The 425,706-nt window shown below is 71.1% G+C and carries 354 protein-coding genes, 17 tRNA genes, 1 other RNA gene, 3 pseudogenes, 1 CRISPR repeat array and 2 riboswitches (1 of these 378 only partly in view); of the genes and pseudogenes, 187 read left to right on the top strand and 188 right to left on the bottom strand.

The window, feature by feature from the left end:
* Positions 1-158: 158 nt before the first annotated feature.
* Positions 159-1,352, bottom strand: a pseudogene (locus BGP73_RS10450) (ATP-binding SpoIIE family protein phosphatase); the annotation flags it as partial.
* Positions 1,353-1,723: 371 nt separating this feature from the next.
* The gene (locus BGP73_RS10445) at positions 1,724-3,067 is read right to left on the bottom strand and encodes an NAD(P)/FAD-dependent oxidoreductase (protein WP_069813941.1); all 1,344 of its coding nucleotides are present in this window, start codon (positions 3,065-3,067) and stop codon (positions 1,724-1,726) included.
* Between the two features lie 363 nt (positions 3,068-3,430).
* On the opposite strand from BGP73_RS10445, the gene BGP73_RS10440 reads away from it, so the two are divergent.
* Both BGP73_RS10440 and BGP73_RS10435 read left to right on the top strand, forming a co-directional pair.
* A complete protein-coding gene (locus BGP73_RS10440) occupies positions 3,431-4,387 on the top strand; it encodes a TetR/AcrR family transcriptional regulator (protein ID WP_079127398.1) in 957 nt (318 codons plus the stop codon).
* A 192-nt stretch (positions 4,388-4,579) separates the two neighbouring features.
* Complete coding sequence (locus BGP73_RS10435; protein ID WP_079127397.1) at positions 4,580-6,436, top strand: sigma-70 family RNA polymerase sigma factor; 1,857 nt, start codon at positions 4,580-4,582, stop codon at positions 6,434-6,436.
* Positions 6,437-6,493: 57 nt separating this feature from the next.
* Here the strand turns inward: BGP73_RS10435 and BGP73_RS10430 are convergent, their stop codons facing one another.
* Positions 6,494-8,569 carry an asparagine synthase-related protein gene (locus tag BGP73_RS10430; RefSeq protein WP_079127396.1) on the bottom strand — a complete coding sequence of 692 codons (2,076 nt, stop codon included), beginning with the start codon at positions 8,567-8,569 and terminating at the stop codon, positions 6,494-6,496.
* A 609-nt stretch (positions 8,570-9,178) separates the two neighbouring features.
* On the opposite strand from BGP73_RS10430, the gene BGP73_RS10425 reads away from it, so the two are divergent.
* Positions 9,179-10,606: an MFS transporter gene (locus BGP73_RS10425; protein WP_069813940.1), complete on the top strand. Its 1,428-nt coding sequence runs from the start codon at positions 9,179-9,181 to the stop codon at positions 10,604-10,606.
* Between the two features lie 712 nt (positions 10,607-11,318).
* Positions 11,319-12,041, top strand: coding sequence for a tRNA (guanosine(46)-N7)-methyltransferase TrmB (trmB, locus tag BGP73_RS10420; RefSeq protein ID WP_244501162.1), 723 nt, complete (start codon positions 11,319-11,321; stop codon positions 12,039-12,041).
* A 148-nt stretch (positions 12,042-12,189) separates the two neighbouring features.
* Here the strand turns inward: trmB and BGP73_RS10415 are convergent, their stop codons facing one another.
* Positions 12,190-13,218 (bottom strand): M23 family metallopeptidase, encoded by a 1,029-nt coding sequence (locus tag BGP73_RS10415; RefSeq protein ID WP_069813938.1) that lies wholly within the window; start codon positions 13,216-13,218, stop codon positions 12,190-12,192.
* Positions 13,219-13,229: 11 nt separating this feature from the next.
* Positions 13,230-13,397: riboswitch (cyclic di-AMP (ydaO/yuaA leader) on the bottom strand.
* 629 nt (positions 13,398-14,026) lie between these two features.
* Between BGP73_RS10415 and BGP73_RS10410 the strand changes: the two genes are divergently transcribed.
* The 7 genes from BGP73_RS10410 (at position 14,027) to BGP73_RS10380 (ending at position 21,138) form a co-directional block, all read left to right on the top strand.
* Complete coding sequence (locus BGP73_RS10410; RefSeq protein WP_139134550.1) at positions 14,027-15,631, top strand: ATP-binding protein; 1,605 nt, start codon at positions 14,027-14,029, stop codon at positions 15,629-15,631.
* A 2-nt stretch (positions 15,632-15,633) separates the two neighbouring features.
* Positions 15,634-16,050, top strand: coding sequence for a roadblock/LC7 domain-containing protein (locus BGP73_RS10405; protein WP_069813936.1), 417 nt, complete (start codon positions 15,634-15,636; stop codon positions 16,048-16,050).
* Positions 16,043-16,405: a DUF742 domain-containing protein gene (locus BGP73_RS10400; protein ID WP_069813935.1), complete on the top strand. Its 363-nt coding sequence runs from the start codon at positions 16,043-16,045 to the stop codon at positions 16,403-16,405. The genes BGP73_RS10405 and BGP73_RS10400 overlap by 8 nt, the downstream gene beginning before the upstream one ends.
* On the top strand, positions 16,383-16,982 hold the full coding sequence (locus tag BGP73_RS10395) for a GTP-binding protein (RefSeq protein ID WP_069813934.1): 600 nt from the start codon (positions 16,383-16,385) through the stop codon (positions 16,980-16,982). Before BGP73_RS10400 ends, BGP73_RS10395 begins: the two co-directional genes overlap by 23 nt.
* Positions 16,979-18,250: a cytochrome P450 gene (locus tag BGP73_RS10390; RefSeq protein WP_069813933.1), complete on the top strand. Its 1,272-nt coding sequence runs from the start codon at positions 16,979-16,981 to the stop codon at positions 18,248-18,250. The genes BGP73_RS10395 and BGP73_RS10390 overlap by 4 nt, the downstream gene beginning before the upstream one ends.
* A 57-nt stretch (positions 18,251-18,307) precedes the next feature.
* Complete coding sequence (locus BGP73_RS10385) at positions 18,308-19,564, top strand: cytochrome P450 family protein (RefSeq protein WP_069813932.1); 1,257 nt, start codon at positions 18,308-18,310, stop codon at positions 19,562-19,564.
* 602 nt (positions 19,565-20,166) lie between these two features.
* A complete protein-coding gene (locus BGP73_RS10380; protein WP_069813931.1) occupies positions 20,167-21,138 on the top strand; it encodes a TauD/TfdA dioxygenase family protein in 972 nt (323 codons plus the stop codon).
* Positions 21,139-21,473: 335 nt separating this feature from the next.
* Here the strand turns inward: BGP73_RS10380 and BGP73_RS10375 are convergent, their stop codons facing one another.
* The 12 genes from BGP73_RS10375 to BGP73_RS10320 form a co-directional block, all read right to left on the bottom strand.
* Positions 21,474-22,589: a cytochrome P450 family protein gene (locus BGP73_RS10375; protein ID WP_244501160.1), complete on the bottom strand. Its 1,116-nt coding sequence runs from the start codon at positions 22,587-22,589 to the stop codon at positions 21,474-21,476.
* Positions 22,571-23,992: a cytochrome P450 gene (locus tag BGP73_RS10370; protein WP_244501152.1), complete on the bottom strand. Its 1,422-nt coding sequence runs from the start codon at positions 23,990-23,992 to the stop codon at positions 22,571-22,573. The genes BGP73_RS10375 and BGP73_RS10370 overlap by 19 nt, the downstream gene beginning before the upstream one ends.
* Positions 23,989-24,588, bottom strand: coding sequence for a GTP-binding protein (locus tag BGP73_RS10365; RefSeq protein WP_069813929.1), 600 nt, complete (start codon positions 24,586-24,588; stop codon positions 23,989-23,991). The genes BGP73_RS10370 and BGP73_RS10365 overlap by 4 nt, the downstream gene beginning before the upstream one ends.
* Complete coding sequence (locus BGP73_RS10360; RefSeq protein ID WP_069813928.1) at positions 24,566-24,925, bottom strand: DUF742 domain-containing protein; 360 nt, start codon at positions 24,923-24,925, stop codon at positions 24,566-24,568. The genes BGP73_RS10365 and BGP73_RS10360 overlap by 23 nt, the downstream gene beginning before the upstream one ends.
* Positions 24,922-25,359, bottom strand: coding sequence for a roadblock/LC7 domain-containing protein (locus BGP73_RS10355; RefSeq protein WP_069813927.1), 438 nt, complete (start codon positions 25,357-25,359; stop codon positions 24,922-24,924). The genes BGP73_RS10360 and BGP73_RS10355 overlap by 4 nt, the downstream gene beginning before the upstream one ends.
* Complete coding sequence (locus BGP73_RS10350) at positions 25,356-26,774, bottom strand: ATP-binding protein (RefSeq protein WP_069813926.1); 1,419 nt, start codon at positions 26,772-26,774, stop codon at positions 25,356-25,358. The genes BGP73_RS10355 and BGP73_RS10350 overlap by 4 nt, the downstream gene beginning before the upstream one ends.
* 685 nt (positions 26,775-27,459) lie before the next feature.
* Complete coding sequence (locus BGP73_RS10345; protein ID WP_139134549.1) at positions 27,460-28,362, bottom strand: PE-PPE domain-containing protein; 903 nt, start codon at positions 28,360-28,362, stop codon at positions 27,460-27,462.
* Between the two features lie 112 nt (positions 28,363-28,474).
* Complete coding sequence (locus BGP73_RS10340; protein ID WP_170837805.1) at positions 28,475-29,149, bottom strand: C39 family peptidase; 675 nt, start codon at positions 29,147-29,149, stop codon at positions 28,475-28,477.
* A gap of 467 nt (positions 29,150-29,616) precedes the next feature.
* Positions 29,617-30,108, bottom strand: a complete 492-nt coding sequence (locus BGP73_RS10335) for an inorganic diphosphatase (protein WP_069814019.1) — start codon at positions 30,106-30,108, stop codon at positions 29,617-29,619.
* A gap of 568 nt (positions 30,109-30,676) precedes the next feature.
* A tRNA-Lys gene (locus tag BGP73_RS10330) sits at positions 30,677-30,749 on the bottom strand.
* A gap of 146 nt (positions 30,750-30,895) precedes the next feature.
* Positions 30,896-33,223: a DEAD/DEAH box helicase gene (locus BGP73_RS10325; protein ID WP_079127395.1), complete on the bottom strand. Its 2,328-nt coding sequence runs from the start codon at positions 33,221-33,223 to the stop codon at positions 30,896-30,898.
* A gap of 286 nt (positions 33,224-33,509) precedes the next feature.
* A complete protein-coding gene (locus BGP73_RS10320) occupies positions 33,510-33,860 on the bottom strand; it encodes a metallopeptidase family protein (RefSeq protein ID WP_069813924.1) in 351 nt (116 codons plus the stop codon).
* 169 nt (positions 33,861-34,029) lie between these two features.
* On the opposite strand from BGP73_RS10320, the gene BGP73_RS10315 reads away from it, so the two are divergent.
* From BGP73_RS10315 to BGP73_RS22005, 7 genes are all read left to right on the top strand, one after another.
* Positions 34,030-35,598 (top strand): metallophosphoesterase family protein, encoded by a 1,569-nt coding sequence (locus BGP73_RS10315; RefSeq protein WP_069813923.1) that lies wholly within the window; start codon positions 34,030-34,032, stop codon positions 35,596-35,598.
* Between the two features lie 80 nt (positions 35,599-35,678).
* Positions 35,679-35,751 (top strand) — tRNA-Glu (locus tag BGP73_RS10310).
* Positions 35,752-35,788: 37 nt separating this feature from the next.
* Positions 35,789-35,863, top strand: a tRNA-Asp gene (locus tag BGP73_RS10305).
* 23 nt (positions 35,864-35,886) lie between these two features.
* Positions 35,887-35,960: transfer RNA gene (locus BGP73_RS10300), tRNA-Phe, on the top strand.
* Between the two features lie 280 nt (positions 35,961-36,240).
* The gene (hrpA, locus tag BGP73_RS10295) at positions 36,241-40,338 is read left to right on the top strand and encodes an ATP-dependent RNA helicase HrpA (protein WP_069813922.1); all 4,098 of its coding nucleotides are present in this window, start codon (positions 36,241-36,243) and stop codon (positions 40,336-40,338) included.
* A 128-nt stretch (positions 40,339-40,466) separates the two neighbouring features.
* Positions 40,467-40,541, top strand: a tRNA-Asp gene (locus BGP73_RS10290).
* A gap of 110 nt (positions 40,542-40,651) precedes the next feature.
* A complete protein-coding gene (locus tag BGP73_RS22005) occupies positions 40,652-40,837 on the top strand; it encodes a DUF6274 family protein (protein WP_079127394.1) in 186 nt (61 codons plus the stop codon).
* 832 nt (positions 40,838-41,669) lie between these two features.
* Here the strand turns inward: BGP73_RS22005 and bldC are convergent.
* Together bldC and BGP73_RS10280 are read right to left on the bottom strand one after the other, a co-directional pair.
* Entirely contained in the window at positions 41,670-41,876 is a 207-nt protein-coding gene (bldC, locus tag BGP73_RS10285; RefSeq protein WP_027749187.1) for a developmental transcriptional regulator BldC, read from the bottom strand.
* A 462-nt stretch (positions 41,877-42,338) separates the two neighbouring features.
* On the bottom strand, positions 42,339-43,190 hold the full coding sequence (locus tag BGP73_RS10280) for a hypothetical protein (RefSeq protein ID WP_069813921.1): 852 nt from the start codon (positions 43,188-43,190) through the stop codon (positions 42,339-42,341).
* A 183-nt stretch (positions 43,191-43,373) separates the two neighbouring features.
* On the opposite strand from BGP73_RS10280, the gene BGP73_RS10275 reads away from it, so the two are divergent.
* A complete protein-coding gene (locus BGP73_RS10275; protein WP_069813920.1) occupies positions 43,374-44,498 on the top strand; it encodes a Leu/Phe/Val dehydrogenase in 1,125 nt (374 codons plus the stop codon).
* A gap of 428 nt (positions 44,499-44,926) precedes the next feature.
* Entirely contained in the window at positions 44,927-45,190 is a 264-nt protein-coding gene (locus BGP73_RS10270) for a DUF3073 domain-containing protein (protein ID WP_069813919.1), read from the top strand.
* A gap of 126 nt (positions 45,191-45,316) precedes the next feature.
* Here the strand turns inward: BGP73_RS10270 and purM are convergent, their stop codons facing one another.
* The 7 genes from purM to purS form a co-directional block, all read right to left on the bottom strand.
* Positions 45,317-46,396, bottom strand: coding sequence for a phosphoribosylformylglycinamidine cyclo-ligase (gene purM / locus BGP73_RS10265; RefSeq protein WP_069813918.1), 1,080 nt, complete (start codon positions 46,394-46,396; stop codon positions 45,317-45,319).
* Between the two features lie 67 nt (positions 46,397-46,463).
* Complete coding sequence (gene purF, locus BGP73_RS10260; protein WP_069813917.1) at positions 46,464-48,023, bottom strand: amidophosphoribosyltransferase; 1,560 nt, start codon at positions 48,021-48,023, stop codon at positions 46,464-46,466.
* A gap of 154 nt (positions 48,024-48,177) precedes the next feature.
* Complete coding sequence (locus BGP73_RS10255; RefSeq protein WP_069813916.1) at positions 48,178-49,044, bottom strand: sterol carrier family protein; 867 nt, start codon at positions 49,042-49,044, stop codon at positions 48,178-48,180.
* 123 nt (positions 49,045-49,167) lie between these two features.
* Positions 49,168-50,064 carry a M23 family metallopeptidase gene (locus BGP73_RS10250; protein WP_069813915.1) on the bottom strand — a complete coding sequence of 299 codons (897 nt, stop codon included), beginning with the start codon at positions 50,062-50,064 and terminating at the stop codon, positions 49,168-49,170.
* 81 nt (positions 50,065-50,145) lie between these two features.
* A complete protein-coding gene (gene purL / locus BGP73_RS10245; protein WP_069813914.1) occupies positions 50,146-52,395 on the bottom strand; it encodes a phosphoribosylformylglycinamidine synthase subunit PurL in 2,250 nt (749 codons plus the stop codon).
* Positions 52,392-53,072 (bottom strand): phosphoribosylformylglycinamidine synthase subunit PurQ, encoded by a 681-nt coding sequence (gene purQ / locus BGP73_RS10240; RefSeq protein WP_069813913.1) that lies wholly within the window; start codon positions 53,070-53,072, stop codon positions 52,392-52,394. Before purQ ends, purL begins: the two co-directional genes overlap by 4 nt.
* Positions 53,069-53,335, bottom strand: a complete 267-nt coding sequence (gene purS / locus BGP73_RS10235; RefSeq protein ID WP_069813912.1) for a phosphoribosylformylglycinamidine synthase subunit PurS — start codon at positions 53,333-53,335, stop codon at positions 53,069-53,071. Before purS ends, purQ begins: the two co-directional genes overlap by 4 nt.
* A 341-nt stretch (positions 53,336-53,676) precedes the next feature.
* Between purS and BGP73_RS10230 the strand changes: the two genes are divergently transcribed.
* The 14 genes from BGP73_RS10230 (at position 53,677) to BGP73_RS10170 (ending at position 65,760) form a co-directional block, all read left to right on the top strand.
* Positions 53,677-53,994, top strand: coding sequence for a histone-like nucleoid-structuring protein Lsr2 (locus BGP73_RS10230; RefSeq protein ID WP_069813911.1), 318 nt, complete (start codon positions 53,677-53,679; stop codon positions 53,992-53,994).
* A gap of 89 nt (positions 53,995-54,083) precedes the next feature.
* Positions 54,084-54,155, top strand: a tRNA-Gly gene (locus BGP73_RS10225).
* A gap of 95 nt (positions 54,156-54,250) precedes the next feature.
* Positions 54,251-54,323 (top strand) — tRNA-Gly (locus BGP73_RS10220).
* Positions 54,324-54,466: 143 nt separating this feature from the next.
* Entirely contained in the window at positions 54,467-55,402 is a 936-nt protein-coding gene (locus tag BGP73_RS10215; RefSeq protein ID WP_069813910.1) for an ABC transporter ATP-binding protein, read from the top strand.
* A complete protein-coding gene (locus BGP73_RS10210; RefSeq protein WP_069813909.1) occupies positions 55,399-56,166 on the top strand; it encodes an ABC transporter permease in 768 nt (255 codons plus the stop codon). Before BGP73_RS10215 ends, BGP73_RS10210 begins: the two co-directional genes overlap by 4 nt.
* A complete protein-coding gene (locus BGP73_RS10205) occupies positions 56,139-57,428 on the top strand; it encodes a sensor histidine kinase (RefSeq protein ID WP_244501151.1) in 1,290 nt (429 codons plus the stop codon). The genes BGP73_RS10210 and BGP73_RS10205 overlap by 28 nt, the downstream gene beginning before the upstream one ends.
* The gene (locus BGP73_RS10200; protein WP_069813906.1) at positions 57,425-58,048 is read left to right on the top strand and encodes a response regulator transcription factor; all 624 of its coding nucleotides are present in this window, start codon (positions 57,425-57,427) and stop codon (positions 58,046-58,048) included. Before BGP73_RS10205 ends, BGP73_RS10200 begins: the two co-directional genes overlap by 4 nt.
* A 404-nt stretch (positions 58,049-58,452) precedes the next feature.
* Positions 58,453-58,626 (top strand): hypothetical protein, encoded by a 174-nt coding sequence (locus tag BGP73_RS23075; RefSeq protein ID WP_170837784.1) that lies wholly within the window; start codon positions 58,453-58,455, stop codon positions 58,624-58,626.
* Between the two features lie 53 nt (positions 58,627-58,679).
* The gene (locus BGP73_RS10195; protein ID WP_069813904.1) at positions 58,680-58,859 is read left to right on the top strand and encodes a hypothetical protein; all 180 of its coding nucleotides are present in this window, start codon (positions 58,680-58,682) and stop codon (positions 58,857-58,859) included.
* 299 nt (positions 58,860-59,158) lie between these two features.
* Positions 59,159-60,901, top strand: coding sequence for an alpha/beta fold hydrolase (locus tag BGP73_RS10190; RefSeq protein WP_244501150.1), 1,743 nt, complete (start codon positions 59,159-59,161; stop codon positions 60,899-60,901).
* On the top strand, positions 60,898-61,536 hold the full coding sequence (locus tag BGP73_RS10185) for a hypothetical protein (protein WP_069813902.1): 639 nt from the start codon (positions 60,898-60,900) through the stop codon (positions 61,534-61,536). The genes BGP73_RS10190 and BGP73_RS10185 overlap by 4 nt, the downstream gene beginning before the upstream one ends.
* A gap of 169 nt (positions 61,537-61,705) precedes the next feature.
* The gene (locus tag BGP73_RS10180; RefSeq protein ID WP_069814016.1) at positions 61,706-62,467 is read left to right on the top strand and encodes a class I SAM-dependent methyltransferase; all 762 of its coding nucleotides are present in this window, start codon (positions 61,706-61,708) and stop codon (positions 62,465-62,467) included.
* A gap of 3 nt (positions 62,468-62,470) precedes the next feature.
* Positions 62,471-64,273: an ABC transporter ATP-binding protein gene (locus BGP73_RS10175; protein WP_069813900.1), complete on the top strand. Its 1,803-nt coding sequence runs from the start codon at positions 62,471-62,473 to the stop codon at positions 64,271-64,273.
* Complete coding sequence (locus tag BGP73_RS10170; protein ID WP_069813897.1) at positions 64,270-65,760, top strand: phytoene desaturase family protein; 1,491 nt, start codon at positions 64,270-64,272, stop codon at positions 65,758-65,760. Before BGP73_RS10175 ends, BGP73_RS10170 begins: the two co-directional genes overlap by 4 nt.
* A 41-nt stretch (positions 65,761-65,801) precedes the next feature.
* On the opposite strand, the gene BGP73_RS10165 is transcribed toward BGP73_RS10170, so the two are convergent.
* Positions 65,802-66,776: a helix-turn-helix transcriptional regulator gene (locus BGP73_RS10165; protein ID WP_069813895.1), complete on the bottom strand. Its 975-nt coding sequence runs from the start codon at positions 66,774-66,776 to the stop codon at positions 65,802-65,804.
* 250 nt (positions 66,777-67,026) lie between these two features.
* On the opposite strand from BGP73_RS10165, the gene BGP73_RS10160 reads away from it, so the two are divergent.
* A tRNA-Gly gene (locus tag BGP73_RS10160) sits at positions 67,027-67,099 on the top strand.
* A gap of 119 nt (positions 67,100-67,218) precedes the next feature.
* On the opposite strand, the gene BGP73_RS10155 is transcribed toward BGP73_RS10160, so the two are convergent.
* The 7 genes from BGP73_RS10155 to purD all read right to left on the bottom strand — a co-directional run bounded on the left by BGP73_RS10155 (position 67,219) and on the right by purD (position 76,343).
* Entirely contained in the window at positions 67,219-68,124 is a 906-nt protein-coding gene (locus BGP73_RS10155) for a Rieske 2Fe-2S domain-containing protein (protein WP_069813893.1), read from the bottom strand.
* A gap of 134 nt (positions 68,125-68,258) precedes the next feature.
* Positions 68,259-69,095 carry an MBL fold metallo-hydrolase gene (locus tag BGP73_RS10150; RefSeq protein WP_069813891.1) on the bottom strand — a complete coding sequence of 279 codons (837 nt, stop codon included), beginning with the start codon at positions 69,093-69,095 and terminating at the stop codon, positions 68,259-68,261.
* 146 nt (positions 69,096-69,241) lie between these two features.
* Positions 69,242-70,072, bottom strand: a complete 831-nt coding sequence (locus tag BGP73_RS10145; protein ID WP_069813889.1) for an FkbM family methyltransferase — start codon at positions 70,070-70,072, stop codon at positions 69,242-69,244.
* 189 nt (positions 70,073-70,261) lie between these two features.
* Positions 70,262-71,176: a phosphoribosylaminoimidazolesuccinocarboxamide synthase gene (locus tag BGP73_RS10140; protein ID WP_069813887.1), complete on the bottom strand. Its 915-nt coding sequence runs from the start codon at positions 71,174-71,176 to the stop codon at positions 70,262-70,264.
* Between the two features lie 97 nt (positions 71,177-71,273).
* Complete coding sequence (locus BGP73_RS10135; RefSeq protein WP_069813885.1) at positions 71,274-72,749, bottom strand: N,N-dimethylformamidase beta subunit family domain-containing protein; 1,476 nt, start codon at positions 72,747-72,749, stop codon at positions 71,274-71,276.
* Positions 72,750-72,908: 159 nt separating this feature from the next.
* Positions 72,909-74,603: a hypothetical protein gene (locus tag BGP73_RS10130; RefSeq protein ID WP_069813883.1), complete on the bottom strand. Its 1,695-nt coding sequence runs from the start codon at positions 74,601-74,603 to the stop codon at positions 72,909-72,911.
* A gap of 486 nt (positions 74,604-75,089) precedes the next feature.
* On the bottom strand, positions 75,090-76,343 hold the full coding sequence (gene purD, locus BGP73_RS10125; RefSeq protein WP_069813881.1) for a phosphoribosylamine--glycine ligase: 1,254 nt from the start codon (positions 76,341-76,343) through the stop codon (positions 75,090-75,092).
* Positions 76,344-76,643: 300 nt separating this feature from the next.
* Between purD and BGP73_RS10120 the strand changes: the two genes are divergently transcribed.
* A complete protein-coding gene (locus BGP73_RS10120; protein WP_069813879.1) occupies positions 76,644-77,372 on the top strand; it encodes an SLATT domain-containing protein in 729 nt (242 codons plus the stop codon).
* A gap of 81 nt (positions 77,373-77,453) precedes the next feature.
* On the opposite strand, the gene BGP73_RS10115 is transcribed toward BGP73_RS10120, so the two are convergent.
* The 8 genes from BGP73_RS10115 to BGP73_RS10080 all read right to left on the bottom strand — a co-directional run bounded on the left by BGP73_RS10115 (position 77,454) and on the right by BGP73_RS10080 (position 86,110).
* Positions 77,454-78,104, bottom strand: coding sequence for a hypothetical protein (locus BGP73_RS10115; protein WP_069813877.1), 651 nt, complete (start codon positions 78,102-78,104; stop codon positions 77,454-77,456).
* A gap of 147 nt (positions 78,105-78,251) precedes the next feature.
* Positions 78,252-80,213 carry a hypothetical protein gene (locus BGP73_RS10110; protein WP_069813875.1) on the bottom strand — a complete coding sequence of 654 codons (1,962 nt, stop codon included), beginning with the start codon at positions 80,211-80,213 and terminating at the stop codon, positions 78,252-78,254.
* The gene (locus BGP73_RS23910; RefSeq protein ID WP_069813873.1) at positions 80,210-80,944 is read right to left on the bottom strand and encodes a dolichyl-phosphate beta-glucosyltransferase; all 735 of its coding nucleotides are present in this window, start codon (positions 80,942-80,944) and stop codon (positions 80,210-80,212) included. Before BGP73_RS23910 ends, BGP73_RS10110 begins: the two co-directional genes overlap by 4 nt.
* A gap of 71 nt (positions 80,945-81,015) precedes the next feature.
* Entirely contained in the window at positions 81,016-81,819 is an 804-nt protein-coding gene (locus tag BGP73_RS10100) for a GntR family transcriptional regulator (RefSeq protein WP_069813871.1), read from the bottom strand.
* Between the two features lie 159 nt (positions 81,820-81,978).
* Entirely contained in the window at positions 81,979-83,334 is a 1,356-nt protein-coding gene (locus BGP73_RS10095) for an aspartate aminotransferase family protein (RefSeq protein WP_069814015.1), read from the bottom strand.
* 132 nt (positions 83,335-83,466) lie between these two features.
* Complete coding sequence (locus BGP73_RS10090) at positions 83,467-84,126, bottom strand: response regulator (RefSeq protein ID WP_069813870.1); 660 nt, start codon at positions 84,124-84,126, stop codon at positions 83,467-83,469.
* On the bottom strand, positions 84,123-85,277 hold the full coding sequence (locus BGP73_RS10085; RefSeq protein WP_170837803.1) for a histidine kinase: 1,155 nt from the start codon (positions 85,275-85,277) through the stop codon (positions 84,123-84,125). The genes BGP73_RS10090 and BGP73_RS10085 overlap by 4 nt, the downstream gene beginning before the upstream one ends.
* Positions 85,274-86,110 carry a CPBP family intramembrane glutamic endopeptidase gene (locus BGP73_RS10080; protein WP_069813865.1) on the bottom strand — a complete coding sequence of 279 codons (837 nt, stop codon included), beginning with the start codon at positions 86,108-86,110 and terminating at the stop codon, positions 85,274-85,276. The genes BGP73_RS10085 and BGP73_RS10080 overlap by 4 nt, the downstream gene beginning before the upstream one ends.
* A 300-nt stretch (positions 86,111-86,410) precedes the next feature.
* Between BGP73_RS10080 and BGP73_RS10075 the strand changes: the two genes are divergently transcribed.
* Complete coding sequence (locus BGP73_RS10075; protein WP_069813864.1) at positions 86,411-88,255, top strand: protein kinase domain-containing protein; 1,845 nt, start codon at positions 86,411-86,413, stop codon at positions 88,253-88,255.
* Positions 88,256-88,371: 116 nt separating this feature from the next.
* Here BGP73_RS10075 and BGP73_RS10070 read toward each other — a convergent pair whose 3' ends face one another.
* On the bottom strand, positions 88,372-89,655 hold the full coding sequence (locus tag BGP73_RS10070; RefSeq protein ID WP_069813863.1) for an adenylosuccinate synthase: 1,284 nt from the start codon (positions 89,653-89,655) through the stop codon (positions 88,372-88,374).
* A gap of 176 nt (positions 89,656-89,831) precedes the next feature.
* Here BGP73_RS10070 and BGP73_RS10065 point away from each other — a divergent pair, with 176 nt between their 5' ends.
* Positions 89,832-90,839: a diacylglycerol kinase gene (locus BGP73_RS10065; RefSeq protein ID WP_244501148.1), complete on the top strand. Its 1,008-nt coding sequence runs from the start codon at positions 89,832-89,834 to the stop codon at positions 90,837-90,839.
* A 42-nt stretch (positions 90,840-90,881) separates the two neighbouring features.
* Here the strand turns inward: BGP73_RS10065 and BGP73_RS10060 are convergent, their stop codons facing one another.
* Positions 90,882-91,376 (bottom strand): GbsR/MarR family transcriptional regulator, encoded by a 495-nt coding sequence (locus BGP73_RS10060; RefSeq protein ID WP_069813862.1) that lies wholly within the window; start codon positions 91,374-91,376, stop codon positions 90,882-90,884.
* 91 nt (positions 91,377-91,467) lie between these two features.
* On the opposite strand from BGP73_RS10060, the gene BGP73_RS10055 reads away from it, so the two are divergent.
* Complete coding sequence (locus BGP73_RS10055; RefSeq protein WP_069813861.1) at positions 91,468-92,418, top strand: ABC transporter ATP-binding protein; 951 nt, start codon at positions 91,468-91,470, stop codon at positions 92,416-92,418.
* Positions 92,415-94,016, top strand: a complete 1,602-nt coding sequence (locus BGP73_RS10050) for an ABC transporter permease (protein WP_069813860.1) — start codon at positions 92,415-92,417, stop codon at positions 94,014-94,016. Before BGP73_RS10055 ends, BGP73_RS10050 begins: the two co-directional genes overlap by 4 nt.
* A 46-nt stretch (positions 94,017-94,062) precedes the next feature.
* Here BGP73_RS10050 and BGP73_RS10045 read toward each other — a convergent pair whose 3' ends face one another.
* From BGP73_RS10045 to BGP73_RS09985, 13 genes are all read right to left on the bottom strand, one after another.
* Complete coding sequence (locus tag BGP73_RS10045) at positions 94,063-95,292, bottom strand: cytochrome P450 (RefSeq protein WP_069813859.1); 1,230 nt, start codon at positions 95,290-95,292, stop codon at positions 94,063-94,065.
* Positions 95,293-95,301: 9 nt separating this feature from the next.
* Positions 95,302-96,024 carry a response regulator gene (locus BGP73_RS10040; protein WP_069813857.1) on the bottom strand — a complete coding sequence of 241 codons (723 nt, stop codon included), beginning with the start codon at positions 96,022-96,024 and terminating at the stop codon, positions 95,302-95,304.
* A complete protein-coding gene (locus BGP73_RS10035; RefSeq protein ID WP_069813855.1) occupies positions 96,021-97,307 on the bottom strand; it encodes a sensor histidine kinase in 1,287 nt (428 codons plus the stop codon). Before BGP73_RS10035 ends, BGP73_RS10040 begins: the two co-directional genes overlap by 4 nt.
* Positions 97,308-97,374: 67 nt before the next feature.
* Positions 97,375-98,424, bottom strand: coding sequence for an alpha/beta hydrolase (locus tag BGP73_RS10030; protein WP_069813853.1), 1,050 nt, complete (start codon positions 98,422-98,424; stop codon positions 97,375-97,377).
* The gene (gene kynU, locus BGP73_RS10025; RefSeq protein WP_069813850.1) at positions 98,421-99,737 is read right to left on the bottom strand and encodes a kynureninase; all 1,317 of its coding nucleotides are present in this window, start codon (positions 99,735-99,737) and stop codon (positions 98,421-98,423) included. The genes BGP73_RS10030 and kynU overlap by 4 nt, the downstream gene beginning before the upstream one ends.
* Positions 99,730-100,572, bottom strand: a complete 843-nt coding sequence (locus BGP73_RS10020) for a tryptophan 2,3-dioxygenase family protein (RefSeq protein ID WP_069813849.1) — start codon at positions 100,570-100,572, stop codon at positions 99,730-99,732. The genes kynU and BGP73_RS10020 overlap by 8 nt, the downstream gene beginning before the upstream one ends.
* Positions 100,573-100,972: 400 nt before the next feature.
* The gene (locus BGP73_RS10015; protein ID WP_069814013.1) at positions 100,973-101,386 is read right to left on the bottom strand and encodes a DUF3151 domain-containing protein; all 414 of its coding nucleotides are present in this window, start codon (positions 101,384-101,386) and stop codon (positions 100,973-100,975) included.
* Positions 101,387-101,514: 128 nt separating this feature from the next.
* Positions 101,515-102,537, bottom strand: coding sequence for a class II fructose-bisphosphate aldolase (gene fbaA / locus BGP73_RS10010; protein ID WP_069813846.1), 1,023 nt, complete (start codon positions 102,535-102,537; stop codon positions 101,515-101,517).
* A gap of 503 nt (positions 102,538-103,040) precedes the next feature.
* Complete coding sequence (gene pyrE / locus BGP73_RS10005) at positions 103,041-103,622, bottom strand: orotate phosphoribosyltransferase (RefSeq protein WP_079127412.1); 582 nt, start codon at positions 103,620-103,622, stop codon at positions 103,041-103,043.
* A gap of 78 nt (positions 103,623-103,700) precedes the next feature.
* A complete protein-coding gene (locus tag BGP73_RS10000; protein ID WP_069813844.1) occupies positions 103,701-104,525 on the bottom strand; it encodes an aldose epimerase family protein in 825 nt (274 codons plus the stop codon).
* A gap of 160 nt (positions 104,526-104,685) precedes the next feature.
* Positions 104,686-105,687, bottom strand: a complete 1,002-nt coding sequence (locus BGP73_RS09995; protein WP_069813842.1) for an SRPBCC family protein — start codon at positions 105,685-105,687, stop codon at positions 104,686-104,688.
* 79 nt (positions 105,688-105,766) lie between these two features.
* Positions 105,767-107,317 (bottom strand): polyamine aminopropyltransferase, encoded by a 1,551-nt coding sequence (locus tag BGP73_RS09990; RefSeq protein WP_079127391.1) that lies wholly within the window; start codon positions 107,315-107,317, stop codon positions 105,767-105,769.
* Positions 107,318-107,635: 318 nt separating this feature from the next.
* On the bottom strand, positions 107,636-108,154 hold the full coding sequence (locus tag BGP73_RS09985; protein ID WP_069813840.1) for a DUF2617 family protein: 519 nt from the start codon (positions 108,152-108,154) through the stop codon (positions 107,636-107,638).
* A 464-nt stretch (positions 108,155-108,618) separates the two neighbouring features.
* Between BGP73_RS09985 and BGP73_RS09980 the strand changes: the two genes are divergently transcribed.
* Positions 108,619-109,779, top strand: coding sequence for a pyridoxal phosphate-dependent aminotransferase (locus BGP73_RS09980; protein WP_069813838.1), 1,161 nt, complete (start codon positions 108,619-108,621; stop codon positions 109,777-109,779).
* Positions 109,780-109,850: 71 nt separating this feature from the next.
* Here BGP73_RS09980 and BGP73_RS09975 read toward each other — a convergent pair whose 3' ends face one another.
* The 12 genes from BGP73_RS09975 to dnaK all read right to left on the bottom strand — a co-directional run bounded on the left by BGP73_RS09975 (position 109,851) and on the right by dnaK (position 121,569).
* Positions 109,851-110,213, bottom strand: coding sequence for a DMT family transporter (locus tag BGP73_RS09975; protein ID WP_069813836.1), 363 nt, complete (start codon positions 110,211-110,213; stop codon positions 109,851-109,853).
* Positions 110,213-110,527, bottom strand: a complete 315-nt coding sequence (locus BGP73_RS09970; protein ID WP_069813834.1) for a DMT family transporter — start codon at positions 110,525-110,527, stop codon at positions 110,213-110,215. The genes BGP73_RS09975 and BGP73_RS09970 overlap by 1 nt, the downstream gene beginning before the upstream one ends.
* A 14-nt stretch (positions 110,528-110,541) precedes the next feature.
* Positions 110,542-110,605: riboswitch (guanidine-III (ykkC-III) riboswitch) on the bottom strand.
* A gap of 121 nt (positions 110,606-110,726) precedes the next feature.
* Positions 110,727-111,254 carry a YbjN domain-containing protein gene (locus BGP73_RS09965; protein WP_069813832.1) on the bottom strand — a complete coding sequence of 176 codons (528 nt, stop codon included), beginning with the start codon at positions 111,252-111,254 and terminating at the stop codon, positions 110,727-110,729.
* A gap of 133 nt (positions 111,255-111,387) precedes the next feature.
* On the bottom strand, positions 111,388-114,108 hold the full coding sequence (locus BGP73_RS09960; protein ID WP_069814010.1) for an ATP-dependent Clp protease ATP-binding subunit: 2,721 nt from the start codon (positions 114,106-114,108) through the stop codon (positions 111,388-111,390).
* Between the two features lie 205 nt (positions 114,109-114,313).
* A complete protein-coding gene (locus tag BGP73_RS09955) occupies positions 114,314-114,808 on the bottom strand; it encodes a lasso peptide biosynthesis B2 protein (RefSeq protein WP_069813830.1) in 495 nt (164 codons plus the stop codon).
* Complete coding sequence (locus tag BGP73_RS09950; RefSeq protein WP_069813828.1) at positions 114,805-115,062, bottom strand: lasso peptide biosynthesis PqqD family chaperone; 258 nt, start codon at positions 115,060-115,062, stop codon at positions 114,805-114,807. The genes BGP73_RS09955 and BGP73_RS09950 overlap by 4 nt, the downstream gene beginning before the upstream one ends.
* Positions 115,063-115,083: 21 nt before the next feature.
* Complete coding sequence (locus tag BGP73_RS09945) at positions 115,084-116,895, bottom strand: asparagine synthase-related protein (RefSeq protein ID WP_107474000.1); 1,812 nt, start codon at positions 116,893-116,895, stop codon at positions 115,084-115,086.
* A 21-nt stretch (positions 116,896-116,916) separates the two neighbouring features.
* Positions 116,917-117,033 carry a keywimysin-related RiPP gene (locus BGP73_RS23520; protein WP_244501147.1) on the bottom strand — a complete coding sequence of 39 codons (117 nt, stop codon included), beginning with the start codon at positions 117,031-117,033 and terminating at the stop codon, positions 116,917-116,919.
* A 309-nt stretch (positions 117,034-117,342) separates the two neighbouring features.
* Positions 117,343-117,810: a heat shock protein transcriptional repressor HspR gene (locus BGP73_RS09940; RefSeq protein WP_107473999.1), complete on the bottom strand. Its 468-nt coding sequence runs from the start codon at positions 117,808-117,810 to the stop codon at positions 117,343-117,345.
* Position 117,811: 1 nt separating this feature from the next.
* On the bottom strand, positions 117,812-119,002 hold the full coding sequence (gene dnaJ, locus BGP73_RS09935; RefSeq protein WP_069813824.1) for a molecular chaperone DnaJ: 1,191 nt from the start codon (positions 119,000-119,002) through the stop codon (positions 117,812-117,814).
* A gap of 33 nt (positions 119,003-119,035) precedes the next feature.
* Complete coding sequence (gene grpE, locus BGP73_RS09930; protein WP_069813822.1) at positions 119,036-119,707, bottom strand: nucleotide exchange factor GrpE; 672 nt, start codon at positions 119,705-119,707, stop codon at positions 119,036-119,038.
* Positions 119,704-121,569 (bottom strand): molecular chaperone DnaK, encoded by a 1,866-nt coding sequence (dnaK, locus tag BGP73_RS09925; RefSeq protein WP_069813820.1) that lies wholly within the window; start codon positions 121,567-121,569, stop codon positions 119,704-119,706. Before dnaK ends, grpE begins: the two co-directional genes overlap by 4 nt.
* A gap of 343 nt (positions 121,570-121,912) precedes the next feature.
* On the opposite strand from dnaK, the gene BGP73_RS09920 reads away from it, so the two are divergent.
* The 3 genes from BGP73_RS09920 (at position 121,913) to BGP73_RS09910 (ending at position 127,342) form a co-directional block, all read left to right on the top strand.
* The gene (locus BGP73_RS09920) at positions 121,913-124,207 is read left to right on the top strand and encodes a (Fe-S)-binding protein (protein WP_069813818.1); all 2,295 of its coding nucleotides are present in this window, start codon (positions 121,913-121,915) and stop codon (positions 124,205-124,207) included.
* 515 nt (positions 124,208-124,722) lie between these two features.
* Positions 124,723-126,243, top strand: coding sequence for an FG-GAP repeat protein (locus BGP73_RS09915; protein WP_069813816.1), 1,521 nt, complete (start codon positions 124,723-124,725; stop codon positions 126,241-126,243).
* Positions 126,244-126,361: 118 nt separating this feature from the next.
* Complete coding sequence (locus tag BGP73_RS09910; protein ID WP_244501146.1) at positions 126,362-127,342, top strand: Yip1 family protein; 981 nt, start codon at positions 126,362-126,364, stop codon at positions 127,340-127,342.
* 119 nt (positions 127,343-127,461) lie between these two features.
* Here BGP73_RS09910 and dcd read toward each other — a convergent pair whose 3' ends face one another.
* Positions 127,462-128,073, bottom strand: coding sequence for a dCTP deaminase (gene dcd, locus BGP73_RS09905; protein WP_069814008.1), 612 nt, complete (start codon positions 128,071-128,073; stop codon positions 127,462-127,464).
* 626 nt (positions 128,074-128,699) lie between these two features.
* Here dcd and BGP73_RS09900 point away from each other — a divergent pair.
* Positions 128,700-128,773 (top strand) — tRNA-Gly (locus BGP73_RS09900).
* A gap of 86 nt (positions 128,774-128,859) precedes the next feature.
* On the opposite strand, the gene BGP73_RS09895 is transcribed toward BGP73_RS09900, so the two are convergent.
* The 5 genes from BGP73_RS09895 to BGP73_RS09875 all read right to left on the bottom strand — a co-directional run bounded on the left by BGP73_RS09895 (position 128,860) and on the right by BGP73_RS09875 (position 133,507).
* Complete coding sequence (locus BGP73_RS09895) at positions 128,860-129,081, bottom strand: DUF6907 domain-containing protein (protein WP_069813807.1); 222 nt, start codon at positions 129,079-129,081, stop codon at positions 128,860-128,862.
* Positions 129,082-129,252: 171 nt separating this feature from the next.
* Positions 129,253-130,242 (bottom strand): LysR substrate-binding domain-containing protein, encoded by a 990-nt coding sequence (locus BGP73_RS09890; protein ID WP_280138143.1) that lies wholly within the window; start codon positions 130,240-130,242, stop codon positions 129,253-129,255.
* A gap of 19 nt (positions 130,243-130,261) precedes the next feature.
* Positions 130,262-130,591 (bottom strand): non-heme iron oxygenase ferredoxin subunit, encoded by a 330-nt coding sequence (locus BGP73_RS09885; protein WP_069813805.1) that lies wholly within the window; start codon positions 130,589-130,591, stop codon positions 130,262-130,264.
* 236 nt (positions 130,592-130,827) lie between these two features.
* A complete protein-coding gene (locus BGP73_RS09880; RefSeq protein ID WP_069813803.1) occupies positions 130,828-132,414 on the bottom strand; it encodes a xylulokinase in 1,587 nt (528 codons plus the stop codon).
* Between the two features lie 85 nt (positions 132,415-132,499).
* Complete coding sequence (locus tag BGP73_RS09875; RefSeq protein WP_069813801.1) at positions 132,500-133,507, bottom strand: fatty acid desaturase; 1,008 nt, start codon at positions 133,505-133,507, stop codon at positions 132,500-132,502.
* A gap of 206 nt (positions 133,508-133,713) precedes the next feature.
* On the opposite strand from BGP73_RS09875, the gene BGP73_RS09870 reads away from it, so the two are divergent.
* Positions 133,714-134,940 carry an NAD(P)/FAD-dependent oxidoreductase gene (locus BGP73_RS09870; protein ID WP_069813799.1) on the top strand — a complete coding sequence of 409 codons (1,227 nt, stop codon included), beginning with the start codon at positions 133,714-133,716 and terminating at the stop codon, positions 134,938-134,940.
* A 62-nt stretch (positions 134,941-135,002) separates the two neighbouring features.
* Here BGP73_RS09870 and BGP73_RS09865 read toward each other — a convergent pair whose 3' ends face one another.
* From BGP73_RS09865 to BGP73_RS09845, 5 genes are read right to left on the bottom strand one after another with little or no spacing between them, the layout of a single operon-like run.
* Entirely contained in the window at positions 135,003-135,725 is a 723-nt protein-coding gene (locus tag BGP73_RS09865; protein WP_069813797.1) for an ABC transporter ATP-binding protein, read from the bottom strand.
* Positions 135,722-136,435 (bottom strand): ABC transporter ATP-binding protein, encoded by a 714-nt coding sequence (locus tag BGP73_RS09860; RefSeq protein ID WP_069814006.1) that lies wholly within the window; start codon positions 136,433-136,435, stop codon positions 135,722-135,724. The genes BGP73_RS09865 and BGP73_RS09860 overlap by 4 nt, the downstream gene beginning before the upstream one ends.
* The gene (locus BGP73_RS09855; RefSeq protein WP_069813795.1) at positions 136,428-137,420 is read right to left on the bottom strand and encodes a branched-chain amino acid ABC transporter permease; all 993 of its coding nucleotides are present in this window, start codon (positions 137,418-137,420) and stop codon (positions 136,428-136,430) included. The genes BGP73_RS09860 and BGP73_RS09855 overlap by 8 nt, the downstream gene beginning before the upstream one ends.
* Positions 137,417-138,280, bottom strand: a complete 864-nt coding sequence (locus tag BGP73_RS09850; protein WP_069813793.1) for a branched-chain amino acid ABC transporter permease — start codon at positions 138,278-138,280, stop codon at positions 137,417-137,419. The genes BGP73_RS09855 and BGP73_RS09850 overlap by 4 nt, the downstream gene beginning before the upstream one ends.
* 2 nt (positions 138,281-138,282) lie before the next feature.
* Positions 138,283-139,548, bottom strand: coding sequence for an ABC transporter substrate-binding protein (locus BGP73_RS09845; protein WP_079127387.1), 1,266 nt, complete (start codon positions 139,546-139,548; stop codon positions 138,283-138,285).
* A 184-nt stretch (positions 139,549-139,732) separates the two neighbouring features.
* Between BGP73_RS09845 and BGP73_RS09840 the strand changes: the two genes are divergently transcribed.
* The 3 genes from BGP73_RS09840 (at position 139,733) to BGP73_RS09830 (ending at position 143,608) form a co-directional block, all read left to right on the top strand.
* Positions 139,733-140,506: an alpha/beta hydrolase family protein gene (locus tag BGP73_RS09840; RefSeq protein ID WP_069813789.1), complete on the top strand. Its 774-nt coding sequence runs from the start codon at positions 139,733-139,735 to the stop codon at positions 140,504-140,506.
* Between the two features lie 68 nt (positions 140,507-140,574).
* A complete protein-coding gene (locus BGP73_RS09835; protein ID WP_212732795.1) occupies positions 140,575-141,681 on the top strand; it encodes a zinc-binding dehydrogenase in 1,107 nt (368 codons plus the stop codon).
* 334 nt (positions 141,682-142,015) lie between these two features.
* Positions 142,016-143,608, top strand: a complete 1,593-nt coding sequence (locus BGP73_RS09830) for a glycerol-3-phosphate dehydrogenase/oxidase (RefSeq protein WP_069813787.1) — start codon at positions 142,016-142,018, stop codon at positions 143,606-143,608.
* A gap of 42 nt (positions 143,609-143,650) precedes the next feature.
* Here the strand turns inward: BGP73_RS09830 and BGP73_RS09825 are convergent, their stop codons facing one another.
* From BGP73_RS09825 to BGP73_RS09805, 5 genes are all read right to left on the bottom strand, one after another.
* Positions 143,651-144,160 (bottom strand): Pycsar system effector family protein, encoded by a 510-nt coding sequence (locus tag BGP73_RS09825; RefSeq protein WP_069813785.1) that lies wholly within the window; start codon positions 144,158-144,160, stop codon positions 143,651-143,653.
* A complete protein-coding gene (locus BGP73_RS09820; RefSeq protein ID WP_079127386.1) occupies positions 144,157-145,074 on the bottom strand; it encodes a hypothetical protein in 918 nt (305 codons plus the stop codon). Before BGP73_RS09820 ends, BGP73_RS09825 begins: the two co-directional genes overlap by 4 nt.
* Positions 145,071-147,092 (bottom strand): hypothetical protein, encoded by a 2,022-nt coding sequence (locus tag BGP73_RS09815; RefSeq protein ID WP_139134548.1) that lies wholly within the window; start codon positions 147,090-147,092, stop codon positions 145,071-145,073. Before BGP73_RS09815 ends, BGP73_RS09820 begins: the two co-directional genes overlap by 4 nt.
* Positions 147,089-147,976, bottom strand: a complete 888-nt coding sequence (locus BGP73_RS09810; protein WP_170837801.1) for a hypothetical protein — start codon at positions 147,974-147,976, stop codon at positions 147,089-147,091. The genes BGP73_RS09815 and BGP73_RS09810 overlap by 4 nt, the downstream gene beginning before the upstream one ends.
* Positions 147,977-148,136: 160 nt before the next feature.
* Entirely contained in the window at positions 148,137-148,778 is a 642-nt protein-coding gene (locus BGP73_RS09805) for a Crp/Fnr family transcriptional regulator (protein WP_170837800.1), read from the bottom strand.
* Between the two features lie 530 nt (positions 148,779-149,308).
* Between BGP73_RS09805 and thiI the strand changes: the two genes are divergently transcribed.
* Complete coding sequence (gene thiI, locus BGP73_RS09800) at positions 149,309-150,619, top strand: tRNA uracil 4-sulfurtransferase ThiI (RefSeq protein WP_079127411.1); 1,311 nt, start codon at positions 149,309-149,311, stop codon at positions 150,617-150,619.
* Positions 150,620-150,642: 23 nt separating this feature from the next.
* Here thiI and BGP73_RS09795 read toward each other — a convergent pair whose 3' ends face one another.
* Positions 150,643-151,506, bottom strand: coding sequence for a class I SAM-dependent methyltransferase (locus BGP73_RS09795; RefSeq protein WP_069813781.1), 864 nt, complete (start codon positions 151,504-151,506; stop codon positions 150,643-150,645).
* Between the two features lie 103 nt (positions 151,507-151,609).
* On the opposite strand from BGP73_RS09795, the gene BGP73_RS09790 reads away from it, so the two are divergent.
* Positions 151,610-153,373, top strand: coding sequence for a S9 family peptidase (locus BGP73_RS09790; RefSeq protein ID WP_079127410.1), 1,764 nt, complete (start codon positions 151,610-151,612; stop codon positions 153,371-153,373).
* A gap of 185 nt (positions 153,374-153,558) precedes the next feature.
* Here BGP73_RS09790 and BGP73_RS09785 read toward each other — a convergent pair whose 3' ends face one another.
* From BGP73_RS09785 to ffs, 10 genes are all read right to left on the bottom strand, one after another.
* Positions 153,559-154,536, bottom strand: coding sequence for an SURF1 family protein (locus tag BGP73_RS09785; RefSeq protein WP_069813777.1), 978 nt, complete (start codon positions 154,534-154,536; stop codon positions 153,559-153,561).
* A 161-nt stretch (positions 154,537-154,697) separates the two neighbouring features.
* Complete coding sequence (locus tag BGP73_RS09780) at positions 154,698-155,528, bottom strand: endonuclease/exonuclease/phosphatase family protein (protein ID WP_244501158.1); 831 nt, start codon at positions 155,526-155,528, stop codon at positions 154,698-154,700.
* 282 nt (positions 155,529-155,810) lie between these two features.
* On the bottom strand, positions 155,811-156,968 hold the full coding sequence (locus tag BGP73_RS09775; RefSeq protein WP_069813773.1) for a hypothetical protein: 1,158 nt from the start codon (positions 156,966-156,968) through the stop codon (positions 155,811-155,813).
* Positions 156,965-157,540, bottom strand: coding sequence for a SigE family RNA polymerase sigma factor (locus BGP73_RS09770; protein ID WP_069813771.1), 576 nt, complete (start codon positions 157,538-157,540; stop codon positions 156,965-156,967). Before BGP73_RS09770 ends, BGP73_RS09775 begins: the two co-directional genes overlap by 4 nt.
* 400 nt (positions 157,541-157,940) lie before the next feature.
* Positions 157,941-159,212 (bottom strand): aspartate kinase, encoded by a 1,272-nt coding sequence (locus BGP73_RS09765; protein ID WP_069813769.1) that lies wholly within the window; start codon positions 159,210-159,212, stop codon positions 157,941-157,943.
* A gap of 344 nt (positions 159,213-159,556) precedes the next feature.
* The gene (locus BGP73_RS09760; RefSeq protein ID WP_069813767.1) at positions 159,557-160,219 is read right to left on the bottom strand and encodes a DUF5063 domain-containing protein; all 663 of its coding nucleotides are present in this window, start codon (positions 160,217-160,219) and stop codon (positions 159,557-159,559) included.
* The gene (gene recR, locus BGP73_RS09755; RefSeq protein ID WP_069813765.1) at positions 160,212-160,811 is read right to left on the bottom strand and encodes a recombination mediator RecR; all 600 of its coding nucleotides are present in this window, start codon (positions 160,809-160,811) and stop codon (positions 160,212-160,214) included. The genes BGP73_RS09760 and recR overlap by 8 nt, the downstream gene beginning before the upstream one ends.
* 148 nt (positions 160,812-160,959) lie before the next feature.
* Positions 160,960-161,292: a YbaB/EbfC family nucleoid-associated protein gene (locus BGP73_RS09750; protein ID WP_069813763.1), complete on the bottom strand. Its 333-nt coding sequence runs from the start codon at positions 161,290-161,292 to the stop codon at positions 160,960-160,962.
* Between the two features lie 142 nt (positions 161,293-161,434).
* On the bottom strand, positions 161,435-163,795 hold the full coding sequence (locus BGP73_RS09745; protein WP_069813760.1) for a DNA polymerase III subunit gamma and tau: 2,361 nt from the start codon (positions 163,793-163,795) through the stop codon (positions 161,435-161,437).
* A 195-nt stretch (positions 163,796-163,990) separates the two neighbouring features.
* Positions 163,991-164,087: signal recognition particle sRNA small type (gene ffs, locus BGP73_RS09740), an RNA gene on the bottom strand.
* A gap of 73 nt (positions 164,088-164,160) precedes the next feature.
* On the opposite strand from ffs, the gene BGP73_RS09735 reads away from it, so the two are divergent.
* From BGP73_RS09735 to BGP73_RS09710, 6 genes are all read left to right on the top strand, one after another.
* Positions 164,161-164,248: transfer RNA gene (locus BGP73_RS09735), tRNA-Ser, on the top strand.
* 408 nt (positions 164,249-164,656) lie between these two features.
* On the top strand, positions 164,657-165,730 hold the full coding sequence (locus BGP73_RS09730) for an LPXTG cell wall anchor domain-containing protein (RefSeq protein WP_139134547.1): 1,074 nt from the start codon (positions 164,657-164,659) through the stop codon (positions 165,728-165,730).
* A gap of 363 nt (positions 165,731-166,093) precedes the next feature.
* Entirely contained in the window at positions 166,094-167,224 is a 1,131-nt protein-coding gene (locus BGP73_RS09725) for a hypothetical protein (RefSeq protein WP_069813756.1), read from the top strand.
* A 668-nt stretch (positions 167,225-167,892) separates the two neighbouring features.
* Entirely contained in the window at positions 167,893-169,401 is a 1,509-nt protein-coding gene (locus BGP73_RS09720) for a M28 family metallopeptidase (RefSeq protein ID WP_107474013.1), read from the top strand.
* A 253-nt stretch (positions 169,402-169,654) separates the two neighbouring features.
* Positions 169,655-169,951 carry a type II toxin-antitoxin system VapB family antitoxin gene (locus BGP73_RS09715; protein WP_069813754.1) on the top strand — a complete coding sequence of 99 codons (297 nt, stop codon included), beginning with the start codon at positions 169,655-169,657 and terminating at the stop codon, positions 169,949-169,951.
* Positions 169,952-170,053: 102 nt separating this feature from the next.
* Positions 170,054-170,725 carry a LytR C-terminal domain-containing protein gene (locus BGP73_RS09710; protein WP_079127383.1) on the top strand — a complete coding sequence of 224 codons (672 nt, stop codon included), beginning with the start codon at positions 170,054-170,056 and terminating at the stop codon, positions 170,723-170,725.
* A gap of 64 nt (positions 170,726-170,789) precedes the next feature.
* Here the strand turns inward: BGP73_RS09710 and upp are convergent, their stop codons facing one another.
* Positions 170,790-171,428, bottom strand: a complete 639-nt coding sequence (gene upp / locus BGP73_RS09705; RefSeq protein WP_069813750.1) for a uracil phosphoribosyltransferase — start codon at positions 171,426-171,428, stop codon at positions 170,790-170,792.
* A gap of 251 nt (positions 171,429-171,679) precedes the next feature.
* Here upp and BGP73_RS09700 point away from each other — a divergent pair, with 251 nt between their 5' ends.
* The 7 genes from BGP73_RS09700 to BGP73_RS09675 all read left to right on the top strand — a co-directional run bounded on the left by BGP73_RS09700 (position 171,680) and on the right by BGP73_RS09675 (position 175,703).
* A complete protein-coding gene (locus BGP73_RS09700) occupies positions 171,680-172,192 on the top strand; it encodes a tRNA adenosine deaminase-associated protein (RefSeq protein ID WP_069813748.1) in 513 nt (170 codons plus the stop codon).
* Positions 172,193-172,258: 66 nt separating this feature from the next.
* Entirely contained in the window at positions 172,259-172,795 is a 537-nt protein-coding gene (gene tadA / locus BGP73_RS09695; protein ID WP_069813745.1) for a tRNA adenosine(34) deaminase TadA, read from the top strand.
* Between the two features lie 51 nt (positions 172,796-172,846).
* Positions 172,847-172,933, top strand: a tRNA-Ser gene (locus tag BGP73_RS09690).
* 234 nt (positions 172,934-173,167) lie between these two features.
* Positions 173,168-173,356 (top strand): hypothetical protein, encoded by a 189-nt coding sequence (locus BGP73_RS22860; RefSeq protein ID WP_139134546.1) that lies wholly within the window; start codon positions 173,168-173,170, stop codon positions 173,354-173,356.
* 33 nt (positions 173,357-173,389) lie between these two features.
* Positions 173,390-173,683, top strand: coding sequence for a Dabb family protein (locus BGP73_RS09685; protein ID WP_069813743.1), 294 nt, complete (start codon positions 173,390-173,392; stop codon positions 173,681-173,683).
* Positions 173,684-173,845: 162 nt separating this feature from the next.
* Positions 173,846-174,679 (top strand): RNA polymerase sigma factor SigF, encoded by an 834-nt coding sequence (locus BGP73_RS09680; RefSeq protein ID WP_069813740.1) that lies wholly within the window; start codon positions 173,846-173,848, stop codon positions 174,677-174,679.
* A gap of 193 nt (positions 174,680-174,872) precedes the next feature.
* A complete protein-coding gene (locus BGP73_RS09675) occupies positions 174,873-175,703 on the top strand; it encodes an RNA polymerase sigma factor SigF (RefSeq protein ID WP_069813738.1) in 831 nt (276 codons plus the stop codon).
* A 281-nt stretch (positions 175,704-175,984) separates the two neighbouring features.
* On the opposite strand, the gene BGP73_RS09670 is transcribed toward BGP73_RS09675, so the two are convergent.
* The gene (locus BGP73_RS09670) at positions 175,985-176,185 is read right to left on the bottom strand and encodes a hypothetical protein (RefSeq protein WP_069813736.1); all 201 of its coding nucleotides are present in this window, start codon (positions 176,183-176,185) and stop codon (positions 175,985-175,987) included.
* Between the two features lie 391 nt (positions 176,186-176,576).
* Between BGP73_RS09670 and BGP73_RS09665 the strand changes: the two genes are divergently transcribed.
* The 4 genes from BGP73_RS09665 to BGP73_RS09650 all read left to right on the top strand — a co-directional run bounded on the left by BGP73_RS09665 (position 176,577) and on the right by BGP73_RS09650 (position 181,478).
* A complete protein-coding gene (locus tag BGP73_RS09665) occupies positions 176,577-177,053 on the top strand; it encodes a MarR family winged helix-turn-helix transcriptional regulator (RefSeq protein ID WP_069813734.1) in 477 nt (158 codons plus the stop codon).
* 14 nt (positions 177,054-177,067) lie between these two features.
* Positions 177,068-179,608 carry an MFS transporter gene (locus tag BGP73_RS09660; RefSeq protein ID WP_069813732.1) on the top strand — a complete coding sequence of 847 codons (2,541 nt, stop codon included), beginning with the start codon at positions 177,068-177,070 and terminating at the stop codon, positions 179,606-179,608.
* A 64-nt stretch (positions 179,609-179,672) separates the two neighbouring features.
* Positions 179,673-180,506 carry a YceI family protein gene (locus tag BGP73_RS09655; RefSeq protein ID WP_069813730.1) on the top strand — a complete coding sequence of 278 codons (834 nt, stop codon included), beginning with the start codon at positions 179,673-179,675 and terminating at the stop codon, positions 180,504-180,506.
* A gap of 69 nt (positions 180,507-180,575) precedes the next feature.
* Positions 180,576-181,478 carry an LLM class F420-dependent oxidoreductase gene (locus BGP73_RS09650; RefSeq protein ID WP_069813728.1) on the top strand — a complete coding sequence of 301 codons (903 nt, stop codon included), beginning with the start codon at positions 180,576-180,578 and terminating at the stop codon, positions 181,476-181,478.
* A gap of 102 nt (positions 181,479-181,580) precedes the next feature.
* Here the strand turns inward: BGP73_RS09650 and BGP73_RS09645 are convergent.
* Positions 181,581-181,653 (bottom strand) — tRNA-Arg (locus BGP73_RS09645).
* 185 nt (positions 181,654-181,838) lie between these two features.
* A tRNA-Ser gene (locus BGP73_RS09640) sits at positions 181,839-181,930 on the bottom strand.
* A 374-nt stretch (positions 181,931-182,304) separates the two neighbouring features.
* On the opposite strand from BGP73_RS09640, the gene BGP73_RS09635 reads away from it, so the two are divergent.
* Complete coding sequence (locus tag BGP73_RS09635; protein WP_069813726.1) at positions 182,305-182,772, top strand: SSI family serine proteinase inhibitor; 468 nt, start codon at positions 182,305-182,307, stop codon at positions 182,770-182,772.
* Between the two features lie 231 nt (positions 182,773-183,003).
* Positions 183,004-187,122, top strand: a complete 4,119-nt coding sequence (locus BGP73_RS09630; protein WP_069813724.1) for a PAS domain-containing protein — start codon at positions 183,004-183,006, stop codon at positions 187,120-187,122.
* Positions 187,123-187,183: 61 nt separating this feature from the next.
* Here BGP73_RS09630 and BGP73_RS09625 read toward each other — a convergent pair whose 3' ends face one another.
* The 6 genes from BGP73_RS09625 to BGP73_RS09600 form a co-directional block, all read right to left on the bottom strand.
* Positions 187,184-188,851, bottom strand: coding sequence for a long-chain fatty acid--CoA ligase (locus BGP73_RS09625; protein WP_069813722.1), 1,668 nt, complete (start codon positions 188,849-188,851; stop codon positions 187,184-187,186).
* A 131-nt stretch (positions 188,852-188,982) separates the two neighbouring features.
* Positions 188,983-189,507, bottom strand: a complete 525-nt coding sequence (locus BGP73_RS09620; protein ID WP_069813720.1) for a SigE family RNA polymerase sigma factor — start codon at positions 189,505-189,507, stop codon at positions 188,983-188,985.
* 234 nt (positions 189,508-189,741) lie between these two features.
* The gene (locus BGP73_RS09615; RefSeq protein ID WP_069814000.1) at positions 189,742-190,653 is read right to left on the bottom strand and encodes a DUF1906 domain-containing protein; all 912 of its coding nucleotides are present in this window, start codon (positions 190,651-190,653) and stop codon (positions 189,742-189,744) included.
* A 264-nt stretch (positions 190,654-190,917) separates the two neighbouring features.
* The gene (locus BGP73_RS09610; RefSeq protein WP_069813718.1) at positions 190,918-191,232 is read right to left on the bottom strand and encodes a hypothetical protein; all 315 of its coding nucleotides are present in this window, start codon (positions 191,230-191,232) and stop codon (positions 190,918-190,920) included.
* Between the two features lie 855 nt (positions 191,233-192,087).
* Positions 192,088-192,174, bottom strand: a tRNA-Ser gene (locus BGP73_RS09605).
* Between the two features lie 82 nt (positions 192,175-192,256).
* The gene (locus BGP73_RS09600; protein ID WP_069813716.1) at positions 192,257-193,798 is read right to left on the bottom strand and encodes a S1C family serine protease; all 1,542 of its coding nucleotides are present in this window, start codon (positions 193,796-193,798) and stop codon (positions 192,257-192,259) included.
* A gap of 800 nt (positions 193,799-194,598) precedes the next feature.
* Here BGP73_RS09600 and BGP73_RS09595 point away from each other — a divergent pair.
* The 3 genes from BGP73_RS09595 (at position 194,599) to BGP73_RS09585 (ending at position 197,480) form a co-directional block, all read left to right on the top strand.
* Positions 194,599-195,366: a glycerophosphodiester phosphodiesterase gene (locus BGP73_RS09595; RefSeq protein WP_079127380.1), complete on the top strand. Its 768-nt coding sequence runs from the start codon at positions 194,599-194,601 to the stop codon at positions 195,364-195,366.
* Between the two features lie 250 nt (positions 195,367-195,616).
* Complete coding sequence (locus tag BGP73_RS09590) at positions 195,617-196,243, top strand: ATP-binding protein (protein WP_374701135.1); 627 nt, start codon at positions 195,617-195,619, stop codon at positions 196,241-196,243.
* A 238-nt stretch (positions 196,244-196,481) separates the two neighbouring features.
* Entirely contained in the window at positions 196,482-197,480 is a 999-nt protein-coding gene (locus tag BGP73_RS09585) for a DUF5926 family protein (protein WP_069813714.1), read from the top strand.
* Between the two features lie 327 nt (positions 197,481-197,807).
* On the opposite strand, the gene BGP73_RS09580 is transcribed toward BGP73_RS09585, so the two are convergent.
* Entirely contained in the window at positions 197,808-198,494 is a 687-nt protein-coding gene (locus BGP73_RS09580) for a bifunctional DNA primase/polymerase (RefSeq protein ID WP_069813711.1), read from the bottom strand.
* An 816-nt stretch (positions 198,495-199,310) separates the two neighbouring features.
* Between BGP73_RS09580 and BGP73_RS09575 the strand changes: the two genes are divergently transcribed.
* From BGP73_RS09575 to BGP73_RS09525, 11 genes are all read left to right on the top strand, one after another.
* The gene (locus tag BGP73_RS09575; RefSeq protein ID WP_079127378.1) at positions 199,311-200,810 is read left to right on the top strand and encodes an aminopeptidase P family protein; all 1,500 of its coding nucleotides are present in this window, start codon (positions 199,311-199,313) and stop codon (positions 200,808-200,810) included.
* Between the two features lie 152 nt (positions 200,811-200,962).
* Entirely contained in the window at positions 200,963-201,754 is a 792-nt protein-coding gene (locus BGP73_RS09570; RefSeq protein ID WP_069813706.1) for a hypothetical protein, read from the top strand.
* A gap of 97 nt (positions 201,755-201,851) precedes the next feature.
* Positions 201,852-202,574, top strand: coding sequence for a YcnI family copper-binding membrane protein (locus tag BGP73_RS09565; protein WP_069813704.1), 723 nt, complete (start codon positions 201,852-201,854; stop codon positions 202,572-202,574).
* Between the two features lie 130 nt (positions 202,575-202,704).
* Positions 202,705-203,388 (top strand): SCO family protein, encoded by a 684-nt coding sequence (locus tag BGP73_RS09560; protein ID WP_069813702.1) that lies wholly within the window; start codon positions 202,705-202,707, stop codon positions 203,386-203,388.
* A complete protein-coding gene (locus BGP73_RS09555) occupies positions 203,385-203,828 on the top strand; it encodes a copper chaperone PCu(A)C (RefSeq protein WP_069813700.1) in 444 nt (147 codons plus the stop codon). The genes BGP73_RS09560 and BGP73_RS09555 overlap by 4 nt, the downstream gene beginning before the upstream one ends.
* A 13-nt stretch (positions 203,829-203,841) precedes the next feature.
* The gene (locus BGP73_RS09550) at positions 203,842-205,899 is read left to right on the top strand and encodes a copper resistance CopC/CopD family protein (RefSeq protein WP_069813698.1); all 2,058 of its coding nucleotides are present in this window, start codon (positions 203,842-203,844) and stop codon (positions 205,897-205,899) included.
* Positions 205,896-207,167 (top strand): iron uptake transporter deferrochelatase/peroxidase subunit, encoded by a 1,272-nt coding sequence (gene efeB / locus BGP73_RS09545; protein WP_069813696.1) that lies wholly within the window; start codon positions 205,896-205,898, stop codon positions 207,165-207,167. The genes BGP73_RS09550 and efeB overlap by 4 nt, the downstream gene beginning before the upstream one ends.
* A 164-nt stretch (positions 207,168-207,331) precedes the next feature.
* Positions 207,332-208,267, top strand: coding sequence for a prephenate dehydratase (gene pheA / locus BGP73_RS09540; RefSeq protein WP_069813694.1), 936 nt, complete (start codon positions 207,332-207,334; stop codon positions 208,265-208,267).
* 811 nt (positions 208,268-209,078) lie between these two features.
* Positions 209,079-210,356 (top strand): serine--tRNA ligase, encoded by a 1,278-nt coding sequence (gene serS, locus BGP73_RS09535; protein WP_069813691.1) that lies wholly within the window; start codon positions 209,079-209,081, stop codon positions 210,354-210,356.
* Positions 210,353-211,180, top strand: a complete 828-nt coding sequence (locus BGP73_RS09530; RefSeq protein ID WP_244501145.1) for an HAD family hydrolase — start codon at positions 210,353-210,355, stop codon at positions 211,178-211,180. The genes serS and BGP73_RS09530 overlap by 4 nt, the downstream gene beginning before the upstream one ends.
* A gap of 218 nt (positions 211,181-211,398) precedes the next feature.
* Positions 211,399-212,211: a hypothetical protein gene (locus tag BGP73_RS09525; RefSeq protein ID WP_069813997.1), complete on the top strand. Its 813-nt coding sequence runs from the start codon at positions 211,399-211,401 to the stop codon at positions 212,209-212,211.
* 81 nt (positions 212,212-212,292) lie between these two features.
* Here the strand turns inward: BGP73_RS09525 and BGP73_RS09520 are convergent, their stop codons facing one another.
* The 7 genes from BGP73_RS09520 to BGP73_RS09490 all read right to left on the bottom strand — a co-directional run bounded on the left by BGP73_RS09520 (position 212,293) and on the right by BGP73_RS09490 (position 218,626).
* On the bottom strand, positions 212,293-213,012 hold the full coding sequence (locus tag BGP73_RS09520) for an ABC transporter permease subunit (RefSeq protein ID WP_069813689.1): 720 nt from the start codon (positions 213,010-213,012) through the stop codon (positions 212,293-212,295).
* 26 nt (positions 213,013-213,038) lie between these two features.
* A complete protein-coding gene (locus tag BGP73_RS09515) occupies positions 213,039-213,956 on the bottom strand; it encodes an ABC transporter ATP-binding protein (RefSeq protein ID WP_069813687.1) in 918 nt (305 codons plus the stop codon).
* Complete coding sequence (locus tag BGP73_RS09510) at positions 213,953-214,882, bottom strand: ABC transporter permease subunit (protein ID WP_069813996.1); 930 nt, start codon at positions 214,880-214,882, stop codon at positions 213,953-213,955. The genes BGP73_RS09515 and BGP73_RS09510 overlap by 4 nt, the downstream gene beginning before the upstream one ends.
* Positions 214,872-215,894 (bottom strand): ABC transporter ATP-binding protein, encoded by a 1,023-nt coding sequence (locus BGP73_RS09505; RefSeq protein ID WP_069813995.1) that lies wholly within the window; start codon positions 215,892-215,894, stop codon positions 214,872-214,874. The genes BGP73_RS09510 and BGP73_RS09505 overlap by 11 nt, the downstream gene beginning before the upstream one ends.
* 117 nt (positions 215,895-216,011) lie before the next feature.
* Entirely contained in the window at positions 216,012-216,602 is a 591-nt protein-coding gene (pspAB, locus tag BGP73_RS09500; protein ID WP_069813686.1) for a PspA-associated protein PspAB, read from the bottom strand.
* Between the two features lie 48 nt (positions 216,603-216,650).
* The gene (htpX, locus tag BGP73_RS09495; protein ID WP_079127377.1) at positions 216,651-217,553 is read right to left on the bottom strand and encodes a zinc metalloprotease HtpX; all 903 of its coding nucleotides are present in this window, start codon (positions 217,551-217,553) and stop codon (positions 216,651-216,653) included.
* A gap of 170 nt (positions 217,554-217,723) precedes the next feature.
* Complete coding sequence (locus tag BGP73_RS09490; RefSeq protein ID WP_069813682.1) at positions 217,724-218,626, bottom strand: LLM class flavin-dependent oxidoreductase; 903 nt, start codon at positions 218,624-218,626, stop codon at positions 217,724-217,726.
* Positions 218,627-218,852: 226 nt separating this feature from the next.
* Here BGP73_RS09490 and BGP73_RS09485 point away from each other — a divergent pair, with 226 nt between their 5' ends.
* The gene (locus BGP73_RS09485; RefSeq protein ID WP_374701134.1) at positions 218,853-219,908 is read left to right on the top strand and encodes an HAD hydrolase family protein; all 1,056 of its coding nucleotides are present in this window, start codon (positions 218,853-218,855) and stop codon (positions 219,906-219,908) included.
* Between the two features lie 101 nt (positions 219,909-220,009).
* Here the strand turns inward: BGP73_RS09485 and BGP73_RS09480 are convergent, their stop codons facing one another.
* The 5 genes from BGP73_RS09480 to hisC all read right to left on the bottom strand — a co-directional run bounded on the left by BGP73_RS09480 (position 220,010) and on the right by hisC (position 229,422).
* Positions 220,010-221,776 carry a sensor histidine kinase gene (locus tag BGP73_RS09480; protein WP_079127376.1) on the bottom strand — a complete coding sequence of 589 codons (1,767 nt, stop codon included), beginning with the start codon at positions 221,774-221,776 and terminating at the stop codon, positions 220,010-220,012.
* A 78-nt stretch (positions 221,777-221,854) separates the two neighbouring features.
* Positions 221,855-225,460, bottom strand: a complete 3,606-nt coding sequence (cydD, locus tag BGP73_RS09475) for a thiol reductant ABC exporter subunit CydD (RefSeq protein WP_069813677.1) — start codon at positions 225,458-225,460, stop codon at positions 221,855-221,857.
* Between the two features lie 43 nt (positions 225,461-225,503).
* Positions 225,504-226,511, bottom strand: a complete 1,008-nt coding sequence (gene cydB, locus BGP73_RS09470) for a cytochrome d ubiquinol oxidase subunit II (RefSeq protein ID WP_069813675.1) — start codon at positions 226,509-226,511, stop codon at positions 225,504-225,506.
* A 24-nt stretch (positions 226,512-226,535) separates the two neighbouring features.
* Positions 226,536-228,044: a cytochrome ubiquinol oxidase subunit I gene (locus BGP73_RS09465; protein ID WP_069813673.1), complete on the bottom strand. Its 1,509-nt coding sequence runs from the start codon at positions 228,042-228,044 to the stop codon at positions 226,536-226,538.
* 292 nt (positions 228,045-228,336) lie between these two features.
* Positions 228,337-229,422 carry a histidinol-phosphate transaminase gene (gene hisC / locus BGP73_RS09460; RefSeq protein ID WP_069813671.1) on the bottom strand — a complete coding sequence of 362 codons (1,086 nt, stop codon included), beginning with the start codon at positions 229,420-229,422 and terminating at the stop codon, positions 228,337-228,339.
* Between the two features lie 412 nt (positions 229,423-229,834).
* Here hisC and BGP73_RS09455 point away from each other — a divergent pair, with 412 nt between their 5' ends.
* The 3 genes from BGP73_RS09455 to BGP73_RS09445 all read left to right on the top strand — a co-directional run bounded on the left by BGP73_RS09455 (position 229,835) and on the right by BGP73_RS09445 (position 233,334).
* Entirely contained in the window at positions 229,835-230,941 is a 1,107-nt protein-coding gene (locus tag BGP73_RS09455) for a LacI family DNA-binding transcriptional regulator (RefSeq protein WP_079127375.1), read from the top strand.
* Positions 230,942-231,141: 200 nt separating this feature from the next.
* A complete protein-coding gene (locus tag BGP73_RS09450; protein WP_170837808.1) occupies positions 231,142-232,239 on the top strand; it encodes a metallophosphoesterase in 1,098 nt (365 codons plus the stop codon).
* A gap of 219 nt (positions 232,240-232,458) precedes the next feature.
* Positions 232,459-233,334: a hypothetical protein gene (locus BGP73_RS09445; protein WP_306303451.1), complete on the top strand. Its 876-nt coding sequence runs from the start codon at positions 232,459-232,461 to the stop codon at positions 233,332-233,334.
* Between the two features lie 65 nt (positions 233,335-233,399).
* Here the strand turns inward: BGP73_RS09445 and thiC are convergent, their stop codons facing one another.
* Positions 233,400-235,226 carry a phosphomethylpyrimidine synthase ThiC gene (thiC, locus tag BGP73_RS09440; protein WP_244501144.1) on the bottom strand — a complete coding sequence of 609 codons (1,827 nt, stop codon included), beginning with the start codon at positions 235,224-235,226 and terminating at the stop codon, positions 233,400-233,402.
* Positions 235,227-235,539: 313 nt separating this feature from the next.
* Between thiC and BGP73_RS09435 the strand changes: the two genes are divergently transcribed.
* Positions 235,540-236,997, top strand: coding sequence for a YibE/F family protein (locus BGP73_RS09435; protein WP_244501143.1), 1,458 nt, complete (start codon positions 235,540-235,542; stop codon positions 236,995-236,997).
* Positions 236,998-237,048: 51 nt separating this feature from the next.
* Here the strand turns inward: BGP73_RS09435 and BGP73_RS09430 are convergent, their stop codons facing one another.
* From BGP73_RS09430 to BGP73_RS09420, 3 genes are all read right to left on the bottom strand, one after another.
* A complete protein-coding gene (locus BGP73_RS09430) occupies positions 237,049-237,486 on the bottom strand; it encodes an SsgA family sporulation/cell division regulator (RefSeq protein ID WP_069813666.1) in 438 nt (145 codons plus the stop codon).
* Positions 237,487-238,106: 620 nt separating this feature from the next.
* Positions 238,107-238,325: a DUF5326 family protein gene (locus BGP73_RS09425; RefSeq protein ID WP_069813664.1), complete on the bottom strand. Its 219-nt coding sequence runs from the start codon at positions 238,323-238,325 to the stop codon at positions 238,107-238,109.
* A 198-nt stretch (positions 238,326-238,523) separates the two neighbouring features.
* Positions 238,524-238,841, bottom strand: a complete 318-nt coding sequence (locus BGP73_RS09420; protein WP_069813662.1) for a cupin domain-containing protein — start codon at positions 238,839-238,841, stop codon at positions 238,524-238,526.
* Positions 238,842-238,890: 49 nt separating this feature from the next.
* On the opposite strand from BGP73_RS09420, the gene BGP73_RS09415 reads away from it, so the two are divergent.
* Together BGP73_RS09415 and BGP73_RS09410 are read left to right on the top strand one after the other, a co-directional pair.
* On the top strand, positions 238,891-239,268 hold the full coding sequence (locus tag BGP73_RS09415; protein ID WP_069813660.1) for a phage holin family protein: 378 nt from the start codon (positions 238,891-238,893) through the stop codon (positions 239,266-239,268).
* 88 nt (positions 239,269-239,356) lie between these two features.
* Positions 239,357-239,833 (top strand): NUDIX domain-containing protein, encoded by a 477-nt coding sequence (locus tag BGP73_RS09410; RefSeq protein ID WP_069813658.1) that lies wholly within the window; start codon positions 239,357-239,359, stop codon positions 239,831-239,833.
* 58 nt (positions 239,834-239,891) lie between these two features.
* On the opposite strand, the gene BGP73_RS09405 is transcribed toward BGP73_RS09410, so the two are convergent.
* Both BGP73_RS09405 and BGP73_RS09400 read right to left on the bottom strand, forming a co-directional pair.
* Positions 239,892-241,241: a globin domain-containing protein gene (locus tag BGP73_RS09405; protein ID WP_079127374.1), complete on the bottom strand. Its 1,350-nt coding sequence runs from the start codon at positions 241,239-241,241 to the stop codon at positions 239,892-239,894.
* Positions 241,242-241,742: 501 nt separating this feature from the next.
* Positions 241,743-242,375, bottom strand: coding sequence for an HAD family hydrolase (locus BGP73_RS09400; RefSeq protein WP_069813989.1), 633 nt, complete (start codon positions 242,373-242,375; stop codon positions 241,743-241,745).
* A gap of 103 nt (positions 242,376-242,478) precedes the next feature.
* Between BGP73_RS09400 and BGP73_RS09395 the strand changes: the two genes are divergently transcribed.
* Positions 242,479-242,931: a GNAT family N-acetyltransferase gene (locus BGP73_RS09395; protein WP_069813656.1), complete on the top strand. Its 453-nt coding sequence runs from the start codon at positions 242,479-242,481 to the stop codon at positions 242,929-242,931.
* A gap of 38 nt (positions 242,932-242,969) precedes the next feature.
* Here the strand turns inward: BGP73_RS09395 and BGP73_RS09390 are convergent, their stop codons facing one another.
* Positions 242,970-244,370 (bottom strand): serine hydrolase domain-containing protein, encoded by a 1,401-nt coding sequence (locus tag BGP73_RS09390; RefSeq protein WP_069813654.1) that lies wholly within the window; start codon positions 244,368-244,370, stop codon positions 242,970-242,972.
* A 226-nt stretch (positions 244,371-244,596) separates the two neighbouring features.
* The gene (locus tag BGP73_RS09385) at positions 244,597-245,568 is read right to left on the bottom strand and encodes a DsbA family oxidoreductase (protein WP_069813653.1); all 972 of its coding nucleotides are present in this window, start codon (positions 245,566-245,568) and stop codon (positions 244,597-244,599) included.
* Positions 245,569-245,631: 63 nt separating this feature from the next.
* Between BGP73_RS09385 and BGP73_RS09380 the strand changes: the two genes are divergently transcribed.
* Both BGP73_RS09380 and BGP73_RS09375 read left to right on the top strand, forming a co-directional pair.
* Complete coding sequence (locus BGP73_RS09380; RefSeq protein ID WP_069813651.1) at positions 245,632-246,195, top strand: TetR/AcrR family transcriptional regulator; 564 nt, start codon at positions 245,632-245,634, stop codon at positions 246,193-246,195.
* A gap of 106 nt (positions 246,196-246,301) precedes the next feature.
* On the top strand, positions 246,302-246,877 hold the full coding sequence (locus tag BGP73_RS09375; RefSeq protein WP_069813649.1) for a GNAT family N-acetyltransferase: 576 nt from the start codon (positions 246,302-246,304) through the stop codon (positions 246,875-246,877).
* 760 nt (positions 246,878-247,637) lie between these two features.
* On the opposite strand, the pseudogene BGP73_RS23905 reads toward BGP73_RS09375, so the two are convergent.
* Both BGP73_RS23905 and dnaB read right to left on the bottom strand, forming a co-directional pair.
* A pseudogene (locus BGP73_RS23905) lies at positions 247,638-248,177 on the bottom strand (helix-turn-helix domain-containing protein); the annotation flags it as partial.
* Positions 248,178-248,262: 85 nt separating this feature from the next.
* Positions 248,263-250,491 carry a replicative DNA helicase gene (gene dnaB / locus BGP73_RS09370; RefSeq protein WP_374701137.1) on the bottom strand — a complete coding sequence of 743 codons (2,229 nt, stop codon included), beginning with the start codon at positions 250,489-250,491 and terminating at the stop codon, positions 248,263-248,265.
* Between the two features lie 744 nt (positions 250,492-251,235).
* Between dnaB and BGP73_RS09365 the strand changes: the two genes are divergently transcribed.
* The gene (locus BGP73_RS09365; RefSeq protein WP_069813646.1) at positions 251,236-252,573 is read left to right on the top strand and encodes an MATE family efflux transporter; all 1,338 of its coding nucleotides are present in this window, start codon (positions 251,236-251,238) and stop codon (positions 252,571-252,573) included.
* 174 nt (positions 252,574-252,747) lie between these two features.
* Here BGP73_RS09365 and rplI read toward each other — a convergent pair whose 3' ends face one another.
* The 4 genes from rplI to rpsF form a co-directional block, all read right to left on the bottom strand.
* Positions 252,748-253,194: a 50S ribosomal protein L9 gene (gene rplI / locus BGP73_RS09360; protein WP_069813645.1), complete on the bottom strand. Its 447-nt coding sequence runs from the start codon at positions 253,192-253,194 to the stop codon at positions 252,748-252,750.
* An 18-nt stretch (positions 253,195-253,212) separates the two neighbouring features.
* Positions 253,213-253,449 (bottom strand): 30S ribosomal protein S18, encoded by a 237-nt coding sequence (rpsR, locus tag BGP73_RS09355; RefSeq protein ID WP_003978893.1) that lies wholly within the window; start codon positions 253,447-253,449, stop codon positions 253,213-253,215.
* Between the two features lie 61 nt (positions 253,450-253,510).
* Positions 253,511-254,083, bottom strand: a complete 573-nt coding sequence (locus BGP73_RS09350; RefSeq protein WP_069813643.1) for a single-stranded DNA-binding protein — start codon at positions 254,081-254,083, stop codon at positions 253,511-253,513.
* Positions 254,084-254,155: 72 nt separating this feature from the next.
* On the bottom strand, positions 254,156-254,446 hold the full coding sequence (gene rpsF / locus BGP73_RS09345) for a 30S ribosomal protein S6 (RefSeq protein WP_069813641.1): 291 nt from the start codon (positions 254,444-254,446) through the stop codon (positions 254,156-254,158).
* Positions 254,447-254,699: 253 nt separating this feature from the next.
* Between rpsF and BGP73_RS09340 the strand changes: the two genes are divergently transcribed.
* From BGP73_RS09340 to BGP73_RS09330, 3 genes are all read left to right on the top strand, one after another.
* Positions 254,700-255,011 carry a hypothetical protein gene (locus tag BGP73_RS09340; RefSeq protein WP_069813639.1) on the top strand — a complete coding sequence of 104 codons (312 nt, stop codon included), beginning with the start codon at positions 254,700-254,702 and terminating at the stop codon, positions 255,009-255,011.
* Positions 255,012-255,191: 180 nt separating this feature from the next.
* Positions 255,192-256,313 (top strand): lipid II:glycine glycyltransferase FemX, encoded by a 1,122-nt coding sequence (locus BGP73_RS09335; RefSeq protein ID WP_069813637.1) that lies wholly within the window; start codon positions 255,192-255,194, stop codon positions 256,311-256,313.
* A gap of 224 nt (positions 256,314-256,537) precedes the next feature.
* Complete coding sequence (locus BGP73_RS09330) at positions 256,538-257,569, top strand: alanine racemase (RefSeq protein WP_069813635.1); 1,032 nt, start codon at positions 256,538-256,540, stop codon at positions 257,567-257,569.
* A gap of 93 nt (positions 257,570-257,662) precedes the next feature.
* On the opposite strand, the gene BGP73_RS09325 is transcribed toward BGP73_RS09330, so the two are convergent.
* Together BGP73_RS09325 and BGP73_RS09320 are read right to left on the bottom strand one after the other, a co-directional pair.
* A complete protein-coding gene (locus BGP73_RS09325; protein ID WP_069813633.1) occupies positions 257,663-259,138 on the bottom strand; it encodes a glycosyltransferase family 87 protein in 1,476 nt (491 codons plus the stop codon).
* Between the two features lie 157 nt (positions 259,139-259,295).
* Positions 259,296-261,956, bottom strand: a complete 2,661-nt coding sequence (locus tag BGP73_RS09320; RefSeq protein WP_069813631.1) for a transglycosylase domain-containing protein — start codon at positions 261,954-261,956, stop codon at positions 259,296-259,298.
* A 666-nt stretch (positions 261,957-262,622) separates the two neighbouring features.
* Here BGP73_RS09320 and BGP73_RS09315 point away from each other — a divergent pair.
* From BGP73_RS09315 to BGP73_RS09305, 3 genes are all read left to right on the top strand, one after another.
* Entirely contained in the window at positions 262,623-263,396 is a 774-nt protein-coding gene (locus BGP73_RS09315; RefSeq protein ID WP_069813629.1) for a PadR family transcriptional regulator, read from the top strand.
* A 51-nt stretch (positions 263,397-263,447) separates the two neighbouring features.
* On the top strand, positions 263,448-264,530 hold the full coding sequence (locus BGP73_RS09310; RefSeq protein WP_069813627.1) for an inositol-3-phosphate synthase: 1,083 nt from the start codon (positions 263,448-263,450) through the stop codon (positions 264,528-264,530).
* A gap of 118 nt (positions 264,531-264,648) precedes the next feature.
* Positions 264,649-265,929 (top strand): MFS transporter, encoded by a 1,281-nt coding sequence (locus BGP73_RS09305; RefSeq protein WP_069813626.1) that lies wholly within the window; start codon positions 264,649-264,651, stop codon positions 265,927-265,929.
* 128 nt (positions 265,930-266,057) lie between these two features.
* Here the strand turns inward: BGP73_RS09305 and BGP73_RS09300 are convergent, their stop codons facing one another.
* On the bottom strand, positions 266,058-267,563 hold the full coding sequence (locus tag BGP73_RS09300) for a CCA tRNA nucleotidyltransferase (RefSeq protein WP_069813624.1): 1,506 nt from the start codon (positions 267,561-267,563) through the stop codon (positions 266,058-266,060).
* Positions 267,564-267,741: 178 nt separating this feature from the next.
* On the opposite strand from BGP73_RS09300, the gene BGP73_RS09295 reads away from it, so the two are divergent.
* The 7 genes from BGP73_RS09295 (at position 267,742) to trxA (ending at position 277,246) form a co-directional block, all read left to right on the top strand.
* On the top strand, positions 267,742-270,075 hold the full coding sequence (locus BGP73_RS09295) for a DUF6049 family protein (RefSeq protein WP_079127407.1): 2,334 nt from the start codon (positions 267,742-267,744) through the stop codon (positions 270,073-270,075).
* A 48-nt stretch (positions 270,076-270,123) separates the two neighbouring features.
* Complete coding sequence (gene murJ / locus BGP73_RS09290; RefSeq protein ID WP_069813621.1) at positions 270,124-272,088, top strand: murein biosynthesis integral membrane protein MurJ; 1,965 nt, start codon at positions 270,124-270,126, stop codon at positions 272,086-272,088.
* A 111-nt stretch (positions 272,089-272,199) separates the two neighbouring features.
* Positions 272,200-273,996, top strand: coding sequence for a protein kinase family protein (locus BGP73_RS09285; protein ID WP_069813619.1), 1,797 nt, complete (start codon positions 272,200-272,202; stop codon positions 273,994-273,996).
* Positions 273,997-274,047: 51 nt separating this feature from the next.
* The gene (sigM, locus tag BGP73_RS09280) at positions 274,048-274,752 is read left to right on the top strand and encodes an RNA polymerase sigma factor SigM (RefSeq protein WP_069813616.1); all 705 of its coding nucleotides are present in this window, start codon (positions 274,048-274,050) and stop codon (positions 274,750-274,752) included.
* A gap of 599 nt (positions 274,753-275,351) precedes the next feature.
* Positions 275,352-275,777 carry a hypothetical protein gene (locus BGP73_RS21990; protein ID WP_079127373.1) on the top strand — a complete coding sequence of 142 codons (426 nt, stop codon included), beginning with the start codon at positions 275,352-275,354 and terminating at the stop codon, positions 275,775-275,777.
* 111 nt (positions 275,778-275,888) lie between these two features.
* Positions 275,889-276,872 carry a thioredoxin-disulfide reductase gene (gene trxB, locus BGP73_RS09270; protein ID WP_069813612.1) on the top strand — a complete coding sequence of 328 codons (984 nt, stop codon included), beginning with the start codon at positions 275,889-275,891 and terminating at the stop codon, positions 276,870-276,872.
* Between the two features lie 44 nt (positions 276,873-276,916).
* The gene (trxA, locus tag BGP73_RS09265) at positions 276,917-277,246 is read left to right on the top strand and encodes a thioredoxin (protein ID WP_069813610.1); all 330 of its coding nucleotides are present in this window, start codon (positions 276,917-276,919) and stop codon (positions 277,244-277,246) included.
* A 114-nt stretch (positions 277,247-277,360) separates the two neighbouring features.
* Here the strand turns inward: trxA and BGP73_RS09260 are convergent, their stop codons facing one another.
* From BGP73_RS09260 to rpmH, 9 genes are all read right to left on the bottom strand, one after another.
* Complete coding sequence (locus BGP73_RS09260) at positions 277,361-277,978, bottom strand: GNAT family N-acetyltransferase (protein ID WP_069813608.1); 618 nt, start codon at positions 277,976-277,978, stop codon at positions 277,361-277,363.
* 144 nt (positions 277,979-278,122) lie between these two features.
* Positions 278,123-279,241 (bottom strand): ParB/RepB/Spo0J family partition protein, encoded by a 1,119-nt coding sequence (locus BGP73_RS09255; RefSeq protein WP_079127372.1) that lies wholly within the window; start codon positions 279,239-279,241, stop codon positions 278,123-278,125.
* Positions 279,238-280,347, bottom strand: coding sequence for a ParA family protein (locus tag BGP73_RS09250; protein WP_079127371.1), 1,110 nt, complete (start codon positions 280,345-280,347; stop codon positions 279,238-279,240). The genes BGP73_RS09255 and BGP73_RS09250 overlap by 4 nt, the downstream gene beginning before the upstream one ends.
* 372 nt (positions 280,348-280,719) lie before the next feature.
* The gene (rsmG, locus tag BGP73_RS09245) at positions 280,720-281,436 is read right to left on the bottom strand and encodes a 16S rRNA (guanine(527)-N(7))-methyltransferase RsmG (RefSeq protein WP_069813601.1); all 717 of its coding nucleotides are present in this window, start codon (positions 281,434-281,436) and stop codon (positions 280,720-280,722) included.
* Positions 281,437-281,696: 260 nt separating this feature from the next.
* Positions 281,697-282,233, bottom strand: a complete 537-nt coding sequence (locus tag BGP73_RS09240) for a Jag family protein (protein WP_069813599.1) — start codon at positions 282,231-282,233, stop codon at positions 281,697-281,699.
* A gap of 10 nt (positions 282,234-282,243) precedes the next feature.
* Complete coding sequence (gene yidC / locus BGP73_RS09235) at positions 282,244-283,368, bottom strand: membrane protein insertase YidC (RefSeq protein ID WP_069813597.1); 1,125 nt, start codon at positions 283,366-283,368, stop codon at positions 282,244-282,246.
* Between the two features lie 3 nt (positions 283,369-283,371).
* Positions 283,372-283,689: a membrane protein insertion efficiency factor YidD gene (yidD, locus tag BGP73_RS21985; RefSeq protein WP_079127370.1), complete on the bottom strand. Its 318-nt coding sequence runs from the start codon at positions 283,687-283,689 to the stop codon at positions 283,372-283,374.
* Positions 283,686-284,108, bottom strand: a complete 423-nt coding sequence (gene rnpA, locus BGP73_RS21980) for a ribonuclease P protein component (protein ID WP_079127369.1) — start codon at positions 284,106-284,108, stop codon at positions 283,686-283,688. Before rnpA ends, yidD begins: the two co-directional genes overlap by 4 nt.
* Before the next feature lie 25 nt (positions 284,109-284,133).
* On the bottom strand, positions 284,134-284,271 hold the full coding sequence (gene rpmH, locus BGP73_RS09230; protein ID WP_069813595.1) for a 50S ribosomal protein L34: 138 nt from the start codon (positions 284,269-284,271) through the stop codon (positions 284,134-284,136).
* 473 nt (positions 284,272-284,744) lie between these two features.
* Here rpmH and dnaA point away from each other — a divergent pair, with 473 nt between their 5' ends.
* The 12 genes from dnaA to BGP73_RS09175 all read left to right on the top strand — a co-directional run bounded on the left by dnaA (position 284,745) and on the right by BGP73_RS09175 (position 301,769).
* Positions 284,745-286,646, top strand: coding sequence for a chromosomal replication initiator protein DnaA (gene dnaA, locus BGP73_RS09225; RefSeq protein WP_374701133.1), 1,902 nt, complete (start codon positions 284,745-284,747; stop codon positions 286,644-286,646).
* A gap of 1,021 nt (positions 286,647-287,667) precedes the next feature.
* Positions 287,668-288,798, top strand: a complete 1,131-nt coding sequence (dnaN, locus tag BGP73_RS09220; protein ID WP_069813591.1) for a DNA polymerase III subunit beta — start codon at positions 287,668-287,670, stop codon at positions 288,796-288,798.
* A gap of 262 nt (positions 288,799-289,060) precedes the next feature.
* Positions 289,061-289,993, top strand: a complete 933-nt coding sequence (gene gnd, locus BGP73_RS09215; protein WP_069813589.1) for a phosphogluconate dehydrogenase (NAD(+)-dependent, decarboxylating) — start codon at positions 289,061-289,063, stop codon at positions 289,991-289,993.
* Between the two features lie 8 nt (positions 289,994-290,001).
* A complete protein-coding gene (recF, locus tag BGP73_RS09210) occupies positions 290,002-291,150 on the top strand; it encodes a DNA replication/repair protein RecF (protein WP_069813587.1) in 1,149 nt (382 codons plus the stop codon).
* Complete coding sequence (locus BGP73_RS09205; RefSeq protein ID WP_079127367.1) at positions 291,147-291,734, top strand: DUF721 domain-containing protein; 588 nt, start codon at positions 291,147-291,149, stop codon at positions 291,732-291,734. Before recF ends, BGP73_RS09205 begins: the two co-directional genes overlap by 4 nt.
* 382 nt (positions 291,735-292,116) lie before the next feature.
* Positions 292,117-294,171 carry a DNA topoisomerase (ATP-hydrolyzing) subunit B gene (gene gyrB, locus BGP73_RS09200; RefSeq protein ID WP_069813586.1) on the top strand — a complete coding sequence of 685 codons (2,055 nt, stop codon included), beginning with the start codon at positions 292,117-292,119 and terminating at the stop codon, positions 294,169-294,171.
* Positions 294,172-294,276: 105 nt separating this feature from the next.
* Complete coding sequence (gene gyrA / locus BGP73_RS09195) at positions 294,277-296,904, top strand: DNA gyrase subunit A (RefSeq protein ID WP_069813585.1); 2,628 nt, start codon at positions 294,277-294,279, stop codon at positions 296,902-296,904.
* Between the two features lie 3 nt (positions 296,905-296,907).
* Entirely contained in the window at positions 296,908-297,621 is a 714-nt protein-coding gene (locus tag BGP73_RS09190) for a DUF3566 domain-containing protein (RefSeq protein WP_079127366.1), read from the top strand.
* A gap of 71 nt (positions 297,622-297,692) precedes the next feature.
* Positions 297,693-297,766 (top strand) — tRNA-Ile (locus tag BGP73_RS09185).
* Positions 297,767-298,069: 303 nt separating this feature from the next.
* The gene (locus BGP73_RS23305) at positions 298,070-298,204 is read left to right on the top strand and encodes a DLW-39 family protein (RefSeq protein ID WP_212732794.1); all 135 of its coding nucleotides are present in this window, start codon (positions 298,070-298,072) and stop codon (positions 298,202-298,204) included.
* 203 nt (positions 298,205-298,407) lie between these two features.
* Complete coding sequence (locus tag BGP73_RS09180) at positions 298,408-300,327, top strand: vWA domain-containing protein (RefSeq protein WP_069813581.1); 1,920 nt, start codon at positions 298,408-298,410, stop codon at positions 300,325-300,327.
* A complete protein-coding gene (locus BGP73_RS09175) occupies positions 300,327-301,769 on the top strand; it encodes a hypothetical protein (RefSeq protein ID WP_069813579.1) in 1,443 nt (480 codons plus the stop codon). Before BGP73_RS09180 ends, BGP73_RS09175 begins: the two co-directional genes overlap by 1 nt.
* 1 nt (position 301,770) lies before the next feature.
* Here BGP73_RS09175 and BGP73_RS09170 read toward each other — a convergent pair whose 3' ends face one another.
* Positions 301,771-303,045 (bottom strand): serine/threonine-protein kinase, encoded by a 1,275-nt coding sequence (locus BGP73_RS09170; RefSeq protein WP_069813577.1) that lies wholly within the window; start codon positions 303,043-303,045, stop codon positions 301,771-301,773.
* 21 nt (positions 303,046-303,066) lie between these two features.
* Positions 303,067-303,618 carry a helix-turn-helix domain-containing protein gene (locus BGP73_RS09165; RefSeq protein ID WP_069813575.1) on the bottom strand — a complete coding sequence of 184 codons (552 nt, stop codon included), beginning with the start codon at positions 303,616-303,618 and terminating at the stop codon, positions 303,067-303,069.
* A 157-nt stretch (positions 303,619-303,775) separates the two neighbouring features.
* Here BGP73_RS09165 and BGP73_RS09160 point away from each other — a divergent pair.
* The 5 genes from BGP73_RS09160 (at position 303,776) to BGP73_RS09145 (ending at position 306,355) form a co-directional block, all read left to right on the top strand.
* A tRNA-Ala gene (locus BGP73_RS09160) sits at positions 303,776-303,848 on the top strand.
* A gap of 252 nt (positions 303,849-304,100) precedes the next feature.
* Positions 304,101-304,271: a hypothetical protein gene (locus tag BGP73_RS23065; protein ID WP_170837798.1), complete on the top strand. Its 171-nt coding sequence runs from the start codon at positions 304,101-304,103 to the stop codon at positions 304,269-304,271.
* Between the two features lie 50 nt (positions 304,272-304,321).
* Positions 304,322-304,510 (top strand): hypothetical protein, encoded by a 189-nt coding sequence (locus BGP73_RS09155; protein ID WP_069813573.1) that lies wholly within the window; start codon positions 304,322-304,324, stop codon positions 304,508-304,510.
* Between the two features lie 293 nt (positions 304,511-304,803).
* Complete coding sequence (locus BGP73_RS09150) at positions 304,804-305,571, top strand: hypothetical protein (protein WP_069813571.1); 768 nt, start codon at positions 304,804-304,806, stop codon at positions 305,569-305,571.
* Position 305,572: 1 nt separating this feature from the next.
* Positions 305,573-306,355: a hypothetical protein gene (locus BGP73_RS09145; protein WP_069813570.1), complete on the top strand. Its 783-nt coding sequence runs from the start codon at positions 305,573-305,575 to the stop codon at positions 306,353-306,355.
* 42 nt (positions 306,356-306,397) lie between these two features.
* On the opposite strand, the gene BGP73_RS09140 is transcribed toward BGP73_RS09145, so the two are convergent.
* Together BGP73_RS09140 and BGP73_RS09135 are read right to left on the bottom strand one after the other, a co-directional pair.
* Entirely contained in the window at positions 306,398-307,336 is a 939-nt protein-coding gene (locus BGP73_RS09140; RefSeq protein WP_139134545.1) for a hypothetical protein, read from the bottom strand.
* Between the two features lie 397 nt (positions 307,337-307,733).
* Complete coding sequence (locus BGP73_RS09135) at positions 307,734-308,456, bottom strand: DUF5324 family protein (protein WP_069813566.1); 723 nt, start codon at positions 308,454-308,456, stop codon at positions 307,734-307,736.
* 279 nt (positions 308,457-308,735) lie between these two features.
* On the opposite strand from BGP73_RS09135, the gene BGP73_RS09130 reads away from it, so the two are divergent.
* On the top strand, positions 308,736-309,269 hold the full coding sequence (locus BGP73_RS09130; protein ID WP_069813564.1) for a peptidylprolyl isomerase: 534 nt from the start codon (positions 308,736-308,738) through the stop codon (positions 309,267-309,269).
* A 220-nt stretch (positions 309,270-309,489) separates the two neighbouring features.
* Positions 309,490-310,392 carry a rhomboid family intramembrane serine protease gene (locus tag BGP73_RS09125; protein ID WP_069813562.1) on the top strand — a complete coding sequence of 301 codons (903 nt, stop codon included), beginning with the start codon at positions 309,490-309,492 and terminating at the stop codon, positions 310,390-310,392.
* 306 nt (positions 310,393-310,698) lie between these two features.
* Here BGP73_RS09125 and crgA read toward each other — a convergent pair whose 3' ends face one another.
* Complete coding sequence (gene crgA / locus BGP73_RS09120; RefSeq protein ID WP_069813560.1) at positions 310,699-310,950, bottom strand: cell division protein CrgA; 252 nt, start codon at positions 310,948-310,950, stop codon at positions 310,699-310,701.
* Positions 310,951-311,094: 144 nt separating this feature from the next.
* Between crgA and BGP73_RS09115 the strand changes: the two genes are divergently transcribed.
* The 5 genes from BGP73_RS09115 (at position 311,095) to BGP73_RS09100 (ending at position 315,235) form a co-directional block, all read left to right on the top strand.
* Entirely contained in the window at positions 311,095-311,907 is an 813-nt protein-coding gene (locus tag BGP73_RS09115; protein ID WP_069813558.1) for a DUF881 domain-containing protein, read from the top strand.
* A 265-nt stretch (positions 311,908-312,172) separates the two neighbouring features.
* The gene (locus BGP73_RS22590; RefSeq protein ID WP_107473998.1) at positions 312,173-312,343 is read left to right on the top strand and encodes a hypothetical protein; all 171 of its coding nucleotides are present in this window, start codon (positions 312,173-312,175) and stop codon (positions 312,341-312,343) included.
* On the top strand, positions 312,340-312,978 hold the full coding sequence (locus BGP73_RS09110; protein WP_069813556.1) for an aminodeoxychorismate/anthranilate synthase component II: 639 nt from the start codon (positions 312,340-312,342) through the stop codon (positions 312,976-312,978). Before BGP73_RS22590 ends, BGP73_RS09110 begins: the two co-directional genes overlap by 4 nt.
* 122 nt (positions 312,979-313,100) lie before the next feature.
* Complete coding sequence (locus tag BGP73_RS09105; protein WP_079127406.1) at positions 313,101-314,375, top strand: class E sortase; 1,275 nt, start codon at positions 313,101-313,103, stop codon at positions 314,373-314,375.
* A gap of 83 nt (positions 314,376-314,458) precedes the next feature.
* On the top strand, positions 314,459-315,235 hold the full coding sequence (locus BGP73_RS09100; RefSeq protein ID WP_079127365.1) for a class E sortase: 777 nt from the start codon (positions 314,459-314,461) through the stop codon (positions 315,233-315,235).
* A gap of 115 nt (positions 315,236-315,350) precedes the next feature.
* Here BGP73_RS09100 and pknB read toward each other — a convergent pair whose 3' ends face one another.
* From pknB to BGP73_RS09070, 6 genes are all read right to left on the bottom strand, one after another.
* Complete coding sequence (gene pknB, locus BGP73_RS09095; RefSeq protein ID WP_069813552.1) at positions 315,351-317,336, bottom strand: Stk1 family PASTA domain-containing Ser/Thr kinase; 1,986 nt, start codon at positions 317,334-317,336, stop codon at positions 315,351-315,353.
* Positions 317,337-317,506: 170 nt separating this feature from the next.
* Positions 317,507-318,973 (bottom strand): peptidoglycan D,D-transpeptidase FtsI family protein, encoded by a 1,467-nt coding sequence (locus BGP73_RS09090; protein WP_069813549.1) that lies wholly within the window; start codon positions 318,971-318,973, stop codon positions 317,507-317,509.
* Positions 318,970-320,367 carry an FtsW/RodA/SpoVE family cell cycle protein gene (locus tag BGP73_RS09085; protein ID WP_069813547.1) on the bottom strand — a complete coding sequence of 466 codons (1,398 nt, stop codon included), beginning with the start codon at positions 320,365-320,367 and terminating at the stop codon, positions 318,970-318,972. The genes BGP73_RS09090 and BGP73_RS09085 overlap by 4 nt, the downstream gene beginning before the upstream one ends.
* Before the next feature lie 16 nt (positions 320,368-320,383).
* Complete coding sequence (locus tag BGP73_RS09080; RefSeq protein WP_069813984.1) at positions 320,384-321,910, bottom strand: Stp1/IreP family PP2C-type Ser/Thr phosphatase; 1,527 nt, start codon at positions 321,908-321,910, stop codon at positions 320,384-320,386.
* 129 nt (positions 321,911-322,039) lie between these two features.
* Positions 322,040-322,555, bottom strand: coding sequence for an FHA domain-containing protein FhaB/FipA (locus BGP73_RS09075; protein ID WP_069813545.1), 516 nt, complete (start codon positions 322,553-322,555; stop codon positions 322,040-322,042).
* 10 nt (positions 322,556-322,565) lie between these two features.
* A complete protein-coding gene (locus BGP73_RS09070) occupies positions 322,566-323,393 on the bottom strand; it encodes an FhaA domain-containing protein (RefSeq protein WP_069813543.1) in 828 nt (275 codons plus the stop codon).
* A 401-nt stretch (positions 323,394-323,794) separates the two neighbouring features.
* On the opposite strand from BGP73_RS09070, the gene BGP73_RS09065 reads away from it, so the two are divergent.
* The 3 genes from BGP73_RS09065 to BGP73_RS09055 all read left to right on the top strand — a co-directional run bounded on the left by BGP73_RS09065 (position 323,795) and on the right by BGP73_RS09055 (position 325,677).
* Positions 323,795-323,878 (top strand) — tRNA-Leu (locus tag BGP73_RS09065).
* Positions 323,879-324,423: 545 nt separating this feature from the next.
* Complete coding sequence (locus BGP73_RS09060; RefSeq protein ID WP_069813541.1) at positions 324,424-325,260, top strand: hypothetical protein; 837 nt, start codon at positions 324,424-324,426, stop codon at positions 325,258-325,260.
* A gap of 75 nt (positions 325,261-325,335) precedes the next feature.
* Complete coding sequence (locus BGP73_RS09055) at positions 325,336-325,677, top strand: rhodanese-like domain-containing protein (protein WP_069813983.1); 342 nt, start codon at positions 325,336-325,338, stop codon at positions 325,675-325,677.
* A 79-nt stretch (positions 325,678-325,756) separates the two neighbouring features.
* Here the strand turns inward: BGP73_RS09055 and BGP73_RS09050 are convergent, their stop codons facing one another.
* From BGP73_RS09050 to paaA, 5 genes are read right to left on the bottom strand one after another with little or no spacing between them, the layout of a single operon-like run.
* Positions 325,757-326,848, bottom strand: coding sequence for a 2Fe-2S iron-sulfur cluster-binding protein (locus tag BGP73_RS09050; protein WP_069813532.1), 1,092 nt, complete (start codon positions 326,846-326,848; stop codon positions 325,757-325,759).
* The gene (gene paaD / locus BGP73_RS09045; protein WP_069813529.1) at positions 326,849-327,358 is read right to left on the bottom strand and encodes a 1,2-phenylacetyl-CoA epoxidase subunit PaaD; all 510 of its coding nucleotides are present in this window, start codon (positions 327,356-327,358) and stop codon (positions 326,849-326,851) included. It lies immediately after the preceding gene.
* On the bottom strand, positions 327,352-328,074 hold the full coding sequence (paaC, locus tag BGP73_RS09040; RefSeq protein ID WP_069813527.1) for a 1,2-phenylacetyl-CoA epoxidase subunit PaaC: 723 nt from the start codon (positions 328,072-328,074) through the stop codon (positions 327,352-327,354). Before paaC ends, paaD begins: the two co-directional genes overlap by 7 nt.
* Positions 328,071-328,361 (bottom strand): 1,2-phenylacetyl-CoA epoxidase subunit PaaB, encoded by a 291-nt coding sequence (gene paaB / locus BGP73_RS09035; protein WP_069813525.1) that lies wholly within the window; start codon positions 328,359-328,361, stop codon positions 328,071-328,073. The genes paaC and paaB overlap by 4 nt, the downstream gene beginning before the upstream one ends.
* Positions 328,358-329,350 (bottom strand): 1,2-phenylacetyl-CoA epoxidase subunit PaaA, encoded by a 993-nt coding sequence (paaA, locus tag BGP73_RS09030; protein WP_069813523.1) that lies wholly within the window; start codon positions 329,348-329,350, stop codon positions 328,358-328,360. The genes paaB and paaA overlap by 4 nt, the downstream gene beginning before the upstream one ends.
* 163 nt (positions 329,351-329,513) lie before the next feature.
* Between paaA and BGP73_RS09025 the strand changes: the two genes are divergently transcribed.
* On the top strand, positions 329,514-330,263 hold the full coding sequence (locus BGP73_RS09025; protein WP_069813521.1) for a DUF5819 family protein: 750 nt from the start codon (positions 329,514-329,516) through the stop codon (positions 330,261-330,263).
* The gene (locus BGP73_RS09020; protein WP_069813519.1) at positions 330,260-331,591 is read left to right on the top strand and encodes an HTTM domain-containing protein; all 1,332 of its coding nucleotides are present in this window, start codon (positions 330,260-330,262) and stop codon (positions 331,589-331,591) included. The genes BGP73_RS09025 and BGP73_RS09020 overlap by 4 nt, the downstream gene beginning before the upstream one ends.
* Here BGP73_RS09020 and BGP73_RS09015 read toward each other — a convergent pair.
* From BGP73_RS09015 to BGP73_RS09005, 3 genes are read right to left on the bottom strand one after another with little or no spacing between them, the layout of a single operon-like run.
* Complete coding sequence (locus tag BGP73_RS09015) at positions 331,533-332,363, bottom strand: TrmH family RNA methyltransferase (RefSeq protein WP_079127364.1); 831 nt, start codon at positions 332,361-332,363, stop codon at positions 331,533-331,535. The two genes, BGP73_RS09020 and BGP73_RS09015, sit on opposite strands and share 59 nt — an antisense overlap.
* A gap of 21 nt (positions 332,364-332,384) precedes the next feature.
* Positions 332,385-333,731 (bottom strand): 6-phospho-beta-glucosidase, encoded by a 1,347-nt coding sequence (locus BGP73_RS09010; protein WP_069813517.1) that lies wholly within the window; start codon positions 333,729-333,731, stop codon positions 332,385-332,387.
* Positions 333,728-334,480 (bottom strand): DeoR/GlpR family DNA-binding transcription regulator, encoded by a 753-nt coding sequence (locus BGP73_RS09005; protein ID WP_069813514.1) that lies wholly within the window; start codon positions 334,478-334,480, stop codon positions 333,728-333,730. The genes BGP73_RS09010 and BGP73_RS09005 overlap by 4 nt, the downstream gene beginning before the upstream one ends.
* 172 nt (positions 334,481-334,652) lie before the next feature.
* Here BGP73_RS09005 and BGP73_RS09000 point away from each other — a divergent pair, with 172 nt between their 5' ends.
* From BGP73_RS09000 to BGP73_RS08985, 4 genes are all read left to right on the top strand, one after another.
* Positions 334,653-335,717: a carbohydrate kinase family protein gene (locus BGP73_RS09000; protein WP_069813982.1), complete on the top strand. Its 1,065-nt coding sequence runs from the start codon at positions 334,653-334,655 to the stop codon at positions 335,715-335,717.
* A 327-nt stretch (positions 335,718-336,044) separates the two neighbouring features.
* Complete coding sequence (locus BGP73_RS08995) at positions 336,045-337,478, top strand: ABC transporter substrate-binding protein (protein WP_069813511.1); 1,434 nt, start codon at positions 336,045-336,047, stop codon at positions 337,476-337,478.
* Positions 337,475-338,398: a carbohydrate ABC transporter permease gene (locus BGP73_RS08990; RefSeq protein WP_069813509.1), complete on the top strand. Its 924-nt coding sequence runs from the start codon at positions 337,475-337,477 to the stop codon at positions 338,396-338,398. Before BGP73_RS08995 ends, BGP73_RS08990 begins: the two co-directional genes overlap by 4 nt.
* Positions 338,395-339,216 carry a carbohydrate ABC transporter permease gene (locus tag BGP73_RS08985; RefSeq protein ID WP_069813507.1) on the top strand — a complete coding sequence of 274 codons (822 nt, stop codon included), beginning with the start codon at positions 338,395-338,397 and terminating at the stop codon, positions 339,214-339,216. The genes BGP73_RS08990 and BGP73_RS08985 overlap by 4 nt, the downstream gene beginning before the upstream one ends.
* A gap of 110 nt (positions 339,217-339,326) precedes the next feature.
* Here the strand turns inward: BGP73_RS08985 and paaN are convergent, their stop codons facing one another.
* Positions 339,327-341,009 (bottom strand): phenylacetic acid degradation protein PaaN, encoded by a 1,683-nt coding sequence (gene paaN / locus BGP73_RS08980; protein ID WP_069813505.1) that lies wholly within the window; start codon positions 341,007-341,009, stop codon positions 339,327-339,329.
* Between the two features lie 350 nt (positions 341,010-341,359).
* On the opposite strand from paaN, the gene BGP73_RS08975 reads away from it, so the two are divergent.
* Positions 341,360-341,944 carry a TetR/AcrR family transcriptional regulator gene (locus BGP73_RS08975; RefSeq protein WP_069813503.1) on the top strand — a complete coding sequence of 195 codons (585 nt, stop codon included), beginning with the start codon at positions 341,360-341,362 and terminating at the stop codon, positions 341,942-341,944.
* A gap of 278 nt (positions 341,945-342,222) precedes the next feature.
* On the opposite strand, the pseudogene BGP73_RS21965 reads toward BGP73_RS08975, so the two are convergent.
* A pseudogene (locus BGP73_RS21965) lies at positions 342,223-342,441 on the bottom strand (RidA family protein); the annotation flags it as partial.
* Positions 342,442-342,594: 153 nt separating this feature from the next.
* The gene (locus tag BGP73_RS08970; protein ID WP_069813501.1) at positions 342,595-343,116 is read right to left on the bottom strand and encodes an Lrp/AsnC family transcriptional regulator; all 522 of its coding nucleotides are present in this window, start codon (positions 343,114-343,116) and stop codon (positions 342,595-342,597) included.
* A gap of 198 nt (positions 343,117-343,314) precedes the next feature.
* Between BGP73_RS08970 and pdhA (BGP73_RS08965) the strand changes: the two genes are divergently transcribed.
* The 9 genes from pdhA (BGP73_RS08965) (at position 343,315) to BGP73_RS08925 (ending at position 353,084) form a co-directional block, all read left to right on the top strand.
* Positions 343,315-344,487, top strand: a complete 1,173-nt coding sequence (gene pdhA / locus BGP73_RS08965; protein WP_069813499.1) for a pyruvate dehydrogenase (acetyl-transferring) E1 component subunit alpha — start codon at positions 343,315-343,317, stop codon at positions 344,485-344,487.
* A 53-nt stretch (positions 344,488-344,540) separates the two neighbouring features.
* Complete coding sequence (locus tag BGP73_RS08960; RefSeq protein ID WP_069813981.1) at positions 344,541-345,548, top strand: alpha-ketoacid dehydrogenase subunit beta; 1,008 nt, start codon at positions 344,541-344,543, stop codon at positions 345,546-345,548.
* Positions 345,545-346,960, top strand: coding sequence for a dihydrolipoamide acetyltransferase family protein (locus BGP73_RS08955; RefSeq protein WP_069813980.1), 1,416 nt, complete (start codon positions 345,545-345,547; stop codon positions 346,958-346,960). Before BGP73_RS08960 ends, BGP73_RS08955 begins: the two co-directional genes overlap by 4 nt.
* Positions 346,961-347,215: 255 nt before the next feature.
* The gene (locus BGP73_RS08950) at positions 347,216-348,130 is read left to right on the top strand and encodes a DUF6457 domain-containing protein (protein ID WP_069813497.1); all 915 of its coding nucleotides are present in this window, start codon (positions 347,216-347,218) and stop codon (positions 348,128-348,130) included.
* Positions 348,127-349,554: a molybdopterin molybdotransferase MoeA gene (locus BGP73_RS08945; RefSeq protein ID WP_069813495.1), complete on the top strand. Its 1,428-nt coding sequence runs from the start codon at positions 348,127-348,129 to the stop codon at positions 349,552-349,554. Before BGP73_RS08950 ends, BGP73_RS08945 begins: the two co-directional genes overlap by 4 nt.
* A complete protein-coding gene (locus tag BGP73_RS08940) occupies positions 349,551-350,618 on the top strand; it encodes a potassium channel family protein (RefSeq protein WP_079127363.1) in 1,068 nt (355 codons plus the stop codon). Before BGP73_RS08945 ends, BGP73_RS08940 begins: the two co-directional genes overlap by 4 nt.
* A 15-nt stretch (positions 350,619-350,633) precedes the next feature.
* Entirely contained in the window at positions 350,634-351,611 is a 978-nt protein-coding gene (locus BGP73_RS08935; RefSeq protein ID WP_069813491.1) for an NAD(P)H-quinone oxidoreductase, read from the top strand.
* Positions 351,612-351,754: 143 nt separating this feature from the next.
* Positions 351,755-352,273 (top strand): hypothetical protein, encoded by a 519-nt coding sequence (locus tag BGP73_RS08930; protein ID WP_069813490.1) that lies wholly within the window; start codon positions 351,755-351,757, stop codon positions 352,271-352,273.
* 247 nt (positions 352,274-352,520) lie between these two features.
* The gene (locus BGP73_RS08925; RefSeq protein WP_069813488.1) at positions 352,521-353,084 is read left to right on the top strand and encodes a bacterial proteasome activator family protein; all 564 of its coding nucleotides are present in this window, start codon (positions 352,521-352,523) and stop codon (positions 353,082-353,084) included.
* 112 nt (positions 353,085-353,196) lie between these two features.
* Here the strand turns inward: BGP73_RS08925 and BGP73_RS08920 are convergent, their stop codons facing one another.
* A complete protein-coding gene (locus tag BGP73_RS08920; protein WP_069813486.1) occupies positions 353,197-354,882 on the bottom strand; it encodes a protein kinase domain-containing protein in 1,686 nt (561 codons plus the stop codon).
* Between the two features lie 401 nt (positions 354,883-355,283).
* Between BGP73_RS08920 and BGP73_RS08915 the strand changes: the two genes are divergently transcribed.
* The gene (locus tag BGP73_RS08915) at positions 355,284-356,828 is read left to right on the top strand and encodes a protein kinase domain-containing protein (RefSeq protein WP_079127362.1); all 1,545 of its coding nucleotides are present in this window, start codon (positions 355,284-355,286) and stop codon (positions 356,826-356,828) included.
* Positions 356,829-356,855: 27 nt separating this feature from the next.
* Here BGP73_RS08915 and BGP73_RS08910 read toward each other — a convergent pair whose 3' ends face one another.
* The 3 genes from BGP73_RS08910 to BGP73_RS08900 all read right to left on the bottom strand — a co-directional run bounded on the left by BGP73_RS08910 (position 356,856) and on the right by BGP73_RS08900 (position 359,314).
* Positions 356,856-358,112: a phosphotransferase gene (locus BGP73_RS08910; protein WP_079127361.1), complete on the bottom strand. Its 1,257-nt coding sequence runs from the start codon at positions 358,110-358,112 to the stop codon at positions 356,856-356,858.
* A gap of 46 nt (positions 358,113-358,158) precedes the next feature.
* Complete coding sequence (locus BGP73_RS08905) at positions 358,159-358,548, bottom strand: pyridoxamine 5'-phosphate oxidase family protein (RefSeq protein WP_069813482.1); 390 nt, start codon at positions 358,546-358,548, stop codon at positions 358,159-358,161.
* 106 nt (positions 358,549-358,654) lie between these two features.
* A complete protein-coding gene (locus tag BGP73_RS08900; RefSeq protein WP_069813480.1) occupies positions 358,655-359,314 on the bottom strand; it encodes a response regulator in 660 nt (219 codons plus the stop codon).
* A gap of 341 nt (positions 359,315-359,655) precedes the next feature.
* Between BGP73_RS08900 and pdhA (BGP73_RS08895) the strand changes: the two genes are divergently transcribed.
* From pdhA (BGP73_RS08895) to BGP73_RS08875, 5 genes are all read left to right on the top strand, one after another.
* Complete coding sequence (gene pdhA / locus BGP73_RS08895) at positions 359,656-360,801, top strand: pyruvate dehydrogenase (acetyl-transferring) E1 component subunit alpha (RefSeq protein ID WP_069813478.1); 1,146 nt, start codon at positions 359,656-359,658, stop codon at positions 360,799-360,801.
* A 2-nt stretch (positions 360,802-360,803) separates the two neighbouring features.
* Complete coding sequence (locus BGP73_RS08890) at positions 360,804-361,784, top strand: alpha-ketoacid dehydrogenase subunit beta (RefSeq protein WP_069813476.1); 981 nt, start codon at positions 360,804-360,806, stop codon at positions 361,782-361,784.
* Between the two features lie 21 nt (positions 361,785-361,805).
* The gene (locus BGP73_RS08885) at positions 361,806-363,224 is read left to right on the top strand and encodes a dihydrolipoamide acetyltransferase family protein (protein ID WP_069813474.1); all 1,419 of its coding nucleotides are present in this window, start codon (positions 361,806-361,808) and stop codon (positions 363,222-363,224) included.
* A gap of 206 nt (positions 363,225-363,430) precedes the next feature.
* Complete coding sequence (locus BGP73_RS08880; protein WP_069813978.1) at positions 363,431-364,090, top strand: GntR family transcriptional regulator; 660 nt, start codon at positions 363,431-363,433, stop codon at positions 364,088-364,090.
* On the top strand, positions 364,087-365,385 hold the full coding sequence (locus tag BGP73_RS08875; protein WP_069813471.1) for an MFS transporter: 1,299 nt from the start codon (positions 364,087-364,089) through the stop codon (positions 365,383-365,385). Before BGP73_RS08880 ends, BGP73_RS08875 begins: the two co-directional genes overlap by 4 nt.
* A gap of 77 nt (positions 365,386-365,462) precedes the next feature.
* Here BGP73_RS08875 and BGP73_RS08870 read toward each other — a convergent pair whose 3' ends face one another.
* Positions 365,463-366,287 (bottom strand): maleylpyruvate isomerase family mycothiol-dependent enzyme, encoded by an 825-nt coding sequence (locus BGP73_RS08870; RefSeq protein ID WP_069813469.1) that lies wholly within the window; start codon positions 366,285-366,287, stop codon positions 365,463-365,465.
* Positions 366,288-366,423: 136 nt separating this feature from the next.
* On the opposite strand from BGP73_RS08870, the gene BGP73_RS08865 reads away from it, so the two are divergent.
* On the top strand, positions 366,424-367,221 hold the full coding sequence (locus tag BGP73_RS08865) for a carbon-nitrogen family hydrolase (RefSeq protein WP_069813467.1): 798 nt from the start codon (positions 366,424-366,426) through the stop codon (positions 367,219-367,221).
* Positions 367,222-367,358: 137 nt separating this feature from the next.
* Complete coding sequence (locus BGP73_RS08860) at positions 367,359-368,321, top strand: peptidoglycan-binding protein (protein WP_069813465.1); 963 nt, start codon at positions 367,359-367,361, stop codon at positions 368,319-368,321.
* Between the two features lie 187 nt (positions 368,322-368,508).
* On the opposite strand, the gene BGP73_RS08855 is transcribed toward BGP73_RS08860, so the two are convergent.
* Positions 368,509-369,000 carry an LURP-one-related/scramblase family protein gene (locus BGP73_RS08855; protein ID WP_069813463.1) on the bottom strand — a complete coding sequence of 164 codons (492 nt, stop codon included), beginning with the start codon at positions 368,998-369,000 and terminating at the stop codon, positions 368,509-368,511.
* A 138-nt stretch (positions 369,001-369,138) separates the two neighbouring features.
* Here BGP73_RS08855 and BGP73_RS08850 point away from each other — a divergent pair, with 138 nt between their 5' ends.
* A complete protein-coding gene (locus tag BGP73_RS08850; RefSeq protein WP_069813461.1) occupies positions 369,139-369,576 on the top strand; it encodes a protein-tyrosine phosphatase family protein in 438 nt (145 codons plus the stop codon).
* Between the two features lie 63 nt (positions 369,577-369,639).
* Here BGP73_RS08850 and BGP73_RS08845 read toward each other — a convergent pair whose 3' ends face one another.
* Positions 369,640-370,185 carry a hypothetical protein gene (locus tag BGP73_RS08845; RefSeq protein ID WP_139134544.1) on the bottom strand — a complete coding sequence of 182 codons (546 nt, stop codon included), beginning with the start codon at positions 370,183-370,185 and terminating at the stop codon, positions 369,640-369,642.
* A 156-nt stretch (positions 370,186-370,341) separates the two neighbouring features.
* Positions 370,342-372,654: a hypothetical protein gene (locus BGP73_RS08840; protein WP_069813458.1), complete on the bottom strand. Its 2,313-nt coding sequence runs from the start codon at positions 372,652-372,654 to the stop codon at positions 370,342-370,344.
* Between the two features lie 593 nt (positions 372,655-373,247).
* On the opposite strand from BGP73_RS08840, the gene BGP73_RS08835 reads away from it, so the two are divergent.
* A complete protein-coding gene (locus tag BGP73_RS08835) occupies positions 373,248-375,086 on the top strand; it encodes an NHL domain-containing thioredoxin family protein (RefSeq protein WP_069813456.1) in 1,839 nt (612 codons plus the stop codon).
* 99 nt (positions 375,087-375,185) lie between these two features.
* Here BGP73_RS08835 and BGP73_RS08830 read toward each other — a convergent pair whose 3' ends face one another.
* A complete protein-coding gene (locus BGP73_RS08830; protein WP_069813455.1) occupies positions 375,186-376,478 on the bottom strand; it encodes a M18 family aminopeptidase in 1,293 nt (430 codons plus the stop codon).
* 185 nt (positions 376,479-376,663) lie between these two features.
* Positions 376,664-378,490: an acyl-CoA dehydrogenase gene (locus BGP73_RS08825; protein ID WP_069813454.1), complete on the bottom strand. Its 1,827-nt coding sequence runs from the start codon at positions 378,488-378,490 to the stop codon at positions 376,664-376,666.
* Between the two features lie 159 nt (positions 378,491-378,649).
* On the opposite strand from BGP73_RS08825, the gene BGP73_RS08820 reads away from it, so the two are divergent.
* The 3 genes from BGP73_RS08820 to BGP73_RS21960 all read left to right on the top strand — a co-directional run bounded on the left by BGP73_RS08820 (position 378,650) and on the right by BGP73_RS21960 (position 381,442).
* Positions 378,650-379,141, top strand: a complete 492-nt coding sequence (locus BGP73_RS08820) for an SseB family protein (RefSeq protein ID WP_069813452.1) — start codon at positions 378,650-378,652, stop codon at positions 379,139-379,141.
* Positions 379,142-379,217: 76 nt separating this feature from the next.
* Positions 379,218-380,165, top strand: coding sequence for a pirin family protein (locus BGP73_RS08815; RefSeq protein ID WP_069813450.1), 948 nt, complete (start codon positions 379,218-379,220; stop codon positions 380,163-380,165).
* Between the two features lie 125 nt (positions 380,166-380,290).
* Positions 380,291-381,442 carry an AI-2E family transporter gene (locus BGP73_RS21960; RefSeq protein ID WP_079127360.1) on the top strand — a complete coding sequence of 384 codons (1,152 nt, stop codon included), beginning with the start codon at positions 380,291-380,293 and terminating at the stop codon, positions 381,440-381,442.
* Here BGP73_RS21960 and BGP73_RS08810 read toward each other — a convergent pair.
* The gene (locus BGP73_RS08810) at positions 381,328-383,544 is read right to left on the bottom strand and encodes an ATP-binding SpoIIE family protein phosphatase (protein ID WP_069813449.1); all 2,217 of its coding nucleotides are present in this window, start codon (positions 383,542-383,544) and stop codon (positions 381,328-381,330) included. The genes BGP73_RS21960 and BGP73_RS08810 overlap by 115 nt on opposite strands.
* Positions 383,545-383,686: 142 nt before the next feature.
* Here BGP73_RS08810 and aspS point away from each other — a divergent pair, with 142 nt between their 5' ends.
* Positions 383,687-385,465, top strand: a complete 1,779-nt coding sequence (aspS, locus tag BGP73_RS08805; protein ID WP_069813447.1) for an aspartate--tRNA ligase — start codon at positions 383,687-383,689, stop codon at positions 385,463-385,465.
* A 108-nt stretch (positions 385,466-385,573) separates the two neighbouring features.
* On the opposite strand, the gene metG is transcribed toward aspS, so the two are convergent.
* Positions 385,574-387,211 (bottom strand): methionine--tRNA ligase, encoded by a 1,638-nt coding sequence (gene metG, locus BGP73_RS08800; protein ID WP_069813445.1) that lies wholly within the window; start codon positions 387,209-387,211, stop codon positions 385,574-385,576.
* A gap of 259 nt (positions 387,212-387,470) precedes the next feature.
* On the opposite strand from metG, the gene BGP73_RS08795 reads away from it, so the two are divergent.
* The gene (locus tag BGP73_RS08795; RefSeq protein ID WP_069813443.1) at positions 387,471-387,974 is read left to right on the top strand and encodes a hypothetical protein; all 504 of its coding nucleotides are present in this window, start codon (positions 387,471-387,473) and stop codon (positions 387,972-387,974) included.
* A gap of 37 nt (positions 387,975-388,011) precedes the next feature.
* Positions 388,012-389,520, top strand: coding sequence for a flotillin family protein (locus BGP73_RS08790; protein WP_069813442.1), 1,509 nt, complete (start codon positions 388,012-388,014; stop codon positions 389,518-389,520).
* Positions 389,521-389,616: 96 nt separating this feature from the next.
* Here the strand turns inward: BGP73_RS08790 and BGP73_RS08785 are convergent, their stop codons facing one another.
* Together BGP73_RS08785 and BGP73_RS08780 are read right to left on the bottom strand one after the other, a co-directional pair.
* Complete coding sequence (locus BGP73_RS08785; RefSeq protein WP_069813440.1) at positions 389,617-391,206, bottom strand: vWA domain-containing protein; 1,590 nt, start codon at positions 391,204-391,206, stop codon at positions 389,617-389,619.
* 81 nt (positions 391,207-391,287) lie between these two features.
* The gene (locus BGP73_RS08780) at positions 391,288-391,575 is read right to left on the bottom strand and encodes a barstar family protein (RefSeq protein ID WP_069813438.1); all 288 of its coding nucleotides are present in this window, start codon (positions 391,573-391,575) and stop codon (positions 391,288-391,290) included.
* A 211-nt stretch (positions 391,576-391,786) separates the two neighbouring features.
* Between BGP73_RS08780 and BGP73_RS08775 the strand changes: the two genes are divergently transcribed.
* The gene (locus BGP73_RS08775) at positions 391,787-393,868 is read left to right on the top strand and encodes a PhoX family protein (RefSeq protein ID WP_069813436.1); all 2,082 of its coding nucleotides are present in this window, start codon (positions 391,787-391,789) and stop codon (positions 393,866-393,868) included.
* A 36-nt stretch (positions 393,869-393,904) separates the two neighbouring features.
* Here the strand turns inward: BGP73_RS08775 and ligD are convergent, their stop codons facing one another.
* The 3 genes from ligD to BGP73_RS08760 form a co-directional block, all read right to left on the bottom strand.
* Entirely contained in the window at positions 393,905-394,825 is a 921-nt protein-coding gene (gene ligD, locus BGP73_RS08770) for a non-homologous end-joining DNA ligase (protein WP_069813434.1), read from the bottom strand.
* 318 nt (positions 394,826-395,143) lie between these two features.
* Positions 395,144-395,347, bottom strand: a complete 204-nt coding sequence (locus BGP73_RS08765) for a cold-shock protein (RefSeq protein WP_069813432.1) — start codon at positions 395,345-395,347, stop codon at positions 395,144-395,146.
* A 220-nt stretch (positions 395,348-395,567) separates the two neighbouring features.
* Positions 395,568-397,226 (bottom strand): gamma-glutamyltransferase family protein, encoded by a 1,659-nt coding sequence (locus tag BGP73_RS08760; RefSeq protein WP_212732793.1) that lies wholly within the window; start codon positions 397,224-397,226, stop codon positions 395,568-395,570.
* Between the two features lie 245 nt (positions 397,227-397,471).
* Here BGP73_RS08760 and BGP73_RS08755 point away from each other — a divergent pair, with 245 nt between their 5' ends.
* From BGP73_RS08755 to BGP73_RS08740, 4 genes are all read left to right on the top strand, one after another.
* Positions 397,472-397,705 (top strand): DUF1059 domain-containing protein, encoded by a 234-nt coding sequence (locus BGP73_RS08755; protein WP_069813430.1) that lies wholly within the window; start codon positions 397,472-397,474, stop codon positions 397,703-397,705.
* A 235-nt stretch (positions 397,706-397,940) separates the two neighbouring features.
* A complete protein-coding gene (locus tag BGP73_RS23900) occupies positions 397,941-399,152 on the top strand; it encodes a hypothetical protein (protein WP_069813427.1) in 1,212 nt (403 codons plus the stop codon).
* 60 nt (positions 399,153-399,212) lie between these two features.
* Positions 399,213-399,632 carry a hypothetical protein gene (locus BGP73_RS23060; protein ID WP_069813425.1) on the top strand — a complete coding sequence of 140 codons (420 nt, stop codon included), beginning with the start codon at positions 399,213-399,215 and terminating at the stop codon, positions 399,630-399,632.
* Positions 399,633-399,915: 283 nt separating this feature from the next.
* Positions 399,916-400,599, top strand: a complete 684-nt coding sequence (locus BGP73_RS08740) for a peptidoglycan-binding domain-containing protein (protein ID WP_069813423.1) — start codon at positions 399,916-399,918, stop codon at positions 400,597-400,599.
* A gap of 248 nt (positions 400,600-400,847) precedes the next feature.
* On the opposite strand, the gene BGP73_RS08735 is transcribed toward BGP73_RS08740, so the two are convergent.
* From BGP73_RS08735 to BGP73_RS08715, 5 genes are all read right to left on the bottom strand, one after another.
* Positions 400,848-401,306 carry a nuclear transport factor 2 family protein gene (locus BGP73_RS08735; protein WP_069813421.1) on the bottom strand — a complete coding sequence of 153 codons (459 nt, stop codon included), beginning with the start codon at positions 401,304-401,306 and terminating at the stop codon, positions 400,848-400,850.
* Positions 401,307-401,590: 284 nt separating this feature from the next.
* Positions 401,591-402,594: a CRISPR direct-repeat array (repeat unit 29 nt; unit sequence GGGACCACCCCCGCATACGCGGGGAGCAC).
* Positions 402,595-403,204: 610 nt separating this feature from the next.
* Entirely contained in the window at positions 403,205-403,948 is a 744-nt protein-coding gene (narI, locus tag BGP73_RS08730) for a respiratory nitrate reductase subunit gamma (RefSeq protein ID WP_069813419.1), read from the bottom strand.
* Positions 403,945-404,655 carry a nitrate reductase molybdenum cofactor assembly chaperone gene (narJ, locus tag BGP73_RS08725; protein ID WP_069813417.1) on the bottom strand — a complete coding sequence of 237 codons (711 nt, stop codon included), beginning with the start codon at positions 404,653-404,655 and terminating at the stop codon, positions 403,945-403,947. The genes narI and narJ overlap by 4 nt, the downstream gene beginning before the upstream one ends.
* Entirely contained in the window at positions 404,652-406,325 is a 1,674-nt protein-coding gene (gene narH / locus BGP73_RS08720; RefSeq protein ID WP_069813414.1) for a nitrate reductase subunit beta, read from the bottom strand. Before narH ends, narJ begins: the two co-directional genes overlap by 4 nt.
* Positions 406,325-410,023, bottom strand: coding sequence for a nitrate reductase subunit alpha (locus BGP73_RS08715; protein WP_069813976.1), 3,699 nt, complete (start codon positions 410,021-410,023; stop codon positions 406,325-406,327). The genes narH and BGP73_RS08715 overlap by 1 nt, the downstream gene beginning before the upstream one ends.
* Positions 410,024-410,382: 359 nt before the next feature.
* On the opposite strand from BGP73_RS08715, the gene gap reads away from it, so the two are divergent.
* From gap to BGP73_RS08640, 15 genes are all read left to right on the top strand, one after another.
* Entirely contained in the window at positions 410,383-411,390 is a 1,008-nt protein-coding gene (gene gap, locus BGP73_RS08710; RefSeq protein WP_069813412.1) for a type I glyceraldehyde-3-phosphate dehydrogenase, read from the top strand.
* Positions 411,391-411,432: 42 nt separating this feature from the next.
* The gene (locus tag BGP73_RS08705; protein ID WP_069813410.1) at positions 411,433-411,900 is read left to right on the top strand and encodes a CBS domain-containing protein; all 468 of its coding nucleotides are present in this window, start codon (positions 411,433-411,435) and stop codon (positions 411,898-411,900) included.
* A gap of 32 nt (positions 411,901-411,932) precedes the next feature.
* Positions 411,933-413,081, top strand: coding sequence for a pyruvate dehydrogenase (acetyl-transferring) E1 component subunit alpha (gene pdhA / locus BGP73_RS08700; protein ID WP_079127359.1), 1,149 nt, complete (start codon positions 411,933-411,935; stop codon positions 413,079-413,081).
* A gap of 2 nt (positions 413,082-413,083) precedes the next feature.
* Positions 413,084-414,115, top strand: coding sequence for an alpha-ketoacid dehydrogenase subunit beta (locus tag BGP73_RS08695; protein WP_280138141.1), 1,032 nt, complete (start codon positions 413,084-413,086; stop codon positions 414,113-414,115).
* Positions 414,112-415,431, top strand: a complete 1,320-nt coding sequence (locus BGP73_RS08690; protein ID WP_069813408.1) for a dihydrolipoamide acetyltransferase family protein — start codon at positions 414,112-414,114, stop codon at positions 415,429-415,431. Before BGP73_RS08695 ends, BGP73_RS08690 begins: the two co-directional genes overlap by 4 nt.
* A 107-nt stretch (positions 415,432-415,538) precedes the next feature.
* The gene (locus BGP73_RS08685; RefSeq protein WP_069813406.1) at positions 415,539-415,880 is read left to right on the top strand and encodes a carboxymuconolactone decarboxylase family protein; all 342 of its coding nucleotides are present in this window, start codon (positions 415,539-415,541) and stop codon (positions 415,878-415,880) included.
* Between the two features lie 222 nt (positions 415,881-416,102).
* A complete protein-coding gene (locus tag BGP73_RS08680) occupies positions 416,103-416,588 on the top strand; it encodes a MarR family winged helix-turn-helix transcriptional regulator (protein WP_170837797.1) in 486 nt (161 codons plus the stop codon).
* Between the two features lie 302 nt (positions 416,589-416,890).
* Entirely contained in the window at positions 416,891-418,255 is a 1,365-nt protein-coding gene (locus BGP73_RS08675; protein ID WP_069813401.1) for an aminotransferase family protein, read from the top strand.
* 34 nt (positions 418,256-418,289) lie between these two features.
* The gene (locus BGP73_RS08670) at positions 418,290-419,984 is read left to right on the top strand and encodes an amidohydrolase (RefSeq protein WP_069813399.1); all 1,695 of its coding nucleotides are present in this window, start codon (positions 418,290-418,292) and stop codon (positions 419,982-419,984) included.
* A 453-nt stretch (positions 419,985-420,437) separates the two neighbouring features.
* On the top strand, positions 420,438-421,301 hold the full coding sequence (locus BGP73_RS08665) for an ABC transporter substrate-binding protein (protein ID WP_069813397.1): 864 nt from the start codon (positions 420,438-420,440) through the stop codon (positions 421,299-421,301).
* A 4-nt stretch (positions 421,302-421,305) separates the two neighbouring features.
* Positions 421,306-422,163 carry a coniferyl-alcohol dehydrogenase gene (locus BGP73_RS08660; RefSeq protein ID WP_069813974.1) on the top strand — a complete coding sequence of 286 codons (858 nt, stop codon included), beginning with the start codon at positions 421,306-421,308 and terminating at the stop codon, positions 422,161-422,163.
* 557 nt (positions 422,164-422,720) lie between these two features.
* The gene (locus BGP73_RS08655; RefSeq protein ID WP_069813395.1) at positions 422,721-423,662 is read left to right on the top strand and encodes an ABC transporter substrate-binding protein; all 942 of its coding nucleotides are present in this window, start codon (positions 422,721-422,723) and stop codon (positions 423,660-423,662) included.
* 128 nt (positions 423,663-423,790) lie between these two features.
* On the top strand, positions 423,791-424,534 hold the full coding sequence (locus tag BGP73_RS08650) for an ABC transporter permease (RefSeq protein ID WP_170837796.1): 744 nt from the start codon (positions 423,791-423,793) through the stop codon (positions 424,532-424,534).
* Positions 424,535-425,362 carry an ABC transporter permease gene (locus BGP73_RS08645; protein WP_069813390.1) on the top strand — a complete coding sequence of 276 codons (828 nt, stop codon included), beginning with the start codon at positions 424,535-424,537 and terminating at the stop codon, positions 425,360-425,362.
* On the top strand, positions 425,359-425,706 hold the 5' portion of the coding sequence (locus BGP73_RS08640) for an ABC transporter ATP-binding protein (RefSeq protein ID WP_079127355.1). 495 nt of this gene lie beyond the right edge of the window; the window shows 348 of its 843 coding nt (coding positions 1-348); its start codon is at positions 425,359-425,361; its stop codon lies beyond the right edge, outside the window. The genes BGP73_RS08645 and BGP73_RS08640 overlap by 4 nt, the downstream gene beginning before the upstream one ends.

Raw genomic sequence — 425,706 nt, 5'->3', positions numbered from 1 at the left:
AGAAACCAACCGGCCCCTGGCAACCCGAAGAACACTACACCACTGGTCAGCGGTACTCAAAACCACTGTCAGGGACAGCCGGGACGGGCCCTCGAGCCGCCGGAGGCGGGGGCGCCGGAAAGCTGGAGCCCTCCTTCGGTGGGCGGGTGGGAGTGCCCTCAGGCACCGCTCGGTAGGAGGAACTCGCACCAGACGGCCTTACCGCCGTCCGGCACCCGTCGCGCTCCCCAAGCGGAGGCGATCGTCGCCACGATCGAGACTCCGCGCCCGCTCTCGTCCACCGGCTCTGCCTGGCAGCGGTGCGGTAGGCGGTCGTCGCCGTCCGTGACCTCGATGATCAGGCGGCGGTCCGTGCGTCGGAGCCGCAGCCGCATCGGCGGGGAGCCGTGTTGGAGGGCGTTGGCGACGAGTTCGCTGGCCGCGAGGACCCCCAGGTCGTGGAGTTCCGGAGGGAACCGCCAACTGGCCAGGACCCCGGAGGCGAAGGCACGGGCCCGCGGCGCCGCTTCCACACCGCCGAGCAGGTCGAGGGCGGCGTTGTGGAACAGCTCCGCGTCCTGTCCGGAGCGTTCGGGGTGCTGGAGGATCAGCAGCGCCACGTCGTCGTCGTGCTCCTCGGTGATGCCGAGGGATCGGATCAGCCGGTCGCACATGTCCGTGGGTGAGCCGGTCGCTGAGGCCACCGCGCGTTCGAGTGCGGTGACGCCCTCGTCGATGTCGGCGTCCCGGCGCTCGACGAGGCCGTCGGTGTAGAGGACGGCGGTGGCTCCCGGGGCGAGCGGGACGGTGCCGGAGCTGTGCGGCCAACCGCCGGTGCCGAGCGGTGGCCCGGTGGGCTCGGCGGTCCGGCGGACGGTGCCGTCCGCGTCCCGGACGACGATCGGCAGATGGCCCGCCGAGGCGTAGAGCAGCCGTCCTTCGTTGGGGTCGTGGATCGCGTAGAGGCAGGTCGCGATCTGGCTGGCGTCGATCTCCGCCGCCAGCCCGTCGAGCAGCTGGATGATCTCGTGCGGCGGCAGGTCGAGCCGGGCGTAGGCACGGACCGCGGTACGGAGCTGGCCCATCACCGTGGCGGCCCTGACCCCGCGCCCCATGACGTCGCCGATGACGAGCGCGGTGCGACCGGCCCCGAGGGTGATGACGTCGTACCAGTCGCCGCCGACCGCTTCCTCGGTGCCACCGGGCTGGTACCGGGCGGCGACGCGGAGGTCGTCCGGTTGCTCCAGTTCCTGCGGGAGCAGGCAGCGCTGCAGGGTGACGGCCACCGCCCGCTGCCGGCGCGCACCCGTCCGCACCCGCTCGGCCGCCTCGATCTGGTCGGTCACGTCCGCCGCGGAGATGAGGACCCCGCGGTGCGCTTCGGCCTCGGTCGGGTCGGGTGGCTCGGATGGAGCCGGGTGGTGGTGATGCGGGCGGTCCGCGCAGCGGCGCGTCGCTGTGTTCCGGGGAGCCGGGCGCTCCAGCGCGTGAAGTTCACTGAGATTTGCCTCGTGATGTCGCTTCGGGTCAGCCGGGCCGGCCAGAGGTACGGCTGGAGTCGAGTCGCGTTCGTGCGGCCGTTCGCCGGGCCGGCCGCCTGGTATCGCCGTGCCCTGCCGCGGCGTTGGGCACGCTGTACGGGTATCAGCCCATCCATGCTCACACGTCCAGTGTCGCCGACCGGTCTGACATAGGTCAGACGTCGGTGCGGTCCGCGTAGTTCCTGATCCCGGTCGTCCGTTGGTCACGTACCTTCCGGGTGGCGTCCGGTCCCGGCGGCCAGTTCGAACTCCGCACGCGGGTGTTCCAGCGAACCCAGCGACACGATCTCGCGTTTGAAGAGCCCGGACAGACACCATTCGGCGAACACGCGCGCCTTGCGGTTGAAGGTGGGCATCCGGCTGAGATGGTAGGCCCGGTGCATGAACCACGCAGGGTAGCCCTTCAACTTACGACCGTAGACGTGTGCGACGCCTTTGTGGAAGCCCAGCGAGGCGACGGAACCGGCGTAGGAGTGCCGGTACTCCTCGACCGGCTCTCCCCGGAGGGAGGCCAGCAGGTTGGCTCCGAGCACCCGGGCCTGGCGTACGGCGTGTTGGGCGTTGGGCGCGCACTCGGCGTCGGCCTCGTCGGCCGTGCGGTCCGGGACGGCCGCCGCGTCGCCGGCGGCCCAGGCGTGCTCCACCCCGGCCACCCGGAGGGTGGCTTCGCACTTCAGCCGCCCCTTTCCGGTTCTCGGCAGATCGCTGGCGGCGAGGACCGGATGCGGTTTGACCCCGGCGGTCCACACGAGCGTACGGCTGGGGAAGCGGGTGCCGTCGCTGAGTACCGCGACACGGTTCTCGCAGCTGTCCAGCCGAGTGCCGAGTCGGACGTCGACGTTGCGCCGCCGCAGCTCGCTGAGGGCGTAGCGGCCCATCTCCGCCCCGACTTCGGGAAGGATCCGGTCGGTCGCCTCGATGAGTATCCATCTCATGTCGGCGGCCTCGATGTTGTGGTAGTAGCGGGTGGCGTACCGCGCCATGTCCTCGAGCTCTCCGAGGGCCTCCACTCCCGCGTACCCCCCGCCGACGAAGACGAAGGTGAGGGCCGCGTCGCGGACGTCCGGGTCCCGGGTGGAGGAGGCGATGTCCAGTTGCTCCAGGACGTGGTTGCGCAGTCCGATGGCCTCCTCGACGGTCTTGAAACCGATGCCGTGCTCGGCCAGACCGGGGACGGGGAGGATGCGGGAGACCGATCCCGGGGCGAGGACCAGCTCGTCGTAGTGGAGTTCGAGCGCGCCGCTCCCCTCCTCCTCGGTGGCCAGTGTGGTGATGGTCGCGGTGTGCCGGGCGTGGTCGATGGCGCGTACCTCGCCGAGCAGTACCTGACACCGATTCAGCACTCGCCGGAGCGGGACGACGACATGACGCGGGGAGATGGACCCGGCCGCTGCTTCGGGCAGGAAGGGCTGGTACGTCATATAGGGCTCGGGAGAGACCACGACGATGTGGGCCTCACCGCGCTTCATCCTCCGCTGGAGGTACAGAGCGGTGTACATGCCTACATAGCCACCGCCGACCACGAGAATGCGGGCCGGTTCCTTCACCTGTGGTCTCCTCGTGATCTCGCCGTCGAAAGCACACCCTCTCCCATGACGCACCCGCGACGGCTGTTTGTCCACAGGCTCCGCGAAATGTATGACCGGCCCGGACGGGTGTACGCCGGTGCGGTCCGGCTGAGCGGGCCGGGACTTTCCCAGGTCAGGGCAGCGAACGGGGCGGACGGGAGGAGAGGGGCCGAGGCGGTCGGGAAAGGTGCTCCAATCGGGGCGCGGGTCGAGTGAAACGCCCCCTTCTTTCTGAGTGTCCCCTCAACTATCTTCGTAAGGCGCCAGGGTGCCAGGACCACGCACCCGGCGGACAGGGGCGGGGAAGTCTCCGGGGGGAGACATCGGCACCGGGGGATCTATATGCGTATTTTCGGCTCTCAGTCGTCGGCTGTTGTCGGGTCTGACGATGAGCAGACGACGACGGATGTCAAGGCGGACGGGGGCGGTCTGCGTCCGGCGCCGCTCCGGGTGGACGCCCGCCGCAATCTGGAGCACGTGTTACGGGCGGCGCGGGAGGTCTTCGGCGAGCTCGGTTACGGCGCGCCGATGGAGGATGTCGCTCGGCGGGCACGGGTGGGTGTGGGCACGGTCTACCGGCGGTTCCCCAGCAAGGAGGTACTGGTCCGGAGGATCGCCGAGCAGGAGACCGCCAGGCTCACTGAGCAGGCCCGGGCCGCACTCGCCCGGGAGGACGAGCCCTGGTCGGCGCTCGCCCGCTTTCTGCGGACGTCGGTGGCCTCGGGGGCCGGCCGGCTGCTGCCGCCGCAGGTGCTGGTCGGGGCGGACATCGGTGTGGGAGTGGGGTCGGACACCGATCACCGGGTGCCACACCAGCGGCGACCGGACGCCGAGGACGCTGAGTACGGGGCGGCGGAGTCCGGAGACACACGGTTCGAAAGCACGCCGTTCGAAAGCACGCCGTTCGACAGCGCCGAGTCCGCCCCCGCACGGCCCTCGACCGCTCAGCCCTCGAGCGCGCAGTCCGAAGCCGCAGAGCCGGAGGAGTCCTGGGGCACGCCTGCCGATCCGGCTGAGGCGGAGGGACCGCAGGCCCCGGAGCGGGAGGAGTTACGGCTGGCGGAGCTGCCTTCCGTGGAACGGGATCCGGCCTCGGCCGCGTTGCTGGAGGTCGTCGGGGAGCTGGTGGAGCGTGCCCGGGCCGCGGGCGAACTCCGCGGTGACGTGACGGTCGCCGACGTACTGCTGGTGATAGCGACGGCCGCGCCCTCGCTCCCGGACCCCGCTCAGCAGGAGATCGCGGCCGGCAGACTCCTGGAGATCCTGCTCGAGGGACTCCGGCCCCGTTACCCGGCCTGAGAGGCCGGGTCAGGGCACGACGCACGGCGGTGACCGTCGGTGTCGCCGTGTCGGTGGCGGACGGTCGGGGCGGGTGGCTCCGGTGGAACACCCCGGAAGTGTGGTGGAGCGGTTCCCGGGGCCGGTCCGACCGGCCCCCTGTGGCAGTCTTTGCGCGATACGCGGTACAGCTGGTGGTCGGGGGCTTGGGACATGGGTTCTGACGAGCTGGACGAGGCTCGGGCCGGTGACGAAGAGCGCACGGCCGGCGAGGTGGCCCGTAGCCGTGAGGCGAGTGTGCCCCGGCAACGGGACGCCGAGGAGGCCGAGCTTCCGCCGGGGGACGGCGAGTTGCTGGCCCGGCTGCGCGGTGGCGACGACAACGCCTACGAGGAGTTGTACCGGCGCCATGCGGACGCGGTACGGAGGTACGCCCGTAGCTGCTGCCGGGACGCCCACACCGCCGAGGACCTCACGGCCGAGGTGTTCGCCCGGGCCCTTCAGGCGGTCCGCCGGGGTTCCGGCCCCGAATCGGCCGTACGCGCCTATCTGCTGACCACCGTGCGCCGGGTGGCGGCGTCCTGGGCGCGGACCGCGAAGCGTGAACAACTGATCGAGGATTTCGCCGTGTTCGCGGCCGCGGCCGCGAACACCGCGCTCGACGAGGCGGGCTCCGAGTTGGGCGCCGATGTGCGGGCGATGCACGAGGCCGAACGATCGCTGGCGGTCCGGGCGTTCCGCAGTCTGCCGGAGCGTTGGCAGACGGTGCTGTGGCACACCACCGTCGAGGAGGGGTCGCCCAGCGAGGTGGCCCCGCTGCTGGGGTTGACGGCCAACGCCACCGCGGTGCTCGCGCACCGTGCCCGGGAGGGCCTCCGGCAGGCCTACCTCCAGGCCCATGTGAGTTCCACTCTGACCTCTGGTTCCACGGGGGGAGACTGCGCCCGGTACGCCGACCGGCTCGGTGCGTTCGCCCGTGGCGGGCTCCGGACCCGAGCGGAGCGGGGACTGCGCGAACACCTCGCCGACTGCACCCGGTGCCACCGCGCCGCGCTGGAGCTCAAGGACGTCAACGAGCGGCTGCGGGCGCTGCTTCCGGTCGCGGTCATCGGCTGGTTCGCCGCCGGGTACGCGGTCAAGGCCGCCGGGGCGGTGGCTGGTGCCGCCGGGGCCGCCGCGGGGGCGGGTGCCGCGGCTGCGGCGGGCGGTGCCGGGGGCTCGGCGGCGAGTGCGGGCGGTGCGCTGTCCAAGGGGGCGGGGCTCCCACTGAAACTGGGTGTCGCGGCGGGGGTGGTGGCCGCCACCGCGGCCACCGTCTTCGCACTGACCAGCGGGGAGGCCGATGCTCCGGTGGAGTCCCGGCCCCGGCCTTCGGTGCTGCCCACCGCTCCGCCGAGCAGCTCCGCGCCGCCGGCCCCGGAGCCCACGGCCACCCCACCGGTGGTAGCGGGGCACCAGCCGGCTCCCCCCGCCGCGGCGACCTCGGAGCCCGCACCCAAGCCGAGCCGGAAGCCCGCGTCCCGCCCCGCACCGAGCAAACCGGCGCCGGGCAAGCCGACGCCGCCCGAACCACCGACGCCGGAGCCCCAGCCGAGCAGCGTGCCGCCCCCACCGGAGGTGACTCCCCCCGCGGCCCAGGACTATCCGGTGAACCGGCTCGCCTTCGACCTGGTCGGAGACGGCTCGGCGCCTGAGGTCCGGTTGGGTGCGAGTTCCTGGCTCTGGCGCCGCTACGGCCTCGTGATCGGGGGCAGTCGGTACGAACACGGGGTGACCGTCCCTGCCGCGTCCTCCGTCCTCATCGACCTCAACCGCTCGTGCACCAGATACACGGCCGTGGCGGGCGTCGGCGACGGTCCGGCCGGCCGCCACGGCAGCGTGCTCTTCTCCGTCTACGGCGACGAGACGCTGCTGTGGCGGTCTGAGCCAGTGCGCGGAGGGGATCCGGCGGTACCGGTGAACGTCTCGCTGGCGGGGCGCAAGACCCTGCGGCTGGTGGTGGAGCCGGACCGGGGCAGCCTCCCGGTGGGGCTGGCCAGCTGGGCGGACTCCCGGATCAGCTGTTCCTGACCGGCTGATCCACCGGACCGTCCAAGGCGCGATGCCGATGGCGCCGGCCCGGGCCGCTCAGCGGGAGAGCGACCGCGGAACGCCTTCGGCGACCGCGCGCTGCCGGGCCGCGGCCCCGGTCCAACAGCTGCCGCGGCGGGCGAGCAGGCGCCGCAGCCAGAGTTCGGTGGAGACCAGTTCGGCGAGCCCGTCCAGCGGTACCGCCCTTCCCTCTGCGGCCGAACGCAGCGCCCTGCGGACCACTCGGGCGTCGACGAGGCCGGCGTCCGCGAGGAGCGGCGTCTCGAAGAGCCGGACCAGGTCGTCGACCGCCGAGCGGAGCCCCGTGCGGGCGGCTGCCGCCTGCGCGTCCTGCGAGGTGGCGCCCCAGCCCGCGGGCAGTTCGTGGATGCCCGAGCCGGCCAGCACACCGCGCAGCACCGAGGGGCGGGCTCCCGGGCGCACCCGGACCGACTCCGGGAGCGCCCGGCAGGCGCGCACCACCTGGTTGTCGAAGAAGGGGGCGTGCAGGCGCTGCCCCCGTATCTCGGAGGCTTGTTGGAAGACCCGGTGGTCGGCGGCGGCTCGGGCGAGTACGGCGCCGGCGCGGCGCTCCCCCGGACGCTCGGCGGTGGCCGGGCGGGCGGCCGACTCCTGGAGGCGGGCCGACACTTCGGCGAGCGCCTCGCCGGTCAGCCAGCGGGCGGCGGGACCCGGCCGGCACCAGGCGAGTGCGGCGAGCGAGGCGTCCACCGCGCCACCGTTCGGCGTGGTGCCGTTTCCGGCGGCGCGGTGCTGGAGCAGTCTGCCCGCGGCCTCCTGGATTCCCTCGCGGTAGGAGGTCCGGGCGAGTCTTCGGGCGGCGCGGTAGACGGTGAAGGGTGCCAGGAAGGAGGGGCCGGAGGGACCGGCGGACTTGGCGAGCGCGGTCATCGGGCGGATCAGCCGGCGCCGTTGGCGCACCAGCAGCAGGTCCGCCAGGCGTGCCGGGTGTGCGTCCAGGACCTGGCGGGCTCCGTGGCCGACGAGGTGGTCGGCGCCGCCGGCGAGCAGCCGACGCCGGTCCCGGGCCACGCTGACCAGTGCGGGGCCCGGTTCGTCGGTGAGGAAGACGGTGTCGAGCCCGGAGTACGGCAGGACCTCCTCCCCGGCGGCGACGACGACGTGGTGCAGCCGGGGATCGGCGGCGAGGGCCCGGGCCCGCTCGAGTTCGGCCTCCCGGGCTGGCCCGGCGGTGAGGTCGTTGAAGGTGACGGCGAGCAGCCGCTCACCGCCTCCGGTGCCGTGTCCGAAGAGGGTGCCGGGGGCGCCCGGAAGCCCGGCGGCGAGGAGCGCCAGGGTGGCCGAGGCGCTCCCTCCGGAGAGGTCCGCGCCGATCCCCGGCGCCGGTGCCCCCCGGGCGGCGCGGCGGTCGGCGGGTCCCATACCGGGCACCGGGCCCTGGTCGGTCTCGGCGCCGGGGGCGTGCCGGGGGGCCGCCAACCTGGTCCGTACGGCGTTGACCAGGGACTCCCGTATGCCCTCCAGGGCCTGCTCCGCGTCCATCTGGGCGGCGGCGACGGCGAGGGAGGCGGTGGGTTCGTAGCCGACGGTCTCCAGGGCGCCCTCGCGGAGGATCAGCGCGTGGCCGGGCGGCACCCGGCGCACACCGCTGTACGGGGTGCCGTCGCCGAGCGCCTCCGGAGTGTCCGGACAGGCTAGGAGCGCGGCGAGGTGGGTGACGTCGAGCGGCGCCTCGACGAGGTCGGCCAGTGGGAGAGCGGCGGTGGCGAACGCGGTGCCCCGCTGCCAGGGGGTGTGGAAGACGGGGAGGGTTCCGGCGAGGTCGCCGATGACGGTCAGCCGGCGGCCGATCTGCGCTACCGCGGTGTAGCTGCCGGGCCAGGTGGTGAGGTGTCGGAAGGCTCCGCCGCGTGCGCTGAGCAGCGCGGCGCGCAGTTCGCCGTCGGTGGCGCCGCAGCATCCCAGGACCGCCAGCCGGGTGGCCGGATCGGCTTGTACGACGCGCACCTCGTCGGGCCGCCAGTCGCCGACGGCCCACAGGGGGTCGGGGTCCTGCCACAGGAGTTGTGCGCCCACGGGGTGGACCGCGTTCTCGGCTCCACCGTCGAGGTGCCCGCCGGCGGGGCTGCTCCATCCCACCAACCACCGCATCGCGCCTCCACAGGCTGTGGACAATCAACCCGACAGCCATGATGCACACTTATTCGCCGTCAACCGCATCGAAAACGGCGTCGAACCCGACATCACGGCAGTGGAACACTGCCGTCGGACCGCGGATCCGAAGGGGGCCGGCGGTCTCCGGCACCATGCTGCCATGGCAGGAGCGCATAGGAGCGCTTGCGGAGAGCGCACAAAAAAGTGTCGTGCGCCCTTGATGCACGGTTGGCATTCAGCCAAAGTCCGCGGGGAGTTGGAAGGGTCCGGGTCGACGCGGCCCGGGAGGTCGGTGCGCCTCCCGGACCGGCCCGCCGCCCGCGGGGAATGAGACGGCGGTATCCCCCAGCCCACTGGATGCTGTGCAGTGAGCCGACCCACGCCCGGTCATGCAAACGCTTCCGGACCGGCTGCGGCAGCGCGCACGGGCGGGCGCACGGCCGCATAGGCCAGGAGCACAGGCCACCTCGCCGCACGGAGGGGACAGGCAACAATCCGCCATCCCTGGTATGACCCCTTAACGGTCAGGATGCGAAGAACTACGCTGGGTTGACGAATGCCCTGCGCCTATGCCGGGGCGGCCGTCGTGTCTCGATGGGGTGGCTCATGTCCAGGGAGCAACGCGGGCCGAACGAGAAGCTCGGCGCCGTCCTCGCCCTCGCTGGGATCAGCAACGCCGGGCTCGCGCGAAGGGTCAACGACCTGGGAGCCCAGCGCGGGTTGACCCTTCGCTACGACAAGACCTCCGTGGCCCGGTGGGTCTCCAAGGGCATGGTGCCGCAGGGCGTCGCCCCCCATCTGATCGCGGCCGCGATCGGCAGCAAACTCGGCCGTCCGGTGCCGCTGCACGAGATAGGACTGGCGGACGCCGACCCGGCACCCGAAGTGGGGCTCACCTTCCCGCGCGGGGTCGGAGCGGCGGTGCGGTCCGCCACCGAGCTCTACCGGTTGGACGTCAGCGGGCGGCGCGGCGGCGGCAGCGTCTGGCAGAGCCTGGCCGGGTCGTTCTCGGTCAGCGCCTACGCGACCCCGGCGTCCCGCTGGCTGATCAACCCGGCGGACAACACGGCCGGCCGTGAGCCGGCGGAGGGTGAGCCCGGCGGTGACGTCCCGGCCCAGCGGGTGGGCCACAGCGATGTCTCCAAACTCCGGGAGGCCGCCGAGGACGCCCGCCGCTGGGACTCCAAGTACGGCGGTGGCGACTGGCGTTCGTCGATGGTTCCGGAGTGCCTCCGGGTCGACGCCGCGCCGCTGCTGCTCGGAGCCTACAGCGACGACGTCGGCCGCTCGTTGTTCGGCGCCACCGCCGAACTCACCAGGCTGGCCGGCTGGATGGCCTTCGACACGGGTCAGCAGGAGGCCGCCCAGCGCTACTACATCCAGGCGCTCCGGCTGGCCAGGGCCGCCGCGGACGTCCCGTTGGGCGGCTACGTGCTGGTGTCGATGAGCCTCCAGGCGACCTATCGGGGGTTCGCCGACGAGGGCGTCGACCTGGCCCAGGCCGCGGTGGAGCGGAACCGGGGCCTGGCGACCGCCCGCACCATGAGTTTCTTCCGGCTGGTGGAGGCCCGCGCCCACGCCAAGGCCCAGGACGCGCAGGCGGCGGGTGCGGCGCTGAGGGCTGCCGAGAGCTGGCTGGAGCGGTCCCGGGAGGGTGACGCGGACCCGTCCTGGCTGGGCTTCTACACCCATGACCGGTTCGCCGCCGACGCGGCCGAGTGCTACCGCGACCTGAAGGCGCCGCGCCAGGTGCGGCGCTTCACCGAGCAGGCGCTGTCCCGGCCCACCGAGGAGTACGTCCGCTCGCACGGCCTCCGTCTGGTGGTGTCCGCGGTGGCCGAACTGGAGTCCGGCAACCTGGACGCCGCCTGTGCGCAGGGGACCCGCGCGGTGGAGGTCGCGGGGCGGATCTCCTCCGCCCGCACCACCGAGTACGTACGGGATCTGCTGCATCGGCTGGAGCCGTACGGGGACGAGCCGCGCGTCGTCGAGCTGCGGGAACGGGCCAGGCCGCTGCTGGTCGCCCCGGCCTGAGGGGCGGGACGCAGCCGCCGTTGCCCGGGTTACCGGTCCCTGCCGCCGAGGTTTGAGGCCGCTGCGGCCGCTGTCAGAGGGCCAGGGCATCATCGTGACCGGCGGCCCGCCCAGTCGGCCCGTGCCCCGTCCGTACCGCACCGCCCCGTCGGAGGCGCCTCTCCGGTTATCGGATCTCTCTCGCGGCCCGGTGGCGCCCGGCGCGGCTGCCCGGGTACGGGTGCCGGCGATCGGCGATGGCGATCGGCGTCGGCGTGCGGGTCGGCCTGCCGGTCCGGGCGGGAGTGTCCGAGCGGCCCTGGTGGTCGGTAGCCGGAGCAGGAGGTGAGGCGGTCCGGCCCTCTCAGCGAGGCTGCCGCCCTCGTCCGCGGCGGATCGCCTCCCGGTGGTCCGGCGACCTTGGTGCTGCGGCACCGGTACGGCGTCCGACCCCGGAGGGTGGACGGTCCCGGGTGGCCAGGCACGCGAGGTCGGAGCGGTGTGCCGCAAGGCCGTGGAACGCCGGGCGGACACGGCCCGGGGCCGTCGGGGCGTTCCGAAACCCCGGCAGCCCGGCTCCCTGCCGCCCCCTCGTGCGCCCGCCGGGAAGAACGGCGCAGCCTTTAGGATTGTGGGCATTGTGTCTGAGTCGAATACCGCGTCCGAGTCGAACACCCACTCCAGGCCGGACGCCGCACCCGAGCCGAGCGCCGCCCCCCGGGCGGAGCGCCGGTTGCTGTTCCCGGACGGTCCCGCCGTGGACCCCGCGGGCTCTCACCACGAACGCCGGATCCGGAGCTTCCGACCGCGGCGCGGCCGGGTCACCACCGGCCAGGGCGGTGCCCTGCGGCGGCTCTGGCCCACCTGGGGGCTGGACATCGACGGCCGCTCCACTCTCGATCTCGGCAAGCTGTTCGGGGACCCGGTGCTGCCGGTCGTCCTGGAGATCGGCTTCGGGATGGGGGACGCCACGGCGCGGATGGCGGCCGAGGACCCCGGTACCGGCATCCTCGCCGCCGACGTGCACACGCCGGGCATGGGGAATCTGCTGAGCCTCGCCGAGCGGCAGGGGCTGACCAACATCCGCATCGCCAACGGTGACGCGCTGATCCTGCTGCGCGAGATGATCGAGCCGGCCACGCTGGCGGGGATCCGGATCTACTTCCCGGACCCCTGGCCCAAGAAGCGGCACCAGAAGCGTCGGCTCGTCCAGCCGGAGTTCGTGGAGCTCGCGGCCGACCGCCTCAAGCCGGGGGCGACCCTGCACTGCGCCACCGACTGGGAGCCGTACGCGGAGCAGATGCTGGAGGTGCTGACGGCCAACCCGCTGCTGGAGAACCTCCAGGAGGACGGCGGCTACACCCCGCGGCCCGCCTTCCGCCCGCTGACGAAGTTCGAGAGCGCCGGCCTGGCCAAGGGCCACACGGTGCGGGACCTGATGTTCCGGCGGCGCTGAGGCACCGGCCGGCCGGCGGGGCGCACAGCGGCCGCCGGCCGCAGGAAGCCGGCCCGAGGAAGCCGGCTCCGGTACCCGGGCCGGGCGCCTGCCGGCGCCGAGTCCGGGCTGACCCCCGCGGCCGCCGGGCCCCGGGCCCGTCTGACGGTCAGAGGTTCTTACCGTGCCCGCTGAACCACGCGGCGGGGTCGATCGGGTCTCCGCCGCCCGGGCGGATCTCCAGGTGGAGGTGCGGCCCCGTGACGTTGCCGGTGGCGCCCACCCGGGCGATGGTCTCACCGGTCTCGACCGTGCCTGAGGTCCTGGTCATCGAGGACAGGTGGCAGTACCAGACCTCGGTGCCGTCATCGAGTGTGACCACCACCCGGTAACCGTAGGAGCCGGCCCAACCCGCCTGGGTGATGGTGCCGTTGTGCACCGCCTTCACCGGTGTGCCGGTGGGCGCCGCGAAGTCCTGTCCGGTGTGGTTGTTGGACCACATCGAGCCGGAGTCGCCGAATCCGGAGGTGAGGGTGTACGAGGCGAGCGGCAGGGCGTAGCTGCGAGCGAGTTCGGCGAGCCGCTTGGCCTCGGCCTCCCGCTCCGCCGCCTCCTGCCGCTCCCGCTCCGCCTTCTCCTCTGCCTTGCGCTCGGCGTCGGCCCGTTCGGCCGCCTCCCCCGCGGCCTGTTCGCGGGCGGATTGCTCGGCGGAGTGCCGGTCCGACTGGTCGGCGGCGGTCCGCTGCTGTTCGGCCTGGCGCATGATGCGGGCGCGCAGCGTCTCGCCGGCGTCCAGCCCGCTCTCGTCCGCCACCAACCCGGCCTGGGTCAGCGGAGCCTGCTCCGCTGACCGGCCCTCGGAGGAGCCACCCGACATCAGGCTGCCCAGCCCGGGCATCGACTCGGGGTCCGGAAGTTTCTCGGTGACCTGCGAGAGGTCCGGAAGCGAGATGGCGACGGGCGGCTTCTCGTTGGCGACGGCCATCCCGCCGGCGCCGACCGCCGCGATGACGCCGACCCCGAGGACGGTGCCGCTGCGGGCCATGCCGCCGCGCTGCTTGACCACCCGGTGCCTGCCCCGAGCCGGCGCGACGGAGTCCGCGGTGGGGTTCCACTCGGAGCCGGGGTGCTCGCCGGGGCCCGAACCGAAACCGGAGGGACCGAACCAGGTCTCGGAGGCAGAGCTGTTCGACGCCACGGAGGCGCTCTCCTTTCCTTCCCACTCACCTACCGGGTTAGCTGACGGGTTCGGAGCAGGAAGGTCTCCTACGGCCCCCTCCTCGCGGAGGCGTCCGATTCACCCCAAGTGGTGGTTCCCCGGTTCCCTGTTGCGGTGGACTCTCGCCACCACGCCTCGGGATTCGGCGACGGCGCGCGGTGCCGCCTCTTCCGGCGACTAGGACGACCGCGCTGCGTTATCGAACGTTAATAGAGGACCGGGTCGTTTTCCAAGCTGTTCACGGTGATCGTTAACGATTTACCGGGGTGCCAACCATGCTGTTCCGGGAGAAAACCAGCGAGTTGACCGCCGCCCGGGAAACGCCCTCGAACTGATCGTGTGTCAGTTGTTATGCGCAGCGAGGCGGCCCACTCACACACCGTGACCATCTCGCCGGCGGAGGACTACGCGCGTAACCGGCACCGAGTGCCAGCCCAGTCGGCCGGGATCACCGCCCGTTCGGCCAAAGTGACTTGTTCACATCGCCAGCGCTCATCACCCGTCACTACTCACCGCCCCGCTTGTGGCGCGGTGTCAGCCACTGCCCGACTCGTCCCTGTCACCCAGTAGCTGTCTGTGTTTCAACTAGCCCTCTGATCAGGCCAGTCGGCGGCTGTCCAGGCCCGCCGGACGGCCCCTCGGGGGCCCGAACAGAACGGATCACCGAGGTAGCATGTCCCCCGCACGGGACGGACCAGGCGTTTTCCCGTCGGCGTGGTCGGGGGCTGCGCAGGGCCGGACACGGTCTCGGCACCCCTCCCTGACCCCTCCGCGCGAAGGTTCATTCATGGCACGTTCCGCTTCCTCAGGTTCGCCGCGCGCTGCCCGGCCGCTCTGGCCGATCACGCTCGCGCTCTCCCTCTGCACCCTCGCGGCGCCGCTCGTCCCCGGCTGGTCACGCACCGGTTGGGGAGCCATGGGCTACGCCGCCGCGGCGCTCGCGGTACTGGCGCTGCTGGAGTGGTCGCGCCGACGCCAGCGAGCGTTGCTGAGCGCGGTGGCCCTCCGCGACGCGGAGATCCGGCGGCGGGACGAGGAACTCCTCCGCCGGGACGGCGAGTGGCGCGCCAGCACCGCCCAGCACACCGCGCTCCTCCGGGAAGAAGCCGAGCATCTGGTCCGGACCCGGCTCCCGGCGGCGATGGTCGGCTCATCGATCCCGGCCGCCCGTCACCAGGAGCTGCTGGACGAAAGGGTCCTGGCCAGCTTCGACGAGCTGTTGGTGGAGACCGGCGACGCGCTGGAACGGGCGCGCGAGCACCAGGAGTCCCTGCGGCTGGTCGTCGTGGCGCTGGCCCGCCGGGTGCAGACCTCGGCACACCGGATCCAGGAGACCGCCTCGCTGATGGCGGACCGCCACTCGACCGACCCGGACGTGCTCGAGTCGAGCATGCGGGTCGACCACGCCGCCGCCCAACAGGGCCGGCACGCACAGAGCCTGGCCGTGCTGTGCGGCGAGTGGCCGGGCCAGCAGTGGCAGAAGCCGCTGGCCCTGGTGGACGTGGTACGGGCCGGCTCCGCCCGGATCCTCGCCTTCCAGCGGGTCGAGGTGTCGGGCGACCCCGACATCGCGGCCGCCCCGCAACTCGTCGAACCGCTGATCCACGCCGTCGCGGAGCTGCTCGCCAACGCCACCCAGTCCTCCCCGCCGGCCATCAGCGTGTCGGCGACCGTCCGGGCGGTGCAGCGCGGCGCCGTCATCGAGATCGACGACGGCGGCGTGGGAATGGACGAGCACGCCCTGGAACAGGCCCGGGAGATCGTCTCCGGCAAGCGGCTGCTCGGCGTGGCCGATGTCGGCGAGATACCGCAGACCGGGCTGGCGGTCGTCGGCCGCTACGCCCACCAGCACGGCCTCCAGACGGATCTGCTGCCCTCGCCCTACGGCGGGGTCCGCGCGGTGATCCTGGTGCCCAACGACTCCCTCGAAGTGCTCGAACCGGCCGGGTACACCTCGGCGCTGGCGCCGGAGGACGAGACCGGCAGGAGCGCCGTGCCACCCCCGGCGCACCCCCCGGAGGCGGAAGCGCTCCCCGCGCCGACCGTGGCGGAGGCGGCCGCGCCGACGCCCGAGCCCTCCCCCGAGCGGGCGCGGACGACCGCCCCGGAGGCGGACCAGTCACCGCCGGCCGGCGGGTCCGAGCCTCCCGGCAACCCGACCCGGACGGTCTCCGGACTGCCGCAGCGGCGTTCCAGCCGCGGCCGGTCCGCCCGCCCGTACACAGCCAAGCCGGCGCCCGAGCGTCCCCTTCCCCAGACCAGCCCGGAAGAGGCCGGGGCCTGGATGGGAGCCCTCTTCGAGGGCTGTGGGGCCGGTCAGCGTTCCACGGCGCCGCAGCCACCGGCGGGCGACGAGCCGCCGCCCCCTCCGACTGAAGAAGAGCAGGTGTGAGCATGAACCAGGTGGAAACCGCAGCGAACCGGGACTGGATGGTCTCCGAGGTGGTCGCTGTGGCCGGAGTGCGGCATGTCGTCGTACTCAGCACCGACGGCCTGTTGATGGCCAGCTCCGAGGGGACCGACCGGGACGTCGCGGACCGGCTGTCCGCCGCCTGTTCCGGGCTCCAGTCCCTCGCCAAGGGCCTGGGGCGGGAGTTCGGCTCCGACTCCCAGGAGGTCCGCCAGCAGATGGTCGAGTTCGACGGTGGCTTCCTCTTCATGCGCGCGGCCGGCTCCGGCTCCTACCTCGCGGTGGTCACCGGGCCGGTCGTCGACCCGAAGATGATCGCGCAGCAGATGCAGACCCAGGTCAACAAGATCGGCGAACGCAACCTGAGCAGCCTGCCCCGCCGTGGCTCGGCGCATGAGTAGTCAAGGGGAGTATCGGGACAGCGCGCTGCGGCCCTTCGTCATCACCAAGGGCCGCTCCCGGCCGTCCCGCAACACCATCGGCATGGACACGCTGCTCGTGGCCGCCACTCCCGGCAAACCCCTGCCCGTCTCCGCCGGACGCGAGGAGCGGGCCCTGCTGCGGATGTGCGAGCAGTTGCTCTCGCTGGCCGAGGCGGCGGCCCACCTCGGACTGCCGGTGAGCGTGGTCACCGTGCTCGCGTCCGACCTGGTCGACTCCGGACACCTCACCGCCCGCTCCGGCATCGGTGCCGAGACCATCCCCAGCCACAAACTTCTCGAGGAGGTACTGAATGGGCTCCGCCGTCTCCGCTGAGCGCTATCTGCCAGAGACCGTGCAGCAAGCGGTGAAGCTTCTCATCGTGGGGGCCTTCGGTGTTGGCAAGACCACCCTGATCGGCTCGGTCAGCGAGATCGCACCGCTGCGCACCGAGGAGACGATGACCGAAGCCAGCATCGGCGTGGACAGCGTCGCCGGTCTGACGGACAAGAAGACGACCACGGTCGCGATGGACTTCGGCCGGCTCACCCTCAACCCCCAACTCGCTCTCTACCTCTTCGGCACTCCGGGCCAGCGGCGGTTCTGGGACCTGTGGGAGGGGCTCTCCGAGGGTGCGCTCGGGGTGCTGGTCATCGTCGACACCCGCCGCCTGGAGGACAGCTTCGAGGTGCTGGAGCAGCTCGAACTGCGCCATCTGCCGTTCGCCGTCGCCGTCAACCAGTTCCCGGACTCCGGGCGGTACAGCCCCGAGGAACTCCGCGAGGCGTTGGACCTCCTGGCGGAGACCCCGGTCGTGATGTGCGACGCCCGGGACCGCGCCTCCTCGGTGGACGCCCTGATCGCGCTCGCCGAGTACGTCTACGACCGGGCCCCGGCGGAGGTGGGCTCATGACGGCGGGCCCTCCGCCCGGCTGCCCCGCACACGCCTCGCCGGACGGCCGCCTCCTCCCGCTGTCCGCGGCCACCGGCTGCCCGGACCCGCAGGCCGTCTACCGCCGGCTGCGCGAGGAGTGGGGCAACGTCGCCCGGGTCGAGTTGGAGCCGGGGGTTCCGGCCTGGCTGGTCATGGGCTACCAGGAGCTGCTCACCATCACCCGGCAGGAGCAGCTCTTCTCCCGGGACGCCCGCAACTGGCGCGACCTGGCCGAGGGCGTCGTCTCGCCCGACTCCGGCCTGCTGCCCATGATGGCCTGGCGCGCCAACGTCATCGGGGCGGACGGCACCGAGCACCGGCGGCTGCGGCTGCCGCTCGTCGACGGGGTGCGGCAGATCGACCAGCGACAGGTGCGCCGCCTGGTCCAGGCGCAGTGCGCGGAGCTGATCGCGGGCTTCACCGACCGCGGCCGGGCCGACCTCGTCACCGAGTACGCCCAGGTCGTGCCGCTCCTGGCGATCGGTGCCCTGTTCGGACTGAACACCAGCGAGGGCCACGAACTCCTGGCCGCCCTGCGCGCGTTGTTCGGCAGCGCCGACGACTCCCAGGCGGGGAACCGCCAGTTCGAGGAGATCCTCGCGGCGGTGCTCGAGGAGCGTCGGGCCACGCCCTCCTCCGACCTCACCAGCGCCTTCCTCGCCCACCCCGACCTTCGTGACGACGCCGAGATCCTCCAGTCGATGGTCGTCATGATCTCGGCCGGGAACGAGACCACCACGACGTGGATCGCGCACACGCTCCGGCTGATGCTCACCGACCAGCGCTTCGCGGGCCGGCTGCACGGCGGGCGGCTCGGTGTGGACGACGCGCTGGACGAGGTGCTCTGGCGCGACCCGCCGATGGCGAACATGCCCGCCCGGTACGCCCTCCGGGACACCGAGTTGGGCGGTCGGCGCATCCGGCGGGGAGACGTGCTGATCCTGGGTCTCGCGGCCGCCAACGACGACCCGCGCATCCACCGCGGCGACTCGTTCGCGGAGGAGGTGGGCAACCGGGCCCACCTCGCCTTCTCCGCGGGCCCCCACGTCTGCCCGGCGCAGCTGCCCGCCCGGCTGATCACCCGGACCGCGGTGGAGACGGCGCTCCGCCTGCTCTCCGACCTCCGACTGACCATCCCGGCCGAGGACGTGGCCTGGCTGCCCTCACCGTGGACCCGCTGCCCGGCATCGCTGCCGGTCACCTTCTCGGCCCGGTTGCGGCCGGCACCGCTGGCTCCGGCCGGCTGAACCGCCGCTCCTCGACGCACCGCCCCGTAGTTCCACCGACACTGCCGGAGGTCAGACTTGACAGAGCACGAGGTATCCACCGAACAGCAGGTTCCGCTGGTCACCCTGGACCCGCACGGCTCCGACCACCAAGGCGAAGCCGCCCGGCTGCGGGAGCTCGGCCCGGTGGTGCGGGTCCGGCTCCCCGGGGACGTCCTCGCCTGGAGCGTCACCGACCACCGGCTGCTGAGCGAACTCGTCGCCGACCCGCGGGTCAGCAAGGACTGGCGCAACTGGACGGCGATGCGCCGCGGCGAGATAGCCGACGGCTGGCCGCTGATCGGCATGGTCAAGGTCACCAACATGGTCACCGCGGACGGCCAGGAGCACCGCCGGCTGCGCAAGCTGGTCACGGAGACCTTCACTCCGCGCCGGGTGCAGGCCATGCGTCCGCGGATCGAGCAGATCGTCGGCGAACTCCTGGACGACCTGCCCTCCCACGCCGATCCGGACGGCTCCGTCGACCTCCGGCTCCACTTCGCCTACCCGGTGCCCATGCGGGTGATCTGCGAGTTGTTCGGGGTGCCCGAACACGAGCGGGACCGGCTGCGGATCCTGGTCGACAACATCTTCCGCTCCGACCTCGGTATGGACGAGGTGGCCAGGAGCCAGGTCGAACAGTACGAGCTGCTCGCCCGGGTGGTGCAGGCCCGCCGGGAGGAGCCCGGGAACGATCTGACCAGCGCCCTGGTGGCCGCCCGGGAGCGGGACCCGGACGCGCTCAGCGAGGAGGAGTTGGTCGGCACGCTGCTGCTGATGCTCTCGGCGGGCCACGAGACGACCCTGAGCCTGATCGTCAACGCGGTGCGGGCCCTGCTCACCCATCCCGAGCAGCACGCCCGGGCCCTCGCAGGCTCGGCGGAGACCTGGGCGGCAGTCGTGGAGGAGACGCTCCGCTGGGACGCCCCGATCGGAAACTTCCCCTTCCGCTACCCGCTGGAGGACATCGAGATCGCCGGCGTCACCATCCCGGCCGGTGACGCCGTGATGGCCCCCTACAGCGCGGTGGGTCGCGATACCGGGCAGCACGGTTCGGACGCCGACCGCTTCGACATCGACCGCGAGCAGGCCCGTCACCTCTCCTTCGGTCACGGCCCGCACTTCTGTCTGGGCGCGCCGCTGGCGCGGCTGGAGGCGGCGGTCGCGCTGCCCGGGCTCTTCGGCCGCTACCCCGGGTTGACCCTCGCCCGGCCGCCGGAGGCCCTCGTCCCGGTACCCTCGCTGTTCTCCAACTCCGTCAGCACCCTCCCGGTTCACCTGGGCGAGCCCGCCTGACCGTTCCCCCTTCCCCGGCGGGGGCGGGCACCGCGGTGCCCGCCCCCGCCGGTGACACCGCCGCGGTCGGGGCGCCGGGGAAGGCGCCCTTGACCAGGCACCACGGCCGTCCCACAATGAGCCCATGATCAAGCACTCGTTCGATGCGCTGGGGACGTTGCTCGTTCCGGACCGCACCGGGTGTGAGCGTTCGGGCCGTTAGCGCCTCCGCGCCGGTCTGCCCGGAGCCGCCCGAGCGGCTCCGCACCACCGCCGCCGCACGGACTCGGTCGCGCCCAGGGGGCGCACGTCTGCCGTCAGTCCCGATAGCCGGGCGGAGGTCCCGCCCCGTCCGCCGTGCCACCAGACCCGAGCGGATCGGCTGACGCGGCCACGGAGAGGAAGTCCCCCCTCCCCAGGAAGGTCCACGGCGGCTCGCGCCGGGGCTTCCGACCCGTCACCGGCAGCGGTGGTGGCCTGGTCACCCGGCACCGCCGGGGGCCGCCATCCCTATCTGAGTCGTTCTCTCCGTCCTCTGTTCCTGGTTCGCAGCAGTCGTCCTTCCCGTTCGACGCACCAGCCCGCCCCCTGCGGGCCCCGTGCGCTGCCTTGAGGAGGTTCCCTTGACCGTCGCCGACACAACCACCCGCACCGCCGCTCCCCACTCCCCCGCAGCCTCCACCCCCTCGCTCCGCCCGGCCCGGATCCCCGAGGACGGCCTCCACGAGGGTCGGCGGCTGCTGCGCAGGCTGCCGGAGGGGTGGCAGGAGCGGCCCTACGAACGGTTCACCGTCACCCCGCTGGGGCGTACCATCGGCGCCGAGATCGGCGGCGTCGACCTCTCGCAGCCGCTGGATCCGGGGTTGCGGGAGGAACTCGACCGCGCCCTGCTCGAATGGAAGGTTCTCTTCTTCCGGGCCCAGCACCTCACCTCGGCCCAGCAGCGCGACTTCGCCGGCCACTGGGGCGAGTTGGAGGTCAACCCGCTGCTGTCCAGCGGCTCCTCCAGTGACGTGGTGCGGTTCGACAAGAGCAGCGGTGCCGTTCCGACCTTCGAGAACGTCTGGCACGCCGACGTCACCTTCCGGGAGCGGCCGGCCCTGGGGGCGGTGCTCCAGTTGCGGGAGGTCCCGCCGTTCGGCGGCGACACCATGTGGGCCGATATGGCCGCCGCCTACGACAACCTCCCGGAGTGGGTGAAGGAACGGATCGACGGGGCCACCGCGGTGCACGACTTCATCCCCGGCTTCGCCCGTTTCTACCCGCCGGAGCGGCTGGCCCCGTACCAGGAGCTCTTCCCGCCCGTGGAGCACCCGGTGGTGCGCACCCACCCGCAGACCGGCCGCCGGATGGTCTTCGTCAACACCTCTTTCACCACCCGGATCACCGGCATGGGGCAGGAGGAGAGCGACCGGCTGCTCCGCCTGCTCTTCCAGCAGGCGCACGTACCCGAGTACCAGGTCCGGTTCCGCTGGCAGCAGGGGGACGTGGCGTTCTGGGACAACCGGGCCACCCAGCACTACGCGGTCAACGACTACGCCCCGCACCCGAGGGTCGCCGAGCGGGTCGCGATCGCCGGCGACCGCCCGTTCTGAAGGGCCGTCCCGTAGGTCCCCGGACCGTGCGGCGGCCTCGTCCGCGCTAAGGGTTGTCCCGTAATCCCCGGTGGATCAGCGCACGACGGCAGATGCGGTACATCGCAAGGCGGAGGGACGTCCCGATACTGGGCGTATCAGGATGTTCCGACAACGCGGCGAGGTGCCGTAGCTGCCGTCGTGCGCCCACCGGGGATTGCGGGACAACCCTTAGGTGGACGGGAACTCCGCGCGCACGGCCGCCCCGGCACGGCCTCGGACACGGCACCGGGGTGTGTGGTCGGCTTCCGCGGAAGCCGACCACACACCCCGGGATGTACCGGACCTGGCCCTGCTCAGCCCAGCCGCACCGGAAGGTTGCGGTGTCCGTTGGAGATGAAGGACTCCACCGGCCGCAGCTCGTCGTCGGCGACCGCCAGGGAGATCTCCGGGTAGCGGGCGAACAGCGCCGGCAGCGCGATCTCCGCTTCCATCCGGGCCAGCGGCGCGCCCAGGCAGAAGTGCACGCCGAAGCCGAAGGACATGTGCTCCTTGTTGGCCCGGGTCAGGTCGAAGCGGTCCGCGTCCGAGCCGTGCAGCCCCGGGTTGCGGCCGACCGCGGCGTACGCCGCCATGATGGCCTCGCCCTTGCGGATCACCACTCCCCGGCCGGTGTCGATGTCCTCCACCGCGTACCGCAGCGGAAGGTTGGCCACCGGGGCCTGGCAGCGGAGGGTCTCCTCGATCACATCGGACCAGGTGACCTCGCCCTTCCTGACCAGTGCCAGCTGCTCCGGGTGGGTGAGCAGCGCGTGGACGGCGTTGTCCAGCAGGTTCACGGTGGTCTCGTGACCGGCGCTGATCACCAGCAGGAGGGTGTCGATCAGCTCCTGCTCGGTCAGCCTGGAGCCGTCCTCCTCACGGGCGGCGATCAGCGTGCTGGTCATGTCGTTGCCGGGCGTCTCCCGCTTGGTGGCGACGAGTTCGGCGAGCAGCCGGTGCATGCCCTCGAAGGTCGCCGCCACCTCCTCCGGCTTGGCCGAGGTGTTGAATATGCTGTCCACCAGCCGGCGCAGCTCGTCCCGGGTGGGGCCCTCGGCCACTCCGAAGAGTTCGCAGATCACCTGGATCGGGATCGGGTAGCAGTACTCCTCCCGCAGGTCCACCGTCTCACCACGGGGCACCCGGGCGAGACCGTCGAGCAGGTCCCCGACGATCTTCTCGACGCGGGGGCGGAGCCGTTCGGTGCGGCGGGCGGTGAAGGCGGTGGCGACCAGCTTCCGCAGCCGCTTGTGGTCGGCTCCGTAGGCGGTGAACATGTTCTTCACCGCGACCCAGGCGAAGAGCGGCCATTCCGGGGTTATCTCCCCGTTGATCCAGGCGGGCCAGTGCTGGTTCGGATCCTTCGAGACCCGGGGGTCCGTCAGCAGCTCACGCAGCAGCGTGTGGTCGCTTACTGCCCACGCCACCACCTGGCCAGGAAGTTCCACCAGCGCCGCTGGCCCTTGCTCCCGGATTCGTGCTGCCTCCCCGTGGATGTCGTGACCGGTGGCATCGATGACGACGGGGCAGGTCTGACGTTCCATCCGCTATCTCCAGGTATCTCGTCTGTGATGGCCTGCGGTGCGATCGGTGGAAAGCACACGGGCAGGGCGGCCAGAGCTCGGTGGAACGGGCCCGGTCGCCACGCCAACTCCTCTACCCGAACATCCAGTTCGACATCCGGAAGGCGGTCGAGAAGCTTCTCGATGGCTACGGAGGCGATCAGTCGGGCGGGGTCCTTGGCCGGGCAGGTGTGTGCTCCGGCGCTCCAGGCGAGGTGGGCGCGGTTGCCGCCCCGCCGGTCGGTCACGAGGTTGGGATCGGTGTTGGCGGCGGCCAGGCTGACCAGGATCGGCTCGCCCGCCGGCACCGGCACCCCGCCCAACTCCAGGTCGTAGAGGGCGTAGTGGATGCAGTAGTTGGCCATCGGCGGGTCCATCCACAGCACCTCGTCGAGGGCGTCCTCGACGGGCATGCTGCCACCGGCCAGGTGTCCGCCGAAGCGGTCGTCGGAGAGGAGGAGCCGCAGACCGTTGCAGATGAGGTTCTGCTGCGGCTCGGTGCCCGCTCCCATCAGCAGGATCAGCTGGTGGATCATCTCCTCGTCGTTGAGCTGCGCCGGGTGCGCCATCATCCAGGAGGTCACGTCGGCGGCGGGCTGCTGGCGCTTGAGCGCCACCAGGCCGGACAGCGCCTCGACGAGCAGCGCGTTCGCCCTCTCGGCGTCGCCCTCCGAGTCGAAGATGCCGGACATGCCCTCGACGAGCTTGGCGCCGAGGTCCGACGGGCAGCCGAACATCTGCTCGAAGACGAGCAGCGGCAGTACGGCCCCGTACTCACCGAGCAGGTCCGCGTGGCCCCGCGGGCCGAAGCGGTCGATGAGCCGGTCGGCGCTCTGCTCGACATAGCCGCGCAGCGCGTTCGGGTCCACCCGGCTGAGGCTGTCGGTGATCGCGCCTCGCAGCCTGACGTGTTCGGCGCCGTCCGCCCACAGGGCGTTGGGGCGGTACATCATCATCGGTATGACCGGGCTGTCCGGGGGCACCGTGCCGTCGGCGAGCGCCCGCCACCGGCGCGGGTCCTTGGCGAACCGCTCCGGACTGCGGAGCACCTCCAGCGCGGTGTCGTAGCTGGTGACCAGCCAGGCGCTCACCCCGGGGGCGATCTCCACCTGCGACACCGGGCCCTGCGCGCGGAGCTGGGCGAAGGTGGCGGTCGGGTCGGCGGCGTAGCCGGCCCCGTAGAGCGAGGGGAGTCCGCGCCCGCCGTACCCGGCGTGGGCCGGGCAGCCGGGCGGTGGGGCGCCCTCCGACGTGGCTGGCTGGCTGCTCATGTCTGCTCCTGGGGGATACGGGTCTGGAGGTACTGGACGAGCGAGATCAGCGCCTGGGTGGACGAGATCCGGTCCCGTGCGTCACAGGTGACGAGCGGGGTTTCGGGGAGCAGGTCGAGAGCCTCACGGATCTCTTCCTCCGGATAGGAGGGCGCCCCGTCGAAGTGGTTGACGGCGACCGCGTACGGCACCGCGTGCTCCTCGAGCAGCCCCATGATGTCGAAGGACTGGTCGAGTCGCCGGGTGTCGGTGAGCACCAGCGCCCCGAGCGCCCCGTAGGTCATGTCCTTCCACAGCTGGGTGAAGCGCTTCTGTCCGGGCGCGCCGAACAGGTAGAGCACCAGCCGTTCGCTGAGCGTCAACCGACCGAAGTCCATGGCCACGGTGGTCGTGGTCTTTCCTTCGATCCCGGCCAGATCGTCGACGAGCGCACCCGCCTGCGTCATCGTCTCCTCGGTGCGGAGCGGACGGATCTCCGAGAGGGTGCCCACGAACGTCGTCTTGCCGACGGCGAAGTGACCCACTATCAGGATCTTCGCCGCGGTGCTGACCGTCTCTGGCAGATAGAGCTGGTCAGAGCCGAGCGCGGAGCCCATCGAGCACCTCCTGCAGGAGTTGGGCGTCGGGTAGTTGGGCCTTGGGGATGGGAGCGCGGGTCGTGATGTGACCGCTGTCGATCAGGTCGCTGAGCAGCACCTTGGTGACGCTGATGGCCAGCGACAGGTGTCCCGCCACCTCGGCGACCGACAGGGCGCCGCCACGGCACCACTCCATGACCCTGCGCTTCTCCGGGCTGAGCCCGGTCAGCGGCCGGTCGTTGGCCGCCATCACGAGGGTGACCAGATCCAGGGTGTTCCGCGTGGGGTGCGCCCGGCCGTCGGTGACGACGTACGGTCGTACTAATCCCCGCTCGCGCTTACGTGGCGGGGTCACGCCCGACCACTGCTCCCGAAGCCGGCGTGCGTCATGGAGTCCTGACGCGGCGGCGTGGTGAGTTCCTTGCCGAGTCGGTCGACTAGCTTCTGCATGCGATAGGTCACCGCTTCCATGTCCACGTTCGGCGTCGCCGAGACCGCCAGGTACGCCCCCGCGCCCGCAGCCACCAGGAAGACGTAGCCGTCCACGAACTCGACCAACGTCTGCTGCCAGGGGGAGTTCTCCCGGGAGGTGAACTCCGCGGTGCTGCGGCTGATCGACTGGAGACCGGAGAGGGCGGCCGCCTGCCGGTCCGCCTCGTCACGCGAGATGCCCTGCGAGTGTGCGCGGAGCATCCCGTCGGCGGAGAGCAGGATGGCGTGCCGGGCCTCCGGCACCTTCAGAACCTCGTCGAGCATCCAGCCGAGCTCGTTGGTCATGTAGTTGTTCATGCCTGAGGGTTCCCTTCATCTGCAGACGAAGCACGGCCGGATCGGGTGCCGCGGGCGAACGCACCCATGCGCGAGGCGGTTTCCTGCGCCGGGCGGGCCGGCGGGGCCTCGGAGACGGGCTGGGCGGGAGGGGTGCGGAGGGCTTCCACCGCTTCCGGGTTCGGAGCGCGACGGCTCCGCCTGGGCAGTCCTCCCGCGGTGGCCCCGCGCGGCGGTTCGGGCTGGTACTCCGGCTGCGCCGCCGGCGGCGGAGAGGCCTGCGCCGCCGGTGGCGGCGGGCTCTGCGGTGCCGGCTGCGGCTGGGCCGGCGGCCAGGACTCCGCCTGGGTGGCCGTCATGCGAGGAGCCGGCTGGGGCGCGGGAGCGGGCGGCGGCTGGGGAGCCGGCGGCGGCACGGCGCGGGCCGTGGACGCACCGCTGGCACTGGTGAGCAGCGCATGAGGGAGGAAGAGAACCGCACGCACACCTCCATATGGGGAGCGGGTGTCGACCGAGACGTTGAACCCGTACCGGGCCGCGAGCACCCCGATGACGGCGAAGCCGAACTGCGGCGGGTCGCCGAGCCGGTTGATGTCGATCCGTTCACGTCCGCCGAGGAGCCGGGTGGCCTCCTCGACCTCCCTGCTGTCCATGCCGACTCCCGCGTCGTCGATGACGATGCAGGTGCCGTTGTGCGCGGGCTGAACGCTGACCTCGACCATCGTGTTGGGCTGCGAGTGCCGGGCCGCGTTGTCCAGGAGCTCGGCCACGGCGAGCACCACCGGCTCCACGGCGCGGCTCACCACGTCCACGTCGATCCGGGAGTGCACCTCGACACGGCGGTAGTCACGGATCCGCGACTTCGCGCCCCGTACGACGTCCACCAGCGGAGACGCCGCCCGCTGCCGGCCGGGCCAGGAACCGCAGAGCACCGCGATGGCCTGCGCCCGCCGGCCGAACTGCGAGTTCGCGTGGTCGATCTCCAGCAGCCCGTGCAGGACGTTGGGGTCGTCGTGCCGGTCCTGCATGTCCGAGATGGACATCTGCTGCTCGTTGGCGAGCCCCTGCAGGGCGCGCATCGCGGCCTTCAGTGCGGCCTTGGCGGACTGATCCGCGCGTAGACGCGCCTGTTCGGCGGCGCCTGAGAACAGTCCCATCACCCGCTCCAGGCTCTCCGCGAAACCCGTCCCGGCCAGTCGGCCGTCGCGGAGTCCGGGGACCGACTCCGGCTGTTGCGGAGCGTCGGTGAGCGCCGGGAGTCGGGCTTCGACCAGGTAACGGAGCTCCTCGTCACGGACGTGCAGGCTGGTCTCCAGCACTGCCAGGTGTCTGCGCAGAGTAGCGGTGATCTGGCGCTGGCGTACCAACAAGACCAAGGCCGCGAGCGCGCCCGCGGCCAGGCACCAGAACACCGCCTCCGGTATGTGTCGTGTCATGGGGTCCTCATGAACGGGGGCGAGAGGGTGGCGGGAGCCCGGGGCGGGGAGGCTACCAGGGTGCGGAGCCGTGCGGATGACATCGGGTCAAGGCCGGAATGCGGCACACCACCAAACCCCTGGGTCGACGTCCACCACGGTCGGAGTCTGGCAAGCATCCTAGGCACGCGCAACAATTCTCAAGTGCCTTGACAAACCATCAACTGTCATGCTGCCCGGCTTCGTCGCTGTTCCGGGAGGTGGTGACCCAGTGTTTCCGGGGCTTCGCGGGACACCGCTGACCAGCGGATACGGGGACTGTTTCCGGCCAAGTTCGGAGTGTCTCGATCACTGGGCGCCGGGCATCTCACAGTACGGATGCAGGCGGGTCCGGACCGTACTCACCCTTCACCAGCCAGTCGGACGGGGGTAGGGTGCCTGCTCGAAAACGTGCGGTGGTCTGGGTTCATCAGCGCTTGCCACGCTATACGCCTGGCTGGAAAGCATCAGCTGAGCCAGGATGGTTGGTCACCACAAGAGGGAAGATCACCGAGTTTGCCTGACCTCGTCTTGGTTTCCGACCCAAACAGCAGTGCACCGGTAGACCATATGATCTACCGGTGCACTGTCGAAGGTCGGTACGGACGAGGAACTCCCAGCCGAGTCGGTCAGGAACCGCGGCCCCGTCCGCTCCCGCGGCCGTCGCTCAGGGAACGGATAGCCACGGGAACTCGGCCAGGCGGTCGCGCATTTCGGGTGTCAGCTGCGCGGCAACCAGTCCGCGCACACTGCCGACCTCGCTCTGCGCACGGCTGAGGTCGCCGTTCCACATCTCCCACGGGGTGCCGATCGGCAGCGGCAGCGGTGCGCCGTGCGGCACCCGCGGCGGCTGGTCGATGAGCTGGTCACCACTGCCGGAGACCGCGCTGGGGTCGATGTCGTAGGCGTGGTCACCGAGGAAGTAGCCGGCCACACCGTTGGCGAAGCCCAACAGGTTGGTGATCGGGTTCTCCGAGTGGCAGATGCCGTCGTTCTTGTTGCAGATCTCCTGGACGGCGATGTCACCGAACGCCCGCGGCCCGCGCATCGACAGACCGGGCAGGATCGTCGGCAGATTGCCCTCGATACCTCCGGGTCCGCCGTTGACCCCCGGGCGCCGGGGGTCGCCGTAGAGGACCCCGTTGATCTGCCCGTGCGGAATGGCGTCCTCCTGCGAGAGGGCGTTCAGCTCGTCACCGGCGACGATCGCTCCCTGGGAGTATCCGGAGATGCTGATGTGCGAGTCCGGGCAGGCCGCGTGGAAGGTGCGGACCTCGGCGTCCAGCTTGGCGATGCCCTCCGCGACGGAATCGTCCATGGAGACGGTGTCGCCGGGGAACGGAGCGATCGAGGCCGAGTAGCGGATCTTGATGAACGCGGTCCCCGCCGGAAGTGTGGCGTTGGTCCGGTCGTAGACGGATGCCTCCGGGTCTCCGTGGCCGCCCACTTCGAAGATCATGGTGCTCGCGCAGGAGTCCGCGGTCGCCGACGGAGCCGCGACCGCGGTCCCAGCCCCGACCGCCAGCGCCGGCGCCATGGCCAGGGTCGCCACCAGGGTTCTGATTCTCACGTTCCCCCTCTTTCGCTTCTTGGTCGGAAGCTGCCGGGCCGCCCGTCCGACGACCCGACAACTCCTCAGTGGAAAGCCGCCGTTACCTCTGCGGGGACTCCCGGCGGACGGGTCAGGCCGAATATCCCTTCGGCGGGATGAGCGACGCGAGGTGGTCGAAGGTCAGCCAGTAGATCTGGTTGCCGCCGAACGAGGCCGGGTCGGCTATCTGCACGGTCCGGTTGTCGGTGTCGTAGCCGATCACCGTGAAGTAGTGGTAGATCGTCTCGTTCGGCGGGTAGCCGGGAGGCTGGTTCCCGGGCGGCGCGACGATGTTCGTCACCAGCGGGTAGTTGTTGTCGATGTCCAGGATGATGTCGTTCCAGAGCAGGTCCTTCTGCGCCTGGGTCGGCGGATCGTTGGGCATCTCCTTCGTCTCGTACCAGCCGGTGCCGAGGTTGGCGTTGAGCACACCGGTCACCTGGCTGATGTGGTCCGTGCCGCCGGTGTGGGTGCCGAGTTGCTCGGCCAGGACCGCCTGGCTGGGCGGGGCGATACGCGCGGAGAGCGCGATGCGGGTGGCCGCCGGACCGCACCAGTAGCCGGTCTCCTGCACCTGGTACTCGATCGCCAGGGTCCGGACGCTCTCGGTGTGGATGGCTTCGGTACGGATCGTCGAGGCGCTGGCGGCCTGCTTCTCGGCCACGGCGCCCAGCGCCGGATCGGCGTGGGCGACGCCCGGGAGGAACAGCGCGGCGGTTGCCGCCAGCGCCACGGCCGCGGGGACCGATCGCATTCTCGCGCGCATGACCAAACTCCTGCCTACGTGGGGGGTATGGCCAGATGATGGCTGCGAAAGAGGGTCGCTATGCCCCAGAGCGGCAAGACTGTCAGTTTCATGTCAAACGGCGACGGCGTTGGTCACGTCGCGTCAGGCGCACGCTTCAGAAGGTTCCGGCCACCTCCCGCGGCAGCGCGCGGCGGGGGTGGCCGGACCGGAGGTCGACCGGAGCATGGGCCGGCCCCGGGTCGGTTCGGAGAACGAGGACAGCGACCGCGAACGGGCCACCGGAAGGACGCGCCCCAGGCCCGTCATCCAGGGACGGGCCGGCCGAAGCCGCTCACAGCGGCCGCTGCTCCGCGGTACCGCGGGTACCGCGGGCACCGCGCCCGGAGCCGTACATCCGTCCTGGCCTCACCCCCAGGACCAGGCCCGCACATCTTCAGGATCCAGGCGTCAGGATCCAAGCGTCAGGGCGTCAGGGCGTCAGGGCGTCAGCCGCTGTTTTCCCGGGCGGCCCGCTCCCGCGACGCCGCGATCTCGGCGTACGCCTCCTCGCGGCCCACCCAGTGTGATCCCTCGACGGACTTACCGGGTTCGAGCTCCTTGTAGACCCGGAAGAAGTGGCTCATCTCCAGAAGCTCGAACTCCGCGATGTCGGTGACGTCCTGCACGGCCTCGTGGCGGAGGTCGTTGGCCGGAACACACAGCACCTTCTCGTCCGGTCCTCGCTCGTCGCGCATGACGAACATGCCGATCGCCCGGCAGCTGATCAGACACCCGGGAAAGGTGGGTTCGCCGACCAGCACGAGGGCGTCGAGCGGGTCACCGTCCCGGCCGAGGGTGCGGCCGATGAAGCCGTAGTCGGCCGGGTAGCGGGTGGCGGTGAAGAGCGTCCGGTCGAGCCGGATCCGCCCGGCCCGATGATCCATCTCGTACTTGTTGCGGGAGCCCTGGGGGATCTCCACGGTCACGTCGAACGCCACGGACACGGTCGCCTCCTCGCCTGCGCTGCTCCCCTGTGCTGCTCCTCTTCGGCCGGCCTCGGAGCCGCCTCGTCGCACGTCTTCCGGTGCCCGCCCCCGGACATCGCGAGAGCCGTCAGAGGCGCGCGGCCGGGGGCCGCACAGCGGGCGGCCGGCGCCGAGCCGGGCCCGTCCGTCGCGGTCGTCCGCCGAGGCCGGGCCAACAGCGAGGTGCGGAGCCCCAGCCTGAGGACCCACCGCCCAGGCACCCACTGCCCGGACGTCGGCACATCGCTCATGACAATCCAGTGTGCGCCCTGTCCCCCGGCTCGGCACCCCGAGCCGCCCGGGGCCGGGCAGGGCACCCCGCGCCACACCCCGCGACCCCGGGCCACTCCATGGCACCCCGCGCCCCCGGGCCACTCCATGGCACCCCGCGACCTTGGGCCACTCCATGGCACCCCGCGTCGGGACCCTGTCGGGGACCGTGTCCGCCGGTCCGGCTGCGGAACGGCGAAGCGCCCGGACCGATCAAGCCGGTTCGGGCGCTTCCTCGCAGTTCAGAGGGGGTATCCCTCCCTGCGCTCAGTAGGCCGTGTGGGACTCGAACCCACAACCAATGGATTAAAAGTCCACTGCTCTGCCTGTTGAGCTAACGGCCCGCGATGTTGCTCCCCCGAGCATAGCGGCCCCAGAAGGTGTCCCGTTCGGGGTATCCCCCCGCGACGGGACACCACGGAGCCGGGGGGCCGGGTCGGTGCGGCGGAGTCCGCCGCACCGACCCGGTCTGTCAACTCCTCGGCTGAACTCAGCCGTTGCGCTTCCAACGGGGCTTGTCGGCTCGGCGGTCGAAGGAGCGCCCGCCGGTCGCGCCGCCGTGGTGGTCGTCCCGGCGCGCCGGACGGTCATCGCGGCGCTCGCGGTAAGGACGGTCGCCGCCCCGGTACTTGAACTCCCTGCGGTCATGCGAGCCACCGGGACGGTCATCGCGCCGGTCACGGTTGAACCCACCGCCCGGACGGTCATCCCGCCGGTCACGGTTGAACCCGCCACCCGGACGGTCATCCCGCCGGTCCCGATTGAACCCACCGCCCGGACGGTCGTCCCGCCGGTCACGGTTGAACCCGCCACCGGGCCGGCTGTCCCGCCGCTCCCGGTAGTAGCCCCCGCCGCCCTGGCGGTCGCCGCGCTGGTCGAAGGAGCGGCCTTCCCCGCGGTCGCGGCCGAAGCCGCCACCGAATCGGTCCGAGCGGTCGTCGCGGCGGTCCCGGCCGTACCCGCCCCGGTCGTCCCGGCGCGCCGGACGGTCATCGCGGCGCTCGCGGTCCCGGCGGTCGTAGTTGCCCCGCTCGTCACGGCGCTGGTAGCTGCCGCGGTCCTCCCGGCGGTCCCGGTAGGACCCGCCCCGGTCACCACGGTCGCCCCGGTCGTAGCCGTTGCGCTCCTCCCGGCGTTCCTCCGGCCGGCTCTGCGTCGGCACGCTCTCCCCGGAGACCGGTTCGGCCTGGGCCGGCAGGCTCACCTCGGCTTCCGGAGCGGCCTGCTCCGCGGCCGCCACGGCCACCGCGGCCGCCGGGTCCTCGCCCCGCTCGCGGGCCGCCCGCATCAGCAGCCGGTCGGCCTCGTCGCGCAGCTCCGCGGCCCGCCGCTGCACCCGGCCGAGCTCACGCGTCAGCTCCTCCACCTCGCGCTCCGCCTGCCGAGCCGAGTTCGCGGCGGACTCCGCCTGGACCTCGGTGAGCGAACGCGCCCCGGTGATACGGGCCACGTCCTCGTCGAACGCCCCCGCCCCGCTGACGAAGTGCCGGCCGGCGTCGACGCCCGAGTCCTCCATCAGCCGGAAGATCTGCCGGCGCTGGTGCGGAAGGGCCAGCGAGACGACGGTGCCGCTGCGACCGGCACGGGCCGTGCGCCCGGAGCGGTGCAGGTAGTCCTTGTGGTCGCCGGCCGGGTCCACGTTGAGCACCAGGTCGATGCCGTCGACGTGGATGCCGCGGGCGGCGACGTCGGTCGCCACCAGGCAGTTGACGTAGCCGTCCTTGAAGTCGGCCAGGGTCCGGGTGCGCGCCCCCTGGGTCATACCGCCGTGCAGCGCGTCGGCCCGTACCCCGGACTCGCGCAGCTGCTCGGCGACCCGGTCGGCGCCCATCTGGGTCCGTACGAAGATGAGGGTGCGGCCCTTGCGGGCGGCGATGGCGGCGGTGACCGGCGCCTTGTCCCTCGGCTTCACGATGAAGACGTGGTGGTTCATGGTGCTGACGGCACCCTGCGCCGCGTCGACCTGGTGGGTCACCGGGTCCACGAGGTAGCGCTTGACCAGGGTGTCGATCTCGTTCTCCAGGGTGGCGGAGAACAGCAGCCGCTGGCCGCCGGGCGGCACGAGGTCGAGGATCTCGGTGACCTCGGGCAGGAAGCCCATGTCGGCCATCTGGTCGGCTTCGTCGAGGACCGCGACCTGGACCTTGTCCAGGCTGGCCGCGCCCCGGTCGATGACGTCGCGGAGCCGCCCCGGGGTGGCGACGAGGATGTCGACGCCACGCTCCAGGGCGTAGATCTGGTTGCCCATCGAGGTGCCGCCGCAGACGACCTTCATCTTCAGGCCGAGCACGTCACCGTAGGGCTGGAGCGCGTCGGCGACCTGCATCGCCAGCTCACGGGTCGGGGTGAGCACCAGGCCGCGGGGCCGCTTCTTCTCGGTGTGGCCGCCGGCCAGCTGGGAGAGGAGTGGCAGCCCGAAGGAGAGGGTCTTGCCGGAGCCGGTACGACCGCGGCCCAGGATGTCCCGCCCGGCGAGCGCGTCCGGGATGGTCGCGGCCTGGATCGGGAACGGGGTGGTGACGCCGTTCTGGGCGAGCTTGCGGACGATCGGCTCAGCGAGCCCGAGTTCCCCGAAGCCCGGCTCGGCGGGCTGCTGCGGGGCCTCCGGGGCGGCGTCGGTGACGACCGCCGCGTCCTCGGTGCTCTCCGCGGCCCCGTCGGCGGGGACGGTCTCGCCGGTGGCTGCCTCCGCTGTGGTCGGCATGGCGGCGGCGTCCGCGGCCTTCACGGCCTCCGTGGCGAGCTGCTCCGGCGAGACGGAGTTCTCTTCTTCGGCGAAATCGGACGTGCGGGGTCGATCAGACGTGGAAACAGACATGCGAGATGCGAAACCTTCCGGAGTTCTCGGCACGCGCCCAGTACTCCGCGAATCGCATACGACCTACGACCGCCTCAATGCGGTCTAGCCTCAGCCACGGCTCGGAACAGGAACGCGCCACACGGCGCTCTTCGGAAACGGCGCCGGGCAAGTGGGATCAAACGATCTACAACCATACGCACCAGCCGCCCCGGAGAGCAAATCACCCGGTCAGCCACATCTCCCGCCACCACGCCGTGGTTCCGTCGACTCCCGTCCCGGCCCGACGCCGGGGGGAGGCGCCGCCTCAGCCGTACCCCAGGGCGTGCAGGCGCTCGTCGTCGATGCCGAAGTGGTGCGCGATCTCGTGGACGACCGTTATCTCCGACTCGGTGACGACCTCCTCGCGGGTGGCGCACATCCGGAGCGTCGGCCCCCGGTAGATGGTGATCCGGTCCGGCAGGACGCCCGCGTACCACTCGCCCCGGTCGGTCAGCGGCGTGCCCTCGTACAACCCGAGCAGCTCAGGGTCGTCCGCCGGCGGCTCGTCCTCCACGAACACCGCGACGTTGTCCATCAGCCGGGTCAGCTCGGGCGGGATGCGGTCCAGCGCCTCGGCGACCAGTTCCTCGAACTCCTCACGCGTCATCTCCAGCACACGGCCATTCTCCGCCACCGGCAGCCCGGCCCGGCCCCACCCCCGGCCGTGGCGGGCCGCCCGGCCCCCGCCCCGGGGGCCACGGCGACGGCGCCGGGCATGGCACCGCCCGGCCCGGCGCCGTCGACGGCCGGGCATGGCCGGCGGTCGAGCTGGGCATACGGTCCCAATGGCTCGCGCAGCAGACCGGCCGCCATGGCTCCCACGCATCGCCCGCTCCGTCCGCGCCAGGGGCGCGCGGGCGCTGCGCCGCTGTCGCGCCCTGGTCGCCGCCCACCGCCGCTCCGCTCCCCGCTCCCTGACCCGTGCCCCTCGTCCGCTGGCCGGCGCCTTGGGCCTGGGCGCCGTGGTGCTGGTCGGGGCCTGGCTCGGACTGCTGGTCGTGGGGAGCGTCCGGGTGCCGGTGGGGCCGATGGACACCCGGATGGCCCTCCACCCCTCCGCCGACGGCGGCACGAAGATCAACGTCTCGCCGCTGGGCTCGCTGGAGCTGCAGAGCCACTCCGCCCCGATCCGGCTGGACGTCGACGTCGACCGGCTGGACCCCGAGCGGTCCCAGGCCCTGGTGGACCACCCGGAACGGATATCCGGCCTACAGGGGAAGATCGCCGACGACGTGGCCGCCGGCGCCACCGACCTCGCCGCCCGCTCGGCCGCCGCGGTGCTCTTCGGCGCCACCACGCTCGGGCTGGTGGTCTACCGGCGCCCCCGCCGGGCCCTGGCCGCCGGCGGGCTGGCGCTGGTCCTGCTGGCCTCCTGCGGAGGGGTGGCGTACGCCACCTGGAACCCGAAGTCGGTGCTGGAGCCGAAGTTCTCCGGGCTGCTCAGCAGCGCTCCGAACGTCGTGGGCAACGCCCGGAGCGTGGTCAGCGACTTCGACGCCTACCAGCAGGAGCTGGCCCGGCTGGTCACCAACGTCACCAAGCTCTACGACGCCACCGCGAACCTGCCCTCCTACCAGCCGGACCCGACGACGATCCGGGTGCTGCACGTCTCCGACATCCATCTCAACCCGGCCGCCTGGCACATCATCCGCTCGCTGGTCGAGCAGTACGACATCGACGTGATCATCGACTCCGGCGACACCATGGACCACGGCACCGCCGCCGAGAACCACTTCCTCGACCCGATCCCCGACCTCGGCGCCCCGTACGTCTGGGTGCGGGGCAACCACGACTCCAAGACGACCCAGAAGTCGCTGGCGGGCCGGAAGAACGTGCACGTCCTGGACCGGGGGAAGCCCGTGCAGGTCGGCGGCGTGCGGATCGCGGGCGTCGGAGACCCGCAGTTCACCCCGGACCGCTCGGTGAAGCCCTCCGGCGACGCGGAGGAGCGGCGCGCCGGCCGGGAGCTGGCCACCGCGATCAGGAAGCAGAAGGCGCTGGGACTGCCGGTGGACATCGCCGTCGCACACAACCCGGTGGCCGCCCGGGAGACCGCCGGCACCGTCCCCCTGGTGCTGGCCGGCCACACCCACAACCGGAAGACCTACGACCTGGACGGCGGCACCCGGCTGATGGTCCAGGGGTCGACCGGCGGGGACGGGCTGCGCGCCGTGGAGGGCGACGAGCCGGCCGACGTCCAGGCCTCGGTGCTCTACCTGGACCGGGACACCCGGCTGCTGCAGGCCTGGGACGAGATCGACCTGGGCGGGCTGGGGCTGTCGACCGCCGAGGTCAGCCGTCATCTGCCGGCGGACAACCGTCCCGGCGCCTCGCCCTCGCCGACCGAGCCGTAACCGTTTTGGCGAACACTCCCCTGATCCCATATGCTTCTCGCGTCCCCGACGGCGCCCCTCGGCGCCCAGGTGGGCCATCGGCCCTCATCGTCTAGTGGCCCAGGACGCCGCCCTTTCAAGGCGGTAGCACGGGTTCGAATCCCGTTGGGGGCACGCAAGATCTGTGCGAGACTGGTTCTCGCACAAGCTTGGTCCTGTGGAGCAGTTTGGAGTGCTCGCCACCCTGTCAAGGTGGAGGCCGCGGGTTCAAATCCCGTCAGGACCGCTGAAGTTCCTCGTGAACTTCGTGGCTGGGTAGCTCAGTTGGTACGAGCGTCCGCCTGAAAAGCGGAAGGTCGCCGGTTCGACCCCGGCCCCAGCCACCGCAGCCCATCAGGGCGAGAACACCCCCTGTCGGAGACATCCGGCAGGGGGTGTTCTGTCGTTCACCCGCCGAAGCGCCTCACCGAGCCCGTCCCACGATCGGCGTAGCGGCACACGGGCCCGGCCCCACCGCCGACCGGAGCGCCGCCGCGGGACACCCCCGGGCGGAGTCGACCGGAGAAGCCGCCCCCGGCCGCCCCGGCGAGCGGACGGGTGACGGCACGCGGGACGGGAACTCACTCGCCAGCCGTTTCCCGCAGGTGACATCCTTGACCCGGTATGCCTACTTCCTCGCCCTCGCCAGCCCCCTCCGCCGACGCCGCCTCCTTCGAGGCCCTGGGCTCCCGGCTCGCCGAGCTGACCCTGCGCGACGAGCGGCGCATCGGTCGTCGTCTCGACGGTGTACGCCGCGTCCGCAAGCCGGAGGCCCGGCGGAAGGCGCTCGAAGAGATCGCCGCCGACATCGAGGCCGCCGAGCGGCGCGTCGCGCTCCGCCGCGCCTCGGTGCCCGCGGTCAGCTACCCGGAGCAGCTGCCGGTCAGCCAGCGGAAGGACGAGATCCGCGCGGCGATACGCGACCACCAGGTGGTCATCGTCGCCGGTGAGACCGGCTCCGGGAAGACCACCCAGCTGCCCAAGATCTGTCTGGAGCTGGGCCGCGGCGTCCGGGGCCTGATCGGGCACACCCAGCCCCGGCGGATCGCGGCGCGCACGGTGGCCGAGCGGGTCGCCGAGGAGGTGGACCGCCCGCTGGGGGAGACCGTCGGCTGGAAGGTGCGCTTCACCGACCAGGTCGGGGCGGACACCCTGGTCAAGGTGATGACGGACGGCATCCTGCTGGCCGAGATCCAGACCGACCGGGAGCTGCGCCAGTACGACACGATCATCATCGACGAGGCCCACGAGCGCAGCCTCAACATCGACTTCATCCTCGGCTACCTCGCCCAGCTGCTGCCCAGGCGCCCGGAGCTGAAGGTCGTGATCACCTCGGCGACGATCGATCCGGAGCGGTTCTCCCGGCACTTCGGCGACGCCCCGATCGTGGAGGTCTCCGGCCGCACCTATCCGGTGGAGGTCCGCTACCGGCCGCTGCTGGAGGAGGGCTCCGAGGACGGTGACCGCGACCAGACCACGGCCATCTGCGACGCGGTCGACGAGCTGCAGGCGGAAGGCCCGGGCGACATCCTCGTCTTCCTCTCCGGCGAGCGGGAGATCCGCGACACCGCGGACGCGCTCGGCAAGAAGAAGCTCCGCGACACCGAGGTGCTGCCGCTGTACGCCCGGCTCTCGCACGCCGAGCAGCACCGGGTCTTCCAGCGGCACGGCGGACGCCGGATCGTGCTGGCCACCAACGTCGCCGAGACCTCGCTGACGGTTCCGGGGATCCGCTACGTGATCGATCCGGGCACCGCCCGGATCTCCCGGTACAGCCACCGCACCAAGGTGCAGCGGCTGCCCATCGAGCCGGTCTCGCAGGCCAGTGCCAACCAGCGGAAGGGCCGCTGCGGGCGCACCGCGGACGGCATCTGCGTCCGGCTGTACTCCGAGGACGACTTCCTCACCCGGCCGGAGTTCACCGACGCCGAGATCCTGCGGACCAACCTGGCCTCGGTGATCCTCCAGATGTCCGCGGCGGGCCTCGGCGACATCGAGGAGTTCCCGTTCATCGACCCGCCGGACCGGCGCCAGATCAAGGACGGCGTCCAACTGCTGGAGGAACTCGGCGCGCTGGAGACCGGAGGCAAGGCGGGCCGGCACCGGCTCACCCAGACCGGCCGCCGACTCTCCCAGCTGCCGGTCGACCCGCGGCTGGCCCGGATGGTCCTGGAGGCCGACCGGAACGGCTGCGTGCACGAGGTGATGGTGATCGCCGCCGCGCTGTCCATCCAGGACCCGCGGGAGCGGCCGGCCGAGAAGCAGCAGCAGGCGGACGAGAGCCACCGGCGGTTCGCCGACGAGAACTCGGACTTCCTCTCCTTCCTGAACCTCTGGCGCTACGTGCGCGAACAGCAGCGGGCGCTGTCCTCCTCGGCGTTCCGCCGGATGTGCCGCTCGGAGTTCCTCAACTACCTGCGGATACGGGAGTGGCAGGACATCCACTCCCAACTGCGGCAGGTGGCCAGGACGATGGACATCCACGTCCCCGCGGCCTCCGCCGACCAGCAGCCGGCACCGCCGGACCGGATCCACGCCTCGCTGCTGGCCGGCCTGCTCTCGCACATCGGGGTGAAGTACGTGGTGGGCGAGGAGGCCGGGAAGGGCGCCCGGAAGGAGTCCGGTGCGCGGAAGGAGTCGGGGCGGAACGAGTACCTCGGAGCGCGGGGCGCCAAGTTCGCCGTCTTCCCCGGATCGGCGCTGTTCAAGAAGCCGCCGCGCTGGGTGATGTCGGCGGAGCTGGTGGAGACCTCCCGGCTGTGGGCCCGGGTGAACGCCAGGATCGAGCCGGAGTGGATCGAGCCGCTGGCGCGGCACCTGGTGAAGCACACCTACAGCGAGCCGCACTGGGAGCAGCGGCAGGCGGCCGTGATGGCGTACGAGCGGGTGACGCTGTACGGGGTGCCGATCGTCGCCCGACGGAAGGTCAACTACGGCCGGATCGACCCCGAGACCTCGCGCGAGCTGTTCATCCGGCACGCCCTGGTGGAGGGCGACTGGCGTACCCACCACCAGTTCTTCCACGACAACCGGAACCTGCTGGAGGAGGTCGAGGAGCTGGAGCACCGGGCCCGCCGCCGGGACATCCTGGTCGACGACGAGACCCTCTTCGACTTCTACGACCGGCAGTTGCCGGAGCAGATCGTCTCGGGCGCGCACTTCGACTCCTGGTGGAAGAAACGGCGCCGGGAGGATCCGGAGCTGCTGAACTTCGAGAAGTCCATGCTCATCAACGAGCAGGCGCCGGAGCTCAGCGAGGAGGACTACCCGGACTCCTGGCGCCAGGGGGAGCTGACCTTCCCGGTGACGTACCAGTTCGAGCCCGGGACGGACGCCGACGGGGTCACCGTCCACCTGCCGCTGCCGGTGCTCAACCAGGTCTCCGAGGAGGGCTTCGACTGGCAGATCCCGGGGCTCCGCCAGGAGCTCGTCACCGAACTGATCCGCTCGCTCCCGAAGGCCATCCGCCGCAACTGCGTGCCGGCTCCGGACTACGCCCGACGGTTCCTGGCGGTCGCCTCGCCGCGCTCGGAGCCGTTGACCGTGACGCTCGGCCGGGAGCTGCAGCGGATGACGGGGGTCAGGGTCGAGCCCGGGGACTGGGATCCCGCCCGGGTCCCGGACCACTTGAAGATCACCTTCCGGGTGGTCGACGAGCGTGGCCGCACGGTCGCCGAGGACAAGGACCTCGAGGCGCTGCGGCTGCGGCTGAGACCGAGGACCCAGGCGGCGATCTCCGAGGCCTTCGAGCGGGCCGCCGCCCAGCGTGGCCGCGGCGGTCGACGCGAGCGGGCCGGCGGGCGCGGCGGCGGAGATGCGTCGGCGCCCGCGGCCGAGTCGCCGCTGCCGGCCCAGCGCCGGGGGCTCACCTCCTGGACGGTGGGGACCCTGGAGCGGACCTTCGAGACCCGTCGGGCGGGGCAGCCGGTGCGGGCCTATCCGGCACTGGTCGACGACGGGGACAGCGTCTCGGTGCAGCTCTTCGACACCGCAGCGGAGCAGTCCGCGGCCATGTGGCGGGGCACTCGCCGGCTGATCCTGCTCAACACGCCCGCCAGTCCGGCGAAGTTCGCCCAACAGAAGTTGAGCAACGCCGAGAAGCTGGCGCTCTCCCGCTGTCCGCACGGCAGCGTGCAGGCCCTCTTCGACGACTGCGTCAGCGCCGCCGCCGACCGGTTGATCGCCGCCCACGGCGGACCGGCCTGGGACGAGGAGGCCTTCCGCAAGCTGCTCGACGCGGTGCGGAGCGAGTTGGTCGACGCCACGATGGACGCGGTGCGGAAAGTGCGGGAGGTGCTGTCCGCCTGGCACTCCTGCGAAGGCCGGTTGAAGGCGACGACCTCGCCGGTGCTCCTGCCCTCGCTGACCGACATCCGGGAGCAGCTCGGCACACTGGTCAAGCCCGGCTTCGTGACGGCTCACGGCGTTCGGCGGCTGCCGGACCTGCTGCGCTACCTCGTCGCCGTCGACCGTCGGCTCCAGCAGCTGCCGCACAACGCCGAGCGGGACCGCACCCGCATGGCGAAGGTCCACCAGATGCGGGCGGAGTACGCCCGGCTGCTGGAGCGGCTGCCCGCGGGACGCCCGGTGCCGCGGGAGGTCGCGGAGATCCGCTGGATGATCGAGGAGCTGCGGGTCAGCTACTTCGCGCACGCCCTGGGGACCGCCTACCCGGTCTCCGACAAGCGGATCATGAAGGCGATCCAGGCCGCTTCCCCCTGACCAGGCCCGAGACGCCGCGCCGGGGAAATCCGAACCCGGTACGGGAAGGGGAGTACTGGTTCGACCTGAGGGCCTGAGCTGCTGTAGAGTCTGTCTCCGCAGCGCACGGAGAAAAGGCGCGGCAGCAAGGTCCTGTGGAGCAGTTTGGAGTGCTCGCCACCCTGTCAAGGTGGAGGCCGCGGGTTCAAATCCCGTCAGGACCGCATCGTTTGAGGGCCCGGATCCCCAGGATCCGGGCCTTCTCCGTGTCTTGACTGGCTCCTCTGCCGACGGTAATCAGGCATCAGGGGAAGCCTGCTCGGGAGGTACGCCGATGACGACGTCCACGAGGCACGAGACCGGAGCCCTGCTCCGCGCCCATCTGTCAGCAGCCGCGGGCTACCGCCACCTCACCCGCCACTGTCCCATCTGCCGGAGACTGCTCCACCTCGCGACGGAGAGCCCGGCCGGATCGCCGGGAGGAGCGGAGCCGGCGCCGACGAACGGAGCCGAGCACTGACGGCCGGGGCCGGTTCGCACGGACGATCGAGCCGGCCCCGGCCGTATCCCCTTTCACACATCCGGGGGAAGGGTGCTCGCGGGGTCCAAGGGCCGCCCGGGGAAAGGCCTTTCAGGTCTTGAAGACACCGCGAAAGACACAGTCTCACTACCTGGACAAAGCTTAGGGGTCAACAGCGACGCCCTGTGACAGGTGTCACTTGGCAACTTTCAAAAGCGAGGCACATCACACCCCGCCAGCGAGACCTCGATTTAATATGTGCAATTGCACGTCTGCCAGTCGTGCCTCCGCGGCAACCGACGCGGACGCCCGGCCCCCCTCGACCCCACCGGCAAGGGCCTGACGGGCCACCAGAACGACACCGCTCCGGGGTGGCGCAACCAGGGACTCCCGGCCCCTGAGGGCGCCTTGGAGGCGCCGGCGGCGACCCCGCGACCCCTTTTGCCCGACAGGCCGCCATCGAGCCCTGAGCGGCAGCTCCGCGGAATCGGCAACCCCGGCACCCGCTCAGGGCCGCCCCATGCCCCGCGAGCACCCCGAAGACGGGGCCCCAGCTCGCCGCCACACCACCGGAAAGTGCCAATACGCCCCATTTTCAGGCGTCGCTCGATCTCGACGGAGAACGAGAGTTGACGCCGGCCGACGAACCAGCGGGGCCGCAGGGAACAACCCTTGGACACAAAGATCGCGCTGGACCCGGCGGAGTCCAGCGCGATCGACGGCGCATCCCGGTCAGAGGATCGGAGCCTGTTGCGGCAGGCTCCCGCCAAGTGGAGCTATCTGGGCATCAATCGGGCGAGGGGACCCGGAAATGCCCGGTCATGCGGGTGTTTCAGACTTCGCTGCGCTGCTGCGGAATGCCCGCGAGCAGGGCACGGACCTCCGCTTCGCGGTAGCGCCGATGCCCTCCCAGCGTGCGGATAGACGTGAGCTTGCCCGCCTTGGCCCAGCGTGTGACCGTCTTCGGGTCCACGCGGAACATCGTGGCGACCTCAGCCGGGGTCAGCAGCGGCTCGGCATCAGGGGTGCGAGCGGTCATGAGCGGCCTCCTCGGAGAACCGAACCATCACGGTTCTTTCCTCTAAATTCTGCACCTTGACCCGCGTTGCCCGAAATGGCGGACGCGGGCCGAGTCGGTTATAGGACGAACGGCTTGTCCTCGGCACTACAACTACACCATCTGTCCAGCCACGTCGGCCAAACCGATGGAATTGCCCTCCGAGGCGTCCAACCTCGGCGGAACCCGATGGACCATGCCATAGCGGACAGTCACCCCGCCGTAACGATCAGTCACAACGCGGATCAGCCGTCACCAGCCCCACCAAGCCGTGCAATAGCGATCTATCCGCCCTTAGTTGGACGGAAGGAGCCCTTCCTGAGCTCCTTGTCCTATTTTGCCACGAGGGTACAGCTTTTTGGCAAGACCCCGTTAAGTGCTATCCATCACCCTTGGGGACCCTTGGGGCATTAGCGGCGATCGCTCCGCTCATGGTCCGGCTACTCAACTCGCGAACTGGCGGTCCCGGATGGCTCGCCAGCGGTCCGTGAGCCGCCCGTAGGCTTCCCCGGCCCGGGCTCCGTCGCCGTCCCGCAGCGCCTCCAGGCCCTCCGCGACATCGGCCGCGGAATGGTCCCCGGCCAACCGCCCGTCCCCCAGAGCATGTACCAGACCCCCGTAGTCCAGTTCGACGAGGGACCGGGGGTGGAACTCCTCCAACCAGCGACCGACATTCTCCAGGCCGTCGATCAGGGGGCTCTCGTCGAGCGCCTCCCGGAGCACCTTCAGCCCTCGGGCCACCCGGCGCCGCGCCTGCACCATCGGCGTGCGGTAGCGGAGCCTGGGGCCGGGCTCCGCGCCCTCCTCGTCCGCACGGCGGTACTCCCGCTCCTCGTCGGCGAAGAGCACGAACCACCGCGCCGGCACATGCCAGGTGGCCGAACGGATCCACGGCCGGGCGTCCGGGTTCTGCTCCAGCCAACGCTCGTAGTCGGCCACCGTCTGCCGCCGCACCACCGGCGGCAGCACCGCGTCCAGCACCGGCGCCGGCAGCTGCCGGGAGAGCTCCTCCAGGGCCAGCCAGCCCCGCAGCCGGGTGCGCCAGGGACAGACGCAGGTGACGCCGTCCAGGACCGCCACGAACGCCTCGTCGCTCTCGTGCACCGGCACCGGCACCGGCGGAACCGGCAGCAAGTCGGCCAGCGAACGGCGGAGTTCGTCCTGCTCCGAAAGGGTCTGCCCGCGCTCCGCGTAGTCGCACCAGCGGGTGCGCTCCGGCTCTGGAAAGGCCGCCAGCGGCTCGTAGACCCGTAGATAGGCCGCGTACGGAACGATCACCGATGACGCCAGTCCCACGCGTCCACTCCTCGTCGCCTACCCGTCCGTTCCAGACCGTTCGAATCGTCCCACGGCCCCGCGCCCAGAGCCTACGGAGAGCCGCTCTGCGAGCACCGTCCGGCCCCGTAGGTTTTACGCTATGCCTGACCGGCCCTCCCCACCCCCGGAGGGCGTCACCCCTTGAAATCGGGAGCCACCACCGTGACCGATGTCCGTCCACCCGCCGGATCCGGCGCTCAGTCCGTGCTGTCCACCCTCTTCCGGTCCGCTCAGGGCGGCCACGAGCAGGTCGTGCTCTGCCAGGACGAGGAGAGCGGTCTCAAGGCCGTCATCGCGATCCACTCCACCGCTCTCGGCCCCGCCCTCGGCGGCACTCGCTTCCACTCCTACGCCTCCGACGAGGAGGCCGTCCTCGACGCGATGAACCTCGCCCGCGGGATGTCCTACAAGAACGCCCTCGCCGGACTCGACCACGGCGGCGGCAAGGCCGTGATCATCGGAGACCCGGCGCAGCTCTCCGAGGGCGGCATCAAGAGCGAGCGGCTCCTGCTCGCCTACGGACGCTTCGTCGCTTCGCTGGGCGGGCGTTACGTGACCGCCTGCGACGTCGGCACGTACGTCACCGACATGGACGTCATCGCCAGGGAGTGCCGCTGGACGACCGGACGTTCCCCGGAGAACGGCGGCGCCGGCGACTCCTCGGTCCTCACCTCCTTCGGCGTCTTCCAGGGCATGCGGGCCAGCGCGCAGCACCTGTGGGGCGACCCGACGCTGCGCGGCCGGAAGGTCGGTGTCGCCGGGGTGGGCAAGGTGGGCCGGCATCTCGTCGGGCACCTGCTGCGGGACGGCGCCGAGGTCGTGATCACCGACGTGCGGGCCGAGTCGGTCGACGCGATCCGGGCCGATCACCCCGAGGTGCGGGCCGTCGCCGACACCGACGCGCTGATCCGCTCGGACATCGACATCTACGCTCCCTGCGCCCTCGGCGGCGCTCTCGACGACGCCACGGTGGCGGCGCTCACCGCGCGCATCGTCTGCGGCGCCGCCAACAACCAACTGGCCCACCCGGGGGTGGAGAAGGACCTCGCCGACCGGGGCATCCTCTACGCACCGGACTACCTGGTGAACTCCGGTGGGGTGATCCAGGTGGCCGACGAGCTGCGCGGTTTCGACTTCGAGCGGGCCAAGGCGAAGGCGACCGAGATCTTCGACACCACATTGGCGATCTTCGAGCGGGCGAAGTCCGAGGGCATCCCGCCGGCCGAGGCCGCGGACCGGCTCGCCGAGCAGCGGATGGCCGAGGCCCGCGAACGGGCGCAGCGCTGACGGGCAGCGCCCCGCCGCGGGCACATGGAGCGAGAGCCCGGTGACGCTCCGCGGTGCTCCGGCGGGGCGACTCCGGGCGGGTGACCGCCGCCGGAGTGGGACTCCGGCGGCGCGCGACGCTCGGTAACCGTCGGACTCACACAAAACCGGGAGGGGCAGGTCGGCCCGACGGGTGGGGGAGACAAGTCTCACCACCCATCGGCGGGTCGATCCGCGAGAGCCGGTAAAATGACACCTGACCTGCGGGGATAGGCATCCTCCAGGGGTGTGTTCCGGGGCACGTCCTACGGGCGACGTACCGTATGGTCTCGGAAGCAGGTACCGTTGAAGTCCTACGGACCGGTCTCTCCGAGGAGAGCCCGATCTGAATCATGAACGCGTGTCAAGACTCTGGGGCCGTCGAGCCCCGTCATTGAGGGGGTCGAGCCATGGGGCGCGGCCGGGCCAAGGCCAAGCAGACGAAGGTCGCCCGCCAGCTGAAGTACAACAGCGGTGGGACTGACCTCGCACGGCTGGCAGACGAGCTGGGCGCATCGAAGACCAAACAGCCGCCGAACGGTGAGCCGTTCGCGGATGACGAGTTGGACGATGACCCGTACGCACAGTACGCGGACCGCTACAACGACACCGACGATCAGGACGACGAGGAGTCGCAGTCGTCCGACCGGTCATCGCAGCGCCGCCGCGCCTGACGCAGCGGCGCCCGAGTCCACGGCACAGCAGCTGACCCGGTCCAGGGATCCCGCCCTGGGCCGGGTTCTGCGCTGTCTCCGCGCGGTCGCACCGCGATCCGTCCGTCATTCGCCCTCCTCCACCACTCAGGAGGCGTAGTCGCCGGTCAGGGCGGCAGCCGCCGGCTGCTCACCGCGTTCGGTGACCCGGCCGGCCACCCATGCCTCCACCCCGCGGTCGGCGAGGGTGGCCAGCGCCACGTCGACCGAACCCGCCGGCACCACGGCGACCATGCCGACGCCCATGTTGAGCGTCCGCTCCAGCTCCTCGCGCCCGACCGGGCCGACCTCTCCGACCAGCTGGAAGACGGGCGCCGGGGTCCAGCTGGAGCGGTCGAGGGTGGCGTGCAGCCCGTCGGGTACCACCCTCGCCAGGTTGCTGGCGAGCCCGCCCCCGGTGATGTGGGAGAAGGCGTGCACCTCGGTGACGCGGGCCAGGGCCAGGCAGTCGAGGGCGTAGATCCGGGTCGGCTCCAGCAGCTCCGCGCCGAGGCTCCGGCCGAGCTCCGGGACCTCGCGCTCCAGCTGCCAGCCCGCCCGTTCGAACAGCACGTGGCGGACCAGGGAATAGCCGTTCGAGTGAAGCCCGGAGGAGGCCATGGCGATCAGCACGTCTCCCGCCCGGACCCGCTCGGGGCCGAGCATCCGGTCCGCCTCGACGACGCCGGTACCGGCGCCCGCCACGTCGAAGTCGTCCGCGCCGAGCAGGCCGGGGTGTTCGGCGGTCTCGCCACCCACCAGGGCGCAGCCGGCGAGCACACAGCCCTCGGCGATCCCGCGGACGATCGCGGCCACCCGCTCCGGGTGGACCTTGCCCACACAGATGTAGTCGGTCATGAACAGCGGCTCGGCCCCGCACACCACCAGGTCGTCCACGACCATGCCGACCAGGTCGCGGCCGATGGTGTCGTAGACGCCGAGTCGGCGGGCGATGTCCACCTTGGTGCCCACCCCGTCGGTGGCGGAGGCCAGCAGCGGGCGGCGGTAGCCCTTGAGCGCGGAGACGTCGAAGAGGCCGGCGAAGCCGCCCAGACCGCCGACCACCTCGGGGCGGCCGGCCTTCTTCACCCACTTCTTCATCAGGTCGACGGCGCGCTCGCCGGCCTCGATGTCGACGCCCGCGGCAGCGTAGCTGGGCCCGGAGTCACCGGGGAGGGTCTCGGTCATCGCAGGCAGGTCTTTCGTGTCGGGGTGACGGGGGGCGTCCGCGGGCCGCAGCCGGCCGTCGGGCGGACTACGGGCGGCGCAGCGCTCCCGAGCCGCCGGGGCCGGGGGTCAGCGAGGTGACTCCGTCGAGGTCGGTGTGGGCTGCCTCGCGGGTCTCGGCTTCCAGCAGGCCCTTGCCCAGGAGTTCGGGGTCGGGTAGGTCCATCGGGTACTCACCGTCGAAGCAGGCGCGGCAGAGGTCGTCCTTGGCGATGGTGGTCGCCTCGACCATGGCGTCGAGGGAGATGTAGGCGAGCGAGTCCGCGCCGAGCGAGGCGCCGATCTCCTCGACCGAGAGGCCGTTGGCGATCAGCTCCGCCCGGGTGGCGAAGTCGATCCCGAAGAAGCACGGCCACTTGATCGGCGGGGAGGAGATCCGGACGTGCACCTCGGCCGCGCCGGCCTCCCTGAGCATCCGGACCAGGGCGCGCTGGGTGTTGCCGCGGACGATCGAGTCGTCGACCACCACCAGGCGCTTGCCCCGGATGACCTCCTTGAGCGGGTTGAGCTTCAGCCGGATGCCGAGCTGCCGGATGGTCTGGCTCGGCTGGATGAAGGTCCGGCCGACGTAGGAGTTCTTGACCAGCCCGGAGCCGTAGGGGATACCGCTGGCCTCGGCGTAGCCTACGGCGGCGGGCGTTCCGGACTCGGGGGTCGGTATCACCAGGTCGGCCTCGACCGGGGCCTCGGCGGCCAGCCTGCGGCCCATCTCCACCCGGGAGAGGTAGACGTTCCGCCCGGCGATGTCGGTGTCGGGGCGGGCCAGGTAGACGTACTCGAAGACGCAGCCCTTCGGCCGGGCCTCGGCGAAGCGGACCGAACGCATCCCGTTCTCGTCGATGGCCACCAGCTCGCCGGGTTCGATCTCCCGGATGACGCTCGCGCCGCAGATGTCGAGCGCCGCGGTCTCGCTGGCGATCACCCAGCCGCGCTCCAGTCGGCCGAGCACCAGGGGCCGGATGCCCTGCGGGTCGCGGGCGGCGTAGAGGGTCTGCTCGTCCATGAAGACCAGCGAGAAGGCTCCGCGCACCCTGGGCAGGACGACGGGGGCGGCCTGCTCGACGGTCAGCGGTCTGCCGTCCTGGTCGACCTGGCCGGCGAGGAGGGCGGTGATCAGGTCGGTGTCGTTGGTGGCCGCCACCTGGGTGGCCCGTCCGCCGTCCCGGGGCAGGTCGGCGACCATCTCGGCGAGCTGGGCGGTGTTGACGAGGTTGCCGTTGTGGCCGAGCGCCATCGAGCCGTGGGCGGTCGCGCGGAACGTCGGCTGCGCGTTCTCCCACACCGAGGCCCCGGTGGTGGAGTAGCGGGTGTGTCCGACCGCGATGTGGCCCTGGAGGGAGCCCAGTGAGGTTTCGTCGAAGACCTGCGAGACCAGTCCCATGTCCTTGAAGACCAGGATCTGGGAGCCGTTGCTCACCGCGATGCCCGCGGACTCCTGTCCACGGTGCTGTAGCGCGTACAGCCCGAAGTAGGTCAGTTTGGCGACCTCCTCGCCCGGAGCCCAGACCCCGAACACGCCGCAGGCGTCCTGGGGGCCTTTTTCGCCCGGAAGGAGATCGTGGCTGAGTAGCCCATCACCACGTGGCACGTCTCCGAGTCTAAGGCCAAGCCCCGGTCCAGCCGAACCGGTGGTGGTCTCCGGAGCCTCCGCGGATTCCCGGGGTAGACCGATCACACCGCTCTGACCTGCGGTTTTACAGATGTCCAGAGCAGGGCGAGTGGGATGTGCCACGTCCGGCCGGTCAGCTGCCACCCTCCGCCGCGGGTGGTTCCGCCCGCTCCCGGAACACCGGCAGCAGCTCCGACAGGTCAGCCCGCTCGCCACTGGCGGTCAGCCGTGAGCCGCCGGCCGCCTCCCACCAGGGCAGCCGGCCGGTGGCCAGTCGGATCCAGGTGAGCGGTTCGGTCTCCACGACGTTGGGCGGGGTGCCCCGGGTGTGCCTGGGGCCCTCGACGCACTGGACGACGGCGAACGGCGGGATCCGGAGCTCGACCGATCCGCCCGGGGCCCGGGCCGCCAGCGTGTCGGCGAGCAGTCGGGTGACGGTGGCCAGTGCCTCCCGGTCGTGGCGGATCGCGGCGCCGGTGGCCGCGGTCAGGTCGTCGCCGTGCACCACGACCTCGAGCAGGCGGGTGACCAGGAAGTCGTCCACGGTCAGCACGCCGAGTGCGGTGCCGACCAGCTCCCCCCGGCCCTCGGTGGCGGCGACCGCCTCCTCGAGCGCCACGACCGCCGCGTCCAGCCGCTCCAGTACGGCTCGCGGCTCGTCGGACGGCAGCGCCTCGGAGTCCCGCACGGCGGCATCCGCGACCTCGGCGGCCCGCACGGAGAGACCGCCCACGTAGCCCTGGAGGTCGATCCGCTCCCCGGTCGAGGGGCCCCGGAGCCCGCGTGGCAGCGCCTCCAGGGCCCGGGCGAGGTGCGTGATCAGGTCGCGGACCGTCCAGGAGCCCAGCCGGGTGCGGGCCTGGAGCAGTTGCCGCGCGTCCTCCGCCGCGCAGACGACGGCCACGGCTCCCCGCACCGCCCGCAGCTCGGCGTCGAGCGCCGCGCGCACCTTCGCGGGGTCGTATCTGCGGGGGCGTGGCCTGCGGGTTGCGGTGGGCATGGCACCACACCCTAAGGGCTGGTCCATGGCCTCCGGTGGACCAGCGCACGGCGACCGGCTCGGTGCACCGCGAGGCGGACGGTCCGGACCGGGGCCGCTGCCGGACCTCCCCTCACCTCGGCTTCAGTCGGTGGCGGCGCTGGCCTCGGCCGGGTCGTCGTCGCTCCGCCCGTAACCGGCCGCCGGCGCCTCGAAGGGCTCGCCGTTCCGCGGCACGCCCAGACCGCGCCAGCCGAACGGCAGACCGCGGGCGATGTGCAGGTCGAGCCGGTCCATCAGTTGGAAGTGCAGGTGCGGCTCGGTGGAGTTGCCGGAGTTCCCGACCTGGGCGATCTGCTGGCCGGCGCGGACCCGGTCGCCCTCCCCGACCATGACCGAGCCCCTCCGCAGGTGCGCGTACAGGGCGTACACGCCGTCTCCCAGGTCGAGCACGACGTGGTTGCCGATGAGCCCGCCCGGCCCGGAGGCGTCCCGGACCACCGCCTCAAGGAAGAAGACGGGCAGCGCCGGGTACGAGTTGCGGCTGAGGTGGTCGCGGCGGTGCTGGCGGACCCGCACCACCGTGCCGTCGGCCACGGCGAGCGCCGGCGCCCCGAAGGAGGGGAAGTCCTCGGGCCGGCGGGCCACCGGCCACCAGCCGAAGGGCGGCCGGGAGCCGTCCACCGGCTCCCGCACCACGTCGATCGCGTAGGCCTGGCCGTAGCCCCGCTGGCCGTGGCTGGGTACCCGGTCGGCCGGGCTGTTCAGGGCAGTCCAGCGGCCGGAGACGGGTGGCTCGACCTCGGTCGGCGGCCTGGGCCCGCCCTGCTCCGGCGGCAGGGGGCGGCGAGCCCGGCCGGGGAGCAGTTCCGTGCCCAGCACCAAGACCACGACGGTGATCCGGGCCCAGCCGGGCACGGAGAGCGGGGCTGGGGAGAAGTCGATCAAGACGAGCACCAGCAGCAGGCCGTAGAGCCCCGGGCGCGCTCGTTTCAGCTGGTGGACGGCGGACTGGACGACCGGGTGGTCCAGCACGGACATCGGCTCCCCCTGGGACTGGTCGGACGACGGACGAGCCCCCGTCCACAGCCTGTGGACGGGGGCTCGGGGCGGCTGCTCAGATCACGCCAGCAGTCCCGGGATCGTCGCCTCGTGGGCCTCCCGGAGCTCGGCGAGCGGGATGTCGAACTGCCCCTGCACCTCGACCGATTCTCCGTCGACCACGCCGATCCGCGCCGCAGGCAGGCCGCGGGCACCGCACATGTCGGTGAACCGGACCTCTTCGCTCCGCGGCACGGCCACGATCGCCCGCCCGGCGGACTCCGAGAAGAGGAAGACGAACGGGTCCAGGTCGTCCGGCACGACCACCCGGGCGCCCCGCCCGCCCCGGAGGCAGGACTCGACCAGGGCCTGCACCAGCCCGCCGTCGGAGAGGTCGTGGGCGGCGTCGACCATGCCGTCGCGGGAGGCCGCGACGAGGATCTCGGCCAGCAGCCGCTCCCGCTCCAGGTCCACCGCCGGCGGCCGTCCGCCGAGGTGGTCGTGGATAACCTGCGACCAGGCCGAGCCGCCCAGTTCCTCCCGGGTCTCGCCGAGCAGGTAGATCAGCTGGCCCTCCTCCGCGAAGGCCATCTGGGTCCGGCGGTTGACGTCGTCGATGACGCCGAGCACCCCGACCACCGGTGTCGGGTGGATGGCGGTGTCCCCGGTCTGGTTGTAGAGGGAGACGTTCCCGCCGGTCACCGGGGTGCCGAGGGTCAGGCAGGCGTCCGCCAGCCCGCGGCATGCCTCCGCGAACTGCCACATGACCGCCGGGTCCTCGGGGGAGCCGAAGTTGAGGCAGTCGGTGACCGCCAGCGGCTTGGCGCCGGTGGCGGCGACGTTCCGGTAGGACTCGGCCAGCGCCAGTTGGGCGCCGGTGTACGGGTCGAGCTTGGCGTAGCGGCCGTTGCCGTCGGTGGCGACCGCGACCCCGAGGTTCGTGTCCTCGTCGATGCGGACCATCCCGGAGTCCTCCGGCTGCGCGAGCACGGTGTTGCCCTGCACGAACCGGTCGTACTGGTCGGTCACCCAGGCCTTGGAGGCCTGGTTCGGCGAGGCGACGAGCCGCAGCACCTGCTCCCGCAGTTCCCGGCCGTCGGTCGGGCGCGGCAGCCGGCCGGGGTCGTCGGCCTGCAGGGCGTCCTGCCACTCCGGGCGGGCCAGCGGGCGCTGGTAGGTGGGGCCCTCGTGGGCGACGGACCGCGGTGGCACGTCGACGATCTGCTCGCCGTGCCAGAAGATCTCCAGACGGGAGCCCTCCGTCACCTCACCGATGACCGTGGCGCCCACGTCCCACTTCTCGCAGATCTCCAGGAAGCGGTCGACCTTGTCGGGCTCGACGATGGCGCACATCCGCTCCTGCGACTCGCTCATCAGGATCTCCTCCGGGGAGAGCGAGGAGTCGCGCAGCGGCACGGCGTCGAGTTCGATGCGCATCCCACCGGAGCCCGCCGAGGCCAGCTCGCTGGTGGCGCAGGACAGCCCGGCCCCGCCGAGGTCCTGGATCCCCGCGACCAGCTTCTCGCCGAAGATCTCCAGGGTGCACTCGATCAGCAGCTTCTCCTGGAACGGGTCGCCGACCTGCACCGCGGGCCGCTTGGCCGGCTTGGTGTCGTCGAAGGTCTCGGAGGCGAGCACCGAGACCCCGCCGATGCCGTCGCCACCGGTCCGGGCGCCGTAGAGGATCACCTTGTTACCGACGCCCGAGGCCTTGGCCAGGTGGATGTCCTCATGCCGCATCACACCCACACACAAGGCGTTGACCAGCGGGTTCCCCTGGTAGCAGGGGTCGAAGACGACCTCGCCGCCGATGTTCGGCAGGCCGAGGCAGTTCCCGTAGCCGCCGATGCCGGCGACCACCCCGGGCAGCACCCGCCGGGTGTCCGGGTGGTCGGCCGCCCCGAACCGCAGCGGGTCCATCACCGCGATCGGACGGGCGCCCATGGCCAGGATGTCGCGGACGATGCCGCCGACTCCGGTGGCCGCCCCCTGGTAGGGCTCGATGTAGGAGGGGTGGTTGTGCGACTCCACCTTGAAGGTGACGGCGTAGCCCTGGCCGACGTCGACGACGCCCGCGTTCTCACCGATCCCGACGAGCATCGCGTCGCTCTCCGGCGCCTTCTCCCCGAACTGCCGGAGATGGACCTTGCTCGACTTGTACGAGCAGTGCTCCGACCACATGACGGAGTACATCGCCAGCTCCGCACCGGTCGGCCGGCGACCGAGGATCTCCCGGACGCGCTGGTACTCGTCCGGCTTGAGGCCGAGCTCGGCCCACGGCTGCTCGGTCTGCGGGGTGCTGGCCGCACGCCCCACGGTGTCCAGGGTCATACGGCGACCAGCCTCTTCAGGATCGAGGTGAAGAATCCGAGCCCGTCCGTCCCGCCGGTGCCGGTCAGCGGCTCCACGGCGTGCTCCGGGTGGGGCATGAGGCCGACGACGTTGCCCGCCCCGTTGGTGATGCCGGCGATGTCGCGCAGCGAACCGTTCGGGTTGGAGCCCAGGTAGCGGAAGGCGACCCGGCCCTCGGCCTCCAGCATGTCGAGGGTGCGCTCGTCGGCGGTGTAGCGGCCGTCCATGTTCTTCAGCGGAATCCGGATCTCCTGGCCCTCGGTGTAGTCGGAGGTCCAGGCCGTGCCGGTGTTCTCCACCCGGAGCCGCTGCTCCCGGCAGACGAAGTGCAGGTGGTTGTTGCGCAGCATGGCGCCGGGCAGCAGGTGCGACTCGGTCAGCACCTGGAAGCCGTTGCAGATGCCGAGCACCGGCAGCCCTTCCCGGGCGCCGGCGATCACGCTCTCCATCACGGGGGAGAAGCGGGCGATCGCCCCGGCGCGCAGGTAGTCGCCGTAGCTGAAACCGCCGGGCAGCACCACGGCGTCGACCTGGTGCAGGTCGCGGTCGCGGTGCCAGAGGGAGACCGGCTCGGCGCCGGCGACCCGGATCGCCCGCCGGCTGTCCTGGTCGTCGAGGCTGCCGGGGAAGGTGATCACTCCGATCCGGGCGGTCATGACGCGGCCTTCTCGGTCTCGGGCTCGACGCGGACGGTGAAGTCCTCGATCACGGTGTTGGCGAGGAACGTCTCCGCCAGTTCTCGGACCCGGGCGAGGGCCGCGTCATCGACGGGCCCCTCGACCTCGAGCTCGAAACGCTTTCCCTGGCGGACCTGCGAGACCCCTTGGAAACCGAGGCCCGGCAGCGCACGCTGCACGGCCTGGCCCTGCGGGTCGAGGATCTCCGGCTTGAGCATGACGTCGACTACGACGCGTGCCACTGGCACTCCCGGTGTGTGGTGCGGCTGGCGGTGACTGCTGGGCACCACGCCCTCGGCGCCGCGGCCCCAGCCCCCCGATCAGATGACTTCAGCCTACATCGCCCGAAATTCTACGCGAGTAGATATACTTCCTTTCCCGATCAGACCCGATCGCCGCCCGCTAAAAACACCCGGGAAAATCACCCGCCCCCCATTGCCTCATGACACGCGGATGGAATTAACTGGGTTTCGCAATACAATGCCTTCGCTGTACAAATGAAATAGCTCCGACCCCCGACCGTTCCGGCCTTCCGCGTCCTCCCACGTCAGCGCGGTGGAGCCGCCAGAAAGGACCGACATCCGTGGCACAGCGCGTAGTCGTCACACTCTCCGATGACATCGACGGCGGGGAAGCGTCGGAGACGGTTCTCTTCGGCCTGGACGGTAAGTCGTACGAGATCGACCTGAATCATTCGAATGCGAAGAAACTGCGGGGGGCGCTGGCACCCTACGTGGCGGCCGGCCGCAAGCGCTCCAGGTCGGGCAGGACCTACCGCCGCACCTCGGTCGCGCCGGACCCGGCCGCCGTCCGCGCCTGGGCCCGCTCCAACAACATGGAGGTGCCGCCGCGCGGCCGGATCCCCAAGCGGGTCTACGAGGCCTTCGAAGCCGCCAGTTGAGCCGACTTGCGCCGCACCCCGGGTGATCGGCTAAAGTCTGGGACACGCCGAGGGGCGAGGCCGAGAGGCCGAACCCCCCGAGAAGTCTCGCGGGTGTAGCTCAGTAGTAGAGCGCCCCCTTTCCAAGGGGGAGGCGCAGTGTGCGATTCCTGTCACCCGCTCTCATCGTCTTCCGGACCACTCAATCGGGTCAGGTAAGATGGTGTTCGCACTGAATGATGTGGGCCTCGTCCAGGGATTCCCGATTCAGTCGCATGCGGACGTAGCTCAGTTGGTAGAGCATCACCTTGCCAAGGTGAGGGTCGCGAGTTCGAATCTCGTCGTCCGCTCCGTCGAGAAGGGCCCCGGTCGATATGACCGGGGCCCTTCTCCGTCTCTCCCACCGCCCTTCCGCTCTCCGATGACATTTGTCATGGGCAGTGGTGACAGCCCGCACTGTCGAGGTGGCTCGGCACCGGCGACCCTTGACCTCATGACAAGCGACGAGACAGTGATCGAGGTCACCGAGCTGCGGCGCAGCTACGGCGGTGGCTTCGAGGCCGTGCGCGGCGTCTCCTTCTCGGTGGCCCGCGGCGAGCTGTTCGCCCTGCTGGGGACGAACGGAGCCGGCAAGACCTCGACGGTCGAGCTGCTCGAGGGGCTCGCCCGGCCCAGCGGCGGGCAGGTCAAGCTGCTGGGCCGCGATCCGTGCGACGAGCGGGCCCACGTCCGCCCCCGGATCGGGATCATGCTCCAGGAAGGCGGCTTCCCCTCCGAACTGACGGTCACCGAGACACTCCGGATGTGGGCCGGCTGCACGAGCGGTGCGCGGCCGATCGGCGAGGTGCTCGCGCTGGTCTCCCTGACCCAGCGGGCCGAGGTGCGCGTCAAGCAGCTCTCCGGGGGCGAGCGGCGCCGGCTGGATCTGGCGCTGGCCGTCCTCGGCAGGCCGGAGGTGCTCTTCCTCGACGAGCCCACCACCGGCATGGACGCCGAAGGCCGCCGGGACACCTGGAGGTTGGTCCGGGAGCTCCAGGCCGCGGGCACGACGGTGGTGTTGACCACGCACTACCTGGAGGAGGCCGAGGAACTGGCCGACCGGCTGGCGATCATGCACGGGGGGCGGATCGTCGCCTCGGGCACGCCCGAGGAGGTCACCGCCGCCCGGCCGTCCCGTATCCGCTTCCGGCTGCCGGAGGGCGTCGCGGCGGAGCAACTGCCGCTCGACGCCACGGTGGAGGGGCGGCGGGTCGAGATCCGCACCGAGCAGCTCCAGGACTCGTTGATCCGGCTGCTGCTCTGGGCGCGCGACCGGAACCTGGAGTTGGCCGGGCTGGACGCTCGGGCGGCCTCGTTGGAAGAGGCGTTCCTGGAGATCAGCCGCTCCCGGGAGGCGCGGCCCGAGACGGTTGGGGTGGGTGCGGAATGAGTTCGACGGTCCTGGGACGGATACGGGCGCTCGGACGGGCCGAGCTGACGCTGCTGCTGCGCAACCGCACGGCGGTGTTCACCGTCGCGCTGCTGCCGGTCTGCATGGTCCTGTTCGCGCGGACGACGATGGCGGACATCAACCTCGCCGGCACCGGCCTGGAATTCTCCGGGGTGCTGATGACCGGCGGTATCGCCACCGTGCTGTTGATGGTCGTCTACGCCAGCCTGGTCCCCGCCTACGTCACCAGGCGCGAGGAGTTGGTGCTCAAACGGCTGCGCACCGGTGAGGCCGCGGACTGGGAGATCATGGCCGGCACCGCGCTGCCGGTGGTGGTCGCCGCGCTGGTCCAGTGCGCGCTGCTGATCGCCGCCGGGGCCCTGCTGATGGACGTGGGCCTGCCGGAGCGGCCGGATCTGCTGCTGGCGGGGGTGGCCTTGGGGCTGCTGCTGATGGTGGGCCTGGGGGCCGCGACCGCAGTCTTCACCAAGACCGTGGAGAGCGCCCAGGTCACCACGTTGCCGCTGCTGATGGTGTCGTTGGGCGGCTCCGGCCTGTTCGTGCCCCTGGACGTCCTTCCCGACCCGGTGGCGGACGGGCTGCGGATGCTGCCGCTCTCCCCGGTGGTGGATCTGGTCCGGGCCGGCTGGCTGGGCGGTCTCGGGGCGTTCGACGCGGTGCGGGCGCTCGCGCTGGCGGTGGCCTGGGCCGCGTTGTCGGTGTTTGCTGTACGCCGGTGGTTCCGCTGGGAACCCCGGCGTTGACGCTGGGGCCGGCGGTCTGGCGGGAGAGCGGTGGAGGGGTGGCCATGTCACCGCGGACGTTGACGGCCTGGTGGGATCGGCGGAGCGATCCGGCCCGTATCGAGCTGTACACCCGCTGGACCTTCTTCCTTTTCGCCGTACTGGAGGCCGTCGCCATCGGCAGCCGGGTGGCGCTGGGCGACGCGCCGATGGCCACCCGGATCGGGCTGACCACCCTGGTCGCGATCCACGCCGGTCTGGTCGGAGCGGCCTGCTCGACGGCGCTGAACTGGGCGCTCGACCGCCGGGAACGCCCCACCGGTCTGCTGGCCGCCGCCGCCGCGCTCTCCGCACTGCCGCTGCTCCTCGCGCCCGTCCTGCGGGCGGTGGACGCCCTTCCCGGGCAGGTGCCGACCGCGTTGGTGACCTTGGGCCCGCTGACCGTCGGGCTGATGCCGCTGACCATCAACCTCCGTCCGGCAGGCCGGGTCAGCGCTCTGGTGCTGGGCACGTCGCTGCTGGCGGCGCCGGTGGCGGTCGGTATGGGCGCCTCGCTGTGGCAGGCGTGGGCCTTCGGCCTCGCCGTGCTGGTCGCGGGGCTGTCGTTCGCCTTCACCGCCCGTTTCTCCACCTGGCTGCTGGCCGCGGTCTGGGAACTCGACCGGGCCCGGGAGACCCAGGCGCGGCTGGCGGTCGCCGAGGAGCGGCTGCGCTTCAGCCGAGACCTGCACGACGTGCTCGGCCGGAACCTGTCGGTGATCGCGCTCAAGAGCGAGTTGGCGGCCCAACTGGGCCAGCGCGGCTCGCCCGCCGCCGTCGACCAGATGGTCGAGGTGCAGCGGATCGCGCGGGAGTCGCAACGGGAGGTGCGGGAGGTGGTGCGCGGTTACCGCAGGGCCGATCTGCGCACCGAACTCGCCGGGACCCGCAGCATCCTGCGGGCCGCGGGCATCGACTGCCGGATCGAGGACGGCGGGGTGGGCACCCTGCCCGAAGAGGTCCAGTCCGCCCTGGGCTGGGTGGTCCGGGAGGGCACGACCAACGTGCTCCGCCACGCCAACGCCGAGCAGTGCACGGTGTCCCTCCGGATCGGCGGCAGCGCTGTGCTGGTCATGGAGAACGACGGGGCCGTCCCGGAGTCCGCGACGGCGGCGGGCGGCAGCGGCCTGGCGGGGCTGAGGGAGCGGCTGGCCCCGTTCGACGGCTCCCTGGAGTCCGGGCCGCTGCCGGGTGGACGGTTCCGGCTGACGGCCGAGCTGCCGGTGGGAAAGGTGACGACGTGAGTGCGGAACCCCGGCCGATCCGCGTGCTGCTGGCCGATGACGAGCACCTCATCCGGGGCGCGCTGGCGGCGCTGCTGGGCCTGGAGGAGGACTTGCTGGTGGTGGCCGAGGCGGCCTCCGGACCGGAGGCTCTGGCCATGGCGCGGGCGCACCGGCCCGATGTGGCGGTGCTGGACCTGCAGATGCCCGGTTCCGACGGGGTCGCGGTGGCCGCCGCCCTCCGGGGTGAGCTGCCCGACTGCGCCACGATGATCGTCACCGGCCACGGGCGGCCCGGCCACCTTCGGCGGGCGCTCTCCGCCGGGGTGCGTGGTTTCGTCCCCAAGACCGTCTCGGCGCAGCACCTGGCGGAGATCATCCGCACGGTCCGTTCCGGGCGCCGTTACGTGGATCCGGAGTTGGCCGCGGACGCGATCAGTTCGGGGGAGTCCCCGCTCTCGGACCGGGAGACGGAGCTGCTGGAGCTCGCGGCCGACGGCGCCCCCATCGCGGAGATCGCCCGGAGAGCGGCGCTGGCGCCGGGAACCGTGCGCAACTACCTCTCCTCCGCCGTAATGAAACTTTCCGCCGAGAACCGGCACGCAGCGGTGCGTATCGCGCGCGCTCAGGGATGGCTCTGAGGGGTTTGTACACCCGGGGCACAAAGCTGAACCGGGCCGTGCAGCTATCTGCCACCGATCCCCATTCAGTGGCCAGTCGAGCCCTGGCATTCTTCCGAAGGCCGGAGCCGACCACGATATTCAAGGGAGGAAAGAGTGCGAATCCGATCGGAATTTCGTCCTGCGAAGACCGATTCAGGCAGCTTCGCCTGTCGGCTTTCCAGTGTTCTGATACTGAGCGTCGCCGTGACCGCGTTCTCCGTATCGACGAGCTCGGCGGCGCCGGTTTCCACGCAACACGGGAATGGCGTGGTGCCTCAGGTCTGCGAACTGCAGATTCCGGCTCCGGCGGATCTGGGCAAACTGCCCATCTGTCAGCTCGTCAACGGCTGGCAGTAATCCGCATGAATCCATAAGGAGTTCGCATGCTGGAAGAGAAGCTCAACACCACCGACCTCGGTCTGCTCGACGAGACCACCGAGGGTGCTGTTACCGAGTCGGCCATGGTCGTCCTGGCCACCCCGGCCGCCGCCGCGGCGTTCGTCGCCGGCGCCGCCATCGTGACCGGCGCCTACGCCGCCGGCAAGGCCGTCGGCTGAGCCAGCCGGCCCTTTCGTTCAGAGCCACCCCCCAAACCAGACAGGAGCTCGCAATGATCGAGATGGACTCGTACATCAACCGGTCCGCCGCTCTCGCGGACATCGACGTCGAGGACACCGCCGGCACCCTCTTCAGCGGCGCCCACCCGGTGCTGGTGACCCCTGCCGCCTTCCTCGGCGGCGTTGCGGTCGCCTCCGCCACCGTCGCGGCCTTCGAGGCCGGCCGCGGCTGACCTTGGCCACGGGCGTTAACCAGCAGTGAAGTTGCCCGGCCGGTAGCACCGTCACCGGCCGGGCAGCGTTCCCACCGCTTCCCGCTGCCGTCCCGTCACCGCCCCATCCGCCACCCCCACACCCAGAACCGCCGACCCCGGGCACCCTGGAGGCTGCCGTGAAACTGCCGGGAAAGCTGGTATCCGCGCTGTTCGGGCCGATCCCCGTCTCGCGTGACCGCGCTCTAGGCGCATCGGAACGACTGAGTGCTTGCACGTCGCTGACCTCCAGCCTGGAGTACCTGAGCCAGCGCCACAACATGCGGAAGGGAGGGCTGAACGACTGGAGCATCGCCCGGGACGTGCACGTCGGCTCCACCCGGCTCACCCGCCGCTTCCTGGACTTCGTGGGCAACGAGAAGACCACGACCGCCCTCCACGCGGCACGGGTCGCCGCCAGCGCCGGCCTGCTGCTGCCCGGCAACGGGAAGTGGCGGGGCGCGGCCAACGTCTTCCTCGGCCTCAGCAACGCGGCGCTGTACCCCCGCCACCGCTACGGCACCGACGGCTCCGACCAGGTGTCCACGCTGGTCCAGACGACCACCGGACTGGCCCGGCTCTCCTCCTCGGAGAACGTCCAGGACACCCTGATGTGGTACGTGGCGCTCCAGGCCAACATGTCGTACCTGATCTCCGGTTGGGTCAAGCTGCTCGGCAGGCCCTGGCGGGACGGATCCGCGCTGGCCGGGGTGATGCGCACCAGGACCTACGGGCATGAGGGCTTCTTCCGGCTCGCCCAGCGGTACCCGGTGCCCGCGCGGTACCTCGCGCACGGCGTCCTCGCCCTGGAGTGCCTGTTCCCGATCGCCTACGCCAAGGGCGGGCTGCTGGCCCGGCCGATCATCGCCAGCGCGGCGAGCTTCCACGTGGCCAACGGCTTCCTGATGGGGCTCGGGCGCTTCGTGACCTCCTTCGTCTCCATGCACCCGATGGTGGCGTACACCAGCACGCCCAAGGACCACCCCGCGGTGGCCGGCCGGGACGACCGCGCCCTGCTGACGGTGCTGGTGACGGGGGCCGGCGCGGTGGCGACCGCCGCCGCCGTGGCCGGGACCCGCCGGGCCCGGGCGGCCGACCGGTACCCCGGCACCCGCAAGCTGGTCACCCGGCACGGCAACACCCTCACCTACGAGGCCCGGCTGTCGGGGCGGGACTCCGACCCGGTCATCGTCTTCGTGCCGGGCATGGCCTCCACCTCCGAGCACTTCGGATGGATCACCGACACGCTGGTCTCGGAGAGCGACTTCGACCTCGTCACCTACAACCGGGCGGGGTACGCGGCCAGCACCTACGCGGGCGGCCGGGAGTTCACCCTGGGCGAGTCGGTCGACGACCTGGTGGACCTCATCGACGGGGTGGTCCCGGCGGGCCGGAAGGTCGTCATCGCCGGTCACTCGCTGGGCGGGGAGATCGCCCGGCGGACGGCGGGGCAGCTGGGCGACCGGCTGCACGGCATCGTCTACCTGGACAGCTCGCACCCTGGTGAGCTGATCCGCTCGCAGCAGCAGAGCGAGTCCGCGAAGAAGTTCAGCGACGGTCTCAGCCTGTTCGTCGGCAGCCTGCGGGCCGGGCTCGGCATCCTGCTGGTGCGCCCGAACTGGGTCAACAGCCTGCCGGCCAACTACCGTTCCCGGGCCTTCGCCCAGTACGCGGACACCCGGCTGTGGACGGCCGGCACACGCGAGTGGAAGGCCACCGAGAAGGATTTCCGGTCCTTCGACGGCGAACTGGGCGAGATCGACGCCCACGCCCTGGTGATCTCCGCCCAGCGGACGGTGGACCGGGACCCGGAGCACCTGCTCATGCACCACGAGTTGGCCGACGCGCACCGCCGCCGCGGCAAGGTCGTGCGGACCACCGTCATCGACGGGGCGGACCACGACAGCATGCTCACCAACGCCCGGCTGAGCACCCGGGTGAGCCGGCGGATCCAGGAGTTCGTCACGGAGATCTCCCGGACCGGCGAGGCCGTGTCCGACGCCCTGAAGGAGGAGGCCCGATGAGCACGGCGTCACAGCCGCGGTCACTGCTGAAGCGCGCCCTGACCGGCCCCGGAGCGGTCACCAGGGTGGCGACGGCGGCCGTCCTCTTCGGCACGCTGGCCGCCCAGCACCCGAACCCCGGCTTCAACCGGGTGCAGCGGTCCGACATCTTCTCCGCCCTCTACCCGAACTGGCGGTTCTTCGCCCCCACCCCCGCCCAGCACGACTACCACTTCTTCTACCGGACGCTGGACCACAGCGGGGAGACGTCGAAGTGGCGGCTGGTCGACGTCATCTCCGGGCGGAAGTTCCGGCAGATCGCCTGGTTCCCCGGGCGGCGTCCGGAGAAGGCGGTCTTCGACATCTGCAGTGAGCTGATCACCTCGATCGACAAGGGTTTCGACGAGATCGTGCCGCTGCCCGCTTACCGCATGCTGGTCAACTTCCTGCGGCGGGAGATAGGGCAGGCCCCCGGCGCCTCCGGGGTGAAGGGTTTCCAGTTCACCCTGACCAGGGCCACCGGGTACGACGAGTCGAACGAGCCCGAGATCATCTTCGTCTCGCCCTACACCCCGATGGCCGAGGACGAATCCGTATCCAGACCACGCACCAGGGTGACCCCGGCCACCCCGGACGCGGTAAAGACAAAGTCTTGAGTGATAACTGATGAGCCAGCAACCGAGGAGCGTTTTCGGCAATATGAGCGCAGCGACGATCACCATCTTCGTCATCGCCATCATCATCATCGCGGCGATCGCCTGGAAGACGATGAAGTAGCACAGCCCCCACGGACAACCGGTGAGCGACGAAGAGGAGGCCTTCCCGATGGATGGCGTGCAGGACATCGGCTACGGACGAGTATTCGCAGGGTTCTACGACCGGATCTTCCCGAAGGACGGCTACGCCGATCTCGCCGCGGAGAAGCTCGCCGCCCAGCATCCCGGGGGCGGCCTGGGCACGCTGGAGTTCGGCGTCGGCACGGGGCGGATCGCCATTCCGCTCTCCGAGCGCGTCGGTCCGGTCCGGGGTGTCGACTCCTCACCGGAGATGCTCGAGGAACTCCGCCGGGACATCAAGGAGAAGAACGCTCCCGTCACCCCCGTGCACGGGGACATCCGCAACTACACGGACGACGAGAGCTACGGGCTGGTGTACTGCGTCTGCGCCACCCTGTCGATGATCCTGGACCCACAGGAGCAGCAGGCGGCCATCAGCCGGGCCGCGGAGCGGCTCGCACCGGGCGGGAAGCTGGTGGTCGAGACCTGGAACCGCTCCGGGGTGCTGGAGATGTTCGAGGGCAGGGACCGCACCTCGTACTTCATTCCGTACCCGGAGCCCAACACCGGCCTGCTCACCTACTCCAACCTGGTCCAGGACCGGATGCTGTGGCAGGCCTCGCACATCTGGTTCGAGAACGGTTCCTCGAACGTCGGCACCGAGATGGCACGGCTCACCACCCCCGAGGAGGTGGACGGTTTCGCCGTCGAGGCCGGACTGACACCGGAGCACCGGGTGGCCGACTGGATGGACAAACCCTATTCGGAGAAATCCCTGTTGTTCATCGCCAGCTACTCCCGGGAGAAGTGAGCAATGGCGAGCGAAGCGCCCGCGGCAGATCAGCGCCGGAACGAAAAGGAAGCGGTCTGGGTCATCGCCCGCCAACACCGCCGACTACTCGTGGTCGGAGTGGTGCTGGGGCTGTTCGGAGTGGCCGCTTCGCTCGCCCAGCCACTCGCCATCGGCGAGCTGATCAGGGCGGCCGGCGAGAACGGCTCACTCACCGCTCCGATCCTGCTGATGGCCGCGCTCTTCTGCACCGACGCGGGCCTCTCCGCGCTGCAGGCGTACATCATCGGTCGGGCCGGTGAGGGGATCGTCTACGGAGTGCGGCGCAGCCTCGTCGGCCGGCTGCTCAGGTCGGACCTCGCCCGGTTCAACGAGCACCAGCAGGGCGATCTCTTCACCCGGGTGGTCACCGACACCTCGATGGCCCGGATCGCCCTGACGCAGAGCCTGGCGCAGTTGGTGATCAACGGCTTCATGGTGCTCGGCGGCGCGGTGCTCATGTTCTTCATCGACGTGTGGCTGATGCTGCTCACCCTGGGCTGCCTCGGTATCGCCAGCACCGTCTCGATCGGGTTCGCCCGGCGGCTGCGGAAGGTGGCGGTGCAGAACCGGGAGGACACCGGGGAGTTCGGCTCGGACCTGCAGCGGGTGCTCACCGCGCTGCCCACCGTCAAGGCATCCCGGGCCGAGGCCCGGGAGCAGGAGCGGCTGGCCGGGCGCGCCGAACTCGCCCGCCGCTCGGGCGTGCGGGTCAGCGCACTGGGCGCGATGCTGACCCCGACGATGAACGTCGGCATGCAAGTCTCGCTGGCCGTGGTGTTCGGCGCCGGGATGAGCCGGGTGGCCAGGGGCACCATGGCCGTCGCCGACCTCACCACCTTCGTGATGTTCCTGTTCTACCTGGTCTCGCCGCTGGTGATGTTCTTCCTGTCGGTCGGGCAGTTCCAGCAGGGCCGAGCGGCCATCCAGCGGGTGGACGAGCTCTTCGAACTCCCCGAGGAGAGCCTGGAGACCGAGACCGCGGAGCGCGCCCCCGCACCGGTGACCGGCGACGGGCCGGCCGTGGAGTTCCACGGCGTCCGGTTCTCCTACGGCGGGACGCCGACCCTCACCGGGGTCGAATTCACCGTGCCGGCCCACGGCCTCACCGCGGTCGTCGGCCCCTCCGGAGCCGGCAAGACCACGCTCTTCCAACTGATCGAACGGTTCTACCGGCCCGACGAGGGGACCATCCTGGTCCGCGGTGAGAACGTCTCCCGACTCCCCCTCGACACCCTGCGCGGCCTGGTCGGCTACGTGCCGCAGGACAGCACCGCGATGCGCGGGACGATCCGGGAGAACCTCGTCTACGCCAACCCCTCGGCCGATGAGGAGGAGATCCGCGAAGCGGTGGAGATGGCCGGTCTGAAGGAGGTGGTCGACGCCCTGCCGGAGGGGCTGGAGAGCCCGCTCGGGGAGCAGGGCAGCGGACTCTCCGGCGGACAGCGCCAACGCCTCTGCATCGCCCGCACCCTGCTGCAGAAGCCCGCGGTCATGCTGCTTGACGAGGCCACCTCCAACCTGGACTCCGACTCCGAACTGGCCTTCCGCCGCACGCTGCGCCGGGTCTCCGAGCGCTGCGCGGTGGTGGCGATCGCACACCGGATCTCCACCGTGGTCGAGGCGGACCGGATCGTGGTCCTGGACGAGGGACGGGTCCGGGACGTCGGCACCCACGAGGACCTCATGGAGCGGGATGTGCTCTACCGCCGGCTCGCCGGCACCCAGCTGGGCTCGGAGCCCGGCGCGGGGCAGTCGGCCGTGCCGGCTGAGGCGGCCGCCGTATGACGGCCGCCGACGTCGCCATCGTGGGAACCGGGCCCAACGGCCTGGCGGCCGGGGTGACCATGGCCCGGGCGGGACTGCGGGTGGAGTTGTACGAGGCGGCCGGGACCATCGGCGGCGGGCTGCGCAGCGAGGCCCTGTTCGACGAGGGCGTGGTGCACGACGTCTGCTCGGCGGTCCACCCGATGGCCGCCGCCTCTCCCTTCTTCCGGGAGTTCGACCTGGCCGCCCGCGGCGTGGAACTGCTGCACCCCGAGATCAGTTACGCCCATCCGCTCGACGGCGGCCGGGCGGGCCTGGCCCACCGTGACCTGGCGGCGACCTGCGCGGGCCTCGGCCCGGACGGCGACCGTTGGCGACGCCTGATGGAGCCGCTGCTGGCGCGGAGCCGCGGGCTGGTGGACCTGATCCTGTCGGACCAGCGGAGCATCCCCCGGGACGTGGTCGCCGCCCTCCGGCTGGGCACCCGGATGCTCAGCCACGGCACCCGGGTCGGAGCCGGCGGCTTCGTCACCGAGGAGGCACCCGCGCTGCTGACCGGAGTCGCCGCGCACGGCCTCGGGAAGCTGCCCAGCCTCGGCAGCGCCGCGGTGGCGATGCTCCTGGGCCACCTGGCGCACGGCACCGGCTGGCCGCTGCCCCGCGGCGGCAGCGCACGGATCGCCGATGCCCTCGCCGAGGACATCACCGCGCACAGCGGCGCCTTCCGCACCGGCCACCGCGTCACCGACCTGCGGGAGCTCTCGGGCGCCCGCGCCGTACTCCTGGACACCAGCGCCAAGGGGCTGCTGGAGTTGGCCGGAGACCGGCTACCCCGCCGCTACGCCCGCGCTCTGGAACGCTTCCGCTACGGGCCGGCGGCGGCCAAGGTCGACTTCCTGCTGTCGGAGCCGATCCCCTGGGCCAATCCCGGGGTGGGAAGGGCCGGCACCGTGCACCTCGGCGGCACCCGCGAGGAGATGTGCCGCCAGGAGACCGCCAACGCCCGGGGGGTGCCGTCCGAGGAGCCGTTCGTGCTGCTCGTGGAGCCGGCCGTCACCGACCCGGGGCGGGCCCGGTCCGGCAAGTGGCCGGTGTGGGCCTACGCCCATGTGCCCAACGGCGACGACCGGGACCCGCTGCGGCTGGTGCGCTCCCACATCGAGCGGTACGCCCCGGGGTTCGGCGACACGGTCCTGGAGCAGCGCTCCATCACCGGTGTCGACTACGAGCGGTACAACCCGAACTACGTCGGCGGGGACATCGGCTCCGGCGCGATGACGCTCCGCCAGAGCATCGCCCGCCCCACCGCCCGACTCGACCCGTACAGCACACCGCTGCCCGGGGTCTTCCTCTGTTCGGCGGCCACCCCTCCGGGGCCCAGCGTGCACGGCATGTCCGGCTACCTGGCGGCGAGGTCCGCGCTCCGCCGCCGGTTCGGGGTGCGCACGACGCCGTCCCTGGCTCCGGGGGCCCGACCGGAGGCCGCGGCACGGTCGGGCGGCGGCTGACCATCGTCCTCGGAGGCGCTCCGAGCGCTGCTCCCCGGTGCTCAGATCCAGCCGCGCTCCCGGGCCAGCAGAGCGGCCTGGGCCCGGCTGCTGGCGCCCAGGATCTGCTTCAGGTCGGCGACGTGGCGGCGGTAGGTCCGCACCGACACCCCCACGCTCCGGGCTCCGGCATCGTCCTTGCCCACCGTGCACATCGCCTTGAGCACCTGTTTCTCGATCTCGGAGAGCTCCGGCCGCGCATCGTCCCCGACCTCGCCGGCGGACAACTCCTCCGCCTGGTCCCAGATCCGCTCGAACAGCGCGACGATGTTCGCGATCAGCCCTTCCTCGTGGGCGAGCAGTGCGCCGCAGGCGGTGTCCTCCGGGTCCACCGGCACCACGGCGGTGCGCCGGTCGTAGACGAGGATCCGCTCCGAGATGTCGTCGGTGACCCTGATCCGCGCCCCGTAGGAGGCGAGTTCCCGCAGGTAGGCGGCGGTAGGCGGATGGTCGAGCGCCCTGCGGAGCACGATGCTGCGGATCTGGACGCCCCTGCTCAGGCAGCGCATGTCCAAGGGGCGGGCCTGCTCGATGTTCTCCGGTGACAACTCCTCGTAGGGCTCGACGGAGAGGATCTCCTCCCGGGCGAAGAAGGCGAGGTCGTCGATGCGTCTGCGGATCTGGTCCAGCCCGGTGAGCTGTTCGACGCTCAGCGCGAGCGGCGTCCGCGGGCTCCGTTCGGCCAGCAGGGAGTCGACCAGGTGCCGGGCGTGGGTGACCTTCTGGAGCTCCTGGTGGAGTTCGCGGAGCCGGAGGTCCATCAGTCTGGCGACCGCGACCTCGGGGTCGGCCGGAGCCAGCCGGTCCGGTGCCACCTCGCGGAGGAGGCCCAGCTCCAGCAGCCGGTCGAGCCGCTCCTTCATGGTGCCCGGGTCCACCCGGAGCAGCAGATGGATGTCGTCGACGGATGTGTCGGGGTTCCGGAGGAGCTGGCGGTATATCTTCTCTTCGTCCTCGTTTACCCCGAGGACGCTCATCTCGTGAGCGCTCACGCTTCTCCCCCAGGCGATACGGTCGATCAGCGGCGATGTGCAGTGGTCAGGCGCCGGTCAGCGCAGCACTCCGCCGAGAACAGCATGCAAAGGATAGGTAAATACCGGTGAGTAGCAGACAACCGGAACCGAAAATTCACATACCCCGGAGGCCGCTGCGAAAGCATGGGACGAAATCGGCGGCCTCGGGGGCCGCCAGGTTGGCTATAGTGGTCGGCGCACCAGCACGGTGCATGCGGACGTAGCTCAGTTGGTAGAGCATCACCTTGCCAAGGTGAGGGTCGCGAGTTCGAATCTCGTCGTCCGCTCCGAAAGAAGTCCCCGGGCCGGCGGCCCGGGGACTTCTCTGTCCGGGGCTGTCCCGTAAGCCCTCAACGGAGCGGTGCGGGGCGTCGGGCGCCGAGGGGCCCCTGCGCGATGGAGGTGCTCAGGCGGCGCTCGCGCCGGCGGTCCGCCTCTCCGCGTACTGCCTGATCCGGGCCTCCACCCGGCCGCCGACGATCCTGCTCTCGAAGGCCGGCTGCGGCGCCGTCGCCGGCCCCTTCACGTTCCACCCGTCGGAGAGCCGGAAGACACTGCCGTGCCAGGGGCAGCGGACGCAGCCGTCGGCGATCTCCCCCTCCGACAGCGGACCACCCATGTGGCTGCAGCGTTCGGCCAGCACCCGCACGGTGCTCTCCCCCTCACGCACGACCATGACCGGTACGCCGTCGACCTCCCGTCGCACCGCCCGCCCGAGGGGGAGGTCCGACACGGCGCCCAGCGGGTGCCAGCCGGGGGTCACCGCGTGGGGGACGTACTCGGCGTGGTTGGTGCCGGAGGCCTGCCGGTAGGCCATGTGGCCGCCCAGCGCACCGCCGACCCCGGTCAGGACGAACCCGAGCAGGCCGAGCCTCTTGCCGAGCGTGTGACTGCCCCGGGAGCGAGCGACGAAGGAGCCGGTGAACACCCCCACGGCCACGGAGTTGGCCAAGGCGTGGACGAGGCCGACCCGCTGCTGCTGACGGTGCAGTTCGGCCCAGTCCGTCCAGCCCGAGGCGGCGGCCGGGATGGCGAAGACCAACCCCACGCCGATGAGCGTGCGGGGCCCCCGGCGCACCCCCGGCAGGAAGTCGAGCACGGTCGCCGACAGCCAGGTGCCCACCGGCACCTGTACCAGCGCGGGATGCAGGGGGTGGCCGAGACCGGGACGTCCGTGCAGGATGTCCCGCGCCGGGCCGAGCGGGAGGGCCCGTACCGCCCGCTGCACGGACTCGATGATCTGGTCGCCACCGGACCACCGTTCCAGACGGCCGAGTGCGTACAGGACTCCTCGAGGGCCTCGCTGCGCCATTGGTCCTCCCGTCGGCCGTCCTACTCCGTGGGACGGCCGAGTAGCCCCGTTCCGCTCCGGGAAACCTCGCCGAGGCTCCGCGCCCCCGGACGGACCGCGGGTGGCAGGCGGTGGCGAGGCCGAGCAGGCCGCGCTCAACGGAGCGGTGGGCTGCCCCCGGTCGGTTCCAGGCGGGTGTGCTGCCCGCGGGTGCAGTGGATCACCCGCTCCCCCAGTCCCAACCGGTCGGCTTCGGTGAGGAAGTCGGCCAGGGGCGAGCGGAACACCGAGTAGTCGTCGTAGTGGACGGGCAGGACGCGGCGGTAACCGAGGCGATGGGCGAGTTCGGCGCCCTGCGCGCCGTCCATGGTCACGACGAAGCCGCCCGGCAGCTCAGTGCCGCCGAGGTGGAGTACGGCCAGTTCGGCCTGCGGGAAGCGGCGGACGATCTCGTCCAGCCCGTCGTGGAGAAGGGTGTCCCCCGAGAGGTACACCCGCAGGCGGACGGTCCCGCCCGGGGGGCCGAACTCCAACATGCTGCCCATCACCGGAGGCAGCAGCCGGCTCAGTACCGGCTGGAGGGAGTGCCGGCCGGGCAGCGCGGTGACGCGGACCTGGGAGCCGCCGCGCTCGAACGTGCAGCTCTCCCAGGTACGCAGACCGCCTGCCTGGCCGAACCCCTGCCAGGTGCGAAGACGCCGGGCCGCGTGCGGGGTGGTGACGACGGGCAGTGAACGGTCCAGCCCCCGCCTGGCCCGGCGATCCCAGTGGTCGCCGTGCAGATGGGAGAGGACCACGGCGTCCAGCGGCGGGAGCTCGGTGACGTCCAGGGCGGGCTCGCTCAGGCGCCGGCTCACCAGCCCGTACCCCAGGTGGGCGTGTTCACCGCGATGGAGGAAGTTGGGGTCGGTGAGCAGGGTCAGGTCGCCGTACCGCAACAGGACCGTCGCGGTGCCGATGAAGTGGACGTCGAGAGCTTCGTCATCGAACATGCTGGTCCCTACCCGGCGGGTGCTGCCCCGCCGTTGACGAGGGCCACCGGAGCTGACCGGTCCGGCCCCATGCGGAGTACCCCGAGGAGGAGCAGTCACGCGAGGCCGTCCACAGCCCGCCGCCACGCCGCCACCGCACGGCCCGGCTAGGGGCGGTCCCGGCCCGGGTGCGTGGCCAGGAGGTACACGATCCCGTAGAGGTCCGTGGCACCCTGCGCCCGCAGCGACTCACTGGCCGCGTCGCAGTAGTCGATCGCGGCGTCCCCGGCCACGGACACCTCCTCGCCGGTCACCAGGTCATGGCCGGCGAGCTCGTAGCCGGCCGCCCTGAGGAGTTCCAGCAGCTCCGCCGGCTTGTGCCCGTTCGCGCGGAGACCGTCCGGCCAGAACTCCAGCCAGACATCGGGGCGCGCGGCCTCCAGCATGTTCCGGGCCCCGTGGAGGGCCACCAGCTCCCAGCCCTCGACATCGAGTTTGAGCAGGTCCGCGGCCCGGTCGGCGAGGCGCTCCGCGCACAGCAGGTCCAGCGTGGTGACGGGCACGGTGACCGAGTCCACCGCGGCGGGCACCAGGTCGGGGTTGACGGCGTGGCAGGCGAGGTTCGTCGCGCTGCGCCACAGCCGTACGTTCCCCGGCACCGAGCCGACCGCGGCGGTGACGATGTCGACGTTGCCATGACCGTTGGCCGCCATGTTCCGCTCGAGCAGCCCGGCCATCACCGGCTCCGGCTCCACGGAGACGACCCGCCCGCTCGGGCCCACGTGGTGGGCGAAGAGCGAGGCGGTGTAGCCGTAGTTGGCGCCGACGTCCAGCACCGTCGCGCCGGACCCGGTGAGGCGGCGCAGGATCCTGGTCTCGTGCTCCCAGCTCACACCCGAGGTCAGCACGTCACCGTAGTGGCTGGCGTCCTCGCGCAGCACGGTCAGCCGCGCGCCCCACTCCGTCTCGATGTCGACCTTCGTGAATTCCCGCACCATCACACCAACTTCTGAGAGAGCCGACGGGGCGCCACCGGCGCCCGGCCCCCATCCTTGGCGGATGCCCGGCGCCCCTCACCCGCTGTGTCCGGAACATGCCAGGATTGGGCGTCCCTGGGTCGTCCACGTCCTCGCCTCCGACGGAGCGGGCGCAGGCCGGGAGGGCTGCGGGCGGGTGCTCCTCCGGCATCACTCCCACGGCGTCCCGGTCAGCCGCTCGTACGCCTCCAGGTACTTGGCCCGGGTCCGCTCGACGACCTCGGCGGGCAGCGCGGGCGGCGGCTGCTCACCATGCCGGTCCCAGCCGGCCTCGGGAGAGGAGAGCCAGTCCCGGACGTACTGCTTGTCGAAGGACGGCTGGGACCGGCCGGGCTGCCACTCGTCGAGCGGCCAGAACCGGGAGGAGTCCGGGGTGAGCACCTCGTCCGCCAGCACGAGTTCCTCTTCGCCCTCTCCGGTGCCACCGAGGCCGAACTCGAACTTCGTGTCGGCGAGGATGATGCCCCGGCTGCGGGCGATGTCCCGGGCACGGCCGTAGACGGCGAGGGTGGTCTGCCGCAGTTGGGCGGCGGTGTCCGCACCGACCTGCCGGGCCACCTCCTCGTAGGAGACGTTCTCGTCGTGGTCGCCGACCGCGGCCTTGGTGGCCGGGGTGAAGATGGGGGCCGGCAGCTCCGCACCGTCCACCAGCCCCTCGGGCAGGGCCAGCCCGCAGACCGTGCGGTTCTCCTCGTACTCGGCCAGGCCCGAACCGGTGAGGTAGCCCCGGGCGACGCACTCCACCGGCACCATGCGCAGCGAGCGGCAGACCAGGGTGCGGCCCGCCCAGTCGGCGGGCGCCCCTTCGGGGACCTCTTCGCTCAGTACGTGGTGCGGCACCAGGTCGGCCAGCTGCTCGAACCACCACAGTGAGAGCTGGGTGAGCACCCGGCCCTTGTCCGGGATGGCGCTGGGCAGCACCCAGTCGTAGGCGGAGATCCGGTCGCTCGCGACCATGACCAGGTCGCCGGCGGCGTTCCGGTAGAGGTCGCGCACCTTGCCGGTGTGGACATGCTCCAGGCCGGGCACCCGCACGGGCTCGGGTTTCTCGACGAATCCGGACACGCTGCCTCCGCTCGGTAGTTGCGGGAATTCGGTGCTGATTCTTCCGTATGCGCAGGTCGCCGGCGGCCTGGGGCCTGCCGCTCGGGGCCGCCACCGCTCATGCGGGCTTGCAGACGCGGTCGAGGAGGTTGGCCGTCGCCCGCTGGATCCTGGGATCGGTGTGGCCGGGCCGGCCGAGCGCCGGAGACCAGGCGAAGGTGCCCGAGGCGAAGACCAGCGCCCCGCTCGGGGCCCGGTAGAGCGAGGTCTCCTGGTGCCGGTGGGCGCCGCCGGCGTCCTCGTACGGCGAGTGGGCGAGCAGGATGCGGCCGGTGTGCTCCGGCAGCGGCGTCCTGGGGTGATAGCGGTCGGCCTCGCCCGCCACCAGCCCGGCCACCGCGTCGCCCTCCCCTGCCCCGGTCGCCTCCCAGAGCCAGTGCTCGGCGTTCCGCACGATCAGCGGCTGCGGCTCGGGGACCCGGCCGGCGTACTGGATTCCGAGCAGCCGCTGTTCCGGTTCGCCGAGCTCGCGCCAGAGCGCCCCACGGCCACCGGCCCGGCGCCTGCGGCAGCTGAGCAGCCGCCCCGGGGTCCCGGCCGGCGACTCGGAGAGCTGCACCTGCCAGTACATGGTGCCGGCCGAGAGGAAGACCAGGGAGGTGCCGACGTCCCGGGCCCGCTCCACGGCGCGGCGCATCGGAACGGACCAGCACCCGTCGTGGCCGGGGAAGACCAGGCCGCGGTACCGGGTCGGGTCGACCCGACCGGCGTGCAGATCGCTGGACTCGGCGTAGGCGAGGTCGTAGCCGTACCGCTCGGCCCAGCGGATGAAGTCGTAAGCGTGGCCGACGTACGGGGGCAGGCCCGCACCGGCGTACGGCCGGTCGAAGGAGACGGTGCTCGCGGCGGACTCCTCGCCCAGCAGCCGGCCGTCCCCGTCCCAGGCGTGGTACAGGCTCGCGCCGGTCCTGCCGTCCGCCGGATAGAGGTTGTGCGCCTGCCAGGTGATGTCGGGCAGCACCAGCAGCAGGTCGGCCGGACGGTCGTCGCGGACCAGGAACGGGATGTGGCTGCGGTAGCCGTCGGCGGTGGTCAGCACCGCCACGTAGGCGCCGCTGCTCCACTGCGCCGGCACCCGGAGCCGCCAGGACTGCCACCAGTGGTGGCAGGAGACGGTGCGCTCGGCCCTGAGCGGGGCGGGCTGGACGATTCCGGCTAACCGCGGGCTGCCACCGACCTTGGCGGCGCCCTCACCGCGGTAGTGGCCGATCCGGTAGACCTCGGCGCCGAACCGCTGGGGACGGGCGACGGTGATGCGGAAGTCCACGGTCTCACCAGGGGCAACGGCGCCGACCGACGGAAAGCCCTTGATCTGGCCGTGCACATCGTCCGCGACCCGGGAGGCGGCGGCGCCCGACCGGCCGTCGTGCTCCTCCGCCCCACCGCCGGGCAGGGGGCGGGATCCGGGGAGGCCGAGCCCCGCTGTGGCGAGCGCCCCTTCGAGGTGCCGGGGCACCGGCCCGGGGCCGAACGGATCGGTGACGGCGTACCCCGGCGCTTCCGACCCCGGACGCCGAATCCGTTCCGCGCTCATCCGCCCACCCTCCGCCAAACGCCTCCGGCCCGGTGCTCGCCCGCGACGGCGCTGCCGCCGAACGAGGCAGGGACAGCACATCACATTACGCGGTCGCCTCATCACCCATCGAGGCCGAGGGGCGTTCGCCGTCCTCGCCGCGGCGGTTTCCGCTCCTGCTCAGACCAGCCGGACCGGCTTCTCCGGACGCACTCCGGCGGCATCGAGCCACCTCCGCAGCGGTGCCGGGTCACCGTCCTCCAGCAGTGCGCGCACCGGCGGGTGGAGGTCCGCTGCGCGCACCCCGGCGATCAGCAGCACCGGACCATCGAGCCAGTCCATACCCGGCACGGCGGCTCCGCCGTCCACCGCCGCGCAGCAGACCATCGCGGCGATGTGGTCGGCGAGCAACTCCCTCCCGGTCCGCGGCGCCCGCAGCGGGAAGAGCGGCAGCGCTCCCTCGTCCCACGGGGCGACGGACGGGGCGGCTTCGGCACCGCCGTCCGGCCGCTCCGCGCGGCTCGTCTCCGCCTCCAGCCGGGCCGCCAGCCGCTCGGTCTGCCCGCTGCCGCCGGCCGCCGCGAACCGGTCGACGACCCCGGCCAGTGTGGGCCCCACCGGCGGTCTGCGGAGCGTGGCGGAGAGCGCCCCGAGTTGGCCGGCGTTCGAGTGCCATGCGGCTCGGCCGCCACCGGTGACCGCGGGCGCGGCGTGCACCTCGGGCGGCGGGGGCTCCTCCAGCAGCCGGTGCAGCCTCGCCGCCTCCACCCGCCACTTCCGGTCGACGACCTCCGCCGGGTAGTCGGCCCAGCGCAGCGGGGCCCAGTCGGGGCCAGGTTCGGCCGCACCGCCGTGGAACAACCGCGCCGCGAGCAGCGAGGCCGCCTCGTCCACCGAATCCGGCTCCTCCAGCAGATCGCAGGCGGGGGGCTCGCTCAGCCGGGAGGTGAAACCGTCGGCCAGCCGGTCCCGCCGGGAGAGTTCGGTGAGCGCGGAGACCACCCCGGCGTCCAGCCGCGCGGGCCAGCGACCCATCCGCCAGGCCGGCAACGCCACCCTGGTCAGTAGCCGGTCCCAGCCGGCGTAGGCGAGCCCGACCTGTTCCTGGGCGGCGATCCGCAGGCCGTAGTCGACCGTGCGGGCCCGGGTGGAGGCGGCCACGGCCACGCCCCGCTCCATCTGTTCGGCATGCTCCCGGCAGCCGCGGAGCATCGCCCGCACCGCCCAACCAACGGGGGCCAGAGCCGCCCTCCGGTCCGAGACGGCGACCGCGGCGTCCAGCCCGCGCACGAAACGGCGGGCAGCCGCTATGTCCGGATGAGCCGAGGGGCCGGTCCCCGCCACCACCGGGGCTAGCACCGCCCGGAGTTCGGCCACCCGAAGCCACCAGAGGAAGGGCGAGCCGATGACCAGGACCGGTGGCCGCCGGCGGGCCTCGGACCGCCGGTCGGCGGCCTCCGGAGCGGCATGGGCACGCTCCTCCAGCCAGCTGTCGCAGTCCGGGGTGAGCGCGATGGAGGAGGGCGCCGGGACCTCCAGTCGGTCGGCGAGTTCGCCGACCAGCCGGTAGAGCTCGGGGGCGGTGCTCTCGGCGATCGGCACGATGGGGGTCAGCGCGGGCCGGGCCCGGACCACCACCGCCGACACCGCGGCCGCGAACAGCAGCACGAGTACAGCCGCCCCGGAAAGGCCCCAGAGCGCCGTGTCCCAGCCCGGGCCGCCCAACCGGCCGGTGGCCTCGGCGGTGAAGAGCACCACCGCGAGCGCGGCGGGCAGTAGGGCGAGGGCCGACGCGGAACCGCGGACCCGCAGCACCGCCAGGGCCTTGGAGCGCGCGAAAAGCAGGCCTGGCTCCACACCGGCCTTCTTGGACACGATCGAAGTTCACCCCCTGCTGACCCGCTGCACTGACACATTTGACGGCTTTGTGCTCCCCCCACTGTGGCACCGGGCGCCGACACCGCAATGCCGGTGGGCCGGTTGCCGGACACGGTCCCCGGCGGGTGCGGGCCATGTGCGGGGAACCCTAACCGCGGGGTCGACGCGCGTCAGCAGGACGAGAAGGTCGTCACTCGATGGAATGGCCTTGGGCAGGACCGGGCCGCTCTGCCGCCCCTGCCGCGGAGCGCGCCAGGGAGTCGATTGGAGCCGGTCAGCTAAGGGTTGTCCCGGGCGAGGCGGCTGCGGTGCGAAGGAGCACTGCTGAGGGAGCACTGCTGAGGAAGGCGTGTCGAGGGAGTGCCGGTGGGGGCCGGGACTGTCAGGGCTGGGTCTGTGTACTTGCCCCGCCTGCCGCGAAGCGACCCCGGCAGGACCGCCTCCCGATCAGTGCGGCGGCGGTACGCGGGGGCACGGACCGGTTCAGGAGTCCGCCGCGGCTCGGGCCGCGATGTCCGAGCGGTGGTGGGAGCCGTCGAGGCGGATACGGGAGACGGCGCGGTACGCACCGGCCCGTGCCGCCGCCAGATCGGCACCGGTCGCGGTGACCGAGAGCACCCGGCCGCCGGCGCTCACCGTACGGCCGTCGGCGTCCCGCTTGGTCCCCGCGTGGAGCACGTACGCCTCCTCGGCCGTGTCGCCGGCTTCCTCCAGACCGTTGATCGGGTCCCCGGTCCGCGGTGTGCCCGGGTAGTTGTGCGAGGCGATCACCACGGTCACCGCGGCCTGCTCGCTCCAGCTGAGCGGCGGCAGCTGGGCCAGTTCCCCGGTCGCGGCGGCATGGAGCAGCCGGGCCAGCGGGGTCCGGAGGCGGGCCAGCACCACCTGGGTCTCCGGGTCTCCGAAGCGGGCGTTGAACTCGATGACCCGCACGCCCCGGGAGGTGATCGCCAGCCCGGCGTAGAGCAGGCCGGAGAACGGCATACCGCGTCGGCGCAGCTCGTCGACGGTGGGCTGCAGCACCTTGTGGCGCACCTCGTCCACCAGCCCCGGCTCGGCCCAGGGCAACGGGGAGTAGGCGCCCATGCCTCCGGTGTTCGGTCCGCGGTCGCCGTCGAGCGCCCGCTTGAAGTCCTGGGCCGGCTGGAGCGGCACCACGGTCTCGCCGTCGGTCACCGCGAAGAGCGAGACCTCCGGACCGTCCAGGAACTCCTCGATGACCACCCGGTCGCAGGCCAGCGCGTGGTTCCGGGCCTCCGCTCGATCGCCGGTCACCACCACGCCCTTGCCGGCGGCGAGGCCGTCGTCCTTCACCACGTACGGGGCGCCGAAGGTGTCCAGCGCGGCGTCGACCTCCTCGGCGGTGGAGCAGACGCGGCTGCGCGCCGTGGGAACGCCCGCGGCCTCCATCACGTCCTTGGCGAACGCCTTGGACCCCTCCAGCTGGGCCGCGAGCGCGGAGGGGCCGAACGCGGCGATCCCGCGCTGGCGCACCGCCTCCGCCACGCCCGCCACCAACGGCGCCTCCGGGCCGACCACCACGAGTTGGACGTCCAGTTCGGCGGCGAGCGCGGCGACCGCCGCGCCGTCGAGGACGTCGACCGGGTGCAGCTCGGCGATCTCGGCGATGCCGGCGTTGCCGGGGGCGCAGTGCACCGCGGTGACGTCGGGATCGTGGGCGAGGGAGCGGCACAGGGCGTGTTCGCGGGCGCCGCCGCCGATGACGAGGACCTTCACGCGGAGCAGCGTAGTCGGCCGGGTCGGGTCCCCGAGCCGCCGCCCCTCCCCGCCTCAGCCGCCGGCGTGACGGGGTCCGGGTTTGACCCTGGCCACTCTTTCGGGCGAATTGAGTCCGGCGCGGTGAGCGCTTATACCTGATGGCACGGCGTTTCCTGAGGTAAGTGCCACGATTCCGTTCCTGAGCCCAACCGTTCGGCGGTAGGAAGAAGGCGTACAACAGTCGTCACGGCCTGATGCGGCGCCAGTGCCGCGTCAGCATGACCGCACCGCCGATCCAGAGGCAGAGGGAGTACACGGGTGAGCCAATCGGAGACGCAACCCGAAGGACCCCGTGAGGATGCCGGCAGAAAGCACGGCGATCTCCTCGGCCAGCCCATCCCGCTGGGGGACTGGGCCGAGCCGGCCGAGCGGCTCGACGAGCTGTACCGCTGGGTCGAGGAGCGCGCGCTCTACACCGTCGACTGGTATCTCGCCGACCGGCGGTGGAAGCGCCGGACGGCGCGGATCCTCCGGGTGGGCGCGGCCGTCTCGGCCGCCACCGGCGTCCTGCTGCCGATGCTCGATCTCGCCGGGGTGCTCGGCGGCGGGGCCGCCTGGGGCTATCTGGCCCTGCTCGGAGCCGCCGTCTGCGCGGGCTCGGACCGCTTCTTCGGGCTGACCTCGGGCTGGATGCGGGAGATCGCCACCGCGCAGGCGGTGCAGCGGCGGCTGGAGGCGTTGCAGTTCGACTGGGCCTCGGAGAGCGTGCGGGAGGTGCTGGGCCCGACCGAGGGCACCGCGAGCGAGGCGGCCGAGCGCTGCCTCTCCGTGCTGCGGCGCTTCTCCGAGGACGTCACCGACCTGGTGCGCGCCGAGACCGCCGACTGGATGGTCGAGTTCCGATCGGGCTCGGCGCCGTTGCGGATACAGGCCCTCGTGCCCTGGGGACCCCGGACGCAGGGCACCCAGCCCGTCACCCGGCTGCCGCTGCCGCCCGGTGCCCGGCCGAACATGCCGCGCCAGCGCCCGCCCGAGCCGCCTCGCTGAGCGCCGCCCCGGCGGCGCCGGGGCGGTCGGCCCGGCCGCTCCCCGGTGCGGCCACCGATCCCGGCCTTTCCCGGCCGGGCGTCAGCTGAAGACGATCATGGCACCCTGGCCGAGGCTCCGGGTCACGGCGGCGTGCAGGCCGAGCCAGACGTGGCGTTCCCGCCCGTATGGGCTGTCGTCGTACAGGCCGACCGCCGCGGGCTCCTCCAGGGTGGTCGGCCGTTCCGGAGCGGCGGGGGCGGCCGGCGGGTTGCCCGGGTCGATGCCGATCGCCGGAGCGACTGCCTCCAGTTCCCGCAGCAGACCGTGTCCCGAACCGAGCGGGCCGCCGCCGGCGAGCAGTTCCTCGTTGGCCAGCGGTGCCCCGAAGTCCAGCGGGACGTACGCGCCGGCGTGGTCGTAGTGCCAGACCAGGTGGGACTGTTGGGCGGTGCTCTCGAACATCTCCAGCAACTGCTCGTAGTCCCCGCCCAGTTCGTCCACCGGAGTCACCGGGAGTCCGCAGACCTGGAGCAGGTAGGCCCGGCGGAGGAAGTGCAGGGCGTCGTAGTCGAAGCCGGCGACGGGGGCGACGTCACCCGTCAGCCCGGGCATGTAGCCGAAGACCGGCACGGGGGGCAGCCCCGCCTCGTGCAGGGCGCGGTCGTAGAGGGCGATCTCTTCTGCGAAGGGGTTGTCCGGGCTGTGGCACAGCACGTCGACAAGGGGGACCAGCCACAGGTCACACGCCACGGGCGCTCGCTCTCAGGTCATGGACGGCACGGGTCGCAACAGCGTAGTTGCCGAAGGACCGTACCGGCATCACCCCCGGTCGGCATCGGCACCCGGATGTCCTGGAGCGTCGCCCCGCCCGCCCTCCGACACGCGGGCGGACGGCGTTCAGCCCACGTCCCAGACCCAGACGCCTCCGACCCGCTCACCGGCCCGACCGGTGAGCCGGTCGAGTGTGACCCGCAGGGCCTCCACATTGGGCTGGTCGGCCAGCACCAGCACCCCGGCCCGCCAGAAGTCGAGGTCCGCGCGGGCCGCTCGCCGCTCCGCGGCCCCGATCTCCGGGATCTCCCCGGTGTTCCGCACGGCGGTGAGCAGGTCGTTGGTGGCGCGCGGCTCCGCACCGTAGATACCGGTGCGGTCCGGACCGGCCGGTCCGTTGAAGTAGCCGCCCGGCAGCGGGAAGCCGTAGTCGGCGGTGATCTGCCAGTGCAGGGCGGTGGCCTCCGCCGGCGAGGGCAGCGGCACCGGGACCAGGGACTGCCCCGGGAGCAGGTACGGGCGCCAGCTCCCGTCGGCGATGAACGCCGGAACCTCCGGCCGGTCCACGGCCTCCAGCGGACGCGGGACGACGGGCAGCAGGGCGGCGCCGAGCACCAGGCAGCCGGCGACCCGGACGACCAGTGCGCGGTTCCGCCGGTCGCGGGCCGACACCGGCGGACGGCCCCCACCCTCCTCCGGGCCGGCTCCGCCAAACGCACCGCCGCCCTCTTCGGAGCCGTCGGAGTCGGTCGCCGCGGGGCCGGCCACGGGCGAGGGCGGCGGTACCGCGTTCCCCTCCTGGACCGACCTCGCTGCCCGGGCCACCCCGGACCAGGCGAGCGCCAGGAGCATCCCGCTGACCGGAGCGCAGATCATGGCGTACCGGGACTCGATCACCGACTCCAGCAGCGGCAGCGTGTCGAGCAGTTGCCAGGGGCCGGGGGCCAGCGGGCTCTCGCCCTCCTTGCCCGTCAGCGAGATCTCCGAGCCCAGCGAGAGTGCCGCGGCGGCGACCGCCGTGCAGGCCAGCGCCTTGACGACGGCTCGCTCCCAGAGCGCCACCACGACGCCGAGCAGCAGCGCGACCAGCGGCCAGCCGTAGAAGGCGTTCTGTTCGGTCGGGTTGAGGGAGAGGGCGTCGGCGGTGGCCCGGTCGCCGGCGAGTGCCCGTCCGGAGAACTCGACGAAGGCCAGCAGCGGGTTGCCGGTGGGACCGTGCAGGATGCTCCGGTAGCTCTGGTCGCCGAAGAACTGCCAGTACAGCGGGTAGGCGACGAGCGGCAGGCAGACTGCGGTGGCGATCGCCAGGCCGCGCAGCAGCGGCCCGGCGGCGGCCCGCGCGACGCTCGGCCGGAGGGCGGCGTAGCAGAGTGCGAAGACCAGCATGCCGCTGACCGCCAGCAGCAGGGCCTCCTCGCCGAGGAAGATCTGCCATGCGGTGAGGAGCCCGAGGAGCACGCCGTTCCGGCCCACCCGCCGCCCCTCGCACAGCCGGAGCGCCCGGTCGATGAGCAGCGGGATGACGAACAGCACCGCCAGATTGGGGTGCGCGTTGGCGTGCGAGATCATCGGCGGCGCGAAGGCGCTGACCGCCCCGCCGAGGACGGCCGCCGCCCGGTTCGCGGTCACCCGGGAGCGGATCAGCCAGTACCAGGCGGTGGCGGTGGCGGCGAGCCCTCCGGTCAGCACCACCGCCCAGGTCACCGTGGGCCCGAGCCAGAGGGTCAGCGGTGCCAGCGGCACCGAGAGCCCGAGCATGACGGTGTTACCCATGAGGTTCACACCGTCGGGGAAGTTCTGCAGGGTGCTGAAGAGCGGGTCCTGGCCGGTGAGGACGTGGTGCGCGGTGACGCCGAAGAACCACTCCCACTGGTTCTGGTCGCGCATGCTGTCGACGAGGTAGCGGCGGTCCAGGTCGGCCCAGAGGTGTGCGTAGAGAAGGAGCGCGGCCAGCAGGTACCCCAGCGGTACGGCCGCCCTGCGCAGCAGGGTCTTCCCCGGGGCGGGGCGCCGCTGTCCGGTGTTGTCTGCGGGGTGGTCCGCCTCGGGGTGGTCCGCCGCTAGGCCGGTCCTCGCCGTGTCGGTCAACGCTCTCCCCCCGTCGTCGTCCGGGGCGCGGCGGTGCGCAGCCGGACTCGTACCACCTCGGCGAGGACCTTGGCGTAGTCCAGCGCCCCCACTTTGGAGCCGGGCCGGTGCGACCAGCGGACCGGTACCTCGGCGATCGGCCAGCCGTTCTCGTGGAAGATCCGCAGAATCTCGACATCGAAGCCCCAGCCGTCGGTGCGGGCCCGGCTGAAGGCCGTCCGCGCCTTCTCCCCGTCGAAGAGCTTGAATCCGCACTGGGTGTCGCGGACCCCGGGCACCGCTAGGGCCCGGATGATCTGGTTGCCCGCCTTGCCCAGCAGTTCCCGGGCCGGATGCTGGCGGGCCTGCACTCGGGAGTCGGGGCGGGCCCGCGAGCCGATCGCGACGGCGAAGCCCTCGTCCAGCCGCCGGTCGAGCAGCGCCAACTCCTCGATGGGGGTCGCCTGGTCGGCGTCGCAGAACAGCACCCGCCGGCCGCGCGAGGCGCGGACGCCGATGCGTACGGCGTGCCCCTTGCCCCGGTTGACCGGGGCGCGCAGTATCCGGATCCGCGGCTCGTCCGCGGCGGCCTCCTCGGCGATGGCGGCGGTGCCGTCGGTCGACCCGTCGTCGACGACGATCACCTCCCACCGGGGGGAGTTGGCCGGGCGGGCGGCGTCCCTGAGGTAGCGGCAGACCTCGTCGATGCCGGGCCGGAGCCGCCGTTCCTCGTTGTAGGCGGGGATGATCACGGACAGGTCCGGGGGCGCGGTGGCGGCGGGCCGAGGCCGCTGCGGCGGCACGGCCCCGCTGGCCGTCGGTCTCACGAGAGCGGGGCCAGGCCCGCGTCGCGCTCGCCCCCACCGGTCGGCGGCGCGTTGGCGACCTGTGTCCCGTCCGTGGCGGGGAGTTCCTCCAGGAGCGCCAGGGCGTGGTTGTCGTAGTCGGCGATGATCTGCCGGGTGGCCTCTCCGTCACCGCGTTCGACGGCGTCGACGAGTTCCCTGTGGCGGCACCAGAGACGGCTCTTGAGGTCGGACTTCCGGCGGAGGTGGGGAACGGTGAACACCCAGCCCTGCACCCGCATCCGGTCGAGCAGGTCGCAGATGTACTGGTTGCCGATCAGGCTGCTCAGTTCCCGCCAGAACCGCAGGTCGTAACCGATGAGGATGTCCAGGTCGCCGGCGCGCGAGGCGCGGCAGGCCTCCTCGGCGCGGCGCCGCACGGAGACCAGCGCGGCCGCGGTGGCCGGCGAGGACCGCCGGCCGTCGATCCGGTCGATGACGGCCTCCACGACCAGCGTCCGGGCCTCGACCATGGCCCGGAAATCCTCCGGGCCGAAGCGGTGCACCTGGAAGCCGCGGTGGTGCTCCAGGTCGATCAGGCCCTGCGCCGAGAGGTCGACCAGCGCCTCCCGCACCGGGGTGGCGGAGACCCCGTACTGCTCGGCGATCTCCTTGACGCTGACGTGCTGCCCGGCCGGCAGCCGGCCGGCCACCACCTCGTCGCGGAGCGCGTCGGCGATCTGCTGCCGCAGCGTGTTGCGGGTGACCGTGGTGCGGGAGGGTCTCGCCGCGCCGGCCGATCGGGCGCCGCTGCCACCTCTGCCACCGCCGCTGCCGGGCATGTTCGGGATCTCTCTTCCGCCGTTTCCGAGCCGCGCCGTGCACGCGGACCGCGGATCACGATAGGCGAAGCCGGCCGGGAATTGGACCGATCCCGGCTCCCCCGGGGAACGCCGGGCGGGGGGCCGTCGGAGGCCCGTGCGCCCGGCGCTCGCCGCTCCTCAGCCGACGTGCGCGTCGGCCACCGACAGCGCCTCGTCCAGGATGGCCAGGCCCTCCTTGGCCTCTTCCGCGGTGATCGTGCACGGCGGCACCACATGGGTGCGGTTCATGTTCACGAACGGCCACAGCCCGCCCTGCTTGCAGGCCGCCGCGAACTCCGCCATCGGCGCGTTCGCCGCCCCGGAGGCGTTGTAGGGCACCAGCGGTTCCCGGGTCTCCGGGTCCTTCACCAGGTCCAGTGCCCAGAAGACGCCCATACCGCGCACCTCGCCGACGGAGGGGTGGCGCTGGGCCATCTCCCGCAGCGCCGGTCCGATGACCGTGCTGCCGATCTCCGCCGCGTGCTCGACGATCCCCTCCTCCTCCATGAGGTTCATCGTCGCCACCGCCGACGCGCAGGCCAGCGGGTGGCCGGAGTAGGTCAGACCGCCGGGGTAGGGGCGCTCCTCGAAGGTCGCCGCGATCTCCGCGGAGATCGCCACCCCGCCCAGCGGCACGTAGCCGGAGTTGACGCCCTTGGCGAAGGTCAGCAGGTCCGGGGTGACGTCGAAGTGGTCGAGGGCGAACCAGCGGCCGGTGCGGCCGAAGCCCGCCATCACCTCGTCCAGGATGAAGACGATGCCGTACCGGTCGCAGATCTCCCGGACACCGGCGAGGTAGCCGGGCGGCGGCACCAGGACGCCCGCCGTGCCGACGATCGTCTCCAGGATGATCGCGGCGATCGACTGCGGCCCCTCGAAGGCGATCAGCTGCTCCAGGTGCTCGAGCGCCCGCTGCCCCTCCTCCGCCTCACTGGTGGCGTGGAAGTTCGAGCGGTACGGGAAGGGGCCGAAGAAGTGCACCACGCCGGCCGAGGCGGTGTCGGACGCCCAACGCCGCGGGTCGCCGGTGAGGTTGATGGCCGCCGCGGTGGCGCCGTGGTACGAGCGGTAGGCGGAGAGCACCTTGGGGCGGCCGGTGTGCACCCGGGCCATCCGGACGGCGTTCTCAACGGCTTCGGCGCCCCCGTTGGTGAAGAAGATCTTGTCCAGGTCACCCGGGGTGCGGCGGGCGACGAGCCGGGCCGCCTCCGAGCGGACGTCCACGGCGAAGCCGGGCGCGATCGTGCAGAGCTTCCCGGCCTGCTCCTGGACCGCGGCGACGACCTTCGGGTGCTGGTGGCCGATGTTGGTGTTGACCAGCTGGGAGGAGAAGTCGAGGTAGCGGTTGCCGTCGTAGTCCCAGAAGTACGAGCCTTCGGCACCGGCCACCGCCAGCGGGTCGATCAGGCCCTGCGCGGACCAGGAGTGGAAAACGTGGGCTCGGTCGGCGGCCTTGACGGCCTGTCCCGCCTGCGGATCGATGTGAGAGGCCATGCCGGCCACCCTAAGGGCTTACCCCTCGTCCCTGTCAGGCGTGCGACGGCAGCCGCCGGCGGCCCGCGGGCTCGGCGGGCCGGCGGGTTCCGAGGGGGCTCCACGACCAGGTGCCGTCTCCGAGGCCACGCCTCAGGTGACCAGGCCCTGGCGGTAGGCGTAGACGACGGCCTGCACCCGGTCGCGGAGATCGAGCTTGGTGAGGATGCGGGAGACGAAGGTCTTGACGGTCTCCTGGCTGATCAGGAGGGTTCCGGCGATCTCGCTGTTGGAGCGGCCGTCGGCGATCAGCCGGAGGACCTCCAGCTCCCGCGGGGTCAACGAGACATCCTGCCGGGTCGCCTCGTTGGGCCGTATCCGGGCGGCGTACCTGCCCACGAGCTGGCGGGTCACCTCCGGGTCCAGCAGTGCCGCCCCCGTGGCCACGGTGCGGATGCCGTGGAGCAGCTGGGCCGGCGGCGCGTCCTTGAGCAGGAACCCGCTGGCCCCCGCGCGCAGCGCCTCGTAGACGTACTCGTCGAGGTTGAAGGTCGTCACCACCAGTACTTTGACGGGGCGCGGCACCCCGGCACCGGCCAGCAACCGGGTGGCTTCGATGCCGTCGAGCACCGGCATGCGCACGTCCATCACCACGACGTCCGGCCGGAGCCGACCGGCGAGGTCGACCGCGGCCTGCCCGTCCCCGCACTCACCCACCACCTGGAGGTCGGGCTGGGCGTCGATGATGGTCGCCAGTCCGGTGCGGATCAGCACCTGGTCGTCGCAGACCAGGACGCGGATCGGTGCGGTCACGAGGTACTCGCCGCGGGGATGCGCGCCCGAACCGTGAAGCCGCCGCCCGTCTCCGAGTCCGCGCTGAACTCGCCGCCCAGGACATCCACTCGTTCCCGGAGGCCCGCGAGTCCCCGACCGCTCCCGGCGGGGAAACCGGCCCGCCGGCCGGACCCCTCCGTGCTGACCTTCACCGTGATCTCCCCTTCCCCGTGGCGCACCCGGACGGAGGTGCGGCTGCCGTGGGCGTACTTGAGGGCGTTCGTCAGGGCCTCCTGCACGACCCGGTAGGCCACCAGGTCGGCGCTGCCGGACGACTCCGCCGGGGTGCCCTCCTCGGTGAACTCCACCGGCTGCCCGGACCGGCGGGTCTGCTCGACGAGCGTGTCGAGTCCGCCGACCGGTGAGGTCCTCGCCGCGCCGCCGTGGTCGGGGTTGAGCAGGTCGAGCAGGTGGCGCAGGTCGGTGATGGCCCGCCGGCCGGTGTCGGTGACGGCGGCCAGGGTCTGGTCCAGGCGCTCGGGCGCGGCGGTCAGATACCGTGCCGCCTCGACCTGCACGACCATCGCCGTCACATGGTGGGTCACCACGTCGTGCAGCTCGCGGGCGATGCGGGTGCGCTCGGCGACGCGGGTGTCCTCGGCGACGCGGCGGCGGCGTTCGGCCTCCATGGCCCGGGTGGAGCGCAGCCACGCCCCGATGCCCCAGGCGAAGGCCAGCGCCAGGTAGAACGTCAGGAAGCCGTCCCATGTCTCGCCGCTGCCGAACCGGGAGAGCGCGATCGCCAGCGGCACGTACGCCGCGGAGAAGAGCAGCGCGGTGGCGCGCCGGCGCCGTTCCAGGTGGGAGCCCACGCTCAGCAGCGCGATGGGCAGCGCGGTGCCTGCGAGCGAGTGGTAGCCACGGAGCTGGTCGGCTGCGAAGCCGAGCGACACCAGGGCGAGGCAGACGACCGGCCACCGCCGGCGCACGGCGAGCGGGAGGCATTCGAGGGCGACCGCCACGACGGCCAGCGCGTCGAAGGGCCGGTTCGGCAGGTCACCGATTCGTGTCCCGTAGCTGTGGAGCACCGGCAGCAGCGACCCGGCGAGGAGCAGCACTCCGAGCAGGAGATCCCGGAGCGTGACGTCGAGCCGGTGCCACAGCTCCGGGGCGCGCCGCATGGTGATCACCGGGAGAGTGTAGTGGTGGCGTCGGCGCGGACAGCACGCTGGTTACGGGGGATCAGGTGGCCACGGCGGCGGGCCAGCCACATGAACACGACCATCGCCAGCAGGCCGAACGCCACCGAGTACAGGCTGCCCTCGGGGCCGAAGTCGCCGCCGGTGAGCAACGTCGGGCCCGATGTCGCGGCGTCCAGCAGGCCCTGCGGGGTGTCGTTGCCCGAGACCTCGGTGCTGAAGATGGCCGCGGCGGCGAAGTTCCAGCCGAAGTGGAGGCCGATCGGCAGCCACAGCCTGCGGGTGGCGACGTACGCGGCGGCGAGCATCCCACCGGCCTCGATCGCGATGGCGATCGCCCCCCACCAGCTGGCGTTCGGGTTGATCCGGTGGACCAGGCCGAACAGCAGGGCGGTCAGCGACAGCGCGATCCAGGTGCCGGTGCGCTCCTCGATGATCCGGAACAGCACGCCGCGGAACATCAGCTCCTCCGTCACGGCGGCGGCGGCCATGAAGCCGAACAGCCCCACCGTGCCCGAGGGTGAGCCCAGGCCGTTGACCTCGTACCCGCCGAGGAAGGCGAGGTTGGCGATGACGGCCCCGAACAGCCCGACACCGATCAGCGTCCCCCGGCCGATGGCGGGTCCAGCACCTTCCCGACCCACCTCCGTCGCCGGCCGGCGCTCGCTCCACCGGACCACCCACCCGTAGACGAGCACCGCGAGCACGGCCGTCAGGACGCCGAGGGCGAGCGTGAGCCACGGATTTCCTTCCACCGCCCGCACCGCCTGACTCCCCGCCAGGGCGACCGCCGCGACGGCCAAGAGCTGCCATACCAGTCTCATGAGGACTCCTCCACCGGATCCGCGGTTCGAGCGCCGCGACTGGTCGGAACGCTACGGATCGGGCGGCCCGGAATCGTCACCTCACCGTGGACACCTGCGGGTAGCTCGCACGGGGGACAGAGCCGGCTGGGCCGCCCGGACGGGGCCGATCGGCCGGCCCAGCCGGGCGGGGTGGCTCGGCCGCCGCGGCAGGCAGCCGGTCGGCTCCGGTGGACACCGGGCCCACGCCGCGCCGGTGCCCTCTATCCTGATCGGGCGTCCGGTAGGAGAGGCCGGGTCCACGGGGGGAGGAGCCGCACAATGCAGCAGTTGGGGGCCGACGACCCGCGTTGGATCGGCGGGTACCGGTTGCTCGGCCGGCTCGGTGAGGGCGGGATGGGCCGGGTCTACCTGGCCCGTTCGGAGCGCGGCCGGACCGTCGCGGTGAAGCTTGTCCGCTCCGAACTCGCCTCCCGGAGCGACTTCCGGGAGCGGTTCGCCCAGGAGGTCGCGGCCGCCCAGCGGGTCGGGGGCAGGTGGACGGCTCCGGTGCTGGACGCCGACACCGCGGCCGCCAACCCCTGGTTCGCCACCGGGTACATAGGCGGGCCGTCGCTGGAGGCGGTCGTCGAGCACGACCACGGTCCGCTGCCGGAGCGCTCGGTGCTCCACCTCGCCGACGGACTGGCGCACGCCCTGGAGGACATCCACACCGCCGGCCTGGTCCACCGTGACCTCAAGCCGGCCAACGTCCTGATCACCGTGGACGGCCCCCGGGTCATCGACTTCGGCATCGCCCGCAGCATGGAGACGCTCGCCGGCGGCGCGCTGACCGCGACCGGCGCGGTCATCGGCTCGCCGGGGTTCATGTCCCCGGAGCAGGTGCGGGGCGAGCGGGTCACGGCGGCCAGCGACATCTTCTGCCTGGGCTCGGTGCTCGCCTTCGCGGCCACCGGTCGGCAGCCCTTCGGCAGCATCGACAGCGGCATGCACGCCCTGATGTACCGGATCGCCGAGGCGGAGCCCGACCTCACGGGTCTGCCGGAGCGGCTGCACGCCCTGGTCTCCGGCTGTCTCGCCAAGGACCCGGCGGAGCGGCTCACCCTCGCCGAGGTCTCCCGCCTCACCGGCCAGGGGCTCGCCGAGGGCCGTTCACCCGGCGACGCCCCCGACGCCGAGCCCTGGCTGCCCGGCGGACTGCTCGCCCGGCTGGGCCGGGAGGCGCTGCAACTGCTGGACGTCGAGAGTCCGCAGGCACCGGCCCCGCCGGCCTCCGAGCGGTCCCACCGCTCCGCCGCACTCCCCGATCCCCGGGTGCCGGGGCCTCGTCCGGTGACCCCGGTTCCCCAGTTGTCGGAGCCGGTCCCGCCGCCGCCCGGCCTGTCAGCCGCCAGCATGCTCCCGCCGCACAACGCGCCGTACGGCCCCGCCCCGCTGTCACCGGGCGGCCCGTACGGCGGCCCCGGTTTCCGTCTGCCGACCGGCCGCTGGACGTCTCCGCGCGGCCTCGCGGTGGCCGCCAGCGCGGTGATGGGCGGCCTGCTGCTCTACGTCGTGCTCGACCTGCTCCTCAACTGCTGGTTGGCCACGGCTTTCGCGGAGCGCGGCGGCTTCGGCCCCAGCACGGCGGTGGAGGCGAGGAGGGTGAAGCTGGAGCACCTGGCCCCGATCGGCTCGCTGCTGGGCCTGGCGACCGTCCTGCTCTGGGTGCTGTGGTTCTACCGGGTCCGGCAGAACGCGGAGGCGTTCGCCTCCGAACCGCAGCGATTCAGCCGTGGGTGGGCGGTCGGCGCCTGGTTCACGCCGGTGGCCCAGTTGTACCTGCCCAAGCAGATCGCCAACGACATCTGGTCGGCCAGCCTGCTGCCCGATCGGCCGCCGGTGCTCTCCCGCACGCTGCTGAACAGCTGGTGGGGCCTGTTCTGCGCGATGTTCGTGATGGGTTTCATCAACGTCGGCCTGGAGGACGAGGCGGAGGGCGGCGGCTATGCCTCGCAGGCGAGGGCCATCGTGGCCGACATCGCCTTCGACCTGTTGACCCTCCCCGCCGGGGTCCTCGCGATCCTGGTCGTCCTCCGGCTCACCAAGGCCCAGGAACTGCGCGCGGCGTGGCAGAACCTCTCCCCCGCCCGACCGTACGCCGGCCCGGTGTACGGTCCGCGCTGACCGGCCGCGCGGGCTACGGACCGTCGGCGCGCCCGGCCACGGTGGCGAGGTGCTCCGCTCCGGGCCGGCCGGCGAGCGGCTCGCCGGCCGGCCCGGAGCGACTGAACCCCGTGGGCTCAGAGGAACGAGTTGATCTGAATGGTCTCGGTGCGGCCCGGGCCGACGCCGATGGCGGAGATCGGAGCGCCGGACATCTCCTCCAGCGCCTTGACGTACCGCTGCGCGTTCTTCGGCAGGTCGTCGAAGCTCTTGGCGCCGGTGATGTCCTCGGACCAGCCGGGGAGCATCTCGTAGACGGGCTTGGCGTGATGGAAGTCGGTCTGGCTGTACGGCAGTTCCTCGACCCGCCGGCCGTCGATCTCGTAGGCGACGCAGACCGGGATCCGCTCCCAGCCGGTGAGCACGTCGAGTTTGGTCAGGAAGAAGTCGGTGAGGCCGTTGACCCGGGTCGCGTAGCGGGCAATGACCGCGTCGAACCAGCCGCAGCGGCGGTCACGGCCGGTGGTCACCCCTCGCTCACCGCCGATCGTGCGCAGCGCCTCGCCGTCCTCGTCGTGCAGTTCGGTCGGGAACGGCCCGGCACCGACCCGGGTGGTGTAGGCCTTGAGGATGCCGATCACCCGGTTGATCTTGGTCGGCCCGACGCCCGAACCGGTGCAGGCGCCGCCCGCGGTCGGGTTCGAGGAGGTCACGAACGGATAGGTGCCGTGGTCCACGTCGAGCAGGGTGCCCTGGCCGCCCTCGAAGAGGACGACCTTGCCCTCGTCGATGGCGTCGTTGAGGATCAGTGTGGTGTCGGCGACGTAGCCGCGGAGCTGGTCCGCGTAGCCGAGCAGCTCCTCGAGGGCCTGGTCGACGGCGATCGCCCGGCGGTTGTAGAGCTTCGCCAGGACCTGGTTCTTGTAGTCGAGCGCCGCCTCGACCTTCTGCCGCAGGATCGACTCGTCGAAGAGGTCCTGGACCCGGATGCCCACCCGGTTGATCTTGTCCGCGTAGCTCGGGCCGATGCCGCGGCCCGTGGTGCCGATCCGGCGCTTGCCGAGGAAGCGCTCGGTGACCTTGTCGAGGGTCGTGTGGTAGGGCGTGATCAGGTGGGCGTTGCCGCTGAGCAGCAGCCGGGACGTGTCGACGCCGCGCTCCTTCAGTCCGCTCAGCTCGGAGAGCAGGACCGCCGGGTCGACGACGACGCCGTTGCCGATGACGGGGGTGCACCCCGGGGAGAGGATCCCGGAGGGGAGGAGGTGCAGGGCGTATGTCTGGTCGCCCACGACCACCGTGTGGCCGGCGTTGTTGCCGCCCTGGTAGCGCACCACGTAGTCCACGGAGCCGCCGAGCAGGTCGGTGGCCTTCCCCTTGCCCTCGTCACCCCACTGAGCACCGAGCAGCACAAGTGCGGGCACAGGCGTACACCCCTTCCGGGCGGGGCATGTGCAACGTGCACGGCGGCGACCTCGCGGGGCCCACTGGCTCGCGTGCCGCCTCCAGAGCCGTTGACCGGTGCCCCGGATAGACGAAGCCCCTGGCGCAACAGCGACAGGGGCTCTTGCACCGAGAGATTACCTGAGGAAGGACCGCGGTGTCGGCTCCAGGACCCAGCGAGCAGTCGCTGCTCGTGGTCATCGACCCGGTCGCGCGCCGTGTGGACGGCGAGTCCGTCCGGATCGCCAGGGACGTACTGAGCGCCGGGGCGTCCGCGAAGATCTCGCTGCCGGACGGCCCGTCGGAGGTCGCGCGGGCGCTCGCCCACCGGGGTCGCCGACGGACCGTGGTGATAGGGGACGACCTGGCGCTGAGCACGGTGGCGGGGATACTGCACCGGGAGCGGGAGCTGGCCGGGAGCTCTCTCGCGCTGGTACCGGTGGGCGCCTCGGTGGACCGGCTCTCGCTGGCCCGGTCGCTGGGGGTGCCCATGGACACCGTCCGGGCGGCGCGCACCGTCCTGGACGGCCGGGAGCAAAGGCTCGACCTGTTGGTCGACGACTGCGGCGGGGTGGTGCTGGGCGGCCTGCTGCTCCCGGCCTGGCCGGCGGTGATACCGGGCCCGCGGCCGGGCACCCCTCCGCCGGTGCGGCGGGCGGGCCGGTCGCTGCTGCGGGCGCTGGGCCAGGTCCGGCTCGCCGCCGGTGACCGGTTGCGGCGGCAGGAGGGGCGGCTGAGGCTGGGCGCCGAAGACGCTCCGGCGGACGGCGGGCCGCGCCCCGGGACATCGGAGGGGGTGCCGCCGACCGATGGCGACTTCGGTCCGGAGGAGCGGCGGAGCGAGGTCGAGCGGGGGCTCGTCCCCGGGCAGCTGCTGCGGGTGGAGGCCGACGGAGCGGTGCTGGCGGGCCCGGAGCGGCCGGTGCGGCAGGTGCGGATCTCGACCGCGAAGGGTCTGCTGGAGGTCGTCATGGAGCGCGAGCCGGTCGGAGCGGGGGACGTGCTGCGGACCCGGGCCAGCTCGGTCACGGTCTCCGGCCGGGAGTTCCGCTACCGGGCGGACGCGCTGGTCAGCGAACCGGTGGGGAGACGCACCTGGACGGTACGGCCCGGTGCCTGGGGGCTGGTGCTGCCCCGGGAGCCGGCCCCGTCGGAGACGGGCTGAGGCCGGGCGGTTCCCGCCCGGGCGCCGGTCGCCGGTCCCCGCTCAGCCGCCGGTCTTCTCCCGGTGCTGCCGCCAGCGGTCCATCATGGCCGCCGTCTCCCTCTGCAGGAACACGAAGAACGCCTCGGTCTCGGCGATCCGGCGGCCGGCTTCGCTGTCCTCGCCCACCGCCTCGATCCCGGAGCGCAGGGTGTTCTCCCAGCGGGTCAGGATCCGGTCCCGCTGGGTGAAGGTCTCGTACCACTGGTCGCTGTGCAGCCGGTAGCGCTCGCGCCGGGAGCCGGGTTCGCGCTCCCGCGAGATCAGGCTGACCTGGGACAGGTACCGGATCGCCCCGGAGACGGCGGCCGGGCTGATCCGCAGCCGCTCGCCCAGTTCGGCGGCGGTCAGCGTTCCGTCCTCGGAGGCGAGCAGCGCCGCGAAGACCCGCGAGGGCATCCGCGGCATCCCGGCGTCCACCAGGTCCGAGGCGAAGCGCTCGACGAAGCGTGAGACCTCGCTCTCCTCGCCCTTCCGGAGCTCTTCTCTCCCGTCCATGAACACCCATCTTGTCCCGACGCCACGCCCACGCCAGTTTATACACTTCCTTAACTTCACAATTTTGTGAAGAGCGCGTACGTTCAAAATCATGACGATGGCAATCACCGTGTCCGGCCTCCACAAGTCGTTCGGCCGGGCGCAGGCCCTGGACGGCCTCGACCTCGCCGTCGAGAGCGGCGAGGTGCACGGTTTCCTCGGCCCGAACGGCTCGGGGAAATCCACCACCATCCGGATCCTCCTCGGCCTGCTGCGCGCCGATCGCGGCACCGCCCGACTGCTCGGCAAGGACCCCTGGCAGGACGCCGTCGAGCTGCACCGGCGGCTCGCCTACGTGCCCGGCGACGTCAACCTCTGGCGTTCCCTCTCCGGAGGGGAGGTGATCGACCTGCTCGGCCGGCTCCGCGGCGGCCTCGACCAGAACCGCCGGGCGCGACTGCTGGAGCGCTTCGAACTCGACCCGACCAAGAAGGGCAGGACGTACTCCAAGGGCAACCGCCAGAAGGTCGCGCTGGTGGCCGCCTTCGCCTCCGACGTCGAGCTGCTCGTCCTCGACGAACCGACCTCCGGGCTCGACCCCCTGATGGAGGAGGTCTTCCAGGAGTGCGTGGTCGAAGCGCGCGACCGGGGCCGGACGGTGCTGCTGTCCAGCCACATCCTCAGCGAGGTGGAGGCGCTCTGCGACCGGGTCAGCATCATCCGAGGCGGACGCACCGTGGAGAGCGGCTCACTCGCCGACCTCCGTCACCTCACCCGCACCTCCGTGGCGGCTGAGCTGGCGGACGTGCCGGAGGGCCTGTCCGCCCTGCCCGGAGTACACGACTGCGAAGTCCGGGGCCGGCAGGTGCGGCTCCAGGTCGACGGCGACCGGCTCGACGCCGTGGTGCGCCACCTCGCCGAAGCCGGCGTCCGCTCCCTGACCAGCACCCCTCCGACGCTGGAGGAGCTCTTCCTCCGCCACTACCAGGAGCCGGAAGGCGGCCGGGCGACGCTCGGCGAGCAGCGCCCGGGGGAACGTCCGGAAGGGATCGGCACCCGATGAGCGCCCACACCGGCCTCCGGCCGCTGCTCCGTCTCGCACTCCGCCGCGACCGGTTGGTGGCCCCCGCGTGGGTGCTCTCCCTCGGGCTTCTGGTGGTCAGCGGCGCGGCCACCGTCGCCGGGCTCTACGACACCCCGGAGTCGCGTGCCGGCCTCGCCGCTGGCATGGCCACCAACGCCTCGCTGCGCGCCCTCTACGGGCCGATGTTCGACCCGACCTCGGTCGGCGGGTTGACCGCCTGGCGCTTCAGCTGCTTCACCGCCACGCTCGCCGGGCTGATGGCCGTGCTGCTCGTGGTGCGGCACACCCGGGACGAGGAGGAGAGCGGGCGGTTGGAGCTGCTCAGCGCGGGCGCGGTCGGCAGGCGGGCGCCGCTCGCGGCCGGCCTGGCGAGCGCCGCCGTCGCGGCCGCGGCTCTCGGCGCGCTGGTCAGCGTCGGCCTGGTGGTACAGGGTCAGCCCGGGGCCGGGGCACTGGCCATGGGGGCCTCCTTCACCCTGACCGCTCTGGTGTTCGCCGCGGTCGCCGCCGTCGCCGCCCAGCTGACCGAGACCGGTCGGGCCGCCCGCTCCCTGGCGGGCGGCGTCCTGGCTGTGGCGTTCCTGCTGCGGGCCGTCGGGGACGCGGCGGTGGACGGCGGGCCGTCCTGGCCGGTCTGGCTCTCCCCGCTGGGTTGGGCGGAGCAGGTGCGGCCGTTCGCCGGCGAGCGCTGGGCGGTGCTGCTGCTGCCGGCGGCCCTGACCATTGCCCTGGTCTCCCTCGCCTACGCCCTGGTCGAGCGCCGGGACCTGGAATCCGGTCTGCTCCCCTCCAGACCGGGCCGCCCGCGGGCAGCCGACTGGCTGGCCGGTCCGTCCGCGCTGGCCTGGCGGCTGCAGCGCGGGACGCTGATGGGCTGGGGCGTCGGCCTGGCCGTCGCCGGCCTCGCCTTCGGCGCGGTCTCGTACGGCGCCTCCGACCTCGTGCGGGACAACGAAGCGCTCGCCGACGCCTTCCGGCGGATGGGCGGCGCGCAGCGGATGGACGACGCCGTCCTCGGCTCCACGCTCTCCCTGGTCGCCATGCTGACCGCCGTCTACGCCGTCCAGGCCGTGCTGCGGATGCGTTCGGAGGAGACCGGGGACCGCGCCGAGCCGGTGCTGGCCGGCCCGGTGGGCCGCCTCCGGTGGGCGGCCGGCCATCTGGCGTGCGCCGCGGGTGGCAGCCTCGTCCTGCTGCTGGCGGCCGGGGCGAGCATGGGCCTGGGGTACGGGGCGGCGGCCGGGGACATCGGCCGGCACACCTGGCGGCTGCTCACCGCGGCTCTGGTGCTCGCCCCGGGCGTCTGGTTCGTCGCCTCCGTCGCGGCCCTGCTGTTCGGCGCTCGGCCCCGGCTGACCTCGGCCTCCTGGGGGTTGGTGGGCGCGTTCCTGCTGCTCGGTCTCTACGGACCGATGCTCGACCTGCCACAGCCGGTACTGGACCTCTCGCCCTTCACCCATCTGCCCAAGGTGCCGGCCGAGGAGGCCGCCGCGGCACCGCTGCTGGCCCTGGCGGTCGGCGCGGCCGTGCTCACCGCGGCCGGCCTGGCCGCCTTCCGCCGCCGCGATGTCGGCTGACCCGCGGGGCAGGACCGCGTCGCCGACCACTCGGCCGCCGCACCGGTCAGAGTTCGACGTGGAGTCCGCGCAGCCCCCGGATGACGTAGCCGGGCCGCCACTCCGGCTCCGCGGCCAGCCGCAGGGACGGGGCGCGGCGCAGCAGGGCCCCGAAGGAGGCCGTCAGCTCCAGCCGTGCCAGCGGGGCTCCGAGGCAGTAGTGGATCCCGGCGCCGAAGGTCACGTGCGGGTTGTCCGGACGCGCCAGGTCGAGCCGGTCCGGCGCCGGGAAGACCGCCGGGTCCCGGTTGGCCGAGCCGAAGAGCAGCGCGACCTCGGAGCCGCGCGGGATGACCGTGCCGCCGACCTCGATGTCGTCCAGCACCCAGCGTTCGAACATCTGCAGCGGGGTGTCGTAGCGGAGCAGTTCCTCAACCGCGGTGGGGAGGAGCGCCTCCGGGCCGGCCCGGAGGGCGGCGAGCTGCTCCGGGTGGCTGAAGAGCGTCAGCCAGCCGCCGGCCGTGGTGTTGACCGTCGCCTCGTGGCCGGCGTTGAGCAGCAGCACGCAGGTGGAGACCATCTCCTGCTCGGTGAGCCGATGGCCGTCGTCGTGCGCCGCGATCAGGGCGCTGACCAGGTCCTCCCCCGGGTCGGTGCGGCGCGCGGCGATGACCTCGCGGAGGTAGTCGGAGAACTCGACCGAGGCCCGTACCGCCCGGCGGGCCGCCTCCTCGGACGGGTTCAGCTCGAACATCCCCGTGATCGCCGCCGACCAGGGCCGGAGCAGCGCCCGGTCCTCGGCCGGCAGACCGAGCATCTCCGCGATCACCGCCACCGGCAGCGGCTCGGCGACCTGGCTGAGCAGGTCCCCGCCGCCGTCCGCGCAGACCGCCGCCACTAGTTCGTCCGCCAACCGGTGCACGGTGGGGGCCAGGCGCTGCACCGTCCGGGGGGTGAAGGCCTTCGATATCAGCCGCCGGATCCGCGGGTGGTCCGGCGGCTCCAGGTCGAGCAGCCCGTTGCCGTTGAGCGTGTGGAACGGCTCCTGCCAGGGCGGTGGCGGCGTCTGCCCGAACTCCTCGTGGTCGAAGCGGTGCAGATAGGTCCGCCCCAGGCGGCGGTCGCGCAGCAGGGCGTTCACATCCGCGTGGTGCGGGATCAGCCACTGCCTGCTCGGTTCGAAGTAGTGCGCCCGCCCCCGCTCCCGGAGCTCCGCGTAGGCCGGGTACGGGTCGGCGACGAACTCGGCGGACCAGGGATCGAAAGCGGAGGCGTGGCGGGGCTGCGCGGCGGTCATATCCAGAAACTACCCGCCGCTCCGGCCGCCCGGTATGACCAGGCCCACCTCGTAGGCGAAGACCGCCGCCTGGGTGCGGTCCCGCAGCCCCAGCTTCACCAGCACCCGGCTGACATGGGTCTTCACCGTCGCCTCGCTGACCACCAGTTGCTGGGCGATCTCGCCGTTGGAGAGGCCCTGGGCGATCAGCGAGAGCACTTCTGTCTCCCGCTCGGTGAGCGCCTCGATCCGGTCCTTCCGTGGGGCCCGGGGCGCCCCGAGCCGGCTGAACTCGGCCAGCAGGCGCCGGGTCACGGTGGGGGCGAGCAGCGCCTCCCCGGCCGCCACGATCCGTACGGCGTCGGCGAGTTGCCGGGCGGAGGCGTCCTTGAGCAGGAAGCCGCTGGCACCGGCGCGCAGCGCCTCGTACACGTACTCGTCCAGGTCGAAGGTGGTGAGGATGAGCACCTTGGGGTAGGCCTCGTCCGGCTGGCGCTCCCCGGCGATCCGGCGGGTGGCCTCCAGCCCGTTGCCCCCGGGCATCCGGATGTCCATCAGCACCACGTCGGGCCGCAGCTCCGCGGCGCCGCTCACCGCCTCCGTGCCGTTCCGCGCCTCGCCGACGACCTCGATGTCCGGCATCGCGCCCAGCAGTACCGAGAACCCCTCCCGGACCATGAGCTGGTCGTCCGCGATCAGCACCCGGATGGGGGCGACGGCCGCCGGGGACGGTTCGGGGCCGACCTCCGTCATGTCCGCTCACCCTGGTCGGCGGGGAGGAACGCCAGCACCTGGTATCCGCCCTCGGCGGTCGGCTCGGCGGTCAGTTCACCACCGAGCATGGTGGCGCGCTCCCGCATCCCCGGCACCCCCTGGCCCACTCCCGGTGAGGGCTGCGCCTCACCGGTCGGCGCGGTGTTGACCACCCGTAGCCCCAGACCGGTCAGCACGTACGCCGTCTCCACCCGCACCTGAGCGCCGGGGGCGTGCCGCAGCACGTTGCTCAGCGCCTCCTGGACGATGCGGTAGGCGGACAGCTCCACGCCCTGCGGCAGCTCGCGCTTCGCCCCGCTCTCGACCAAATCGACCTCGGTGCCCACCGCCCGCACGCCGTCGATCAGCTCACCGAGCCGTGAAAGGTCCGGCTGCGGAGCGTCCGGCAGCCCGGTGTCCTGGTCCGCGAGGCGTAGCACCCCGAGCACCCGGCGCAGCTCGGCGAGGGCGATCACGGCGCTCTCCCGAATGGTGGCGAAACTGCTGGTCAGCTCCGCCGGTACGTCCTTCACCCGGTACGGCGCGGCCTCCGCCTGGATGGCGATCACCGACATGTGGTGGGCCACGACGTCGTGCAGTTCGCGGGCTATCCGGGCGCGCTCCTCCAGCTGGGTCCGCTGGCCGCGGACGTCGGCGACCAGCGTCTCCTGCTCCTCCGCCTTGCTGCGCGCCAGCCACCAGGCCCGGATGGCCGCGGCCGTGCCCAGGGAGAGGGCCCCGATGAACGCCAGCGGGACCACCTCCGAGTGGACTCGGAGACTGTCGAGGAAGAGTATTTCGGTCAGGCTCGCAGCGGCCAGGGAGATGACCCACATCTCCAGGGCCACCCGTGGCTTCGACCGGAGGGTGGTGAGCACCATGACGCTGACGTGTGCGAACAGCACCGGCCCCGACCAGGTCCCGTAGAGCGTGGAGAGGACGAGCACCGCCAGGGACACCCAGTACGCGGCTTTCGGCCGGAAGAGCGTCAGCACCGTCGGCGCGGCGATGGCGAAGGCCAGCAGGAGGCTGGACAGCGTGCCGTAGAAGTAGGGCCCGAACGCCCCGACACCGGTGAAGAGGGCTATCAGCAGCACGCAGGCGTGCGGAAGCCAGCATAGGCCGAGCCGCTCCAGCCGCGGCCAGCGCTGGGTGCGTTCCTTGCTGAGCGGGGGCAGCGGGTCCAGCGCCCGGACGTCGTTCATCAGATCCTCCCGGAGGATCTGCCGGATCGTCCGGGCTACGCGGGCCTCGGTCCAGGCGGGTGTCGTCGTCTCTGTCACCGGTCGAACGGTACGCGCCGCCGCGCCGTACCTCGTCGGCTCCGATGCTGACTTCCGGCCGTCCGTCTCAGGGATGATACGGCGGGCGGAGCGCCTCCAGCAGGACGGCGAAGGCGTCGGAGCCGGGGATCAGCGGACCGTAGTGTCCACCGCCGGGCAGCTCCCGGAGGAACACCCGTCCCCCGTCGGCCCAGGCGGTGTTCTCGGTGCCGGCCTCGATGCCGCGGGCCGCGCTGTTCTCGACCTCCGCGCGCGCCGAGGCCGCCCGGGCCGCCTCGGTGTAGCGGCGGGACAACTCTACCGGCACGTCCGGGTCGGCGGCGCCGTGCAGCAGCGTGACCGGAACGCGGGGCGGCAGCAGCGCCATCGGGTCGGCCAGCAGCAGTCGGGCGGGCAGTTGGTCCTGCCCGCCGAGCAGTTCGGCCACCGCGCCGTCGCTCAGCTTCAGCCCGTGTGCCACGGCCAGGTCGGCGACCGGGGCGACCGCCACGGCGCGGCTGACCGAGGCCCCCACCCGTCGGGTTCCGCCGCCGCCGGACCAGGCATCCCGTCCGGGGCCGGGGTCCGCCCCGGTGCTGGCCGGGCGGTCCGGCCGGGCCGCCAGCCAGAGCGCCAGTTGGCCGCCGGCGGAGTGGCCCAGCACCACGTGTTCGACCCCGACCGCCTCGGCTTCGGCCTCCAGGGCCTGCCATGCGGCGATCTCCCCGGTGGCCGCCTCGCCGCCGGTGTCACCGACGACCGGCCCCGCGGGCATCGGCCAGGCCACCTCGGCCACCCGTGCCGCGTCCTGGAAGGTCTCCGGCCAGCCCCCGCCGCCGCCGACCCTGCGGTACTCGGCGAGCGCCACCGCCATCCCGGTGCGGGCCAGGGCGTCGGCGAGCGGCGAGAGGTGGGTGCGGTCGTAGGCCTCCCGCCAGAAGCCGCCGTGCAGCACGGTCACCCGGGCGGTGGGCGGCCGACCGGCCCCCGGCAGGTAGTAGTCGATCACCTGGGAGGGGTGCGGGCCGTAGCGCGCGCTGTGCCGCGGGGGCCGCGGCTCCAGCGCCAGCAGGCGCCTCTCCTCGTCCGCCGCCGTCGCTGTGGCCGGGCCGGTGTCCGTGTCTGCCGGGGTCGTCATGCTGTCAGCACCTCCGCGAGGATGTATGCGGCGCGTTCCGCGTCCGCAAAACCCGTATACAGGGGCGTGAAGCCAAAACGCAGCACATCCGGGCGCCGCAGGTCGCCAATGACCCCGCGCTCCATCAGCCGGGGCATCACCTTGACGGCGTCCGGGCAGCGCAGCGCCACCTGGCTGCCGCGCTCCGGATGCGCTTCCGGGGTGATGTTCTCCACCCGCCCCTCGGGTGCGTAGGCGGCGACGCACTCGGAGAAGAAGTCGGTGAGCGCCAGGCTCTTGGCGCGGACCGCTTCGAGGGTGACCCCGTCCCAGACATCCAGCGCGGCTTCCAGGGCGAGCAGCGAGAGGATGTCGGGGGTGCCGACCCGGCCCCGGGTCGAGCCGCCGGCCGGGGTGTAGGACGGGGCCATCCCGAACGGGTCGGCGTGCGAGGTCCAGCCGGGCAGCGGGGAGTCGAACCGGGGCTGCAGGTCGCGGCGGACGTAGAGGAACGCCGGCGCCCCGGGGCCGCCGTTGAGGTACTTGTACGTGCAGCCCACGGCGAAGTCGACCTGGTGCCGGTCGAGGTCGACCGGCAGCGCCCCGGCGCTGTGGCACAGGTCCCACACGACGGGCACCCCGGCCCGGTGGGCCGCTGCGGTCGTGCCGGGCAGGTCGTGCAACCGCCCGGTGCGGTAGTCGACGTGGTTGACGAGCGCGGCGGCGGTCCGCGGGCCGAACTCGGCGGGGAGTTCCGCGGCTTCGACCGCCCGGATACGGCAACCGGTCATCCGGGCGGCCGACTCGGCCATGTAGCCGTCACTGGGGAAGGTGGCCGCGTCGACCAGCAGCTCGTCCCTCAGCGGCACCGATCCGCCGGGGAAGGACTCCGCGCCCACGGCTCCCGGCCCCTCCGGACCCGGCCCCTCCGGCCCGGCCTGGGCGATGCGGATCGCCGCCACCACGGCCTTGAAGACGTTGACGCTGGTGGAGTCGGCGACCACCACCTGCCCGGGGGCCGCCCCGATCAACGGGGCGATGCGTTCGCCGACCCGCTCCGGCGCGCTCCACCAGCCGCGCTCCTCCCAGGACCGGATCCGCAGCCTGCCCCACTCCTCGCCCACCACCTCGGCGAGTCGGGCCGGTACGTTGGCCGGCAGGGCGCCGAGCGAGTTGCCGTCCAGGTAGACCACGCCGTCGGCCGCGTCGTCGAGCACGAAGCGGCCGCGCACCCCCGCCAGCGGGTCGGTGGCGTCCAACCGCTCGGCGGCGGCCCGGAACCGCTCCCGGTCGGTGACGAGGCCGGCGCCCCGCGCCGAGGAAACGTCAGACATGGCTGCGCGCCGTCCACAGCTCGGGGAAGACGGTGCCCTGGGCGCGCTTCTCCAGCCAGGCCACCCCGGACGATCCACCGGTGCCGCGTTTGGCGCCCATCGCCCGCCGGGTGGCCACCAGGTGGTCGTTGCGCCAGCGCCACACCAGCTCGGCGACCTCGGTCAGCGCCTCACCGAGTTGCAGGAGATCGGTGTCCTGCGGCCCGGCGTAGATCTGCCGCCACGCCTCCTCGACCCCGGGGTCCGGCTCGTACCGCTGTGTGAGGTCCCGCGCCAGCACCGCCTCCGGGATGTCGAAGCCGCGGCGGGACAGCAGGCGCAGCGCCTCGTCGTAGAGGCTGGGCTCGCCCAGCGCCTTCTCCAGCTCCTGGTGGGTGCGCGGCACACCGCGGTGCGGTACCAGCATCGACGCGGACTTCTCCCCCAGCAGGAACTCCAACCGCCGGTACATCGCCGACTGGAAGCCGGAGCCCTCGCCGAGCGCGCCCCGGTAGGCGTTGAACTGCGCGGGGGTGAGGTGCGCCACCGGCTGCCAGGAGGCGTTCAGCGACTCCAGCTCGTACACCGACCGCTGGAGGGCGGCCAGCGCGGTGGACAGGTCGTCCCGGCGCATCGCGGTGGCGGCGGTCTGCCACTCGTGCACGATGACGGTGAACCACAACTCCATGACCTGGGTGGTCACCAGGAAGACCATCTCGCCGGGGTCGTCGGAGAGGGGGTGCTGGAGGTGGGTCAGGACGTCGGCGCGGACGTAGTCCTCGTACGGCGTGGTGCCGGCGAAATCCAGCTGTGGGACTTCCTGGATACTCTGGGACACTTCGGACTGTCGCGACATCGCGGTCTCCTCGGTACTGGTGCTACCGGGTAGCGGTCCGCCCCTTCCTCGTCGGCATCGGAGCCCCGGTCCCCTCTTCGGGCTCTCCGCCGCGGCGGAGAGCCCGAAATGCATCATCGGTGTACGGCGCCCGAGACGGCAAGGGCCGACCGCCGGAGCGGTCGGCCTGTCGTGGATTCGCAGCCATCCGGCTCAGCCCCGACCGGGTGTCGTTTCCGGTCGGGGCTGAGGCTTGTCCCGTAATCCCTGGTGGATCAGCGCACGGCGTCAGATGCGGTGCATCGCAAGGCGGAGGGACGTCCCGACACTGGGCGTATCGGGGATGTTCCGACAATGCGGCGAGGTGCCGGAGCTGTCGTCGTGCGCCCACCAGGGATCACGGGACGTCCCTCAGGGCCCCTCAGCCCAGGGTGTCCGCCGCGGTCGGCGAGGAGTCCCGCAGGAAGGTGCTGCACCGCTGGTACTCCTCCTCCTCGCCGATGGCCTTGGCCGCCCTGGCCAGGGCATGCAGCGCGCGGAGGAACCCGCGGTTCGGCTCGTGCTCGAACGGCACCGGCCCGTGGCCCTTCCAGCCGCTGCGGCGGAGCGCGTCGAGCCCGCGGTGGTATCCGGTGCGGGCGTAGGCGTAGGACTCCACGATCTGCCCGTTGGCGAAGGCGTCGTCGGCGAGTTGCGCCCAGGCGAGCGAAGAGGCGGGGTACTCCGCGGCGACCTCGGCCGGGGCGGCCCCGGCGGCGAGGAGTTCGCGCGGCCCCGGGTCGTCGGGCAGGTGGGTCGGGGGCGGTCCCTCAAGGAGGTTCTCGTAAATGGCCATGGCCTCCAGTCTGCCTTCCACCGGCCGCGAACGGGACATCGGCGTTCGGCGCCCGCCGGGCCGCCGCACCCCGGCGGGAACCCCGGCACCGGGCTGCCGCCGGTACCGGGGGCCTCGGCCGCGTGCGCCTACTTCAGCTTGGTGCCGGTGGAGCGCAGGTTGGCACAGGCGGTGGCGACCCGGGCGGCCATGCCGGCCTCGGCCGCCTTGCCCCAGCTGCGGGGGTCGTAGGTCTTCTTGTTGCCGACGTCGCCGTCGACCTTCAACACCCCGTCGTAGTTGCGGAAGACGTGGTCGACCACCGGACGGGTGAAGGCGTACTGGGTGTCGGTGTCGAGGTTCATCTTCACCACGCCGTTCTCCAGCGCGGTGAGGATCTCCTCCTCGGTGGAGCCGGACCCTCCGTGGAAGACGAAGTCGAACGGGTCCGGCTTGCCGACCTTCCGGGCGACCCCGTCCTGGAGTTCGCGGAGCAGGTCGGGGCGGAGCACGACGTTGCCCGGCTTGTAGACGCCGTGCACGTTGCCGAAGGAGGCGGCCAGCAGGTAGCGGCCGTGCTCACCGGTGCCCAGCGCGTCGGCGGTGCGCTCGGCGTCCGAGACGGTGGTGTAGAGGTCGTCGTTGATCTCGTGCGAGACGCCGTCCTCCTCCCCCCCGGTGGGGGTGATCTCCACCTCAAGGATGATCTTGGCCTTGACGGCCTCGGCGAGCAGTTCCCTGGCGAGGGTGAGGTTGTCGTCGAGGATCTCGGCGGAGCCGTCCCACATGTGGGACTGGAACAGCGGGTTGCGGCCGCTGGCCACCCGGTCCTGGGAGATCTTCAGCAGCGGACGGACGTACCCGTCGAGCTTCTCCTTGGGGCAGTGGTCGGTGTGGAGGGCGATGTTCACCGGGTACTTGTCCGCGACGACGTGCGCGAACTCGGCCAGCGCGACGGCCCCCGTCACCATGTCCTTGCTGTACTGACCGCCGAGGAACTCCGCGCCACCGGTGGAGATCTGGACGATGCCGTCGCTCTCCGCCTCGGCGAAGCCACGGAGAGCCGCGTGGAGCGTCTGGCTGGAGGTCACGTTGATGGCCGGGTAGGCGAACTTGCCTGCCTTCGCCCGGTCGAGCATCTCGTTGTAGACCTCGGGGGTTGCGATGGGCATCTGTCCGCTCCTTGTGATGTGCGGTGTATGCGGTTGCTGTTCGAGAGGTGGTCTTCCCACGGTCTCCGGGGCCGGGCAGGAGCGGCGCGCTCCCACCGGCAGCCTTGAGGCCGTGGAGAACCCGCCGGCCGCGACCGTTCGGCCCTGCCGGCGGCCGATCGGGCCGCGGGCTCCCCGGCCCGGAAGGCGCCCCTCGAGGGCGACGTCATCGTCGCCCCCATCCTCCCAGATACGGCCCGTTGCTCCACTCACCCTCACGGGGGACGTGGCGCGGCGCGGCACCGGTGGCGGCCCGACATGAGGTTTCACGTGAAACCCGCCGACTTCACCCGGTCGGCGCAGTCAGCCCCCGACCAGGCACTTTCCGGGTCGACTCCGGCCGGGCGGGCCGACATCCCCACACGGCGCCGGGGTGCGGGACGCGCGGTACCGCGCGGGGGGGGGGGGGGGACGGCTCGGTCCGCGCCCGGAGGGCAGACCCCGGCGGCGCGGCGGGGAGAGCCTCAGAGACCGAGCTCGGACAGCCCGAAGGCGCGGTAGTACGGCAGGCCCGCGTCCGCGATGGCGGCGGCCGCCCCCCGGTCCACGATGACCGCCACCGCGACCACCTCGGCACCCGCCTCGCGCGCCGCCTCCACGGCGGTCAGCGGGGAGCCGCCGGTGGTGGAGGTGTCCTCCACGATCAGCACCCGACGGCCCTCGATGTCGGGGCCCTCGATCCGTCGTTGCAGCCCGTGCGCCTTGTTCGCCTTCCGCACCACGAAGGCGTCCAGCCGTCGTCCGCGGGCGGCGGCCGCGTGCATCATCGAGGTGGCCACCGGGTCGGCCCCCAGCGTCAGGCCGCCCACGGCCTCGTACTCAAGGTCCGCGGTGAGGTCCAGCATCACCTGACCGGCCAACGGGGCGGCCTCACCGTCCAGGGTGACCCGGCGCAGGTCGATGTAGAAGTCCGCCTCCAGCCCGGAGGAGAGCGTCACCTTGCCGTGCACCACGGCCTTGTCCCTGATCTGTCGGAGCAGGGCGTCACGGGGTGCGGGGGGCGGGGTGTCTGCGGAGGTCGTTCCGTCCGAGGTGGCAGCGCTCATGGGCATGAGACTAACCGGCCCGGAGCGGCGCCTGCCGCGGCGGCCCGGCCCGCCGCGCGCTCCGGGCCCGGCGGTCCGTCAGAGCCTGCGCCAGCTCCAGGTGGTGGAGATCTCCAGCGGGTCGATCGGGGTCACCAGCCGCGGCAGGGTGTTGAGACCGTTCGGCGGACCGGACTGCGGCTCGACGCAGACCGACTCCGGTTCCTCGTCGTAGACCACCACCCACTCCGCGCGGCTGGTGATCACCAGCTCCAGCCGTTCCGGCCAGGTGAGGGCCACCCGGACCCCTTCCGGCATACCGAAGCAGTCGTCCCAGGGGCCGGGCCGGGGCGGCACCCGCCGACCGGTGGGCAGGTGGTCCTCGCCCCGCTCCTCCTGCCACTCGGCGGTGAAGTCGATCCGCACATCGGCCCCGCCCTCGCCGAGGTTCCGGCGGAACCAGGGGTGCCAGCCGACCTGGGCCGGGAAGGAGTCGCCCGTGGCCTCCACTCCCATGGTGAGCGTCAGGGAGTCGTCGGCCAGCTCGAAGGTCTGACTCACCCGCCCCGGGTACGGCCAGGGATCGCCGAGGTCGTAGGTGAACGCCGCGGACCGCCGCTCGGCGTGCACGGTGCGCCAGGCGGTGTCGCGCCCGGTGCCGTGGATCGCGTGCGGTGGGTTGTTGGCGGGCAGTTGGTGCACGGTGCCGCCGTCGCGGAACCGGGCCTGCCCGGTCCTGCCGCACCACGGCACCATGGGGAACGAGCCGTACTCGGCCCCCTGGCGCAGCAGCTCGGCGCCGCCGACGCGCAGCGAGCCGATTCGGCAGCCGAGCTCGGGCAGCACCAGCACCTCGGCGTCCCCCGAACTGAGTCGGATCTCCGCTTCCTCCGGGGCTGGTTTCCTCGTGTCATCGCTGGTCACCCTCCGACCCTAAGGGCAGTCCCCCGCCGGATCGCGCACGGCCTCGGCGGCGGCCCACCGCAAGACGGAAGGAGAGCTGGTTTCCCGGCGGATCCGGACGTCCCGACGGGGCGGCGAGGCCGCTGAAGCCTCCCCAGGTGACGCGAGCGGGGGCGGCGGTTCAGTGCCGGCGCCGCAGCACCCGGCCGAGGACCACGGCCGAGACCAGCACCGCCGCGGCGGTCGGCGCCGCCCAGCGCAGGGTGGCCGCGGTGGAGGGCGGCTGGGGTCCCGGCACCGGGGCGTACCGGCCACGCGGTGGGGCGTGGTCCACCTCCTCGGTGCTGCGGCCGATCATCGTGCGGCGAGCGTGGGCGGCCTCGGCCGGCGGGTCCTGGGGTAGTTGCCCGGCCCCGTCCGGCAGTCCGTCTCCCACCTCACCGGGACCGGCGGCCTCGCCGGGACCGGCCGGCTCGGGCGACGCCGGCGGTTCGGTGCCGAACTCCCCGGCCGGCGGCCAACCCGGGATGCCCTGGGCGTCACCATCGCCGCTCGGCCCGGGCTCCTCAGGAGTGTCGTCGCCCTTCTCCGGGGCGGGGATGCCGGGGATGGCCCGCTCGTTGTCGTCCGGGCTCGTCCCGATCCCACCGCTCTCGGGGCCCTGGGGGAACCCCTCCCCGAGGTCGAAGCCGTCCTCGGCGGCCGGCTCACCCGGGGCCGGCCCGAAGAGCGGTGGCGGGCCGACGGGCCCGGCTTCCAGCCCCGCCGTCAACTCCGCGGCACACCGGTCCAGCAGCCGCCGTCCGGCCGCTGCGGCCGTGTCGGCCGCCACCGCCGCGAGCCGCCCCTCGCTGCGCACCGCCCCCGTGCAGCCGATCACCGTCCCCCCGTCGCCGGGGGTGAGCCGCAGGTTCAGGGCGAGCTTCGCCGACCCGGTGCCCCGCGCCTCGTCCCCCTCGCCCTCGACCGTCAGGTCGCCGCCGTCCTGTTCGGTGACGGTCAGCGTGCCCCGGTAGGTGATGGTGGAGCCGGCGATCCGCAGCCGGAGCCGGCCGGTGAGCACCCCGGTGGGCCCCTCGGCGTCAGGGAGCAGCCCGGGCACCGACTCCGCCAGCCGGACGGGGTCGGTGAGCGCCGAGCGCACGATCTCGACGGGAAACGGCACGAACACCTCATGCTCCATGGTTCAGGAGCCTACCCAGCGGACGGCCTCCGGCATCCGTATCCAGGCCGCCTGTTCCGGGCGCCTTCCGGCCCGGTCGTCAGTCGCCGTACCTGGGGTGGAGCAGGGTGGAGGGCGGTGGGTCGCCGCGGCCGACCTCGGCCGCGGCCCGGGCGGCGGCCCGCAGCGCCCCGTCGGTGAGGGAGCGCAGCCGCGGGGCGTCCGGGGGCAGGCGCGGCTCGGGCACGGTGCGGCCGGACAGTACGAACCGGTGGTCGGCCGTCCGGTAGGGCAGGCTGCGCAAGCCCACCGAGCGCACGGTCGCGTCCACCGTGCGCTGGGCCGGTCCGGTGTCCACGGCGAGTCGGCCGCGGGGCGCCAGCACCCGCTGCACCAGCCCGTAGAACTCCTGGGAGTGCAGCTTCGCCCCGGCCGTGCTGCGCGGGTCGGGCAGGTCCGAGACCACCACGTCGTAGCGGGGTCCGTCGTCGGTGCGGCGCAGCCAGTCGAAGGGGTCCGCGGCCGTCGACCTCACTCGCGGGTCGTGGAAGGCGCCCCGGTTGAGCCCGGCCAGGCCGGGGTCGGTGCGGGCCAGCCGCACCAGCTCCGGATCGACCTCGACGACCGTGACGGAGCGGACGTCCTCGTAACGCAGCACCTCGCGGAGGGCGAGTCCGTCCCCGCCGCCGAGCACCAGGACCCGCCGGCGCGGTCCGTTCATGGCGGGATGCACCAGCGCCTCGTGCTCGCGGTACTCGGTGCCGCCGCTGGCCCGAAGCTGACCGTCGAGGAAGAGCGACAGCGCCTCGGGGCTGCCGGGGTCACCGCTCAGCACCACCTCCTGGAAGTCGGTGCGGACCGACACGCGCACCTCTGCGCCGAAGACGGCCCGCTGCGCCGCGCGCTCGAACGGCCTGGCGAACACCACTCCTGCGGTCAGCACCGCGAGCACCAGCAGATTGGTCAGCACCAGGAGCCAGCGCGCGCGTGCCGTCAGGTCCCGCCGGAACAGCCAGAGCACCATCCCCCCGCCCACCAGGGCGTTGACCACACCGGTCAGCAGGGCGGCGGTCAACTGGCCGAGCAGCGGCAGCAGGAGAAAGGGGAAGGCGAGCCCGCCCACCAGTGCGCCGACGTAGTCGGCCGCGAAGAGTTCGGCGACCGCGCCGCCGGCGTCCTGCCGTCTGATCCGCTGGATGAGCGTCATCAGCAGCGGCACCTCTGCCCCGATGAGGACCCCGATGAGCAGCGAGAATCCGACGAGCGCCAGGCGGGACTGCGCCCACCAGGCGAAGGAGGCGTAGAGCGCCAGCGCGGAGCAGCCGCCGACCAGCGCCAGCGCCGCCTCCAGCAGTCCGAAGGCCAGCGCCGCCCGGCGGCAGAGGTGTTTGGCCAGCAGCGAGCCCACCCCCATGGCGAACACCATGAGGGAGAGCACCACGGAGGCCTGGGTGACCGAGTCACCGAACAGGTAGGAGGCGAGCGCGACGAGTTCGAGCTCGTAGACGAGCCCGCAGGAGGCGCAGACGAAGACCGTGGCAAGCACGGTCAGCCGGGCGAGTCGGGCGGACACCGGCAGCCGTACCACCGACGCCCAGGAGACCTCCGACGCGGGCGCGTCGGAGGTCTGGGACTGCGGTGACTCGATCATGCGGGAACGGTACGTCAGGGCTTTCTTCGAGTTCTGCCGCGGCCAGGGCGCATTGTGGTGCGACGGGGCCTGTGCGGCCCGCTCGGCACGACCGCACGCTGCCCCGGTCGGCCGGGGCCGGCCGTCGGTCGGCGGATCGGTTCTCCGCCGGATGTCAGTGCCTGTGAACAAACCCCGTTTCGGATCAGACCGCGGTGCCTGGTGCCTTCGGAACCAACGCGGAGGGGGGAGTCATGGCGGAGTCATGGCAACTGACGACAACGCAGGAGCGCAGGTGCCAGGCACCGCGGGCCCGGAAGGGGGTTTGTAGACAGGCACTCAGATGAGCGCCGGGATGCGCGTCCCCACCCTGCTGCGGGTGGCGACCAGCCTCCCCTCCTGCGGGTAGGCGTGCCAGGTGCGCCACCGCAGTTGGTCCTGGTGGCGCTGGGCGAGTATCGCGGTGAAGGCGTGGGGGGCGCCGGGGAAGGTGCCGGCCAACCCCTGCGGGTGGTCGGCGACCAGGGCGAGCAACTCCTGTGCCCTCCTGGCGAAGGACCCCGCGGAGAGGTTCTCCACACGCGCGGCGAACTCGTACTCCCAGGGCCCGACACGTTCGGCGAGGCCTCCGGGGAGGGGTGTGCGGCTACCGGGCATACAGGCCACGGTCTCGGAGCAACTGCCCCATTCCTCCTCGACGATGACCTGGTGGGAGGCGCCCAGCAGCCGGAGCTGCACATCGGCCGCGCCCAGCCGGAGGTCCAGCACCGCGAGGGCGGGTAGTGGGTCGCTGCCCAGGCACCAGGCGAGATCGGCGGCACGGGTATCGGAATAGGCGGTCTTCAGGGTTTTGAGCATGGCTGGACTCCGCAAGCGCACAGTGGTCGGCGGCCGGCGGCCTCGGCAGAAGGCAGAGGACACTCCACTCGCCGGCTCTTCGCCCGCTCAGGGCACAAGGAATACGGAATCATGAAATGAGCATCGTCCACAGCGTTTTTACCCATCTTCGACAGGCTTTCCATCCCGCCGACGGCCCCCGACCCGTCCGTCCGACGCTGTAACGGCCACCGCATACGCGCTGATCAGGCACGTACCGGGGCAGATATGAGGGGAGGGCGGACCCGAGGGACAAATGCGGTTGCTTTTCGGCCATTACCGATCTGATAAACACAACAACCAACAGGCAGCGGACTTCTTTTCAGCGCGGTGCTTTTCTTGGAAAATCTTTTCGAGACCGGTGCCGCCCATCGGTCGGCCGTCCGACAGGATGGGTACTCGACGATCCGGGTCGACCGGTGCCGGGGCAGAGGGAGAGCGAACAGGTGAACGGCAGGCCACTGTTGAACCGAAGGCTGGACGGCCTGGGCACGACGATCTTCGCGGAGATGTCCGCCCTGGCCACGACGACCGGAGCGATCAACCTCGGACAGGGGTTCCCGGACACCGACGGGCCCGAGGAGATCCGCGAGGCCGCAGTCCGCGCCCTCCGGGAGGGGAAGGGCAACCAGTACCCGCCGGGGCCCGGTGTCCCGGAGCTCCGCACCGCCGTCGCCGACCACCAGCACCGCTTCTACGGCCTCGACTTCGACCCGGACACGGAGGTGCTCGTCACCGCGGGGGCGACCGAGGCGATCGCGGCCGCGATGCTGGCGCTGCTCGAGCCGGGCGACGAGGTGATCGCCTTCGAGCCCTTCTACGACTCCTACGCCGCCTGCGTCGCCATGGCCGGCGCCAAGCGGGTGCCGCTCACGCTGCGGGCGCCGTCCTTCCGACCGGACCTGGACCGGCTCCGCTCGATGGTCAACCCCCGCACCCGGCTGCTGCTGTTGAACTCCCCCCACAACCCGACCGGCATGGTCCTCACCCCCGAGGAGCGCACGGCGATCGCCGAACTGGCGGTGGAGCACGATCTGCTGGTGGTCACCGACGAGGTCTACGAGCACCTGGTCTTCGACGGGGAGCACGTACCGCTGATCTCCCTGCCGGGGATGCGCGAGCGGACGGTGTCCGTCTCGTCGAGCGGGAAGACCTTCTCGTTCACGGGTTGGAAGGTCGGTTGGGTCACCGGCTCCGCCGCCCTCGTCTCAGCCGTGCGCACGGCCAAGCAGTACCTGACCTACGTCAGTGCCGGCCCCTTCCAGTACGCGGTCGCCGAGGCGCTGCGGCTGCCGGACCGCTACTTCGCGGACTTCCGCACCGACCTGCGCGCCAAGCGGGACCTGCTGGCCACCGGGCTCGCCGAGGCCGGCTTCGAGGTGCACCCGCCGCAGGGCACGTACTTCATCACCACCGACATCGCACCCCTCGGCGAGAACGACGGGTTCGCGTTCTGCCGGGCCCTGCCGGAGCGCTGCGGCGTCGTCGCCGTGCCCAACGCGGTCTTCTACGACCACCCGGACGCCGGCCGGACCCAGGTGCGCTTCGCCTTCTGCAAACGGCCCGAGGTCCTCAAGCAGGCCGTGGCCCGACTCCGGGGAGAGTGACAGGCCGCTCCGCGCAACTCTTCTCCGCGCGGTACGGAGCCAGGCGACGTACGAGCTCCCTCGGGGCCGGTTCAGTCCGCGTCGCCCCGTCCCGGAGTCGGGGCCTGCTCCGGATCCGGGGCTTTCAGGAGCTTGAGACCGATCACACAGCCGATGATCCCGGCCAGGAACACCGCCTTGGGTAGGGAAGCCGGTTCATCGCCCGTGGCCATGGCGTAGGTGACGGTGAGCGCGGCCCCCACCCCCACCCAGACCGCGTAGGCCGTGCCGATCGGTATCCGCTTCACCGCTGTGCCGAGCCCGGCCATGCTGATGATCAGCGCGACGACGAAGACGGCGGTGGCCACGGGCTCACCGAAACCGTTCGACCGCCCCAGGGCGGTCGCCCAGACCGCTTCGAAGACGGCGCTGACCAGAAGGACCGCCCAGGCCATCAACTCACCACCTTCAGACCGATGACGCACGCCACCAGGCCCAGCAGCAGCATGAGCCGGCCGGCGGTGGCCTTCTCCGTACCGTGTGCGATCGCCAGGACGACGGTGAGGACGGCGCCGACACCCACCCAGACGGCGTAGGCCGTGCCGGTCGGGATCTGGTTCATGGCGTAGGCCAGCCCCGCCATGCTTCCGGCCAGGCTGACGCAGAACACCACGGTCGGCAGGGGGCGGCGGAATCCGGAGCTCCGGGAGAGGGCGGTAGCCCACACCGCCTCCAGCACCCCGGACCCGAGGAGTACGAACCAGGCCACGACGACTCACCTCATGCGGCAGTCTTGTCGCTCGGCGGGTACTGCTCCCTCGTCCGCAGGGGCTCCTCACCCCTCAGCGCCGAGGCTAGCACCGGCGGAAAAGCCGGGAAAACGAGGAAGGGGACCGCTCCGGGCGGCCCCCTCCACAGCGCCGGTCCGGCGCTCGTGCCGCATCAGGCAACGTTTGCCTGACGCAGCGCTAGTCTTCCTTCTTCTCACCCTCGTCCGAGCCGTCCGCCGGCTCCAGACCGAGTTGCTCGGTGAGCCACTTGTCGAACTCGATCGAGGCTCGCACCCAGCTGACCGTGCTGGAGACGAAGTGCTCCAGGCTGACGCCGGTACCGATCAGCATCTGGGCCTCGCCGATCAGCCGGACCTCACCCTCGTCGCTGGTGTGGGTGTAGATCTTCGGCCACAGGGTGCGCCGGTTCCAGTCGTCGATCGACTCCAGGATCTTCGGCTTGTCGTCGATCGAGTGCAGCCGGTCGTAGAAGGTGCGGACCGAGAAGACCTGCTGCTCCTTCTCCCCCCGGAACATGAAGTACGTGCGGAACTGCTCCCACGGCGCCGCGAGGTCTCCCTCGTCATCGACGACGTACTTCAGCTCCATCTGGTCGAGAAGCTGCTTGACGAGGTCCTGATCCGGGACGACGGGGCCGGTGGGTTCGGCTGCCTGTGGTTCGGGCTGGCCCCCGAAATTCGGAATCGCGGACGGGTCGATGGTCACCGTGGATTTCCCTTCGTACGATTCCTGCCATCCTCCCCCACACCCGCCCCGTCCCCGCAACCCCGGACGGCTTCCGATCGGGGTGTCCTTCCTGACACCTCGTCAGCTAAACCACCCGGGGGGCGCGCCGGTTTCAGGACCGATCGGTGGATCCGACCGACAGGCTCGCACCGTCGGCCGCCAGTTCCACCCGCACCGCGTCGCCGTCCAGCACCTCGCCGGCGAGGATCTCCCGGGCGAGTCGGTCGCCGATCGAGGTCTGGATGAGCCGGCGCAGCGGCCGAGCCCCGTAGGAGAGGTCCGGTCCCGCCTCGGCCTCACCCGCCGCCCCAGCCTGCTCGGTCACCGGCTGGTGGCCGAGGCGGGCGAGCCAGTCCAGAGCCGCGTCGGAGACCTCGAGGCTCAGGCGGCGCTCGGCGAGCCGCCGCTGGAGCTGACCGATCTGGAGCTGGGCGATCCGCCTGAGCTGGTCGGTGCCGAGGGCATGGAAGACCACCACGTCGTCCAGGCGGTTGAGGAACTCCGGCCGGAAGGCGGAGCGGACCGTGGCCAGCACCCTGCTCCGCTTCTCCTCCTCGCTCAGCTCCGGATCCACCAGGAACGGCGACCCGAGGTTCGAGGTGAGGATGAGGATGGTGTTGCGGAAGTCGACGGTACGGCCCTGTCCGTCGGTGAGCCGGCCGTCGTCGAGCACCTGCAGCAGGACGTCGAAGACGTCGTGGTGCGCCTTCTCCACCTCGTCCAGGAGCACCACGCTGTACGGGCGGCGGCGCACCGCCTCGGTCAGCTGCCCGCCCTCCTCGTAACCGACGTAGCCGGGCGGCGCGCCCACCAGCCGGGCGACGGAGTGCTTCTCGCCGTACTCGCTCATGTCGATGCGGACCATGGCCCGCTCGTCGTCGAAGAGGAAGTCCGCGAGCGCCTTGGCCAGTTCGGTCTTGCCGACGCCGGTCGGGCCGAGGAAGAGGAAGGAGCCGGTGGGGCGGTCCGGATCGGCGACCCCGGCGCGGGTCCGGCGCACCGCGTCGGATACCGAGGCGACGGCCTCCCGCTGTCCGATCAGCCGCTTGCCCAGCTCGTCCTCCATCCGCAGCAGCTTCCGGGTCTCACCCTCCAGCAGTCGGCCCGCGGGGATGCCGGTCCAGGCGGCGACCACGTCGGCGATGTCGTCCGGACCCACCTCCTCCCCGACCATGCCGCCGCCCTGGAGCTCCTTCTGCTCTTGGACGGCCTGCTCCAACTCCTTGCTGGTCTGCGGGATGACCTCGGAACGGAGCCGGCCGGGGGTGACCCAGTCACCGGTCTCCGGCGCCTTGCGCTCGGCGAGCTCCAACTCGGTCTCCAACTCGTCGAGGCGCTTCTTGAGCTCGCCGACGCGCGTGTGGATGGCCTTCTCGCTGTCCCAGCGGGCCCGGAGTGCGCGCAGCCGCTCCTCCTTCTCCGCGCGCTCCTTGCGGAGCCGGTCCAACCGCTCACGGGCGTCCGGGGAGAGATCCTTCTCCCGGTCCCGCTTCTTGAGAAGCTTCCGCTCCGCGCCGTTCTCCGGCGCCTGGGCGGCCAGCAGCGACTCCTCCTCCATCAGCTGCCGGTCGACCGCCCGCTGGAGTTCGTCGATCTCGACGGGCGAGGAGTCGATCTCCATCTGGAGTCGGGAGGCCGCCTCGTCGACGAGGTCGATGGCCTTGTCGGGGAGGAAGCGGGAGGTGATGTACCGGTCGGAGAGGGTGGCCGCGGCCACCAGCGCGGAGTCCGCGATCTGCACCCCGTGGTGTGCCTCGTAGCGGCCCTTGAGCCCCCGCAGGATGGCGATCGAGTCCTGCACGTCCGGCTCGGCGACCAGCACCTGCTGGAAGCGGCGCTCCAGTGCGGGGTCCTTCTCGATCCGCTCCCGGTACTCGTCGAGGGTGGTGGCGCCGACCATCCGCAGCTCGCCGCGGGCCAGCATCGGCTTGAGCATGTTCCCCGCGTCCACCGCGGAGTCGCCGCCGGCGCCGGCCCCCACCACGGTGTGGAGCTCGTCGATGAAGGTGATCACCTGGCCGTCGCTCTCCTTGATCTCGGCCAGTACGGTCTTCAGCCGCTCCTCGAACTCGCCCCGGTACTTGGCCCCGGCGAGCATGGCGCCGATGTCCAGCGCGACCAGCCGCTTGTTCTTCAGCGACTCCGGCACGTCCCCCTTGACCACCCGCTGCGCCAGCCCTTCGACGACGGCGGTCTTGCCGACCCCGGGCTCGCCGATCAGCACCGGGTTGTTCTTCGTCCGCCGGGAGAGCACCTGGATGACCCGGCGGATCTCCGGGTCCCGGCCGATGACCGGGTCGAGCCGGCCCTCGCGGGCGATGGCCGTGAGGTCGGTGCCGAACTTCTGCAGGGCCTTGTAGGTGCCCTCCGGGTCGGCGGTGGTCACCCGGCGCCCGCCCCGGCTGCTCTCGAAGGCGGCGAGCAGTTGCTCGGCGCTCGCCCCCTGCTCCGCCAGGAGCTTGCCGGCCGCCCCGCCCGCGGCGGCCACGCCGATGAGCAGGTGTTCGGTGGAGGTGTAGCTGTCGCCGAGGTCCCTCGTCCGGCGGCCGGCGTCGCCGAGGACGGCGAGCAGTTCCCGGTCGGGTTGGGGGGCCGCCACGGTGGAACCCTGCGCGCTGGGCAGCGAGCCGAGCAGTTGCTCGGCCCCCGACCGCAGCGCGGCCTGGTCGGCCTGTACCGCGGCCAGCAGGTCCTGGAGGTTCTCGTTCTCCCGGCCCTCCAGGAGGGCGAGCAGCAGGTGCACCGGGGTGATGTCGGGGTTGCCCGCGGATACCGCGCGGCTGCTGGCGTTACTGATCGCTTCCTGGCTCTTGGTGGTCAACTCGGTGTCCACGTCCCCGCGTTCCTCCTCATCGCGCACTCCGCCGCAATCCTGCTCAGGATCGCCTGCATTAAGTTGAGTCTACTCCACTCAAGTAGGCGCAGGGCAACAACCTCGCCCCACCACCGGGGCCCGCGGAGGCTGCCGGGAACAGACTGAACCGGACCCGCCCCCCGGGTGGGGGCGGATCCGGTTCTGCCGTGACGGCTTGGGCGGCTCAGCCCGTCTCCTCCCGGGAGGCAGCGGGCTCACCGGATGCCCCGGAAGAGCTCGGCGGCACCGGTGCGGGCTCCGCGGGCGGCACGGTGATGAGCCGGGAGAAACTGTCGTACCCGCCCTTCTCCCCGATCATCTCCCGACCGACCTCCACCCAGGCGTGCGCGAGGAACGGCGGCATCGACCGCACCCCCACGCTCCAGGTGGGCCATCGGCCCTGGAAGCGGCAGAGCATCACGATCGACAGCGAGCGGGGCAGACAGGCCCGGAGCCCGTTGAGGCTGAGGCTGGCCGCCAGGACCGCCTCCCGCGCCTCCCGCACCTCCTCCACACCGGCCGGCGGCACCCCCTTGCTCAGCCGGACCAGCACCCGGCGGAGCCGGTGCGGCTTGAGGAGGGCCAACAGCCTCCCCGCCCAGATGGCCAGCCGGGTCAGCAACCGCAGCCGGAAGGGGCGCTTGACCCCGTCCTGCCGCAGCGCGATGGTGACGCTCATTTCTGCACCACCCCGGCCTCCCGCATGGACTCGATCAGCGCGTGGACGTCGACCGAGGCGCGTTCGACGTCCACCTCGAAGTGCTCGGTCACCCGCCGCACCGCCTCCGGCTCGTCCCCTCCGTCCAGCAGCACCCGGACGACCAGCGCCGCCGTCGGGTTCAGCTGCCAGTACTGGCCGCTCTTGGCGTCAAGGAGCACCGCGCCGTACTCGGTGTCGGTGACGGCCAGGTCCTTGTGGTTGCGCAACTTCATGGTTCTCCTCGCCGCTGGCCGTCACTGGACGGCGCGCAGCCACGTTTCGCAGATGAGAGTGGAGTTGATGCCGCCGTCCCTGAGCTCCGGGGTGCCCGGTGTCGAGCACTTCCTGCTCACCGCCTCGGCGTCGATCAGCCCCGCCTTGGCCAGCGCGCTGTCCTGCCAGAGGTCGATCAGCTCTTGGCGGTGGCGGTAGAGGCCGCCGACCGCGTCGAAGGTGCCCTCGCCCTTGGTGGTCCGCGCCCGGCACGCGTCGGGCAGGATCCCCCGCACGGCCTCCATCAGCAGCGGCTTGTACTCGTAGGGGGTCGCCCGGTCCTCGACCCGGACCGCCAGCGCGGCGTCCACCACCGCGTCGTCGAAGTACGGGGTGGACATCGGCACCCCCGCACGCCGGGCGGCGTCGCCGATCGAACCGGTCTCCAGGGTGGTGGTCAGGATGTTGTCGAGCTCCATATGGCGGCCGATCGTGTCGCCGCGCGGTTCCGCCTGGGCCACCGCCTTCCGTAGCTCCTCGGCGAGCAGTTCCCGGCAGTCGTCGGTCAGCCAGGAGGGCACGACGGGCCGCCTCACCCACGTCAACCCCGGGGTGCTGAATCCGAGGTCGCCGGAGTGGTCGAGGTCGATCCGGGCGAGCGCGCTGCGGTACGAACGCCGGTCGAGCAGTTGCCGCAGCACCGCCGAGCCGGACCAGCCGTAGAGAATTCCGTAGGCCCGGATGCGTTGGAGCGAAAGAATGGGGCGACGCGGAAGCAGACCGTGGTAATGGGTGCCGGAACTGAAGAAGAGATGGTCTCCGCCATGGCCGCCCAGATGGAGCCGGGAGCCGCGTTCCGCCATGCGCGATATCAAAATCGTGGCACGTTTTCGACTCACCGAGATAATGCCGGGGAAATCGGAGCGGCAGCCTTCGTCGAGCGCGCCGCTGTAGAAGAGCGGCTGCTCTTCCGGCGGCAGCTGGTAGTGCTCCACATGCGGCCAGTGCGAGGCCGCCACCCGAGCCCAGTGCCCGTCCTCGTTGATCGACTCGTCCCCGCCGTTGGTGCAGACGACGAGTTCTCCCGGGCCGAGCTGCCCGGCGGCGATGGAGCTCAGCGAGGTCGAGTCCAGCCCGCCCGAGAGGTCCGAGCTGATCACCCCACCGCGGTGGGTCCGGGCCCCGACCGCGGCCACCAGCGCCTCCCGCACCAGCCGCGCCCCCTCGGCCAACCCGAGATGCGGCTCGGCCGGCCGGTGCCACCTGACGTGCCGGGACGGCGCCCCGTCCGCGGACGCCAGCAGGTACCAGCCAGGCTGCACCGCCCGCACCTCGTGCCACATGGTGCGCTCGTTCAGCTGCGCCGGGAGGGGTTGCAACAGCTTCCAGGCCAGCGCACCGGCGTCGAGGCGGGCGCCGGTGAGCTCGGCCAGCCGCAGTGCGCGGTCCGAGGCCACCAGGGCCCCCTCGGCCCGGGCGTGGTAGACCCGACGGGTGCCGTAGGCGGTCCCCTGCACGTACAGCGCGCCATCGACGCTGCCCAGCACGTGGAAGTCGCCCGCCAGCGAGGTCGAGAGCCCCTCGACGCGGCGCGCGTCACCGTTCAGCCCTCCGACCCACCGCTGGAGCTCGTCGCGCAGCGGGGGCAGGGTGCCGATCAGTGCGACCGCGTCCCGGCCGGCGCGCGCGACGGCCAGTTCGCCCTCGCCCCACCGGCCGAGGATCCACGGCCGGCCCGACGGGTGGTCGAGCTGGCTCAGACCGGGATCCTCAGCCCGTAGGCGACGGACCACGGCCCCGACTTCGTCACGATCAGGAAGCGCGATGAAAAAGGGTGCGCCATGGTCCGTCATGTGATGCTCCTCGGTTTTGAATCAGAACCAGCCGGGGGCATTCCAGTCGGCAGCGACAGCGACGACCAGACCGGTCGCCTCACGGAACGAACCGGCGGCAGAGAATTCCGGGGTCTCGTACACGGCCTTGATGACCATCTTGGGTCCTTTCAGTGGACGGGTATTGCACGGGTACCTTCGCAGACCGGCAACACGGGAAGCAATGGATTGACATTTTCATGTCACGCACAAAAAAGGGGAACCCGGTAATTGAATTACGAATGACCGGTGTCTTTTGCCTGCCTTTGCTATTCTCCCCGCAGTATCCGCTGGCCCGCCCGGTAACAGGCGAACCGTCGGCGACCGGCTGGGCTTCCGGCCCCGGACATGGCTGTGGCCGGCCACCTGTCGGTGACCGGCCACAGCCATGTCATGAGCGGGCTGGAGCGACCCCCGCGCGGTCAGCCCTCAGTCGGCGGACCGCTGCGGACGCCAGACCACCAGCGCGCTGGTCTGCTGCACGTCCTGGTACGGCACCAGGTCCCGGCGGTAGGAGGCGTGCACCGCCGCCTCCCGCTGCCGGATCGTCGCGGCGGCACCCTCCACGGCCTGCTGCAGCTCCGCGACCCTCGACTGGAGCGCCGCGACCTGGTTCTCCAACTCGATGATCCGCTTGATCCCGGCGAGGTTGATGCCCTCGTCCTGGCTCAGCTGCTGTACCTGCCGCAGTAGTTCGATGTCCCGGGCCGAGTAGCGCCGACCCCGCCCGGCCGTACGGTCCGGTGAGACCAGGCCCAGCCGGTCGTACTGTCGCAGCGTCTGCGGGTGCAGCCCGGAGAGCTGCGCGGCGACCGAGATGACGTATACCGGTGAGTCCTCGGTCAGCTGGTAGGGGTTGCGGCTGCCGCCGTTCCCCTGCACTCCTCGGCTGGTCATCTCATGCTCCCTTCACGGCCTGGAACAGCTCCGCTCGCGGATCCCTACCCGCGGTGGCCTCCCGATACGACTCCAATGCCTCCCGGGCCTTGTCGTCGAGCTGGTCGGGGACCGCGATCTCCACGGTGACCAGCAGGTCGCCGCGGGTGCCGTCCTTGCGCACGGCCCCCTTTCCCCGGGCCCGCATGGTCCGTCCGTTGGGGGTGCCCGCCGGCAACTTCAGGTTGACCGGCGGCCCACCCAGCGTGGGTACCCGTACCGTGCCTCCGAGCGCCGCCTCCGGGAAGCTGACCGGCACCGTCACGGTGAGGTTGTCGCCCTTGCGCCCGAAGACCGGGTGCGGTTCGACGTTCACCACGACGTACAGGTCACCGGCCGGACCTCCGCGCTCGCCCGGCGCCCCCTTGCCGCGCAGCCGGATCCGCTGGCCGTCGCTGACGCCGGCCGGGATCCGCACCTGCATGGTGCGCGAACTCGTGGCCCGCCCACTGCCCTTGCAGACATCGCACGGCGTCTCGGCGATCAGACCACGGCCCTTGCAGTCCACGCAGGGGTCGGTGAGCGAGAAGCCGCCACCGCCGCCGCGTGAGACCTGGCCGGTGCCCACACAGGTCGGGCAGACCCGGGGGGTGCCGTTCTTGTCACCGGTGCCGGAACACGCCTTGCACGCCGCCGAACTGGACATCCGGAGCGGGACCGTGGCCCCGTCGACGGCCTCCGTGAAGCTCAGCGTGACCTCGGACTCCACGTCCTGGCCGCGGCGCGGCTGGGTGCGGGTCCCCGCTCCCGCCCCGCCGCGGTTGAACAGGCCCCCGAAGACGTCGCCGAGCCCGCCGCCGAAACCGCCGGCCCCGGCCCCGCCACCGCCCTGGGTGCCCCCGAAGAGGTCACCCAGGTCGAAGTTGAAGCCGGCCTGGCCGCCGGCGCCACCCGGCCCGCCGCGGAGGCCGCCGCCCGCGAAGAGCGACCGCGCCTCGTCGTACTCCTTGCGGCGCTTGGGATCGCCCAGGATGTCGTTGGCCTCGGAGATCTCCTTGAAGCGCTCCTCGGCCTCGCGGTTCCCCTTGTTGGCGTCCGGGTGGTACTCGCGGGCGAGCTTCCGGTACGCCTTCTTGATCTCCGCCTCGGTCGCGTCCTTCGGGACGCCGAGGACTTTGTAGTAGTCCTTCTCCACGAAGTCCTTGGTGCTCATCCCCGACGTCCCTCCTTCCGCACGACCACCGCGTCAGCCCTCGTCCGGGCCACCGCTCTCCTCGCCGGCGCCTTCCGGCGCCGCGCCCTCGGCGCCCTGGCCGGGGTGCGCCCCCGGCTGGGGCTCGGCGACCGCGACCCGAGCCGGTCGAATCGTCCGCTCACCCAGCCGGTAACCCGGCTGCAGCACCGAAACGCACGTCGTCTCCGTGACGTTCGGAGCATACGAGTGCATGAGCGCCTCGTGAATGAGCGGGTCGAACGGCTCCCCTTCCTGGCCGAACTGCTCCAGACCCATCTTGGTGAGCACGGTCTCCACCGAGTCGGCGACCGACTTGAAGCCGCCCACCAACTCCCCGTGGTCCCGGGCCCGCCCGATGTCGTCCAGCACGGGCAGCAGTTCGGACAGCAGGTTCGCCGTGGCGACCTCCTTGACCATCGCCCGGTCCCGCTCCACCCGGCGGCGGTAGTTCTGGTACTCCGCCTGCAGCCGCTGCAGATCCGCGGTGCGCTCGTTGAGCGCGGTGCGGACCTGGTCCAGCTGTGCCATGAGAGCGGCCGTGTGCTGTGCGTCCCCGACCGGAGCGCCGGCCCCCGCCTGATCGGCGGTATCGGCGGCCGGCGCCGAGTTCTCAGCGGGCTGAGCCACTTCCGCTTCGGGGGGGACGTCGGGCTCCTGCTCGAAGCCCGGGGTCTCCTCCGTCACGCCGCACCGTCCTGCCGCTTGTCGTCCTTGACGTCGTCGACGATCTCGGCGTCGACCACGTCCTCGTCCCGGGCGCCCTCAGCACCGGCACCGCCGGCCGCACCCGCGGCGCCCTCGCCGCCCTCGGCCTGGGCGTTGGCGTACATCGCCTGCCCCAGCTTCTGGCTGACCGCGGCGACCTTCTCGGTGGCCTCGCGGATCGCGGCGGTGTCCTCGCCCTTCAGCTTCTCCTTGAGGTCGCCGATGGACTCCTCGACCTCGGTCTTCACATCGCCGGGCACCTTGTCCTCGTTGTCCTTGAGGAACTTCTCCGTCTGGTAGACGAGCTGCTCGGCCTGGTTGCGGGTCTCGGCGGCCTCCCGGCGGCGGTGGTCCTCGTCGGCGTACTGCTCCGCCTCCCGCATCATGCGGTCGATGTCGTCCTTCGGCAGCGCCGAGCCGCCGGTGACGGTCATCCGCTGCTCCTTGCCCGTGCCCAGGTCCTTGGCGGACACGTGCATGATGCCGTTGGCGTCGATGTCGAAGGTGACCTCGATCTGCGGAACGCTCCGCGGGGCCGGCGGCAGCCCGGTCAGCTCGAACATCCCGAGCTTCTTGTTGTACGCCGCGATCTCGCGCTCGCCCTGGTAGACCTGGATCTGCACGGACGGCTGGTTGTCCTCGGCCGTGGTGAAGATCTCCGAGCGCTTGGTCGGGATGGTCGTGTTCCGCTCGATGAGCTTGGTCATGATCCCGCCCTTGGTCTCGATACCGAGGGACAGCGGGGTGACGTCCAGCAGCAGGACGTCCTTGACCTCGCCCTTGAGCACACCGGCCTGGAGCGCCGCACCGACGGCGACGACCTCGTCCGGGTTGACGCTCTTGTTGGCCTCCTTGCCACCGGTCAGGTCGCGGACCAGGTCGGTGACGGCGGGCATCCGGGTCGAACCGCCGACCAGGACGACGTGGTCGATGTCGGAGAGCGCGATCCCCGCGTCCTTGATGACGTTCTGGAACGGGATCTTGCAGCGCTCGATCAGGTCGGCGGTCAGCTGCTGGAACTGGGCGCGGGTGAGCTTCTCGTCCAGGTGGAGCGGCCCTTCGGCGGAGGCCGTGATGTAGGGCAGGTTGATCGTGGTCTCGGTGGACGAGGAGAGCTCGATCTTCGCCTTCTCAGCGGCCTCGCGGAGCCGCTGGAGCGCCATCTTGTCCTTGCCCAGGTCGACGCCGTGGCCGTTCTGGAACTGCTTGACCAGGTACTCGACGACCCGCTGGTCCCAGTCGTCACCACCGAGGTGGTTGTCGCCGTTGGTCGCCTTGACCTCCACCACGCCGTCGCCGATCTCCAGCAGCGAGACGTCGAAGGTGCCACCGCCGAGGTCGAAGACCAGGATCGTCTGGTCCTCCTTCTCCAGGCCGTAGGCGAGGGCGGCGGCGGTCGGCTCGTTGACGATCCGCAGCACGTTCAGACCGGCGATCTCGCCGGCCTCCTTGGTGGCCTGCCGCTCGGCGTCGTTGAAGTACGCCGGCACGGTGACGACCGCGTCGGTCACCTTCTCACCGAGGTAGGCCTCCGCGTCCCGCTTGAGCTTCTGCAGGATGAAGGCGCTCATCTGCTGCGGGTTGAAGTCCTTGCCGTCCAGGTTGATCTTCCAGTCGGTGCCCATGTGGCGCTTGACCGACCGGATGGTCCGCTCGACGTTGGTGACCGCCTGGCGCTTGGCCACCTCACCGACCAGCACTTCGCCGTTCTTGGCGAAGGCCACGACGGACGGCGTGGTCCTGGCGCCCTCGGCGTTGGTGATGACGGTGGGCTCACCGCCCTCGAGAACACTGACGACGGAGTTCGTCGTACCCAGGTCGATGCCGACCGCACGTGCCATGGTGGAACCCTCCAGCTGACTTGAGTGGAACAGACTCAAGAGTGCCCGACCCGGAACCCCGCTGTCAATTGACGTGAGCCGACCACGCTCAACTCTTATGCGGTTCTTATTGTCAGCGCCCCGAGCGGCCGGCCAGTCGCGGCACCCGACCCGCACGGAAGCACCGGGCGGCTGCACCGAACGGGTGGCGGACCGGGCCCCGCCGATTCCCCGCGGCGGCTCTCTGGTTACCTCGGTCACACCCCTCGCGACTTCATGGACGCCCGAAACCTGGGTAACCTCGGGGGGAATAAGTAAGTTACTGCTTAGTAATCCCCCGCTCTGGCAGGTACGAGGAGCCGTTATGCAACTCGCCGCGATCATCGTGTCGCTGGTCCTCACGGCGGTCGGCGTTGCGCTCATCGCCCGCGCCGTCACACAGCTCTACCGGCACTTCCGGTTGGGACAACCGGTGCCGGCGGGCAGCAGGACCGACCACCCCGGGCAGCGCACCGCCACCCTGGCCAGAGAGTTCCTCGGCCACACCCGGATGAACCGCTGGGGGATCGTCGGCGTCGCGCACTGGTTCGTCGCGATCGGCTTCCTCACCCTGCCGCCGACCCTCGCCACGGCCTACGGCCAGCTCTTCAAGGCCGACTGGACGCTCCCGATCATCGGCGGCTGGCTGCCCTTCCAGATGTACGTCGAGTTCATCGGCCTGATGACCGTCCTGGGCATCCTGGTGCTGATCGCCATCCGGCTGCTGAACCTGCCCTCCCGGGCCGGTCGGAAGTCCCGGTTCACCGGCTCGAAGGCGTGGCAGGCGTACTTCGTCGAGTACGTCATCCTCACCATCGGCGCCGCGATCCTGGTCCTCCGCGGGCTGGAGGGCGCCGTCCAGCACGTCTCCGGTTACGGAGCCGCGCACTTCGTCTCCTACCCGCTGGTGACCGCCTTCGACGGGCTGAGCACCGGCACCCTGCAGAACCTCGTCTACCTGTTCGCGATGATCAAGATCGGCGTGTCGCTGATCTGGATGATCGTGGTGGCGCTCAACACCAACATGGGCGTGGCCTGGCACCGCTTCCTCGGCTTCCCCAACATCTGGTTCAAGCGGAATGCCGACGGCGAGGTCGCCCTGGGCGCCCTCCAGCCGATGACCAGCAACGGCCGGCCGATCGACTTCGAGGACCCCGGGGAGGACGACCAGTTCGGCGTCTCCCAGGTGGAGCACTTCTCCTGGAAGGGCCTGCTGGACTTCTCCACCTGCACCGAGTGCGGCCGCTGCCAGTCCCAGTGCCCGGCCTGGAACACCGGCAAGCCGCTCTCCCCCAAGCTGCTGATCATGTCCCTGCGGGACCACGCCCACGCCAAGGCGCCCTATCTGCTCGCCGGCGGCGGCAAGGACGAGTCGGGTGAGGAGAAGGCCAGCGCCGAGCAGTTGGCCGGCGTACCGGCGGCCGCGCTCGCCGAGGCGGAGCGACCGCTGGTCGGAACCGCCCTGGCCGTATCGGACGGCGGCTTCACCGCGGGCGGCGTCATCGACCCCGACGTGCTCTGGTCCTGCACCACCTGCGGCGCCTGCGTCGAGCAGTGCCCCGTCGACATCGAGCACATCGACCACATCATCGACATGCGGCGCTACCAGGTGATGATCGAGTCGTCCTTCCCCAGCGAGGCCGGGACGATGCTCAAGAACCTGGAACGCAAGGGCAACCCCTGGGGCCTGGCCAAGAAGCAGCGGCTCGCCTGGACCAAGGAGGTCGACTTCGAGGTCCCGGTGGTGGGCAAGGACGTCGAGGACCTCAGCGAGGTCGACTACCTCTACTGGGTGGGTTGCGCCGGAGCCCTCGAGGACCGGGCCAAGAAGACCACCAAGGCCTTCGCCGAACTCCTGCACATCGCCGGCGTGAAGTTCGCGATCATGGGCGGCGACGAGGCCTGCACCGGGGACTCCGCCCGCCGTCTGGGCAACGAGTTCCTCTTCCAGCAGCTCGGTCAGCAGAACGTCGAGATGCTGAACGCGGCGTTCGGCGAGGACGCCGAGGAGGGCGTCCTCGTCGAGAAGTCCAAGAAGCGGATCGTCGCCACCTGCCCGCACTGCTTCAACACCATCGCCAACGAGTACCCGCAGCTCGGCGGCGAGTTCGAGGTGATCCACCACACCCAGTTGCTCCAGCACCTGGTGGACGAGGGCCGGCTGGTGCCGGTGACCCCCGTCGAGGGTCTGATCACCTACCACGACCCCTGCTACCTCGGCCGGCACAACAAGGTGTACACACCGCCGCGCGAGATCATCGCCAAGGTGCCGGGCCTGCGCAACGAGGAGATGCACCGCCACAAGGAGCGCGGCTTCTGCTGCGGCGCGGGCGGCGCCCGGATGTGGATGGAGGAGCGGATCGGCAAGCGGGTCAACGACGACCGCGTCGACGAGGCCCTCTCCCTCAACCCGGACATCATCTCCACCGCCTGCCCGTTCTGCCTGGTCATGCTGACCGACTCGGTCAACGGCAAGAAGGCCGACGGCGGCGGCCAGGCCAAGGAGTCGCTCCAGGTCGTCGACGTCGCGCAACTGCTGCTGGAGTCCGTGAAGTCCGACACGGGCGACGGTGACAGCGGCGACGCCGCGGTGGGCGCGACCGAGCCGGAGCCGGTCTGACACACACCGCGGACACCCACGGCGGGTAGCGACACCCAGCGGACGGCCGGGACCGAACGGTCCCGGCCGTCCGCCGTCTCCCGCCCCGGGCCGAGCTCCGCGACAGCGGATACCGGCGGCACGCAGCCGCCGACGGAAGACCCGTCGGCGGTGCGGAATCGCTGTCTCAGGGGAGGCGCATCCCCCCGCGGAAGCACCTCCCCCTGACCGCGGAGCAGTCTCGCACTCCGCACTGACACTCCAGCCACCTTGGAAGGCCCCGGAGTTGACGTCGCCGCAGCCGCGGACGGCCCGGCACCGCCCGCCGAGGCCGCGGGGGCAGCGGAGCCCGGCAGAGCCGCCCGTCTCCCCGTACGGCACCGCCGGTTCCGCGCCAGCCCGGGACCGGAGCCGGGAAACCGGCCCCCGGCCGGGCGTCACGGGGGTACCGTCCGGAAAGGCTCCACGTGCAGCACCCCGTCAGCGGCGAGTCACCGACCGCGGTCAGCAGGCCCCAGGAGAGCAGGAGAGGCCCCATGCCCAGACGTCTACGCACCGCCCTCCTCGCCGCGATTGCCGGTGCCGCCCTCGTCGGCGGGCTGCTCACCACCGCCGGCGAGCCGGCGTCCGCCGCCCCGGCCGGTATCGAGGGCGACTTCAACGGCGACTCCGTCCGGGACGTCGTCATCTCCGCGCCGTACGCCACCGTCGACGGCGCGAAGGAGGCCGGAGCGGTCGTCGTCCTGTACGGCGCCCGGCACCAGAGCCTGAGCGAGGATCCGTCCCGCAGGGTCGTCATCAGCCAGAACTCCCCCGGCGTCCCGGGGGCGGCGGAGGCGGGCGACCTGTTCGGGGCCGCGACCGCCGCGGGGGACTTCAACGGCGACGGCTACACCGACCTGGCCGTCGGCACCCCGGGGGAGGACGTCACCGGGGACGACGACGCCGGCCTGGTCCAGATCCTCTGGGGCTCCGCACACGGGCTGGCCGCCGGCGCCCCCGACGGCCTGCCCGCCGGCACCACCCTGCCGGAGCCCGCCTCCACCTCGCACGACCGGTTCGGCGCCGCGCTGGCCGCCGGGGACTTCCACGGCACCGGCCACACCAGCCTGGCCACCGGCGACTCCTCGGCCACCGTCCGGATCTTCCAGGGCCCCATCTCCCCCGCCTCCGGCGCCCCGGCGGCCCGGCAGGCCGTCCCCACCCCAGTGCTCGCCGGCGGCGAGCACGGCGTCCAGGCCCTCACCGCCGGGGACATGACCGCCGACGGGCGCGCCGAACTGATCGTGCACGGGCTCGGGGCCACGGCCTCCGGCGGCAAGCACCCCGGTGCCGCGTACTACCTGCCGGGCTCCCCAGACGGCCCGGACGGCTCGGCGGTCCGGACACTGCCCGGCGGTCTGGTGAGCGCCATCGGCGACGTGGACGGGGACTCCTACGGAGACCTCGTCGTCGGCGCGCCCCTGGAACCGGGCGCGGAGGGTGCCGCCGCCGACGCCACCAAGGGCGGCCGGGTCAGCCTGGTCCGCGGCTCCGCGAGCGGCCCGAGCGGCGCGGTCGAGCACATCGACCAGGAGTCCGGGGACATCCCGGGCGGCAGCGAGACCGGTGACGCCTTCGGCTGGTCGGTGACGCTCGGGGACATCGACGGCGACGGCCTGCTGGACCTGGCGATCGGCGCCCCGGGCGAGGACATCCGCGACCCGCTGGGGACCAACATCATGGACACCGGCTCGGTGACCGTCGTCTACGGGTCGCCGGACGGCCTCGACACCGGGCACGTCCAGTACTTCCACCAGGACACCCCCCAGATCCCGGGCGCGGACGAGACCGGCGACCGCTTCGGGGCCGAGGTCTTCCTCGCCGATCTCAACGCCGACAACCGGGCCGATCTGACCATCGGCGCGGACGGGGAGAACGACGGCAACGGCGCCGCGCTCTCCCTGCTGTCCGACGGCAACGAGTTGCACGGGATCGGGTCGGTCTACTTCTCCACCACCGCGGCGGGCGTCGACACCGCGGGCAAACCCCGGTTCGGCCGCCCCATGGCCGGCTGACCATCCGGCCGGGGGCCGCCCGGCGGCGGGTCGTCCGACACGATGTCACGACTCGGCAGCAAACCCCGTCGGATCCCCCGGGCCCCGCACCCGCGCCCGCGCAACCAGGTACGTTCGAATGGTGGCTGGATTCAGGATGGGGCGCGGCCGGGACTCCGGCTCCGCGCAGCAGCAGGGCCCGTACCCACAGCAGCAGGGCCAGTACCCGCAACAGGGGCCGTACCCGGCGCACGCTCAGCCGCCGTACGGGGGGCAGCAGCCCTACCCGGCGCCATACGGTCAGCAGCCCGCGGCCCCGTCGGCCCAGCAGTGGCAGCAGTACGGCGGGGGCGGCGGCCGGAGCGGCGAGCCGGAGTACCTCGGCGGGCCGCACTACGGCGGCCAGGCCCCCTACCACGACGGGGCGGACTCCTACGACGACAACCCGGGGCACACCCGGGCGTTCAGCGTCGACGAGCTGAACCAGGGCTACGGGCCCGGCTCCGAGCAGGACGGTCAGCCCGCGTACCACGGTGGCAGCACCTACCGCGCCGGTCAGAGCGGTACGGCGCCGGTCGCCCCGAGGCTGCACTGGAAGAGGCTGCTCAGCGGCATCGTGCTGCGGCCCGGACCGACGTTCATGGTGATGCGCGACCACACGATGTGGGGCGCCGCGCTCACCGTCACCTTCCTCTACGGGCTGGTGGCCGTCTTCGGCTTCGACGAGGCCCGCGAGGACGTGCTCAACGCCACCCTGGGCAACAGCGTTCCCTGGGTGATCAGCACCGGGATCGCCGTGGTCATCAGCGGCCTGATCCTGGGCGCGGTGACCCACACCCTCGCCCGGCAGTTGGGCGGGGACGGGGCCTGGCAGCCGACGGTGGGCCTCTCCATGCTGATCATGTCCCTCACCGACGCACCCCGGCTGCTCTTCGCGGTCTTCCTGGGCGGCGACAGCACCCTGGTGCAGACCCTGGGCTGGGTGACCTGGATCGCGGCAGGAACGCTCTTCACCTCGATGGTGGGCAAGTCCCACGACCTGCCGTGGGCCCGGGCGCTGAGCGCCTCGTCGATCCAACTGGTGGCGCTCCTGGCGCTGATCAAGCTGGGCACCCTCTGACCCGGGTCCGGGCGACCGCGACCGGGCCGGACGCTCCTCCGCCGATCGCGCGCCGCGGTCGTTCGGCGAGCCGGCCACACGGCCACCGAGCCGCGTGACACCGCGCCTCCGGTTCCGCGTCAGCCCTCGGGAGCCGGCTCGGTACGGGGCTCGGACCGGACCGTGGTGCGGTGGAAGTTCAGATACGAACGGGAGGGCGTGGGGCCGCGCTGTCCCTGGTAGCGGGAGCCGTAGCGGGCCGAGCCGTAGCCGTGCTCGGCGGGCGAGGTCATCCGGAACAGGCAGAGCTGGCCGATCTTCATGCCGGGCCACAGCTTGATCGGCAGGGTCGCCATGTTCGACAGCTCGAGCGTCACATGTCCCGAGAAGCCGGGGTCGATGAACCCGGCGGTGGAGTGGGTGAGCAGTCCCAGCCGGCCCAGACTCGACTTGCCCTCAAGCCGGGAGGCGAGGTCGGTGGGGAGCGAGATGACCTCGTAGGTGGAGGCGAGCACGAACTCCCCGGGGTGCAGGATGAACGCCTCGTCGCCCTCCGGCTCCACCAGACGCGTCAGATCCGGCTGCTCGACGGCCGGGTCGATGTGCGGGTAGCGGTGGTTCTCGAACACCCGGAAGTATCGGTCCAACCGCACATCGATGCTCGATGGCTGCACCATCTCGGCGTCGTAAGGGTCGATACGCACCCGGCCGGAGTCGATCTCGGCCCGGATGTCCTTGTCAGAGAGAAGCACGCTGTGAGCGTACGCGGCCGGCAGGAGCACGACCCAATCCGGGTCACACCGGACCGCCGTCGCCCGCTCCCAGCGACGAACGACCGCCGGCCGACGGCCTCCGCGCCCCCTGCAGAGGTCGGAGATCTCTCCGGCCGGCGCCCACTACCGCCTCCCTAAACCACCGCACGGCGCTCCCCGCTCATCGGTGGCGATCCCGCGCTGCTCCGCTCCTGCCGCTCCGCTGCCGCGGCTTACCGCTTCAGCTGTCCTGCGACCGGCACCGCGTGCCGCAGGCGGGCACACTGCGGGCAGCGCAACAGCCGCCCCGGCCCGATCCGGTCGTGCCCGAGATTCTGCAGCGGGAACGACTCCGTGCTGAACACGTGTCCTGCGGCACAACGTACGACGGTGCGCTCCATCAAGTCCCTTCCCCAACCTTCGTGGACGACAATCGACACATTAGGGGATGGCTCGGACAGTGCTCCAAACGGCGCTCCGGACGGCTAACCGTACGCCCAACTGCCCGCCGCCGCAGCCACATAGCCTCCTCTCCGAGCAGCACAAAAGCCCCACGGCGGATACGCCGGGGGCCGAGCATGAGGTAGAGTGAGGAATGTCGAGATGCCCTGCGGGGCCTCTCTCGCGCGGGTGTAGTTTAATGGTAGAACATGAGCTTCCCAAGCTTATAGCGCGGGTTCGATTCCCGTCACCCGCTCCACAGTGAAGGCCCAGGTCGCGGACCCGGGCCTTTGTTGCATCCCTTTTTCCTGGCGCGCTGCCCCGCCCCGGGGCACCGTACGCGCGTCAGCCGACCGGCGCCTGCTGGCGTGCCAGCCGGGCGAGCCGGCGGATCTGGGCGGCGAAGGACACCAGTTGGTCGGCGAACTCGTCCACTTCGGTGGGGGACATATCGGCGCTGTCCGAACCCCGCACGACGACGATCTTCCGCCGGGGCTGCTCCACACAGCGCATGGTCAACGGCTGGTCCCGTACCACCAGCGCCTCGGGCAGCGGCAGCTCGACCAAGTCATTCGCTTCGGGCCCCGGCCCACATCGCCCGGCGCCCGTGTGGGGGGTCGGGGCGGTCGCAGCGCGCGCCGTACTTCGATCGGTGTTCATGCGGTTCTCCAATGTGTGAGAGGGGGAGAGGACGGTGGGCGAAAGCGGTCTGCGACCAGCCGTCCGAGCAGTTCCCGGTCAGGCGGTCGGTGTCGCCTTCGACGTCTCGCTCGCATCGAAGAGCTTCTCTGCGGTCGCCATGAAGGCACGCACTCCCGGAGCATGTCGGCGGCTGCGCAGACATACGGCGAAGGCCTCGGTGAAGATGTCGGCGCCGAGAACGGGCAGCTTCCAGGTCCGGGGTTCATCGACGTATTCGGCCTCGGTGCTGATGCCGACACCGAAACCGGCCAGCACCGCCTCCCGGATGCCCTCGCGATCCACCTCCAGCGCCACCCGAGGGGTGATCCCCCGCTCCGCGAGCGCACGTTCGAGCACCAGCCTGCTGGTCGACCCCCGCTCACGCAGGACCAGCGGCTCGTCCGCCAGTTCGCCGAGCTCGATCCCCTCCCGGCCATTCCACGGATGGTCGTCCCGGCAGAACAGCACGATCCGCTGTTTGCTGGAAGGCAGCGCCATCAGCTGGGTGTCGAGCGTCGCCTGTCCGACGATGCCGACGTCGATCCGCTGTTCCACGAGCTGCTCGATGACCGTGGCCGAGTTCGCCAGCTGCAGTGAGACGGTCACCGCGGGGTAGGCCTTGGTGAAGGCCGCGAGTACCCGCATGACGTAGTAGGGTGCCACCCCTCCGACCCTCAGCTCGCCTTGCACGTTGGTCGCCGAGGAACCGAGGAGTTCGACGATCTGACCGTGCAGACCGAAGACCTGCCTGGTCAGCTCGAAGAGCTCCTCGCCGAGCGGGGACAGCACCATGCCGCGGGGGGTACGCCTCACCAGCTCAATGCCGTAGTGCGCCTCGAGCTGCCTGAGCTGGATCGTCACCGTGGGCTGACTGACGTGCAGCAGCGCCGCCGCACCGGTGACACTTCCCGCCATCCCCACGGCATGGAACGAACGGAGCTGGTTGAAGCTGACGTACGGAAGTCCGGTCGCGCGCCTGCCGTCCTGGGTGTCGGGCGTCTGACCCGCCGCTCCGAGTCGCTGAAAATCCGCTTCCCCACTCGCCATCATCGGTGTCACCTCATGCTCAGTCTGGGAGCCGAGCCCAGACCTGTCCGCTTTCGACCTTAGTCGGATAAGTCTGAAGAGGGGCGACGACAGGCGGTGCCATCGGTTTGCCGGTCGGTATGTGGAACACTCCCTGGTGCCGTGGACATTCAATGGTGTCGGCCTGCAGGTAACCGTCGGAAAGCGACGCCTCCTGGTGAGTGCAGCAGTCCTCCGTCACGTGGTAGCTACCGTCTTCCAGGTGGAAAACGGCCAGCGTGCGGCCACAGACCTCGACGCAGATGACATCGTCTTCCTCGACCTCGTCGGCAGCGGTGACCGCGCGCCAGACGTCGTTTTCCTCACTCACGTCATTCTCCTTTTCGTGCTCACGGTCGGCAGCTCAGGACGCCCGAACCGGTGTCGGTGGGCAGAGCTGGCCCCGCCGGGCAGCGGTGTCCGCCGCAGGTGCTCACGGAGCGGAAGGCCGTAACCGGACCACCTCGGTCCGGCGACATCCGGCGTTCCGGGAACTCCGCCCGGTGGGCCGCCCGGAGTGGCTCCGGCCTCACGCCTCACGGCGGGGCGGCCCTGCCCGAAGTCCGGTCAGTTGTTTCCGCCCGCACCCACCATCTCGGTCGGGCCGGGGCGGCTGTATCGGGACACCAGTTGCCTGTGGCGGCTCATGCTGCCCTCGAGGTCCAGGTAGATCTGGTTCCAGGCCTCGAAGAACTCTCCGTACATGGCATGCCGGTCCTGATCCGGCTCGATCACGTGCTTGGTCGGAGCGAGATCCTTCACCGGCTCACGCATGTCCCGGTAGAGACCGGCCCCGGTCGCGGCGATGATGGCGTCGCCGAGTGGGGCCGCCTCGTCCACATCCGTGAGGACCAGCCGCCGACCGGTGATATCGGCAGTGATCTGGTTCCACAGCGCGCTTTTCGTAGGGCCCCCGTTGAGGATGAGTTCGTCGAACTCGGCGCCGGCCTCGGCCGCGATCCGAACATTCGAGTACAGGTCGAAGGCAACACCCTCGATGAGTGCCCGGATGAAGTGTGCGCGGGTGGTGAAGGGCTGTACACCGAAGAACACGCCGGAGGCGCTCATGTCCCACCGCGGTGCCAGCGAGTTTCCGAGGTACGGCAGGTAGAGCAGGCCGTCGGCACCGGCCGCGATCCGCCCCGCCTGCTCGGTGACGAGATCGAAGACGTTACGCCCCATACGTTCCGCCATGACGACTTCGGGGTCGGCGAACTTGTCGCGGAACCATTTCAGCGACGCACCGGTGAAGGCCATGGGAGCGTCGAACAGGGTCAGTCCATCGATCACGTGCGGCCACTTGAGGATCCGGTACTCCGGTATCTCCTGCTCACGTGGGATGATGATGCCGAGGTTGGAGCCGGTGCCCATCGAGTAGTAGGCCTGGCCCGCCTCGGTGACCCCCGCGCCGAGAGCCGCTGCGCTGATGTCCGTCCCCCCGGCGACGACCGCGGTGCCCTTGGGAAGCCCGGTCTCCGCCGCGGACTCGGCCGTGACAGCTCCGATGACGTGCTCGGATGCCATGATCGTGGGATAGATCGCCGGATCCAGCCCGAGGTCGGCGGTCAGAGAGTGATCCCACTTCCCCACCCTGTGTTCGTAAGGGTAGAAAAGACCGGCGTCACCGGGGTTGATGGTGTACTCGCCGGTGAGTCTGAGATTGCAGTACCCGGTGGGTGAAAGGATCTTGTGAATCCGCCGGAAAGTGTCGGGCTCGTGGTTCCGGATCCACAGCAGTTTCGGCTCGATGAACCACGATGCGACCCGGTTTCCGTTGACGGCGTTGACCCGTTTTTCGCCGACGCGCTCCCGGATCTCGTCGCATTCGGCATGAGAACGAGAGTCCATCCAGATCATCGCCGGCCGGAGTGGCTGGCCGAAATCGTCGACCGCGAGCGTCACTCCCACGAGGCCCGAGATCGACACGGCGGCGATGCCTTCGGCATTCGGCAGTTGACTCACGCAACTGCGAATGCACGCCTTCACCGCGTCCCAGTACTCGTCCGGATGCTGTTCCGCCCAGCCGGGGCGGGGGTGGTGCAACGGGTGCTCGGCCGCGGCGGAGGCGACGATGGTGGCGGTGCTGGTATCTAGAACGCAGGCCTTGACGTTGGTGGTGCCGATATCGACACCCAGTGTCAGCTGTCCGGACACGGGCGTTCCTTTCCCTGGTCTGGGCCGGCCCGCGGCGGTGAGGTCGGGGAGGACACGCCGCCGCGGGACCGGGTCTTTGGAGAAGCTATCGCCGGGCCGCGGCCGCCAGCGCGGTCGACGTGGGAACCGTCGATCCCGCCCCGTTGCCGAGATTGGCGACGATGTCACGGTGAGCGCGTATGTAACCCTTGCTGATCACATACTCCCGCTCCTCCGGCTTTCCGGGTAGGGCATGGTGCAGCGCCTCCAGGTTGTAGAAGGGCACTGACGGGGCCATGTGGTGCTCGGCGTGGTATTGCATCTGCCAGTACAGAAAGCGGACCACCGGATTACTCACTGTGGTCCGGGTGTTGGCGAGCCAGTTGGCGTTTTCCTCCATACCGGTGTGCTCTGCCATCCGGACCAGTCGGAGGGAGGGCTCGGCGATGAGCCGCGGGACGATCCAGAAAGCCAGCAGTCCCGGCCAGAAGGAGAACACGACCGACGCCGCGGCCAGCGCGATGTAGAAAGCCACCATGCACCGCGCCTCCCAGATGATCCGAGAGCGCTCCGATACCGGTAGGAAGTCCTTCTCCCGCTCGTTGAAGCGGCCGGTGACGCCGCGGTGGAGCGTGCCGATCATCTTCGGCCAGAACTCCATGCCGAAGACCTCGCCGAGGTAGCCGGCCAGACCGTCGGGCATCGGCACCTGGTCCGGGTCGCGGGCCGGGTCCTGCGTGTAACTGTGGTGTGCCGCGTGCCGGTATCGGAAGTAAAGCGCCGGCCGCATCAGCACCAGTCCGCAGAACGTTGCGAATGCGGAGTTCATCCACCGCGTACGAAAAGCGGTGCTGTGCGTGCATTCGTGCAGCGGAGCGAACAGGAACACCAGCACGACGCCGTGCGCGAACATGGCCGGCACCATCAGCCAGCTACCCCAGCTGAGGGCGATCAGCGCGGCCGTCCCCGCGGCGACGGCGAGATGACCGACGACGTAACGCAGCGCGGGCATGTCGCGCCGGCGCTGCAGGACCTTGAGCTCCTTGCGGGCCAGAGGGGCCTTCGGGGGCTTCGCCCACGGGTCGTCGCCCTCCGGGGTCAGCATCGACCTCATCTCTCACCCTTTCTCTTCGCAATTCCCTTTGAGGCTCGTGGAAACTGTGACGCGACCGACCGGGAAAGTCGAATTCAAAAAACAGAAGAAGGGTATTGACAGAACCTATACGCTCAAATGCCGGCGCCTTTCGGGCTCATTGACTTGCCACCCGAAAAGCTGGATCCTCTTTTGTCGAAGTTCAGTAAATTTTTGAAAGGGAAAATATGGATCGGTACGAGCACGTCGTGGTGGTGGGCGCGGGACTGGCCGGCGTCAGCGCCGTCGGTTCCCTGCGCGAGCAGGGGTACGGCGGGCAAATCACCCTAGTCGGAGCCGAGGAACGCCTGCCCTACGCCCGGCCACCGCTTTCCAAGGCCGCCCTGCTCGACACCCCGCGCTCAGCCGACGAGCTGTTGCGGCCCGAATCGTTTTACCGAGATCGGGACGTGACGCTGCGGCTCGGCACCGCCGCCACCGCTCTGCGTCCGCGTGAAGGCGTCGTCGAGCTCGGTAACGGAAACCGGCTGCGTGCCGACGCGGTGTTGTTGTGCACCGGCGGCTCGCCCAGGTCGATCAATGTGCCGGGGGCCGATCTGGGCGGTGTGTGCACCCTGCGGACAGCCGAAGACGCCGCTCGTATCCGGGACCACCTTGAGCGGGGAGGGCCGGTGGTCGTGGTCGGTGGAGGATTCATCGGCACCGAGGTCGCCGCTGCGGCCTCCGCCCGCGGGTGTCCCACCACCGTCGTGGAGGCGGGGGCGCTGCCGATGCTCGGGGCCTTGGGAGCCGATGTGGCCACCCGGCTGGCCGAGGCACACCGCGAGCGTGGCGTGACGGTGCGCACCGGTGTGGGGGTGCGGGCCTTCACCGGCGACGGGCGGGTCAGGAACGTCGTGCTCACCGACGGTTCGACGCTCCAGGCCGAACTCGTCGTCGTCGGGGTCGGGATGGCACCGGAGGTGCGTCTGGCCGTCGACGCCGGTCTCACCGTCGGAGACGGCGTGCAGGTCGACGCCTTGGGCCGCACCTCGAACCCGTCGGTGTGGGCGGCGGGGGACGTTGCCGCGGTGTCCACCGGTGACGAGCACCGCCGCTTCGAGCACTGGCAGAACGCCAAGGAGCGGGGCTCGGCGCTGGCCCGGGCAGTCCTCGGTGGGACCGCGCCGCCGGCGTTCGTACCGTGGTTCTGGTCCGACCAGTACGACCTGAACATCCAGGTGGCCGGAGAGCCGGCACCGCACGATGCCCGCTGTTGGCGTGGCGATGTCGAGGCGTTGTCGTTTTCCGTGTTGCACCACCGCGACGGCGTCCTCACCGGGATCACCGCGGTGAACAGCGGCAAGGACGTCCGTCCGGCGATCGAGCTGATCCGACGCGGCACCGCGCTGGACATCGATGCGCTCGCCGATGCCTCGACGACGGTGAAAGCACTGCTCAAAGCGGCCCGGTAGACGTCGGAGCGGGTGGTGTCCGATCGCGGACACCACCCGCTCCGGCGTCGCTGGGCTCGTTTTCAGCCCAGGTACGCGGCCATCAGCCGTTGGTCTTCGGCAAGGTCGGCCGCCGCACCCTGCTCGGCGATCACCCCCTGGCTCAGTACGTAGACAGTGCTCGCCAGTTGGAGGCCGAGGGCCACGTTCTGCTCGACGATGAGCACGCTGTGCCCCTCGTCATTGAGCGTTCGAATCAGGCCGGCGACCTCGTCGACGACCTTCGGCGACAGCCCGAGGGAGGGTTCGTCGAGGAGGAGCAGAGGCGGGTCAGTCATGATCGCCCGGCAGATCGCCAACATCTGCTGCTGTCCTCCGGAGAGGTTGCCCGCCATCGTGCGACGGCGTTCGGCCAGCCAGGGGACGCGTTCGTAGTTCTTCTCCACGAGGCGCCGGGCCGCCGCTGGTTTCAGCGTCACGCCCCCCATGAGCAGGTTCTCTTCGATCGACATGGTCGGGAACACCCGGCGGCGTTCCGGGCAGAGCGACAGGCCGGCCGCGAGGCGCCCGCGCGCCGAGTCGCCGGTCCGATCCACCCCGAAGATCTCCACCCTGCCGGCTGCCGGACCGTCGTGCACGCCTGCCAGAACCTTCATCAACGTCGATTTGCCCGCGCCGTTGGGACCGACGACGGCAGTGATCGCGCCGGCTTCGGCCAGGATGTCGATCCCGTGCAGGATGTCTCCTTGACCGTAGCCGGCTCTCAGCCCGCTGGTACGGAGTGCCGGCGGTTTCCTGTCGTTCATGCCGACTCCGTTCCGAAGTACGCCTCGACGACGCGGGGGTCGTCACGGACTTCGGCCGGTGCACCGCAGGCGATGACCTGGCCGAAGTCCAGCACCACCAGCCGTTGGCACACGTCCATGACCAGGCGCATGTTGTGGTCGATCAGCAGCACTGAGCAGTCCCGTTCGGTGGGGATACGGCGGATGACCTCGATCATGTGCGACAGTTCGTCGCCGGCCGTGCCGACGGCGGGCTCGTCGAGCAACACGAGCTTCGGCCGGGACGCGAGTGCCAGGGCGATCATGAGCAGTCGCTGCTGAAGGTGGGTGAGGTCGGCCACGGCGGCGTCTCCTACACCGTGCAGCCCGACGAAGGCCAGGCAGTCGGCGGCGAGACGGTCGACGTCCGCTCCCCGGCTGGTCTCCGTGGCTGCGAGGGTGACGTTGGCCGTCGCGCCGATGCTGGTGAACAGCCTGGTCTCCTGGAAGGTCCGGGCCATTCCGAGATGCACCCGGCGGTGCGGCGGAGTCCGGGTGACGTCCTGTCCGGCGAAGCCGACGCTACCGCTGTCCACCTTGTTGTTGCCCATCAGCAACGACATCAGGGTGCTCTTGCCCGAGCCGTTCGGTCCGATGACTCCGACGATCTCCTTCTCCGCGACTGTGAAGGACACCCCGTCGACGGCCTTGACCCCACCGAAGTGCCTGCGCAGTCCGTCAGCTTCAAGCATCTTCACTCTCCCGTCCGACTCCGGCCGGCACCGGTTCCCGCAACTGGTGGGCGGGTGGCCTGGCCGCTCCGCGTGTCCGGCGGACCAGGCGGGAGACGGCTCCCACGATTCCGTCCGGGGACACCCTCATCACCAGTACGAAGGCGATGCCCATGAACAAGTAGCGCGCCTCCTGGGCGAACCGGAACACTTCGGGCAGGGCGACGAGGAAGGCCGCACCGAGCAGTGGACCCGCCGCTGTGCCCGTACCACCCACGATCAACGCGACGAACAGCAGGAAGGATTCGAAGAAGTTGAACTGCTCGGGTGCGATGAAGAACGCGTTGTGCGCGAGCAGGACGCCAGCCAGGCCGCCCATCCCGGCTCCGATCACGAAAGCCTCGAACTTCCTGCGGTAGACGGGTATCCCGAGGCTCTCACTGAGGCTCTGGTCCTGCCGCAGGGCGTCCAGGTGCCGGCCCAGCGGCCGACGGGCGATCCACGCTACGAGCAGGGTGAGTGCCGCGGTGATCGCGAGGAGGAAGAAGAACCACGCGGTATCGCCGGCGAACGGCCGGGTGAAGCCGCCGACGCCGGTCTCGCCCCCGAGCGACTCGACGTTGCGCATCACCGTGGTGAACACCACGCCCAGCAGCAGGGTCGCGATGGCGAAGTACTGCCCCTCCAGCCGTAGCAGCGGAATGGCGAGTACGGAGCCCACCACGGCCGCCGCGACGGGTCCAACGGCCAGCAGCCCCCAGAAACCCCAGTCGGACGTCTGCTGGATGAACGCGGCCGCGTAGGCCCCGACACCCATGAACGTGGCCTGTGAGAGGTTGGGGTAACCGCCGAAGCCGGCCAGCAGATTCAGGCCGGTGACAGCCACGGTGTAGATCAGCACCGTGCTCAGAACCGAGAGCAGGTAAGGATCAGCTCCGGTGCCGCCGTAGAGGCCGAGTGCCAGAAGGATCGCCAGGGTGGCCACGGACGGCAGATGGCGTCTCATGATGAGCGCACCTTCCTTCCGAAAAGTCCGTTCGGTTTGACCATGAGGACCGCGAGCAACACCACGAAGGCGTAAACAGGCGCGTAGGCACCGGATATCAGAGCGGTGCCCGCGACTTCGGCGATGCCGACGAGGAACCCGCCGACGATCGCCCCCGGAACACTGCCCAGACCTCCGATGATGATCACTACGAAGGCGCTGAGAATGACCGTGTCGGCCATGTACGGGTAGGCCGGGGTGAGGGTGCCGAACGCCAGCGCCGCGACCCCTGCCAGGAGTCCGGAGATGAAGAACGCGGCCGTCGTCGTCCGGCGCACGCCCACGCCCACCAGCCGGGCCGCGACCTGATCCTGGGAGACGGCGACAATGGAGCGCCCCGTCCTGGTACGGCGCAGGAACAGTTGGAGGGCCGTGATCGCGATCACCGCGAGCCCCACGACCACGAGGCGCAGTACTGCGATCCGCTCACCGAGGAGAGTGACGGAGGTGCTGCCGTAGGGTACGGGGATCACCCGCCGCTGTGCGCCCCATACCAACAGGTTCGCGCTGTCGAGTATCAGAAGGATGCCCAGTGCCACCGCCGGTCCTGCGACCGCCGTGGGGTTGCCCCGCAGGATCGGCGTGTAGGCGAGGCGTTCGATCAGGATCGCCAGTACGCCCGCCGCGAGCATGCCGATCAGCACCATGGCGACGAACGGCAGCCCCGCCGTGCCGAGGAAGACCATCAGCAGCGCCGCCGTGGCCAGAACACCGGCCTGGGCGAAGTGGGGAATCCCGACGACGCCGTAGACGAGTGACAGCCCTACCGCAAGGAGCGCGTACAGCGATCCGAGGGTCACCGCGTCGAAGACGGTACCCATGGCTAGTCCCCACTCGCCGCGGGCGGAGCCACGTCGACCTGCTCGACCTCCTGGTCCGGCAGTCCGGCCGTGTAGTAATAGGCTGGCGCCCAAGTCTTCCGCTCGGTGTCCCAGGAGAGCGCGACCGACAGGGACGTGGCCTGCCGCTGCTTGTTGAACAGCTTCCCGCCGTCGTGCTCGATCCAACCGGTGACGGTCTTCTCGGGCACCGTGAGATCCCGCAGAGCAGCGGTGATCTTCTCTCTGTCGGTGACGGTGTTCGCCTTCTCCATGGCGGTCTTCGCGATCCATACCGCGTCGTAAGACCACTGGATGAGGTCGATGCCGTAGAGGTCGTACCGCTCTTGGAAGTCCTCACCGAACTTCCGGGCGGGGGCGGTCGGGTTGGTCTGCGGGGTCACGCCTTCGAACTCGTGCACGTTAGCCATGACCTCGTTGTAGAGGCCCGGCCCAATGAGGTCTCGAGCCTGGTCCGGGGTCATGCCGGTGTACATCGAGATCGGAACCTTGTTCCCGGCCTGGTGCAGTTGGGTCAGCAGCGGGGCGACAGCCTGGGTCGAGCCACCGACGTGGATCGCTTCCGGCCTGGAGGCGAGCGCCTTGCGGACGAAGGACGAGAGGTCGGTCGCGTCCGCCGGGTACCGGGTCGCAGACACCACCTTGCCGCCGGACTTTTCCGCCGCGGCCTTGAGCGAGGCGAGTTGCCCGTCGGCGAACTGCTCGTTCGGCCCTATGTAAGCGATGCGGTCGGCCTTGTAGTTCTTCTTCATGTAGGCGGGTACACCGGGGATGATGTCCGGGGTGAACGGCCGGAGAAGGAAGATGTGGTCATCCAGGTCGGTGACGGACGGTTGCCAGGTCGCGGCAAGCACATCGACCGTCGGAACCGGGTTCGCCTTCAGCAGCGGAGCCACGTTGTAGGTACTCCAGGCGGTGATCAGGAACGGCACCTGCTCGCGGAGCACCGCCTGGGAGAAGACCTGGGGGATGTTCTTGGCGTAGGCGGTCCCGTCGTCGTAGACCGCAAGCTCCACTTTGTGCGCCTTGCCGTCGACGGTGATCCCACCGGCGGCGTTCACCCGCTCGACGGCGAGTTCCGCCGCCTGCTGGAGCGGCTTGCCATAGGTGGCGAAGGATCCGGTCAAAGGCAGTATCGCGCCCAGTTTGACTGTGTCGCCCTCCGCCCCACCGCCGCTACCGCCGCAGGCGGACAGCAGCAAGCCAGCCGCTGCGACGGCCGCCGCAACCCTTGACAACCGAGATCTCATGGCCCACACCTCCTGAATGCCGTGAGAAACAAATCCTGAGAGGCCAGAAAAGTGGCCTGGATCGCACTGTGAACTGCGCCGAATCTGGCCGACAATCCAGATTGAGTCAAGGATTGTTTTTCAATGCCCGGCATTGAAAGAATGTATGGGCTTAAAACAAGGGGCCACCGGCTAGTATCGTCGGATGATTTCCTCTGGTTCTTCAACGCACCGGCTGTTTTATGGCCCCGGGCCGCATCACGTCGGAGAACTACGGCGAACTCGCAGCCGTTCCCGAGGCATCGTCGTCGTGGTACACGGTGGATTCTGGCGCCCTCATCGCACGCTCACGATGACCGCCCCCGCAGCCGTGGAGTTGGCGCACCGCGGCTGGGACACCTGGAATATCGAGTACCGGCGCATGGGGCAGGGCTCCTGGCACGACACCCTGGCGGACTGTGCGGCCGCCGTCGACCACAGCGCGGTGTTGGCGGACCGGTACGCCCTCGACTCGGACCGGGTGTTCATCCTCGGGCACTCCGCCGGCGGGCAGCTGGCTGCCTGGTGCGCGGGGCGCACCGCCGCGGCTGACCGCACCTCGCAGACATCGCCCACCGTCCCGGTCAGCGGTCTGGTGACCGTCGCCGGCGTCCTGCACCTCGCCGCAGCCGCCCGCGCGGGAACCGGGGACGGCGCGGTGGAGCAGTTCCTCGGAGGGCCTCCCGAGGCCGTTCCAGAGCACTACACGGCCGCGGATCCCATAACGCGCGCACCGATTTCCACGCCGACCAGGTGTCTCCACAGCCGCGCCGACGAACGGGTCCCCTTCGCTTTTACGGAACACTATGTCGCGGCGGCGACGGCGGCTGGGGACGACGCTCGCCTCCTGGAAATCCCAGGGAGCCACGCCGACGTAATCAACACCGAGTCCTCCGCCTTCGAGGTCGCCGCCGCGGCCCTGTCCGAGCTCAGCGAATAGGGAACATCAATGGGGCGGGTCGAAGGTTTGTATTCGACTCCCCACACCGATACTCATACGGTGAAGCAGTGATTTCCTCCCGTGCCGCGGTCTTGCACCGCCCTGGTGAACCCCTGCGAATCGAGACCATTACGGTCGCGCCACCCGGCCCCGGCGAGGCCCTCGTGGAGATCGCCGCGAGTGGGCTCTGCCATACCGACACGACTGCCTTCGACGGGGGCAACCCTTCCTGCGTTTACCCGGCCGTACTCGGTCACGAGGGCGCTGGCCGGGTGATGGAGGTCGGTCCCGAAGTAACCGGTCTGCGAGCGGGAGACCATGTGATACCGCTGTACGGGCCGGAATGCGGCTCCTGTCGGATGTGCCTCAGCGGCCGCACCAACCTCTGCTGGACAATCAAGGACACCCGCGACCGCGGCGTCATGCCCGGCGGCACCTCACGCTTCCGGCTCGGAGACCAGACCGTCCACCACTTCATGGGCACCTCGACCTTTTCGCAGTACACGGTACTTCCGGAGATCGCCCTCGCCCGTATTCGGTCGGACGCCCCACTGGACTCCGTCTGCCTGCTCGGATGCGCTGCCACGACTGGTGCGGGCGCCGCACTCGAAGACGTACGCAACGGCGATAGTGTCGCGGTGTTCGGGCTCGGCGGTGTCGGAGTCAACGTCGTGCAAGGCGCTCGGATCGCCGGAGCGAAGCGGATCATCGGTGTGGACACCGTCGCCGCGAAGCGGCCACTCGCCGAGCGTCTGGGGATGACCGACTTCGTCGACGCCTCCGCGGTGGACGACATCGTGGGCGCCGTCCACGAGTTGTCCGGCGGGGGCGTCGACGCCGCTTTCGAGTGCACGGGCATCGTGCCGGTGATGCGGCAGGCCGTCGACAGCCTCATCGCCGGCTGGGGCACCTGTGTGCTGCTCGGTGTCGAGCCCAGTGGTGCGCAGTTGTCCTTCCCACCGGTTCTCGCTCGCTACGGCCGCACGATCAAGGGCAGCTACTTCGGAGGGGTGAAGGGGCGCAGCGGGCTCGGACGGTTCGTCGACCTCTACCTCGACGGCGTCCTGGACATCGACTCCCAGATCACCCACCGAGCGCCACTCGCTGATATCAACACCGGCTTCGACCGCATGGGCCGCGGCGAGGGCATCCGTACAGTCATCAGTTTCGACTAACCCAATACTCGGCCGGCGGGGTGAGGCCCGGCCCTCGGCACCCCACCGGACTCCACGGCGCGTTCCTCGTCCCGTCCTCCGGCGGTGGGACAGCCCGACCAGGCCGCCGCCACCGGGAGCCCCAGGGCCACCGAGTGGCCGATCGCCTTGCGGTTCGGACCGCACCCGACACACCCACGTCTTGACGCGAGTGCCGGGTGCGCGGACCTGAGCGGTCCGCAGGGGCGGCCGGTTCACCGACCGGCACCTGGGTTCAGCAGAGCCGGCCAGGAGTGGACAGACCGGTGGCCGGACCCAATGAGGACGACCCAGACGACAAGGAGCCGCAAGAGCGATGAGTACCGCACGAAGCCTTCCGACTGCCGGAACGCACTCCCTCCACCGCGCGGAGAGCCGGGAGCGGCTCTCCGGCACGACCTGGGACCTCCTCGTCGTCGGCGGCGGCATCCTCGGCACCTCGGTGGCCTGGCATGCGGCGCAGTCGGGGCTCCGGGTGGCGATGGTGGAGGCAGGCGACTTCGCCTGCGCCACCTCCTCGGCCTCCTCCAAACTGGTCCACGGGGGCCTGCGCTACCTTCAGACCGGCGCGGTGCGGCTGGTGGCGGAAAACCACCGCGAGCGCCGCGTCCTCGCCCGGGACGTCGCTCCCCACCTCGTCCGCCCACTCCCCTTCCACCTCCCGGTTTACAAGGGTGGGCCGCATGGCGCGGCGAAGCTCGGGGCCGGTGTCTTCGCTTACTCGGCGCTGTCCGCCTTCGGCGACGGCGTCGGACGGGTCATATCCCCGTCGAAGGCCGCGGCCGACAACCCGGCTCTGCGCACCAGGAACCTCAAGGCCGTCGCCGTGTACGGCGACCATCAGATGAACGACAGTCGGTTGGCCGTGATGACCGTGCGCGCCGCGGTGGACGCCGGCGCCGTGGTCCTCAACCACGCCGAAGTCATCGGCCTCCGCTTCACCCGCGGCCGGGTCACCGGAGCCGACCTCCGCGACCGTCTGGACGGTGCCGAGTTCGGCGTCGACGCCCGGTTGGTCCTCAACACGACCGGTCCGTGGGTGGATCATCTGCGCCGGATGGAGGACCATCGGGCCGCCCCCAGCATCCGCCTCTCCAAGGGCGTACACCTCGTGCTGCGACGCACGGCCCCCTGGAAGGCCGCCATGGCCACCCCCATCGACAGATACCGCATCACCTTCGCACTGCCCTGGGAAGACCAACTGCTCCTCGGCACCACGGACGAGGCGTACGAAGACGACCCGGCGAACGTTCGCGCCACGGACACCGACATCGAGCAGATCCTTCAGGAGGCCGCCGTCTCGGTGCACGACGAGCATCTCTCACGCAACCTGATCACGTACGCCTTCGCCGGTCTGCGCGTACTGCCGGGCGGTCCGGGCACCGTGGAGTCGGCGAAGCGGGAGACGGTCGTCACCGAGGGCCCGGGCGGCATGCTCTCGGTCGCGGGAGGCAAGTGGACCACCTACCGGCACATCGGCCGCACGGTCATCAGCAAGATCAGTGAACTCTCCGAGCGCCGGCCGGACTGGACCGTGCGTCCACTGACCGGTGCGCCGAGCCGGATGCCGCTACCGGGGCTCTCCAACCCCGAGGCTGTCGCACGCCAGCTGCTGTCGGACGCGGAGACCGGACCGTCCCTCGCCCCGGAGACCGCACACCACCTGGCCGCGCACTACGGCTCGCTGTCCTTCGACATCATGCGTCTGACCCGACAGGACCCGGAGCTGGCAAAACGGATCCACCCGGACGGTCCCGAGATCTGGGCTCAGGTCGTCTTCGCCCGGGACAACGAATGGGCCGCCACCGCCGACGATGTCCTGCGCCGCCGCACAACGGTGACCATTCGCGGCCTGGACACCGAACAGGTTCGCACCCGAGTCCAGGAACTGCTCGACCAGCGTGCCTGAGGGCCCCGACCGCTCGGCCGCACCCTTCCTCTTTTCGGCGCCCTACCGCATCACCGTGGTCAGCAGGCAGGCGACGGCCGGTATCAGCAGGATGACCGCCCAACGGACATAGCGGTTCTTGAGGTGCGCGATCCTGCTGGTACCGGTGAGCACTGCGGAAAGACGCGAGTGTGGGTCATGGCTGTGGCTTCGGAGCGCCTGGGCGAGGCCGTCCTGTTTGTCCGCCCACACCACCTCGTCGAAGTAGGCGAGTGTCGGCGGGCACCGCCGGAATGCCGTTCCTCTGCGCGGCAGCAGGGCCAACAGCAGGAGTAGCAAGGCACCGCCCGTCGCCACCACCGCCGTCCACCCCAGCGGTGCGGACCAAGCCGACGCATGGGGACGACGGACAAGCAGGACGCCCAGCAGGGAGCCGGCAGTGGCCAGGAGGACGGCCGCCTTGCTGTCAGCCCGGCTGATCTCCGTCTGGTTCTGTGCGATGAGCTCCCGGGAGAGTCCGCTGACGGGTGAGGCTGGGGACGCTCGGTCAACAGAGCGATCACAGAGGTTCACTGAGTACCCCCCTGGTGCGTGCCGTTCCGTTCAGCCCCTTGCGCACCGGCAAGCCGGTCCAGCACTTCCCGGCCCTGTGGAATGCCCATGTCTCGAAGATCCTCAGCCAGGCTGACGCCGATGTATGCGCGCTCGTCCTCAGTCAACCCGTGGAGCACCGCCGCCAGGGAACTCTCCCATCCTTCCGGGTCGGCGAGCAGTTGCCGGTGGGCTACGGTCCAGTCGAGCACGTCCTTTGTCTGGTCTGGGCGGCGCATCAGCCAGAGCGCGGCGAGGCCGACCGGCCCGCCTGCGATCACCTCCCGGTAGAAGCGATACGCCTCTGCGTGTTCTGTGCTCCAGGCGGAGGGAAGGTCAGGTACTTCGTTCTCAGTCGCCTGAGGCCCGAAGGGGCCCGGCTCGTGTAACCAGTAGGTGACCCCGATGTTTTCGATGCTGTGTGCCCGGCCGGACCACTGTTTCAGTCCGGCCGTCTGGCTCTGCGGATCGTTCGCCGGATTCCACGTCCCCAGGTCACTCGCGATCCAGCGGGGTACGTCTTCTGCCCTGAGACCGCTGCGGACGACAGCAGGCGGATCGTTGACCTTCCAGGACACGGTGCAGCGGGTCTCTGGAGACCAGGAGGCCTTGGCTGCATGCGCGGACATGTCGACCTGGCAGGTGTGTGTGGCAAGCGAGACCCAGTAGGCCTCCCTGAACTCCCGGCGCCACACCTCACCCAGAGTCGGACGCGGGTATCCGCATGTCTCACCGCCTTGCGGCGCCTCCACCCGATCGGTCCCCTCATCGGTCAGAAACACCAGAGCCCACTCCGGTTGGGCCACCCAGCGCATTCGGAAGAGGTTCCAGAGGAGCGCCGACGACTGGAGCTGGGTCAGCTGCCCGAAGTAGTGCTTGGTAAGTGAGGCAGTCATCGATGGGTCTCCTTCTGCGGGCCGTCGGAAAAGGTTCGGTGGCGTGCCAAGAGGTAGGAAACGAATCCCCTACGCCCGATCGCTGCGTCGGCGAGGGCAGGCAGGAAGGCTTCGTAGTCCGCACGCCGTCGCAACTCCGGGTCCTGCTCGATGCGGAGCAATCCCTGGCAGGTGGCTTCTCGGCAGGAGGGAGCGTCCAGCGCGACGGGCACCAAGGCGAGGGCGATGTCCGGGTGATCACCCATCACGTCCGCCAGGCTTCTCTTCTGCCGACCAGGGCGCCCGGGCTTCGGGAAGGTGCTGAGGCTGAGCGCCTCCACCACAACGGCCGCGCAGCCGTGGCGCAGTGTGCTCTGTGGCGCTTCCAGCCACTTGTGCACCTGGCCGAAGAGGCTCTGCTGGTTGACCTCCTCCCTGAGGAGCACCCCGAGCGCGAACAACACGGCGTTGTGCAACTTGCTCGAGGAACCATCGTCCGGCGCGTCGAGAAGTGAGTCCAGCAACTTCAGTGCCACGGTCGGCCGGGCGAGGCCGAAGCTCCCCGCACACGTCTCGGCGACGGTGCAGCGGACGTTGATGTCGCTCTGACCGCCCCACTGCCTGAGCTGGGTGTGTACCGCACTGGTCAGCTGCACCTCCTGGGCGATCTCCCCCAGTGCGTACGCCACCAGGCGACGACGCCACCGCTCGTTGGAGGCCGCGAACGGGCGCAGTCGGTGCAGCACACCAGTACCGGTGGCATGGCTCAGCACGCGGCCGACCGCGCGGCCGGCGACCAGGTCGGCCGCTGGCTGGTAGGGCATAGCCTCGAGTCCTGCCCAGAGCACGTCCCCCATGCCCTCGTATTCCAGCCACAACCGCCGGAGCACAGCTTCTGAGCGATGCTTGTCGTGGAATCGGACCGGCTGCATCCGGTACCGGTACCGGCCCATCTCGGTGACTCTTGGTGGCAGCGGTCGTGCCCCGATCTTCGCCAGTCGGGTCTCGAAGGAGGGACCCAAGAGATCCGATGTGGCCACTTGCTGGGCTGCCGCCCCCTGAGCGTTCCGGCTCTCGATAAGTGGACGCAGCACCGCGGCGAAACTCTCGACCACTGAGCGGTCCTGATGTTCCAAGAGCGCGACCGCAGCGATGAGCGAGAGATCCTGGGCACTATTCCGAACGCTTTCCAGTCCCTCGCGAGCGGCCCGTGCGCTGTCACGGCGAAGGTTGTCGAGTGCCCTGGCCGCCGGGCGCCCGGCGGTCACGGCCTCGCATACCTCCTCGGCCGCCTCCACAGCCACCCCGGGCAGCCGACTGGCAGCGAGCAGGTCCTGGAAACCAGGTTCTGTCAAGTGGGCCAGACCGGTATCAAGCTGGTCAGCGTTCAATCGTCCTTCACGAGCGATCGTCCGCAGTCTTTCCGCCGCTATCTCAACTGATGTTGGCGGTTCGTGCAGCCCTTGCCAGGCCGCGGTTTCCGGCATCAGCCGTGTTTCCGCCGCGACCGTGATGATCAGGCGCGCCCCCCGCTGCCGGAGTTTCTCCGCCAACTCCAGCAGAGCGACTTCATTGAGTTCGTCGGCTGCCTGCTGCGGCATTCCTTGCAGCAGGTAACCGGCTCGGGCGGTCGGCGTCCACGTGGCTAGCCTCTCGGCAGCGTCCAGACCGGTGAGGCCATCAGGGCCATATCGCTCCGCCAGCAGGGCGAACGCTGAGGTGGTGGCTCCAGTGCCGCGCTCGGCGCGCAGCAGCAACACCCTGCCGTCCAGGATCTTGCGGCAGTGCGCGTGTGAGGGGGGTTCGACGAAACCTCGGATCCGGTGCGTGACGTCTGCCGAAGGGTAAGGTCCTTCCCGGAACTTCGGCTCGAGGATTTCGTCAGTCGCGGACTCTCCGAAATGCAGGTGGAGGTTGCCCCCGACACTTCCGCCGACTGCCACCCCCTGGGCCACCCACTGCTGTCTTCCCTCCCGCCTGGCGAAGTCAGTATCAGGTGGTGGTTCGGGTCGGGCGGTGGTGCCGGTCTCGCCGTTCATTCGCGCCCCTCGTAGCGGCCAACCCGCTTGTCACCGGTGACGTTGTCGCCGCTTCCCCAATGTTGATTGGCGCCGCGGTTGCTGGTGCCGCCGGTGAAATTGAGGTCTCCTCCGACGTCCCCCATCAGCGCCACCCCCTCACCGACGTTCTGGACGCTCTTCTGCGGGCGGGCGTCCGGGTACAGCGGCCGCTCGGACGTCACTGGCTCCGGTGTCTCCTCAAGCGGTAGGGCACCTGTGCGCAGCAGGTTGCCGGAGGGTGAGGGGATGTGGAGCCACGCCTGCTGGGCGAAATTCTTGCCCTCGACCGTGGCGGGCACCTCAATGCACTGGTCGGGATGGAGCCCGCTGTAGCCAGCCGCTACCACGTCCTCGTGAACGCGTTGCGAGATGATCACGGCGAGGTGAGTGGTCTCTTCACTCGCCGCGGCGAGGATCGCTTTGACCGGACGGGAGTCCAGTAGACGGTGAGTATCGTTGCGCGCGGTGCCGTTCCCGTCTCCGAGAGTCCCACTATCCGGCAGCGGCCCGACATGCACGCTGGCACGCAAGCGGATACGCGGACCCTTCGATCCCCTGTTGTGCCCGTCAAGGACCTGATCCAGGACCCGCAGAAACGGCCACAGGACGAAGGGCAGGTGCACCGGGTCGAAACCGAACACCACACCGTCACCGGTGTTGGCCGGGAAACGCTTGGCATCCCGCAGTTCGATCAAGCCCGCTCGTTCCAAGCTCAGGTCGACGAGTTGCGGGATCAGCTGACTGACGGGGCCGTGCATGACGGCCGGCAATCCCGTGAAGTCCTTTGCATCGACGGCGAATAGCGCTCGGTAGGGAGGCAGGGAACGGCTCTCGCGGTGGGGCACGGGCAGGGATGCGGACATGTTTGCTCCCGAGGTTCGGCGGCGGTTGGTCGCCACTGTGCGCGGTCGGATACGAGCATCGGCGGGCCTCGGTACCGCGAGTGCACAACGCAGGGCACTCAGCTGGTGGAGCCGGTCACAGCGCTGGTCGGCCGCCGCTGGAGCGCTGGCATCGAACTGCTCAGCTCATGGCCGCCCAGCGCCTCAGAGTCCCCAAGTTCTTGATCACCACGACTCTGCGAGCCGTCTCCAGAGCGCCGGCCTCCCGAAGCAGCCGCAGACCACTGCCGGCCGAGTTGCGTGTCACGCCGATCACCTGGGCAATCTCTTCCTGGGTCAAACCAGTCAGACTCAACGTGGGCGAGGAGCCGTCCGGGGCAGCCAGTTCCGAGAGACGCAACAACGACCGGGCCAACCTCACGACCAGGGGAAGGGTGAGCAGCTCGCTGCGGTACAGATCCGATTCGCGCTGCCGGGCCTGCGCCTGCTGCATCAACGCCATCGCCAACCCGCGCCGGTCCACGAACCGGCGGAAGCGTTCCGCTTCGATCACGGTCGCGGTGCACGGGCTGAGCGCGACCACATCCGCTGTTCTCGCCGTCCCGTTGAAAACGGAGACCTCGCCCAGCAGGTCGCCGGGGCCGCGGAAGGCCAGCCAGGTCACTGAGCCGTCACGCTCATGACACAGCACCTTCGCCAAGCCATCGACGAGAGCGAGGACATGGGTTCCGGCACCGCCTTGCCGCAGCATCACGGTTCGTGCCCGAAAGCGTCGCGGTACCCCCTGCTCACGAAGTTCACGCCACATCTCCTCGGAGAACACCCGTCCCCTTTCCTGTGCCGACAAGCGGCCCCACTGCCGCCTCGTCGAGGTTCTACGCCACCACCCGAGCACCTGCCGGGCAGTCGCTCCCCAATGGCCGAATTTCTTCCGGTGCCGACCGACCTCCTAGTGACCATCCGCGCTCGTCAAGCCGACTTCGCCGCCCGCAGCCGACCGCGCCGTAGCCCTGCCGCCTCGGCGGCGCCCCTTAACCTTGGACGGCAGAGGACCGGCCCCGGTCCGTCGGACGACCTTCTGCCGCTGCCGCGTCGGTGGAGGAAGACCGGAGGAGAATCGGGGCGGGGAAGCCCCAACCGGTCGCCGCGCGGCGGTGGGACAGCTTTCCGGTGACTTCCGGCCCGGGACGCTCCGAGGTGCTCGGTCCGGCCCGCGCCACCGCGGTTCCAGGGGCTCCGGCCCTGCGCCAGGCGCCGTCATGCCACTTCGCGAAGGAGAGTCCCGTGTCCGGCCAACCGAGCAACCGCCCCGCAGATCCAGCGGCACCGGTCGATGCCGACGGCGCCCCCGCGGTGCCCGCCCCCTCAGCGTCCGGGAGCGAGCAGCGACCGACCGTACGCCCGGGCGAGTGCGTCCTGTTGAAGCACGGCGAGGTGTTCCTCAAGGGACGCAACCGGCACCTGTTCATCGAGCGGCTGCACGACAACCTCCGCGACGCTCTGCGCGGTGTCGGCGGCTCCACCTGGATCAAGAACAGCGGTAACGTCACCGTCCTCGGCGGCGAGGTGGAACGGGAGAAGCTGGTCGAGCGGGCGCGTCGAGTGATCGGCTTCAACGCGCTGCTGCCTGCGGTCCGAGTCCCCAGCACGGTCGAGGACATCGCCTCGGCGGCCATCGCCGCTCTCAGTGAGACCAGCGCCCGGCGGCCGGAGGCGAGCTTCGCGGTCCGGGTCCGGCGCCGGGACAAGACCTTCCCGCTGACCTCCTCCGAGTTCGAGCGGGAGCTCGGCGCCCGGATCCAGCGGCGGCTCGGCCTCCCGGTGAACCTCTCCAGCCCCGACGTCCCGGTCGCCGTGGAGATCGACCACAGGGAGAGCTACGTCTCCTGCGAGCGCCTCGCGGGCCGGAGCGGGCTGCCGGTGGGCTCCAGCGGCCGGGCCCTGGTGCTGCTGTCCGGCGGCTACGACTCCCCGGTCGCCGCCTACCGGGCCATGCGCCGCGGCCTGCGCTGCGACTTCGTCCACTTCACGGGCGCGCCGTACACGGACGCCGCGTCCCTCTACAAGGCGTACGCGCTGGTCCGTGAGCTCAACCGCTACCAGCCGGGCGGCCGGCTGCACGTCGTGCCGTTGGGCAAGGCGCAGAAGCAGTTGTCCGTCGCCGGGGCGGGCAAGTTCCAGGTGGTGGGCCAGCGGCGGCTGATGGTTCGTACGGCCAGCGCGCTGGCGAGGCGGCTGCGCGCCGAGGCACTGGTCACCGGCGACAGCCTGGGGCAGGTCGCCAGTCAGACGCTCACCAACATGGCCACCGTCGACGAGGCCGCATCGCTCCCCGTGCTCCGACCGCTGATCGGCTGGGAGAAGCAGGAGATCATCGACGAGGCGCGGGCCATCGGGACCGCCGAGATCTCGGTCCTCCCGGACGAGGACTGCTGCCAGTTGCTCGCCCCCGAACGTGCCTCCACCCGGGCTTATGTCTCCCACATGGAACGGTTCGAGAAGCGTTTGGACATGGACGAGATCGTCGAGGGCCTGTTGGCCAAGGTGCAGTGTCTGAGGCCCGGCGACGACCGCCCCGAGGACGCTCCCCCTCCGCGGTCCGCCCGGGTGCCGGCGCAGCACCAGGGCACCGGAGCGAGCGCCTGCGACAGCGGTCTCGGCTGATCCGCCCGGACTCGGCCGTCTCCTCAGCGGCGGTCGCGGGTGGCCCGCAGGGAGTACATCAGCGGGGCGGCGCGCCGCTGGGTGGGCAGCCAGGGCCGGCGGACACCCGATTCCGGGGAGTCCGCGGACCGTGGCTCCGAAGCGCCGGACTCGGAAGCGCCCCGCTCTGCAGCGCCCGCTTCCGGAGAGCTGGGTTCCAGCGAGCCGAAGCGCTGGAACCGCGCCACCTCGTGCTCGCGAAGGAAGTCGATGCGGAGCCCGGCGGCGGCGACCGCGGTGACCACCTCGCCGACCGGGTGGTGGATCGCCGAGTCGTCGAAGCCCGCGTCCAACTCCGTGCTCTCCTCGGCCCAGGTGTTCTGGCTGAGGTAGTCGCGGACGATCCGGGCGCTGACCTCGTCCCCGAACAGGTCGATGAGCGGGTGGAACTCGGCGAGGTGCAGAAATCCGCCGGGGGCGACCAGCGAGGCGGCCGTCTCGGCCCACCTTTGCAGGTCGGGAAGGCGGGAGAGGGTGCCGGCCCCGGTGTGCACGATGTCGTAGGCGTCGTCGGGTGCCGCCTCGGCCGCCTCGTAGACCCCGGCCCGCACGAAAGCCGCCCGCTCCGGTCCCAGCCCGAGGTCCGCCGCGAGTTCGCGGGCCGCTTCGACCGCGGGCTCCAGAGCGTCCAGACCGACGACGTGCCGGGCGCCGCGCCGGGCCCACGAGAGGGTGTCCAGGCCGCTGCGGCAGCGCAGGTGCAGCACCGACCGGCCGGTGACGTCGCCGACCTCGGCCACCACCAGCTCCCTGATCGTGTCCTGCCCGTGCCGGAAGGCGTCGAGGCTGTCGGCACCGTCGGAGACGGAGGCCTCGGCCAGGTCGGCGGGGGCGGTGCGTCGGTACATGTCCGGGACGTTATCCACAGGCTTGGCCTCCCGCCACCACGTTGTCGCCCCAAGGACGCAGAATGGGGGCATGACTGACAAGACCAGTGCCGCCCTGGAGACCATGCCCGCCTGGGAGCAGCGTTTCCGGGCGCCGAGGACCGGACTGCCGGACTGGGCCGAGGACGCCCCGCACCGTTCGCTGTTCGTGTCCAATGCCACCGGCACCTTCGAGTTGTACGCGTGGGACCGCTCGACGGGCAAGCAGCGGCAGGTGACCGACCGGCCGAACGGCACCACGGACGGCGTGCTGTCCGCGGACGGCGAGTGGGTCTGGTGGTTCGCGGACACCGACGGCGACGAGTTCGGTGTCTGGATGCGGCAGCCGTTCGACGGCGGCCCGGACGAGCCGGCCGTGCCCGGCCTGGCGCCGTCCTACCCCGCCGGCCTCGCGTTGGGCAGGCAGGGCACGGTGGTCGTCGGCCGCTCCACCGAGGAGGATGGCTCGACGGTCCATGTCGTGCGGGACGGGGGCGAACCCGTGGAGATCTACCGCCACCGGGAGTCCGCCGGCGTCGGGGACCTGTCGCGGGACGGCACGCTCATCGCCATCGAGCACACCGAGCACGGGGACGCCATGCACTCGGCGCTGCGGGTGGTGCGACCGGACGGTGAGGTGGTGGCGGATCTGGACGACACCAAGGGCGGCAGGGAGCCCCTGGGGCTGACCGTCATGGGGTTCGCGCCCGTCGACGGCGACTCGCGGCTGCTCGTCGGACACCAGCGCGGTGACCGGTGGGAGCCGATGCTCTGGGATCCGCTGAGCGGGGTGGAGACGGCGCTCGCCCTCGACCTCCCCGGCGACCTGGGGGCGGACTGGTTCCCGGACGGTTCGGCGCTGCTGATCGAGCACAGCTACCAGGCCCGCAGCGAACTGTGGCGGTACGAACTCGCCACCGGTGAGCTGTCCCGGCTGGAGACACCGCCCGGCACCGTCTCCGAGGCCACGGCGCGCCCCGACGGCTCGGTGGAGTTCCTGTGGTCCTCAGCGGCGCTGCCGCCCGAGGTCCGCTCGACGACCGGCCGAGTGGTGCTGGACCCGCCCGGGGTGAAGGCGCCGGCCTCGGTGGCCGTCACCGACGCCTGGGTCGACGGTCCCGGCGGGCCGGTGCACGCCCTGGTGCAACGGCCGGAGGGAGCCGGGCCGTTCCCGACGGTTTTCGACATACACGGCGGGCCGACCTGGCACGACAGCGATGCCTTCGCCTCCGCGCCGGCTGCCTGGGTGGACCACGGCTTCGCGGTGGTACGCGTCAACTACCGGGGCTCGACGGGTTACGGCAGGGAGTGGACGGACGCGCTCAAGCACCGTGTGGGGCTGATCGAACTGGAGGACATCGCTGCGGTACGGGAGTGGGCGGTGGCCTCGGGCCTGGCCGACCCCGACCGGTTGGTGCTCTCCGGCGGCTCCTGGGGCGGCTATCTGACCCTGCTCGGCCTCGGTACCCAGCCGGAGGCCTGGGCGCTGGGGCTCGCGGCGGTGCCGGTGGCTGACTACGTCACCGCCTACCACGACGAGATGGAGGCGCTCAAGGCGATGGACCGGACCCTGCTGGGCGGTACCCCGGAGGAGGTACCGGAGCGGTTCGAGGCCTCCTCACCGATCACCTACGTGGACCAGGTGCGCGCGCCGGTGTACATCTCGGCGGGGGTGAACGACCCGCGCTGCCCGATACGGCAGGTGGAGAACTACGTGCGCAGGCTCGCTGAGCGAGGGGCGCCGCACGAGGTCTACCGGTACGACGCCGGGCACGGCTCACTGGTCGTGGAGGAGCGGATCAAGCAGGTGCGTCTCGAACTCGACTTCGTCCAGTGCCACCTGGGCTGAGCCCCCGACTGCCCAGCCGGGTCCCGTCCCGCTGTTCCGGGCGGGACGGACCCGGCCCGGGAACGCTACTTCCCGGCGACGGCAGCGCGGCGTGTTCCCGCACCGCTGACGGACGGCCGGGGGCTCGGGTCGCGACGAAACGGGGCGGCGCAGCGGCATCGCAGCCAGGCCCCGCGCGGCGAGGCTCAGGCTCCGGGGACCGGGGCGGTGCCGGGCTCCTGGTTCGCCGCCGGCACCTGAGAGCTTTCGGGGCCTTGGGAAGTCCCGAGGGCCTGGGAAGTCTCCGGACCCTGGCGAGTCTGGGTGCCTTGAGAGGTCACCCGCCCCTCAGGGGCATCGGTCTCCCGGGGGATACCGAGAGCGCGGTCCCGGGCGTTCTCCACCTCCCGGCGGAAGAAGCGGAACCACATGAAGACGACGAAGCCGGCGAAGACGAACCACTCACCGGTGTAGCCGAGGTTCTGGAAGGCCTTCAGGTCGAGCCCGCTCCCGGGGGCGGCCGCCGGGGGCACCGCTCGTAGTCCTTCCGCAGCGCCGACCCCGGTGTCCTGGCCGCCGGCCGACCGCTCGCCGCCCTCGGAGAGGGTCACCCAACCGTCGTAGACGCCGTAGGGCACCAGGTTGACCAGTGAGGAAGCGCTGATCATCCCGAGCTGGCCGGCGGGCAGGCCGCCACCGGTGTGCGCGCCGGGGGTGGACTCGTTCTCCGATGCCTGGAGGGCGCCGGTGACGGTGACCTCACCCCGTGGCAGCTCCGGCACGGACGCGGTGTCGGCCGCGCTGTCGGCGTCGCCGGGCAGCCAACCACGGACCACCGGCAGCGCGTCACCGGCCGTTGTGCGCAGCAGGGCGAGCACGTAGAAGCCCTGCTCGTCGTCGAGCCACCGGTCCGGCACGAGCATCTGGTCGCCGTAGCGGCCGGTGGCGGTGGCCAGGCGGCCGGAGGTCTCATGGGTGACCGGCAGCAAGTCGGTGAGCGGGCGTGCGGGCCGTTCGGCCCCAGCGGTGGTGTCCCGCTGCTGGGCCTGCTGCTCCTGGTGGGAGTCGACGCGCGCCTCGAAGCGTCCGAGCTGCCAGCTGCCCATGAGGAGGCAGAAGGGGATGGCGAGCACGGCGAAGACGTTGATTCCCCACCATCGGGGAGTCAGCAGAAATCGGTACACACAACCACGGTACGGGGTCCGGCGGCCCGCCCCAGGCCGGGGTCGGGCCGTGCCGGACGCGGCGAGGCCGGAAGCGCGCCGCGGTCCGGCCCCGCGCCCCGCCCCTCCGTGCGGATGGGCTCTCAACACTCCCGGATCTCAACACCGCCCGGAGGGGGCTGTCACCGGCGGAGCACCAGGTCGGCGACGACCGGACGGTGGTCGGACGCCAGCGTCTCCGGCACCGTCACACCCCGCACCGCGAAATCCCGCCTCGAGGCGGTGACGTAGTCGATCCGGCTCACCGGATCCTGCGCGGGGAAGGTGAGACCGTCCGCCCCGTCCCGCGGTCCGGCGTCGCGCAGCTCGCGCCAGAGGTCCGACAGTTCCGGTGCGGTCGGCTCAGCGTTGAAGTCGCCGAGCAGGATCCGCGGCGCGCAGTGGGCGTGGCCGGGGCCGGGGCGGCAGTTCCGCCCCATGATCCGACGCATGTCGGCGACCTGGGTCTCGCGCACCTCCGGATCCGGGCGGTAGTCCAGGTGCGTGGTGTAGACGTGCACCGGTTTGCCCCGCACCTCCACGACGACCTCGGGGAAGCCGGGCGCGGGGGCCGGCACCGGGTCGGCGTCCTGTGTGGACAGCCGGGTGATCTCGTGGTTCCGAGCCGACCGGATCGGGTGCCGGGAGAGCACCGCCACCCCGTACTCCCGCCGGGACTCGCCGTCCGTCACCGGGTCGAGGTCGTAGATGGGGGCGAAGTAGACGTGCATGTGCAGCCGTCGGGCCAGCTCACCGGCGAGGTCGCGCCACTCGCTGCGGTCACTCCAGTGCACGTCCACCTCCTGAAGTCCGATGATGTCGGCCCGCAGGGACCGCAGGGCGGCGGTCTGGCGGTCCAGGTCGAAGACCTCGTCCATGCCGGCGCCCGCGTGGATGTTGTACGTGGCGACGCGGAGCGGGATGGCACCGGAGGGCTGCGCGGCGGAGGAGGTGGGTGCCACCAACGCTCCCACCGACCCCGCCGTCACCAGAAGCCGGAGGATCCCCCTCCGCCGGCCGCCGGGCCGATGCCCGGACGATCGCGAGAAGCCCCGCACAGCGCGGCGGAAGAACGACAGACGCTGGAACATACGACCCCCTGAGCCATGGGCGCGACGGCCCGGAGATTGTCAGGTTCGCGCTGAACACTACAGAGTGAGGTGGCGTGCGCACAGTGCGCCAAGCAGCCTCCGACAAAGGCCGTCCGGGCAGTCCGTGCGCCGCTCAGCCGGTCCGCGGGGGTGCGGCGACCGCCGTCAGGACGTCGCCAGCACCCCGGTGTGGTAAACGGTGCCGGCGCAGGCGTGGTCGATCCTGGTGCTGGCCACCGCCGGATCGCCGCCCTCCGGGGTGTGGCTGAGCACCACGCTGCCCGGCGTCGGCTCCGCCGGTTCCTCTGGGCGTCCGTCGTCCTCGCTCTGCTCGGGCGAGTTACCCGCGCCGCCGGAGCCACCGGAGCCACCCGGGTCCGGCGAGGAGCCGGGGTCGCTGGAGCAGCCGCCGGAGCCGCCGTCAGCGGGCACCCAGGCGAACTTCACGACATACGCCTTGCCGGCGCCGAGAATCAGCGTCTCATCGCCGGAGGACGGGTCGGGCAGCCCCGGCGCCTCGTCGCCCGCCGTGTGTTCGACCACGCTGATCCGGGAGATGTCGGCACTCCCCTGGGCGGTGGCGAGCACCCCCCCGACATCGTCGATCGTGCAGTCGGCGTTGGAGACGTTGACCACCCGGAACTTGCCGTAGACCCGACCGTCGGCGTCCGCCGGGCTGAGCGAGGCGCTCCCGGCGCCGAGTTGGTCGCGGCTACAGCTCGGGGTGCTGACGGACATGCTCTCGGTGGGGGAGGCACCGCCGTGCTCTCCGCTCCCGGGGTGCTGGCCGGGTCCGCCGGGCTTCCCCTCCCCACCCCGGCCGCCGCTCGGGTCGCCGCCCGCCGTCGAGGAGCCGCCGCCGGTGTCCTGGTCACCCTCCGCTCCCTCGGCACCGCCGTGCGCCCGCTGGCTGCTGGCGGTGTTGGTCCGCCGGTCGCTCCCGCTGCCGGTGTCGGTCATGTGCACCAGGGCCGGCACCGCGCAGCCGGCGAAGAGCAGCGCGGCCGCCGCCCCGACGAACGCCTGCCGCTTCCGGGCGCGGCGCGCCGCCACGGCCCGCCGGAGATGCTCCAGCGAACCGGGATCGGGCTCGATGTCCTCCACCACGGCCTGGAACAGGCGCCGCAGCGAGTCCTCGTCCTGGCCCTCGGGATCCTGGCTCGGGGAGTTCCGGCTCAGAGGGTCCCGCTCCAGGGGGTCCCCGCCGGACGGCCGCCCGGGCTCCCCGGTGCGGCCGTCGAGCCGCTCCGGCTCGGGGCCGGCCGACTCGCCGCGACCCTCCGGGTGCTCCGGCCCGTCCGGTCCGTAGTCACGTCCTGTCATGCCGGGGCCTCCATGGCGACGCGCAGCGCCGCGATTCCCCGTGAACCGTAAGCCTTCACCGAGCCGAGCGATATCCCGAGTGCCTCGGCGACCTGGGCCTCTGTCATGTCTACGAAGTAGCGCAGCACCAGGACTTCGCGCTGCCGGCGCTGCAACCCCCGCATGGCCTTGATCAGTTGGTCCCGCTCCAGTTGCTCGTACGCCCCCTCTTCCGCGCTGGCCATGTCGGGCATCGGCTTCGAGAGCAGCTTCAGTCCGAGTATGCGGCGGCGGAGAGCGGAGCGAGAGAGGTTGACGACGGTCTGCCGCAGGTAGGCGAGCGTCTTCTCCGGATCACGGACCCGGTTGCGGGCCGAGTGCACCCGGATGAACGCCTCCTGGACGACGTCCTCGCAGGAGGCGGTGTCGTCCAGGAGCAGCGCGGCGAGCCCGAGCAGCGACCGGTAATGGGCACGGTACGTCTCGGTCAGGTGGTCGACAGTGGTGCCCACTGCCATGGCCCGGTCAGAGCTCTCGCTCTGCGCGGGCATCCGCGCGGAGCGGGAGGCGGGCATCGGGGCGATCACGGGCATGCCTCCGTGCGCCCGCCTGCCGAGCGGACGTAGAACCGCCGCCCCACTCCCAGAATTCGCTGCCATACCAAATGCCTCTGCCACGCCTGTTGGACAAGCTTCTCCCCGTCAGGGTTGTACGCGTGGGCCATCACGAGCGCTGACGCACCCAATACCCACATACGCACCAGACTTTCCGATACGCCCCAGTCGTCGCAGCCATGCGTGAGGGACTGAAACGAAGACGCCCCCCGCTCGGCTGCCGGTTGCAGCGAACGGGGAGCGATTCGTCGAACAGACCGTCGACACACCTCAAGGGGGCTCATCGAACGACTGAATCACAGAACTTTCACAAACTCCATGTGTCAGCCTTGCGATTTCGCCACCACGTCCGATCACCGACGGGAGGCAAGCACGTCCGCTACCGGCCGGTCCCCCCGTAGACGACGGCCTCGTCGCTGTCGCTGTCCAGGCCGAAGGCGCTGTGCACCGCCCGCACGGCGTCGTTGACGTCGTCGTCCCGGGTGACGACCGAGATGCGGATCTCGGAGGTGGAGATCAGCTCGATGTTGACCCCGGCACCCGACAGCGCCTCGAAGAAGGCTGCGGTCACACCGGGGTTGGTCTTCATCCCGGCGCCCACCAGCGAGATCTTGGCGATCTGGTCGTCATAGCGGAGCGAGTCGAACCCGACCGTCGACTTGGTCCGCTCCAGCGCCGTCATGGCCCGCTTGCCGTCCGTCTTCGGCAGCGTGAAGGAGATGTCGGTGAGGCCGGTGGTGGCCGCCGAGACGTTCTGCACGACCATGTCGATATTGATCTCGGCGTCCGAGATCGCCCGGAAGATCTTCGCGGCCTCGCCCGGCTTGTCCGGCACCCCGACCACCGTGACCTTGGCCTCGGACGTGTCGTGAGCGACCCCGGAGATGAGTGCCTGCTCCATCGGCTGGTCCCCTCGCGGTTCGTTGCTGACCCACGTACCGGGAAGGCCGGAGAACGACGACCGGACGTGGATCGGGATGTTGTAACGGCGCGCGTACTCCACGCAGCGGTGCAGCAGCACCTTGGAGCCGGAGCTCGCCAGCTCCAGCATGTCCTCGTACGAGATCCGGTCGATCTTGCGGGCCTTCGTGACCGTCCGGGGATCGGCGGTGAAGACACCGTCGACATCGGTGTAGATCTCGCACACCTCGGCGTCCAACGCGGCGGCGAGCGCCACCGCGGTGGTGTCCGAGCCACCACGACCGAGCGTGGTGATGTCCTTCTTCTCCTGCGACACGCCCTGGAAGCCGGCGACGATGGCGATGTTGCCGTCGTCGACCGAACTCTTGATCCGTCCCGGCGTGACGTCGATGATCCGCGCCCTGTTGTGGACCGAGTCGGTGATGACACCCGCCTGGCTGCCGGTGAACGACTGCGCCTCGTGTCCCAGGTTTTTGATCGCCATGGCCAGCAGCGCCATGGAGATCCGTTCCCCGGCGGTCAGCAACATGTCGAATTCGCGCCCGGAGGGGATCGGCGACACCTCTCCCGCGAGATCGATCAGCTCGTCCGTCGTGTCACCCATCGCGGAAACCACGACGACCACCTGATGGCCGTCCTTCTTGGCTTCCACGATTCGCCGGGCGACGCGCTTGATGCCTTCGGCATCGGCAACGGAGGAGCCGCCGTACTTCTGCACGACAAGGCCCACGTGCGCTCCTCGTAATTCAGTCTTCCGGAAACCCCGAATCGGGATCCTTCGGTCGGATCAGTTTAACGAGCGGGAGAAATCAGCCATCTCGTCTTTCACTCCGTGAGACGCACTCCGGCCGTGATCGCCATTGACCCGGTCCCCGCCCAGCGACGTGCCTGCCCCGGTCGCGGCGATACACACGGAAACGTAATCCAGCTCACACGGAGCGTGGCCGACCGGCCGGCGGGGCGGCCGGCGGAGTTCCCACCACCGGCCGATCCGCACCGGGGAACCGCACGGCTGCCGGCGAACCGCACCGACGGCTCCGCAGCACCGCCGACCCGCCGGGGCCGAGCAGGGCTTCAGGCCTGGTGGTCGAGGCCGAGCGGAACGGCGATCTCGGCCGCCATCACCCTCCCCGCCTCCTCTTCGAGGGCCTTCTCGTCCGCCTCCCCCGCGGCATCGGTGTCCAGCCCGTCGAGCGCTTCGAGCGGGCTCTCGTTCCGGATGTGGGCCAACAGCGACTGGAGGGCGCGGAGAGTGGCCGAGGCGGTCGGCCCCCAGTTGGAGAAGTACGAGAACTGCCACCACCACAGGGCCTCGGTGACCCGGCCGGCCCGGTAGTGGGCCATACCGTGTCGCAGATCCGTGACGATGGCCGCGAGATCGTCGGAGAGTCGGTGCGGCACCGGCTCGCTGCGCGGGACATAGGGATCGAAGACCTCGGAGTAGACGTCCGCCGGGTCGAGCAGCCGCGCGAAGCGCTCCCGCAGCTCGTCCATGTCCGGCTCCGGGCCGGTGTCCGGTTCGTACCGCTCCACCGGCACGAAGTCCTCGTGCGCCCCCAACCGGCCGCCGGCCAGCAGCACCTGCGAGACCTCGAGCAGCAGGTAGGGGATGGAGCTGCCCGGTTCGTCGCCCTTGGCGAGCTCCGTGACCGCGACGAGGAAGCTCTCGATCTGGTCCGCGATCTGTACCGCGAAATCATCCGGAGCGGGGGTTTCGTGGAGCGTGGCATCAGACATCGAGAAGTCGTCTCCCTTCGAAGGCGCGGCCCAGCGTGACCTCGTCCGCGTACTCCAGGTCTCCCCCGACGGGGAGGCCGCTAGCCAGCCGCGTGACCCGCAACCCCATGGGCTTGATCATCCGGGCGAGGTACGTGGCGGTGGCCTCGCCCTCGAGGTTCGGGTCGGTGGCCAGGATCAGCTCGGTGACGGTGCCGTCCGCGAGTCTCGCCAGCAACTCCCGTATCCGGAGGTCGTCCGGGCCGACGCCCTCGATGGGGCTGATGGCCCCGCCGAGCACGTGGTAGCGCCCTCGGAACTCCCGGGTCCGCTCGATCGCGACGACGTCCTTCGGCTCCTCGACGACGCAGATGACCGCCGGATCGCGCCGCTGGTCCAGACAGACCCGGCACCGCTCCTCCTGGGCGACGTTGCCGCACACGCCGCAGAACCGGACCCTCTCCTTGACCTCGGTCAGCGCATGTGCCAGTCGGCGGACATCGGTCGGCTCAGCCTGAAGGATGTGGAAGGCGATCCGCTGCGCGCTCTTGGGACCGACGCCGGGCAGCCTGCCCAACTCGTCGATGAGGTCCTGAACCACGCCCTCGTACACGGGTCGCCTTCTCCTTCTGCCGCCCCCGGCCGTCGGCCGTACTCCCCGGCCGGGAGTCGACTACGGTCCGTTGGACTGCGTTTGCACTATCTGTCCACCTCGGGCGGACAGCCCGAGGCGGCGTCGGAACAGGGTCCCGTCAGCCGGCTCAGAACGGAAGACCCGGCACCCCGCCCAGCCCCTCCGCCAGCGGGCCGAGCTTCTGCTGCTGCATCTTCTGCGCGGTGGCGTTCGCGTCCCGGATGGCCGCGAGCACCAGGTCGGCGAGGGTCTCGGTGTCCTCCGGGTCCACCGCCTTCGGATCGATGACCAGGCCCTGGATCTCACCGGCGCCGGTGACCGTCGCCCTGACCAGGCCACCACCCGCCGATCCCTCCACCGAGGTCTCGGCCAGCTCCTGCTGGGCCGCTGCGAGGTCCTGCTGCATCTTCTGCGCCTGCATGAGCAGCTCTTGCATGTTGGGCTGGCCACCGGGGATCACGGCTTGGCTCCTGGCACTCTCGACGATGGTTTCTCAGACAGCCAGAGCCTACGTCGTCACCGTGCGCCGCGCCCCACACCGTCACGGATCCTCCGCCGACTCTCCTCCCGGGAACGGCTGCGACGAAGACTGCCGCCCCAGGTCACTCGTCGATTTCCTCCAGGACCGTGGCCCCCAACTCGCGCACGATCAGCTCGGGCCCGGAGAGCGCCGACTCATCGAGATCGGGATCGTCGTCGTTCGGCATGTCGTCCTCGACCGAGTACGGCGGGGGCTCCGAAGCGGGGGCGTACTGCTCGCCCCGTTCAGCCGGGGCCTGCTGAGCCTGGGCCCGCCGCCGAGGCGACTCGGCCACCGCACCACCCGGCCCGGACTCGGCCGGGCGCGCCGGCGGCGGAGCGGGACGCTCCGCCGCCCCCGCCGGCGGTGCGCCCATCGGACCGGGCGGCTGGGCCCGTCCCGGCGCCCCGCCCCCGGCACCGCGCGCCCCGGCTCCGGCTCCGCCTGAGGGATCGACCACCGACTCGATCTTCCACTGCACATGGAGCGAGTCGTTGAGCGCCTGCCGCAGCACGTCCTCACTGCCGCCGCTGACGAAGCTGTCCCGGGCACCGGCGTTCGAGAAGCCGATCTGGAGAGTGCTGCCGTCGAACCCGACGATCTGGGCGTTCTGGCTGAGCAGGATCCAGGTGAAGCGGCGCCGGTTCTTCACGGCCTCCAGGATGTCCGGCCACATCTGGCGGACCTGCGCCGCGCCGTGGCCACCTCCCGGCGCGGCACCGGCTCCACCGCTGCTCGGAGCCGGGGACGGGACGGACGCAGCGGGCCGGGCCGGGCCGGCAGGCTCCGGACCCCGGGCCGCGCCCTGCCCCGGGGCGGTCGCCGAGGGCCAGCTGCCGGGCTGCCGCCCGGTTCCGCCGTCGCCCGCCGCAGCCGGGCCTTCACCCGGCGCCCCACTCGTCGCGGTGCTCCCGGTCCGGCTGGTCGGCCAGGCCCCGGGCCGCCGCCCACCGGCGCCGGGAGGTGCAGGAGGGGGAGCGGGCTGCCGCACCGGTGGTGCCGCACCGCCCGGCTGCTCGGCGTCGCCGGGAGTACCCTGCGCCACTCCGCCCGCGCTCCGCTGGGACGGGGGGCCGGGCTCGGCCGGGACCGCGCCGGAACTCTCCGAGGAAGCCCCGGCGGCGCCGTCGCCCCGCCCCCGGCCGGGGAGCGACGCCCGTGCCGCCGCCGGGCCGGACGGCCCAGGACCGTGGTCGGCATGGGCGTCCGACGCCGGGACGTAGCCCATCGGCGGCCCCACGGACCCGGCCGGCCCGCCCTGGCCCGCCGCCAGCACACCGGCGGCGGCGCCGCGCTCCAGCCGGTCCAGCCGCGCCTGGAAGGAGCGCTCGTCGTCGAAGGCGGCGGGCAGCAGCACCCGGGCGCAGATCAGCTCCAGTTGCAGCCGTGGCGAAGTCGCCCCGCGCATCTCCGTGAGCCCCTGGTTGACCAGGTCCGCCGCGCGGCTCAGTTCGGCGGCGCCGAACTTCGACGCCTGCGCCCGCATCCGCTCCAGCACATCCGCTGGCGCGTCGACCAAGCCCTTCTCCGCCGCGTCCGGGACCGCGGCCAGGATCACCAGATCCCGGAGCCGCTCCAACAGATCGGTGACGAAGCGCCGCGGATCGTTCCCGCCCTCGACGACCCGGTCGACGACCTCGAAGGCCGCACCGCCGTCGCCGGACGCGAAGGCCTCCACCACTCCGTCGAGCAGGGAGCCCTCGGTGTACCCCAGGAGGGCGGTGGCCATGGCGTACGTCACGCCGTCCTCCGCCGCGCCCGCGAGGAGCTGGTCCATGACGGACATGGAGTCGCGTACGGAGCCCGCTCCGGCACGCACCACGAGCGGCAGCACGCCCTCCTCGACCGGGATCGCCTCGCGCTCGCACACCTCGGCCAGGTAGTCGCGGAGCGTGCCCGGGGGGACCAGCCGGAAGGGGTAGTGATGGGTCCGCGACCGGATGGTCCCGATGACCTTCTCGGGCTCGGTGGTCGCGAAGATGAACTTGAGATGCTCCGGCGGCTCCTCGACCACCTTCAGCAGGGCGTTGAACCCGGCCGAGGTGACCATGTGGGCCTCATCGATGATGTAGATCTTGTAGCGGCTGCCGGCCGGGCCGAAGAAGGCCTTCTCCCGCAGGTCGCGCGCGTCGTCCACACCGCCGTGCGAGGCAGCGTCGATCTCGATCACATCGATCGAACCCGGGCCGTTGCGGGCCAGGTCGCGGCAGGATCGGCAGTCGCCGCAGGGCTCGGGGGTGGGGCCCTGCTCGCAGTTCAGGCAACGGGCGAGGATGCGGGCGCTGGTCGTCTTGCCGCAGCCGCGTGGTCCGCTGAACAGATAGGCATGGTTGACCCGGTTGTTCCGCAGCGCCTGCTGCAGGGGACCGGTGACATGCTCCTGCCCGATGACCTCGGCGTAGGTCTCGGGACGGTAACGGCGGTAGAGCGCGAGGGACGACACGCATACGACGATATCGGCCGTCGCCGACAACCGGGCCCGGCCGCATCCACCGCCACCCTGACCGAGCGGTCGGCACCGAGCGGTCACCACCGGGCCACTGTCCCGGACCGATCACTCACGGCCACCGCTCGCGCGGTGGAACCCGACGCTCCGGGGAGGCGGAGCCATCGACTCACCGCCCTCGCCACCAGCAACGCAAAGGGCCCCCCACGCACCCGCCAGAGCCCACCTACCCTTGCTGCCTTCCGGCCCTGGGGGAGTTCGATGAGATAGCGCCACGTGAGGGGCTGCCGCCCACACTACCCGATGGACCGGCGTTCGATCGAGTTCGCCAGCACCACTCCACGTCTTGTAGTGTTTGCCGCGGAGGATTCGCCTAGTGGCCTAGGGCGCACGCTTGGAAAGCGTGTTGGGGGCAACCCCTCAAGGGTTCGAATCCCTTATCCTCCGCCAGTGTCTCACCGGGCACGTTGTCGAAGGCCCCACCGTTCGCGGTGGGGCCTTCGGCATTGGCGGTTGTCCGCACCCCAGTCGCCCCTCACCGGTCGTTCGCTGACGACCGTTCATGAGCACGCGGCAGAGGCGCAGATCAACGGCCGCCTCATCCTTGCGTTCGCGCCAGCTCTCCGCACTCGGCGGCCGGCTCCGGTTCCCGCGACGGCCACGGCTCGGCAGCCGGCTCGATCGAGGGGACTCGACCCACACGAGGTTCCTGGCCTGCCGCACCGACACCAGGGCCGGTTCGTCCCCCCTCTCTCGGCCCCGCGACTCCGTGAGGAGACTCCCCGGCTAACGACGGCCCGGGCCCTCGTCGCGGCGGGCGCGGATTCGATGACGCCTGGACCGCCGGGACACGTACCGGTGTCGGCATCGCCCACCTGCACGTCTGCAGCCCCGCACCGTGAAGAAGATCACAGGGCAAAAGATCGTCCAGCCTGCAACCTTCTGGCGGACCCGCCGCTCTCACCCATGTACAACACCCACGGCCACCTGCGCGTCCTGCCGAGCGGCCGTTCAGCTGAGATCCCACGGAAGGGTTCCATGAACCTGCACCGCGTTCTGGCAACCGCAGCCGCGACGGCTGTCATCAGCTCCACAGCACTCTTCACAGCTCCGGCTGTGTACGCGTCCTCGCAGGCCCCGGCCGACGGCTCGCTCTCCGCGTCCGCCACCCCCACGACGGCAGCCGAGCCGTCCCCGACGTACACCCGCCCGACCTTCTGCTCCGGCATCCCGGACGAGGAGCGCGCCAAGACATCGCTGCGCGGGCTCCCGAGCGAGATCGTCGCCGGGTCGGGCTGGCACGACTTCAGCTACCGCGTGACGAATGTTTCCGAGATCAAGGTGATGGAGACCGACATCTCCCTCTACCTCGGCTCTGCCGACCCGGACATCAGCGATATCGCCGAACTGGCCGTCACGGTCCAGTGGTTCAACGAGGCCACCGGGGCGTGGAAGCCCATCGAAGGCGAGGGGGCCGGTGCCTTGGACAACGATGAGTTCGCCACCGTGAAGACCCTGGAACCCGGCGAGTTCGCGGATGCCGCGATGCGCATCAAGGTCGGTGAGAAGGCCAAGCCGGGCACCGGCTACTTCTTCACCCTCGGCCACTCGTACGGCGAGGACGACCAGTGCGGCTTCGATGAGATCAGCCAGTTCGACTTCAAGGTCCTCGCCCCCGGCAGTAACCCGGGCCAGGTGGAGGACTCCGAGGGCAAGCCCGGCGAGGCCGAGGGCGTCAACGGCAAGCCGAGCGGCGGGAACACGCCCGCGCCGCGGGGCGCGGTCGGCGAGAAGCCGGTCAGTGCCACGCTCGCCGACACCGGCGCGTCGAGCGCGACGCAGACCACCGCCCTCTTGGGTGCAGCAGCGGTCGTCATTGGTGCCGGGGCTGTGTTCTTCACGCGGCGCCACAAGGCCGGCTCCACCATGTGACAAGCAGTCGCGTCACCACACGGCGAACGGTGGCCCCGAGGGGCCCTATCCGTCCTCCCCCCGGCCGGAGGGGCCGGACCACAGGCGTGGTCCGGCCCCTCCGGCCATGTCGGTCTCCGTGCCCGTCCCGATCGGCGCCCAGGAGGGGGCCCGACCGGCTCGCCTGCTCTCGAGCACCTCTCCGCGCTGCTGCAACCTTCCACCCTGATCGGGAGTCTGTCTCGTCATCCAACAGTCCGCTGATCGGCGACCACCGTTCATCAGCAGGGTTGCCAAGGGGGACTGATGCGGTGTCGTACCCGTTCGGCACCCTGTCAAGACGCGGTCCCCGGCGGACTCCTCACCACCAAGGAATCCCACCTGATGTCCACAAGACACCTCCTGCGCACCGCGGCCGCGTCACTGGCCCTTGCCACCGCCCTGCTCGCCACCGGCAGTGCCGAAGCAGCCGGCACGCCGTACGCCTGGGAGGTCTCCCTCTCCGGGGACAGCCCCGCGGGGTCCCTGAAATCGGTCTCCGCCGTCAACGGCGAGCTGGCCTGGGCGGTCGGCCGACAAGAACAGCACGGCGTCATCATGCGCTGGGACGGTCAGAAGTGGAGCGAGGACACCGCCCCCGGCCTCCCCGAGGTCTGGGAGTGGTCGTCGGTCAGCGCCGCCTCCGCCGACGACGTCTGGGCCTACGGCACGGTCGTGAGGGACCAGGTGCTCGTGCACTACGACGGCGAACGTTGGACCAGCGTCCCCACCGCCGGCCCCTCCGACGACTCCTGGCCCGACGTCCCGATCAAGGCGGTACCCGGACGGCTCTTCAAGGGCGGCAAGGACCTCTACACCTATGCCGACGGCACATGGCAGACCTTCCCGCTGCCACCCCTCGTCGACATCCGGGACATCGACGCCCGGTCGGCGGACGACGCCTACGCCACCGGCATGCAGTACCCGGTGGACGGCGGACACCCGGTGGTCTACCACTGGGACGGAACGACCTGGAGCCTGCTGGCAGAGCCGCCTGTACCTGCCGGTACGGACACCGCCAAGCTCACCGTGGATTCCCGGGACAGTGTCTACGTGGCCGGCTGGGCCGACGGCCCGAACGCCGACCCGCCCCAGCCGAGCGTCGTGCACTGGGACGGCACCGGCTGGACGGACGTCACCGGGTCGCTCACCGAGCTCTACCTGCACGCGATCATCTCCGACAACCGCGGTGGGCTCTGGGTCACCGGTAACGACCAGGCGGAACCGGCCTACGCGGGACCAGTCTTCTGGCACTACGACGGCACCGAGTGGACCAAGAGGGCCGGAGCCACCGCACCCGACGGTGACACCCAGTGGCCTTCCTACTCCTTCTACGACCTGGCGCCGGACGGCTCCGACAACGGTTTCTGGGCCGTCGGCGACTACTCCACGCCCATGGACGAATACGGTGACCGGCTGGTCAACGGCCTGATCGAGCGGGCCAAGCGCCTCCCCGTACCGTCGACCCGACACTGACCCGTCTCCCGGGGTCGTTCAGCGGCCCTGGGAGGAACGACATGCATGACCAGTCGGCGGCGCCCGCACTCACCGCTGCGCCGAGGCGCTACCTGGTCATCACCTCCTGTCGAGCGTGCCTGCCCGCTCGGAAGCCCTATCCGCCAGGCAGCCCAGGCCCGTGTGCGGTCACCTCCGGCGCCCCGGACGTTCCGTGAAGCGTTCCACCGCTGTCTCCCCTGCCGCCAACGGCTGACGGAGTGAGCCGTGGGGGGATTCCCACACCCTCGGGCCTCGCCGGCACGCCGCAACGCTCTCCCGGAGAGATTCAGGTCCACCGGCGCGGTACCGCCTCGGCCCCTCCGGCGTCTCTTTCCTCTCTTAGCCGGATGATCCGGCCGAAGCCGTCCGCCCCCGCGGTCGCAGGCGTTCCCAACCGCTCCGCGGCTCGCTACCTTCCATGGCGTCGCGGCTCCGTCCGCACCACGGACGTGCGCCACCGCAGTACGACCGCCGGGGAGCCGCTGATCAACGGCCCGCCCGTGCGCCCTCGTCGTCGGACAGCCCGGAGCGACCGCTCCGCCGCACCGCTCCGCCCGTACACAGCCGGAAGGACCTCTGTGGACGCAAGACACCAGCGCCGGACGATAGCCGCCCTGGCGGCCGCCGCCCTCCTGCCCCCGCTGCTCATGGCCGCCGCGCCCGCCGCCTCGGCGGACACCGCCGGCGCGGCCCCGCTCCTCGCCCCGGCGAAACCGGGCAAGTCCGGCGCCGACCGCGCCGCGGAGCTGGTCAAGGCGGTGACCGCCAAGAGCGCCCACCGCCACCTGAGGCGGTTCCAGGCGATCGCCGACTCCGCGGGCGGCAACCGGGCCGCCGGAACGCTCGGTCACGACGCCTCCGCCGCGTACGTGCACCAGGCCCTGAAGAAGGCCGGCTACAAGGTCTCCTACCAGGACTTCGAGTTCACCTACACCGAGACGCTCGCCGAGAGGCTCGCCGTCCTGTCGCCGAACGAGCTGGACGTGGACGTCTCGGCGATGACGTACACCAAGAGCACTCCGGAGGGCGGTCTCCAGGCCGCCGTCGAGGCGGTGCCGGCCGACAACACCACCGGCTGTGAGGCCGAGGACTACGCCGCCGGTTCCTTCTCCGGGAAGATCGCGCTGATCAAGCGGGGTGGCTGCACCTTCGCCGAGAAGCAGGACGCCGCCGCGGACGCCGGGGCGGTCGCCGCGATCATCTACAACGATTCGGAGGGGGCGCTCTCCGGCACCCTGGGCGACGCGGACGCCGCCCGGATCCCGACCGGCGGCATCACGGCGGAGGACGGCGAGGCGCTGGCGGCCGCGGCCGCCGAGGGCGAGGTGACCGTCGCCTACGAGATCCGGCAGTTGCTGGAACCGCGCACCACCCGGAACGTGATCGCCGAGACCCGCTCCGGCAACCCGAACCGTACGGTGATGCTCGGTGCCCACCTGGACTCCGTCATCGCCGGTCCGGGGATCAACGACAACGGCTCCGGCTCCGCCGGGCTGTTGGAGGTGGCGCTGAAGCTCGCCGAGCTCGACAAACAGCCACCGCGGCACACCGTCCGGTTCGCCTGGTGGTCGGCCGAGGAGTTGGGGCTGCTCGGATCCGAGCACTACGTCGAGCAGCTCAGCGGGAAGGAGCGGGACCGGATCGCGCTCTACCTCAACTTCGACATGATCGCCTCTCCCAACGCCGCACAGTTCGTCTATGACGGTGACGACTCCGACGGTGTGGGCGAGGGTCCTGGACCGGAGGGTTCCGCACAGTTGGAGCGGGACATCAACCGGTTCCTGGAACGCCGCGGCGAGCCGTACGAGGGTACGGACTTCAACGGGCGTTCGGACTACGGTCCGTTCATCGCGGCCGGTATACCCTCCGGCGGCACCTTCACCGGTGCGGAGGGCATCAAGACCGAGCAGCAGGCGGCAAAATACGGCGGGGAGGCGGGGGTCGCCTACGACCCGTGTTACCACGCGGCCTGCGACACACTGGACAACATCGACATGCGCGCCTTCGATCTCAACATCGACGTCATGGCCAACGCGGTCGGGACCTACGGCTGGGACCTGAGCTCACTGAGCGATCCGGCGAAGAGCGAGCCGACCAGGACCGAGGGTTCGGACGGGGGCGGCCTCGCCTCCGATCACGACCGCGTCAGCCGATAGCGCCGGCAGGACCGCCGAGCCGGCCCCGGACCTCCACGACCCCAGACCTCCACGGCCCCCAGACCTCCACGGCCGCCGGGCGACCGGCTGAGCGGCTCACCGGTCGACCATGGGCGGGGTGCCCAGGGGGGCTTTCTCCCCCGGGGCACCCCGCCGGTCTTCGTCCCGGTGGTGCCCTGCCGAGCGGTATGTCCGGACTGCCGCCGCTCCGCTACGGATGCGCCCGGAGCACCCGGGCCGGTAGGCTTTCCGTGTGATCTTCAAGCGCATCGGAAACGGGCGGCCGTACCCCGAACACGGCCGGGACAGCACCCGCCAGTGGGCGGACGTCGCACCACGCCCGGTACGCCTCGACCAGCTCGTCACCACCAAGGGGCAGCTCGACCTGGAGACGCTGCTGGCCGAGGACTCCACCTTCTACGGGGACCTGTTCGCCCATGTGGTGAAGTGGAACGGCGATCTCTACCTAGAGGACGGTCTGCACCGCGCGGTACGCGCCGCGCTGCAACAACGCCAGGTGTTGCACGCCCGGGTACTGGAGCTCGACTGACCCGGGCGGGTTGCCCGTTTTGTTGCCCCTTTCGGGTTACAGCGCACGCCACGCATTGATCATTTAGTAGGCAGAGTCCCCACCCCGCACTACGCTGCGCCCATGAGCATGCTGACTCCTCCCGGCATGGGCGGCCGATACCGCGTCAAGGGGAACCGCTATCCACGGATGCGTCGTCCCCCGCGCCGGCGCCGGCTGGTGCTCGCCGCGATCAGCACGGTAGCCGCCCTTTCCGTCCTCGGCTGGGGGACTCTGCAGCTCCTCGACCTCTTCGGCAGCAGCGGCGGGCAGGCACGGGCCGCGGGCAGCCAGGAACCGTGCACGCCGGGGGAGGGGGAGAGCGGCTCCGCGGACGCCAAACCGCTCGACGGTTCCGCGGGGCCGGGGAAGCCGCCCGAGCCGAAGAGCATCACCGTGAACGTCTACAACGCCACCAAGCGCAGCGGTCTGGCGAAGAAGACCGCCGACGAGTTGCGGAAGCGCGGCTTCAAGATCGGTGAGGTGGACAACGCCCCCGAGGAGTACGACAAGAAGCTCCAGAAGGAAGCCGCGCTGCTCCTCGGGACGGCCGAGAAGGCCGACCCGCGGTTCCGGGTGCTCTCCACCCAGCTCACCGGAAGCACCACCAAGCCGGACAAGCGGAAGACCGAGGACATCGACCTGATCATCGGTGAGGAGTTCACCGAACTGGCGCCCGCCAAGGACGCGGCCAAGGCCATGGCCGCGTTGGCCAGTCCCTCACCGACGCCCTCGCCCTCGTCGACGAGCTGCTGAGCCGGCCGACGAGCAGCGGCCCCGATCAGCCGGCCGTGTGGGGCCCGGCCGGTGACGGCGTCCCTCAGCCGCTGGCGAGGCCGTACATCCGGTCCCCGGCGTCGCCGAGGCCCGGCACGATGTACCCGCGCTCGTCGAGGCGCTCGTCGACCGCCGCGGTCACCACGGTGACCGGCGCGCCCGCCAGCTCCCGCTCCATCAGCTCCACGCCCTCGGGGGCCGCCAGCAGGCAGATGGCCGTGACGTCGTCCGCCCCGCGCGAGATCAGTTCCTGGATCGCCGCGACCAGTGTCCCGCCGGTGGCCAGCATCGGGTCGAGGACGTAGATCTGCCGCCCGGAGAGGTCCTCCGGCATCCGTGAGGCGTAGGTCGAGGCCTGGAGGGTCGCCTCGTTGCGGACCATGCCCAGGAAGCCCACCTGGGCCGTCGGCAGCAGCCGGACCATGCCCTCCAACATGCCCAGACCGGCCCGCAGGATCGGCACCACCAGGGGCCGCGGGTGGGACAGGCGCACCCCGGTCGTGACCGTCACGGGGGTGGTTATCTCCACCTGCTCGATGCGTACGTCCCGGGTGGCCTCGTAGGCGAGCAGGGTGACCAGCTCGTCGGCGAGCCGCCGGAAGGTGGGGGAGTCGGTGCGCTCGTCCCGCAGCGTGGTGAGCTTGTGCGCGACGAGGGGGTGGTCGACGACGTGGATCCGCATGGCGTCGACAGTAGCGGAGGGGCCGGAGGCGTCCAGGGCTCGGCCCCCGGCTCACGGCAGGCGGCGAGCGGCGGCAGGTCCTCCTCCGGCGCGCGCTTCCGAGGCCGAGTTGGAGACTGGTGGCCGACGCACGGCGGAAGACCTCTCACAGCGGCTCGGTTTCTGCCACGATTCCCAGTGGACGGGACCAGAGGTGACATCCACCACCTCGTCCGGACCCGGCACACGTCTATGACAGTGGGAGAGTCACGGTGTACTTCGCCGCACTGCTCGCGCGCACCGAGGACGGGTGGGAAGCGAGCGACACGGAACTCGACGATGTGGAGACCCTGGCCGACCTGACGGACCTGGCCCGGGGAGCTTCGCTCGACGACGACACGGTGCTGGCCTTCGTCGAGCAGGAGGACGCGTGGTTCGGAATCGTCCGCGTGGACGGGGAGGAGGATCCGCGCATCTACGTCTCCGACGCCGCGGCCGCCGCCCGAAGCTCCTATGGGGAGATCCTGCTCACCGACGAGCTGCTCGGCCGTGAGCCGGACGACCTGGACGTGTTCGTCGACCTCGACGGCACCGAGGAGGGCGAGCCCGAGCGGGACGAGGACGACTCCGCCGGGGAGGCCCCGCCGCCCGGGCCGATCGGGGAGGCCGAACTGCTCGAGGACTTCGGGCTCCCCCGAGAGCGCCTCCTGGTCCTCGAGGAGGACGCGCTGGGCGCCATCGCGGAGGCGCTGGGCTGCGAGGAGACCCTGGAGGCGGTCCGCTGAGCAGCTGAGCACCGCCCGTGGGCCCCTCGGCCGAGCCGGGCAGCGGAGTTGACCGACACTGTCCTCATGGACCGCTCGTCTTCCCCGCCGCCCGGCGCCACCGCCGGCGCACCGCCCGACCCCCTGCGTGACCCGTGGCGCGCCCCGATGCGGCTGGCGCTGGAGGAGGCGGTACGGGCCCCGGAGACGGGCGATGTGCCGGTGGGCGCGGTGGTGCTCGCCGCGGACGGGACGGTGCTCGGCCGGGCCCGGAACGAGCGGGAGGCCGTGGGCGACCCGACGGCGCACGCCGAGGTGCTCGCGCTCCGCGAGGCCGCGCGGTCCCGGGGCGGGTGGCGGTTGTCCGGCTGCACGCTGGTCGTCACCCTGGAGCCGTGCACGATGTGCGCGGGCGCGGCCGTCCTCTCCCGTGTCGACCGGGTGGTCTACGGGGCGGTGGACGAGAAGGCGGGCGCGGCGGGCTCGTTGTGGGACGTTCTGCGGGACCGGAGGCTCAACCACCGGCCGGAGGTGATCCACGGAGTGCTCGCAGAGGAGTGCGCGAGGCCGCTCACCGCCTTCTTCCGGAGGTCGGGCGGCTGCTCGGAAGTCCCGGGAAGCTGAGCGGGAGAACCGGATTTCGGTGCACGGCCCCGGTCCGCTAAGCTCTCTCCCGGTAGCGTGTCCGAGCGGCCGAAGGAGCTCGCCTCGAAAGCGAGTGAGGGGGCAACTCCTCCGTGGGTTCAAATCCCACCGCTACCGCTTCCAGAACGGGCCCCGCCGATCGGCGGGGCCCGTTTCTCGTCATCATGGGCTTCTGCGCCCGAGCCTCGGCCGGGGGCCGGCCGCAGCGGCTCCGGCCGGCCTCCCGGCCCACTCTTCTCGGCAGCCTCCTTGAGCCACGCCCGGAAATAGGATCAACATACTCAGCGGCTCTGTTCTGGAACGGGCCGCTGGATAGACTCGCGCGATCACCGGGCGGGCCAGTTCGGGCAGATGCCGACAGGAAGGCATGAGGAGATGGCGCAGGCGAAGAAGATACTCATATACCTGTTCATCGTCTTCGCGCTGTACACGATCATCACATCGCCCGACCGTGCCGGCGATCTGGTCAGGATGGCGTTCCAGGGGATATCGACCGCCGCGAACGGCCTCGGCGACTTCATGACCCAGATCGTCAACTGACGGCGGCTGAAAACCGCCACCAAGGAGTGCACCGTGATCCGCCACCTGGTCCTGTTCAAGCTCGACGAGGGGGTCGGGCGCGATGAGCCCCGGGTCCTCGCGGGTGTCCGGGCCTTCACCGAACTCGGCGACCGGATCCCGGAGCTGCTCTCCTGGGAGTGCGCCTGGAACATCACGGACCGGCCGATCGCCCACGACTTCGTGATCAACTGCTCGGTGGCCGACCGGAAAGCGCTCCAGCGGTACCTGGACCACCCCGCCCACCAGGCCGGAGTGGCGCTCTGGCGGGAGTTCGCCAGCTGGGTGATCGCCGACTACGAGTTCTGAGCACCACTTCCGGCCACCGGAGCCCTCCAGGTCCGTCCCCCCATGGGAACCCCGCCCAACTCTGTCCGCCAACACGGCATTATGCGGTGCTTGCACAGCAGTCGCCTACCTTGTGATGCTATGACCGCTTTTGCCGGATGCGTGGCCAGCGAAAGGGGTGCCATGACCGCATCGGCCCATACGGCGCCCACTACGCCCTTCCAGGGGAGCACCGCCCGGAAACCCAGGGAGAACCGGGGAGCCGACACCCGGGCGCTCACCCAGGTCCTCTTCAAGGAGCTCTCCGCACTGGAGCCGGGCACCGCCGAGCACCGGCGCGTGCGCACCGCGCTGATCGAGGCGAACCTGCCCCTGGTGCGCTACGCCGCGGCCCGCTTCCGCAGCCGCAACGAGCCGATGGAAGACGTGGTCCAGGTCGGCACCATCGGCCTCATCAACGCGATCGACCGCTTCGACCCCGAACGCGGCGTGCAGTTCCCGACGTTCGCCATGCCGACCGTCGTCGGCGAGATCAAACGTTACTTCCGGGACAACGTCCGCACCGTTCACGTGCCGCGCCGACTCCACGAGCTGTGGGTTCAGGTCAACGGCGCCACCGAGGACCTGACCGTCCAGCACGGCCGCACACCGACCACCGCGGAGATCGCCGGACGGCTGCGGATCCCCGAAGAGGACGTGCTCGCCTGCATCGAAGCCGGCCGGTCCTACCACGCCACGTCACTGGAGGCGGCCCAGGAGGGCGACGGGCTGCCCGGCCTGGTCGACCGGCTCGGGTACGAGGACCCGGCGCTGACCGGTGTGGAACACCGCGACCTGGTCCGCCACCTCCTGGTGCAGCTCCCCGAACGGGAGCAGCGCATCCTGCTGTTGCGCTACTACAGCAACCTGACGCAGTCTCAGATCAGCGCGGAGCTCGGGGTATCCCAGATGCACGTCTCCCGACTGCTGTCCCGGAGCTTCGCCCGGCTGAGGTCCGCAAACAAAATCGACACCTAACCAGTACGAGGGACACTTCCTGCACAGATATGTCGACTTGGCGCTACAGCGCGTTGCCGACATGTGACATTCTGCTGGAACCGCGTTTGCCGCGCCGCCGCCTCCGGTATCTCAGGTGGAGGCTGGTGTTCCTCGGTTCCGGGTTCCGTCCGGGGAGCGCGCAGCGACCCGTCCGCGACCTCAAGGGGGTGGCATGTCCGTAGAACTGGGCAGCTCGAAGGTGCTCACCACTGACGCACCACAGGCGTTCGACGACTTCGCAGCCATCGACACCCGCACCCTGTCCCGCTCCCTGTTCCAGCGGTTGACCACACTCACCACGGACAGTCCGGAGCGGACGTACGTCCGCGACACCCTGATCGAACTGAATTTGCCCCTGGTGCGCTACGCCGCGGCCCGCTTCCGCAGCCGCAACGAGCCGATGGAGGACATCGTCCAGGTCGGCACCATCGGCCTCATCAAGGCGATCGACCGCTTCGACCCCGAACGCGGCGTGGAGTTCCCGACGTTCGCCATGCCGACCGTCGTCGGCGAGATCAAGCGCTTCTTCCGGGACACCAGTTGGTCGGTGCGGGTGCCGCGCCGACTCCAGGAACTGCGACTGGCGCTCACCAAGGCCAGCGACGAGCTGTCCCAGCAGCTCGACCGTTCGCCGACCGTCCCCGAACTCGCGGCCGCGCTGGGGGTCTCGGAGGAGGAGGTCGTCGACGGTCTGGCGGTAGGCAACGCCTACACGGCCAGTTCGCTGGACTCCCCCGCGCTGGAGGAGGACGGCGGCGAGGGCTCACTGGCGGACCGGCTGGGGTACGAGGACGCGGCGCTGGAGGGTGTCGAGTACCGCGAGTCGCTCAAGCCGCTGCTGGCGAAACTGCCGCCGCGGGAACGGCAGATCATCATGCTCCGCTTCTTCGCGAACATGACGCAGTCCCAGATCGGGGAGGAGGTGGGCATCTCCCAGATGCACGTCTCCCGGTTGCTGACCCGCACCCTCGGCCAACTGCGGGAGGGGCTCGTCTCGGACTGAGGGCTCCAGGCCGGCTGAGGACGCCGGCTGGGGGCCACAGGCCCGGAGGCGGACGGAGCCCCGGGAGTGGGTCGCCACAGGTGAGGGGCGCTACGGGGCGCCGGCCACCGGAACCGGCCGGCACACCGCCCCAGGGCACCCCGCCGGAGCCCGCGAGCCCGCCGGGGGCGGGCCCGTCCGGCCTCGTCATTCCTCCGCGCCACCCCGGTACCACCGAGGCGCAGGAGGTCGGTGTGGGGGAAGTGATTCAGTTCATGGAGGGTCGGTAGAGGCGGGCTGGGTCAGCTCAGGGCGAGCCAGGCCACCGCGGCGACCACGAGGACCACGGCGACGACACCGACGATCACTCCGATGCGCGGGCCCGAGGGGGCCGGCGCCGCCGCCTGGCGTTGCGGAGCACCCTCGTCTACGAAGGCGCGGAACATCTGGGTGCTGCCTGCGGGGTCGTTGCCGCCCTGGGGAGCGTGGGGGTTGTTCGTCATGGGGAGCGACCCTAGCGAACCGCCGGGCCGGCCCCCAACCCCCGGGTCCGGACGGAGTGATGGCCGCCTGCCGGTGCCCTCGCGGGGTGTGGCCCCGGGCCCTCCGAGGCACGGCGGGGAGACCCCGCCCGCTTCCCGCCGGAGCGGCCCGGCGCCCGCCGTCCGAGCCGCGCCCGCTGACCGGGAAGGGCCTCGCAGACCCGCCCCCGCCCACCGACCGGACCCGCATATCCCCTGGTGAGGCACTCATCGGCGAGCACCTCACCGCTTTGACCGTCAACGCACCGACCCTTTGTAGAGCCTTTACGGGGGAGAGCCCGGATTCATTTGCCTTCAGCAACCAATGGCTTTTATCGTTGCCCTAAGCAACTTGATCTCCAGGAGTTCCCCCGTGGCCGCTCAGAGTCAGTACGAGGAGTTGGCCCGTCAGCTCAGCGCCATCGGCACTGTGAAACGCGATCTCTCCCGGACCCTCCCGCAGGACTGCCCGGCGGGCTCGACCGCCGTACTCTCCCTGCTCCAGCGCCACGGCGAGATGCGGATCAGCCGACTCGCCGAGCTGCTAGCCGTCGACATGTCGGTGACCAGCAGGCATGTCGCCCACGTCGCTGACCGCGGCTGGATCGACCGGCAGCCCGACCCCCTCGACGGGCGGTCTCGACTGTTGAGTCTCAACAGCGACGGCCAGAAGATGCTGCAGGACATCTCCGAGCGGTACGTGGCAACTCTCGCCGCGACCCTCCGGGAGTGGTCGGACGACGACCTCAGCCAGCTCAACGAGCTGCTGGCCCGCCTGCACAAGAGCTTCGACGACCGCCGGCCACGCGTGGGCGAACCCGGATGCGACAGGACTCGACGACCCGAGTGATGCAAAGGAACCAAATGGCAACGTCCACACCCGCCGGAGTGCGGGGGGACGCGGGATCCGGCGACACCGCCGGCCACGCCGCACCCATGTCCCACCGACAGATCATCGAGGCACTCTCCGGGCTGCTGCTCGGCATGTTCGTGGCGATCCTCTCGTCCACGATCGTCTCCAACGCCCTCCCCCAGATCATCGCGGACCTCGGTGGCGGACAGAGCGCGTACACCTGGGTGGTGACCGCCTCACTGCTCTCCATGACGGCGACGACCCCGCTCTGGGGCAAGCTCGCCGACCTCACCAGCAAGAAGGTGCTGGTGCAGCTGTCGCTGGTCATCTTCGTACTGGCCTCGGCCGGGGCGGGCCTGGCGCACAGCCCGGCAATGCTGATCACCTTCCGCGCCATCCAGGGCCTGGGCATGGGCGGACTCACCGCGCTGACCCAGGTGGTCATCGCCGCCATGATCCCGCCGCGGCAGCGCGGCCGCTACAGCGGCTACCTGGGCGCGACCTTCGCGGTCGCCACCGTCGGCGGCCCGCTCCTGGGCGGGGTCATCACCGACACCTCCTGGCTGGGCTGGCGCTGGTGCTTCTACGTCGGCGTGCCCTTCGCGATCATCGCGCTGATCGTGCTGCAGAAGACCCTCAAACTGCCGGTCCTCAAGCGCGAGGTGAAGGTCGACTGGGCCGGCGCCTTCTTCATCTCGGCCGCCGCCTCGCTGCTGCTCATCTGGGTCTCCCTGGCGGGCGACCAGTACGCCTGGAACTCCTGGCAGACCTACACCATGGTCGGCGGCTCGCTGCTGCTGGGCCTGCTCTTCGTGTGGGTCGAGTCCAAGGCCAGCCAGCCGATCATCCCGCTCCGGCTCTTCCGTAACCGGACGATCACCCTCACCTCGCTGGCCAGCCTCTTCGTCGGCGTCGCCATGTTCGGCGCGACAGTCTTCCTCAGCCAGTACTTCCAGCTGGCGCGCGGTAAGAGCCCGACGATGTCCGGGCTGATGACCATCCCGATGGTGGCGGGACTCTTCCTCTCCTCCACCGGTTCGGGTCTCATCATCACCAAGACCGGCCGCTGGAAGCGCTGGCTGGTCTCCGGTTCGCTGCTGCTCACCGCAGGCCTAGGACTGCTCGGCACCATGCGCCACGACACCGAGTACTGGCGCATCGGCACCTTCATGGCCCTGGTCGGCCTGGGCGTCGGCATGATGATGCAGAACCTCGTGCTCGCCACCCAGAACCAGGTGGAGCCGGAGGACCTCGGGTCCGCCAGTTCCGTGGTCGCCTTCTTCCGCTCACTGGGCGGTGCGATCGGGGTCTCCGCCCTCGGCGCGGTCCTCGGCACCCGCATCCCGGAGTACATCAAGGACGGTCTGCCCGCCCTCGGCCCCGAGGTCGCGGCGAAGGTCGCCAAGATGGGCGACACCGGCACCATCCCGAACGTGCGCGAACTACCGGAACCGATCCGGTCGCTCTTCGAGAGCGCCTACGGGCACGGCATCGCCGACATCTACCTCTACGCCGCCCCCATCGCCCTGCTCGCCGTCCTGCTGGTGCTCTTCATCAAGGAAGTCCCCCTGCGGACCACCAACAGCAGTCAGCAGTCCGCCCCGGACGGCGACACCGCCCGAGAGAGCGCGCCGGTGCCGGCCGCGGCACCGGCGGTCACTGCCGCGGTGCCCAGCCAGAGCAGCACCGGCGAGCACGCGCTGGCTGGCGTCGCGGCCCGCCAGGAGGCGGCCGAGCCGGCCCCGGCGGCCGTCTACGCCTCGGCCGACGGCGGTGGCACGCCCCCCGGCGGCACCGTGCACGGCTTCGTCCGCAACACGGACGGGATCCCGGTGGCCCAGGCCGCCATAACGCTGATCTCGCCCAGCGGTCAGCAACTGGGCCGCTCGGTATCGCACGGCGACGGGGCGTACTCGCTGGACACCCCGGGACCCGGCAGCTACGTGCTGATCGCCTCCGCCGACCGGCACCAGCCGCAGGCCTCCACCGTCGTCGTGGGCGAGCAGCCGCTCGGCTACGACCTGGTGCTCTGCGGAACCGGCGGCTTGGCCGGCACCGTACGGGACGCGGCCGGCGGGCAGCCGGTGGTGGACGCACTGGTCGTCGTCACCGACGACCGGGGCGAGGTCCTCGCCACCGGCAGGACCGCGGAGAACGGCAGGTTCGCCTTCGCCGAGCTGATCCCCGGCTCCTTCACCATCGCCGTCAACGCCGTCAACCACCGTCCGCTGGCCATGCCCGTGGAGATCAGCGGCCAGGGTGTGACCCGGATCGACGTCGAGCTGTTCAGCGGCGCCCTGGTGCAGGGCACCGTGCTGGCCGGGGCCGAGCACCGTCCGCTCCCGGACGCCCGGGTGACCCTGGTCGACGCGGCCGGGAACGTCGTCGCGACCTCCACCACGGGGGACGACGGGGCGTACGCCTTCACCGATCTGGACGCCGGCGACTACACCATCATCGCCAGCGGCTACCCGCCCACCGCCAGCCCGCTGAGCGTCAGCGCCCGCGGCGTGGACGGGTACGACATCGAGCTCGGCCACCCCGGCGAGTAAGCCGTGGACACCTCGCCGGAGAGGACAGGCCGGGGCGGACGGACGTGACAGGAGCAGGAGCGTTATGAGCACCAGTGGCGCGGGGCTGCGGGCCCGGATTCGAACGCAGGACGGTTGGGCGGTGCAGCACGCCATGCTCACCCTCACCGACATGACCGGCTCGCAGGTGCTCCGGGAGGCGGCCGGAGAGGACGGCACGGTACGCACCGACACACCGCTGCCGGCCGGCTTCTACACGGTGATCGCCACCGCGGTGGGCTACGCGCCCGCCGCCTCCACGGCGCTCGTCTCTGCCTCCGGCCGGGTCGACATAGGCACCGTGGTGCTCTCCCGGCAGAGTGGTCTTGAGCTCCCCCCGCCCGGGGTCTGGACCCTCGACCCGGCCCACTCGACGGTCGCCGCGGTCGCCCAGCACCTGGGGATCTCCAGCGTGCGCGGCTGGTTCAGCGACTTCAGCGGCCGGATAGAGATCGCCCAGGACGTCGAGAAATCCTCCGTGGAGGCGCGTATCAGGGCGGCGAGCATCGACACCGGCAACCGGATGCGCGACGGCCACCTCAGGAGCCGGGACTTCATGGACGTCGAGCGCTACCCCGAGATCGGCTACCGGAGCACCGGCCTCTCCCCGGCCGGACCCGACCACTGGACCGTGCACGGGGTGCTGTCACTGCACGGGGTCGTACGGGAGGTGGACCTCGACCTCACCTACCTGGGGACCGGCCCCGACCCCTGGGGCGGCGTCCGGGCCGCCTTCCGAGCCACCACCGAGTTGCAGCGCGCGGACTTCGCGATGAACTACAACCAGGTGGTCGCGGCCGGGATCGCGGCGATCGGCACCACGCTCAAGGTGGAGATCGACATCCAGGCGGTCCAGGGCGAGAAGCTGCCCTCGGCCTGACGGCGGCTTCGGGCCCCGGATGGCGGACGTCCCGGAATGCCCGCGGACACCCCCCGGTTGTCCGCGGGCATGACCAACCAACACAAGCTCGGGCGTATCGGAGTCTGGAGCGCCGGACTGCGCGCGGAGAGCGCGCAGTCCGGCGTAACGAACGGCGGAGCCGACCGGTCCGCGGAGATCCGGGAGGCCGTGGCCGAGTTGGAGGAACTCGGCTACGGCACCGTGTGGATCGGCGGCAGCCCCTCCCCGTCCCAGGCGGCCACCGTCCTCCAGGCGACCTCCCGGATCACCGTGGCGACCGGCATCCTCAGCATCTGGAACCATCCGGCCGACGAGTTGGCCGCGCGCCACACCGAACTCAACCGCGCCCACGGGGGCCGTTTCCTCCTCGGTCTGGGCGTGAGCCACTCCCGCCTCACGGACCGGTACCACCGCCCCTACACCGCCATGACGGAGTACCTCGACAAGCTCGACACGGCCGCTGCCCCCGTCCCGCCCGGTGAGCGGGTACTGGCCGCGCTCGGCCCCAGGATGCTGCGGCTCGCCCGCGACCGGGCGGCGGGGGCCCACCCGTACCTGGTCACCGCCGAGCACACCGCCCAGGCCCGAGCGCTCCTCGGTCCGGACGCACTGCTCGCCCCGGAGTTCAAGGTCGTCCTCGACCAGGACCCCGATCGGGCCCGGAGCACGGCGCGCGCCTACCTCGGCGGCTACCTGTCGCTGCCGAACTACGCCAACAACCTGCTGCGGCTGGGCTTCACCGAAGAAGACCTCCGCGAGGGCGGCAGTGACCGGCTGGTGGACTCGCTCTTCGCGCTCGGCGACGAACAAACGATCCGGCGGCACGTCGAGGCCTTCCTCGCAGCCGGCGCCGACCACCTGGCGGTGCAGCTGGTGACCGCGGACCCGACCGGTGCGCTGCCCCGTGAGCAGTGGCGGCTCCTGGCCGACGTACTGCCCCTCACCGGCTGAGCGACGCCGGGGACGGCCAGACGGCAGTCTGAGCGACGCACTGGTGTCACCCGCTGATGTCAGAGGCCCCCTGCGGATTCCGCAGGGGGCCTCTGAGCTGTGCGCGCTCGGCAGGATTCGAACCTGCAACCTTCTGATCCGTAGTCAGATGCTCTATCCGTTAAGCTACGAGCGCTCGCGTTCCGGTGGGCTTTTCTGATCTCGCCGGTCGCTGTTGCGGGAACAACATTACATGACCCGCAGCCCGAGGCGAAATCGATTGAGCGGACACCCTCTGAGCTGGAAAAACCGCCTGACCAGCGGCGGAGACGGCGAAAGCCCCGGCCGGTCGGCCGGGGCTTCGTGATCAAGAAGATCAAGCGGAGGCTGAGGGATTTGAACCCTCGATCAGGGGGTTACCCCGAAACCGCATTAGCAGTGCGGCGCCATAGACCAGACTAGGCGAAGCCTCCTCCACCACCGCGCGGACGCGGTGTGGTGTGTGCAGATGATGGCACAGTCTTGCGGGTGGCCACCACTCGCGCCCCACGGTACTAGGCGCCCGGCCGACGGGGCAAAGCTGGATCACGTTCGGCGCCCGCTCCGGGGCCCGGCACCGGCACCCGTTCACGGAACCCGGCCGCCGAACCCGGCGGTCGGTGACCGCGATCAGGGGAACCTGCTGCTCCGCATGGTCTCGGAGCTCTTGCGCAACGCCTGGCCCTCGGGCGCGTTAGTAGAGCGAAGGTCTCTTTCCGTCAGCAATCACCGCAGACCTTCCCGAGCCGCACCCGTCCCGCCGATCCACAGCCCGTACGTACGCCCCCTGCGCAGACCAGGAGTCCCGATGCCGTTCCGCCGCCTCGCCGTCGCCGCCCTCTCCACCGGCCTGCTGGCCGTTCCGCTCGCCGTCGCCACCCCCGTGGCGTCCGCCGCCCCGGCGGCTCCCTCGGACTCGCGGCCGCTGCCCGTGCAGGCGGCCAAGGACGACCGGCTCACCCTCACCATCAGCAGCAGCGGGAACCGGGCGCTGGACGGCACCTCCACCCTCGACTGCCACCCCCACGGCGGCAACCACCAGGCCGCCAGGGCCGCCTGCGACCGGCTGGACGCGCTGACCCGGTGGGGGAAGGACCCGTTCGCCCCCGTCGATCCCGACGCCAGGTGCACGATGATCTACGGCGGCCCGGTCACCGCCAGGCTGACCGGCGTCTGGGCCGGCCGGCCGGTGGACGCCCGGTTCTCCCGCAGCGACGGCTGCGAGATCGCGCGCTGGGACAACCTGCGCCCGCTCCTCCCGGACACCGTCGGCTGACCCGTCGGTCGGACGTTCCGGCGGAAGCCGCGTCCTGGCGGTCTCCGCACCGGCCCCGTCACCCTCCGGCACCGACCGTCACCCTGATCCACTCCAACTCCACCCTCGCCCGCGCCGACACGAACCGTAGACTCCTCTCCTAGTGACAGGCCCCGGTAGGCGAGGCAAGATGACCCAGGCCGTCGGCAACACGCAGTAACCGCCCGCGGTAGCCCAAGGAGGAGCGTCGTCGTGAGCAGCAGGCCATCTCGAGGCGCTGCTCGCCTTGCCGCCATACTCGACGCCCTGCCCGACGCACTGCTGCTGGTGAACTGCAACGGCACGGTCGTCAACGCCAACACCATCGCCCTGGAGACCTTCGAGTCCCCCGGTACCGGCCTCGTCGGACGCGGCCTGCTCGACCTGCTCCCGTCGTTCGACTCCAACCGGATCCCCGGCTCCATGCGTCGGCCGGACGACGACGTGGGCGGCCGCACCAAACCGACCCGGATGGTCGCCAGGAGGACGGACGGCTCCGAGTTCCTCGTCGAGGTCACCAGCGCCAACCTGGAGGACGGACGGACCACGTACGAGTCGGCCTTCGAGGCCGCCTACGCCGACCACGGCGGCAACAGCTACACGGGTAACGAACTGCTGATGCTGGTCGTCCGGGACCTGACCGGCACCGTCGACACCGAGGCCGAACTGGCCCGCCAGCAGCGGCAGACCGAGATGATCCTCCGCGCCGCCGCCGAGGGCGTGATCGGGGTGGACACCGACGGCAAGGTCGTCCTCGTCAACCCGGCGGCCGCCCAGATCCTGGGTTACCGCGCCAGCGACCTGGGCGGTAGGGAGCTGCACACCCTGATCTACCACTCCCGTCCGGACGGCTCCGCCCTCCCGTACGAGGAGACCTCGCTCGCCGACAGCCTCCGCTCCGGCCGCAAGCACCGGGTGCGCGGCCAGGTGCTGTGGACCAAGAGCGGTCAGCCCGTCCCGGTGGATCTGACGACCGCACCCGTGCGGGACGGAGACCAGCTCGTCGGGGCGGTGATGACCTTCACCGACCGGCGGAAGTACGACTCGCTCGCCGCCCGCCACGCCCAACTGGTGGCGATGCTCGACCAGTCGCTGAGCGGTCCGCTGGCCGAGCTCCGCGGAGAGCTGACGAACCTCGCGGCCGACCCGGCGGGCCAGCTGTGGCCGGAGGCCAACCAAGTCCTGCACCATCTCGCGGCCGGGTACGCCCGGATGTCCACCCTCATGGAGAACGTGCTCGGCTACCAGCGCCTCGACGCCGGGCAGGAGCATCTGGTGCTGCGCCGGGTGTCGCTGGAGGCGGTCGTGGCGGAGGCCGTGGAGGCGGCCGTCGAGCTGATCGGCCCCGGTCGGGCGCAGTTCGCCGTGCACGCTCCGCCGATCGAGGCGGAGGTGGATCCCGAGCGGTTCGCCACGGCTCTGGCACATCTGATCGCCGATGTGGCGGGGGTGGACGCGACGGGGAACGCTCCGGCCGGTGCCGGCGCGGGGGACTCCACGATCGTGGTGGCGGCGGCCAAGCGCGGCGAGGTGGTGCGGATCGAGGTGCGGGGACCGTACCCCGGAGGCGATCCGGTGCACGAGCCGATCGTCCGCGGCATCGTGCGGCGGCACGGCGGAGTGCTCCAGACCCACGAGATGCCCGGCGGCGGCGGAAGTTCGTACGTGCTGGAGGTACCGCTGGCCGGCGAGGGTGGAGTGGCCGAGCCGGGACCGAGCGCCGCGGCCGCGTCCTCGGCTCCGGCCCTGCCGGCCCGGAGGACCCCCGGCCGGGCGGGGCCCGCGCCGGCCGCCAACGAGGACACCGGAGCCGGCGGCCCGCAGGCGGCGGTGGCGGGCCAGGACGACAGCATGGGCGGCACCATGGGGGGCTTCCCCATGCCGGGCGGCTCCCACGGCCCGACCCCGAACCTCCCGGACTCGAACGGACTCGCCTCGAACGGCCCGGCCACGGAAGCCCCGCCCCAGGGCGGCGCGGGGGCCGCCGCCGCTCCCTCGCCGGGTACTCCCCGGGACATGACCGCGGCACACGCCCCGGCGCAGCTCCCGCCCGCAACCCGGCCCCCTGCCCCGCCCGCTCCGGAGCAGCACACACCCGTCCCGGAGCAGTCCGCACCGCGGCGGCGCCGGGCCCGGCCGGCCGCCCGGCCGGAGAGCGAGGGGCGCAGCGCACTGGTCGATCCACGCACCGCGGGCGCCGGGGCTCCCCGGTCGGCTGACGGCGAGTCAGGCCAGTGGCCGGCCGGCGTCCCGGGGCACCCGGTGGACGGTGCGGCGGCTTCTCCCGGGATCGAACCGAAGCCCACCGGACGGCGCCGGGGCCGACCGAGCCCCGCCGAGCAGGAGCTTCCGCCCGGTGCCTACGGCGCGGAGGCTGCCGCACCCCAGCCGCCCTCCGGCCGCCGGGCCAGGCGGGAACAGGAACCGGAACAACCGCACCGTGCCGAGCTGCCCCCGGGCGCCGCTCCCTGGCAGCAGAACGGAGGAGGCCAGCCTCCGGCCCCGGGCCAGGAGCCCCCGCAGGGCGGCGAGGCGGTGCCGGAGCAGGCGCCCCGGGGCCGCCGTCGCCGGGTGCCCGAGGAGGGCGTACCGGCCGCTGACAACGCGCCCGTCCCGGCTGCCGTACCCCGGCAGCAGGACGGTGCGGCCGCACAGAACCCCTATGCCGGGGCCGACCCCGGCGCGGCCCACTCGTCGTCCGGCCAGCCGAGCGGCCGACGTGCTCGACGGGCCCTGGCCGAGGGCCACGAGAAGTCGATCCCCGCACAGGCCGGGCCGGTCGACGCGGGGGGCCCGCGCCAGCCGTTCGCCCTTCCGCCCGCCGCGGCCGACCAGGTCCCCCCGTCGGCCGCCCCGGACGGCCACCCCCGCACCGCGACGGCCGGCCCGCCGGAGGGACCGGCACACCCGGCGCCGTACGAGCAGCACCCGCAGCACGCCCAGGACACCGGCGCGGAGCCCCGCCACACCCCTCCCACGGCGCATCCGCTGCCGGGTGGGGGGCCGCAGCCGCTCCCCGTCCGTCCCCGGCCGGAAGGGCGTCCGGCGGCCCCACCGGATGGCTACGACGGTGACACCCAGTCCCGCGCGATCAGTGTCCGCACCCTCGGGCAGGGCGTGCCGTTCGCCCAGCAGATCGCGGACCGCGCGCAGTCGCACCCGGCGCCACCGCACCGCGCCACGCACACCGCCCAACCCAACCCCGCGCAACAGCACCCGGCCCAGCCGCCCGCCCCACCATCCACGGCACCGGCCCGGCAGCCGCACCACCCGCCCCAGCAGCCGCAGTTCCAGTCGGCGCCACCGCCGCCACCGGCACAGTCGCCGGCCGGCAACCCGGCCGGTCCGCCCGGGCGGCGGCGGAAGCTGGCGACCCCGCCGGCCGGTGACGCGCGCGAGACCACGACTCAGTCCCCCGCCGCCCCGGCCGCCGGTCAGCAGCCACCCACCAGCCCGCCGCCGCGGCTGATGGACGCCGGCAACGACGGCCGGGCCTACGCCATCCAGGCCCCCGTGGACGGCGCGGAGGGACCGGAGCACCTGGACGGGCCGAACGGCGCGGTGGACGTCACCGACTCCCAGAGCCGCCCCCCGCTCGACGCCGAACTCCCGCCGGAGCCGCTGGACAATCCGCGGCGGCTGCTCGTCTGGCCGGCCCCGGACGTCTCCACCCAGCAGGTGCTCAGCGACCGCGGCTACCGACCGGTGATCGTGAACTCCCGGGAGGAGGTCGACGCGCAGATCGCCGCCTATCCCGCGGCCCTCTTCGTGGACCCGCTCACCGGGCCGATCACCCGTACCGCGCTCCAGTCGCTCCGCAGCGCCGCCGTGGCGGCCGAGGTGCCCGTACTGGTGACCGCGGGCCTCGGCCAGGCCACCCGGGAGACCGCCTACGGCGCCGACCCCGCCGTGTTGCTGAAGGCGCTCGCCCCGCGCGACAGCGAGCAGCACCCGCCCCGGGTACTGCTGATCGAGGAGAACGAGGCGATCGCCGGCGCCCTGGTCGCCACCCTCGAACGGCGCGGCATCCAGGCCGGGCACGCGGCCACCGACGCCGACGCGGTCGCCCTCGCCACCCGGATGCGGCCCAACCTGGTGGTGATGGACCTGTTCCAGGTACGTCGCCGGCAGGCCGGGATCGTCGACTGGCTACGGGCCAACGGACTGCTCAGCCGGACCCCGCTGGTCGTCTACACCGCCTCCGAGATGGACCCCGCCCAGTTGCCGCGGCTGGCCTCGGGCGAGACCGTCCTCTTCCTCGCGGAGCGGTCGACCAGCGAGGAGGTGCAGGTCCGGATCGTCGACCTGCTCGCGAAGATCGGCGCCAGCTGAGGCTGGTCCCAGCGCTGTCCGGGCCCAGCGCCGGCCGGGTTCGGGCGCCCGCCGGTGCCGCTCAGCGCTCCGCGTCCCGCGGTGGCCGGTCCACCACCAGCAGGCCCTCGGCGTACCGACCGCGCAGCACCTTCTTGTCGAACTTGCCGACACTGGTCTTGGGCACCGAATCGATGGCCGCCCACCGCTCCGGCACCTGCCAGTCGGCCACCCGCTCGGCCAGGAACGACCGCAGGACCGCGAAGTCGACCGTCGCACCGTCCTTCAGGACCACGGCTGCCAGCGGGCGTTCACCCCACTTCTCGTCCGGGACCGCGATGACCGCGGCCTCGGCCACCTCCGGGTGGGCCATCAGGTGGTTCTCCAGCTCCACCGACGAGATCCATTCGCCACCGGACTTGATGACGTCCTTGGCCCGGTCGGTGAGGGTGAGGAAACCGTCCGGAGTGATGGTGCCGACATCACCGGTCCGCAGCCAGCCGTCCTCGCTGAACTTGTCCGACGGACGTATCGGCCCGCCTTCCGCACCGCCGTAGTAGGCACCGGCGATCCACGGCCCGCGCACCTCGATCTCGCCGGCGCTCACTCCGTCCCAGGGCAGGAAGTCACCGTCGGGACCGGCCAACCGGGCCTCCACCGAGGCCGGCAGCCGCCCCTGGGTGAGCCGGTAGGGCCAGGCATCCTCCTCGGTCAGCCCGCCGGGAGGACGCGCCACCGAGCCCAGCGGCGAGGTCTCCGTCATGCCCCAGGCGTGCAGGAGCCGCACCCCGTGCCGCTCCTCGAACGCCCGCATCAGGGCGGGCGGGCAGGCCGAACCGCCGATGACGACATCGCGCAGCGACGACATGTCGCGCGGCCGCTCATCGATCTCCGCGAGCAGGCCCTGCCAGATGGTGGGCACGGCGGCTGCAATGGTGGGTCGCTCGCTCTCGATCATCTCCGCCAGCGGAGCGGGCTGGAGGAAGCGGTCCGGCATGAGCAGGGAGGCACCGGTCATGAAGGCGGTGTGCGGCAGCCCCCAGGCGTTCACGTGGAACATCGGGACCACCGGTAGCACGGTGTCCTTCGGGGTCAGCCCGAACGCCTCGACGCTGCTGCCCTGCATCGAGTGCAGGTACATCGAGCGGTGGCTGTAGAGCACCCCCTTCGGGTCGCCGGTGGTGCCGGAGGTGTAGCAGAGCGCGCCGGCCTCCCGCTCGTCGAGTTCCGGCCAGTCGTAGTGCGCCGGACGGTCCGCGATCAGCTCCTCGTAGTCGTGCACCCGAGGCCGGCGGTCGGCGAGCACCGACCGGTCCCCCGGGCCCACCACCACGATGTGCTCCACCGTTCGCAGCCGCGGCAGCAGCGGGGCGAGGAGCGGCAGCAGCGAACCGCTCACCAGCACGACCCGGTCCGCGGCGTGGTTCGCGATCCAGACCAACTGGTCCGCCGGAAGCCGCAGGTTGAGGGTGTGGAGCACGGCCCCCATGGACGGGATGGCGAGATAGGCCTCCACATGCTCCGTGGAGTTCCACATCAGGGTCGCCACCCGCTGATCGCCCACGACCCCGAGTTCGTCGCGGAGCGCGTGGGCCAACCGCCCGGCGCGCTCCCCCACCTCCCGGAAGGACCGCCGCTCCGGCGGGCCGTCCCCCCGCCAGGTGATCACCTGCGAATCACCGTGCACCCGCGCACCGTGGGCCAGGATCCGGCTGACGGTCAGTGGGACGTCCTGCATCGTGCTCAGCACCGTGACCTCCTGGGGGCGAGCGCTCTGCTCGGCGGCGAAGTGCTGCCGATTCTGGGGTCACACCGGCGGTATGTCACTACCCGGGACCGAACCCGGCAGGCGAGCGGGGCGGACGGCCGGCCCTTCGGTGGTCAGCCGCGGGCCAGCACCAGTTCGTCGTCCTCCCGCATCTTGGCCAGAGCCCGGGAGACCGCGCTCTTGACCGTGCCGATCGACACCCCGAGGACCTCCGCGGTCTGCGCCTCGCTCAGGTCCTCGTAGTAGCGCAGGACGACCATGGCCCGCTGGCGGTCAGGCAACCGGAGCACGGCCCGCCACATCGCGTCCCGCAGCACCTGCTGCTCGGCCGGGTCGGGAGCCGGCGTCGTCTCCCCTTCCGGCAGTTCATCGCAGGCGAACTCGTCGATCCTGCGCTTGCGCCACTGGGAGGTGCGGGTGTTCACCAGGGTGCGGCGGACATAGCCGTCGAGCGCCCGGTGGTCCTCGATCCGTTCCCAGGCCAGATACGTCTTGGTCAGCGCGATCTGCAGCAGGTCCTCGGCGTCCCGGGGATCGGCGGTCAGGGAACGGGCGGTGCGCAGCAGCACCTGGCCCCGTGCCCGCACATAGGACGAGAACTGGGTGTCGGATGCGCTCGCGCAGACAGACGTGGTCATGTCCTCAACGCTAGAAGTGCGGTGCACAGGGGTGGATCGGCCGCAGGTGCCGAAGGCCCATCCGTCTCAGGTTGTAGTCATGCGGCGGCCTCCACCTCCTCCGGGGGGAGCGAGGGGGTTTCCGGATCAGGGTCCGCTCGCGCTTCACTCAGGGTCGACGACAAACTCAGTACCGGAGGGGCCGCCGGTCCGAGGGGAGCGGCCCGGCCGGCCAGGACGCTCCCCGGGGTGCCCTCAGTCGGTGACGGCGACGGGCGCGTCGACCAGGTTCCGGTCGATCGACATCGACTGCCCGCCGTAGCCCTCGGTGACGTCTCCCGCGTACTGGTGGATCCTGCGGTGCGGCGTCCAGGCGTCGGCCGGCAGCTCCGGCTCGTCGTCAACGTTGGGCGGAACCTGCCAGCGGGCGAACCAGATGACCTCGGGCAGGTCGGTCACACCCTGCTTGCGGGCGTTCTCCATGTGGCGCACGCCCCAGCCCGCGCTGCTGTAGAACCCCGGCAGGTAACCCTGCCGGGCCACTTCGCTGCTCCAGGCGCGGACGAAGGCCAGGGTGGTGTCGGCGCATCCGCTGTCCCGGTAGTCGTACGCCTCCATGTCCAGGTAGAGCGCGCTGCCCTGCTTGATACCGAGCGCCGCCGCGGACTGCACGGCGTCCATGCCCTCTTCGGCGCCCTCCTCGGCGGGTTTCGCGCCGATGGTGACGTGCTGCTTGTTCTCCGCGAAGACACAGGGTGCCTGGGAGCCCACGTAGATCGGCAGGATCTCCCAGTCGTCACCGCGGACCGCGGTCACCCAGTCCCGGTCGAGGTTGGGCTGCTCCGAGCAGTACCGGCCGCGACCTCCGTAGTAGATCCCCACCGCTCCGTACGGGGACTCCAGCCAGGCGTCCATCGTCGCCAGCGAGGGCGTGTGGCAGGTGTCGAACGCCTGCCCCTGGTAGACCCTGGTGGCGGCCGCCCGGGGTGCGGGCGCCCGCGCGCCGCCGCCTTCCGGGCCGCCGACCCAGTCGCTGTTTCCGCGGTCGGGGGCGTTGAGTACGCCACCGGCTGTCGCGACGGGGGCGGCGAGCACCGGGGTCAGCAGGGCGGCCAGCGCCATGGAGAGTCCCATGGCACAGCGGGTGAACTTCGTTCGTCTTTCCATGGAGGAAGTGAACGGGCGGCCGGTCAGCCGATCCGACCGACACGCGCCGAAGTCCGTCCGGCTCACCCGTCCGCAGCACCCGTCCACAGCACTCGGGCAAGCCCCCGGCAGTCCTGTGCACGCCGGGCGTCCGGGCCGCTCCGACGGCGGTGATCCGGTGGCGTGCTCTTGGCCGACCAGCTGTCAACGCGCGGCTGTGCGACGACACTTCCCGGTGTCGCCGCACAGCCGGTCACCCACGGTCCCCGGTAACGGCCGGGCCGCTCACCACAGCCGGTGGAACGTGATGACGGTCGTATGGTGCGACTGGTCCACCCTGTTCCCGAAGCCGGTCACGTTCGCCGTGCTGTTCTCGTTGGACGCACCGAACCCGGTGGCCAGTTGCTGACTCGTGGTGGAGTTCCCGAAGTTGTCGTCGGCGACACCGCTGCCGACGATGCTCGCGGAGCTCGCGTTCGATCCGCGCCCCGCCCAGGCGCCCGAACCCGTGTCGGCTTGCGCGACCCCGGAGAAGAGGAGCGCCGTCAGCGGCAACGCGGCGACGGTGGCCAGGGCACGGACGGTACGGATGGTTGCCATCTCAGTTCCTCCTGGAGCGGGAATACCGGATTGGACGCCGCGGGCAGTTGGCCGGCTGCCCGCGGCTCGATCAGTACGACGTCGCGGAAGCAGAGTTGCCCATCCCGATGCCGGCAGCCACCCCCAGATGCCGGATTCACGCACAAGCGTGAGGTAGCGCGATTAAACGTCACGGCCCTGGTGATACCGGTCGAGAGCTGACTCTGGCGAAGCCTCTCAAGCCGCACTAGGGCGGAAGCGTTTCACCAACTACCCGTCAGCCGGCGGCTGGACGCCCGGTCGAGCGATCCGACGGAGGATGGCGCTCCGTCACTCTTCCCGCTGTAGAACGCGGAGCCGAATTGACCGGTGACACGGATCCTGGCCCAACTGCCGTTCCAGGCGAAGACTATGCAGGGCGGTGGGTTGAGTCATCTGTTGCGCTGCGGTCAGACGTAAGTCCAGCGCCAGGCGTTCGAGCTGTGGGCGCGCTTGATCCGGGCGCCGCTCGCCGTGGGGTCGGCGGCATGGGAGTGCTGTACGGGTTGGCCATTTTGTGATCACCGCCCGTCCGGTACTCGGCAAAGAGGGTGGTATCGGGTGCACCAGAGCCGACTGGAAGTACGAGGCCAGGGCCACGAGGAGGCACGGCGGCAGAAGCGGTCCGACTGTCAACAGCGCCCGACACCGGTTTGCAGCGCCTCAAGACAGCCTGCGGAACTCTTCGCTGGCCGGACCACCGCAGCGCTACGGCCCGAATGGGGCGTGCCCCCATCACGCCGGAAAACAGGAGAGACACGGCGCCGGCGGACAACGCACACGAGAACGCCCCCGACCAACTTCCCTGGTCGGGGGCCGTCTTCGCTGCTCTCAGCGCGGAGGCGGTGGGATTTGAACCCACGGTGACATCGCTGCCACGACGGTTTTCAAGACCGTTCCCTTAGGCCGCTCGGGCACACCTCCCCGCGCCGCTCCCGCGGGCGGCGGCGCGGGGGTCAGCCTAGCCGGTCGGCTGCGGCCCGTGCTGAGGGCCTTCGCCGGTGCGTCAGCTGTCGCCCTTGCGCTGTCCCAGGGTGACGTCGACCGTGGACTCCTTGCCGCCCCGCTTGTATGTGATCTTGACCTTCTCTTCCGGCTTGTGCGCCCAGATCTCACTGATCAGGGTCGGACCGCTGTCGATGACCGTGTCGTTGAGCTTCGTGATCAGGTCGCCGGGCTTGAGGCCGGCCTGGTCGGCCGGTCCGCCCTTGGTGACCGCGGCGCTGCCGCCTTCCCCGGTGTCGGTGATGCGCGCCCCGTCGGACTGTTCGCGCATGTCGACCTGGACCCCTATCACCGGGTAGATCGGCTCACCCGTCTTGATGAGGTCCTGGGCGACCCGCTTGGCCTGGTTGATGGGGATCGCGAAGCCCAGGCCGATACTGCCCGACTGCTGCTCGCCCATTCCGCCACCGCCGCCGGGCTGGATGGCCGAGTTGATGCCGATGACCGCACCGTCGGCGTTGAGCAGCGGCCCGCCCGAGTTCCCCGGGTTGATCGACGCGTCGGTCTGCAGCGCGCTCATGTAGGAGGCGTTGCTGCCACCGCCGTCGCTGGAGGCGACCGGCCGGTTCTTGGCGCTGACGATCCCGGTGGTCACGGTGCCCGCCAGACCGAACGGCGCGCCGATGGCGATCGTCGTGTCGCCGACCGCCACGTTCTTGTCCGAGTCGGCGAGCGGCAGCGGCTCCAGCTTGGCGCCCGAGGCGTCCTTGAGCTTGATGACGGCTACGTCGTATCCCTCGGCCCGGCCGACGACCTCGGCCGCGTACTTCTTGCCGTCCGAGAAGGTCGCGGTCAGGTTGCCGCCCTGCGCGGCGGAGGCGACCACGTGGTTGTTGGTCAGGATGTGGCCCTGCTTGTCGTAGACGAAGCCGGTGCCGGTGCCGCCGTCTCCGGTCTGCCCCTGCGCCTCGATGGTGACGACGCTGGGCAGGGCCTTCTTGGCGATGCCCGCGACGGACTCCGGTGCCCGGTTCAGCTGCGCGCTGTTGCCGGTGGAGGAGATGGTCGTCGAGCCGCCGTCGTCGCGGTCGGCCGCCCAGAAGCCGACGCCTCCGCCGACGCCGCCGGCGACGAGTGCCGCGACGAGCACCGCCGCGACCACACCGCCCGACTTCCGGCGGGGACCGCCCGGCACCGGCCCGGGACCGCCGCCCCAGCCGCCACCGCCGCCTCCCCAGCCACCGCCCCAGCCGCCGGGACCGCCGGGCTGCGCCGACGGGGGCGGGGGCCAGGTCTCGTGTCCGCCTGACGCCATCGGGGTGGTGGGGGCCGCGCTCTGTGCGGTGTCGCTGGCGGCGGGCGGGGCCTGCCCGCTCGCGGACTCGGTCGCGAAGCCGGCCCCGTCGCCGCTCGCGGCGGCCGGTCCGCCCGGGGCCGCCGGCTGCCCGGCGGGCGGGGGCGGTGGTGCGAGCGGCGGCGTCTCCGCACGGTGCGCGGAGGCTGTGTTCGCTGCGCCGGACGTAGGCGCGCTGTGCGGCGCCCGGGGCGCTGGCGAGGGTTCCGCGGTCGGCGGAACGGTGGCGCCCTCGTTCTCGGTGCTCACAGTTCTCTCCTCAGATGCATGACGTGTCTCGACACACGGCCCGGTTTTCGAGTGTCCGGCATCAAGCTTTTCCCAGCGGCCGTCAGACCACCGTAAGAGGCGCCGGCGCGGCCGGGGCCCGGCCCTTACGCCGGACGAACGGCGCGTTCTCCGCAGCCCGCGGCCGCGGGGCCCTCGGGGGTTGTCGCCCCGCTTCCGGCACCTCGCCGTCACCGCCCTCGTGGCCGGTGGTGGCCGCTGCCACGGACAGTCGGTACCGCCCTGGCGCGGTTCAGCGCAGCGCGCCGAGGCGCTGGTCCGGGCGGTGCGCCGCGCGGACGGGCCCGCACGGGCGCCGAGCGGCGTCGGCGTTGGTATCCATCGTGCACGACCTGCCACATCCGGGACCACCGTGCGCGCCGCCGTCGGTGCCCAGTACCGCGAGGCCGCAGGTTCCGGCCGCTCCGCACCGCGGCCGCCTCAGTGCCGCCCAACCCCGTGGACATGGGAAACCGCGCCCGGCTGACCGGTCAGTACCACTCACGGAGCTCGCCCGGGGCCTCGCCCCCCGACGGGTGAACCTCGTCACACGGAAAGCGGCCTTCACCAACGCACGCTCGGCCGTCGCCGCGCCCCGTCCATCGGTCGCCGCCGACCGGGGGAAGCGGAGGCGGGTGGACGGTCACCCACCCGGGCAGTCCACCTCGCCGGTCTCCGAGGCTGTCCACCGACCGGACGGTTCCGAACGGACCCGGGTGGTTTGGCACCATGATGCGGGTGACCACCCCGCGCCCGGCCCACGACCTCGTCGGCGGCCGAACATGATCTCCGTCATCGCCCACCGCGGATCGTCCGAGGACGCCCCCGAGCACACCCTGGCCGCTTACCGGAAGGCCGTCGAGGACGGTGCGGACGCCCTGGAGTGCGACGTCCGGCTCACCGCGGACGGCCATCTGGTCTGCGTCCACGACTGGCGCGTGGACCGTACCTCCAACGGTCACGGTGCCGTTTCGGCGATGGAGCTCTCCGACCTCGCGGCCCTGGACTTCGGCTCGTGGAAGGGGTCGGGGGAGGCCCCGGACTGGGAGTGCAGCTCGGTGCTCACCCTGGAGCGCCTCCTGGAGTTCGTGGTCGACGCCGGCCGGCCGGTGGAGCTGGCGATCGAGACCAAGCATCCGACGCGGTGGCGCGGACAGGTCGAGGAGCGGCTGCTGGAGCTGCTGCGCCGGTTCGGTCTCACCACGCCGGCGCGGCGGTCGGCGGAGGTGAGGGTGATGAGCTTCTCGGCCCGCTCGCTCCAGCGGATGCGGTCGGGTGCGCCGGAGGTTCCGACCGTCTTCCTCATGCAGTTCACACTGGGGCGCTACCGGGACGGCCGGCTTCCGGCCGGGGCCCGGATCGCGGGGCCGAGCGTGCGGATCCTGCGGAACAACCCGGACTACGTCGCCCGGGCGCACCGTCTCGGCCACCGGGTGCACGTCTGGACGGTCGACTCTCCGGCGGATGTGGAGTTCTGCGCCGGGCTCGGCGTGGACGGGATCATCACCAACCGCCCTCGGCAGGTGCTGTCCCAACTGGGGCGAGCGTGACGACCGTCCCGGACCTCTCGACCGGATCGACGCGGGGCGGGCAGCGGGGCGAGGGGACGTCGGGGCGTCCGGAGACGGGCGTTTCCGGCGTTTCGGCGGCGCGGTGGGGGCCGTGGCGGCCTTCACTCGCCCGTCGCGGAGTGCCCTCAGCCGCCGGGAGGTCGCGGTGCCCGCCCCGATCGAAGCGGGCGACCGCTGCGGGGTGTACCGGAGTGCACCGGCGCGTTTGGACACCCGTGCGCCGTGTTGAGTGCGCCACAGGGAGGCGGTTGGCCGGTTTCCGGCGCTCCTGACGAGGGCATCCATCCTCTGGCATGGGGCAGAGGAGGTCTCGGGGGTGGCGTTGGTGGTGGCACGGGAGGTGCCGACCTCGTCCGTCATGGCCGTGCCCCACGGTCCGGCGGGAGCGGGTGAGGCGAGACGCCGAATGCGCGAGGAACTCGGGCGGAGCGGGGTTTCGGAGGCGGTCGTCGAGGACGCGGTGCTCGTTGTCTCGGAGCTGATGAGTAATGCCTGCCGGCACGGCCGGCCGTTGTTCTCGGGCTCCGGCGGCGAGGCCGCGGTACGGGCGGCCTGGCGGATGGACGAATACGGGCGACTGACCGTAGAAGTGACAGACGGGGGCGGTCCGACCCGACCATTTCCAGCCACCCCGTCGGTGACGGCTCACGGTGGCCGGGGGCTGCGCATCATCACCTCGCTCACCGAGCGCTGGGGTGTGCAGGACGAGTCGGACGGCAGCGTCACGGTCTGGGCACGGCTCACGGGGGAACCGCAGGACGACGGCTGCACCGAGCGCGCCGGTGCCCGGCGTCTGCGACCGGTGCCGCGGCTGCCCGGCCTGGGCCTGGACGGGCTCCTCGACGGCCTGCACTGACCTGGCCCGGTGAACCAGCACTGACCTGGCCCGGTGAACCATTAGGGTCGACACACCCCAAGGGCCCCCGCAGCTCGGCGTCCCAGCGGCGGTGCGACGTACCGGTGATGCCGGCCGGCGCGCGCCTCCGGTGACCGCGCGGCTGGGAGGGCCCCAGGGTTCTCACATGCGGGAGGGCCTCGGGTGGGTCTCCGTGGAGCTTCCGCCATAGCCGCCGAAACTGGGAGAAGTACACGTCATGGCCAAGAAGCGCGTTCACTCCGGCGCTGGGAAGAAGTCCTCGGGGCGGAGCCGGACCGGCTCCCCGGCAGCTGGCACAGACGCCGCTTACCCGGTGGTCGGCGCGCGGGAACCGTGCCCCTGCGGCTCGGGCCGCCGCTACAAGGCCTGCCACGGGCGGGCCGCCGCGCAAGCCGTCACCGAGCTGGTCCGGCGCCCCTTCGAGGGCCTGCCCGGGGAGTGCGACTGGGTGGCGCTGCGCGAGCTGGTGCCCGCGGCGACGGTGGAGCTGAGCCTCCGCGACGGGCTGCCGGAGGGGGTGCCCTCGGTGACGCTCGCGACCGTGCTGCCCATGGCCTGGCCCGCGCTCCGCCGGGACGACGGTGCCGTGCTCCTCGCCCTGCAGAACGACACCGCCTCCGGGGATCTCAGCCGGGACCTGGCGGACGTGCTGCTCCGCGCGCTGTCGGCGGAGCCCGGTTCGCCGGTGGCCGGGGAGCGGGCGGCGGCCGACGGTCAGCGCCTGCAGGACGTCCTCGCCCCCGAGGCGGGGTTCACCCCGGTGATCCACAGTGGGTTCGAGTTCTGGCTGGACGACGCCGCCAACTCCACACCCGAGGTGGCGGCCTCGCTGGAGCGCGCCAACGAGGCGGCGATCCCGACCGCGCGGCTCTCCGGTGTGGAGGCCGCGTACTGGTGCCGCACCCCCGAGCGGAACCACCTGCGCTGGGTGATGCCGCACCCGGAGGAGGAGTTGCTGGACGCGCTGGCGCGGCTGCACGCCGCCGGGGCCTCATCGCTGGGGGAGGGGACCCGGTTGGTCGGTTCTTTCCGGGCGCACGGGCTGATGGTCCCGGTGTGGGATCTGCCGAGCGAAATGGACTCGGAGGATGTCGAGAAGCCTGCGGCCGGCTTCGCCGAGCGCCTCGCCGAGGCAATTTCCTCGGACATCCCGCTCTCCGCGGAGGAGCGGCGGGCCCGTAGTGGTCTCACACACCGCCAGGTCACTCTCAACTGAACCTTTGACCTGCACCGCTCTTCCCGAGCGACTGTTGAGTGACTCCTGTCACAGGATTCTCGGAAGTCCCACGGTGAGCGGTAAAAGAGCGATCGGAAATCGGGGATCGAATTTGCGAACCGCCGATCTCTTGTTACGGTTCTAGGAGCCCGGTCGCTGGTGCATCCCCCGTCGCCAGCGACCGGGCGCCGCTATATCCGGACGCGGTACGCATTGCCGCACCGCACATCGCCCCGGGGCCACGGCTCAGGCCCGCACCGCTCCGCGTTGCCCCGCCCCACCGCTCCGGAGCGCCAGCCATCCCGTCCGGGGGGAGAGCCCTCCCGCTCAGTACGGGAGCCGGCTGCCGCCGCCCGGGGTGCCGGTGCTGGCCTTCACGACGGCGTCGACGACCGCCTCCACATCGGGCAGCCAGGGGGCCGCCGACCCCGGAAGCGGTGCCCGCTCCCACCGCACCTGGCCGGCGCCGGTACGCGAGGGAGGCAGCGCCAGGTAGCCGCCCTCGCCGTGGAAGCGGAGTACGGCGGGCACCCAGTCCTGGCTGTGCAGGAGCTCCCCCAACTGCTCGAGCGAGTACGGCGCCACCAGCAGCGCCCACCGGGTCGGAGCGGCGACCACCGGGCCGATCCGCACCCCCCGCAGATCGAGCTCGGCCAACGCCCGGGCCGCGGCGACGGCGGGCAGGCTCACCGCGCAGGGCGCCCGCCCTCCGGTGGCCAGGATCATCGGGGCGGTGGGCCGGTTCGACCACCACCAGCGGACCATCCGGGCGTCCGTGGTGGCCGCCAGCAGCTCCGGGTCGTGCGGGTGCGCACCGGGCACCGCGCAGTCCGGGCGGAGGCAGCCGCACCGGTCGGCGCGGTCGCCGTCGGGCACGAGCCCGATCCCGGGGAGCACCGGCCACCCCCACTCGGTGGCGCAGGTGAGCGCCGCTCCGGGGACGGGCGAACTCCCGCCGCGCCTGCGCCTGAGTTTGAGCAGGAGCCTGCGTCGCCTTCCGAGGATCTCGCGCATGAGCGCTCGTTCCTTTCCGTTGAACGCCAAGGGCCGTATCCATCACAGAGTTCTGCGATGCGGACTACCGGGACTGCTGGTGTTACTGGCACTGCGTGCTGCCCACGGGAGCCGGTTCAACCGTTGCCAACAGGCCGGTCACGGTCTCCGTACGTACGTTCAGGGCATCTTCTCGGGCCGAGCGTGGAACGCGGCGCGGGGTGGCACTCGCCTGGCGCTTGCCCTCCCGTGCGATTCCCGGAAGGCCGGCACCGGGGGCCTCAGGCCCACTGCCGGCTCCTCCCGGGGGTGGCGAGCGGCCGTCGTCGGCTTAGACGCTGCTCTCCGCCGTCGGGTTCCCGCCGTCTTCCGTTCCCACCGTGACCGCTAAGGGTCTGCGCGTGGGTCTTTCTCCGGTCCACCCCGGACGCCGCACGGTCGGTACGGGCGCGCTCGGGATGTCCCCATCCGATCGCGAGTCGCCGACCGGTCAATGCTTTCCGGCCAATTTACACCCCCCGGTGGCCGGTGGAGCCCGGGGGCCGCGTATCCACCCCGCGACGGCCTCCGCACCCGGGGTGGCCGGCCGGCTCCGCGATCGAGCCGTGCAGGAGCCGGGAAGGGGATGTGGTGACGGACCGCCTGCGACACGTGCTCCCCGGAAACTGGCCGGAACGCCACCGGTCGGCAGGACACCCGCCGATAATGCGCCGCCATCCCGCCACCCGGCGCCCCGTGGACGGCTCCGGCGCCGCCGCGTCCCGGCGGAGCGGTCACCGCCCGGGGCGGAGGGGTCCCAGCCGCTCCTCCCTTTCGGGGCCGGGTTCGCACAATACGATGGAAGGGGTCCAGTTCGAGGAGGAAGTTGTGACCGAGCAGCAGGCACCGGCCCCGGGAGACGGCGGCCACGGCGGCGACGAACCGCCGATCAAGCAGCGGAAGAACGGCCTGTACCCCGGTGTCTCGGAGGAACTCGCCGACCTGATGAGGAGCGGCTGGGCCGACACCGAGCTGCGCGAGCTGGAGCCGATCGAGCAGGCTCCGAACACCGCCCGCCGCCGGGCCGCGCTCTCCGCCCGTTTCCCCGGTGAGCGGCTGGTCATCCCGGCCGGCAACCTCAAGACGCGCTCCAACGACACGGAGTACTCGTTCCGGGCCGCTACCGAGTACGTCTACCTCACCGGTGACCAGACGCAGGACGGCGTGCTCGTGCTGGAGCCGACGGAGGGCGGCCACGAGGCCGTGCTCTACCTGCTGCCGCGCTCCGACCGGGAGAACGGCGAGTTCTGGCTGGACGGTCAGGGCGAACTGTGGGTCGGCCGCCGCTACAGCCTCGCCGAGGCGGAGCGGCTGTACGGCATCCCCTGCCGCGACGTGCGGAAGGCGGCGGACGAGCTGGGCGCCCTGGACGGCCCGGTGCGGCTGGTGCGGGGCCACGACAGCGGCCTGGAAGAGGCCCTGGCCGGGCGGCTGCAGGCGGAGCGGGACGCCGAACTGAAGGTGTTCCTCAGTGAACTCCGGGTGGTCAAGGACGACTTCGAGGTCGGCGAGCTGCAGAAGGCCGTCGACTCCACGGTCCGCGGTTTCGAGGACGTGGTCCGGGTCCTGGACCGGGCGGAGGCCACCTCCGAGCGGTACATCGAAGGCACCTTCTTCCTCCGCGCCCGGGTGGAGGGCAACGACATCGGCTACGGCTCGATCTGCGCGGCGGGCCCGCACGCCACCACCCTGCACTGGGTGCGGAACGACGGGGCCGTCCGCTCCGGAGAGCTGCTGCTGCTGGACGCCGGTGTGGAGACGCACACGCTCTACACCGCCGACGTGACCCGGACGCTGCCGATCAACGGCCGGTTCGACGCGCTGCAGCGCAAGATCTACGACGCCGTGTACGAGGCTCAGGAGGCGGGCATCGCGGCGGTGCGGCCGGGCGCCAAGTACCTGGACTTCCATCTGGCGGCGCAGCGGGTGCTCGCCGAGAAGCTCGTCGACTGGGGTCTGCTGGAGGGACCGGTCGAGCGGGTGCTCGAGCTGGGGCTGCAGCGCCGCTGGACGCTGCACGGCACCGGTCACATGCTGGGGCTGGACGTGCACGACTGCGCCGTCGCCCGGCGCGAGGTGTACGCCGAGGGAACGCTGGAGCCCGGTATGTGCCTCACGGTCGAGCCGGGACTCTACTTCCAGGCCGACGACCTGACGGTGCCGGAGGAGTACCGCGGGATCGGGGTGCGGATCGAGGACGACATCCTGGTGACCGAGGACGGCAACCGGAACCTCTCGGCCGCGCTGCCGCGCACCGCTGACGAGGTGGAGGCCTGGATGGCGAGCCTGCGGGGCTGACGTCCGGCGGCGGGCGCCGCACGGTGCGGCGCCCGCCGAGCCCCTGTACCGCCGGCGATCCGAACACCGGGTGTGCGCGCGGTCACACTCACGCGTCTTCCCCGCCCCCCGCCGTAGGAGAAAACCGGGCGGAGTGGGATGATGGCGCCGCCATGAGCGTCCCCGTCGCGCCCGTCGGCGCCGATCTCCGACTGCTGAGGGCCGCGGTCTTCGCCGCGGTCTGCGTGGCGCTGTCCGGAATCGGGCACGTGATCGGCTCCTGTGCCGGGGTGCCGCTGTGGACGCTGGGAGCCGGGTTCCTCGTCGTGCTGGCGGTGGCGGTGCCCTGTGCCGGCCGGGAACGCTCCCTCCCCGGTATCAGTATCGGCCTGGCCCTCGCCCAACTGGGCCTGCACTCACTCTTCGGTCTGGGCCAGCACTCCGCCTCGGCGTCCGCCGCCCACTCGGCCGACTCACTGGTCCCGCGAGCCGCGAAGCTGGTCTGCGCGGGTGGGCCGGTGCACCTCACCCCCGAGCAGGCGCGGCAGATCCTCGTCGGTGCCGGCCTCCTGCCCGCCGGCGGGGCGGGCGCCGAGGCCCCGCCGTCGGCCGGTTCCGCCGTCGGCGCGTCCCTGGTCGAGACGCTGCTGCCCTCACTGCCCATGCTCCTGGCGCACCTGCTCGCGGCGCTGCTGCTCGGTCTGGTGCTGCGGCGTGGCGAGTCGGCGTTGTTCCTGCTGCTGCGGCTGCCTGCTAGGGGACTGGTGGACAGCGGGCCGCTGGTCCGGCTGCGGACCGCGCTGGCCCTGGTCCGGCTCCTGGTCGCGGGGCTGGCCGAGCGGTCGTCCGAAGCCACCACCCGCACCCTCGCCGGGGACTGGCGGCGGAAGAACGAGCCGAGCACTCCACTGCTCGCCCACTCGGTGGTCCGGCGCGGACCGCCGGTGTTCACCCTGGCGGCTTGAGACGGCACACCCCCACCCGACCCCGTCGCGGAGGGAGTGGCCGCGCCGCCGCGCGTCGTTCACCCCCTTTTCCGACTGTCTGTGGAGTGTGTCCTTCATGAATCCGTCGCGTCTCCGTCCGGGCCGCCGTCTTCCGCTGCTGGCCGGCGCCGCCGCCGGCACGGTGCTGCTGTTCGCCGGCCCCGCCGCAGCACACGTCACCGTCCAGCCGGGCGAAGCCCAGCAGGGCGGCTACAGCACCATCGCCTTCAAGGTCCCGAACGAACGGGACAACGCCTCCACCGAGAAACTCGAGGTGACCGTCCCCGCCGACCACCCGCTGGCCTCGGTGATGCCGCAGCCGGTGCCGGGCTGGGACGTCGAGACCACCACGTCGAAGCTGGACGAGCCGCTCGAGAGCCACGGCAAGAAGCTCGACGAGGCGGTCACCAAGATCACCTGGACCGCGAAGAAGGACGCGAAGATCGCGCCCGGCACCTTCCAGCAGTTCCCGGTCTCCGTCGGCCAACTCCCGCAGGACGCGGAGCAGATGGTCTTCAAGGCCATCCAGACGTACGACAACGGCGAGGTCGTCCGCTGGATCGAGGAGCCGAAGAAGGACGGTGCGGAGCCGGAGAACCCGGCCCCGGTCCTGAAGCTGACGCCGGCCGCCGAGGAAGGTGCCGCGGCGCCGGACGCCCCGGCCGACGAGACCGAGGACCAGGCAGCCTCGGCCGACGGCGCCGACACCACCGCCCGGGTCCTGGGTGGCGCGGGCATCCTCGTCGGCGCCGCCGGCGTGGTCTTCGGTGTCCTCGCCGGCCGCCGCCGGTCCGCCTGAGTCCGCAATCCCCCAGCCGGACCGGGCCGCCGCCCGGTCCGGCCCCGCCGGGGCGGTTCCCCCGAGCCGCCCCGGCGGGGCGTACCACCCCTCGCGTCCCCAGAACTCCACTCCCAGCAGAAGAGATCCAATGCGCACCACCCCAGGGCACCCGCCCGCCCGCCGTGCCAGACTCGTCCGCCTGGCCGCCGCGCTCGTCGCCGCGGCCGGCCTCACCCTCACCGCCTGCGGCAGCGGCGGCACCGACGACGCCGGCGGAACGGCCGCCGACCCCGCCGCCCAGGACGGCTCCTCGACCGTGCTGGACCAGCCTTTCGAAAAGCCGGACCTGGTGCTCAAGGACACCAGCGGCAAGGAGTACGACCTCATCGAGCGGACCAAGGGCCGGACGGTCCTGCTGTACTTCGGCTACACGCACTGCCCGGACGTCTGCCCGCTGACGATGAGCAACATCGCCATCGCCCGCAAGCAGCTCTCCCCGGCGGAGCGGGAGAAGCTGGACGTGGTCTTCGTCACCTCCGATCCGGCCCGGGACACCCCCGAGCAGCTCGGCGAGTGGCTACGCGGCCAGGACCCCTCGTTCACCGGCCTGACCGGCGACTTCGAGGCCATCGAGGAAGGCGCCCGGTCCGTCGGGATCTACCTGGACAAGCCGAAGAAGGAGAAGGACGGCACCTGGGTCTCCTCCCACGGCACCCAGGTGCTCGCGTTCTCCGCCGAGGACGACAAGGCGCACGTGCTCTACAACAAGGACGCCACCGCCGAGGAGTACGCCGAGGACCTCCCCGAGATCATCTCGGGTGGGACGCCGTGAAGCGGCGCGCCGCGACGGCGCTGGCGGCGGTGGCCGCCCTCGGACTGGCCGGCTGTTCCACCGGCTCCGACCGGCCCGAGCTGGCCGCGAGCGGGGCCTACATACCGCAGCCGGTGACGGCGGAGATGGCGGGCGGTTACGTCGTCATCGAGAACACCGGCGACGGGGCCGACAAGCTGACCCGGGTCACCAGCGACATCAGCGACGAAGTGCAGTTGCACACCACCGAGGGCAACTCCATGCGGCAGGTCGACTCCCTGCCGGTCCCCGCGCACGGAAAGCTGGAGCTGAAGCGCGGCGGCGACCACCTGATGTTCGTGAACCTCAAGCACAAGCCGACCGAGGGCGAGAAGGTCACGGTGGAGTTCCACTTCGCCGAGTCCGACCCGATCTCGCTGGAAGTGCCGGTCGAGGCGACCAACCACAACCCGCCGAACTGAGGGACTGACCGCCATGCCCGTCACCGCTCCCGCATCCAGTGCCGCGCCGGACATCTCCCGTTGGGCCCCGAGGTGCGCCGCGCTGGTGCTGGCGGTGGCGGCGCTGCTCGGCTCCCTGCTCGCCGGGGCGCCGGCGGCCTCCGCGCACGCCGCCCTGACCGGGAGCGACCCGCGGGACGGAGCGGTGGTCGACAGCGCCCCGAAGGAGGTCACCCTGACCTTCTCGGAGAGTGTGGCGCTCTCCGAGGACTCCCTCCGGGTGCTGGATCCCCAGGGGGAGCGGGCCGACACCGGGGAGCCGCGGGCACTGCCGGGCGAGGGCGCGCGGTACGCGGTCAAGTTGGCGCCGGACCTCCCGGACGGCACCTTCACCGTCGCCTGGCAGGTGGTCTCCGCCGACAGCCATCCGGTCTCCGGGGCCTTCACCTTCTCGATCGGGGCACCGTCCGAGACCTCCGTCTCCCTTCCCGCGGCGGGGGCCGGAGGCGGGGTCGTCGGGCTGCTCTACCAGACCGCGCGGTACGTCGCCTACGCCGGTTTCGTGCTGCTCGTCGGCGCGCCCGTCTTCGTGTTGGCCTGCTGGCCCCGTGGGGCGGGGCTGCGGCCGGTGCAGCGGATGGTCTCCCGGGGCTGGGTGGCGCTCGCCGCCGCCAGCATCGTCCTGTTGCTGCTGCGCCCCGCCTACACCGGCTCCGGTCGGCTCTCCGACGTCTTCGACCTGGGCGGGCTGGGGGCCGTGCTGGCGACCAAGCCCGGCACCGCGCTGGTCTGCCGGCTGCTGCTGCTGACCGCGGCGGCGTTCTGCGTCGCCGTCCTCTTCGGGGAGTACGCGCGGGCGGTCGGCGCGAGCGACGGGGAGCGGTCGGCGAAGCAGCGGCGGCTGACCCTCGGTCTCACCGCGGGCGGGACGGTGCTGGCCGTCGGGCTGGCCGCGACCTGGGCGCTGGCCGAGCACGCCTCGGCCGGGCCGCAGCCGCTGGTGGCCATGCCGATGGACGTGCTGCACCTGCTGGCGGTCGCGGCCTGGCTCGGTGGTCTGGCGGCGCTGCTGGTCTCGCTCCGCCAGGCCCGGCCCGCGGTGAGCAGGGCCGCGGTGGCCCGTTTCTCCCGGCTGGCGTTCGGAAGCGTGCTGGTGCTGGTGGTGACCGGGCTCTACCAGAGTTGGCGTCAGGTGGGTTCCTGGGAAGGGCTGACCTCCACCTCCTACGGCCGGCTGCTGCTGGCCAAGGTCGGCCTGGTGGCGGTCATGGTGGGCCTCGCCCGGACGTCCCGGCGCTGGGTGGCGCGGCTGGCCGCCGTTCCGGAGTCGGTGTCCGAGCCGGTCGCCGAGCCGGGGTCAGTGCCGAGGTCCGCCTCGGAGCCGGTGCCCGAGCCGCGGAAGCCGCTCTCCGGAGCGGATGCGGGGGCCGCCGGCGGCGGCCAGGGGAACGCTCCGACGGCTCCCGCGGCCCGAGACCGTACGGCGACCGCCGAGGGTCCGGGCGACGGCCCCGCCGACCCGGTGCGCGAGGCGCAGCTCGCCCGCCAGCGGGCGAGCATGGAGGCCGCCCGCCGCAGACGGGCCCGGGACGCCGACCAGGAGCGGAGCGGACTGCGCCGGTCGGTACTGGCCGAGACCTGCGTGGCCGTCCTGCTGCTGGCCGTCACCACCGTGCTGACCAACACCGAACCGGCCCGCACCGAGCAGGCCGCCCGGTCCGCCGGGGCCACCGCGCCCGCTCCGGACCGCCCGGCATCGGTGGAGATACCCTTTGACACCGGCGGTGAGAACGGCAGCGGACGCGCGCTGGTCGACATCGACCCCGGCCGCACCGGCGCGAACGCCGTCCACCTCCGGCTCGTGGGGGCGGACGACGAACCGCTCGACGCCCCCGAGGTGCGAATGAGCCTCACCCTCGACTCCAAGGAGATCGGCCCGCTGCCCGTGGAGCCCGCCAAGGTCTCCGCCGGCCACTGGAGCGCACAGGGGGTGCGGCTGCCGCTGGCCGGTGACTGGACGGTCTCCCTGACGGTGCGCACCTCCGAGATCGATCAGGTGACCGAGGAAAGAAACGTGAAGATCGCCCCATGACGGACTCCACCACCCCAAGCTCCGCGAACCGCGGCCCCGACCGGGCCGGCCGCGGCTTCTCCCGACGCCGGCTGCTGACCGCGGTGGGCGCCGCCGGCCTCGGCACGGGCGCGGCGGTCGGCGCGGTCGCGGGCGCGGCCGCCCGCGAGGACTCCCCCGCGCTCGCCACGGTGGGCTCCACCTCCGTCGCCTTCCACGGCAGGCACCAGGCCGGCATCACCACCCCGCTGCAGTCCAGCGGCCACCTCATCGCATTCGACCTGGCCCCGGAGACGACCCGGCGGGCGGTGGCGGCGCTGCTCCGCCGCTGGTCGGGCACGGCCGAACGGCTGATGGCCGGCGAGAGCACCGCGGACGACACCTCCGTCGCCCGGGACGCCGGACCGTCCTCACTCACGGTCACCTTCGGTTTCGGCCGGAGCTTCTTCGCCCGCACCGGTCTGGAGAAGCAGCGGCCCGCGGCGCTCGACCCGCTGCCCGACTTCTCCTCCGACGCCCTCGACCCCCAGCGGGGGGAGGGCGACCTGTGGGTGCAGATCGGCGCCGACGACGCGTTGGTCGCCTTCCACGCCCTGCGCGCCGTCCAGAAGGACGCCCGCGGGGTGGCCCGGGTGCGGTGGCAGATGAACGGGTTCAACCGGTCCGCGGGGGCCACGGCGCAGCCCATGACGATGCGGAACCTCATGGGCCAGGTGGACGGCACCAACAACCCCGAGCCGGGGCAGGACGACTTCGAGCAGCGGATCTTCGTGCCGAGCGGCGGCGGGGACCGGCATCCGGCCTGGATGGCCGACGGCTCCTACGTGGTGTTCCGCCGGATCCGGATGCTGCTGGACGACTGGGAGGCCCTCCGGCAGTCCGAGCAGGAACGGGTGATCGGGCGGCGGAAGGCGGACGGCGCGCCGCTGACCGGGGGTTCCGAGACGACCCCGTTGGATCTGGAGAAGACGGACGCCGAGGGCCGGCCGGTGGTCCCGGCCAACGCCCACGCCCGGATCTCGGCGCCCGCGGCCAACGGGGGCGCGGCGATGCTGCGGCGGCCGTTCTCGTACCACGACGGCTTCGATCCGGAGGGCGCGCCCGACGCCGGCCTGCTGTTCATCTGCTGGCAGGCGGACCCGCTGAAGGGGTTCGTGCCGGTGCAGCGGAAGCTGGACCGGGGGGACGCGCTCTCCGCCTTCATCCGGCACGAGGCCAGCGGCCTGTTCGCGGTGCCGGGGGGTTGCGGGCCCGGAGAGTACGTGGGCCAGCGGCTGCTGGAGGGGTGACGGCAGGAACCGGAAAGCCGTCCGGGGGGTGCCCGGCGCCTCGGTATCGTGGCAGGTGACGGGCGCCGGCAGCCTGAAGGCGGCCCGAGGCCGCCGGAAGAGGCGGTTTGGTCCGGATATCACCGGGACACCTGGACAGCACCGGGATAAGGAGCCACGCACGGATGTCGGTCAGCCGCTATACCTACCTCGGGCCTGAGGGCACGTTCACCGAAGCCGCCCTGCGGACACTTCCGGAGGCGGCGACCCGGGAGCTGATCCCCATGGTCTCGGTGCCCGCGGCGCTCGACGCCGTGCGGACGGGGGAGGCTGCCGGGGCTCTCGTCCCGATCGAGAACTCGGTCGAGGGAGGGGTCACGGCGACCCTGGACGAGCTCGCGACCGGTGAGCCCCTGATGATCTACCGCGAGGTGCTGCTGCCGATCGCCTTCGCGCTCCTGGTACGGCCGGGCACCGAACTGGCCGATGTGAAGACGGTGACCGGCCATCCGGTGGCGCAGCCGCAGGTCCGCAAGTGGTTGACGGCGCACCTCCCGGACGCGCAGTGGGAGTCCGCGGCCTCCAACGCCGACGGGGCCCGGCTGGTCCAGGAGGGCCGATACGACGCGGCCTTCGCGGGTGAGTTCGCCGCCGCGACCTACGGCCTGGAGCCGCTGGTCACCGACATCCACGACGCGCAGAACGCGGCGACCAGGTTCGTGCTGGTCGGCCTGCCGGCGCGACCGGCGGCGCGGACCGGCTCGGACAAGACCTCGGTGGTGATCTGGCTGGGGGACGACCACCCGGGAGCGCTGCTGGATCTGCTGCAGGAGTACGCGGCACGGGGCGTCAACATGATGCGCATCGAGTCGCGGCCGACCGGGGCGGGTATCGGCCGCTACTGCTTCTCCATCGACTGCGAGGGCCACATCACCGACCGCCGGGTCGGTGAGGCGCTGATGGGGCTCAAGCGGATCTGCCCGAAGGTCCGCTTCCTCGGTTCCTATCCGCGTGCGGGGGTGGACGCCACCGGGGGCACACCGCTCCGCCCCGGCACCTCGGACAGCGAGTTCTCGGCGGCCTCGGACTGGCTGACCCGCTGCCTGGACGGCCGGGCCTGACCGCCACGACCGGTTTTCGGCCGGGCGGCCGATCCAGCGGGGTCGGTCGCCCGGGCCACGGCGTGACCAGGGCGATCGACCGGTAGCGGACTCCTCCGCCGGCCCAGTCGGGCGGTTTCCCCGCGGTGGAGGCCCGGACAGCGATATACACAGGTCGTCGAGTTATCCACAGGCGTTGTTCAATCCTGGGGATAACTCCACACTGGAATCTGACATACGAGACATTCGGCCCAGCAGGTCATAAGTTCTCCCGGGTCGCCAACGACCTATCCCGTCACCCTATTTCCATTGACCAACCCTTTGAGGGGAGGCAATCCCGCCCGAAAGGGTGGACAGGATGGGGTTTGAGGAAACGTCAAGCATCCCGACCGAACCCATGAACAGAAAATCCAGAGCCTTCCACAGGCCCTACACACAGCCTGTGGATAAACTGCGTCCAGAGGCGTTCCCCTGTGGACAACCGGCGCCAACTAGCCTCGGTCAAGCGGTAGTCGGCCAGCCGGAAACCCGCTGACCGACCCCTATCAGCCAAGCGGCATACTGCGTAGACGAGCTACGCCCAGAGCGCCTCATTCAGGATTGCGGCACCAGTGGCAATTCTCCCATTCCGCCGCTTTTCCACTGTTTTCACCAGAATCCGAAACGGCTCGGACACTCATGCGCGATGTCCGCGGGCACCAGCACCACCGGAACGGTCACCCCCGGCCCCGGGGTCGGAAAACCACCTGGTTCCCACACCGCGATCGGCACTTTCCACCGCCGGGGAGTGGGTCCTGCCCGCGCGCGGGCGCGCACCGGTAACCTTGCTCGCGTGATTGACCTTCGCCTGCTCCGTGAGGACCCCGACCGTGTCCGCGCGTCCCAGCGCGCCCGTGGAGAGGACGTCGCGCTCGTCGACGAGCTCCTCTCGGCCGACGAGCGGCGCAGGTCGTCCGCGGTCCGCTTCGACGAACTCCGAGCGGAGCAGAAGGCGCTCGGCAAGCTGATCCCGAAGGCCGCCGCGGAGGAGAAGGCCGAACTGCTCAAGAAGGCCGCCGAACTCTCCGCCGCGGTCAAGGCCGCCGACGCCGAGCAGGACGAGGCCGCCGAGCAGGCCGGGAGGCTCCTGCGCGAGCTGGGCAACATCGTGCACCCGGACGTCCCCGTCGGCGGTGAGGACGACTTCACCGTCCTGGAGACCATCGGCACGCCGCGGGATTTCGCGGCCGAGGGCTTCGAGCCCCGGGACCACCTGGAGCTCGGCCGGCTGCTCGGTGCGATCGACGTCGAGCGCGGCGCCAAGGTCTCCGGGTCCCGCTTCTACTACCTGACCGGTATCGGGGCGCTGCTCGAACTCGCGCTGGTCAACGCGGCGATCGCCCGCGCCACCGAGGCCGGCTTCACCCCCATGCTCACCCCCGCGCTGGTCAAGCCGCCGGCCATGGAGGGCACCGGCTTCCTCGGCCAGGCCGCCGAGAACGTCTACCACCTGGAGAAGGACGACTACTACCTGGTCGGCACCTCCGAGGTCCCGCTGGCCGCCTACCACATGGACGAGATCCTCCAGGCCGACCAGCTGCCCCTGCGCTACGCCGGCTTCTCGCCCTGCTTCCGCCGGGAGGCCGGCACCTACGGCAAGGACACCCGGGGCATCTTCCGGGTCCACCAGTTCGACAAGGTCGAGATGTTCTCCTACGTCGCGCCGGAGGACTCCGAAGCCGAACACCTGCGGCTGCTGGAGTGGGAGAAGGAGTGGCTGACCGCGCTGGAGCTGCCCTTCCAGGTCATCGACGTGGCCACCGGCGACCTCGGCGCCTCCGCGTCCCGGAAGTACGACTGCGAGGCCTGGATCCCGGCCCAGGGCAGGTACCGGGAGCTGACCTCCGCCTCCAACTGCAACGAGTTCCAGGCCCGGCGGCTGTCGATCCGGATGCGGGACGGCAAGAACGTACGACCGCTCGCCACCCTCAACGGCACCCTGTGCGCCGTACCGCGCACCATCGTCGCGCTGCTGGAGAACCACCAGTTGCCGGACGGCTCGGTCCGGGTGCCGGAATTCCTCCGTCCGTACCTCGGCGGCCGAGAGGTCCTGGAGCCCGAAGCCCGGTGAGCGGCACCTCCGGCACCCTGCCCGGGCGTTACCCGTACCGGCTGATCGCCACCGACCTCGACGGCACCCTGCTCCGCGGCGACGGCGGCGTCTCAGACCGCACCCGCGCCGCGCTGCGGGCGGTGACCGACGCGGGCGCGGTGCACATCATCGTCACCGGACGGCCCGTACCGCTCTCCCGGGCGATCTTCGACCAACTGCGCTACCGGGGGCTGGCCGTCTGCGCCCAGGGCGGCCAGCTGTACGACGCTGGAGAGCACCGGCTGCTGACATCCGTGACGCTCGACCGGCAGGTGGGCGCCCTGGCGATCGAGAAGATCGAGGCGGAGACCGGACCGCTGGCGGTGGCCGCGAGCCGGGACGGGCTGGAGGGCGAGGTCCTCGTCGGACCGGGGTACCGGTTCCGCCACCACGACCTGCCGCACCGGATGTGCGAGGACCCCGACGCGCTGTTCAGCGCACCGCTCAACAAGCTCTACATCCAGCATCCACGGCTGGACGACGACGCCCTCGGTGCCATCGCCCAGTCGGTGGCGGGGCAGATGGTCACCGTCACCATCGCCGGGCCGGGCATCGTCGAACTGCTGCCGCTGGGGCTCACCAAGGCCACCGGCCTCTCCCTCGCCGCCCGCCGGCTGGGGCTCGGCGCGGCCGACACCCTGGCCTTCGGCGACATGCCCAACGACCTGCCGATGTTCGGCTGGGCGCGGCGCGGGGTGGCGATGGCGAACGCGCACAGCGCGCTGAAGGCCGCGGCTGACGAGGTGACCCTCTCCAACGACGAGGACGGCATCGCGGTCGTCCTGGAGCGCCTGCTGGCCTGAGCCGGGGCGGAGTCGAAAACGTGACCGTCCGACCATTCACTCGTTGAGCCCCGTGCGCGGAGGCAACTGGAGTTCGAAGCGTCGAGCGGGTGTGAAGTAGCGGATTGCCGGGCGACAGAACCGGTCATTGAGTCAGCGGGTACGTGAGCAGCCTCTGCTCCTGGTCCCTGGATACGGGCGCTCCCATTCCAAAACCAGCAAGAGTGGAGGGCATCCTCATGCCACCCGAATCCGCACTCCTAGAATCCCGGGCACTGCGGGACAGCGTCGCCGACCGCACCGAGGTCCTCGACAAGGTCAAGGCGCTGACGACACTGCCCGACGGACTGCACCTCACGACGCGGTTGGTCGCCGGCTACTTCGAGGTCCCCGAAAACACGATGCGCCAACTGGTAGCCCGGCATCGTCAGGAGCTGTCCACCAATGGGCTGACCACGCTGCGCGGCCCTGACCTCGAACGTTTTAAGCGTGACACGTTGTCACGCTATAGCGGCTGGGGTTATCCACAGCCCAAGTCGAACCTCACCCTGTTCACCCGGCGGGCGGTGCTCAACGCCGCCATGCTGCTGCGCGACAGCGGGGTCGCACGCCGGGTCCGTACCCACCTCCTGGACTCCGCGGAGCGGGTCCGGGCCCAGGACCTGGCGGGGCACGCTCCGTCCACCGGCTGCGTCTCACTCGAGGAGCTGGTGACGGACACGGCGGCCAAGGCCGCGGAGCGCGTTCTCGCGGGGGCGGTCGGTGCCCGGCTGACCGCTGTCGAGAGCGGCCTGGAGGGTGTGGGGTCGGCGCTGCGCGAGCTCGGCTCGGTGATCGCGCGAGCTTCGGCGCGGATGGACCGGATGGATCGGCGGTTGGAGTCCATCGACCACCGGCTGTCGTTCGTGGACCGGCAGCTGGGCAACACCAGCCAGGTCGTCTGCGCGATGAGCGAGCGGATGGCTCGGATGGACACCGAGCTGCGTGAGCTGCGGGCGGACACCGCCCGGCTGCGGCCCCGACGACCGCAGCGGGGTGGCGGGCGCCGCTGACCCGGGGCCCGGCCCCTCCCGACCGCGGAGGGGGCGGGTCGGGAGCGCACGCGATCCGGTCGCGTGCGCTCCCCCGGCTCGCTACTCCTCGGTGGCGAGGGTGAGTCCGCGGAGCTTCTGGCCCGCGTACCAGGTGGCGGCGGCGGTGACGGCGGTCAGCAGCACGGCCGCCAGCGGAAGCCCGACGTCGGAGCTGACCAGGTCGCCGCCGGCGATCCGCTGGCCGATAGCGAGTCCCCACTGCTGGACGCTGAGTGTCCGGGCACCCGGTACCAGGCTGCCGATGAGGGCCTCCCAGACCAGCGCGTAGACCAGCCCGGCGACCACCGCGTGCCGGGTGACGGTGCCCAGCAGCAGGAAGACGGCGCTGTAGGCCATCGAGGCGACCGCGGCGGAGACCGCGTAGGCGACCGCGATCTGCTGGCCGTTGCCGTTCAGCACGACTCCGGCGACCAGGGTGGGCAGGGCGGCGAAACAGAGGCTGACCCCGAAGGCGACGATCAGCTTGGTGACCACGATCGAGGGGCGCCGGACCGGTTTGGAGAGCAGGTAGACGATCGATCCGTCGTCGATCTCCGGGCCGATCGCCCCGGTGCCGGCGATCACGCCGATCAGCGGAACCATCGTCGCCAGCGCGAAGCCGCTCAGCACACTGCTGGCGATCTGGTCGTCGACGCCGGTCAGCAGCCGCACCGCCACGGCGATGAGCAGCAGCAGGGCGGGCAGGGCGAACAGGATCAGCGCGCGGCGGCGACCGAGCAGACCCCGGTAGGTGAGCCGGGCGACGGTGGTGTTGTACATCGACTTCGGGCTCCTTCTGGAGGCGGTCAGGCCGCTACGAGGTAGGAGAAGACACTTTCCAGCGACTCGTCGGACGGCGAGACCGCCAGCAGCCGGATGCCGTGCCGGCGCGCGATCCGCGGCAGCAGTTCGGTGAAGCGCGGGAAGTCGACCGCCTGGATCCGGAGCGCCTTCTCCTCGGCGTCGATCTCGATGCCGCTGGTGGAGGCGTCCGCGATCAGGGCGGCGGCCAGCGCCCGGTCGTCGCTGGAGCGGACGAGGTAGTGGTGCGGGCGGTCGGTCATCAGCCGGCGGATCTTGCGGAAATCCCCCGAGGCGGCGTGGCGACCGGCCACCACCACCTCGATGTGGCTGGCCAACTGCTCGACCTCCTCCAGGATGTGTGAGGAGAACAGGACCGTGCGGCCCTCCTCCCCCATCCTCCGCAGCAGTTCCATCAGCTGCATGCGCTGCCGCGGGTCCATGCCGTTGAACGGCTCGTCGAGGAGGAGCACGGACGGTTCGTGGACCAGGGCGGAGGCCATCTTCACCCGCTGCCGCATGCCCTTGCTGTAGGTGGAGATCTTCCGGCCCTGGGGCCGCACCATGTCGACGGTGGTCAGCGCCGCCCGGGCCGCGGCCCCCGGATCGGGCAGTCCGTGCAGCTCGGCGTTGGCCAGGACGAACTCCCAGCCGGTGAGGAAGTCGTAGGTGCCCTCCCGCTCCGGGACGATGCCGATCTCCCGGTAGGCACGCTCGTTCCGCCAGACCGGTGCGCCGTCGAGGGTGACGGAGCCGGTGGAGGGTGCCAGGAAGCCGGCCATCAGATTGATGAGGGTGGACTTCCCCGCTCCGTTGGGTCCGAGCAGTCCGGTGACGCCGGGGCCGATGGTCATGGTGACGTCGTTGATGGCGACGACGTTCCCGAACCAGCGGGAGGTGTGGTCGATGTCGAGGGTGGTCACAGCCCGACCTTCCGGTAGCGGCGCATCAGCAGGGCGTACGAGCCGACGATCAGGGAGAGGACGACGAGCAGGTAGACGGCGCCGGCCAGGGCGCTCGGGGGTCCGTAGCCGCCGGGGAAGGCGGAGCTCGCACCGAGGAACTTCGTCTGCACCCCGTCGATCAGGGTGATCGGTGAGCAGAGACCAAGCCAGCCGACCACCTCGGGCTTGTCCTGGGCGTAGGCGATGGCCTGGACGGTGCTCACCGCTCCGTAGGAGATGGTCAGCACGGCGATGACGGCGGCGACCCCGAAGCCGCGGCGTGGCGTCACCGCCGCGATCACCAGTCCGATACCGGCGAAGAGGACGGAGAGCAGGGCCACGGACACCACTCCTTGAGCGAACCCCTCGGTCTGGTCGGCGATGTCGAGTTCGGCGAGGAGCGCCCCGAGGTAGAGGACCAGCAGTGGTGAGGCGGTGAGGATGAACAGGGCGGAAGCGAGCGCGGCGAACTTCGACACGACGTAGTCCACGGCCTCCAGCGGCCGGGAGAAGTACAGCGGCACGGTCTGGAACCGGAGGTCCCGCGAGACCGCCTGCGGCGCCTGGGCGGCCACGTAGAGGCCGATGACCGCCTGCAGGTAGAGCGCGTAGCTGGTGTACTCCAGTGGCAGGTCGTCGTTGTCCAGCGCGACGGTGACGGCGACGACTATCCCCGCCGGCAGGCACATCGCCGCGTACAGCAGCGCGGGCAGCACCTTGGACTTGGCGGACCTGCCGAGGCCGTAGGCGCCGCGCAGGGTCTGGGCGAACAGCGAGCGCCGGACGTAGGCGCGGCCCAGCCGCGGCCCGTCGTAGGCGCGGTAGCCGATGTTGTGGATGCGGGCCGGGTCGACTGCGGCGGCCGACTGCCCGGCCGGTTCGACGCTGGTGGGCTCATGCGACACCGGGGTCACCTCCTGTGGCAGTGGCTGCCGCTCGCGGTTCCGCTCCACCGGGGGAGGTCGCGGCGGGCTTCCGGTCTGCTTCCGGGGCCTGCCGGAAGACCTCGGCGATCTGGTGGCGGCGCTGTTCCAGCCGGACCAGTCCGAGCCCGAGTTCGGCTATGGCGTCACGGACCGTGTCGTAGGTGCCGTCGTCGGCGATCTCGACGAACAGCAGGTGGCGGGCGCCGGGGGCGGCGTCGCCGGGGGTCTGGACGGTCAGCCCGGCGGCGTTGAGCGCCCGGTGCAGGGCGGCGGTGCCGTCGGGGTGTTCGTCGGTGTCGGTCACCTCGACTGCCACCGTCGCGATCTCCTGCGTGAAGTCGCTGGTGGAGCTGGAGCGGAGCAGTCTTCCGCCGTCGATGACGACCACGTGGTCGCAGGTGCGCTCCAGCTCCCCCAGCAGGTGGGAGGTGACGAGCACCGAGATGCCGAAGTCGGTGTGGATCCGGCGGATCAGGGCGAGCATCTCGTCCCGGCCGACCGGGTCGAGGCCGTTGGTCGGCTCGTCCAGCAGCACCAGCCGCGGGTCGTGCACCAGCGCCTGGGCGAGTTTGACCCGCTGCTTCATCCCGGTCGAGTAGCCGCCCATGGGCCGGTAGCGCTCCTCGTGGAGCCCTACGTGGCGCAGGGTGTCGGCGGTGCGTTCCCGGGCCGCGCTGGCCGGCAGCCCGGACATCCGGGCCATGTGGACGACGAACTCGGTCGCCGAGACGTCCGGCGGCAGGCAGTCGTGCTCCGGCATGTAACCGACCCGCTCCCGGATGGCGCCGCCCGCACCGGCCACGTCGAGACCGAGCACGCTGGCCCGGCCTTCGGTGGCGGGGGAGAGCCCGAGCAGGATCTTGATGAGTGTGGACTTACCAGCCCCGTTGGCACCCACCAGCCCCGTCACCCCCGGCCTGATGTCCACGGAGAGCCGGTCGAGCGCGGTCACCTTGGGGAACCGCTTGCTGAGGCTTTCGGTCGCGATCACAGTCACGCCCACGACGCTAGTGGGGGATGCCCCCGTCGCGCGTCCCTCCTGACGGTTGGATCCGGGTCCATCTCAAGGCTGACCCGCCCGTAGGGGTCGGGGCGGCCCCGCGGCGGCTCAGAGTCCCGGGGCGCCCCACACCGGGAACCAGCGGCTCAGGTCCTGCTCGATGCGCAGGTCGTCGGCGAGCAGCCCGCGGACCTGGAGCTCCAGCTGGCTGTCCCGTTTCTCGCCCGCCTCCGGCAGTGGGGCGAAGGGGTAGAAGCTGCCGCGCTTGTACAGGTAGACGAGGCCGAGCGGCCGCCGGCCGGTCTCGGCGTCGTGGAAGGTCACCAGCGAGCAGAGTAGGTGGGGGCCGAAACCGGCCTCCTCAAGGAGGGTGTTCACCGCGTGCACGTCGTTGACGAGCGAGGCGGTGTCGTCCGCCGGCTGCCGGGCGACCAGCCAGGTGTATCCGTACGTGTCCTGCTGGAACTCGACGGGGATCCCGCCGCGCTCGGTGTCCGCGTCCAGCAGCTGGCGCACGTCCCGTTCGAGCTGGGCGAAGGCCCCGCCCTCGACGCCGGCGAAACACACCGACCCCACGCCGGTCGGTGTGAAGCCGGCACCGGCCTGCAGGGTGATCGCAGCGGACGGCAGCGCGAAGAGCTGCTCCAGGTTGGGGCGGACCTGCTTGCTGCGGCCCAGGATGGTGTCGAGGATTCCCATGGCGTCCTTTGAGGTCTCGGCTGGCGGGCGAGGTCCCGACCGGCTGGCTCAGGGGCGGCCGAGCTGCGCGGCGATCCTGCCCAGCTGGTCGAGTCGCTGCTCCAGCGTGGGGTGGGAGGAGAGCAGGCGGCTGAGGCTCTCCCGGGAGGAGAAGGCGGGCACGAAGTAGAAGGCGTTGAAGGGCTCGGCCCGCCGCAGGTCCCTGGTCGGGATCCGGCCCATATCACCGGTGATCTTGGTGAGTGCGGAGGCGAGCGCGGAAGGGCGTCCGGTGAGTACCGCGGCGGCCCGGTCGGCGGACAGCTCACGGTAGCGGGAGAGCAGCCGGGTGAGCAGGAAGCTGATGACGTAGACCACCGCGCTGACCAGCGGGACGAGCAACATGATGATGGCGGTGTTGTTGTTGCGGGACCGGCCCAGACTGCTCCACAGGCCGATCCGGGTCATCATGCCGGCCAGCACGCCGAGGAAGGAGGCGATCGTCATGACCGCCACGTCGCGGTGGGCGACGTGTGACAGCTCGTGAGCCAGGACCCCCTCCAGTTCCTCCGGCTCCAGCCGGCGCAGCAGTCCGGTGGTGGCGCACACCAGTGCCTTCTGCTGGCTGCGGCCGGTGGCGAAGGCGTTCGGCACGTCGCTGTCAGCGATCGCGACGCGCGGCTTCGGCATGTCGGCCAACGCACAGAGCCGGTCGACCGCCCCGTGCAGTTCCGGGGCCTGCTCGGGCGTGACCTCTCGGGCGCCCATGGCGAGGGCGGCGATCCGGTCGCTGAACCAGAACTGCAGCACGAACAGCACTCCGGCGATGATCAGGATCACCGGCCACGCGTTCTGGAGGAGCCCGATCAGCACTCCGATGAAGACCACGTAGAGCAGTCCGATCAGGAACATGGTGGTCACCATGCGCCTGGTGAGTCCCTTGTCAGGGGTGAATCTCGTGGTCCTTGCCATGGATCGGTCCTCCTGCCACTCCTCGCGTCCGTCCTCTCCGTCTCCGGAGCCTCCCCACCTACGATGATGCCCCTTTCGGAGCCGAAGCGGACGGCGACGGCCCAGCGGAACCGGCGCGGCTCTGCCCGGAGGGCGGCACGGGGACCGGTCGGCCCGGAGCGCGGGAGGACTCAGCCCAGCTGTGCGGCGGCGTCGGTGGCGATCTTCTCGAAGACGGCCTGGTCGGCCGCGAAGTCGGAGTCGGGTATCGGCCAGTGGACCGCGATCTCGGTGAAGCCGAGGTCGCGGTGGCGCCCGGCGAAGTCCACGAAGGCGTCCACCGACGACAGCGGGCGGGAGCGGTCCGGGGTGAACCCGGTGAGCAGGACCTTCTCCAGCTCGGCCACCTCCCGGCCGATCGCCCCGCAGGCCGCGCCGAGCCCGCTGATCTGCCCGCGGAGCGCCTCGACAGACTGCTCCGGGGTGCCCTCCTCGAACAGCTTCGGATCACCGGTGGTCACCCAGGCCTGCCCGTACCGGGCGGCGAGCCCGAATCCGCGCGGGCCGGTCGCGGCGACGGCGAAGGGCGTGCGGGGCCGCTGCACGCAGCCCGGCAGGTTCCTGGCCTCGTTCGCCGCGTAGTAGTCGCCGCGCCGCGTAACGGTGCCCTCGGTGAGCAGCAGGTCCAGCAGCGGCAGGAATTCGGCGAAGCGGTCGGCCCGTTCGCGGGGCGTCCACGCCTCCTGTCCGAGTGCGGTGGCGTCGAAGCCCTTCCCGCCGGCGCCGATGCCGACCGTGGTCCGGCCGCCCGAGATGTCGTCGAGCGATATCAGCTCCTTCGCGAGCGTCACCGGGTGGCGGAAGTTCGGGGAGGTGACGAGGGTGCCCAGGCGGATGTGCTCGGTCGCGGTGGCCGCCGCGGTGAGGGTGGGCAGGGCCCCGAACCACGGTCCGTCGCGGAACCGGCGCCAGGAGAGGTGGTCGTAGGTGTACGCGGTGTGGAAGCCGAGTTCCTCGGCCCCCCGCCACTTCGCCCGGCCGCCCTCGTGCCAGCGGTCGACGGGGAGGATCACGGTGCTCAGGCGCAGACTCATGGCCCGAGCCTACGTTCCGCCTCCCGGTCACCGGTGTCACGTGACCGACCACCGGAACCGGCCCCTCACCGCAGCCTCACCGCACCGGTCCGGCCAGTCCCTCGGTGGCCGTCCGGACGTGGCGCTCGCGGTCCTCAGTCCGCACCGCCCTTTCGAGGAGGCGCCGACCGCGGCACACGCTCCTCTGCGCACCCCCTCGCACGGTTGTGCGCGCATATGCGGGAAGATGGGAGGCGTGACCCCAGCAGCCGAACGGCCCGAGCCGCCGATCCAGGACGCCGGAGGCCCCGCCCCGTCGCCCGTCTCCCACCCCGACTCCGCCTCGACTGCCTCCTCACCCCACGCACCCGGCGCCACGGTCCCCCTGCCGGTCGGCTCACCGGAGGCCGCCGCCGGCGAGCCGACCGGTGCGCTGCTCCGCCCCGCCGTGCGACTGATCGCCACCGACCTGGACGGCACCCTGCTCCGGGACGACAAGTCGGTCTCCGACCGCACGGTCGCGGCGCTCGCCGCAGCCGAGGCCGCGGGCATCGAGGTGTTCTTCGTCACCGGCCGGCCGGCCCGCTGGATGCACGTGGTCAGCGCCCATGTGCACGGCCACGGCCTGGCCATCTGCGCCAACGGCGCCGCGGTGGTCGACCTGCACCGCGGCGGCCGCACCCTGGAGGTGCGCCCGCTGCCGCGCCCCAAGGCGCTCGCCGTGGTCGCCGCGCTGCGGACCGCCGTGCCCGGCACCTCCTTCGCCGTCGAGCTCACCAGCGGGATCAACTACGAGCCGGAGTACCCGCCCTTCCCCGTCGACCCCGGGGCCACCGTCGCCAGCGCGGAGAAACTGCTCTCGGAGAGCGGGCAGGACGGCGACCGGCCCGTGCTCAAGCTGCTCGCACACCACCCCGAGCTGACTCCGGACGACTTCCTCGCCCGCGCCCGGGCCGCCGCCGGCACGCACGCCTCCTTCACCCGTTCCAGCCCCACCGCGCTCCTGGAGATCAGCGGGCTCGGGGTCAGCAAGGCGGCCACCCTCGCGCACTGCTGTGCGGAGCGCGGCATCGCGCCGGAGGAGGTGGTGGCCTTCGGCGACATGCCCAACGACGTGGAGATGCTCAGCTGGGCGGGCGCCTCGTACGCGATGGCGAACGCACATCCGGACGTGCTGGCGGCCACCGCGGGCCGCACGGTCGCCAACAACGAGGACGGGGTGGCGCTCGTCATCGAGCGGATCCTCGCCAACGGGGGCCGCCAGCTGGCCCCGGTCGCACCCCCCGCCGCCGAACCGTCCTGAGGGCGGCCGGGTGGCCCGGGGCACCGCCACGGGGGCGTCCGTCCGGTGGCCGAGACCCGCCGGCGGCCCGAATGGGAGCCCGGCCACGGGTCCGGGAGGTGTCACAGCGGCGCCTCCCAGCGGACCGTGGTGCCGCCGCCGTCCGCTCCGATCCCCGGCCCCAGGGTGCTCGATCCGCCGAGCGCCGCCGCCCGCTTCTCCAGATTCGCCAGCCCGCTGCGCCGCCCGCCCGCCGGCACGCCCACGCCGTCGTCCGCGACCGTCAGCCGCACCCCGTCCCGGCCGTCCGGCAGCTTGGCGTTGGCGTCCACCACCACCTCAAGCCGGGAGGCCCGAGCGTGCCGGAAGACGTTCGACAGCGCCTCGCGGAGGGCCGCGACGAGGTTCTTGCCGACCGCTTCGCCGACCCTGCTGTCCACCGCGCCGAGGAATCGGACGGACGGCTTGAAGTGCAGGGGGACGGCGGCCATGTGGATCTCCCGCTCGATCCTGGTGCGCAGCCCGGTCGGCACCTCGGTGGGTCCCTGCTGGAGGGCGAAGATGGCGGTGCGGATCTCCTGGATGGTGACGTCGAGTTCGTCCACGGCCCGGGCGATCCCCTCCCGCACCTCCGGTTCGCCGGTCTTCCGCTGGGTGCCCTCCAGCATCATGCCGGTGGCGAACAGCCGTTGGATGACGAGGTCGTGCAGGTCCCGGGCGATGCGGTCGCGCTCCTCGTACAGCACCAGCCGCTCCCGGTCCTGCTGCGCGTCCGCCAGCACCAGCGCGAGAGCGGCCTGGGCGGAGAACTGGGTGGCCAGGGTCCGCTCGGTGATGGTGTAGCGGAGGGCCCCCGGCAACCTGGGCAGCACCAGCACGCCCTGCACCTCACCACCGCTGCGCAGCGGCAGCAGCAGACACGGACCGTACGACTCGGAGAGCCAACCGGGCATCCGGGGGTCAGTGGCGCAGTCGTCGACGAAGACCGGCCGGCCGGCGAGCAGCTGCCGGTGGACGGGGCTGCTGGACTCCATCACGGCCCCCAGCGCCGTCAGCGCCTCGGGGAGTTCCGAGGAGACCTGCGCGATCTCCAGCCCCCCGCCCTCCTCCGGCAGCAGCACGATGCCGGAGGCGGCGTCGGCGAGTCTGCGCCCCTGTTCGGCGACGACGGCGAGCGGGTCGTCGGTGGTCGTCCGCTCCTCGCCACCGGCCAGCAGGGTGGTGGTGAGGGCGGCGGCACCGTCGATCCAGCGTTCCCGCTGACGACTCGCGGCCTGGAGCCGGGCGCTGGCGATCTGGATGCCGGCCTGGGTGGCGAGGACCTTCACCAGGTGCAGGTCGTGGTCGGTGAACTCGGCGCCGCCCTCCTTCTCGCAGCAGTAGAGGTTGCCGATCACCTCGCCGTCCCCGAGCCGGATGGGCACGCCGAGGAAGCTCCGCATGCGCGGGTGGTTCACCGGGAAGCCGGCGTGCCGCGGGTCCTCGGTCAGATCGGCGAGCCGCACCGGCACCGGGTCGTCGATCAGGGCGCCGAGCAGCCCGGTGCGGCCGTCCGGCAGCCGTGCGATGTCGCGCCGCTGTTCGGCCGTCATGCCGTAGGTGACCAGGTCGGAGAGGCCGTCGCGCTCGTCGTTGATGACCCCGATGGCGGCGTAGCGGGCGCCGGTGAGGCGGGCGGCGGTGGTCACGATGCGGTTGAGGATGGTGCGCAGTCCCATGCCGCTACTGACCGAGACCATGGCCTCCAGCAGCTCGGGCAGCCGGGCGGCCAGTTCTTCCGGGAGTTCCCTCAGCTGCTCGGCCGCGTTCTCCTGCTGGGCGCCCGCGACGGCATCCGGCCCGGAGAGCACCGGTCGCGAAGGTTCCGGAGGTCCTTCCGTGGCTGCCATGCCCTGAGCGTAATAAGCCCCTTTTGTTAGGGAAAGTCGACCGCCCCTCGGGAGAGCCGGCGCTGCTGGGCGGGCTGCTCAGGCCCCCGTGGCCGGCGTGGCGAACGGGGGCGGTTGTTCAGCGAGCGCGGTCCGCTCCACCGCCGACGCCACCCGGTCCGCCGCCCGCTCACCTTCCAGCATCCGCCGGAAGGGGCCGTCGACGGCCGCCAGCTCCGCGTACCGACCGCGCTGCACCGTCCGCCCCCCGTCCAGCACCACCACCTCGTCGACCGCCTCCAGTCCGGCCAGCCGGTGGGTGATCAGCAGGGTGGTACGCCCCGCGGTGGCCGCGAGCAGGTCGGCGGTGAGGGCGTCCGCGGTCGGCGGGTCCAGGTGCTCGGCGGGCTCGTCCAGCACCAGCACGGGGAAGTCGGCGAGCAGGGCCCGGGCGAGAGCGAGCCGACGGCGCTGGCCGCCGGAGAGCCTGGCCCCGTGTTCGCCGACGAACGTGTCCAGCCCCTGGGGGAGGCCGTCCACCCAGTCGAGCAGCCGGGCCGAGGCCAGCGCCGCCCGCAGCTCGCCGTCCCCGGCGGTGGGGCGGGCGAGTCGGAGGTTCTCCCGCAGCGTGCTGTCGAAGATGTGCGCGTCCTGGGCGAGCAGGCCGACCAGCCGGCGGACCGCATCGTCGTCCAGCTCACCGGCCGGGGTGCCCGCAAGGGTGTACGTGCCCGCCTCCGGCTCCAGGAAGCGGAGCAGCAGTTGGGCGAGGGTCGTCTTGCCGGCCCCGGACGGGCCGACCACGGCGATCCGCCGTCCCGGGCTCAGGTCGAGGTCGAAGTCCCGGAGCGCGGGCCGGTGCTGGCCCTGGTGGCGGGCGCCCAGACCGCGGACGGTGAGCGGGAAGGGACTGCTCGGTGGCTCGGCGGGGCACCGCGGCGGGCGCACCGGGACCGGCTGGTCGAGCAGTTCACGGATCCGGGCGGCGGCGCGTCCGGCGCGCTGGCGGTACCGCACCGCCAGCGGCAGCCCGGAGACGGACTCGAAGGCCGCGAGCGGGGTGAGCATCACGACGGCCAGCTCCACCCCGGCCAGCCGCCCCTCGGACACCGCGGCCGTCCCCACCCAGCCCGCCGCGGCCACGGTCAGCCCGCCGGCGAGGGTGGCGAGCGCGCCCCCGACGCCGGCGGCGGCCGCCGAACGCGAGGTCAGCGCGGTCAGCCGGGCGTCGGCCCGGCGGGCCTCCGCGGTGCGGCCGCCCAGCGCCCCGGCCACGGCCAACTCGCCGGCGCCGGTCAGCAGGTCGACCACCCGGGCCGACAGCGCGCCCCGGGCCGGGGCCAGCTGCCGCTGCTCCCGGCGGGTGGCGAGGGCGGCCAGCGCGGGCGCCGCGCCGCCGGCAGCCAGCAGCCCGGCGGCGGTGAGCACGCCGGCGGCCGGCAGCAGCCAGCCGACGAAGCCGGTGGTCGCCAGGCCGACCAGCAGGGCCGATCCGACCGGCAGCAGCCAGCGCAGGAAGTAGTCCTGGGCCGCGTCGACGTCGGCGACCAGCCGGGAGAGCAGGTCGCCGCGGCGGCTCCGGCCGAGCCCCGCCGGTGCCAGCCGCTCCAGGCCCCGGTAGACGGTGACCCGGAGGTCGGCGAGCAGCCGCAGTACGGCGTCGTGGCCCACCAGCCGCTCGGCGTAGCGGAAGACCGCGCGGCCGATACCGAAGGCGCGGGTCGCCGTGACCGCCAGCATCAGGTAGAGCAGGGGAGGTTGCTGGGAGGCGCGCGAGATGAGCCAGCCGGAGGTCGCCATGAGGCCGACTGCGCTCCCCAGCGCCAGAGTGCCCAGCAGCAGCGCCAGTGTGAACCGGCCGATCCGGGGGCGAGCGGTGGCCCGCAGCCAGCGCAGCGGGGCCGATGGAGCGGGGCCGGGCCGGTCCGGGGCCCGCCCGGCCGCGGCCTCGCTCGCCCCGGGCGCCTCCGCTCCCTTGCCGTTCCCGGGCCGGGGCTGCGGGCCGGGGACGGCGGCGAGGCGGTCGGCCGGCTCGGGGTCCGGTTCCAACCGCACCACCCGGTCGGCGAGGGCGAGCAGCGCCGGCCGGTGGGCGGTCATCAGGACGGTCCGGCCGCGGGCGAGTCGCCCGATCGCCGCGACGACCGCCGACTCCGTGCCGCCGTCCAGGTTGGCCGTCGGCTCGTCGAGCAGCAGCAGCGGACGGTCGGCCAGGAACGCCCGGGCCAGGGCGATGCGCTGGCGCTGACCGGCCGAGAGGCCCGTGCCGCCCTCACCCAGGAGGGTGTCCACGCCATCGGGCAGCGCTGTGACGAAGTCGAGGGCGGCGGCCTGCCGGAGCGCTCCGAGCACCTCCACCGCCGAGGCATCCGGCCGGGCCAGCCGTACGTTCTCGGCGATCGTCCCGGCGAAGAGGTGGGGATGCTGCGGCACCCAGGCGATCTGCCCGCGCCAGCCCTCCGGCGCGATCTGGGCCAGGTCGATGCCGTCGCCGTCCTCGGGACGTCCGGTGGGGGTGAGTGTGATCCGTCCCGCGGTGGGGGTGGCGAAGCCCAGCAGAGCGTTCAGCAGGGTCGTCTTGCCGGCGCCACTGGGGCCGACCACCGCCACCGTCTCACCGGGCCGGATCGCCAGCGAGGTGGGGGGCAGCGCGGCGCGGTCCCGTCCGGGGTGGTGCACGGCGAGCCCCTCCACCGCCAGCCGGACCTGGGAGGCGTCCGGTGCCGGGCGGTGTCCTTCGGGCCGTTCCGGCCGGGCCTCCAGGACGGCGAAGACCTCGTCCGCCGCGGCCAGCCCCTCCGCCGCCGCGTGGTAGTGCGTCCCCACCTGCCGCAGCGGCAGATAGGCCTCGGGGGCGAGGATCAGTACGACCAGACCGGTCCGCAGGTCGAGTTCGCCGTGGACCAGGCGCATCCCGATGCCCACGGCGACCAGCGCCACGGAGAGGGTGGCGAGCAGTTCCAGCACGAACGAGGAGAGGAAGGCGATCCGCAGCGTGCGGAGGGTGGCCCGCCGGTAGTCCGCGGTGACCGCCCGGATCGTCTGGGCCTGTGCTCGGGCCCGACCGAAGACCTTCAGGGTCGGGAGGCCGGCCAGCACGTCCAGGAAGTGTCCGGAGAGCCGGGAGAGCAGCCGCCACTGGCGGTCCACGCTGGCCTGGGTGGTCCAGCCGACGAGGACCATGAAGAGCGGGATCAGCGGAAGCGTGGCCGCGATGACGGCCGCGGAGACCCAGTCGGCGGTGACGATCCGGGCCAGCACCGCCGCGGGCACGGCGACCGCCAGTCCCAGCTGCGGCAGGTAGCGGGCGAAGTAGTCGTCCAGCGCCTCCACGCCGCGGGTGGCGAGCAGGGTCAGCTCTCCGGTCCGCTGCCGGCTCAGCCAGCCCGGTCCCAGCCGTCCGGCGTGCTCCAGGAGTCGGACGCGGAGCTCGGACTTGACCGCCGCGCTGGCCCGGTGGGCCGCGAGTTCGGTGAGCCAGACGACGGCCGCCCGGCCCACCGACACGGCGGCCAGCAGGAGGAGCGGGGTCCGTACCGCGGCGGTGCCCTGGTTCTGCTGGAAGGCGAGCACCACCACTTCGGCGATGAGCGTGGCCTGCGCGATCACCAGTCCGGCGCCGGCGAGCCCGAGCGCGATCGAGGCGGCGAGGAACACCCGGGTGGCGCGGGCGTGGCGGAGCAGTCGGGGGTCGACGGGTTTCACGTGAAACACCCGTCCGTGCGACGTCCGGTCGGCGGTGACGCCATCATCGCCCGCCCGCCTCGGCCAGGTGCTGGGTGCCGATCCGCTTCCGGAAGACCCAGTACGTCCACCCCTGGTAGACCAGCACCACGGGGAGGGCGAAGACCGTCAACCAGGTCATGATCTTGAGGGTGTACGGGCTGGAGGCGGCGCCGGCGGCGGTCAGACTCCAGGCGGGGTCGAGCGTGGACGGCATGACGTCCGGGAAGAGCGCCAGGAAGAGGACCGCGACGACGGCCAGGGTGGCCAGCCCGGAGAAGGCGAACGACCAGCCCTCCCTGCCCCGCAGGCTCGCCGCGACGGCCCCGGCCAGCGCCACCGGGACGACCGCGGCGACCGGCAGGGTGACGCCGTCCCCCCGGTCCAGCTGCGTCCAGCCGAGGAAGGCGACGGCGAGGAGCAGTGTGACCGGCCCCAGACCGGCGGCCAGTCGGCGGGCCCGGAGCCGGATGTCGCCGACCGTCTTCAGCGCGGTGAAGACAGCGCCGTGGAAGGTGAAGAGTGTGAGCGTGAGGCCTCCACCGAGGAGAGCGTACGGGTTGAGCAGGTCGAGGACGCTGCCCACGTACTCCTTGTCGGCGTCGATCGCGACTCCGTGCACCATGTTGGCGAAGGCCACGCCCCACAGCACCGCCGGCAGCAGCGAGGCCCAGAAGATCGCCGCCTCCCAGTTGCTCTGCCAGCGCTCCCCGGACCGCTTGTGCCGGTACTCGAAGGCGACACCGCGGATGATCAGGCAGACCAGGATCAGCAGCAGCGGCAGGTAGAAGCCGGAGAAGAGGGTGGCGTACCAGTCGGGGAAGGCGGCGAAGGTCGCTCCGCCGGCGGTGATCAGCCAGACCTCGTTGCCGTCCCAGACCGGTCCGATGGTGTTGATCAGCACCCGTCGTTCGGCCCGGTCCCGGGCCAGTGCCCGGGTGAGTACTCCGACGCCGAAGTCGAAGCCCTCCAGGAAGAAGTAGCCCGCCCAGAGCACCGCGATCAGGATGAACCAGAGGTTGTGGAGTGCCATGCCGTTTCCCGCTCCTCTCGGATCTCAGTAGGAGAAGGCCATGGGCCGGTCGGCGTGCTCGTCCTCGCCGCCGATCCGGGTGGGTGGGGTGAGGTCGCGCTCGTCGAGCTCCGGCGGCCCCGCCTTGACGTACTTGACCAGCAGCCTGGTCTCGACCACCGCGAGCGCCGCGTAGAGCAGCGTGAAGACGCTCATGGAGGTGATCACCTCGGCCTGGGTGACGCCGGGGGAGACCGCGTCCTCGGTTCGGAGCAGCCCGTAGACCACCCACGGCTGCCGACCCATCTCGGTGAAGATCCACCCCCAGGAGGAGGCGATCAGGGGGAAGCCCAGGGTGAGCACGGATGCCCGCCAGTACCAGCCGCCGAGAGCGGGCCCGAGCGTTCGCCGCCTGGTGAGCGCCAGCCGGGGTACCTCCGTCTCGCCGGTGCGGAGTTCGGGGGCGAGCCACCACCTGCGGCGGGTCAGGTACAGCCCCACCGCGCCCAGACCGACGGAGGCCATGCCGAAGCCGATCATCCAGCGGAAGCTCCAGTAGGCGACCGGGATGTTGGGGCGGTAGTCGCCGGGCCCGTGTGCCTGCTGCTCGGCCTCGTTGATGTCGTTGATCCCGGGGACGGCGGAGTGGAAGTCGTTGTGCGCCAGGTAGGAGAGCAGGCCGGGGACCTCGACGGCGACCTTGTTGTGTCCCCGGTCCACATCGCCGTAGGCGAAGACCGAGAACGGCGCCGGGGCCTCGGTCTCCCACAGCGCCTCCGCCGCGGCCATCTTCATCGGCTGCTGCCGGAACATGACCTTGCCCAGCTGGTCGCCGCTGACCGCGGTGAGCAGGCCGCTGACCACCAGGGTGACCAGGCCCAGCCGGAGCGAGGTGCGCATCACCTGGACGTGCCGGCCACGGCGCAGGTGGTAGGCGGCGATACCGACCACGAACGCCCCACCGGCGACGAAGGCCGCGGTGAGCGTGTGGAAGACCACGACCAGCGTCGTCTCCTGGGTGAGCACCTGCCAGAAGTCGGTGAGTTCGGCGCGGCCGCTCTCGGGGTCGATGCGGTAGCCCACGGGGTGCTGCATCCAGGAGTTGGCCGCCAGGATGAAGTACGCGGAGAGCAGGGTGCCGAGCGCGACCATCCACATGCAGGCGGCGTGGATCTTCTTGGGGAGCCGGTCCCAGCCGAAGACCCACAGGCCGATGAAGGTCGACTCGAAGAAGAAGGCGATCAGCGCCTCGAAGGCCAGCGGGGCACCGAAGACGTCGCCGACGAAGCGGGAGTAGTCCGACCAGTTCATGCCGAACTGGAACTCCTGCACGATGCCGGTGACCACACCCATCGCGATGTTGATCAGGAAGAGCTTCCCCCAGAACTTCGCCGCCCGAAGGCACTTCTCCTTCCCGGTGCGCACCCAGGCCGTCTCCAGTCCGGCGACCAGCGAGGCCAGGGAGATCGTCAACGGGACGAAGAGGAAGTGGTACACGGTGGTGATACCGAACTGCCACCGCGCCAGGGTCTCGGGGGCCAGAGCGAGATCCACGTCGCCTCTCCTTACGTTCCCTGCGACCGCCGGACGCTTCGGGTCGATCGGCCCGGCGACCCCGCTCCGACAATCCGGCTGAACACCGGACAGACGGAGCGAGCTTGTGAATGGGTTCACATTCACAAGCAATTATGGCCCACCCGTTTCGCGGATCTTCAGCGGGGGGCGCTCCGGGCGTTCCCGGACGTACGGGCACGATCGCTCCCCCTTCGCCCCACCCTGCCGGCGGAGGCTGGAAACGCCTCGGGGCCGCCCGGACGGTGTCGTCCGGGCGGCCCCGAGAAACGGCTCAGAGCTCCTTGCGGAACGCCTCCGCCGCGCGCAGCAGCCGGTCGTTCGCCTCGACCTCGCCGATCGTGGCCCGGACGCCCTCGCCGGCGAACGGCCGGACGACCACCCCCGCCCGATCGCAGGCCTGCGCGAAGTCGGTGGTCCGCTCGCCGAGCCGCAGCCAGACGAAGTTCGCGTGCGACTCCGGCACCGTCCACCCCTGCGCGGCCAGCTCCCCCGCCACCCGCGTCCGCTCCCCGACCAGCTTCTCGACCCGCTCCAGCAGCGCCGCCTCACTCCGCAGCGAGGCCACCGCGGCGTCCTGGGCCAGCTGGCTCACCCCAAAGGGCACCGCGGTCTTCCGCAGCGCCGCCGCGACCGGCTGGTGGGCGATGGCGAAGCCGACCCGCAGCCCGGCCAGCCCGTAGGCCTTGGAGAAGGTCCGGAGCACGCAGACGTTGGGGCGGTCCCGGTAGAGCTCGACGCCGTCCGGCACCTCCTCGTCGCGGATGAACTCCCGGTAGGCCTCGTCCAGGACCACCAGGACCTCGGGCGGCACCCGGTCGAGGAACCGCTCCAGCTCCGCCCGGCGGACGACGGTCCCGGTCGGGTTGTTCGGATTGCAGACGAAGACCAGCCGGGTCCGGTCGGTGATCGCCTCCGCCATGGCGTCCAGGTCGTGGGTCTCGCAGGAGGTCAGCGGCACCCGCACCGACCGCGCCCCGGAGATCTGGGTGATGATCGGATAGGCCTCGAAGGACCGCCAGGCGTAGACCACCTCGTCGCCGGGGCCGGAGGTGGCCTGGAGAAGCTGCTGGGCCACGCCCACCGAGCCGGTACCGGTGGCCACGTGGGCGACCGGGACGTCGAAACGGTCGGCCAGTTCGGCGGTCAGCTCGGCGCAGGCCATGTCCGGGTAACGGTTCAGGGAGCCGGCGGCGCCGACCGCCGCCTCCAGCACACCGGGCAGCGGCGGATAGGGGTTCTCGTTGGAGGACAGCTTGTAGGCCACCGCGCCGCCGGGCGCGGCGGCGGCCGGCCTTCCGGGCTTGTAGGCCGGTACTCCGTCCAGCGCACCGCGCAGCCTCGGGCTCGTCTCGGTCACCGTAGGTCCTCCTCGATCGCGCTCGTCGGTCCCATCGACACCGCCAATACTGCATACCTTAAGAGGATTGCCGGTCCCGCCCCAGGGGCCATGGGAAATCAGCGCCGCCCGCCTGCCGAGACACGGCGTTCCCGCTCCGGCGCCGACCGGTCGCCAGCGGTGCTCCCCGGTGCCCGCGCGCCGGTGGCGAGCGCCCTGGCGCATCACTCGTACAGGTGACTTGGTTCCGCTCCGCCGCGGGCCTCCGACCGCTGGAGAGCGTTCACCCGCACTGGCCAGATAGCGGTGCCACCAGCCAACTGCCTTTGTTTTCAAGGGGGTTGTTGGTAGACAATCACCCGGGAACGCGTCCGCCAACAGCGAATCGACGGCCCCCGCCAATGGACCATCAGCGCCCTACTATCGGCAAGCCATGACAGCAGCAGGGAAGCACCAGGCGGGCCGTTCGACCCCCCGTCGGTTGGGGCGGGCGGGGATTCGGGACGTGGCCGCCGCCGCCGGAGTCTCGATCACCACCGTCTCGGACGCACTCAACGGCAAGGGGCGGCTCCCGGACACCACCCGGCGCCGGGTCCGCGAGGTCGCCGACCGGCTCGGGTACCGTCCGTCCGCCGCCGCCCGCACCCTCCGCACCGGCCGCTCCGGGCTGATCGGGCTGACCGTCACCACCTACGGCGCCGAGCCCTTCACCTTCACCGAGTTCGCCTACTTCGCCGAGATGACCCGGGCCGCCACCTCGGCCGCGCTCGCCCGCGGCTACGCGCTGGTCATCCTCCCCGCCACCTCCCGCCACGACGTGTGGTCCAACGTCGCCCTGGACGGCACGGTGGTCATCGACCCCTCCGACCACGACCCGGTGGTCTCCGAGCTCATCCGGCAGGGGCTGCCCATCGTCTCCGACGGTCGACCGGCCGGCAGCCTGCCGGTCACCGCCTGGGTCGACAACGACCACGAAGCCGCCGTACTGGACCTGCTGGACCACCTCGCCGACGCCGGCGCGCGCCGCATCGGACTGCTCACCGGCACCTCCACCGACACCTACACCCGGCTCTCGACGGCCGCCTACCTCTCCTGGTGCGAACGCGTCGGCCAGGACCCGGTCTACGAGGAGTACCCGGCCCACGACCCCTGCGCGGGAGCCGTCGCCGCCGACCGGCTCCTCGCCCGCCCCGACCGGCCGGACGCCGTCTACGGGCTGTTCGACCCCAACGGCACCGACCTCCTCGCCGCCGCCCGCCGCTACGGCCTGCGCGTCCCCGAGGACCTGCTGCTGGTCTGCTGCAGCGAGTCGGCCGTCTACGCGGGCACCCAACCCCCGGTCACCACGCTCTCGCTGAAGCCCCGCAAGATCGGCACCGCCGTCGTACAACTGCTGATCGACGCGATCGAGGGAGAGGCCGCACCCGGTCCGGTGGAGCAGGTGATACCCACCGAGCTGATCGTGCGCACCTCTTCCCGGCGCCGTCGCCCGCCGCGCACCACGGTGAGCCCGCCGCGGTCGCCCGCCGAGCCGTCGTGACGGCCGCTCACTCACCCCGTACCGGTCGCCCCCCACCGGCCGCTACCGGCTGAATTCGGGTGAAAAGCCGGCGATCGCCACGCCAGCCGTGACAGACGGCCCCCTGGTGCGTCGCAACGGGCAACCAGCGTTCCTATGATGGGCGCACAGCGCCGTGGAACACCACAGACCAGGTGGACCATGCGGTGCACGGCAGCGCGATGGTGGAGGGGTCGATGACTCAGGGGGCCGGTCAGGGACCCGCGGTGCGGAGGACGGCTGCGATGCCGCCCGCACCCACGTACCCGGCGGGAGCGCAGCCCCCTCCTCCGGGTTACACACCGACCCGGCGCGACCTCCCCGTTGTCCGTCCGGGGGCGAGCGTCCCCACCGCCGCGCAGGAGGACCCTCCCACCATCTGCCTCGCCCCGGTACCCGACGGCGAGCCCGGCTCCTCCGACGGACCGGGACCGCTCTTCGTCGTCGGTGACGTCCACGGCTACCTCGACGAACTCCGCCAGGCGCTCGCCGCCCAGGGCCTCATCGACGCCGAGGGCCGCTGGACGGCCGGGAACTCCCGCCTGTGGTTCCTGGGCGACTTCACCGACCGGGGCCCGGACGGGGTAGGCGTCATCGACCTGGTCATGCGGCTCTCCGCCGAGGCCGCCGCCGCCGGCGGCTACTGCAAGGCCCTCATGGGCAACCACGAACTGCTCATCCTGGGCGCCAAACGCTTCGGCGACACCCCGATCAACTCCAGCGCGGGTACCGCGTCGTTCCATGCCGCCTGGCTGCTCAACGGCGGCCAGCGGGCCGACATGGACCGGCTGCAGGACCACCACCTCCAGTGGATCTCCCGGCTCGACGCGATGGCGCAGGAGGAGGACCACCTGCTGGTCCACTCCGACACCACCGCCTACCTCGACTACGGCAGCTCGATCGAGGACGTCAACGAGGCGGTGAACGAGATCCTCCAGCGCGGTGACGCGCACGAGTGCTGGGACCTCTTCCGCAAACTCACCAAGCGCTTCGCCTTCCGGGACGAGGAGACCGGCCCCAAGGCCGCCCGGGAACTGCTCGACGCCTACGGCGGGCAGCGGCACCTGGTGCACGGCCACAGCCCCATCCCGTACCTGCTGGGCGAGGTCGGCTCCGAGGAGGGCGAGGACAACGGCGCCGCCGCGGTCGACGGGCCGCACGTCTACGCCGACGGGCTGGCGATCGCCATGGACGGCGGGATCACCATGGAGGGGAAGATGCTCGTCGTCCGGCTGCCGCTGGACGACACCGCACCCGACCCCCGGGCGGACGGGCGTTGAGTCGGCGGGCGTCCGGGCGGCGTCGGTCAGCCCGGGCCGCTGCCTCGCACCGGGAAGGCCCGTCGAGCCGAATGGTGGTCATTTTCCCGCGCTCACCTGTCATCTGACGTCGAAAGCGCTCTAACATCGGCTCACCCCGCAGCGGACTCTTCCCCGTTTCCGCCCAACCACCCGGGTGAGAGCTGATATGCAGGGCCTTCGGAGCATCGGGGGATGCGCATGAACAGCACTGAGCATCTGCTTCCCGAAGACCGCCCGGAGTTCGAGCGGATCCTCGAGGAAGCACTGGAGAAGGCCGGTCGGCAGCCGGACGTCGAGCGGCTACGCGCCATGGCGCTGGAGGCCTCGGCCGCCATAGCCTCCCGCGCCTCCGCCGAGTACCGGCGGTACGTGCGACTCCGCGAAGAGCACACCGCCGGAGCGATCGCGGGCAGCGGTGCGGCGGAGGCTGCGGAAGGCAGCAGTCCGCCCCAGCCGAGATCGGTCGCTGACGGGACGGCCGACGCGGCGGGGAGCGGCACCGGCGAGCGGACCGGAGCCGGCCTGCTGGCCGTCGTCGCGGTGCTCGCCCCACCGCTGGCTGCCGCCGCCGCGACGGTGTTCCTGCTGGTCGGCTACCTCCTCCGGATCCTCAGCCCGGGCCAGGCCCTGGCGGATTCGCTGATCCTCGCCGGCTGGGTCTTCACCGCGCTCACCGCGGCCGGCATCATCGTCGCGATCGTCGCGCTGCTGACCACGGCCCTCCGCGGCGATCGGCAGCCGCGGAAGGCCGGGGGCGGCACGGTCTCGGCAGAGACCGAAGAACTCGCGCTCGCACGGGCGGCCTGGGAGCAGGCGCTGCTCGAACGCGGCCTGCTCCCCTTCCTGGAGCAGGCCCGGTCCCCCGGCGGCGCCGGGCCGGAGCTGCCGCCCGCGCCGGCCCAGGGCGGCGCGGAGCCGCATGGTCGCACCCCGCACCTGGGCTACTCCAGACCGGGTTTCAGCAGCCCGAAGCGGGCCGACAGCGCCAACCGCGGTTCCTCCTCCCGTCCGCGCTTCGACAGTCCGGGCTACTCCAGCCCGGACTACGGCGGCCCGGACCACGCGCCCGAATGACCGTGTAGCGGACCAGCGACCGGTGCACCCTCCGGGCCGTGCGGGGGACGGGCCCCGCTGCGCCGTCAGTCGGTGACCGGGAGGTAGACGCGGTTGCCGGACCGGGCGAACTCCTCCGACTTCGCCAGCATCCCTGCCTCGATCTCCGCCGGTGAGGCCGGACCGGGGGCGAACCGTTCGGTGATGTCCCTGCTGATCTTCATCGAGCAGAACTTCGGGCCGCACATGGAGCAGAAGTGCGCGGTCTTGGCCGGTTCGGCCGGTAGCGTCTCGTCGTGGAAGGCGCGGGCGGTGTCCGGATCGAGGGCCAGGTTGAACTGGTCCTCCCAGCGGAACTCGAAACGGGCGTCGGAGAGCGCGTCGTCCCACTCCTGGGCGCCGGGATGCCCCTTGGCCAGGTCCGCCGCGTGCGCTGCGATCTTGTAGGTGATGACTCCGGTCTTCACATCGTCCCGGTCGGGCAGGCCCAGGTGTTCCTTGGGGGTGACGTAGCACAGCATGGCCGTGCCCCACCAGGCGATCATCGCGGCGCCGATGCCGGAGGTGATGTGGTCGTAGCCCGGGGCGACATCGGTGGCCAGCGGACCGAGGGTGTAGAAAGGCGCCTCCTCGCAGATCTCCTGCTGGAGGTCGACGTTCTCCTTGATCTTGTGCATCGGGACGTGGCCCGGACCCTCGATCATCGTCTGCACACCGTGCGCCTTGGCGATGGCGTTCAGCTCCCCCAGTGTGCGGAGCTCCGCGAACTGCGCCTCGTCATTGGCGTCCGCGATGGAGCCGGGGCGGAGGCCGTCACCGAGGGAGTAGGTGATGTCGTAGGCGGCGAGGACCTCGCACAACTCCTCGAAGTGGGTGTAGAGGAAGTTCTCCCGGTGGTGGGCCAGACACCAGGCGGCCATGATCGAGCCGCCGCGGGAGACGATGCCGGTCTTGCGGCGCGCGGTGAGCGGCACGTACCGCAGCAGCACTCCGGCGTGGACGGTCATGTAGTCGACGCCCTGCTCGGCCTGCTCGATGACGGTGTCCCGGTAGACGTCCCAGGTCAGTTCCTCCGCCTTGCCGTCCACCTTCTCCAGCGCCTGGTAGATCGGCACGGTCCCGATCGGCACCGGCGAGTTGCGCAGCACCCATTCGCGCGTGGTGTGGATGTTGCGGCCGGTGGACAGGTCCATGACCGTGTCGGCTCCCCACCGGGTGGCCCAGGTCATCTTCTCCACCTCCTCTTCGATGGACGAAGTAACCGCCGAATTGCCGATGTTGGCGTTCACCTTCACCAGGAACCGCTTGCCGATGACCATGGGCTCGGCCTCCGGGTGGTTGACGTTGGCCGGCAGCACCGCGCGCCCGGCGGCGATCTCCGCGCGGACCGTCTCGGCTGACACGCCCTCGCGGAGCGCGGCGTACTCCATCTCCGGGGTGGTCTCGCCGCGGCGGGCGTACGCGAGTTGGGTGACCGCCCTGCCCGGCCGGCCCCGCCGCGGTCGGCGCGGCCGACCGGGGAAGACTGCGTCGAGGTTCCGCAGCCCGCCCCTGGGGGAGGTGTGCTTCAGTCCGTCGTCCTCCGGGCGCGGCGGGCGCCCGAGGTACTCCTCGGTGTCGCCCCGTTCGATGATCCAGTTCTCCCGCAGCGGCGCGAGACCGCGCCGCACGTCGGTCTCGATGTGCGGGTCGGTGTACGGGCCCGAGGTGTCGTACAGCGTGACGTCCCGGCCGTCCGTGAGGTGCACCCGCCGTACGGGGACGCGCAGGTCTGGGCGGGAACCGGTCAGATAGCCCTTGTGCCAGCCGATCGGCCGTGCCCGATCGGGGGCCGCCGCCGGTGCGTCCGGCGCGGCGGGTCGGTTGGTTGACGCATCGTCAGGGGTACGGGGGCGCGCGTTCTGAAAGGCCATGGAGACCCACTCCCTACGCCGGCATTACCCGGTAACAGGTTCAGCGGTCGACGCAGCGGTGTCCGTGGTCCGGCCGACCGACAGCCGGACGACCCCCACGGAGGTCAGCGCCCTCTCAGCCCGGTGCTCCGAGCTCCCGCGGTTGGCAAAGCGGCTCCACGCTACGACAGCACGCCCGGGTCTGACCAGGGCGCCTCGCAACCGGCGCACCCCCGAGCCGGGATGGCTCTGGGCCGGCCGCTCCCGAAGCGGGCCGCTGACGGACCAGGGCGCCTTGAACCAGTGCGCCCCCGTTTCTTGCGATGATCGGTCCGTGACCTCTGATCCTGACCCGCATCCGCACCTCGCCCCGACCGCCTCCTCGGTGACCGGGGCCGGGACCGACAGCACCGGCCACGCCCCGGCGGAGGCCGGGGCCGCCGACCAGAGGGGGCGGACACGGGAGACGGTGACCGACCCCGGACACGGGCACGGGCATGGACATGGACATGGCCACGGCCCGGCCGCCCCCGTCTCCCGCCATCTCCGCAAGGTCATCGCGGCGGTGCTGATCCCCTTCGCCGTGGCCGTGGGCGCCGGTCTGCTGCTGCTCTGGCCCGCCGGCACCCCCGACCACCAGCGTTCGGGTATCGGACTGGACCGTCAGACCGAGCGGGCCAGGGTGGTCGAAGTGGTGGACGCCGCCTGCTCGGAGGTGGGCGGTCAGGAGTCGCCGCCCACCTCCGAGCCCCACGGGGACGCCAGCGGGACCGGCGCCGGGGCGGCCGGGAAGAGCGGCAGTTGCGAGAAGGCCACCATCGAGGTCATCACCGGCGAGAACCAGGGCCGCACCTTCACCGAACTCATCCAGCCCGACGCCTCCCGCAAGCTGACCGCGGGGCAGGAGGTCGTGGTGGCCTACGCCCCCGACGCTCCACGCGATCTGCAGTACTCGGTCACCGATGTGGCCCGCGGGTTCCCGATGGTCCTGCTCGCCGCGGTCTTCGCCGTCGCGGTCGTCGCCGTGGGCCGGCTGCGCGGGCTGTTCGCGCTGGTGGCCCTGGTGGTGAGCTTCGCCGTGCTGACGCTGTTCATCCTGCCGGCCATTCTCAGCGGTTCGAACCCCCTGGTCGTGGCGGTGGTCGGCAGCGGCGCCATCATGCTGATCGCCCTCTACACCTGCCACGGGGTGACGGCGCGCACCTCGGTGGCGGTGCTCGGCACGCTCATCTCACTGCTCTTGATCGGGGTACTCGGCTCGCTCTTCATCGGCTGGGCCCAACTGACGGGCAACACCTCGGACGAGACCGCGCTGATCCACGGTCTGTATCCGAGCAGGGACATGAGCGGTCTGCTGCTGGCCGGCGTGATCATCGGCTCGCTCGGCGTACTCGACGACGTGACGGTCACCCAGACCTCCGCGGTCTGGGAGCTGAAACAGGCCAATCCCGCGCTGACCGTGCGCGGGCTCTACCGGGCGGCCATAAGGATCGGCCGCGACCACATCGCCTCCGTCGTCAACACGCTGGTGCTCGCCTACGCGGGGGCCGCGCTGCCGCTGCTGCTGCTCTTCTCGGTGGCCCAGAGCGGGGTCGGCACCGTGGCCAACAGCGAGATCGTCGCCGAGGAGATCGTCCGGACCCTGGTGGGAAGCATCGGGCTGATCGCCTCCGTACCGGTCACCACCGCGCTGGCGGCGCTGGTGGTCTCCGCGGACCGGCCCGCGACCGCACCGGACACCGCCCCGGCGCCGGGCGGCCGGGGGCGCCGTAGGCGCCGCCGCAGGGCCTGAGCGGGAACCCCGGGCAGGCCGGGTACCGCGCCGGTACCGGCGCGCGTCCGCTCAGCCCGCGTTCGGTCCCTTGGTGAGGATGCGGTCCAGGGCTTCGGCCAACCGTCCGTCGAAGTCCGCGAAGGAGAGTTCCTGGCCCAGCGGAACGAGCCGGTCGGTGCGGTCGAGGAAGGCGACCAGCGGGGCCGCGCTGGCTCGGAAGGTGGCACGCTCCTCGCCGACCTGGAGGCGGATGAACACGTCGGACAGCATCCCGGGGGAGGCCGGACTGACCCGCACATCGCCGTCGCCGGTGGGTGCGCACAAGCCGTCGAGCAGCAGATCCCGGGCGAAGGACCAGGTCACCGGTGTGTCCCCGGGGAGATGGAAGGTGAGCCGGACGGCATAGGGATCCAGCGGGTCGTACTCCAGCTCCACCGGAATCCGAAAGGAGAGCTCCTCGGAGACGAGGAAGCTCATCATCAGTTCTGCATGAATCGTGTCGCGCATTGGTCCACTGCCCCGTGTCGCTCGAAGTGGCCTGGAATAAACCTACTTGCCCCTATTTACGCAATCGTGCTTCACGCGCTACCAGAGCGAAAAAGGTGAGTTCTTCAGATTCTGATAGGTGAGGCGGGGGGCTACCGGGCCCCCGCCCGGCCGTCCGGACGACCTCCGTGGGATCGGCCTGCGAAAGATCGGCCGGACAGGCCAAAGCGTAGCGTCTCCGACACCCAGTGTGACCGACCTCCGGCGCACCGGTCAGCGGGTCAGTGGGCCGATCCGGCCTGGAAGGGGCGACGGGACAGGGCAGGCGCGCACCGTCCCCGGCTGCGGGTGTGCGCCGGCCGGCGGAACGGGCGCGGCTTCCGAGGGCGGACGTCCGCCACTCGGGTTCCCCAGGGTGACCTGCGGTTCCGCCTGGTACGGATGGTAGGGGAGGGATGTCTGGGGAGGAGTTCGCGGCCGAGCGCGCCGCGACCCCCGGCCCTCCGTCCGGGGTCGGTGCCACACGGTTGCGGCCGGGTATGCACCGGCGCCGGGAAAACCACCCGTTCGCCGACGGCCGGGTGTGTCGCGCCGCACGGGCCCCGGCTGCGGGCTGGGCTCATGGCCTCTCCGTCAGCCGGTCACCAGTCGCTGCGCGAGTTCGAGGAGGACATGAACTTCCGCACGACGAAGATCAGTCCGGCCACCAGCGCGGCGAAGACCAGCACCTTGAAGAGCAGGCCGATGAGGAAGCCCACCAGGTTCACGATCAGACCGCCGAACACCACCAGCGCGATGACCGGCACGGCGACCCACTTCACCCACCACGGCAGGCCCGCGAAGATCTCCTTGACTGCCATAGCCGTCCTCTGCTTCCGCTCGTTCGTACCGACCGGGCTCTCCGGTCCCGCTGTCTTCGATGCTAAGCGCGGCGACCCACCCGGCGGAGGGTCCGCGGTCCCCGGTCCTCCCCTGAGCGTCCCCTTAGGGGGCCTGGGCGGTGGAGCCGGTCCGCCGCCGCGCCCGTCGAGCCTCTCACCACGGCGCGGGCCCCCGCATCAGCCCTCGGGAGGAGAGAACACCACCAGCACCCGGAGGTCCTCGCTGATGTGGTGGAACCTGTGCGGCGTACCGGCCGGCACGTAGACGACGCTGCCCCGGGCGACCGTCGTGGTCTCCGTCCCCACCGTGACCGAAGCCCGGCCGCTCACCACGAAGTAGACCTCGTCCTGGCGGTGCGGCTGCTGCGGATCGGCGCTGCCCGCGTCCAACGCGTACAAGCCCACTGACATGTTGCGTTCGCGGAGGAACTGCAGGTAAGCGCCATCGTTCGCGAGCCGTTCCGCTTCCAGGTCATCCAGTCGGAACGCCTTCATCGGTCCCCACCCCTCACTCCATCGGGCCTCGTTCTGCGACGATCAGATCATGCAGAATTTTCTGGTCAAGACGCTCGTCAACGCGGGGGCGCTGGCAGTCGCCATCTGGCTGCTCGAGGGCATCACCCTCAGCGGCGGGAACGCCGGCCGCAAAGCGCTCACCCTGATACTCGTCGCCCTGGTCTTCGGCCTGGTGAACTTCTTCGTCAAGCCCGTGGTGAAGTTGCTCTCACTGCCGCTGTTCATCCTCACCCTCGGGCTGTTCACGCTGGTCGTGAACGCCCTCATGCTGATGCTCACCTCCTGGCTGGCCGGCAACATGGGCCTGTCGTTCCACGTGAGCGGCTTCTGGACGGCGGTCCTCGGCGGCCTGGTCGTCTCCCTCGTCTCCTGGGCCCTGAACATGGTCCTGCCGGACCACGACTGACCGTTCCGAGAGGCCCCATCACCTCCCCGAACCCCGCCGCCCGCCCGACGGGCGTTTCAGCCACCGCGGCAACGGCCAGACCTCAGTCATGACCCAACGGTTGGTGGTCAAGCGCACCGCACGGGCCGTACTGCTGTACGGCGCCGAGCTGATCCTGATCAAACGGACCAAGCCGGGCCGTCCGCCGTACTGGATCACCCCGGGCGGTGGGGTCGAACCGACCGACGCCACCGTCGTCGACGCGCTGCACCGGGAGGTGGGGGAGGAGCTGGGCGCCGAGGTCACGGACCTCGTCCCGGTGTTCGTCGACACCGTCGAGCACACCGAGGGGGAGGCCAGCGGCGTCAAGGTGCAGCACTTCTTCCTCTGCCGGCTGAGATCGATGGACCCGGCACGGCGCCACGGCCCGGAGCTGGAGGAGCCGTGCGGCCGGTACGAGATCGTGCGGGTGCCCTTCACCCGCCGCGGTATCGCCGCCGTGGAGCTGGTGCCGCTCTCCCTGCGGCACTATCTCGACGCGAACATCGAGGGCGTCCGGGCGTTGCACGCGCCCGACTTCCGCTGAGCCCCGGCACCACGGGTTCCCTCCGGGCTCCGCAACACCTGGGGCGGCCGCCGGTGCCTCACGCCCACGGCCAGGCCAGTTCCTCCAGCGAGTCGTGGAAGATCCGGTACGGCGGCGCCGTGTCGGCCACCAGCGATTCGACGCAGTTGCGGATCATCCCGGCCGGGCCGGCGAGATAGGCGTCGAAGTCGGCCCAGGGGCCGTACTGGCGGACGGCGTCGGGCAGTGGGCCGCGGCCCACGTCCACCGGCGCGTCCGAGACCACCGGGCGGACCGCCAGCCAGGAGGAGTGGGCGTGCTGGAGCCACAGCAGGGCGTCGATGTCGTAGAGGTCACGCTCCCACCGCGCGCCGTAGAAGACGTCGACCCGACGTGGGCGGCCGTACCCGGCGATATCCTCGACGAGCGCCTTGAGGGGGGCGATCCCGGTGCCCCCGCCCACACACAACAGGCCGTTGTCCGTGCTGTGGTCCACCACCATGCCCCCCACCGCCGGGCCGAGGCGGACGACGTCCCCCGGAGCGGCCCGGTGCACCAGCGCGTTGGAGACCCATCCGGCCGGCACCGCCCTGACGTGGAAGGTCAGCAGGCCGTCCGAGCGCGGCGCGGAGGCGAAGGAGTAGTGCCGCCAGACCCGCGGCCACCACGGGGTCTCCACCGCGGCGTACTGGCCCGCCCGGAACGGGTACGGCTGGTCGGGACGGAGGGTGATCACCGCGATGTCCGAGGTGCGCGCCTCGTGGGAGACGACCTCCGCGTGCCACCACGCGGGAGCGTGCGGTTCGTCCTCGGCCGCCGCGTCGATCATGGTCTGCGACATCCGGGTGTAGGTCCGCACCCAGGCCGCCTCGGCCTCGCCGCTCCAGGTCTCGGTCGCGAACTGCGCCAAGGCGCCGATCAGGCATTCGCCGAGCAGCGGGTAGTGCTCCGGCCGGGTGCCGTACTTCCGGTGGCCCTTGCCCAGCCGGGCGAGGTAGTCGTCCAGCGCCACCGGGTCGTCCGCGTGCCGGGCCGTGGTGAGCAGCGCCTTGAAGAGCCGGTCCCGCTGGGTGTCCATGGCCGGGGGGAAGAGCATCCGGAGATCGGGGTGGTAGGAGAAGAGCAGGGCGTAGAAGTACGCGGTGGCCCGGTCGGCCACCGGCCGGATCTCCTCAAGGGTGCGCCGGACGAGCACCGCGTCCGGTGAGGGGCTCCGCTCGCCGGGCACATCCGTCCCGGCGTCGACCGGGTGGGGGCGTGGGCCCCGCGACCCGTCCGGGTACGGGGGGTTGGACTCCACTGCCGTGTACCGGTGGTCCGCGCGGTGGTCGGAGTCCCGGTGCGCCGGCTGCGGAGCGAACCAGCCCCATTCCCCACCGTCACCATCGGAACCGGGGTTTTCGGCCGACGCGGTAACCGGAGCGTCCATGTCCGCCTCCCCTCGAATGCGCCGATCCATCCCATAGGCCAATGACCGCGAGTCACCGCGATTCACGTCTCGGTCATGGGGTCTTCATTTCTCGCACGGATCCGTGCACCACCGGGGTAGGGCCGGCCTCCGGAAAACGACTGAGGCGGCCGGAGAGCGGCTCGGCATTACCCGGCGCTGCTGCGAACCCAGGTTTTCCGGACCGACCAGGGGCCGATACGGACCAGCCCGGCTGGACGACGTGAAATCCCGGCGGCATTCGCCGACTTGCTGCCGACCCGCCCCATCCCCGTGCCTCCGAGCCGCCGTTCACGGCCGGAGAAGGTCCGCCGCAGCGGATCCGGAGTCGACCCTACCGGCCCCGGAGGAATACACAAGACCCATCTTCGGAATCCGCGAATGGGCGATCCGGCGCACACCACCGAAAAGGCCCGGGAGACAAGCAAGTCGGCGGATCGAAGCAGAGTACAAAGAGCCGGATAAAGTTTCAGTCGCCATCTGTTACCGGGGCGCACATACGAGTTCATAAGCCTCGCGAAGATCACGGCCGGTGTAGGCGTGCGAGGCCAGATCCCGCACGTGGTGATCGGCGTTCACCGCGACCGAAACCGGGAGTACCGAGAAGAGTTCGGCATCCGAGAGGGAATCGCCATACGCCACGCAGTCCGCGCGGCTCACCCCGAATCGACTGCAGAGTTCGTCGGCGATGCGCACCTTGGCCGCTGCGGAGAGGATGCCCGCCGGATCCACCGGCTCACGGAAGGGCGGCGAGGGCCAGCGTGAGCCGTGGGCCGCGTGCGCGCCCCAGCCCAGCAGCCGCTCCACGAAGAAACCCGGGGACAGCGACACCACCGCGCAGTAGTCGCCGCTCGCCCGTATCTCGCTCCACACCTCGCGGATCCCCGCCACCCAGGGTGCGCCGTCGAACGCCGCCGCCACATGGCTCTCGGTCAGGTCGACCCACAGCTCCCGCACCCGGAGGGCGAAATCGGAGGGATCCATCTTCCGGGCGGCGAACGCCCGCTCCAACTCCGTGATCTCCTCGACCAGACCGAGCTGCCGGGAGATCTCCACCGGAGCCGCCGAGCCGTATATCAGCGTTCCGTCGAGGTCGAAGAGGTGGAGTCTGGGCACCATACGGGAAGCGTACGGGCCGGCCCGCCGGACGGCTCCGGTCCGGACGTATCCTGCGGAACGATCAGTCCTCCGGGAACGTCACAGCCACCAGGAGTCTCGGATGAGCGACCTCGAAATCCGTCCCGCCACCGAGGAGGACATCCCCGCGATCGTCGCGATGCTCGCCGACGATCCGCTGGGTGCGGAGCGTGAGACGCCCGATGACCTGGCGCCCTATCGAGCGGCGTTCGACCGTCTCGCCGCCGATCCCAACCAGCACCTGGTGGTGGCCGTCCGGGACGGCCGGACGGTCGGCACCCTGCAACTCACCGTCATCCCCGGCCTCTCCCGGCGCGGCGCGGTCCGCTCCGTCGTCGAAGCGGTCCGCGTCCACGCCGACGAGCGCGGCAGCGGCCTCGGCGGCCGGCTGCTGGAGTGGGCCGCCGAGGAGTCCCGCCGCCAGGGCTGCGCACTGGTGCAGCTGACCTCCGACAAGCAGCGTCCCGACGCCCACCGCTTCTACGAGCGGCTCGGCTTCACCGGCTCCCACATCGGTTTCAAGCGCCAGCTGTGACCCCAGGACCTTCCCGGATCAGTCCGCGCTTTCCCCGATCAGTCCGTCGGCCGCCAGCCGCCCGGGTCCACCCCGCCGGGCACCGGCACCGAAGGGTCGTACGGCTGCCGGGTGAAGACGAAGGATCCGAGGTCCAGGTGGCCGACCGCAGCGCCGTCGGTGCCGGGCACCGGGCGCAGCGTCTCGCCGAGGTAGTAGCCGTCGAGCCCGGTCCAGGTGCCGTCCGACTCCGCGCGGAACCGGGAGGCACGGCCGGCACCGCCCGAGGGCCGCAGCTCCAAGCCGCGGTCGGTGCGGAGCCGCAGGGTGTACGGGGTGGGGCCCCAGTACCAGGTCCCGGTCAGTTCCAGCAGAGCCGGCTCGACCTCTGTCAGCGGGCGCCAGGGATCGGGGATGCGCGGCTCGCGATCGGCCACGATCTTCAGCAGATCGGCGGCGAGCGTGCCCACCGCGACCCCGGAGGTGGTGTTGGCGAGGGCGACCGCTGCCAGGTCGTCCTCCGTACTGAGCCACATCGCGGCGAGGAAGCCCGGCAGTGAACCGGAGTGCCCCACCAGCCGGCGACCGCCGTGCTCCAGCAGTTGCAGCCCGAGGCCGTAACCGCTCCCCCACGCCCCCTCACCCGGCGGCACGGCCGGTACCCGCAACTCCGCCACCGACTCGGCGCTGAGCACCCGGTCGTCGCCCGCCTTAAGGAAGACGGCGAACCGGGCCAGGTCGGCCGCGGTCGACCAGAGCTGGCCGGCCGGCGCCATCAGCCCCAGATCCTCGGTGGGCTCCGGCAGCAGGACGTCCGCCCACGGGTGGACCGCCCAGCCGGTGGCGTGCGGCTCCTCCGGGTCGGTGGTGGTACGGGTCAGCCCCAGCGGATCGAGCACCTCCGCCCGCAGGACCTCGGCCCACGGCCTGCCCCGCACCTGTTCCACCAGCGAACCCAGCAGCGTGTAACCGGGGTTGGAGTAGTGGTGCAGGCGCCCGGCCGGGTGCAGGCGGGGCTGCTCGCCGAGGACCTCCCGCAGGGTCGGGCGCAGCTCACCCGGGGTCCGCTCCCACCAGGGGGCGGGTGACTCGGCGGCCAGTCCGGCGCTGTGGGAGAGCAGTTGGGCGATGGTCACCCCGCCGACACCGGTGCCCGGGAGGTGCCGCTCAAGCGGATCGTCGAGGCCGAGCAGACCGTCGTCCCGCAGCCGGAGGACGAGGACGGCGGTGAACGTCTTGGTGATCGACCCGACCCGGTACTGGAGGTCGACCGCCGGCCCCGCCGCCGGCGACTCGCCACGGGCGGCGCTCCACACCACCTCGTCCCCGCGGACCACCGCGGCGACCAGGGAAGGTGTCCGGCCCTGGGCCTGGGCGACGGCCGTCCGGTGGTACAGGGCCCGCGCCGTGCCGGGCAGCAGTTCCTCGTGGGCCGCGGGTTCAGTGAACGATGCTGTCATGCCGACCACTTCTACCGGCGGGGCGGCAGCGGTGCACAGGGGTTTCGCCCGCTGCCCGCGGACACCATCGGCAGCGGTTGGCTGGCCGGGGCCCGTTCGGGTCTCCGCCACGGCCCGCACTTCGGTGGCGGGGGAACGCCCTCGGCCAGCGGGCCGGGGGCCCTGTGGGTCCCCGGCCCAGCGGTGTTCGGGCCAACGCCGTTCAGGCCGAGGCCGGCTCAAGGCCTCAGGCGAACTCCGGCGTCATGGCCGTGGCCACCTTCAGATGCCGGGCGGCCTCCTCCGCCATCCCCATCCGCTGGAGGGTTCGGCCGAGCATGAGCCTGGTGTAGGAGTCGTCCGGTGCGTCCTGGACCAACTGCTCCAGCAGCCGGCGAGCCCGGGACAGCTGCGCCGAGTGGAAGTAGCCGCGGGCCGCGAGTCGGCGGACGTTCGGGTCGGTGGCGTGCTCGTCGAGCAGCGGCCCCAGGAGAGCCAGTGCTCCGAGGGGGTCGCGTTGCTCCAGCAGCGACTCCGACCAACGCAGGCGCTGTACCTCCTCCGGCAACTGACGCTCCCTGCCGCCCCGGACCAGGAAGTCCTCGATCACCGCCGGCGACTGGGCGCCCCCGATCGCCTGATCGCCGACGACGATCGTCGGCGAGGTCGCGATGCCCCTGGCCTTGCCGATCAGCAGCAACTCCCGCACCTCGCGGTCACCCGCGTCGGTGTCGAGCAGGTCGGCGCCCTCCGCGAAGCCGGCATCGGCCGCGATCCGCTTGAGCTGCTGTCGGAGGCTGATGTCGGTGCCCTCCTGGAAGTGCGCCTTCATCACCCCCTCAGCCACCTCGCCCTGCAACGCCGCGCCACCGTGCTCGTAGGCCAGGTGGAGAAGCCGATGGGCGTCGTGGCTGTTGGCCCGCCAAACCGCTCCCCATCCCGGACCGAGCCCTTCCGTGGCCGCGGTCTCCGAGACGAGTGCCCGGTTCCGCACCGGCGAGGAGTCAGGGTCGCGCTCCCGCAGGGCCGAGTCTGGGTCCCGCCACGCCTGGGCGAGGGGGGTCGCCTCGACGGGGGTCGTCGGGTCGATCCGGAACGGGCGCCAGACCACCTCGACCTCGGAATCGGCCAGCCGCGGGCTTTCGAGGGCGCTCTCCAGACGCCGCTTGCCGATGTACGCCCATGCGCAGACCACGTCCGCCCAGATCTCGATTCTCATACCAGGAAAACTAACCGACATCCGTCGGTTAGTAAAACGACAAATGCCGGTTAGCGTGTCGGTATGAATCCGGACGACCCTCGGGCCCAGCGCAGCCGGAGCAGGCTGCGGGCCGCAATCCTCGAACTGGCCGCGGTCAGGGAACCCGCCACGATCACCATGTCGGAGATCGCGAAACTGGCCGGAGTGAACCGGGCCACGGTGTACCAGCACTTTCCGGACGTCGACGCGCTGGTGACCGACGCGATGGAGGAGGCGGTCGCGCAGCTGGCCCAGGCGGCGGCTAGGTGCCCCGCTGACGCCCCGCGGGACGAGGTGCCCCAGCCGCTGAGCAAGCTGTTCCGACACGTCGCCGAGAGCGCGGGCCTGTACCGGCGGATGCTCGGTCCGCAGGGCAGCCCGCTCTTCGCCGCGCGGATGCGGGAGCGGCTCACCCTCGAACTCGCCGACACGCTGCGAGCCCGGAGGCGTCCGCCCGGGTTCGACGAGGTGCCTCCGGCGGTACACGCCGCCTACCTCGCGGGGGCACTCACCGGGGTCATCGCCCACTGGGTCGCCGACGACCCCCCGGCCTGCGCCGACGAGACGGCCCTGGCCTTCTGGCGGCTCTTCCGACCCCGACCGTGACGCTGGCCGGGCCGTCGGTACCCCATGGCCTGGCTCTTCCCGTGAGCGGCCACCGCCCCGTGGAACAATCCCCGCACCCGAAACGGCTCCGACCACGGCGGTGAGGATGTTCTCGATATCCCTGGGAGACGACGGCGCCCAGCTGCGCCCGCTCGAGCCCTGGCAAGCGGCGGAACTGCTGGCCCATGTGGACCGGGGCCGCGAGTTCATGGGGCGGTACGTCGCCTTCCCGAACGCCGTCCACGACCTCGAGTCGAGCCGGTCGTTCCTCCGCGGTTACGCGGAGAAGGCGATGTCCGACACCGGGCGGATCTACGGGATCTGGGCGGACGGCGAACTCGTCGGCGGTGTCCTCTTCCGGACGATGGACGTCGAGCACGGCACCGCCGAGGCGGGATGCTGGCTGGAGCCGTCGGCGGTGGGCAGGGGGCTCGTGACCAGGGCCGTGCGGATCATCATCGACTGGGCCGTCGAGGAGCGCGGTATCCACCGAGTGGAGTGGCACGTCTCGGCGGCCAACGAGGCCAGCATCGCGGTGGCCCGGCGGCTGGGCATGACGAGGGACGGCGTACTGCGGGAGAGCTACCCGCACCGGGGGAGGCGCCACGACATGGAGGTCTGGTCGGTGCTCGCCCCGGAGTGGCGGGCGACCAGCCGGGCACCCGCCGCGAGCCGCCGCTGAGCACCGCCCGGCGCGCCGGCGTGACCCCTTATGGCAGGGCCAGCAGGCGGCCGTGCGTTCTCCGAGTAACCGAACCGGTCGGCAGGCACCCGGACCGACCGTCGAAACGCGCTTGTCCGCCTTCCCCGGACCCGCACTACCTTGCCGAGGTGGATCTCTTCTCAAGTTCTTGGAGGGCCTGCGCACGGCGGTCGCCGAACTCCGGGACAACGGCTCGCCGGGGCCGCGTTCCCGGAGGCATTCGCGGACGAGGACGTACTGCTGGTCGGCACCGGGCGACGATCCCCCACCGAGGCGGAGAGGGCCGAACTGCGCGGGCTGGCCGAGCGGCTGCCGTTCGTGATCGGCTCCTCGCCCGGCTGACCGGGGCCTTCCTCGCCGAGATCCCTTCGCCGACCTGATTCAGCGGTGCCGCGCCCTGCACTGGGCGATGTTCTCGGCCTGGCGCTGGCGCCGAGACGACCAAACGCCCGACCGGGGCCACTGGAGAGTGGAGGGACTCAACCGGGTTCGTGCCGCACTTGATCGCCGCGTATTGGGCTGAGCCGGTGACAGAACGGCTGCCGGGTCCCGATCCGCTGCCCCGTGTGCAGCGGATCGACACGGTGCTGCGGACGAACGCGGCCAGCTTGAGGGGACTTCTCACCCCCTCGCCCCTGCCCACGCCAGCGCCCCCGGACACGGACTGGTCACACGACCGGCGTGACAGGTCCGGTTCCGCCGCCGCGTGGATCGCTGCGACTACGGCTTCGCCGATCGGGGTCGATTTCATTGGTGACGCCGTAGTCGCGCGGATGAGGAGTGGGTGTCCGATCTCGCGACGCAGTCTTCCGACTCTCGTGATCAGGGCCGTGTGATGGGTTCCGAGTGCTTCAGCGGCTTCCTTGAGTGTGCCGTAGCGCGACAGGGCAGCGAACTCGCGGAGGCGGTCCCATGCACCCGGCCCCGTGAAGGCAGGGCGGAGGATCTCCGGTGCCTTGCTGTCCTGAGCTGCCAGCTGGGCGAGTCCGGGGCGGGTGGGCCCGTTCACCCTGGCGGGGATTCCGTGCAGCTTGGCCCATCGGGTCGTGGTCGTAGGGCTGAGACCCTTCTCGCGGCCGAGATCTGCCAGGGGCCGGCCGAGGACCAAGTACTGCTCGCGGAGCCATGCGCCGTCGACGTAGCCCTTGCGTCCCGTTGCGTGGGGCTCGCGGACTTCGATGCCGTTCTGTGCGAGGTAGTCGGCTCCAGCGCGGTGCAGGCCGTTTCCAACTTCAGGTGTCAGGAACGCGGCGAAGTAGTTCACGTGCGGGCGGTCCATCGCGCGGGTGATCGCGAGGTGGGCGGGAGCGAGGTGGGCTGGGAGTCCGCTCATCCGCTCGAAAACGAGCCCACACAAGCCTCGGTCAGCTCTGGGCCATGTCGACGAAGCGGGAGTAGTGGCCCTGAAAAGCCACCGTGATCGTGGCGGTCGGGCCGTTGCGGTGCTTGGCGACGATGAGGTCGGCCTCGCCGGCCCGCGGTGACTCCTTCTCGTAGGCGTCCTCCCGGTGCAGCAGGATGACCATGTCAGCGTCCTGCTCGATCGATCCCGACTCCCGCAGGTCGGAGACCATCGGCTTCTTGTCCGTCCGCTGCTCCGGACCGCGGTTCAGCTGGGAGAGGGCCACCACGGGCACCTCAAGCTCCTTGGCCAGCAGCTTCAGGTTCCGGGACATCTCCGAGACCTCCTGCTGGCGGCTCTCCGGCCGTCGGGAACCGCCGGTCTGCATCAGCTGGAGGTAGTCGATGACGACCAGCTGGAGATCGTTGCGCTGCTTGAGGCGCCGGCACTTGGCCCGGATCTCCATCATCGACAGGTTCGGGGAGTCGTCGATGTAGAGCGGCGCCTGCGAGACGTCAGGCATCCGGCGGGCCAGCCGGGTCCAGTCGTCATCGGTCATGCTGCCGGAGCGCATGTGGTGCAGCGCCACCCGCGCCTCCGCGGAGAGCAGGCGCATCGCGATCTCGTTGCGCCCCATCTCCAGCGAGAAGATCACACTCGGCATATTGCTCTTGATGGAGCAGGCACGGGCGAAGTCGAGCGCGAGCGTGGAGTTGTGGGTGGGCACCATGGAGCGCCCCGCCAGGTACATGTGCTCCGGGTGGGCCACCTGCACACAGCGGACGGGCACGCTCGCCACCTCGCGGACCGCCGTGATGACACGCCGCCGTGCTTCCGGGGCAGGACCGCCCCCACGTTCGTGTGCCCGTCGCTTCCGCTCCAGCCGGAAGACCTCCGCGCCGGTGGCGAAGGTAAGGACATGCTCGGGCCCGGTCGCCGTCGACGCCCGGAGCCCCAGGCTCACCAGCAGTTCGTAGCAGTCCGCTGCCAGTCGCCGCCCGGTGACCGCCAACCGCACCGCCCCGTCGGGGTCGACCGATCCGGCGGTGTCGAGGAGCCCGGCGAGCAGAGCGCGGCGCTGTTCGAGAGCAGCGCGGAGATACGGCCGGGGGATGTGCTTGTGGTCCAGCACCTCCGCGCTGTGCAGGGCCGCCGCCAGTTCGGCCTCCGGCTCGGCGCCCTCCTCCTTCTCCAACTGCGAGAGGATCTCGGGCTCCGCGCTGGCGATCTCGGCGCTTCCGGTTCTTCCGCCTCCCAGCCACGCGCCCAGCGTGTACGGCGGTACGGGCAGTTCCCGTACCGGCAGGGCGAGGGGCTCGGTGTTGCGCACCGAGTGACGGAGCGGGCCACCGGACGAGTCCGCACCCTCCATGGAGGCGGCGATCTCAGCCGTCGTCCGGATCGCGCTACCGACGGGATCCTGCGCTCCGTGCCCGGCCGACGGCAGCCCGGTGGCCCGGCCCTCGGTGAGCCACTGGTGTTCGGCGTCGGCGACGACCCGGCTGCCGTCGTCGAAGACGATCTCGTAGCACCGGCGCCCGACCAGGACGTCGGTGGCCGCCACCACCAGCGTCGGTGTTCCGTCGGGGGCCAGCAGGCTCTGGCCCTCCCGGACCTCCCCCATGGTGGTCCAGCCGTCCGGCGTGGGCAGCGGGGTGTCGAGGGCGAGCGCCTTCCCCATCGCGGGGCGCGCGGCGATGACGATCATCTGGCCGGGGTGCAGCCCGTTGGTGAGCGCGTCCAGATCGGTGAACCCGGTGGGCACCCCGGACATCTGGCCGCTCCGGGAGCCGATCGCCTCGATCTCGTCGAGCGCGCCCTCCATGATGTCGCCGAGCGGGAGGTAGTCCTCGCTGGTGCGCTGCTCGGTGACCGCGTAGATCTCCGCCTGGGCCTTGTTGACGATCTCGTCGACGTCACCGTCGGCCGCGTACCCCATCTGGGTGATCCGGGTGCCGGCTTCGACCAGCCGCCGGAGCACCGCACGCTCGTGGACGATCTCCGCGTAGTACTCGGCGTTGGCCGCCGTGGGCACCGACTGGACCAGCGTGTGCAGGTACGAGGCCCCGCCGACCCGGTTGATCTCACCGCGTTTGGTCAGCTCGGCGGAGACGGTGATGGGGTCCGCGGGCTCGCCTCGGGCGTAGAGGTCGAGCACGGCCTGGTAGATGGTCTCGTGCGCGGGGCGGTAGAAGTCCTGCCCCTTGAGTACCTCCACCACGTCGGCGATGGCGTCCTTGGACAGCAGCATGCCGCCGAGCACCGACTGCTCGGCGTCGAGGTCCTGCGGCGGCAGGCGCTCGAAGGCCGAGCCCCCTCCGCCGGCATCGGCTGAGCCTCCGGACCAGGAGTCGTCCGCTCCGTGCTCCCGCCGGTCGCCCCTGGAGCCGCCGTCGCCGTAGCGCGCGGAACGGGAGGCGGGCAGCCGGTCGCTCGGACGCGCCTCGGTCCAGGGATCTTCCATCTCCGGCTGGGCCACCCGGCACCTCCTCCCGTCCGCCTCGCGGACCTTTTCTGCTGCCCGGCGCACCCGCTTGCCGCGCACTTCTTCCTACGGCACAGCGCTTTCCTACGGCACAGCGCTTTCCTACGGCACAGCGCTGACAAAGCGGACGTCCGACTCCGTGCTCACGGAGCGGAACCTGGGCAGGCTACGGGCCTGGCTGAGCGACGGGCGTCGGACCACCGTAGGCCGGTGGACGGCATCAGCCAAGGTGGTTATCCACAGGCCATGTGGATGACTGGCCACAACCTGTGGAGAAGCCCGCCCAATCTGTGCATGACCCAGGGGAAAGCCCTGTGGACAACCCGATGATCACTCCGGGACCACCCCTCTGACCTGCTATTTCTTCATCCACCGGCTGTGCAGAAGAAAAACTTCCACCACCAGGTGAAGATCCCCGAAAACACCTCGGCGAGTCCCCGGCCAACCATCACCCCGTAAGGATCACTCGCGGTTTGCATCTCTTACCTGTGGAAGACTAGATTCACTGCTATGACCCAGGCCCCCGAGCGCACGAAGCGTGTCAGCCGCCATGACCGCGAGATCCTCTCGCTCGCCCTCCCGGCCTTCGGCGCGCTCGTCGCGGAACCGCTCTTCCTCATGGTCGACAGCGCGGTCGTCGGCCACCTGGGCACCCCGCAACTCGCCGGGCTCGGTGTGGCCGTAGCCCTGCTCACCACCGCCGTCAACGTCTTCGTGTTCCTCGCCTATGCCACCACCTCCGCCGTGGCCCGCCGGGTCGGCGCCGGTGAGCTGCCGACGGCGATCCGGCAGGGGATGGACGGCATCTGGCTCGCCCTCCTCCTCGGAGCCGCCGTGGTGGTGGTCACCCTTCCCGCCGCGCCCGGCCTGGTGGCCCTCTTCGGCGCCTCCGAGACCGCCGCCCCACACGCGATCACCTACCTGCGGATCAGCTCGCTGGGCATCCCGGCCATGCTCGTGGTACTCGCCGCGACCGGTGTCCTCCGCGGCCTCCAGGACACCCGGACCCCGCTCTACGTCGCGGTGTGCGGCTTCACCGCCAACGCGGTGCTCAACATCGCACTCGTCTACGGCGCGGGGCTGGGCGTGGCCGGCTCGGCGTGGGGCACGGTCATCGCCCAGTGCGGAATGGCCGCCGCCTACCTGCTCGTGGTCGTGCGGGGAGCCCGACGCCACGGCGCCTCGCTCCGGCCCGACGCGGCGGGCATCCGGGCCTGCGCCCAAGCCGGGGCGCCTCTGCTGGTCCGCACCCTCTCCCTCCGCGCGATCCTGATGATCGCCACGGGCGTCGCCGCCCGGCTCGGTGACGCCGACATCGCCGCCCACCAGATCATCCTGACGCTGTGGACGCTGCTCGGCTTCGCCCTGGACGCCATCGCCATCGCAGGTCAGGCCATCATCGGGCGCTACCTGGGGGCCGATGACGTCGCGGGAGCCCAGGCGGCCTGTCGCCGCATGGTGCGGTGGGGGATCGCCTCCGGCGCGGTACTCGGCCTACTGGTGCTCCTGCTGCGTCCGCTGATCCTGCCGGCCTTCACCAGCGACACGGCCGTGCACGAACTGCTGCTGCCCGCGCTGCTGGTGGTGGCCTTCACCCAGCCGATCTCCGGGGTGGTCTTCGTCCTCGACGGGGTCCTGATGGGGGCCGGAGACGGTCCCTACCTCGCCTGGGCCATGATCGCGACGCTGGCGATCTTCGCACCCGCCGCGCTGGCGGTCCCCGCACTGGGCGGCGGGCTCACCGCCCTGTGGGGCGCGATGGTGCTGATGATGGGTGCGCGGATGGTGACTCTCTGGCTACGCACCCGCTCCGGTCGGTGGATGGTAACCGGCGCCGTGCGGGGTTGAGCCGCCGATCCCCGTCTGCTGCCTCGCGCATCCTTCCACCCGCCTTCGGCCCGGCTCCTCGGCAGGCTCACCCGCGTCGACCCGGCGGCCGGATGGGCACCAACGGCAGTGGGCCGCATCCACCACCCCTCGTCAGGACGGTGGATGCGGCCCAGAGCCAGGACTTGCCCTTGCTCAGGCGGCGACGACCTCGACGCCGACCTTCGCAGCGACCTCCGCGTGGAGGCGCACGGAGACCTGGTGCGCGCCCAGGGTCTTGATGGGGGAGCCGAGCTCGATACGACGCTTGTCCACGTCGGGACCGCCGGCTTCCTTGATCGCCGAGGCGATGTCAGCCTGGGTCACAGAACCGAACAGACGTCCGGACTCTCCGGAGCGGGTGAGCAGTCGCACCCGCACCGCCTCAAGCTGTGCCTTGACCTCGTTGGCCTGTTCGATCGAGGCGATCTCCCGCAGCCTGCGGCCGCGGCGGAGCTGCTCGACGTCCTTCTCGCCACCCTTGGTCCAGTGGATCGCGAAACCGCGCGGGACCAGGTAGTTACGAGCGTAGCCGTCCTTGACGTCCACGACGTCGCCCGCGGCGCCGAGGCCGGAGACCTCATGGGTAAGGATGATCTTCATGTTCCGGTCACCCTTTCCTTATCGCGCAGTCGAGGTGTAGGGCAGCAGCGCCATCTCCCGGCTGTTCTTGACGGCCGTGGCGACATCGCGCTGGTGCTGGGTGCAGTTGCCGGTGACCCGGCGGGCACGGATCTTGCCACGGTCGGAAATGAACTTCCGCAGCAGGTTCGTGTCCTTGTAGTCGACGTAGGAGATCTTCTCCTTGCAGAACACGCAAACCTTCTTCTTGGGCTTGCGAGCAGGCGGCTTCGCCATTGTCTCTCTCCGTAATGATCAAGAAGTTTGTGCTGTCGCCCTTGCTGGCCGGACACCCGGCCTAGAAGGGCGGCTCGTCCGAGTAGCCGCCGGAGCCACCGCCCCAGCCACCGCCACCGCCACCGCCCTGCTGGCCACCGCCGGCCGGCGCGCTGGTCGCCCAGGGGTCGTCGGCGGGCGCACCGCCGCCCTGCTGGCCACCGCCGGGGCCGCCGCCCCAGCCGCCGCCACCCTGGCCGCCACCACCGAAACCGCCCTGACCGCCCCGGCCGGTGGTCTTGGTGACCTTGGCCGTGGCGTTGCGCAGGCTGGCTCCGACCTCTTCGACGTCCAGCTCGTAGACCGTCCGCTTGACACCCTCGCGGTCCTCGTACGACCGCTGCTTGAGGCGGCCCTGCACGATGACGCGGGTGCCCCGAGTCAGGCTCTCGGCGACGTTCTCCGCCGCCTGCCGCCACACCGAGCAGGTGAGGAAGAGGCTCTCGCCGTCCCTCCACTCGTTCGTCTGGCGGTCGAAGATGCGGGGAGTGGACGCGACACGGAACTTCGCGACCGCCGCACCGGACGGGGTGAAGCGCAGCTCGGGGTCATCGACCAGATTGCCGACGACCGTGATGACGGTCTCGCCTGCCATTGGGGAACCTCTCGGCGGGGTACTACGGGCTGCTTGCTACTCGAATCCCGGGACGGAACCGAACCGCGAGGTTCAGTGAGCCGCGGGACGGAGGACCTTGGTCCGAAGGACGGACTCGTTCAGGTTCATCTGACGGTCGAGCTCCTTGACGACCGCGGGGTCGGCCTGGAGGTCGATGACCGAGTAGATGCCCTCGGGCTTCTTGTTGATCTCGTACGAGAGACGACGACGGCCCCAGGTGTCGACCTTCTCCACCTTTCCGTTGCCCTCTCGGACGACGGAAAGGAAGTTCTCGATCAGCGGGGAGACAGAGCGCTCCTCGAGATCGGGGTCGAGGATGACCATCACCTCGTAGTGACGCATGCGGAACCCACCTCCTCTGGACTCAGCGGCCACGGTCTTTCCGTGGCAGGAGGGTCGTGATGCGTGAGCGACGCTACCGGCCGAGACTGACAGCCCACGGGGGCCGCCGGCCACAGTGGTCGGCACCATCGCAGACAGCACACCTTACCCGCACCGTGTCTTGCGGTTGAAATCCGGGCCACACTCCCCGCAGTCTGGACATATCGGATGTCTGTGACGGTCGAGTCCGCCGTCTTCGGCCAGGAGGTGGCCCATGGCATATGCGGTATACCGGCGGCAGCATCGCGGACCGCTCTCCGCGATCGCGGCCCATCCCGTCGAGAACAGTCTCGCCGCGACGACGCTGCTGCTCGGCGCGCTCGCCTTCGCCACGGCCCAGATCCCCCACCTGCACCTGATCAGCTGCTGGGCAGGGCTGGTCGGCATCCTGTCCGGGGCGTGGGGACAGATGATCTCGGCGACCACCGTCGAGCGCTTCATGCTGGTGATCGGGCTGGGCGCCGCCGGCCTCGGCTTCTATCTCGGGATGGCCCACGGGGGACTCTTCGGGGGGGTGCTCGGGTAGACCCCGGCCCGCGGCGCTTCCCCAGACACCGGGAACCGACCCGCCGGAGGGGCTCTCGGATGCCGGTCCGGGAACGGGTCGGATCCCCCGGGCGCCCCTTACGGACGCTGGGTTCTGATGCGGGCCTTCGGCGCGCAGTAGGCTTCCCCGGAAGCCGAGCGTGCCGAGGAGCATCCCGCCATGAGTCTGTCCCTGAGGACCATCAGCCGTGAGCAGCATCTGACGTACCTCCAGAGCCTGCCCTCGGCGAGTCATATGCAGGTGCCGGCCTGGGCGGACGTGAAAGCCGAATGGCGCTCGGAGAGCCTTGGGTGGTTCGACGACGACAGCGGTGAGATCGTCGGCGCGGGGCTCGTGCTCTACCGCCAGTTGCCGAAGATCAAGCGCTATCTGGCCTACCTGCCCGAGGGCCCGGTGATCGACTGGTACGCGCCGAACCTCGAGGATTGGCTGCGGCCGATGCTCGAGCACCTCCGGAGCGCCGGCGCCTTCTCGGTGAAGATGGGCCCGCCGGTGGTCATCCGCCGCTGGGACGCGCCCGCGATCAAGGCCGGTATCCAGAACCCGCAGGTGAAGCGGTTGCGGGAGATCCAGGCCACCCACATCGAGCCTCGGGCCTTCGAGGTCGCCGACCGGCTGCGCCGGATGGGGTGGCAGCAGGGCGAGGACGGCGGCGCGGGCTTCGGCGACGTGCAGCCCCGCTACGTCTTCCAGGTTCCGCTGGAGAACCGTTCGCTGGAGGACGTCCACAAGGCCTTCAACCAGCTGTGGCGTCGGAACATCAAGAAGGCGGACAAGGCCGGCGTCGAGGTGGTCCAAGGGGGGTACGAGGACCTCCCCGAGTGGCAGCGGCTCTACGAGATCACCGCGGAGCGGGACCGCTTCCGGCCGCGCCCGCTGAGCTACTTCCAGCGCATGTGGACCGCCCTGAACACCGAGGATCCCAACCGGATGCGCCTGTACTTCGCCAAGCACGACGGTGAGGCCGTGGCCGCCGCCACGATGCTGATCGTTGGCGGGCACGTCTGGTACTCCTACGGGGCCTCCGCCAACCACAAGCGCGAGGTACGGCCCTCCAACGCCATGCAGTGGCGCATGTTGCGCGACGCCTACGCTCTCGGGGCCACCGTGTACGACCTCCGGGGCATCAGCGACTCGCTCGACGAGAACGACCACCTCTTCGGGCTGATCCAGTTCAAGGTCGGCACGGGCGGACAGGCCTGCGAGTACCTCGGCGAGTGGGACTTCCCCCTCAACAAACTGCTGCACAAGGCGCTCGACATGTACATGTCCCGGCGCTGACCGCGCTTCCCGGTCCCCGCGTCGGCCGGACGGGACGGTTCGCACCGCACCGCCGCAGCCCGCCGAAACACGACAGGCCCGGCCCCCGTCCACCGCCCACCCGAGATGGCGGGCCGTGTTCCTCCGTACGTGACCGAATCGTTTCAACGACGCACCTCCAGTTCCGCTTCCCGCCCCTCCTACCTCCCATACACCGCAGATACGAGAGAGGTTCCGGACCTGCCATGGCGCTCACCCTCTATGTCGACACCGCGCGCTGGCGGGCGCACCAGCAATCGGTGCTCCAGCAGTTCCCGGGGATAGTGCCCGTCTGCAAGGGCAACGGCTACGGCTTCGGGCACGAGCGGCTGGCCGAGGAGACCGCTCTGTTCGGCTCCGACATGCTCGCCGTCGGCACCACCTACGAAGCTGCCCGGATCAAGGACTTCTTCAGCGGCGACCTGCTCGTCCTCACCCCGTTCCGGTTGGGCGAGGACCCGGTGCCGCTCCCGGACCGGGCGATCAGGTCGGTCTCCTCGGTGGAGGGCGTACGCGGCCTGGTCGGAGCGCGCGTGGTCATCGAGGTCATGAGCACCATGAAGCGCCACGGCGTCTCCGAAGCCGATCTGCCGAAGCTGCACGCCGCGATCGAGGGCATCCGGCTGGAGGGCTTCGCCATCCACCTGCCGCTGGACCGTCTGGACGGCTCCGACGCGGTGGAGGAGGTCATCGGCTGGATGGACCGGCTGCGGGCCGCCCGGCTTCCGCTGCACACCATGTTCGTCAGCCACCTCGGGGCCACGGAACTGGCCCGGTTGCAGCAGCAGTTCCCCCAGACCCGCTTCCGGGCCCGGATCGGGACCCGCCTCTGGCTGGGTGACGAGGACGCGACCGAGTACCGCGGTTCCGTCCTGGACGTGGTCACGGTGGCCAAGGGCGAGCGTTTCGGCTACCGGCAGCAGCGGGCGGCCTCGGACGGCTCCCTGGTGGTCGTGGCGGGCGGTACCTCGCACGGCGTGGGGCTGGAGGCCCCGAAGGCGCTGCACGGCATGATGCCGCGCGCCAAGGGGGTCGCCCGGGCCGGACTGGCGACCGTCAACCGCAATCTGTCGCCCTTCGTCTGGGAGGGCAAGCAGCGGTGGTTCGCCGAGCCGCCGCACATGCAGGTGTCGATCCTCTTCCTGCCGAGCGAAGTGCCCGAGCCCAAGGTGGGCGACGAACTGGTGGCGCAGCTGCGGCACACCACAACGCAGTACGACCGGCTCGTCGACCGCTGAGCCCGCCGTCCGAGCGCGCCCGCACTCGGACGGCTCGGGAGCAGTGCCTGCCGGCCTCCGGGAGCGGGCTCGCTGCCCGCTCCCGGAGGCCGTTCACGATACGGATCCCCCGTCGGTGCCCCACCGCACCGGCGGCCCCGGGAGCGGCGCCGGCCGACGTACCGGCCGGCCCGGTGCGAAAACGTCCGGCGCGCCGTCCAGCACCCCTCCGGAGGGGTCGTCCACACCGCTCCGCCGGACCACGTCGCGCTCCGGCAGCAGGATGTCGCGGACCACCACGGCGCAGAGGTAGGCCGTTCCCAGCAGGTGCAGCAGGATGATCAGCTGGTAGCCCTCCGGTGGCAGACCGTGGTGCTTGTCGCCACTGGAGGTGTAGGCCAGGTACATCCAGATGCCGAGGAAGTAGGCGACCTCGCAGCCCTGCCAGATGAGGAAGTCGCGCCAGCGGGGGCGGGCCAGCGCCGCGAGCGGGACCAGCCACAGCACGTACTGCGGTGAGTAGACCTTGTTGACCAGGATGAACACCGCGACGACCAGGAACGCCAGTTGGGCGAAGCGGGGACGGCGCGGTGCCCAGAGGGTCAGCGCGCCGATGCCCGCGCACAGCAGTACGGTGATCGCGATGGCCCAGGAGTTGGCGCTCTCCAACGGGTTCCCCGTGCGCTGCGCGATGACCAGCCAGAACGATCCGAAGTCCACCGGGCGCTCCTGGCTGAAGGTGTAGAACTTCTTCCACCCCTCGGGGGCCAGCGCCATCACCGGCACGTTCACCACCATCCAGGCCCCGGCGGCCGAGGCCACCGCCGCCGCGTACGCCCGCAGGCGGCCCGCCCGGAGGCAGAGGATCAGCAGGGGACCGAGCACCAGTACCGGGTAGAGCTTCGCCGCGGTCGCCAACCCGATCAGGACCCCGGCGGCGGCCGGTCGGCTGCGCGACCACATGAGCATGCCGGCCGCGAGGAGCGCGACGGCCAGCAGGTCCCAGTTGATCGTGGCGGTGAGCGCGGCGGCCGGTGCGAGGGCCACCAGCAGGGCGTCCCAGGGCCGGCGGCGGTGGGTCCGCGCCACGCAGACCACCATCACCGCGGCGCAGGCCATCAGCATCCCGGAGTTGACCACCCAGTAGGTGCGGGCGCTGTCGATCCCCCCGTCCTTCGGCGTCAGCCAGGAGGCGACTTCCATGAAGAGTCCGGTCAGCACGGGGTATTCGAGGTACTCCATGTCGCCGGGGAGGCGGTCGAAGTACGGCACCAGGTCAGCGGCGAACCCGCGCGCACCGTAGAGGTGGGGGATGTCCGAGTAGCAGGCGTGGGCGTACTGGCTGTCCGCTCCGAAGAACCAGCCGCTGTCGTAGCACGGCAGCTTCTGCACCATGCCCAGTGCGAACATCCCGATCGCGACGATCAAGATCACCCGCAGCGGTGTCCACCAGTGCGTTCCCGGTAGTACTCGGCGGCCGGCCGGACCGCCGATCGCCTCGCTGCCGACGGCGGCCACCTCGTCCTGGGCGGTCGGCAGCACCAGCTGGTCCGCGGAGTCCGTGTCGTGAGGGGGGTAGGCGCGGGTCATGGGCACAATCCTGCCGTACCGGTCCGCCGGGGGCGCGGTCGTCCCGGCACCACGGACGGCGTCGGCCCCCGACCGGACCCACCGGTCGGGGGCCGACGCCCTCCAGCGGTACCACGGGGGCCATGCCCGTACCGAGCGCTCTCCGCCCGGTAGCGCCTCACTCCCGGCGGCCGGTCCCTCCGCCGAACCAACCGCCGCCGCCCGAGTCGGGTTCGCCGCCGGTCGATGACGGATCAGGCGAGGTGCCCCCGCTGTTGTCCCCGGTGCTGTTCCCGCCCCCCTCGTTGCCGCCGGTCTCCTCGCACCTCGGGTCGAAGACACCGCAGCTCTCCTCGGGCGGCGACGGGATGCCCGGCGATTCGGAAGGCGTCTCCGAGGGCGTCTCCGAAGGCGTCTCAGAGGGCGACGGGCTCTCGGTCGGGGTCGGCGAGGGGCTGGCCCCCTTGCCGTAGACCTTCTCACCGATCGGCTCGGGCTTCGGGAACTGCTGCACCTCCTTGCCCTCGAGGGCCGTTCCCATGTACTCCGCCCAGATTCTCGCGGGGAACGACGCACCGTGGATGGACTGCTCGCCACCCACCCCGTACATCTTCAGGAACTCCTGCTTCTTGGCCTGGTCGTCCACCCGCCACATGCCGATGGCGGTGGACAACTCGGGGGTGTAGCCGGCGAACCAGGCCGACCGGTTGCCGTCGGTGGTACCGGTCTTGCCGGCGGCCGGCCGACCGCCGGGCAGCTGGGCCGAGGTTCCGGTGCCCCTCTCCACGACGGTCTTCAACACGTCCGTGACGTTGTTGGCCACGTTCCGGTCGAGCCCCTGCTCCGTCTTGAGCTCGGGCTTGAAGATCGTCGTGCCCTTCTGCTTGACCTCGGTCACCGAGTAGGGGTCGTTCTGCTCCCCCTCCGCGGCGAACGTGCCGTAGGCGGCGGCCAGCCGGATGGCGCTGGGGGTGGAGGTGCCGAGCGCGAAGGAGGGGGCGAGAGAGGCGAACTGCTCTTCGATCATGCCTGCGTTGAGCGCCGCCTTCTTCACCCGGTCCGTCCCAACGTCCATCCCCAGTTGGATGAACGGGGTGTTGACCGACAAGCGCATCGCCTCGCGGAGGGTGATCGGGCCGTAGTCCTCGTCACCGTCGTTGACCTGGTGCCACTCCTTGTCCTCCTCGTTGAGCCACACCTCGCCGTTGTAGTCGCGCAGCTTCACCTTGTTGTCGCCGTCGTAGATGCTCTCGGCCGAGACCGGGGTGCGCATCGACGCGTCCTGCTGGGCTGGGCCGCTCGGGTCCCGCACCCCGTCGGTCATGGCCGCGGCCAGCACGAAGGGCTTGAAGGTCGAGCCGACCGGGACACCGGTGTTGTCGGCGTTGTTGGTGTAGTGCTCGGTGGCGTCGGTGCCGCCGTAGATGGCGAGGATCTTGCCGGTGGCCGGGTCGATCGAGGCTCCGCCGAACTGGACGTACTTGTCGACCTCCCGCTTCTTCGGGTCGATCTTCTCCTTGCTCACCTTCTTCACGGCCTTCTCGAGCTGATCCATCTTCTTCTGGTCGAAGGTGGTGTAGATCTGGTAGCCGCCGAGCTTCAGCTGCTCCTCGGAGATGTTGCTGTGCGAGGTGACGTAGCTGTCCGCCAGCGCCTTCAGATAGCCCTTCTGGCCGGTCATGTCCATCGCCGGCTTGGGCTTCTGGGGCATCGGGAAGCCCTTGGTCAGCCACTTGTCCCGCTCGGCCGCGCTCATCCGCTTGACCTCGACCTCGCGGTCGAGCGTCCAGGCCCAGCGCTTCTTCGCCCGCTCCAGGTTCTTCTCGGGGCTGGTCATCAGGTTGCCCGGGTTCACACCGCCGGCCGGGTCGTAGAGGTTCGGGCCGTTCAGCACCGCCGACAGGAAGGCGCTCTCGCTCGCGTCGAGGTCGATGCAGTCCTTGCCGTAGTAGGCCTGCGCGGCGGCCTGGATGCCGTACGCGCTGCGGCCGTAGTAGGCGGTGTTGAGGTAGCCGGTGATGATCTCCTTCTTGTCGACCGTGGCACCCACCTTGATCGACACCAGGAGTTCGTGCACCTTGCGCTTCAGCGTCTGCTCGGAGTCCAGGTAGTAGTTCTTGACGTACTGCTGGGTGATCGTCGAACCACTCTGGGTGTCTCCACCCCTGGCCATTCTGACGACGGCCCGGGCGATACCCATCGGGTCGACCCCGCGGTCGGTCTCGAAGGTGTCGTTCTCGGCGGAGATCACCGCGTTCCGCATCGACTTCGGGATGTCCGCGTAGTCGACCTTCTGACGGTTGCGGTCACCGCCGCCGGCCACCAGCATCCGTTCGCCGTTGCCCCAGTAGTAGACGTTCTTCTGGACCTCGGCCATCTCGTTCGGGTCCGGCTTACCGACCAGGGCGAGCGCCACACCGGTCGCGGCTATCAGGAGTCCGAAGAAGGCGATGCAACTGCCGAGGACCTGCTTCCAGGAAGGCAGCCAACGGCGCAGGCCGGTCTTGCCCGAGCGCGGATAGTCGATGAACCGCTTCTTCCGCGGCGGCTCGCCGTTGCCACGCCCGCCACCGCGACCGCCGTAGCCACCGCCGGCGCCGCCGTTGCCCCGGCGGCCGCCACCGGCGCCGCCCTCCGCCCCGGTCGCTCTGCGGCGACCTCCGCGCTTCGCGGCACGGCGGGCTTCCGCGCGGCCTCCGTAAGGGCGCTCGCCGCCGTGCGGGCTTGCGGCCGAACCGCTCGGCGGTGCGGCGCGGCGGCCGGACGGCGGCGGCTGCGCTCCGCGCCGGGCCGCGGCCCGCCCGCCGGACTGCGGGGGCTTGCGACGGTGCTCGCTCATGGAATGGCTACTCCTCGGACAGGCGCTATCGCCCAGACGCGACAGTTGACTTCCGGCCCCCCGAAGTGCGGACTGGCTCCTGCCGACGACAGGAGGAACCGCACCTGGGCCCTTTCTTCCGGACCGGGCCGACTGACGTGTCCGGTCATCGCCATCCTCCAACACCGGTCGGAAGACGGTGCTCCGCGCACGGCGCCACCGTCAGCCGCGGGCATTCCGCACGGGCTGCGCCCTCCGCCTTGCGACACACGCGCCAGTCCTCGCTCACCGATGTTGCCTGATCCGAAAGGAAGGCCCCGGTTCGAGGACGCCCCGGAGGCCCGCTTGGTTCCCGGCATTCTGCATGCCGCACAGACTACGCACGGACAAATCCGCCAGAACACCGCCCTTTCTACGGGCTGCCCGGCGCACCGCACCGAACCGTCCGTGTGACGCCGTTCACCATGGCTCCCCTTGCCCCCTCTTCGCACACCGCTCTATCGTCGTGATGTATCGAACCGATACATCACGACGGCATAGAGTGATGTCGTTCGTCACGGGGTACCGGCGAGAAACGCCGCTGGTAGGAGCCAGTGGGCGTGGAAACGGCGGCGACTCGAAGCGACCCGAGACACGGACGGCTCGCCGGAGACGGCCCACGGCCACGGCAGGAGAGGGAGGCGAGCGATGAGCAGACGTTCCGGCGTCCTCGAGTTCGCCGTACTCGGCCTGCTCCGCGAGTCCCCCATGCACGGCTACGAGTTGCGCAAGCGGCTCAACACCTCGCTGGGCGTGTTCCGGGCCTTCAGCTACGGAAGCCTGTACCCCTGCCTGAAGACGATGGTCCGCCAGGGTTGGCTGGTCGAGGAGCCGGGCAGCGCTCCCGAGGACGCGCTCGCCGCGACGCTCGCCGGCCGCCGGGCGAAGATCGTCTACAGACTGACCGCTAAGGGGCGTGAGCACTTCGAGGAGTTGCTCGACCACTCCGGGCCGGACGCCTGGGAGGACGAGCACTTCGGAGTCCGCTTCGCCTTCTTCGGACAGACCTCTCGAGACGTCCGCATGCGGGTGCTGGAGGGGCGTCGAAGCCGGCTCGAGGAGCGCCTGGAGCGCATGCGGGCCTCTCTGGCCCGCAGCCGCGAGCGGCTGGACGACTACACCTTCGAACTCCAACGACACGCCTTGGAGTCGGTGGAGCGCGAGGTCCGTTGGCTGAACCAGCTGATCGAGAGCGAGCGCAGAGGGCGCGACCAGCACACCTCCGCCTCCGGTACCGACGGCGAGCCCAGCCGACCGCCCCACTCACCAGACGCACCGGCTCAGTCAGGCACACCGGAAGCACCGGGCCCGCCTGCCTTGCCGGGCAGACCGAGATCGCGGGAGCAGTCAGAGATCACGGGCGGCCCACCCCAGCACCGGGACAGCACCCGGCCGGGTACGTCCGAGGACACCGCCAAATGAGGTCCTGCGCTCCGTAGGGCTTCGTTCGTACACACACAGGGAGCAACCGGAATGGGTTCGGTTCGCGTAGCCATCGTCGGCGTGGGCAATTGCGCCGCCTCGCTGGTGCAGGGCGTCGAGTACTACAAGGATGCCGACCCGGACAACCGTGTCCCGGGTCTGATGCACGTGCAGTTCGGCGACTACCACGTGCGGGACGTCGAGTTCGTGGCCGCCTTCGACGTCGATGCGAAGAAGGTCGGGCTCGACCTCGCGGACGCCCTCGGGGCGAGCGAGAACAACACCATCAAGATCTGCGACGTGCCGTCGACCGGTGTGACCGTGCAGCGCGGCCACACGCTCGACGGGCTGGGGCGGTACTACCTCGAGACCATCGAGGAGTCCCAGGAGGCGCCGGTCGACGTGGTGCAGGCGCTCCGGGACACCGAGACGGACGTCCTCGTCTGCTACCTGCCGGTCGGCTCCGAGGAGGCCGCCAAGTTCTACGCGCAGTGCGCCATCGACGCCGGTGTGGCCTTCGTCAACGCGCTGCCGGTCTTCATCGCCGGGACCAAGGAGTGGGCGGACAAGTTCACCGAGGCCGGCGTCCCGATCGTCGGCGACGACATCAAGTCGCAGGTGGGCGCCACCATCACGCACCGGGTGATGGCGAAGCTGTTCGAGGACCGGGGTGTCATCCTGGACCGGACGATGCAGCTGAACGTCGGCGGCAACATGGACTTCATGAACATGCTGGAGCGGGACCGCCTGGAGTCCAAGAAGGTCTCCAAGACCCAGGCCGTCACCTCCCAGATCCGCGACCGCGAGCTGGGCGCCGACAACGTCCACATCGGCCCGTCCGACTACGTGGCATGGCTCGACGACCGCAAGTGGGCCTACGTGCGGCTGGAGGGTCGGGCGTTCGGCGACGTCCCGCTCAACCTCGAGTACAAGCTGGAGGTGTGGGACTCCCCCAACTCCGCCGGCGTGATCATCGACGCGCTGCGCGCCGCGAAGATCGCCAAGGACCGGGGCATCGGTGGCCCGATCCTCTCGGCCTCCTCGTACTTCATGAAGTCGCCGCCGGTGCAGTACTTCGACGACGAGGCACGGGAGAACGTCGAGAAGTTCATCGCGGGCGAAATCGAGCGCTGACCGCCGGAGCCGAGAGGCTTCGCGACGGCCGCACACCGTCCTGGAGGACGGTCCCTACCGAGGATCTGACTGATCCCCTAGGGACCGTCCTCTTTTCACGATGTGTGAAGGTATGAGCATGACTGTGGTCGGCGATCTGTGGAGACTTCTCCAACTCCCCGATTTCCGCCGACTCCTGGCTATTCGACTCCTCTCCCAGTCAGCGGACGGTGTCTTCCAGGTCGCGCTCGCCGCGTACGTCGTCTTCTCCCCGGAGAAGGAGGCCTCACCGGCCGCCGTGGCTTCCGCGATGGCCGTGTTGCTGCTCCCGTACTCCCTGATCGGCCCGTTCGCCGGCGTGCTGCTCGACCGCTGGCGGCGACGGCAGGTGCTGCTGCACGGCAACCTGATACGTACGGCCCTGACCGCCGGCACCGCACTGCTCGTCGTAGCCGGCGCACCGGACGCCCTCTTCTACCTGGCGGCGCTCTCCGTGACCGCCGTGAACCGGTTCGTTCTCGCGGGCCTTTCCGCGGCTCTGCCGCGGGTTGTCGACGAGGAGCGCCGCCTGGTCACAGCCAACGCCCTCACCCCGACCGCGGGCACCCTCGCCGCCACTTTCGGCGGCGGCGCGGCCCTCGTGGTACGGCTCACGGTCTCGGACTCGGCAGCGGTGATGGTGCTGCCCGCCGCGGCGCTCTATCTCGCGGCTGCGCTTGCCGCCCTGCGTATCCGACCTCAACTCCTCGGTCCCGCATCGCCGTTGGACGGACGGCAGCTCCTGGCGGCGCTCGCCGGCACGGTACGTGGGCTGACGGACGGGGTACGCCACCTGGCCGAACGCCGCAGGGCCGGCTACGCACTGCTGGCCATGACCGTGATGCGCTTCTGCTACGGCGCGCTGACGGTGATGCTCCTGATGCTCTGCCGGTACGCCTGGACCGGTGAGGAGGGCGGCTCCGGGTCCGAGGCCGACGGACTGGCGATGCTCGGTCTCGCGGTGGGCCTCTCCGGCGCCGGGTTCTTCACGGCGGCCGTCCTGAGCCCCTCGGGAGTCGGCGCCCTGGGCGCCTATGGCTGGATCGCCGCCTGCGCGGCCGGCGCGGCGGTACTGGAACCCTCTCTGGGCCTCTTCTTCGCGCCCGCGCCCGCACTGGCCGCCGCCTTCGTCCTGGGGTTGGCCACCCAGGGAGCCAAGATCGCTACGGACACGGTGGTGCAGTCCTCGGTGGACGACGCCTTTCGGGGGCGCGCCTTCACCCTCTACGACATGCTGTTCAACGTCTCCTTCGTCGCCGCCTCCGCGGTCGCGGCGCTCGTGCTGCCCCCGGACGGACGTTCGGTCCCACTGGTCGTAGGTGTGGCGCTGCTGTACGGGGCCGTCGCATCGGCGATGGCCTGGAGCCGGCGGAGGCTCTGAGGGCCCAGACTCTGAGGGCCCAGGCTCTGAGACCCCCGCTCCGTTTCACGTGAAACAAGCGCCGCGCGCCCCGTGCCGATGTCCTGTTTCACGTGAAACAGGACATCGGCCGCTGCGGCCGCCGCCGGTCAGCCTTCCAGGCCGGCCCACCACTCCTTGAGCGCCGCCACCGCGGCGTCCCGCTCCATCGGCCCGTTCTCGAGTCGCAACTCAAGCAGGTGCTTGTACGCCCGCCCGATCAGCGGGCCCGGCGGCACTCCGAGGATCTCCATGATCTCGTTGCCGTTCAGGTCCGGGCGGATGGCGTCCAGCTCCTCCTGCTCCTGGAGCTTCGCGATACGCCGCTCCAGACCGTCGTAGGCCCTGGAGAGGGCGAGGGCCTTGCGCTTGTTCCGGGTGGTGCAGTCCGAGCGGGTCAGCTTGTGCAACCGGTCCAGCAGCGGCCCGGCGTCCCGCACGTACCGGCGGACCGCCGAGTCGGTCCACTCGCCCGTGCCGTAGCCGTGGAAGCGCAGATGCAGCTCCACCAGTCGGGAGACGTCCTTCACCAGCTCGTTGGAGTACTTCAGCCGGCGCATCCGGGCTGCCGCGAGCTTCGCTCCAACGACCTCGTGGTGGTGGAAGGAGACCCGCCCGTCCTTTTCGAACCGTCGGGTCTTCGGTTTGCCGATGTCGTGCAGCAGAGCGGCCAACCGGAGCACCAGGTCCGGCCCGCCCTGCTCCAGGTCGATAGCCTGCTCCAGCACGGTCAGCGAGTGCTCGTAGACGTCCTTGTGCCGATGGTGTTCGTCCCGCTCCAGGCGCAGCGCCGGAAGCTCCGGCAGCACCCGGGCGGCGATCCCGCTGTCGACCAGCAGCTGGAGGCCCTTCCTGGGCCGATCGGCGAGGATCAGCTTGTTCAACTCGTCACGGACCCGCTCGGCGGAGACGATGTCGATCCGCTCGGCCATCTCCGTCATCGCCTTCATGACGTCCGGAGCGACCTCGAAGTCGAGCTGCGCGGCGAAGCGGGCGGCCCGCATCATCCTCAGCGGGTCGTCGGAGAACGACTCCTCCGGAGTCCCCGGCGTCCGCAGGACCCTCTCGGCCAGATCCCGCAGTCCGTCGTGCGGGTCGATGAACGACTTCTCCGGAAGGGCCACCGCCATCGCGTTCACCGCGAAGTCGCGGCGGGAGAGATCCTCCTCGATCGAGTCCCCGTAGACCACTTCGGGCTTGCGGGAGTCCCGGTCGTAGGCCTCCGATCGGTATGTAGTGATTTCAATGACGTAGTGGCCGGAATCCGCATACGCGCCCGGTGCCCGCTTCTGGCACCCCACGGTCCCGAAGGCGATACCAACCTCCCAGACCGCGTCCGCCCAGGGACGGACGATTTCCAGCACCTCTTCCGGCCTGGCGTCCGTCGTGAAGTCCAGATCGTGACCGAGCCGACCGAGCAGGGCGTCCCGGACCGAGCCGCCGACCAGCGCCAGGGAGTGTCCGGCCGCCTGGAAGCGGCGGGCGAGGTCGTCGGCGACCGGGGCGACCCGCAGGAGCTCACTCACGGCCTGACGCTGCGCTCGGCTGAGCGCATGGGTCGGCTGCGGTGGCTGCGGGATCTGCTGGGCGCGGTTGTCTTTGTTGGCGTTCGGCACAACAGGAAAGATTACGTGGCCCCCGAACACCGGAGCATCAGGTGTCCGCCTCCGGGTGCGGCCGGTGCTCCCTTTGATCACGGAGGGGCCTCCCGGCACGTTGTCCCGACCGATCTCGTTACCATTCCAGGACGCACATCCGAGACCACCACCGAACACGATGAGGGACGGCGAGCGCGTGGCCGAGGCGGCACAGTTCCAGGGGACGAGCAGCGTTCCCGCTCGCCGGTGGTTGCGGCGGGGTATCGCACTGCTTGCGGCGACGCCGCTGCTCGCCGGGGTCCTGCAGCTTCCAGCCCCGGAAACGGCGCGGGCGGCCGAGACGGCTTCGAGCGCGAGATCCGTGAAGGTCTCGATCGACTCCCTGTCGCCGGCGGCCCCCGCCAAGAGCGACACGATCACGCTCACCGGCACGGTCACCAACGACACCCGCTCCAAGATCGACGACGCCAGTATCGGGCTACGCCTGACGGAGCCGCTGAACAGCCGCAGCGCCGTCGACGCCGCCGCCAAGCGGAAGGGCTACTCCTACGCCGCGGACGGCCACGAGGTCGGAGGCGGGCACACGCTGGAGATCGACAAGCTGCCGTCCGGAGGCAGTCGCTCCTTCTCCCTGAGCGTCCCGGTCAAGGACCTGGAACTCGGAGCGAGCCCCGCCGTCTACCAGCTCGGGGTCTCATTGACCGGCCACACGGCGAACCAGCCGGTCCCCCAGGTGCTGGGCATCGCGCGGACCTTCCTGCCCTGGCAGCCGAGCCAGAGCGGGAAGAAGACCCGGATCAGCTACATGTGGCCGCTCATCTCCGGCCCCCGGCTCTCCGCCGAGACGGCCTCCGACCCCCAGCAGACCCCCCGGTTCCGTGACGACACCCTCGCTGAGGAGCTGGCTCCCGGGGGCCGTCTCCAGCAGTTGGTGGAGCTGGGCAAGGACCTTCCGGTCAGCTGGGTCATCGACCCGGACCTGCTGGTCAGCGTCGAGGCGATGACCGGTAGCTACAAGGTCGAGCAACCGGACGGCTCGGTGAAGGCCGGCAAGGACCAGGAACTGGCCAAGAAGTGGCTCGGGGAGCTCACCGCGGCGGTGAAGGACCGGGAGGTGGTCGCACTCCCCTTCGCCGACCCCGACCTCGCCTCCCTCGCCCACCAGGGCAAGGACGTCTCCGGAGCGCTCTCCCACCTCAAGCCGGCCACCGACCTCGGTTCCCTGACCGTCGAGACCATCCTCGGCCGGAAGCCGCGCACCGACTTCGCCTGGCCCGTGGCCGGAGCGCTCGACTCGTCGATCGTGGACGTCGCCACCTCCGCCGGCGCGCACAACCTGATCGCCCGCGGCGACAGCCTCCGGGACCCCTCGGGCCTGCCCTACACACCCACCGCCGCCCGCCCCATCGGCGGCGGCAACACCGTCCTGGTCGCGGACACCGGCCTGTCCAAGGCCTTCCAGGGCGGTATGTCGTCACCGGGAAGCTCCGTCCGCGCCGTCCAGCGGTTCCTCGCCCAGACCCTCATGATCAGCATGCAGTCGCCGGACACCCGGCGGAGCATCGTGGTGGCCCCCGACCGGATGCCCTCGGCCGAGCAGGCGCAGTCGATGGCCCGGGCCGTCGAGGCCCTGAAGGACGGCGACTGGATGGCACCGCTCGACCTGGGGGACGCCGCGAACGCCGCTCCGGACCCGCAGGCGACCGACCGGGTACCGGGACCGCGCTCCTACCCCGGTTCGCTGCGGAAGCAGGAGCTGCCGACCGCGGCCTTCGAGGAGATCCAGGGCACCCAGTCCGCGCTCACCGGCTTCCAGGTGGTGCTCTCCCAGCCGGACCGTGTGGTGACCCCCTTCAGCAGCGCGATCATGCGGGGCCTGTCCACCTCCTGGCGCGGCGACGCGGAAGCCGCCACCGTCTTCCGAAGCTCGGTCCAGGAGCACCTCTCCGCACTCACCCAGGGAGTGCGGCTCATCCAGAAGTCGAAGCAGACGCTCTCCGGGCGCAGTGCGACGATCCCGGTGACGGTGGAGAACAACCTCGTCCAGGGCGTCAAGGGACTGAAACTGAAGCTCACCTCCAGCCAGCCCAACCGGCTCGACGTGGGCACGGAGCAGCCGGTCCTGATCGAGGGCGAGCACAGCCAGTCCGTGAAGTTCCCGACCACCGCCAACGCCAACGGCTTCGTCTGGGTCAAGGCACAGCTCTACACCGAGGACGGCACCCCCTATGGCGCGCCGATGACCTTCCAGGTCAACGTCACGGAGATCACCTCAACCGTGATGCTGGTCATCGCCGGAGGCGTACTGCTCCTGGTCCTGGCCGGGGTGCGGATGTACACCCAGCGCAAACGGCGCGCCGCGCTGGCCGGAGAGGCCGGCGAGCCCCCGGAGGCCGGCGCTGAGGCCGGCGCTGAGAGCGACACGGAGAACCGCCCCGAGGACGGCCCGGAGCAGCCGGGTGACCAGGCGGCGGACACCGGGCCGGAAAGTGGGGACGCCCCCGGCCCAGGTGAGAAGGTTGATCGTTGAGCGAGCTCGTGGCCACTCGGGGGCCGATAGCGATGAGGTGGGGTAGCGATGAACGCACCGTACGACGGTGACGGGGGCCAGAGTCCGGGCAGTGATCCAACCGGTCCCGCACCCTCACCGGCCACCCCGCACGGGAGCCCGCCGCCGGCGCCGGGACCGGAGGCCCCCTCCCGAGACGCCTTCGCCCACCTCTACAGCGATCAGAGGCAGCCCTACGCCCCGCAGCGCACCCAGAGCCCCGCACCGCCCTCCCACCCGGGCGCCGCGGCCGGCCCACTGACCGATCCTGGGCCGCCGGCCGGAGAGCAACCGACGCCGCCGCAAGCCGAGCCCGCGCCCACCGACCGACAGCAGCCCCAGGCCAAGCGGCCGGCCGGCCGGGGCGGCAGCCTGATGAAGTCCAGCGCGGTGATGGCGGCGGGCACCCTCGTCTCACGTCTCACCGGCTTCCTGCGGCAACTGGTGATCACGGCGGCCATCGGCGCCGCGCTCCTCGGCGACAGCTACACCGTCGCCATGAACCTGCCGACGATGATCTACGTCCTGACCATCGGCGGCGGACTGAACTCGGTCTTCGTCCCGCAGCTGATCCGGGCCATGAAGAAGGACGACGACGGAGGCGAGGCCTACGCCAACCGCCTGCTCACCCTCGTCATGGTCATCCTGGGCGCACTGGTCGCGGTCTCCGCCCTCGCCGCCCCCTGGCTGATCCGGGCGATGTCCGTCCCGGTCTCGGAGAACCCCGCCGCCAACGACGTGGCCGTGACCTTCGCCCGCTACTGCCTGCCCACGATCTTCTTCATGGGTGTGCACGTCGTCATGGGGCAGATCCTCAACGCACGTGGCCGTTTCGGGGCCATGATGTGGACCCCGGTGCTGAACAACATCGTGGTGATCTTCACCTTCAGCATGTTCATCTGGATCTACGGCACCGCGGACCGCTCCGACGTCGGGGTCACCACCATCGCCCCCGAGGGCCTTCGGCTGCTGGGCATCGGCACCCTGCTCGGGCTCACCCTGCAGGCCCTGGCGATGCTTCCCTACCTCCGCGCGGCCGGCTTCACCTTCCGCCCCCGCTTCGACTGGCGGGGCCACGGACTGGGCAAGGCTGCCCGGCTCGCCAAGTGGACCGTGCTTTTCGTACTGGCCAACCAGGCGGGCCTGGTGGTCGCCACCCAGCTTGCCACCCGTGCCGGTGCCGAAGCCGACAAACTCGGTTTCCCGGGGACCGGCATCATGGGCTACAACAACGCCTTCCTGATCTGGCAGATGCCGCAGGCCATCATCACCGTCTCGGTGATGGCGGCGCTGCTGCCGCGGATCTCCCGCTCGGCGGCCGACGGGGACACCGCAGCAGTACGCGACGACATCTCCCACGGGCTGCGCAGCTCGGCGGTGGCGATCGTGCCGATCTCCTTCGCCTTCGTGGCCCTGGGCATCCCCATGTGCACCATGATGTTCTCAGCCTCCGGCCCGGTGGCTGCCCACTCGATGGGCTACATCCTGATGGCGTTCGGTCTGGGGCTGATCCCGTACTCCATGCAGTACGTCGTGCTGCGCGGCTTCTACGCCTACGAGGACACCCGGACCCCCTTCTACAACACCGTGATAGTGGCGATGGCCTGGGGAGTGCTCTCCGCAGTCAGCTACTTCGTGCTCCCGGCCCGGTGGGTGGTCGCCGGTATCGCGGTCTCCTACGGTCTGGCCTACGCCATCGGGGTGGGCATCGCCTGGTCCCGGCTCCGCCGACGGGTGGGCGGCGACCTGGACGGCGCACATGTGGTGCGCACCTACGCCCGGCTCGTAGGAGCCAGCATCCCCGCAGCGCTCGCCGGGGGACTGGCGAGCCTCGGCATCACCCGGTTCACCGGTGAGGGGACGTTCGGCTCACTGGGCGCCCTCGTCGGCGGCGGCACCGTGCTGCTCTGCGTCTTCTACCTGGCGGCCAAGAAGATGAGGATCGAGGAGATGACCGCCATGGTCGGTATGGTCCGCGCCCGCCTCGGCCGCTGACCCGCACAACCATCGTCCACCACCGCGTGTCGTGCAGAGCGGTGGACTGTGGGCACAATTGTCTTGGCTGTGGTGCGAATGCGTGCAACGGATGGGGAGGCGGGAACGACGGTGGCAGAACGGAGCACGGCTGCCGTCGACGTGGCTGCCAACGACGGTGAGGAACCAGTCTCCACCGAGGCGGAGCAGCAGACCACGTCTGACGCGGAGCAGTCCACGGGGCAGGTCAGCGCGGCTGAGCCGGACGCCGCAGCCACACCGCGGGAGGCGGCTGAGGACGACGACCCGCCCGAGGAGACACCCGAACCCGGGACCGAGCAGCCATCGGAACCGGCTTCGGAGTCATCAGCCCCCGACCTCGAACCTCCGCAGCCGCACAGCGGCCACAAACTCGCCAGACGGTACCGGCTGGAAGAGTGCGTCACCCGACTGGACGGCTTCAGCAGCTGGCGGGCGATGGACGAGAAGCTGCGGCGGGCCGTCGGGATCCACCTGCTGCCCGCCAACCACCCGCGAGCCCGCCGAGTGCTCGCCGCGGCCCGGTCGGCCGCGCTCCTCGGCGACCCCCGCTTCGTCCAGGTGCTGGACGCCGTGGAGGAGGGCGACTTCGTCTACGTGGTGCACGAGTGGCTGCCGGACGCCACCGAACTCGGCACCATCCTGGCCGGCGGCCCGCTGGACCCGCACGACGCCTACCAACTCGTCAGCCAGATCTCCCAGGCGATGTCCGCGGCCCACCGGGAGGGCCTGGCGCATCTCCGCCTCACACCGGGCTCGGTACTGCGCACCCACTCCGGCCAGTACCGGATCCGTGGCCTGGCGGTGATGGCGGCGCTCCGCGGCATCACCGCCGACCATCCCCAGCGCACCGACACCGAAGCCATCGGCGCCCTGCTCTACGCGGCGCTCACCCAGCGCTGGCCGTACGAAGGCGACGCCTACGGGCTCTCCGGGCTGCCGAAGGACGTCGGGCTGATCCCACCGGACCAGGTGCGGGCAGGCGTCCACCGGGGGCTCTCCGAGCTGTCGATGCGTGCCCTGGTGAACAACGGCTCCACCCCCTTCCGGCAGGAGCAGCCCTGCACCACGCCCGAGGAACTGGCCAAGGCGGTCGCCGCGATCCCGCCGATCCGCCCACCGGAACCCTCCTTCGCCACCCCCACCTACCCGTCCGCCGCTTACCGGCAGCCCTCCTTCGCGCAGACCGCGGCCCCCGGCCTCGACCAGGGGGCACCGGCCCGACCGGTGGCGACGCCTCCCAGGCCACTGCAGAGCCGGTCCGGCAAGGCCCTCACCTGGGCGGTCTCCGCGCTGCTCATCGCCGCGCTCGGTCTCGGCAGCTGGCAGGTAGCGGATGCCCTGATCAACCGGTTCGGCCCGCCCGAGGGATCCAGCACCGCCCAGGAGAAGGGCAGCGGCGGGGAAGGGGAGACACCCAAGAGCACACCGATTCCCGTCGAGGACATCAGCGAGTTCTCCCCGCTGGGCCCCCCGGTCGCCGAGGACACGGTGGGCAACGCGGTGGACGGCGATCGCGCCACCGCCTGGATCACCCCGCACTACAAGGGCTACGCCAACTTCGGCAACCTCCCCGCCAGGAAGCAGGGCAGCGGGGTCATCCTCGACCTGGGCAGCGTCAAGAGCGTCACCGGGGTCTCCGTGCGGATGTACCGCGCGGGCCAGACCGTCGAACTCCGCGCCGCGGAGACAGGCGCACAAGGCCCCACCGCACTCTCCGACTTCCCCCGCAGCCTGGGTGCGCCCGAGACCGCCGGCGATGAGTTGAAGATCAGCCTCGACAAGCCGCTGCGGACGCGGTACCTACTGGTTCACATCACAAAACTGCCCCCGGACGGTTCCGCGAGCCAGTTCCGGGGAGGCATCTCCGAGATTAAGCTGACAGGCTGACGCAGCCGAAACGGAAGACGCAGCCAAAACGGAAGGGGAGGCGCCCGTACGTTGGACGAGGTCGCGCGCGACGCCAGAGACGACCGGCAGCTTCTCGCCCTCCATGTGGACGGTGATTCCGAGGCATTCGGGGAGCTGGTCCGCCGCCACCGCGACCGGCTGTGGGCAGTCGCGGTGCACACTCTCGGCGATCGGGAGGAAGCCGCCGACGCCGTCCAGGACGCCCTGGTCTCCGCCTACCGGGCCGCACACACCTTCCGCGGCCAGTCAGCGGTGACCACCTGGCTGCACCGGATCACGGTCAACGCCTGCCTGGACCGGGCCCGCAAGGCGGCCTCCCGGCGGACCGACCCGATAGCAGAGACCGAGCGGCTGGAGACTCTCCTGGACCCGCATGAATCCGCCTCCGCACCCGCCGAACGAAGTGACCTCCAAAGAGAGCTCGTATCGGCGCTCGGGACCCTCCCCGTCGACCAGCGCGCCGCCCTGGTCCTAGTCGATATGCAGGGCTATCCCGTGGCGGAGGCGGCTCGAGTTCTCGGTGTCCCCAACGGCACCGTGAAGAGCCGCTGCGCACGGGGGCGGGCACGGCTACTCCCGCTGCTCAGCCATCTGCGGGGGAGCCGCCCCTCCGCGGACGAGGAACGTTCAACGCCACCAGGCTGGAAGAGGAACCAGATGCCCAGGGCATCCGTCCCACCCGCAGCAGGTCCGCGTGACAGTGAGGCTGTGAAGGATGGGGGTGGACGCGTATGACATCGGTGGCCCAGCCGGATGAGCATCCCGAAGTCGAGGAGCTCTCGGCGCTCATCGAGGGATTGGTGCCCGAGGAGCGCTGCGCCGTTCTCCACGACCACCTCTCGGACTGCCAGCCGTGCGCGGAGGTGCACAGCTCGCTCAGGGAGATCCCGGAGTTGTTGGGTTCCCTGCCGAGCCCGATACCGATGCCCCCCGACGTAGCGGCCCGGATCGACGTGGCTCTCGCGGCGGAGTCTCCGGTCCCCACCGCCACCGGGGCGGTTTCACGTGAAACGGCATCGTCCACACAGCCCCTCTCCGATCCGGAGGCGGCGCCCTCGGGCTCCCCCTCCGGTGTTTCACGTGAAACTCCGGGCGAGCAACGCCTTCTCTCCAAGAGGAGCCACACCCGGCGCCCCATCGGTCGAACAACGGGCCGTACTCACACCGGTCCGCCGCGTAGCTCCACCGGACGCCCGCGCACCGGGGGCGGGCGCCCCTCTTCGAGCGCGCACTCCGCCGACGGCCGGCACCGGTGGCGCCGTCGGCGGGGCGCCCTCCTCGGCGCCGCTGCGACAATCGCCGCCTTGGGGGTGGGTGGAGCCGTCCTGCATTCGTTGAACGATCCGGCGGAGGGATCGGTCGCGACCAAGCACACCGGTGGCCAGGGAGGCGGCTCAGAGTTCGCCGCAGAGCCCCTCGACCGCCAGGTGCAGCGGCTGCTGGCCGGTGTCGAGGGCGCTGCGGCGACTCCCAAGGTGGAAGCCGGCACGGACAACGACACCGACACGGCGTCCGAGCGTCCCCTCCTGAGCAACGAGGTCATCGTGCCGTCCTGTGTACAACTGGGGACCGGTCGCCAGGAGGAGCCGCTCGCCGCGAAGACCGGCAAGTACCAGGAGCGGGAGGCCTACCTGATCCTCCTGCCCCATCCTGCGGACAACGGGAGGGTCGAGGCCTACGTCGTCGACGCCTCCTGCGCGTCGGAAACGGCCCCCGGTCCGGGGGAGCTCCTGCTGAAACGCAGCTACCAGCGGGGCTGAGTCCTCCCGCCGCGCCGGTACTCTCCGGGGAATGCCGGCCCCGTAGGATCCGTTGGATGGGGTGAGCGTTAGGCGCCCTGATTCAGCAGTCGGCAGAGACGAGGAACACCCGTGAGCGACGTCCGCAATGTGATCATCATCGGCTCCGGGCCGGCGGGCTACACCGCAGCCTTGTACACCGCCCGCGCGTCCCTGAAGCCGCTCGTGTTCGAGGGTGCTGTAACCGCCGGTGGTGCGCTGATGAACACAACCGATGTGGAGAACTTCCCCGGCTTCCGCGACGGCATCATGGGCCCGGACCTGATGGACAACATGCGGGCCCAGGCAGAGCGCTTCGGCGCTGAGCTGGTGCCCGACGACATCGTCTCGGTGGACCTGACCGCCGAGATCAAGTCGGTCACCGACTCGGCCGGCACTGTGCACCGGGCCAGGACCGTGATCATCGCCACCGGGTCCCAGCACCGGAAGCTCGGTCTCCCCAACGAGGAGAAGTTCTCGGGCCGCGGGATCTCCTGGTGCGCCACCTGCGACGGATTCTTCTTCAAGGACCAGGACATCGCCGTGGTGGGCGGTGGCGACACCGCCATGGAGGAGGCGACGTTCCTCTCCCGTTTCGCCAAGACCGTCACCGTCGTCCATCGCCGTGACACTCTCCGGGCCTCCAAGGCGATGCAGGACCGGGCCTTCGCCGATCCCAAGATCACTTTCGCCTTCGACAGTGAGGTCGCCGAGATCCACGGCGAGCAGAAGCTCTCCGGGCTCACCCTGCGTTCCACCAAGACCGACGAAACTCGCGAACTTCCGGTCAGCGGGCTGTTCATCGCCGTCGGACACGACCCGCGCACCGAGCTCTTCAAGGACCAGGTGACGCTGGACGCGGACGGTTACCTCGAGGTCTCCGCACCCTCCACCCGGACCAACCTCCCCGGCGTCTTCGCCGCAGGCGATGTGGTGGACCACACCTACCGCCAGGCGATCACCGCTGCCGGCACCGGTTGCTCCGCGGCCCTGGACGCCGAGCGCTACCTCGCCTCCCTCGCGGACTCCGCGGGCGAGGAGACCCCTGAGCCGGAGAAGACCACCGCGGCCGTCTGACCGCCCCCGTCCACAACCCTCAGTTCGAGAACAAGGAGACCGCCATGGCCGGCGCCCTCAAGCAAGTGACAGACGCCTCCTTCGAAAAGGACGTCCTGAAGAGCGACAAGCCCGTGCTCGTCGACTTCTGGGCCGCCTGGTGCGGCCCCTGCCGCCAGATCGCTCCTTCCCTGGAGAAGATCGCTGAGGAGCACGGCGAGAAGATCGAGATCGTCAAGTTGAACATCGACGAGAACCCGTCGACCGCCGCCAAGTACGGCGTGATGTCGATCCCGACTCTGCACGTCTACACCAACGGTGAGGTCGCCAAGACGATCGTCGGAGCCAAGCCGAAGGCCGCGATCGAGCGGGAGCTCGAAGAGTTCATCGGCTGACCGTCGACTGTTTCACGTGAAACCGGGCCCGCCCCTTCAGGGGGCGGGCCCGGTTTCACGTGAAACACCTCCGGAGTCCACCGGGACTCTCCCTCACCACTACCTCTCGATACCTCAGAGCGGCCGCAGAGTGGGTTCCTTCTGCACCGCACCCAGCAGTCGGTCCAGCGCCATCTCCACGTCCTCCTTCCAGGAGAAGGTGGTCCGCAACTCCAGTCTGAGCCTGGGGTACCGGTGGTGCGGGCGCACGGTCTTGAACCCGACCGCCAACAGGTAATCCACCGGCAGTACACACGTCATCTTCGTTCGGCGTGCGTCCCCGAACGCTTCGATGGCACGGACCCCGCGCCCGAGCAGATCCTTGGCCACCCCCTGCACCAACATCCGCCCCAGCCCCTGTCCCCGGTACCCCGGCATCGTCCACGCGGTCATCAGCTGAACGGCGTCCGTTGCGACAGGACTGGTGGGGAAGGCCGTGGACCTGGGCACATACGCCGGCGGCGCGTACAGCATGTAACCGACGGCTACTTCGTCGACGTAGACCAAGCGACCGCAAGAACCCCACTCCAGCAGTACGGCTGAGATCCACGCTTCCTTCTCCACCTCCGGCCGCCCCGCCTTGACCGCTGCCTCGCCACTGACGGGATCCAGCTCCCAGAAGACGCAGGAGCGGCACCACCCCGGCAGCTCGGGAAGGTTGTCCAGCGTGAGCGGTACGAGTCGACGCCCCATGAACCCTCACTTCCTCCCCCGCTGCGTCGTTCTCCGAGCCCGGCCCCGAGAGCGTTCCACACCGAGGGGTACCGTCCCGGAAAAGACCTGGGGTGGGCTGCGCCAGCCGGCTCAGCCCACCCCGGAGTTCAGGATCCGGCTGGATCACTCCACGCCGTCTTCCTCATCCTCTTCGCCGAGATCCGAGTCAAGGATCTGCCCCTCCTCCGGAGCCAACATCTCCAGGATCCGCTCCAGATCCCCCATCGAGGCGAACTCGACGACGATCTTCCCCTTCTTCTGACCCAGATCCACCTTCACCCGGGTTTCGAAGCGGTCGGAAAGCCGTGATGCCAGCTCGGTCAGCACGGGAGAGACCCGCCGGCCGGCTCGCGGCCCCCTCGTCTTCCGGGTCGACTGCTGCTGGGTGCCCGCCAGCATCACGATTTCCTCGACAGCCCGTACGGAGAGCCCCTCCGCCACGATGCGGTGAGCGATCCGGTCCTGCTCCTCGGCGTCCTCAACCGACAGCAGAGCCCGTGCGTGCCCGGCCGAGAGCACACCGGCCGCCACCCGGCGCTGCACGGAAGGGGAGAGCTTCAGCAGTCGGAGCGTGTTCGAAACCTGGGGGCGGGAGCGCCCGATGCGGTCCGCCAACTGGTCATGTGTGCACTCGAAGTCCTTGAGCAGCTGATCGTAGGCGGCGGCCTCCTCCAGCGGGTTCAACTGCGCCCGGTGGAGGTTCTCCAACAACGCGTCCAACAGCAGCTTCTCGTCGTCCGTGGCACGGACGATCGCCGGAATCCTCTCCAGCCCCGCCTCGCGGCAAGCGCGCCACCGCCGCTCGCCCATGATCAGCTCATAGCGGTCCGCGCCCAACTGCCGGACCACGACCGGCTGCAGGAGGCCGACCTCCTGGATGGAGGTGATCAGCTCCGCCAGGGCGTCCTCATCGAAGACCTCTCGCGGCTGACGTGGATTCGGGGTGATCGAATCCAGCGGGAGCTCCGCGAAGTGCGCCCCGGCCGGTTCCTCCCCGGCCACCCAGAACTCCGCCTCCGGCGGCACACCGTCATCCGCCTCCGGCGGAACGTCGCTCTGCGGCAGCCCGGCCACCTTGGCGGCCGCCACACCCCGACTCGAGTCAGGGGAGAGAACCGGCATCGCCGCAGGAGAGGTCTTGCCCGTTATGGCCACCGTGGCGCCGGTCTGCTCCGCCCCCTGCGGAGCCGCCGGAATCAACGCCCCGAGTCCTCGCCCCAGGCCTCTACGTCGTTCTGTCACTGGGTCCCCTCCGAGATGTGCTGCTGCTCCTGCGGGTTGATCGCCGGAGCGTGTTGCCCGGTGTAGTTCACGTCGACCCCCCGGAGCGCGATCTCCTTCGCCGCCTCCAGGTAGGAGAGCGATCCGCTCGAGTTCGGATCGTAGGTGAGCACCGTCTGTCCGTAGCTGGGCGCTTCGGAGATGCGGACCGAGCGCGGGATGCTCGTACGCAGCACCTCGTTGGTGAAGTGGGAGCGGACCTCTTCCGCCACCTGGGAGGCCAGTCGAGTACGGCCGTCGTACATCGTGAGCAGGATCGTCGAGACGTGGAGCTTGGGGTTGAGGTGACCGCGGACCAACTCGACGTTCCGTAGGAGCTGCCCGAGGCCCTCCAGCGCGTAGTACTCACACTGGATGGGGATCAACACTTCGGCGCCCGCCACCAACGCGTTGACGGTGAGGAGGCCCAGCGACGGGGGGCAGTCGATCAGGATGTAGTCCAGCGGCTGCTCGTAGGACTCGATCGCCCGGGACAGCCGGCTCTCCCGCGCCACAAGAGAGACGAGTTCGATCTCGGCCCCGGCCAGGTCGATGGTGGCCGGGGCGCAGAAGAGGCCTTCCACATCCGGCACCGGCTGGACGATCTCAGACAGGGACTTGCTCTCGATCAACACGTCGTAGATCGAGGGCACTTCGGCATGGTGATCGATCCCCAGGGCCGTCGAGGCGTTGCCCTGCGGGTCGAGGTCGATAACGAGCACCCGAGCCCCGTGCAGGGCCAGCGAGGCGGCCACGTTGACCGTCGTGGTGGTCTTGCCCACACCGCCCTTCTGGTTGGCGACGACGAAGACCCGCGTCCGCTCAGGTCTCGGCAGGGCCTCACCCCTGCGCCCCACGGCAGTCGCCGACGGTTGGCCGCCCTGGCCGATCGGGGCGTCATCCATCGGGGCCGGCGTTTCACGTGAAACGTCTTCCCCGGGGTACGGCGGCCCCGGGGACACCCCCCGGTTGGGCTCAGCGGCGCGGGGACCGGGGACCGGATCGGCCATCGGTCCCGCGAAGTTGGCGTCGGACCGCAAGGACTCACTCTCCTCGACTTCAGACTCGCAATGACCAGAGCCTGCCATGCTTTGGGGGTCGGGAACCACTGAGGCCCGCTCTCCTGTGGATGATTCCACTGTGGAAGGCGCTGCTCGAGTGGCCCGGCCCGCCTTGCGAGAAGAGGCGGTGCGGCCGGGTGAGGCCGCGACCGCACGGCTGCGGCCGATGATTCCCTGCAACCTGGAGCGACGTTTCACGTGAAACACGATGCACACTGCGGAGCTCTACCGGGCCACGACACTCCGGCGGACTCGGTGGGCTGGCTTGTATGGAGCAACTCACCGCGGGCCCGGCGCCCTGGACGGTACGAGTCGACACGGCGCGGGCCGGGTTCCCGTCACCCGCGCCGCAGGGTCAGCCTCCTGGGGAGCGGCGAGTAAGAGCGGCTCCCCCGACCATCAGCGGCGGCCTCGCGAACGGCTCGCCCGCGCGGCTCGGGCCCGCTTGGCCGCGAAGCGAACACCACCGGGGCTCTCGCCCACCTCCACGCGCACCACCGTGGAGGGCGGATCCACCGTGCCCACGCCCACCTGGAAGACCGAGCTCCGCACCGCCCCAAGCTTGCTGAGCGCGGCCCTGGCGCTCCGGAGCTCCTGCTCGGCCGTGTCCCCCTTCAGCGCCAGCATCTCACCGTACGGTCGGAGCAGCGGCACCCCCCAGCCGGCGAGCCGATCCAGCGGCGCCACCGCGCGGGCGGTCACCACGTGCACCGGACGCAGCTTGCCGAGCATCTCCTCGGCCCGGCCCCGTACCACGGTCACATGCTCCAGCCCCAGCAGGTCCACCACCTCCTGCAGGAAGGTGGTGCGCCGCAGTAGCGGCTCCAGCAGAGTGATCTCCAGGTCGGGCCGTACCAGCGCCAAGGGAATTCCCGGTAGTCCGGCCCCCGATCCCACATCGCAGACCGTCACCGACTCGGGCACCGCCTCGGTCAGCACGGCGCAGTTCAGCATGTGCCGTCCCCACAGCCGCGGCACCTCGCGCGGCCCGATGAGCCCCCGCCGCACGCCGGCCTCGGCCAGTAGCTCGGCGTAGCGTATGGCGGCCGGAAGAGCATCACCGAACACCGTCTCTGCTTCTGGCGGAGGCGGGGGGAGCTCTGCTTCCTCCGTCATCTGAACCTTCCTTCCTCGGGCTCGGGCTGTGCCGGACTGTCGCACCTGTTGGACCGTCGGTCAGCTTGGAAAGGTTCGGCCCCGTCTGTGCAACAGACGGGGCCGGGGTGATCAGAGGAGCCACCGCACCGGTCTGCCGGCCGGGGCTCCGAACCGCTGGGTCTGTCCCACCGGTCACCGCGGGTGGTGCGGCCTCCCCCGGTCGGCCGGGGGAGTGCGCTGCCGGGAGGAACCAGGCCCACCGCGGTCCGTGTGACGGGTCAGTCGGGGAGCACCACGACGCAGCGCTGGGGCTCCTCGCCCTCGGACTCGCTCCGCAGGCCCGCCGCCGCCACCGCGTCGTGGACGACCTTGCGCTCGAAGGGCGTCATCGGCTTCAGCTTGACCGGTTCACCGCTGCTCTTCGCCTCGTCCGCCGCCTTGGCGCCGAGCAGCGAGAGCTCCTGGCGCTTGCGGGCCCGGAAGCCGGCGACGTCCAGCATGAGCCTGCTGCGATCGCCGGTCTCCCGGTGCACCGCCAGCCGGGTCAGCTCCTGGAGGGCCTCCAGCACCTCGCCGTCCCGGCCCACCAGCTTCTGCAGATCGCGGCTGGTGGACTCGCTGATGATCGAGACGGAGGCCCGATCGGCCTCGACGTCCATGTCGATGTCGCCGTCGAGGTCCGCGATGTCCAGCAGCCCCTCGAGGTAGTCAGCTGCGATCTCCCCTTCCTGCTCAAGGCGGGTCAGAGTGTCACCCCCCGTGTCCTCCGGGGTGTCGTCCACCTCGGGCGCGAGAGCGGGCGTGCCTTCCGTCACTGGAGGCTCCTTACTTCTTGGACGGGTGCTTGGGCCGCTGCTGGCCCTTGCGCTGCCCGGGCTTGCCGTTGCTGGAAGAGGAGGAGCCGCCCGGTTTCGGCTTGGACTCCTGCGGCTGGTCCACCGGCTTCTCCTTGCCGGAGTTGGCGGTCGCTCGGGAGCGCTTGGCCTGGGACGGCGCCTTGGCCCCCTGCGCCTGCGGCGCACCGCCCGAGCGCCGGGACTTGCTCTGCCGCTTGGGCTGCTGCCGCTTGGCGCGCGCCTCCTCGACGGCCTCCCTGGCCTTGACCTCCTCCGGGTCCTCCTTCAGCTTGCCCTTGGCCCGCAGCCGCTCCTGGCGCTGCTTGAAGGCGAGGCTGCCCGGAGTGGGGTTCCGGTGGATCACGTACATCTGCTGGCCCATGGTCCACACGTTGGTGGTCAGCCAGTAGACGAGGACACCGACCGGGAAGTTGATACCGAAGACGGCGAACATGATCGGGAAGACGTACATCAGCATCTTCTGCTGCTGCATGAACGGCGTCTTCACCGTCAGGTCGACGTTCTTGGTCATCAGCTGGCGCTGCGTGTAGAACTGCGAGGCGGACATCAGCACGATCATGATGACCGTGACCATCCGCACATCGGTCAGCGTCGCTCCGAGGCTCTCCACCTTGGCGGCGCTGTCCATGAACTTGACCGAGAGCGGAGCACCGAAGATGTGGGCGTTCCGAGCGCTGTCGACCAGGGCCTGGTCCATGACGCCCACGCGCTGCCCTCGGGCGATGTGGTTCAGGACCTGGTACAGGGCGATGAAGAACGGCGACTGCGCCAGGATCGGAAGACAGCTCGAGAGCGGGTTGGTGCCCGTCTCCTTGTAGAGCTTCATCATCTCTTCGGACTGGCGCTGCTTGTCGTTCTTGTAACGCTCCTGGATGGCCTTCATCCGTGGCTGGAGCACCTGCATGTTCCGCGTCGCCTTGATCTGCTTCACGAAGAGCGGGATCAGGCAGATGCGGATCAGGACCACCAGCGACACGATGGACAGACCCCAGGCCCAGCCGCTGTTCTTGTCGAAGACAAGGCTGTACAGCGAATGGAACTGGACGATGATCCAGGAAACTACGATATAGAGAGGGCCGAGGACCGTGTCCACTAATCAGGCTCCTTGGGCATTGGGCTGGGGCTCTGACTGTCCCGTCGGCGCATCGGCGGAGTGAGCACTCCACAGATTCCGCAGACGTCGGTGCCAGACCGGATGCTTCCGGGGAGGAACGTGGTCGACGCCACCGGGCGACCACGGATTACAGCGCAGCAGGCGCCAGGCGGTCAGCGCCGTCCCCTTGACCGCGCCATGTCGGTGGATGGCCTGGTAGCCGTAGTGCGAACACGACGGGTAGTACCGGCACACCGGCCCGAGCAGCGGACTGATCGTCCACTGGTAGAGCTTGATCAACCACATCAGTGGGTATTTCATCGGGGTGCCCTCCCCTCGGCTTCTTCCTCTGGCTTCGCCGGAGGGGCTTTCGGGGGCACCCCGCCCAGCAGCCGCCGAAGCGCGGCATCGAGATCACGGGCCAACTGATCGTGGCCGGCCTCGCCGGCTCCGGGCAGCGCCCTTACGACAACCAGGCTACCGGGGGGCAGCAAAACCAACCGCTCGCGTATGAGCTGGCGCAGCCTCCGCTTCACCAGGTTACGGGTGACGGCTCCGCCGACGGCCTTGCTGACGACGAAACCCGCACGGACCGGGGGAGAACCCTCCCCTGCCCCGTGCGGGCTCGCAGATCCACTGCGGAGGTGCACTACGAGGAGCGGGCGTCCGGCCCTGCGTCCTCGTCGTACCGCGGCCGCGAAGTCCTCGCGCCGCCTCAGCCGGTTCTCGGTGGGCAGCACGGCATGGACCCTGTGACCGGGCTGCTCAGGCCGACAGGCGCGAGCGGCCCTTGCTGCGGCGGGTCGCCAGGATGGCACGGCCGGCGCGGGTCCGCATGCGCAGCCGGAAGCCGTGGGTCTTCGCACGACGACGATTGTTCGGCTGGAAGGTGCGCTTGCTCACTCGGGGGCTCCAGAAAGACTCGAGACTGAGGATTCGGTGCGAGTCGCCTGGCTGTCACCGTGCGCCCACGAGAAGCTCGCATACGCCCGAGTGCACCGCTGATCGACCACTGGGAGCGATCTTGCCCATCGGAGGCAGGCGGCAGCAGCCACGACACTCGACCTCGACACGGTACGCGCGGGCGAGTCTTCTGGTCAAACCCGCTCCGGGCCCCGAGTTGACCGGCCCCGACCCTCCGCCGGAGACGGCCACCGCGAGGAGCGGTCCCCGTTCCCTCCGCGCACCCCGGCGCTCCCGCCCGCGGGAGACCCGGGCACACTCGGTGCGTCGACTGTGCACACCCTGTGGACAACGACTTGAACCGCACACCTCGCCCTGACTACCGTGGCGGAACTCCGCATTCTTCCCGCCCGTCCCGAGAGTCACGCATTCGTGGGACATTCGGCATCATCACACCCAGCGAGTGAGAGAGCGTGCCTGTGGCCGATGTACCCACCGATCTTGCCGCAGTGTGGCCACGCGTGCTCGATCAGCTTCTAGGCGACGGCGGCCAGGAGATCGAGGCGAAGGACCGGCGCTGGCTGCGGGACTGCCAGCCGCTGGTGCTGGTCGCCGGCACCGCGGTGCTCTCGGTGCCGAACGAGTACGCCAAGGGGGTGCTCGAAGGCCGGCTGTCCCCGCTGATCAGCGAGGCGCTGAGCCGAGCGTGCAACCAGCCGATCCGGCTCGCCGTGACGGTCAGCCCGGCGGCTACCGAACCCCCCGCCGCCCCGGCTCCTGAGCCCGCCCCCGGCCCGGTCCCGCACCAGCAGCGGCCCGCCGAGCCGCCGGGTGACGCCGGCCGCACCGGTCACGCCCCGTGGGCGGAGGGTCTTCCGGTGGCCCGCCCCGCGTACCCGGAGTACCACCGGGACCGCCCCGACCCCGGGTCCTGGCCCACCACGCACGAGTACGGCTGGCAGCAACCGCCGGCCGGCGGGTACGCCGAGCACGACCCCTATGCCTCGCCGCGCGGCCCGGGCGCCCCGGCGCAGAACCCCGCCGGCCACGGCGGGCCGCCGCACCCCACACACGGCCAGGGATCGTCCCAGCGCTACGAGGAGCACCGGCCTCCGGGGCTGCCGCCCCAGGGCGACTACCGCTCCGGCACCGACCGTTCGCCCTACCAGCACCACCTCGCGGACCTGCCGGAGCAGCGCTCCTCCCGGCTGCCCGGTGAGCAGGCCGACCAGGGCGAGTCCGGGACAGGGCCCGGGGTGCCCGGAAGCCGGCTACCCGCCCCCAGCGGCGCCCCCGGTCCACTCGCCGCGCAGCCTGCCCCGGCGACCGGGCCCGGTGAGCCGACCGCCCGGCTGAATCCGAAGTACCTCTTCGACACCTTCGTCATCGGCGCCTCCAACCGCTTCGCCCACGCCGCGGCGGTCGCGGTCGCCGAGGCCCCGGCGAAGGCCTACAACCCGCTGTTCATCTACGGGGAGTCGGGGTTGGGGAAGACCCACCTGCTGCACGCCATCGGCCACTACGCGCGCAGTCTCTACCCGGGCACCCGGGTGCGTTACGTGAGCTCGGAGGAGTTCACCAACGAGTTCATCAACTCCATCCGGGACGGCAAGGCGGACGCCTTCCGGAAGCGCTACCGCGACATGGACATCCTGCTGGTGGACGACGTCCAGTTCCTGGCGAGCAAGGAGTCGACGCAGGAGGAGTTCTTCCACACCTTCAACACGCTGCACAACGCCAACAAGCAGATCGTGCTCTCCTCCGACCGGCCCCCCAAGCAGCTGGTGACCCTGGAGGACCGGCTCCGCAACCGCTTCGAGTGGGGTCTGATCACCGACGTCCAGCCGCCGGAGCTGGAGACGCGGATCGCGATCCTGCGGAAGAAGGCGGTGCAGGAGCAGCTCAACGCGCCTCCCGAGGTGCTGGAGTTCATCGCCTCGCGCATCTCCCGCAACATCCGGGAGCTGGAGGGCGCGCTGATCCGGGTCACCGCCTTCGCCAGCCTCAACCGACAGCCGGTGGACCTCGGCCTGACCGAGATCGTGCTCAAGGACCTGATCCCCGGCGGTGAGGACGCCGCTCCGGAGATCACCACGACCGCGATCATGGCGGAGACCGCCCAGTACTTCGGGCTCACCGTCGAGGACCTGTGCGGCTCCTCACGCAGCCGGGTGCTGGTCACCGCCCGGCAGATCGCGATGTACCTCTGCCGGGAGCTGACCGATCTCTCCCTGCCGAAGATCGGCGCGCAGTTCGGCGGTCGCGACCACACCACGGTGATGCACGCCGACCGCAAGATCCGAGCTCTGATGGCCGAGCGGCGCTCCATCTACAACCAGGTCACCGAGCTCACCAACCGCATCAAGAACGGCTGAGCCGCCCCGGACCCACCCGGCGCGCCCTGCTGCCCGGAGCCTCTGTCGCCTTCTCCGGGCCGGTCGGGCGTGTCCGCCAGCACGCCGCCGCACGATTGGCCAGAGCGCCCTCGGGTGCGATCAAGGGCCCCCTCTCGGGGGTCATCACCGCATCTCCGGGCGCGGCCCGATCCCACAGTCGATCCGGCGCGGCCCCGGAGCGCTCGTTCCGCAGCGGCTGAGGGCACTCCCCAGCGTGCGTCTCCGCCGCCTCGGCGTTTCCCCACGCCCCGGCGGGGCCGCGGGCGCTCTTCCCAGCTGTTCGATTACCTGGCTCTCACCTCGGCTTCTCCACAGGTTTGGCCCATCAGGGCCATCCACACCCTGGGGACCGCCGAGTTATCCATAGGCTGTCCACAGACACCCCTGTCACCAAGTTGACCTTCGAGGTCAACCGGCTGGGGAAATGTTGGCAACCGTCCTCCACAGGTTGTGGACAGTCGACTCCGGTTTCAGCGCCGCGAGTGTTGTCCACCGACTACCCACAGGAAAAGGGCAGTTGTGCACAGGTTCTCCACAGCCCTGTCCACTGTTCGGCAACACAACACACGGCGTCACCTCCGAGAGTGAAAGCCGTCACACTGATGTGGTGGGTTGGGCTGGGGAGAACTTGGGTAAAGCTGGGGACGAGGCTGGGGAGAAGTCGCCCTCGCCTGTGTAGAACTTTTCGCTGTCCACAGCGTCAGCTAGTTATCCACCGTCTCCGCCCACAGGCCCGGTGGATAAAAAACCGGTGTTGACCTGCATGAAGTCAGTTGTCCACGGTTTCCACAGGCCCTACTACTACGACCACCTAGAGATAGCCCGGAACGCGTTTCGAAGTGGGGCCTGTGCACAACTCGCCCTCAAGGCGCTCGGTCGCCGCGCCTCGACTTGACCCCGAACCGCGCCGACTGTCGGTGCCGTGCGTCAGACTGGTCCCCGGCACACAGCCGACGAAGAAGGCCAGCAGGGCGAGCGACAGCAGCAGGAGGCGGTTCCGGTGAAGATCCGGGTGGAGCGCGACGTACTCGCGGAGGCGGTGGCCTGGGCAGCGCGCAGCCTTCCGGCCCGTCCCCCGGTGCCGGTCCTCGCAGGCCTGCTGCTGAAGGCCGAGGAGAGCTCGCTGAGCCTCTCCGGCTTCGACTACGAGGTCTCGGCCCGGGTGTCCGTGGAGGCCGATGTGGAGGAGGACGGCGATGTGCTGGTCTCTGGCCGTCTCCTCGCCGACATCTGCCGTGCCCTGCCCAACCGTCCGGTGGAGATCTCCAGCGACGGGGTGCGGGTGACCGTCCTCTGCGGCTCCTCCCGGTTCACCCTCCACACGCTGCCGGTTGAGGAGTACCCGGCGCTCCCCGAGATGCCGACCGCCACCGGCACCGTGCCGGGGGACGTCTTCGCATCCGCCGCCGCCCAGGTCGCGATCGCCGCCGGCCGGGACGACACGCTGCCGGTGCTGACCGGTGTCCGCATCGAGATCGAGGGCGACACCGTCACCCTGGCCGCCACCGACCGGTACCGCTTCGCGGTCCGGGAGTTCCTGTGGAAGCCGGAGACGGCGGACGTGTCCGCGGTGGCCCTGGTGCCGGCCAAGACCCTGCTCGACACCGCGAAGTCGCTGACCAGCGGTGACACGGTCAACATCGCCCTGGCTGGCTCCGGCGCGGGCGAGGGGCTGATCGGCTTCGAAGGGGCCGGCCGCCGTACGACCACCCGCCTCCTCGAGGGCGATCTGCCGAAGTACCGGACGCTCTTCCCGACCGAGTTCAACTCCGTCGCGGTGATCGAGACCGGGCCCTTCGTGGACGCGGTCAAGCGGGTCTCGCTGGTGGCCGAGCGGAACACCCCGGTACGGCTCAGCTTCGAGCAGGGCGTCCTGGTGCTGGAGGCCGGCTCCAGCGACGATGCACAGGCTGTGGAGAGGGTCGACGCCAAGCTGGAGGGCGACGACATCTCGATCGCCTTCAACCCCGGCTTCCTGCTGGAGGGGCTCAGCGCGATCGACTCACCGGTCGCCCAACTCTCCTTCACCACCTCGACCAAGCCGGCGCTGCTGAGCGGCCGACCCGCCGTGGACGCCGAAGCGGACGAGGCGTACAAGTACCTGATCATGCCGGTGCGGCTGAGCGGCTGAGCGCAGCTCAACGGCCGGTGACCGTGCGGCCCCGGAGGACACACCGGCCGATCGGCCGGAACACCCGCTGGCCGGGGCCCACTCCCTGCGTATCGGGCCGGGCCCCGCGCTTCGGCGCGGCCGCCCCGCCCTCCGTACGGAGGGGGCTCCCGAGCCACCGCCTCACTCCACTGCGGATGAGCGGGGTGAGCCCACAGGTGAGCACGGCGGCGTGAGCGTAGGCTCGGGCGGAGTGCCACGGTTACGTCGAAAAGGAACACTGATGGAGATCGGTCTTGTCGGCCTGGGCAAGATGGGCGGCAACATGCGCGAGCGCATCCGCCGGGCCGGCCACACCGTCGTCGGATACGACCGCAACCCCGACCTGGCCGACGTCGGCTCCCTCGAGGAGCTGGTGAGCAGGCTCGAGGGGCCGCGGGTGGTCTGGGTCATGGTGCCCGCCGGCGCTGCCACCCAGTCGACCATCGACGCCCTCGGCAGGCTGCTCTCCCCCGGGGACGTCGTCGTCGACGGTGGGAACTCCCGGTGGACCGACGACGAGAAGCACGCGGAGGAGCTCGCCGCCAAGGGCGTCGGCTTCGTCGACTGCGGTGTCTCCGGAGGCGTCTGGGGCCTGGAGAACGGCTACGCGATCATGTACGGCGGAAGCGACGAGGATGTCGCCAAGGTGCAGCCGGTCTTCGACGCGCTCAAGCCGGCCGGGGAGTTCGGCTCCGTACACGCGGGCAAGGTCGGCGCCGGGCACTTCGCCAAGATGGTCCACAACGGCATCGAGTACGCCATGATGCAGGCGCTCGCGGAGGGCTGGGAGCTGCTGGAGGCGGTGGACTCCGTCACGGACGTCCGCGAGGTCTTCCGCAGCTGGCAGGAGGGCACGGTCATCCGCTCCTGGCTGCTCGACCTGGCCGTGCGGGCGCTGGACGCCGACGAGCACCTCGGTGCGCTCCGCGGCTTCGCGGAGGACTCCGGCGAGGGCCGCTGGACGGTGGAGGCGGCCATCGACCACGCGGTGCCGCTGCCCGCGATCACCGCCTCGCTGTTCGCCCGGTTCAGCTCCCGCCAGGACGACTCTCCGTCGATGAAGATGGTCGCCGCGCTGCGCAACCAGTTCGGCGGCCACGCGGTCAGCGGGATGAGCGACCAGAAGGGCGCCGACGCGCCGGGGGCCGACGTCGCGCCACCGGTCGGCGGTTGACGGGCCCCATGCGCGTAGAGCACCTGTCGCTCGCCGACTTCCGCTCCTACCCCCGGATCGAGCTCGAGCTGGAGCCGGGGGTCACCGCTCTCGTCGGCCCGAACGGCCAGGGCAAGACCAACCTCGTCGAGGCCGTCGGCTACCTCGCCACCCTCGGCAGCCACCGGGTGGCCTCGGACGCTCCGCTGGTGCGGATGGGCGCGGAGCGGGCGGTCATCCGGGCCGCCGTCGTCCGGGACGACCGCCGGCAGCTGATCGAACTCGAGCTCAACCCGGGAAAGGCGAACCGGGCGCGGATCAACCGGTCCTCCCAGGTCAGGCCGCGCGATGTGCTCGGCATCGTGCGGACGGTGCTGTTCGCCCCCGAGGACCTCGCACTGGTGAAGGGCGACCCGGGGGAGCGCCGCCGGTTCCTGGACGAGCTGATCACCGTCCGATCACCGCGGATGGCCGGGGTCCGCTCGGACTACGACCGGGTGCTCAAGCAACGCAACACCCTGCTGAAGAGCGCCGCGATGGCCCGGCGGCACGGTGGGCGCAATCTGGACCTGTCCACTCTGGACGTGTGGGACCAGCACCTGGCGAAGGCGGCCGCCGAGCTGCTGGCCGCGCGGTTCGAGCTGCTGGCGGCTCTGCGGCCGCTCGCCGAGAAGGCGTACGAGCAGCTCGCGCCCAGCGGCGGTCCCGTCTCCTTCGAGTACCGCGGGTCGGACGGTGCGGTGCGTTCCCCCGAGCCGGGGTGGGAGGGGCGGCGTGCGGAGCTGTACCAGGGGGTGCTCGACGCACTGGGGCAGGCGCGGAGACAGGAGGTCGAACGCGGTGTGACGCTCGTCGGGCCGCACCGCGACGACCTGCTGCTGAAGCTCGGCGAACTGCCGGCGAAGGGCTATGCCAGCCATGGGGAGTCCTGGTCGTACGCGCTGGCGCTGCGGCTGGCCTCGTACGAGCTGCTGCGCACCGAGGGCGATGAGCCGGTGCTGATCCTCGACGATGTCTTCGCGGAGCTGGACACCAGGCGTCGGGAGCGGCTGGCCGAGTCGGTCGCGCCGGGCGAGCAGGTGCTGGTCACCGCGGCGGTGGCGGACGATGTGCCCGCTCCGCTGGCCGGCGTCCGCTACACGGTGGCCGATGGAGCGGTGCGGAGGCAGGCGGTATGACCGGGGGGCTGGAGCAGCCCCGGCCCGGTGGGTCGGGCGGGGGCGGGGCGCGTGCCGAGCCCGGGACGCCCGGGCCGTCGGCGACGGAGCCTTCCGGGGTCGATCTGGCCCGGGTGGCGCTGCGTGCCGCGAAGGAACGCGCGCGCGCCCACGGGATGGCGGCCGAGCGGAAGAAGCAGGCCCGCCGCGGTGGGCTGCGCTCGGGTGCGCGCGCCGACGGCCGGGATCCGCTGCCGCTGTCGGCCGCGATCAAGCGCCTGATGACCGAACGCGGCTGGGAGACGCCGGCGGCGGTCGGTGGTGTGTTGGGCCGCTGGCCGCAGCTGGTCGGTCCGGAGGTGGCGCAGCACTGCGAGCCCCAGGGGTTCGACGAGGACGCCCGGGTGCTGACGGTGCGCTGCGACTCGACGGCTTGGGCGACGCAGCTCCGGCTGCTGGCCCCGCAGCTGCTTGCCCGGCTCAACGCTGACCTGGGGCAGCAGACGGTGAAGTTGATCAAGGTTTTGGGGCCAGGGGGGCCGCCGCGCCGCTTCGGGGCGCTGCGGGCGCCGGGGAGCACCGGTCCCGGCGACACCTACGGTTGACTCTGCCGGTCCGGTCCGGTCCGGTCCGGCCGTCGCCGCGCGCGGGCCCAGGCCGGAAATCCGCCGCCGTTCGTGCGGGTGTGCCGGGGGCCGGATGGTCCGGTGAGGGTTGGTTGGCCGGCTGTGACGGAGGGGGCTCAGGAGGCGTCGCTCTCTGTCGTGGACGGTTGACGCCCGGAAGCGCTGAGGGCGGTCGTGAGCGTCTTGGAGCCCTTCCCCGCATATGGGGAGTCGGTGGACGCTAGTTCAGTAGCGCACATGCGCACTCAGGCACCGGCAAACGCCCATCTATGTCAGCCGTACCGGTAGACTGGTAGCAATCCCGCCCACTCGCGGAACATGTCGAACGACGCAGCCGATCCCGTATGCCCGGAGACGGCTTGTGCTGTGCCAGAAAGGGCGCTTCGTGGCCGATTCCGGCAACCCCAACGAGAACATCACCGATAACCGCGCCGAGCCGGTCGCCGCCGACCCCGCCGAAGGTCCCCCTGCCGACGGGGCGTACGACGCGAGCGCCATCACCGTGCTCGAAGGCCTGGACGCGGTGCGTAAGCGACCTGGCATGTACATCGGCTCGACCGGTGAACGGGGTCTCCACCACCTCGTGCAAGAGGTGGTGGACAACTCGGTCGACGAGGCGATGGCCGGTCACGCGGACACGATCGAGGTCACCATCCTCGCCGACGGCGGGGTGCGGGTCCGGGACAACGGCCGCGGTATCCCGGTGGGGATCGTTCCCTCCGAGAACAAGCCGGCCGTGGAGGTCGTGCTGACCGTGCTGCACGCGGGCGGGAAGTTCGGCGGCGGCGGCTACGCCGTCTCCGGCGGTCTGCACGGTGTCGGCGTCTCCGTGGTCAACGCGCTTTCCTCGCGGCTCGCGGTGGAGGTCGCCCAGGACGGCTACCGCTGGACGCAGGAGTACAAGCACGGGGTGCCTACCGCTCCGCTGGCGCGGAACGAGCAGGTCGACACCACCGGTACGACCGTGACGTTCTGGGCCGACCCGGAGATCTTCGAGACGACGGACTACTCCTTCGAGACCCTCTCCCGGCGTTTCCAGGAGATGGCCTTCCTCAACAAGGGCCTCGCGATCTCGCTGGTCGACGAGCGGCCCGACCACGTCGACGACGAGGGCAGGCCGCTGGCCGTCCGCTACCGCTACGAGGGCGGCATCGTCGATTTCGTGAAGTACCTGAACTCCCGCAAGGGCGAGCTGGTGCATCCGACGGTGATCGCGATCGAGGCCGAGGACAAGGAGCGGATGCTCTCGGCCGAGGTGGCGATGCAGTGGAACACCCAGTACACCGAGGGTGTCTACAGCTTCGCCAACACCATCCACACGCATGAGGGCGGTACCCACGAAGAGGGTTTCCGGGCCGCCATGACGGGCCTGATCAACCGCTACGCACGGGACCGGAAGCTGCTGCGGGAGAAGGACGACAACCTCACCGGTGAGGACATCCGGGAGGGGCTGACGGCGATCATCTCGGTGAAGCTGGGCGAGCCGCAGTTCGAGGGGCAGACGAAGACCAAGCTCGGCAACACCGAGGCGAAGACCTTCGTCCAGAAGATCGTTTACGAGCACCTCGCCGACTGGCTGGACCGCAACCCCCAGGAGGCCGCGGACATCATCCGCAAGGGCATCCAGGCGGCGACGGCCCGGGTGGCGGCGCGCAAGGCGCGGGACCTGACCCGGCGCAAGGGGCTGCTGGAGTCGGCCTCGTTGCCCGGCAAGCTCAGCGACTGCCAGTCCAACGACCCGTCGAAGTGCGAGATCTTCATCGTCGAGGGCGACTCCGCCGGCGGCTCGGCGAAGTCCGGCCGGGACCCGGAGTACCAGGCGATCCTGCCGATCCGCGGCAAGATCCTGAACGTGGAGAAGGCCCGGGTCGACAAGATCCTGCAGAACCAGGAGGTCCAGGCGCTGATCTCCGCCTTCGGTACCGGGGTGCACGAGGACTTCGACATCGAGAAACTCCGGTACCACAAGATCATCTTGATGGCGGACGCCGATGTCGACGGCCAGCACATCAACACCCTGCTGCTGACCTTCCTCTTCCGCTTCATGCGGCCGCTGGTCGAAGCGGGCCACGTCTACCTCTCCCGCCCGCCGCTCTACAAGATCAAGTGGGGTCGGGACGACTGGGAGTACGCCTACTCCGAGCGGGAGCGGGAGGCGCTGATCCGCCTCGGCCGGGAGAACGGCAAGCGGATCAGGGACGACTCGGTGCAGCGGTTCAAGGGCCTGGGTGAGATGAACGCCGAGGAACTGCGGATCACCACCATGGACGCGGACCACCGGGTGCTGGGCCAGGTCAGCCTGGACGACGCCGCCCAGGCCGACGACCTGTTCTCGGTGCTCATGGGTGAGGACGTCGAGGCGCGGCGCTCGTTCATCCAGCGCAACGCCAAGGACGTCAGATTCCTCGACATCTGACGCCCGCCGGACGAGGTCCCGCCCGCTCCCCGGGCGGGACCCGCCGCCTCGCTCCGCTCCCCCTGTCGGCTCCGCGCCGCACCGTGAAAGGACTTTGACCAAGCCATGGCCGACGAGACTCCGACCCCCTCCGAGGGGCCCGCCACCCCGCTCCCCGTCACGCCCGAGGGCGAACCCGTCGCCATCGAGGGCGTGGGCATGCGGGTCGAGCCGGTGGGCCTCGAGACCGAGATGCAGCGCAGCTACCTCGACTACGCGATGTCCGTCATCGTCTCGCGTGCGCTGCCCGACGTCCGCGACGGCCTCAAGCCGGTGCACCGGCGGGTGCTGTACGCCATGTACGACGGGGGCTACCGGCCCGAGAAGGGCTTCTACAAGTGCGCCCGGGTCGTCGGCGACGTCATGGGCACCTACCACCCGCACGGCGACTCCTCGATCTACGACGCCCTGGTGCGGCTGGCGCAGCCCTGGTCGATGCGGATGCCGCTGGTGGACAGCAACGGCAACTTCGGTTCGCCGGGGAACGACCCGGCCGCGGCCATGCGCTACACCGAGTGCAAGATGGCCCAGCTGTCGATGGAGATGCTCCGGGACATCGACGAGGAGACCGTCGACTTCCAGGACAACTACGACGGCCGCAACCAGGAGCCGACGGTCCTGCCGGCCCGCTTCCCCAACCTGCTGATCAACGGCTCCGCGGGGATCGCGGTCGGTATGGCGACCAACATCCCGCCGCACAACCTGCGTGAGGTGGCGGCCGGGGCGCAGTGGGCACTGGAGCACCCGGAGGCCTCTCCGGAGGAGCTGCTGGACGCACTGATCGAGCGGATCAAGGGTCCGGACTTCCCCAGCGGCGCGCTGGTCGTGGGCCGCAAGGGGATCGAGGAGGCGTACCGCACGGGGCGCGGCTCGATCACCATGCGCGCGGTGGTCGAGGTGGAGGAGATCCAGAACCGGCAGTGCCTGGTGGTCACCGAGCTGCCGTACCAGGTGAACCCGGACAACCTCGCACAGAAGATCGCCGACCTGGTGAAGGACGGGCGGGTCGGCGGTATCGCGGACGTCCGCGACGAGACCAGCTCGCGCACCGGCCAGCGGCTGGTGATCGTCCTCAAGCGGGACGCGGTGGCCAAGGTGGTGCTGAACAACCTCTACAAGCACACCGATCTGCAGACCAACTTCGGCGCCAACATGCTGGCGCTGGTCGACGGGGTGCCGCGGACCCTCTCGCTGGACGCTTTCATCCGGCACTGGGTGACCCACCAGGTCGAGGTCATCGTTCGGCGGACCCGGTTCCGGCTGCGCAAGGCCGAGGAGCGGGCGCACATCCTGCGCGGACTGCTCAAGGCCCTGGACGCGATCGACGAGGTCATCGCGCTGATCCGGCGCAGCGACACGGTCGACACCGCGCGCACCGGGCTGATGGGACTGCTGACCATCGACGAGATCCAGGCGAACGCGATCCTGGAGATGCAGCTGCGCCGGCTGGCGGCGCTGGAGCGGCAGCGGATCACCGACGAGCACGACGAACTGCAGGCGAAGATCAACGACTACAACGCGATCCTCGCCTCGCCGGTCCGGCAGCGCGGCATCGTCAGCGAGGAGCTGGCGGCGCTGGTGGAGAAGTACGGCGACGACCGGCGCAGCCAACTGGTGCCGTTCGAAGGGGACATGTCCGTCGAGGACCTGATCGCCGAAGAGGACATCGTCGTCACCATCACCGGTGGCGGCTACGTCAAGCGCACCAAGACCGAGGACTACCGGTCGCAGAAGCGGGGCGGCAAGGGGGTGCGGGGCACCAAGCTGCGGCAGGACGACATCGTCAACCACTTCTTCGTGTCGACGACCCACCACTGGCTGCTCTTCTTCACCAACAAGGGCCGGGTGTACCGGGCGAAGGCCTATGAGCTGCCGGACGCCGGGCGGGACGCCCGCGGGCAGCACGTGGCGAACCTGCTGGCCTTCCAGCCGGACGAGAAGATCGCCCGGATCCTCGCGGTCCGGGACTACGAGGCGATGCCCTATCTGGTGCTGGCCACCAAGTCGGGTCTGGTGAAGAAGACCCCGCTGAAGGACTACGACTCGCCGCGGTCGGGCGGGGTCATCGCGATCAATCTGCGGGAGACGGCGGACGGTGGCGAGGACGAGTTGATCGGCGCCGAGCTGGTGTCGGCCGACGACGACCTGCTGCTGATCAGCAAGAAGGCGCAGTCGATCCGCTTCACCGCCTCCGACGAGGCGCTGCGGCCGATGGGTCGGGCGACTTCCGGGGTGAAGGGCATGAGCTTCCGGGAGGACGACGAACTGCTGTCGATGAACGTCGTCCGGGCCGGTACGTTCGTGTTCACCGCCACGGACGGCGGTTACGCCAAGCGCACGGCGGTGGACGAGTACCGGGTCCAGGGCCGCGGCGGGCTCGGCATCAAGGCCGCGAAGATCGTGGAGGACCGCGGTTCACTGGTCGGCGCCCTGGTGGTGGAGGAGGCCGACGAGGTCCTCGCCATCACGCTCAGCGGTGGCGTGATCCGTACCCGGGTCAGCGAGGTCCGGGAGACCGGGCGTGACACCATGGGTGTCCAACTGATCAACCTCGGCAAGCGTGATGCCGTGGTCGGCATCGCGCGGAACGCCGAGGCCGGCCGGGAGGCCGAGGAGGTCGACGAGGTGGCCGACGGGGATGGGTCGGAGGCGGCCGAGGGCGTCGTACCCTCGGCCGGAAGCCAAGGGGAGTAGGCAGTGAACGGAGCCATGGGCGCCGGCTCGGGTGGTTCAGGCACCGGGGGATACCCTTCGATGTCCTCGACCGGTACGGAGGGCGCCCATGGCGCCGGCGGGTCGTCGCCCCCGGGACACTGGGACCAGCACGCGCACACACCTCTCGGGGGGAGCCCGGTGACGGACCCGCAGCAGTCTTATCCGCAGTCGGCGGCCCAGCCGGAGCAGGGGCTTCCGGAGGCGGAGCCGTACTACCCGCCGTCGGCGTACTCGTCGCCGACGACCGAGGGGGGCGGCGCCCGGATCGGCCGGCAGAGGGTTCGGAGGCCGCGGACCGACGCCGCCGCCACCGCCACCTCTCCCCGGACGCGTAAGGCGCGGCTGCGGGTGGCGAAGGTCGACCCGTGGTCGGTGATGAAGGTCGGCTTCCTGCTCTCCGTGGCCCTGGGCATCTGCACGGTGGTGGCCGTCATGGTGCTGTGGATGGTGATGGACACGATGGGGGTCTTCAGCACCGTCGGGGCCACGATCAGCGAGGCCACCGGTTCCGCCGAGGGCGGTGGGTTCGATCTGGAGTCCTTCCTGTCGCTGCCCAGGGTGCTGACCTTCACGTCGATCATCGCGGTGATCGACGTGGTGCTGGCGACGGCGTTGGCGACGCTCGGCGCGTTCATCTACAACCTGTCGTCGAGCTTCGTCGGCGGCGTCGAGGTGACGCTCGCCGACGACGACTAGCGGATTTCCGGGCCGCGTCCTGAACCGATTTGGGCCGTGGCCCGGCGTGCGCTAATCTTTCCGTGCAGCGCGGGGCTATAGCTCAGACGGTTAGAGCGCTTCCCTGATAAGGAAGAGGCCACAGGTTCAAGTCCTGTTAGCCCCACAGTTTTCCGAAGGCTCCCGGTCGAGAACGGCTGGGAGCCTTTGTCATCCACCGCCTCTGGGGACGCTCCGCGGAGCGGGGGTGTTGCCGCCGTGGGCCGGCTTCGCTCTCCCCGGGCGGCCTTCCGCCGGGGACTTCCGCCCGGCAGGCGCCGGGCCACCCGCCGGGGTCGCGGGGCGGGTTGGAAAGGACTGGGTGCGCGAGGTCGGGAACTGGCCCGCACAGGTCACCGATTGGTATCAGCCGATGTGTATAGTCGGGCGCCAGAGGTCTCCTATGTCAAGGGAAAGACGAGGTCGCGCTGTGAAGAAATTTCTCCTGGTCGCACTGGCCGCCGTCGGCGGACTCCTCGTGTACCGCCAGATCCAGGCGGATCGCGCTGAGCAGGACCTGTGGACGGAGGCGACCGACTCGGTGCCCGCGGGTTCGCCCAGGTAACCACGGCGGCTCCGTGCCGAAGCCCCGTCGCCCGAGACAAGGGAGCGGACGGGGCTTTGTGCTGTCCGCCCGGGACGGCCGGGCGCGGGCAGGTCGTTGCGAGACCGTGACGGCCGTCTCTTGTGTTTGCTCTTGCACATGAATACCTTCCAAGTGTGAAGCGTTCGTGGGGAGAGGAAACGTCGAAGACGGCGAGAGCGCAGATGCGCCGGCTGCCGGCGGCGTTGGTCGGTGGGATCCTGCTGACCGTCGCGGCCGCACAGCCACCTGCACTCGCAATCTCGGAGACCGCCGAGGACGGCCGGGGAAGCCTCGTCATGGTGTTGGACTCCTCGGGGTCGATGGCTGATGACGACGGCAGCGGCGGGGGCAGTCGGATCGCAGCCGCCCGGGAGGCCATCGGCAGGGTGGTCGACGCACTGCCCGACGGGTATCCGACCGGACTGCGGCTCTACGGCGCCGACCGACGGACGGGCTGCGAGGACACCCGGCTGGCCCGGCCCGTGAAACCGCTGGACCGTGCCGCCCTCAAGCGGGCGGTGGCGGAGGTGGAACCGAAGGGCGACACCCCGATCGGGAGGTCGCTGCGGGAAGCGGCGAAGGACCTCCCCGCCCCGGCCGCCGGTTCGGTGGCCCGCCGGACCATCGTGCTGATCTCCGACGGCGAGGACAACTGCGGGGCGCCCGACCCCTGCGAAGTGGCGAGGGAACTCGGGGAGAAGGGCGGTGTCGGGTTGCGCATCGACACCGTCGGCTTCCAGGTGCGGGGCAAGGCCCGCGCGCAACTGGAGTGTGTCGCCGAGGCCGGCCACGGCTCGTACTACGACGCACCGGACGCCGACGCGCTGGCCCGGCAGTTGCAGCGGGCCGCCGAACTCTCCGCAGCGGGCTACCGGTTCGAGGGAGACCCGATCACCGGAGGGAGTGCCGCGAGCACGGCGGCGGGTATCGGGCCCGGGCAGTACATCGACACCCTCGGCCCCGGGGAGACCCGCTGGTACGGGGTGGAGTTGGACGACGCGTCGGCCGCCGACCTGTCCGTCACGGCCGTGCCCCAGCCGGGCGTCGCCGTGCACCGAACCGACAAGCTGGAGGCCGTGCTCACCGCCACCGACCGGTACCGCACCGGTTGCGACCGGTCCGCCGCGACCTTCGGAAGCGCGAAGGGCGCCATGACGCTCGGCACCGCGGTCAGCCGGGTGCCCTCGGCCGCTGGGGGGCGGCCCTGCGACCAGGCCGGGCGTTTCCTGCTCTCGGTGGCACGCTCCAGCGATCCCGGCTCCGACCGGGCCAGATGGCCGATCGAACTCCGCTTCGGCCTGGAGCACCCGCTGAAGGCAGGGCTGGTGCCCGCGCAGTCCGCCACCGAGTACGGCGACGCGGGGCAGAAGGCCGTCCCGCCCACCGGCACCCCCGAGGACGTGGCCGGCGGGACCGGATTCAACGACGCGGTCCCGCTGGAGAGAGGTGTGTGGCGGGACCGGCTGCTGCCGGGGCAGACCCGCTACTACAAGGTGCGGGTCGGCTGGGGGCAGCAGCTGCGCTACGCGGTGGACTTCGCCAACGAACCCACCCTCAAGAGCGCCTCGGGGGTGACCTCCTCCGTCGAGACCCGCGCCTACGCCCCCGGACGGCTCCAGGTCTCCGGCGGCTTCGAGTTCGGCGACGGCCGGCGCCCGTACCGCGGGAAGCCCACGTCCGTCCAGAACGGCACGGTGCCGGTCAGTTGGACCAACCGGTACGAGAGCCGGCCCGAGGTGCGGGCCGTGCGATCCGCCGGCGAGTACTGGATCACGGTGTCGCTGGGGGCGGACGCCGCGGAGATCGCCGAGAACGCCTCCATCGGCCTGCTCCTCCGGGTCGATGTGGTCGGGGACGAACTGGCCGGACCGGAGCACGGTGCCCCGGTCCTGGGGACCGGCGGCGCCCGGGACGGGCAGCCGGCCTCCGGCGGCGAAGGGGCACCCGTCGCCGGAGGCGGCGAGCGGGCGGCGGGAGGATGGAGCCGACCGGCCCTCCTCGGCGGGATCGGCGGTCTGGTGGCGGTGCTCGCGGCCGCCGGCTACCTCCTGGCGCGGCGCGGGCGCGGTGCGGGCCGGGGCAGGACATGGAGTGGTGTGTGATGTGGCAGCGTGACAGGGGTCGGCGGAGGCTTTTCACCGCGGTGGCGGTGCTGGTGGCGGTCGCGGCCTCCGGGCAGAGCGCGTCCGCGGCTCCGGCGGCCGAAGGGGAACCGCCGGCCTACCGGACGGCCGAGGGGGCCGAGTCGGTGCGCGGGGCCGACAACAGCGCCGACGCCGACGAGTTGAAGCCCGGCCTCTACACCGACTCCATCGGCCCCGGCGAGGAGCGCTACTACTCGGTGACGCTGGACGCCGAGTCGAGCGCCTTCCTCTCGGCCGTCGCCGTCCCGGAACCCGGCGGGAAGGTCTCCTACGGCGACGGCATCGAGGTCGTCCTGCAGGACACCGACGGCCAGACCTGCGAGCGAGGCAGCCGCAGCTTCGGGAGCGTCAGCCAGCCGCACCCCATCGCCACGTACGCGTCCCGCACGATCGAGAAGAACGGCAGGTGCCAGGAGGCCGGGCCGTACAACGTGATCCTGAAGCGGCAGACCGCGGCGACCTCCGATCCGGGCCGCTGGCGGGTGGAGATCCGCTACATGTCCGAACCGGGGGTGACGGGTGGTTCGCTCCGGGCACCGTCGAAGGGCGGCTGGAGCACCGAGCCCCCGCCCCCGCCGGCGGAGAAGGCCCGGAAGAGCTCCGGTGGTACCGGATTCAACGACGCTCCCGCTCTGGATTCCGGGGTGTGGCGCGACGAGCTGCTGCCCGGGCAGACCCGTTTCTACCGGCTCCCGGTCGACTGGGGGCAGCAGTTCACGGTGCGGGCCGAGCTGGCGAACGCCCGGATGTCCGAGGACCACGGCTTCGCCGCGAGCGGCCTCGGGGTGGAGGTCTACAACCCCGCACGGGGCTTCGTCGCCTCCCAGACCAGGAGCTACGACGGCAAGCAGGCCGCGGCCCGGGTCGGCCCCGGAGCCCCGGTCGCCTACGACAACCGCTACGACTACGGCCGCGAGGTGAGCGCGCTGCGGTTCGCCGGTTGGTACTACGTCGCGGTGAGCCTGAGGCCGGAGGTCGCGGAGTTCGCTGAGGGCAGCGTCCCGTTGACGCTGCGGTTGAACATCGACGGCGAGCCGGGCAGCGGGCCGAAGTACGCGGGTGACGCCGCCGCCGCGGGGTTCGGGAACGACAGCGAACCGGTGGAGGAGGGCGACCGGAAGACGGCGGCCGGGGAGTCCGGCCGGGACCGCACGATGAAGCTGGTCGCCGCCGCCGGTCTCGGCACCGGCACGGTGTTGGTGATCGGGCTCGGCGTGTGGGCCCTGCTGGCCAGGCGGCGGGGCGCAGCCGGCCGGCAGCCCGATCGGAGCCCGGAACAGCTGCCTGGGGGATTTCCCGAGCAGCGGGCCGAGCACCGGCCAGCCCCGGCGGCCGACGGGTGGCAGGCGCCGCGGCAGCCCGGGGACGGCGCGGGCTACGGACCTCCGCCGGCCTGGTAGGTCAGCTCGCGGTCAGCGCCCAGACGCCGATCGCGAAGCACACCAGCGCCAGGAGGAGCACGGGGACCACCACCCGTGCGGGCGGCCCCGGGCGGCGTTCCGTTGAGCCGCGCGCTCCGGTCATCGCGGTGGGACCGTAGGGGCCGGGTGTGGGCGGCTCGGTCGGCCGGGGGCGCCCGGGCGGGTAGCCACCGGGGCCGGCAACCGGCGCGGGGGCGGGAGGCTGCTGAGGGCCTCCTGGGCCTCCTGGGCCGCCGGTGGGCGCCGGTGGCGTCGCGGCGGCGTCCACCGGTTGCGCGGGCGGTACCGGAATCGGTGGCGCGAGTTGGAAACTCCCGGTCTCCGAGGGCGAGGGCGGGGGTGCCGGGTCCGGTTCGGGGGCGGGCTGCGGCCGGGCGGCGGGGCCGTCCGGGCCGAAGCCGGGTGGCAGCGGGCCGATCTGGTCGAAGACCTCGACGGAGTCCGCCTCGGTGTTCTCCGGCAGCAGTTCGCTCGCCGCCGCCAACGCCTTGCGCGCCCCGGTGGCGGTGCGGAACCGCGCCTCCGGATCGGGTTGGAGGAGGCCGCCGATCACCTGCCACAGCGGATCGGGCACCGGTTCCGGCGCACCGGGCAGACCCCCCTGCGCGGTGAAGCGTTCGACCAGCGCCTCGGCGTCGGGCTTCCGGCCGGTCAGCAGGTACAGCGCGAGGAGGCCCACGGCGTAGAGGTCCGCGGTGAAGTCGGGCTCCGCCCCCAGCAACTGCTCCGGGGCGAAGTAGCCCGGGGTGCCGATCACCAGGTGGGTCTCGGTGAGCCTGGGTTCGCCCTTGCGCAGCGCGATACCGAAGTCGGACAGCCGGAGCCTGGGCCGGCCGGTGCCGGTGGCGTGGAGCAGCACGTTGGCCGGCTTGATGTCCCGGTGCACCACCCCCTCCGCGTGCACGGCTGAGAGCCCGGCCAGTAGTTGGTCGAGCAGCGTGCAGACGAACCGCGGGGGGAGCGGGCCGTAGTCCCCGATCAGATGGGCGAGGGAGCCGCCGTCGACCAGGTCCATGGTGAACAGGACCTTGTCGTCGTCGGCCGCCCAACTGGCCGGGGCGAGCACATGCGGATGGTCGATGCGCATCGCCTGCTCGCGGACGAACCGCAGCAGTGTGTGGGCGTCGCTCTGCTGGAGCACCTTGGCGGCCACATAGCGCTTGCGGCGGTGGTCCCAGGCGCGCCACACGGCGCCGACCCCGCCCCTGCCGATCGGGTCGATCAGCTCGTACCGCGCTGCGAAGACCTCACCCATCGTGCTGTGCCCGTTCCTCGATCAGCCTTGGTGCGCCTCGTAGTGGGCGACCGCGTCCCCGGTCTTCCCGGCGCCGTACACCCGGAGGAACTCCGCCAGTTCCGGATGGTCCGCCGCGAGGGCGTCGGCGGCCGCGATGATGTCACCCGCCGCGGCGACGGATCTGAGCAGCGACTGGATCTCCCGCACCACCCGGCGCACGGTCGGCACTCCGGAGCTCGGGGTGGACTGGGAGGAGGTGGGGCTGAGCATCGAGCCGCCGGAACTCTTGCGGATCTCGTCCATCCGCTCGGCGGCCTCGGCTGCGCTGACGCTGCCGTCCGCCACCTGTCCGGCGAGTTCCTGGAGGGCCTGCACCCGCTGCACCACGGCCGGGTTGCCGATCTTGGCCCGTTGGCCGCTCATCAGCTGGGAGAGCATCGGGGCGGAGAGGCCGAGGACGGCGGCGAGCCGTGCCTGGTTGAGTCCGAGGTCGTCGATGAGCCGCCGGAAGAGTGCGCCCAGCGGCTCGCCGTACCAGGTGCGTTGCAGCTCCCGGGCTTTGGCGGTGGCTTCCTGCTGTTCGGCACCCATAACGACTCCTCTTCGCTGCTGCGAACCTCGCGCGCCATCCTACGGAGCGTGACTGTGGAGCGGGAGTCCCCATCCTTTGCAGCGGAGCCCGGGACAGCGGGTACTCTGGTGGCGGCGAACGCCAGCGCGCGGAGCGCGATGGCGTACTGCCGTATCCGGGGCCTTAGCTCAGTTGGTAGAGCGCTGTCTTTGCATGGCAGATGTCAGGGGTTCGACTCCCCTAGGCTCCACACGAATTCACCCCTCTGACCTGCGGAAACGTGGTTAGAGGGGGTGTTTTTCCCGATCTCCGGTGCTGACGTGTCGGCGCAGTGGTGCTGACGTAAGCCTCCGAAGGCCTGTGTGAGGCGCGCACCGGGCGACCGGGGGAGTCCAAAGCGGGCCCTGAGTGGTGGAGCGGAAAGTATGCCCCTGCCGCCGATCACGTACCTGGTCAGCCGCCGCGCGCCTTAGCGTCCTCAGCGGTAAAGACCGGTGGGAAGATGACGAAACGCACCCGAGTCGATGGACTCAAGCCGATCAGACGCGAATCCGCCGTCAGCCTACGCAGCGGCCTCAGCACGCGGAGCGTCACCGCGCTCGCCGTGCAGCTCGCCGACCGCGAGGGCCCAGACGCGGTGACCTTCGCCGCCTCGCCACCGAAGCGGGCCTGACCGCGAGGGGCTCCCCCTCCATCGGCGGACGCGCCGAGCTGATCGAGCTGATGCTGGACCAGGTCGTTGCTGCGACCCACGAGAAGATCGGGACCCGACGACAAGGATCGGCGAGCCCGAATCTGATCGCCGACGCGAACTGGGCGAGCTGCCAGAAACATCCCTGGATCGGCGACATCGCGCCGGGCCGACCCGTCCACGCGGCGCGCGACGACCTGGCCGGCTCACTCCTGTCATGACTCGACGAGGCTGTCGCGATCGTCCCCGACCGACGGGGCTGGGCCCACGGGCGTCGGCGGGCGGACCGAGGAGGGCGTTGACAGCGGCGAACGGTCGGCGATGGGATCAACCTTCTACAACACCGGGGCCGGCTGCCCGACCCCGGAATCAGGGGGCATGCTCATGAGTCTGATCGACCCGTCGAGCCGGTGGCGCAGCCGCGGCGCTCCGGGCCGGATATTGGTTCGGGGCAGACGGACCGCGCCGACGGCCCCAGGCCGGGAGGCCGCGGCCGTCATCGGCGGTTGACCGCATGAGCACCGTCGAAACCATTCCCGCAGTCGTCCTGTTCTTCACCTTCGGTCTGGTCACGCTCCTGATGTGGGGCGAGGCGGTGATGGAATGGAGTGGTCCTCCGCAGCCGCACGACCCGGCCCGGTACTTCACCCGTCGCCGCTACTCCTGGGAGAAGCGCCCCGAGGCGCTCGGGACCTGGCAGGCCGGCGGACCGGTTCCCGACGGCAAGCCCCGGGGCCCGGTCCAGGTGGCCCGGATCGTCGCAGTCCTCGACGGCGAGGGCAGTGAAGACGGCGGCGAGGTGCGAGCCCGGCTTCGCCTGCGCCTGGCCGACGGCGACACGTCGGTGATCCATACCGAAGTCTCGGACCCCGTCAATGTCAGACCGGGAGTGTTCCTGCCCGTTCGCCCGATGCGACCGGGCATGTCCCACGTCCTGGGGGATACGTGGGACACCGCCTGGGAGCTGCCGGCGCATGAGGTCGGCCGTGTCCTGCTCGAACACCGCCGCTCCCTCGGACTCGTCGACGAGTCCGGCCACCGGGTCTTGGCCGAACGTCTGACCAGTGATCCCGAGCTCGCGACCGTGCGGGCGATCCGCCCGACGGGATCGGTGCGCGCCGGACACGTGGAGGTCGAGGTGGACGTCACGATCGACGGCCGGGCGCACACGGTCCGCGGGTTTCTGCGGCCCGAGGACATCGCCACCGCCCGCCACACCGGCCAGGCCCCGTTGACCGCTTCGACACCAGGGCAGTGGGTGCTGTGGCCCACGTGGTACTGACATGAGCGACGACGCCGAACGCGAGACCGCGCGCGACACCGGCCCACCCGACGCGTTCATGCTCGCCGCCCACGAGCGGCAGCGGCGCCGGATGCGCAACCGGTTGCGGATCAGCGTTCCGCTGGCGCTGCTGTCCCTGCCGGCCGCGGTCGTGGTGTGGCTCGCCTCCGACTGGCCGTGGCTCTGGATCGTGGTCGGCGAGTTGGGGGCACTCTGCTTGGTGGGCACCGTCAACCTGATCGGTTCCAGTGAACCGGAGCGTCCGCGGCCCACGACGCCGCTGGAGGCCGCCGTCGTCGTGGGCGTCGAGATTCTCACCTGGGCCCACGCCCGCGGCACCAGACACACCGCCAGGATCATCGGCCGTCCGTTCGGTTCGACGAGCGGCCAACTGGTCCACGGAACGTACGAGTACTCCTCCGAGACGGGCTGCCACATCAGGCCGGGCATGCTGTTCGGCTTTCGCCGTCACCCGACGATGCGGCACCTCGTCCAGATCGAACTCCTCGGGGACGCGCGCGCCCTTCAGAGGTTGCGGCAGGGGCCGCTGGCCGGTCACCTCCAGGAGGCCGTCGTCGAGACCGTCACGATCGGCGACGACCATGACGGCGACTGGTGGGCCACCACCGTCACCGTCCGAGCCGGGGACGCCAGGCTGGTCGACACCCGGGCCCGACTCCCCGAGGAACTGGCCCAGTTCGAACCCGGGAAATCCGTGCGGATCCTCCAGGACGACTCCAGCGCCTCCTCCAGGACCTGCACGATCCTGCCCGAGGCACTCTGAGGCGGTCGCCGGACGAGGACGGCGGTCCGAACGGCACCGCGGTCATGCGCCGATGCCGTCGCCTGGGGTCGGCGGGCAGGCGATGACACCGGCGTTGCCGGTGCCGGCCGGCGGAGGCTCCAGGAAGGGGGTCAGTGCGTCGGCGACAGCCGCCAGGCGTGGCCACAGAGTCGGCGAGGCGGTCCGCCAGAAACCGCGCCGCAGCACGAACAGTTCGTCGCCGACGATCTCGATCTGCGTCGAGCGGCCGAGAGCGGCCGAGCGCTCGACGACGCCGCTGTCGAGCAGATACCGGAGCAACGGGTACTGCGGCTTGCTCGACCACACACGCAGTCCTCCCGGGCCCTCGACCGGCTCGACACCCCGAAGCGCCCGTATCTCGCTGCGCATCGCGCGGGCGACCAGTGTGCGCGGGTAGCACTCACGCAGCCGGAAGACCGCGTACCCGGCCTCGAAGCCGTAGGACTCACCGGGGCCGTCGTCCCAGGTCTCCTCGTAGTTGGCGATCACGAAACCCTGCGGGCCGGGCACCTCGACACGGTCCAGGTGCCACCGCTTCGGAGCGAGGGCGAAGATGTGGGCGGCCGGCCGAGGCACCGACGGCCTGGGCTCGTAGGACAGCGCGTTGACCCGGGCGAACTCCGTCAGTCGGTACCGGGTCCGAGCCCGTGGACCCCAGTACTCGTGCCGTAGCCAGAGCAGTGTGACGACCGTGCTGAACAGCGCGCCGGCGAACCACAGAGCCGACACCGTGAGCGTGCCGGCCGTCGCGCCCTCGGTGGTGAGCACGCCCAGCGGCAGGGCGACGGTGCAGACCGCGCACAGCATCGTGAGCCAGATCCGCTGTGTCCGGTGCCACCACCGCGCCCCGGCCAGATCAGTCCCGTGACGGCCTGCGAGTGCCTCCGCCCGGAATCCGCGCCAACGTGCCCCGAACGTCCGCGCGGACAGCGGCGAGACAGCGAATCTGTGCTGGGCCATAGCGTTTGGCCTCCTCCATGACAGCGACGGCTCATGCTGGCAGCTGACCCTCAGCTTGTTCTACAGGGCCGTTCAGCGCATCGGAGGCAGACGGGAGTGGGCGCTTCGCTCGATCGCCGAGGCGCGGGGTGCCGGAAGGGGTGATTCCGAAGTCGGGAGTCGACCTTGCAGTCGCAACGGGTCTGTGGTTGTGCCGTTGACGGGGCAGTGGTCGGGTTTTCCGCTCCGGTCCCCGTGCGGCCTCGCGAGGGCCGAGGCCGCCGCTTCCGCGACTCCGGCCGGTCCGCTGCCGAAGAGCGAGCCGGGGGCCGGGTTTCATCCCGGCCCCCGGCTCCTGTAGCCGTGGCTGCGCCCTACCCGTTTGCTGCCGGCTTGCGGTCCGCCCGCGGGCGGGCGGTCAGCGCGTCTTCCGCTCGTGCTCCGAGGGGGCTCGCTCCCCTCCGTTCTGCTGTGCCCGGGCCTCCGCCTCGCCGACTCCTCGCTCGGCGCCGTCCACGGAGGTCAGCGGGGTGCGCTCGCCGAGTTCGGTGGCGGCCGGCGGTTCGACCAGCCAGTCCGGGTTGGACTGCCGCTCCCACCACTTCCAGGCGAGGGCGGCGCCGCCGGCGACCGCTCCGAGGATCAGCATCCCCTTCACCATCCGCCCGGTGGTGGCCCGACAGGCCCGGCGCCTCGTCACCCCCCGGATCTCCTTCGGTGTCACCTTTCCGCGGAGCGCCGCGACGGCGGCCGCGCTGCGGGCCATCGCCTCCTCGCGCACGGGTTCGGAGGCGGCGATGGCCTGCTCGACCCGCGGCACCGTGTAGTCGGCGGCCTGCCGGGCCGCGGCGCGGGTGCGGTACACCGCCTGCTGGGCGGCCATGTCCACCTGCGGCGGTAGGGCGCCACGGGCCGTCCTGACCCGTGGTCGCAGATACGAGACGTACTGTGCGCGTGCGGTACCGCGGGCCTGCCGTGCGGCCCGGGCCATCCGGGGCGCCAGCCAGACACCGGCCTCGCGTGCGTAGTGGGCGGCCTGGTCCTTGGCCGTGCCGGCGTAGGGCGCCACCACCTCCGCGGCGTGCAGCACGCTCTCCCTCGCGGTGTCCGTAGCGGCGCGCACGCTGTCCAAGCGGGTCACGGGATCCTCCTTCTCGGTGGCGGTACGTTTTTCGCCTTTCCACCCGATTAGAGATCATGCCTGCCCGTGAAGCATGCGGCACGCCGAAGTGGCATCCGGGGCAAAATCAGATCAGATGCATCCGGTGCGGGGGTTCTTCGAGCTGAGGGGGGTGCCGTCGGCCCCGCGGTGCCGCGGCGCCGCTACGCCGCTCGGGCGGCTGGGCTCGGGCGGTTGCTCTTCCGGGGTGGGTCCGTGCGAGGATCGGGGACCGTCAGTGAAGACTAAGGAAGGCACATCGTGGCTGAGCAGCTCTACGCCACCCTGAAGACGAACCACGGCCCCATCGAGGTACGGCTGCTGCCGAACCACGCGCCGAAGACGGTCAAGAACTTCGTCGAGCTCGCCGAGGGCACCCGTGAGTGGGTCAACCCGAAGACCGGTGAGCGGACCAACGCGAAGCTGTACGACGGCACGATCTTCCACCGGGTGATCAGCGGTTTCATGATCCAGGGCGGGGACCCACTGGGCAACGGAACCGGCGGTCCCGGTTACGAGTTCGCGGACGAGTTCCACCCCGACCTCGCCTTCGACCGGCCCTACCTGCTGGCCATGGCCAACGCGGGGCCCGGCACCAACGGCTCGCAGTTCTTCATCACCGTCGGCGCCACCGCCTGGCTCACGGGCAAGCACACCATCTTCGGTGAGGTGGCCGACCCGGCCAGCCAGAAGGTGGTGGAGTCCATCGCCGGCACCCAGACCAACCCGCGGACCGACCGCCCGGTGCAGGACGTGGTGATCGAGTCGGTCGAGGTGGAGACCCGCGCCGGCTGACCGCCGCAACCAGGCCGCAGGGGCCCGGGACGCCGTTCCGCCCCCGCCGCCGCGCGGAGTCGACAGCCGCGCCCGGGAACAAAGCCGCCCCGCTCGTCCGTCAGACGAGCGGGGCGTTCTCGTCGCGGGGCCACGGCTCCCAGGAACGCTGCCGGCCCTTCCGAGCGCGGACGCAGCACCTGTAGAGGGAGACGTGGCAGACCAAGGAGACGAGGAATCGATGGACCAGGCGCCGGGGGGGCCTCCGACTCCCAGCCCGGCCGGCGGTGGCCTGCCCCACTGCTACCGTCACCCGGACCGGGAGACCGGCATACGGTGCACCCGCTGTGAGCGGCCGATCTGCCCCGACTGCATGATCAGCGCGGCGGTGGGCTTCCAGTGCCCGACGTGCGTCCGCGAGGGTTCCGGGACCGGACACTCACGGTGGGCCAACACACCGCGGACGCTCGCCGGTGGCCGGGTGCACAGGGATCCTCGGCTGGTCGTCAAGGTGCTGCTGGCGATGAACATCGGGATGTTCATCGCGGTCTACGCCGTCGGTGAGCGGCTGGTCAACGAACTCGTGATGCTCGGCCAGTGGCCGCCGCCCGGCTACATGCCGCACGAGGGCGTCGCCGAGGGGCAGTGGTACCGGCTGCTGACCGCCGTCTTCCTGCACCAGGAGATCTGGCACATCGGCTTCAACATGTTGGCGCTGTGGGTCATCGGCCCCCAACTGGAGGCTGCTCTGGGCCGGGTTCGGTTCCTCGGCCTCTACCTGCTCGCCGGCCTGGGCGGCAGTGCGCTCACCTATCTGGTGGCCTCTCCCTACACCGGGTCCCTCGGTGCCTCCGGTGCGATCTTCGGACTGTTCGGGGCGGTAGTGGTGCTGATGCGCCGTCTGCGCGCCGACATGCGTCCGATCTGGGTGCTGCTCGCGGTGAACCTGGTCTTCACCTTCACCGTGCCGAACATCGCCTGGGAGGCCCACGTCGGCGGACTGGTCGTCGGCGCGGCGGTGGCCTACGGCATGGTGCACGCGCCGCGTGACCGCCGCGTCCTGGTGCAGGGCCTCACCTGCCTGGTGGCGGTACTGGCGATCGTCGCGGTGGTGTGGGCGAGAACGCTCCAGCTGACCGGATGACGGCCGGCGCGCCGCCCGGGGAGAGCGGGTTGTCCACAGCCTGAGCCCGACCTGTGTATATGTTGTGACGCCCTCCACCACCGCCCGAACGGCTGCCGCAGTGTTCGATCACTATCGGTAAAACCGCACTGACCTGCGATTACCCGCTCGGGAAGGGCTTGTGGGCAGCAGGCGGAGCAGCCTCTCGGCGGCTGTCTCCATGCCGGTGCCCACAGAGTTATCCACAGATCTTCAGATTCTTTTCCCCACTGTGGATAACTGTGTGGACAACCCTGGGCACCGACCGTCGACAGCCGAGCCGGACGGCTACTTCCACTGGGTGGAGACGACGAACCCGACGGCGATGAAGCCGAAGCCGACGACCATGTTCCAGTTGCCGATGGCCTCGATCGGGAATTCGGCGGTGGTCACGTAGAAGACGACGATCCACGCGATCCCGATCGCGAACAACGTCAGCATCAGCGGTGCGACCCAGCTCCGCCCGCTGGACAGCTTGATGTTCTGCTTCGGCTGCGGGGGCGTGTAATCGGCCTTCTTACGGATACGTGACTTCGGCACGAGGGACTCTCCTGTCGATGCGCTGCGGTGGCCGCGCAGGTTATCTGGGGCTCGGCCGGACGGGGAGCGGCGGGGACCACGTTCGCCGCCCAGGCCCGTCCGATAGCGTAGTCCTTCCGAGGCTTCGAAGGAGATAAGGGTACGGTGAGCATTTCCGCGGATCGCCCCGAAGCCCCGTCGACGCCCGACGAGCCGGCCCCCTCGGCCGGGGCCCCGCAGCCGTCCGGCCGGCGGTTCCGCCCGGTGCGCCTGCTGACGGCCGGGGTCTTCGCCTTCGCCGGACTGATCTTCTGGACCAGCTTCAACACCGCGCAGGGCACCGATCTGCGCAGCGACGCGTCGATGCTCAAACTCTCCGACCTGATCATGGAGCGGAGTAAGAAGAACGGCCGGCTGGAGGACGAGGCAGCCACCGTCCGGGGCGAGGTCGACAGCCTGGCCCAGCGCGATGACGACCGCAGCGCGGCCGAGGACCGAGAGCTCGAGGGGCTGGAGCGGGCCGCCGGCACCCGGCGGCTGAGCGGCCAGGGGCTCACCGTGACCCTCACCGACGCGCCGCCGGACGCCACCGCCCTGATCCCCGGGGTCCCCGAGCCGGAGCCGAACTTCCTCGTCATCCACCAGCAGGACCTCCAGGCGGTGGTCAACGCGCTGTGGCTGGGCGGCGCCGAGGGCATCCAGATCATGGACCAGCGGTTGATCTCGACCAGTGCGGTGCGCTGCGTCGGCAACACCCTGATCCTGCAGGGCCGTGTCTACTCCCCGCCCTACCGGGTGACGGCCGTCGGCGACCAGGAGAAGCTGCGGAAGGCCCTCAACGAATCCCCGGCCATCCAGAACTACCTGCGCTACGTCGACGCCTACGGGCTCGGGTGGAAGGTCGAGCGGCGCGACGCGGTGACCCTGCCCGGCTACTCCGGCGGCACCGAGCTGGACTACGCCAAGCCGCGGGACTGATCGCTGTCCGGTAGGGCCCGGCGGGCGCACGACGGCACTTGATGGCGCCCAGTGGTCGGAATGCCCCGATAGGGCCAGTATTCGGATATCCCTCCGCCCCGCGCTCCTCCCCCACTACCCTGAGCGGGCGCGGGAGGTGCCCCCAGCGTCTGGCACCGTGCGGTCGTCCGCCGGAGATGACGGGACAGCGCTTAGTGCCGCCCCCTCCGCCGCGCCCCTTAGTCTGTGTGCTGCAAGCGACTTCGTCGGCGCGAGTAGGGACGGCATGTACGGCTGGATCTGGCGGCATTTGCCGGGCAATTCATGGGTGCGGGCGGTGATCTCGCTGGGACTCGTACTGTTGGTCGTCTACCTGCTCTTCCAGTACATCTTCCCCTGGGCGGAGCCGCTGCTCCCGTTCAACGAGGTGACCGTCGACGAAGGGGGTGCCGGATGAGCACACGGATCCTCGTGGTGGACAACTACGACAGCTTCGTCTTCAACCTTGTGCAGTACCTCTACCAGCTCGGCGCCGAGTGCGAGGTGGTCCGCAACGACCAGGTCGACCTCGCCCGCGCCCGGGACGGTTTCGACGGGGTGCTCCTCTCCCCCGGCCCCGGAACCCCGGAGCGGGCCGGGGTCTGCGTCGAGATGGTCCGGTACTGCGCCGCGCAGGGGGTGCCGCTCTTCGGGGTCTGCCTGGGCATGCAGTCCATGGCGGTGGCCTACGGCGGGGTGGTGGACCGTGCGCCGGAACTGCTGCACGGCAAGACCTCCTCGGTGACCCACCGGGCCGAGGGCGTCTTCCAGGGCCTGCCGTCCCCCCTCACCGCCACCCGGTACCACTCGCTGGCCGTCCGGCGGGAGAGCCTGCCGGACGAGTTGGCCGTCACCGCCTGGACCGGGAACGGTCTGGTCATGGGCGTGCGCCACCGGGAACTGCCGGTGGAGGGCGTGCAGTTCCACCCGGAGTCGGTGCTCACCGAATACGGGCACCGGATGCTCGCCAACTGGCTGGCGGAGTGCGGGGACACGGCCGCGGTGGAGCGGTCGGCCGGCCTCGCCCCGGTGGTAGGCAAGGCCGGCGCGTGACCGCGGGGCCTGCTGAGCACGGTGGCGGATATGGGGCGTACGAGGGCGGAGACGCTCCGCCGCAGGGGCATGGCGGGGAGGAACCGCCGGGCTACCACCACGACGGCACCTTCTACTCGGCCATGGAGCGGTTCGACAGTCCGCTGAACAACCCGCTGCCGGAGCAGGACGGCTACTACCCGGAGCCGGGACCGGGAACGGACCCGCACGGCAGCCACCACTACCCGTCTTCCGGGCTCGGCGCCTACGGCCTCGACCACGGCACGGTCGGCTATCCCGAGCAGGGGCTCGTCAGCAGCGCTCCCCCCGGGGCGGCGACCGCCCCGGGAACCTCCTACCCGCCGGGCCCCTACGGCGCGGAGGCGGGGCACGCCCCCGGTCCGCACTACGGCTCGGTGGCCGACCCGTACGGAGCGGGGGGCGAGGCGCAGGCGCCGCTGCCGGACCAGCGGCGCCCGGAGCCGGACCACGGGGACGGGGAACAGTGGCTGCCGTCCGACGACGAGACGGTGGCACTGCGGCTGGACGAGGTGGCCGCCGACCCCGATCCGGAGGAACAGCCGGTCGGCGGGCGCGCCGAGCGACGGCGGGCGGCCCGGGGTGGGCGGAGACGAGGCACGGGGAGCCGGCGGGCGGCCGAGGGGGCGGAGGAGGCCGGTACCGCCTCGGCGCCGCTGAGTCGGGTGGAGGCCCGCAGGCTGGCGCGGGCGCGCAAGGACAGCCCCGCGGTCGTCGCCAGTCGAGTCGTGGGTGAGCTGTTCATCACCATCGGGGTGCTGATGCTGCTGTTCGTCGCCTACCAGCTCTGGTGGACGAACGTCCTCGCCCACCAGCAGGCCGGCGGCGCCGCGAACAGCCTGCGCGAGGAGTGGAAGAAGGGCGGGGTGGAGGACCATGACGCCGGTGCCTTCTCCCCCGGAGAGGGCTTCGCCATCATGTACATCCCGAAGCTCGACGTGAGGGTGCCGATCGCCGAGGGCATCGACAAGCAGAAGGTGCTCGACCGCGGCATGGTCGGCCACTACGCGGAGGGCGAACTCAAGACCGCGATGCCCTGGGACGACGCGGGGAACTTCGCCGTGGCCGGGCACCGCAACACCCACGGTGAGCCGTTCCGCTACGTCAACCGGCTCCGGCCCGGTGACGAGATCATCGTCGAGACGCAGAGCACCTTCTACATCTACGAGATGGCGAGCTTCCTCGACCAGACCCCGCCGTCGAACGTCGATGTGATCGGCCCCGTGCCCGCCGGGTCGGGATTCACCGACGAAGGGCGCTACATCACGCTGACCACCTGCACCCCGGAGTTCACCAGCAAGTACCGGCTGATCGTCTGGGGGAAGATGGTCAAGGAACAGCCGCGCAGCGAGGGCAAGCCGGAGGCCCTGCGCGGCTGAGGAGGAGGGGCGGTTCCTCCGGCGAAGCCCCCGGCTGGAATCCTTTCAGCCGGGGTTCTCGGCAAGAGCACGGTGGGGGTTCGGTGGCAGGCACGACCGAGCGGGACGGACAGGGTGAGCAGACCGACGGTGCGGTGAAGGCGTCCGGGGCGCGGGGCCGCACCGGAGGGGGAGCGGGGGCTCCCCGGACGCGCCGCCGGATCGCCGCGGTCGCCAGCGTCATCGGCGAACTGCTGATCACCGCCGGCCTGGTGCTGGCGCTCTTCGTCGTCTACTCACTGTGGTGGACCAACGTCGTGGCCGACCGCAAGGCCGCGGTCCAGGGCGACCGGGTGCGGGACCACTGGGCCGAGGACCGCGGCCCGGGGGCGCTGGACACCAAGGACGGGGTCGGGTTCCTGCACGCGCCCGCGATGGACGACGAGGAGATCCTGGTGGCCAAGGGCACCGATCCGGAGGAGCTGGACCACGGGGTGGCCGGCTACTACACCGGGCCGGTGAAGGCCGTGCTGCCGTGGGAGGGCGAGGGGAACTTCTCGCTCGCCGCGCACCGGGACGGGCACGGGGCGAAGTTCCACAACATCCACAAGCTGCGCGAAGGCGACCCGGTGGTCTTCGAGACCCGGGACACCTGGTACGTCTACAAGGTCTACGCGAAGCTGCCGGAGACCTCCAAGTACAACGTGGGCGTGCTCGACCCGGTGCCCAAGGAGTCCGGGAAGCGGAAGCCGGGGAAATACCTGACGCTGACCACCTGCACGCCCGTCTACACCTCGAAGTACCGGTACATCGTCTGGGCGGAGCTGGAGCGCACCGAGCGGGTGGACGCCCAGCGCACCCCGCCCGAGGAGCTTCGCTGACCCTGCTTCCGGCCGTCGGCCGGCCAGCCGCACGGACTCCGGGCCGGTGACCAGCGCCAGGTCAGGCGGTGGTCACCGGCCCGGAGTCCGGTGAGGCGGTTGGAAACCGTGGGGATCAGCCGCGCCGGCCTCCGGGGCCGCCGAAGAACCCGCCGTCGTCGCCGTGCGGATTGCCCGTGCTCGGGGCCGTGACGATGGTGACCTGGTCGCCCTTCGACACCTCGGCGCCGGCGTCCGGACTGGTCGCCAGCACCCTCGCGTTACCGTCCTGGGGCCCGGTGACGTTGCCCACCGACAGCCCGGCCTCGGTCAGGATCCGCTTGGCGTCCTCAAGCTTCTGCCCCTTGACGTCCGGCATCTGGAACTTCTCCACCGGTTTGGCGATGGTCAGCGTGATGGTCGAGTTCGGCTTGACCTTCTCGTTGCCCCCCGGCGACTGCGCGATGACCGTGTTCTCCGGGACATCGTTGTTGGGCTGGTCCTGGGTGGCGACCTGGAGGCCGAGCGCCTCGAGCTGCTGCTTTGCCTGGTCCAGAGGCTTGTTGGTGACGTCGGGCACCAGCGTCTCCTCCGGCGCCTGGGCGACCGACAGGGTGATCTCGGTGTCCTTCGCCCGCTCGCTCTCGGCCGCCGGATCCTGTTCGACGACGGTGCCCGGCTCGTGGTCCTCGGAGGTGACCTGCTTCGTGCTGATCTTCTCGAAGCCCTCCTTCTTGAGCTTGGCCTCGGCTTCGTCCAGCGGCAGGCCCTTGACGTCCGGGATCTTGACCAGGTTCGGTCCCGAGCAGAGGGTGACGTCCACCTCGCTGCCCTTGGGGACCTCGGTCTCCTTCGCCGGGTCCTGCTTGGTGACGGTGTTCTTCTCCCCGCTCTCACAGGTCTCGGAGCCGGCCTTGACCAGCTTCAGGTCGATGTTCTCCGCCTTGCGGGAGGCCTCGTCGAAGTCGAGGCCGACGAGGCTCGGCACCGGGACGTCGTTGTCCGCGCTCACCGAGCCGAAGAGCTCCCGGCCGATGAAGACCGCGCCGATGAGCACCAGCAGTCCCGCGACCACCAGCAGCACCGTCGAGGTGCTGCTCTTGCGGCCGCCGCCGCGCCGCCGGTCCGGCCGTTCGTCGTAGCCGAAGCCGCCGTCGTCCTCACGCAGCGGGGGCAGCATCGAGGTCTGCCCGCCCGGGTCCGTCGCCCGCAGCGCGGTCGTCGGCTGGTCGTCGCCGTACCCGCCGTAGCCGACCCCGGCGAACTCCGCGGCCGCGACCGGCCGCCCCTCCAGGGCGGCTTCGATGTCGGCCCGCATCTCGTCGGCCGACTGGTAGCGGTAGTCCGGGTCCTTGACCAGCGCCTTGAGGACGATGGCGTCCATGTCCGGCGAGATCTCGGGGTCGAAGGTGCTCGGCGGCTGCGGTTCCTCGCGCACGTGCTGGTAGGCCACCGCGACGGGGGAGTCACCCACGAAGGGGGGCCGGACGGTCAGCAGTTCGTACAGCAGGCAACCGGTGGAGTAGAGGTCGCTGCGGGCGTCGACCTGCTCGCCCTTGGCCTGCTCCGGTGAGAGGTACTGCGCGGTGCCGATCACCGCGGCGGTCTGCGTCATGGTCATGCCGGCGTCGCCCATGGCGCGGGCGATGCCGAAGTCCATGACCTTGACATGACCACTGCGGGTCAGCATGACGTTCGCCGGTTTGATGTCCCGGTGGACGATGCCGGCCCGATGGGAGTACTCCAACGCCTGGAGGACGCCGACGGTCATCTCCAGCGAGCGCTCGGGCAGCAGCTTGCGCCCCGAGTGCAGCAGCTCCCGCAGGGTCGAACCGTCGACGTACTCCATCACGATGTACGGGATGGAGACACCGTCGACGTAGTCCTCGCCGGTGTCGTAGACCGCGACGATGGCCGGGTGGTTCAGAGAGGCGGCCGACTGGGCCTCGCGGCGGAACCGGGCCTGGAAGGACGGGTCGCGGGCGAGGTCCACTCGGAGCGTCTTCACAGCCACGGTGCGGCCCAGGCGGGTGTCATGGGCGAGATAGACCTCTGCCATCCCGCCGCGGCCGAGCACCGAGCCCAGCTCGTACCGGCCGCCGAGGCGACGCGGCTCTTCCATAGCTTCTCCAGCCTTCTCCGTCATTCCCGACCGCACCGGTGTGGGTCCGGCGGTGCTGTCCGGGCATACCGTACCCGGCGCGTCTCAGAGCTCCCGGGGCCTGCCGCGAGCTGATACACGACCGGTACGAGCCGAGCCGGGAGCACCCCGGGCCGGCGGCACGGGCCCGGTCACCTCTTGCCGCTGATGACCGCCTCCATGACGCTCTTGGCGATCGGCGCGGCCAGCCCGCCGCCGGAGATGTCGCCCCGGTTGGCCTGGGAGTCCTCGACCACCACGGCCACCGCCACCGGCGACCCGTCGGCGGTCTTGGCGTAGGCGATGAACCAGGCGTAAGGCTTCTCACTGTTGTTGACGCCGCGCTGGGCGGTGCCGGTCTTGCCACCGACGGTGACGTTCGGGATCTGGGCCGCGGTACCGGTGCCGCCCGGCTTCACCACGGTCTCCATCATCTCCTGGAGCTTCTGGGCGTTCTCCGAGCTGAGCGGCCGGCTCATCTCCTCCGGGCTGCTCTGCTCGACCACGTTGAGGTTCGGGGCCCGCAGCTGGTCGACCATGTACGGCTTCATCAGCTTGCCGTCGTTGGCGACCGCGGAGGCCACCATGGCCATCTGCAGCGGGGTGGCGGCCGTCTCGAACTGGCCGATCGCGGAGAGGGCGGTCTGCGGCTTGTCCATGGTGGTGGAGAAGTTGCTCTTGCCGGCCCGGACGGGGGTGTCGATCTCCGGGTTGTTGAAGCCGAACTTCTCGGCCGTCTCAAGCATCTTCTCCCTGCCGAGATCCGATCCGATCTTGCCGAAGACGGTGTTGCAGGAGACCCGGAGGGCGTCCCGCAGCGTGGCGTCCTTGCAGGGGATGTTGCCCTCGTTCTTCAGCTCGGTGCTGGTGGTCGGCAGGTTCCAGGGCAGCGGGGAGTCGGTCTTCGCGTCGATGTCGCTGTAGAGGCCGTGCTCCAGCGCCGCCGCGGCGGTGACCACCTTGAAGGTGGAGCCCGGGAAGTAGGTCTCCCTGAGCGCCCGGTTCCGCATGGGCTTGTCCGGGTCCTTGAGCAGCTTCTGGTAGTTCTCGCCGTCCTCAGCGCTCATCCCCGCGATCGTGGACGGGTCGTAGGAGGGGGTGCTGGCGAGTGCGAGGATCTTGCCGGTGGCCGGCTCGATGGCGGCCACCGCGCCCTTCTTGTCGCCGAGGCCCTGGAAGGCGGCCAGCTGGGCGTCCCGGTTCAGGGTGGTGACGACCTGCCCGCCCTTCTTCTCCTTGCCGGTGATCATGTCGATGGTCCGGTTGAAGAACAGCCGGTCGTCGTCCCCGGTGAGGATCTGGTCGTTGAGCTTCTCCAGCTGGTTGGCGCCGAAGACCTGCGAGGCGTAGCCGGTGACCGGCGCCCACATCTCGCCGTCCTTGTAGGTGCGCTTGAACTTGAAGTCGCCGCTGTCGGTCGTCGTGCTGCCGGTGATGGCCTCGCTGCCGACGATGATGTCGCCGCGGGGCTGGCTGTAGCGGGCGATGTCGACGCGGCGGTTCCGGTCGTCCTTCTGGAGTTCGTCGGCCATCACGAACTGCACCCAGTTGATCCGCACCAGCAGGGCGAGCACGAGCAGGCCGCAGAAGATGCTGACCCTGCGCAGTGGCTTGTTCACGTTCGGACCACCTGGGTCATCTCGGCGTCGGGGGACGGAGCGGGGGACGGGGCCGGCCGCCGGGCGGTGTCGCTGATGCGCAGCAGGATGGCGATCAGCGCCCAGTTGGCGATCACGGAGGAACCGCCCTGGGCCAGGAACGGCATCGTCATACCGGTCAGTGGGATGAGGCCGGTGACACCGCCGGCGACGACGAAGACCTGGAGCGCGAATGCTCCGGTGAGCCCGACCGCCAGCAGCTTGCCGAAGGGGTCGCGGGCGGCCAGCGCGGTGCGCAGGCCGCGCTCGATGAGCAGCGCGTAGAGCACCACGATCGCCATCAGGCCGGTGAGACCGAGCTCCTCGCCGACGGTGGCCAGGATGTAGTCGCTCTTGGGAGCGATGCCGCCGATGAGCCGGGAGTAGCCCTGGCCCAGCCCGGAGCCGATGATGCCGCCGGATCCGAAGGCGTACATGACCTGGGCGGTCTCGGTGACCGCGCCGTCGACGGTGGCGAGCGGGTCGAGCCAGTTGTTGACGCGGCTCTGCACGTGGCTGGCGAAGGAGGCCACCGCCACGGCTCCGGCGGCGCTCAGCGTGAGCCCGAAGATCACCCAGCTGGTGCGCTCGGTGGCGACGTACAGCATGATCACGAAGAGGCCGAAGAAGAGCAGCGAGGTGCCCAGGTCGGTCTCGAAGATGAGGATCAGGAGGCTGAGGGCCCAGATCGCCAGGATCGGGCCGAGGTCGCGCCCGCGGGGCAGGTACAGGCCCATGAAGCGCCGACTGGCCAGGGCGAGGGCGTCCCGCTTGACCATCAGGAAGCCGGCGAAGAAGACCGCGATGATGATCTTGGCGAACTCGCCGGGCTGGAGCGAACCGACGCCCGGGATGGTGATCCAGATGCGGGCGCCGTGCACGGCCGGGAAGAACATCGGAAGGACCAGCAGGACCAGGGCCACGACCATCGAGATGTAGGTGTAGCGCTGGAGAACCCGGTGGTCCTTGAGGAAGACCATCACCCCGAGGAAGAGTGCCACCCCCAGGGTGGACCACATCAGCTGGCCGGGCGCCATCGCGCCGCCGAGCTGCGGGGTGGTGATGCTCGGCTCCAGGTCGAGCCGCCAGATCAGCACCAGGCCGAGCCCGTTCAGCAGCGTCGCTATCGGCAGCATCAGCGGGTCGGAGTAGGGCGCGAACTTGCGCACCATGAGGTGTGCCACACCGGCGAGCAGACCGAGGCCGCCGGTGTAGCCGAGTACCCCGGCCGGTACGGTGCCCTCCTTCGCCAGACCGACGTTGACATAGGCGAAGACCGGGATGAGCACCGCGAAGACGAGGAGGGCGAGTTCGGTGTTGCGCCGGCTCGGAGCCCCCATCGCCCCGATGGTGGTGGTGTTGGTGTTGCCGCTCATCACTGGCCCCTCATGACTACTGCTGAGTGCGGTCGCACTGTTCGGCCAGTCGTTTCTCTTCCTCCGACAGGGTAGGGCCGGGCGATCCCTTGCCGGACTTCTCGGTCTGCTCGCCGTCGGAGAGGGCGGAACCGGTGGCGTCCGACTTCTTGTCGTCCGCCTTCGGTGCCTTCGGGGTCTTCTCCTCGGACTTCGCCTGGTCCCGCTCGGCCGCGCGGAGCGCGGCGTCCTTGCGGCAGGCGGTGGCCTGCTTGCCGAGTTCGTCGACCTTGTCCCGGGCCTGGCCGAGGCTGCCGACCGTGATGGTGGCCTCCACCTGCTTGCGCTGGTAGGCCGGGAGGTACTTGAGTTCGATCTCGGGGTGGTCGGCGTGCACCCGGTTGAGGTTGATCCAGGCCAGGTCCTGGCTGATCCCCTGGTAGAGCGCGACGTGCTTGCCGTTGGCGCCCACGAAGTACTGGGTCTGGGTCCACCGGTAGCCACCGTAGAGCCCGGCTCCGACGCAGCTCAGCGCGAGTACGGTGATCAGGGAGCCCTTGAGCCACTTCGCGCCGCCGCGCGGTTTGCCGAAGGCCGCCTGGGGACTGCCGAAGCCACCGCTGGCCGGGGCCCCGCCGGCGAGCGCGGGGGAGCCGCTGCCGGGTGGCCCGAAGCCGCCGGCCGGGGAGCCCGACGCCTGCGGGGGCACTGCCCGGCCCAGTTCCGCGGCCCGCGCCGCCGGGGTCCTGCCGGCGGCGCCGTCGCCCAGCGGCGACTGGTTCTCGGCGACCGCTCCGACCACGACCGGGGTGTCGTTGAGCTGACCGGCGCTGGTCTCGCCGTCGACGTCCAGCACATCGGCGACGATGCAGGTGATGTTGTCCGGGCCGCCGCCGCGCAGTGCGAGCTGGATGAGCTCCTGCACGGTCTCGTGCGGGCCGTGCCGGTTGGCGAGGGTGGCCTCCAGGGTCTCGTGGCTGACGACGCCGGAGAGACCGTCGGAGCAGATGAGGTAGCGGTCGCCGGCCCGCACCTCGCGGATGGAGAGGTCCGGTTCGACCCGGTCGCCGCTGCCCAGCGCGCGCATCAGCAGGGAGCGCTGCGGGTGGGTGGTGGCCTCCTCCTCGGTGATCCGCCCCTCGTCGACCAGCCGCTGCACCCAGGTGTGGTCCTGGGTGATCTGGGTGAGGACGCCGTCGCGGAGGAGGTACGCGCGGGAGTCGCCGACATGCACCAGACCGAGCCGCTGGCCGGTCCAGAGCAGCGCGGTGAGCGTGGTGCCCATGCCCTCCAGCTGCGGGTCCTCCTCGACCATGAGGCGCAGTTGCTCGTTGGCGCGCTGCACCGCCGTGCCGAGGGAGGTGAGGATGTCGGAGCCGGGCACGTCGTCGTCGAGCTGTACCAGCGTGGAGACGACCTCCGAACTGGCCACCTCCCCGGCGGCCTGCCCACCCATGCCGTCGGCGATGGCGAGCAGGCGGGGCCCGGCGTAACCGGAATCCTCGTTGCCCTCCCGGATCATGCCCTTGTGCGACCCGGCGGCGAAGTGCAGCGAGAGACTCATGCGCACCTCGCCTGCTGGCTCGGGGTACATCCGCATGGTGCCCACCCTCCGGTCGGGAGCGTGCCCGTGCTCACGGACTCGGTGGCCCGGGCCACCGGGGCGCGCTCGCTCCGTTCGCTCATTGTCGTACTACTTCCGCAGCTCGATAACGGTCTTGCCGATACGAATCGGCGCACCCGGCGGAATGGGTGTGGGGGTGGTGAGCCTGGCCCGGTCCAGATAGGTGCCGTTGGTCGATCCCAGGTCCTCGACGATCCACTGGCCGTCCCGGTCGGGGTAGATCCTGGCGTGCCTGCTGGAGGCGTAGTCGTCGTCCAGCACGATGGTGGAGTCGTGTGCCCGGCCCAGACTGATGGTCTGGCCGTGCAGCGCGACGGTGGTGCCGGTCAGGGAGCCTTCGGTGACCACGAGCTTGGTCGGTGCTCCGCGCCGCTGCCGGCCGCCGCGGCCGCCGGACTGCCCCCGCTGGGCGGACTGCTGCCGGCCGACCTGCGCACGGTCCCGGTCACCGCCTCGCCGGGCGGTGCGCTGCGTCACCCGGGTGCCGAACAGGTCGCTGCGGATGACCTGCACGGCCACGATGACGAACAGCCACAGTACGGCCAGGAACCCCAGCCGCATGACCGTGAGGGTCAGCTCTGACATTGCCTCCGCTTCACCCTTCGGCTTGCCGGTAAACGATGGTGGTGCTGCCCACGACGATCCGTGAGCCGTCGCGGAGCGTAGCGCGGGTGGTGTGCTGTCCGTCCACCACGATGCCGTTGGTCGACCCGAGGTCCTGGACCACGGGGGTCGGTCCGACCCGGATCTCGCAGTGCCGCCGGGAGACGCCCGGGTCGTCGACCCGTACGTCGGCCTCGGTGCTGCGGCCGAGGACCATGGTCGGCTGGGAGATCTGGTGGCGGTTGCCGTTGATCTCGATCCAGCGGCGGACCTGTGCGTTCGACGGCGCGGCCCCGGGAGCGCCGGGGGGCCGGGCCCCGGGGAAGTGGGCCCCGGCCGGGGCGCCGCCCGGCGGCGGGCCGGCGGGCATGGGAGGCAGCCCGCTGGGCGGCGGGGGGTAGCCGGGGCCGCCCGCGGGGGCACCGGGCTGCTGGGGCTGCGAGTGGCTGCCGGCGAGGGTGCGGCTGCGGACCCGGTACAGGCCGGTGTCGAGGTCCTCGGCGCGCTCCAGGTGGACCTTGATGGAGCCCATGAAGGTGTAGCGCTGCTGCTTGGCGTAGTCGCGCACCATGCCGGCCAGCTCGTCGCCGAGCTGGCCGGAGTAGGGGCTCAGCCGCTCGTAGTCCGGCGCGCTGAGCTCCACGATGAAGTCGTTGGGGACGACGGTCCGCTCGCGGTTCCAGATCGTCGCGTTGTTGTCGCACTCCCGCTGAAGTGCGCCCGCGATCTCCACGGGCTGCACCTCGGACTTGAACACCTTGGCGAAGGTGCCGTTCACGAGACCCTCGAGACGCTGCTCGAAGCGCTTCAGTACTCCCACGGGGCACCTCCTTCCTTGATGTGTGTGCCGAAGTTGTCGGTGAACGGGTGATATCGACTTGTCGGTGTTGCTGTCGTGCCGCTTACTTGGTACTGCGTACCGGTATCGCTTGCTGATCGTATCCACGATCGGGGGAGGCGAGTGGTTCCACTTCCGGGCCCCGCTCTCCAGTGTCCCCCCTCACAGGATCGTAGAGGTGCTGTGAAGGACAGTGTCCCGCAACCGTGACGCTCCTCCGGTCGCCGGGCGCTGAGGCGACTGATTGAGGCCCGTTCAACTGATGTGAACGCACCCCCGTCGGCGTGCTAGTCTTCTGGACGTCGGGAGGCGCTCCCAGCAGGCCGGTCACCGGGGAAATCCGGTCCGGAAGATGTTGGAAAAGCCGAGCGGCGACACCCAATGCGCGGGTGGCGGAATAGGCAGACGCGCTGGATTCAGGTTCCAGTGCCCGAGAGGGCGTGGGGGTTCAACTCCCCCCTCGCGCACAGCGGAGCACCGTCGGAGGTGCTCGGTCGTAGTGACGGAACGGTCGTCATCGTGTTCACGATGGCGGCCGTTTTTCTTCTTTCCTGACCTGGGGCGCAGACGGTGGTCGACGTCGTCGCGGAGCCGGCGTGGTCGAGCTTCCGGCGGTGCTGGTCACCGGCTCCGGGCGGCGAGTGTCCGCCGTCCTGCCGAGGTGTGGGCAGTCTCACTTCTCCGCCCCCTCACTCCGCCTCGGCAGGTCGTCCACACCTCGTGCCCGACGGGTGGCGGACGGTCGCCACTTCCTGGCGCGTCCGGCGGACGAACCGCCGGAAGGCCGCCGCACCTCGGCCGCCGCGACCGTCACCCCGCTGGCCGCGGTGCCGCCAGGCTGGTGTCACTCCTTGCCCCTCCCGCGTTCGTTCCTTGCGCGAGTAGCGCTGGAAGCAGAGGAACGGACGCGGCTACGCCGCCGCCGACCGCTCCCAGCGCTGACGAAAGCGTTGGCAGGGCGGCGGGGGGCGGTGTCGTGTCAGCGCGCGTTGATCGGCCGTAGGCTGGGCGGGTGACGAATCCGGAGACCGATCAGAGGGACCGTGAGGCAGCCGGACAGGACGCGGAGGCCGAACGGGAGGCCACCGCGCGCCTGGCGAAGGCGGTGCGCGCTGCCGAACAGGCGCTGATCGAGTTCGAGATCGCGATGGAGACGTTCCGGGTCGAGGTGGAGAACTTCTCCCGGCTCCACCACCAGCGGCTCGGTCCGATGTACACCCGGCTCGACGAGCTCGACGCGCTGATCGCGGAGGCCATCGCGGCGCGGAGCGGGGACCCGGAGGACGAGCGGCGGGCCAGGGAGATGCGCGGCCTGGTGCTGCCGATGCCCGGGGTGGAGGAGTTGTTCCACGGCTGGATGGACTCCAGCGGCATACTGCCGGAGGCGGCGGCCATGCTGACCGACCGGCCGGTGCAGCCGCCCAAGCGGGTGCGGCCCAGCGAGGAGGCGCGCCGGATCTACCGGGAGCTGGTGCGCAAGGCCCACCCGGACCTGGCGCGGGAGGCCGCCGAACAGGAGCGAAGGAGCGCCTTCGTGGTGCGGGTGAACCAGGCGTACGCGATCGGGGACGAGAACGTGCTGCGGCAGCTGGCCGAGGAGTGGGAGGCGGGCCCTCCCGCCCCGGAGCGGCAGCCGAGCCGCAGCGAGGAGCTGTACGCCCGGCTGGAGTGGCTGGCGCAGCGCAAGGAGTTGCTCTCGGCCGCGGCGGCCGAGTTGGAGGCCAGCGCCATCGGTTCCATGCTGAAGATGGCGCCCGACGACCCGGACCGGCTGATCGACGAGATCGCCGAACAACTGCTGGCCCAGGTCGCCGAGCGGGAGGCGCAGTTGGCCGAGCTGGTTGGTTAACGTTTGACCGCACGGGGCCGGTGACGGAGCGGTCTGACCGGGCGCGGCCCGGAGCGCGGAGTGAGAGGGATGTCCATGCAGTTCGGCCAGATGCCTTCGGTGGCAGCATCAGCGGTACCGTCCGATGGCTTCCTCCTGGACGTACGGGAGGACGACGAGTGGGCCGCCGGCCACGTCGAGGGGGCGCTGCACGTACCGATGGGCCAGGTCGTGGCCCGGTTCGGGGAACTGACCGAGGCGGTCGACGGCGGCCTGGTGCACGTGGTCTGCCGTAGCGGCGGTCGGTCGGCGCAGGTCACGCAGTATCTGATCGCGCAGGGACTGGAGGCCGTCAACGTCGGGGACGGGATGCTGGGCTGGGAAGCGGCCGGCCGTCCGATGGTGGCCGACGGGCAGCACCCCGCCACCGTGGTGTAGACCCGCTACGGGCCCCACCGGCGGAACGGCGCGGATCCGGCGGCGAGGCCCGGTGCGCCGCGGCCCGGGCGGGCCGTGGTCAGCGGTCGAAGTCCAGCTCGACCCGCTCGGTAAGCGGGCGGGACTGGCAGGCCAGCACATGCCCGGAGGCGAGTTCCTCCGGTTCCAGGGCGAAGTTCCGGTCCATCCGCACCTCACCGGAGACCAACCGGGCGCGGCAGGTGCCGCAGACGCCGCCCTTGCAGGCGTACGGGGCGTCCGGGCGGTTGCGCAGCACCGCATCGAGCAGCGTCTCGCCCTCGCCGACCGGCCAGCTGCCGGAGCGCCCGTCCAGGGTGGCGGTGAGTGAACTCCGGGCGGGGCCGGCGCTGCCGGAGGGCACGGGGGTGGTGGGCACGGCGTCCGTGCCCTCGTCCACGTGGAATATCTCCTGGTGCACCCGGCGGCGACCCACGCCCAGACCGCGCAGCGCCCGCCCGGCGCTCCGCACCAACCCGTAGGGGCCGCAGAGGAACCACCGGTCGATCTCCTCGACGGGGAGCAGCGCGGGCAGCAGAGCGGTCAACCTCTCCTCGTCGAGGCGACCGGAGGCCAGGCCCGCCTGCTGTTCCTCGCGGGAGAGCACCGAGACCAGCTGGAAGCGGTCGGGCCAGCGGTCCTTCAGGTCGGCGACCTCCTCCAGGAACATCGTCGACGCGGTGGTCCGGTCGCTGCGGACCAGGCAGAACCGGGCCGTCGGCTCTTCGGCGAGCAGGGTGGAGACGATCGAGAGAACGGGGGTGATGCCGCTCCCGCCGACGACGGCCGCGTAGTGGCCGGGGGCCGGGTCCAGGACGAAACGACCGATCGGGGGCGCCACCTCCAGCACGTCGCCGGGCCGCAGCTCCTTGAACGCGTAGGTGGAGAAGACCCCGCCGGCCACCAGCCGGACCCCCACCCGCAGGTTCCGCGGACTGCCGGGTTCGGTGACCGGCGCGCAGATCGAGTACGTGCGGCGGATCTCGGTGCCGTCCATCGCATGGCGCACCGTCAGGTGCTGTCCGGGTGAGTAGCGGTAGGCCGCCCGGAGTTCGGGGGGCACGATGAGGGTGATGGCCACCGAGTCGTCGGTGAGTCGTGTCACCTCCGCCACCCGCAGCGGGTGGAAGGCGCCAGGGCGGGCCGGGGCCATTCACAACTCCTTGAAGTGGTCGAAGGGTTCGCGGCAGGACTCGCAGCGGCGGAGCGCCTTGCACGCGGTGGAGGAGAAGCGGCTGAGCAGGGTGGTCTCGGTGGAGCCGCACTGCGGGCAGCGGACCGCCAGCTGGACGGGCACCGGCCCGCCTCCGGGGCCGGTCGGGCGCGGGGGCGCGATGCCGGCCTCGGCAAGCTTCCGGCGGCCGTCGGCGGTGATGTCGGCGGTACTCCACGCCGGGGCGAGCGCGACGCGCACGGAGACCTCCGGCACGCCGTGTTCGCTGAGCAACTGCTCGATGTCGGCTGCCATCGTCTCGATCGCCGGGCATCCGGTGTAGGTGGGGGTGAGCTCCACCTCGACCCGCCCGGGGCCGAGCGACCGTACTCCGCGCACCACCCCGAGTTCGGCCAGGGTCACCATCGGCAGCTCCGGGTCGGGCACCGAGCCGGCGAGTTCGGTCAGCCTCCGCTCCAACGGTGTCCGCTCGGCGGGCGCGGTCACCATTTCGCTCCGGGATGGCTGCGGTGCAGGTGCTGCATCTCGGCGAGCATTCGGCCGAACGGCTCGGTGTGCAGGCCCTGCCGGCCGGCGCCCGCCCGCCACGCTCCGCTCTGCGGTCCCTCCGGGACGGTCAGGGTGGCCCGCCGCAGTACCGAACCGATCGCCGACCGCCACTCTCCGTGCAGCGCCGGCAGGTCGGTGTCCAGGCCCTCGATCGGCTGGAAGAGTTCGCCGGTGAAGCGCCAGAGCGTGTCCAGGCCGAGCTGCATCCGCCGATGGCTCTCCTCGGTCCCGTCACCGAGGCGGAGGGTCCACTGCTCGGCGTGGTCCCGGTGGTACGCCGTCTCCTTGACCGCCTTCGCCGCGAGCGGGGCGAACGGGCCGCTGCCGCCGGCCAGCTCGGCGTAGAGGAGTTCCTGGTAGGTGGAGAAGAGGAGTTGGCGGGCGATGGTGTGGGCGAAGTCGCCGTTCGGCTGTTCCACCAGCTGGACGTTGCGGAACTCGCGCTCCTGGCGGAGGTAGGCCAGTTCGTCCTCGTCGCCGACCGAGGAGAGCAGCGTCCGGGCCTGGCCAAGGAGGTCGAGCGCGATGTTCGCCAGCGCGACCTCCTCCTCCAGCACGGGAGCGTGCCCGGCCCACTCGCCCAGCCGGTGGGAGAGGACGAGCGCGTCGTCGCCGAGGGCGAGCGCCGCGGTCCTGGGGGCTCGGGTGGTCGTCACAGGTGGCGCACCCCTTCCGGGATCTCGTAGAAGGTGGGGTGCCGGTAGGGCTTGTCGGCGGCGGGGTCGAAGAAGGGGTCCTTCTCGTCCGGGGAGGAGGCGGTGATCGCGGTGGCGGGTACCACCCAGATCGAGACGCCCTCCCCGCGCCGGGTGTACAGGTCGCGGGCGTTGCGCAGCGCCATCTCCGGGTCCGGGGCGTGCAGACTGCCGGCGTGGGTGTGGGACAGGCCGCGCCGGCTCCGCACGAAGACCTCCCACAGGGGCCAGTCACCACTGCCGCTCATGCCGCCGCCTCCTGGCGCTCGTGCTTCGCGGCGTAGGCCGCCGCCGCCTCGCGGACCCAGCCGCCCTCTTCGTGTGCCCGCCGGCGTTGGGCGAGCCGCTGGTCGTTGCACGGGCCGTTGCCCCGCAGCACCTCGCGGAACTCCTCCCAGTCGATCGGGCCGAAGTCGTAGTGGCCGCGGTCTTCGTTCCATCGCAGTTCGGGGTCGGGGAGGCTGAGCCCGAGGGAGGCCGCCTGCGGTACGCAGATGTCCACGAAGCGCTGCCGCAACTCGTCGTTGGAGTGGCGCTTGATCTTCCAGGCCATCGACTGGTCGGAGTGCGAGGACTCGGCGTCCGGCGGGCCGAACATCATCAGGGAGGGCCACCACCAGCGGTCGACCGCGTCCTGGGCCATCGCGTGCTGCTCATCGGTGCCCCGGCTCAGGGCGAGCAGGAGTTCGTAGCCCTGTCGCTGGTGGAAGGACTCCTCCTTGCAGATGCGCACCATCGCCCGGGCGTAGGGGCCGTACGAACAGCGGCAGAGGGGGACCTGGTTGGTGATCGCCGCACCGTCCACCAGCCAGCCGATGGCGCCGACGTCCGCCCAGGTCAGAGTGGGGTAGTTGAAGATGGAGGAGTAGCGCTGGCGGCCGGCGTGCAGTTTGTCGAGGAGCTCCTCGCGGCTGGCGCCCAGGGTTTCGGCCGCGCTGTAGAGGTACAGGCCGTGTCCGGCCTCGTCCTGCACCTTGGCCATGAGGATGGCCTTCCGCCGCAGGGAGGGGGCCCGGGTGATCCAGTTGGCCTCCGGCTGCATCCCGATGATCTCGGAGTGGGCGTGCTGGGCCATCTGGCGTACCAGGGTGGCCCGGTAGGCCTCCGGCATCCAGTCCCGCGGCTCGATGCGCTCGTCGGCGGCGAGCGCCGCGTCGAACGCGGCGCTCGCCGCGGCGTCCTCGACGCCGGTCTCCCCGGCAGCGGCCCTTCCACCGACCGTGTCCAGCGCTGTCATCCCTGGCCCCTCACTCGACCCGACCAACCGACCGATCGTTCGGTTCAATGGTGCGGGGGCGGATCTACGGTGTCAAGGCTGTGGATAACGTGGAGATCACTGCCCTCGCCTGGTGCGCTGAGTACCGTTCCGCGGGGATCGACGAGCCTCAGGGAGTGGTGCCATGGAGCGGGACGAGCAGGGTGCGGCGGCATCGGTGGACCTCACCGCGCTCTCGCTGCCGGCGCGAATAGCGGTCGCGCTGGCGGCGCTGGTGGTCGCCGGTGCCGTCGCCGTCCATCTGACGATGGTCTTCCTGCACGTCGCGCCGGAGAACACGGTGACCAAGAGGCACGGTGCCCTGGTCGACGCGTACGTCTACCCGGAGTTCGAGCAGAACTGGAAGCTCTTCGCCCCCAATCCGCTCCAGCAGAACATCGCCGTCCAGGTGCGCGCCGAGGTACGGGCCCCGGACGGCGGGATCTCGACCACGGGGTGGACCGACCTCTCCGCTCAGGACGGCGCGGCCATCCGCCACAACCTGCTGCCCAGCCACACGCAGCAGAACGAACTCCGCCGGGCCTGGGACTTCTACGTCGGCTCGCACGACGAGGAGAACCAGCCGCGGGGGATGCGGGGGAAGCTCTTCGAGCGGTACCTCCGCCGGATCGTGATGCTCCGCCTCGGTCCGGAGCAGGACGGCCGGACGGTCCGGCGGATCCAGGTGCGTTCGGCCACCACCCCGGTTGCCCCGCCGAAGTGGAGCGGCGAGAAGTACGAGACGAAGACCGTCCACCGGGTACTGCCCTGGTGGACGGTGGGCGAGGGCGACCTCCCGCGCGCGGACCGAGCGGACTGGGCGGACCGCGCCGACCCGCCGAGGAGGCCGGGCGCGGTCGGCCCGGCGCCGGCCGGAGCGGGGAGTGAGCGGTGACCAGGTGGTGGGTCCGCCGGGCGGTGGAAGCGTGCCGGACCGCTTTCCAGCGGGTCGCGGGCAGCGCCCTCGGCCCCTACCAGACCGCGGTGGTCCGGATCGGCTTCTCCTTCACCTGGCTCTTCTTCCTGCTCCGCGAGTGGCCGCACCGCCATGAGCTGTACGGACCGGACAGCCCCTGGAGCTGGGAGCTGGGGCGCGGGCTGGTGGACGGCAACGGCGCGTTCACCGTGCTGCTCTGGTCCGACGGCCGCCTCTGGTTCGAGCTGGTCTACCTCTTCGCGCTGGCGGCGAGCGCGATGCTGCTGCTCGGCTGGCGCACCCGCACCGCGTCGGCGCTGTTCATGGTCGGTGTGCTGTCGCTGCAGAACCGCAGCATCGTGATGGGTGACGGCGGGGACAACGTCATCCACCTGGTCGCCACCTACCTGGTGTTGACCCGCTGCGGCCTGGTCTGGTCGTTGGACGCCCGGAACCGGCGCCGGCGCGGCCTCCGGGACCGTACCGGGGAGGGCGGGGAGGCACCGGAGCCGGGTGTCGGCCCGCTCCGCTCCGGCGGGGAGCCCCGGCGCGACGCCGCGGGGGTCGCCCTGTGGGCGGTGTTCGGCGGGGTGCTGCTGGTGGCCACCGTGCTGGGGCGGCTCAGCTGGGGCTGGTCGCTGGTCTTCTGGGGCCTGTGGACGGCGCAGGCGCTGTGGTGGGCGGTCGACCGGCAGGCCCGCGGCTCGGAGGCGCGGGCGGTGCTGGACGCCTTCGCCAACCTCGCCCACAACGGTGCCCTGCTGGTGATCAGCGCCGAGGTCTGCCTGATCTACGCGGCGGCGGGTTGGTACAAGATCCAGGGCTCGCGCTGGCAGGACGGCACCGCCGTCTACTACCCCCTGCACCTGGACTACTTCTCGCCCTGGCCGTTCCTCGCGGACCTGCTGGTCGCCAGCGGGTTGGTGGTGATGCTGATCACCTACGCCACCGTGGTCGTCCAGGTCGCCTTCCCCTTCACCCTGCTCAACCGGCGCGTCAAGAACCTCCTGCTGCCGTTGATGATGCTGGAGCACGCCGGGATGGCCGTCACGCTCGGCCTGCCGTTCTTCTCCCTGGCGATGATCGCGGCCGACGCGGTCTTCCTGCCGACCGCCTTCCTGCTCTGGGTCGACCGCGGTGCGGTGCGGCTGGGCGGGCGCCTGCGGCCGGCAGGAAGGGAGGGGCCGGAGGCCGAGGACGGAGACGGCGGTGCGGGGGCGGGACCGGTCGGCGGAACGGGCGGCGGTCTCACCGCCGGCGCGGAGGGGCTGCCGCGGCAGACGCCGCCGGCCCGCCGAGCTCCTTAGCACCGTCGACGGGCCCGCCCTCCGGCACTGGCAGCCAGTGGAAGAGCGCCATGGCCACCGTGGTGGCCAGGTTGAAGCTGGAGACCTTCGGGCGCATGGGCACCGCCACCAGCCGGGTGGCCCGGGCGCGCAGTTCCGCGGAGACGCCGTGCCGCTCGGAGCCGAACGCCAGCAGGGCGTCGTCGGGCAGCCGGGTCGATCTGATGTCCTCCCCCTCCGGGTCGAGCACGTAGAGCGGCCCCGGCGGCAGTTCCTCGGTCGTCAGCCGCTCCACCGCCGTGGCGAAGTGCAGCCCGGCACCGGCCCGCACCGCGTTGGGGTGCCATGGGTCCATATCGCCGGTGGTGATCACTCCGGTGGCGCCGAACCCGGCGGCCAGTCGGACCACCGCACCGATGTTGCCGAGGTTGCGCGGACGGTCCAGCAGGACGACGGGCGACCTCCTGGGCCGCCGGCGCAGGATCTCGCCGTTCCGCTCCTGGCTGGGCCGGGTGGCGAGCGCGGCCACCCCGGTGGGGTGGATCCGAGGCACCAGGGCCCGCAGGGTCGGCTGCGGCACCTCGACGACGATCGCCTCGATCCGCTCGCGGACGTCGGCTGCCAGCTCCGCCGCCAGCGCCAGCAGCGCGGTCCTGTCCGAGGCCAGCGCCACCGACACCTCCGCATCGAAGCGGAGCGCATGCTTCAACGCGTGGAAGCCGTCCAGCAGCACGCTGCCGGGAGCGAGTCGGCGCCACCGCTGCACGGCCGCCTCGGCCTGTTCCTCGGACATGGCACCAGCCTACGGGCCGGCTCAGTAGCCGCCGGCCGCCTCCAGGATCCGCTCGGCCACCCTGACCGAGTCGACGAGGGGGTGCAGCGCCAGGGCCCGCAGCGCCGCCGCCCGCGAGCCGCTCTCGGCGGCCTCGATCGCGGACCGCTCGACGGCCTTGAGCGAGAGCATCAGGCCCAACTGGTCCGGGGCCACGGCGCCGACCGCGAGCGGACGCGCGCCGGCGGCGTCCACCTGGCAGGGCACCTCCACCACGGCTTCCTGGTCCAGCCCCGGCACCGCGGCGCGGTTCGCCACGTTGAGGATCAGGGTGGTCCGCTCGTTGCGGGAGATGGCCCGCATCAGCGCCAGCGCCACCCGGTCGTAGCCGCCTCCGTCGAGGTCGCAGCTGTCCCGCTGCCACCCCCCGGACACCTGGCGGCTCTCCGCCATGTACGTCTCCTCCCGCTCCAGGCGGGTGCGGTCCCACAGCTCGTAGGCCGAGTCGGGGCGGGCGCCGGAGCGCAGTTCGCGGTAGAACCGCGACTGCTGTTCGTCGAGGAACTCCCCGCGGGTCGCGGGCGCCTGCCGGACGGAGGCGACGGCCTCCCGGTTGAAGTAGTAGTAGTGGAGGTACTCATTGGGCAGCGCACCCAGCGGGCGGAGCCAGTCGGCGCCGAAGAGCCTCCCCTCCTCGAAGGACTCCAGCCGCTCGGTGTCGGCGAGCAGCTCCGGCAGCCGGTCGCGGCCGCCGACGGTGACCCGGCGGAGCCAGCCCAGGTGGTTGAGGCCGACGTAGTCGTAGTCCGCCCGGTCCGGGTCGGTGCCGAGCGCCCGCGCGGCCCGCCGGCAGAGGCCGACCGGAGAGTCGCAGATGCCGATCACCCGGTCGCCGAGCCCCCGGTCCCGGAACACCCTGCTCATCGCCTCGGTGACCATGCCGGCCGGGTTGGTGAAGTTGATCACCCAGGCGTCGGGGGCGACGGTGGCGACGCGCTCGGCGATGTGCACGGCCACCGGGAGGGTGCGCAGCCCGTAGAGGACCCCGCCGGCCCCCACGGTCTCCTGTCCGAGCACCCCTTCGTCCAGTGCGATCCGCTCGTCACGGGTGCGTCCGGCCAGCCCGCCGACCCGGATCGCGGAGAAGACGAAGTCCGTGCCGCGCAGCGCGTCGTCGAGGTCGGTGGTGGCGCGGACGGACGGGGCCGGGCCGGTGTGCTGCCGCGCCTGCTGGGCGAGGACGGCCCCGATCGCGTCGAGTCGGCCCTGGTCGGTGTCGTACAGGACCAGTTCGCCGATCCGCCCGGACGGGTCGCCGCCGTCCTCGAGCAGGGCCCGGTACACCAGGGGCACCCGGAATCCGCCGCCCCCCAGCACGGTGAGCCTCATACCTGAAAAACCTCCACATCTGCCTCGCGGAACGCGGCGAGGGTGGGCGGATCGGACGCCTGATTGGTGATCAGCACATCGATCTCTCCGGGCCCGCAGACCCGGGCGTTGCCCGAGCCGGGGAACTTCCTGGCGGTGGCCAGCAGCACCACCTGGCGGGCGGCGGCGAGCATGGCGTGTTTGACCGGTACCTCGACGTCGGTGGTGTCCAGCACCCGGCCGTCCGGCAGGACGCCGCTGGTGCCGAGGAAGAGCCGATCGGCGTAGAGGTGGCTGAGGGCCGTCTCGGTGAGGAAGCCGACCAGCGACCGGTAGTTGCGGCGGACCTCCCCGCCGAGCAGGACCAGCGTCACCTCGGGGTCCTCGCGCAACTCCTCGTAGACGGCGAGGTTGCTGGTCGCCACGGTGATCTGCCGGCCGTGGAGCCGGCGGGCGAGTTGGAGGGTGGTGGTGCCTATGTCGAGCAGCACCACCTCGCCGTCCTGGACCAGCTCGGCGGCCCGGGCGGCCAGCGCGTCCTTGTCGGCGAGGTCGTCCACCACCTCCTCGGCGAACGGCGGCTCGGCCGGCGTCCGGGCCACCGCCCCGCCGTATACCCGGGTCAACCGGCCGGCGTCGCCGAGGTCGTTGAGGTCGCGCCGGGCGGTGGCCTCGCTGACCGCCAGCCGCTTGGCGATCTCGCCGACCGGAAGGACGCCCTCCGCGCGGAGGATCCGCAGCAGGCGCTCGTGGCGGCTCTCACGCAACATGCTCGGCAATCTAACGCGCTTGAGCGACTTTGCGCGACCCTGATCGAGGTATTGCATTTGGCTGGCCTCGCGTGCAAGGTGTCGGTCATAACAGCTAGAGCTTCAGGCCAGAAAGGGGCGAGAGGGTTTGAGCACCACCGGCAGCGCCCACCCGGCACCGTCGCCCGCGCCCATGGATCCGCTGGAGTCCCTGCGGCGGGCCGGAGACCCGCCCCAGGACGTCTTCCTCACCGGCACGGTCTTCCTGGACATCGTCTTCACCGGACTCGACCACGCGCCGGTGCGCGGTACCGAGTCGTGGGCGCGCGGCATGGGTTCGAGCCCGGGCGGGGTGGCCAACATGGCCACCGCGCTGCGCCGGCTGGGCCTGCGGACCTCGCTGGCCGCCGCCTTCGGTGACGACGTCTACGGCGACTACTGCTGGGAGAGCCTGGCGGACAACGAGGGCATCGACCTCTCCCCCTCGCACCGGGCGCCTGGTTGGCACTCGCCGGTCACCGTCTCCATGGCCTACGAGGGCGAGCGCACCATGGTCTCGCACGGCCACGAGGCCCCCACACCCTGCGTCAGCGTCGCCGAGCGGCCGCGCTCCCGCGCCTGCGTCACCGACCTCGACTCCGGGCGGCTCGAGGGCTGGGTGCGCAAGGCCTACGACGAGGGCAGCAAGGTGTTCGCGGACGTCGGCTGGGACGAGACGGGCGCCTGGGACCCGGACACCCTCGCCGACCTCGCCTACTGCCACGCCTTCCTGCCGAACGCCGCCGAGGCGCAGCACTACACCCGTACCGACAGCCCCGAGAAGGCGGTCCGGGCGCTCGCCGAACTGGTGCCCATCGCGGTGGTCACCAAGGGAGCCGGGGGCGCGATCGCGATCGACTCGGTGAGCGGGGAGATCGCGGACGTGCCCGCGCTGCGGGTGGAGGCGCTGGACCCGACGGGCGCCGGCGACGTCTTCGTGGCCGGATTCATCACCGGCACGCTCGCCGGCTGGCCGCTCGCCGACCGGCTGGCGTTCGCCAACCTCACCGCCGCGCTCTCGGTGCAGCACTTCGGCGGCTCGCTGTCCGCCCCGGGGTGGACGGAGGTGGCGGCCTGGTGGCAGTACGTCATCCGGTGCGGCGGGCAGAGCGAGGACGTGCTGCGCCGCTACGCCTTCCTGGCGGACCTGCTGCCGCCGTCCACCACCGACACGGCGCTCCGGCGGGCCACCCCGACCATCGGCTTCCGGTCCACCTAGCGTCGTGACCCGAAAGGCCCACCGGCTTCGGGACACCCGGTACGGCCCAGCCGCCGACCGTGGGTCCCCCGAGCCGCGTTCCGTGTCACGCGGGTACGCCCGGTACTCGGATGCTGCTCCGCCCTGCGGCCAGCCGCACCGGGCGCGGCCGGCTTCCCGGCGAACCCTTCCGGTCCCGGCGCCGCCCGGTTGCCGAAACGATTCGGAACGGCGCCGCGGACGTCAGTCGCGAACCGCGGGTCGAGCAGAAGTGAAAGACGTCAGGACGCCGAAGGCCCGTGAAGAGGCGACGGCGCCGAAGGCCGCCCCCAGAGGAGATGTCGCACGATGAAGTCCCTTCACTGCCCGAGACCCTCGCGCCGGCGGTTCGCCTCGTCGGTCGCGCTGGTCGCCGGCATGGCCCTGCTCGGCACGGCCTGTGTGCCCGGCACCGACGGCTCAGGGGCCCCCGGCGGCTCCGGCTCCCGGGGCGCCACCGCGATGCCGGACCCGGCCAAGGCCGGGAAGGTCACGCTCACGGTCTGGGACCAGGAGGTCCGCGGTGGTCAGAACGCCGAGATCGAGCGGCTCAACGACGAGTTCCAGGAGAAGTACCCCAACGTCCGCATCAAACGCGTGGCGCGGAGCTTCTCCGACCTGAAGACCACCCTCAAGCTGGCGATATCCAGCAACACCCCGCCGGACGTGATCCAGGCCAACCAGGGCTACCCGGACATGGTCTCCTTCGTCCGCGCTGGCCTGCTCACCCCGCTGGACGACTACGCCGGCATCTACGGCTGGAACACCCGCTACCCGAACACCCTGCTCGACCTCAACCGGGTATCGGTGGACGGGGCCAGGTTCGGCACCGGCCAGCTGTACGGCCTCTCCCAGGCCGGTGAGTACGTCGGCGTGTACTACAACAAGGACGTGCTGGCGAAGGCCGGGGTGAAACCCCCGCGGACCTGGGCGGAGTTCACCGACGCACTGCCCCGGCTGAAAGCGAAGGGCGAGTTGCCGGTCCAGTTCGGCAACCTCGACAAGTGGCCGGCCATCCACACCTTCGGCGTCCTGCAGAACCAGGCCGGAGACGCAACCGGCACCCGGGACACCATCCTCGGCCGCGGCGAGGGCTTCGACAACGAGCCCACCCGGGAAGCGGCCCGCACCCTCGCCGACTGGGCGGAGCGCGGCTACATACCCAAGGGCACCAACGGCACCGGCTACGACGACGCGACGAAGAAGTTCGCCGACGGCCAGGGCGCGTTCCTGATCACCGGCACCTGGCTGCTCGCCGACCTCAAGAAGCCGATGGGCGACAAGCTGGGCCTGATGGTGCCGCCGCCCGCCGAGGCCGGCGCCGCCCCGACCACCACCGGCGGGCAGGGACTGGCCTGGTCGGTCACCTCCCGCTCCAAGCACCCCGACGTGGCCGCCGCCTACCTGGACTTCATCACCAACGCGCACGCCTCCGAGGTGATGGCCGAGGAGGGCGTACTACCCGTGGTGCCGGGCGAGACCGCCCGCAAGGCCCCGGCCGGCAGCGCGGACCGGCAGCTCGTCGAGGGCTGGGAACGACTCAACCGCGACGACGGGCTGGTGCCGTACCTCGACTACACGACGCCCGACTTCTACGACACCCTCTCCGCCGACCTCCAGGGCGTCATCGACGGCTCCCTCTCCCCTGACGAACTGGCGCGCTCCATGCAGAAGGAGTACGCCGGCTTCCAGGAGAAGCAGCGATCCGAGTTCGGGTCGGACGAGACCGAGGGGCAGCGGTGAGCGCCGGGCGAGCGCTCCGGTCGGTCGCCGCCCGCTACCGCCGGACCGCCCCGGGGGAGCCGCGTGCCGTCGGATACCTGTACGTCGTACCGGCCTTCCTCCTCTACGGCACCTTCCTGCTCTTCCCGTTCGGACAGACCGTCTGGCTGTCGCTGCTGCACTGGGACGGGCTGACCGCCGCCAGTTGGGCGGGGCTGGAGAACTACCGGGGCATCCTCACCGACCCGGCGCTGCGTGCCCCCTTCGTCCACGCGCTGGTGCTGCTGGTCTTCTACGCGGCGCTGCCGGTGGCCATCGGACTGCTGCTGGCCGCGGCCCTGTCGCGGTTCCGGGTGCGGGGGATGACCTTCTTCCGGACCGTGCTGTTCCTGCCTCAGGTGCTGGCGATGGTGGTGGTGGGCGTCGCCTGGCGGTCCATCCTCGCCCCCGACGGTCTTCTGAACGACCTGCTCCGGGCCGTCGGCGCGGACTCCCTGACGCGTTCCTGGCTCGGGGACTACACCTGGGCCCTGCCTGCGGTGGGAGCGGTCGGCACCTGGGTGGAGACCGGGCTCTGCCTGGTGCTCTTCCTCGCCGGGGTGCAGCGAATACCCCGCGAGCTCTACGAGGCGGCCCGGGTGGACGGGGCCGGCGCGGTGCGGGAGTTCTTCACCGTGACCCTGCCGGGGCTCCGCCCGCAGATCGCGGTCGCGCTGACCCTGACCATCGTCGCCGGGCTGCGGAACTTCGACCTGGTCTACATCACCACCAGCGGCGGGCCCGGGAACGCCACCTCGGTGCCGGCGTACGAGGTGTACCGCCGGGCCTTCGAGACCAACCAGGTCGGTGCCGCGGCGGCGATCGGGGTCGGACTCGCCCTGCTGATCTTCGTGCTGACGGTCCTGGCGTCGCGGTTGGTGGAGGGGCGGAACAACGGATGACCAGTCGTTTCGAACGGGGCGTGACCTACGCGATCCTCGCGCTCTTCACCGTCACCAGCCTCACCCCGGTGCTCGGCATCCTGTCGACGGCGTTCGGCAGGCAGTCCTCGCTGGACACCGGCTTCTCCCTGCCGGACGGCCTCAACTGGGGAAATTTCGCCGATGCCTGGTCCCGGGCGCACTTCGGCACCTACCTGATGAACTCGGTGCTGGTCACGGCCGCCGTGGTGACTGCCACCTGTGTGCTCGCGGTGCTCGCCGCCTACGCCTTCGCGGTGATGCGGTTCCCCGGCTCCACGGTGCTCTTCTACCTGTTCCTCGCCGGGCTGACACTGCCGCAGGAGGCGCTGATCGTCCCGCTCTACTTCGATCTGCGGCACTGGGGGCTGACCGACACCTACTGGGCGCTGATCCTGCCGCAGACCGCCCAGTCGCTCGCCTTCGCGGTCTTCTGGATGCGGGCCTACTTCCGGGGCAGTCCGCGCGCCGTCATCGAGGCGGCCAGGATCGACGGCGCCTCCAGCTGGACCACACTCTGGCGGATCCTGGTGCCGATGGGGCGCCCGGCCATCTCCACGATGGTCGTGATCGTCTTCATGTGGACGTGGAACGAGTTCCTGCTGGCGCTGGTGATGGTCAGCGACGAGGCGCACCGGACGGTGCCGCTGGGGCTCGCCTTCTTCCAGGGCCAGCACAGCTCGGACACCGTGCTGCTGGCTGCCGCATCGGTGCTGATCGCTCTTCCCGTGGTGATCGTCTACGTACTGCTGCAGCGCCGCTTCATCGAGGGGATGCTGAGCGGCGCCACCAAGGAGTGAGCCGGCGCGGAGACTGACCCGGCCCTCCCGGGCCCGCTTCCGCGGGGGAGGGCGGCCGGCAGGGCGCGAGCGGCCACCGCTCGCGCCCCGCCGGCCGCCCGATCCGCTGCTCAGGCCGGCCGGCGGACCTCGATGGTGCGGAAGCGGCTGGCCACGTAGGCGCTGTCGCACAGCGCCGCGTTGGCCGCCGGGTTGCCGCCGGAGCCGTGGAAGTCGGAGAAGGCCGCGGTCTGGTTGACGTACACGCCGCCGGTGAGGTTCAGCGACAGCTGGGCGCACTCCTCCAGGCAGACCTCCTCCACCAGCCGCTCCACGTCCGGCGAGGTGGTGTAGGCGGCCACGGTCATCGCGCCGCGCTCCCGGATCGAGCGGCGCAGCAGCTCCACCGCCGAGCTGGCGGAGTCCATCGCGACCGCGAAGGAGATCGGGCCGAAGCACTCGGTCAGGAAGGCGGACTCGGCCTCCGGCTTACCGCCGTCCAGCTTGACGATCAGCGGGCTGCGCACCGTGGCCGCGGGGAACTCCGGATTCTCCACCTCGCGCGAGGCCAGGGCCACCTCCCCCGACTGGGCCGCGGCCTCCAGCCGCTCCTTCACCTGCGGATTGACGATCGCCCCGAGCAGGGCGTTGGCCCGCGCGTCGTCGCCGAGCAGTCCCTGTACGGCGGCGGCCAGGTCGCCGACGACCTCCTCGTAGCTCTTGGCGCCCTCGTCGGTGTCCACGCCGTCGCGCGGGATCAGCAGGTTCTGCGGGGTGGTGCACATCTGGCCGCTGTAGAGCGACAGCGAGAACGCCAGGTTGGCCAGCATGCCGCGGTAGTCGTCGGTCGACTCGATCAGCACCGTGTTGACGCCGGCCTTCTCGGTGAAGACCTGTGCCTGGCGTGCGTTGGCCTCCAACCAGTCGCCGAAGGCGGTCGAGCCGGTGTAGTCGACGATGCGGATCTCCGGACGGACGGCGAGCGTCTTCGCGATCCCCTCGTCGGGTCGTTCGGCGAGGAGGGTGACCAGATCCGGGGCGAAACCGGCCTCCGCGAGCACCTCCCGGGCCACCGCGACGGTCAGCGCCAGCGGCAGCACCGCCCTCGGATGCGGCTTGACCAGGACCGGGTTGCCGGTGGCCAGCGAGGCGAAGAAGCCCGGGTAGCCGTTCCAGGTGGGGAAGGTGTTGCAGCCGATCACCAGGGCGAGGCCGCGGGGCACGGCGGTGAACGTCTTGCCGATCCGCAGGGGGTCGCGCTTGCGCTGCGGCTTGGCCCACTCGGCGCTCTCCGGGGTCCTCAGCTGTTCGGCGTAGGCGTAGGCCACCGCCTCCAGTCCGCGGTCCTGGGCGTGCGGGCCCCCCGCCTGAAAGGCCATCAGGAACGCCTGGCCGGAGGTGTGCATAACGGCGTGGGCGAACTCGTGGCTGCGGGCGTTGATCCGGGCCAGGATCTCCAGGCACACCATGGCCCGCAGCTGCGGACCGGCCGACCGCCATGCCGGCATGGCCTCCCGCATCGCGGGGAGCAGCACCTCGGGATCGGAGTGCGGGTACTGCACGTCCAGCTCCGGACCGTACGGCGAGACCTCCCCGCCGATCCAGCCGTCCACACCCGGCTGGCCCAGGTCGAGGCGGGTGCCGCGGAGGGCCTCGAAGGCGGCCTTGCCCTCGGCGGCGGCGTTCTCTCCGTAGGCCTTGGGATTCTCCGGGTGAGGAGACCAGTAGGCCCGGCTGCGGATCGCCTCCAGGGCCTGGTCAAGCGTGGGCTGGTGCTTCTCGATCAGCTGGAGGGCGGTGAGACTGGCGGCCATGGCTGACCAACTCCTCGTCGCGAGCCGGGCGGGTGCGGACAGGGACCGTCGTTCGGATCCCCGCGGCGCCGCGGGGATCCGGTCCGCTCTCCCGGCCGCCGCCGGAAGGTGCCCCCGCACGGCGTTGCCGGGCCGCCGGTGGCTCCGTGTGAGGAGCACCCGGTGCCCCGGCGGGGGCGCGCACCGGATCCCGCCTTGTCCAGGGAGATCCAAGCGACAGACCCAAGATTAACCGAACGATCGGTCGGGACAAGAGGGGTGTGCCTCACCGGGCCCGGTCGAGGTGCCTCAGCGGCGGCCGCCACCGCTCCGCCGTGCGACCGCCGGAGCGGACCTGCTGTAATCAGGGCATGGTCAAGCGCGACACCTACACGCCCGAATCGCTGCTCGCGGTCGCCGTCGAGGTGTTCAACGAGCGCGGATACGACGGCACCTCCATGGAGCACCTCTCCCGGGCCGCCGGAATCTCCAAGTCGTCGATCTACCACCACGTACGCGGCAAGGAGGAACTGCTGCGGCTGGCGATAAGCCGGGCGCTGGACGGGCTCTTCGGCATCCTCGAGGAGCCGGCGGCGGTACGCGGGCGGGCCGTCGACCGGCTGGAACACGTCACCCGGCGGACCGCCGAGGTCCTGATGGCGGAGCTGCCGTACGTCACCCTGCTGCTCCGGGTGCGCGGCAACACCGACACCGAGCGCTGGGCCATGGCGCGGCGGCGCGAGTTCGACCAGCAGGTGGCCGCGCTGCTGAAGCAGGCCGCCGCCGACGGAGACCTGCGGGCCGACATGGACATGCGGCTGGCCACCCGGCTGCTCTTCGGAATGATCAACTCCATCGTGGAGTGGTACCGGCCCGAGGCGGGGGGCGCGGCCCACCGGGAACAGGTGGCGGACGCCGTGGTGCGGATGGCGTTCGCCGGACTGCGCACCGGCTGAGCTCGTTCTTTGAACTGAATCGTTCTAAGGGTTGTCCCGCAATCCCCGGTGGGCGCACGACGACAGCTACGGCACCTCGCCGCGTTGTCGGAACATCCTGATACGCCCAGTATCGGGACGTCCCTCCGCCTTGCGATGTACCGCATCTGCCGTCGTGCGCTGATCCACCGGGGATTACGGGACAACCCTTAGGGCGATAAGTCTCTTCTCGCGGCGGACGGTTCTGCCCATGTCGTAGCGGGTGCCCGGTGCCTGTTCGGGGTGCCGGGCGGCCGTCCAGGGCCGGGCCGGTGGGGTTTCGGTGCGGTGAGCGCGTTCGCGACCGCCTGGTCGACCTGCTTCTCGACGGAACCGGCACCGACGAGGTCACCGTTCCGATCAAGCGGGCACTGTCCCGCCAGGTAGGCCGTACGCCCTGCCTCCACCACGGTGATGTGGTGGTAGCCGGGCGTCTCATGTAGCTGCTCGGGGTTGATGCGGATGACCTTCTCAGCCATGTCCGCGAGTCTGCCCGGCATGGTGCCGGCACGCACCGCGATTTCCCCGCCCGCAAGCACTCCGCAGCAACCCGAGGTCGAGGAACAAGCTGAGTGCCTGGCTGTGAATCCGCGCCCGGTTCACGGGGTCGCCACCCAGGGGCCGGGACCGCCTCAGCTCCCGTCGGTACCCGCTTCCCCGCCCTCCGGATCCTCCTGCCAGAGGTCGGTCTCCTCGAAGACCAGCAGCGTCCGGGTGCTGAGCACCTCCGGGATCGACTGGATGCGGGTGAGGACCAGCTCGCGCAGCGCCCGGTTGTCGGGTGTGTGTACCAGGAGCAGTACGTCGAAGTCCCCGCTGACCAGAGCGATGTGGGCGGCGCCGGGCAACTGCTCCAGCTGGCCGCGGACGCGGCGCCAGGAGTTCTGGACGATCTTCAGGGTGATGTACGCCGACGCTCCCTGACCGGCCCGCTCGTGGTCCACCCGGGCGCCGAAGCCGCGGATCACCCCGTCGTCGATCAGGCGGTTGATCCGCGCGTAGGCATTGGCGCGGGACACGTGGACCCGCTCGGCCACCGAGCGCACTGAGGCGCGCCCGTCCATGCGCAGTATCCGCAGGATGTTCCGGTCGACGGGGTCGAGGTGGCGGGGGCGGGGTCCCCGCCCGTCTTCGGCCATCCGTTCAGCAGCCATCCCTCTGCGCCTCCCGGTTGTGGACGTCCTGGCCACATCAGAGGCTGTGGACAACCGTTTGTCCACAGGCTGGGGGTGCCTGTAGCCAAAATGTGCCGTCGACCGAACAATCGGTAGGGGAGTGCCTCGGCGCTCCGCCCTTCGCATACCGCCCGACCCCGGCCTCGTGCCGGCCGGGGAGTTTCAGGAGGTGTCGTCATGACGGTTCTGGAGCAGACCGGGGCGTATCGCCCGGCCCCGCCACCGGGTTGGCAGCCCCGCACCGACCCCGCGCCGCTGCTGCCCGACGCCGAGCCGCACCGGGTGCTGGGGGTGGGCGCTCCGGGCAGCGGGGTTGGCGCCACCGACCCCGCCCTGCTGAAGAGGTTCTACGCCGAGCTGGTGCGCGGCCGCCGCTACAACACCCAGGCCACCGCCCTGACCCGGCAGGGCCGGTTGGCGGTCTACCCTTCCAGCACCGGCCAGGAGGCCTGCGAGGTCGCCGCGGCGCTCGCCCTGGAGCAGCGCGACTGGCTCTTCCCCAGCTACCGCGACACCCTCGCCGCCGTGGCCCGCGGTCTGGACCCGGTGCAGGCGCTGACGCTGCTGCGCGGTGACTGGCACACCGGCTACGACCCCCGAGAGCTGCGGATCGCCCCGCTCTGCACCCCGCTGGCGACCCAGCTGCCGCACGCGGTCGGTCTCGCCCACGCCGCCCGACTCCAGGGCGACGACGTGGTGGCCCTCGCCATGATCGGGGACGGCGGTACCAGCGAGGGGGACTTCCACGAGGCGCTCAACTTCGCCGCGGTCTGGCGGGCGCCGGTGGTCTTCCTTGTGCAGAACAACGGCTTCGCCATCTCCGTCCCGCTGGCCAAGCAGACCGCCGCCCCCTCGCTGGCCCACAAGGGCGTCGGTTACGGCATGCCGGGTCGGCTGGTGGACGGCAACGACGTCCTCGCCGTCCACCAGGTGCTGGACGAGGCCGTCCAACGCGCCCGTTCGGGGGGCGGACCGACGCTGGTCGAGGCGGTGACCTACCGCGTCGACGCGCACACCAACGCCGACGACGCCACCCGGTACCGGTCCGAGGACGAGATCGCGGCCTGGCGCGAACACGACCCGATCGTCCTGCTGGAGCGGGAGCTGAAGGCCGCCGGGCTGCTCGACGAGGAGGGCGTGCACGCCGCCCGGGAGGCGGCCGAGGAGACGGCCGCGGCGCTGCGGGCCCGGATGAACGAGGACCCGCCGCTCGACCCCATGGATCTCTTCGAGCACGTGTACGCCGAGCCGACCAGTCGGCTGCGGGAGCAGGCGGACCAGCTTCGGGCGGAGCTCGCCGCGGCCGCCGACAGCGCCGAAGCCTCGAATACCGGGGAGTGGGACAAGTGACGACCGCACCAGCCGCCCTGAAACCGGCCGCTCCGGCCCGGAAGCCCGCCACGATGGCCCAGGCTCTGGGCCGGGCGCTCCGCGACGAGATGGCCGCCGACCCGAGCGTCCACGTGCTCGGCGAGGATGTCGGCACCCTCGGCGGGGTCTTCCGGATCACCGACGGCCTGGCCGCCGAGTTCGGCGACGAACGATGCGCGGACACCCCGCTGGCGGAGGCGGGCATCCTCGGCACCGCCGTGGGAATGGCGATGTACGGGCTGCGCCCGGTGGTGGAGATGCAGTTCGACGCCTTCGCCTACCCCGCCTTCGAACAACTGGTCAGCCATGTCGCGCGGATGCGGAACCGCACCCGCGGCGCCATGCCGCTCCCGCTGACGGTGCGAGTGCCCTACGGCGGCGGGATCGGCGGCGTCGAGCACCACAGCGACTCCTCCGAGGCCTACTACATGGCCACGCCCGGCCTGCACGTCGTCACCCCGGCCACGGTGGCCGACGCGTACGGGCTGCTGCGCGCCGCCATCGCCTCCGACGACCCGGTGGTCTTCCTCGAACCCAAGCGCCTCTACTGGTCCAAGGCCGAGTGGTCACCCCAGGACCCGGAGCCGGTGGCGCCGATCGGGCGGGCCGCGGTGCGCCGCTCCGGCGGCAGCGCGACCCTGGTCACCTACGGCCCCTCGGTGCCCGTCTGCCTCGAAGCGGCGGAAGCGGCACGGGAGGAGGGCTGGGACCTAGAAGTGATCGACCTGCGCAGCCTGGTGCCGTTCGACGAGGAGACCGTCTGCGCCTCGGTCCGCCGGACCGGGCGGGCAGTCGTCGTCCACGAGGCGAACGGGTTCGCCGGTCCGGGAGGGGAGATCGCCGCCCGACTGTCGGAGCGCTGCTTCCACTACCTCCAGGCCCCGGTGCTCCGGGTCACCGGCCTCGACATCCCGTATCCGCCGCCGATGCTCGAACAGCACCACCTGCCGGGGGTCGACCGCGTCCTCGACGCGGTGGCGCGGCTGCAGTGGGAGTCCGAGTGGACGAGCGGTGCGCGGACCGGGGAGGAGGCGCCATGACGGAGGTGCGGGAGTTCGCGCTGCCGGACCTCGGGGAGGGCCTGACCGAGGCGGAGATCGTCCGCTGGCTGGTCCGGGTCGGCGAGGTGGTAGCGGTCGACCAGCCGGTGGTCGAGGTTGAGACGGCGAAGGCGATGGTGGAGGTGCCCTGCCCGCACGCCGGGGTGGTGACGGCCCGGTTCGGCGAGGAGGGCACCGAGCTTCCGGTGGGCGCGCCGCTGCTGACGGTGGCGGTGGGGGCGGACTCCTCGGCCGCCGCGGCCGCCAAGGTGGGGCCGCCCGCGGCCTCGGCGGAGACGGTCGGAGAACGCTCCACGGGCCCGTCGGAGAGCTCGGGGAACGTCCTCGTCGGCTACGGCACCGGGGCCCCGTCGGCACGTCGCCGCCGGGTGCGGCCGGCAGCGTTCGGGGACCGGGGCCCGGGCACCGCCATGAGGACCGCCCGACCCGGCACCGTCGACGGTCCGCTGCCGGTGATCTCCCCGCTGGTGCGCAGGCTGGCCCGGGAGCACGGCCTCGACCTCCGCCAGGTGACCGGGAGCGGGCCGGAGGGGTTGATCCTGCGGGCCGACGTGGAGAGCGCCGCCCGGACAGCCCGGACAGGCCTCCCCGACGGAGCGGTGGCTCCCGCCGGGAGCCCGCAGACGGATCCGGTCGGCACGGGGCGGGAGCCGGTTCCCGGCTCCGGGGGGCTGCGCCGCCGCACCGCCCTGGGCTCCGGGGCGGAGGAGCGGCTGCCGCTGCGCGGGCTGCGGGGCGCCGTGGCGGAGAAGCTGACGCGCAGCAGGCGGGAGATCCCGGACGCGACCACCTGGGTGGACGCCGACGCCACCGAACTGCTCGCGGCCCGGGCCGCGATGAACGCCGTCGGCGGCCCGAAGGTCTCCCTGCTGGCGCTGCTCGCCCGGATCTGCACGGCGGCGCTGGTCCGTTTCCCCGCGCTGAACGCCACGGTCGACACCGACAGCCGGGAGATCGTCGTGCTGCCCTCGGTCCACCTGGGGTTCGCCGCGCAGACCGACCGGGGGCTGGTGGTACCGGTGGTGAGGGACGCGCAGACCCGTGACGCGGTGGACCTGTCGGCCGAGTTCGCCCGGCTCACCGAGGCTGGTCGGACCGGCCGGCTGACGCCGGCGGACCTGACCGGCGGCACCTTCACCCTGAACAACTACGGGGTGTTCGGTGTGGACGGCTCGACCCCGATCATCAACCACCCCGAGGCCGCCATGCTGGGTGTCGGCCGTATCACCGACAAGCCCTGGGTGTTCGGTGGTGAACTGGCGGTCCGCAAGGTCGTCCAGCTCTCGCTCACCTTCGACCACCGGGTCTGCGACGGGGGCACGGCCGGCGGTTTCCTCCGCCATGTGGCCGACTGCGTGGAGCAACCGGCGGTGCTGCTGCGCAGCCTGTGACAGTCGGCCCGGGACCACCGGGAACGGGGGCGCGGGTGACCGGACCGCCCGTGGCCCGTCCCTCACCGGGGGCCGGGTCTCGCTGTGATCCGGCACCGTGCCCCCGCTGTCCACTGATCCGCGCTGCTCCCCGGCCCGCGCGGGGCCGGCCCGGGGAGGCAGCGCGGCACCGAGGGCCATGCCCGCCTCCGGGGGCGTGGTCCGGGGTGCGGACCGGTTGGCGGAGCGTTGGCCGCATCCGGCCATACTCAAGGCATGACTGCGCATCCGTACGACGCCGTGGTATTGGCCGGCGGCGCCGCGAAGCGGCTGGCCGGCGCCGACAAGCCGGGGCTGCGGGTGGGTGGGCGCCCACTGCTGGACCGGGTACTGGCGGCCTGCCCCGACGCCGCGGGCACGGTCGTCGTCGGGGCCCGGCGGGCGACCCCGCGCCCGGTGCGCTGGGCTCTGGAGGACCCGCCGGGCGGCGGCCCACTGGCGGCTCTCGGAGCCGGGCTGCGGCAGGTGACCGCCCCCACGGTGCTCACCCTCTCCGCCGACCTGCCGTTTCTGACCACCGGCACGGTGCGGGCGCTGCTCACCGCTCTCGGACCCCGGGACGGAGGGGCGGATCGTCCCGCCGGGCCGGGGCCCACCGGTCCTCGGGCCGCCGACGGTGTGGTGCTCGTCGACTCCGGCGGTCGGCGGCAGCCGCTGGTCGCCGTCTACCGCACCGAATCGCTCCGCCGGGGACTCGCCCGCATCGCAGCCGAGCACGGCGGCCTCGCCGACCTTCCGCTCCGGCTGCTCACCGACGGACTCGCCCTCCACCAACTGCCCCCTGCCGACCCCCGTGCGGTGTTCGACTGCGACACCTGGGAGGACATCGCGGCGGCCCGGGCCCGTATCAGGGAGCATGGCAACGTGTTGGATGAATGGATTGCCCTGGTCAAGGACGAACTGGGGATCGAGCTGGACGTGGACACCCGCGCCCTGCTCGACCTCGCAAGGGACGCCGCTCACGGTGTCACCCGGCCCGCCGCCCCGCTCACCACCTTCCTGGTGGGATACGCGGCGGCGCAGGCCGGTGGCGGCCCCGAGGCGGTGGCGGAGGCCGTCCGCAAGGCCGTCGCGCTCGCGGCCCGCTGGACGGAGGAGGCCGAAGAGGACCCTGAGAAGAGCTCCCCATGACCGGTTCGGCGATGGACCGGGCGACCGAGGAGGCGCTCGCCGTGGCCAACGAGGACGGCGACCGGGGTACGAGTGGGCCGGGGACGAGCGGGCCGGCAGGCCGGAGCCGCGGCGAGGACGACCCCGCAGCGGCGGGCGCCCGGAGCGGCCTGCCGTGGCCGCGGGCCCGGGAGATCGCCGGCCGCGCCGCCACCGGGCCGGCGGCGCCGGTGAGGCGGGAGCTGGACGAGACGCTGGGAGAGGTACTGGCCGAGCCGCTGGTCGCGCTGACCGACCTCCCGGCGTTCGACACCTCGGCGATGGACGGCTGGGCGATCGCCGGCCCAGGCCCCTGGCGGCTGGTGGACGGCCCCGGGCTGCTCGCCGGCCGCTCCGGAGCCGGTGAGCTGGCGGACGGCCAGGCGGTCGCCATCGCCACCGGGGCACGTATCCCGGCCGGAGCGACAGCCGTGCTCCGCACCGAGCACGGGGAGCTGAGGCGCTCCGACTTCCCGGCCGGTGAGGACCCGGACGGACCGGTGGACGTCCGGCCGGCGGACAGCCGGGGCAGCCCCGGTGAGCCCACCGGAGCCGCATACCTGCACGTCCTCGGAGACCGGGCCCGGACGCCCGGTCAGGACATTCGCCCGCGGGGACAGGAGTGCCACCGCGGCGACCGGCTGCTCCCGGCCGGCTCACCCGTCACCCCAGCCGTCCTCGGCCTGGCGGCGGCGGCCGGCTACGACAGGCTGGCCGTGTTCCCGAGGCCGCGCGTCGAGATCCTCGTCCTCGGTGACGAGCTGCTCCACCGGGGCCTGCCCCGGGAGGGGCTGATCCGGGACGCCCTCGGCCCCCTGCTCGCCCCCTGGCTCAGAGCCCTCGGCGCCGAGGTCGTCAGCTCCCGCCACCTCGGGGACGACGCCGAGGTGCTCCGCACCGCCGTCACCACCTCCACCGCCGATCTTCTGGTCACCACCGGCGGCACCGCCGCCGGCCCGGTGGACCACGTGCACCCGATCCTCCGCGCAGCCGGTGCAGAGTTGCTGGTGGACGGGGTGGCGGTACGTCCGGGACACCCGATGCTGCTCGCCCGGCTCGCCCCCGGACGGCACCTTGTCGGGCTGCCCGGCAACCCGCTGGCGGCGGTCTCCGCGCTCTTCTCCCTCGCCGAACCGCTGCTCCGGGTCCTCTCTGGTCGGGGACCCGCGCTCCGGAGCACCGCCCGGCTTACCCAGGGGGTGCCCGGACACCCGGAGAACACCCGCCTGGTGCCGGTCGCCCTCCGTGGGGGTCGGGCGGCGCCGCTGCCCTTCGACGGACCCGCTATGCTCCGGGGCGTCGCCGCCGCCGACGGGCTCGCCGTGGTACCGCCTGGGGGTGTGGCGGCCGGAACCGAGGCGGAGATGCTCAAGCTCCCTTGGTTCGAGGGGGAGACGAGTCAGTGAAACTACCCAGCATGGACGCGGCCGCCCGGACCGATCCGGACGGTCAGGGGTACCGCGTCCAGCTTCCCCAGCACGCGGTCCGCCCCCTCAAGCAGGTCGTGCGAAGACTGCTGCTGGCGCTGCTGGTGCTGGTGGCGACCGTGCCGATCGTCTACTTCGACCGCAAGGGCTACCACGACAGCGCGGGCAAGGAACTCGACTTCCTCGGATCCGTCTACTACACCACCGTCACCCTGTCCACCACGGGATACGGCGACATCACCCCGGTCAGCGATAGCGCGCGCATCGCCAACGTGCTGCTGGTGACACCCCTGCGCGTCTGCTTCCTGGTCGTTCTGATCGGCACCACCCTGGAGGTCCTCACCAAGCGGACCCGGGAAGAGTGGCGGCTGAGCCGCTGGAGGACTGCCTTGCGTGACCACACCGTCGTCGTCGGCTTCGGGACCAAGGGCCGGTCCGCCGTGGAGACCCTCTGCGCCACCGGGCTGCCGCGGGACCGGGTCGTCATCGTCGACGCCAGCAGCCGGGTGATCGAACTGGCCAACTCCGAGGGTTTCGCCGGGGTCATAGGGGACGCGACCCGCAGCGACGTGCTGCTGCGGGCGGAGGCGCAGAAGGCCCGTCAGATCGTCATCGCACCGCAGCGCGACGACACCGCCGTGCTGGTCACGCTGACCGCGCGGCAGATCAACCGCTCGGCGAAGATCGTCGCCGCGGTGCGGGAGGAGGAGAACGCGCCCCTGCTCCGCCAGTCCGGTGCCGACGCGGTCATCACCAGCGCCAGTGCCGCCGGCCGGCTCCTCGGACTCTCCATGCTCAGCCCCAGCGCGGGCACCGTCATGGAGGACCTGATCCAGAAGGGCACCGGCCTCGATCTGATCGAACGACCCGTGGTCAAGGCGGAGGTGGGACGATCCGTCCGGGAGACGGACGACCTGGTCGTCTCCGTGAAGCGCGGCCACCGGCTGCTCGGTTACGACGACCCGAAGGCCAGCCCGCTCCAGGCCACCGACCGGCTGATCACCATCGTCAGGGCGAAGCGTCAGGTCGCCGAGCCGGAGTAGCCTCGCGGCATGGCTATGCACGCGATCACCATTCCGGAACCAGGCGGGCCGGAGGCCCTGGTCTGGGCCGAGGTCCCGGCGCCCGTCCCCGGCGAGGGGGAGGTCCTCGTCGAGGTCGCGGCCAGCGCGGTCAACCGCGCCGACATCCTCCAACGGCAGGGGTTCTACGACCCGCCGCGCGGCGCCTCGCCCTATCCCGGCCTGGAGTGCGCCGGCCGCATCAGCGCGCTGGGCCCCGGCGTCTCCGGGTGGGCGGTCGGTGACGAGGTGTGTGCGCTGCTGGCCGGGGGAGGCTACGCCGAGCAGGTCGCCGTGCCGAGCGGGCAACTGCTCCCGCTGCCCGCCGGGGTCGACCTGGTGACGGCCGCGGCGCTGCCCGAGGTGGTCTGCACCGTCTGGTCGAACGTCTTCATGGTCGCCCACCTGCGGCCCGGTGACACGCTGCTGGTGCACGGCGGTGCGAGCGGGATCGGCACCATGGCCGTCCAGTTGGCGAAGGCGGTCGGCGCGCGGGTCGCGGTGACCGCCGGCAGCCCGCAGAAGCTGGAGCGCTGCCGGGAGTTGGGCGCCGACATCCTGATCGACTACCGGCAGCAGGACTTCGTGCGGGAACTGCGGAAAGCCACCGAGGGGCGGGGCGCCGACGTCATCCTCGACATCATCGGCGCCAAGTACCTGGACCGGAACATCAAGGCGCTCGCCGCCAACGGTCGATTGACGATCATCGGCCTGCAGGGCGGCGTCAAGGGCGAGTTGAACCTCGGGGCGCTGCTGGCGAAGCGGGCCGCGGTCACCGCGACCACGCTCCGCGCCAGGCCGCTGGAGGAGAAGGCGTCGATCGTGGCCGCGGTCCGGGAGCACGTCTGGCCGATGATCGAAGCCGGACGGGTGCGGCCGGTGGTGGACCGCACGGTCCCGCTCTCCGACGCGGCGCAGGGGCACCGGGTGTTGGAGGAGAGCGGGCACGTCGGGAAGGTGCTGCTGGTGCGGTGACAACGGCCGTACCAGGGGGCGGCTCGGCCGGGCCGGAGAAGCCGCGGGGCGCCCGAGCGGAGCGCTCGGGATGCCGCGAGCCGCACGGTGTGTGACGCTGGACACAGTTAGTCGACGCCTCGGCACAGGAGGGGGTCACCGCCGTGGCTCCAGCGCTCTACTCGGTATCGGCCCTGGGCCTGCTGGTGTCCCTCGCGGTGCTGCCGTCGCCGGCCGTCGCGGCGCAAGACCAGGCGCAGGACCACGTGGTCGGTGGCTCGGCTGCGGCGACGGCCGAAGCCGCCGCCGGCCACCCGTGGGTGGAGGCCTCCGCCGACTCCCCCTCGGGCCCCACCCCGCCCCGGCCTGCGGCGGCGGGGGATGTGCGGCCCGCGGAGACCGCCCCGCCCGAGCCGGCCCGGTGGGACGCCGAGGCCGATCAGGTCCGGGCGGGCGATCCGCTCGGCTACCGGGCACCGCGGGCGCTGCCGGGAGGGCTCGTGCACGAGGTGGGCGGACCGGGCTCCGCCGTGCAGAACGCCGAGGACGACGGCGCGGACTCGGTGCACGAGACCGTCACCGAGCCCTCCGGCCGATTGCTCCGGGTGCTGCCGCTGGGCACCGGGTTCGCGCTGGTGGGTCTGGGGCTGGGCTTCTTCGGCATCCGGCTGCGCCGGGGGTGAAACGGGGTACGGCCGAGGTGCCGGTACGCCGGGGGCTGACCGCTCGTGCGAACCAACCGAAGCCAACCGGGAGCGGCGGCCCCCCGACGGTGGCCGCGCGGCCACCGCTCCCGGAGCAGTTGACCGCCCCCGTACCGAGACCGAGCCGTGGCCGGACGACTGCGGGCGGCGCTGCGCGTTCTCAACGAACCCGGCACCGGCGGGGGCACGCCGTGCCTCGGGACGAATATGCGAGACAATGGGGCGTATGGAGACGCCGAGGAACGAACGATCACAGGAGAACCCCCAGGTCCTCGTTGTGGGCCCGGAGGGAATGGCGCTCGGCACCGCGGGGAACGGTGCGGGGGAGAACGGCGAGGAGCCGCACGAGCTCCCGGTGACCGAGATGGTCGAGCAGCCGGCGAAGGTCATGCGCATCGGCAGCATGATCAAGCAGTTGCTGGAGGAGGTCAGGGCCGCTCCTCTGGACGAGGCGAGCCGGGTCCGCCTCAAGGAGATCCACGCCGGCTCGGTCAAGGAGCTGGAGGACGGTCTCGCGCCCGAGTTGGTGGAGGAACTGGAGCGGCTCTCGCTGCCCTTCACCGAGGAGACGGTGCCGACCGAGGCCGAGCTGCGCATCGCCCAGGCCCAGCTGGTCGGTTGGCTGGAAGGACTCTTCCACGGTATCCAGACCGCGCTGTTCGCCCAGCAGATGTCCGCCCGGGCGCAGCTGGAGCAGATGCGCCGGGCGCTGCCGCCGGGGGTCGGGATCTCCACGGAGGGTGAGGAGGAGGGGCGCGGGCAGAACGCGCGCTCCGGTCCGTACCTCTGATCCGACGGCAGGCCCCCCTGATCCGACGGCAGGCGCCGTACGACGCTGAGGGCCCGTCCGAGCGCTGCTCGGACGGGCCCTCAGCCGTTCCCCCGGTGTCCGGGGGAGCTCGTCAGGGCTTGTGGCCCGAGGCGATGGTCAGCTCGACCTTGTCCTCCTCGGGATTGAACGCGTCCCCGGCCTTGGGGTGCTGTTCGATGACGAGGTTCTTGCCCCAGAGGCTGTCCTTCTTCTCCGGCGGGTCCTTGTACTTCCAACCGGCCGCGTTCATGCAGAGCTTCACCGACTGGAGGTCGCGGGTGTTGAAGTCCGGCATCCGGACCGCGTCCTCGTCGTCGTAGTGCTCGTAGGCCTCGGTGCACTTTTCCTTTTTGATGGTCCGGGACTTGTCCTCCGGCACGGTCGTCTCCGGCGCGGGGTCGTCTCCCTCGTCGGTGTCGGCGCCACCGCCCGGGGCGGCGCCGGACGGCTCGGTGGTCGGCTCGCCGGGGGAGTCGCCGATCGGCGACTCGGTCTGCGTCGGGTTCTTCGCCTGTTCGTCCCCGTCGTCCTTGCGGAGCAGGAGGGCGGTGGCCACGCCGCCGACGACGAGCAGCGCCACCGCGATCGCGCCGATGACGACCGGCAGGTTGCTCTTCCGCCCGGGCGCGGAGTGCGGGGCGCCGTAGGGCGGTGGGGTGTGGCCGGCGGCGTACGGTGCCGGGGGCCCCTGGTAGCCGCCTTGGCCGTGGCTGGCCGGAGGTGGGGTGGAGGGGCCGAATCCGCCGCCGTACTGCCCCGGCGGAGGGGTGCCGACCGGCTGGTACGGGGTCTGCGGGGTGGCCTGGCCCTGCTGGTCCAGCGGCGGGAAGACGGCCGAGCCGACCCCGGCTCCGCTGTTCGGGGCGCCACCCCCGACGATCACCGGAGCGTTCCCGGAGTGGTCGGCGCCGGCCACCCGGGCGCATTCGTCGGCCATCGCCTGGGCGGTGGGGAAGCGCTCGTTCGGGTTCTTCCTGAGCGCTCGGGCGACCAGCGCGTCCACGGCCGGGGGGAGCGAGCGGTTGATGGTGGAGGGCGCGACCGGCTCCTCCTGCACATGGGCGTAGGCGATGGCCAGCGGCGAGTCGGCGTCGAAGGGGAGGCGCCCGGTCAGCAGCTCGAAGAGCATGATGCCCACCGAGTACAGGTCGGAGCGGGCGTCGACGCCGCGGCCCAGGGCCTGCTCGGGGGAGAGGTACTGCGGGGTGCCGACGACCATGCCGGTCTGCGTCATCGAGGTGACGCCGGACTGCATGGCGCGGGCGATGCCGAAGTCCATGACCTTGACCACGCCGCGCTTGGTCATCATCACGTTGCCGGGCTTGATGTCCCGGTGCACGAGGTTCATCTCGTGGCTGACGTCGAGCGCCGCCAGCACGTCCGCGGTGATCTTCAGCGCCTTGGCGGTGGGCATCGCGCCGTACTGGGCGATGTCCGCGTCCAGCACCGAGCGCAGCGGCTGGCCCTCGACGTACTCCATGACGATGAAGGGCATCGTCGAGCTGCTCTCCCCGTCGACGACGGTGTCCTCACCGGTGTCGAAGACGGAGACGATGTTGGTGTGCGAGAGCTTGGCCACGGACTGTGCCTCGCGGCGGAACCGCTCCCGGAAGGAGGCCTCGCGCCCCAACTCGGTGTGGAGGGTCTTGACCGCCACCTGCCGGTCGAGGACCGTGTCGTGTGCGAGGTAGACGGACGCCATGCCGCCCGCGCCGAGCAGGTCCTGCAGCTGGTAGCGGCCGTTCGCCACCGAGCGGCCCACGCCTCCCTGGCTCATCTGGCAGATTCCCCCTCGACGCGCAGCCGCTCGGCCGGTTCCACGCTGTGGCCCGGCCGTCCGATCTGGCTGATCCCGCGGCTGAACATGTAAGTCTCGCTCCCACGATTACGGGCCAAGTCTGCCGTAGGGGTAGGACACGTCAAGCAGCGGTGCCCGTTCCGTGACCCGATGCGCGACAAGAGTTCAGGAAGCGTTACCGCATCGCCACGCGATTTGCGCCCGAATACGTACAGACGGTTTGATGGCCGGTCCACCACCCGACGACGCACGCCGCGAACGCTGTAGCGTGCCCTATCGGAACTCCTCCGCCGGCTCTCCCTTTTCGAAGCCGGTCGGACACGGCTCGTGACCGCGAACCGGGCAAGCGGACAGATGTACGAATACTACGGCGAGGACTGATGGCACAGACGCGCTCTGGAGGCCCGTCCGAACCCGATTCGAACGGCGGTGGCATGGCCGACGCGCCTGAGATGTGGGGCAACGGAGGGATGGTCGGCGACGGCCGCTACCGCCTGACCCACCGGCTCGGCCGCGGCGGGATGGCCGAGGTCTTCGCCGCCGAGGACGTCCGCCTGGGCCGCACCGTGGCGGTGAAGCTGCTCCGCTCCGACCTCGCCGAGGACCCGGTCTCCAAGGCCCGCTTCACGCGGGAGGCCCAGTCGGTCGCCGGTCTCAACCACCACGCCGTGGTCGCGGTCTACGACTCGGGCGAGGACACGGTCGGCGCCAACACCGTGCCCTACATCGTGATGGAGCTGGTCGAGGGCCGCACCATCCGCGACCTGCTGATCAACGCCGACACCCCGCCGCCGGAGCAGGCACTGATCATCGTCTCGGGGGTCTTGGAGGCGCTCGCCTACAGCCACCACCACGGCATCGTGCACCGGGACATCAAGCCCGCCAACGTCATCATCACGCACAACGGCGCCATCAAGGTGATGGACTTCGGCATCGCCCGGGCGCTGCACGGGGCGGCCAGCACCATGACCCAGACCGGCATGGTCATGGGCACCCCGCAGTACCTCTCCCCCGAGCAGGCGCTCGGCAAGACCGTCGACGCCCGCTCCGACCTCTACGCCACCGGCTGCCTGCTGTACGAGTTGCTGGCCCTCCGGCCGCCGTTCACCGGCGAGACCCCGCTCTCGGTGGTCTACCAGCACGTCCAGGACACCCCGGTGCCCCCCTCACAGGTGCTGGACTCCGCTCCGCCGGAGCTGGACGGCCTGGTGATGCGCTCGCTGGCGAAGGAGCCGGACGACCGGTTCCAGAGCGCCGAGGAGATGCGCGGCCTGGTGCAGTACGCGCTGCAGATGCTCGGCAGCAGGGGCGGTCACACCGGCACCTGGGACACCGGTCCGGCGGTGGTCGGAACCGCCGCCACCCCGCCCATGGGCACCACCGCCGCCATGCCGCCGACCAGCCACGGCGACACCTCGCAGTTCTCGGTGGCGGGCGGGATGCCCGACGGCGGCCCCCCGGGCGGCGGGCAGGCCGGGCGCGGCAGGCTCTGGCTGATGGCCGCCCTCGCGGTGGTCGCGGTGGTGGTGGCCGGCAGTCTCATGCTGGTGTTCCGTCCGGACAACGGCGACGACACCAAGAAGCCGCCGCGGTCGCCCGCGACCTCCCAGTCCGAGGACCAGGACACCTCGGAGCCCTCGCCGGAGGAGAGCACCGAGGAGGTCGACCCCGGCGACTCCTCCGGTGGCGGCGACTGGGGCTGGACCGAGGAGCCGAGCGAGTCCATCGACGAGCCCAGCGAGGATCCGACGGAGGAGCCCACCGACAACCCCACCGACGATCCGTCCACCGGGCGTCCGGGCGGTGGTGACCCGGGAGGCGGCGGCGAGCCGCCCACCTCCGGCCCGCCGGAGCCCACGGACTCCGGCGGTGAGGGCGGCGGCGATCCGGGCGGCTCGGACGAAGGCGGCGAGGGCGGCAGCTGACCCCCGGCCCGCCGGGAGGCCCCGGGGTCAGTCGGTGAACGCCGCGCAGACCGCGGCATAGGCGCCGGTCCACCAGACCGAGAGCGCCGCGGTGGCCGGGAACTGCTGGTCGGTGCGCCGGTCCGACAGCTGGTACCGCCAGCGCAGCATCCAGAAGTCGTTGAGCCGCTCCCACCACACCCGGTGGACCGCGGCGGCCAGCTCCTCCGGTGTGGCGCCGGTCGCCCCCCGGTAGGCCCTGGCGTACGCCCGGAGCCTGACCAGATCGAGGGTGCCCCGGGGGCGGAGGAAGAAGAGCGCGGCGGAGCGGACCGCCTCCTCCGCCCGCGGGCGGACGCCCAACCGGTCCCAGTCGACGATGGCGGCCGGCTGCTTGCCCCGGTAGATGAGGTTGAGCGGGTGGAAGTCGCCGTGGACCCAGCCGCTGGCCGTCTCGGCGGCCTCGGCCGGTCGCCGGTGGGCATGCCGCTCCACGAGCCTCCGCCGCTCGACGAGCACCCGCTCGGCGAGTTCGTCGAAGGCGTCCCGGTCCCGTTGCCGGTCCCGGGCGAGCCGGAGGAGCTCGTCGATCTCGGCGAGGGTGTCGCGGGGGTCGGCGCTCTCCACCGGTCCGGCCGGCACGGTCGGGTCGGCCAGCGCACGGAGCCGTACGCGCGCGGGGGCGGCCGGGGCGCGCCTCGACCCGGCCGCGGATTCCTCGGCGGCCCCGGTCGGCCGCGGGCCGGGCACCAGGACGGGCCTCTCGTCCCGGTCCGCCCGCGCCGCGGACGCCGGAGAGGGCGGCCGGCCGTTCGGCATGACCTGTGCCAGGCAGGTGTGCACCAGACCCAGCAGGGTGCCCAGCTCCCGGGACTCGGCCACGCTCAGCTCGGCACCGCTGCGGTGCCGGCCGGGCACCCAGGGATGGAGGGCGTAGCAGTGCCCGCCCAGCCGCCTGACCGTGGTTCCGGTCGTGTCGCTGATCGCGGGGGCGACCGGGAGGCCCAACTCGTCGAGGTGGGCGGTCGCCCGGTGGTGGCGGGCGATGGTCTCCCGGGAGCCGTGGAGGTGGTGCTTGAGGAAGAACACGCCCCGGGTGGTGGTCAGCCGGTAGCCGCGGTTGAGCAGGCCCTCGGCGACCCGCTCGCAGGAGAGCGGCTCTCCGGCGCCCCGGTAGCGGTGCAGCAGCCGGCCCAGAGCCTGTGCGTCGGGCGCCTGCTCCCCGCCGGACTGCGGGGGGTCTTCTGCCGGGAGGCGCCTGGCAGCCGGCGGGGTCCGGCACACGGATACGGATGAGCGCGGCATCCGTCAAATGTTAGATCACCGCACATGTCGCTCGTATCACCCGCTGTCACGGCCGGATGGAGTGCACGATCTGGATCTGCGGCTCGATGCGGAGGTAGACCGGGTCGAAGGGGTCCTCGTCGATGCGGGCGGGTGGTGCGCCCAATAGGTCCAGCTCCTGGCCGCCGGGCCGCTCCACGACCCGGGCGGTGCCCACCACCTGGGCCGACCAGAGTTCCCCGGTGTCCGGGAGCGGTCCGTGGGTCGCGTACGCCACGACGTTGCCGTCGCAGGCCTGGTGGTAGCCGTGGCCCCGGTGGAGCCGGAGCAGGACGCCGTCGGGGGTCACGATGTGCTGGGCGGCGGCGATGAAGGGCAGCGCCCGCATGCTCGCGGACAGCAGGCCGTACGCGGTGCCGTCGAAGAGGTCGATCGCTCGCTGGGTGTCGGGGGACATGCCTCCACCGTGCGGGGCGGGCCCCCGCCGAATGAAGAGGATCCCGCCCTGTACCGGGCGGGTCCTTGGTCCCGGAGGGGCCGGGGCTCCAGCGGTCGCGCCCGGATCAGTCCCGTTCCGCCTGGCGGCGGGCCACGTAGGCGGCGGCCTGCGAACGCCGCTCCATGCCCAGCTTGGAGAGGAGGCTGGAGACGTAGTTCTTGATCGTCTTCTCGGCGAGGTGGAGCCGTTCCCCGATGGCGCGGTTGGTCATGCCCTCCCCGATCAGATCGAGGATCCGCCGCTCCTGGTCGGTCAGGCTGGCCAGCCGCTCGTCCCCCTTGGGCTCGCCCTCGCCGCGCAACCGCTCCAGGACGCGTCCGGTCGCCACCGGGTCGAGCAGCGACTTGCCGGCCGCGACGTCCCGGACCGCCGAGAGCAGTTCCTCGGAGCGGATCGCCTTCAGCACGTACCCCGAGGCCCCGGCCATGATCGCGTCGAAGAGCGCCTCGTCGTCGGCGTAGGAGGTCAGCATCAGGCAGTTGATGCTCTCGTCCTGGGAGCGGATCTCCCGGCACACCTCGACACCGTTTCCGTCCGGCAGTCGCACGTCGAGGACCGCCACGTCCGGTCGGGTCGCGGGGATGCGGCTCAACGCCTCGGCGGCCGTGCCCGCTTCGCCCACCACCTCGATGTCGGGCTCGACGGCGAGCAGATCGTGCACTCCCCGCCGAACAACCTCGTGGTCGTCAAGTAGAAATACCGTGATTTTTCCATTTTCACGCACAGTTTCAGTTTCCCACACCAGCTCTTCCCGTGCTCTCCCGCGCCGGGATAACGTGCCGTTGTCCCGGTCGGCTGTAAGGCTGTGACCAGTGGTTGTTCCGGACTTTCGCGATTTACTTGGAGTTCCAAGCAAATCCGCAGGTCAGAGGGGTTTCGCAGAGATGTGGGCCACTGGGTAACGTGCTTGTGGCAAACCACTGGCCGGGCGCCTGTCACACCTGGTTCGGCCGCTCGCACACACCCCGTGCACCGGTCGTGGCCGGGTGAGCCTCCCCCGCCCCCGGCGGGGGGACCCTCAGGCCACCGGCGACCCCGGGGGCCGGACAGACGGAGGAGCACACCGTGACCGTGGAGAGCACTGCCACGCGCAAGCCGCGTCGCAGCAGCAAGCGCGTGGGCGCGAAGAAGACCCGAGCCGGGCAGCCGGAGCTGGTCCAGCTGCTGACCCCGGAGGGTGAGCGGGTCGAGCATCCGGACTACGCCATCGACCTGACCCCCGAAGAGCTGCGCGGTCTCTACCGCGACATGCTGCTGACCCGGCGCTTCGACGCCGAGGCGACCTCACTCCAGCGCCAGGGCGAGCTGGGCCTGTGGGCCTCGCTGCTCGGCCAGGAGGCGGCGCAGATCGGCTCGGCCCGGGCGCTGCGCGACGACGACTACGTCTTCCCCACCTACCGGGAGCACGGCGTGGCCTGGTGCCGGGGGGTCGACCCGTCGAACCTGCTCGGCATGTTCCGCGGCGTCAACAACGGCGGCTGGGACCCGAAGAGCAACAACTTCCACCTGTACACGATCGTCATCGGCTCGCAGACGCTGCACGCGACCGGCTACGCCATGGGCGTCGCCAAGGACGGCGCGGACGCCGCGGTCATCGCCTACTTCGGTGACGGTGCCTCCAGCCAGGGCGACGTGGCGGAGGCCTTCACCTTCTCCGCGGTCTACAACGCCCCCGTCGTCTTCTTCTGCCAGAACAACCAGTGGGCCATCTCCGAGCCCACCGAGCGGCAGACCCGCGTCCCGCTCTACCAGCGGGCCCAGGGCTACGGCTTCCCCGGTGTCCGCGTCGACGGCAACGACGTACTGGCCTGCCTGGCGGTGACCCGGTCCGCGCTGGAGCGGGCCCGGAGCGGGGAGGGACCGACCCTCGTCGAGGCCTTCACCTACCGGATGGGCGCCCACACCACATCCGACGACCCGACGCGCTACCGCCAGGACGAGGAGCGCGTGGCCTGGGAGGCGAAGGACCCGATCGCCCGGCTCCGCGCCTATCTGGAGCGGGAGGGCTTCGCCGACGAGGCGTTCTTCGCCGAGGTCGACGAGGAGAGCGAGGCGCTCGGCAAACGGGTGCGCGACGCCGTCCGGGCCATGCCGGACCCCGATCCCATGGCGATGTTCGAGCACACCTACGCGGACGGCCACGCACTGGTCGACGAGGAGCGCGCGCAGTTCGCCGCCTACCAGGCGTCCTTCGCCGAGGAGGAGAACTGATCATGGCTGTCGAGAAGCTTCCCATCGCCAAGGCGATCAACGAAGCGCTGCGCAGCGCGATGGAGACCGACTCCAAGGTCCTGGTCATGGGCGAGGACGTCGGCAAGCTCGGGGGCGTCTTCCGGGTGACCGACGGTCTGCAGAAGGACTTCGGCGAGGACCGGGTCATCGACTCCCCGCTCGCCGAGTCCGGGATCATCGGCACCGCGATCGGCTTGGCGCTGCGCGGCTACCGGCCGATCGCCGAGATCCAGTTCGACGGGTTCGTCTTCCCGGCCTACGACCAGATCGTCACGCAACTGGCGAAGATGCACGCCCGTGCGCTCGGCAAGGTCAAGCTGCCGGTGGTCATCCGGATCCCCTACGGCGGCGGCATCGGCGCCGTGGAGCACCACAGCGAGTCGCCGGAGGCGCTGTTCGCGCACGTCGCCGGTCTGAAGTGCGTCTCACCGTCGAACGCCTCCGACGCCTACTGGATGATGCGGCAGGCCATCGACAGCGACGACCCGGTGATCTTCTTCGAGCCGAAGCGGCGCTACTGGGACAAGGGCGAGGTCGACACCGCCGCCATCCCGGGCGGTCTGCACGAGGCCCGGGTGGTCCAGGAGGGCAGCCAGCTGACGCTGGCGGCCTACGGCCCGATGGTCAAGGTCTGCGTGGAGGCCGCCGCGGCGGCCGCCGAGGAGGGCAAGTCGATCGAGGTCCTCGACCTCCGCTCGATGTCCCCCATCGACTTCGACACCATCCAGGGCTCGGTGGAGAAGACCCGCCGGCTGGTCGTGGTGCACGAGGCCCCGGTCTTCCTGGGCACCGGCGCGGAGATCGCCGCACGCATCACCGAACGGTGCTTCTACCACCTTGAGGCCCCGGTGCTGAGGGTCGGCGGCTACCACGCCCCGTACCCGCCCGCCCGACTGGAGGAGGAGTACCTCCCCGGACTGGACCGGGTACTGGACGCCGTCGACCGCGCGCTAGCGTACTGAGGGCCGAGGAGAGTCGTGACGATGACAGACACTGGGCAGCGCTTCCGCGAGTTCCGGATGCCCGACGTGGGTGAGGGCCTCACCGAGGCCGAGATCCTCAAGTGGTACGTCAAGCAGGGCGACGCCGTCACCGACGGCCAGCCGGTCTGCGAGGTGGAGACGGCCAAGGCCGCCGTGGAACTGCCGATCCCGTTCGACGGAGTGGTGCGGGAACTGCACTTCGAGGAGGGCGCGACGGTGGACGTCGGCGCCGTCTTCATAACGGTGGACACCCAGCCGGGGGCCGGAGACGACGCTCCCGCCGCCGGCGCCGAGCCGGCCGGGGAGCAGCCCGAGCCGGAAGCCGAGCCGGAAGGCCGCCAGCCGGTGCTGGTCGGCTACGGGGTGTCGACGGCCTCGACCAAGCGCCGCCCCCGGAAGACCGTGGTGACGGCCCCGGGCGGTCCGAGCGTTCCGGCGGCGCCGCGGCCCGCGGTGCCGCAGCCCGCCCCGGCACCCGCGGTCGACCGGGTGCCCGCCGGCGCGCCGCCGGCGGGCCGGGAGCGCCCGCTGGCCAAACCGCCGGTCCGCAAGCTCGCCAAGGACCTGGGTGTCGACCTGACGACCGTCACCCCGACCGGGGCGGACGGGATCATCACTCGGGAGGACGTCCACGCCGCGCACTCGGCGGCCCAGCCGGCCGAACAGCCGGCGGCCCCCGCCCCGGTGGCCGCTACCGCCGCGCCGGCGAGGGCGGACGCCCGCGAGACCCGGGTCCCGATCAAGGGGGTGCGGAAGGCCACCGCCCAGGCGATGGTGGACAGCGCCTTCACCGCGCCGCACGTCACCGAGTTCATCACGCTCGACATGACGCGCACCATGAAGCTCGTCCAGGAGCTCAAGCAGGACCCGGACATGTCCGAGGTGCGGGTCAACCCGCTGCTGCTGGTGGCCCGGGCCTTCCTGGTGGCGATCCGGCGCAACCCGGAGATCAACGCGGCCTGGGACGAGGACGCTCAGGAGATCGTGCACAAGGAGTACGTGAACCTGGGTATCGCGGCGGCCACCCCGCGCGGACTGATCGTCCCGAACATCAAGGACGCGCACGCCAAGACCCTGCCGGAGCTGGCGCGGTCGCTGGGGGAACTCGTCGCCACCGCCCGCGAGGGCAAGACCTCGCCGGCGGACATGCGGGGCGGTACGGTCACCATCACCAACGTCGGCGTCTTCGGAGTGGACACCGGCACCCCGATCCTCAACCCCGGTGAGTCGGCGATCCTGGCCTTCGGAGCGGTCAAGCTCCAGCCCTGGGTGCACAAGGGCGAGGTCAAGCCGCGGCAGGTGACCACCCTGGCGCTCTCGTTCGACCACCGGCTGGTCGACGGCGAGCTGGGCTCCAAGGTGCTCGCCGACACCGCGGCCGTCCTGGAGCAGCCCAAGCGGCTGATCACCTGGACCTGAGCGGCCGAGGAACGGTCCGAGGGGCGGCGTACCGCCCGTTCGACCGGGCGGGCCCGGACACCGAGGCAGCATCCCGCTGCCGAGGCGTCCGGGCCCGCCCGGCTTTTTGCACCTGCCCGGGGCCCGCCGCGGCCCGCCCGGGGCCCGCGGCGTCCGGATACTGGGACGCGTTTCTCATGGATCTTTGATGTATCTAAGATGTGTACATGCCTTCCGCCGTCGCTCCCGTCAAGCAGCCGCCCGCCGCCGACCGGGTCTACGACCACGTCAAACAAGCCGTACTCGACCGCCGCTACGAGGGCGGCACCCTGCTGACCGAGGGGCACCTGGCCGAGGCCGTCGGAGTCTCGCGCACCCCGGTCCGCGAGGCCCTGCTCCGCCTGGAGGTCGAGGGCCTCATCAAGCTCTACCCGAAGAAGGGCGCGCTGGTCCTGCCGGTCTCCACCCAGGAGATCCGGGACGTCGTCGAGACCCGCCTGCTCGTCGAGCAGTACGCGGCCCGCAAGGCCGTACCGGTCCCCCCGCACCTGGTCCAGCGGCTGGAGGAACTCCTCGACGAGCAGCGCCGGTACGCGGCCCAGGGCGATCTGGCCGCCGTCTCGGTCAGCGACCGCTGCTTCCACGCCGAGATCGTCCGCAACGCCGGGAACCGGATCCTGGAACGCCTCTACGACCAGCTGCGCGACCGTCAGCTGCGGATGGGCGTCGCCGTGATGCACGCCCACCCGGACCGCATCGCCAAGAACATCGCCGAGCACGCCGAGATCCTCCAGGCCCTGAAGGCCGGCGACGCGGAGGCCGCGGCCTCCGCCGTCCACCGGCACGTCGACCGGGTGCGGGATCTGGTCCGAGAGGACGAACGGTGAGCCAGCTCCGCCTCCCCGGTGACCCGCCGGGCGGCCGTCGCGCCGTGGCCGTCTGGGGCATCGGCGTCGCCGTCTACTTCGTCGCCGTCACCTACCGGACCAGCCTCGGAGTGGCTGGCATCGACGCCGCCGACCGCTTCCACATCAACGCCTCGGCGCTGTCGACCTTCTCCATCCTCCAGCTGCTGGTCTACGCGGGGATGCAGATCCCCGTGGGCCTGCTGGTCGACCGGCTCGGCACCAAGCGGGTCCTGGTGCTGGGTGTCGTGCTCTACACGATCGGCCAGCTGGGCTTCGCCCTCTCCCACTCCTACGGCCCGGCCCTGCTGTCCAGGGCGCTCCTCGGCTGCGGCGACGCGATGACGTTCATCAGTGTGCTGCGGCTGGGCTCCCGCTGGTTCCCGGCCCGCCGCGGCCCGCTGATCGCGCAGATCGCCGCGTTGATAGGCATGGCCGGCAACCTCGTCTCCACCATCGTGCTGGCCAGGCTGCTGAGCCAGCTGGGCTGGACCACGACGTTCGGCGGCAGCGTCGTCGGCGGGCTGTTCGTCCTCGTACTGCTGCTGCTCTTCCTCAAGGACCACCCGGAGGGGCACGCACCCGCCCCGGCCGCCCAGCACAGCGAGCCCGGCTTCGTCCGCCGGCAGATCACCGAGTCCTGGCGGGAGCCGGGCACCCGGCTGGGCATGTGGGTGCACTTCACCTCGCAGTTCCCCGGCATGGTCTTCCTACTGCTGTGGGGGCTGCCGTTCCTGGTCGAGACCCAGGGCCGGACGAAGGCCGGCGCGGGCCAGCTGCTGACCCTGATCGTGGTCTCCAACATGCTGGTCGGGCTGGTCTACGGGCAGCTCATCGCCCGCCACCACCGGGCCCGACTGCCGCTGGTCCTGGGCACGGTGGGCGCCACCGCGCTGGCCTGGGGCAGCGTCCTCGCCTGGCCGGGCGGCACCGCCCCGACCGGCCTGCTCATCGCCCTCTGCGTGGTGCTCGGCACCTGCGGGCCCGCCTCGATGATCGGCTTCGACTTCGCCCGTCCCGCCAACCCCCCGGAGCGGCTCGGTACCGCATCCGGCATCGTCAACATGGGCGGCTTCACCGCCTCCATCACCACGCTGTTCGCCATCGGGGTGCTGCTCGACGCCACCGGCGGCGACTACCGGATCGCCTTCGCCTCCGTCTTCCTCCTCCAGGCGGTCGGCCTCAGCCAGATCCTGCGGCTGCGCCGGCGGGCGGACCGCAGGGAGCGGGAGCGGGTGGTGGCCAGCCGGGTCGAGACGGTGCACGTACCGGCCTGAGCGCGGCGGCCCGAACGGCGGTCTCCGCACCTGTTCCGCGGCCCGCGCCCCCAGGAGGCGCGGGCCGCCCGAGAGGCCTACGGGGTGATCGCGAAGGCGTCCAGGATGGCCGAGGCCAGCTTCTCGTCCCCCTCGATCTTCAACGCGTCGGGCACCGCCTCGGGCTTCACCCGGCCGCAGGCCAGCATCGCGTAGGTCTCCCAGTCCACCGTGAAGGTGACCACCGGGCCGAGCGAGGGGCTACCGCTGATCGTCCCCCGGCCCTCGGCGTCGACCCGCACCGTGCGCATGAACTCCAGCGGGCCGGTCACGTCGAAGACGACCGCCGAGTTATGCGGGGCCGCCGCGTCCTCGGCGACCACCTTCGGGAGCGCCTCCAACAGCCAGTCGCGGGCGACCGCCGCGCCGGGTGAGTCAAGGTTCCCCGGCCGGTGCAACGCGCGTCGCAGGTCCTGCTCGTGCACCCAGACGTCGAAGACCCGCATCCGCAGCGCCTGCTCCAGCGACATCTCGACGCCCAGCGGGCCGCGGATCCTCGTGTCCGGCTGACGGGTCTCGTTCCGCAGCTGCCGGGAGCGGCGGATGATGGTGTATTCGAGCTCCGAGGTCTGCTCCGGGGCCGTGTGGCACCGGCGCACGTCGACCTGGACCTCGGTGTAGCGGGTGACCTCGTTCGTGACGTGGTAGAGATCCCGCGGCAGTGAATGGATCGGCCGTGGATCGCCGAGCATCTCGCACTCCATGCCGATGACATGGGAGACCACATCGCGCACGGACCATCCCGGGCACGCGGTGCGGCGGTTCCAGTCGCTCTCCGTGAGTGGTGTCACCAGCTCGGATATCGCTTCGATGGAGTGCGTCCAGGCGTCGACGTAGGACTGAAGGCTTGGATGGACGGTCACGTGACCCCTCGGGCGGTTTGTACGCGGGCTGGGTGCATTGCAGTTAAGTTACGCTGCGCAGGAGCACCGCGGCAGTGCTTTCGTGTGACGATCGTAGGCCCGATCTGCCAACTGACAGGCCGAGAGTGGTGGTAGTGTGCGCGCCTCTTTGCTCCAGGTCGAGGTAAACCCGTACGAACCGGTCGAAGCGCGCCGGGAACGGGTGGCCTCGCTCGTCCGTGACCAGGCGGGGGCCGACCTCGTCGTCCTCCCCGAACTGTGGACCGTCGGCGCGTTCGCCTTCGAGTCCTTCGAGGAGGAGGCCGAGCCGCTGGACGGCCCCACCGCCACCGCGATGGGCCGGGCGGCGAGCGACGCCGGCCTCTGGCTACACGCCGGATCGATCGTGGAGCGGGGGCCGGACGGCGTCCTCTACAACACCTCGCTGGTCTTCGGGCCGGACGGGGTGCTCCAGCGCTCCTATCGCAAGATCCACCGCTTCGGTTTCGACAAGGGCGAGGCGGTCATCATGGGCGCCGGCGAGCAGCTCGTCACCGTCGACCTGCCCGGCGCGGTCGCCGGCGTTGCCACCTGCTACGACCTGCGCTTCCCCGAGCTCTTCCGGCAACTGACCACGGCCGGCGCCGAGCTGTTCATCGTGCCCGCCGGCTGGCCCGCCCGGCGCCGCGAGCACTGGAGTCTGCTCTCCCGCGCCCGCGCCGTGGAGAACCAGACGTACGTCCTCGCCTGCTGCACCGCCGGCACCCACGCGGGGGTGGAGCAGGCCGGGCACAGCCAGGTGGTCAGCCCCTGGGGCGAGGTGCTGGCCGAGGCCGGGGAGGACGAAGAGGTGCTGACCGTGGAGTTCGAGCCGGAGCGCGTGGCGGAGACCAGGCGGGTCTTCCCGGTGCTCCGGGACCGGGTGCTGGGCCTCCCGGAGCCGCGTCACCGGTAGGGGCCGGGGGTGCGGCGGGCCGTTCGGCGTGCGCTGCAGGAACAAGACAGGTCCGAGCCGGGATGGTGACAGGGCGGCGCAGCCTATCTACCGTCGCAGTGACCTGTCATGTTCATTATCGACCCTTCGGGGGAAACATGTGTGATTCCTGCGCGGCGGCTGCGGATCGGCGAGAGCCCGGTACAGGGTTGTCCCGCCGGGGTCTGCTGGCCGGAATGGGCCTGGGCGTCGGCGTCTCCCTGATCGGCCTGCCTGGAATGACGTCGACCGCGTCGGCCGCGAGCGCGAAGAACGGGGCCTGGTGCAACCCGGCACTCGGCTACTTCCCCGCCGGGGGCCACTACGGCGCACCTCGCGGGGGGGCCGCCCACGCGGGGCAGGACGTCACCAACTCCACCGGCACCGCCGTCTACGCGGCGGCCGGCGGCACGGTGATCCGCCGTCAGTGGGGAGGCGGCCTCGGCGGCCGCACCGGAAACGCCATCGTCATTTCGCACGGCAGCGGTCTGTACACCTACTACGGACACCTGAGCGCCTACCGGGTGGCCCTCAACGCCAAGGTCAGCGCCGGACAGCGCATCGCCGACATGGGCGCCACCGGCAACGTCACCGGACCGCACCTGCACTTCGAGACCCACTCGGGAAGCCTCGGCGCCATCACCAACCCGGTCAGCTTCATGACCGCCCGCGGTGTGAAGCTCGGTGGCGGCTGGTCGACGATCGACCCCGGAGCCCGCGGCGCCACGGTCACGGTCATCCAGCACCTGATGACGCAGCGGGGCTACACGCTCGTCGCCGACGGGGACTACGGCAGCGTCTCGTCCAGCGCGGTCAAGAAGTTCCAGAAGGCCAAGGGCCTCGTCGCCGACGGCCAGGTGGGACCGCTGACCTGGCCGAAGCTCGTCTACACCCTCACACAGGGCAAGGGATCCCACGTCCGCGCCCTCCAGACCGCGATGAACAAGCGGAGCGCCGGGCTCGCGGTCGACGGTGAGTTCGGTCCGGTGACCAAGGCCGCGGTACGCACCTACCAGAGCGTCAACCGACTGGTCGTCGACGGTGAGGCGGGCCCCATGACCTGGCAGGCGCTGGTCGGCTGACCGGCCGATGCGGAGGACCGGCCCGGCGAGCGCCCAGAGCGGCGGCGGCGGGTCGGCCACCCGTACGGCAACGGGACGGGGCCGGAACGCCCACGGTGCCGGGTGACCCTGCGGCATCTGCCCCCGGCGCCGCTCCAGCGGGCAGCCCCTGCCTGCCGCGGCGCCGGCCGCAGGGTCCCCCTACCGGCTATCCCTCCTCGTGGTGCTCGGCCATCCGGATCACGCACACCGCGGTAGCGATCAGCAGAGCCGGGTCGGCCTCCTCCCGCACCACGTTGACGGCGTAGGCGTCGCGGATGCTGAACCACTTCCTGGAGATGTGCGCCAGCAGTTCGCCCTCATGCTCGACAGTGAACTCCCGATCGAGGATCTTGCCGCCCACATCCAACTCCGTGCCGTCCACCAACTCGACGCGGTAGTGGTTCCGGATGAGCGAAAGGCGCTTCTTCCGGATCGTCGCGAGCGGCCGGCCGTCCCGCTCGATCTGCATCGTGTCACGCAGACTCAGCATCTTCTTCCGGATGGTGACGAGCACCTGACCGGACCGGTCCTTCAGCTCGAACGTCTCACGGAGCCGGAGCGCCTTGCCGTCCACGAGGAAGACCCGCCGACCGTGCTCGTCCTCGATCCAGTAGTCCTCGCCGATCCCGAAGATCCGATCCCGCACCAGGTATCTCATGGGGCAGCCCTTCCCGAACGGCCGACGAAAATGCGGGCGTCAGCGGGTGATCTACGGGGAACCGTCGGCGAGGGGAGCCCGGGCGGCACCAAGCAGCGGACAACCGGCCCGGCCGCCCTTACTGGGTACGGTGAACGGGTGACCGAGACCTGGGAAGTCGACGCTCCGGGTGTGCTGCGGCTGCCTTCGGGGCGCCTCGTACGCGGCCGGGCGCTCCGCCGGCCGCTGCCGCCCGGACCCACTCCCCACTACGCCGTCCACCTGCTCGGCAAGGAGCCTCCCGAGGTCTCCTGGGAGGCAGGGTGGTTGCGATGGCCGGACTTCCGACTGCCGAGTGACGACGCCGAGGCCCGCGAGATGCTGAGGACGGCCTGGCTGCGGGCCGCGGACGAGCGGGTGGAGGTCGCCTGCGGCGGCGGCCGGGGCCGCACCGGCACCGCTCTGGCGTGCCTCGCCGTCCTGGACGGGGTGCCGGCCGACGAGGCCGTGGCCTTCGTCCGGCGGCGCTACCACCATCGGGCGGTCGAGACACCGTGGCAGCGCCGCTACGTCCGCCGCTTCCCCAGCGGGCGCTGAGCCGCGTCGCCGAGGCGGGGGGGGGCGCGGGCACAGCCATTCTTTCGAGGGGTTGGTGGGTGCTCAGCTGACCGGTTGCAGCATCTTCTCATCCAGTTTCTTCGGGATGTTGGTGTCGTTCTGACACGGCAGCGCCTGCGCCATCTTCAGAGCGCTGTGATGAAGGATCGCGAGGCGTTCTTTCCGGGCGTCGGGGTCGGTCCAGTCACCGAGAAGTTCGCCCTCTACAGGGAGGTCGGACTGTTGATCGGTATGCGTACCGGGTAGTTTGCATTCAAAGAAAATGTTGGCTACTGCACTGCTCGATACTCGACCGAAGTAGATGTAAACAGATTCTGCGACCTTGAACAGCTCTCCGTTTCCCCTGCCTATGTTCTTCAGTTCGTCCATATTCATCTCCAGATAGGACATGCTGTAGTTGAGCATCAAGGAATCGCGTCCCTTGTTGTTTCCTTTCAGGGTCGTGCACAGTTTCATCTGTGTGCGTCCGGCGAGGGAATTTTCTGGGGTCCAATTCTCGGCATCTTCGCGCATGAGTGCTGCTGCCTGGATGAAATTCTCGCTGTTCCAGAAGGTATGCCCGTCGGATGACTCTTCGATCCATTTCATACCCTTGCTCCCAAGGGCGTCGAGGCATTTTTTGACTGTTTCTTGGTCTTCTTTTTCTTTTCTGTCGTCAGCTGGCGATGAGCATCCACAGAGGACCAGTAGAGCTAGGAGGGGAGGCAGCGCCCTTTGGGTGATCAGCTTTAGGGTGTAGATCGTTCAATCCTTCGTGTAGATGCTGTAGCATTGGAGGGCTTCTCTTCTCATTTCTCGGGCCACTTTTTCGTCTGCGCCGACGAGCGCTGCGTGGTTGAGTAGTGGCCGCATGGCGGCATTTTGGCTATCTGAGAGCCCTCTCGAGATAAGCTGATCAGCCTCTGCGTCGTTTTTGTCAGTTGCTTCCTTGAGTCGGTCCACGGTGCGATTTTCGTACCAGGTATCGACAGCGCCAGTCACGGCATCACCGACCACGGGAACCACTACTTCTGCAACAGGGCCGGAGACAGGTCCGGTGAACACGAAAGCCGCTCCAGCCGTGGCTCCTTCCGCCGCTAGGCCCAATGTCGTGCTCAGTGCGTATTTTCTCCACTCGGCTTGTTCTTCGAGCTTCTCGTTTTTATCTCCAAATTCCTCCCTGATCGCATCACTTCGGGATTGGTCCAGCAGGCTGTGAACTTCCATGCCGTTGTAGGCGAATTCCATAGCAGTATTCCAGTCGTCCGTATGAGCGGCCAGGCCGCTGGCTGTGTAGATCTGTTGCCCGGCTGAGATGAGCTCGTAGGATTCTTTTTCCTTCGCGATCCCTTTCAAGAACTCCAGGGATGCGTTTCTGTCGAAATCGTGGAACGAATTCCTGTTTCCGTTGGTCTCGGCGAAGAGCCCGTCGCGATTGGCTGTCTCTGCGCTGCCGCCGAAGTTGTAGATGGAATAGTCCAGGTTGTCGATGTGGCCGACGGCCATCCTGGCCAGGCTTCGGTTCAACTCCACCTCGTCGTCCAGCAGAGAGGGGGAGGCGCCAAAAGTGGCCACAACAGCTTCCATGACCGAGGCCTGTCGTTCCCTGGCCTTCTCCTGCTCTTCCGGGGTGGCGGACTCGTGTTGGTTGTGCCCGGGCTCGTCATAGGGAGATCCCAGAGTTGCGGCCTCAAGGGCGTGGCCGAGGTTCTCGCGTCCTTGAGGCCGCGCACCGTCGTGGTGGAGGTCCACGTCGGCGAACCAGGTCCGGGCCCCCGCGACTTCCTTGCCCTCCGTGTTCGCGCCCAAGAGATAGCTCAGATTCGACAGGGACTTGAGGGGGTGCCCCTTCTCGCCCCCGGTCGATGAGCTGAAGAACTCGGTTGACGCTTCCGGGTTGTGGCCGAGGGCCTCCAGAAAGCCGGTCATGGGGTCGTTGCCGAGATCCTTGCCGCGGTTTTCCTCGCCGGTGAAGTTCAGGTGGGCCCGATCGTTGATGTCGAGCCACAGGTCCTTCGGGTCGCTTGTGGTTTCCCTTTCGAAGGTCACGAGAGAGTCCCCGTACTCCTCAAGGAAGTCCGCGTCGTACTCGCCCTTCCGCATCAGGTTGCTCATGATCTGATATCCGAAAGGTGCGTTGTGGCTGGTCTCCAGTGGGAATCGTTGGGAACCGTACTTGATGACGTCCTGCTCCCACTCGGCCATGGCGCGAGAGTCGGACCGGGTGGCCGTGGCCAGGGTGAAGCTGAGGTTGTCCTGGACCTGGGCGAGTGTCTTGGCGCGTTCTCCGTGTGGTGCGTCCCGCACACCGGGATCGGCCACGTCACGCCAGAGTTGCAGGGTGTTCTTCGCTCCCAGGCCGGTTGCGAACGTCTCGGCGAAGACCGGATTCTCTCTGTTGCTCTTGAGCAGCTTGTTGAACCTGACCAGTTCTGCGTCCGTCAGGTCGTTGCCCTTGTTCGCGAGCTTGAGAGCCGTCTCCGCGTCCTCCAACGCCTGAGCGTCCTTGATGCCACGCATGCTGGTCTCGGTGAAGTTATGCGGGTTGTCGCCGACGATGGCGTTGAGTGCCTCCGCTACGAGTTCGTCGTCGTGGGTGGCGGCTTCGAGGACCTTCTTGATGCGGCCCGCCATGGCGGTGACGGCCTTGTCGTCGGTGTGCTGCGGTGCCAGGGCCGGGGTGTTCTGCCAGTAGTCGGCGGAGAGCGGGGCCTGGACCTTGGTGGAGCGGACGGTCCCCCGGGCGTCGATGTGCACTTGGTGCTGCGGCGCCTCCTCGATGAGGTTCTGGAGGGCCGTGCGGTGCTCGGCGAACTTCTTCTTCGCGTCCCGGAGGATGTTGCGGATGCTGGTGGCTTCCTTGAGCGCGTCGTCGAACTCCTTGGCCGTCTTGCGGACGAAGGGCTTGGTGACCGCCGCGTTCTCGCCCTTCCAGTCGGCCTGGTCCGACTTCCGCCGCATCGCCGGAGCGTCCTCCTCCGCCAGGTGCCTGAGCCGCTTCACCGTCGCTGTCCAGTCGCTGACCGCGTCATCGAGAGCACTCAGACGCACGTTGAGCACATCATCGAAACCGAGCATGCGGAAGAGCTCCTTGGCCGAAGTCCGGTGGGACCGCCGAATGGGACGGTGAATACTCACCGTAGCGTTGCAACTCCACCGGGTCTGCTGTGGGTTGGGCGGGAGCGCCATCGCTTCTCCGTGACCTGGTGTCACTCACGGGGCTGGTCCTGACTCGTTGTCGGACGGGGCGCGTGGCGCGCCAGTCGCACTCGTCGAGGCGAACGAGAGAGCGAACTTTCACCCGGAAGGTTGATCGTCTCCGAACCGGCTGCGCGATGGCTGTGACTGCCGCGACGCTTACGTTGTGCGAGTGACGAAATACGTATCGTCACACCGCCCTCCGGTCGGCGTTCCACCGGTCGGAGGAACTTGTCCCACAAGATGCCAAGGAGAAAGAACCGCATGAACGTCATCACCAGCCTGCTCGCCGGCCTCGTCCACTTCGTCGGCTGGCTCGTCTGAGGCCTCAACAGCAGGCACCGTGACAGTGGCGCCGCCTCCCCCGTCCCACGGGGAGGCGGCGCCGCCGTGTTTGGGACCGAAACCCCGTCCGCCCCGCCCCGCCACGGCCCGGATACTGCCGCCAGATCGGCGGTGGCACCCTTGACGACATGAGTAAGCGTCCCCGCGTCCGCGCCCCTGAGCTGCAAGGACGGTCCTGGATCAACACTGGCGGCAAGGAGCTGTCGCTGGCGGCCCTCCGAGGCCGCATCGTGGTGCTTGATTTCTGGACTTTCTGCTGCATCAACTGCTTGCACGTCCTCGATGAACTCCGGGAGCTGGAGGAGAAACACCGCGACTCCCTGGTGATCATCGGGGTGCACTCGCCGAAGTTCGTGCACGAGGCCGACCACCAGGCCGTCGTCGACGCCGTCGAGCGCTACCAGGTGCACCACCCGGTGTTGGACGACCCCGAGCTGGCCACCTGGAAGCAGTACGCCGTACGCGCCTGGCCGACTCTGGTGGTGATCGACCCGGAGGGCTACGTCGTGGCCCAGCACGCCGGCGAGGGCCACGCCCACGCGATCGAGCAGCTGGTGACCGAACTGGTGGAGCAGCACGGCACCAAGGGCACGCTTCGGCGCGGTGACGGCCCCTACGTCCCCCCGGAGCCCGTCGCCACCGATCTCCGGTTCCCCGGCAAGGTACTGGCCCTGCCCGGCGGCAACCTGCTGGTCTCGGACACCACCCGGCACCAGCTGGTCGAGTTGGAGCCGGACGGCGAGACGGTGGTCCGCCGCGTCGGCGCGCCGGAGCGGGGTCTGGCTGACGGGCCCGCGGAGCGGGCCAGGTTCAGCGAACCGCAGGGCCTGGCGCTGCTCCCGGACGGCGCCGTGGCCGTGGCGGACACCGTCAACCATGCGCTGCGCCGCTTCGATCCGGTGAGCGGGCAGGTCAGCACCCTCGCCGGTACCGGTCGCCAGTGGTGGCAGGGCTCGGCCTCCTCCGGCCCGGCCCGCGAGGTGGAGCTGTCCTCGCCGTGGGATGTGGCGTGGTTCGCCGACCGGCTCTGGATCGCCATGGCCGGTGTACACCAGCTCTGGACCTACGACCCGGCGACGGAGACCGTCCGGGCCGCGGCCGGCACCACCAACGAGGGGCTGGTGGACGGGCCGGCCGAGGAGGCGTGGTTCGCCCAGCCGTCGGGGCTGGCGGCCGACGGGGACCGGCTGTGGATCGCCGATTCCGAGACCTCAGCCCTCCGCTACGTTCAGCGGGCGGCGGCCGAGTCGGCGGATGACGGCGGGTTCGTGGTCCGCACGGCCGTCGGCAGCGGCCTCTTCGACTTCGGACACCGGGACGGCGCGGCCGGTCAGGCGCTGCTCCAGCACCCGCTCGGCGTCACCGCCCTGCCGGACGGCTCGGTGGTGGTCAGCGACACCTACAACCACGCGCTGCGGCGCTACGACCCGGCCACCGACGCCGTCAGCACGGTCGCCACGGACTTGCGGGAGCCGTCCGACGCCGCGCTCGTCGGGGGCGACATCGTGGTGGTCGAGTCGGCCCGCCACCGGTTGACCCGGCTCCGCCTGCCGGAGGAGGCGGTGCGGGTGGCGTCGGTGGCCCACCGCACCCAGCGGGCCGCGACGGAGATCGCCCCCGGTCGGCTCCGGCTGGAGGTGGTCTTCCAGGCACCGGCCGGTCAGAAGCTGGACGAGCGCTACGGTCCGTCGACCCGGCTGATCGTCAGCGCCTCCCCGCCCGAGCTGCTCACCGCGGGCTCCGGAACCGGCACCGAGCTGGGCCGCGAGCTGGTCTTCACGGAGGGGGTGGACGAAGGCGTGCTGCACGTGTCGGCGATGGCCGCGTCCTGCGACGACGACCCGGCGGTGGAGTACCCGGCCTGCCATGTGCACCAGCAGGACTGGGGTGTTCCGGTGCGGCTGACGCCGGGTGGAGCGGACCGGCTGCCGCTGGTGCTGGCCGGTCTGGACACCCCGGTGCCGTAACCGGCGGGGCGGCCCCCGCCTCGACGAGCGGAGCTGCCGCCCGGCAGGGGCGGCGGCTCCGGTCGTCAGGTGTCCTCAGTACCGCTTCCGGCGGGCCGCTCAGCCCTCCAGGAACGCCGTCACGGCGTTGGCCAGCAGGAACGGGTCGTCGGCGCCGGCCAGCTCCCGAGCGGAGTGCATGGAGAGGATGGCCGCGCCGATGTCCACGGTGGCGATGCCGTGTCGGGCCGCGGTGATGGGTCCGATGGTGGTGCCGCAGGGCACCGCGTTGTTGGAGACGAAGGACTGCCACGGCACTCCGGCCCGCTCGCAGGCGGCGACGAAGAGCGCTCGGCCCTGCCCGTCGGTGGCGTACCGCTGGTTGACGTTGACCTTCAGGATCGGGCCGCCGTTGGGGACGGGGTGGTGGCCCGGCTCGTGGCGCTCGGCGTAGTTCGGGTGCACGGCGTGGCCGGTGTCGGAGGAGAGGCAGACGGTGCCGGCGAAGGCGCGGGCGCGTTCCTCGTATCCGCCGCCGCGGGCGAAGACGGAGCGCTCCAGGACGTTGCCGAGCAGCGGGCCGTCGGCCCCGGTGTCGGACTGGCTGCCGTTCTCCTCGTGGTCGAAGGCGGCGAGTACGGGGATGTGGGGCAGCCCCGCGCTGCCGGCCGCGGCGGCCAGGGCGGCGGTGCCGGCGTGCACTGACAGCAGGTTGTCCATCCGGGGCCCGGCGAGGAGTTCGCGGTCCCGGCCGAGCAGGGCCGGCGGCTCCACGCTGTGCAGCATGAGGTCCCAGCCGGTGATCTCCCCGGACGCCAGGCCGATCTCGTCGGCGAGGAAGTCGATGAGCTCGCCCTCACGTGTCTCCCCGAGACCCCAGATCGGCGTCATATGGCGCTGCCGGTCCAGTTTGAGGCCCTCGGTGTTGACGGCCCGGTCCAGGTGGACGGCGAGCTGCGGGACCCGCAGCAGCGGCCGGTCGACGTTGACCAGCCGGTAGGAGCCGTCGCGCAGGCTGAGCCGGCCGCTGATCCCGAGGTCGCGGTCGAGCCAGGTGTTGAGGAGGGTGCCGCCGTAGATCTCCACGGCGATCTGCCGCCAGCCGTGCGCGGCGGTGTCCGGCAGGGGCTTGACCCGGAGGTTGGGGGAGTCGGTGTGGGCCCCGATGATCCGGTAGGGGGTTGCCGGGGTGGCGCCTTCGGGTACGTACCAGGCGACGATGGCACCGCCCCGCAGCACGTACTTCCCGCCTGGCCGGCCATCCCACGCCGCGGTCTCCTCGACCTGCCGGAACCCCGCCTTCTCAAGTCGCGCGGCGGCGTTGGCCACCGCGTGGTACGGCGAGGGGCTCGCCGCGAGGAAGGTCATCAGGTCGTCGGTGTGTCCGCGGTCGAAGCGGGCAGTTTCGCTCATGTGTCCTAGCTTAGGGAGCTGCTGCGGCCGCTGGCACGTGGCACGGCCGGTGATCTTCGGTGCCCGGAAGGCGCCGTGACCGTAGTCGCGCGCCGGTCGGCGGTCAGGGGCGCCACGGACGGCGGACCCCGTACGGCAGCGGCTCTCGCCGCTGCCGTACGGGGTCCATCGGGCCTGACCCGCCGTCAGAAGGCGGCCTCGTCCAGCTCCATAAGGGAGTCGTCGACCGACTCGGCCAGCCGGCGCTCGACGGCGACCCCGGGGAGCACGGTGTCCGCGAAGAACTTCGCCGCGGCGATCTTGCCCTGGTAGAAGGAGCGGTCCTTGGCGGACGCCGAGTCGAGCTTGCCGAGGGCGACCGCCGCTCCGCGGAGCAGCAGGTAGCCGACGACGACGTCACCGGAGGCCATCAGCAGACGGGTGGTGTTGAGGCCGACCTTGTAGATCGACTTCACGTCCTTCTCGGTGGCCGAGAGGTCCGTCAGCATGGTGCCGACGATCGCCTCCAGGTCGCCGGCCGCCTTGGCCAACTGGTCCCGGGCCCCGGCGAGCTCCTTGCCCCCCGCGGCCTCGGCGAGGAACTTCTTGATCTCCTCGGCGAGCGCGCCGAGCGCCTGCCCCTGGTCCCGGACGATCTTGCGGAAGAAGTAGTCCTGGCCCTGGATGGCCGTGGTGCCCTCGTAGAGGGTGTCGATCTTGGCGTCCCGGATGTACTGCTCGATCGGGTACTCCTGGAGATACCCGGAGCCGCCGAAGGTCTGGAGCGACTGCGCCAGCTGCTCGTAGGACCGCTCCGAGCCGTAGCCCTTGACGATCGGCAGCAGCAGGTCGTTGAGGCGGTGCTCGGCGGAGGCGTCCTCCCCGGCGGCCTCCTTGACCAGGATCGCGTCCTGGACGGTGGCGGTGTAGAGGACGAGCGCGCGCATGCCTTCGACATAGGCCTTCTGGGTCATCAGGGAGCGGCGCACGTCCGGGTGGTGGGTGATGGTGACCCGGGGGGCGGACTTGTCGGTGAAGGCGGCCAGGTCCGGACCCTGCACCCGGCCCTTGGCGTACTCCAGGGCGTTGAGGTAGCCGGTGGAGAGGGTGGCGATCGCCTTCGTGCCGACCATCATCCGCGCGAACTCGATGATCTTGAACATCTGGCGGATGCCGTCGTGCTTCTCGCCGAGCAGCCAGCCCTTGGCCGGGTGCCGGTCGCCGAAGGTCATCTCGCAGGTGTTCGAGGCCTTGAGGCCCATCTTGTGCTCGACGTTGGTGGCGTAGACACCGTTCCGCTCGCCGAGTTCGCCGGTCTCCCAGTCGAAGTCGTACTTGGGCACGATGAAGAGCGAGAGGCCCTTTGTGCCGGGGCCGTGGCCCTCCGGCCGGGCGAGCACGTAGTGGATGATGTTGTCCGACATGTCGTGTTCACCGGAGGTGATGAAGCGCTTCACGCCCTCGATGTGCCAGGAGCCGTCCTCCTGGCGCACCGCCTTCGTGCGGCCCGCGCCGACGTCCGAGCCGGCGTCCGGCTCGGTCAGCACCATGGTGGCGCCCCACTGCTTCTCCACCACGAGTTCGGCCATCCGCCGCTGCTCGGGGGTGCCCTCCTCGAAGAGGACGCCGGCGAACGCCGGGCCGGAGGCGTACATCCACACGGCCGGGTTGGAGCCGAGCACCGTCTCGGCGAAGCCCCAGAGCAGTGAGCGCGGGGTGCTGGTGCCGCCCAGTTCCTCGGGGATGCCCAGCCGCCACCACTCGGCGTCCATGAAGGCCTGGTAGCTCTTCTTGAAGGAGTCCGGCACGGGGGCGGTGTTCGTCTCCGGATCGAAGACCGGGGGGTTCCGGTCGGCGTCCTCGAAGGAGGCGGCCAGCTCGTTCTCCGCCAGGCGGGCGATCTCGGTCAGGACGCTCTTCGCGGTCTCGACGTCCATCTCCGCGAAGGGGCCGGTGCCGTACAGCTGGTCGCGGTCGAAGACTTCGAAGAGGTTGAACTCGATGTCCCGGAGATTCGACTTGTAGTGGCCCATGGCGACGGCTCCGTTTGCTTCGGGAGGGAGGGTGGACCCCCCTGGTCATCGTGGTGTCAGGCGGTGTCTCACCATGATGCTACCCGTCAGTAATAAGAGGCAAGCCCTCCTGGCCCAACTGTGACCCAGCACGCTCCGGGACTCAGTAGGCTTGTGCGCATGTACGGCTACGACCAGAACGTCGGTTTGGGGCAGCAGTACGCCGCCCCGCCGCCTCCGCCTCAGCAGGGGCAGCCGCACCAGCAGTCACAGCACGCCGGGTACGGTCAGCAGCCGCACTACCCGGAGCCCTCGCCGCCGTCGCTCGCGGACGCGGTGCGGGCGTTCACCACCGGCTCGATGGCCGCCGAGGACTTCCAGCACACCCTGCTGACCTCGAAGGTCTACTGCCCCCGCGGCGAGGGGCCGGGCTTCCTGGCGTTGCACAACACCCAGCAGCCGGTGATCCCGATGTTCACCACGCTCAAGGAGCTGCGCCGCTACGCGGGCAAGGACTCCAAGTACTTCGTCATCACCGGAGCCGAGGTGCTGGACCTGCTGCCCACCGGGTACGGCTTCGTGCTGGACATGGAGGGCGACCACCGGATGGTCTTCGACGCCGAGGCGGTGGAGAAGATGGTCGACTTCGCCATGCAGCGGATGTACGGCTGAGCGGGCGGGAATCAGGCGGCCTTGTTGAACGTTAAATGTTCAACTAGATTGGGCGTACAGAACCCAGGAGGCCGCCATGCCCGCCGTGACCGTAGAGAACCCGCTGACCCTGCCCCGAATCCACCCGCCCGCCGAAGGAACCCCCCGCCCGGTGCGCGCCGTCTCCACCGCGCCCAGCGGTTTCGAGGGGGAGGGTTTCCCGGTGCGCCGGGCCTTCGCCGGTATCCACTACCGGAACCTGGACCCCTTCATCATGATGGACCAGATGGGGGAGGTGGACTACGCCGCCGGTGAGCCGAAGGGCACCCCCTGGCACCCCCACCGCGGCTTCGAGACCGTCACGTACATCATCGACGGCGCCTTCATCCACCGGGACTCGCACGGCGGGGGCGGTGCCATCACCGACGGTGACACCCAGTGGATGACCGCCGGCTCCGGGCTGCTGCACATCGAGACCCCGCCGGAGGAGCTGGTCATGTCCGGCGGCCTCTTCCACGGGCTCCAGCTGTGGGTCAACCTGCCCGCCAAGGACAAGATGCTCGCACCGAAGTACCAGGACATCCGCGGTGGTCAGGTCAGACTGCTCACCTCGGAGGACGGCGGGGCGCTGATCCGGTTGATCGCCGGCGACATCGCAGGACACGAGGGTCCGGGGGCCACCCACACCCCCATCACGATGATCCACGCCTCGGTGAGCCCGGGTGCCCGGCTGACGCTGCCCTGGCGGGCCGACTTCAACGCCCTCGCCTACGGTCTGGCCGGCAGCGGCACCGCCGGCGAGGGGCGACGGCCCTTCAAGTCGGGCCAGGCGGTCGTCTTCGGGGCGGGTGACTCGATGACCGTCCGGGCCGACGACAGCCAGGACTCCCGCAGCGAGAACCTCGAGGTGGTGCTGCTCGGTGGCCGGCCGATCCGGGAGCCGATGATGCAGTACGGGCCGTTCGTGATGAACACCCACGCCGAGCTGGCGCAGGCCTTCGAGGACTTCCAGGCCGGCCGTCTCGGGACGGTACCGGCCGCCTGAGCGCAGGGGCGGGACCCACGGGCGAGGGGCGGGCCATCGCGGTCCGCCCCTCGCGCGTCCCGTGGGGTCACCCGAGCGGACTCGTCGGAAGCGATACGGCGGTGGGGCCGTGGTGAGCTGGAGCGGTGCCGACCCCACCGGATGCTGAACCGCTGCTGCCGCGCGGTGCACGCCGCGTGGCCGCCTGGTGCGCGGTGGTGCTGCTGGTCACCGCCGTCGCCGCGATCGGCGTCTGGCTCTGCGTGGAGCTCGGCGCGGTGGTCACCCCGGTGCTGCTCGCCGTACTCGGCGCCGCACTGCTCGGGCCGCTGTACCGCCTACTGGTCCGGCTCCGGCTGGGCCGTTCGCTGGCCGCCTTCCTCACCTGCACCGCGCTGCTCGCGGTCGTCGGCGGCATCGGGTACATCGTGGTCAGCGCCCTCATCGACAGCGGCGGCCAGATCATCGACTCGGTGAAGAGGGCCGCCCAGCAGCTCTCCACACACGTCGCCGGAACCGGTCTCTCCCTCGACGACGTGGCCGGCAACCTCAAGAACATGGCCACGAGGTTCGGCGGCTCGGCTGCCACCGGACTGGTGTCCGGGCTGAGCGTCGTCTCACAGCTGGTGGCCACCGCCCTCCTGGCGCTGCTGCTCACCTTCTTCTTCCTGCGGGACTCGGACCGCGCCATGCGGACCGTCTACAGCTGGGTGCCGCGGCACTCCGCGCCCCGGGTGGAGGCGATCGCCCGACGTGCCTTCCAGGCCGTCGAGGGCTTCATGCGCGGTACCACGCTCATCGCGCTCATCGACGCGGTCTGCATCTACGTGGGGCTGCTGATCCTGCGGGTGCCGGGTGCGGTGGGGCTGGGCGCCCTGGTCTTCGTCGGCGGCTACATCCCCTACCTGGGGGCCTTCTTCTCCGGCACCGCCGCCGTCCTGGTCGCGCTCGCGGACCGCGGCTTCGTGATCGCGCTCTGGGCCCTGGGGGTGGTGCTGGCCGTGCAGCTGCTGGAAGGGCACGTGCTGCAGCCGGTGATCCAGAGCCGGACGGTCCACATGCATCCGGCGCTGGTGCTGCTCGCGCTGGCCGCCGGGGCGAGCCTCGCCGGGATCCTCGGGATGCTGCTGGCGGTGCCCGTCGCCGCGGCGGGTTTCGGCATCGTCTCCGAACTGCGGAAGAGCTACTCCGATTCGATCAGTGACGCCGACGGACCCGGCTCGGCGTCCGGCAGCGCGGGCTCCTCCGCCAGCAGCTCGTCCGACAACGAACCGCCGGGCTCCGGCGCGTTCTCGTAGAGCTCGAACCAGGTGCACTTGCCCTTGCCGCGCGGATCCACGCCCCAGGAGTGGGCGAGCATCTCCAACAGCATCAGACCGCGCCCCGAGGAGGCCAGCTCACCGGGCCGGCGCCGGTGCGGCAGCTCGTCACTGGCGTCCCCGACCTCCACCCGCAACCGCCGCTCGCCCGCCTCACCGGCCACCTCGGCGACCATCTGGGCGTCGTCGTCCGTGTGTATCAGGACGTTGGTGACCATCTCGGAGGTCATCAACTCCGCCGAGTCCACCTGCTCCGGAACCGCCCAGTCGTGCAGCAGGTCGCGCAACTGCCGGCGGACCCCGGACACCCGCTCCGGCTCGGCCTGGGCGATGGTCTGGGCGGTGCGCCGCAACCGCCGCGGGGCCCGTACCTCCCCGTCGCAGCCGCAGCCCGGGGTGTTGTAGCAGAGCAGCATCAGGGCGATGTCGTCCTCACGCCGGTTGGACAGCCGCCCCGCGGTGTGGTGCGAGAGCTGCCCGTGCACGCTGTCCACCAGTGTGTCGGCCATCGTCTCGAGGTTCTTGCCGGCGCTCGCCTCGATGGCGTCCCGCAACCGGGCCCAGCCGCTGTCCCAGTCGTGCCCGCCGGTCTCGATCAGACCGTCGGTGTAGAGAATCGTCAGGTCGCCCGGCTCCAGCTGCAGCCTGCTGATCGGGTAGTCCGCGTCATGGATCAGGCCGAGTGGCGGCCCGCCCGCCGTCTGCCGGACCAGCAGGGTGCCGTCGCTCATCCTGGTGACGAGATCGGGGTGGCCGGCCCGGGCGACCTCCAGGGTGGCCCGCTCCGGATCCAGCTCCAGGTAGAGGCAGGTGGCGAACCGCGGGTTCTCGGTCGGGTCGGAGTCCGACCGCTCGCCGTTGAGACCGCAGAGGAAACGGGAGGCGCGGGAGAGCACGGCGTCCGGAGGGTGGCCCTCCGAGGCGTAGGCACGCAGCGCGATCCGCAGCTGCCCCATCACGCTCGCCGCGTACACGTCGTGGCCCTGCACATCCCCGATCGCCAGCGCGAACCGGCCGGAGGGCAGCGGGATCACGTCGTACCAGTCGCCGCCCACCTGGAGCCCGCCGCCGGTCGGCACGTACCGCGAAGCCACCGTCATGCCGGGGATGTCCGGCTGGGTCGTGGGGAGCATGCTGCGCTGCAGCCGGAGCGTCAGCTCCCGCTCGGACTCCCGCCGACTGGTGCGGGAGAGCGCCTGACCGAGGTAGCGGGCGACGGTGGTCAGGATCGAGCGTTCGTCGGGGGTGAAGCTCACCGGACGGCCGAAGGCCGCCAGCCACACGCCTTCGGTCCGGCCCTGGACGATCAGCGGCAGGAACGCCCACGACTCGCGGCCGAAGCGGGAGGCGAGCGCCCAGGTGCCGGGGTAGCGGCGGCGGTACTCCTCGGGGGAGGAGATGTAGACCGGGTGGCCGGTCTGCAGCACCTCGATGCCGGGATGGTCGGCCTCCAGCGGGAGCTCGGCGAACGGCAGCCGGGTCGTGTCGTAGCCCCGGTGGCCGACGGCCACCAGCCGGCCGGCTTCCGCCCTGAAGATCACCAGGCCGTCGGGGGAGAAATCCGGCATGGAGAGCCGGGCCGTCACCCGGAGCACGTCCTCGGTGGTCCGCGCCTCCGCCAGGGCCCGCCCGGCGTCCAGCAGGAACGCCTCCCGGGACCGGAGCCACTCCACCGTCGCCTGCTCGGGAGCGGTCCCCTCCGCTCCTCCCGGCCCCGTCTGCTGGGCCTCCGGCAGCTCCTGGACGATGCCGATGACGGTGAGGCCGTCGTCGCGGTCCTCCTCGTCGAGCGGATAGGCGCGCATCCGCACCACCCGCAGCGACCGGTCCTCCGCGTCGACGATCCGCAACTGGCACTCGGACGGTCCCCGCTGGGTCAGCGCGCGGTTGATGACCTGGTTCACCTGCGGCCAGTCCGCGGGGTGGAAACGGCAGCGCAGGTCGGCCTTGGAGACCGAGGTGGTGCCCGTGGGCAGCGCGAAGAGCCGGACGGCTTCGGGATCGACGTCGGCCCGCTGCGCCGCGTGGTCCCAGCGCCAGACGCCTGTGGCCATGGCGCTCAGCGCATCCTCAATACGCATCGCTCCATTTTATGGCCGTTCACCGCGGAGTGACGACCAGCGAGGGCCAGGGGGGCTACCGGTAGGCTTGCGCACGGCCTGAGAACGGCCGGCCCGGGAGCCACACCCCCGTCCCACCACGATCCGACGACTTGGATGAACGATGCATCGGTACCGGTCCCACACCTGCGGCGAGCTCCGCGCCGCTGACATCGACGCTGAAGTGCGACTGAGCGGTTGGCTGCACAATCGGCGCGATCTGGGCGGCATCCTCTTCATCGACCTGCGCGACCACCACGGTGTGGTCCAGCTGGTGGTGCGGCCGGAGACGGCGGTCAACGAGGCCCTGAGCAGCATCACCAAGGAGTCGGTCGTACGGATCGACGGCCGGGTCCGGGCCCGGGGAGCCGAGAACGTCAACTCCGAGCTGCCCACCGGCGAGATCGAGGTCGAGGTCGGCGAGGTCGAGGTGCTGGGCGCGGCCGAGCCGCTGCCCTTCACCATCAACACCGAGGACGGGGTCAACGAGGAGCGCAGGCTGGAGTACCGCTTCCTCGACCTGCGCAAGGAGCGCATGCACCGCAACATCATGCTGCGCTCCGCGGTCATCGCCACGCTCCGACAGGAGATGACGGCGCTCGGTTTCAACGAGATGGCCACCCCGATCCTGTCGGCCACCTCGCCGGAGGGCGCCCGGGACTTCCTCGTTCCCTCCCGGCTGCACGCCGGGCGCTTCTACGCGCTGCCGCAGGCCCCCCAGCAGTTCAAGCAGCTGCTGATGATCGCCGGCTTCGACCGGTACTTCCAGATCGCGCCCTGCTTCCGTGACGAGGACGCCCGGGCCGACCGCTCGCCGGGCGAGTTCTACCAGCTCGACGTCGAGATGAGCTTCGTCGAGCAGGAAGACGTCTTCCAGGTCATCGAGAAGGTGATGACCGACCTCTTCACCCGGTACGGCAACGGTCGGGAGGTCACCTCCCCGTTCCCGCGCATCCCCTTCCGGGAGGCCATGCTCAAGTACGGCTCGGACAAGCCGGACCTGCGGGCCGAGCTGGAGCTGACCGATGTCAGCCACATCTTCGCCGGCTCCGGTTTCAAGGCGTTCGCCGACAAGCACGTGCGCGCGCTGGCGGTGCCGGACACCGCCGGCCAGCCCCGGAAGTTCTTCGACCAGCTCGGCGAGTTCGCCGTGGAGCAGGGGGCGAAGGGGCTGGCGTGGGTGCGGATCGCCGAGGACGGCAAGCTGACCGGTCCGATCGCCAAGTTCCTCACCGAGGACGACGTGGCCAAGCTGACCGCCGAGGTCGGCGGTGCGGCCGGCACCTCCGTCTTCTTCGGGGCCGGCGAGTTCGACGAGGTCTCGCGGATCATGGGCGCGGTCCGGGTGGAGGCCGCCAAGCGGGCCGGCCACTTCGTGGAGGACGCCTTCCGGTTCTGCTGGATCGTGGACTTCCCGATGTTCGAGAAGAACGAGGACACCGGCGCCATCGAGTTCTCGCACAACCCCTTCTCCATGCCGCAGGGCGGACTGGAGGCGCTGCGCGACAAGGACCCGCTCTCCATCCTCGCCTGGCAGTACGACATCGTCTGCAACGGTGTGGAGCTCTCCTCCGGTGCGATCCGGAACCACGAGCCGGAGGTCATGTACAAGGCCTTCGAGATCGCCGGCTACTCCAAGGAGGACGTCGAGCGGGAGTTCGGCGGGATGCTGCGCGCCTTCAAGTTCGGTGCCCCGCCGCACGGCGGCATCGCCCCGGGCATCGACCGCATCGTGATGCTGCTGGCCGACGAGCCGAACATCCGCGAGACCATCGCCTTCCCGCTCAACGGGCACGCGCAGGACCTGCTGATGGGCGCGCCCAGCGAGGTCGACGACGCCCGGTTGCGGGAGCTGCACCTGGCGCTGCGCAAGCCCCAGCAGACCACCCAGGTCACCTCCTGACCCAGCCGCCTCCGACCTGAGGGGCGACCCGGTACGACGACGGAGGCCCGGCATCGAACACGATGCCGGGCCTCCGCGGTCTTCAGCAGGGCCCCCGCCGGACCCGGGTCAGCCTTCGCTCGCCGGCTCCTGGAGCCGGGGGAAGAGGCTCTCGCCCTTGGTCACCGTGACCCCGGCCGGCAGCCGGCCCCAGACGCCGGCCTCCGCCACCCGCTGCTCGGCGAGCGGGCCGATCTCCGGCTCCGCGCCCAGCGAGGCCCACAGCTTCTCGCAGCTGGCCGGCATGATCGCGTTCAGCAGTACCGCCGTGGCCCGGAGCGACTCGGCCGCGGTGTAGAGGATGGTCTCCAGCCGGGCCCGGCTCTCCCGGCTCTCCGTGGTGTCCTCACCGCTGGGGAAGGCGGTCTTCGCGACCTTCCAGGGCTCCTGCTCGGTGAGGTAGCCGTTGACCAGCTTGATGAAGTCGAAGATCGCGGCGATACCGCCGGCGAAGTCCAGCTCCTCGCCGATCTTCTGGTCGGCCTCGCGGACCGTCTCGGACAACCTGTCCATGACCGCCTGCTCGGCCGGGCCGTAGGCGCCGCCCGCCGGCAGGGTCCCGCGGAAGTACTTGCCCACCATGGCGGCCACCCGGGAGGCGAGGTTGCCGAAGTCGTTGGCGAGCTCGCTGGTGTAGCGGGCGGAGAAGTCCTCCCAGGAGAACGAGCCGTCCTGGCCGAACGCGATCGCCCGCAGGAAGTACCAGCGGTAGGCGTCCACCCCGAAGTGCTCGGTGAGGTCCTGCGGCTTGATGCCGGTGAGGTTGGACTTGCTCATCTTCTCGCCGCCGACCATCAGCCAGCCGTTCGCGGCGATCTTCCCGGGCAGCGGCAGCCCGTTCGCCATCAGCATCGCCGGCCAGATCACCGCGTGGAAGCGGAGGATGTCCTTACCGACGAGGTGGACGTCGGCGGGCCAGGTCTGCTCGAACTTCGCCGGGTCGGAGCCGTAGCCCACCGCGGTCGCGTAGTTCAGCAGCGCGTCGATCCAGACGTAGATGACGTGCTTGTCGTCCCAGGGCACCTTGACGCCCCAGTCGAAGGTCGAACGCGAGATGGACAGGTCCTGGAGGCCCTGCCGGACGAAGTTCACCACCTCGTTCCGCGCCGACTCCGGCTGGATGAAACCCGGATTCCGCTCGTAGAACTCCAGCAGTTTCGGGCCGTACTCGGAGAGCTTGAAGAAGTAGTTCTCCTCCTTCAGCATGTCCACCGGCTTCTTGTGGATCGGGCAGAGCTTCTCCTCGCCCTCTCCGTCGAGCAGTTCGCCGTAGGACTTGTACTCCTCGCAGTGCACGCAGTACGGGCCCTCGTAACCGCCCTGGTAGATCTCGCCCTTGTCGTAGAGATCCTGGACGAACTCGCGCACCCTGGCGGTGTGCCGGTCCTCGGTGGTGCGGATGAAGTCGTCGTTCGCGATCTCCAGGTGCTCCCAGAGCGGTTTCCAGGAACCCTCGACGAGCTCGTTGCACCATTCCCGCGGGCTGACGCCGTTCGCCTCCGCGGTCCGCATGATCTTCTGACCGTGCTCGTCCGTGCCGGTGAGGTACCACACCTTCTCGCCGCGCTGGCGGTGCCAGCGGGTGAGCACGTCGCCTGCGACGGTCGTATAGGCGTGGCCCAGGTGAGGAGCGTCGTTGACGTAGTAGATGGGGGTCGTGACGTAGTACGCCTTCGCCCCCTGCTTCTCGGATCCATTGGCCGCCATAGGGGAAACCCTATCGGTCCGCCAGGGGGCCTCGTCGATTCGCCCGGGGGGTCCGGCCCGTGCTTGCGGACACCCCACAGCCCTTCCCGGTCGGCGCCGGAATGCCCGCCCGGAACCGACGGGAACGGACCGGCGCCGGCCCGTCAACCCGGACCGGGAACGAGACGGTGACCGTTCGGAAACAGGCGGCCTTCCCGGTCTCACTATCTGACAGAATCGATGGACCGAAACGTTTTGGCCACTGCGGGGGGTTGTAGGCATGACGTGGTTTCTCGGACTCGGCATCGCCGGTCTCGCACTGCTCGTGCTCGCCCTGCTGTTCGACGGCCTTATGGACGGTCTTCTGGACGGGGTGTTCGGCGGACTGGTCTCGCTGCCCGCCGTCGCCGGATTCACCTCCATGCTCGGCTTCGGCGGTGCGATCGTGCTCGGCACCACCGGACTCGGGGCCGGAGTGGCCACCGGAATCGGTGCCGGCGCCGGTCTGGGGACGGCATGGCTGGTCGTCCGGACAAGCCGCGCGCTGATGCGCGACCAGACCGCGCACACCCCGACCGTCGACGACCTGGTGGGCGCGCCGGCCTCGGTGGTGACACCCATACCGGCCGGTGGAACCGGCTATGGCGAGGTGCTGGTCCGGGGGGCGGGCTCACCCGTCAAGTACTCCGCCCGCAGTGAGCGCGGGCAGGCGCTGGGCGCCGAAGTGTGGGTGACCGGGGTGCTCTCCAACACCGCGGTCGAGGTGCGGGCGGTCGAGGACTGACCCGCACGCGGAAGAACTTCTTTAGGGAGGGAAAGATATGAGCCCGGTGCTCATCGCCGTGGTCGGGGTGGTCGTACTCCTCGTCCTCCTGGCACTCATCGTCATCTCGCGCTACAAGGTGGCCGGACCGAACGAAGCGTTCATCGTCACCGGCCGGCGCGGCAAGAAGTCGGTGGACGCGGTCACCAGCCGCGTCAGCTACGACAACAGCGGCCAGAAGGTGGTCGTCGGCGGCGGCGTCTTCGTGGTGCCGTTCGTCCAGCAGCTGCACGTGATGGACCTGTCCAGCCGGCACATCCCGGTCGCCGTCCGCGGCGCCGTCACCCTGCGGGGCATCAAGGTCGACCTCGACGGCGTCGCCATCGTGAAGGTCGGCGGCCACGACGACGCGATCCGGGCCGCCGCGCAGCGCTTCCTCCGGCAGCAGAACGGCGTCGTCGCCTTCACCCAGGAAGTGCTCTCCGGCGCACTGCGCTCGATCGTCGGCCGGATGTCGGTCGAGGACGTCATCCGGGACCGCGCGGCGTTCGCCAGCCAGGTGGCCGAGGAGGCCGAGGCCAGCCTCTCCGGGCAGGGCCTGGTCCTGGACACCTTCCAGATCCAGGACATCACCGCCGAGGGCAGCTACCTCCAGGACCTCGGTCGGCCGGAGGCCGCCCGGGCCAGCCAGGTGGCGGACACCGCCGAGGCGGACGCCCGCCGGGTCGCCGAGCAGGCGCGGCTGCGGGCCGAGGAGGAGATCGCGGTCGCCAACCGGGTGCTCGAACTCCGGCAGGCCGAGATCAAGGCAGAGACCGACGCGGCCGCTGCGCGCGCCGACGCGGCCGGCCCGCTCGCCCAGGCCGCCCGTCAGCAGGAAGTGCTGATGGAGCAGGAGAAGGTGGCCCAGCGGCAGGCCGAGCTGAAGGACCGGCAGCTCGACACCGAGGTGCGGAAGCCCGCGGACGCCGCCCGCTACCAGGCGGAGCAGGAGGCCGAGGCGAAGCGGGTGGCCCGGATCAAGCAGGCCGAGGCGCAGGCCGAGGAGGCCAGGCTCACCGGTGAGGGTGAGAAGCAGCGGCGTGCCGCGCTCGCCGAGGCGCAGGCCAAGGAGGCCAGGCTCACCGGTGAGGGTGAGAAGCAGCGCCGCGCCGCGCTCGCCGAGGCGGTCCGCCTCGAAGGGCAGGCGGAGGCCGACGCGACCGCCGCACGTGGTGCGGCCGAGGCCGAGGCGATGCACAAGAAGGCCGACGCCTACGAGCGCTACGGTGAGGCGGCCGTCCTCCAGATGCTGATCGACGTGCTGCCGCAGGTCGTGGCGAAGGCCGCGGAGCCGCTGTCGGCGGTGGACAAGATGACGGTCATCTCCACCGACGGCGCCGGAAAGCTGCCGCGCGCGGTCGCCGACAACGTCACCCAGGGCGTGGAGCTGCTCAGCTCCACCACCGGGCTCGACGTCGCCTCGCTGCTGTCCGGGCTCACCCAGCGCTCCGGCGCTGGGGAGAAGGCCTCCGGTACCTCGGGAACCGGGGGCAAGGCGCAGCGGATCGAGGTCGGGGAGGACTGACCACCACCGGTAACCGGAAGGGCGGGCGCGGAACACGTTCGGTGTTCCGCGCCCGCCCTTCGGCATACGGCGACCGACGGCCGCCGCGGCGGTCGGTCAGGAGAGGATGCCGGCCTTCCGGGCCTCGGCCAGCCACTGCGGGAACTCCCCGGTCAGCTGGTCGTACAGCGCGGCGTCGGTCATCTCCCGGGGCTCCAGGCCGGCCGGGAAGAAGCCCGCGTTGTCCACCACGCGCCTGGCCGGGACGGCGAGCTTGTCGAGCTTCCGCAGGAAGTCGAAGCCCTTGGACGCCGGGTCGCCGAAGCCGACGAACTGCCAGAAGATCGGCAGCTCCGCCGCCTCGCAGAGCGCCTTCTCCGCCGCCGGCTTGCTGGTGGGGGCGCCGTCGGTCTGGAAGATCACGAACGCCGGGTCGGTGGCGCCCGACTCCTTGTAGTGGCGCACCACGGCCTCGATGGCCAGGTGGTAGTTGGTGCGGCCCATGTGGCCGAGCTCGGCGTGAAGCTTCTCCACCCGACCCGCGTACTCGTCGAGCGAGACCTCGGCGAGGCCGTCGACCTCGGTGGAGAAGAAGACCACCGGCACGCTGCCGTCGTCGTCGAGGTGGGCGGAGAGGGCCAGCGCCTGCTCGGCGAGGTGCTGGACGGTGCCGTCCTTGTAGTACCGGCGCATCGAGCCGGACCGGTCGAGCACCAGGTAGACGGCGGCGCGCTGTCCGCCGAGGCCCCGCTTCTCCAGCCCCACCGCTGCGGCCTTGTAGAGGCTGACCAGCTCCGGCGCGGTGGCCCGGACCTTGTCCAGCGAGACGGCGGGGGCCGACTGAGCGGCGGCCGGCTGCCCGCTGTCGGCCGGGGCGGGGGTGTCGACCGGCCGCTCGGTGTCGATGAGGTCAGCTGTGCCGGTCGGGGCGGCGGTGTGGCTCGTGTCGACCGCGGCGGGGGTGGCGGCCTGCTCCGGCTCGCTCGGCCGCTTGGTCTCGGCGTCCTCGGTCTTGACCACGGGCGCGTCCTCGACCTCGACCTCGACCACGGGCGCGGGCTCCGGCTCGGTCTTCGCGGTCGGCTCGACTTCCGGCTCAGAAGCGGCCTCGGGCTCCGGGGCGGGTTCCACCGACGGCTCCGGGGTGACCTCGGGCTCCGCTGCCACTTCCGGCTCCGCGGCAGCCACCGGAACGCCCTCCGGCTCCGGAGTGGGCTCCGGCGCGGTGACCGGGGCGAGCGGCTGCTCCACCGCCGAACCCGCCGGCTCCTGGGCGGCCGTCTCCTCGCCGCCGTCCGCGGCGGTGTCGGTCACCTGGTTCGCAGCCGGCTCGTCAGCCGTCTCCGCTGCCTCCTCGGCGGCCTCCCGGTCAGCCACGGTCTCGGTACCGACCTGCGAGGGCAGCGGGGCGGCCGTCGGCTTGGCGGCGTCGAACGCCGACAGCAGATCGGCGGTCTCCGGCGACGCGCCCGGCTGCCGGTCGCCGGCGTCCCGTCCGTCCGACTCCGAGGCCCGCGCGGTCTCCTGCTCGGGCTCCGGCTGGTGCTGGTTCGGCACGGTGTCGGCACCGGTGCCCTCTTGGGCGGGTGCGTCGGCGGCGGTCTCGGTCGGCCCCGCCTCCGGCACCCGCGCCTCCGGTACCTTGGGCTCGTTCTTAGCGGTCCGGGACCGGCCGAACGCGTTCCGTAGCAGATTCCGAATGCCCATGGGAGAAGCCCTTCACAAGTTTCGGTTCGATGTGTGTCCGAGGTGTGGGGGACGGCCCGACCAGGACGCACACCAAGGTAGCTAGGTCAGCTCGAGCCGGGCACGGGTGGCCTCCGCGAAGAGGGCGGCGAGCCGCTCTCCGGCCACGGAACCCGGCGCGAACAAGCCCTGCGCACTGGCCTGTACGACCACGATCGGGTACGCGTCGATTCGGTGGGACACCCCGCGTGTCTCCACGGCGTCCCACCAGGCGTCAAGGTTCCGGCCGAACCAGTCCGGCAGCTCCAACGGCTCGGTGACGGCGTCCCAGAAGTCGTCGAGCGTGGCGATGTCCCGGCCTCGCACATCGACCACCAACTCATCGGTCATGCAGCCGGATGGTAGTACCTCACCTCCGGGCACCGAACGCGACTCGACGCACCGGGCCGTCTGCGGACCTCCACGAGGACGGCGCAGTCCGCCCTTCATCCCCCGTTCATCGCGAATCCGTCTGCCGGCGGACTCACACCCGTAGCTTCGCCTCCGGAATGGACCCGACTACCTGTCGGCGCGCCGCGCCGTGGGGCCCACGGAGGAACAAGTGCGCAGACCACTGCCGTTGATCAACCCGCACCCGGGCGGTCGCTCCGCGATGACCTGCCGCTACCGCTGCGGGAACGCCTGCTTCCATGACGTCCCGAACACGAGTGGGAACGAGTACCTCGGCGATGTCATCGCCGGGGTGCTGTCCCGGCGCTCCGTGCTGCGCGCGGGCGCGGTGGTGACCGTCGCCGCGGCGGCCGGTACGGCGGCCACCGGGCGCGCGACCGCGGCGGACGCCACGGCCACCGAGAGCGCCGCGGAGTCCGCCGCCGCGGGCGGGCGGGCCGGCCGCCCGGCCCGGGGACTGCGGTTCGCCACCGTGCCGCCGAACACCCTGGACGCCGTCACCGTTCCCGAGGGCTATGCGCAGAACGTCGTCATCCGCTGGGGAGAACCGATCCTCCGAGGGGCGCCGGCCTTCGATCCGGACCGTCAGACCGCCCGGGCCCAGGCCGGCCAGTTCGGCTACAACAACGACTTCCTGGCGCTGCTCCCGCTGCCCGGCGAGCCACGTCGGCAGCTGCTGGTGGCCAATCACGAGTACACCGACGAGGTGCTGATGTTCGCCGGGTACGACCCGGAGCACCCGACCCGGGAACAGGTCGAGGTCGGCTGGGCCGCACACGGCCTCTCCGCCGTGGTGGTCGCCGAGGACAAGAGGCTCGGCAGGCTCACCGCCGTGCCCGGGCACCGGCTCAACCGCCGGATCACCGCCACCACGCCGTTCCTGCTGACCGGCCCGGCGGCGGGCGGTCGGCTGCTGCGCACCTCGGCCGACCGCACGGGCCGGCGCGTCCTCGGCACGCTCAACAACTGCGCGGGCGGCACCACTCCGTGGGGCACCGTCCTCTCCGGGGAGGAGAACTTCGACCAGTACTTCGCCAACGCCGGCGCGGTGACCGACCCCGTGCGGGCGGCCCGTCTCAAGCGCTACGGCATGACCGGTGGCGCCAGTGAGCGCAAGTGGGAGCGGTACGACCGGCGGTTCGACGTGGCGAAGGAGCCGAACGAGCCGAACCGCTTCGGCTGGGTGGTCGAGTTCGACCCGTACGACCCCGAATCCACGCCGCGCAAACGCACCGCCCTCGGCCGCTTCAAGCACGAGGCCGCACAGCCCCGGCTCACCCGGGACGGCCGACCGGTCGTCTACATGGGCGACGACGAGCGGTTCGACTACTTCTACAAGTTCGTCTCCAGCCGGCGGATGCGGAAGGGGAACAGCCGGGCCGCCCGGGAGCACAACCTGACGCTGCTCGACGAAGGCACGCTGTATGTCGCCAAGCTGACGGGGAACAGCCCCGAGAAGGAGGTCGACGGCTCCGGGAGGCTGCCGGCCGACGGTGCTTTCGACGGCTCCGGCGAGTGGATCCCCCTGGCCGGCGGCGGCACCTCGTACGTCGAGGGCATGACGGCCGAGGAGGTCTACGTCTTCACCAGGCTCGCCGCCGACCGGGTGGGAGCCACGAAGATGGACCGGCCGGAGGACGTCGAGCCCAGCCCGCGGACCGGCCGCGTCTACATCGCGCTCACCAACAACACCGAACGCGGCAAGGACGGCGCAGCCGGGCCGGACGAGGCGAACCCGCGCAACGGCAACAAGCACGGCCAGGTGTTGGAGCTCGCCGAACTGCGGGACGATCCGGCGGCCGGGCGCTTCTCCTGGCGGCTGTTCCTGGTCTGCGGCGACCCGGAGGACCCGAGCAGCTACTTCGCCGGCTTCCCCAAGGACCGGGTCAGCCCCATCTCCTGCCCGGACAACCTCGCCTTCGACGCGCACGGCAACCTGTGGATCGCCACCGACGGCAGCGCGCTCGGCAGCCACGACGGCCTCTTCGGGGTGGCCACCGCCGGACCTCGGCGCGGCGAGGTCAAGCAGTTCCTGACGGTGCCGGCCGGTGCGGAGACGTGCGGCCCGATCGTGCAGGACCGGCGGGTGCTGGTGGCGGTGCAGCACCCCGGGGAGGTGGACGGCGCCGACGTCGAGCACCCCGCCTCGCAGTGGCCGGACGGTCCCGGGCGGATCACCCGGCCGGCGGTCGTCAGCGTCTGGCGGACGGACGGCGGTGACATCGGCGTGTAGGCGGCCGGCCGCTGGGCCGCCCGGTGACCGGCCCGGTCAGCGTCGACTCATGCCCTCGGCGAGGCGGCTCCGGGCGGAGTGCAGCGACCGCCCCCGGCGCGGCATACCGCCCCAGGGGTCGGCCTGGTCCAGCCGCTCAGCGGTGGCGGCCATCGTCCAACGCCTCGCGTCGAGCCCGGGGTCGTCCAGCTCCTCGCGGGTGATGGGCATGGCCACCGGGGCGCCGGGGATGGCGCGCACCGCGTAGGGGGCCACGGCGGTCTGGGCGTACGCGTTCCGCTGGGTGTCGAGGTAGACCCGGGCCCCGCGGTCGGCCTTGGCCGGCTCGGTGGTGAGCCGATCGGGGTGGCGTCCGGCGAGCAGTTCGGCCGTGTCGCGGGCGAAGGCACGCACACCGTCGAAGTCCATCCTCCGGTCCAGCGGCACGATGACGTGCAGGCCCCGGGAACCGGTGGTCATGAGCTGCGTGGGCAGCCCCAGGCCGTCCAGGAGGCCGCACAGCCGCTGCGCGGCCCAGCGCACCTCGGGGAAGCCGGTGCCGTCGGACGGGTCGAGGTCGTAGACCAGCCGGTCCGGATGGTTCGGCCGGTCGGCGCGGGAGAGCCATCGGTGCGGGGTGATGCAGGCCTGGTCGGCGAGGAAGACCAGGGTCGCCGCGTCCTCGCAGAGCACGTGGGTCACGGTGCCGCCCTGCTTCGGCAGCTCGGCCAGCCGCACCCAGTCGGGGAAGTGGGCGGGGGCGTTCTTCTGCACGATCCCCTCGCCGGCGATGCCGTCGGGGTGGCGGAGCATCATCAGCGGTCGCCCGCGCAACTGGGGCACCATCCGGCGGGCGACGCGGCGGTAGTGGTCGACGAGGTCGGACTTGGTGATCCCGTCGTCCGGGAAGAGCACCTTGTCCGGCCGACTGATCTCGATGGTGCGTTTGCCGATCCGGACCGTCCGCTGGTCACTCATCCAGGCCGGGTAGCCCGGCGCGTCCCGGACAAACCAAGGCGAGGCCGGGCGGAAATCCCCTGGACGCAGACGCCGGGACGGAAATCCATGGGCGGTCGCTGCTCCGAACGGGCGCCCGGTTGGCCGAGGGGCGGAAAACGGCCCGGGGCCCGCACCACGGCAGGTGGTGCGGGCCCCGAGTCTTTCAGGTGGCGTCTCCGAGCGGCCGGGTGCACCGCACGCGGGCGGTGCACCCGGTCCGGCTGGGCCGGTGAGTTCGGCCGGTCGAGTCGATTCGGCCGATCAAGTCAACCAGTCGGGTCAGCCGATCGGACGAGCTCAGGCGGGGACGATGTTCTCCGCCTGCGGGCCCTTCTGGCCCTGGGTGACGTCGAAGGCCACCTTCTGGCCCTCGTGGAGCTCACGGAAACCCGAAGCGTTGATGTTCGAGTAGTGGGCGAAGACGTCGGCGCCGCCGCCGTCCTGCTCGATGAAGCCGAAGCCCTTTTCCGAGTTGAACCACTTCACGGTGCCAGTAGCCATCTTTTCTCCTTCATGGGCACTGCGGGAAACCGCACCGCGCGGAATCCCAGTCGCCGCAATGTCCCCATCCGGAGGGCCGGAAAAACAAAAATGCACCCGGTCACATTTCGCCAGGTGCACACAGAGTTTATGGGTACCACAACTGCAACTACTCCGAGCGTAACACGTACCGGGCGGGAAGGGGTGGATCTCGCCCGGTACGTCGTCTCCGCTCCGTACATCAGAGGCCGAGCGCGACTCCGTCCAGCCGAGGATCCGCGCCGCCGAGCAGGCAGCCGCGCTCCTGGTCCGCCGAGACGACCACCGCGCTGCCGCCGCCCTCCCAGGGGCCGGTCCGCCGCACCCGGTGCCCCAAGGCCCGCAGGCCGTCGAGGACCTCCTCCCCGAGCCGGGACTCGCAGCGCAGCTCCTCCGGCTGCCCCAGGACATCGGCGTCGCTGCCCGGGTGGACGGTGAAGCGCGGCGCCTCCACCGCGGCCTGCGGTGCCAGGCCGTGGTCCACCAGATGGGACAGCAACTGGGTGTTCCACTGCACCTGACCGTCACCTCCCGGAGTGTTCCCGATGTGCTCCAGACGGCCGGATCCGTCGGTGACCAGCCAGGCGTTCAGGGTGTGTAGCGGTCGGCGGCGTGGCTGTACCTCGTTCGGGTGGCCGGGGATGAGGTACGACCCCCGCCCCAGGCGGTTGTTGAGGATCACCCCGGTGCCGGGGAGGGACACCCGGGCACCGAAGGTGAACGCGAGCGAGTGGATCAGCCCGACGGCGCGGCCCTCGCCGTCCACGGCCACCATCGAGGTGGTGTCGCCGTCCGCCGCCCCGGCGAAGCCGGTGGGCACCGCCCCGGTGGAGATCCGCTCCCCGGCCTCGGCTATCGCGGCCGGGGAGAGGCACTCACGCCAGGCATCAGAGTCGCTCCCGCACCGCTCCAGCCGGTCCGCGAAGGCGATGCGTGCCGCGGAGGCCAGCAGGTGCACGGCCGCCGTTCCGAGCCAGGGCAGCCGCCCGAGCCGGCCGTCGCAGATCGCGGCCTGCTGGAGCATCATCCAGCCGGGGGTGGGAAGTGGCGTCTGATAGACCGTTCGCCCCCGGTAGCGACCTTCCACGGCGGGCAGCGGAGGGCAGTCGCCGGCCAGCTGCCACTCGTCACCGCTGAACGGCGCGCCCTGTTCGCGGAGTGCGGCGACCGCTCGTTCCGCGAACGAGCCGGTGTAGAAGGAGGCCGGGTCGGCGGCGAGCTCCGCGATGGTGGCGGCCAGCTCCGGATTGCCCAGCCGCTGGCCCAGGTGCGGGGGGCGGCCGCCGGGCAGCAGCCGGTGGGCGGCGGTCGGGTCGACTGCCAGCGCGTCCTGGGTGCCGGCGATGTCGCCGCAGGTCTTGGGGGTGCAGGGGATGCCGAGCTGGGCCGCCCGAACCCCCGGCGCCCAGAGTTCCGGGAGCGGGCGGGAGCCGCTCTCGGTGTGCAACCGGTGCAGGGCCGCGAGGCAGCCGGGGACGGCCACCGAGAGTGGTCCGTGGATCGGCACCGAGGCGAGACCCTGTTCGGTGTAGAAGGACGGGGAGCCGCCGTCGGGGCCGAAACCGCTGCCGTTCACCGTCCACACCCGGCCGTCCGGCTCGTGGACGATGGCGAACGCGTCCCCTCCCACTCCGCACTGGCCGGGGAGGGCCGACCAGGAGACCGCCGCCATGGCGAGCGCGGCGTCGACGGCGTTGCCGCCGTCGGCGAGCGTCCGCACGCCGGCGAGCGTCACGGCGGGGTGGCTGGAGGCCGCCATGCCCTCGGCCGCCAGGACGGAGGACCGCGGTGACCCGGCGATGCCGGCCGGAGCGGCGCCACCACCGCCGTTCGATCCGGTGTTCTGGTTCGGAAGAGTCATCCGCCGAGTATCGAGGTGCCGTGCCCCGTATGGCCATGCACAAACCGGACTGGTTCGTTCCGAGGGCTTCGGCCGGTCACCGGCTCCAGGTCGGGACGGTGGCTGACCTGCGCGCGATCAGACGGGCGCAGACCGTTCGAGGTCCGACCGGCCGCCGACCTTATGGCGATGTGCGGCTTCTGCGGTTTTCAGTGCGGTCTGTCGGTCTTAGCCTGGAAGGAGTCACTGTTCTCCGGGAGGTCTTCATGACCAGGAAAATCGCCGACTGCCGTCAGTTCCCGAGTGAAACCCACTGCTCGCTCACCATCTCGGGTGAGGAGGAGGAAGTGGTCCGGGCGACCGCGGAGCACGAGGTGTCGGTCCACGGGGAGACGGACAGCCCCGAACTGCGCCGCAGGGTGCGCGCCGCGCTCCGCGACGAGTCCGACACCTCCGCGATGGGGCCACCGCCTCCCGGCGGCGAGATCTTCGACCTCTGAGCGCGGCGGTCGTCTGCCCGGCCCGACCGGTGCTCGCCCCCTCGCCCCTGCGGTGACCGCCACCGCAGGGGCCGCCTGTCCCTCCCGGCCACCGCCTTCGGTGCCCGCCGGGCGTCCCGGGGCGTCGGCCCCCGGTCGTGCTGGTCGATATGTCTGTTTATCGTGGATTGCGGGTGCAGTATGAAGAGCGGGGGGCTGGTCGGACAGACGGACAACCGTGCCGAAGGGCGGGTCCATGAGCGACAACGGCGAGGCCGGGAAGAACGGCCAGGTCGGAGACGAGGAGTACGAAGCCGGCTCACTCCCGATCGAGCAGTCGAACGAGGAGCCGGACGTCTACCTCGACGTACCGGAAGTCAAGGTCGACGAGATCGACCTCGAGGTCGACGACCTGCGAGCCAGGGTCTCCCTCCAGGCCGAAGTACTCGATCTGCTCAAGCTGAACGTCGGTGCCGACGTGGCTCTCGGCCGGGTCAAGCTCGACATCAAGGGCGTGGAGGCCCAGGCGGTGCTCAAGGTCCGCCTCAACAACGTGGCCGCCATCATCGAACGGGTGCTGAAGACCATCGACCGCAACCCGCAGATCCTCGAACAGGTGACACGGGGGGTCGGAGCGGCGGCCCAGGAGGTCGGCGCCGGAGCGCAGCAGGCGGTCGGCGAGGTCGGCCGAGGCGCCGGTGGTGCGGTGCGCGAGGTGGGGGGTGGGGCGGGCCACGCCGTCGAACAGGTCGGTGGGGGTGCCGGGGAGGCCGTGCAGAGCGTGGGCCAGGGGGCCGGAGGTGCCGTCGAGCAGGTCGGTGGGGGCGCCGGCCAGGCAGTGGAGCAGACGGGTGCCGGGGCCGGGCAGGCCGTGGAACAGGCGGGGGAGGGCGCGGGTAAGGCCGTCGAGCAGACGGGTGCCGGGGCCGGGCAGGCCGCCGAGCAGACGGGAAAAGGCGCGGGTAAGGCCGTCGAGCAGACCGGCACCGGGGCCGGAGAGGCCGCCGGGGGTGCTGCCAAGGAGGTGACCGGTGCCGTCCAGAAGGCAGGGCAGGCGGCCGGTGGTGCCGCCGGGGCGGCCGGTGAGACGGCTCAGCAAGCCGTCGGAAGCGTCGAGTCGGCCACTGGCGCCGGTGACAGCGGTGGAGGCGGGGGTGACCGCGGTGGGGGTGACAGCCGTGAGGGTGAGAGCCGTGGGGATGACGACGGCAGCGATGGCGAGAGCGATCGAGACGGCGGTGGAGGCAGGGCGCGAGCGGCCGAGCCTCCCGAGCGCGAAGAGCGGTCGTCCCGCCTGACCGACGACGTCCGCCACCCCGACGATGTCGACCAGTGGGCCGAGCAGGTGGACCGTCGGCAAGGCGACGGGGAGCCGGTCAACAAGGCGGCATCAGCCGGCGGGGGCGGCCGGAGGCGGGAAGCCGCCGGACGGCGTCGCGCCAGCCGCCAACGGGAACATCCGCCATGAACTCTGCCGCCCGAAGGCGGGCCGGACCCGGAGACGGCCGACATCGCCTTCGGCTCCCGAGTGGAGGCGGAGCGGCTCCGCTTCGACGAACCCCCCGAGACCGACGTGAGCTTCAGCGGTAGCCCCGGACGGGAGTCCACCTCGCACAGCGAGCGCAGAAACCTCCCCGACCCGGTCGAAGAGTTCACCGACTACCGCGATGTGCGGGTCGACTACACGCTGGCGACCGCCCTCACCGGAGACGATCAGGGCCGGCCCGATCGATCGGACGATGAGAAGCCGGCGGAAGGGGAGCGTCGCCAGACAACTCGCGGAAGCGCCCAGCCGGTCGGCGAGAAGACCGAGGAGTCCCCTCCGTCGAAACAGGCGCCCCGCCAGAAACGACCGGTCGACCCGAAACAGCTGAGGCAGCGGTTGCGCAGGAAACTCTGGAGGGAGCTGCGGAGCAGGCTTCACTCCGCCTCCCAGCGGCGGCCCTGAGAACCTCCGGGATCTCCCCGGCCGCCGCTCCTGAGAAGCGGGTGTGACGGCGGCCGGCCACACCGGGCCGGAACGTTCCGCGTCGTGGGGCGGGGTTGCCCTTTACCGAGCGATCTCTGCCAGGAAAGCTGACTAGACCTCACTCGGGGCATTCTTGTCCGAAATCGCCTGACCAGCCGTCACGGCGGATCGCTCACACCGGGTCTCGCAGAACCTGTCAGTAACCTGTCAGGCTTCGCCTATCTCTTGACCGGCCTCTCCCGCACCGAAGACGGTGCGATGTATGTCAGCGAAGAAACCCCCCACAGTCATAGCTGCCACCGTCCTGGCCGCCGGCGCGCTGATGCTCGCCCCGAGCACCGCCTCAGCCGACACCCCCCACTCGAAGACCGGCACCGCCGCGGAAGCGTCCTCGGGACACGGCCTGAAGTGGTTCCAAGCGGAAAACGGTCTCCCCCAGACCGGCACCGTCGACCAGTCCACGGCCAAGGCCCTCCACAAGGCGACTGACGCGGAACTGCGCCAGACCTTCCGCACCGCCGCCGACCTCGGGCCGGAGGAGTTGGAGAACGCCCGCACCGTGATCGGCGTCGGCAAGGGCGCCGGCATCCCGGAACAGGGCCAGGTCATCGCCCTGATGACGGCGATGCAGGAGTCGAAGTTCGTCAACTACACGACCCCGGTCGACCACGACTCGCTGGGCATCTTCCAGCAGCGGCCCAGCATGGGCTGGGGCACGCCTGAGCAGATCACGGACGTGCCCACCTCGTCCAAGTCCTTCTACGGAGTCGCGCCCTTCGGCAGCAATCCGGGTCTGATCCAGATCGCCGGCTGGGAGACGATGGCCCCGGGCGACGTGTGCCAGGCCGTCCAGCGCTCAGCGTACCCGGACCGCTACGCCCAGTGGGAGGGGTTCGCCAGAGACCTCCTCGCCACGGAGGGGCCCTCGGTGCCGGCCATCCCCTGAGTCGGAACCCCTGACTGACCGGCAAGGTCGTTCCCGAAACGCACCGGACCGGCGGCCTTCCCGCCCCCCACACCGACGGTGACCAGTCACCAAGGGGGAAGCCCGCCGGTCTGGTGTCTGCAAGGGCACCTTGCGGAACCTTCTTCAGCGAGCGACCGGGCTCGGTGCCCGGACCGGCTCCCGCTCCCGCACTCGCTGGCGGGCGTTGTCGTGTCGCGCACCGGGGCTGAGCGGAGAGCGGCCCGACCTCAGTGGATCAGCAGTGCGACGCCCCGCTCACTCTCGGGGCGAGAACCGAAGATGCGCCGGTCGGACTCGTTGATGCGGAGATCGTTGATACTCGCCTCGCGTCGATAGAGCAGCCCGTCGGCGGCGAAGTCCCACAACTCGTTGCCGTAGCTGCGCCACCACTGACCGAAGGCGTCCCGGCACTCGTACTGGAAGCGGACGGCGATCCGGTTGTCCCGGAATCCCCACAGCTCCTTGCGGAGCGAGTAGTCGAGCTCCCGGGCCCACTTCTGCTTGAGGAAGGCCACGATGTCGTTCCGTCCGGTGAGGAACTGGTCGCGGTTCCGCCAGACCGAGTCCTCCGAGTAGGCGCGGGCGACCCGTTCCGGGTCGCGGGTGTTCCACACGTCCTCGGCGGACTGCACCTTCTCCAGCGCGGCCTCCTCGTCGAAGGGCGGGAGCGGGGGCCGTTGCGCCATGTCGGTCTTCCTCTCATCACGACCGGGCGGAGCGGTCTCCTCCCGGGGCCGGTGGGGCCAGGGGCCAACCGTTGTCGACGATAGACCGGCAAACCGGGCATTCCGTCGAAGCGGCGCGCGGGACGCTGATGGTGTTGGGCGGGACGAGGAGGTGTCGGCCCGCGACGGTGACTACTCCCCATGAGCGGGGAGCGCTGGCCCGCTTCTGGGGCCGACTTACACGGGAACCACCCCGCATACGCCGGGGAGCACTTGGTGACGACCTCGTACAGGGTGCGCTTCCTGGGACCACCCCCGCATACGCGGGGAGCACCGTGCACCTGGACCGCATGTGGCCCTCCTCCCGGGCCACCCCCGCATACGCGGGGAGCACCCGGCCCGCAGGGGGTCGACGGCCCGCCAGTGGGGACCACCCCCGCATACGCGGGTAGCACTGCTTCGGCGAGGGCGCGGGCTCGCGGGGTGAGGGACCACCCCCGCATACGCGGGGAGCACCCGGCCCCCCACCCAGGTGGGCAGGGGGCGCGGGGACCACCCCCGCATACGCGGGGAGCACCGGTGCCCGGTGATCCAGCACATGAACCTCGTGGGACCACCCCCGCATACGCGGGGAGCACGTGCTGTGCCAAGAACCCGCGTGCCCGGTCGCGGGACCACCCCCGCATACGCGGGGAGCACTCGGCGAAGTACCTGGGCGACATCATGGACCAGGGACCACCCCCGCATACGCGGGGAGCACATCCTTGCGGAGCTTGCCCTTGTAGATGCGGCGGGACCACCCCCGCATACGCGGGGAGCACTGCGCCCCCGCACAAATCCAACCACCGGAGCCGGGACCACCCCCGCATACGCGGGGAGCACGGGGCGGATCGGGAAAACGGAAACCTCCGCCCGGGACCACCCCCGCATACGCGGGGAGCACAGAGCGCGGGCAGTGTTGCGGGTTCGAGTCCCGGGACCACCCCCGCATACGCGGGGAGCACAGGACTCCTCGGTCACCATCCCGTTCCGCACGGGGACCACCCCCGCATACGCGGGGAGCACGAGCTGATGAACTCCCGCGCGTCGGACGGGTTGGGACCACCCCCGCATACGCGGGGAGCACTCTACGGCGTCCGCGGCCGTGACGACCTTGACGGGACCACCCCCGCATACGCGGGGAGCACACGTCCAGGTGATCGCGGGTCTTCCCGTCCTCGGGACCACCCCCGCATACGCGGGGAGCACTGGAGGTCACTCCGGCCGGGCTGGTGACCACGGGGACCACCCCCGCATACGCGGGGAGCACAGGGCGCGACCTGCGGGTTTAGGCGGCGGGCTGACGGGTTTTACTTACTTCTGCAGAATTCGACATAAGGTGCAGTTGCCTCAAATCGCCCCGTCTTCCCAGCGTTCCGTCTGTTCCAGCATCGTCCATTCCCAACTGCCCCCTTCCGCTGAGCCGAAGCGGACTGAGCCGCAGCTCTGGCAGCGGAACCCGCCTCTCGAAGCCTACGAGGTTGAGTTGGGGGCCGCAGCCGTACGGCGCGTCCAGCGGGCAGTGATGCTCGCCGTCTCGCTTCGTCGTGAGTGACGCCAAGTCCTCTGGCTGGCGGCTCGGCCGCCGTGCTCACGGCTCGCGTCGGCCATCGGTGACGATGGCGGTGGAGCGAGGAACCCGGGTGAAGCGGATGTTGCTGAAGGCAGCGCCTGCCTCCTCTCCCGACCGGGAGTTCTCGACCGTGATCGCGGCCCAGTATGGCCGAGGCCGCGTGTCCGCGTACCCGGTTCCGGCTGTTCCAGGCCGCAAGACAGGGCCGCGATATCCGGCCCCGGACAGCCACCAGGGACGAGCCAGCACGTACAACTGACACCCTCCCAATCCCCCGATCACCCCACACGAGGCGGCCAGCCTCCGCTCAGTACCGCACCCCGATGCGGCGCCAGCGGCGCCCGCTGGTGCCGGGTTCGGTGGGCCGGGCCGCGACCCGGCTGCGGTAGATGATGTAGGGCCGCCACAGGTACCACAGCGGATAGCTCCAGGCGTGCACCAGCCGGGTGAAGGGCCAGACGGCGAGGATGGCCCAGGCGGCGGTGGCGTGGATCTGGTAGATCAGCGGCGCGTGTGCGATGGCCGCGACGTCCGGGCTGCCGGAGAACAGCCCCCGGAACCACAGCGCGACGCTCATCCGGTAGTCGTAGCCGGCGCCGAGCAGGTTGATGCCGATGGTCGGGATGATGCCCAGCACGATGACGACCAGCAGCAGGAGCAGGGCGAGCCAGTCGACGGGGCTGGTGGTGGCGCGCACCCTGGGTACGGCGGTGCGGCGGAAGGCGAGGATCACCACTCCGGCGATCACACCGAGGGCGGCGATGGTGCCGGCCACGGAGGAGAACCACCGGTAGGCGTTCTCCGGCACTCCCATCCAGCGGGTGAACGACTCGGGGATGAGGATGCCCAGGACGTGCCCGGCGATGGCGGCGAAGGTGCCGTAGTGGAACAGCGGTCCGCCCCACTTGAGCAGCGGTCCCTCCTGCAGCTGGGTGGAGCGGCTGGTCCAGCCGAACTGGTCGTACCGCCAGCGCCAGACGTGGCCGACGACGAAGGTCAGGAGGGCGAGGTAGGGCAGGATGACCCACCACCACAGGTCCCAGGAGCTCATCGGCTTTCCCCAGTCAGATGCGCGGGTGAGGAGAGGAAGTCGGGCGGGGCGAAGGGCTCGGTGAGCGCGGAGCTGAAGGGCGGCGCGAACGGTTCGAGCCCCACCTGTTCCTCCGGCGGCCCTTCGGCGGCCAGTCTGCGCAACTTCTCCCGTTGGCGCGGCCCGAGTTCGGGCAGACCGGCGCAGACGGTGTCCAGTACGGCGGCGTAGGGGACGGCGGTCTCCTTGCCGGTCTCGTGCAGCGCCCGCCGCAGCAGTTCCAGGCCGGAGCGGCACTGCATGAGTACTCGTCGGCCGGGTGCGGGGGCCACGGAGGCGAACTCCAGCATGAGCGGCAGGTAGTCCGGCAGTTCCCGCTCCGGCGGTGGGTGGCCGGCCTGCCGGTAGGCGTGCTTGAGCGCCAGCAGCGCCATGCCGCGGGCCCGGGTGTCACCGTGCCGGTAGTAGGTCAGGTGCAGTGAGCGGCGCCGGGTGTGGTCGAAGGTGGCGACGTACGCTTGGGCCGCCGCACCGGGCGACAGGTCGCTGAGCCGTTCGGTGGCGGTGGCGAGCCGCTGGCGGTCGGCGCCGCGCCGGACGGCCGGCAGTGCGGCGGTCACGTCGCCGAGCAGGGCCGGGGTCCGCTCGTCCGGGTAGCGCAGGAGTACCGAGCAGATCCGGTGCAGTAGCGGGGCGTCGGCGGGGATCCGCCCGAGCAGCCGGCTCACCGCCCCGGCTCCCCGCCGAAGAGGCCGGGGGCGGGCCCGGAGCCGTCCCAGCCGAGGAGGTTGAAGCGGACCTGGCCGTCGCTGTCGCGGAAGTGGCTGCCGCCCTCGGTCGTGGTCGGCCGGGAGGAGGCGGACAGCCCTGGCAGTTTCGGCGGCGGTGCGCCGAGCGCGTCCACCAGGTGGGCGGCCTGGTCGGCGGCCCCGCCCGGGCGGTCCAGCGAGCAGTGTTGGGCCATCAACGCCCCGGAGCCCTCGGCGTGCACTTTCGGGATGACGTAGCGGTCCTCGTACTTGGCGATGGCCAGCAGCCGGTAGAGGTCCTCCAGCTGTTCCGCGTCGGCGCCGACCGTCTCCAGCAGGTGTTCGTCGACCGGGTCGCCGAGTTGCCGGCCGCGCATGTGGGTGCGCATCGCGGTCAGTTTGCGGAGCACGTTCTCCACCACGGCGGTGTCCCCGGCGGTGAAGAGGTTGGCGAGGTACTCCATCGGGATCCGCAACGACTCGATGGCGGCGAAGACGCGGTCGGGGTCCCCGTCTCCGTAGCCGGCGGCCTGGACGGCGTCGGTGACCGGGGAGAGCGGGGGCACGTACCAGACCATCGGCATGGTGCGGTACTCCGGGTGGAGCGGCAGCGCCACCCGGTGGTCTTTGATCAGCGCGTACACCGGTGAGCGCTGGGCGGCCTGGATCCAGTCGTGGGCGATCCCGTCGCGTTCGGCCGCGGCGAGCACCTCGGGGTCGTGCGGGTCGAGGAAGACGGACAGCTGCGCCTCGTAGAGGTCCCGGTCGTCGGCGACGGAGGCCGCGGCGAGGACGGCGTCGGAGTCGTAGAGCATCACGCCGAGGTGGCGGAGCCGGCCGACGCAGGTCTCGGAGCAGATGGTGGGCTGCCCGGCCTCGATCCGCGGGTAGCAGAAGGTGCACTTCTCGGCCTTGCCGGTGCGGTGGTTGAAGTAGACCTTCTTGTAGGGGCAGCCGGAGACGCAGAACCGCCAGCCGCGGCAGCGGTCCTGGTCGACCAGGACGATGCCGTCCTCCTCCCGCTTGTACATCGCGCCCGAGGGGCAGGAGGCGACGCAGGACGGGTTGAGGCAGTGCTCGCAGATCCGCGGGAGGTAGAACATGAACGCCTCCTCGAACTCCATCCGCACCCGTTCGGAGAGGTTCTCCAGGTTCGGGTCCTCGGCGGCGTGCTCGGCGGATCCGGCCAGGTCGTCGTCCCAGTTGGGGCCGGTGCTGGGGGTCAGGTTCAGGCCGGTGAGCTGCGACTTGGCGCGGGCGCTGGGGAAGGAGTCGGAGAGCGGGGCGGTGGTGAGCTTCTCGTAGTCGTAGGTCCACGGCTCGTAGAAGTCGTCCAGCGCCGGCAGCTCGGGGTTGTAGAAGATGGTGGCGAGTTTGCGGATCCGGCCGCCGGCCCGCAGGGTGAGCTTGCCGCGCCGGTTGAGTTTCCAGCCGCCCTTCCACCTCTCCTGGTCCTCGTAGCGGTGGGGGTAGCCGGTGCCCGGTTTGGTCTCGACGTTGTTGAACCACATGTACTCGGCGCCGGGGCGGTTGGTCCAGGTCTGTTTGCAGGTCACCGAGCAGGTGTGGCAGCCGATGCACTTGTCGAGGTTCATCACCATCGCGACCTGCGCCATGACCCTGCCGACGGCCGGCTTGCCGCGCGCCATCAGAACTCCACCTCCTGGGCGCGCCGTCGGATGACGGTGATCTCGTCGCGCTGGTTCCCGGTCGGGCCGATGTAGTTGAAGCCGTAGGAGAACTGCGCGTAGCCGCCGATGAAATGGGTCGGCTTGATCATCAGCCGGGTGAGGGAGTTGTCGCCGCCGCCGTGCAGGCCGGAGGTCTCGGTGCGCGGCACGTTCAGGTGGCGGTCGAGGGTGTGGTACATGAAGACGGTGCCTTCCGGCATCCGGTGGGTGACCACCGCCCGGCAGGCCACCACGCCGTTGCGGTTGTAGGCCTCGATCCAGTCGTTGTCGGCCGCGCCGATCCGCTCCGCGTCCAGCGGGCTCATCCAGATCACCGGGCCGCCGCGGAAGAGCGTCATCATGTGCAGGTTCTCTTGGTACTCGGAGTGGATGGACCACTTGGAGTGCGGGGTGAGGTAGCGGACGACGAGCTGGGGCCGGCCGTCGGCGGCCCGGGTCGGGTCGCCGAAGTGGGCGGTCATGTTCAGCGGCGGGCGGTAGGTGGGCAGTTGTTCGCCGAACTCGGCCATCCAGTCGTGGTCGAGGTAGAAGTGCTGGCGGCCGGTGAGGGTGTGCCAGGGCTTGTGGTGCTCGACGTTGACGGTGAACGGCGAGTAGCGGCGGTCGCCGGACTCGGTGCCTGACCACTCCGCGGAGGTGATGACCGCCCGCGGCTGGGTCTGGGTGTCCTCGAAGGTGATCCGGTCGCCGGAGCGCTCCTCGGCGAGTGGGGCCAGCGGTACGCCGGTCTGTCTCTCCAGCGACCTGAACGACTCCACGGCCAGCCTGCCGTTGGTGGTGCCGGAGAGCGCCAGGATCGCCTGGCAGAACTGGTCGTCGCGGGCGATGGACGGACGGCCGTCGGCCACCCCGCCGCGGACCGCTCCGTTGCTCCGGCGCAGCCGGTCCAGCTCCGCGCCGGGCAGCCAGGTGACGCCCTTGGTGCTGGTGCCGAGGGTGTCCAGCAGCGGTCCGACGGCGCCCAGTTTCTCGGCGACCGCGGCGTAGTCCCGCTCGATGACGACCAGCTTCGGCATGGTCTTCCCGGGCACGGGCTCGCACTCGCCGGCCTTCCAGTCCCGCACCCTGCCGTGCGGCTGGGCGAGTTCGTCGGGGGTGTCGTGGGCCAGCGGTGCGGCGATCACGTCCCGGCGCACCCCGAGGTGGGTGGCGGCCAGTCGGGAGAACTCGGCGGCGACGGTGTGGAAGACGTCGAAGTCGGTGCGGGTCTCCCAGGGGGGCGCGATCGCCGGGGTGAAGGCGTGCACGAAGGGGTGCATGTCGGTGGAGGAGAGGTCGTACTTCTCGTACCAGGTGGCCGCGGGCAGCACCACGTCGGAGAAGAGGCAGGTGCTGGTCATCCGGAAGTCGACGGCGACCGACAGGTCGAGCTTGCCGACGGGCGCCTGGTCGCGCCAGACGACCTCGGTGGGGCGCAGCCCGGGTGGGGTCTCGGTGGCGGTGACCGCGTCGTCGGTGCCGAGCAGGTGGCGCAGCAGGTACTCGTGGCCCTTCATCGAGGAGGCGAAGAGGTTGGCCCGCCAGATGGTGAGCACCCGGGGGAAGTTGGCCGGGTCGTCCGGGTCCTCGGCGGCGAACCGGAGGCGGCCCGCCTTGAGCTCCTCGACGATGTGCTCGGGGACGTCCTTGCCGGCTCGTTCCGCCTCGTCGCACAGGTCCAGCGGGTTGCGGTCGAAGGCGGGGTGGGAGGGCATCCAGCCCAGCCGGGCGGCCAGCGCGTTGCAGTCCGGCAGGGTGCGTCCGGCTGTCCGGCCGGGGCCGAGCGGGCTGGCCAGGGTGTCGGCGCCGAACGCCTCGTACCGCCACTGGTCGGTGGCCAGCCACCACAGCGGGGTGCCGACCATATGGCGGGTGGGGCGCTGCCAGTCCAGGCCGAAGGCGAGGTGGAACCATCCGGTCAGCGGCCGGACCTTCTCCTGGCCGACGTAGTGCGCCCAGCCGCCGCCGTTCACCCCCTGGCTGCCGGTGAGCATCAGCAGGGAGAGGAAGGTGCGGTAGATCTGGTCCGAGTGGAACCAGTGGTTGGTGCCGGCCCCCATGGCGATCATCGAGCGGCCTCGGGTCCGCTCGGCGTTGCGGGCGAACTCGCGGGCCACTCGGGCGACGACTCCGGCCCGCACCGAGGTGATGGGCTCCTGCCAGGCGGGGGTGTAGGGCTGGTCGGGGTCGTCGTAGCCGGTGGGCCAGTCGCCCGGCAGGCCGTCGCGGGCCACCCCGTACTGGGCGAGGACGAGGTCGAGCACGGTGGTGACCAGCTGGCCGTCGATCCGGGTGGCCGGTACCCCGCGGCGCAGCACCCCGCCGGACTCGGTGGCGCCGGAGCGTTCCGCTCCGGGACGGCCGGGGCCGGTGTCGAACCGGGGCAGGTCGACCGGCACCGCGGTCGCCTCCGGTCGGGCGTGCAGGGAGAGCAGCGGGTCGACGTCGCCGAGCCGGAGGTTCCAGTGGCCCTGGCCGGAGGGCGTCCAGCGGAAGCCGATCGAGCCGCCGGGGACGACCGGGCGGCCGGTGCGGGCGTCCAGCAGCACGGTCTTGAAGTCGGCGGCCTCCTGCCCGTCGGTGCTCTGCGCACCGGCCGCACCCGGGGCGAGGTCGGCGGCGGTGAGGAACTTCTCCGGTACGTGGGCGCCCTCCCGCTCGGTCAGCCGGACGAGGAAGGGGAGGTCGGTGTAGGTCTTGGCGTACTCGGTGAAGTAGGGCACCTGCCGGTCGCGGTAGAACTCGGTGAGGATCACGTGGCCCATCGCCATCGCCAGCGCCCCGTCGGTGCCGGGTGCGGCGGCCAGCCAGTCGTCGGCGAACTTCGTGTGGTCGCTGAAGTCGGGGGAGACCACGACGACCTTCTGCCCCCGGTAGCGGGCCTCGGTCATGAAGTGCGCGTCCGGGGTGCGGGTGATCGGCAGGTTGGTGCCCCAGACGATCAGGTAGCCGGCGTTCCACCAGTCGCCGGACTCCGGCACGTCGGTCTGGTCGCCGAAGACCTGGGGGGAGGCCATCGGCAGGTCGGCGTACCAGTCGTAGAACGATGAGATGGTCCCGCCGATCATCGACAGGAAGCGGGTGCCGATCGCGTACGAGGTCATCGACATCGCCGGGATCGGGGAGAAGCCGACGATCCGGTCGGGGCCGTGGCGTTTCACGGTGTGCACGTGGGCCGCGGCGACGAGCTCGGCCACCTCGGGCCAGCCGCACCGCACGAAACCGCCCTTGCCGCGCACCCGCTTGTACCGGGCGGACCGCTCCGGGTCGGCCGTGAGCCACTCCCAGGCCGCCACCGGGTCGTCGGTGCGCTCCTTCGCCTCCCGCCACAGTTCGAGGAGCGGGCGGCGCACGTACGGGTAGCGGATCCGGGTGGGCGAGTAGGTGTACCAGGAGAAGGAGGCGCCGCGCGGGCAGCCCCGGGGCTCGTACTCGGGGGAGTCGGGCCCCACCGAGGGGTAGTCGGTGGCCTGGGTCTCCCAGGTGATCAGGCCGTCCTTGACGTACACCTTCCACGAGCAGGAGCCGGTGCAGTTGACGCCGTGTGTGGAGCGGACCTCGCGGTCGTGGCGCCAGCGCTCCCGGTAGAACTCCTCCGCCTGCCGGCCGCCTTTCCGGTGCAGCACCCGGCGGTCGGCGGACTGCTCGCCGGGGAAGAAGAACTGTGCCGAGCGCATCAGCCGCTCGACCGCGGCATCGGAGCGGTCCGTGCTCACTCCGCCCACCTCGCGCACCTCTTCCGCTCGGCCTTCCGCCTCCGGTTCCGCCCTGTCCCCGACGGCGGCCGCCAGCGGCTCCGCGGGTGTCTGCCCGAAGTCTCACCCCTGCTCCGGCGCCCCGGACGCAGACCCGCTGCGGGAGGCACCGTCTGCCTCGGCCGGAACACGAACGGCTCATTCCGCGACGCGCGGCCCGCTGCGGCGGGTCCGGCCGCCGGCCCGGTCGTCGGGGTCCGGGCGGCTCCGCCCGCGGCTGCCCGCGGCGACGTTCAGTGATAGGAGATAAGAGGCAAAGATACCCAGAAGGGACATGTGTCATGGGGAAGGTCGCCATCAACGGGCTCGGGCGCATCGGCCGAGCGGCGCTGAAGATCCTGCTGGACACCGACGGTGTCGAGGTCGCCGCGGTCAACGATCTCGTCCCGGTGGACAACCTCGCCTACCTCATGGCCTACGACAGCGTCTACGGCCGCTACTCCAAACCGGTCGCCGCGGTCGGCGACGCGCTCGTCGTCGACGGGCGGAACATCCCCGTCTACAGCAGGAAGGACCCGGCCGAGCTGCCGTGGGGCGACCTCGGCGTCGACCTCGTCCTGGAGTGCACCGGGATCTTCACCCGCGAGGACGATCTGAAGCGCCACCTCAGCGCCGGCGCCCGCTTCGTCATCCTCTCCGCGCCGGCGAAGACGGAGAAGGTGGCCACCGTGGTGCACGGCGTGAACCAGAGCCCCGAGGAGCAGCGGATCGTCTCCTGCGCGAGCTGCACCACCAACTGCATCACCCCGGTGGTGGAGGTGGTGGAACGACGCATCGGGGTGGAGCGGGCCATCATGTCCACCGTCCACGCCTACACCTCCAGCCAGCACCTCATCGACGGTCCGAGCAAGGACTTCCGGCGAGGCCGGGCCGGGGCGGTCAACATGCTCCCGGCCAGTACGGGGGCCGCGCTCGCCACCACCAAGGCGCTGCCTCAGCTGGCCGGGCGGTTCGACGGCGTCGCCATCCGGGTGCCGATCCCGGTCGGATCGATCGCGGACGTCGTGCTGGTCACCTCCCGCTCCACCACCGCCGAGGAGGTCAACGACATCTTCCGCGAGGAGGCGGCGAGCGACCGCTACCGCGGCATCCTCGGCGTCTCCGAGGTGCCCATCGTCTCCACCGACATCGCCGGCGACCCCCGGGCCTCGATCGTGGACGCCGCCATGACCCGGGTGGTCGACGGCACCCTGCTCAAGATCATGAGCTGGTACGACAACGAATGGGGCTTCACCCAGCAGATGGTCCGCGAGGCGGTCTCCGTGCTGGGGGCGCACCGTGCCGGCTGAACCGGGGCCGCGCCGGGCGAGCAGCGAGGAGGCCGAGCCGCGATGAAGGTCAAGGAGATCATGACCGCCCCCGTCGTCACCGTGGCGGAGGACGCCTCCCCACCGGACGTCGCCGCCGTGCTGCACGGCCGGCGGATCAGCGCCGTCCCGGTGATCGACGACACCGGCGCCGTCGTCGGGGTGGTCAGCGAGTACGACCTGCTGTCCCGCTCGGGCAGCACCGCCGCGGCCATCATGACCTCCGCGGTCATCAGCGTCACCGAGGACACCGACGTCGACGAGGTGCGCCACCTGCTCGTCGACCGGCGCATCCGCCGCGTCCCGGTGCTCTCCGGCCGGGCCCTGGTCGGCATCGTCAGCCGCTCCGACGTCATGGCGCTGCTCACCACCGAGTGGGCCTGCGGCGTCTGCGGCGAGGTGACCCGCGGTCAACAGCCCCCCGCGCACTGCCCCAAGTGCCATGCCGGAGCCGACCGGTTCGCCCGTCAGGAACCCCCACCGGGCAGCTGACATCCCCGCCGTCACGCAGGAGGTATCCGACGATGGCCCCGAGCACGCCCGGCCACCACGAGACGCAGCCCCCCGACCTCGCCGCGGAGGACCCCGAGGCGCTGCGCGACTACTACCGGCAGATGGCGCTGATCCGGGCCTTCGAACTGCGCTCCGCCGAGATGTACACCCGGGCGAAGATCGGCGGCTACTGCCACCTCAACCTCGGCGAAGAGGCGACCGTGGTCGGGCTGATGGCCGCGCTGCGCTCCACCGACTACCTGTTCACCACCTACCGGGAACACGGCTACGCGCTCGCCCGCGGGACCGAACCCGGCCGGGTGATGGCGGAACTGTTCGGCCGCCGGACGGGCATGTCCGGCGGACTGGGCGGCTCCATGCACCTGTTCGACGACAGCCTGCGGCTGCTCGGCGGCTACGGCGTCGTGGGCGGCCAGATGCCACCCGCCACCGGCGCGGCCCTGGCGATCTCCTACCGCGGCGAGGCGGGGCCGGACAGCGAGGCGGTGATGTGCCTGCTGGGCGACGGCACCACCAACATCGGGGCGTTCCACGAAACGCTGAACCTCGCCGCCGTATGGGGCCTGCCCATCCTCTACGTCATCGTCAACAACCAGCTCGGCATGGGCACCACGGTCGAAGCGGCCTCCGGTGAGCCGGAGCTGTTCCGCCGCGGCTGCTCCTACCGCATCCCCGGGGAGCGCGTCGACGGGGACGATGTGCTCACCGTCCGCGAGGCGGCCAGCTCGGCGCTGGAGCTGGCCCGCACCCAGCACCGGCCCGTGCTGCTGGAGACCATCAGCTACCGGCTGCGCGGGCACTCGGTCGTCGACCCCGCCCGCTACCGCTCCGCCGAGGAGACCCGGCAGCTGCGGGAGAAGGACCCGCTGCCCGCCTACCGGGCCAGGCTCATCGACGCCGGGGTGCTCAGCGAGGAGACGGCCCAGCGGATCGACGACCAGGCCGACCGGGTGGTGACCGAGGCCGTCGACTTCGCCGACAACAGCCCGCCACCGTCCACCGAGACCCTCTTCGACCACATGTACGCCACCGAGGTCGCCAACATCCACACCGGGCTGCCCGGCGACCCGGTGCTGACCGAACGGCAGCTCGCCGGTGACCGCGGCGCGACCGGGGCAAGCGGCGGCGGCCGCAACACCGGCGAACGGGGAGGGAGCTGACCGTGGCCGAGAACCTCAGCTACCGGCAGGCGCTGCACGACACGCTGCGCGAGGAGATGCTCCGGGACGAGGACGTCCTCCTCATCGGCGAGGAGATCGGCGTCTTCGAGGGCTCGTACAAGATCACGGCCGGCCTGCTGGACGAGTTCGGGCCGCGCCGGGTGCGGGACACGCCCATCTGCGAGGAGGGCTTCGTCGGCGCCGCGGTCGGAGCGGCCATGCTCGGCCTGCGGCCCGTCGTGGAGATCATGACGATCAACTTCAGCCTGCTCGCCATCGACCAGATCATCAACTGCGCCGCCAAGATGCGCGGCATGTTCGGCGGCCAGACCTCCGTGCCCATGGTGATCCGCACCCCGGGCGGCGGCGGCCAGCAACTCGCCGCCACCCACTCGCAGAACTTCGAGGTCTTCTACGCGCACGTGCCCGGCCTGAAGGTGGTCGCCCCCTCCACCCCCGCCGACGCCAAGGGCCTGCTGGTCAGCGCGGTGCGCGACGACGACCCGGTGATCTTCCTGGAGAACCTGTCGCTCTACAACACGAAGGGGGAGGTGCCCGACGGCGAACACACCGTGCCCATCGGCACCGCCGCCGTCACCAAGGAGGGCACCGACCTCACCATCGTCGCCTACTCCCGGGCCGCCGCCGTCGCCCTGGACGTCGCCCGCAGACTGGAGGAGGAGGGCGTCCAGGCCGAGGTGATCGATCTGCGCAGCCTCCGCCCGCTCGACCGCCGGACGGTGTGCGCCTCGGTGCGCAAGACCAGTCGTGCGATCGTCCTGGAGGACGACTGGCTCAGCTACGGCGTCGGCGCCGAGATCGCGGCCACCATCCAGGAGGGCGCCTTCGACTACCTGGACGCGCCGGTCCGCCGGGTCGCCGCCGCCGAGGTGCCCCTCCCGTACGCCAAACCGCTGGAGCTGGCCGCCCTGCCGGATGCCGACGCGCTGCTCCGAGTGGTCCGGGAGGTCCTGGAGGCCACCCGCTTCACGCCCCACTCCCATCCGTCCGGACCCGGTGAGGAAGCGTCATGACCGAGATCCAGATGCCCCGGCTGTCCGACACGATGGAGGAGGGCACGCTCAGCCGCTGGCTCAAACAGGAAGGCGACCAGATCCAGCGAGGCGACGTCATCGCCGAGATCGAGACCGACAAGGCGATGATGGAGCTGGAGGCCTACGACGATGGCCCGCTCACCCGCATCCTGGTGCAGGAGGGTGAGTCGGTGCCGATCGGCACCCCCGTCGCGATCGTCGGCGAGGAACCGGAGAGCGCACCGGCCGCCCCCGAAGCGGCACCGGAGCAGACCACGGAAGCCCCGGCTCCCAGCGCGGCGGAACGCCCCGAACAGCCCGCCCGGCCCTCCCCCGGCGGTCAGCCCGAGCGGGGCGAGCCGACACCGTCCGGCCGGGTGCCGACCTCCCCGCTCGCCCGACTCCTCGCCGGCCAGCACGGCATCGACATCGCCAACCTCACCGGCAGCGGACCCGGTGGACGCGTGGTGCGGGCCGACGTCGACGAGGCCATCGCCCAGCGCGGAGAGCGCCCCGGGCCCATCGAACCGCCCACCGCGCCGCGGCCCGCGGAAGCCGCCCCCGAGCCGGCCCGCGAAGCCCCGCGGCCGGAGGCCGCCGCCCCGGCCCCGGGGGCACGGGAGGAGCCGGAGTCCGAGGAGGTGCCGCTCAGCAACGTCCGCCGGATCACCGCGCAGCGACTGACCCAGAGCACCCAGCAGGCCCCGCACTTCTACCTGACCTCGGCCGTCGACGCCGAGCCGCTGCTCGCCTTCCGCGCCGAGATCAACCAGCGCCTCGGCGAGCAGGGGCCGCGGATCAGCGTCAACGACCTGATCGTCAAGGCCTGCGCCGTCGCGCTGCGCGCCCATCCGGAGGTGAACGCCTCCTGGGACGAGACCCGCATCCTGCGTCACCGGCGGGTGCACGTCGGGATCGCGGTGGCGCTCGACGACGGGCTGACCGTGCCCGTCGTCCACGACGCCGACCGCAAACCCCTCACCGCGATCGCCGAGGAAGCGCACACGCTGGCCGCCAAGGCCCGCTCCGGTCACCTGAGCCTGGACCAACTCAGCGGCGGCACCTTCACCGTCAGCAACCTCGGGCCGTACGGGATCGACCACTTCACCGCCGTCATCAACCCCCCGCAGGCCGCGATCCTCGCCGTCGGCGCGGCCCAGCCGAAGGCGGTGGTCCGCGAGGGCGGACTCGAGGCCGGCACCACCATGGCGCTGACCCTCTCCATCGACCACCGGGTGCTCGACGGAGCGTCCGGCGCCGCCTTCCTGGCCGACCTCGGGACGATCCTCGAAAACCCCCTGCGCATCGTCGTCTGACAGCCGGCGACGAAAAGGCCCGCGCGGCGCCGGCGGGCTCGGCGGCAGGCGCGACGAGACCTCCAGTGATGCGAGACACCGCCAAGCGACGAGAACCGGAGAGAGCCGTGAGCGACGACGTCTACCACCCCGTCACCCCTCAACTCGCCAACTGGCGGAAAGAACTCGCCCCCGAGATCCACCAGGCCTTCGACGACTTCGGCCACGCCGTCTTCGCCGACGGCGCGCTCACCCAGCAGACCAAGCAGCTGATCGCGGTGGCGGTGGCGCACGTGACCCAGTGCCCGTACTGCATCCAGGGGCACACCAAGCTCGCGGAGAGCAAGGGGGCGACCCCGCAGCAGATCATGGAGGCGATCTGGGTGGCCGCCGAGATGCGGGCCGGAGGCAGCTACGCGCACTCCATGCTCGCCCTGCACGCGCTGAAGGAGTCACCCAAGGCGCCGTGACCGCGCACCCGAGAGGCCGTCGTCGTGCGAGAGGCGGCGCTGCCGAGACAGCGCGGCCAGGCCGCGCTCCCGGGAACGTGGTCCCGTCCTGCCGAGATGCGGACGCCCCGGCTGCGGTTCACGGGCAGAATGGGGAGACTGTTCGCCCCGGTCGGGCCGCGTGCGATCCCGGCGTCACGCAGCACCTTGACAGCCTCAATCATTAGTACAAACATAATGAGCATGGAAACTGATCCGGGGCTCGTGCCTGAGGGAGAGACGCCCGTACCGCGTTACGCGCGCTCCTTGCAGACGATGCTGCTGCGCACCCAGCAGGCCGTCGCCCCGGAGTTCCGTGCGATCTTCGGTCAGTTCGGACTGACCCAGCCGCAGTGGCGGGTGATCCGGGTGCTCTGGGAGAAGGAAGGACAGAGCATCTCCGCCCTCGCCGAGGCCGCCCTGCTCGACCAGCCCGTCGTGGTGGGGGTCGTGGACCGGCTCCAGCGTAGCGGGCTGGTGCAGCGGCAGCGTTCGGAGACGGACCGCCGGCTGGTGCACGTGCTGCTCACGGAGAAGGGCAGGGCGCTGAAGGACGATGCGCTGCCCGCGGTGCGCGACGCGTACGAGCGACTGGGCACCGTCCTCACCGAGAAGGAGTGGGAGATGCTCTTCTCCCTGCTCGACAAGGTCGTGGACGGTGTCCACCAGGGTGACCAGGACGCGAGGTAGGACTGCCATGACCGGAGAGTCGCCGCGGGCGGTCACCCTCGCCGGCGCCAGGAGGCCCCGGCTCGGACGGACCATCAGGTTCAGGCGCGTCTTCTGACCCACTCCCTGCGGGAGGTGGGTCAGAAGGGGACTTCCGCGCCCCTGCCGTCTCACGGGTCCCTGCCTCGCGTCCGGCCTCCACCGGCCCTGCGCCGTAACCCTCCTCCCAGGAGAGCGCAGTCCTGCCCCGCGCAGGTCGGACGGTGCCTCTGCGGCAGCCGGGTGGGCTACCCGGCTGCTAGCGCCGTCCGAGAGGAAAAGCTGTGAACACCGCGATCGACCTCCGATTCGACCACGCAGAGCTCGCGGCACGTGACCGTGCCCGCATCATCCATCCCTTCCTGCCCACCGCCGTCGAGGACCGCGTGGTCATGGTCGAGGGCAGGGGCTGCCGTCTGACGGATGCCGAAGGCCGCTCCTACCTGGACGCCACCGGCGGACTGTGGCTGGCCCAGATCGGCCATGGGCGACCTGAGCCCGCTGAGGCGGCAGCCCGACAGATGCGGCAGCTGGAGTACTTCACCAGCTTCTGGGAGTTCTCCAACGACCGGGCGATCGAGCTGGCCGACCGACTGGCCCGGGTCTCCCCGGAGGGGCTCGACCACGTCTACTTCACCAGTGGCGGCTCCGAGGGCAACGACGCGGCGATCCGGATGGCCCGCCTGTACCACCACCGGCGCGGCGAGCCGAGCCGCACCTGGATCCTCGGCCGCCGCGCCGGATATCACGGGGTCGCCTACGGCGGAGGTACGGTCACCGGCCTCCCCATGAACCATGAGGGCTTCGGACCGGGACTGCCGGACGTCGAACATCTCACCCCACCGTGGCCCTACCGCGAAGAGCTGTACGGGGGCGAGGACTGCACCGACTTCTGCGTCCGCGAGCTGGAGGAGACCATCGAGCGGATCGGTGCGGAGAACATCGCCGCCTTCGTGGGCGAACCGGTCATGGGTGTCTCCGGCATGATCATCCCGCCGGAGGACTACTGGCCGCGGATCGCCGAGGTGTTGCAGCGCCACGGGATCCTGCTGGTCCTCGACGAGGTGGTGACCGCCTACGGGCGGATCGGCAGCTGGTTCGCCGCCGACCACTTCGGGGTCCGGCCGGACATCATCGTGACCGCCAAGGGCATCACCTCCGGCTACATACCGCTGGGCGCGGTGCTCGTCCGCGGTGAGGTGGCGGAGGTGCTCGGGAAGGAGAACGGTTTCCCGATCGGCTACACCTACAACGGGCACCCGGTCGCCTGCGCCGTGGCGCTGGCCAACCTCGACCTGATCGAACGCGAGGACCTGCTCTCCGCCGCTGTGAAGACCGGTGGTCTGCTCGGCGACCGGCTCCGGGAACTGGAGGAGTTGCCGGTCGTCGGCGAGGTGCGCCAGGTCGGCATGATGCTCGGCGTCGAGTTGGTCTCCGACCGGCGGAGCCGGGAACCGCTGCTGCCCCTGATCAGCCCCAAGCTGCCCGATGTCATCCGCCGGGAGACCGGAGTGATCGTCCGTGGTGGGCAGCACGCCCTCGTCCTCTCGCCGCCGCTCGTCCTCAGCCGGGACGAGGCGCTGGAGATCGCGGACGCTCTGCGTTCCGTGCTGGAGCGCGTCGGCCCTGACGGCTCGATCAGCCGCTGAACCGGTAGGCGGCGGTGCCGCCGGAGAGGGACCCATGTCTGCACGCTCCACTCGCCAAGTCCGGCGGGCCCCGGATCTGGTACTGGTCGGGGGGCGGGTGCTCACCGTGGACGCCGGCTTCTCGGTCGCCCAGGCGGTCGCCGTCAGCGACGGCCGGATCTCCGCCGTGGGTACCACGGCGGAGATCGCCGCACTGGCCGACGCCCGTACCGAGGTCGTCGACCTGCGGGGGCGGACCCTGCTGCCCGGCATCAACGACTCGCACATGCACCTCGCCTGGTGGGCCACCACGCGTCCGCCGTACCAACTCGATGTCAGCGACGCCGTGGTGGAGGGGTTGGACGACCTCACCCGGCTCGTGGCGGAGCAGGCTCAGCGTCTCGGCCCGGGGCAGTGGGTGATCGGCCGAGGCTGGAACACCTCCTGGATCAGGGAGTTCCACGGCACCGGGCGTGAACCCGACCGGCGGGACCTGGACCGGGTCAGCCCTGAGAACCCGGTCCTGCTGACCCACCGCTCCGGGCATTCCGCCTGGGCCAACAGCAGGGCCCTGGAACTGGCCGGTATCACCGCCGAGACCCCGGACCCACCCGGCGGCACGATCGTCCGGGACCCGGCGACCGGGCAGCCCACCGGGTGGCTGCTGGAGGGAGCCGAGGGGCTGGTCTCCCCGCTCGTCCCCGAACTGTCTCCCCCCGAGCGGACCAAGGCCGTCAGCGACGCGATGGCGGAACTCAACCGGCTCGGTGTCACCAGCGTCACCGACGCGATGGCGACCCCTGACATCACCGCCCTCTACACCGGGATGCACAACGCCGGTCTGCTCACCCTGCGGCTCAACCTGCTGCTGAACTGGACATCGACCGGCGGCCCGCGCAACCGCGCGGCCACCCTGGAAGAGGCGCTCCGGTATGTCGGAACCCCCTCCGGGTTCGGCGACGACTGGCTGCGAGTGGCGGGCTGCAAGCTCTTCGCCGACGGGGTGCCGCCGCTGCGCACGTCCTGGATGTCCCGGCCGTTCCCCGGGGGAGGCTGCGGCTCGCTGGTGACCGCCGGAGACGGCGGCGAGGAGCAGCACCGCGAACTGTCGGCGATGATCCGTCTGCTCCACCGCAACCGGTTCCGGGTCGGAGTGCACGCGACCGGGGACCGCGCCTGCGAGGCTGTGGCCAGGGCGTTCATGGCGGTGATGGATGAGGACCCGTGGCCCGGGGCGCGCCACCACATCATCCACGGCAGCCTGCTGTCAGCGCGCACCGCCCGGGAGCTCGCCCCCTACGGGGTGAGCGTGAGCACCAACTCGCTGATCAAGTGGCAGGCCACCGACGCCCTGGACCCCGTCTTCCCGGACGAGGAGACCGCCGGATACCACGTGGCCGTCCGGTCCTTGATCGACGCCGGGCTCCATGTCGCGGACAGCTCCGACGCACCGATCACCAGGCCCGACTGGCGCCAGGGGATCGAGACGCTCGTTCTCCGCCGGGCCCGGGGGTCCGGCCGGGTGAGTGGACCGGGGGAGCGGATCTCCAGGGAGCAGGCGATCCGGGCCTGGACCGTCGAGGGCGCCTATCAAGACGGCCTGGAACATGTGAAGGGGTCGATCGAGGTCGGCAAGTTCGCGGACTTCGCTCTGCTCGGCGAGGACATCCTGGGGGTGGACGCCGACGAGATCCATCGCATTCCCGTGGAGATGACGGTCGTGAACGGGCGGGTAGTACACACGATCTGACGAGGCACATCCGGAGTGGTGTGCTGCCTTCCGCGCCGGCTCTCCGAGGCCACCCGCGGCGGGACGTCGCCGTGATGCGCGGGTCCGCGGTGCCGCCGACCCGTGCCGGCTCAAGGAATCGGACGTGGAGCCCCGGCAAATCCGGAGCTTCGAGAGTCTTGACAGGCGCTGCTCTTGCAACAAGCATCATTGCGACAGAAATTAATAAGGTCGAAATTATTTGCCTGCTTTGGTGCCTGCCCGACATTGGCCGGTGCCGCAGTCCGATCATCCCTCCTCGATCCCCCGTCGGCCTGGCTCTCCAGGGAGAACACGATGGCTCAGAGATTCCGAGTTCCGGCAAGACCGCGACGCGCCGCCAGGTGTGTTGGCCTCCTGGTGGCCGTCAGCCTCCTGGCGGCCTGTGGAACGTCGCGTAGCGCAGAGTCCGCCTCGCCGGACGATCCGGTAAAGGTGAAGGTGGGGGTCGTCCCGGCCACCCCCGCCGCAGCGATCTATCTCGGTGAGGAGAAAGGTTTCTTCACCGATGCCGGTGTCGATCTGAAGACCTCTCCGGCGCAGACCGGTGCCGCGGTGGTGGCCTCGCTGCTGAACGGCGAGTTGGATTCCGGCTACATCTCCTCGGTGGTCGCGGTCCAGGCCATGGCGAAAGGCGTGCCGATCCAGTTCGCGGCCGGTGGCGACAGTGTGCCCACCGATCCGTCGCGGAAGATGTACGGCGGTGTCGTGGTGTCCGAGGACAGCCCGGTGCGCGCTCCCGAGGACCTCGCCGGGCGGACGGTCGCCGTCAACGCGCTCCAGGGCGTCGACCACCTCAGTGCGCTGGTAGCCGTCGACGAAGCGGGCGGCGATTCCGCGAAGGTGAAGTTCGTCGAGGTGCCCTATCCCGAGCAGGCCAGCGCCCTGCGCGCCGGCAGAGTCGACGCGATCATCGCCTCTGACCCCTTCTACAGCAAGGCCCTCAAGGAGGGCGGCCGTTCCGTCGGCGATCCCTTGGAGGCGTTGGGGCGGGGTGCCCTGATCTCTGGCTACGTCGTCACCAAGCAGTACGCGACGAAACACCCTGATGCCGTCGAGCGCTTCGCCGCGGCGATGAGCCGGTCGAGCAAGCACGCCAATAAGCACGCCGACGAAGTGCGTCGGACCATCCCGGCGTTCACCGAGATCCCGGAGGCGACCGTCGCCGAGATGGGCCTGCCCACCTTCGCGCCGAAGGTCGAGGTGAGGGCGGTGCAGACGGTCATCGACCTCATGGTCACGTACAAGTTCATCGACAAGCCGATCGACGCCCAGCAGGTCGTCGCGGGAGCTGGGTGAGGTGATGGCCGTTTCACCACGGGAAGGTGCATCGATCGCGACGTCACTGCGGGGGCGGAGGTACGTCGTGACCGGCGCTGCCTCCGGAATCGGGCAAGCGGCTGTGCAGGAGCTCAAGAGGCTGGGTGCCGCCGTCGCCAGTCTGGACCTGAACCGGCCGACGGTGCCCGTCGACCGACACATCAGGACCGATCTGGCGGATCCCGCCAGCATCGAGGCGGCGGTCAACGAGTTGGGAAGTGGCTGGGACGGACTGCTGAACATCGCGGGCGTCCCTGAAGGGGCCGCCCCGGAGACCGTCATCGCTGTCAACTTCCTGGGCCTGCGCGAACTCACGGAGTCCCTGCTGGGCGCGTTCAACCCGGGCGCCTCGGTCGTCAACGTGTCCTCGCTCGCGGACGCCAGGTGGCCGACCCGGGTGGACGAGGTCAAGGCGATCGTGGCGACGGGGTCCTTCGCGGAGGGGCTGAACTGGTTCAGGGCCAATCCGCCTGAGGGGGAGACCTACAACTTCTCCAAGGAAGCGGTCACGGTCTACACCATGAAGGGGGCCCTGGCTTACGTCTCCAGAGGGATCCGGGTCAACGGGGTCAGGCCAGGGCTCACCCGGACACCGCTCTTCGCGGAGTTCGAGCAGTCGATCGGTGAGGAACGGGCGGCCGGGCTGAGGTCGCTGGTCGGGCGGCACGCCGACCCGGAGGACATCGCTTCGGTGATCGTCTTCCTGGCGTCGCCGGAGTCCGGCTGGGTCAACGGACAACTGATCGCCGTCGACGGCGGCGTCTCCGCGGGCATAGCGGTCGGCGACATCCCGCTGCCAGGTCCCGGTTCCCCCCGTACGCACACCACGACGAGCCGCTGACGGGGGCCCTCGGGCCGGGGGCGGGGCGGGCCTTCCCCCAGCGAGGCGGCGGGAAAGTATGACGACGACCCGGTCGGTTTGTAGGAAATGCGTGATACTTTCCGCTCTACGGTCGTCCAGCGGAGTCCGAGGCTGATCCCCGTCGCCCGTTTCGGCTCGTCCGCCAACCGGTCCCGGCAGGCGCGGTCCGGCCCACCCAGAAGGTGCCGGGTCGCTATTGGGCCTATGCGGCCCCAGGGCGCAGGCCGCGCCGTTCCTTCATTCTGTGCCGGCTCGTGGCCGGTCTGCCTCCAGCCGTCGAGCCCGCGCGGAACCGGGGGCAAGCGGGTGCTGCCAATCCCTTGACAGCATGTTCATCCCTGCCTAATTATTTCGATGTAAATCTATAGCCTGAAAACTATTCTGCGGACACCCGTTCGGGCAGCGGCCCGTCGTTCCGTGTCCGGATTCCCACAGCCCGTTCGTCGGCCTGGCTCTCCAGGGAGAACACGATGGCTCACAGATTCCGAATTCCGGCAAGCCCGCGACGCGCCGCCGCCAGGTGTGTTGGCCTCCTGGTGGCCGTCAGCCTCCTGGCGGCCTGCGGATCGTCCCAGGGTGCGGAGCCCGCCTCGCCGGACGATCCGGTAAAGGTGAAGGTGGGGGTCGTCCCCGCTGCCCCTGCCGCCGCGATCTATCTCGGTGAGGAGAAAGGTTTCTTCACCGATGCCGGTGTCGATCTGAAGACCTCTCCGGCGCAGACCGGTGCCGCGGTGGTGGCCTCGCTGCTGAACGGCGAGTTGGACTCCGGCTACATCTCCTCGGTGGTCGCGGTCCAGGCCATGGTCAAGGGCGTGCCGATCCAGTTCGCGGCCGGTGGCGACAGTGTGCCCACCGATCCCTCCCGGAGGATGTACGGCGGTGTCGTGGTGCGCGAGGACAGCCCGGTGCGCGCTCCCGAGGACCTCGCCGGGCGGACGGTCGCCGTCAACGCCCTCCAGGGCGTCGACCACCTCGCGGCGCTGGCCATGGTCGACAAGGCGGGCGGCGATTCCGCGAAGGTGAAGTTCGTCGAGGTGCCCTATCCCGAGCAGGCCAGCGCCCTGCGCGCCGGAAGAGTCGACGCGGTCGCCGGCACCGACCCCTTCTACAGCCAGGCGCTCAAGCAGGGCGGCCGTTCCGTCGGCAAGCTGCTGGAGGCCCTGGGGCCGGGCGCGCTGGTCTCCGGGTACGTCGTCACCAAGCAGTACGCGGCGAAACACCAGGAAGAAGTGAAGCGGTTCGCCGAAGGGATGAGCCAGTCGAGCTCGCACGCCATGGACCACGACGGCCAGGTGCGCAAGGCCATCCAGGCCCACACGGAGATCCCGGCCGACATCGTCGCGGGGATGAACCTGCCCACCTTCGAGCCGAAGCTCGACACCGAGGCGGTGCAGACGGTCATCGACCTCATGGTCACGTACAAGTTCATCGACGAGCCGATCGACGCCCAGCAGGCCGTCGCGGGGGCAGGCCGATGACGGGACTCGCCACACGCCGGCCGCCCGCCGGTCCGCCCGCGGTCGGCGGCACCGCCGACGGCGCGTCCGCCGTCCGAGAACCGGCCGTCCGCGCACCCCGGCGCCCTCTCGGCGGGAGACTGCTGCCGGTGGCTGTGGTCGTCGGATGCCTCCTGCTCGAAGAGGTGCTGGTACGCACCGGGGTCCTGGCCGCAGAGGACTTCCCGCCAGCGTCGGAGGTGCTCCGCGTGGTGGTCCAGCAGCTCGTCGGCGGTGAGTTGTGGTCCCCGATCGGCCGCACCCTGGGGAGCGCCGTACTCGGCCTGGGCATCGCCGCCGCCTGCGCGGTGCCGCTCGGAATCCTGCTCGGCAGCAACAAGGTGCTCTACCACGGCACCCGGTTCCTCGTGGAGTTCCTCCGGCCGATCCCGCCGGTCACGATCATCCCGCTGGCGATCCTGCTCTTCGGCACCAGTCTGGAGATGAAGCTGCTGATCATCGTCTTCGGCTGTGTCTGGCCGCTGCTCATCCAGACGTACTACGGCGTACGGGATGTCGACCCGGTGCTGGCGGACGCCGCCCGCGCCTACCGGTTCGGCCCGCTCCAGCGGTTCTGGCAGCTCGTCCTGCCCACCGCCCTGCCGTACGTCATGACCGGGCTGCGGCTGGCGGCCAACTTCGCCGTCGGCCTGTCGATCGTCTCGGAGCTCATCGGCGGTGCCCCGGGCCTCGGGCAGACCATCTACCAGGCCCAGCTGGCAGGCCAACGGCCGCTCATGTACGCCGTCGTGGTGCTGGCCGCTGCCCTGGGCATGGTCATCGAGGGCACCTTCCGGCAGGTCGAGCGGCGGCTGCTGCACTGGCACGAGACACAACGCCCGGCGGTGGTGTGAATGAACCGGCGACTCACCCGCTTGACTCTGGAGATCTCCGTCCCGCTCGCCCTGCTCGCGCTGTGGTGGGTGCTCTCCGAGGGAAGCCAGTCGATCTTCTATCCGCCGCTGGCAGCGATCACCGAGGCGTTCCGGGACGACTGGCTCTTCGCCAGGGTCGGCAGCGACCTGGCGCCCAGTCTGATCCGGCTGGGCATCGGCTACGGCGTCGCCAGCCTGCTGGGCATCGCCGCCGGCCTGGCGCTCGGCAGAATCGCTCTCCTGGGGCGGGCGTTCGGCCCCCTGCTCGAGTTCTTCCGCTTCATACCGCCTCCGGTCACCGCGCCGATCTTCATCGTGATCTGGGGCATCGGTGACCTCACCAAGGTCTTCTTCATCATCTTCGGCGTCGTCTGGTCGGTGCTCATGAACACCATGGACGGTGCGAGAAGCGTCGACCGCATGCAGCTGGAGGTGGCGAAGGTCTTCCACTTCCCCGCCTGGCGCCGGCTGCTGCACGTGATCCTGCCCGCCAGCCTGCCGCGGATCTTCGTGGGGCTGCGCAACGGGCTCGCCGTCGGCGTCGTCGTGATGGCCGTGGGGGAGATGGTCGGTTCCACGAACGGCATCGGCTACCAGGTCCTCGACGCCCAGCGCTCGTTCGAGATACCGGCCATGTGGGCCAGCATGTTCATGCTGGGCATCGTCGGCTACCTGCTCAACGCCGCCTTCCTCTTCATCGAGCGGCGAGCGCTCTTCTGGTACACCGGCGCCCGTGAGGCGGCCGAGGACGGCGGCAACCGCCGCGCGAACGCCGGTAAGACCGGCGGAAGGAGTACGACCTCATGAACGCCTCGACTCCCGCGGAGGCCCCCGGCGTGACCGGCGACCCGCACGCCGCCTCCGGCGAGAACCGCCCACAGGGCACGCTGACCGTCCGCGACCTGGCCAAGACCTACGGAACCGGGCCGGCGGCGGTCCACGCGATCGACAGCCTGAGCTTCGACGTGCGACCGGGCGAGTTCGTCTGCATCGTCGGTCCGTCCGGCGTTGGCAAGAGCACGCTGCTCAAGTGCCTGTCCGGCCTGCTGGCGCCGACGAGCGGTGAGGCTCGCCTGGACGGGCGGCCGATCGCCGGACGGCCCCCCGAGGGGCTGTCGTTCGTCTTCCAGGACTACACCCGCTCGCTCTTT

The organism is Streptomyces sp. TP-A0874 (genome assembly GCF_001748085.1).
Lineage (GTDB): Bacteria > Actinomycetota > Actinomycetes > Streptomycetales > Streptomycetaceae > Streptomyces.
The sequence above is the reverse complement of the archived record's forward strand: the minus strand, read 5'-3'. Positions and strand labels throughout refer to the sequence as shown.

Excerpts from the sequence above, each read along its gene's own strand:
- BGP73_RS09870 (WP_069813799.1), top strand. The coding sequence starts at position 133,714 with ATGGATCGGTACGAGCACGTCGTGGTGGTGGGCGCGGGACTGGCCGGC.
- BGP73_RS08820 (WP_069813452.1), top strand. The coding sequence starts at position 378,650 with ATGTACGGCTACGACCAGAACGTCGGTTTGGGGCAGCAGTACGCCGCC.
- BGP73_RS10270 (WP_069813919.1), top strand. The coding sequence starts at position 44,927 with ATGGGGCGCGGCCGGGCCAAGGCCAAGCAGACGAAGGTCGCCCGCCAG.
- BGP73_RS09155 (WP_069813573.1), top strand. The coding sequence starts at position 304,322 with ATGCTGGACCAGGTCGTTGCTGCGACCCACGAGAAGATCGGGACCCGA.
- BGP73_RS08830 (WP_069813455.1), bottom strand. The coding sequence starts at position 376,478 with ATGAGCGAAACTGCCCGCTTCGACCGCGGACACACCGACGACCTGATG.
- recF (WP_069813587.1), top strand. The coding sequence starts at position 290,002 with ATGCGCGTAGAGCACCTGTCGCTCGCCGACTTCCGCTCCTACCCCCGG.
- narI (WP_069813419.1), bottom strand. The coding sequence starts at position 403,948 with ATGAGCTCCTGGGACCTGTGGTGGTGGGTCATCCTGCCCTACCTCGCC.
- BGP73_RS09595 (WP_079127380.1), top strand. The coding sequence starts at position 194,599 with ATGATCTCCGTCATCGCCCACCGCGGATCGTCCGAGGACGCCCCCGAG.
- BGP73_RS10145 (WP_069813889.1), bottom strand. The coding sequence starts at position 70,072 with ATGGTGCGGGAATTCACGAAGGTCGACATCGAGACGGAGTGGGGCGCG.
- BGP73_RS09820 (WP_079127386.1), bottom strand. The coding sequence starts at position 145,074 with ATGACTGCCTCACTTACCAAGCACTACTTCGGGCAGCTGACCCAGCTC.
- BGP73_RS10180 (WP_069814016.1), top strand. The coding sequence starts at position 61,706 with ATGGATGGCGTGCAGGACATCGGCTACGGACGAGTATTCGCAGGGTTC.
- BGP73_RS10250 (WP_069813915.1), bottom strand. The coding sequence starts at position 50,064 with ATGTCCGTGCTGGACCACCCGGTCGTCCAGTCCGCCGTCCACCAGCTG.
- BGP73_RS08825 (WP_069813454.1), bottom strand. The coding sequence starts at position 378,490 with ATGGGCCACTACAAGTCGAATCTCCGGGACATCGAGTTCAACCTCTTC.
- BGP73_RS10155 (WP_069813893.1), bottom strand. The coding sequence starts at position 68,124 with ATGGCGCAGCGAGGCCCTCGAGGAGTCCTGTACGCACTCGGCCGTCTG.
- BGP73_RS09365 (WP_069813646.1), top strand. The coding sequence starts at position 251,236 with ATGACCCAGGCCCCCGAGCGCACGAAGCGTGTCAGCCGCCATGACCGC.
- BGP73_RS08890 (WP_069813476.1), top strand. The coding sequence starts at position 360,804 with ATGGCTGTCGAGAAGCTTCCCATCGCCAAGGCGATCAACGAAGCGCTG.
- BGP73_RS09950 (WP_069813828.1), bottom strand. The coding sequence starts at position 115,062 with ATGAAGTTGCGCAACCACAAGGACCTGGCCGTCACCGACACCGAGTAC.
- BGP73_RS09015 (WP_079127364.1), bottom strand. The coding sequence starts at position 332,363 with ATGTCCGAGGAACAGGCCGAGGCGGCCGTGCAGCGGTGGCGCCGACTC.
- cydB (WP_069813675.1), bottom strand. The coding sequence starts at position 226,511 with ATGGCACTCCACAACCTCTGGTTCATCCTGATCGCGGTGCTCTGGGCG.
- metG (WP_069813445.1), bottom strand. The coding sequence starts at position 387,211 with ATGGCGGCCAATGGATCCGAGAAGCAGGGGGCGAAGGCGTACTACGTC.
- BGP73_RS09375 (WP_069813649.1), top strand. The coding sequence starts at position 246,302 with ATGTTCTCGATATCCCTGGGAGACGACGGCGCCCAGCTGCGCCCGCTC.
- BGP73_RS09485 (WP_374701134.1), top strand. The coding sequence starts at position 218,853 with ATGGGAGGCGTGACCCCAGCAGCCGAACGGCCCGAGCCGCCGATCCAG.
- BGP73_RS08705 (WP_069813410.1), top strand. The coding sequence starts at position 411,433 with ATGAAGGTCAAGGAGATCATGACCGCCCCCGTCGTCACCGTGGCGGAG.
- BGP73_RS09955 (WP_069813830.1), bottom strand. The coding sequence starts at position 114,808 with ATGAGCGTCACCATCGCGCTGCGGCAGGACGGGGTCAAGCGCCCCTTC.
- BGP73_RS09830 (WP_069813787.1), top strand. The coding sequence starts at position 142,016 with ATGAGTACCGCACGAAGCCTTCCGACTGCCGGAACGCACTCCCTCCAC.
- BGP73_RS09845 (WP_079127387.1), bottom strand. The coding sequence starts at position 139,548 with ATGAGATCTCGGTTGTCAAGGGTTGCGGCGGCCGTCGCAGCGGCTGGC.
- BGP73_RS09890 (WP_280138143.1), bottom strand. The coding sequence starts at position 130,242 with ATGGCGAGTGGGGAAGCGGATTTTCAGCGACTCGGAGCGGCGGGTCAG.
- BGP73_RS08740 (WP_069813423.1), top strand. The coding sequence starts at position 399,916 with ATGTCAGCGAAGAAACCCCCCACAGTCATAGCTGCCACCGTCCTGGCC.
- BGP73_RS08840 (WP_069813458.1), bottom strand. The coding sequence starts at position 372,654 with ATGCTCGGTTTCGATGATGTGCTCAACGTGCGTCTGAGTGCTCTCGAT.
- BGP73_RS10435 (WP_079127397.1), top strand. The coding sequence starts at position 4,580 with ATGGGTTCTGACGAGCTGGACGAGGCTCGGGCCGGTGACGAAGAGCGC.
- rsmG (WP_069813601.1), bottom strand. The coding sequence starts at position 281,436 with ATGACGGAGGAAGCAGAGCTCCCCCCGCCTCCGCCAGAAGCAGAGACG.
- BGP73_RS09320 (WP_069813631.1), bottom strand. The coding sequence starts at position 261,956 with ATGAGCGAGCACCGTCGCAAGCCCCCGCAGTCCGGCGGGCGGGCCGCG.
- BGP73_RS10395 (WP_069813934.1), top strand. The coding sequence starts at position 16,383 with ATGGGCTCCGCCGTCTCCGCTGAGCGCTATCTGCCAGAGACCGTGCAG.
- BGP73_RS10315 (WP_069813923.1), top strand. The coding sequence starts at position 34,030 with ATGGCTCGCGCAGCAGACCGGCCGCCATGGCTCCCACGCATCGCCCGC.
- BGP73_RS09490 (WP_069813682.1), bottom strand. The coding sequence starts at position 218,626 with ATGAGTCTGCGCCTGAGCACCGTGATCCTCCCCGTCGACCGCTGGCAC.
- rpsR (WP_003978893.1), bottom strand. The coding sequence starts at position 253,449 with ATGGCGAAGCCGCCTGCTCGCAAGCCCAAGAAGAAGGTTTGCGTGTTC.
- BGP73_RS10015 (WP_069814013.1), bottom strand. The coding sequence starts at position 101,386 with ATGGCCATTTACGAGAACCTCCTTGAGGGACCGCCCCCGACCCACCTG.
- BGP73_RS10210 (WP_069813909.1), top strand. The coding sequence starts at position 55,399 with ATGAGTTCGACGGTCCTGGGACGGATACGGGCGCTCGGACGGGCCGAG.
- paaN (WP_069813505.1), bottom strand. The coding sequence starts at position 341,009 with ATGGCCGCCAGTCTCACCGCCCTCCAGCTGATCGAGAAGCACCAGCCC.
- BGP73_RS09180 (WP_069813581.1), top strand. The coding sequence starts at position 298,408 with ATGCGCCGGCTGCCGGCGGCGTTGGTCGGTGGGATCCTGCTGACCGTC.
- purM (WP_069813918.1), bottom strand. The coding sequence starts at position 46,396 with ATGACCGAGACCCTCCCCGGTGACTCCGGGCCCAGCTACGCTGCCGCG.
- BGP73_RS09315 (WP_069813629.1), top strand. The coding sequence starts at position 262,623 with ATGAGCAGACGTTCCGGCGTCCTCGAGTTCGCCGTACTCGGCCTGCTC.
- BGP73_RS09105 (WP_079127406.1), top strand. The coding sequence starts at position 313,101 with ATGGAGCGGTTCGACAGTCCGCTGAACAACCCGCTGCCGGAGCAGGAC.
- pyrE (WP_079127412.1), bottom strand. The coding sequence starts at position 103,622 with ATGAGCGCTGCCACCTCGGACGGAACGACCTCCGCAGACACCCCGCCC.
- BGP73_RS08950 (WP_069813497.1), top strand. The coding sequence starts at position 347,216 with ATGACTGCGCATCCGTACGACGCCGTGGTATTGGCCGGCGGCGCCGCG.
- BGP73_RS08810 (WP_069813449.1), bottom strand. The coding sequence starts at position 383,544 with ATGCGTATTGAGGATGCGCTGAGCGCCATGGCCACAGGCGTCTGGCGC.
- dnaK (WP_069813820.1), bottom strand. The coding sequence starts at position 121,569 with ATGGCACGTGCGGTCGGCATCGACCTGGGTACGACGAACTCCGTCGTC.
- BGP73_RS09005 (WP_069813514.1), bottom strand. The coding sequence starts at position 334,480 with ATGTTGCGTGAGAGCCGCCACGAGCGCCTGCTGCGGATCCTCCGCGCG.
- gyrA (WP_069813585.1), top strand. The coding sequence starts at position 294,277 with ATGGCCGACGAGACTCCGACCCCCTCCGAGGGGCCCGCCACCCCGCTC.
- BGP73_RS08925 (WP_069813488.1), top strand. The coding sequence starts at position 352,521 with ATGGAGACGCCGAGGAACGAACGATCACAGGAGAACCCCCAGGTCCTC.
- BGP73_RS09940 (WP_107473999.1), bottom strand. The coding sequence starts at position 117,810 with ATGACCAGCCGAGGAGTGCAGGGGAACGGCGGCAGCCGCAACCCCTAC.
- BGP73_RS10055 (WP_069813861.1), top strand. The coding sequence starts at position 91,468 with ATGACGATGGCAATCACCGTGTCCGGCCTCCACAAGTCGTTCGGCCGG.
- gap (WP_069813412.1), top strand. The coding sequence starts at position 410,383 with ATGGGGAAGGTCGCCATCAACGGGCTCGGGCGCATCGGCCGAGCGGCG.
- BGP73_RS08760 (WP_212732793.1), bottom strand. The coding sequence starts at position 397,226 with ATGACTCTTCCGAACCAGAACACCGGATCGAACGGCGGTGGTGGCGCC.
- BGP73_RS10400 (WP_069813935.1), top strand. The coding sequence starts at position 16,043 with ATGAGTAGTCAAGGGGAGTATCGGGACAGCGCGCTGCGGCCCTTCGTC.
- BGP73_RS09410 (WP_069813658.1), top strand. The coding sequence starts at position 239,357 with ATGACCCAACGGTTGGTGGTCAAGCGCACCGCACGGGCCGTACTGCTG.
- BGP73_RS09810 (WP_170837801.1), bottom strand. The coding sequence starts at position 147,976 with ATGTCCGCATCCCTGCCCGTGCCCCACCGCGAGAGCCGTTCCCTGCCT.
- BGP73_RS09145 (WP_069813570.1), top strand. The coding sequence starts at position 305,573 with ATGAGCGACGACGCCGAACGCGAGACCGCGCGCGACACCGGCCCACCC.
- BGP73_RS09000 (WP_069813982.1), top strand. The coding sequence starts at position 334,653 with ATGGATCCGCTGGAGTCCCTGCGGCGGGCCGGAGACCCGCCCCAGGAC.
- BGP73_RS08815 (WP_069813450.1), top strand. The coding sequence starts at position 379,218 with ATGCCCGCCGTGACCGTAGAGAACCCGCTGACCCTGCCCCGAATCCAC.
- BGP73_RS08905 (WP_069813482.1), bottom strand. The coding sequence starts at position 358,548 with ATGTCCCCCGACACCCAGCGAGCGATCGACCTCTTCGACGGCACCGCG.
- BGP73_RS10080 (WP_069813865.1), bottom strand. The coding sequence starts at position 86,110 with ATGAGACTGGTATGGCAGCTCTTGGCCGTCGCGGCGGTCGCCCTGGCG.
- BGP73_RS08660 (WP_069813974.1), top strand. The coding sequence starts at position 421,306 with ATGGCCGTTTCACCACGGGAAGGTGCATCGATCGCGACGTCACTGCGG.
- BGP73_RS09305 (WP_069813626.1), top strand. The coding sequence starts at position 264,649 with ATGACTGTGGTCGGCGATCTGTGGAGACTTCTCCAACTCCCCGATTTC.
- BGP73_RS09260 (WP_069813608.1), bottom strand. The coding sequence starts at position 277,978 with ATGGGGCGTCGACTCGTACCGCTCACGCTGGACAACCTTCCCGAGCTG.
- BGP73_RS08690 (WP_069813408.1), top strand. The coding sequence starts at position 414,112 with ATGACCGAGATCCAGATGCCCCGGCTGTCCGACACGATGGAGGAGGGC.
- BGP73_RS09110 (WP_069813556.1), top strand. The coding sequence starts at position 312,340 with ATGAGCACACGGATCCTCGTGGTGGACAACTACGACAGCTTCGTCTTC.
- BGP73_RS10030 (WP_069813853.1), bottom strand. The coding sequence starts at position 98,424 with ATGACGACCCCGGCAGACACGGACACCGGCCCGGCCACAGCGACGGCG.
- BGP73_RS10185 (WP_069813902.1), top strand. The coding sequence starts at position 60,898 with ATGAGCACGGCGTCACAGCCGCGGTCACTGCTGAAGCGCGCCCTGACC.
- BGP73_RS09025 (WP_069813521.1), top strand. The coding sequence starts at position 329,514 with ATGGAGCGGGACGAGCAGGGTGCGGCGGCATCGGTGGACCTCACCGCG.
- BGP73_RS09610 (WP_069813718.1), bottom strand. The coding sequence starts at position 191,232 with ATGGCAACCATCCGTACCGTCCGTGCCCTGGCCACCGTCGCCGCGTTG.
- BGP73_RS08960 (WP_069813981.1), top strand. The coding sequence starts at position 344,541 with ATGGCCCAGGCTCTGGGCCGGGCGCTCCGCGACGAGATGGCCGCCGAC.
- BGP73_RS10405 (WP_069813936.1), top strand. The coding sequence starts at position 15,634 with ATGAACCAGGTGGAAACCGCAGCGAACCGGGACTGGATGGTCTCCGAG.
- upp (WP_069813750.1), bottom strand. The coding sequence starts at position 171,428 with ATGCGGATCCACGTCGTCGACCACCCCCTCGTCGCGCACAAGCTCACC.
- BGP73_RS10020 (WP_069813849.1), bottom strand. The coding sequence starts at position 100,572 with ATGTCGCGACAGTCCGAAGTGTCCCAGAGTATCCAGGAAGTCCCACAG.
- BGP73_RS08910 (WP_079127361.1), bottom strand. The coding sequence starts at position 358,112 with ATGCCGCGCTCATCCGTATCCGTGTGCCGGACCCCGCCGGCTGCCAGG.
- BGP73_RS09975 (WP_069813836.1), bottom strand. The coding sequence starts at position 110,213 with ATGGCCTGGGCGGTCCTTCTGGTCAGCGCCGTCTTCGAAGCGGTCTGG.
- paaD (WP_069813529.1), bottom strand. The coding sequence starts at position 327,358 with ATGGTGACCGCGCCCGCCGAGCGGACACCGTTGGAGCGGAGGCTGACC.
- BGP73_RS23065 (WP_170837798.1), top strand. The coding sequence starts at position 304,101 with ATGACGAAACGCACCCGAGTCGATGGACTCAAGCCGATCAGACGCGAA.
- BGP73_RS09770 (WP_069813771.1), bottom strand. The coding sequence starts at position 157,540 with ATGCCCGTGATCGCCCCGATGCCCGCCTCCCGCTCCGCGCGGATGCCC.
- BGP73_RS08735 (WP_069813421.1), bottom strand. The coding sequence starts at position 401,306 with ATGGCGCAACGGCCCCCGCTCCCGCCCTTCGACGAGGAGGCCGCGCTG.
- BGP73_RS09165 (WP_069813575.1), bottom strand. The coding sequence starts at position 303,618 with ATGGGTGCCGAACAGCAGGAAGCCACCGCCAAAGCCCGGGAGCTGCAA.
- BGP73_RS09010 (WP_069813517.1), bottom strand. The coding sequence starts at position 333,731 with ATGAGGCTCACCGTGCTGGGGGGCGGCGGATTCCGGGTGCCCCTGGTG.
- pdhA (WP_079127359.1), top strand. The coding sequence starts at position 411,933 with ATGGCCCCGAGCACGCCCGGCCACCACGAGACGCAGCCCCCCGACCTC.
- kynU (WP_069813850.1), bottom strand. The coding sequence starts at position 99,737 with ATGTCTGACGTTTCCTCGGCGCGGGGCGCCGGCCTCGTCACCGACCGG.
- BGP73_RS10410 (WP_139134550.1), top strand. The coding sequence starts at position 14,027 with ATGGCACGTTCCGCTTCCTCAGGTTCGCCGCGCGCTGCCCGGCCGCTC.
- BGP73_RS10390 (WP_069813933.1), top strand. The coding sequence starts at position 16,979 with ATGACGGCGGGCCCTCCGCCCGGCTGCCCCGCACACGCCTCGCCGGAC.
- thiC (WP_244501144.1), bottom strand. The coding sequence starts at position 235,226 with ATGGCCTTTCAGAACGCGCGCCCCCGTACCCCTGACGATGCGTCAACC.
- dnaJ (WP_069813824.1), bottom strand. The coding sequence starts at position 119,002 with ATGAGCACCAAGGACTTCGTGGAGAAGGACTACTACAAAGTCCTCGGC.
- BGP73_RS09635 (WP_069813726.1), top strand. The coding sequence starts at position 182,305 with ATGCCGTTCCGCCGCCTCGCCGTCGCCGCCCTCTCCACCGGCCTGCTG.
- BGP73_RS08715 (WP_069813976.1), bottom strand. The coding sequence starts at position 410,023 with ATGCGCTCGGCACAGTTCTTCTTCCCCGGCGAGCAGTCCGCCGACCGC.
- BGP73_RS09310 (WP_069813627.1), top strand. The coding sequence starts at position 263,448 with ATGGGTTCGGTTCGCGTAGCCATCGTCGGCGTGGGCAATTGCGCCGCC.
- BGP73_RS09175 (WP_069813579.1), top strand. The coding sequence starts at position 300,327 with ATGTGGCAGCGTGACAGGGGTCGGCGGAGGCTTTTCACCGCGGTGGCG.
- aspS (WP_069813447.1), top strand. The coding sequence starts at position 383,687 with ATGCATCGGTACCGGTCCCACACCTGCGGCGAGCTCCGCGCCGCTGAC.
- BGP73_RS09910 (WP_244501146.1), top strand. The coding sequence starts at position 126,362 with ATGGTGGCTGGATTCAGGATGGGGCGCGGCCGGGACTCCGGCTCCGCG.
- BGP73_RS09450 (WP_170837808.1), top strand. The coding sequence starts at position 231,142 with ATGGTGGAGGGGTCGATGACTCAGGGGGCCGGTCAGGGACCCGCGGTG.
- BGP73_RS09350 (WP_069813643.1), bottom strand. The coding sequence starts at position 254,083 with ATGGCAGGCGAGACCGTCATCACGGTCGTCGGCAATCTGGTCGATGAC.
- BGP73_RS09445 (WP_306303451.1), top strand. The coding sequence starts at position 232,459 with ATGAACAGCACTGAGCATCTGCTTCCCGAAGACCGCCCGGAGTTCGAG.
- bldC (WP_027749187.1), bottom strand. The coding sequence starts at position 41,876 with ATGACCGCTCGCACCCCTGATGCCGAGCCGCTGCTGACCCCGGCTGAG.
- BGP73_RS09990 (WP_079127391.1), bottom strand. The coding sequence starts at position 107,317 with ATGATCGAGTCACCGCAGTCCCAGACCTCCGACGCGCCCGCGTCGGAG.
- yidD (WP_079127370.1), bottom strand. The coding sequence starts at position 283,689 with ATGAAATACCCACTGATGTGGTTGATCAAGCTCTACCAGTGGACGATC.
- BGP73_RS10100 (WP_069813871.1), bottom strand. The coding sequence starts at position 81,819 with ATGCCCGGCAGCGGCGGTGGCAGAGGTGGCAGCGGCGCCCGATCGGCC.
- BGP73_RS09945 (WP_107474000.1), bottom strand. The coding sequence starts at position 116,895 with ATGACGGACCATGGCGCACCCTTTTTCATCGCGCTTCCTGATCGTGAC.
- BGP73_RS10050 (WP_069813860.1), top strand. The coding sequence starts at position 92,415 with ATGAGCGCCCACACCGGCCTCCGGCCGCTGCTCCGTCTCGCACTCCGC.
- BGP73_RS10325 (WP_079127395.1), bottom strand. The coding sequence starts at position 33,223 with ATGTCTGTTTCCACGTCTGATCGACCCCGCACGTCCGATTTCGCCGAA.
- BGP73_RS08755 (WP_069813430.1), top strand. The coding sequence starts at position 397,472 with ATGACCAGGAAAATCGCCGACTGCCGTCAGTTCCCGAGTGAAACCCAC.
- BGP73_RS09565 (WP_069813704.1), top strand. The coding sequence starts at position 201,852 with ATGAATCCGTCGCGTCTCCGTCCGGGCCGCCGTCTTCCGCTGCTGGCC.
- purL (WP_069813914.1), bottom strand. The coding sequence starts at position 52,395 with ATGACCCTGGACACCGTGGGGCGTGCGGCCAGCACCCCGCAGACCGAG.
- BGP73_RS09855 (WP_069813795.1), bottom strand. The coding sequence starts at position 137,420 with ATGAGACGCCATCTGCCGTCCGTGGCCACCCTGGCGATCCTTCTGGCA.
- BGP73_RS10340 (WP_170837805.1), bottom strand. The coding sequence starts at position 29,149 with ATGCGCGCGAGAATGCGATCGGTCCCCGCGGCCGTGGCGCTGGCGGCA.
- BGP73_RS08945 (WP_069813495.1), top strand. The coding sequence starts at position 348,127 with ATGACCGGTTCGGCGATGGACCGGGCGACCGAGGAGGCGCTCGCCGTG.
- murJ (WP_069813621.1), top strand. The coding sequence starts at position 270,124 with ATGAACGCACCGTACGACGGTGACGGGGGCCAGAGTCCGGGCAGTGAT.
- BGP73_RS08985 (WP_069813507.1), top strand. The coding sequence starts at position 338,395 with ATGACCAGTCGTTTCGAACGGGGCGTGACCTACGCGATCCTCGCGCTC.
- BGP73_RS09570 (WP_069813706.1), top strand. The coding sequence starts at position 200,963 with ATGAGCGTCCCCGTCGCGCCCGTCGGCGCCGATCTCCGACTGCTGAGG.
- BGP73_RS09710 (WP_079127383.1), top strand. The coding sequence starts at position 170,054 with ATGAGCATGCTGACTCCTCCCGGCATGGGCGGCCGATACCGCGTCAAG.
- BGP73_RS09875 (WP_069813801.1), bottom strand. The coding sequence starts at position 133,507 with ATGAGGTCGATGCTGACCCCGGAGGGCGACGACCCGTGGGCGAAGCCC.
- BGP73_RS09150 (WP_069813571.1), top strand. The coding sequence starts at position 304,804 with ATGAGCACCGTCGAAACCATTCCCGCAGTCGTCCTGTTCTTCACCTTC.
- BGP73_RS10075 (WP_069813864.1), top strand. The coding sequence starts at position 86,411 with ATGCAGCAGTTGGGGGCCGACGACCCGCGTTGGATCGGCGGGTACCGG.
- BGP73_RS08955 (WP_069813980.1), top strand. The coding sequence starts at position 345,545 with ATGACGGAGGTGCGGGAGTTCGCGCTGCCGGACCTCGGGGAGGGCCTG.
- BGP73_RS09670 (WP_069813736.1), bottom strand. The coding sequence starts at position 176,185 with ATGACGAACAACCCCCACGCTCCCCAGGGCGGCAACGACCCCGCAGGC.
- BGP73_RS08975 (WP_069813503.1), top strand. The coding sequence starts at position 341,360 with ATGGTCAAGCGCGACACCTACACGCCCGAATCGCTGCTCGCGGTCGCC.
- BGP73_RS09075 (WP_069813545.1), bottom strand. The coding sequence starts at position 322,555 with ATGTCAGAGCTGACCCTCACGGTCATGCGGCTGGGGTTCCTGGCCGTA.
- BGP73_RS09585 (WP_069813714.1), top strand. The coding sequence starts at position 196,482 with ATGGCCAAGAAGCGCGTTCACTCCGGCGCTGGGAAGAAGTCCTCGGGG.
- BGP73_RS09655 (WP_069813730.1), top strand. The coding sequence starts at position 179,673 with ATGAGCACCAGTGGCGCGGGGCTGCGGGCCCGGATTCGAACGCAGGAC.
- BGP73_RS09795 (WP_069813781.1), bottom strand. The coding sequence starts at position 151,506 with ATGTACCGACGCACCGCCCCCGCCGACCTGGCCGAGGCCTCCGTCTCC.
- BGP73_RS10150 (WP_069813891.1), bottom strand. The coding sequence starts at position 69,095 with ATGTTCGATGACGAAGCTCTCGACGTCCACTTCATCGGCACCGCGACG.
- BGP73_RS08795 (WP_069813443.1), top strand. The coding sequence starts at position 387,471 with ATGACGTGGTTTCTCGGACTCGGCATCGCCGGTCTCGCACTGCTCGTG.
- pdhA (WP_069813499.1), top strand. The coding sequence starts at position 343,315 with ATGACGGTTCTGGAGCAGACCGGGGCGTATCGCCCGGCCCCGCCACCG.
- efeB (WP_069813696.1), top strand. The coding sequence starts at position 205,896 with ATGACGGACTCCACCACCCCAAGCTCCGCGAACCGCGGCCCCGACCGG.
- BGP73_RS08915 (WP_079127362.1), top strand. The coding sequence starts at position 355,284 with ATGGCACAGACGCGCTCTGGAGGCCCGTCCGAACCCGATTCGAACGGC.
- htpX (WP_079127377.1), bottom strand. The coding sequence starts at position 217,553 with ATGGCAAGGACCACGAGATTCACCCCTGACAAGGGACTCACCAGGCGC.
- BGP73_RS09385 (WP_069813653.1), bottom strand. The coding sequence starts at position 245,568 with ATGAGAATCGAGATCTGGGCGGACGTGGTCTGCGCATGGGCGTACATC.
- BGP73_RS08920 (WP_069813486.1), bottom strand. The coding sequence starts at position 354,882 with ATGAGCCAGGGAGGCGTGGGCCGCTCGGTGGCGAACGGCCGCTACCAG.
- BGP73_RS09080 (WP_069813984.1), bottom strand. The coding sequence starts at position 321,910 with ATGAGTCTCTCGCTGCACTTCGCCGCCGGGTCGCACAAGGGCATGATC.
- BGP73_RS10045 (WP_069813859.1), bottom strand. The coding sequence starts at position 95,292 with ATGACCGCCGCGCAGCCCCGCCACGCCTCCGCTTTCGATCCCTGGTCC.
- BGP73_RS10175 (WP_069813900.1), top strand. The coding sequence starts at position 62,471 with ATGGCGAGCGAAGCGCCCGCGGCAGATCAGCGCCGGAACGAAAAGGAA.
- BGP73_RS09720 (WP_107474013.1), top strand. The coding sequence starts at position 167,893 with ATGGCCGCCGCGCCCGCCGCCTCGGCGGACACCGCCGGCGCGGCCCCG.
- BGP73_RS09125 (WP_069813562.1), top strand. The coding sequence starts at position 309,490 with ATGGACCAGGCGCCGGGGGGGCCTCCGACTCCCAGCCCGGCCGGCGGT.
- gnd (WP_069813589.1), top strand. The coding sequence starts at position 289,061 with ATGGAGATCGGTCTTGTCGGCCTGGGCAAGATGGGCGGCAACATGCGC.
- BGP73_RS09085 (WP_069813547.1), bottom strand. The coding sequence starts at position 320,367 with ATGAGCGGCAACACCAACACCACCACCATCGGGGCGATGGGGGCTCCG.
- BGP73_RS08780 (WP_069813438.1), bottom strand. The coding sequence starts at position 391,575 with ATGACCGATGAGTTGGTGGTCGATGTGCGAGGCCGGGACATCGCCACG.
- BGP73_RS08835 (WP_069813456.1), top strand. The coding sequence starts at position 373,248 with ATGAGTAAGCGTCCCCGCGTCCGCGCCCCTGAGCTGCAAGGACGGTCC.
- BGP73_RS09680 (WP_069813740.1), top strand. The coding sequence starts at position 173,846 with ATGACCGCATCGGCCCATACGGCGCCCACTACGCCCTTCCAGGGGAGC.
- pheA (WP_069813694.1), top strand. The coding sequence starts at position 207,332 with ATGTCGGTCAGCCGCTATACCTACCTCGGGCCTGAGGGCACGTTCACC.
- BGP73_RS09205 (WP_079127367.1), top strand. The coding sequence starts at position 291,147 with ATGACCGGGGGGCTGGAGCAGCCCCGGCCCGGTGGGTCGGGCGGGGGC.
- BGP73_RS08970 (WP_069813501.1), bottom strand. The coding sequence starts at position 343,116 with ATGGCTGCTGAACGGATGGCCGAAGACGGGCGGGGACCCCGCCCCCGC.
- BGP73_RS09415 (WP_069813660.1), top strand. The coding sequence starts at position 238,891 with ATGCAGAATTTTCTGGTCAAGACGCTCGTCAACGCGGGGGCGCTGGCA.
- BGP73_RS10060 (WP_069813862.1), bottom strand. The coding sequence starts at position 91,376 with ATGGACGGGAGAGAAGAGCTCCGGAAGGGCGAGGAGAGCGAGGTCTCA.
- BGP73_RS09985 (WP_069813840.1), bottom strand. The coding sequence starts at position 108,154 with ATGCTCAAAACCCTGAAGACCGCCTATTCCGATACCCGTGCCGCCGAT.
- BGP73_RS08790 (WP_069813442.1), top strand. The coding sequence starts at position 388,012 with ATGAGCCCGGTGCTCATCGCCGTGGTCGGGGTGGTCGTACTCCTCGTC.
- BGP73_RS10370 (WP_244501152.1), bottom strand. The coding sequence starts at position 23,992 with ATGAGCAGCCAGCCAGCCACGTCGGAGGGCGCCCCACCGCCCGGCTGC.
- BGP73_RS22860 (WP_139134546.1), top strand. The coding sequence starts at position 173,168 with ATGCCGACAGGAAGGCATGAGGAGATGGCGCAGGCGAAGAAGATACTC.
- purQ (WP_069813913.1), bottom strand. The coding sequence starts at position 53,072 with ATGACCGCCCGGATCGGAGTGATCACCTTCCCCGGCAGCCTCGACGAC.
- BGP73_RS09050 (WP_069813532.1), bottom strand. The coding sequence starts at position 326,848 with ATGGCCCCGGCCCGCCCTGGCGCCTTCCACCCGCTGCGGGTGGCGGAG.
- BGP73_RS09620 (WP_069813720.1), bottom strand. The coding sequence starts at position 189,507 with ATGACCACGTCTGTCTGCGCGAGCGCATCCGACACCCAGTTCTCGTCC.
- BGP73_RS22590 (WP_107473998.1), top strand. The coding sequence starts at position 312,173 with ATGTACGGCTGGATCTGGCGGCATTTGCCGGGCAATTCATGGGTGCGG.
- BGP73_RS09420 (WP_069813662.1), bottom strand. The coding sequence starts at position 238,841 with ATGAAGGCGTTCCGACTGGATGACCTGGAAGCGGAACGGCTCGCGAAC.
- BGP73_RS09330 (WP_069813635.1), top strand. The coding sequence starts at position 256,538 with ATGGCGCTCACCCTCTATGTCGACACCGCGCGCTGGCGGGCGCACCAG.
- pknB (WP_069813552.1), bottom strand. The coding sequence starts at position 317,336 with ATGGAAGAGCCGCGTCGCCTCGGCGGCCGGTACGAGCTGGGCTCGGTG.
- BGP73_RS09815 (WP_139134548.1), bottom strand. The coding sequence starts at position 147,092 with ATGAACGGCGAGACCGGCACCACCGCCCGACCCGAACCACCACCTGAT.
- BGP73_RS09550 (WP_069813698.1), top strand. The coding sequence starts at position 203,842 with ATGCCCGTCACCGCTCCCGCATCCAGTGCCGCGCCGGACATCTCCCGT.
- BGP73_RS09580 (WP_069813711.1), bottom strand. The coding sequence starts at position 198,494 with ATGCGCGAGATCCTCGGAAGGCGACGCAGGCTCCTGCTCAAACTCAGG.
- pspAB (WP_069813686.1), bottom strand. The coding sequence starts at position 216,602 with ATGGGAATCCTCGACACCATCCTGGGCCGCAGCAAGCAGGTCCGCCCC.
- BGP73_RS09775 (WP_069813773.1), bottom strand. The coding sequence starts at position 156,968 with ATGACAGGACGTGACTACGGACCGGACGGGCCGGAGCACCCGGAGGGT.
- BGP73_RS23900 (WP_069813427.1), top strand. The coding sequence starts at position 397,941 with ATGAGCGACAACGGCGAGGCCGGGAAGAACGGCCAGGTCGGAGACGAG.
- BGP73_RS09325 (WP_069813633.1), bottom strand. The coding sequence starts at position 259,138 with ATGACCCGCGCCTACCCCCCTCACGACACGGACTCCGCGGACCAGCTG.
- BGP73_RS09425 (WP_069813664.1), bottom strand. The coding sequence starts at position 238,325 with ATGGCAGTCAAGGAGATCTTCGCGGGCCTGCCGTGGTGGGTGAAGTGG.
- BGP73_RS10195 (WP_069813904.1), top strand. The coding sequence starts at position 58,680 with ATGATCGAGATGGACTCGTACATCAACCGGTCCGCCGCTCTCGCGGAC.
- BGP73_RS10040 (WP_069813857.1), bottom strand. The coding sequence starts at position 96,024 with ATGACGGAGGTCGGCCCCGAACCGTCCCCGGCGGCCGTCGCCCCCATC.
- BGP73_RS09675 (WP_069813738.1), top strand. The coding sequence starts at position 174,873 with ATGTCCGTAGAACTGGGCAGCTCGAAGGTGCTCACCACTGACGCACCA.
- BGP73_RS09660 (WP_069813732.1), top strand. The coding sequence starts at position 177,068 with ATGGCAACGTCCACACCCGCCGGAGTGCGGGGGGACGCGGGATCCGGC.
- BGP73_RS09390 (WP_069813654.1), bottom strand. The coding sequence starts at position 244,370 with ATGACAGCATCGTTCACTGAACCCGCGGCCCACGAGGAACTGCTGCCC.
- BGP73_RS10425 (WP_069813940.1), top strand. The coding sequence starts at position 9,179 with ATGTCCAGGGAGCAACGCGGGCCGAACGAGAAGCTCGGCGCCGTCCTC.
- BGP73_RS09430 (WP_069813666.1), bottom strand. The coding sequence starts at position 237,486 with ATGCGCGACACGATTCATGCAGAACTGATGATGAGCTTCCTCGTCTCC.
- BGP73_RS10170 (WP_069813897.1), top strand. The coding sequence starts at position 64,270 with ATGACGGCCGCCGACGTCGCCATCGTGGGAACCGGGCCCAACGGCCTG.
- dnaB (WP_374701137.1), bottom strand. The coding sequence starts at position 250,491 with ATGCTGCTGTCCAAGGACGCCATCGCCGACGTGGTGGAGGTACTCAAG.
- BGP73_RS08765 (WP_069813432.1), bottom strand. The coding sequence starts at position 395,347 with ATGGCTACTGGCACCGTGAAGTGGTTCAACTCGGAAAAGGGCTTCGGC.
- BGP73_RS10215 (WP_069813910.1), top strand. The coding sequence starts at position 54,467 with ATGACAAGCGACGAGACAGTGATCGAGGTCACCGAGCTGCGGCGCAGC.
- BGP73_RS09790 (WP_079127410.1), top strand. The coding sequence starts at position 151,610 with ATGCCCGCCTGGGAGCAGCGTTTCCGGGCGCCGAGGACCGGACTGCCG.
- BGP73_RS09520 (WP_069813689.1), bottom strand. The coding sequence starts at position 213,012 with ATGTACAACACCACCGTCGCCCGGCTCACCTACCGGGGTCTGCTCGGT.
- BGP73_RS09850 (WP_069813793.1), bottom strand. The coding sequence starts at position 138,280 with ATGGGTACCGTCTTCGACGCGGTGACCCTCGGATCGCTGTACGCGCTC.
- BGP73_RS09335 (WP_069813637.1), top strand. The coding sequence starts at position 255,192 with ATGAGTCTGTCCCTGAGGACCATCAGCCGTGAGCAGCATCTGACGTAC.
- BGP73_RS10190 (WP_244501150.1), top strand. The coding sequence starts at position 59,159 with ATGCGGAAGGGAGGGCTGAACGACTGGAGCATCGCCCGGGACGTGCAC.
- BGP73_RS09560 (WP_069813702.1), top strand. The coding sequence starts at position 202,705 with ATGCGCACCACCCCAGGGCACCCGCCCGCCCGCCGTGCCAGACTCGTC.
- ligD (WP_069813434.1), bottom strand. The coding sequence starts at position 394,825 with ATGAGTGACCAGCGGACGGTCCGGATCGGCAAACGCACCATCGAGATC.
- BGP73_RS10440 (WP_079127398.1), top strand. The coding sequence starts at position 3,431 with ATGCGTATTTTCGGCTCTCAGTCGTCGGCTGTTGTCGGGTCTGACGAT.
- BGP73_RS09995 (WP_069813842.1), bottom strand. The coding sequence starts at position 105,687 with ATGGAGCATGAGGTGTTCGTGCCGTTTCCCGTCGAGATCGTGCGCTCG.
- narH (WP_069813414.1), bottom strand. The coding sequence starts at position 406,325 with ATGGCGCGCGGCAAGCCGGCCGTCGGCAGGGTCATGGCGCAGGTCGCG.
- BGP73_RS09860 (WP_069814006.1), bottom strand. The coding sequence starts at position 136,435 with ATGCTTGAAGCTGACGGACTGCGCAGGCACTTCGGTGGGGTCAAGGCC.
- BGP73_RS08885 (WP_069813474.1), top strand. The coding sequence starts at position 361,806 with ATGACAGACACTGGGCAGCGCTTCCGCGAGTTCCGGATGCCCGACGTG.
- BGP73_RS09650 (WP_069813728.1), top strand. The coding sequence starts at position 180,576 with ATGACCAACCAACACAAGCTCGGGCGTATCGGAGTCTGGAGCGCCGGA.
- BGP73_RS09250 (WP_079127371.1), bottom strand. The coding sequence starts at position 280,347 with ATGGCAGGCTCTGGTCATTGCGAGTCTGAAGTCGAGGAGAGTGAGTCC.
- BGP73_RS09525 (WP_069813997.1), top strand. The coding sequence starts at position 211,399 with ATGCCACCCGAATCCGCACTCCTAGAATCCCGGGCACTGCGGGACAGC.
- BGP73_RS09920 (WP_069813818.1), top strand. The coding sequence starts at position 121,913 with ATGCAACTCGCCGCGATCATCGTGTCGCTGGTCCTCACGGCGGTCGGC.
- BGP73_RS09575 (WP_079127378.1), top strand. The coding sequence starts at position 199,311 with ATGGAAGGGGTCCAGTTCGAGGAGGAAGTTGTGACCGAGCAGCAGGCA.
- BGP73_RS10430 (WP_079127396.1), bottom strand. The coding sequence starts at position 8,569 with ATGCGGTGGTTGGTGGGATGGAGCAGCCCCGCCGGCGGGCACCTCGAC.
- BGP73_RS10165 (WP_069813895.1), bottom strand. The coding sequence starts at position 66,776 with ATGAGCGTCCTCGGGGTAAACGAGGACGAAGAGAAGATATACCGCCAG.
- BGP73_RS09840 (WP_069813789.1), top strand. The coding sequence starts at position 139,733 with ATGATTTCCTCTGGTTCTTCAACGCACCGGCTGTTTTATGGCCCCGGG.
- tadA (WP_069813745.1), top strand. The coding sequence starts at position 172,259 with ATGGACCGCTCGTCTTCCCCGCCGCCCGGCGCCACCGCCGGCGCACCG.
- BGP73_RS09055 (WP_069813983.1), top strand. The coding sequence starts at position 325,336 with ATGCAGTTCGGCCAGATGCCTTCGGTGGCAGCATCAGCGGTACCGTCC.
- BGP73_RS08785 (WP_069813440.1), bottom strand. The coding sequence starts at position 391,206 with ATGGGCATTCGGAATCTGCTACGGAACGCGTTCGGCCGGTCCCGGACC.
- BGP73_RS08860 (WP_069813465.1), top strand. The coding sequence starts at position 367,359 with ATGTGTGATTCCTGCGCGGCGGCTGCGGATCGGCGAGAGCCCGGTACA.
- BGP73_RS09140 (WP_139134545.1), bottom strand. The coding sequence starts at position 307,336 with ATGGCCCAGCACAGATTCGCTGTCTCGCCGCTGTCCGCGCGGACGTTC.
- BGP73_RS09865 (WP_069813797.1), bottom strand. The coding sequence starts at position 135,725 with ATGAACGACAGGAAACCGCCGGCACTCCGTACCAGCGGGCTGAGAGCC.
- BGP73_RS09615 (WP_069814000.1), bottom strand. The coding sequence starts at position 190,653 with ATGGAAAGACGAACGAAGTTCACCCGCTGTGCCATGGGACTCTCCATG.
- BGP73_RS08880 (WP_069813978.1), top strand. The coding sequence starts at position 363,431 with ATGCCTTCCGCCGTCGCTCCCGTCAAGCAGCCGCCCGCCGCCGACCGG.
- BGP73_RS09340 (WP_069813639.1), top strand. The coding sequence starts at position 254,700 with ATGGCATATGCGGTATACCGGCGGCAGCATCGCGGACCGCTCTCCGCG.
- BGP73_RS10365 (WP_069813929.1), bottom strand. The coding sequence starts at position 24,588 with ATGGGCTCCGCGCTCGGCTCTGACCAGCTCTATCTGCCAGAGACGGTC.
- BGP73_RS09480 (WP_079127376.1), bottom strand. The coding sequence starts at position 221,776 with ATGGCAGCCACGGAAGGACCTCCGGAACCTTCGCGACCGGTGCTCTCC.
- BGP73_RS10135 (WP_069813885.1), bottom strand. The coding sequence starts at position 72,749 with ATGAGCGCGGAACGGATTCGGCGTCCGGGGTCGGAAGCGCCGGGGTAC.
- BGP73_RS08935 (WP_069813491.1), top strand. The coding sequence starts at position 350,634 with ATGCACGCGATCACCATTCCGGAACCAGGCGGGCCGGAGGCCCTGGTC.
- BGP73_RS10095 (WP_069814015.1), bottom strand. The coding sequence starts at position 83,334 with ATGGCCTCTCACATCGATCCGCAGGCGGGACAGGCCGTCAAGGCCGCC.
- BGP73_RS09405 (WP_079127374.1), bottom strand. The coding sequence starts at position 241,241 with ATGGACGCTCCGGTTACCGCGTCGGCCGAAAACCCCGGTTCCGATGGT.
- BGP73_RS10350 (WP_069813926.1), bottom strand. The coding sequence starts at position 26,774 with ATGACACGACACATACCGGAGGCGGTGTTCTGGTGCCTGGCCGCGGGC.
- BGP73_RS10355 (WP_069813927.1), bottom strand. The coding sequence starts at position 25,359 with ATGAACAACTACATGACCAACGAGCTCGGCTGGATGCTCGACGAGGTT.
- BGP73_RS08845 (WP_139134544.1), bottom strand. The coding sequence starts at position 370,185 with ATGAAATGGATCGAAGAGTCATCCGACGGGCATACCTTCTGGAACAGC.
- BGP73_RS08855 (WP_069813463.1), bottom strand. The coding sequence starts at position 369,000 with ATGAGATACCTGGTGCGGGATCGGATCTTCGGGATCGGCGAGGACTAC.
- BGP73_RS09380 (WP_069813651.1), top strand. The coding sequence starts at position 245,632 with ATGAATCCGGACGACCCTCGGGCCCAGCGCAGCCGGAGCAGGCTGCGG.
- rpsF (WP_069813641.1), bottom strand. The coding sequence starts at position 254,446 with ATGCGTCACTACGAGGTGATGGTCATCCTCGACCCCGATCTCGAGGAG.
- BGP73_RS23520 (WP_244501147.1), bottom strand. The coding sequence starts at position 117,033 with ATGGTCATCAAGGCCGTGTACGAGACCCCGGAATTCTCTGCCGCCGGT.
- BGP73_RS09170 (WP_069813577.1), bottom strand. The coding sequence starts at position 303,045 with ATGGGTGAGGTCTTCGCAGCGCGGTACGAGCTGATCGACCCGATCGGC.
- rplI (WP_069813645.1), bottom strand. The coding sequence starts at position 253,194 with ATGAAGATCATCCTTACCCATGAGGTCTCCGGCCTCGGCGCCGCGGGC.
- BGP73_RS10255 (WP_069813916.1), bottom strand. The coding sequence starts at position 49,044 with ATGCCCACCGCAACCCGCAGGCCACGCCCCCGCAGATACGACCCCGCG.
- BGP73_RS09725 (WP_069813756.1), top strand. The coding sequence starts at position 166,094 with ATGTCCACAAGACACCTCCTGCGCACCGCGGCCGCGTCACTGGCCCTT.
- hrpA (WP_069813922.1), top strand. The coding sequence starts at position 36,241 with ATGCCTACTTCCTCGCCCTCGCCAGCCCCCTCCGCCGACGCCGCCTCC.
- BGP73_RS22005 (WP_079127394.1), top strand. The coding sequence starts at position 40,652 with ATGACGACGTCCACGAGGCACGAGACCGGAGCCCTGCTCCGCGCCCAT.
- BGP73_RS09915 (WP_069813816.1), top strand. The coding sequence starts at position 124,723 with ATGCCCAGACGTCTACGCACCGCCCTCCTCGCCGCGATTGCCGGTGCC.
- BGP73_RS08995 (WP_069813511.1), top strand. The coding sequence starts at position 336,045 with ATGAAGTCCCTTCACTGCCCGAGACCCTCGCGCCGGCGGTTCGCCTCG.
- BGP73_RS08645 (WP_069813390.1), top strand. The coding sequence starts at position 424,535 with ATGAACCGGCGACTCACCCGCTTGACTCTGGAGATCTCCGTCCCGCTC.
- BGP73_RS08670 (WP_069813399.1), top strand. The coding sequence starts at position 418,290 with ATGTCTGCACGCTCCACTCGCCAAGTCCGGCGGGCCCCGGATCTGGTA.
- fbaA (WP_069813846.1), bottom strand. The coding sequence starts at position 102,537 with ATGCCCATCGCAACCCCCGAGGTCTACAACGAGATGCTCGACCGGGCG.
- paaB (WP_069813525.1), bottom strand. The coding sequence starts at position 328,361 with ATGAGCGGCAGTGGTGACTGGCCCCTGTGGGAGGTCTTCGTGCGGAGC.
- BGP73_RS23075 (WP_170837784.1), top strand. The coding sequence starts at position 58,453 with ATGCTGGAAGAGAAGCTCAACACCACCGACCTCGGTCTGCTCGACGAG.
- BGP73_RS09455 (WP_079127375.1), top strand. The coding sequence starts at position 229,835 with ATGACAGCAGCAGGGAAGCACCAGGCGGGCCGTTCGACCCCCCGTCGG.
- BGP73_RS09760 (WP_069813767.1), bottom strand. The coding sequence starts at position 160,219 with ATGTCTGATGCCACGCTCCACGAAACCCCCGCTCCGGATGATTTCGCG.
- paaA (WP_069813523.1), bottom strand. The coding sequence starts at position 329,350 with ATGACAGCGCTGGACACGGTCGGTGGAAGGGCCGCTGCCGGGGAGACC.
- trxA (WP_069813610.1), top strand. The coding sequence starts at position 276,917 with ATGGCCGGCGCCCTCAAGCAAGTGACAGACGCCTCCTTCGAAAAGGAC.
- BGP73_RS09395 (WP_069813656.1), top strand. The coding sequence starts at position 242,479 with ATGAGCGACCTCGAAATCCGTCCCGCCACCGAGGAGGACATCCCCGCG.
- BGP73_RS08680 (WP_170837797.1), top strand. The coding sequence starts at position 416,103 with ATGGAAACTGATCCGGGGCTCGTGCCTGAGGGAGAGACGCCCGTACCG.